This window comes from Qipengyuania xiapuensis, assembly GCF_019711395.1.
In the GTDB taxonomy this organism is placed as follows: Bacteria; Pseudomonadota; Alphaproteobacteria; order Sphingomonadales; family Sphingomonadaceae; genus Qipengyuania; species Qipengyuania xiapuensis.
This window is the reverse complement of record NZ_JAIGNL010000001.1, coordinates 1-444,835: the sequence shown is the minus strand read 5'-3', so window position 1 is coordinate 444,835 and position 444,835 is coordinate 1. Positions and strand designations below refer to the sequence as shown.

449 protein-coding genes, 7 tRNA genes and 1 pseudogene (1 of these 457 cut by a window edge) are annotated in these 444,835 nt (G+C 64.6%); 226 read left to right on the top strand and 231 right to left on the bottom strand.

Translation table 11 applies throughout. The annotated features are described in order from the left end of the window. Together K3163_RS02280 and K3163_RS13675 are read right to left on the bottom strand one after the other, a co-directional pair. Positions 1-234, bottom strand: the beginning of a protein-coding gene (locus K3163_RS02280) for a DUF6610 family protein (protein WP_345719690.1). Its footprint begins 420 nt before the window's first position; only the first 234 of its 654 coding nucleotides appear in the window; the start codon lies at positions 232-234; the stop codon falls past the left edge of the window. A gap of 65 nt (positions 235-299) precedes the next feature. Next, a complete protein-coding gene (locus tag K3163_RS13675) occupies positions 300-1,022 on the bottom strand; it encodes a DUF4145 domain-containing protein (protein WP_221551702.1) in 723 nt (240 codons plus the stop codon). Positions 1,023-1,507: 485 nt separating this feature from the next. On the opposite strand from K3163_RS13675, the gene K3163_RS02270 reads away from it, so the two are divergent. Further along, entirely contained in the window at positions 1,508-2,158 is a 651-nt protein-coding gene (locus K3163_RS02270; protein WP_221551701.1) for a hypothetical protein, read from the top strand. A gap of 106 nt (positions 2,159-2,264) precedes the next feature. On the opposite strand, the gene K3163_RS02265 is transcribed toward K3163_RS02270, so the two are convergent. Both K3163_RS02265 and K3163_RS02260 read right to left on the bottom strand, forming a co-directional pair. Beyond that, positions 2,265-3,452, bottom strand: a complete 1,188-nt coding sequence (locus K3163_RS02265) for a tyrosine-type recombinase/integrase (protein ID WP_221551698.1) — start codon at positions 3,450-3,452, stop codon at positions 2,265-2,267. Positions 3,453-3,621: 169 nt separating this feature from the next. After that, a tRNA-Leu gene (locus K3163_RS02260) sits at positions 3,622-3,708 on the bottom strand. A gap of 168 nt (positions 3,709-3,876) precedes the next feature. Here K3163_RS02260 and K3163_RS02255 point away from each other — a divergent pair. Continuing rightward, on the top strand, positions 3,877-4,827 hold the full coding sequence (locus K3163_RS02255; protein ID WP_221429368.1) for a complex I NDUFA9 subunit family protein: 951 nt from the start codon (positions 3,877-3,879) through the stop codon (positions 4,825-4,827). 13 nt (positions 4,828-4,840) lie between these two features. Here K3163_RS02255 and K3163_RS02250 read toward each other — a convergent pair whose 3' ends face one another. From K3163_RS02250 to K3163_RS02235, 4 genes are all read right to left on the bottom strand, one after another. After that, a complete protein-coding gene (locus K3163_RS02250; protein WP_221551696.1) occupies positions 4,841-5,284 on the bottom strand; it encodes an NfeD family protein in 444 nt (147 codons plus the stop codon). Beyond that, positions 5,284-6,315 (bottom strand): SPFH domain-containing protein, encoded by a 1,032-nt coding sequence (locus tag K3163_RS02245; protein ID WP_221551694.1) that lies wholly within the window; start codon positions 6,313-6,315, stop codon positions 5,284-5,286. The genes K3163_RS02250 and K3163_RS02245 overlap by 1 nt, the downstream gene beginning before the upstream one ends. A gap of 92 nt (positions 6,316-6,407) precedes the next feature. After that, complete coding sequence (locus tag K3163_RS02240) at positions 6,408-7,673, bottom strand: serine hydrolase domain-containing protein (RefSeq protein WP_221551692.1); 1,266 nt, start codon at positions 7,671-7,673, stop codon at positions 6,408-6,410. 15 nt (positions 7,674-7,688) lie between these two features. Next, positions 7,689-8,474, bottom strand: coding sequence for a dienelactone hydrolase family protein (locus K3163_RS02235; protein ID WP_247712434.1), 786 nt, complete (start codon positions 8,472-8,474; stop codon positions 7,689-7,691). A gap of 204 nt (positions 8,475-8,678) precedes the next feature. On the opposite strand from K3163_RS02235, the gene K3163_RS02230 reads away from it, so the two are divergent. After that, entirely contained in the window at positions 8,679-10,835 is a 2,157-nt protein-coding gene (locus K3163_RS02230) for a PQQ-dependent dehydrogenase, methanol/ethanol family (protein ID WP_221551681.1), read from the top strand. On the opposite strand, the gene purU is transcribed toward K3163_RS02230, so the two are convergent. The 4 genes from purU to K3163_RS02210 all read right to left on the bottom strand — a co-directional run bounded on the left by purU (position 10,836) and on the right by K3163_RS02210 (position 13,939). Continuing rightward, on the bottom strand, positions 10,836-11,690 hold the full coding sequence (gene purU / locus K3163_RS02225) for a formyltetrahydrofolate deformylase (RefSeq protein WP_221551679.1): 855 nt from the start codon (positions 11,688-11,690) through the stop codon (positions 10,836-10,838). 72 nt (positions 11,691-11,762) lie between these two features. Continuing rightward, positions 11,763-12,086, bottom strand: coding sequence for a hypothetical protein (locus K3163_RS02220; protein ID WP_221429375.1), 324 nt, complete (start codon positions 12,084-12,086; stop codon positions 11,763-11,765). Positions 12,087-12,090: 4 nt separating this feature from the next. Then, entirely contained in the window at positions 12,091-13,107 is a 1,017-nt protein-coding gene (locus tag K3163_RS02215; protein WP_221551677.1) for an NAD(P)H-dependent flavin oxidoreductase, read from the bottom strand. Between the two features lie 40 nt (positions 13,108-13,147). Next, positions 13,148-13,939: a LytTR family DNA-binding domain-containing protein gene (locus tag K3163_RS02210; RefSeq protein WP_221429377.1), complete on the bottom strand. Its 792-nt coding sequence runs from the start codon at positions 13,937-13,939 to the stop codon at positions 13,148-13,150. Positions 13,940-14,099: 160 nt separating this feature from the next. Here K3163_RS02210 and K3163_RS02205 point away from each other — a divergent pair, with 160 nt between their 5' ends. After that, positions 14,100-14,639, top strand: a complete 540-nt coding sequence (locus tag K3163_RS02205; RefSeq protein ID WP_221551666.1) for a DUF2306 domain-containing protein — start codon at positions 14,100-14,102, stop codon at positions 14,637-14,639. Between the two features lies 1 nt (position 14,640). Here the strand turns inward: K3163_RS02205 and purT are convergent, their stop codons facing one another. Together purT and K3163_RS02195 are read right to left on the bottom strand one after the other, a co-directional pair. Further along, positions 14,641-15,804: a formate-dependent phosphoribosylglycinamide formyltransferase gene (purT, locus tag K3163_RS02200; protein ID WP_221551656.1), complete on the bottom strand. Its 1,164-nt coding sequence runs from the start codon at positions 15,802-15,804 to the stop codon at positions 14,641-14,643. After that, complete coding sequence (locus K3163_RS02195) at positions 15,801-17,081, bottom strand: aspartate kinase (RefSeq protein ID WP_244921429.1); 1,281 nt, start codon at positions 17,079-17,081, stop codon at positions 15,801-15,803. The genes purT and K3163_RS02195 overlap by 4 nt, the downstream gene beginning before the upstream one ends. Before the next feature lie 53 nt (positions 17,082-17,134). On the opposite strand from K3163_RS02195, the gene ubiG reads away from it, so the two are divergent. Further along, positions 17,135-17,893 (top strand): bifunctional 2-polyprenyl-6-hydroxyphenol methylase/3-demethylubiquinol 3-O-methyltransferase UbiG, encoded by a 759-nt coding sequence (ubiG, locus tag K3163_RS02190; protein WP_221551654.1) that lies wholly within the window; start codon positions 17,135-17,137, stop codon positions 17,891-17,893. On the opposite strand, the gene K3163_RS02185 is transcribed toward ubiG, so the two are convergent. After that, positions 17,874-18,923: a glycerophosphodiester phosphodiesterase family protein gene (locus tag K3163_RS02185; protein ID WP_221551651.1), complete on the bottom strand. Its 1,050-nt coding sequence runs from the start codon at positions 18,921-18,923 to the stop codon at positions 17,874-17,876. The genes ubiG and K3163_RS02185 overlap by 20 nt on opposite strands. Between K3163_RS02185 and K3163_RS02180 the strand changes: the two genes are divergently transcribed. Beyond that, positions 18,922-19,089 (top strand): hypothetical protein, encoded by a 168-nt coding sequence (locus K3163_RS02180; RefSeq protein ID WP_221551641.1) that lies wholly within the window; start codon positions 18,922-18,924, stop codon positions 19,087-19,089. The genes K3163_RS02185 and K3163_RS02180 overlap by 2 nt on opposite strands. Here the strand turns inward: K3163_RS02180 and K3163_RS02175 are convergent. The 3 genes from K3163_RS02175 to K3163_RS02165 form a co-directional block, all read right to left on the bottom strand. Then, entirely contained in the window at positions 19,083-19,430 is a 348-nt protein-coding gene (locus K3163_RS02175) for an ArsC family reductase (protein WP_221551638.1), read from the bottom strand. The genes K3163_RS02180 and K3163_RS02175 overlap by 7 nt on opposite strands. A 119-nt stretch (positions 19,431-19,549) precedes the next feature. After that, positions 19,550-20,032: a crossover junction endodeoxyribonuclease RuvC gene (gene ruvC / locus K3163_RS02170; protein WP_221551636.1), complete on the bottom strand. Its 483-nt coding sequence runs from the start codon at positions 20,030-20,032 to the stop codon at positions 19,550-19,552. Positions 20,033-20,152: 120 nt separating this feature from the next. Next, positions 20,153-20,899 (bottom strand): YebC/PmpR family DNA-binding transcriptional regulator, encoded by a 747-nt coding sequence (locus K3163_RS02165; RefSeq protein WP_221427002.1) that lies wholly within the window; start codon positions 20,897-20,899, stop codon positions 20,153-20,155. Positions 20,900-21,160: 261 nt separating this feature from the next. Here K3163_RS02165 and K3163_RS02160 point away from each other — a divergent pair, with 261 nt between their 5' ends. Together K3163_RS02160 and K3163_RS02155 are read left to right on the top strand one after the other, a co-directional pair. Continuing rightward, positions 21,161-21,892 carry a DUF4136 domain-containing protein gene (locus K3163_RS02160; protein ID WP_247710024.1) on the top strand — a complete coding sequence of 244 codons (732 nt, stop codon included), beginning with the start codon at positions 21,161-21,163 and terminating at the stop codon, positions 21,890-21,892. 129 nt (positions 21,893-22,021) lie between these two features. Then, the gene (locus K3163_RS02155; RefSeq protein WP_221551634.1) at positions 22,022-22,312 is read left to right on the top strand and encodes a hypothetical protein; all 291 of its coding nucleotides are present in this window, start codon (positions 22,022-22,024) and stop codon (positions 22,310-22,312) included. On the opposite strand, the gene dut is transcribed toward K3163_RS02155, so the two are convergent. Both dut and K3163_RS02145 read right to left on the bottom strand, forming a co-directional pair. Then, entirely contained in the window at positions 22,309-22,770 is a 462-nt protein-coding gene (dut, locus tag K3163_RS02150) for a dUTP diphosphatase (protein WP_221551632.1), read from the bottom strand. The genes K3163_RS02155 and dut overlap by 4 nt on opposite strands. Further along, positions 22,763-24,574: a bifunctional phosphopantothenoylcysteine decarboxylase/phosphopantothenate synthase gene (locus tag K3163_RS02145; RefSeq protein ID WP_221551630.1), complete on the bottom strand. Its 1,812-nt coding sequence runs from the start codon at positions 24,572-24,574 to the stop codon at positions 22,763-22,765. The genes dut and K3163_RS02145 overlap by 8 nt, the downstream gene beginning before the upstream one ends. Positions 24,575-24,717: 143 nt before the next feature. On the opposite strand from K3163_RS02145, the gene K3163_RS02140 reads away from it, so the two are divergent. Then, positions 24,718-25,119, top strand: coding sequence for a hypothetical protein (locus K3163_RS02140; protein WP_221551620.1), 402 nt, complete (start codon positions 24,718-24,720; stop codon positions 25,117-25,119). On the opposite strand, the gene ubiB is transcribed toward K3163_RS02140, so the two are convergent. Then, positions 25,097-26,659 (bottom strand): 2-polyprenylphenol 6-hydroxylase, encoded by a 1,563-nt coding sequence (gene ubiB / locus K3163_RS02135; RefSeq protein WP_221551618.1) that lies wholly within the window; start codon positions 26,657-26,659, stop codon positions 25,097-25,099. The genes K3163_RS02140 and ubiB overlap by 23 nt on opposite strands. 3 nt (positions 26,660-26,662) lie before the next feature. Then, the gene (locus tag K3163_RS02130) at positions 26,663-27,394 is read right to left on the bottom strand and encodes a class I SAM-dependent methyltransferase (RefSeq protein WP_221551616.1); all 732 of its coding nucleotides are present in this window, start codon (positions 27,392-27,394) and stop codon (positions 26,663-26,665) included. Between the two features lie 56 nt (positions 27,395-27,450). On the opposite strand from K3163_RS02130, the gene mutM reads away from it, so the two are divergent. Together mutM and K3163_RS02120 are read left to right on the top strand one after the other, a co-directional pair. Next, on the top strand, positions 27,451-28,266 hold the full coding sequence (gene mutM, locus K3163_RS02125) for a bifunctional DNA-formamidopyrimidine glycosylase/DNA-(apurinic or apyrimidinic site) lyase (protein WP_221551614.1): 816 nt from the start codon (positions 27,451-27,453) through the stop codon (positions 28,264-28,266). A gap of 81 nt (positions 28,267-28,347) precedes the next feature. Further along, a complete protein-coding gene (locus K3163_RS02120; protein WP_221551612.1) occupies positions 28,348-28,719 on the top strand; it encodes a hypothetical protein in 372 nt (123 codons plus the stop codon). 9 nt (positions 28,720-28,728) lie between these two features. Here the strand turns inward: K3163_RS02120 and K3163_RS02115 are convergent, their stop codons facing one another. The 3 genes from K3163_RS02115 to K3163_RS02105 form a co-directional block, all read right to left on the bottom strand. Beyond that, positions 28,729-29,400, bottom strand: a complete 672-nt coding sequence (locus tag K3163_RS02115; protein WP_221427010.1) for a glutathione S-transferase family protein — start codon at positions 29,398-29,400, stop codon at positions 28,729-28,731. 82 nt (positions 29,401-29,482) lie between these two features. Beyond that, the gene (locus K3163_RS02110; protein ID WP_221551610.1) at positions 29,483-29,929 is read right to left on the bottom strand and encodes a hypothetical protein; all 447 of its coding nucleotides are present in this window, start codon (positions 29,927-29,929) and stop codon (positions 29,483-29,485) included. Between the two features lie 76 nt (positions 29,930-30,005). Beyond that, positions 30,006-30,395, bottom strand: a complete 390-nt coding sequence (locus tag K3163_RS02105; protein ID WP_221427012.1) for a hypothetical protein — start codon at positions 30,393-30,395, stop codon at positions 30,006-30,008. A gap of 95 nt (positions 30,396-30,490) precedes the next feature. On the opposite strand from K3163_RS02105, the gene K3163_RS02100 reads away from it, so the two are divergent. Genes K3163_RS02100 through fghA form a run of 5 tightly spaced genes read left to right on the top strand, consistent with a single transcriptional unit; the run spans position 30,491 to position 33,701 of the window. Continuing rightward, entirely contained in the window at positions 30,491-31,600 is a 1,110-nt protein-coding gene (locus tag K3163_RS02100) for an S-(hydroxymethyl)glutathione dehydrogenase/class III alcohol dehydrogenase (protein ID WP_221427013.1), read from the top strand. Then, positions 31,600-31,953 (top strand): cupin domain-containing protein, encoded by a 354-nt coding sequence (locus K3163_RS02095; protein ID WP_221427014.1) that lies wholly within the window; start codon positions 31,600-31,602, stop codon positions 31,951-31,953. The genes K3163_RS02100 and K3163_RS02095 overlap by 1 nt, the downstream gene beginning before the upstream one ends. A gap of 12 nt (positions 31,954-31,965) precedes the next feature. Beyond that, complete coding sequence (locus K3163_RS02090) at positions 31,966-32,337, top strand: VOC family protein (protein ID WP_221427015.1); 372 nt, start codon at positions 31,966-31,968, stop codon at positions 32,335-32,337. Between the two features lie 5 nt (positions 32,338-32,342). Further along, entirely contained in the window at positions 32,343-32,846 is a 504-nt protein-coding gene (locus K3163_RS02085; RefSeq protein ID WP_221551607.1) for a prolyl-tRNA synthetase associated domain-containing protein, read from the top strand. Between the two features lie 15 nt (positions 32,847-32,861). After that, positions 32,862-33,701 (top strand): S-formylglutathione hydrolase, encoded by an 840-nt coding sequence (fghA, locus tag K3163_RS02080; RefSeq protein WP_221551605.1) that lies wholly within the window; start codon positions 32,862-32,864, stop codon positions 33,699-33,701. Here the strand turns inward: fghA and K3163_RS02075 are convergent. Next, on the bottom strand, positions 33,698-34,063 hold the full coding sequence (locus tag K3163_RS02075) for a SpoIIAA family protein (protein ID WP_221551603.1): 366 nt from the start codon (positions 34,061-34,063) through the stop codon (positions 33,698-33,700). The two genes, fghA and K3163_RS02075, sit on opposite strands and share 4 nt — an antisense overlap. 160 nt (positions 34,064-34,223) lie before the next feature. On the opposite strand from K3163_RS02075, the gene K3163_RS02070 reads away from it, so the two are divergent. Then, complete coding sequence (locus tag K3163_RS02070; protein WP_221551601.1) at positions 34,224-35,207, top strand: L,D-transpeptidase family protein; 984 nt, start codon at positions 34,224-34,226, stop codon at positions 35,205-35,207. 15 nt (positions 35,208-35,222) lie between these two features. Here K3163_RS02070 and K3163_RS02065 read toward each other — a convergent pair whose 3' ends face one another. After that, positions 35,223-35,801 carry a hypothetical protein gene (locus K3163_RS02065; protein WP_221551598.1) on the bottom strand — a complete coding sequence of 193 codons (579 nt, stop codon included), beginning with the start codon at positions 35,799-35,801 and terminating at the stop codon, positions 35,223-35,225. A 124-nt stretch (positions 35,802-35,925) separates the two neighbouring features. Beyond that, positions 35,926-37,146 (bottom strand): polyhydroxyalkanoate depolymerase, encoded by a 1,221-nt coding sequence (locus K3163_RS02060; protein WP_221551589.1) that lies wholly within the window; start codon positions 37,144-37,146, stop codon positions 35,926-35,928. A gap of 162 nt (positions 37,147-37,308) precedes the next feature. Here K3163_RS02060 and K3163_RS02055 point away from each other — a divergent pair, with 162 nt between their 5' ends. The 6 genes from K3163_RS02055 to K3163_RS02030 all read left to right on the top strand — a co-directional run bounded on the left by K3163_RS02055 (position 37,309) and on the right by K3163_RS02030 (position 43,356). After that, positions 37,309-39,120, top strand: a complete 1,812-nt coding sequence (locus tag K3163_RS02055; RefSeq protein ID WP_221551587.1) for an ABC transporter transmembrane domain-containing protein — start codon at positions 37,309-37,311, stop codon at positions 39,118-39,120. A 128-nt stretch (positions 39,121-39,248) separates the two neighbouring features. Further along, positions 39,249-41,375 carry a M13 family metallopeptidase gene (locus tag K3163_RS02050; protein ID WP_221551584.1) on the top strand — a complete coding sequence of 709 codons (2,127 nt, stop codon included), beginning with the start codon at positions 39,249-39,251 and terminating at the stop codon, positions 41,373-41,375. Positions 41,376-41,470: 95 nt separating this feature from the next. Then, positions 41,471-42,265 (top strand): undecaprenyl-diphosphate phosphatase, encoded by a 795-nt coding sequence (locus K3163_RS02045; RefSeq protein ID WP_221427024.1) that lies wholly within the window; start codon positions 41,471-41,473, stop codon positions 42,263-42,265. Positions 42,266-42,367: 102 nt separating this feature from the next. Next, positions 42,368-42,622, top strand: a complete 255-nt coding sequence (locus K3163_RS02040; RefSeq protein ID WP_221427025.1) for a GlsB/YeaQ/YmgE family stress response membrane protein — start codon at positions 42,368-42,370, stop codon at positions 42,620-42,622. A gap of 76 nt (positions 42,623-42,698) precedes the next feature. Next, positions 42,699-42,944 carry a hypothetical protein gene (locus K3163_RS02035; RefSeq protein WP_221427026.1) on the top strand — a complete coding sequence of 82 codons (246 nt, stop codon included), beginning with the start codon at positions 42,699-42,701 and terminating at the stop codon, positions 42,942-42,944. Between the two features lie 163 nt (positions 42,945-43,107). After that, positions 43,108-43,356, top strand: coding sequence for a hypothetical protein (locus tag K3163_RS02030; protein WP_221427027.1), 249 nt, complete (start codon positions 43,108-43,110; stop codon positions 43,354-43,356). A gap of 173 nt (positions 43,357-43,529) precedes the next feature. Here the strand turns inward: K3163_RS02030 and phhA are convergent, their stop codons facing one another. Next, on the bottom strand, positions 43,530-44,471 hold the full coding sequence (gene phhA / locus K3163_RS02025; RefSeq protein ID WP_221551582.1) for a phenylalanine 4-monooxygenase: 942 nt from the start codon (positions 44,469-44,471) through the stop codon (positions 43,530-43,532). A 53-nt stretch (positions 44,472-44,524) separates the two neighbouring features. Between phhA and ppk2 the strand changes: the two genes are divergently transcribed. After that, complete coding sequence (ppk2, locus tag K3163_RS02020; protein WP_282098276.1) at positions 44,525-45,301, top strand: polyphosphate kinase 2; 777 nt, start codon at positions 44,525-44,527, stop codon at positions 45,299-45,301. On the opposite strand, the gene K3163_RS02015 is transcribed toward ppk2, so the two are convergent. The 5 genes from K3163_RS02015 to K3163_RS01995 form a co-directional block, all read right to left on the bottom strand. Beyond that, a complete protein-coding gene (locus K3163_RS02015) occupies positions 45,298-46,530 on the bottom strand; it encodes an acetyl-CoA C-acetyltransferase (RefSeq protein WP_221551578.1) in 1,233 nt (410 codons plus the stop codon). The two genes, ppk2 and K3163_RS02015, sit on opposite strands and share 4 nt — an antisense overlap. A 19-nt stretch (positions 46,531-46,549) precedes the next feature. Next, a complete protein-coding gene (locus K3163_RS02010) occupies positions 46,550-47,773 on the bottom strand; it encodes a CoA transferase (protein WP_221551569.1) in 1,224 nt (407 codons plus the stop codon). A 3-nt stretch (positions 47,774-47,776) separates the two neighbouring features. Further along, positions 47,777-48,937: an acyl-CoA dehydrogenase family protein gene (locus K3163_RS02005; protein WP_221553943.1), complete on the bottom strand. Its 1,161-nt coding sequence runs from the start codon at positions 48,935-48,937 to the stop codon at positions 47,777-47,779. A gap of 17 nt (positions 48,938-48,954) precedes the next feature. Then, the gene (locus K3163_RS02000; protein ID WP_221551568.1) at positions 48,955-49,104 is read right to left on the bottom strand and encodes a hypothetical protein; all 150 of its coding nucleotides are present in this window, start codon (positions 49,102-49,104) and stop codon (positions 48,955-48,957) included. A gap of 130 nt (positions 49,105-49,234) precedes the next feature. After that, positions 49,235-49,516, bottom strand: coding sequence for a hypothetical protein (locus K3163_RS01995; protein WP_221551566.1), 282 nt, complete (start codon positions 49,514-49,516; stop codon positions 49,235-49,237). Positions 49,517-49,632: 116 nt separating this feature from the next. Between K3163_RS01995 and recQ the strand changes: the two genes are divergently transcribed. From recQ to asd, 6 genes are all read left to right on the top strand, one after another. Next, positions 49,633-51,420: a DNA helicase RecQ gene (gene recQ, locus K3163_RS01990; protein WP_221553942.1), complete on the top strand. Its 1,788-nt coding sequence runs from the start codon at positions 49,633-49,635 to the stop codon at positions 51,418-51,420. A gap of 72 nt (positions 51,421-51,492) precedes the next feature. Beyond that, positions 51,493-52,404 carry an SPFH domain-containing protein gene (locus K3163_RS01985; protein WP_247710025.1) on the top strand — a complete coding sequence of 304 codons (912 nt, stop codon included), beginning with the start codon at positions 51,493-51,495 and terminating at the stop codon, positions 52,402-52,404. 27 nt (positions 52,405-52,431) lie between these two features. Further along, positions 52,432-52,623, top strand: coding sequence for a type II toxin-antitoxin system antitoxin (locus tag K3163_RS01980; protein ID WP_221551564.1), 192 nt, complete (start codon positions 52,432-52,434; stop codon positions 52,621-52,623). Positions 52,624-52,627: 4 nt separating this feature from the next. After that, the gene (locus K3163_RS01975) at positions 52,628-53,581 is read left to right on the top strand and encodes an alpha/beta hydrolase (protein ID WP_221551553.1); all 954 of its coding nucleotides are present in this window, start codon (positions 52,628-52,630) and stop codon (positions 53,579-53,581) included. A gap of 9 nt (positions 53,582-53,590) precedes the next feature. Next, positions 53,591-53,851 (top strand): hypothetical protein, encoded by a 261-nt coding sequence (locus K3163_RS01970; protein ID WP_221551551.1) that lies wholly within the window; start codon positions 53,591-53,593, stop codon positions 53,849-53,851. A gap of 37 nt (positions 53,852-53,888) precedes the next feature. Further along, a complete protein-coding gene (asd, locus tag K3163_RS01965; RefSeq protein ID WP_221551549.1) occupies positions 53,889-54,749 on the top strand; it encodes an archaetidylserine decarboxylase in 861 nt (286 codons plus the stop codon). Here asd and K3163_RS01960 read toward each other — a convergent pair. The 8 genes from K3163_RS01960 to pabB all read right to left on the bottom strand — a co-directional run bounded on the left by K3163_RS01960 (position 54,728) and on the right by pabB (position 61,260). Further along, the gene (locus tag K3163_RS01960) at positions 54,728-55,228 is read right to left on the bottom strand and encodes a GNAT family N-acetyltransferase (RefSeq protein ID WP_221551538.1); all 501 of its coding nucleotides are present in this window, start codon (positions 55,226-55,228) and stop codon (positions 54,728-54,730) included. The two genes, asd and K3163_RS01960, sit on opposite strands and share 22 nt — an antisense overlap. After that, the gene (gene ribA / locus K3163_RS01955) at positions 55,225-56,247 is read right to left on the bottom strand and encodes a GTP cyclohydrolase II (protein ID WP_345719689.1); all 1,023 of its coding nucleotides are present in this window, start codon (positions 56,245-56,247) and stop codon (positions 55,225-55,227) included. Before ribA ends, K3163_RS01960 begins: the two co-directional genes overlap by 4 nt. A gap of 35 nt (positions 56,248-56,282) precedes the next feature. After that, positions 56,283-57,074: an exodeoxyribonuclease III gene (gene xth, locus K3163_RS01950; RefSeq protein ID WP_221551536.1), complete on the bottom strand. Its 792-nt coding sequence runs from the start codon at positions 57,072-57,074 to the stop codon at positions 56,283-56,285. 260 nt (positions 57,075-57,334) lie between these two features. Continuing rightward, positions 57,335-57,997: a LolA family protein gene (locus K3163_RS01945; protein ID WP_221427041.1), complete on the bottom strand. Its 663-nt coding sequence runs from the start codon at positions 57,995-57,997 to the stop codon at positions 57,335-57,337. 88 nt (positions 57,998-58,085) lie between these two features. Further along, positions 58,086-58,253, bottom strand: a complete 168-nt coding sequence (gene rpmG, locus K3163_RS01940) for a 50S ribosomal protein L33 (RefSeq protein ID WP_221427042.1) — start codon at positions 58,251-58,253, stop codon at positions 58,086-58,088. 145 nt (positions 58,254-58,398) lie between these two features. Then, the gene (arfB, locus tag K3163_RS01935) at positions 58,399-58,803 is read right to left on the bottom strand and encodes an alternative ribosome rescue aminoacyl-tRNA hydrolase ArfB (RefSeq protein ID WP_221551534.1); all 405 of its coding nucleotides are present in this window, start codon (positions 58,801-58,803) and stop codon (positions 58,399-58,401) included. Further along, positions 58,796-59,452 carry an RluA family pseudouridine synthase gene (locus K3163_RS01930; RefSeq protein WP_221551532.1) on the bottom strand — a complete coding sequence of 219 codons (657 nt, stop codon included), beginning with the start codon at positions 59,450-59,452 and terminating at the stop codon, positions 58,796-58,798. The genes arfB and K3163_RS01930 overlap by 8 nt, the downstream gene beginning before the upstream one ends. After that, a complete protein-coding gene (pabB, locus tag K3163_RS01925) occupies positions 59,449-61,260 on the bottom strand; it encodes an aminodeoxychorismate synthase component I (RefSeq protein WP_221551530.1) in 1,812 nt (603 codons plus the stop codon). Before pabB ends, K3163_RS01930 begins: the two co-directional genes overlap by 4 nt. Before the next feature lie 110 nt (positions 61,261-61,370). On the opposite strand from pabB, the gene K3163_RS01920 reads away from it, so the two are divergent. Beyond that, positions 61,371-62,897 (top strand): helicase HerA-like domain-containing protein, encoded by a 1,527-nt coding sequence (locus K3163_RS01920; protein WP_221551528.1) that lies wholly within the window; start codon positions 61,371-61,373, stop codon positions 62,895-62,897. Here the strand turns inward: K3163_RS01920 and K3163_RS01915 are convergent. From K3163_RS01915 to K3163_RS01890, 6 genes are all read right to left on the bottom strand, one after another. Further along, complete coding sequence (locus K3163_RS01915) at positions 62,894-64,321, bottom strand: sensor histidine kinase (protein ID WP_221551526.1); 1,428 nt, start codon at positions 64,319-64,321, stop codon at positions 62,894-62,896. The genes K3163_RS01920 and K3163_RS01915 overlap by 4 nt on opposite strands. Further along, the gene (locus K3163_RS01910) at positions 64,318-65,043 is read right to left on the bottom strand and encodes a response regulator (RefSeq protein ID WP_221551524.1); all 726 of its coding nucleotides are present in this window, start codon (positions 65,041-65,043) and stop codon (positions 64,318-64,320) included. The genes K3163_RS01915 and K3163_RS01910 overlap by 4 nt, the downstream gene beginning before the upstream one ends. Before the next feature lie 47 nt (positions 65,044-65,090). Continuing rightward, positions 65,091-65,768 carry a hypothetical protein gene (locus K3163_RS01905; protein WP_221551523.1) on the bottom strand — a complete coding sequence of 226 codons (678 nt, stop codon included), beginning with the start codon at positions 65,766-65,768 and terminating at the stop codon, positions 65,091-65,093. 178 nt (positions 65,769-65,946) lie between these two features. After that, entirely contained in the window at positions 65,947-66,345 is a 399-nt protein-coding gene (locus K3163_RS01900; protein WP_221427050.1) for a cupin domain-containing protein, read from the bottom strand. Then, the gene (locus K3163_RS01895) at positions 66,345-66,740 is read right to left on the bottom strand and encodes a VOC family protein (RefSeq protein ID WP_221427051.1); all 396 of its coding nucleotides are present in this window, start codon (positions 66,738-66,740) and stop codon (positions 66,345-66,347) included. Before K3163_RS01895 ends, K3163_RS01900 begins: the two co-directional genes overlap by 1 nt. Positions 66,741-66,815: 75 nt before the next feature. Continuing rightward, positions 66,816-68,621, bottom strand: coding sequence for an aminopeptidase P family protein (locus K3163_RS01890; RefSeq protein ID WP_221551520.1), 1,806 nt, complete (start codon positions 68,619-68,621; stop codon positions 66,816-66,818). Positions 68,622-68,857: 236 nt separating this feature from the next. Between K3163_RS01890 and K3163_RS01885 the strand changes: the two genes are divergently transcribed. Continuing rightward, positions 68,858-70,918: a S9 family peptidase gene (locus tag K3163_RS01885; RefSeq protein ID WP_345719688.1), complete on the top strand. Its 2,061-nt coding sequence runs from the start codon at positions 68,858-68,860 to the stop codon at positions 70,916-70,918. After that, positions 70,915-71,313, top strand: coding sequence for an acyl-CoA thioesterase (locus tag K3163_RS01880; RefSeq protein WP_221551515.1), 399 nt, complete (start codon positions 70,915-70,917; stop codon positions 71,311-71,313). The genes K3163_RS01885 and K3163_RS01880 overlap by 4 nt, the downstream gene beginning before the upstream one ends. Here the strand turns inward: K3163_RS01880 and K3163_RS01875 are convergent. From K3163_RS01875 to K3163_RS01855, 5 genes are all read right to left on the bottom strand, one after another. Continuing rightward, positions 71,310-73,082: a sensor domain-containing diguanylate cyclase gene (locus K3163_RS01875; RefSeq protein WP_221551513.1), complete on the bottom strand. Its 1,773-nt coding sequence runs from the start codon at positions 73,080-73,082 to the stop codon at positions 71,310-71,312. The two genes, K3163_RS01880 and K3163_RS01875, sit on opposite strands and share 4 nt — an antisense overlap. Before the next feature lie 60 nt (positions 73,083-73,142). Beyond that, a complete protein-coding gene (gene ald / locus K3163_RS01870) occupies positions 73,143-74,261 on the bottom strand; it encodes an alanine dehydrogenase (RefSeq protein WP_221551502.1) in 1,119 nt (372 codons plus the stop codon). A 106-nt stretch (positions 74,262-74,367) separates the two neighbouring features. Continuing rightward, positions 74,368-75,915 carry a DUF389 domain-containing protein gene (locus K3163_RS01865; RefSeq protein WP_221551493.1) on the bottom strand — a complete coding sequence of 516 codons (1,548 nt, stop codon included), beginning with the start codon at positions 75,913-75,915 and terminating at the stop codon, positions 74,368-74,370. Positions 75,916-75,924: 9 nt separating this feature from the next. Then, positions 75,925-78,258, bottom strand: coding sequence for a DNA translocase FtsK (locus tag K3163_RS01860; RefSeq protein ID WP_221551491.1), 2,334 nt, complete (start codon positions 78,256-78,258; stop codon positions 75,925-75,927). A gap of 57 nt (positions 78,259-78,315) precedes the next feature. Continuing rightward, complete coding sequence (locus K3163_RS01855) at positions 78,316-78,843, bottom strand: thiamine phosphate synthase (RefSeq protein ID WP_345719687.1); 528 nt, start codon at positions 78,841-78,843, stop codon at positions 78,316-78,318. A gap of 22 nt (positions 78,844-78,865) precedes the next feature. Between K3163_RS01855 and K3163_RS01850 the strand changes: the two genes are divergently transcribed. Beyond that, a complete protein-coding gene (locus tag K3163_RS01850) occupies positions 78,866-79,531 on the top strand; it encodes a YggS family pyridoxal phosphate-dependent enzyme (protein WP_221551489.1) in 666 nt (221 codons plus the stop codon). Positions 79,532-79,633: 102 nt separating this feature from the next. Here K3163_RS01850 and K3163_RS01845 read toward each other — a convergent pair whose 3' ends face one another. The 3 genes from K3163_RS01845 to K3163_RS01835 form a co-directional block, all read right to left on the bottom strand. Continuing rightward, complete coding sequence (locus K3163_RS01845) at positions 79,634-81,964, bottom strand: TonB-dependent receptor (protein WP_221551481.1); 2,331 nt, start codon at positions 81,962-81,964, stop codon at positions 79,634-79,636. An 85-nt stretch (positions 81,965-82,049) separates the two neighbouring features. Continuing rightward, a complete protein-coding gene (locus K3163_RS01840; protein ID WP_221551479.1) occupies positions 82,050-84,809 on the bottom strand; it encodes a [protein-PII] uridylyltransferase in 2,760 nt (919 codons plus the stop codon). Further along, positions 84,806-86,500: a class I adenylate-forming enzyme family protein gene (locus tag K3163_RS01835; RefSeq protein ID WP_221551477.1), complete on the bottom strand. Its 1,695-nt coding sequence runs from the start codon at positions 86,498-86,500 to the stop codon at positions 84,806-84,808. Before K3163_RS01835 ends, K3163_RS01840 begins: the two co-directional genes overlap by 4 nt. Positions 86,501-86,678: 178 nt before the next feature. On the opposite strand from K3163_RS01835, the gene lgt reads away from it, so the two are divergent. The 3 genes from lgt (at position 86,679) to K3163_RS01820 (ending at position 89,086) form a co-directional block, all read left to right on the top strand. Continuing rightward, entirely contained in the window at positions 86,679-87,557 is an 879-nt protein-coding gene (gene lgt, locus K3163_RS01830; protein WP_221551467.1) for a prolipoprotein diacylglyceryl transferase, read from the top strand. After that, positions 87,554-88,609: a class I SAM-dependent methyltransferase gene (locus tag K3163_RS01825; protein WP_221551465.1), complete on the top strand. Its 1,056-nt coding sequence runs from the start codon at positions 87,554-87,556 to the stop codon at positions 88,607-88,609. Before lgt ends, K3163_RS01825 begins: the two co-directional genes overlap by 4 nt. Before the next feature lie 63 nt (positions 88,610-88,672). Beyond that, complete coding sequence (locus tag K3163_RS01820) at positions 88,673-89,086, top strand: DUF2147 domain-containing protein (RefSeq protein ID WP_345719498.1); 414 nt, start codon at positions 88,673-88,675, stop codon at positions 89,084-89,086. Position 89,087: 1 nt separating this feature from the next. Here the strand turns inward: K3163_RS01820 and K3163_RS01815 are convergent, their stop codons facing one another. The 4 genes from K3163_RS01815 to K3163_RS01800 all read right to left on the bottom strand — a co-directional run bounded on the left by K3163_RS01815 (position 89,088) and on the right by K3163_RS01800 (position 93,456). After that, the gene (locus K3163_RS01815) at positions 89,088-90,626 is read right to left on the bottom strand and encodes an ABC transporter permease/substrate-binding protein (protein ID WP_221551463.1); all 1,539 of its coding nucleotides are present in this window, start codon (positions 90,624-90,626) and stop codon (positions 89,088-89,090) included. Further along, positions 90,623-91,381, bottom strand: coding sequence for an ATP-binding cassette domain-containing protein (locus K3163_RS01810; protein WP_221551460.1), 759 nt, complete (start codon positions 91,379-91,381; stop codon positions 90,623-90,625). The genes K3163_RS01815 and K3163_RS01810 overlap by 4 nt, the downstream gene beginning before the upstream one ends. A gap of 5 nt (positions 91,382-91,386) precedes the next feature. Continuing rightward, the gene (locus tag K3163_RS01805; protein WP_221551458.1) at positions 91,387-91,857 is read right to left on the bottom strand and encodes a hypothetical protein; all 471 of its coding nucleotides are present in this window, start codon (positions 91,855-91,857) and stop codon (positions 91,387-91,389) included. A 72-nt stretch (positions 91,858-91,929) separates the two neighbouring features. Continuing rightward, complete coding sequence (locus K3163_RS01800) at positions 91,930-93,456, bottom strand: PAS domain-containing protein (protein ID WP_247712433.1); 1,527 nt, start codon at positions 93,454-93,456, stop codon at positions 91,930-91,932. Between the two features lie 173 nt (positions 93,457-93,629). On the opposite strand from K3163_RS01800, the gene K3163_RS01795 reads away from it, so the two are divergent. The 7 genes from K3163_RS01795 to K3163_RS01765 all read left to right on the top strand — a co-directional run bounded on the left by K3163_RS01795 (position 93,630) and on the right by K3163_RS01765 (position 100,151). Further along, complete coding sequence (locus K3163_RS01795; RefSeq protein ID WP_282098275.1) at positions 93,630-94,799, top strand: isovaleryl-CoA dehydrogenase; 1,170 nt, start codon at positions 93,630-93,632, stop codon at positions 94,797-94,799. Continuing rightward, on the top strand, positions 94,796-95,101 hold the full coding sequence (locus K3163_RS01790) for an alkylphosphonate utilization protein (protein WP_221551431.1): 306 nt from the start codon (positions 94,796-94,798) through the stop codon (positions 95,099-95,101). The genes K3163_RS01795 and K3163_RS01790 overlap by 4 nt, the downstream gene beginning before the upstream one ends. A gap of 11 nt (positions 95,102-95,112) precedes the next feature. Further along, positions 95,113-96,723 carry a carboxyl transferase domain-containing protein gene (locus tag K3163_RS01785; RefSeq protein ID WP_221551429.1) on the top strand — a complete coding sequence of 537 codons (1,611 nt, stop codon included), beginning with the start codon at positions 95,113-95,115 and terminating at the stop codon, positions 96,721-96,723. A gap of 70 nt (positions 96,724-96,793) precedes the next feature. Continuing rightward, a complete protein-coding gene (locus K3163_RS01780; protein WP_221551427.1) occupies positions 96,794-97,423 on the top strand; it encodes a lysophospholipid acyltransferase family protein in 630 nt (209 codons plus the stop codon). Beyond that, positions 97,416-98,213 carry a DUF1295 domain-containing protein gene (locus tag K3163_RS01775; protein ID WP_221551425.1) on the top strand — a complete coding sequence of 266 codons (798 nt, stop codon included), beginning with the start codon at positions 97,416-97,418 and terminating at the stop codon, positions 98,211-98,213. Before K3163_RS01780 ends, K3163_RS01775 begins: the two co-directional genes overlap by 8 nt. A 74-nt stretch (positions 98,214-98,287) precedes the next feature. Continuing rightward, positions 98,288-98,914, top strand: coding sequence for a hypothetical protein (locus K3163_RS13670; protein WP_221427073.1), 627 nt, complete (start codon positions 98,288-98,290; stop codon positions 98,912-98,914). A gap of 7 nt (positions 98,915-98,921) precedes the next feature. Further along, the gene (locus K3163_RS01765; RefSeq protein WP_221551423.1) at positions 98,922-100,151 is read left to right on the top strand and encodes a WcaI family glycosyltransferase; all 1,230 of its coding nucleotides are present in this window, start codon (positions 98,922-98,924) and stop codon (positions 100,149-100,151) included. Here the strand turns inward: K3163_RS01765 and K3163_RS01760 are convergent. After that, positions 100,148-101,389: a glycosyltransferase family 4 protein gene (locus K3163_RS01760; RefSeq protein WP_221551421.1), complete on the bottom strand. Its 1,242-nt coding sequence runs from the start codon at positions 101,387-101,389 to the stop codon at positions 100,148-100,150. The genes K3163_RS01765 and K3163_RS01760 overlap by 4 nt on opposite strands. A 109-nt stretch (positions 101,390-101,498) precedes the next feature. Between K3163_RS01760 and K3163_RS01755 the strand changes: the two genes are divergently transcribed. The 4 genes from K3163_RS01755 (at position 101,499) to K3163_RS01740 (ending at position 105,764) form a co-directional block, all read left to right on the top strand. Further along, positions 101,499-101,930 carry a hypothetical protein gene (locus tag K3163_RS01755; RefSeq protein ID WP_221551420.1) on the top strand — a complete coding sequence of 144 codons (432 nt, stop codon included), beginning with the start codon at positions 101,499-101,501 and terminating at the stop codon, positions 101,928-101,930. Further along, positions 101,927-103,879: a hypothetical protein gene (locus tag K3163_RS01750; protein ID WP_221551418.1), complete on the top strand. Its 1,953-nt coding sequence runs from the start codon at positions 101,927-101,929 to the stop codon at positions 103,877-103,879. Before K3163_RS01755 ends, K3163_RS01750 begins: the two co-directional genes overlap by 4 nt. Positions 103,880-103,951: 72 nt before the next feature. Continuing rightward, positions 103,952-104,506, top strand: coding sequence for a dCTP deaminase (dcd, locus tag K3163_RS01745; RefSeq protein WP_221427078.1), 555 nt, complete (start codon positions 103,952-103,954; stop codon positions 104,504-104,506). Between the two features lie 82 nt (positions 104,507-104,588). After that, on the top strand, positions 104,589-105,764 hold the full coding sequence (locus tag K3163_RS01740) for a saccharopine dehydrogenase family protein (RefSeq protein ID WP_221551415.1): 1,176 nt from the start codon (positions 104,589-104,591) through the stop codon (positions 105,762-105,764). A 59-nt stretch (positions 105,765-105,823) separates the two neighbouring features. Here K3163_RS01740 and K3163_RS01735 read toward each other — a convergent pair whose 3' ends face one another. Together K3163_RS01735 and K3163_RS01730 are read right to left on the bottom strand one after the other, a co-directional pair. Next, complete coding sequence (locus tag K3163_RS01735; RefSeq protein ID WP_221551413.1) at positions 105,824-108,004, bottom strand: TonB-dependent receptor; 2,181 nt, start codon at positions 108,002-108,004, stop codon at positions 105,824-105,826. A gap of 117 nt (positions 108,005-108,121) precedes the next feature. Next, positions 108,122-108,196: transfer RNA gene (locus tag K3163_RS01730), tRNA-Gly, on the bottom strand. Positions 108,197-108,390: 194 nt separating this feature from the next. Between K3163_RS01730 and K3163_RS01725 the strand changes: the two genes are divergently transcribed. Together K3163_RS01725 and K3163_RS01720 are read left to right on the top strand one after the other, a co-directional pair. Next, positions 108,391-109,314: a tetratricopeptide repeat protein gene (locus tag K3163_RS01725; protein WP_221553938.1), complete on the top strand. Its 924-nt coding sequence runs from the start codon at positions 108,391-108,393 to the stop codon at positions 109,312-109,314. Positions 109,315-109,321: 7 nt separating this feature from the next. Then, positions 109,322-109,933 carry an LON peptidase substrate-binding domain-containing protein gene (locus K3163_RS01720; RefSeq protein ID WP_221427081.1) on the top strand — a complete coding sequence of 204 codons (612 nt, stop codon included), beginning with the start codon at positions 109,322-109,324 and terminating at the stop codon, positions 109,931-109,933. Here the strand turns inward: K3163_RS01720 and K3163_RS01715 are convergent. The 6 genes from K3163_RS01715 to argB form a co-directional block, all read right to left on the bottom strand. Beyond that, positions 109,920-110,957, bottom strand: coding sequence for a serine hydrolase domain-containing protein (locus tag K3163_RS01715; RefSeq protein WP_221551405.1), 1,038 nt, complete (start codon positions 110,955-110,957; stop codon positions 109,920-109,922). The two genes, K3163_RS01720 and K3163_RS01715, sit on opposite strands and share 14 nt — an antisense overlap. A gap of 44 nt (positions 110,958-111,001) precedes the next feature. Then, positions 111,002-111,625, bottom strand: a complete 624-nt coding sequence (locus K3163_RS01710; protein ID WP_221551403.1) for a MarC family protein — start codon at positions 111,623-111,625, stop codon at positions 111,002-111,004. Continuing rightward, the gene (locus K3163_RS01705) at positions 111,622-112,314 is read right to left on the bottom strand and encodes a hypothetical protein (RefSeq protein ID WP_221551393.1); all 693 of its coding nucleotides are present in this window, start codon (positions 112,312-112,314) and stop codon (positions 111,622-111,624) included. Before K3163_RS01705 ends, K3163_RS01710 begins: the two co-directional genes overlap by 4 nt. After that, entirely contained in the window at positions 112,311-113,204 is an 894-nt protein-coding gene (folD, locus tag K3163_RS01700; RefSeq protein WP_221427085.1) for a bifunctional methylenetetrahydrofolate dehydrogenase/methenyltetrahydrofolate cyclohydrolase FolD, read from the bottom strand. Before folD ends, K3163_RS01705 begins: the two co-directional genes overlap by 4 nt. Positions 113,205-113,206: 2 nt before the next feature. Next, complete coding sequence (locus K3163_RS01695; RefSeq protein WP_221427086.1) at positions 113,207-113,500, bottom strand: YggT family protein; 294 nt, start codon at positions 113,498-113,500, stop codon at positions 113,207-113,209. Between the two features lie 71 nt (positions 113,501-113,571). After that, positions 113,572-114,456: an acetylglutamate kinase gene (gene argB, locus K3163_RS01690; protein WP_247712432.1), complete on the bottom strand. Its 885-nt coding sequence runs from the start codon at positions 114,454-114,456 to the stop codon at positions 113,572-113,574. Positions 114,457-114,579: 123 nt separating this feature from the next. On the opposite strand from argB, the gene K3163_RS01685 reads away from it, so the two are divergent. Then, on the top strand, positions 114,580-115,209 hold the full coding sequence (locus K3163_RS01685) for a hypothetical protein (protein WP_221551381.1): 630 nt from the start codon (positions 114,580-114,582) through the stop codon (positions 115,207-115,209). 9 nt (positions 115,210-115,218) lie between these two features. Here the strand turns inward: K3163_RS01685 and K3163_RS01680 are convergent, their stop codons facing one another. From K3163_RS01680 to K3163_RS01670, 3 genes are all read right to left on the bottom strand, one after another. Continuing rightward, positions 115,219-115,701 carry a YegJ family protein gene (locus K3163_RS01680; protein ID WP_247712519.1) on the bottom strand — a complete coding sequence of 161 codons (483 nt, stop codon included), beginning with the start codon at positions 115,699-115,701 and terminating at the stop codon, positions 115,219-115,221. Then, positions 115,701-116,159 (bottom strand): hypothetical protein, encoded by a 459-nt coding sequence (locus K3163_RS01675; RefSeq protein WP_221427090.1) that lies wholly within the window; start codon positions 116,157-116,159, stop codon positions 115,701-115,703. Before K3163_RS01675 ends, K3163_RS01680 begins: the two co-directional genes overlap by 1 nt. Before the next feature lie 78 nt (positions 116,160-116,237). Then, on the bottom strand, positions 116,238-116,777 hold the full coding sequence (locus K3163_RS01670) for a DUF4440 domain-containing protein (protein WP_221551377.1): 540 nt from the start codon (positions 116,775-116,777) through the stop codon (positions 116,238-116,240). A 121-nt stretch (positions 116,778-116,898) separates the two neighbouring features. Here K3163_RS01670 and K3163_RS01665 point away from each other — a divergent pair, with 121 nt between their 5' ends. Continuing rightward, entirely contained in the window at positions 116,899-117,327 is a 429-nt protein-coding gene (locus K3163_RS01665) for a DUF4870 family protein (protein WP_221427092.1), read from the top strand. A 23-nt stretch (positions 117,328-117,350) separates the two neighbouring features. Here the strand turns inward: K3163_RS01665 and K3163_RS01660 are convergent, their stop codons facing one another. From K3163_RS01660 to K3163_RS01650, 3 genes are all read right to left on the bottom strand, one after another. After that, on the bottom strand, positions 117,351-118,214 hold the full coding sequence (locus K3163_RS01660) for a sulfotransferase domain-containing protein (RefSeq protein ID WP_247712431.1): 864 nt from the start codon (positions 118,212-118,214) through the stop codon (positions 117,351-117,353). 136 nt (positions 118,215-118,350) lie between these two features. Beyond that, positions 118,351-118,578 carry a hypothetical protein gene (locus K3163_RS01655; protein WP_221551365.1) on the bottom strand — a complete coding sequence of 76 codons (228 nt, stop codon included), beginning with the start codon at positions 118,576-118,578 and terminating at the stop codon, positions 118,351-118,353. Positions 118,579-118,663: 85 nt separating this feature from the next. Next, a complete protein-coding gene (locus K3163_RS01650; RefSeq protein ID WP_221551363.1) occupies positions 118,664-118,918 on the bottom strand; it encodes an HP1242/YdcH family protein in 255 nt (84 codons plus the stop codon). 127 nt (positions 118,919-119,045) lie between these two features. Here K3163_RS01650 and K3163_RS01645 point away from each other — a divergent pair, with 127 nt between their 5' ends. Further along, positions 119,046-119,678, top strand: a complete 633-nt coding sequence (locus K3163_RS01645; RefSeq protein ID WP_221551361.1) for a thermonuclease family protein — start codon at positions 119,046-119,048, stop codon at positions 119,676-119,678. 52 nt (positions 119,679-119,730) lie between these two features. Beyond that, positions 119,731-120,240 carry a hypothetical protein gene (locus tag K3163_RS01640; RefSeq protein ID WP_221551359.1) on the top strand — a complete coding sequence of 170 codons (510 nt, stop codon included), beginning with the start codon at positions 119,731-119,733 and terminating at the stop codon, positions 120,238-120,240. Positions 120,241-120,256: 16 nt separating this feature from the next. Here the strand turns inward: K3163_RS01640 and K3163_RS01635 are convergent, their stop codons facing one another. Then, positions 120,257-121,216, bottom strand: a complete 960-nt coding sequence (locus K3163_RS01635; RefSeq protein WP_425594716.1) for a formylglycine-generating enzyme family protein — start codon at positions 121,214-121,216, stop codon at positions 120,257-120,259. A gap of 177 nt (positions 121,217-121,393) precedes the next feature. Between K3163_RS01635 and K3163_RS01630 the strand changes: the two genes are divergently transcribed. Further along, complete coding sequence (locus tag K3163_RS01630) at positions 121,394-122,884, top strand: sulfatase (protein WP_221551357.1); 1,491 nt, start codon at positions 121,394-121,396, stop codon at positions 122,882-122,884. Between the two features lie 24 nt (positions 122,885-122,908). Here the strand turns inward: K3163_RS01630 and K3163_RS01625 are convergent, their stop codons facing one another. Beyond that, positions 122,909-123,967 (bottom strand): ribonucleotide-diphosphate reductase subunit beta, encoded by a 1,059-nt coding sequence (locus K3163_RS01625; RefSeq protein WP_221427099.1) that lies wholly within the window; start codon positions 123,965-123,967, stop codon positions 122,909-122,911. A 218-nt stretch (positions 123,968-124,185) separates the two neighbouring features. Between K3163_RS01625 and K3163_RS01620 the strand changes: the two genes are divergently transcribed. Continuing rightward, positions 124,186-124,521, top strand: a complete 336-nt coding sequence (locus K3163_RS01620) for a hypothetical protein (protein ID WP_221551355.1) — start codon at positions 124,186-124,188, stop codon at positions 124,519-124,521. A gap of 126 nt (positions 124,522-124,647) precedes the next feature. Here the strand turns inward: K3163_RS01620 and K3163_RS01615 are convergent, their stop codons facing one another. Next, positions 124,648-125,148, bottom strand: a complete 501-nt coding sequence (locus K3163_RS01615) for a hypothetical protein (RefSeq protein WP_221551347.1) — start codon at positions 125,146-125,148, stop codon at positions 124,648-124,650. A gap of 129 nt (positions 125,149-125,277) precedes the next feature. Between K3163_RS01615 and K3163_RS01610 the strand changes: the two genes are divergently transcribed. Further along, positions 125,278-125,523: a DUF2171 domain-containing protein gene (locus K3163_RS01610; protein WP_221429698.1), complete on the top strand. Its 246-nt coding sequence runs from the start codon at positions 125,278-125,280 to the stop codon at positions 125,521-125,523. An 85-nt stretch (positions 125,524-125,608) separates the two neighbouring features. Here the strand turns inward: K3163_RS01610 and K3163_RS01605 are convergent, their stop codons facing one another. From K3163_RS01605 to K3163_RS01595, 3 genes are all read right to left on the bottom strand, one after another. After that, positions 125,609-127,645, bottom strand: a complete 2,037-nt coding sequence (locus K3163_RS01605) for a ribonucleoside-diphosphate reductase subunit alpha (RefSeq protein ID WP_221551345.1) — start codon at positions 127,643-127,645, stop codon at positions 125,609-125,611. Between the two features lie 593 nt (positions 127,646-128,238). Next, positions 128,239-128,745, bottom strand: a complete 507-nt coding sequence (locus tag K3163_RS01600) for a TonB family protein (protein WP_221427104.1) — start codon at positions 128,743-128,745, stop codon at positions 128,239-128,241. A gap of 369 nt (positions 128,746-129,114) precedes the next feature. Then, positions 129,115-130,005, bottom strand: a complete 891-nt coding sequence (locus tag K3163_RS01595; RefSeq protein WP_221551343.1) for an alpha/beta fold hydrolase — start codon at positions 130,003-130,005, stop codon at positions 129,115-129,117. A gap of 200 nt (positions 130,006-130,205) precedes the next feature. On the opposite strand from K3163_RS01595, the gene K3163_RS01590 reads away from it, so the two are divergent. After that, positions 130,206-130,514, top strand: coding sequence for a PilZ domain-containing protein (locus tag K3163_RS01590; protein WP_221551335.1), 309 nt, complete (start codon positions 130,206-130,208; stop codon positions 130,512-130,514). Between the two features lie 160 nt (positions 130,515-130,674). Beyond that, positions 130,675-131,043: a PilZ domain-containing protein gene (locus tag K3163_RS01585; RefSeq protein WP_221551334.1), complete on the top strand. Its 369-nt coding sequence runs from the start codon at positions 130,675-130,677 to the stop codon at positions 131,041-131,043. A 31-nt stretch (positions 131,044-131,074) separates the two neighbouring features. On the opposite strand, the gene nadB is transcribed toward K3163_RS01585, so the two are convergent. Continuing rightward, positions 131,075-132,661, bottom strand: coding sequence for an L-aspartate oxidase (gene nadB, locus K3163_RS01580; RefSeq protein ID WP_221551324.1), 1,587 nt, complete (start codon positions 132,659-132,661; stop codon positions 131,075-131,077). A 133-nt stretch (positions 132,662-132,794) separates the two neighbouring features. On the opposite strand from nadB, the gene K3163_RS01575 reads away from it, so the two are divergent. Further along, the gene (locus tag K3163_RS01575; protein WP_221427109.1) at positions 132,795-132,983 is read left to right on the top strand and encodes a hypothetical protein; all 189 of its coding nucleotides are present in this window, start codon (positions 132,795-132,797) and stop codon (positions 132,981-132,983) included. A 23-nt stretch (positions 132,984-133,006) separates the two neighbouring features. Here the strand turns inward: K3163_RS01575 and K3163_RS01570 are convergent, their stop codons facing one another. Next, positions 133,007-133,945: an ABC transporter ATP-binding protein gene (locus K3163_RS01570; RefSeq protein WP_221551322.1), complete on the bottom strand. Its 939-nt coding sequence runs from the start codon at positions 133,943-133,945 to the stop codon at positions 133,007-133,009. A 54-nt stretch (positions 133,946-133,999) separates the two neighbouring features. Here K3163_RS01570 and K3163_RS01565 point away from each other — a divergent pair, with 54 nt between their 5' ends. The 3 genes from K3163_RS01565 (at position 134,000) to K3163_RS01555 (ending at position 136,242) form a co-directional block, all read left to right on the top strand. Then, positions 134,000-134,260, top strand: coding sequence for a zinc-finger domain-containing protein (locus tag K3163_RS01565; protein ID WP_221427111.1), 261 nt, complete (start codon positions 134,000-134,002; stop codon positions 134,258-134,260). Positions 134,261-134,312: 52 nt separating this feature from the next. Beyond that, the gene (tldD, locus tag K3163_RS01560; RefSeq protein WP_221427112.1) at positions 134,313-135,740 is read left to right on the top strand and encodes a metalloprotease TldD; all 1,428 of its coding nucleotides are present in this window, start codon (positions 134,313-134,315) and stop codon (positions 135,738-135,740) included. Between the two features lie 76 nt (positions 135,741-135,816). Beyond that, entirely contained in the window at positions 135,817-136,242 is a 426-nt protein-coding gene (locus K3163_RS01555; protein ID WP_221427113.1) for a hypothetical protein, read from the top strand. A 15-nt stretch (positions 136,243-136,257) separates the two neighbouring features. On the opposite strand, the gene K3163_RS01550 is transcribed toward K3163_RS01555, so the two are convergent. The 10 genes from K3163_RS01550 to K3163_RS01505 form a co-directional block, all read right to left on the bottom strand. Beyond that, positions 136,258-137,043: a hypothetical protein gene (locus K3163_RS01550; RefSeq protein ID WP_221551320.1), complete on the bottom strand. Its 786-nt coding sequence runs from the start codon at positions 137,041-137,043 to the stop codon at positions 136,258-136,260. Continuing rightward, positions 137,040-137,699: an endonuclease III domain-containing protein gene (locus K3163_RS01545; protein WP_221551318.1), complete on the bottom strand. Its 660-nt coding sequence runs from the start codon at positions 137,697-137,699 to the stop codon at positions 137,040-137,042. Before K3163_RS01545 ends, K3163_RS01550 begins: the two co-directional genes overlap by 4 nt. 6 nt (positions 137,700-137,705) lie before the next feature. Next, the gene (locus K3163_RS01540; RefSeq protein ID WP_221551316.1) at positions 137,706-138,419 is read right to left on the bottom strand and encodes an endonuclease III domain-containing protein; all 714 of its coding nucleotides are present in this window, start codon (positions 138,417-138,419) and stop codon (positions 137,706-137,708) included. A 68-nt stretch (positions 138,420-138,487) separates the two neighbouring features. Next, complete coding sequence (locus K3163_RS01535; protein WP_221551314.1) at positions 138,488-139,123, bottom strand: class I SAM-dependent methyltransferase; 636 nt, start codon at positions 139,121-139,123, stop codon at positions 138,488-138,490. Positions 139,124-139,207: 84 nt separating this feature from the next. Beyond that, entirely contained in the window at positions 139,208-140,782 is a 1,575-nt protein-coding gene (gene guaA, locus K3163_RS01530) for a glutamine-hydrolyzing GMP synthase (protein WP_221551312.1), read from the bottom strand. Between the two features lie 90 nt (positions 140,783-140,872). Further along, the gene (locus K3163_RS01525; RefSeq protein ID WP_221551310.1) at positions 140,873-141,406 is read right to left on the bottom strand and encodes a hypothetical protein; all 534 of its coding nucleotides are present in this window, start codon (positions 141,404-141,406) and stop codon (positions 140,873-140,875) included. A 22-nt stretch (positions 141,407-141,428) separates the two neighbouring features. Continuing rightward, positions 141,429-143,465 carry a toll/interleukin-1 receptor domain-containing protein gene (locus K3163_RS01520; protein WP_221551302.1) on the bottom strand — a complete coding sequence of 679 codons (2,037 nt, stop codon included), beginning with the start codon at positions 143,463-143,465 and terminating at the stop codon, positions 141,429-141,431. Positions 143,466-143,916: 451 nt separating this feature from the next. Next, positions 143,917-145,464, bottom strand: a complete 1,548-nt coding sequence (locus K3163_RS01515) for a class I adenylate-forming enzyme family protein (protein WP_221551301.1) — start codon at positions 145,462-145,464, stop codon at positions 143,917-143,919. Between the two features lie 31 nt (positions 145,465-145,495). Further along, positions 145,496-146,200, bottom strand: a complete 705-nt coding sequence (locus K3163_RS01510; protein WP_221551298.1) for a ZIP family metal transporter — start codon at positions 146,198-146,200, stop codon at positions 145,496-145,498. Further along, complete coding sequence (locus K3163_RS01505; RefSeq protein ID WP_221553936.1) at positions 146,194-147,579, bottom strand: L-serine ammonia-lyase; 1,386 nt, start codon at positions 147,577-147,579, stop codon at positions 146,194-146,196. Before K3163_RS01505 ends, K3163_RS01510 begins: the two co-directional genes overlap by 7 nt. Positions 147,580-147,673: 94 nt before the next feature. Here K3163_RS01505 and K3163_RS01500 point away from each other — a divergent pair, with 94 nt between their 5' ends. Genes K3163_RS01500 through K3163_RS01490 form a run of 3 tightly spaced genes read left to right on the top strand, consistent with a single transcriptional unit; the run spans position 147,674 to position 152,139 of the window. Then, the gene (locus K3163_RS01500) at positions 147,674-148,462 is read left to right on the top strand and encodes a PIG-L deacetylase family protein (RefSeq protein ID WP_221551296.1); all 789 of its coding nucleotides are present in this window, start codon (positions 147,674-147,676) and stop codon (positions 148,460-148,462) included. Positions 148,463-148,518: 56 nt separating this feature from the next. Continuing rightward, on the top strand, positions 148,519-151,047 hold the full coding sequence (gene gyrB, locus K3163_RS01495; RefSeq protein WP_221551294.1) for a DNA topoisomerase (ATP-hydrolyzing) subunit B: 2,529 nt from the start codon (positions 148,519-148,521) through the stop codon (positions 151,045-151,047). Between the two features lie 24 nt (positions 151,048-151,071). Next, positions 151,072-152,139, top strand: coding sequence for an AI-2E family transporter (locus tag K3163_RS01490; protein WP_221427124.1), 1,068 nt, complete (start codon positions 151,072-151,074; stop codon positions 152,137-152,139). On the opposite strand, the gene K3163_RS01485 is transcribed toward K3163_RS01490, so the two are convergent. The 4 genes from K3163_RS01485 to mtnP all read right to left on the bottom strand — a co-directional run bounded on the left by K3163_RS01485 (position 152,136) and on the right by mtnP (position 158,310). Beyond that, entirely contained in the window at positions 152,136-152,663 is a 528-nt protein-coding gene (locus K3163_RS01485) for a C97 family peptidase (protein WP_221427125.1), read from the bottom strand. The genes K3163_RS01490 and K3163_RS01485 overlap by 4 nt on opposite strands. A gap of 52 nt (positions 152,664-152,715) precedes the next feature. Beyond that, positions 152,716-155,853, bottom strand: a complete 3,138-nt coding sequence (putA, locus tag K3163_RS01480; protein WP_221551293.1) for a bifunctional proline dehydrogenase/L-glutamate gamma-semialdehyde dehydrogenase PutA — start codon at positions 155,851-155,853, stop codon at positions 152,716-152,718. A gap of 85 nt (positions 155,854-155,938) precedes the next feature. Beyond that, positions 155,939-157,441 (bottom strand): glycerol-3-phosphate dehydrogenase, encoded by a 1,503-nt coding sequence (gene glpD / locus K3163_RS01475; protein WP_221551291.1) that lies wholly within the window; start codon positions 157,439-157,441, stop codon positions 155,939-155,941. Further along, the gene (mtnP, locus tag K3163_RS01470) at positions 157,438-158,310 is read right to left on the bottom strand and encodes an S-methyl-5'-thioadenosine phosphorylase (protein WP_221551290.1); all 873 of its coding nucleotides are present in this window, start codon (positions 158,308-158,310) and stop codon (positions 157,438-157,440) included. The genes glpD and mtnP overlap by 4 nt, the downstream gene beginning before the upstream one ends. A gap of 236 nt (positions 158,311-158,546) precedes the next feature. On the opposite strand from mtnP, the gene K3163_RS01465 reads away from it, so the two are divergent. Continuing rightward, positions 158,547-161,324 carry a phosphoenolpyruvate carboxylase gene (locus K3163_RS01465; RefSeq protein ID WP_221551288.1) on the top strand — a complete coding sequence of 926 codons (2,778 nt, stop codon included), beginning with the start codon at positions 158,547-158,549 and terminating at the stop codon, positions 161,322-161,324. Positions 161,325-161,333: 9 nt separating this feature from the next. Here the strand turns inward: K3163_RS01465 and K3163_RS01460 are convergent, their stop codons facing one another. Continuing rightward, positions 161,334-162,953 (bottom strand): FAD-binding oxidoreductase, encoded by a 1,620-nt coding sequence (locus K3163_RS01460; protein WP_221551286.1) that lies wholly within the window; start codon positions 162,951-162,953, stop codon positions 161,334-161,336. A gap of 144 nt (positions 162,954-163,097) precedes the next feature. Between K3163_RS01460 and K3163_RS01455 the strand changes: the two genes are divergently transcribed. Next, the gene (locus K3163_RS01455) at positions 163,098-164,501 is read left to right on the top strand and encodes a patatin-like phospholipase family protein (protein WP_221427131.1); all 1,404 of its coding nucleotides are present in this window, start codon (positions 163,098-163,100) and stop codon (positions 164,499-164,501) included. Here the strand turns inward: K3163_RS01455 and K3163_RS01450 are convergent. From K3163_RS01450 to K3163_RS01440, 3 genes are all read right to left on the bottom strand, one after another. Continuing rightward, entirely contained in the window at positions 164,466-165,815 is a 1,350-nt protein-coding gene (locus K3163_RS01450; protein ID WP_221551275.1) for a bacteriophage N4 adsorption protein A, read from the bottom strand. The two genes, K3163_RS01455 and K3163_RS01450, sit on opposite strands and share 36 nt — an antisense overlap. 103 nt (positions 165,816-165,918) lie before the next feature. Continuing rightward, a tRNA-Leu gene (locus K3163_RS01445) sits at positions 165,919-166,005 on the bottom strand. Between the two features lie 115 nt (positions 166,006-166,120). Next, a complete protein-coding gene (locus K3163_RS01440) occupies positions 166,121-166,951 on the bottom strand; it encodes a zinc-ribbon domain-containing protein (RefSeq protein ID WP_221551266.1) in 831 nt (276 codons plus the stop codon). Positions 166,952-167,111: 160 nt separating this feature from the next. Here K3163_RS01440 and ftsE point away from each other — a divergent pair, with 160 nt between their 5' ends. Genes ftsE through K3163_RS01420 form a run of 4 tightly spaced genes read left to right on the top strand, consistent with a single transcriptional unit; the run spans position 167,112 to position 169,981 of the window. After that, positions 167,112-167,837, top strand: coding sequence for a cell division ATP-binding protein FtsE (ftsE, locus tag K3163_RS01435; RefSeq protein WP_221551264.1), 726 nt, complete (start codon positions 167,112-167,114; stop codon positions 167,835-167,837). Next, entirely contained in the window at positions 167,834-168,769 is a 936-nt protein-coding gene (locus tag K3163_RS01430; RefSeq protein ID WP_221551262.1) for a cell division protein FtsX, read from the top strand. Before ftsE ends, K3163_RS01430 begins: the two co-directional genes overlap by 4 nt. Next, a complete protein-coding gene (locus tag K3163_RS01425; protein WP_221427136.1) occupies positions 168,766-169,296 on the top strand; it encodes a YdcF family protein in 531 nt (176 codons plus the stop codon). Before K3163_RS01430 ends, K3163_RS01425 begins: the two co-directional genes overlap by 4 nt. 4 nt (positions 169,297-169,300) lie before the next feature. Continuing rightward, positions 169,301-169,981, top strand: a complete 681-nt coding sequence (locus K3163_RS01420) for a lysophospholipid acyltransferase family protein (protein WP_221427137.1) — start codon at positions 169,301-169,303, stop codon at positions 169,979-169,981. Here K3163_RS01420 and hisC read toward each other — a convergent pair. Continuing rightward, positions 169,978-171,075 (bottom strand): histidinol-phosphate transaminase, encoded by a 1,098-nt coding sequence (gene hisC / locus K3163_RS01415; RefSeq protein ID WP_221551260.1) that lies wholly within the window; start codon positions 171,073-171,075, stop codon positions 169,978-169,980. The two genes, K3163_RS01420 and hisC, sit on opposite strands and share 4 nt — an antisense overlap. A gap of 70 nt (positions 171,076-171,145) precedes the next feature. On the opposite strand from hisC, the gene metX reads away from it, so the two are divergent. Then, positions 171,146-172,237, top strand: a complete 1,092-nt coding sequence (gene metX / locus K3163_RS01410) for a homoserine O-acetyltransferase MetX (protein ID WP_221551258.1) — start codon at positions 171,146-171,148, stop codon at positions 172,235-172,237. Then, positions 172,234-172,818 (top strand): methionine biosynthesis protein MetW, encoded by a 585-nt coding sequence (gene metW / locus K3163_RS01405; protein WP_221551248.1) that lies wholly within the window; start codon positions 172,234-172,236, stop codon positions 172,816-172,818. Before metX ends, metW begins: the two co-directional genes overlap by 4 nt. Before the next feature lie 4 nt (positions 172,819-172,822). Here the strand turns inward: metW and K3163_RS01400 are convergent, their stop codons facing one another. Further along, positions 172,823-173,431 (bottom strand): DUF4126 domain-containing protein, encoded by a 609-nt coding sequence (locus K3163_RS01400; protein WP_221551246.1) that lies wholly within the window; start codon positions 173,429-173,431, stop codon positions 172,823-172,825. 124 nt (positions 173,432-173,555) lie between these two features. Here K3163_RS01400 and K3163_RS01395 point away from each other — a divergent pair, with 124 nt between their 5' ends. Further along, positions 173,556-174,293, top strand: coding sequence for a GIN domain-containing protein (locus tag K3163_RS01395; protein WP_221551243.1), 738 nt, complete (start codon positions 173,556-173,558; stop codon positions 174,291-174,293). 3 nt (positions 174,294-174,296) lie between these two features. Here K3163_RS01395 and K3163_RS01390 read toward each other — a convergent pair whose 3' ends face one another. The 3 genes from K3163_RS01390 to K3163_RS01380 all read right to left on the bottom strand — a co-directional run bounded on the left by K3163_RS01390 (position 174,297) and on the right by K3163_RS01380 (position 177,098). After that, on the bottom strand, positions 174,297-175,250 hold the full coding sequence (locus K3163_RS01390) for a DUF5996 family protein (protein WP_221551242.1): 954 nt from the start codon (positions 175,248-175,250) through the stop codon (positions 174,297-174,299). A 158-nt stretch (positions 175,251-175,408) separates the two neighbouring features. Continuing rightward, positions 175,409-176,587, bottom strand: coding sequence for an acetyl-CoA C-acyltransferase (locus tag K3163_RS01385; protein ID WP_221427144.1), 1,179 nt, complete (start codon positions 176,585-176,587; stop codon positions 175,409-175,411). Positions 176,588-176,648: 61 nt separating this feature from the next. Further along, entirely contained in the window at positions 176,649-177,098 is a 450-nt protein-coding gene (locus tag K3163_RS01380; protein ID WP_221427145.1) for a MaoC family dehydratase, read from the bottom strand. 229 nt (positions 177,099-177,327) lie between these two features. On the opposite strand from K3163_RS01380, the gene K3163_RS01375 reads away from it, so the two are divergent. From K3163_RS01375 to K3163_RS01360, 4 genes are all read left to right on the top strand, one after another. Beyond that, on the top strand, positions 177,328-178,293 hold the full coding sequence (locus K3163_RS01375; RefSeq protein ID WP_221551241.1) for a hypothetical protein: 966 nt from the start codon (positions 177,328-177,330) through the stop codon (positions 178,291-178,293). Positions 178,294-178,558: 265 nt separating this feature from the next. Continuing rightward, positions 178,559-183,220: a glutamate synthase large subunit gene (gene gltB / locus K3163_RS01370; RefSeq protein WP_221551232.1), complete on the top strand. Its 4,662-nt coding sequence runs from the start codon at positions 178,559-178,561 to the stop codon at positions 183,218-183,220. Then, on the top strand, positions 183,220-184,656 hold the full coding sequence (locus K3163_RS01365) for a glutamate synthase subunit beta (RefSeq protein ID WP_221427148.1): 1,437 nt from the start codon (positions 183,220-183,222) through the stop codon (positions 184,654-184,656). Before gltB ends, K3163_RS01365 begins: the two co-directional genes overlap by 1 nt. Positions 184,657-184,794: 138 nt before the next feature. Further along, positions 184,795-185,841, top strand: a complete 1,047-nt coding sequence (locus tag K3163_RS01360; protein WP_221551230.1) for an acyltransferase family protein — start codon at positions 184,795-184,797, stop codon at positions 185,839-185,841. Here the strand turns inward: K3163_RS01360 and K3163_RS01355 are convergent. The 3 genes from K3163_RS01355 to K3163_RS01345 all read right to left on the bottom strand — a co-directional run bounded on the left by K3163_RS01355 (position 185,838) and on the right by K3163_RS01345 (position 187,288). Then, positions 185,838-186,200, bottom strand: a complete 363-nt coding sequence (locus K3163_RS01355; RefSeq protein WP_247712429.1) for a TraR/DksA family transcriptional regulator — start codon at positions 186,198-186,200, stop codon at positions 185,838-185,840. The two genes, K3163_RS01360 and K3163_RS01355, sit on opposite strands and share 4 nt — an antisense overlap. A 20-nt stretch (positions 186,201-186,220) precedes the next feature. Next, a complete protein-coding gene (locus K3163_RS01350) occupies positions 186,221-186,541 on the bottom strand; it encodes a WYL domain-containing protein (protein ID WP_221551228.1) in 321 nt (106 codons plus the stop codon). A gap of 66 nt (positions 186,542-186,607) precedes the next feature. Beyond that, positions 186,608-187,288 carry a uracil-DNA glycosylase gene (locus tag K3163_RS01345; protein ID WP_221551226.1) on the bottom strand — a complete coding sequence of 227 codons (681 nt, stop codon included), beginning with the start codon at positions 187,286-187,288 and terminating at the stop codon, positions 186,608-186,610. A gap of 81 nt (positions 187,289-187,369) precedes the next feature. Between K3163_RS01345 and K3163_RS01340 the strand changes: the two genes are divergently transcribed. The 4 genes from K3163_RS01340 to K3163_RS01325 are packed head-to-tail and all read left to right on the top strand — an operon-like array spanning position 187,370 to position 190,386. Further along, the gene (locus K3163_RS01340) at positions 187,370-187,993 is read left to right on the top strand and encodes a ribonuclease D (protein ID WP_221551217.1); all 624 of its coding nucleotides are present in this window, start codon (positions 187,370-187,372) and stop codon (positions 187,991-187,993) included. 19 nt (positions 187,994-188,012) lie between these two features. Continuing rightward, positions 188,013-188,681 carry an LPS export ABC transporter periplasmic protein LptC gene (lptC, locus tag K3163_RS01335; protein ID WP_221427153.1) on the top strand — a complete coding sequence of 223 codons (669 nt, stop codon included), beginning with the start codon at positions 188,013-188,015 and terminating at the stop codon, positions 188,679-188,681. Next, the gene (locus K3163_RS01330) at positions 188,681-189,232 is read left to right on the top strand and encodes an LptA/OstA family protein (protein ID WP_221551215.1); all 552 of its coding nucleotides are present in this window, start codon (positions 188,681-188,683) and stop codon (positions 189,230-189,232) included. The genes lptC and K3163_RS01330 overlap by 1 nt, the downstream gene beginning before the upstream one ends. Further along, positions 189,232-190,386, top strand: a complete 1,155-nt coding sequence (locus K3163_RS01325; RefSeq protein WP_221551213.1) for a nucleotidyltransferase domain-containing protein — start codon at positions 189,232-189,234, stop codon at positions 190,384-190,386. Before K3163_RS01330 ends, K3163_RS01325 begins: the two co-directional genes overlap by 1 nt. Here K3163_RS01325 and holA read toward each other — a convergent pair. From holA to K3163_RS01305, 4 genes are all read right to left on the bottom strand, one after another. After that, entirely contained in the window at positions 190,383-191,426 is a 1,044-nt protein-coding gene (gene holA, locus K3163_RS01320) for a DNA polymerase III subunit delta (RefSeq protein ID WP_221551207.1), read from the bottom strand. The two genes, K3163_RS01325 and holA, sit on opposite strands and share 4 nt — an antisense overlap. Further along, entirely contained in the window at positions 191,423-191,908 is a 486-nt protein-coding gene (gene lptE / locus K3163_RS01315; protein ID WP_221551198.1) for an LPS assembly lipoprotein LptE, read from the bottom strand. Before lptE ends, holA begins: the two co-directional genes overlap by 4 nt. After that, positions 191,908-194,421 (bottom strand): leucine--tRNA ligase, encoded by a 2,514-nt coding sequence (gene leuS / locus K3163_RS01310; RefSeq protein ID WP_221551196.1) that lies wholly within the window; start codon positions 194,419-194,421, stop codon positions 191,908-191,910. Before leuS ends, lptE begins: the two co-directional genes overlap by 1 nt. Before the next feature lie 61 nt (positions 194,422-194,482). Continuing rightward, the gene (locus K3163_RS01305; RefSeq protein ID WP_221551186.1) at positions 194,483-194,935 is read right to left on the bottom strand and encodes a DUF3576 domain-containing protein; all 453 of its coding nucleotides are present in this window, start codon (positions 194,933-194,935) and stop codon (positions 194,483-194,485) included. Between the two features lie 320 nt (positions 194,936-195,255). Here K3163_RS01305 and K3163_RS01300 point away from each other — a divergent pair, with 320 nt between their 5' ends. Next, the gene (locus K3163_RS01300; protein WP_221551184.1) at positions 195,256-196,032 is read left to right on the top strand and encodes a hypothetical protein; all 777 of its coding nucleotides are present in this window, start codon (positions 195,256-195,258) and stop codon (positions 196,030-196,032) included. 132 nt (positions 196,033-196,164) lie between these two features. After that, the gene (phbB, locus tag K3163_RS01295; RefSeq protein ID WP_221551181.1) at positions 196,165-196,890 is read left to right on the top strand and encodes an acetoacetyl-CoA reductase; all 726 of its coding nucleotides are present in this window, start codon (positions 196,165-196,167) and stop codon (positions 196,888-196,890) included. A 12-nt stretch (positions 196,891-196,902) separates the two neighbouring features. Here phbB and K3163_RS01290 read toward each other — a convergent pair whose 3' ends face one another. Beyond that, a complete protein-coding gene (locus K3163_RS01290; RefSeq protein ID WP_221551179.1) occupies positions 196,903-197,667 on the bottom strand; it encodes a helix-turn-helix domain-containing protein in 765 nt (254 codons plus the stop codon). A 141-nt stretch (positions 197,668-197,808) separates the two neighbouring features. On the opposite strand from K3163_RS01290, the gene K3163_RS01285 reads away from it, so the two are divergent. After that, positions 197,809-198,108: a ribbon-helix-helix domain-containing protein gene (locus K3163_RS01285; protein WP_221551170.1), complete on the top strand. Its 300-nt coding sequence runs from the start codon at positions 197,809-197,811 to the stop codon at positions 198,106-198,108. Here the strand turns inward: K3163_RS01285 and K3163_RS01280 are convergent. Then, positions 198,105-198,329, bottom strand: a complete 225-nt coding sequence (locus tag K3163_RS01280) for a hypothetical protein (RefSeq protein ID WP_221427164.1) — start codon at positions 198,327-198,329, stop codon at positions 198,105-198,107. The genes K3163_RS01285 and K3163_RS01280 overlap by 4 nt on opposite strands. A 72-nt stretch (positions 198,330-198,401) precedes the next feature. Continuing rightward, positions 198,402-199,685: a UDP-N-acetylglucosamine 1-carboxyvinyltransferase gene (gene murA / locus K3163_RS01275; RefSeq protein ID WP_221551168.1), complete on the bottom strand. Its 1,284-nt coding sequence runs from the start codon at positions 199,683-199,685 to the stop codon at positions 198,402-198,404. A gap of 127 nt (positions 199,686-199,812) precedes the next feature. On the opposite strand from murA, the gene galU reads away from it, so the two are divergent. Continuing rightward, positions 199,813-200,700, top strand: coding sequence for a UTP--glucose-1-phosphate uridylyltransferase GalU (gene galU, locus K3163_RS01270; protein ID WP_221551159.1), 888 nt, complete (start codon positions 199,813-199,815; stop codon positions 200,698-200,700). 73 nt (positions 200,701-200,773) lie between these two features. On the opposite strand, the gene K3163_RS01265 is transcribed toward galU, so the two are convergent. Then, positions 200,774-202,465, bottom strand: a complete 1,692-nt coding sequence (locus K3163_RS01265; RefSeq protein WP_221551149.1) for a M28 family metallopeptidase — start codon at positions 202,463-202,465, stop codon at positions 200,774-200,776. Positions 202,466-202,572: 107 nt separating this feature from the next. Between K3163_RS01265 and K3163_RS01260 the strand changes: the two genes are divergently transcribed. The 10 genes from K3163_RS01260 to K3163_RS13600 all read left to right on the top strand — a co-directional run bounded on the left by K3163_RS01260 (position 202,573) and on the right by K3163_RS13600 (position 214,185). Next, positions 202,573-205,242, top strand: coding sequence for a bifunctional [glutamine synthetase] adenylyltransferase/[glutamine synthetase]-adenylyl-L-tyrosine phosphorylase (locus K3163_RS01260; protein WP_221551131.1), 2,670 nt, complete (start codon positions 202,573-202,575; stop codon positions 205,240-205,242). Further along, on the top strand, positions 205,242-205,712 hold the full coding sequence (locus K3163_RS01255) for a peroxiredoxin (RefSeq protein ID WP_221551129.1): 471 nt from the start codon (positions 205,242-205,244) through the stop codon (positions 205,710-205,712). The genes K3163_RS01260 and K3163_RS01255 overlap by 1 nt, the downstream gene beginning before the upstream one ends. Further along, entirely contained in the window at positions 205,709-206,497 is a 789-nt protein-coding gene (locus K3163_RS01250) for a ferritin-like domain-containing protein (RefSeq protein ID WP_221551112.1), read from the top strand. Before K3163_RS01255 ends, K3163_RS01250 begins: the two co-directional genes overlap by 4 nt. A 141-nt stretch (positions 206,498-206,638) precedes the next feature. Further along, positions 206,639-207,337 carry a M23 family metallopeptidase gene (locus K3163_RS01245; RefSeq protein ID WP_221427171.1) on the top strand — a complete coding sequence of 233 codons (699 nt, stop codon included), beginning with the start codon at positions 206,639-206,641 and terminating at the stop codon, positions 207,335-207,337. 161 nt (positions 207,338-207,498) lie between these two features. Beyond that, complete coding sequence (locus tag K3163_RS01240) at positions 207,499-209,046, top strand: acyl-CoA synthetase (RefSeq protein ID WP_221551110.1); 1,548 nt, start codon at positions 207,499-207,501, stop codon at positions 209,044-209,046. After that, the gene (locus K3163_RS01235; protein ID WP_221551108.1) at positions 209,046-210,344 is read left to right on the top strand and encodes a cytochrome P450; all 1,299 of its coding nucleotides are present in this window, start codon (positions 209,046-209,048) and stop codon (positions 210,342-210,344) included. The genes K3163_RS01240 and K3163_RS01235 overlap by 1 nt, the downstream gene beginning before the upstream one ends. 187 nt (positions 210,345-210,531) lie before the next feature. Next, positions 210,532-211,170 (top strand): YqiJ family protein, encoded by a 639-nt coding sequence (locus tag K3163_RS01230; RefSeq protein ID WP_221427174.1) that lies wholly within the window; start codon positions 210,532-210,534, stop codon positions 211,168-211,170. Positions 211,171-211,209: 39 nt separating this feature from the next. Then, the gene (locus K3163_RS01225) at positions 211,210-212,928 is read left to right on the top strand and encodes a flotillin family protein (RefSeq protein WP_247712428.1); all 1,719 of its coding nucleotides are present in this window, start codon (positions 211,210-211,212) and stop codon (positions 212,926-212,928) included. Between the two features lie 88 nt (positions 212,929-213,016). Continuing rightward, entirely contained in the window at positions 213,017-214,021 is a 1,005-nt protein-coding gene (locus K3163_RS01220) for an agmatine deiminase family protein (RefSeq protein ID WP_221551103.1), read from the top strand. Positions 214,022-214,056: 35 nt separating this feature from the next. Then, positions 214,057-214,185, top strand: a complete 129-nt coding sequence (locus K3163_RS13600; protein WP_261320646.1) for a hypothetical protein — start codon at positions 214,057-214,059, stop codon at positions 214,183-214,185. A gap of 9 nt (positions 214,186-214,194) precedes the next feature. On the opposite strand, the gene K3163_RS01215 is transcribed toward K3163_RS13600, so the two are convergent. The 5 genes from K3163_RS01215 to K3163_RS01195 all read right to left on the bottom strand — a co-directional run bounded on the left by K3163_RS01215 (position 214,195) and on the right by K3163_RS01195 (position 221,592). After that, complete coding sequence (locus K3163_RS01215; RefSeq protein ID WP_221551101.1) at positions 214,195-216,096, bottom strand: hypothetical protein; 1,902 nt, start codon at positions 216,094-216,096, stop codon at positions 214,195-214,197. 55 nt (positions 216,097-216,151) lie between these two features. Then, complete coding sequence (locus K3163_RS01210) at positions 216,152-216,892, bottom strand: sulfite exporter TauE/SafE family protein (protein ID WP_221551099.1); 741 nt, start codon at positions 216,890-216,892, stop codon at positions 216,152-216,154. Then, complete coding sequence (locus K3163_RS01205; RefSeq protein ID WP_221551097.1) at positions 216,893-217,639, bottom strand: sulfite exporter TauE/SafE family protein; 747 nt, start codon at positions 217,637-217,639, stop codon at positions 216,893-216,895. It lies immediately after the preceding gene. Positions 217,640-217,648: 9 nt separating this feature from the next. Further along, on the bottom strand, positions 217,649-219,679 hold the full coding sequence (thrS, locus tag K3163_RS01200; RefSeq protein WP_221427180.1) for a threonine--tRNA ligase: 2,031 nt from the start codon (positions 219,677-219,679) through the stop codon (positions 217,649-217,651). A 239-nt stretch (positions 219,680-219,918) separates the two neighbouring features. Further along, complete coding sequence (locus K3163_RS01195; protein WP_221551095.1) at positions 219,919-221,592, bottom strand: alkaline phosphatase D family protein; 1,674 nt, start codon at positions 221,590-221,592, stop codon at positions 219,919-219,921. 161 nt (positions 221,593-221,753) lie between these two features. Between K3163_RS01195 and K3163_RS01190 the strand changes: the two genes are divergently transcribed. From K3163_RS01190 to K3163_RS01145, 10 genes are all read left to right on the top strand, one after another. Next, positions 221,754-221,939, top strand: coding sequence for a hypothetical protein (locus K3163_RS01190; RefSeq protein WP_221427182.1), 186 nt, complete (start codon positions 221,754-221,756; stop codon positions 221,937-221,939). Beyond that, positions 221,936-222,550 carry a hypothetical protein gene (locus K3163_RS01185; protein ID WP_221427183.1) on the top strand — a complete coding sequence of 205 codons (615 nt, stop codon included), beginning with the start codon at positions 221,936-221,938 and terminating at the stop codon, positions 222,548-222,550. Before K3163_RS01190 ends, K3163_RS01185 begins: the two co-directional genes overlap by 4 nt. Then, positions 222,547-222,738, top strand: coding sequence for a helix-turn-helix transcriptional regulator (locus K3163_RS01180; protein WP_221427184.1), 192 nt, complete (start codon positions 222,547-222,549; stop codon positions 222,736-222,738). Before K3163_RS01185 ends, K3163_RS01180 begins: the two co-directional genes overlap by 4 nt. 94 nt (positions 222,739-222,832) lie before the next feature. Further along, positions 222,833-223,918, top strand: a complete 1,086-nt coding sequence (locus K3163_RS01175) for a YjgN family protein (RefSeq protein ID WP_221551092.1) — start codon at positions 222,833-222,835, stop codon at positions 223,916-223,918. A gap of 3 nt (positions 223,919-223,921) precedes the next feature. Continuing rightward, entirely contained in the window at positions 223,922-224,989 is a 1,068-nt protein-coding gene (locus K3163_RS01170; RefSeq protein WP_221427186.1) for a M48 family metallopeptidase, read from the top strand. 45 nt (positions 224,990-225,034) lie between these two features. After that, positions 225,035-225,781, top strand: a complete 747-nt coding sequence (locus K3163_RS01165) for an alpha/beta fold hydrolase (protein ID WP_221551090.1) — start codon at positions 225,035-225,037, stop codon at positions 225,779-225,781. A gap of 15 nt (positions 225,782-225,796) precedes the next feature. Then, positions 225,797-226,660 (top strand): tetratricopeptide repeat protein, encoded by an 864-nt coding sequence (locus K3163_RS01160; RefSeq protein WP_345719686.1) that lies wholly within the window; start codon positions 225,797-225,799, stop codon positions 226,658-226,660. Then, positions 226,657-227,634 carry an LLM class flavin-dependent oxidoreductase gene (locus K3163_RS01155; RefSeq protein ID WP_221551088.1) on the top strand — a complete coding sequence of 326 codons (978 nt, stop codon included), beginning with the start codon at positions 226,657-226,659 and terminating at the stop codon, positions 227,632-227,634. The genes K3163_RS01160 and K3163_RS01155 overlap by 4 nt, the downstream gene beginning before the upstream one ends. A 160-nt stretch (positions 227,635-227,794) precedes the next feature. Continuing rightward, positions 227,795-232,489: an NAD-glutamate dehydrogenase gene (locus K3163_RS01150; RefSeq protein WP_221551086.1), complete on the top strand. Its 4,695-nt coding sequence runs from the start codon at positions 227,795-227,797 to the stop codon at positions 232,487-232,489. A gap of 52 nt (positions 232,490-232,541) precedes the next feature. Then, positions 232,542-233,768 carry an NAD(P)/FAD-dependent oxidoreductase gene (locus K3163_RS01145; protein WP_221427190.1) on the top strand — a complete coding sequence of 409 codons (1,227 nt, stop codon included), beginning with the start codon at positions 232,542-232,544 and terminating at the stop codon, positions 233,766-233,768. On the opposite strand, the gene queG is transcribed toward K3163_RS01145, so the two are convergent. Beyond that, positions 233,752-234,816: a tRNA epoxyqueuosine(34) reductase QueG gene (gene queG / locus K3163_RS01140; RefSeq protein WP_247712427.1), complete on the bottom strand. Its 1,065-nt coding sequence runs from the start codon at positions 234,814-234,816 to the stop codon at positions 233,752-233,754. The two genes, K3163_RS01145 and queG, sit on opposite strands and share 17 nt — an antisense overlap. Before the next feature lie 46 nt (positions 234,817-234,862). Here queG and K3163_RS01135 point away from each other — a divergent pair, with 46 nt between their 5' ends. The 4 genes from K3163_RS01135 to msrB all read left to right on the top strand — a co-directional run bounded on the left by K3163_RS01135 (position 234,863) and on the right by msrB (position 239,124). Continuing rightward, a complete protein-coding gene (locus K3163_RS01135) occupies positions 234,863-235,861 on the top strand; it encodes an ABC transporter ATP-binding protein (protein ID WP_247712426.1) in 999 nt (332 codons plus the stop codon). Continuing rightward, positions 235,858-237,081, top strand: coding sequence for an ABC transporter permease (locus tag K3163_RS01130; protein ID WP_221551084.1), 1,224 nt, complete (start codon positions 235,858-235,860; stop codon positions 237,079-237,081). The genes K3163_RS01135 and K3163_RS01130 overlap by 4 nt, the downstream gene beginning before the upstream one ends. Before the next feature lie 149 nt (positions 237,082-237,230). Continuing rightward, positions 237,231-238,568: a cytochrome P450 gene (locus tag K3163_RS01125; RefSeq protein WP_221427193.1), complete on the top strand. Its 1,338-nt coding sequence runs from the start codon at positions 237,231-237,233 to the stop codon at positions 238,566-238,568. Positions 238,569-238,626: 58 nt separating this feature from the next. Next, positions 238,627-239,124 (top strand): peptide-methionine (R)-S-oxide reductase MsrB, encoded by a 498-nt coding sequence (gene msrB / locus K3163_RS01120; RefSeq protein WP_221427194.1) that lies wholly within the window; start codon positions 238,627-238,629, stop codon positions 239,122-239,124. Here the strand turns inward: msrB and K3163_RS01115 are convergent. The 7 genes from K3163_RS01115 to K3163_RS01085 form a co-directional block, all read right to left on the bottom strand. Further along, positions 239,121-240,893, bottom strand: a complete 1,773-nt coding sequence (locus K3163_RS01115) for a hypothetical protein (protein ID WP_247712425.1) — start codon at positions 240,891-240,893, stop codon at positions 239,121-239,123. The genes msrB and K3163_RS01115 overlap by 4 nt on opposite strands. 1 nt (position 240,894) lies before the next feature. Continuing rightward, on the bottom strand, positions 240,895-241,305 hold the full coding sequence (locus tag K3163_RS01110; protein ID WP_221427195.1) for a GtrA family protein: 411 nt from the start codon (positions 241,303-241,305) through the stop codon (positions 240,895-240,897). Between the two features lie 24 nt (positions 241,306-241,329). Beyond that, on the bottom strand, positions 241,330-242,904 hold the full coding sequence (locus K3163_RS01105; RefSeq protein WP_221551082.1) for an NAD(P)/FAD-dependent oxidoreductase: 1,575 nt from the start codon (positions 242,902-242,904) through the stop codon (positions 241,330-241,332). Positions 242,905-242,984: 80 nt separating this feature from the next. Beyond that, positions 242,985-243,620, bottom strand: coding sequence for a PilZ domain-containing protein (locus tag K3163_RS01100; RefSeq protein ID WP_221551080.1), 636 nt, complete (start codon positions 243,618-243,620; stop codon positions 242,985-242,987). A gap of 149 nt (positions 243,621-243,769) precedes the next feature. After that, positions 243,770-243,854 (bottom strand) — tRNA-Leu (locus tag K3163_RS01095). Between the two features lie 75 nt (positions 243,855-243,929). Beyond that, positions 243,930-244,211, bottom strand: coding sequence for an integration host factor subunit beta (locus K3163_RS01090; protein WP_221427198.1), 282 nt, complete (start codon positions 244,209-244,211; stop codon positions 243,930-243,932). 150 nt (positions 244,212-244,361) lie between these two features. Next, a complete protein-coding gene (locus tag K3163_RS01085) occupies positions 244,362-244,703 on the bottom strand; it encodes a GntR family transcriptional regulator (RefSeq protein ID WP_221551077.1) in 342 nt (113 codons plus the stop codon). 199 nt (positions 244,704-244,902) lie between these two features. Between K3163_RS01085 and K3163_RS01080 the strand changes: the two genes are divergently transcribed. The 5 genes from K3163_RS01080 to K3163_RS01060 all read left to right on the top strand — a co-directional run bounded on the left by K3163_RS01080 (position 244,903) and on the right by K3163_RS01060 (position 250,588). Beyond that, on the top strand, positions 244,903-246,549 hold the full coding sequence (locus tag K3163_RS01080; RefSeq protein ID WP_221551075.1) for a peptide MFS transporter: 1,647 nt from the start codon (positions 244,903-244,905) through the stop codon (positions 246,547-246,549). A 109-nt stretch (positions 246,550-246,658) separates the two neighbouring features. Further along, positions 246,659-248,056 carry an amidohydrolase gene (locus tag K3163_RS01075; RefSeq protein ID WP_221551073.1) on the top strand — a complete coding sequence of 466 codons (1,398 nt, stop codon included), beginning with the start codon at positions 246,659-246,661 and terminating at the stop codon, positions 248,054-248,056. Further along, on the top strand, positions 248,053-249,345 hold the full coding sequence (locus K3163_RS01070) for an amidohydrolase family protein (protein ID WP_221551068.1): 1,293 nt from the start codon (positions 248,053-248,055) through the stop codon (positions 249,343-249,345). The genes K3163_RS01075 and K3163_RS01070 overlap by 4 nt, the downstream gene beginning before the upstream one ends. Before the next feature lie 14 nt (positions 249,346-249,359). Then, the gene (locus tag K3163_RS01065; RefSeq protein WP_221427203.1) at positions 249,360-249,854 is read left to right on the top strand and encodes an FKBP-type peptidyl-prolyl cis-trans isomerase; all 495 of its coding nucleotides are present in this window, start codon (positions 249,360-249,362) and stop codon (positions 249,852-249,854) included. A 59-nt stretch (positions 249,855-249,913) separates the two neighbouring features. Beyond that, the gene (locus tag K3163_RS01060) at positions 249,914-250,588 is read left to right on the top strand and encodes an NnrU family protein (RefSeq protein WP_221551066.1); all 675 of its coding nucleotides are present in this window, start codon (positions 249,914-249,916) and stop codon (positions 250,586-250,588) included. Here K3163_RS01060 and K3163_RS01055 read toward each other — a convergent pair. From K3163_RS01055 to rpe, 9 genes are all read right to left on the bottom strand, one after another. Then, entirely contained in the window at positions 250,585-251,010 is a 426-nt protein-coding gene (locus tag K3163_RS01055; RefSeq protein ID WP_221551064.1) for a hypothetical protein, read from the bottom strand. The two genes, K3163_RS01060 and K3163_RS01055, sit on opposite strands and share 4 nt — an antisense overlap. 2 nt (positions 251,011-251,012) lie before the next feature. Next, positions 251,013-251,810 carry a crotonase/enoyl-CoA hydratase family protein gene (locus K3163_RS01050; protein WP_221551062.1) on the bottom strand — a complete coding sequence of 266 codons (798 nt, stop codon included), beginning with the start codon at positions 251,808-251,810 and terminating at the stop codon, positions 251,013-251,015. Beyond that, the gene (locus tag K3163_RS01045; RefSeq protein WP_221551054.1) at positions 251,807-252,625 is read right to left on the bottom strand and encodes an alpha/beta hydrolase; all 819 of its coding nucleotides are present in this window, start codon (positions 252,623-252,625) and stop codon (positions 251,807-251,809) included. Before K3163_RS01045 ends, K3163_RS01050 begins: the two co-directional genes overlap by 4 nt. Beyond that, positions 252,622-254,544, bottom strand: coding sequence for a 1-deoxy-D-xylulose-5-phosphate synthase (gene dxs, locus K3163_RS01040; protein WP_221551052.1), 1,923 nt, complete (start codon positions 254,542-254,544; stop codon positions 252,622-252,624). The genes K3163_RS01045 and dxs overlap by 4 nt, the downstream gene beginning before the upstream one ends. 76 nt (positions 254,545-254,620) lie before the next feature. Further along, complete coding sequence (locus K3163_RS01035; protein WP_221551049.1) at positions 254,621-255,088, bottom strand: Fur family transcriptional regulator; 468 nt, start codon at positions 255,086-255,088, stop codon at positions 254,621-254,623. A 37-nt stretch (positions 255,089-255,125) separates the two neighbouring features. Further along, positions 255,126-255,806, bottom strand: coding sequence for a peptide-methionine (S)-S-oxide reductase MsrA (gene msrA / locus K3163_RS01030; protein ID WP_221551047.1), 681 nt, complete (start codon positions 255,804-255,806; stop codon positions 255,126-255,128). A 240-nt stretch (positions 255,807-256,046) separates the two neighbouring features. Next, entirely contained in the window at positions 256,047-257,633 is a 1,587-nt protein-coding gene (gene purH, locus K3163_RS01025; protein ID WP_221551045.1) for a bifunctional phosphoribosylaminoimidazolecarboxamide formyltransferase/IMP cyclohydrolase, read from the bottom strand. An 8-nt stretch (positions 257,634-257,641) separates the two neighbouring features. Next, positions 257,642-259,588 (bottom strand): heparinase II/III domain-containing protein, encoded by a 1,947-nt coding sequence (locus K3163_RS01020; protein ID WP_221551043.1) that lies wholly within the window; start codon positions 259,586-259,588, stop codon positions 257,642-257,644. Beyond that, positions 259,585-260,247, bottom strand: coding sequence for a ribulose-phosphate 3-epimerase (gene rpe, locus K3163_RS01015; protein WP_221551041.1), 663 nt, complete (start codon positions 260,245-260,247; stop codon positions 259,585-259,587). The genes K3163_RS01020 and rpe overlap by 4 nt, the downstream gene beginning before the upstream one ends. Positions 260,248-260,385: 138 nt before the next feature. Here rpe and K3163_RS01010 point away from each other — a divergent pair, with 138 nt between their 5' ends. The 5 genes from K3163_RS01010 to K3163_RS00990 all read left to right on the top strand — a co-directional run bounded on the left by K3163_RS01010 (position 260,386) and on the right by K3163_RS00990 (position 265,089). Beyond that, positions 260,386-260,658, top strand: coding sequence for a PqqD family protein (locus K3163_RS01010; RefSeq protein ID WP_221551031.1), 273 nt, complete (start codon positions 260,386-260,388; stop codon positions 260,656-260,658). Between the two features lie 54 nt (positions 260,659-260,712). Continuing rightward, on the top strand, positions 260,713-260,850 hold the full coding sequence (locus K3163_RS01005; protein WP_221551029.1) for a hypothetical protein: 138 nt from the start codon (positions 260,713-260,715) through the stop codon (positions 260,848-260,850). Between the two features lie 28 nt (positions 260,851-260,878). After that, the gene (locus tag K3163_RS01000) at positions 260,879-262,762 is read left to right on the top strand and encodes an asparagine synthase-related protein (protein ID WP_221551027.1); all 1,884 of its coding nucleotides are present in this window, start codon (positions 260,879-260,881) and stop codon (positions 262,760-262,762) included. A gap of 42 nt (positions 262,763-262,804) precedes the next feature. Beyond that, positions 262,805-264,472 carry an ABC transporter ATP-binding protein gene (locus K3163_RS00995; RefSeq protein ID WP_221551022.1) on the top strand — a complete coding sequence of 556 codons (1,668 nt, stop codon included), beginning with the start codon at positions 262,805-262,807 and terminating at the stop codon, positions 264,470-264,472. 119 nt (positions 264,473-264,591) lie between these two features. Beyond that, complete coding sequence (locus K3163_RS00990; protein ID WP_221427218.1) at positions 264,592-265,089, top strand: DUF2141 domain-containing protein; 498 nt, start codon at positions 264,592-264,594, stop codon at positions 265,087-265,089. Here K3163_RS00990 and K3163_RS00985 read toward each other — a convergent pair. The 3 genes from K3163_RS00985 to K3163_RS00975 all read right to left on the bottom strand — a co-directional run bounded on the left by K3163_RS00985 (position 265,080) and on the right by K3163_RS00975 (position 267,190). Then, entirely contained in the window at positions 265,080-265,988 is a 909-nt protein-coding gene (locus tag K3163_RS00985) for a hypothetical protein (protein ID WP_221551011.1), read from the bottom strand. The two genes, K3163_RS00990 and K3163_RS00985, sit on opposite strands and share 10 nt — an antisense overlap. After that, complete coding sequence (locus K3163_RS00980; protein WP_221551010.1) at positions 265,985-267,016, bottom strand: acylglycerol kinase family protein; 1,032 nt, start codon at positions 267,014-267,016, stop codon at positions 265,985-265,987. Before K3163_RS00980 ends, K3163_RS00985 begins: the two co-directional genes overlap by 4 nt. A 97-nt stretch (positions 267,017-267,113) precedes the next feature. Beyond that, a tRNA-Arg gene (locus K3163_RS00975) sits at positions 267,114-267,190 on the bottom strand. Positions 267,191-267,334: 144 nt separating this feature from the next. Between K3163_RS00975 and K3163_RS00970 the strand changes: the two genes are divergently transcribed. From K3163_RS00970 to K3163_RS00925, 10 genes are all read left to right on the top strand, one after another. After that, positions 267,335-267,733, top strand: a complete 399-nt coding sequence (locus K3163_RS00970; RefSeq protein ID WP_221551008.1) for a hypothetical protein — start codon at positions 267,335-267,337, stop codon at positions 267,731-267,733. Between the two features lie 72 nt (positions 267,734-267,805). Continuing rightward, positions 267,806-268,291 carry an MmcB family DNA repair protein gene (locus K3163_RS00965; RefSeq protein ID WP_221551006.1) on the top strand — a complete coding sequence of 162 codons (486 nt, stop codon included), beginning with the start codon at positions 267,806-267,808 and terminating at the stop codon, positions 268,289-268,291. Positions 268,292-268,340: 49 nt separating this feature from the next. Continuing rightward, positions 268,341-269,057: a sterol desaturase family protein gene (locus tag K3163_RS00960; RefSeq protein ID WP_221551005.1), complete on the top strand. Its 717-nt coding sequence runs from the start codon at positions 268,341-268,343 to the stop codon at positions 269,055-269,057. Then, complete coding sequence (locus tag K3163_RS00955; RefSeq protein WP_221551003.1) at positions 269,057-269,518, top strand: DUF2141 domain-containing protein; 462 nt, start codon at positions 269,057-269,059, stop codon at positions 269,516-269,518. Before K3163_RS00960 ends, K3163_RS00955 begins: the two co-directional genes overlap by 1 nt. 104 nt (positions 269,519-269,622) lie before the next feature. Further along, positions 269,623-271,836, top strand: coding sequence for a PAS domain-containing protein (locus K3163_RS00950; protein WP_221550998.1), 2,214 nt, complete (start codon positions 269,623-269,625; stop codon positions 271,834-271,836). 57 nt (positions 271,837-271,893) lie between these two features. Further along, positions 271,894-273,009: a phosphatase domain-containing protein gene (locus tag K3163_RS00945; protein ID WP_221427226.1), complete on the top strand. Its 1,116-nt coding sequence runs from the start codon at positions 271,894-271,896 to the stop codon at positions 273,007-273,009. 11 nt (positions 273,010-273,020) lie between these two features. Beyond that, positions 273,021-273,932 carry an alpha/beta hydrolase gene (locus K3163_RS00940; RefSeq protein ID WP_221550988.1) on the top strand — a complete coding sequence of 304 codons (912 nt, stop codon included), beginning with the start codon at positions 273,021-273,023 and terminating at the stop codon, positions 273,930-273,932. Between the two features lie 11 nt (positions 273,933-273,943). Further along, positions 273,944-275,335 (top strand): M48 family metalloprotease, encoded by a 1,392-nt coding sequence (locus K3163_RS00935; RefSeq protein WP_221427228.1) that lies wholly within the window; start codon positions 273,944-273,946, stop codon positions 275,333-275,335. 21 nt (positions 275,336-275,356) lie between these two features. Then, entirely contained in the window at positions 275,357-276,043 is a 687-nt protein-coding gene (locus K3163_RS00930) for a DsbA family protein (protein WP_221550978.1), read from the top strand. Then, the gene (locus K3163_RS00925; protein WP_221550976.1) at positions 276,040-277,032 is read left to right on the top strand and encodes a PDZ domain-containing protein; all 993 of its coding nucleotides are present in this window, start codon (positions 276,040-276,042) and stop codon (positions 277,030-277,032) included. The genes K3163_RS00930 and K3163_RS00925 overlap by 4 nt, the downstream gene beginning before the upstream one ends. A gap of 4 nt (positions 277,033-277,036) precedes the next feature. Here the strand turns inward: K3163_RS00925 and K3163_RS00920 are convergent, their stop codons facing one another. After that, on the bottom strand, positions 277,037-277,645 hold the full coding sequence (locus K3163_RS00920) for an HD domain-containing protein (RefSeq protein WP_221427231.1): 609 nt from the start codon (positions 277,643-277,645) through the stop codon (positions 277,037-277,039). A gap of 74 nt (positions 277,646-277,719) precedes the next feature. On the opposite strand from K3163_RS00920, the gene K3163_RS00915 reads away from it, so the two are divergent. The 7 genes from K3163_RS00915 to K3163_RS00885 all read left to right on the top strand — a co-directional run bounded on the left by K3163_RS00915 (position 277,720) and on the right by K3163_RS00885 (position 282,912). Continuing rightward, on the top strand, positions 277,720-278,937 hold the full coding sequence (locus K3163_RS00915) for a sensor histidine kinase (protein ID WP_221427232.1): 1,218 nt from the start codon (positions 277,720-277,722) through the stop codon (positions 278,935-278,937). After that, positions 278,934-279,731 (top strand): LytR/AlgR family response regulator transcription factor, encoded by a 798-nt coding sequence (locus K3163_RS00910; RefSeq protein ID WP_221427233.1) that lies wholly within the window; start codon positions 278,934-278,936, stop codon positions 279,729-279,731. Before K3163_RS00915 ends, K3163_RS00910 begins: the two co-directional genes overlap by 4 nt. A gap of 17 nt (positions 279,732-279,748) precedes the next feature. Further along, positions 279,749-280,366 (top strand): hypothetical protein, encoded by a 618-nt coding sequence (locus tag K3163_RS00905; protein ID WP_221550974.1) that lies wholly within the window; start codon positions 279,749-279,751, stop codon positions 280,364-280,366. Continuing rightward, complete coding sequence (gene nadC / locus K3163_RS00900; RefSeq protein ID WP_221550972.1) at positions 280,359-281,225, top strand: carboxylating nicotinate-nucleotide diphosphorylase; 867 nt, start codon at positions 280,359-280,361, stop codon at positions 281,223-281,225. The genes K3163_RS00905 and nadC overlap by 8 nt, the downstream gene beginning before the upstream one ends. 39 nt (positions 281,226-281,264) lie before the next feature. Beyond that, positions 281,265-281,711, top strand: coding sequence for a hypothetical protein (locus K3163_RS00895; RefSeq protein WP_221550971.1), 447 nt, complete (start codon positions 281,265-281,267; stop codon positions 281,709-281,711). Beyond that, positions 281,708-282,409 carry a ribonuclease T2 family protein gene (locus K3163_RS00890; protein WP_221550962.1) on the top strand — a complete coding sequence of 234 codons (702 nt, stop codon included), beginning with the start codon at positions 281,708-281,710 and terminating at the stop codon, positions 282,407-282,409. Before K3163_RS00895 ends, K3163_RS00890 begins: the two co-directional genes overlap by 4 nt. A 212-nt stretch (positions 282,410-282,621) precedes the next feature. Then, positions 282,622-282,912 carry a hypothetical protein gene (locus tag K3163_RS00885; RefSeq protein ID WP_221550960.1) on the top strand — a complete coding sequence of 97 codons (291 nt, stop codon included), beginning with the start codon at positions 282,622-282,624 and terminating at the stop codon, positions 282,910-282,912. 75 nt (positions 282,913-282,987) lie between these two features. Here the strand turns inward: K3163_RS00885 and K3163_RS00880 are convergent, their stop codons facing one another. Continuing rightward, a complete protein-coding gene (locus tag K3163_RS00880; RefSeq protein WP_221427238.1) occupies positions 282,988-283,443 on the bottom strand; it encodes a nucleoside deaminase in 456 nt (151 codons plus the stop codon). 156 nt (positions 283,444-283,599) lie between these two features. Between K3163_RS00880 and rpmB the strand changes: the two genes are divergently transcribed. Further along, positions 283,600-283,887 carry a 50S ribosomal protein L28 gene (gene rpmB, locus K3163_RS00875; protein WP_221427239.1) on the top strand — a complete coding sequence of 96 codons (288 nt, stop codon included), beginning with the start codon at positions 283,600-283,602 and terminating at the stop codon, positions 283,885-283,887. A gap of 51 nt (positions 283,888-283,938) precedes the next feature. Here the strand turns inward: rpmB and K3163_RS00870 are convergent, their stop codons facing one another. Genes K3163_RS00870 through xseA form a run of 4 tightly spaced genes read right to left on the bottom strand, consistent with a single transcriptional unit; the run spans position 283,939 to position 287,611 of the window. Continuing rightward, a complete protein-coding gene (locus K3163_RS00870; protein WP_221550949.1) occupies positions 283,939-284,931 on the bottom strand; it encodes an esterase-like activity of phytase family protein in 993 nt (330 codons plus the stop codon). Positions 284,932-284,976: 45 nt separating this feature from the next. Then, the gene (locus K3163_RS00865) at positions 284,977-285,915 is read right to left on the bottom strand and encodes a M23 family metallopeptidase (protein ID WP_345719685.1); all 939 of its coding nucleotides are present in this window, start codon (positions 285,913-285,915) and stop codon (positions 284,977-284,979) included. Next, entirely contained in the window at positions 285,912-286,121 is a 210-nt protein-coding gene (locus K3163_RS00860; RefSeq protein WP_221427241.1) for a DUF2093 domain-containing protein, read from the bottom strand. Before K3163_RS00860 ends, K3163_RS00865 begins: the two co-directional genes overlap by 4 nt. A gap of 23 nt (positions 286,122-286,144) precedes the next feature. Further along, positions 286,145-287,611: an exodeoxyribonuclease VII large subunit gene (xseA, locus tag K3163_RS00855; RefSeq protein WP_221550947.1), complete on the bottom strand. Its 1,467-nt coding sequence runs from the start codon at positions 287,609-287,611 to the stop codon at positions 286,145-286,147. Between xseA and purD the strand changes: the two genes are divergently transcribed. Then, the gene (gene purD / locus K3163_RS00850; protein WP_221550945.1) at positions 287,610-288,887 is read left to right on the top strand and encodes a phosphoribosylamine--glycine ligase; all 1,278 of its coding nucleotides are present in this window, start codon (positions 287,610-287,612) and stop codon (positions 288,885-288,887) included. The two genes, xseA and purD, sit on opposite strands and share 2 nt — an antisense overlap. Positions 288,888-289,059: 172 nt before the next feature. Here the strand turns inward: purD and K3163_RS00845 are convergent, their stop codons facing one another. Then, on the bottom strand, positions 289,060-289,449 hold the full coding sequence (locus tag K3163_RS00845) for a UrcA family protein (RefSeq protein WP_221550943.1): 390 nt from the start codon (positions 289,447-289,449) through the stop codon (positions 289,060-289,062). A gap of 384 nt (positions 289,450-289,833) precedes the next feature. Here K3163_RS00845 and K3163_RS00840 point away from each other — a divergent pair, with 384 nt between their 5' ends. After that, positions 289,834-291,762, top strand: coding sequence for a winged helix-turn-helix domain-containing protein (locus K3163_RS00840; RefSeq protein WP_221550941.1), 1,929 nt, complete (start codon positions 289,834-289,836; stop codon positions 291,760-291,762). Positions 291,763-292,051: 289 nt separating this feature from the next. Here the strand turns inward: K3163_RS00840 and K3163_RS00835 are convergent, their stop codons facing one another. Next, positions 292,052-293,047 (bottom strand): adenosine kinase, encoded by a 996-nt coding sequence (locus K3163_RS00835; RefSeq protein WP_221550939.1) that lies wholly within the window; start codon positions 293,045-293,047, stop codon positions 292,052-292,054. 119 nt (positions 293,048-293,166) lie between these two features. Between K3163_RS00835 and K3163_RS00830 the strand changes: the two genes are divergently transcribed. The 3 genes from K3163_RS00830 (at position 293,167) to K3163_RS00820 (ending at position 295,274) form a co-directional block, all read left to right on the top strand. Next, the gene (locus tag K3163_RS00830) at positions 293,167-293,853 is read left to right on the top strand and encodes an EI24 domain-containing protein (RefSeq protein WP_221550930.1); all 687 of its coding nucleotides are present in this window, start codon (positions 293,167-293,169) and stop codon (positions 293,851-293,853) included. Beyond that, the gene (locus K3163_RS00825; RefSeq protein WP_221550920.1) at positions 293,846-294,271 is read left to right on the top strand and encodes a hypothetical protein; all 426 of its coding nucleotides are present in this window, start codon (positions 293,846-293,848) and stop codon (positions 294,269-294,271) included. The genes K3163_RS00830 and K3163_RS00825 overlap by 8 nt, the downstream gene beginning before the upstream one ends. 73 nt (positions 294,272-294,344) lie before the next feature. Next, the gene (locus K3163_RS00820; RefSeq protein ID WP_221550910.1) at positions 294,345-295,274 is read left to right on the top strand and encodes a hypothetical protein; all 930 of its coding nucleotides are present in this window, start codon (positions 294,345-294,347) and stop codon (positions 295,272-295,274) included. Positions 295,275-295,307: 33 nt separating this feature from the next. Here K3163_RS00820 and K3163_RS00815 read toward each other — a convergent pair whose 3' ends face one another. The 13 genes from K3163_RS00815 to K3163_RS00755 all read right to left on the bottom strand — a co-directional run bounded on the left by K3163_RS00815 (position 295,308) and on the right by K3163_RS00755 (position 305,940). Further along, entirely contained in the window at positions 295,308-295,667 is a 360-nt protein-coding gene (locus K3163_RS00815) for a HesB/IscA family protein (RefSeq protein ID WP_221550908.1), read from the bottom strand. Continuing rightward, the gene (locus K3163_RS00810; protein WP_221550905.1) at positions 295,667-296,170 is read right to left on the bottom strand and encodes an SUF system Fe-S cluster assembly protein; all 504 of its coding nucleotides are present in this window, start codon (positions 296,168-296,170) and stop codon (positions 295,667-295,669) included. The genes K3163_RS00815 and K3163_RS00810 overlap by 1 nt, the downstream gene beginning before the upstream one ends. Beyond that, positions 296,167-297,396 (bottom strand): aminotransferase class V-fold PLP-dependent enzyme, encoded by a 1,230-nt coding sequence (locus tag K3163_RS00805; RefSeq protein ID WP_221550896.1) that lies wholly within the window; start codon positions 297,394-297,396, stop codon positions 296,167-296,169. The genes K3163_RS00810 and K3163_RS00805 overlap by 4 nt, the downstream gene beginning before the upstream one ends. After that, positions 297,393-298,148, bottom strand: a complete 756-nt coding sequence (locus tag K3163_RS00800) for a SufD family Fe-S cluster assembly protein (RefSeq protein ID WP_221550894.1) — start codon at positions 298,146-298,148, stop codon at positions 297,393-297,395. Before K3163_RS00800 ends, K3163_RS00805 begins: the two co-directional genes overlap by 4 nt. Beyond that, the gene (locus tag K3163_RS00795) at positions 298,145-298,537 is read right to left on the bottom strand and encodes a hypothetical protein (RefSeq protein WP_221550892.1); all 393 of its coding nucleotides are present in this window, start codon (positions 298,535-298,537) and stop codon (positions 298,145-298,147) included. The genes K3163_RS00800 and K3163_RS00795 overlap by 4 nt, the downstream gene beginning before the upstream one ends. Beyond that, a complete protein-coding gene (gene sufC, locus K3163_RS00790) occupies positions 298,534-299,286 on the bottom strand; it encodes a Fe-S cluster assembly ATPase SufC (protein ID WP_221550890.1) in 753 nt (250 codons plus the stop codon). The genes K3163_RS00795 and sufC overlap by 4 nt, the downstream gene beginning before the upstream one ends. A 23-nt stretch (positions 299,287-299,309) precedes the next feature. Beyond that, positions 299,310-299,987, bottom strand: a complete 678-nt coding sequence (locus K3163_RS00785) for a hypothetical protein (RefSeq protein ID WP_221550888.1) — start codon at positions 299,985-299,987, stop codon at positions 299,310-299,312. Continuing rightward, positions 299,984-300,472 carry an endonuclease domain-containing protein gene (locus tag K3163_RS00780; protein WP_221550879.1) on the bottom strand — a complete coding sequence of 163 codons (489 nt, stop codon included), beginning with the start codon at positions 300,470-300,472 and terminating at the stop codon, positions 299,984-299,986. Before K3163_RS00780 ends, K3163_RS00785 begins: the two co-directional genes overlap by 4 nt. Continuing rightward, the gene (locus K3163_RS00775) at positions 300,469-301,143 is read right to left on the bottom strand and encodes a hypothetical protein (RefSeq protein ID WP_221550869.1); all 675 of its coding nucleotides are present in this window, start codon (positions 301,141-301,143) and stop codon (positions 300,469-300,471) included. Before K3163_RS00775 ends, K3163_RS00780 begins: the two co-directional genes overlap by 4 nt. Beyond that, positions 301,143-302,603 (bottom strand): Fe-S cluster assembly protein SufB, encoded by a 1,461-nt coding sequence (sufB, locus tag K3163_RS00770; protein WP_221553929.1) that lies wholly within the window; start codon positions 302,601-302,603, stop codon positions 301,143-301,145. Before sufB ends, K3163_RS00775 begins: the two co-directional genes overlap by 1 nt. Positions 302,604-302,647: 44 nt before the next feature. After that, positions 302,648-303,058, bottom strand: a complete 411-nt coding sequence (locus K3163_RS00765; protein ID WP_221427258.1) for an SUF system Fe-S cluster assembly regulator — start codon at positions 303,056-303,058, stop codon at positions 302,648-302,650. A gap of 113 nt (positions 303,059-303,171) precedes the next feature. Then, positions 303,172-304,092 (bottom strand): AraC family transcriptional regulator, encoded by a 921-nt coding sequence (locus K3163_RS00760; RefSeq protein WP_221550867.1) that lies wholly within the window; start codon positions 304,090-304,092, stop codon positions 303,172-303,174. Positions 304,093-304,122: 30 nt separating this feature from the next. Further along, the gene (locus K3163_RS00755; protein ID WP_221550857.1) at positions 304,123-305,940 is read right to left on the bottom strand and encodes a DUF885 domain-containing protein; all 1,818 of its coding nucleotides are present in this window, start codon (positions 305,938-305,940) and stop codon (positions 304,123-304,125) included. Positions 305,941-306,313: 373 nt separating this feature from the next. Here K3163_RS00755 and K3163_RS00750 point away from each other — a divergent pair, with 373 nt between their 5' ends. The 4 genes from K3163_RS00750 to K3163_RS00735 all read left to right on the top strand — a co-directional run bounded on the left by K3163_RS00750 (position 306,314) and on the right by K3163_RS00735 (position 311,347). Beyond that, positions 306,314-307,342 (top strand): quinone-dependent dihydroorotate dehydrogenase, encoded by a 1,029-nt coding sequence (locus tag K3163_RS00750; protein ID WP_221550851.1) that lies wholly within the window; start codon positions 306,314-306,316, stop codon positions 307,340-307,342. An 11-nt stretch (positions 307,343-307,353) separates the two neighbouring features. Then, positions 307,354-309,054, top strand: coding sequence for a gamma-glutamyltransferase (gene ggt / locus K3163_RS00745; protein ID WP_221550849.1), 1,701 nt, complete (start codon positions 307,354-307,356; stop codon positions 309,052-309,054). A gap of 98 nt (positions 309,055-309,152) precedes the next feature. Further along, on the top strand, positions 309,153-310,955 hold the full coding sequence (locus tag K3163_RS00740; RefSeq protein WP_425594372.1) for an AMP-dependent synthetase/ligase: 1,803 nt from the start codon (positions 309,153-309,155) through the stop codon (positions 310,953-310,955). A gap of 2 nt (positions 310,956-310,957) precedes the next feature. After that, the gene (locus K3163_RS00735; protein WP_221550840.1) at positions 310,958-311,347 is read left to right on the top strand and encodes a cupin domain-containing protein; all 390 of its coding nucleotides are present in this window, start codon (positions 310,958-310,960) and stop codon (positions 311,345-311,347) included. Here the strand turns inward: K3163_RS00735 and K3163_RS00730 are convergent. From K3163_RS00730 to K3163_RS00710, 5 genes are all read right to left on the bottom strand, one after another. Beyond that, complete coding sequence (locus K3163_RS00730) at positions 311,344-311,835, bottom strand: hypothetical protein (protein ID WP_221550838.1); 492 nt, start codon at positions 311,833-311,835, stop codon at positions 311,344-311,346. The two genes, K3163_RS00735 and K3163_RS00730, sit on opposite strands and share 4 nt — an antisense overlap. 32 nt (positions 311,836-311,867) lie before the next feature. Beyond that, complete coding sequence (locus K3163_RS00725) at positions 311,868-312,395, bottom strand: hypothetical protein (protein WP_221550836.1); 528 nt, start codon at positions 312,393-312,395, stop codon at positions 311,868-311,870. A 71-nt stretch (positions 312,396-312,466) separates the two neighbouring features. Continuing rightward, positions 312,467-312,760 carry a GNAT family N-acetyltransferase gene (locus tag K3163_RS00720; protein ID WP_221550834.1) on the bottom strand — a complete coding sequence of 98 codons (294 nt, stop codon included), beginning with the start codon at positions 312,758-312,760 and terminating at the stop codon, positions 312,467-312,469. An 11-nt stretch (positions 312,761-312,771) separates the two neighbouring features. After that, the gene (gene thiS / locus K3163_RS00715; protein WP_221427266.1) at positions 312,772-313,752 is read right to left on the bottom strand and encodes a sulfur carrier protein ThiS; all 981 of its coding nucleotides are present in this window, start codon (positions 313,750-313,752) and stop codon (positions 312,772-312,774) included. A 12-nt stretch (positions 313,753-313,764) separates the two neighbouring features. Continuing rightward, positions 313,765-314,169: a MerC domain-containing protein gene (locus K3163_RS00710; RefSeq protein WP_221427267.1), complete on the bottom strand. Its 405-nt coding sequence runs from the start codon at positions 314,167-314,169 to the stop codon at positions 313,765-313,767. Positions 314,170-314,311: 142 nt separating this feature from the next. Between K3163_RS00710 and K3163_RS00705 the strand changes: the two genes are divergently transcribed. The 5 genes from K3163_RS00705 (at position 314,312) to rpsI (ending at position 317,544) form a co-directional block, all read left to right on the top strand. Continuing rightward, entirely contained in the window at positions 314,312-315,334 is a 1,023-nt protein-coding gene (locus tag K3163_RS00705) for a COX15/CtaA family protein (protein ID WP_221550832.1), read from the top strand. Continuing rightward, entirely contained in the window at positions 315,331-315,660 is a 330-nt protein-coding gene (cutA, locus tag K3163_RS00700) for a divalent-cation tolerance protein CutA (RefSeq protein ID WP_221427269.1), read from the top strand. Before K3163_RS00705 ends, cutA begins: the two co-directional genes overlap by 4 nt. Before the next feature lie 40 nt (positions 315,661-315,700). Continuing rightward, the gene (locus K3163_RS00695; RefSeq protein ID WP_221550830.1) at positions 315,701-316,363 is read left to right on the top strand and encodes a hypothetical protein; all 663 of its coding nucleotides are present in this window, start codon (positions 315,701-315,703) and stop codon (positions 316,361-316,363) included. Positions 316,364-316,540: 177 nt separating this feature from the next. Further along, a complete protein-coding gene (gene rplM / locus K3163_RS00690; protein WP_221427271.1) occupies positions 316,541-317,020 on the top strand; it encodes a 50S ribosomal protein L13 in 480 nt (159 codons plus the stop codon). Continuing rightward, on the top strand, positions 317,020-317,544 hold the full coding sequence (rpsI, locus tag K3163_RS00685; RefSeq protein ID WP_221427272.1) for a 30S ribosomal protein S9: 525 nt from the start codon (positions 317,020-317,022) through the stop codon (positions 317,542-317,544). Before rplM ends, rpsI begins: the two co-directional genes overlap by 1 nt. A 103-nt stretch (positions 317,545-317,647) precedes the next feature. On the opposite strand, the gene K3163_RS00680 is transcribed toward rpsI, so the two are convergent. The 4 genes from K3163_RS00680 to K3163_RS00665 form a co-directional block, all read right to left on the bottom strand. Then, positions 317,648-317,848 carry a hypothetical protein gene (locus tag K3163_RS00680; RefSeq protein ID WP_247712647.1) on the bottom strand — a complete coding sequence of 67 codons (201 nt, stop codon included), beginning with the start codon at positions 317,846-317,848 and terminating at the stop codon, positions 317,648-317,650. Between the two features lie 81 nt (positions 317,849-317,929). Beyond that, positions 317,930-318,790, bottom strand: coding sequence for a metallophosphoesterase family protein (locus K3163_RS00675; protein ID WP_221550826.1), 861 nt, complete (start codon positions 318,788-318,790; stop codon positions 317,930-317,932). Continuing rightward, positions 318,780-319,637, bottom strand: coding sequence for a diacylglycerol/lipid kinase family protein (locus tag K3163_RS00670; protein WP_221550816.1), 858 nt, complete (start codon positions 319,635-319,637; stop codon positions 318,780-318,782). Before K3163_RS00670 ends, K3163_RS00675 begins: the two co-directional genes overlap by 11 nt. A gap of 39 nt (positions 319,638-319,676) precedes the next feature. Beyond that, a complete protein-coding gene (locus K3163_RS00665; RefSeq protein ID WP_221427275.1) occupies positions 319,677-319,943 on the bottom strand; it encodes a hypothetical protein in 267 nt (88 codons plus the stop codon). A gap of 203 nt (positions 319,944-320,146) precedes the next feature. On the opposite strand from K3163_RS00665, the gene K3163_RS00660 reads away from it, so the two are divergent. Continuing rightward, positions 320,147-320,437, top strand: a complete 291-nt coding sequence (locus K3163_RS00660) for a UrcA family protein (RefSeq protein WP_221550814.1) — start codon at positions 320,147-320,149, stop codon at positions 320,435-320,437. 242 nt (positions 320,438-320,679) lie between these two features. Here K3163_RS00660 and K3163_RS00655 read toward each other — a convergent pair whose 3' ends face one another. The 3 genes from K3163_RS00655 to K3163_RS00645 form a co-directional block, all read right to left on the bottom strand. Continuing rightward, positions 320,680-321,417, bottom strand: coding sequence for a LytR/AlgR family response regulator transcription factor (locus K3163_RS00655; protein WP_221427277.1), 738 nt, complete (start codon positions 321,415-321,417; stop codon positions 320,680-320,682). After that, on the bottom strand, positions 321,410-322,651 hold the full coding sequence (locus K3163_RS00650; RefSeq protein WP_345719684.1) for a sensor histidine kinase: 1,242 nt from the start codon (positions 322,649-322,651) through the stop codon (positions 321,410-321,412). Before K3163_RS00650 ends, K3163_RS00655 begins: the two co-directional genes overlap by 8 nt. An 82-nt stretch (positions 322,652-322,733) precedes the next feature. Further along, positions 322,734-324,248: a fumarate hydratase gene (locus tag K3163_RS00645; protein WP_221553926.1), complete on the bottom strand. Its 1,515-nt coding sequence runs from the start codon at positions 324,246-324,248 to the stop codon at positions 322,734-322,736. A 185-nt stretch (positions 324,249-324,433) separates the two neighbouring features. Here K3163_RS00645 and K3163_RS00640 point away from each other — a divergent pair, with 185 nt between their 5' ends. From K3163_RS00640 to K3163_RS00620, 5 genes are all read left to right on the top strand, one after another. Then, complete coding sequence (locus K3163_RS00640) at positions 324,434-325,030, top strand: protein-L-isoaspartate O-methyltransferase family protein (RefSeq protein ID WP_221427278.1); 597 nt, start codon at positions 324,434-324,436, stop codon at positions 325,028-325,030. A gap of 18 nt (positions 325,031-325,048) precedes the next feature. Continuing rightward, positions 325,049-326,503, top strand: coding sequence for a TolC family outer membrane protein (locus K3163_RS00635; RefSeq protein ID WP_221550812.1), 1,455 nt, complete (start codon positions 325,049-325,051; stop codon positions 326,501-326,503). A gap of 92 nt (positions 326,504-326,595) precedes the next feature. Then, entirely contained in the window at positions 326,596-327,117 is a 522-nt protein-coding gene (locus K3163_RS00630; RefSeq protein WP_221550810.1) for a DUF2497 domain-containing protein, read from the top strand. A gap of 43 nt (positions 327,118-327,160) precedes the next feature. Beyond that, entirely contained in the window at positions 327,161-329,269 is a 2,109-nt protein-coding gene (locus K3163_RS00625; RefSeq protein ID WP_221550808.1) for a dipeptidyl-peptidase 5, read from the top strand. Further along, positions 329,262-329,639 carry a (2Fe-2S) ferredoxin domain-containing protein gene (locus tag K3163_RS00620; RefSeq protein WP_221427282.1) on the top strand — a complete coding sequence of 126 codons (378 nt, stop codon included), beginning with the start codon at positions 329,262-329,264 and terminating at the stop codon, positions 329,637-329,639. Before K3163_RS00625 ends, K3163_RS00620 begins: the two co-directional genes overlap by 8 nt. Here K3163_RS00620 and K3163_RS00615 read toward each other — a convergent pair. Continuing rightward, entirely contained in the window at positions 329,636-329,932 is a 297-nt protein-coding gene (locus K3163_RS00615) for a hypothetical protein (RefSeq protein ID WP_221550806.1), read from the bottom strand. The genes K3163_RS00620 and K3163_RS00615 overlap by 4 nt on opposite strands. 110 nt (positions 329,933-330,042) lie before the next feature. Between K3163_RS00615 and K3163_RS00610 the strand changes: the two genes are divergently transcribed. The 3 genes from K3163_RS00610 (at position 330,043) to xth (K3163_RS00600) (ending at position 331,802) form a co-directional block, all read left to right on the top strand. Further along, on the top strand, positions 330,043-330,474 hold the full coding sequence (locus K3163_RS00610) for a CBS domain-containing protein (RefSeq protein WP_221427284.1): 432 nt from the start codon (positions 330,043-330,045) through the stop codon (positions 330,472-330,474). A 31-nt stretch (positions 330,475-330,505) separates the two neighbouring features. Continuing rightward, positions 330,506-330,835 (top strand): iron-sulfur cluster insertion protein ErpA, encoded by a 330-nt coding sequence (gene erpA / locus K3163_RS00605; RefSeq protein WP_221427285.1) that lies wholly within the window; start codon positions 330,506-330,508, stop codon positions 330,833-330,835. Between the two features lie 181 nt (positions 330,836-331,016). Beyond that, a complete protein-coding gene (gene xth / locus K3163_RS00600; protein ID WP_221550804.1) occupies positions 331,017-331,802 on the top strand; it encodes an exodeoxyribonuclease III in 786 nt (261 codons plus the stop codon). Between the two features lie 70 nt (positions 331,803-331,872). Here the strand turns inward: xth (K3163_RS00600) and K3163_RS00595 are convergent, their stop codons facing one another. From K3163_RS00595 to K3163_RS00555, 9 genes are all read right to left on the bottom strand, one after another. Further along, positions 331,873-332,475: a cell wall hydrolase gene (locus K3163_RS00595; protein ID WP_221550803.1), complete on the bottom strand. Its 603-nt coding sequence runs from the start codon at positions 332,473-332,475 to the stop codon at positions 331,873-331,875. Between the two features lie 246 nt (positions 332,476-332,721). Next, on the bottom strand, positions 332,722-333,060 hold the full coding sequence (locus K3163_RS00590) for a DUF1491 family protein (protein WP_221427287.1): 339 nt from the start codon (positions 333,058-333,060) through the stop codon (positions 332,722-332,724). Continuing rightward, positions 333,060-333,518 carry a PaaI family thioesterase gene (locus K3163_RS00585; protein ID WP_221550801.1) on the bottom strand — a complete coding sequence of 153 codons (459 nt, stop codon included), beginning with the start codon at positions 333,516-333,518 and terminating at the stop codon, positions 333,060-333,062. The genes K3163_RS00590 and K3163_RS00585 overlap by 1 nt, the downstream gene beginning before the upstream one ends. A gap of 21 nt (positions 333,519-333,539) precedes the next feature. Further along, positions 333,540-334,112, bottom strand: coding sequence for a ribosome hibernation-promoting factor, HPF/YfiA family (gene hpf, locus K3163_RS00580; RefSeq protein ID WP_221550798.1), 573 nt, complete (start codon positions 334,110-334,112; stop codon positions 333,540-333,542). 72 nt (positions 334,113-334,184) lie between these two features. Beyond that, positions 334,185-334,874, bottom strand: coding sequence for a DNA polymerase III subunit epsilon (gene dnaQ / locus K3163_RS00575; protein WP_221427290.1), 690 nt, complete (start codon positions 334,872-334,874; stop codon positions 334,185-334,187). 30 nt (positions 334,875-334,904) lie between these two features. Further along, positions 334,905-335,519 (bottom strand): dephospho-CoA kinase, encoded by a 615-nt coding sequence (coaE, locus tag K3163_RS00570; RefSeq protein WP_221550796.1) that lies wholly within the window; start codon positions 335,517-335,519, stop codon positions 334,905-334,907. Then, positions 335,516-336,367, bottom strand: a complete 852-nt coding sequence (gene aroE / locus K3163_RS00565) for a shikimate dehydrogenase (protein ID WP_221550787.1) — start codon at positions 336,365-336,367, stop codon at positions 335,516-335,518. Before aroE ends, coaE begins: the two co-directional genes overlap by 4 nt. After that, complete coding sequence (locus K3163_RS00560; protein WP_221550778.1) at positions 336,364-336,960, bottom strand: Maf family protein; 597 nt, start codon at positions 336,958-336,960, stop codon at positions 336,364-336,366. The genes aroE and K3163_RS00560 overlap by 4 nt, the downstream gene beginning before the upstream one ends. Beyond that, positions 336,957-337,748, bottom strand: a complete 792-nt coding sequence (locus K3163_RS00555; protein ID WP_247710043.1) for a pyruvate, water dikinase regulatory protein — start codon at positions 337,746-337,748, stop codon at positions 336,957-336,959. Before K3163_RS00555 ends, K3163_RS00560 begins: the two co-directional genes overlap by 4 nt. 373 nt (positions 337,749-338,121) lie before the next feature. Here K3163_RS00555 and hemE point away from each other — a divergent pair, with 373 nt between their 5' ends. The 4 genes from hemE (at position 338,122) to K3163_RS00535 (ending at position 341,514) form a co-directional block, all read left to right on the top strand. Further along, positions 338,122-339,147: a uroporphyrinogen decarboxylase gene (gene hemE / locus K3163_RS00550; protein WP_221550767.1), complete on the top strand. Its 1,026-nt coding sequence runs from the start codon at positions 338,122-338,124 to the stop codon at positions 339,145-339,147. Between the two features lie 45 nt (positions 339,148-339,192). Beyond that, on the top strand, positions 339,193-339,639 hold the full coding sequence (locus K3163_RS00545) for a CopD family protein (RefSeq protein WP_221550765.1): 447 nt from the start codon (positions 339,193-339,195) through the stop codon (positions 339,637-339,639). Positions 339,640-339,794: 155 nt separating this feature from the next. Then, positions 339,795-341,060, top strand: coding sequence for a transcription termination factor Rho (gene rho / locus K3163_RS00540; protein ID WP_221427295.1), 1,266 nt, complete (start codon positions 339,795-339,797; stop codon positions 341,058-341,060). A 34-nt stretch (positions 341,061-341,094) separates the two neighbouring features. After that, complete coding sequence (locus K3163_RS00535; protein WP_221550763.1) at positions 341,095-341,514, top strand: hypothetical protein; 420 nt, start codon at positions 341,095-341,097, stop codon at positions 341,512-341,514. Here the strand turns inward: K3163_RS00535 and K3163_RS00530 are convergent. The 3 genes from K3163_RS00530 to K3163_RS00520 are packed head-to-tail and all read right to left on the bottom strand — an operon-like array spanning position 341,511 to position 344,206. Next, on the bottom strand, positions 341,511-341,909 hold the full coding sequence (locus K3163_RS00530; protein ID WP_221550761.1) for a nuclear transport factor 2 family protein: 399 nt from the start codon (positions 341,907-341,909) through the stop codon (positions 341,511-341,513). The two genes, K3163_RS00535 and K3163_RS00530, sit on opposite strands and share 4 nt — an antisense overlap. Continuing rightward, the gene (locus K3163_RS00525) at positions 341,906-343,498 is read right to left on the bottom strand and encodes an FMN-binding glutamate synthase family protein (protein WP_409996088.1); all 1,593 of its coding nucleotides are present in this window, start codon (positions 343,496-343,498) and stop codon (positions 341,906-341,908) included. Before K3163_RS00525 ends, K3163_RS00530 begins: the two co-directional genes overlap by 4 nt. Positions 343,499-343,507: 9 nt before the next feature. After that, positions 343,508-344,206, bottom strand: a complete 699-nt coding sequence (locus tag K3163_RS00520) for a dienelactone hydrolase family protein (protein WP_221550759.1) — start codon at positions 344,204-344,206, stop codon at positions 343,508-343,510. Positions 344,207-344,319: 113 nt separating this feature from the next. Here K3163_RS00520 and K3163_RS00515 point away from each other — a divergent pair, with 113 nt between their 5' ends. The 6 genes from K3163_RS00515 (at position 344,320) to K3163_RS00490 (ending at position 350,175) form a co-directional block, all read left to right on the top strand. Further along, entirely contained in the window at positions 344,320-344,583 is a 264-nt protein-coding gene (locus K3163_RS00515; RefSeq protein WP_221427298.1) for a DUF6489 family protein, read from the top strand. A gap of 16 nt (positions 344,584-344,599) precedes the next feature. Next, positions 344,600-345,874 (top strand): tRNA uridine-5-carboxymethylaminomethyl(34) synthesis GTPase MnmE, encoded by a 1,275-nt coding sequence (gene mnmE / locus K3163_RS00510; protein WP_221550749.1) that lies wholly within the window; start codon positions 344,600-344,602, stop codon positions 345,872-345,874. A gap of 81 nt (positions 345,875-345,955) precedes the next feature. Next, positions 345,956-347,809 (top strand): tRNA uridine-5-carboxymethylaminomethyl(34) synthesis enzyme MnmG, encoded by a 1,854-nt coding sequence (mnmG, locus tag K3163_RS00505; RefSeq protein ID WP_221550747.1) that lies wholly within the window; start codon positions 345,956-345,958, stop codon positions 347,807-347,809. Then, entirely contained in the window at positions 347,806-348,438 is a 633-nt protein-coding gene (gene rsmG, locus K3163_RS00500; RefSeq protein ID WP_221427301.1) for a 16S rRNA (guanine(527)-N(7))-methyltransferase RsmG, read from the top strand. The genes mnmG and rsmG overlap by 4 nt, the downstream gene beginning before the upstream one ends. Before the next feature lie 10 nt (positions 348,439-348,448). Further along, positions 348,449-349,237 carry a ParA family protein gene (locus K3163_RS00495; protein WP_221427302.1) on the top strand — a complete coding sequence of 263 codons (789 nt, stop codon included), beginning with the start codon at positions 348,449-348,451 and terminating at the stop codon, positions 349,235-349,237. Beyond that, complete coding sequence (locus K3163_RS00490; RefSeq protein ID WP_221550744.1) at positions 349,234-350,175, top strand: ParB/RepB/Spo0J family partition protein; 942 nt, start codon at positions 349,234-349,236, stop codon at positions 350,173-350,175. The genes K3163_RS00495 and K3163_RS00490 overlap by 4 nt, the downstream gene beginning before the upstream one ends. A gap of 3 nt (positions 350,176-350,178) precedes the next feature. Here the strand turns inward: K3163_RS00490 and K3163_RS00485 are convergent, their stop codons facing one another. Continuing rightward, positions 350,179-350,661 carry a GAF domain-containing protein gene (locus K3163_RS00485; RefSeq protein WP_221550742.1) on the bottom strand — a complete coding sequence of 161 codons (483 nt, stop codon included), beginning with the start codon at positions 350,659-350,661 and terminating at the stop codon, positions 350,179-350,181. A 76-nt stretch (positions 350,662-350,737) separates the two neighbouring features. On the opposite strand from K3163_RS00485, the gene K3163_RS00480 reads away from it, so the two are divergent. Further along, complete coding sequence (locus K3163_RS00480; protein ID WP_221550740.1) at positions 350,738-352,189, top strand: PQQ-dependent sugar dehydrogenase; 1,452 nt, start codon at positions 350,738-350,740, stop codon at positions 352,187-352,189. A 16-nt stretch (positions 352,190-352,205) separates the two neighbouring features. On the opposite strand, the gene K3163_RS00475 is transcribed toward K3163_RS00480, so the two are convergent. Further along, positions 352,206-353,945, bottom strand: a complete 1,740-nt coding sequence (locus tag K3163_RS00475) for an acyl-CoA dehydrogenase family protein (protein ID WP_221550732.1) — start codon at positions 353,943-353,945, stop codon at positions 352,206-352,208. Positions 353,946-353,991: 46 nt separating this feature from the next. On the opposite strand from K3163_RS00475, the gene K3163_RS00470 reads away from it, so the two are divergent. Beyond that, positions 353,992-354,921, top strand: coding sequence for an L-threonylcarbamoyladenylate synthase (locus tag K3163_RS00470; protein ID WP_221550731.1), 930 nt, complete (start codon positions 353,992-353,994; stop codon positions 354,919-354,921). Here K3163_RS00470 and K3163_RS00465 read toward each other — a convergent pair. The 6 genes from K3163_RS00465 to K3163_RS00440 all read right to left on the bottom strand — a co-directional run bounded on the left by K3163_RS00465 (position 354,918) and on the right by K3163_RS00440 (position 360,246). After that, on the bottom strand, positions 354,918-355,244 hold the full coding sequence (locus K3163_RS00465; protein ID WP_221550705.1) for a hypothetical protein: 327 nt from the start codon (positions 355,242-355,244) through the stop codon (positions 354,918-354,920). The genes K3163_RS00470 and K3163_RS00465 overlap by 4 nt on opposite strands. A 53-nt stretch (positions 355,245-355,297) precedes the next feature. After that, the gene (locus tag K3163_RS00460; RefSeq protein ID WP_247712422.1) at positions 355,298-356,059 is read right to left on the bottom strand and encodes a head GIN domain-containing protein; all 762 of its coding nucleotides are present in this window, start codon (positions 356,057-356,059) and stop codon (positions 355,298-355,300) included. A gap of 136 nt (positions 356,060-356,195) precedes the next feature. Further along, positions 356,196-356,732: a CarD family transcriptional regulator gene (locus tag K3163_RS00455; RefSeq protein ID WP_221427309.1), complete on the bottom strand. Its 537-nt coding sequence runs from the start codon at positions 356,730-356,732 to the stop codon at positions 356,196-356,198. Between the two features lie 351 nt (positions 356,733-357,083). Then, the gene (gene fdxA, locus K3163_RS00450) at positions 357,084-357,422 is read right to left on the bottom strand and encodes a ferredoxin FdxA (RefSeq protein WP_221427310.1); all 339 of its coding nucleotides are present in this window, start codon (positions 357,420-357,422) and stop codon (positions 357,084-357,086) included. A 49-nt stretch (positions 357,423-357,471) separates the two neighbouring features. Then, a complete protein-coding gene (locus K3163_RS00445) occupies positions 357,472-357,729 on the bottom strand; it encodes an RNA-binding S4 domain-containing protein (RefSeq protein ID WP_221427311.1) in 258 nt (85 codons plus the stop codon). Positions 357,730-357,732: 3 nt separating this feature from the next. Beyond that, positions 357,733-360,246 carry a helicase-related protein gene (locus K3163_RS00440; RefSeq protein ID WP_221550703.1) on the bottom strand — a complete coding sequence of 838 codons (2,514 nt, stop codon included), beginning with the start codon at positions 360,244-360,246 and terminating at the stop codon, positions 357,733-357,735. A gap of 242 nt (positions 360,247-360,488) precedes the next feature. On the opposite strand from K3163_RS00440, the gene K3163_RS00435 reads away from it, so the two are divergent. The 6 genes from K3163_RS00435 to K3163_RS00410 are packed head-to-tail and all read left to right on the top strand — an operon-like array spanning position 360,489 to position 365,023. Next, a complete protein-coding gene (locus K3163_RS00435) occupies positions 360,489-362,036 on the top strand; it encodes a peptidoglycan DD-metalloendopeptidase family protein (protein WP_221553923.1) in 1,548 nt (515 codons plus the stop codon). A 46-nt stretch (positions 362,037-362,082) separates the two neighbouring features. Beyond that, a complete protein-coding gene (gene hemB, locus K3163_RS00430; RefSeq protein WP_221550694.1) occupies positions 362,083-363,081 on the top strand; it encodes a porphobilinogen synthase in 999 nt (332 codons plus the stop codon). Beyond that, positions 363,074-363,625, top strand: a complete 552-nt coding sequence (locus tag K3163_RS00425) for a GNAT family N-acetyltransferase (RefSeq protein ID WP_221550692.1) — start codon at positions 363,074-363,076, stop codon at positions 363,623-363,625. The genes hemB and K3163_RS00425 overlap by 8 nt, the downstream gene beginning before the upstream one ends. After that, entirely contained in the window at positions 363,618-364,175 is a 558-nt protein-coding gene (locus tag K3163_RS00420; protein ID WP_221550690.1) for a GNAT family N-acetyltransferase, read from the top strand. Before K3163_RS00425 ends, K3163_RS00420 begins: the two co-directional genes overlap by 8 nt. Next, the gene (locus K3163_RS00415) at positions 364,157-364,738 is read left to right on the top strand and encodes a gamma carbonic anhydrase family protein (protein ID WP_221550681.1); all 582 of its coding nucleotides are present in this window, start codon (positions 364,157-364,159) and stop codon (positions 364,736-364,738) included. The genes K3163_RS00420 and K3163_RS00415 overlap by 19 nt, the downstream gene beginning before the upstream one ends. A 3-nt stretch (positions 364,739-364,741) precedes the next feature. Further along, entirely contained in the window at positions 364,742-365,023 is a 282-nt protein-coding gene (locus tag K3163_RS00410; protein ID WP_221550679.1) for a DUF167 domain-containing protein, read from the top strand. Here the strand turns inward: K3163_RS00410 and K3163_RS00405 are convergent. The 6 genes from K3163_RS00405 to K3163_RS00380 form a co-directional block, all read right to left on the bottom strand. Next, a complete protein-coding gene (locus K3163_RS00405; protein ID WP_221550677.1) occupies positions 365,020-365,532 on the bottom strand; it encodes a DUF1993 domain-containing protein in 513 nt (170 codons plus the stop codon). The two genes, K3163_RS00410 and K3163_RS00405, sit on opposite strands and share 4 nt — an antisense overlap. Before the next feature lie 47 nt (positions 365,533-365,579). Next, complete coding sequence (locus K3163_RS00400) at positions 365,580-367,172, bottom strand: cisplatin damage response ATP-dependent DNA ligase (RefSeq protein WP_221550667.1); 1,593 nt, start codon at positions 367,170-367,172, stop codon at positions 365,580-365,582. Between the two features lie 2 nt (positions 367,173-367,174). Further along, positions 367,175-368,179 carry a ligase-associated DNA damage response exonuclease gene (locus K3163_RS00395; protein WP_221550658.1) on the bottom strand — a complete coding sequence of 335 codons (1,005 nt, stop codon included), beginning with the start codon at positions 368,177-368,179 and terminating at the stop codon, positions 367,175-367,177. A 34-nt stretch (positions 368,180-368,213) separates the two neighbouring features. Beyond that, positions 368,214-370,253, bottom strand: coding sequence for an alpha/beta hydrolase family protein (locus tag K3163_RS00390; protein WP_221550656.1), 2,040 nt, complete (start codon positions 370,251-370,253; stop codon positions 368,214-368,216). Positions 370,254-370,322: 69 nt separating this feature from the next. Next, positions 370,323-372,722, bottom strand: coding sequence for an ATP-dependent Clp protease ATP-binding subunit ClpA (gene clpA / locus K3163_RS00385; protein ID WP_221550654.1), 2,400 nt, complete (start codon positions 372,720-372,722; stop codon positions 370,323-370,325). 130 nt (positions 372,723-372,852) lie between these two features. Next, positions 372,853-373,053, bottom strand: coding sequence for a DUF1192 domain-containing protein (locus K3163_RS00380; RefSeq protein ID WP_221427323.1), 201 nt, complete (start codon positions 373,051-373,053; stop codon positions 372,853-372,855). 132 nt (positions 373,054-373,185) lie between these two features. Here K3163_RS00380 and K3163_RS00375 point away from each other — a divergent pair, with 132 nt between their 5' ends. From K3163_RS00375 to K3163_RS00365, 3 genes are all read left to right on the top strand, one after another. Continuing rightward, complete coding sequence (locus tag K3163_RS00375; RefSeq protein WP_247712421.1) at positions 373,186-374,166, top strand: NAD(P)H-quinone oxidoreductase; 981 nt, start codon at positions 373,186-373,188, stop codon at positions 374,164-374,166. Between the two features lie 100 nt (positions 374,167-374,266). Continuing rightward, positions 374,267-375,157 (top strand): UDP-2,3-diacylglucosamine diphosphatase, encoded by an 891-nt coding sequence (locus tag K3163_RS00370; protein ID WP_221550650.1) that lies wholly within the window; start codon positions 374,267-374,269, stop codon positions 375,155-375,157. Between the two features lie 32 nt (positions 375,158-375,189). Further along, entirely contained in the window at positions 375,190-376,230 is a 1,041-nt protein-coding gene (locus K3163_RS00365) for a glycosyltransferase family 4 protein (protein WP_247712420.1), read from the top strand. 2 nt (positions 376,231-376,232) lie between these two features. Here K3163_RS00365 and K3163_RS00360 read toward each other — a convergent pair whose 3' ends face one another. Continuing rightward, on the bottom strand, positions 376,233-376,847 hold the full coding sequence (locus tag K3163_RS00360; protein ID WP_221550648.1) for a hypothetical protein: 615 nt from the start codon (positions 376,845-376,847) through the stop codon (positions 376,233-376,235). Positions 376,848-377,002: 155 nt separating this feature from the next. Here K3163_RS00360 and K3163_RS00355 point away from each other — a divergent pair, with 155 nt between their 5' ends. Both K3163_RS00355 and K3163_RS00350 read left to right on the top strand, forming a co-directional pair. Next, positions 377,003-377,737, top strand: coding sequence for a DUF1013 domain-containing protein (locus K3163_RS00355; RefSeq protein ID WP_221427328.1), 735 nt, complete (start codon positions 377,003-377,005; stop codon positions 377,735-377,737). A 93-nt stretch (positions 377,738-377,830) separates the two neighbouring features. Beyond that, positions 377,831-379,501 carry a long-chain-fatty-acid--CoA ligase gene (locus tag K3163_RS00350; protein WP_221550646.1) on the top strand — a complete coding sequence of 557 codons (1,671 nt, stop codon included), beginning with the start codon at positions 377,831-377,833 and terminating at the stop codon, positions 379,499-379,501. Between the two features lie 82 nt (positions 379,502-379,583). Here the strand turns inward: K3163_RS00350 and K3163_RS00345 are convergent, their stop codons facing one another. Next, positions 379,584-379,979 carry a bactofilin family protein gene (locus K3163_RS00345; protein WP_221427329.1) on the bottom strand — a complete coding sequence of 132 codons (396 nt, stop codon included), beginning with the start codon at positions 379,977-379,979 and terminating at the stop codon, positions 379,584-379,586. A 19-nt stretch (positions 379,980-379,998) separates the two neighbouring features. After that, positions 379,999-381,156, bottom strand: a complete 1,158-nt coding sequence (locus K3163_RS00340) for a M23 family metallopeptidase (RefSeq protein WP_247710046.1) — start codon at positions 381,154-381,156, stop codon at positions 379,999-380,001. A 284-nt stretch (positions 381,157-381,440) separates the two neighbouring features. On the opposite strand from K3163_RS00340, the gene K3163_RS00335 reads away from it, so the two are divergent. The 9 genes from K3163_RS00335 to wecB all read left to right on the top strand — a co-directional run bounded on the left by K3163_RS00335 (position 381,441) and on the right by wecB (position 388,731). Beyond that, positions 381,441-382,094, top strand: coding sequence for a nicotinate-nucleotide adenylyltransferase (locus K3163_RS00335; RefSeq protein ID WP_221427330.1), 654 nt, complete (start codon positions 381,441-381,443; stop codon positions 382,092-382,094). A 117-nt stretch (positions 382,095-382,211) separates the two neighbouring features. After that, positions 382,212-382,571 (top strand): ribosome silencing factor, encoded by a 360-nt coding sequence (rsfS, locus tag K3163_RS00330; protein ID WP_221427331.1) that lies wholly within the window; start codon positions 382,212-382,214, stop codon positions 382,569-382,571. A 132-nt stretch (positions 382,572-382,703) separates the two neighbouring features. After that, a complete protein-coding gene (locus tag K3163_RS00325; RefSeq protein WP_221550645.1) occupies positions 382,704-383,126 on the top strand; it encodes a 23S rRNA (pseudouridine(1915)-N(3))-methyltransferase RlmH in 423 nt (140 codons plus the stop codon). A 21-nt stretch (positions 383,127-383,147) separates the two neighbouring features. Beyond that, positions 383,148-384,368 carry a murein hydrolase activator EnvC family protein gene (locus K3163_RS00320; protein ID WP_221550644.1) on the top strand — a complete coding sequence of 407 codons (1,221 nt, stop codon included), beginning with the start codon at positions 383,148-383,150 and terminating at the stop codon, positions 384,366-384,368. Between the two features lie 131 nt (positions 384,369-384,499). Then, complete coding sequence (locus K3163_RS00315) at positions 384,500-385,840, top strand: S41 family peptidase (protein ID WP_221427334.1); 1,341 nt, start codon at positions 384,500-384,502, stop codon at positions 385,838-385,840. A gap of 19 nt (positions 385,841-385,859) precedes the next feature. Beyond that, positions 385,860-386,342, top strand: a complete 483-nt coding sequence (locus tag K3163_RS00310) for a disulfide bond formation protein B (protein WP_221550643.1) — start codon at positions 385,860-385,862, stop codon at positions 386,340-386,342. Between the two features lie 10 nt (positions 386,343-386,352). After that, positions 386,353-386,883: a demethoxyubiquinone hydroxylase family protein gene (locus K3163_RS00305; RefSeq protein WP_221427336.1), complete on the top strand. Its 531-nt coding sequence runs from the start codon at positions 386,353-386,355 to the stop codon at positions 386,881-386,883. Positions 386,884-386,973: 90 nt separating this feature from the next. Next, positions 386,974-387,567 (top strand): hypothetical protein, encoded by a 594-nt coding sequence (locus K3163_RS00300; protein ID WP_221427337.1) that lies wholly within the window; start codon positions 386,974-386,976, stop codon positions 387,565-387,567. Between the two features lie 42 nt (positions 387,568-387,609). Beyond that, entirely contained in the window at positions 387,610-388,731 is a 1,122-nt protein-coding gene (gene wecB, locus K3163_RS00295; RefSeq protein WP_221427338.1) for a non-hydrolyzing UDP-N-acetylglucosamine 2-epimerase, read from the top strand. A gap of 3 nt (positions 388,732-388,734) precedes the next feature. Here wecB and K3163_RS00290 read toward each other — a convergent pair whose 3' ends face one another. The 4 genes from K3163_RS00290 to K3163_RS00275 form a co-directional block, all read right to left on the bottom strand. Further along, positions 388,735-389,736 (bottom strand): SDR family NAD(P)-dependent oxidoreductase, encoded by a 1,002-nt coding sequence (locus K3163_RS00290; RefSeq protein ID WP_247712419.1) that lies wholly within the window; start codon positions 389,734-389,736, stop codon positions 388,735-388,737. Between the two features lie 19 nt (positions 389,737-389,755). Further along, positions 389,756-390,565, bottom strand: coding sequence for an enoyl-ACP reductase FabI (gene fabI / locus K3163_RS00285; RefSeq protein WP_221550635.1), 810 nt, complete (start codon positions 390,563-390,565; stop codon positions 389,756-389,758). After that, complete coding sequence (locus K3163_RS00280; RefSeq protein ID WP_221550626.1) at positions 390,562-391,515, bottom strand: YihY/virulence factor BrkB family protein; 954 nt, start codon at positions 391,513-391,515, stop codon at positions 390,562-390,564. Before K3163_RS00280 ends, fabI begins: the two co-directional genes overlap by 4 nt. Before the next feature lie 71 nt (positions 391,516-391,586). Further along, positions 391,587-392,549: a DnaJ C-terminal domain-containing protein gene (locus K3163_RS00275; protein ID WP_221550616.1), complete on the bottom strand. Its 963-nt coding sequence runs from the start codon at positions 392,547-392,549 to the stop codon at positions 391,587-391,589. 201 nt (positions 392,550-392,750) lie between these two features. Here K3163_RS00275 and pdxH point away from each other — a divergent pair, with 201 nt between their 5' ends. Genes pdxH through K3163_RS00260 form a run of 3 tightly spaced genes read left to right on the top strand, consistent with a single transcriptional unit; the run spans position 392,751 to position 395,126 of the window. Then, entirely contained in the window at positions 392,751-393,386 is a 636-nt protein-coding gene (gene pdxH, locus K3163_RS00270; RefSeq protein WP_345719681.1) for a pyridoxamine 5'-phosphate oxidase, read from the top strand. 10 nt (positions 393,387-393,396) lie between these two features. After that, positions 393,397-394,332, top strand: coding sequence for a cation diffusion facilitator family transporter (locus K3163_RS00265; RefSeq protein ID WP_345719680.1), 936 nt, complete (start codon positions 393,397-393,399; stop codon positions 394,330-394,332). Then, positions 394,329-395,126 carry a PhzF family phenazine biosynthesis protein gene (locus K3163_RS00260; RefSeq protein WP_221550613.1) on the top strand — a complete coding sequence of 266 codons (798 nt, stop codon included), beginning with the start codon at positions 394,329-394,331 and terminating at the stop codon, positions 395,124-395,126. The genes K3163_RS00265 and K3163_RS00260 overlap by 4 nt, the downstream gene beginning before the upstream one ends. Here K3163_RS00260 and K3163_RS00255 read toward each other — a convergent pair. Beyond that, complete coding sequence (locus tag K3163_RS00255; RefSeq protein WP_221550610.1) at positions 395,114-396,247, bottom strand: serine hydrolase domain-containing protein; 1,134 nt, start codon at positions 396,245-396,247, stop codon at positions 395,114-395,116. The two genes, K3163_RS00260 and K3163_RS00255, sit on opposite strands and share 13 nt — an antisense overlap. A gap of 35 nt (positions 396,248-396,282) precedes the next feature. On the opposite strand from K3163_RS00255, the gene K3163_RS00250 reads away from it, so the two are divergent. Then, entirely contained in the window at positions 396,283-396,621 is a 339-nt protein-coding gene (locus tag K3163_RS00250) for a hypothetical protein (RefSeq protein WP_221427343.1), read from the top strand. On the opposite strand, the gene fcl is transcribed toward K3163_RS00250, so the two are convergent. From fcl to mnmA, 3 genes are read right to left on the bottom strand one after another with little or no spacing between them, the layout of a single operon-like run. Then, a complete protein-coding gene (gene fcl / locus K3163_RS00245; protein ID WP_345719679.1) occupies positions 396,622-397,560 on the bottom strand; it encodes a GDP-L-fucose synthase in 939 nt (312 codons plus the stop codon). It lies immediately after the preceding gene. Continuing rightward, a complete protein-coding gene (gmd, locus tag K3163_RS00240) occupies positions 397,557-398,609 on the bottom strand; it encodes a GDP-mannose 4,6-dehydratase (protein WP_221550608.1) in 1,053 nt (350 codons plus the stop codon). The genes fcl and gmd overlap by 4 nt, the downstream gene beginning before the upstream one ends. Positions 398,610-398,669: 60 nt before the next feature. After that, entirely contained in the window at positions 398,670-399,824 is a 1,155-nt protein-coding gene (gene mnmA / locus K3163_RS00235; RefSeq protein WP_221550606.1) for a tRNA 2-thiouridine(34) synthase MnmA, read from the bottom strand. 107 nt (positions 399,825-399,931) lie between these two features. Between mnmA and K3163_RS00230 the strand changes: the two genes are divergently transcribed. The 6 genes from K3163_RS00230 (at position 399,932) to K3163_RS00205 (ending at position 407,156) form a co-directional block, all read left to right on the top strand. Continuing rightward, positions 399,932-400,225, top strand: coding sequence for a hypothetical protein (locus tag K3163_RS00230; protein ID WP_221427346.1), 294 nt, complete (start codon positions 399,932-399,934; stop codon positions 400,223-400,225). After that, the gene (gene sciP, locus K3163_RS00225; protein WP_221427347.1) at positions 400,226-400,525 is read left to right on the top strand and encodes a CtrA inhibitor SciP; all 300 of its coding nucleotides are present in this window, start codon (positions 400,226-400,228) and stop codon (positions 400,523-400,525) included. A 158-nt stretch (positions 400,526-400,683) separates the two neighbouring features. Then, complete coding sequence (locus K3163_RS00220) at positions 400,684-400,950, top strand: GlsB/YeaQ/YmgE family stress response membrane protein (protein ID WP_221427348.1); 267 nt, start codon at positions 400,684-400,686, stop codon at positions 400,948-400,950. A gap of 233 nt (positions 400,951-401,183) precedes the next feature. Further along, on the top strand, positions 401,184-402,377 hold the full coding sequence (locus K3163_RS00215; protein ID WP_221427349.1) for an efflux RND transporter periplasmic adaptor subunit: 1,194 nt from the start codon (positions 401,184-401,186) through the stop codon (positions 402,375-402,377). A 13-nt stretch (positions 402,378-402,390) separates the two neighbouring features. After that, a complete protein-coding gene (locus tag K3163_RS00210) occupies positions 402,391-405,861 on the top strand; it encodes an efflux RND transporter permease subunit (RefSeq protein WP_221550603.1) in 3,471 nt (1,156 codons plus the stop codon). 83 nt (positions 405,862-405,944) lie between these two features. Then, positions 405,945-407,156 carry a DUF445 domain-containing protein gene (locus K3163_RS00205; RefSeq protein ID WP_221429513.1) on the top strand — a complete coding sequence of 404 codons (1,212 nt, stop codon included), beginning with the start codon at positions 405,945-405,947 and terminating at the stop codon, positions 407,154-407,156. 12 nt (positions 407,157-407,168) lie between these two features. Here the strand turns inward: K3163_RS00205 and K3163_RS00200 are convergent, their stop codons facing one another. From K3163_RS00200 to K3163_RS00190, 3 genes are read right to left on the bottom strand one after another with little or no spacing between them, the layout of a single operon-like run. Beyond that, the gene (locus K3163_RS00200; RefSeq protein ID WP_221550601.1) at positions 407,169-408,092 is read right to left on the bottom strand and encodes an energy transducer TonB; all 924 of its coding nucleotides are present in this window, start codon (positions 408,090-408,092) and stop codon (positions 407,169-407,171) included. Between the two features lie 60 nt (positions 408,093-408,152). Next, positions 408,153-409,082, bottom strand: a complete 930-nt coding sequence (locus K3163_RS00195) for an electron transfer flavoprotein subunit alpha/FixB family protein (RefSeq protein ID WP_221550599.1) — start codon at positions 409,080-409,082, stop codon at positions 408,153-408,155. A gap of 27 nt (positions 409,083-409,109) precedes the next feature. Continuing rightward, the gene (locus K3163_RS00190; RefSeq protein WP_221550598.1) at positions 409,110-409,856 is read right to left on the bottom strand and encodes an electron transfer flavoprotein subunit beta/FixA family protein; all 747 of its coding nucleotides are present in this window, start codon (positions 409,854-409,856) and stop codon (positions 409,110-409,112) included. A 202-nt stretch (positions 409,857-410,058) separates the two neighbouring features. On the opposite strand from K3163_RS00190, the gene K3163_RS00185 reads away from it, so the two are divergent. Next, entirely contained in the window at positions 410,059-410,931 is an 873-nt protein-coding gene (locus K3163_RS00185; RefSeq protein WP_221550589.1) for a DUF6265 family protein, read from the top strand. A gap of 61 nt (positions 410,932-410,992) precedes the next feature. Here the strand turns inward: K3163_RS00185 and sucC are convergent, their stop codons facing one another. Further along, positions 410,993-412,192 carry an ADP-forming succinate--CoA ligase subunit beta gene (gene sucC, locus K3163_RS00180; protein ID WP_221427355.1) on the bottom strand — a complete coding sequence of 400 codons (1,200 nt, stop codon included), beginning with the start codon at positions 412,190-412,192 and terminating at the stop codon, positions 410,993-410,995. Between the two features lie 111 nt (positions 412,193-412,303). Here sucC and K3163_RS00175 point away from each other — a divergent pair, with 111 nt between their 5' ends. Then, on the top strand, positions 412,304-413,086 hold the full coding sequence (locus K3163_RS00175) for a 3'(2'),5'-bisphosphate nucleotidase CysQ (protein ID WP_221550587.1): 783 nt from the start codon (positions 412,304-412,306) through the stop codon (positions 413,084-413,086). Between the two features lie 65 nt (positions 413,087-413,151). Here the strand turns inward: K3163_RS00175 and K3163_RS00170 are convergent, their stop codons facing one another. Next, a complete protein-coding gene (locus K3163_RS00170; RefSeq protein WP_221427357.1) occupies positions 413,152-413,850 on the bottom strand; it encodes a YiaD family glycine zipper/OmpA-like lipoprotein in 699 nt (232 codons plus the stop codon). A 167-nt stretch (positions 413,851-414,017) separates the two neighbouring features. Here K3163_RS00170 and K3163_RS00165 point away from each other — a divergent pair, with 167 nt between their 5' ends. Beyond that, complete coding sequence (locus K3163_RS00165) at positions 414,018-415,352, top strand: hemolysin family protein (protein WP_221550585.1); 1,335 nt, start codon at positions 414,018-414,020, stop codon at positions 415,350-415,352. Positions 415,353-415,394: 42 nt separating this feature from the next. Here the strand turns inward: K3163_RS00165 and K3163_RS00160 are convergent, their stop codons facing one another. Genes K3163_RS00160 through K3163_RS00115 form a run of 10 tightly spaced genes read right to left on the bottom strand, consistent with a single transcriptional unit; the run spans position 415,395 to position 424,346 of the window. Then, the gene (locus K3163_RS00160; protein WP_221427359.1) at positions 415,395-415,805 is read right to left on the bottom strand and encodes a DUF3035 domain-containing protein; all 411 of its coding nucleotides are present in this window, start codon (positions 415,803-415,805) and stop codon (positions 415,395-415,397) included. Beyond that, positions 415,805-416,353 (bottom strand): signal peptidase II, encoded by a 549-nt coding sequence (lspA, locus tag K3163_RS00155; RefSeq protein ID WP_221550583.1) that lies wholly within the window; start codon positions 416,351-416,353, stop codon positions 415,805-415,807. Before lspA ends, K3163_RS00160 begins: the two co-directional genes overlap by 1 nt. Further along, positions 416,350-419,325: an isoleucine--tRNA ligase gene (locus tag K3163_RS00150; protein WP_221550574.1), complete on the bottom strand. Its 2,976-nt coding sequence runs from the start codon at positions 419,323-419,325 to the stop codon at positions 416,350-416,352. Before K3163_RS00150 ends, lspA begins: the two co-directional genes overlap by 4 nt. Continuing rightward, positions 419,318-420,259 carry a bifunctional riboflavin kinase/FAD synthetase gene (locus tag K3163_RS00145; protein WP_221550569.1) on the bottom strand — a complete coding sequence of 314 codons (942 nt, stop codon included), beginning with the start codon at positions 420,257-420,259 and terminating at the stop codon, positions 419,318-419,320. The genes K3163_RS00150 and K3163_RS00145 overlap by 8 nt, the downstream gene beginning before the upstream one ends. Continuing rightward, positions 420,256-421,437 (bottom strand): dipeptidase, encoded by a 1,182-nt coding sequence (locus K3163_RS00140; RefSeq protein ID WP_221550567.1) that lies wholly within the window; start codon positions 421,435-421,437, stop codon positions 420,256-420,258. Before K3163_RS00140 ends, K3163_RS00145 begins: the two co-directional genes overlap by 4 nt. Beyond that, positions 421,434-421,925, bottom strand: a complete 492-nt coding sequence (locus tag K3163_RS00135) for a dihydrofolate reductase (protein WP_221550565.1) — start codon at positions 421,923-421,925, stop codon at positions 421,434-421,436. The genes K3163_RS00140 and K3163_RS00135 overlap by 4 nt, the downstream gene beginning before the upstream one ends. After that, positions 421,922-422,989 carry a 5-(carboxyamino)imidazole ribonucleotide synthase gene (locus tag K3163_RS00130; protein ID WP_221550563.1) on the bottom strand — a complete coding sequence of 356 codons (1,068 nt, stop codon included), beginning with the start codon at positions 422,987-422,989 and terminating at the stop codon, positions 421,922-421,924. The genes K3163_RS00135 and K3163_RS00130 overlap by 4 nt, the downstream gene beginning before the upstream one ends. Then, positions 422,989-423,480 carry a 5-(carboxyamino)imidazole ribonucleotide mutase gene (gene purE, locus K3163_RS00125; protein ID WP_221550561.1) on the bottom strand — a complete coding sequence of 164 codons (492 nt, stop codon included), beginning with the start codon at positions 423,478-423,480 and terminating at the stop codon, positions 422,989-422,991. Before purE ends, K3163_RS00130 begins: the two co-directional genes overlap by 1 nt. A gap of 1 nt (position 423,481) precedes the next feature. Next, the gene (gpmA, locus tag K3163_RS00120) at positions 423,482-424,168 is read right to left on the bottom strand and encodes a 2,3-diphosphoglycerate-dependent phosphoglycerate mutase (RefSeq protein ID WP_221550559.1); all 687 of its coding nucleotides are present in this window, start codon (positions 424,166-424,168) and stop codon (positions 423,482-423,484) included. A gap of 34 nt (positions 424,169-424,202) precedes the next feature. Further along, positions 424,203-424,346: a hypothetical protein gene (locus K3163_RS00115; protein ID WP_221427368.1), complete on the bottom strand. Its 144-nt coding sequence runs from the start codon at positions 424,344-424,346 to the stop codon at positions 424,203-424,205. 114 nt (positions 424,347-424,460) lie between these two features. On the opposite strand from K3163_RS00115, the gene K3163_RS00110 reads away from it, so the two are divergent. The 4 genes from K3163_RS00110 (at position 424,461) to K3163_RS00095 (ending at position 427,966) form a co-directional block, all read left to right on the top strand. After that, positions 424,461-424,535, top strand: a tRNA-Thr gene (locus K3163_RS00110). A gap of 164 nt (positions 424,536-424,699) precedes the next feature. Continuing rightward, positions 424,700-425,869 carry an acyl-CoA dehydrogenase family protein gene (locus K3163_RS00105; protein WP_221427369.1) on the top strand — a complete coding sequence of 390 codons (1,170 nt, stop codon included), beginning with the start codon at positions 424,700-424,702 and terminating at the stop codon, positions 425,867-425,869. 31 nt (positions 425,870-425,900) lie between these two features. Continuing rightward, on the top strand, positions 425,901-426,440 hold the full coding sequence (locus K3163_RS00100; RefSeq protein WP_247710052.1) for a PH domain-containing protein: 540 nt from the start codon (positions 425,901-425,903) through the stop codon (positions 426,438-426,440). Next, on the top strand, positions 426,437-427,966 hold the full coding sequence (locus K3163_RS00095) for a PH domain-containing protein (protein WP_221550558.1): 1,530 nt from the start codon (positions 426,437-426,439) through the stop codon (positions 427,964-427,966). The genes K3163_RS00100 and K3163_RS00095 overlap by 4 nt, the downstream gene beginning before the upstream one ends. Here K3163_RS00095 and K3163_RS00090 read toward each other — a convergent pair. After that, positions 427,963-428,259: a GNAT family N-acetyltransferase gene (locus K3163_RS00090; RefSeq protein WP_221427371.1), complete on the bottom strand. Its 297-nt coding sequence runs from the start codon at positions 428,257-428,259 to the stop codon at positions 427,963-427,965. The two genes, K3163_RS00095 and K3163_RS00090, sit on opposite strands and share 4 nt — an antisense overlap. 54 nt (positions 428,260-428,313) lie before the next feature. Here K3163_RS00090 and K3163_RS00085 point away from each other — a divergent pair, with 54 nt between their 5' ends. Together K3163_RS00085 and K3163_RS00080 are read left to right on the top strand one after the other, a co-directional pair. Beyond that, positions 428,314-429,309, top strand: coding sequence for a threonine aldolase family protein (locus K3163_RS00085; RefSeq protein ID WP_221550556.1), 996 nt, complete (start codon positions 428,314-428,316; stop codon positions 429,307-429,309). Beyond that, positions 429,306-430,250 (top strand): DMT family transporter, encoded by a 945-nt coding sequence (locus K3163_RS00080; RefSeq protein WP_221550554.1) that lies wholly within the window; start codon positions 429,306-429,308, stop codon positions 430,248-430,250. The genes K3163_RS00085 and K3163_RS00080 overlap by 4 nt, the downstream gene beginning before the upstream one ends. On the opposite strand, the gene K3163_RS00075 is transcribed toward K3163_RS00080, so the two are convergent. After that, the gene (locus K3163_RS00075; protein ID WP_221550545.1) at positions 430,234-431,025 is read right to left on the bottom strand and encodes a Rossmann-fold NAD(P)-binding domain-containing protein; all 792 of its coding nucleotides are present in this window, start codon (positions 431,023-431,025) and stop codon (positions 430,234-430,236) included. The genes K3163_RS00080 and K3163_RS00075 overlap by 17 nt on opposite strands. A gap of 42 nt (positions 431,026-431,067) precedes the next feature. On the opposite strand from K3163_RS00075, the gene pepN reads away from it, so the two are divergent. The 9 genes from pepN (at position 431,068) to K3163_RS00030 (ending at position 440,707) form a co-directional block, all read left to right on the top strand. Next, positions 431,068-433,719 (top strand): aminopeptidase N, encoded by a 2,652-nt coding sequence (gene pepN, locus K3163_RS00070; RefSeq protein ID WP_221550543.1) that lies wholly within the window; start codon positions 431,068-431,070, stop codon positions 433,717-433,719. After that, positions 433,712-434,371, top strand: coding sequence for a peptidoglycan editing factor PgeF (pgeF, locus tag K3163_RS00065; protein ID WP_221550541.1), 660 nt, complete (start codon positions 433,712-433,714; stop codon positions 434,369-434,371). Before pepN ends, pgeF begins: the two co-directional genes overlap by 8 nt. Positions 434,372-434,601: 230 nt before the next feature. Then, entirely contained in the window at positions 434,602-435,174 is a 573-nt protein-coding gene (gene petA, locus K3163_RS00060) for a ubiquinol-cytochrome c reductase iron-sulfur subunit (RefSeq protein WP_221550534.1), read from the top strand. Between the two features lie 23 nt (positions 435,175-435,197). After that, entirely contained in the window at positions 435,198-436,493 is a 1,296-nt protein-coding gene (locus K3163_RS00055) for a cytochrome b (RefSeq protein ID WP_221427378.1), read from the top strand. Positions 436,494-436,517: 24 nt separating this feature from the next. Next, complete coding sequence (locus tag K3163_RS00050) at positions 436,518-437,366, top strand: cytochrome c1 (protein WP_221427379.1); 849 nt, start codon at positions 436,518-436,520, stop codon at positions 437,364-437,366. A 79-nt stretch (positions 437,367-437,445) separates the two neighbouring features. Continuing rightward, positions 437,446-437,982, top strand: coding sequence for an adenine phosphoribosyltransferase (locus K3163_RS00045; protein WP_221553917.1), 537 nt, complete (start codon positions 437,446-437,448; stop codon positions 437,980-437,982). Positions 437,983-438,072: 90 nt separating this feature from the next. Beyond that, entirely contained in the window at positions 438,073-439,941 is a 1,869-nt protein-coding gene (locus K3163_RS00040; RefSeq protein ID WP_221427380.1) for a cation:proton antiporter, read from the top strand. After that, complete coding sequence (locus tag K3163_RS00035; RefSeq protein ID WP_221550532.1) at positions 439,938-440,564, top strand: OmpA family protein; 627 nt, start codon at positions 439,938-439,940, stop codon at positions 440,562-440,564. The genes K3163_RS00040 and K3163_RS00035 overlap by 4 nt, the downstream gene beginning before the upstream one ends. Positions 440,565-440,633: 69 nt before the next feature. After that, positions 440,634-440,707, top strand: a tRNA-Gly gene (locus tag K3163_RS00030). A 282-nt stretch (positions 440,708-440,989) separates the two neighbouring features. On the opposite strand, the gene panC is transcribed toward K3163_RS00030, so the two are convergent. After that, on the bottom strand, positions 440,990-441,847 hold the full coding sequence (panC, locus tag K3163_RS00025) for a pantoate--beta-alanine ligase (RefSeq protein ID WP_221550530.1): 858 nt from the start codon (positions 441,845-441,847) through the stop codon (positions 440,990-440,992). A gap of 89 nt (positions 441,848-441,936) precedes the next feature. Between panC and K3163_RS00020 the strand changes: the two genes are divergently transcribed. The 4 genes and pseudogenes from K3163_RS00020 to K3163_RS00005 all read left to right on the top strand — a co-directional run. Beyond that, a complete protein-coding gene (locus K3163_RS00020) occupies positions 441,937-442,746 on the top strand; it encodes a division plane positioning ATPase MipZ (RefSeq protein WP_221550528.1) in 810 nt (269 codons plus the stop codon). Continuing rightward, positions 442,743-443,045 (top strand): J domain-containing protein, encoded by a 303-nt coding sequence (locus tag K3163_RS00015; protein WP_221550527.1) that lies wholly within the window; start codon positions 442,743-442,745, stop codon positions 443,043-443,045. Before K3163_RS00020 ends, K3163_RS00015 begins: the two co-directional genes overlap by 4 nt. Then, on the top strand, positions 443,042-444,445 hold the full coding sequence (pgmG, locus tag K3163_RS00010; protein WP_221550525.1) for a phosphoglucomutase/phosphomannomutase PgmG: 1,404 nt from the start codon (positions 443,042-443,044) through the stop codon (positions 444,443-444,445). Before K3163_RS00015 ends, pgmG begins: the two co-directional genes overlap by 4 nt. Positions 444,446-444,448: 3 nt before the next feature. Then, positions 444,449-444,835, top strand: a pseudogene (locus tag K3163_RS00005) (hypothetical protein); the annotation flags it as partial.

The following is a 444,835-nucleotide window of genomic DNA, read 5'->3' as shown; positions in this document are numbered from 1 at the left end:
AAGCTGCGACAGACATTCTATATCTCGAGCTACCGTCAAAAGTGGCTTTGTGTTTTCGGCGGCGCTGATATGGCTGCGGAAGCAATATCTCTTCCAATTAATGTCAAGAAAGCCATTGTCGGAGAATGTGACCTCTCTGATGTCGCGCAAATTGGTGTAGCGCGCACCTGGTAGCCAACCGTGTGCAACAGCTATCCTAAGTACGTGCCGGCCGTGAGCAACAAACTTTAGCACTCGATTTGACAGAGATTACCCCCAGAAGCTCAAAGGTCTGCATTATTCACGAGAGAGTTAGCTCGCTAGTCGACTGCTGCCTTGTCCTCTGAATCCTTTTGGAAGGCCTGGTTTGCCTTCCTAATGACCTCTTCCTGTCTTTTTGGACTATTATAAAGCTTCTCCAAAAGAAGGTTAATGATGCCAATCCCGGCCACCATTTCATTGCGGCTCATAGCTATGCGCTCGTGCGCGCCTGCGTTGCCTTTTTCTCTTATCTTGTGAAGCAAGGCCAACTGAGTTTCGTCGACGTGTCCCTTGGCATATAAGTCATCAATCTTCTTCTTCAAAGTCCGACCCGAGCACTTTGTATCGGTGACGATGAACTCTACAACCATCCTTAAGGCGACGGTCGCCAATCGAAGTTTACTCCCCGCCAGTGCGTATAACATTTCATCGATCAGCTCATTGAGGTCATGTGGCGTAAAATCGGTGTCGAAAGCAAAGTCGGCGGAGGAAGGCGGCGGGTACTGTGCCTCTGTTCGAGGTAAATACATATTTCCGTCTTCGTCGTGATCGTACTCCTCGCTGCACCACGATGAAGTTTCGAAACAGACTTCGTCACAAGCCCCACACCGGTAGAGGGAAAATTCAGTTCCCCCGTCTGCGCTGTGGCCACGACCAAAATCGTCCTGCCACCTGCCGACGCACTGAGCCTCAAGCATATGGATTGTCTGACGCTTGCAAGAGTTGCATTGGAGTTTCTTACGCCCTTTCAGATCCTCGTTCCGCTTGAAGCTATCGAACACCCACTCCTCCTTTCCATAGCCAGTTTGTTATTCCGTCGGTCCAATACTGATTGCCGCTGGTTCGAAGCCATTGGCCTCACTCCCTGAATTTTCTGGTAATCCTTGGCAATCCAATTACTTGCTGGATCGCCTATTCGGGAATTTTTGGCTGATCGCAAGGGGCCGTACAAATGCTACCGAAACAAATGCAGCCACTCCTTGCCCCCCCGGCGAGCTCGGCTATTGCAAAGGTCCTTGCCCATGGCGGTAATCGGACACCGAGGCCCCGGGGCGAGGTATCAGCACTTCGCACGATAACATTAGATGGCTTCGATGGGATCGCTACTTGCTGGGCACCGATACTTGCGTCGCACGGACTTAAACTCCAACTCCAGGCTGTATTTTGCCATTCTCGGCCGTGGGTCCAGTTCCCGCGCGTGCCTTCACCGTTTGCGCCCAAAACGCCAACGCCGCACGCGCGATGCGAGCTCGCGGACCTGCTTGTGGTGATTGATTATAAGGATCCCATTTCTGGGCTAGTCGATCGGCGCGCTGCGCTTGTCCAAGCAAAATTACTAAAACGCGGCGCTGTCCGGCCATCAGGCAGGGAATGGCTTCAGCACGAACTTCTTGCATGGTTGCCAAGCTTCGAGTTTGTCGATGCTGCCTATGATAGACGCTCGCGCGATCTGGCCGCCGGGCTGGTTGGCGATCCGGCCTTTACAGCCGAGTACGGCAGCATCGAGCTCTCAACCGCAAATTGGCTACAATGGCTACCGCAGACTTCTCGTCCATGCTTCACTGGTCAGATCGACCTGGGAACCTATCTGGCTAAGATGGCTACCGGTGACAGGAGCTGTTCCCGTGAGGCGATCCTTGGAGGCAGCGATGATTGGTCTTATACCGTGGACGAACTTCTCAGGGTCACCGCCGCCAAGCCGATCGTAAAAGCAGACCCGACCACACTGCGCGGCAACAGAGTGTCCGTCGAGTTCATGGCTGACGCAACGACGATTAAAGATGGTGGCGGCGGCGGAGACGCAAGCGATTTAGACGAAGAATGGCGAAAGGGTCCTATCAGCACAGTCCATTTAACAGTGTCCGGGCTTGACGATACTTCGGGCTTCCCAGAAGCCGATGAGCCGTTCTCAAGGTAGAATTTACCAACCTCTTCGCGATCTGTGCCTTCTAGACGCGAGCTCTAGTTGTTTTGGCAACGTGGCGCGCGGGGTAGGTCGTGCCAAGAATGAACCTATTGCACGATTAGCTTGCCCTTAGCTCATCAAGATGATCACTCCACCACTGGGCCATCTCCACTCGCTCGTTCCAATGCTGCCCCCGATAATAGGCAGCGCGGACCGAGTTTGCTTCCTGGTGGCCAAGAGCTCTCTCGATAGCATCCGGGTTCCATTTGCCTGACTCATTTAGCAAAGTACTGGCCAATGCGCGAAACCCATGAGCGGTCATTTCCTCACCGGAATATCCCAGCCTTCGCAAGGCTCCGTTGATCGTATTCTCCGACATCGGCCTGGTGCCTGGATACAAGGATGAGAACACGTACTGCTGCGTACTACTGAGCACATGCGCTTCTCGAAGGAGCTCCAGCGACTGACGCGAGAGCGGAACCATGTGTGGTTGTCGCATCTTCATTTTCGTCGAAGGAATAGTCCAAATCGCACGATCGAAATCGAATTCAGGCCACTCGGCTCGGCGCAGCTCTCCAGGTCGAACAAAGACATGTGGGATGAGCTTTAGTGCAAGCTGGGTTAGCGGCTGACCTTTGAAGCCATCGATAGCTCTCAGGAGCGCACCTACCGCTCTTGGCTCCAAGATTGCTTGCCGATGTTCGACCTTCGGAGTGATCAATGCTCCGCGAAGAAACTGAGTTGGGTCCGAGTTCGCCCGTGAAGTCGCAATCGCATAACGAAAAATGCGTCCAGCCAGGGAGCGCATACGGCGCGCGGTTTCGTAGTTGCCCTTCGCCTCAATCTTGCGAAGCGGGATCAACACTTCCGCCGGCTGGATGCTGTGGATTGGCAAGGCCCCTAGATCGCGTTCCAAGAGCGAAAAAAGCCACTGAGACTTTCTGAGCGTGACAGCTGCACGCCCTTCCTTGGCGATCTTCTCGAGATACTCTTCGCCAACGATCTTGAACGTGTTGCCAGCACCAAGCTTTGCGGCCGCCAGGCGCAGCCTCTTCTCGCGCGCCGGATCAGTGCCCTCCGCCAGCTGCAAACGCGCTTTGTCGCGCTCGACGCGCGCATCTTTCAGCGAAACACTCGGGTAAGTGCCCAGGTTAAGCTTCTTCTCGCGCCCGAGGAAACGGTACTTCAGGTACCAAGATTTCGTCCCACCTGGGTTGATGAGAAGAAAAAGGCCGCCTTCGTCGTAAAGCTTCCAGGGCCGCTGACTCGGCTCTGCACTTTGGATAGTAAGATTCGTGAGCCGCATACTGGGGGCCAATTGCCTTTCGAGCCAAGTTCTTTTGGCCCGAATTAGCCCCCAATGGGGGCTGATTTGCAGCAAACGCTCGCGAACAATCGCGATCAGGCCATGCCCAATTTATCGCAGTTTTCTGGGGGGCTTAGCAAGCATCAGCGAACAATTACGAGTGTGAATTTGGTGCCCAGAAGAGGACTCGAACCTCCACGCCCTTGCGAGCGCCGCCACCTGAAGACGGTGCGTCTACCAATTCCGCCATCTGGGCACACATGCGAGCAGGTCATCAATGCACTGCTTGCGGGTAGGGGCGCGCCACTAGCGAAGGGGTGCGAGTCTTGTCAACGCTATTCGCACCTTGCGCGCAGGAACGCTTGCGAGTGGATGCGGGTTGCGTTTACAGGCGGCCCCGAAATTCCAACTTGCAAGGCAGATAATGGCAAACAGCAGCGCGCTTAACGGCAAACTCGTCGTCCTGATGGGCGGAAGCGGCTTTCTCGGCAATTACGTGGCGCAGGCCCTGCTCGAACGGGGTGCGCGCCTGCGGATCGCGGCACGCAATCCTGAAAAGGCTTTCAGCCTCAAGCCGCTCGCCAATCTCGGCCAGATGCAGTTCGCGCGCTGCGATGCGACCGACCGCCAGAGCGTCGAGCGCTGCATCGAAGGCGCCGATGCCGTGGTCAACCTGGTCGGTAGCTTCGAAGGCGATCTCTACAAGTTGATGGGCGATGCGCCGGGCTGGATGGCCGAGGCTGCCGCCAAGCAGGGTGCGGACGCCTTCGTGCATGTCAGCGCCATTGCCGCCGAACCCGACGAGGACACGCGCAACGACTATGCCGCTGCCAAGCATCGCGGCGAGCGCAAGGTGACCGAAGCGTTCAAGAACGCGACCATCATTCGCCCGAGCATCGTCTTCGGGAAGGACGACAATTTCCTCAACATGTTCGGCGGCCTGATCTCGACCTTGCCGGTGCTGCCTGTCTTCGCACCGGAAGCGGAGTTGCAGCTCGTCTATGTCGACGATGTCGCCGAGGCGATCGCACGCAGCCTCGAAGATCCGGCCAAGCACGGCGGCAAGACCTACGAGCTGGGAGGTCCCGAGAAGCTGGCGATGATGGACATCAACCAGCGGATCGCAGATGCGCAGCACCGCAAGCGCACCTTCCTGCCGATGCCCGACGCCCTATCCGCGACCTTCGCGGCCCTGCCGGGCACGCCGATGGGCAGCGACCAGTGGGGCCTGCTCAAGCAGGGCAATGTCGCAAGCGGAGACTACCCGGGTTTCGAAAAGTTCGGCATCGAGCCCAAGCCGCTCGGCCTGTTCCTCGACAAGTGGATGACCCGCTACCGCAAGCACGGCCGCTTCGAGCCGCGCCTGTCGGCCTGAGCGGGACCGCTCCCTAGAGCTTCTCGACGATCAGCACGGCGCCATCGCTGCCGCTGATCCGTACCTTCTCGCCGACGGCCGCATCGCAGCCCTTGGCGAGCCATTCGCTGTCACCGTGCTTCACCCGGCCGGTACCGCCATCGAGGGCGGTGACGACCACGGCCGTCTCGCCCGCGAGGCGCATGCCGCGGCGGTTCATCTTGGGGTCGGCATCTTCGACCGGATTGGCGCGCAGGTAATTGCGCCCGATGAATACCGCTGCGATCGACAGCACGGCGAAGATCACGACCTGCATCGGGATGCCGAAGGGCAGGGCGAAAGCGATCACCCCGGTGATCAGCGCAGCGCCGGCAAGCCACATCAGGAAGTATCCCGGCACCAGGATCTCTGCTGCGGCGAGGAAGAACCCCAGCCCCAGCCAGACCCAGTGCGGCTCAAGCGTTTCGAACCAGTCCATCAGCGTGCTCCCGGAGTGCCGCTACGCGGAACGCTCGGCGTGGAGCTGCGCGGTTGCGGACGAGGTGCCGGCGAAGGCGCCGGACGCGTCGGCGGGGTCGGAGGCGTGCCGCCGCCCGGACCGTCGCTGGCGAAGTCCTTGACCAGTTCGCCGATCCCGCCGAGCGAGCCGATGAGCTGGGTCGCCTCGACCGGGAAGAGGATGGTCTTGGCATTGGGGCTGGTGGCGAACTTGCCGACCGCCTTGGTGTATTCCTGCGCGACGAAGTAGTTCAGCGCCTGTCCGCCCGAACCGGCGATCGCATCGTTCACGACCTGCGTCGCCTTTGCTTCGGCTTCCGCCTCACGCTCGCGTGCTTCTGCGTCACGGAAGGCAGCTTCCTTGCGGCCTTCGGCTTCGAGGATGGCCGACTGCTTCGAACCTTCCGCGCGGAGGATTTCCGAAGCACGGTCGCCCTCTGCCTCGAGGATCTCGGCGCGCTTGAGACGTTCCGCCTTCATCTGGCGGGCCATCGCTTCCGAAATATCGATCGGCGGGCGGATGTCCTTGATCTCGACGCGCGTGATCTTCACGCCCCAGGGCGAGGTCGCGTGGTCGACCACGGCGAGCAGGCGGGCGTTGATCTCGTCACGCTTGGACAGCGTTTCGTCGAGGTCCATCGAGCCCATCACCGTACGAAGGTTGGTCGTGGTGAGTGCCATGATCGCGTTGTAGAGGTTGGAAACTTCGTAAGCGGCCTTGCCCGCATCGAGCACCTGGAAGAACACCACGGCATCGACGCCGACCATGGCGTTGTCCTTGGTGATGATTTCCTGGCCCGGAATATCGAGCACCTGCTCCATCATGTTCACCTTCTGACCGACGCGGTCGATGAATGGGATGATGAGATGCAGGCCCGGCTCTGCGGCGAGCGTGAACTTGCCCAGCCGCTCGATCGTGTAGACGTAGCCCTGCTTGACCACGCGCACGCCCATTGCGAGAAAAATAACGACCAGGCCGATAATCGCGACCAGAACGCCAAGTAAATCCATTGTGACCCCCAAAATTAGTCCCGTTTTGCGCATGCTAGCGCGAGGGTCTTAACAGGGGAAGAAAAACCGGAAAGAATTCCGCAGGATCGACCTTAAAGGCCTCCATCGTAATCGGCACCGTAAACGGCATCGCGCAAGTCATGATGGAGGCTATTGTCGAATGGCAGCTTCTGCGTCGCGAAGATGACCGCCATGTCCTGGCGCGGATCGACCCAGAACAGCATCGAGGGCCACCCGTCCCAGAAGAATTCGCCGACGCTGCCGCGGTTCTCCTCCGGGTTTTCAGGCGGGCCGGTGCGCACGAAGAAATCGAAGCCGAAACCGCCACTGCCCTTGCCGACCAGCCATGACCGTTTGTCCGGCGTGATCGCGGGATCGAGGTGGTCGCTCGCCATCAGCCGCACGGTGGCAGGCTCGAGGATGCGCACATCACCCAGCGCACCTTCTCCCAGCAGCATGCGGGCGAAGCGCAGGTAATCGTCGACCGTGCCGACGAGGCCGGAGCCGCCCATCGTCATCGGCTTGTCCATGAAATTGGCTTCGAGCCACAGGTCACGGGGAAGCGCGGTGAAGCTGCCGTCGCCTTCCACCGTGTAGATCCGCGCGAGTCTCGAGAGATCCTCCTCGCTACGCGCCCAGCGCGTATCTGCCATGCCGAGCGGTCCGAGCACCGTCTCCTGGACGTAGTCGGTGAAATCCTTGCCCGAGAGCACCTCGACCAGCCGCGCCTGCACGTCGACACCAGCGCTATAGTTCCACTGGGTCCCCGGCTCGTAGAGCAGGGGCACCTGCGCCATCGCCTGCGAGAAATCGGCGAGGGTCTTGTCTGCGTCTAGCGGCTGGAGGTCTTCGAAAATCCGGTCGGCTGCATTGGTCGGGTTGCCGTCAGCCCCATAGGTGAAACCGGCAGTGTGGCGCAGGATATCGCGTATGGTGATCGGCCGCCTCGGAGGGCTGGTGATCGCCGTGCCGTCGTCGGCTTCGCCGCGCAGCACCTCGACATTCTCATACCCTGGCAGGTGCCAGTAGAGCGGGTCGTCTAGGCCGAACTTGCCTTCTTCCCACAGGGTCATGAGCGCGACGCCTGTGACCGGCTTGGTCATGGAGAAGAACTGGACGAGCGTATCGCGTTCGAAAGGCCTGTCCAACTCACGATCGGCGAGACCAGCGGCATCGAAGCAACGCTCCTCACCGTCCTTCCACACCAGCGCAGACGCGCCTGCGACGCGTCCATCATCCACCGCTTCGGCAAGGAAGGCAGCGATCCGCTCGCAATCCGGCTGGTAATCCTGCGCCGCCAACGGCGAAGAAGTCGCAATAGCGGCAGCCAGGGCAAATGCGGCGACTGCCCTAATCATGCGGTCGATTCTTCGTCACAAGGCCTCTTCATATGTGGCGAGCAAGCGGGCCCATGCCCGTTCGGCTTCGTCACGGTTGTAGCTCGGGCTGTCGAGAACGCAAAAACCGTGGTCCGCGGCATAGACTTCGACTTCCGCACCGGCAGTATCCTTCCCTGCCTCGCGCAGGATGCCCGCATGCGTAGGCGCCTCTGCATCGTCATCCTGGCTGATCGCGACGAGGTAGTGCGCATCGTCCTGGAGGATACGGTGCGGGCTGGTTTCGCTGTCGGTGACGAGGCCACCGCCATGAAAACTCGCTCCCGCGGTGATCCAGTCTTCCGACCATGGACCATACAAGGCGTGACCTCCGGTCATGCAATAACCCTGCACACCGATGCCGCGATTCTTGGCGACCTCGGCCTGCTCCATCAGCCAGCCGGCCGCTGCTGCATTGTCGCGCCGCTTGGTTTCGGCCGTGAACTTGCTCCGCCAGGGGCGGACCTTCTGGAACCCGCCCGCAGCGGCAAAGCTGGCGAAGTCCTCGAACTGCTGGCCTGCAACATCGCGGTAATAGGGGTTCGCGAGCAGCACGGCATATCCCGCCTTGGCCAGCCGCGTCGCCATCTCGCGCTTGGCCGGGCGGATGCCGGCAATATCGGGCCAGAAGATCACGCCGGGACGCGCCGTGTCGCCGACAGTGTAGAATTCGCCGTCGAGCGGACCCTCGCCGGTCGGGAAGGAGACCTCGCGCATCGAAACCGTCTGGGGATCGGCTGATGCCATCGTGTCGTCCTCCATGGGCGCACAGGCGGCAGCCATTCCAGCTATGGCCCCAGCGCCGAATGTCCGCCGGTTCAATTCCATCTTGCCCCAGCGTTCGAGGTGACTCTCATTGCACATTGCCGCTTCTCCCTTGCTCGTTTCCGGCCATTCGCACGCGCCGGTCATGGACAAGAATACGGTTGAAGGGCAGGATGGGTTTCAATTGAGCGACCAATATGGCGCCGGACATGGGAGAGAGGGATGAAGCTTCGGGGCTTTGCGATGGCGGCTACACTGCTTCTGGCAGCATGCGGCGATAGCGGCGATGTGGCGGAGGGCGGCATCGATGCGATGCGGCTCGTGAACGCAGGCGAGGACAGTGCGAACTGGATCAGCCACGGACGAACCTATTCGGAACAGCGCTTCTCGCCGCTCGACCAGGTGAATCGCGACAGCGTGGGCGATCTCGGCCTCGCATGGTTTGCCGACATGGACACGGCCCGCGGTCAGGAAGCGACCCCGCTCGTCATGGACGGCAAGCTTTACGTGACCAGCGCGTGGAGCAAGGTCTTCGCCTTCGACGCCGCGACCGGCGAACCGCTGTGGAGCTACGACCCGCAAGTGCCCGGCGAGACGGGCGTGAAAGCCTGCTGCGACGTGGTCAACCGCGGCCTCGCCGCCTGGGGCGACCACCTTTTCCTCGGCACGCTCGACGGCAGGCTAGTAGCGCTCGATCGCGACACCGGCGAAGTGGCCTGGGAGAAAGTCACGGTCGACCAGACGAAGAGCTACACTATCACCGGCGCGCCGCGCGTGATCGACGGCAAGGTGCTGATCGGAAGCGGCGGCGCCGAGTTCGGCGTGCGCGGCTATATCGCGGCCTATGACGCCGAGGACGGCGAAGAGCTCTGGCGCTTCTACACCGTACCCGGAGACGATGGGGATGATGCGCCCGAATACCTCAAGGCAGCAGCCGAGACCTGGAGCGGCGATGCGCTGAGCGGCGAGGACAGCATCGGCGGTGGCGGCACGGTCTGGGATTCGATGGCCTACGACCCCGATCTCGACTTGCTTTATATCGGTGTCGGCAACGGGAGCCCGTGGAACCGCGCCTATCGCAGCCCCGGCCCCGACGGGACGGGTGAAGGCGACAACCTCTATCTTTCCAGCATCGTCGCGATCCGGCCCGATACGGGCGAATATGTCTGGCATTACCAGACCACGCCGGGCGAGACCTGGGACTACACGGCGACGCAGCACATCGTGCTGGCCGACATGGAAATCGACGGGCGCGAGCGTCAGGTCCTGATGCAGGCACCCAAGAACGGCTATTTCTACGTCCTCGACCGCGCGACGGGCGAGTTCATTTCGGCAGAGCCCTACATCCCGCTGAACTGGTCGACTGGCATGACCGACGACGGTCGCCCGATCATGAATCCCGAAACCCGGATCGACGTGACCGGCCAACCCGCGATCGTCATGCCCGGACCGCTGGGCGGCCATAACTGGCACCCGATGGCATACCACCCGGGCGAGAACCTCGTTTACATCCCGGCGTTCGAGGCCGCGATGCTCTACAAGCCGGAAGCGAACTGGAAGCCCGACCGCGCGCGCGGCTTCAACATCGGTTTCGATATCGGCGCGGGCGACCTGCCCCCCGATCTCGGTATCCGGCGCGAAATCCTCGGCACGATCAAGGGCAAGCTCGTCGCCTGGGATCCGGTCGCACAGGAACCGCGCTGGGAAGTCGAACATCCCGGGCCGTGGAACGGCGGCCTGCTCGCCACGGGCGGCGGTCTGGTCTTCCAGGGCAATTCGGGCAGCGAATTCTCCGCCTATGACGCCAAGACCGGAGACAAGCTTTGGAGCTTCCCCGCGCAGACCGGTATTGTTGCCCCGCCGATGACCTATACGGTGAACGGCGAGCAATATGTCGCCGTGCTTGCAGGCTGGGGCGGCGCTTTCGCGATCACTGCGGATGGCGAGCTGATCGACCAGATGAAGCCGGTGCGTAACATCAGCCGATTGCTGGTGTTCAAGCTCGGCGGCGAGGCGCAGCTTCCCGATGAGCCCGACTTCGCGCTCGCCCCGCTTGATCCGCCGCTGTCGAAAGCCAGCGCGCAGACGATCGAGCTCGGCCGCGAGAAATACGCCCGCTACTGCGCGGTCTGCCACGCACCGGCTGCTGTCGGCTCGACCGAGCTTCCCGACCTCAGGCGTTCGGGCGCTCTCGAGAACCGTTCGACATGGCTGCAGATCGTCCATGGGGGCGCGCTGCAGGACAATGGCATGGCGAGCTTCTCTCAATCGCTCAGCGAGGACGAGGTGGAAGCGATCCGCCAGTACGTCATCAAGCGCGCCAACGAGGACAAGGAGATGGAGCTCGAACGCGCCAAGACGCGCGTCGCGGCGCGGTGATCAGCTCCTGAAGACCACCGTGCGCTGGCCGTTGAGGAGCACCCGCTCCTCGAGGTGAAGGCGCACGGCCTCGGCCAGAACGCGGCTCTCGATCTCGCGGCCCTTGCGCACGAGCTCTTCGGGGCTGTCCGCATGGCTGATCGGTTCGGCGGCCTGATGGATGATCGGACCCTCGTCGAGATCGGCAGTGACGTAATGCGCGCTCGCCCCGATCATCTTGACCCCGCGCTCGTAGGCCTGGTGGTAGGGCTTGGCACCCTTGAAGCCCGGCAGGAAAGAGTGGTGGATGTTGATGCACCGCCCGGCGAAATGCGCCGCCTGTTCGTCCGAGAGGATCTGCATGTATCGCGCAAGCACCACCAGTTCGGCGTCGTAGCGTTCGGCGAGCTCGCGGACCTGCGCTTCCTGCTCGCCCTTGGTATCCTTCGTGATCGGCAGATGATGAAAGGGAATGTCTCCCAGCGGCGTGTGCTCGATCGCCTCGCGCGGGTGGTTCGACACGATCGCCACCGGCTCCATCGGCATTTCGCCGATGCGCCAGCGATAAAGCAGGTCGGCAAGGCAATGGTCGAACTTGCTGACCATGATCATGACCCTGCGCGGGCGATCACGCAGCGCCAGCTTCCAGTCCATGCCGAACTCGGTTGCCAGCGGCGCAAAGCCCTCGCGGATTTCCTCGCGGCCCGTCTCGCCCGGATCGAACTCGACCCGCATGAAGAAGGCGTTGGCGGCACGATCCCCGAACTGCTGCGCCTCAAGGATGTTGCTCCCGCTCTCGAACAGGAAAGAGGTGACCCGCGCGGTGATCCCCGGGCGATCGGTGCAGGAGAGGGTAAGGACGAGCGGATCGGACATGGGCCTACTCTTGGCGTTCGTGGCGGCGGCCTTGCAAGCGCGTTTCGCTAGGCAGCGGCCAAGCGGGCTTTGTCACTCTTCGAGCGCGAAGATGATCTCGGTCATGCCCGTCTCGCGCAGTGCGGTCTCGACTATGGCGCGCTGCCGCTCGTCGAGATCGCCGTCGAAGCGGACCACATGCGCGATCGGTTCCTTGAGCGAGAAGCCGCCCTGTCGCAGAACCTGGCCGATGGCGCGTACCAGCGTATGCTCGAAGTAACGCGCATTGGCGATCAACGCATCGTCCGAAGAATAGGGAAACTCGGCACGCTGATCGACAAAGGTCTCGCTCGCCTCGTGCGTGACCTGCACGCGGTCGCGGTAGATCGCGACATCTAGGTCGAGGCGGCGGATCACATGCCTAGCGCCGCGTCAGCGCTTCCTCGCTCTGGGCCATGAGCTTCTCGATGATGACCGCCACCGGCTCTTCTTCCTTGAGCATGCCGACCGACTGGCCCGCCATCAGGCTGCCGTTCTCGACATCGCCATCGATCACCGCGCGGCGCAGTGCGCCCGCCCAATAGTGCTCGATCTGCAGCTGGGCTTCCTCCATCGCGATTTCCTCGCGGTCGAGCGTGCCTGCCACTTCGATCTGCTTGCGGGTGAACTCCTCGGTGCCCTTGTTCTTGAGCGCACGGACAGGAATGACCGGCAGGCGCGGGTCGACTTGCACACTGGCCACCGCGTCGCGAGCATTGGCGCGGAAGAACGCCTTCTTGAAGTTCTCGTGCGCGATGCTCTCGGTCGCACAGGCAAAGCGCGTGCCGAGCTGGACGCCTGCCGCGCCCATCTCGAGATAGCCAGCCATCGCATTGCCGCGGCCGATCCCGCCGGCAACGAAGATGATGTGATCTTCCGAAAGCTCGGGGAGCATTTCCTGTGCGAGGACGCTGGTCGAAACAGGGCCGATATGGCCGCCCGCTTCCATGCCCTCGATCACCAGCGCATCTGCGCCCGAGCGCAGCAATTTCTTGGCCAGCGCCAGCGTCGGCGCGAAGCAGATGACCTTGGCGGGATTCTCTCCGCCCTTGATAGCCTCGACACTGCCCTTGGGCGGAATGCCGCCAGCGAGAACTACGTGGCTCACGCCCGCCTTGTCGCACACCTCGATCAGCTCGAAGAGCTGCGGGTGCATCGTGATGAGGTTCACGCCGAAAGGCTTGTCGGTGAGCTTCTGCGTCTCGGCGATCTCGGTCTCGAGAAGTTCGGGCGTCATCGCGCCGCAGGCAATCACGCCGAAGCCGCCGGCATTGGAAATGGCGGAGACGAGGTTGCGTTCGGAGACCCAGCTCATGGCGCCGCACAGGATGGCGTAACGCGAACCGAGGAATTCTGCGCCGCGCTGCATCAGGCGGTCGGTCTTGGGATAGGTAGTCATACGAGGCCGCTTAGGGCGCACCCGCCCTTACGGCAAGCGGCTATAGCCAGCCTGCCGCCTTGAGCTCGCCGGCGCGGTTGCGCGATACAGGCGCTTCGATGCCACGCGCGAGGACAAGCCGCAGGTTTCGCCCCTCGCGCCTGACCTCCTCCACCGCATCGCGGGCGACCCACCAACTGCGATGCACCTGACGCCCGTCCACCCCTTTGAGTTCGGCAATGGCGTCGCCGAGGCGCATGAGCACGAGCTCACTGCCCAGCGACGTGTGCGCGCGGACATAATGATCTTCCATCTCGAGCGCGAGAAGCTCCGTCCCGATCTCCGGAGGCAGCCTGTCGAGGAAACGTGGCGGCTCAGGTGCCGTTGGCGTGCTCGGCTCGTCCTGCGAAACGGGGCTATCCATTTCAGTTACGGAGCGCTGCCCCATCGTGAACAGCACCGTGATCATCCCGCCGATGACCGCCACGTAGAAATAATTCTCCAGCGCTTCGGACGCATCGGGCATGCGGGCGCGATCGGGAAGGCGCGGAAGGAGCCATACGACGATCGCCATCGGGATCGACGAAAGCAGCACTCCGGCGACGCGCAGGGCCCAGACCGGAAGCGCCAACGCCGGTGCAATCTTCTGGGCGAGGACATCAATCGGGGAATAGAGCGCATAGCCGATGTAGGCGAACCCGACCCAGACGATGAGGCGCGTAGCCAAGGGGTCCTGAAAGCTCCCGAACGGACCGATGAGCGCCAGTGTCACCCCGATCACACCCATGAAGGCGAGATCGATGAGAATCTTGCGCAAGATGGCCCTGCGCCCGGTCGGGAAAGTCTGTGCCATGCGCCTGGAAAACTAGCGCCCATTCGCGCTTCGTAAAGTGGCAAACGGGCGGATTCGCAGCCTTTTCGCGCAGTGTGCGGCCTGCCCGCGAAAGCTGCGTTGAACGCAAACGGGCAGCTGGCATCGATGGGGCACCAGCTACCCGACAGGACTTCTTTTCATGACCGCTCTCGCACTTCCCTCGACTGCAAAATCCCCCGCAAACGGCAATAGTTTCGACATCGGGCCGCGCACCCGCCTCGCTGTCGCAGTGATCGCGATCGGGCTCACCTCGGCAACACTTGTTGCCCTGTTCCGCGGGCTGCTCGGCATCGCCCCCGACCATTCGAACATCCGCCACTTCGCGATCTTCCTGCACGTGGCGACCGTGTTGCCTGCCATCCCGCTGGGCGGTTACCTCCTGCTCGCCCGCAAGGGAGGCTCGCGGCACAAGCTGCTCGGCCGGATCTGGGTCGGGCTGATGGTAGCCACCGCGTTTTCCGCGATCTTCATCAAGACGGGCGGATCGTTCAGCTTCATCCACCTCTTCATCCCGCTGACCTTCTGGACGAGCTACAAGGTGGTCGCGACCGCGCGCCGCCGCGACTTCGCAGCTCATCGCAAGGAAATCGTCGGCCTCTATCTGGGCGCGCTGACCATTCCCGGCCTGGTCGCTTTCTCGCTTCCCGGGCGGCTGATGAACGTGTGGCTGTTCTGGTAAGTCAGTCGCCGTAGACGATGCGCACCTTGTGGGCGGCATCGCGGGCCTTTCTCCGGGCCTCGTCGGTGTCGCCAGCGGTCGCGAGCGTCACACCCATGCGGCGATAGGGGCGACTGGTCGGCTTGGCGAAGATTCGCAGGTCGGTGCCAGGCTCGGACAGGGCATCGGCGAGACCTTCGTAGGACAGTGCCTTGCTGTCGCGATCGGCGAGGATCACCGCACTGGCCGAGGGGCGTGCCCGCAATTCGGCAGGCACCGGAAGCCCGAGGACGGCACGCGCATGCAGGTCGAACTCGGTGAGGTTCTGACTGACCAGAGTGACCATGCCGGTGTCATGCGGGCGCGGTGATAGTTCCGAGAAGATGACCTCCTCGCCCTTCACGAAGAACTCGACCCCGAACAGGCCATAGCCGCCCAGATCGTCGACGACCTTGCGCGCCATGTCCTGTGCCTTGGCGATGGCCGCATCCGACATGGGCGTGGGCTGCCAGCTTTCCTGGTAATCGCCGCGCTCCTGCCGGTGGCCGATCGGCGGGCAGAAAGTCACGCCGCCCTTGTGCCGCACGGTAAGGAGTGTGATCTCGTAGTCGAAATCGACGAACTGCTCGACGATCACGCGCTGGCGGTCACCGCGCATGTTGGCGCAGGCATAGTCCCACGCTTCCTCGAGCTTCGCTTCTTCGCGCACCGTGCTCTGGCCCTTGCCCGAGGACGACATGACCGGCTTGATCACGCAGGGGAACCCGGTGTGCTCGGCCGCCGCGCGCACTTCCTCGAGGTTCTTGGCATAGCGATATTTCGAAGTGACGAGGCCAAGCTCATGCGCCGCGAGGTCGCGGATCGCATCGCGGTTCATGGTCAGCTGCGCGGCGCGCGCGGAGGGAACGACGGTGAAGCCTTCCTCCTCGAGCTCGGCGAGCACGGCGGTGCGGATCGCCTCGATCTCGGGCACGATATAGTCGGGACGGTGCTTCTCGGCCGCCTCGCGCAGTTTTTCGCCATCCAGCATCGAGAAGACCTCGCGCGCGTCGGCCACCTGCATGGCGGGCGCATCGTCATAGGCATCGCAGGCAATGACATATGCGCCGAGGCGCTTGGCAGAGATCACGAACTCGCGGCCCAGTTCACCCGAGCCGAGAAGGAGGATCTTCGCGGTGTGGCTCACGCAGCCTCGTCCGCCGCGTCGAGGCCATAGGCGGTGTGCAGAACGCGTACCGCCAGTTCGGTTTCGTCCTCGTCGATCATCACGCTGACCTTGATTTCCGAGGTGGTGATAGCCTGGATGTTGATCCCGCGGTCGGCGAGCGCCTTGAACATCGTCGCCGCCACACCGGCGTGGCTCTTCATGCCGACACCCACGACGCTGATCTTGGCGATCTGGCTGTCGGTGATGATGCGGTTGAAGCCGATGTCCTCGCGCTTGTCTTCCAGCAGCGCCTGCGCGCGTGCGAGGTCGGCCTGCGGGACGGTGAAGGTCACGTCGGTCTCGCCCTTGTCGCGGCCGACGTTCTGGATGATCATGTCGACATTGATGCTGGCAGCAGCGAGCGGCTCGAAGATATGCGCCACCGCGCCGGGCTTGTCGGGCACGCGGGTGAGGATGATCTTGGCTTCGTTCTTGTCATGCGCGATGCCGGTTACGTGCTGGCGTTCCACTTCGCCCTTCTCCACCAATTCGTCCATTTCCTCTTCCGACACGATCATCGTGCCCGGAAGCTCGTCCGCGGGGACGGCATCGTCGCCCACGAAACTGGAGAGGACCTGCACACGCACGCCCTCCTTCATTGCCAGGCCCACGCTGCGGGTCTGGAGCACCTTTGCGCCCACGCTCGCCAGTTCGAGCATTTCTTCGTAGGTCACGGCCTTCAGCTTGCGGGCCTTGGCCACGATCCGAGGGTCGGTCGTGTAGACGCCGTCGACATCGGTGTAGATGTCACAGCGGTCGGCTTTGACTGCCGCAGCGACAGCGACTGCCGAAGTGTCCGAGCCGCCGCGTCCCATCGTGGTGATGCGGCCATCTTCCGATACGCCCTGGAATCCTGGAATGACGGCGATCTCGCCCTCGGCCATCGACTTGGCCAGCGCTTCTCCGTCGATGCTGTCGACGCGTGCCTTGGCGTGCGCTTCGACCGTGCGGACGGGAAGCTGCCAGCCGAGCCAGCTGCGCGCCTTGCAGCCAAGCGACTGCAGCGTGAGCGCGAGAAGCCCGCTCGTCACCTGCTCGCCGCTGGCGACCACGACGTCGTATTCGGCGGGGTCGTAAAGCGCGTTCGCCTCGCGGCAGAAATTGACCAGCCGGTCGGTCTCGCCCGCCATGGCGCTGACCACCACCGCGACCTCGTTGCCGCCTGCGGCCTGCTTGCGCACGATATTGGCGACGCGCCGAATGCGTTCCGTCCCCGCCATCGAGGTGCCGCCGAATTTCATCACGATACGTGCCAAGCGAGGAATTCTCCGTGCTGGAATGCTCAGGGTTTGGCTGCTAGCCACGCGGCATGAGCGATGCAACCACGAGCCGTCAAAGCAATACTTCAGCCGGCCAAACGATCCGGCCCGACGAGGCCGCGCATTTCGGCAAGCTGGCGAAGGACTGGTGGGACCCGAAGGGCTCCTCCGCGATGCTGCACAAGCTCAACCCCGTCCGGCTCGAATTCCTGCGCGAGGCGATCGATTTGCACTGGGCGGGCGACATTCGCAGCGCCAAGCCGCTCGCCGGCAAGAGCGCCCTCGACGTCGGCTGCGGTGCGGGCCTGTTGTGCGAGCCGCTGGCGAGGCTTGGGGCAGACGTGACCGGTGTCGATGCAGCGCCCGAGAACACCGCGGCCGCGGCGATCCACGCCGAACGGTGTGGCCTCGACATCCGCTACATGGCGGGAGAACTTGCTTCGCACGACATCGGCACTTTCGATCTCGTCACAGCGATGGAGGTAATCGAGCACGTTGCCGACAAGCAGGCCTTCGCCTCGCAACTGGCGGCGCGGCTTGCAGACGGCGGGCTGATGGTCCTCTCCACGCCCAACCGCACGGTTCGCAGCCGCGCGCTGATGATCGGCGCTGCAGAGGGCATCGGCCTCATCCCGCGCGGTACGCATCACTGGGAGGACTTCGTCACTCCCGAGGAGCTGTCCGAAATTCTCGCAGGAGCCGGCCTCGAAACGGGCGAGCCGCGCGGCATCGCCTTTTCGCCGATGAGAGGCCTCCACCTCTCCGACGACCTCTCGCTCAATTACATCGTCACTGCGCGAGCGCGCTGACCACGAGCCCCGGATCGTCGGTGAAGACGCCGTCGATACCCTGTGCCTCCAGGATCGTGACCATGCCGAGCACATCGCCCGTGCCGTTCTCCGCCGTACCACGTCGTAGCACGGGCGGGAGGTACGCGTTCTCCTTGCGCAGGGTCCAGGCGTGGACCGCCAGGCCCGCCTCCTGCGCATCGGAAGCAAGGCCGCTCGGTATGCCTTCGGGACCGAAGAGCAGGTTCATGTTCACGCCCACCGCATCGGCATAGTCGGCGATTTCGGCGAGGCCCGAAGACGAGACCATGTCGCCATAGCGCATGGCAGGCTCGTCCGCCGGACCGTCGTTCGTATTGACGAGCTGCACCAGCTTCACATCGACCAGCCGGTCGAGCCGGCGCAGGGGCCCAACTTCGAAACACTGGACGAAGACCGCGGCATCGGCGCCGTCGAGCCCCGCCTCGCGCAAAGCGGTCACCAGCAGATCGACGCTGTCGATGCCGGCATCCTGCAGCAGGAAGGTGGGATGCTTGAGCTCGGGATAGAGGCCGATGGTACGGCCAGTCTCGGCCTCCTTGGCGCGGACGAGCTGGACGATCTCGGCAAAGGTCGGGACCTGGTAGAGACCGTCATAGCGCGTGTTGGCGGGGCGCATGCCGGGCAGGCGCTCCTTGGCACGCAGGGTGCGCAATTCGGCAAGCGTGAAGTCTTCCGCGAACCAGCCGCTCACCAGCCGCCCGTCGATCGTCTTGCTGCGGCGGCGATCGGCAAATTCCTCGCGGCTTCCCACGTCGGTCGTGTCCGAAAGCTCGTTCTCGTGCCGCGCGACGAGGACGAGGTCATTGGTCACCACGAGATCCGGCTCGACGTAATCCGCACCCTGATCGATCGCCAGCTCGTAGGCCGCCAGCGTATGCTCGGGCCGCTCGCCGCTCGCACCGCGATGCGCGATGACCAGCATGTCCTCGGCCAGAACGGGCGCAGAGGGGCCGAAAACCGCAAGGATTAACGAAATCTTGAGGACGAATCGGGTAATTTCCCCGGGCATGTTCAAGAAGCTCCTCTTAGGTGCGGCCATTGTCGTGGGCCTTATCTACGGGTCCGGCAATGATTTCGGCACGATCAAACGCCACATCCTGAGTGCGGCGAACGAGAACGCGCGCAGTGTCACCCACGGCGATCACAACGGCTGGGGCGACACCAGCGGCTATTGAAGCGCCGCCTTCCACGCATCTTCCGAAAAACCGACCAGCACACCATTCTGATGTTCGACCACCGGGCGTTTGATCATGCTCGGGTTCTCCACCATCAGCCGCACCGCCTTCGCGCGGTCGATATCTGCCTTGTCCTCGTCGGGGAGCTTGCGAAAGGTGGTGCCGCGCTTGTTGAGCAGCGCCTCCCAGCCCGCCGCATCGGACCAGCTTTCAAGCTTTCCGGCGTCAGCGCCTTCCTTCTTGTAGTCGTGGAAGTCGTACGCGATGCCCTGCGCATCGAGCCACTTCCGCGCCTTCTTCACGGTGTCGCAATTGGGAATGCCATAGAACTGGATGGTCAAGTGCTGCCTCCTACAGCTTGGAACGGATGGAACACGGTCCTGCGCGAAAAAGCGCGTGGCCGGATAAATCGCGCAAGATCGGTACTAGAGACGGGATCCTGCGGCTTCATGACAGCTGCCTAGCGCCCTTGCGGCGTGTAGGACAGGTGCGCACTGGCAATCGCCACGGCGAGCGCGTCAGCCGCATCGGCACCTGCAATTTTCACACCCGGCAGAAGAACCTTGAGCATGGCCTGCACCTGCGCCTTGTCCGCCCCTCCGGTGCCGACGACAGCCTTCTTGACCAGCCGTGCGGCATGTTCGGAAACCTCGAGCCCCGCCGCACCGCATGCGGCCAGCACCACACCTCTCGCCTGCGCGAGCTTCAGCGTCGATTGCGGGTTCTTGTTGACGAAGACTTCCTCGGCCGCCGCACGGTCGGGCTTGTGCTCGGCGATCACCGCCTCGAGCGCCGTCTGCAGGTGCGACAGCCGCCGCGCCATCGGGGCCTTGGCATCGGTCGGCACCTGCCCGTTTGCGATATGCGTGATGCGCGAGCCCTCGGCCCGGATCACGCCCCAGCCGGTGCAGCTGAGCGAGGGATCGAGGCCGAGGATGATCACGAGGCTTCCATTCCTATTCGAGCCCGATCATCCAGCCGAGCCGCCACGCGATAGCGAGCAGGAAGGCCCCGCCAAGGATGATGGCCAGCACCCATTCGCGCAGGCTCATCGTGGGCAGCCTCAGGCGCCCACCTTCTCCATCACTTCGTCCGAGATGTCGTAATTGCCCCAAACGGTCTGGACGTCGTCATCCTCTTCGAGCGCGTCGATCAGCTTGAGCAGCGTGCCCGCACCCTTCTCGTCCATCTCGACGGTGAGGTTGGGCTTCCATGCGAGCTTGACGGTTTCCGCTTCGCCCAGCGCCTTTTCGAGGTCGCCGGCGACCTGGTGGAGGTCGTCTGCTGCGGTCCAGATCTCGTGGCCGTCTTCGGAGGAGGAAATGTCTTCCGCGCCTGCTTCCATCGCCGCTTCGAGGACCTTTTCCTCGTCGCCCGCTTCAGCCGGGTAGAAGATGAAGCCGAGGCGTTCGAAGCCGTGCTGGACGCTGCCCTCGGTGCCGAGGTTGCCGCCGTTCTTCGAGAACGCGGTGCGCACGGCGGTGGCAGTGCGGTTGCGGTTGTCGGTCAGCGCTTCCACGATGATCGCGCTGCCGCCCGGGCCGTAGCCCTCGTAACGGACTTCCTCGTAGTTCTCGGCGTCTGCGGCCGAGGCTTTGTCGATTGCGCGCTGGATATTGTCCTTCGGCATCGACTGGCTCTTGGCGGCGTTGACCGCAAGGCGCAGGCGCGGGTTCATGTCCGGATCGGGCATGCCCATTTTCGCCGCCACGGTGATTTCGCGGCTGAGCTTGGAAAACAGGTTCGAGCGCTTTTTGTCCTGCGCGCCCTTGCGGTGCATGATGTTCTTGAACTTGGAATGGCCTGCCATGGGTTTTCTTACCGTGCGCAAATGAATGGATATCGGGCGGTCCCTTAGCCCGCCCCGCCCCCTCACGACAACCCTCGTGACGAGTGCAACATATGTGAATCCGCGCATTCAAAGCCGGTTCATGGCCAAGGCGCTAAACCCCTGATCATTCGCTGGAAGAATGCCCGGGGGAAACGGCACGCGGCGACTGTTAGGAAATTTCGTGTATGAAGCGCAATTGCATGCAGCAGTTCGCTTGCGCGATGAATAAGGACCAATGCCATGACTACCCGCAAGAAGGGTTGGGGGCAGAAGCTCAAGCTGGCCTCCGTACCGATGATCCTCGCAGGCCTCGCCGCCTGTGCCACGCCGTTCAAGGCCGATGTCTCGCGTTTCCAGACGCAGCTGCCCGCCCCGCAGGGCGAGAGCTTTGCCGTCGTCGCCGATGACCCGGCGCTCGCCGGCGGCCTCGAATTCTCGCAATATGCCGACCTCGTCGAAGCGCAGATGGAACGCCTGGGCTATGCCGAAGCGGCTACGCCCGAAGAGGCGACCCTGCTCGTGCGTTTCGATTACGGCGTCGACAATGGCCGCGAGCGTGTGCGCACGACCGGCTTCCACGACCCGTTCTATTCGCCCTGGTACGGCTATCGCGGGGCGTTCGGATATTATCCGCGTACACGCTACATCCGCACGCGTGACGGGCGCCTCCTGCGTACTCGCAGCGTCGGCAGGGCGTGGGGCTACGGTTTCTACGATCCGTGGTTCGGCAGCCCCGAAGTGCGCAGCTACACCGTCTACACCAGCGGCATCGACATGAAGATCGATCGCGCGGCGACCGGCGAACGCCTGTTCGAAGGCAAGGCGCAGGCCCTGTCGACATCGAACCGCCTGCAGTACCTCGTGCCGAATCTGGTCGAGGCCATGTTCACCGACTTCCCGGGCAACTCGGGCGAGACGGTGCGCATCTCGGTCAAGCCGGAGGAGGAAAACAAGGTCCGCCGGATCGACTAATCACTATGGTTCATCGTCATGGACGGGGAACACCGAGGAAGGGCGGCCATGGATCGGGCCGCCCTTTTTCGTGCCCTTCCCGCAAGTACCGCGAGTGTGCTATAAAGCCCGCCAATTCAGGGAGATGAGATGATGACCGCCCTTGCCGCACCGGCCGCCAAACGGATCCGCGCGATCTACTGGACCGTCGCCGCGCTCGTGCTCCTGCTGCCTGCGATTGCAATGCAGGTCACCGCGGAGGTCAACTGGGGTCCGGGCGATTTCGCGATCATGGGCGGATTGCTTGCGCTGGTCGGGATCGGCATCGAGATGGCGCTCAAGGCAGCACTCGGCAAACGCGCAAGGATGCTCGCCATCGGCGCGATGCTGGCGCTGTTCCTGCTGGTCTGGGCCGAACTTGCCGTCGGGCTGTTCGATTAGGCCAGCTTGGCGTGGCCGCCGGTCGAGCCGAAACCGCCTTCGCCGCGAACTGTTTCCGACAATTCTTCGACCTCTTCCCACTTCGCCTGCGTAACCGGTGCGAGCACCAGCTGCGCGACACGGTCGCCGCGGGCAATCGCGAAATCGTCGGTCCCGTGGTTGATCAGAAGGACCTTCAGCTCGCCGCGATAATCACTGTCGATGGTGCCCGGCGTGTTGGGCACCGTGATACCGTGCTTGAAGGCAAGCCCTGAACGCGGGCGAACCTGGATCTCGTAGTTCTCGGGGATCGCGACCGAAAGGCCGGTGGCCACGGCGTGGCGCTGGCCCGGCTTGATGGTGACGCTTTCCGCCGCGAGCACGTCCATGCCGGCAGAGCCTTCGGTGGCATAGGCGGGAAGATCCAGACCGTGGCCGTGCGGCAGCCGCTTGATCTGGACACCGACGGGCTTAGTCACGCGGGTCTTCCTCCGGCTCTGCGAGCGCTTCTGCGGCGCGCATCACCAGCTGGCGCGCGACCTCTTCCTTGGGCATTTCGGCAAGGCTCTCGACACCGTCCGAGGTGACGATGTGGACCTGGTTGAGGTCCCCGCCCATCACGCTTTCGCCGATCGAGCCTGCGACATTGTTGGCCACGATCCAGTCGGCACCCTTGCGCTTGCGCTTCGACTTGGCGTTCTCGACCACGTTCTCCGTCTCGGCGGCAAAGCCGATGAGGAGATGCGGGCGCTTGCGGCCAGCAGCCACGGCAGCGAGGATATCGGGGTTCTCGGCGAGGATGAGGGCGGGCGGCGCACTGCCGCGCTTCTTCATCTTCTCGCCTGCGACATGGCGGCTCTTCCAGTCGGCGACGGCGGCGACCATGAATGCGGCATCGGCGGGCAGCGCGTTGCGCACTTCCTCGGCCATGTCGTCTGCCGTCTCGACGTCGATCCGGTCGACACCGATCGGCGTCGGCAGGTGAACGGGGCCGGCGATAAGCGTGACCCGGGCACCAGCGGCAGCGGCCATTGCGGCGATTGCAAACCCCTGCTTGCCGCTCGAACGGTTGGCGATGTAGCGCACCGGATCGATCGGCTCGCGGGTCGGGCCGGCGGTGACCAGTACGTGCTTGCCGTAAAGCGGGCGGTGTTCGGGATCTTCGTCGAAGATCGCCTGGCCGTGCAGCGGATCGGCTTCGAGGGCTTCTTCGGGCTCGAGAACCTCGACCTCTTCGGGGATTGGCTGCGCAACCGCGCGCTTGTCCTTCTTGCCAACCGTGTGGTTGATCGCTTCGCGGTCGGTCGGGGGAGCGCCGGCAGCGCCGCCCTTCTTCGCCAGCAGGCCGCCCATGTCGGGCTTGAAATCGGTATCCTCGACCAGCGCTTCGGCATCGAGCATTTCGAGGTCTTCGAGGTCTTCTTCCTCCTCGTCGAACTCCTCGTACTCTTCCTCGATCTCCTCGTGGGTGCGCTTGGCGGTCGAGCGCGGAATGATCGCGGAGAGCAGGCTACCGAGGCCGCTCTTGGGCTCTTCCTCTTCCTCGGGCTCGAGCGCTTCGAGGGCGATGTCCTCGTCCTCGTCGACCTCGAGCTCCTCCTCGACCTCGGCCTCTTCGGCCGGGGCGGGCGGTGCGAGCGCAGGTGCGGGCGGAGCGAGTTCGGCAGCGTCGATATCGAGATCGAGCTGCTCGGCAATCTTGTGCAGGATCGCTGCGGGTTCGGGCAGGCGGCCGGGGCCGAATTCGCCGCAAGCCATCGCGCCTTCGTCCGGGTCCATCACGGTGACGCCCGCCTGGCGCAGCCATTCGGCGTTACGCTGGGTCGCCGAATGCTCCCACATGCGCACGTTCATCGCAGGAACGGTGACCACCGGCTTGTCGGTGGCGAGAATCAGCGTGGTCGCGAGATCGTCGGCAATGCCCGCCGCCATCTTGGCGAGCAGGTCCGCAGTCGCCGGGCAGACGACCACGAGGTCGGCATTGCGCGAGAGCTGGATATGCCCCATCTCGACCTCGTCCTTGAGGTCGAAGAGCGAGGTATAGACCTTGTTTTCCGACAGGGCAGCAAGCGCCATGGGCGTGACGAACTGCTGGCCGCCCTCGGTAAGGACGCAGGTGACATCGCCGCCCGCCTTCTTGATGAGGCGCACGAGCTCGCACGACTTGTAGGCGGCGATACCGCCACCGATCACGAGCAGGATCTTCGGACCGCTCACGCGCGAACCCTCGCTATCTTCATGTCGCGCAGCGCCTGCTGCGCGGATCGGCTGGTGCATTCCCATTGCGTCATCGATGCGCTTGCTAGCGCCCCCTGTCCGTCATTGCCAGCGCGTTCGAGCAGGCTTCGGCAAGCCGGTTCGAGCGCAATTGACGGTAAGCCTTGGCAGCCTATGGTTGAGAAAACGGTAACGAGAGGGGATTTGCCGTGCATTTCATACTTGCTGCATTGCTGGCGCTGGGCGCCTTGCTGGACCTTGCCCTGGGTGCGAGTTTCTTTGTCGACCCGGCCACGGCAGGCGTCGATTTCGGGCTGCAATCGCCCACGCCCATGGGATTGTCCGCCATGCGCGGCGATTTCGCGGCGTTTTTCTGGGTGGCGGCCATCAGCATGGGGATCGGCGCGTGGAAGCGCCGCTCCGACGTGCTCTGGCCCGCACTCGCGCTGTTTGCGATCGCCTTTTCCGGGCGGCTGGTGAACCTGCTGGTGGTCGGCGATTACGATGGCTGGTGGCAGCCGATGACCGTGGAAGCGCTCCACGTCATCGTAATCGGCCTCGCTATCAGGACCTTCCCCTGGAACGGGACTAGCCCAGCAGCCCCTGCGTGACGGCGAGCCAGGCGGCCGCGCCGCCGGCTGCGAATACCGCGACATAGCCGAGCCAGCCGCGACGTTCCTGCCGACGCTGCTTGCGTTCCCACATGATCTCGACCTCGGGTAGCGGCGGCGGTTCGGGCGCGCCGCCCTTGGGCGGGAAGCGGTCCTCGATACGGCGCACGAGGTCGGGGATACGCAGGAGCGTCTCGGTATCCTCCCGGATACGGTCGGCGATGGCAGCTTCCGGCCCCAGCTCGTCGCGGATCCAGCTGCGCACATAGGGCGCGCTGGTATCCCACATGTTGATGCTGGGATTGAGCTGCGTCGCGATGCCTTCGACCATCACCATGGTCTTCTGCAGCAGCAGCAAATGCGGCTGCGTCTGCATGTCGAAATCGCGCGTGATGGCGAAGAGCCCGTCGAGCATCTGGCCGACCGAAAGCTCGCTCACCGGCTTGCCGCGCATCGGCTCGCCCACGGCCCTCAGCGCCGTCGCGAACTCGTCGACGTTGTGATAGCTCGGCACGTATTGCGCCTCGAAATGGATCTCGGCGACGCGTTTGTAGTTGCCCGTCGTCAGCCCGTAGAGGATTTCCGCCAGCCACATGCGCGCGCGCCGGTCGATGCGGCCCATGATGCCGAAATCGATCGCGGCGATGGTCCCGTCCGGTTTCACGAACAGGTTCCCCTGGTGCATGTCCGCGTGGAAGAAGCCGGCGGCGATCGCCTGCTTCAGGAAAGCGAGGACGAGGCGGCTCGCCAGTTCGTCCGTATCGTGGCCGGCGGCGCGGATCGCCTCGGTATTGCTGATCTTGATTCCGTCGATCCAGTCGACGGTCATCACGCGGCCATTGGTGCGGTCCCAGTCGATGCCGGGGATCTCGTAGCCTTCGGTGCCGATCATGTGCTCGGCCAGTTCCGAGGCGGAGGCCGCCTCGCGGCGCAGGTCGAGCTCGCGATTGGTCCAGCGCTTGAAATTGGCAATCACCAGCCGCGGGCGCAGGCGCGCAGCTTCGCCGCCCATCGCCTCGACATGCGCTGCCGCCCATTCATAGGTGTCGATATCGCGCGCGAACTGCTCGCGAACGCCCGGGCGCAGCACCTTGACCGCGACCTTCCTGCCGTCGGTCGTGACCGCGCGGTGGACCTGCGCGATCGAGGCCGCGCCGACCGGCTCGGGATCGAATTCGGAATAGAGGCTTTCGAGCGGCTGCTCGAAGCTCGCCTCGATGCTCTGCTTGATCTTGTCGAAGCCTACCGGCGGCAGATCGTCCTGCAGCTTCAGCAGGTTGCGCGCCGCATCCTCGCCCACGAGGTCCGGCCGCGTCGCCAGCGTCTGGCCTAGCTTGATCGCCGCCGGGCCGATCTCGCGGAAGGCACCGGCATAGTCGGGCTCCTTCGGCTGGATCGTGCCGAAACGGGCGATCCGCACCAGCCGCTTGACCGGCGGCGGTGTATTGGGATCACGCTCGATCCCGCGCAGCGCACCGTGGCGCGCGAGCGTGCGGCCCCACTTCAGCAGCCGCCAGATATGCGTAGCGGGTCTGGCCACCTGCTAGACCTTCCACCCCGAATGGATGTTGACCGCACCGCCGAGGATTTTCTCGACCCGCGTGTTCGCAAAGCCTGCATCGCGGATCATGGCCTCGAACTCGGGCGGCCTCGGGAAGCGGCGGATCGATTCGGCGAGATAGCGATAGCTCTCCTCGTCATTGGCGATTACCTTGCCGATCTTGGGCATGAGCTGGTGCGAATAGAGGTCGTAGACTTCCTTGAAGCCGGGCCAGTCGGTCTGGCTGAATTCCATGCAATAGAAGCGCCCGCCGTACTTGAGCACGCGGTGCGCCTCTTTCAGCGCCTTGTCGATGAAGGTCACGTTCCGAATGCCGAACACGATGGTGTAGGCATCGAAAGTGCGGCTCGAGAAAGCCAGTTCCTCGGCGTTCTGGCGGCTCCAGACGAGGCCGTCGATCCCGCGCTCCATCGCGCGTTCGATGCCGACGTCGAGCATGTCCTGATTGATGTCGCTGACGGTAACGCTCGCGCCCTTTTCGGCCATGCGGAAGGCGATGTCGCCCGTGCCGCCGGCCATGTCGAGAATCTGCTCGCCCGGCTGCGGCTTCACGCGCTTGACGAAACGGTCCTTCCAAAGACGATGCATGCCGCCGCTCATCGCGTCGTTCATGATGTCGTACTTGGCGGCAACGCTCGAAAAGATCTCACCTACGCGGCCGGTCTTCTCGCTCGCATCGATATCTTCGTAGCCGAAGGAAACGGTGTCACTCATAGGGTGGGGCCTTAGGGGGAATTGAGCGGAGCGCAAAGGGTGTTAGAGGGTATTTCATGCCCGAATTACCTGAAGTCGAAACAACGGTGCGCGGCCTTGCGCGGTTCCTCGAAGGGGAGACGATCACGCGGGTGACCGTGAACCGCCCCGATATGCGCCGCCCCTTCCCGCCCGACCTTGTGCAGGCGCTGACCGGCGCCAGCGTGACGCATCTGACGCGCCGGGCGAAATACGGCCTTATCCATACCAGCCGCGACCATGCCTTGGTCTTCCACCTCGGCATGAGCGGGCGCTGGCGGATCGACCCGGAGGTGGACGAGAAGCATGACCATCTCGTGATCGAGACTGCGGGACACCGCTTCGCGCTCAACGATCCGCGCCGCTTCGGCTCGGTCGATTTGATGACCAATGGCGAACTGGTCAGCTGGAAACCCTTCGCCGCGCTGGGGCCGGAGCCGCTGGGCGACGACCTCACGCCCGAGCACCTGCGCGAGGCGACACGCGGACGCAAGCAGGCGATCAAGCTGCTTCTGCTCGACCAGCGGATCGTGGCGGGCCTCGGCAATATCTATGTCTGCGAGGCGCTGTGGCATTCAGGCATCCACCCGCGAAAGGCAGGCGGCAAGGTGACCATGCCGCAGCTTCGTCGTCTGGTACCTGCGATCAAGGACGTGCTGGAGCGCTCCATCCGCGACGGCGGCAGCACATTGCGCGACTTCGCCCAGCCCGACGGCGAGCTAGGCTATTTCGCCACCCGCTTCCACGTCTACGGCCGCGAGGGCGAGCCCTGCCACCACGAGGACGGCGGCACGATCCGCCGCATCGTGCAGGGCGGGCGCAGCACGTGGTTCTGTCCGGTTTGTCAGAGGTGACTGAGGTGCCGTACGCCGGAGCATTCAAGATGAAGCCAAGTCCCCGTAGCCACACCGAAAAACTGATTATATGTCTTCGGAATGTTCTCTTGGCTCAAAAATGGACTTTCCAGACCGCATCCCCTGGAAAATTGGTCCGTCGAGATTGCTGAAGACCATATAACGACTTCTGACGGTCAAGGTGAGGTGCACCAACTGCCGCTCGCCGATTTGGAGGAAGTCGTCATCGCTACAGACGACAGTGGTCCGTGGGGCGCTGATGTAGTGTATCTACTATATTCAATGGAGAAGGAGCCGGTGGGTCTTTTTCCGATTGAAGCGCAGGGAACTCAAGAATTTGTCGAGTGGCTTAGCCAAAGAGATGGCTATAACGACCAGCAGCTGAGAAACGCTATGCGGTCAACCCAGATCGCGAGATTTCTGATCTATCAGCGGCCAACATCAAGAGGCTGAATACTCTCCTCACAAATCCAGCGATGCATATTCCCGCGGCGGGGGCAGGCCGTCCATCTTCTCGCTTAGCAGCGGGCGGAAACTGGGGCGGCTCTTCATGACCATGTACCAGTCGCGCGCCTGCTCGTGGCCGCGCCAGTCGATCCCGCCGAGATAGTCCACCACCGAGAGATGCGCCGCGCAGGTGAGGTCGGCAAGGCTCAGCTGCGGCCCCGCGAGCCACTGGCGCGTGTCGACCAGCCAGTCGATATAGTCGAGGTGGCCGTGCAGCATCCGGCCCATGTTGCGCAGCACCTGCCCGTCGGGCGGCTGGCGCAGGATGATGCGCTTCTTCATCTTCTCGTGAAGCGCGGGCTCGGTCACGTCGGTATAGAAATTCTCGTCGAACAGCGCGACTAGGCGGCGGATTTCCGCGCGCTGCCGCGCCCCGCCCGAGATCATCGGGTTACGCTCGACAGTCTCTTCGAGGAATTCGCAGATCGCCTGGCTGTCGCACAGCGTCACACCGCGCGCGGCATCGTGCAGCACCGGCGTGCGGCCTGCCGGATTGAGCTGCCAGAAGGCATCGCGCCCTTCCCACGGATTCTCGCGCACGAGCTCGTAGGCAACCGACTTCTCCGCCATCACGAGGCGGAGTTTCCGGCTGAAGGGACACAAAGGGAATTGGTGGAGCTGCCACATGCTGGCCAATGCTATTGCATTAGCTGCACCCGCGCGTCCACCAGTCCAATGGGGGTAGGCGAAGTTTTTTCGCAACAGCGCCTTAGGGGGTTTCGGGCGCGGCCTCTTTCATGCGCTCGGCCATGTCCTCGAGCGCGGGCTTCATCGCCTCGAAGGCTTCGGACAGAGCGGCCATGCTCTCCATCGCGCGCGGCAGGTTTCGCTCGATTTCCTCCGGAATGCGTCCGGCCTCGGGTGCCATCGAACGCAGCGTCGTGCCGGGCGCGACCTCCGGGGCGTCCTCGCCCGCGGCCTGTCCCATCGCGTCCATCAGCGGGGAGAGCGGAAGGTCGAGCAGCACCTCGGCGAGCGAGCGGACCATCAGCGCGGTCTGGCGCTGGTATTCGGGATCGGCGAATTTCTCGGCCAGCTCGGCCTTTGCTTCTTCCTCCGCCAGGTCGGGCGACGGCAGGTCGGCATCCTGCGCGAGCAGCGGAGCCGGTGCGGCAAGTGCGGCCAGCGAAAGGGCGAGAGGCAAGGTCTTACGCATGGGGAGATCCCTCCGGGGTTTCTGCGACTCGCGCAGACCTAGGTGGAGGGCGCTGAAAGCGGGCTGAACGGAGCGCTCAGAGGCCCGATGCGTCGAGCAGGGACAGGCAGGCGGGCATGATCTCGTCGATCGCTTCGAAATCGTACTCGCCATCGGTTTCAAGCGAAGCCATCTGCCGTCCGACATGGCTGACGATCACGGGCCGCGTGAACCGCTCGTCTTCCATGATCTTCGCCGTTGTCCGTACGAAGAACTCGCGGCCGCGCGGCGCAATCGTGGGATAGGCGAGCGCGCGCTCGTCATTGCGGGACTGGTAGCCGTCGACGATCCCGAAGACGACACCGCAGCGCAGGTTGGTCTGCTGCTCGAGCGTGAGCGCGGGGAGATCGACGGGCGCATCGGTTTCCTGTGCGGCCAGCGAGGCCGGAAGGACGAGAGCGGCGAGAAGGATGAGGGGCCTGGTCATGCGCCTCATCGTAGAGAGATGCAGGTGAACGGCAAGCAACTTGCCCCGCGCCCCCTGCTTCACTACCCACTCGCCCAAGAGGAGATTCGTTTCAGATGAAAACCCGTGCTGCCGTCGCATTCGAAGCCAAGAAACCGCTGGAGATCGTCGAACTCGATCTCGAAGGCCCGAAAGACGGCGAGGTGCTGGTCGAGATCAAGGCGACGGGCATCTGCCACACCGATGCCTATACGCTCGACGGTTTCGACAGCGAGGGCATCTTCCCAAGCGTGCTCGGCCACGAAGGCTGCGGCGTGGTGCGCGAAGTCGGCAAGGGCGTGACCTCGGTCAAGCCGGGCGACCACGTGATCCCGCTCTACACGCCGGAATGCCGCCAGTGTAAGATGTGCCTTTCGGGCAAGACCAACCTGTGCAGCGCGATCCGCGAAACGCAGGGCAAGGGACTGATGCCCGACGGGACGACGCGGTTCAGCTATCAGGGCAAGCCGATCTACCACTACATGGGCTGCTCGACCTTCTCGAACTACACCGTCCTGCCCGAGATCGCGGTCGCCAAGATCCGCGAGGACGCACCCTTCCACACCACCTGCTACGTCGGCTGCGGCGTAACGACGGGCGTGGGCGCGGTGGTCAACACGGCGCAAGTGAAGCCGGGCGACAATGTCGTGGTTTTCGGCCTCGGCGGCATCGGGCTGAACGTGATCCAGGGCGCGAAGATGGCCGGCGCAGACCGCATCGTCGGCGTCGACATCAACAATTCCAAGAAGGAATGGGGCGAGAAGTTCGGCATGACCGACTTCGTCAATCCGAAGGAAGTGTCGGACGTGGTCGCACATCTCGTCGAAATGCTCGACGGCGGCGCGGACTACAGCTTCGACTGCACCGGCAACACGGCGGTCATGCGCGATGCGCTGGAGTGCTGCCACAAGGGCTGGGGCACGAGCATCATCATCGGTGTGGCGGAAGCAGGCAAGACGATCGAAACCCGCCCGTTCCAGCTGGTCACGGGCCGCAACTGGCGCGGCACGGCCTTCGGCGGGGCCAAGGGCCGCACCGACGTGCCCAAGATCGTGGACTGGTACATGAACGGGAAGATCGAGATCGACCCGATGATCACCCACGTCCTCAAGCTCGAAGAGATCAACAAGGGCTTCGACCTGATGCATGCAGGCGAAAGCATCCGCAGCGTGGTCGTCTTCGACTGATGCCGGCCAAGGTGACCCTTGCCCAGAAGTTCGCTGGCTTCAGCGAACACTGGGCGCCGCGCATCGTCGCGCGCTATGAGGGTCACGAGGTCCGCATCGCCAAGCTCGAAGGCGAGTTCGACTGGCACAGCCACACGCATGACGAGCTATTCCTGTGCGTGGACGGCGAGCTCGATATCCTTTTCCGCGACCGCACGGAGACGCTCTTGCCCGGCGACCTCCTGCTGATCGAGGCGGGAGAGGAGCACAAGCCATTCGCGCGCAAGGGCGAGGTGCAGGTCCTGCTGCTGGACCCGGAAAATGCGCCGAATACCGGAGATGAAGCAACTGCGACCAAGGCGGTCGAGGCATAAGGAGAGAGACCCATGTACAGTCACATGATGGTAGGTTCGAACGACATCGAACGTTCGAAGAAATTCTACGATGCGACCTTCAAGGCGATCGGCGGACGCGAGGCGATCGTCGATGACAAGGGACGCCTGATGTATCTCTACAACGACGGCGCGTTCCTCGTGACCAAGCCGATCGACGGCGAACCTGCAACGGCGGGCAATGGCTGCACGATCGGTTTCGCCATGACTCCCGAACAGGCTGACGCATGGCACGCAGCGGGCGTCGAGGCCGGCGGTACGGCAATCGAGGATCCGCCGGGCGAACGCCCCGGCTCGGGCATGTATCTCGCCTATCTGCGCGATCCCGACGGCAACAAGCTCTGCGCCCTTCACCGTCTGGGCTGAGCCGCTTGAGCGACACCATCGAAGCGGGATTGCGGGCGGATATCGAAGCGCTCGCAATCCCCTTCGAACATCACGAACACGAGGCCGTGTTCACCGTCGAGGAAAGCCGCGAGATCAAGGCGAGCATCCCCGGCGAGCATACCAAGAACCTGTTCCTGAAAGATGCCGGCGGCGACTTCTGGCTGGTCACCGTGCCAGCCGAGATGCGCGTGAATCTCAAGGGGCTGCCGTCCGCCATCGGCTGCAAGCGCGTGAGCTTCGGCAAGCCCGATGCGATGGAGCGTCTTTTGGGCCTCACGCCCGGTTCCGTCACGCCGCTGGGCGCGATCAATGCTGAGCCCGGCAGCATCACCGTGGTGCTAGACCGCAGTCTTGCCGGGGCTGAGCGCATCAACGTCCACCCGCTTCGCAATACCGCGACCATCGGCCTGTCCGGCGCGGACACCTTGCGGCTGCTCGAGCATTGGGGTCATGCGCCGCTCGTCGCGGACATCCCCGCGCAAGACTGATTTCCAGGATACCCAATGACGCTCGAATACCTTTCGCAGAACAAGGCTTTCGGGGGCGACCAGTTCGTCCTCTCGCACCACTCGGAGGCGACGGGGACCGAAATGACCTTCTCGGTCTATGTCCCGCCGCACGAGGAAGGCGCGAAGCTGCCGGTGCTGTGGTACCTGTCGGGCCTCACCTGCACTCACGCCAATGTAACCGAGAAGGGCGAATTCCGGCAGGCATGCGCCGAGCACGGCGTGATCTTCGTCGCGCCCGACACCAGCCCACGCGGTGACGACGTGCCAGACGCTGCTGACGAATACGACTTCGGGAAGGGTGCGGGCTTCTATGTCGATGCGACGCAGCAGCCGTGGTCCAAGCACTACCGCATGCGCAGCTATATCGAGGACGAACTGCCCGGCGTGATCGCGGCGACCTTCCCCGCAGACATGGCGCGGCAGGGCATCACCGGCCACTCGATGGGCGGCCATGGTGCGCTCACCATCGCCCTGCGCAACGAGGGCCGCTTCCGCTCGGTCAGCGCCTTCGCCCCCATCGTCGCGCCGACAAAGGTGCCGTGGGGCGAAAAGGCGCTCTCCCGCTATCTGGGCGAGGGCCGCGAGGCCTGGGCCGAATACGATGCCGTCGCGCTGATCGAGAACGGCGCTCGCCTAGACAACCTGCTGGTGGAACAGGGCACGGCGGACAATTTCCTCGAGGAACAGCTCAAGACCGGCCTCCTCTCGATGGCCTGTGCCAAGGCAGGCATCCCCGCCGAGATCCGCATGCAGGAAGGCTACGACCACTCCTACTACTTCATCTCGACCTTCATGGCCGAACACGTGAAGTGGCACGCTGAGCGATTGGGCTAAAGCGCCAGCCATTCCTCCGCGACGTCCTGCTGGTCGAGGTTGAAGCCCTTTATCTTGATGCCGGGGAAGAGTGCGCCTTCGATCTCTGCCGCGTTCCTGAGCCATTCGGAATCGCTCAGCACTGCGCATTTGTCGAACGCGCCGAGCAGCCCGAAGAGCTTGGGCAGGCGGCTGAACTCGACGCCGATGGCGCCCAGTGTCGGCAGCTCGAAATTGCGGATGCGGTAGAGCATCCTCCCGTGCTCAACGCCTTCGGACTTGGCGATGAGTTCGTCGAGCGCGCTGCGCATGATGTCGGCATCGATCTTGCCGTCGAGATCGATGTCGACGCGGTTGGCCGATGGCTTGGTGATGGTGAGCATGTGCACTTCCCCTCGTCAGGAAAAGCGACCCTCGGATTGACGGGACTATTTTATCACTTTCCGCATCTCCCCGCCAACCGCGCGTAAATTCACCTTTGGGGTGATTGACCCGCACCTCGCGCTTGGACAGACTTCGCAAGTCAAAGAGCGGGAGGATTTCATGCGGAGTACGGCACTGGCATTGGCAATCGCACTGGCTTGCACGCCCCTTACGGCGCTTGCGCAGGGCGCGAAAGTCACCTCGCCCGTCGAGCTGGCGCAGCGCGCGAGCGAATTGAAGCCCGGCGAATGGGTCTGGGCTCCGGAAATTTCGCCCGATGGCCCGGTGGTCGTCTATGTCGACCTAACGCGGCAGGTCGCGGATATCTATCGCAACGGGATCCGTATCGGAGTCTCCACCGTCTCCACCGGCAAGCCCGGGCACGAGACGCCGACCGGCGTGTTCAAGATCCTCCAGAAGGATCGCAACCACCATTCCTCGACCTACAACAACGCGCCGATGCCCTTCCAGCAGAGGCTGACGTGGGACGGGGTTGCGCTGCACGCGGGCGGCCTGCCCGGCTATCCCGAAAGCCATGGCTGCGTGCACCTACCCTACAATTTCGCGCACGAGCTGTTCGGCACGACCTCTATGGGCGGGACCGTGATCGTCCAGGGCCGCGCGGGCGCTCCAGTGAAAATCCCCGCGGCAGGAGTTCTCTCGCCAGCAACGGTCGAAGGCCTGCCGCAGGGGTATCAGCCGCTTCAGTCCACGTACCGGTGGGAGGAAGAGGAAGGCACCGAAGGTCCGCTGGCGGTGGTCATTTCGACCTCCGACCAGGAGATGGTCGTGCTGCGCAACGGGATTGAGGTCGGCCGCTCGCGCGTCGAACTGCCCGGCCCGCCGAGCGCCACGATGGTCGCGACGCTGACGGTCGATGCGCAAGGAGCAGCGCACTGGTCGCTCGTGCCGCTGCCGGGCCATCACAAGGACGACACGCACGCGGCCGACGCGACAGCACTGTCCCGCCTGCGCATGCCGCACGGAATGCTGACACGGCTGAAGCGCGAAATGGCGCCGGGCACGCATGTCCTGATCACCCATGCGCGGGTCAGTGCCGAAACGACAGCGGTCCCGATCACGGTGCTCGCGGCGAACGAGTGACGCCGCCAGGACCGGTTACTCCTCGGCCGGCGAAATCCGGACCATGAGGTGTGCGTAGGGCGTGTCCTTCCACATGACATAGACTGGCTCGGACGTGTCATTGGTCATGTCTGCGTAGAGCGCCGGGTCGGGCAGGATGATCATCAGGTGCGGACCGTCCTTGATCCACATGTTGTCATCCGTCGGCTCGGTCGCCGAAGGGTCGAGATTGCTGACGCCCGGTGCACCGCCCTCGCCGGCAAGCATGTAGGACATGCCGAATTTCCCGGTCGGGAAGGGCTCGCCAGCCTGCAGCGCTCCCAGCGCTTCCATCCAGACCGCGTCGTTGCACATCGGGCCCATGCCGGGCGTCTCGGCGATACAGGTCCAGCCGTTCGAGCCCTCGCGCACGACATTGCCATCGGCATCGAGCACCGTGGCGTTGTTCGTCACGTCTTCGGGACCGGCCGAAAGTGCGCTTTCGAGCGGTGTCTGTTCGGCAGTGGTCGCGGCGTCGGCACCGTCTGCGGTACCGGTATCAGCCTCTTCGACCTTGCTGCAGCCGGTTGCGAGAGCGAGCAGCGCAATGGCTGCGAGAGCGTCGGATTTCCTCATGGTTTCCTCCCATCGAGCGACCCTCTCAATGGACGGAACCATAGGCCCGGACGGCGCCTTTCGCAAAAGCACCGACAAGCCGTTCTTTTAGCGGGGTTTTCCCGAATAAGGGCCGGATTCGCCCCTACCCGTGCGCGGCGATGAATTCCTCGACCACCGGGGCGATCTTGTCGCGCCACCTGCTGCCATTGAAGATGCCGTAATGCCCGGCGCCTTCGGCCATGTAGTAGCGCTTCTTCGCGTCCTTGAGGTTCGGCGTCAGGTCGAGCGCGGCCTTGGTCTGGCCGAGGCCCGAAATATCGTCGCGTTCGCCCTCGATGGCGAGCAGCGCGGTCTGGGTGATATCGCCAAGGTCGATGCGCTTGCCGCGGTGCATGAAGGTGCCGTTGGGGATCGCGTGGTCCTGGAAGACCTCCTGCACCGTCTGCAGGTAGAACTCCGCGGTCATGTCGCAGACGCTGCGATACTCGTCGTAGAAATCCTTGGTCGCCTGCGCGCTTGCCTCGTCGCCCACCGTGAGGTGTTTGAACATCTCATAATGGCTCATCATGTGATTGCCGAGGTTCATGCTCATGAAGCCGGCAAGCTGCATGAAGCCGGGGTAGACCCGGCGTCCGGAGCCGCGATACTGCATTGGGACAGTGGCGATCACGTTCTGGCGGAACCACTCGATCGGGCGTTCCATCGCGAGATCGTTGACGCTGGTGGGCGAACAGCGCGTGTCGATCGGGCCGCCCATCATGGTCAGCGTCTTCGGCGTGCAGGGATGCTTATCGCGGTTCATGATCGCGGTCGCGGCGAACACCGGGACCGAGGGCTGGCAAACGGCCATGGTATGCGCGCCGGGACCGATGTGCTCGAGGAAGTCGATCACGTAGTCCATATAATCGTCGAGGTCGAAATGCCCTTCGTGCAGCGGCACATTGCGCGCATCGGCCCAGTCGGTGACATAGACCGTGTATTCCTGCAGCATCCGCTCGACCGTGCCGCGCAGCAGCGTCGCGTAGTGTCCGCTCATCGGCGCGACGACCAGCAGGCGCGGCGCATCCTCGGGCAGGTCATCGCGTCGGAAGCGCTTGAGATCGCCGAAGGGCTTGTTCAGCACGGTCGCTTCCTCGACCGCGTGGTGCTTGCCGTCCACTTCGACCTCTTCGATGCCCCATGCGGGCTTGCCATAGGTGGCAGTGGCGTGGGCAAAAACGTCGAGCGCGCTCGCGGCGACGGGACCCATGCCCATGTAACCGAATGGCAGCGCTGGATTGGACAGCATCTCGGCACCGATGGAGGCCCAGGTGCTGGCGCTCGAAAGCCAGCTGCGCTGCAGTTCATAGGCGTGGTAAAGCATTCTCGTCCCCTGCGGCCCGCGCTTTTTATTTTCTTTGCGGGAGAAAGTCGGACGGGGGTTCTGCCCCGTGGATCGTCATTGTGCAATGCACAAACTGGGTAAAAGTGCCGGTAAGGCCGCTCTGCTGTGGATTTTGGGTAACGCGCACACTAGGTGGGCGGAATGGACGAGACGGGCGCCGGACAGAAGAAAAAGCGCAAGCTGTTCGCGCGGCGACGCAAGAGCGAGCCGCGTACGCTGCGGCCGTTGCGCATGGTTTTTGCCGAAATGCGCAATTATCCCGGTCATGTCGCGATGGCTCTGGTCGCGCTCATCATCACCGCAGGCGCGACGTTGGCGATCCCGGCCGGGCTCCGGTTCGTGGTCGACCAGGGCATGGGCGGCGATGGCTCGCAGCTCACATTCTGGTTCGAGGTCCTGCTGTCCATCGTCGGTGTGCTGGCGCTGGGTACGGCGCTGCGATTCTACTTCGTCAGCTGGCTGGGCGAGCGCGTGGTCGCCGATGTCCGCAAACGCGTGCAGCAGAACCTCCTGCGCCTCGCGCCGGGCTTTTACGAGGTGAACAGCCCCAAGGAAATTTCCAGCCGCATGACCAGCGACACCGCGCTGATCGAAACCATGGTCGGCACCACCGTATCTGTAGCCCTGCGCAATGTGCTCGTAGCGATCGGCGGCACCGCCTACCTGTTCTATCTCGTGCCGGGACTGACCATCGGCCTAGTGCTGATCATCCCGCTGATCGTGATCCCGATCACGCTGTTCGGCCGTCGGCTGCGCAAGGTCAGCCGCACCAGCCAGGACCGCGTTGCCGATATCGGCGCGAATGTCACCGAGGTGCTTTCTGCGATGAAGATCGTGCAGGGCTTCAACCAGGAGAGCCGCGAGCATGCGCGGTTCGAGGACACGGTCGAACGCACCTTCACCGTCGCCAAGCGCCGGATCATCATCCGAGCGGCACTGACGGCCTGCATCATCCTGTTCATCTTCGGCGGCATCACCGTGCTCGTCTGGCGCGGGGCGGAAGCCGCCAATGACGGCGCCATCACCTACGGCACGATCGTCAGCTTCGTCTTCGCATCCGCGCTGGTGGCCGGTGCATTCGGCGCACTGACCGAGGTCTATGGCGACCTGCTTCGCGCTGCGGGTGCCGCAAGTCGCCTCTCGGAACTGCTCGACGAGACGCCCGAGATCGCCGCGCCCGAAAAGCCCATGCCGCTGCCCGTGCCGCCGCGCGGCAGCCTTTCGTTCCGCAATGTCGATTTCCGCTATCCTACGCGGCCCGAAACCGCCGCGCTCGAGGATTTCAGCCTCGAGGTCGAACCGGGCGAGACGGTCGCCATCGTCGGCCCCTCGGGCGCAGGCAAGTCGACCATCTTCCAGCTTGCCGAGCGGTTCTACGACCCGCAGGCCGGCACGGTGCGCCTCGACGGCATCCCCCTGACCAAGGCCGACCCCGCCGAGATCCGCAAGCGCATCGCTTTCGTCCCGCAGGAAGGCGTGCTGTTCTCCGCCAATGCGCGCGACAACCTGCGTTACGGCAACTGGGAGGCGAGCGACGAGCAGGTCTGGGCCGCAGCCCGCGCTGCCAATGCGGCCGAATTCCTCGAGAACCTGCCGCAGGGCCTCGATACGCACCTCGGCGAGAACGGCACGCAGCTTTCCGGCGGCCAGCGTCAGCGCATTGCGATCGCCCGCGCGCTGCTGCGCGATGCGCCGATCCTGCTGCTCGACGAGGCCACCAGCGCGCTCGATGCCGAAAGCGAACGGCTCGTACAGGACGCGCTCGAGAACCTGATGGAAGACCGCACCACGCTGGTCATCGCGCACCGTCTTGCGACCGTGCGCGCCGCGGACCGCATCGTCGTGATGGAAGACGGGCGCATCGTAGAGCAGGGTACGCACGACCAGCTTTCGTCCAATGGCGGGCTCTACGCGCGGCTTGCGCAGCTGCAATTCGGCACCGAAACGGCCTGATTCCTCGACCAAGCCCGCGCTTCGCCCGACGAGCGGCGACTCCTTTGCTTCCGATCTGCTAGCCAGACTGCACGAGGTTCCGCGCGCCCGGGGAAGGCGCCGGACCGGACATTACCGGGAGTTACCAGATGACTAGGACACTATTCGCCGCGGGCGCATCCGCGCTTGCCCTGATGATGGCGGCACCTGCCGTCGCAGAGGAAGCGGAAGCCGAAAGCACCGCACCCACCATGGACTTCGGCACCTGGGGTGTCGGCACTTCGCTGATCGACCAGAGCGTCGATCCGGGCGACGATTTCAACGCCTACGTCAATGGCATCTGGATCGCCTCGAACGAGATTCCCGGCGACCGCCAGCGCTACGGCGCCTTCGACATGCTGCGCGAAGAGGCAATCTACGATGTCCGCCGCCTGGTGAACGACCTGGCCGCCTCCAACCCCGAGCCCGGTACGGCAGCCCGCCGCATCGTCGATGCCTACAATTCCTACATGGATGTCGAGGCGATCGACGCATCGGGCCTCGCGCCCGCCCAGCCCTATCTCAACCAGATCTTCGGCGCGCAAAGCCTCGATGATCTCGTCAAGCTGTTCGGCACGCCGGGCTACCCCTCGCTCGTTAGCGCAGGCGTCGGCATCGATGCGCGCAACCCGACGCAGTATGCCGTCAGCATCGGCTTCGACGGCATGGGCCTGCCCGACCGCGACTATTACCTCGTCGATTCGGAAAGCAACCTGAAGATCCGCGAGGCCTATCTCGACTATCTCACCACCGTACTGGGTGCCGCCGGCTATGCCGATGCGCGCGACGCTGCGGAATCGGTCTACGCCTTCGAAACGAAGGTCGCCGAGCTCGAATGGGCGCGCCAGATGCTGCGCCGTCCGCAGCTGACCTACAACGTGCTCACCCGTGAAGAACTGGCCGATATGGCCGGCGACTTCCCGATCGAAACGCTGCTTGCGACATCGAAGTTCGACGGCGAGACCCGTTTCCTCGCCCGCCAGCTTCCGCCGACCGACGAAGAAATCGCCAACGAGAAGCTCACCGACGAGCAGAAGGCGATGATCGGTGGCGGCCTGCCCGGCATGATGCAGCTGCTGACCGAGACCCCGCTGCCGACGCTGCAGGCCTATATGGCCAAGAGCTTCCTCGGCTCGAACGCAGCGCTGCTTTCGACCGAGCTCGACGAGACCGTGTTCGATTTCTACGGCCGCACGATCAACGGCCGCGAACAGCAGCAGGATCGCTGGAAGCGCGGCATTTCGGCAGTGGAAAGCGCGCTCGGCGAACAGCTCGGCGCGCTCTATGTCGAGCGCTATTTCCCGCCCGAAAGCAAGGAACGGATGGATACGCTGGTGGCCAACCTCCAGCGTGCCATGTCCTCTGCCCTCGACCGCAACGAGTGGATGACGCCCGCCACGATCGAGCAGGCGCGTGCCAAGCTCAACGGCTTCACCCCGATGATCGGCTACCCCGACGAGTTCGAGACCTATGACGGCCTCGAGATCGATCCGAGCGACCCGCTGGGCAATGCGATGAATGCGCGTGCCTGGAACGTCGAGGACAACCGCAAGCGTCTCGGTACCGAAGTCGATCCGACCGAGTGGGGCATGTTCCCGCAGACGGTGAACGCCTATTACTCGCCGCTCACCAACCGCATCGTCTTCCCCGCAGCGATCCTGCAGCCGCCGTTCTTCAACGCGGAAGCGGACGAGGCCGTGAACTATGGCGGTATCGGCGCGGTGATCGGTCACGAGATCGGCCACGGCTACGACGACCAGGGCAGCCAGTTCGATGCCGAGGGCACGTTGCGCAACTGGTGGCAGGACGAAGACCGCGACGGCTTCGAACAGTACACCGCCCGCATGGCCGAGTTCATCGAATCCTACTGCCCGGTCGAAAGCGCGGAAGGCCCGGTCTGCCTGCGCGGCGGCCAGTCGATGGGCGAGACGCTCGGCGACGTGGTCGGCCTGCAGATGGCCTACCAGGCTTACAAGCTCTCGCTGAACGGCGAGGAGGCCCCGGTGATCGACGGCCTGACCGGCGACCAGCGCTTCTTCCTCGGTTTCGCGCAGATCTGGCGCGGAATGGAGCGCGAGGAATCGCTGCGCAACCGCGTGATGACCGCCAACCACCCGCCGGGCGAATTCCGCCTCAACAACGCGGTGCGCCATATCGACGCGTGGTACGACGCCTTCAATGTCGGCCCCGAGGACGAGCTGTACCTGCCGCCCGAAGAGCGCATCAAGATCTGGTAAGACGAGCTCCAAGAGAGAGGAGTGGAACCCCGCCGGCCAATGGTCGGCGGGGTTTTTATTGACTTGGCAAGCCGTTCTGCCAATTCCCACGCCCCATGACTTTCCTCCAAGAACTGATCATCGCGATCGTCCAGGGCATCACCGAGTTCCTCCCGATCTCTTCCTCGGGACACCTCATCCTGATCCCGAAGCTGACCGATTTTCCCGACCAGGGTCCGCTGATCGACGTTGCCGTGCACGTCGGCTCGCTGCTCGCGATCATCCTCTATTTCCGCAAGGAAGTGATGGGTCTAGCCCGCGGCGGTTTCGCCAGCGTGGGCCTCGGCAAGGACGACGAACAGCGCCGGCTGTTCTGGTTCATCGTCATCGGGACGATCCCGGCTGTTCTCGCCGGACTGTTCATCAAGATGGGTGGCTATCTCGAAGGCTTCCGCTCGACCGACCTCGTCGCCACCAACCTCATCGTCTTCGGCATCCTGTTGGGTCTTGCCGATCGGTTCGGGAAACAGACCAAGGCCTACGAGGACATGAGCCTCAAGGATGCGATCCTCGTCGGGCTCGCGCAGGCCATGGCGCTCATTCCCGGCACCAGCCGTTCGGGCGCCACGATGACCGCCGCGCGCGCGCTGGGTTACGGGCGCGTGGAATCGGCCCGCTTTTCCTTCCTGCTGGCAATCCCCGCCGTAGCCGGTGCAGGCCTGCTCGCCGCCTTCGACCTGTCCGAAGCGACCGCGCAGATGCAGCAGGACGCGCTGGTATCTGGCGTGCTGACCTTCTTCACCGCGCTCGCCACGATGATGTTCCTGATGAACTTCCTCAAAAGGGCCTCGATGCTGGTTTTCGTGGTCTACCGCGTCCTTCTCGGCGTTGCCCTGCTGGCGTTCCTCTAAGCCGGAAATTCCCCCCGTACCGGACACTTTTTAGTCACATTCCCGGAACCTTCCGCCGCACTCCGCTTTTATTGTGCAAGTGCAAACCGCAAGGAAGACTAGATGGGTCTCATAATCCTGATCGTTACCGGCGCCCTGTTGGGATGGCTGGCCACGATCGCCCTGCAGATCGAGGACGGACGCGGCATTCTTCGCAATGTCGTTGCCGGTATCGTCGGTTCGCTGGGTGTGGGACTGGTCACGTCAGGAGGCGTTTTTCTCGGTGCCATCAAGGCATCGACGCTCCTGTGGGCCGCCTTGGGCGCCATCGCCGTAGTCGCTTTGTACAATGTCGTGCGCGAACGGGCTTTTCGCTGAGCGCTTACCGACGCTTTCAATCCATCCGGGGCCCGGTCAATTCTTTCCGTGCTCCATTCTCAAAGGGGAAAACACAATGAAGTTCACCAAGACCGCACTCGTCGCTTCGGCCGCCGCCATGAGCCTCGGCCTCGCAGCATGTGACAGTGCAGCCGAAAACCAGGCGGAAGACGAAATCGAAGCGACCGAAGACGTGCGTGACGCACAGGTCGACGCCATGGAAGAAGCCGGTGAAATTACCGAAGACCAGGCCGACGCTCTCGACGATCAGACCGATGCGATGGAAGAGAATGCGGAAGACGTGGTCGACGAGACCATGTAAGTCAGGCCATTCCTAACGGAATTCGAAGGGCTCCGGAGCGATCCGGGGCCCTTTTTTGATGGCCTGACCGGAACAAATGCGCGCGAACCACATTTTTGCCATGATTGGGAATGGTCGCGAGGTCGCGACGGGCTCTTCAATCGACTGTAAAAGGGGAATACCGATGAAGTTCACCAAAACCGCTCTTATTGCTTCGGCTGCTGCCATGAGCCTCGGTCTCGCTGCATGCGACGGCCCGCAGGAAGAAGCCATGGAAGACCAGGCTGAAGCAATGGAATCGGAGCTGGACGCCCAGGCTGAAGCCATGGAAGACGCCGGTGCACCCGAAGAAGCTGTCGAAGCCATGGAAGACAAGGCTGACGCCGTCGAAGACGCTGGCGAAGAAGCTGCCGACGAAATGGACGGCATGTAAGCCAGAGATTTCCTTCGGGAATAGAGAAAAGGCTCCGGAGCGATCCGGAGCCTTTTTCGTTAGCGCACCGACCTCCGTCGGCGCGTCCTCGCTATACGTACAGCAAGCTGCACCCGCTGGGGGGGGCGGTCACCCTTGCCGGGCCCTGCGGGACCCGGTTCCACTCTAGACGGCTAGACCGGCTTCGCGCCGCTGCCGCGCCCGCCGCGAAGCGTGTATTCGAGCGTCCCGCGATTGACCACGTAGTCGACGTCGATCACCGCAGTGTTGGCATAGGTGAAGCCCGCACCGAGGCTCTTGTAGAGCTTGTCGAAATCGCGCTCGACCGTCTGGCGGTAGAGGTCCTCGAAGCTCGAGATCACGAAGTAGGTCGGCTGCAAATCGCTGATCACGTAATCGGTACGCATCACGCGATCGACGTTGAGCATGATCCGGTTGGGGCTTTCCGCCTCCACCGAATAGACCACCTCGGTCGGGCCCGAGAGGATGCCCGCACCATAGGCGCGGATGTCGCCGGGCTTTTCCTCGATCAGCCCGAATTCGACCGTGTACCAGTAGAGCGACCCCAGCGCCTTCAATCGGTTGTAGCGCATCGCCTTCCAGCCGGCCTTGCCATATTCCTGCATGTAATCGGCATAGACCGGGTCGGTCAGCATCGGCACGTGACCGAAGACATCGTGGAACACGTCGGGCTCCTGGATGTAGTCGAAGGTCTCGCGCGTGCGGATGAAATTGCCTGCCGGGAAACGGCGGTTGGCGAGGTGCCAGAAGAACACGTGATCGGGGATCAGCATGGGCACCGGAACCACGCTCCAACCGGTCAGCTTGTCGAGTTCTTCGGACAGCTTGCCGAATTCGGGAACGCCGCCGCGGCCGAGATCGAGCTTCTCGGTGCCTTCCATGAAAGCGGTCGCCGCGCGGCCGGGAAGCATCTGCATCTGCCGCTTGAACAGATCGTCCCAGATCGCGTCGTCTTCGCTGTCGTATTCGGTCTGCTTCGGCTCGAGCCAGTCGTCGCCCACATGCTCCGGCTTTTTGAGCGGCGCAGTGAAGACATCGTCCGGCAATTCGGGAAGCTTCGAAAAATCGTGTTCGGGTTCTGCTAGCGTAGCCATATCACTGCGTTAGATAGTAGCTTTGTCGGCGCCATACAAATCGGGAGATGCCCTTGCCCATCAAACGCAAAGAATACGAAGCCGCACTCGAACCCATGCGCGAGGAGCTGGTGGCCATGGCGCGATGGGCGCGCGTCACCGGGCAGCGCATCGTGGTGATCTTCGAAGGGCGCGATACGGCGGGCAAGGGCGGCGCGATTCGCGCGGTTTCGGAGAAGCTCAATCCGCGACAATGCCATGTCGTCGCGCTGGGCAAGCCGACCGAGGACGAGCAGGGCCAGTGGTATTTCCAGCGCTATGTCGACCACCTGCCAACCAAGGGCGAGATCGTCCTGTTCGACCGCAGCTGGTACAATAGGGCAGGCGTCGAGAAGGTCATGGGCTTTGCCAGCGATGCCCAGGTCGAGCAGTTCCTCGACCAGGTGCCGACCTTCGAGAAGATGCTCGTCGACGATGGCATCCTGCTGTTCAAATACTGGCTCGGCACCGACCAGGAGAGGCAGGAGGAACGGTTGCGCGAACGGCTGGAGGATCCGCTCAAGCGCTGGAAGCTGTCACCGATCGACCTCGCCGCACGCGACAAATACGACGCCTATACCGAGGCACGCGAGGAAATGCTGAGGCGCACGCATACGGCCCATGCCCCGTGGACGCTGGTCGATTTCAACGACCAGAAGCTTGGCCGGCTGACGCTGGTGCGCGACCTGCTCGACCGGCTGCCCGACATGCATGTCGATCCGGCAGAGATCGAGTTTCCCGACCTCGGCCGCGAGCCGCGCGAAGAGACCTATGGCGTGATCGAGCCGATCGCGGAGTACCGGCTGGACTAGGCCGCGCGCTCGAACACGGCGGCCATGCCCTGACCGCCGCCGATGCACATGGTCTCGAGGCCGTAGCGCACTTCGCGGCGCTGCATTTCGTGCGCCATATCGGCGAGGATGCGGATGCCCGTCGCGCCGATCGGGTGGCCGAGCGAAATACCCGAGCCGTTGACGTTCACGATCTCGCGGCGGCTGTCGTCCTCGGCGAAGCCCCAGCCCTTCAGCACGGCGAGCGCCTGCGGAGCGAAGGCCTCGTTGAGTTCGATCAGGCCGATGTCGTCCCAGCCGAGACCGTTCCTTGCGAAAAGCCGCTCGACCGCCGGGACCGGGCCGATGCCCATGCGGCTGGGATCGCAGCCCGCCGCGCTCCACGAATGGAGCCACAGGATCGGTTCGAGGCCGAGTTCCTCGACCTTGTCTTCGGCCACCACGAGACAGGCTGCGGCCGCATCATTTTGCTGGCTGGCATTGCCTGCCGTCACGATGGCGTCGGGATCGCGCTTCAAATCGATGGCGCGCAGCTTGCCGAGCGTCTCCATGCTCGCATCCTCACGGAAGCCCTCGTCCTTCGCGAAAAGAACCGGATCGCCGCGGCGCTGCGGGATTTCCACCGGTACCAGCTGTTCGTCGAACTTGCCCTCGGCCCATGCGCGGGTGGCGTTCTGGTGGCTGCGCACGGCAAACTCGTCCGACGCCTCGCGGCTGATGTCGTAATCCTTGGCGAGATTTTCCGCCGTCTCGATCATGCCGGTGATGACACCGAAGCGCTCGATCGGCTGGCTGAGAAGACGGCCGCGCGTCAGGCGGTCCCACAGCACCATGTCGCCCATGCGCGCACCGTGGCGGGCCTTGGTGGTGTAGTGCTCGACATTGGACATGCTCTCGACGCCGCCGGCGAGCACGCAGTCGGCGACACCCGTCTGGACCATCATCGCAGCGGTGGCGACCGCCTGCAGGCCCGAGCCGCAACGCCGGTCGAGCTGCATGCCCGGAACCTCGATCGGGTAGCCGGCGGCAAGCCAGCTCCAGCGTCCGATGGCGGGTGCTTCGCCGCTGCCATAGCCCTGGCTGAATACCACGTCGTCGACACGGCAAGGATCGATGCCCGAACGCTCTACGAGCGCCTTGATGATCACCGCACCCAGCGCGCCGGCTTCGAGCGGGGCAAGACTGCCGAGGAACTTGCCAACCGGCGTACGGAGCGGCTTGCAGATGGCGACGCGGCGGAGTTCAGTCATGGATTAGTCCCAAAAATGTTCAAGCATCGGATAGGCGGGCGATATCGCGGTCGACGAGCTTGCCGATCGCGCCCGAGGACAGGCCGAGACGGTCTGCGAGCACTTCCTCGGTATGCTGCCCGAGATAGGGTGCAGGGGCCGGACCGCCGGCCTCGCGCCCCGGAATATTGGCGAAGCTGCGTGTGGCCGGATACTCGAAGCCCGAGGGGTTCGCGGCCGTGCGCGTGAAGAGCGGGTTTTCGTCCACCAGCACCGGATCGTTCGCGGCCTCGTGCATCGTGCGATAGCGCTCGAATGTGCAGCCCTGCTCGCCCATACGGCGCTCGAGTTCGGGCCAGTCCATCGTCCCGGCGCGCGACTGGAAGAGGTCGAACAGCGCGTGGCGATGTTCGAAGCGCGGCCGGTCGCCATCGGCGAAGCGCACGCCGCATTCCTGCTCCAGCGCAGCGATTTCTTCCTCGACACCGAAGGCCTTTACGAGGCCGGTCCATTGCTTGGGCGTCAGCGCGGCCACCATGAAGCGCGTATTGTCGAGGCTGCGGAAATCGCGCCCGAACGCGCCCCAGATGGCATTTCCGAGCCGCTCGCGGTCGGCACCGCGATAGAGCATTTCGGCCATGGCCCCGCTGTTGGCGACCGTGCCGATGGCGACATCGCCCAGGGGCACGCGCAGTTCGCTACCCTCGCCCGTGTGATCACGGTGGCGGATCGCTGCGATCAGCGCAAAAGCACAATAGGCACCCGTGATGAAATCCCACGCGGGCAGGACCTGGTTCACCGGCGGCGCGGTTGCCTCGTCCCATTCCTCCGGCCCGCACATCAGCGGATATCCGCTGGCGGCATTGACGGTGAAGTCCATCGCCTGCCGCCCGTCGTGCCAGCCCATGATGCGCACGCTAACGAGATCGGGGCAGTTCGCCGCGACGGCCTCGTGCGAGAGGAAGCTCTTTTCAGGCAGGTTGGTGATGAGATTGCCGGTCTTGGCCGACAGTTCGACGAGCAGCTCGCGCCCCTCGCCGCTCCTCAAGTCCAGCGCGACCGACTTCTTCGCCCGGTTGAGGTTCTCCCAGCTCAGGCTGCGGCCCTCTTTCGTGAGCATGTAGCGGTCGTAATCGAGCCCGCCCTCCTTGTGATCGACGCGGATCACTTCGGCGCCCATCTGCGCGCAGTAAAGGCCGGCCGTAGGGGAAGCGACGAAGCTCGAGGCCTCGATGATGCTCAGGTCGTTGAGAAGGCCGTACACGCCTCAGACGCTCGCCGCATATTCGCGCAGCATCCGCTTGGCGATCTGCAGCTGGAGGATCTGCGTCGTGCCCTCGTAAATCCGGTAGATGCGCGCATCGCGGAAGAAGCGTTCGGCGTCGTATTCGGCGAGATAGCCCGCACCGCCATAGACCTGCACCACGCGGTCGACCACGCGGCCGCACATTTCGGAGGCGAAGACCTTGAAGGCCGCCGCTTCCTTCACCGTATCCTCGCCCCGGTCGACGCGGGCGGTGACGTCCGCCATCATCGCTTCGGCTGCGTAGATCTCGGTCCAGCTTTCCGCGAGCATCTGCTGGATCAGCTGGAAATTGGCGATCGGTTCGCCAAAGGCCTGCCGCTCGTTGGCGTATTTGATCGCGCTGTCGAGCGCGCGGCGGGCATAGCCCGTGCTGGCCGCGCCGACCGAAATACGCCCGTTGTCGAGGCTCATCATGGCGAAGCGGAAGCCCTTGCCGGTCTCGCCGCCGAGCAGCGCGTCACCCGGGACATGCACGTCGTCGAGCATGACGTCGGAGATATGGCTGCCCGCCTGCCCCATCTTCTTGTCGGGGCTGCTGGTCGAAACACCTGGCGTATCCATCGGGACGATGAAGGCGCTGACATGGGCGTTCTTGGGCAGCGCTTCCTTTTCGGTGCGCGCCATGATCAGGCCGACGTCGGCGTGCGGGGCGTTGGTGATGTAGCGCTTGGTGCCGTTGAGGATCCAGCCGTTACCCTCGGGATCGGGCCTCGCCATGGTCTGCATCGCAGCGCTGTCCGAGCCGCTGCCGGGCTCGGTAAGGCCAAAGCAGGCGATCTCGCCGGCTGCAATGCGCGGCCACCATTCGGCCTGCTGCTCGGCCGTGCCGCCATTCTTGATCGCGGAATTGAACATGCCGACGTTGATCGAGAAGATCGAACGATAGGCGGGCGCGGCATAGGCCATGGTCTGCACGACCTTGGCATATTGCGTGACGTTCAGCCCTGCCCCGCCGTGTTCTTCGGGCACCGTCAGGCCGAACAGGCCCATTTCCTTCATCTCGGAGACGATTTCCTCGGGCAGGGCATCGTTCTCGATGACGTCCTTTTCCGCCGGGATCAGCCGCTCGCGGACATAGCGTTCGAGCTGCTCTAGGAACTGGTCGAAGGTGTCCTGGTCCATTCCGGGATTGGGGGTGCTCACTCACTCTCTCCTTCAGTGGCGACCGTCTCGGGTGGATTGCGCTGCTCCTCGAGCATCGCCTCCGCATCCTCGAGTGCATCTTCCTCCTGCTGCGTCACCGGCGGCATCGGCGTTTCGCCTGCCGAGGAATCGCAAGCTGCCAGCATCGGCGAGGCCAGCAAAAGGAGGGGCGCGAGTCGCTTCAACGGGATCAGGCTATCCCTCCTTTCAGGTGCAGCAAAGGACGTTACGGCAAGGGCGACGGGGCAAGTGACCCCGCGCCCTGCCTGTACCGGATTACTGGCTGTCGTCGGCCATCGCGTCGAGCGCGGCGGCAGCCGTTGCGGCAGCTTCGTCGCCTGCTTCCTCGACCGAAGCCGCTTCGGCTGCGGTCGGGGCAGTGCCTTCCTCGATGTCGGCTGCGGGATCTTCGACCGGCTCTTCGGTCACCGGCTCCATCGCTTCGTCTGCGGCGACTTCGACGGTGTTGGCCTCGGCCTCGGTCGAAGCATCGTCGGCGCTGCCGCAAGCAGCGAGGGCAAGCGAAGCGGCAGTGGCGGCGGCAAGACGGAATTTCATAGATTATTCTCCTCGAATGGTATGTGCGGCGTGGTTAATCGCACCTTTGGCCTCACGCCAAGGGAAAAAGCATGGTCGCCAGCTTGCGCGAGCGCGACCATCTGGCAACAGGAGGCATGGCCTCCAGTCCCGTCCTCGATATGCCGAACGCGCGCGAAACGCTGCGCGCGACCTTCGGCTTCGATGATTTCCGCGGGCGGCAGGCCGAGGTGGTCGAGCGCACGCTTGCCGGGCAATCTTCGCTGGCGGTGATGCCGACGGGTGCGGGCAAGTCGCTCACCTACCAGCTTCCCGCCGTCATGCTCGAGGGGACATGCGTCGTCATCAGCCCGCTGATCGCGCTGATGCATGACCAGCTCAGAAGCGCGCAGGCCAACGGCATTCGCGCCGCCACGCTGACCAGCGCCGATGCCGACTGGCGCGAGACGCAGGACGCCTTCCGCGCGGGCGAGCTCGACCTGCTCTATGTCGCGCCCGAGCGCGCGAGCCAGCCGGCATTCCGCGATTTCCTGTCTTCGGCACGCCTCGCCTTGTTCGCCATCGACGAAGCGCATTGTGTCTCCGAATGGGGCCATGATTTCCGGCCCGACTACCGCATGCTGCGCCCGCTGATGGACGCCTTTGCCGACGTGCCGCGCCTCGCGCTGACGGCGACCGCCGACAAGCAGACGCGCGCGGACATCCTCACCCAGCTCGGCATTCCGGAAGACGGGCTGGTCCTCGCTGGCTTCGACCGGCCGAATATCCGCTACGCGATCCGCCACCGCGACAATCCGGTGCGCCAGCTGGCGACGCTGATGAGCGAACGGCCGGGTCCAGGCATCGTCTACGCGCCGACCCGCCGCAAGGTGGAGGACCTCGCCGAGAAGCTTGCCGCCGCGACCGGTAGATCGGTCCTGCCCTATCATGCAGGTCTCGATCCCGAGACGCGCGCTGCCAACCAGGCCGCTTTCGTGGCGAGCGAGGACATGGTGATCGTCGCCACGGTCGCCTTCGGCATGGGGATCGACAAGCCCGACGTGCGTTTTGTTGCGCATGTCGGCGTGCCCAAGTCGATCGAGGCCTACTACCAGGAAACAGGCCGCGCAGGCCGCGACGGCGATCCTTCGGCCGCCACCATGTTCTGGGGCGCGGGCGATTTCGCCACCGCGCGCATGCGGCTCGCCGAAGTGGACGAGGACCGCCGCAACGCCGAGCGCGCGCGCCTCGATGCGCTGGCGGCGCTAGTGGAAACGCCGGAGTGCCGCCGCGCGGTGCTGCTGCGCCATTTCGGGGAGGACCCGCCAGCAACCTGCGGCAATTGCGACAATTGCCTCGATGCGCCGGACGTGACGGACGCGACCGAGCTGGCGCGCAAGCTGCTGTCCGCCGTTTACCGCACCGGACAGAGCTTCGGCATGGGCCATTTGCAGAAGGTGCTCACCGGGGCAGAGGACGAACGTGTCCGCTCGAAGGGCCATGACCGGCTAAGCGTCTACGGCATCGTCGAAGGCGAGGAGGCACGCTTGCTCCAACCGCTGGGAAGAGCGCTGCAGGCGCGCGGCGATTTGCTGCCGACGGAACACGGCGGCCTAGCCCTGGGTGGCAGCGCGCGCGAGATCCTGAAAGGAGAGCGCGAGGTCGCCATCGTCGTCCCACCCAAGCGCCAGCGCCGCGGGCGGCGCGGTGGCGACGAGGCGAATCCCGTGGGCGATCCGCTGTTCGAGGCCTTGCGCGAACTGCGCCGCGAGCTCGCCGCCGAAGCGCAGGTCCCGCCCTACGTCATCTTCCACGACAGCACCTTGCGCGAAATGACTACGGCGCGACCCTCCAGCATGGCCGAAATGGGCCGCATCGGCGGCGTCGGCGGCAAGAAGCTGGAGGCCTATGGCGAACGCTTCCTGATGGAGATCGCGCGCCACTGACCGGTTTTGCTTGCAAATCCCGCCCGACGATATAAATATGATATCATAATTATATCGGAGGAGTGATTCGTCATGTCAGTCGAATTGTCAGGAATGAAGACCAGCCGCGAGACTGCGGCGACCAGCTATAATGGCTACATCATGCTGCTCGTGCTCGTCGCGCTGATCGCGGTTCTGGCACTGGTGGTGCCGGGAATGGCGCCGGACTACGGTGCCACCAAGCTGGACAAGATCATGTTCGTCGGCACGCTCGTGCTGTCGCTGATCGCGGTACTTATCGTCGCATCGGGCTTCTTCATGATCCAGCCCAACCAGGCTGCCGTGATCACCCTCTTCGGCGAATATCGCGGCTCGGAGCGTACCGAGGGCCTGCGCTGGGTGTGGCCGTGGATGGGCAAGAAGAAGATCTCTGCCCGCGCCCACAACATGCATTCGGAACGGGTCAAGATTAACGACCTGCGCGGCAACCCGATCGAGATCGCCTGCAACGTCGTATGGCGCGTGCGCGATACCGCGCAGGCAAGCTTCGATGTCGACGATTACAAGGAGTTCGTGAACATCCAGATCGAGGCGGGTCTCCGCACGGTCGGTTCGCGCCATCCCTATGACGATTTCGAAGGCGAGGAAGTTACGCTGCGCAGCGGCGGCGAGGTCATCAATGCCGAGCTTCTCGAAGAGCTGAACGACCGCCTCAAGGTCGCCGGCATCGTGGTCGACGAAGCGGGCCTCACCCACCTCGCCTATGCCAGCGAAATCGCCAGCGCCATGCTCAAGCGCCAGCAGGCCGATGCCATCATCGCCGCACGCGCCAAGATCGTGCTGGGCGCGGTCGGCATGGTCGAAGATGCGCTCACCAAGCTGTCGCAGGACGGCATCGTCGACATGGACGACGAACGCCGGGCGACCATGGTCTCCAACCTGATGGTCGTGCTGTGCGGCGAGAAGGAAGCGCATCCGGTCATCAACGCCGGATCGATCTACTAACCCCGGGGGGCAGACCGGGAATTCCCCATGCCGCAAAAGAAAGCCTTTGCACTGCGTCTCGACCCGGCGGTTCACGCCGCGGTCGAACGCCTCGCCGCAGACGAGCTCAGGAGCGCCAATGCGCAGATCGAGATGCTCCTGCGCGAAGCTCTGAAGGGGCGCGGGATCGAAGTGAAGCAGAGCCCCGCGCCCAAGCGCGGAAGGCCGCCCAAGGAGTGATGCCATGAAAAAGACGCTCGCCATGTTCGCTGCAGCCGGCCTTGCCGCGGGGAGCCCCGCGCTTGGACAGGAAACGATCACAGCCGCCGGCCCCGAAGGCGATCTCGCCGGCACGCTGATCGCGCCGCAGGACGGCCAGCCGGTCGTCCTGATCGTCCCGGGCTCGGGCCCGACCGACCGCGACGGCAACAACCCGATGGGTGTCACCGCGGCCAGCTATCGCCTCCTTGCCGAGGCGCTTGGCGAGCGCGGCATCGGCAGCGTGCGGATCGACAAGCGCGGCATGTTCGGCAGCGCCGGCGCGATCCCCGACGCGAACGACGTCACCATTGCCGCCTATGCCGATGACGTGCACGCATGGATCGCCTCTGCGATGACCGCGACCGGCGCAGAATGCGTCTGGGTTCTCGGGCACAGCGAAGGCGGGCTGGTCGCACTCGAGGCAGCGCAGCGACCCGAGGGCCTCTGCGGCGTGCTTCTCGTCGCCTCGATGGGCCGCAAGACCGGCACCATCCTGCGCGAGCAGCTGCAGGCGAACCCGGCCAATGCGCCGATCCTCGACCAGGCGCTGGAGGCAATCGACACGCTGGAGGCGGGTGGCACGGTGGATGTCACCGGCATGCATCCCGCGCTCATGGGTCTCTTCGCGCCGCAGGTGCAGGGTTTCCTCAAGGACATGATGGCGCGCGATCCGGCAGAGCTCGCCAGCTCGGTCGAGGTCCCCATGCTGGTCGTCTCTGGCGGCAAGGACATCCAGACGCCGCCTGCCGACGGATTGGCGCTGGCCGAGGCGCAGCCGGAGGCGGTCTATGTCGAGATTGCCGACATGAATCACGTGCTCAAGACAGTCACCGGAGAAGGTCGCGCCGCGAACCTTGCGACCTATGCCGATCCCTCGAAACCGGTTACGCCCGAACTGGTCGATGCGATCGCGGACTTCGTGACGAACAAGGAATAGGACCGGACGATGAGCGATAAGGACGATGCATGGTTCGCCGCCAAGAAGGTCGGCTATGGAAGCGGCCTTCCGATAGCGTGGCAGGGCTGGGCGGTGATGTTGCTCTACATTGCGGCAGCGGCTGTGGCAGGCCTGCTCTGGGAGACCGGCGACGAGGTCTACGTGCCCACCGGCATCGTCCTCTTCCTCGTGTCGACTGCCGCTTTCCTGTTGATCGCCAAGGCGAAAACGCGCGGCGGCTGGAAGTGGAGGCCCCGCAAGCCCGACTAGCTTGCGCAAGCGCGTCTGCTGGTCCAACAGGCCCGTCATGGCCTCACCCTTCATCTGGCTCCAGCACGCCCTCCCGCACCATGCCGTCTCGCGCGGGGCGGGAAAGATCGCCTCTTCCGAAACGCCCTGGCTCAAGAACCTGCTCATCCGGCGGTTCATCGAGGCCTATGACGTCGACATGAGCGAGGCCGCGCGCGGGGTCGATGAATTCAAGAGCTTCAACGACTTCTTCACGCGCGAGCTGAAGCCCGGCATGCGACCGCTCGCCGATGCCTCCACGCATATCCTCAGCCCTGCCGACGGTGCCGTCAGCCAGATCGGCAGGATCGAGGAAGGCCGCATCTTCCAGGCCAAGGGACGGCACTTCACCGCCACCCAGCTCCTCGGCGGCGACGAGGAAGCGGCGCAGCGTTTCGAGGGCGGCAGCTTTGCGACGATCTACCTGTCCCCTCGCGACTATCACCGCGTGCACATGCCCGCGGAAGGCACGCTGACCTCCGCAACCTATGTGCCGGGGGAGCTCTTCTCGGTGAACCAGGTCACGGCGGAGAATGTCGACGGATTGTTCGCGCGCAACGAGCGGCTCGCCTGCATGTTCTGCGGGCCCGACGGCAACTTCGCCAGCGTGATGGTCGGCGCGATGATCGTGGCCGGTATCGAGACCGTCTGGAGCGGGCTCGTCGAAACGCACAACCCCAGGCTGGTGCGACAGGATTTCCAGGGCAGCGAACACAGCTTCGAAGCGGGCGACGAAATGGGCCGCTTCATCCTCGGATCGACCGTGGTGCTGCTGTTCGAACCGGGCAAGGTCGAATGGGACGCGACCCTCAAGGCCGGCGATGCCGTCCGCATGGGACAGGCGATCGGCAAGCGGCTTCAGCCGAAAGCGGACGCGTAACTCACCGTTCCGCTCGGCGCTTCGCCTTCGAGAACCAGTCGCAGGAAATACTCCGCGGGCGGCCCCGGATAGACTAGCTGCGGGTCATGCTCGAACCCGAAACGCGAGTAATAGGCCGGCTCGCCGAGCAACACGATCCCGCGCGCGCCCGCTGCGCGCATATCGGCGATCGCGCGCTGCATGAGCCTGAGGCCCACGCCTTCGCGCTGGTGCACGGGCAGCACGCTGATCGGACCGAGCCCGTACCAGTCCTCGCTACCGTCGGAGATCGTCACCGGCGAGACGGCAACATGGCCGACGATACGCTCGCCGTCTTCGGCCACTAGAGATAGCGCCAGATCGCCATCCCGCCGCAGCTTGTCGACGATCTGCACCTCGCTACCGTCGCTGTGCTCGACCTCGGCAAAAGCCGCGTTGGTGACCACCGCGATCTGTGCGTGATCGGCATCGGTTTCCGGCCGGATGGTCAGCGCGCTCATGGCAGCAAGTGCCCCGCCCGGTCGCGCTTGGTGGCGAGGTAACGGGCATTGTGCGGATTGTCGGGCAGCGAGTGCGGCACGCGTTCGGCAACGCTCACGCCTTGCGCCTCGAGTGCTTCGACCTTGGCGGGATTGTTCGTCATCAGCCTGATCTCCCTGACGCCAAGCAGCTCCAGCATGCGTGCCGCGGTCGGGAAGTCGCGCGCCTCGTCGGGCAGGCCGAGCCGCGTGTTCGCATCGACCGTATCGAAGCCCTGGTCCTGCAAACGGTATGCGCGCAGCTTGTTGACGAGGCCGATGCCGCGCCCCTCCTGCCGCATGTAGAGCAGCACGCCCCAGCCGCCCTTCTCGCTTTCCTCCGCCATCGCGTGAAGCGCAGCATCGAGCTGCGGGCCGCAATCGCATTTGAGGCTGCCGAGGATGTCGCCCGTCAGGCATTCGGAATGCAGGCGGACGATCGGCGCGTGGTCGCTGCGCTCCTTGCCGATTACCAGCGCGACATGTTCGCGCGTGTCGTCGGGGCTGCGGAAGGCGACGATCTTGGCGTCTTCGGCCGCGGCCACCGGTAGCTTCGCCCGCGTCGCGATGCGCAGGCGCTGCGGGTCGGTGAAGGCATCGAGATCGCTCACCGAGAGATGCGCCGCTTCCGATGCACCTTCGGGATCGACCAGGAAGGCAGGCAGGATGCCGGCGATACGAGCCAGTTCGAGCGCAGCCTTCGCCTGTTCCTCCCACTCGAGGGCTAGTGCCTTGAACGGACCCTTCAGCGGGCTGTGCAGATCGAGGGCAGGATCGGCTACGGCCAGTGCGGCCGGAAGGTCGAAGGTCTCTGCACTCCGCATCAGGACGGGCTGACGGGGCGCAGCAGCTTCGCGCTGGTTGGCAAGCTTGAGCGTTGCGGCGCGCGTGGCGGAGACCAGCATGGCCTCGCCCGACACTTCGGAGAAAGCCGTCTCGACCGGCTGCAAAAGCGGTGCACCCTCGATCGCAATCGGCCAGCCGTGACGCAGCGCGTCCACCGCCAGCGCCGCGCGCCGTGAGGGTGACGGCTCGCTCAGAGATCGAACTCCGTAACCAGCGGCACGTGGTCGGAAGGCTTGTCCCAGTCGCGCGCATATTCGTGGACCGAGTGCGCGCTCGCTTGCTTCGCCAGCTCGGGGCTCGCCCACATGTGATCGAGGCGGCGCCCGCGATCATTCGCCTTCCAGTCCTTCGCGCGGTAGCTCCACCAGCTGTAATAGCGCTCGGGCGCCTTGATGTGCTCGCGCCCGATGTCGGACCAGCCATGGGCATCCATGAAGCGCTGCAGGCTCTCGACCTCGATCGGCGTGTGGCTGACGACCTTCAAAAGCTGCTTGTGGTTCCAGACGTCGCTTTCGAGCGGGGCGATGTTGAAATCGCCGACGATCAGCGTGGGTCGATCGACCTTGTCCGCCCACTTGGTCATGCGCTCGAGGAAGTCGAGCTTCTGGCCGAACTTCACGTTCTTCTCGCGATCGGGCTCGTCGCCGCCTGCGGGAACATAGACGTTCTCGATGATCATGCCGTCATGTTCGGGCAGTTCGACACCGACGTGGCGCGCCTCACCATTGTCCTGCCAGTCGTGGCGCGAGAATTCGCGCAAAGGCACGCGGCTCACGGTGGCGACCCCGTGATAGCCCTTTTGGCCATGCACGGCGACGTGCTCGTAGCCCAGTTCCTTGAACGCCTCGTAGGGGAACTGATGCTCCTGGCACTTGATTTCCTGCAGGCACAGCACGTCGGGCGAGGTCTCCTTCAGGAAACGCTCGACGATGGGCATGCGAAGGCGGACGGAATTGATGTTCCAGGTAGCTACAGAAACCATGGCGCGGAGATAGGGCGCTCTCGCCAGCCGGTCCACACCCCCCAAACAAAAAACCCTCGAGCCGGGGGCATTGGCTCGAGGGTTCCTTGTGAGCGTTCGTCACGCTTGGATACGAAGAGGTTGTTGGGTCAGGCATTCAACAGGGGGGAAAATGCCTTCCGCCGCTTCGTGATTTTCGTTTTACGCTTGCCTGACTTGCTACTCAATGAACATTCGGTCGCAAGAGGCCGCAATATCCGAACGTTTCGTCGCCGAAGCGTTTATCCCGGGCGACGGGACGAGCGGCGCGGGTCACGGAAGCTGAACGTGCTGTCAGCGACTGCCATACCGTAGCGGTGGTTGCGCAGCCGGACCGTGGTGCGGTGGTTCTGCGAATCGAGCGCCACCCAGTGCGTCAGTCGCAGGCCGCCCGGCGCCGAAGCGTCGCGCGCGAAGATCAGCGTGATGACGCCGAACTCGGGACGGCTCTTGTCGCGCACCTCGATGCTGACGACGTCCGAATGGCTGGTGGGCACGAGACGGCCGTATTTCTTCACGTCGCGGCTCGGATCGAGCAATGCGCCGAGCGGCGAATTCTTGATCGGCCAGCGCTGGACCTGGCTGACGGCGTAATCGACCATGTACATCGACTTGCCGTTCGAAACGACGAGCAGGTCGACGCCCTTTTCGTATTCGAAGCGGATCTTGCCCGGACGCTTCAATGTCATCACGCCCGACACGGCCTGGCCGTTGCGGTCGGTCTGGACGAAATCGGCCTTCATGGTCGAAATGCCGCGCAGCGCCTCGACCGCGCGGTCTAGATCGCCCGTCTGGGCGACCACCGGGGCAGGCGTCGCATAGAAGGACGCAGGTACGCCAACGGCCATGGCGAATGCCACGGCCGAGATGACGGGTCGATTCTTGAAGATGGTCAAGGTGTTCATGCTCCTGATTTAGGCTCGGAGCATTGAACTGTCACTGAACTAATCGCGTTCCCGCGGTTCAGCTTGTCGGCCGCACGGGCCGGCCAGATCACTTGATCTTGGCTTCCTTGAATTCCACGTGCTTGCGGACGATCGGATCGTACTTCTTGAAGACGAACTTCTCGGTGTGGTTACGCGGATTCTTCTTCGTCACGTAGTAGAAGCCCGTGTCGGCGGTCGAGACGAGCTTGATCTTGACGGTTGCGGGCTTCGCCATGGCGTGTTCCTAAAGATCTCTAATGAGGCCGACCCCATGTGGGGTTTCAAGCCGAAAAAATAAGGGCGGCGCGCGTAGCACCGCCGTTCCGGCGCGCCCATTGGGTGATTCACGGGGAAAAGTCAAGCGCGGAAGGTGCTGCGCGCTACCAATCGACCTTGCCGCGATTGGCCTTCACCTCGCCGCGCGCCTTCTTGGCCTTGAGGCGCTTCACCTTGCCGACGCGGTTCACCCGGCTTTTCTTGCGCTTCTTGGGCGGGGTCAGCGCCTCGTTCAGCAATGCGACCAGCCGTTCGCGTGCCGCTTCGCGATTCTGCTCCTGGGTGCGGTATTCGTTGGCAGTAAGCACGATCTCACCGCCCTTGGTGAGCTTGCTGCCAGCGACCTCCTTGAGCCTCTCGAAAGCATCGGGAGGCATGCCGATCTGGAATACGTCGACGCGCAGCTGGACGGCGGTGGCGACCTTGTTGACGTTCTGACCGCCCGGGCCGGAAGAGGCGATGAACTTCTCCTCGGCTATCTCCAACGCGCGGTCGGCAATCTTACCCATCCGCAAAGCCGAGGCCCGCAAAGTCGCGCGGCAACGGCGCGGCGGCCTCGATGGCTGGCTTGTTTTCGCGCGGGACGACGATGCCCGCGGCATGGAGCATGGTGCGCGGCGCCCCCTTTCCGGTGCCGTAAACCGGATCACCGAGCAGCGGCAGGCCGAGACCCGCTTGGCAATGGATGCGGATCTGGTGGGTCCGTCCAGTCTCGGGCCGGAACTCGAGCAGCGCCTTGCCGTCATGCTCCATCAGCTTGCGCCAGTGGGTCACCGAAGGTTTGCCCTTCTTGGCGGCGATCATGCGCCAGCCCTTGTCCGCGCTGCTGATCTTGGACAGCGACAGCTCGATCGTACCCTGGTCCTCGTCGGGGATACCCGCGAGGATGCCGAGATAGCGCTTCTCGACCAGCCGCTCCTCGAAAGCCTTGCCGAAACGCTTCAGCGCCTTCGGATTGCGCGCCAGCAAAAGGCAGCCGCTGGTGTCTGTATCGAGCCGGTGGACAGGCGTCGGCGGGCGCTGGAAGCCGAGCTTCAGCTGTTCGAAATGGTCTTCGAGGCACGGGCCGCCGCGGCGCGGACGGTCGACGGGAAGGCCGGCAGGCTTGTCGATGACGAGCGCTTCGCCGTCTTCGAAAATGATCGGAATATCGGTCATGCAGTCTTCAGTTGCGCGCGCATCATTCCGCGCAGCGCGTTGGCGAGGAAGAAACCGTCCTCGAGATCGGCAATGGTGAGTTCGGCCTCGCGCGCCTTGCCTTCGTCCAGCAGCGATTGCCGGTGGACGCCGGGCAGCAGGCCGAGGCTGGCGGACGGAGTAAGCAATTCGCCGCCGCGCTCAACAAAAATATTCGTGATCGCACCTTCAGTCAGCAAGCCGTCCTCGCGCACGAAGAGCGCCTCCTGGGCGCCCCGCTCACGCGCAACCGCCTGTGCGTCCTCGTAGAAACTGCGATCGGTGGTCTTGTGCCGCAGGCGCCAATCGCCCGGGTCGACGGGTAGCGGCAGGACGATGCACTCGGCGGGCTCGTCCCACGCAGGCGGCATGTCCTGTACCTCGATCGCGACAGCGCCGCTGCGTGATGAGAGGAGACGCACCTTGCTCGACTTTTCGAGCACGAAGCACAGCGCATGAAGCTGGTTGCGCGCCTCATGCCGGTCGAAGGTGAAGCCGAGCTCCGCTGCGCTTGTCTTCATTCGCAGCAGGTGTTCCTCGAGGAAGGAGAAACCTCCCTCCACGTCGAAGCGCATCGTTTCGATGAGGTCGAACTGCGCGGCCTGGTGTTCGGGCGAGGATGCGCGGGCAAACGCGCCCTTGATCAGCGCCTCGCGCCACTCGGTGCGCGGCTCGCTGTCGGCGACGATCGCACCGCCCACGCCGAGCACGGCCTTGCCCTTGGCATTCTCGATCTCGGTCAGGCGCAGCGTGCGGATCGCGACGTTGAACGCGGCATCGCCGTCTGCCCCGATGCGCCCGATCGCGCCGCAATAGGGCCCGCGCGGATCGCGCTCGACCGCATTGATCAGCTCCATGGCGCGGATCTTGGGCGCGCCGGTGATCGAACCGCAGGGGAAGAGCGCGTGCACGAGATCGGTCGCGCCCCTTCCGTCCTCCAGCTGTGCGCGAACCACGCTCACCATCTGGTGGACCGTGGGATAGCTTTCGATCGCGAAAGGCTCGTCGACGCGCACGCTGCCTGCCACCGCCACGCGGGAGAGGTCGTTGCGCATGAGGTCGACGATCATCAGGTTCTCGGCCTTGTCCTTGACCGAGCCGGCAAGCTCATCGGCATGCGCCTTGTCCTGCGCCGGGTCGTCGCTGCGCGGGCGCGTGCCCTTCATCGGCTTGGCCTTGGCCTCGCTTCCCTTGAGCGAGACGAACAGCTCGGGCGAGAGGCTCAGCAGCCAGTGCGACCCGTCAAAGATCACCCCGCCATAACCCGCCTGCGCTGCAGGCCTGAGCGCGGCATAGAGACCGAGCGGATCGCCGGTGAAATTGCCGGCGAGCTGGAAGGTCAGGTTTGCCTGGTAGATGTCGCCCGCACGGATCGCTTCCTGCAGCTGTTCGAAGGCCGCTTCATAGCCGCCGGGCGAGAGTTGCGGTTCGAGCGGTCCGACGCCGCCGGGCCCTTGCGCATTGGCTTTGAGCCAGGCGGGCATCTCATCTGCGGCAATCCGTTCGGGCGCATCGAACAGGCCGAGCCAGACCAAGGGCCCAGCCGAACCACTGCGAGCATCGGCAAGCCCAGCCAGCTTCGGCTCGAGCGCGAGGCCTGCCTCGTAGGCAATGTAGCCGGCGAGCTCCCCGCCTTGCTGTCGCGCAGCCTCTGCCGCTTCGAGCACGGCTTCGACCTCGTCCGCACGGCGGGCGACGAATACCTGCTTCGGATCGCGATAGAGCAGGCCATCTGCAGCGCCGCTTTCGCGCGCATCGTCGAGCAATACGAATGGGGTCCGGCCCGCCATAGACATCAAGCCTTTAGCGTCTTGGCGGCGCAAGTCGAGCGATTGCTTGACCTTCCACCGCCTGCTGCGTCACATGCCGGACAACGATTTGATCATAGGGACGGGCGGTAATGAGCACGATTTTTCTCGGACTGGGCGGCAATGGCGAGAACCAGCACCTCCGCCTCGAACAGGCCAATCGCCATGGGTTGATCGCGGGCGCCACCGGCACCGGCAAGACCGTGACGCTGCAGGGCCTTGCCGAGAGCTTTTCGGCCAATGGCGTGCCGGTCTTCGTCGCCGACGTGAAGGGTGACCTTGCGGGCATCTCGATGGCCGGATCGCCGCAGTTCAAGCATGCCGACAAGCTGGAAGGCCGTGCGAAGGAACTGGGCATGGACGACTATGCCTACGCCGATAACGCCGCGGTGTTCTGGGATCTCTACGGCGAAAAGGGCTTCCCGATCCGCACGACGATCTCGGAGATGGGGCCGCTGCTGCTCGCCCGCCTGCTCGATTTGAACGAGACGCAGGAAGGCGTGCTCAACATCATCTTCCGCTACGCCGACGAGAACAACCTGCTGCTGCTCGACCTCGGCGACCTTCAGGCGATGCTGACCTTCGCCTATGAGAATTCGAAGGACCTCTCGGGTGTCTACGGCAATGTCTCCAAGGCCAGCGTCGGCGCGATCCAGCGCCAGCTGTTGAGCTTCGAGAGCCAGGGTGCCGACCAGTTCTTCGGCGAGCCGGCGCTGGAGATCGACGATTTCCTTAGCGTCGACGAACAGGGCCGAGGCATCATCAACGTGCTCGCCGCCGACAAGCTGATGCGCAGCCCGAAGCTCTATGCGACCTTCCTGCTCTGGCTGCTCGCCGAACTGTTCGAAACGCTTCCCGAGGTCGGCGATCCCGACAAGCCGAAGCTCGTGTTCTTCTTCGACGAGGCGCATCTCCTCTTCGACGATGCACCCGAGGCGCTGGAGGACAAGGTCGAGCAGGTCGTTCGCCTGATCCGTTCGAAGGGCGTGGGCGTCTATTTCGTGACGCAGAACCCGATCGACATTCCCGAGAAGATCGCGGGCCAGCTGGGCAACCGCGTGCAGCACGCACTGCGCGCCTTCACCCCGCGCGACCAGCGCGCGATCAAGGCGGCTGCCGAGACCTTCCGCATCAACCCCGATCTCGATGTCGAGGAAGCGATTACCGAACTCAGGGTCGGCGAGGCGCTTGTCTCCACGCTCGACGAGGACGGCGCGCCTTCGGTGGTCCAGCGCACGCTGATCAAGCCCCCGCATTCGCGGCTCGGCCCGGTCACCGAGAAGGAGCGCAAGATCATCAATTCGGTCTCCGATCTCGACGGCAAGTATGACGAGGCCGTCGATCGCGAGAGCGCAGAGGAAGTGCTCGCCGCGAAGGCCGCCGATGCCGCCGCGACCGCCAAGGAGGTCGAGGAAAAGGGCGAGGAAGAAGTCCGCAAGCGCGAGCGCAAGACGCCTTCCATGTGGACCAAGGCGGGCAAGGCCGCAGCGACAGCTGCCGCAGGATCGCTCAGCTCGATTGCAGTTGCGACGGTGCTGGGCAAGAAATCGCGCGCCGACCCGGTCCGCACCGGGCTCAATGCCTTCGTGCGCAATATCGTTGGCGGCCTGATGCGCTAGAGCGGGAGGCGGAACTCCGCCCGCAGGCCGCCTTCCGGGCGGTTGGACAATGTAAGTGTACCGCCATGCTGTTCGGCGACCGCCCGCGCGAGGGTCAGTCCGAGGCCTGCGCCTCCCGTTGCGCGATTGCGGCTTGCCTCTCCGCGCGTGAAGGGCTCGAGCATCTCTGCGATGCGGTCTTCGGGAATACCGGGGCCATTGTCCTCGACGCGCAGGATCGCCTCGTCACCCTCCCTAGCGATCGAAACATTGGCGTCGCCACCATATCGCAGCGCGTTCGACACGAGGTTTCTGAGGCCGCGCTTGAGCCAGGTGAGATGGACCGGGGCGACAACCCGGGCCGCGTCGAGCGTCACCTCCTCGCCCATGTCCTCGAACTCTTCGACGATGGACGCGGCCAGCGCTGCAAGGTCGGTGCGTTCGGGCAGTTCGTTCGACTTGCCAACCCGCGCGAGGGCGAGGATTTCGTCGAGGGTGAGAGTGATGTTCTCGATGCTGTCGACCATGCGGGCTCGCGCGGTCTCGTCCTCGACACTTTCGACCCGCACACGAAGCGCGGCGAGCGGTGTCTTGAGGTCGTGCCCGATCGCGCCGAGCATCACGTCCTTCTCCTCGAGCATCGCACCAATGCGTGCTTCCATCGCGTTATGCGCCGTGATCAGCCGCTTCACGTCTTCGGGACCGCGGGGCTCGATCGGCTCGTATTGGCCGGGCGAGGCGGCGAACCGCTCGGTCTGGCGGGTCAGCTGGGCAAGCGGTCCGGTAAGGCGGCGCAGGACCAGCCACAGGATGAAGGACAGGAGCAGCGTGAGCGCCGCCGCCCTCAGCAGCGGGAATGCGGGGCCGAAATGCCGATGGGTATCGCGGACCGGCGCGCGCACGATTTCCCAGCCCTCTCCATCGGAAATACCTGCCAGCGCCACCGTCTTGGGCAAATCGCGCTCCGTCAGGCCGCGACGCATGGCGAACCTCAGCAGGAAGCGCTGCGAGACCGGGTCGGCCGCGACCGGTCGTTCGATCACCCTTATGTCCGAGAATGTGCGGCCATTGTCGCGCAGGTTTTCGGCCAGCCGCTCTTCGAGTTCGGGGCGGCGGACGTCCACCGGAAGGATTTCGAAGGTGTCCGCCTGCCGGAAATCGGTGTTGGCGAAGCGGCGGCGGTTCGGTCCGGGCCGGCGCTGCGGGCGGCGTTCCTCGGCATCGCGCGCCGAGCGCCGTGGATCGATTTCTACGACCAGCGGATCGTCGGCGAAACGCGCTGACGCGACGAGACGCAGGCTGAGCGTATTGACCAGCGCGGTTTCGACGCGGTCCTTCTCGATGCTGTAGGCGAGAAACCCGTTCACGCCCTGCACGATGAAAAGCGTCAGCCCGAGGGCGAGCGTGAGCTGTCCGAGCAGGCTTTTGGGCAGGAAGCGCTTCATGCGGGCACGCGGGTGACGTCGGCGGCGAGGCGATAGCCGCCGCCACGCACGGTCTGGATGAATTGCGGGTTACGGGTATCGGTCTCGATCTTGCGGCGCAGGCGGCTGATCTGGTTGTCGACCGCGCGGTCGAACAGATGCGCCTCGCGGCCCTGCACCATGTCGAGCAGCTGGTCACGGTCGAGGACCTGCCGCGGGTGTTCGCAGAAGGCGCGAAGCATGCGGAACTCGGCGGTCGAGATCGGCACCAGCGTGCCCTCGGGATCGGTCAGGCGGCGCTTCAAGGGATCGAGCGTCCAGCCTTCGAAGCAATAGGCGAGATCTTCGGATGGCGCCGGGCCCGAACGCTCCGACCGGCGCAGGACCGAGCGGATACGCGCGACAAGCTCGCGCGGCTCGAACGGCTTGGTGACGTAATCGTCGGCGCCGATTTCCAGCCCGATGATCCGGTCCATCGCCTCGCCCTTGGCGGTCAGCAGGATCACGGGAAGCTGGCGGCTCTCGACGAGGTGGCGACAGAGCGAAAGCCCGTCCTCGCCCGGCATCATGATGTCGAGCAGGACGAGGTCGGGCGTGTCGCCTTCGAGCAGGCTGCGCGCCTGTGCCGCGCTTTCCGCCTCGCGCACGGCAAACCCCTGGCCGGACAGATATTCCGCCAGGGGTTCGCGCAAGGTGCGCTCGTCGTCGACAAGCATGAGTGAGGTAGGCGCGGTTTCGGTCATAGATCGCTTCCGCGCCTACCGTGCAGTATGCAATCCGGGCAAGCGGCTTACTGGCCGCGGGCTTCGCGTTCGGCGCGAATGGCCTCGCGCATCGCCTTGTGACGGGCCTGCATCTCGGCAGTCGTCACCTGGCCATCGCCATCGGTGTCGGTCTTGGCAAACTGATTAGCGACCGCCGCATCGAATTCGGCGCGGGTGATCGTCTTGTCGCCATTGGCGTCGGCGAGGCGCAGCATGTGCATGCCGCCGCGGTGACCGCGCTTGCCGCCGCGGGCCTTGCGCTCGCCACCTTCGCGATCGCCTGGGCGGATGTGAACCGTGCGCAGTTCGTCCTGAGAGAGACCGCCCGAACCGTCGGTGTCGAGACGCGCGAAGCGCTCGGCCATGTGGGCTTCGCGACGGTCTGCGCGGGCTTCACGGCGTTCCTTGCGCGCTTCGTGCATCGCCTGCATTTCGGCCTGCGACAGTTCTCCATCGCCATTGGTGTCGGCCTTGGCGAAACGCTCCTGGCGGTGGGCTGCGCGGTCTTCGGCGTTGATCACGCCGTCGCCGTTCGCATCCATCCGGGAGAACATCTGGTCGGCATGCGCAGTCATCTCGGTGCGCGTGACGAGGCCGTCGCCATCGGCATCGACCTTCATCTTGCCCATGTGGCCATGGGCGAGCGCCGCGGTGCCGGTAAGCACGAGCGCGGTGGCGGTCAGCGAAAGGGTGGTCTTTTTCATTTTCAAGCTCCTGGAAATAGGGGGAGCTGCAGCGCCGGGGGACTTACGAGGGAGGGGATGCGGGCGCCGCAGCTCGTGTGCCCTTTCTAGGCACCCAATGTCGCAGCAATATGCCATGAAAAGGGTGATTTGTAACGCTTTGTCGCAGGACGAAGTGGCTGTTCATGCTGCAGAAAAGTCAGCGCGGGCGATGCTGCGTTCCCTCGCCTGCCGTGATGAATACGGCGGTCGCTTCGGTCTCGATATCGGCGATATGCCAGACACCGGGCGGGTTGATCGCATATTCGCCCGCGCGCAGCGTCACCTCCTCCTGCCGGCCATCGGGGAATTCCTGCCTCAGCACCATTTCGCCCGAGGTGCAGATCACCATCTCGTCACCCAGCGGGTGCATTTCCCAGGTCGGCCAGCCTTCGGTGAAGGTGTGCTGGCTGACCAGCCGGCCCTCGCGCCCGTCGGCGGCATGGCGATTGCCATAGGCCTCGTACCATTCCATCCCGTCGAACGGGGGTTGCGGCACCGCCGTCGCGCCGAGCCCGAGGTGGACCCAGTTCTCGGCGAGACGGCGCACTTTTGCCATCAGGCGACCTTGTCCATCAGGAAGGCATTGAGCTTGTTGCCGTCGGGATCGCGGAAATAGGCTGCGTAGAACAGCATGCCGTTCTCGTCCGGCTCTCCGCGCGGTCCCGGCTCGCCCTCGTCCGTGCCGCCGTTGGCAAGCGCGATATCGTAGAGCCGCTTCACCTGGTCGCGGTCCTTGGCCTCGAGCGCGACCATCACGCCATTGCCGACTGTCGCTTCGTTGCCGTCGAAGGGCTTGGTCAGGCCGATACCCGCGCCGCCGCCCGGCTTGCCCCAGGCGATGAACTCGTCAAACTCCATCATCCGCCCGACGCCCAGTTCGCCGCAGACGGCATCGTAGAATTTCGCCGACCGCTCCCGGTCGTTCGTGCCCAGTGTAACGTATCCGATCATCCGCCTGTCTCCTCTCAAAAAACGACTCGCGACCGGTGGAACATTACGTGAACATACGTAATCCTACAAGCCGGTTCAGAGCGGCGCGCATTCCCGTTCGAGCCACGCGAGGTCCTCGCCCTCCAGCTGCGGAGCGAGGATATCACGGGTTTTCGCGTGATACGCGTTCCACCAGGCGATCTCGCGGTCGGTCAGCAGGTCCTTGTCGACCAGCTTGCGGTCGAGCGGCACGTGGGTGAGCGTTTCGAATGTAAGGTACTTGCCCTCGCTGCCCTCGATCTTGGCATCGACGACAAGCACGAGGTTCTCGATCCGGATGCCGTATTCGCCCGGCTTGTAGTAGCCCGGCTCGTTAGAAAGGATCATGCCTTCACGAAGCGGGGTTTCGGTGCCGGGGAACGCGCCGCCGGGCTTCGAGATACGCTGCGGGCCTTCGTGGACCGAGAGATAGCTGCCGACGCCGTGACCGGTACCGTGGCCATAGTCCACGCCCGCCTGCCACAGGTGCATGCGCGCCAGCGCGTCAAGCGCGCCGCCGCTGGTCTGGTCGGGGAAGCGCGCGAGGTCGAGCTCGATATGGCCCTTCAGCACGCGCGTGTTGCGGTCGATCATTTCCGCCGTCGGCTCGCCCGGGCCCACCCAGACGGTCCGCGTGATGTCGGTCGTGCCGTCGAGATACTGGCCGCCCGAATCGCACAGGTAGATGCTCGAGGGCGGGATCGGGATATTGCTGTCCTCGTCCACCTTGTAATGCGGCAGCGCGGCATGGCCGGCGGCAGCGCTGATGGTGTCGAAGCTGGTGTCCTTCATGTCGGGGCTTAGACCGCGGAACTCGCGCAGCTTGGCTGCGGCGGTGAGTTCATCCACTTCGCCCGAGGGAGCGTTTTCCTCGATCCAGCGGAGGTATTTCACCACGGCCGCGCCGTCGCGTGCCTGCGCGTCGCGATGACCCTGCTGCTCGGCAGGGTTCTTGATCGCCTTGGGGAGCACGGCCGGATCGGCATCGCGAACGACGCTTGCCCCGCCCTGCTCCAGCGCATGGAATATGCCCGCCACGGCGTGCTTGGGATCGACAGCCACGGTCTTGCCCTTGAGGTCCGCCAGCGCGGGCTGGAAATCTGCGCGATCACGGATGCTGACCGCATTGCCGAGGTGCTTGGTCAGCTCGGGCGTCACCTTCTCGGGCGCGATGAACAGCTCGGCCGTGCCGTCGGCATGGGCGAGCACATAGGAGAGCGCGACCGGCGTGTTGTCGACGTCTTCGCCGCGCATGTTCAGCACCCATGCGACCGAATCGAGCGCGGTGATGACGGTGGCGTCATAGCCTTCCTGCTTCAGCCAGTCGGCGATCTCGGCGCGCTTGTCCGCGCTCGAACGGCCGGCGAACTTGTCGTCATGCGGGACGGCCGCGGCGAGCGAGGGCTGCGGGCGATCGGCCCAGACGGCGTCGATCGGATTGCCGTCCACCGGCACCAATTCGATGCCCTTCTTGGCGAAGAACTTCTGGGCTTCCTCGGCCCATTCGATGCCGTGAAGCCACGCGTCGTAGCCGATCTTCGCGCCTTCGGGCGCATGCTCTGCGAGCCACTTGGCCGGCGAGGTCGCGGGCACGTCTTCATAGTCGTAGAGCTTGCCGTCGACCTGCTCGCGCACTTGCACGGTGTAGCGGCCGTCGGTGAACATGGCGGCCTTGTTCTTGAGCACCGCCGCGCTGCCCGCACTGCCGCCGAAGCCGGTCAGCCAGTGGAGGCGCTGGGCGTAGGAGCCGACATATTCGCTCATGTGTTCGTCGGAGATCGGGATGACGAACCCGTCGAGGCCGCGCTTGTCCAGTTCGGTGCGCAGCGCGTCGAGACGGGCTTCGTGGGTTTGCATAAGCATGGCGGTATCGAATCCTTTCGTCGGAGCTGCTCGACATTCGGGCGAAGCAGCGCTTGCGGCGAGCTTTGCCCGCGCATAATTACCCTCTTCCAATAGGGGTTCGCGGCCGCTCTTTCCACCTTTGTGCCGCACGAAAGGGATCGCTCGTGACTTTCAACCGACTGGCCGCGTGCCTATCTGCAGCCACGCTGGCATTCGCAGCGCCTGTATTTGCCCAATCCGACGAAGGGACATCCGTGACCGCACCGACCTCGCCGCCGACCGCCGAGAAACGCGACCATTCCTATACCCACCACGGGATCACCATTTCCGATCCCTATCACTGGATGAAGGACCAGAGCTATCCGACGGTAGATGACGAGGATGTGCTCGACCACCTGAAGGCGGAGAATGCCTGGTTCGAAGCGCGGATGGAGCCGCACAAGGCCCTCGTCGACGAGCTCTACGAAGAGATGAAGGCGCGCATCAAGGAAGACGATTCCACCGTCCCGCAGCGCCGCGGCGAATTCCTCTACTGGTCCGAATTCGAAGAAGGTGCGGAATATCGCAAGTACTACCGCCGCCCGGTTGCCGGAGGAGATGCGCAGCTGATCCTCGACGAGAATGCGCTGGCCGAAGGTCACGAATACTTCCGTCTCGGCGCTTTCTCCGTCTCGAAGAACGGGCGCTATCTCGCCTATTCGACCGACACCAACGGGTCCGAGCGTTTCACCGCGCGGATCAAGGACCTTGAGACGGGCGAACTGCTACCTGACGAGATCCCCGGCACGCTGTCAGGCCTCACCTGGGTGATGGACGACAAGGCGATCGTCTACGGCCTCGCCAACGAACAGTGGCGCGTGAAGGATGCGAGCCTCCACGTTCTCGGAACGCCGATGAGCGAGGATGTCGAGCTCTACCGCGAAACCGAGAACGAAGGCTTCCGCGTCGGCGCGGGTCTTTCGGCACAGGAAGACTGGCTGATCATCTCGGTCGGCGACAGCGAGACGAGCGAAGTGCGCCTCGTTCGCGCCGACGATCCGACCGGCGAACAGATCCTCGTCGCCCCGCGCATGACGGGCCGCGAGTACGATGTCGATGTGCGGGACGGCACGCTTTACGTGCACACGAACGACGATCACGTGAACTTCCGCCTCGCCACCGCGAGCCTCGACAATCCGGGTGAATGGACCACTTTGATTGCGGGATCGGACGAGTTCTACCTGGACGGTTTCGAGCTGTTCAAGGACTTCTACGTGACCGAAGGGCGGCTGCGCGGCCTCGACCAGATCCAGCTGCGCTCCTATGCAGATCCGAACCTCGTGAAGCCGATTGCCTTCACCGAGGCGAGCTTCTCGACCGGCCTTTCCAACAATCCGGAATACGATCAGGACAAGCTGCGCCTCACCTACGAGAGCATGGTTACGCCGGATTCGGTTTACGACTACCATGTGGGCAGCGGCGAGCTGGAACTGCTCAAGCAGCAGGAAATCCCGAGCGGCTATGACGCGAACCTTTACAAGGTCGAACGAATCGAGATTGCCGCGCGCGATGGCACGATGGTCCCCGTCTCGATCGTCAGCCGCAAGGACCGCAAGGCCGGCGGCCCGCTGCATCTCTATGCCTATGGTGCCTACGGCTTTGCCTATCCGCCCAATTTCTCGACCACGCGGCTCAGCCTCGTCGATCGCGGATTCGCCTTTGCCATCGCGCACATCCGCGGCGGCGACGACCTGGGTCGCAATTGGTACCTGCAGGGCAAGCTCAACGAGCGCACCAACACGTTCAACGACTTCGTCGATGTCGCGAAGGGCCTGATCGACAAGGGCTACACTGCCAAGGGCAAGATCAGCGCCAGCGGCGGTTCGGCCGGCGGCGAGCTGATGGGTGTCGTGCTCAACACCAACCCCGAGCTGTGGGGCGCGGTGGTGGCACACGTTCCCTTCGTCGACGTGCTCAACACCATGCTCGACAAGGACCTGCCGCTTACGCCGGGCGAATGGCCGGAATGGGGCAACCCGATCGAGAGCAAGCAGGCCTTCGCCTACATCCTCTCCTACAGCCCTTACGACCAGGTCGTGGCGCAGGACTATCCGCCGCTGCTGGTCACCGCCGGTCTCAACGATCCGCGCGTAACCTATTGGGAGCCCGCAAAGTGGGTCGCCAAACTGCGCGAACTGAAGACCAACGATACGGAGCTTCTGCTCAAGACCAACATGGGCGCAGGCCACGGCGGCAAGTCGGGCCGCTTCGCCTCGATCTACGAGGTCGCGGAGGAGTACGCCTTCATCCTGTGGCAGATGGGCATGACAGAGTGAGCCACAGGTTCGAGCAGACGTTCACGGCGAAGCCCGAGCACATCGACGAGCTCGGGCATGTCAACAATACGGTCTGGGTCCGCTGGATCCAGGACATGGCGACGGCTCACTGGAACGACACCGCACGACCCGAAGACGCAGAGCAGTTCTTCTGGGTCGTGACCCGCCACGAAATCGATTACCGCGGCAATGTCGCGCAAGGCGAGAGCGTTACGGGTCAGACCTGGATCGAGGGCGAGCCACGCGGCGCGACATCGATCAGGCGGGTCGATTTCCGCAATGACGCAGGCAAGGTGATCGTTTCGGCGGCCACGACATGGGCGATGCTCGACCGCGAAAGCCAGCGGCTCGTGCGCGTTCGCCCGGAGGTTCTCGCCCCATTCAGGGAAGCCTAGGCAGCCGCGTTCCGTGCGTTTTGCGCCTCGGGAACGAAGAATGCCATCGTGTCTTCGACCGTCCTGTTGCGGCCTGCATTCTTCGCTTCGTAAAGAAGCTGGTCGGCGCGCGAGTAGAGCGGGCCGAAACGCATTTCCATTTCCTTCGAGACGGCCGTGAAATCGAGCAGGCCCATGCTCGCCGTGATCGGTTCCTCCAGTCCCTCGACATGGCTGAGCGTGCGCGCGCTTATCGCTCTGCGGCGCGCCTCGGCCCGCTTCGAAGCCTCGTCACCGCGCAGCATGAGAAGGAATTCCTCGCCGCCGATGCGGAAGGCGACGAGATTTTCGTCCGCGCCGGAGTCGAGCGCTGCGCCAGCCTGCCTGAGCACTTCGTCACCCACGGGATGACCGTGGATGTCATTGACGGCCTTGAAGCGGTCGATGTCGACGATGGCCATCGTCGTGAAGCCTTCGGCGATAAGTTCCTTGAAGCGCGACTTGAGTGCGCGGCGGTTGAGCAGGCCGGTGAGCTCGTCATGCTCGCTCAGTTCCTCCATCGCACGCGCGGCGTCGACCGCACGGTCACGCTCGCGGCGGATCGAGATGAAGCGGTCGGCCACGGCGAGCGCGGTCGCAACCACCTCGAACAGCAGGGCGAAGTTCTGCGGCCAGGTCTCGTCGAAGGTGAAAGCCGTCACATCTCCCGGTGCTGCCACGAAAACCGTGGTGGCCTGGATCAGGATGATGAATGCGAGCGGCGTGAAGCCGAGGATGAGGTAAGGCGCCATCCGGCTGCCCGCGGCGCGAACCGAGAAGAGCACGTAGAAATAGCCCACCAGCAGGCTGCACAGCACGCCGAAATAGGCATGGTCGATCCATACGTCGAACACGTCGGGGAAGAAGGTCGTTGCCACCGCGCTCGAGAAACTCACTGCCGCAATCGTGCCGAGGATTCGCTTGTGGCGCCTCTGCATGAACTCGCGCTCGATGAAATTGTAAGCGAACAGGAAGGTCGCCACGATCATCAGGTCGAGGCTGAAATAGGTCACCGCGAGCTCGGTCTGATACGACAGGGGAAGCAGCAGCGCGATGAGGCCCGAGACTGCAGCGGTCTGGATCGCGGCCATGACACAGAACACCGCATGGAACAGCGGGAAGGGTCGACGTAGCGCGCGATAGAAGCCGAAATCGAAGATGATCGGTGCAAGGAACAGGCCGCACATCAATGCTGCGAGCAGGTGGATGTAACCCGCATTCGCCTCGACGCTGGGCTGTGTTACCAGCTTTGCCTTCACCAGCATTTCGGGCCACCAGCCCCCCTCGAGGACCATGACCAAGGCGACCGGCGGTGTTTCGGTCTTCGGCAGCTCGGTAATCGACTTGAGGCTCGAGGAGCCCAGCTGGGTGTCTGCGAAGCTGTAGCTGGCCGAGGTTTGCGAGCCGTCGGCCTCGAGGGCGATCAGGGTCAGCTTCTCGTATTCGTTGCGCTCGAACTCGGCGAAGCGTGGAGCCGGTGCATTGTCAGACCGATTGGTAAGATCGTGGCGCACGACATGACGGGTCAGGTCCCAGTCGAATGTCGTACCGTCGCACTTCCAGCGCGACGCATCGGCAACCAAGTCCGCATAGGTCTCGCCCGGCTTGGCCGAAGTGTGGCAGACCGATCCTGAAGAGAATTGTGCTTCCTGAGCCGCCACCCGCGCAGGCACAGCCATCTGCAGCGCCAAAAGGGCGAGCAGGACCAGGCGCAGCACGCGCTGGAAAATTGGCGGATGGAATCTCTCCATCCGTGCCATTTAGGGGTGCCGACTTAAGGACAGGTTACGAAAACCGAGGTTTCCTTAACCTTATCCGGTTAGGACGTCTGCGACCGGCCGGTAGTCGTAACCGAGCTCGTCGGCCACCGCCTTGTAGGTCACTTCGCCCTTGTGGACATTAAGACCTTCGGCAAGGTGCGGGTCGGCGGCGAGTGCCTTCTTCCAGCCCATGCGGGCAATGCGCAGGGCATGCGGCAGCGTCACGTTGTTGAGCGCATAGGTGCTGGTACGCGCCACTGCGCCGGGCATGTTGGCAACGCAATAATGGACAATGTCGTCAACGACATAGGTCGGATCGGCGTGCGTGGTCGGCTTCGAGGTTTCGAAGCAGCCGCCCTGGTCGATCGCGACGTCGACGAGCACCGCGCCCTTCTGCATGTCCTTGAGCATCTCGCGCGTGACGAGCTTGGGTGCCGCTGCGCCCGGGATCAGCACCGCGCCGATCACGAGGTCCGCGCCGCACACCGCGTCATAGAGGTTGGCAGCGTTGGAGAAACGCGTGCTGGCACGGCTTTCGAAATGGGTGCCGACTTTTTCGAGCACGTCGGGATCGCGGTCGAGAATGGTGACGTCCGCACCGAGGCCGGCGGCCATCTGCGCCGCGTTGAAACCGACCACGCCACCGCCGATGACGACGACCTTGCCCGGCATCACGCCCGGCACGCCGCCGAGCAGCACGCCGCGGCCGCCATGGGCCTTTTCAAGGGCAGTCGCGCCGGCCTGAACGCTCATGCGGCCTGCGACCTGGCTCATCGGCTTCAGCAGCGGCAGCTGGCCGCCGGGACCGGTAACCGTTTCATAGGCGATCGCGGTCACGCCGCTTTCGACAAGGTCCTTGGTCTGCGGCGCGTCGGGGGCCAGGTGCAGGTAGGTGTAGAGGATCTGGCCCTCGCGCAGCTTGGCGCGCTCGACCGCCTGCGGTTCCTTGACCTTCACCACCATTTCGCACTCGGCGAAAATCTCGTCGGGCGTGTCGACGATCTTCGCGCCGGCTTCGATATACTGCTCGTCGGTCGCATCGATGCCGCAACCGGCCTGCGTTTCGATCCAGACCTCGTTGCCCTGCACGATCAGCTCTTTCGCGCTCTCCGGCGTAAGGCCGACGCGGTACTCGTGATTCTTGATTTCCTTGGGGCAACCGATGCGCATGGGGGACTCCTTGATTTGGCGAACCCGTTACATCTGCAACCATCGTCCCGCAAGGCTTGTCGCAGCTCCGCAGGTCCGATTTCCCGGTATTGTGTGGCGTGCCGGCCTAGAGCGTGCTCCAGGCCAGCTCGACGCCGTCGGCACCCGGAACCGTGGTAATGCTCGTTATGATGTCCGCATCATCGAGCGCCCTTGCGACCGCAGCGGCCTCCTCGGCATTGCCGATCACCATCACTTCGACCCCGGTCCGGCTTGCCGCCCAGATGGCGAGGTCGATGCTCGCAAGCCCTTCAGCGGTGGGCTCGCCCTCGTCGTTGGTAGCTACGCGGGGGAGTTGCAGGAGCGGAGGACGCAGCTCGGCGGTCCAGCCCGGCGTCGCGGCGGCAACCCGTCGCTCGAGTTCGCGATACCCCTGCAGGGTCAGTTCGGGCAGCGGCTTCGCGGTCGCCGAAATGCGCCGCATGTCGCGATCGAGCATGACATCGGAGCGCGCGACACCGCCGGCAGCTGCCATGCGTTCGATCATCGCCGTCACCTGCCGTTCGGTTGCCGCGGCCTGCTCGGCCACGCGCGCCTGCGCCAGTTCGGCCTGCTGCGCAGCGCCCGGATCGGTGCTGACGCGAAGCTGGTCGAGCGAGACCGTCACCTCGCGGCCGAGCCGCTGGGTGAGACGCTTCGTGAGGTCGGCCTCGGCCCCGGTGCGGAATTCGGGCGTGAACACGTTCGCCCCGATCTGAACGGGTTCGCTTTCCCAGTTGATGCTCGTCTCGCCGATCTCCGCGTCCTCGGGGAAGGCATTGGAGATTTCGGTGGTGACGATACGCTGCGCGCCGGCTTCGAAGGCGATCGAGCGCAGCGACAGGCCGAGCGGGATCGCCATGGCGACGAAGATCACGAAGATGCCGACGTTCTGGAACCAGCCCTGCCGCGTCGAGAGCGAGGTGCGGAAGCCGTAGAGGCGCGCCATCAGCGTGGCGGTCAGCGCGATCGTCAGGAAGTTGGTGATGAACAGGCCGAGCGCGCCGAAGAAGACCGTCCAGTTGAGCGTCGCGAGACCGAAGCCGACCACGGCCAGCGGCGGCATCAAGGCGGTCGCGATGGCGACGCCGACGATGGTGCCCTCGCGCCCGCGGATCATGGCGTAGGAACCGGCGATCGAGGAGAACAGCGCGACCATGAGGTCGAGCAGGTTGGGGCGCGTACGCGCGGCGATTTCCTCGGTCACGGTCTGCAATGGCGAGACCAGCACGATGAGCGCTGCGAATAGGATTGCGGCAACGCTCCCGAGCGCAAGCGACCTCGCGCTGATTTTCAGCCACTTCTGTTTTCCCGTCGCGAGCGCGAAACCGACGCCCAGGATCGGGCTCATCAGCGGCGACAGGAGCATGGCGCCGATCACCACCGCGCCGGAGGACAGGAGAAGGCCGAGGATCGCGATCCCGGCCGACATCATCACCATGAGGAAATAGCGCGCGGTCGCAGGGCATTCGAGCGCCACCTTGGCGACCACCGCCTGATGGTCGACACCGCTCACGACATTCTTGCGCCAATAGCTGCGCAGTGGAGCGATTGAGCGCCCGATGGGCGAATAGACCCAGCGGGCCACGCGTTCGGGCTGTTCGTCGGCGGAGGCGCTTGCGGGCGTCGTATTCATCGGTTTCCCCTAAATGGGATTTCCGTCCTGGTCGCGGAAAATTTCGCGGCGGCCGACATGGTTGGCAGGGCCGACCAGCCCCTCGGCCTCCATCCGCTCGATCCACTTAGCGGCGGTGTTGTAGCCCACGCCCATCTGGCGCTGGAGCCACGAACCCGAAGCCTTCTGGTTCTCGATCACGATCTGGCAGGCCTGGCGATATTTACGTTCGTCAGGGTTGTCCGAGGCGGTAAACTCGTCCTCGAAATTGAAGCCGCCGTCCTCGGGCTCCTCGGTGACCGCATCGACATAATCGGGCTTGCCCTGAGCGCGCCAGTGATCGGCCACGCGTTCGACCTCGTCGTCGCCCACGAAGGGACCGTGCACGCGCACCATCGCGCCCGTGTTGGGCTTGTAGAGCATGTCGCCCTTGCCCAGGAGCTGCTCTGCGCCCTGCTCGCCGAGGATGGTGCGGCTGTCGATGCGGCTCGTTACCTTGAAGCTGATGCGGGTCGGCAGGTTCGCTTTGATGACGCCCGTGATGACGTCGACAGAGGGGCGCTGCGTCGCCATGATCAGGTGGATGCCGGCGGCACGCGATTTCTGCGACAGGCGCTGGATCAGCACCTCGATTTCCTTGCCGACCGTGACCATGAGGTCGGCAAGCTCGTCCACGATCAGTACGATCAGCGGCAGCGGTTCGTAGTCGAGCTGCTCTTCCTCGTAGAGCTCCTCGCCCGTCTCCGGATCGAAACCGGTCTGCACGCGGCGGCCGAGCGGCTTGCCCTTCTCCGCGGCCTTGCGAACCTTCTCGTTGAAGCCCGCGATGTTGCGCGAATTCACGCTGCTCATCATCCGGTAGCGCTTTTCCATCTCCTCGACCGCCCATTTCAATGCGCGGACCGACTTGGCAGGTTCGGTGACCACCGGGCTGAGGAGATGTGGGATATCGTCGTAGGTCTTGAGCTCGAGCACCTTGGGATCGATCAGGATCAGGCGGCACTCGTCGGGCGTGAAGCGGTAGAGCAGCGACAACAGGATCGCGTTGAGGCCCACCGACTTACCCGAACCGGTGGTACCTGCCACCAGCAGGTGAGGCATGGCGGCAAGGTCGGCGATGATCGGCTCGCCCGCGATATCCTTGCCGAGTATCATCGGCAGGCTGCCCCTGTGATCTACGAAGGCCGCGGAAGTCGCGAGTTCCTTGTAGCTGACCATCTGGCGGTCGGCATTGGGCAGCTCGATGCCGATCACGGTCTTGCCGGGGATCGGCGAGACGCGCGCGCTGATCGCGCTCATGTTGCGGGCGATGTCTTCGGCAAGGCCCACGACGCGGCTCGCCTTGATGCCGGGTGCGGGCTCGAGTTCGTACATGGTCACGACCGGGCCGGCGCGTACCGCGGTGATCTCGCCCTTCACGTTGAAATCGTCGAGCACGTTCTCGAGCAGGCGCGCATTGCGTTCGAGCGCGATCTTGTCGAGCTTCGGGGCATTGCTCTCGGGCTGGTCGGTCAGCAATTCGTGGCTCGGCAGCTGGTAGCTGGCGAACATGTCGCGCTGCTTGGCCTTGGCCGGGCGCGAGCGTGCAGGCGCTGCGACCGGATCGGCGATTTCAGGGGCCCGGCGCGGCTCGCGGGCAGGCACGGACTCATCGTCATCATCCTCGACCACGGCTTTCGCGCGCTTCTGCTTCTTCGGCGGTAGCGGCAGGTCGATCTCGGATTTCTCCGTGCTACGCCGCAGCATGTCGGGAAGCGTGAAGAACTGCGCCCAGTCGATGGCGAAGACCTTGGTGACGAGGCCCAGCCCTCCGCCTAGCGCAACCAGCCCGAGCGCACCGATGATCCAGCCGGAGAAGTCCCCGCCGAAGCGCGTCGCGACCGCCTCTACACCGCCTGCGCCGAGCAAACCTGCAAGGCCGCCAGCGCCTGCCGGGAAAGGTCCGGGGCTACCCTCGAACAGCAGCGCGATGACCGTGCCGAGCAGCAGCATGGCCAGCATGAGAAGCGCGAAAGGGCTCCACCACTTGCCGGGCATTTCCTCTTCGTCGGGGTCCTCGACACCGGTCCACAGGCGGCGGGCGGAAATCCAGAGCAGCGGCAGGAGCAGCAACGCAGGCAGGCCGAACAGGAAATAGGCCCTCTCGGAAGCCCAGGCCCCGCTCGCGCCCATCCAGTTGGAAATCCGGGTGCCGTCGGCCGCTGTCGAGGGGCTCGGATCGGTCTGCGTGTAGCTGACGAGCGCCAGCGCAAGGAACAGCAACAGCACGAAGAGAATGCCCGCACCCGCCATATGCGTCGCGCGGCGAAGCGAACGGCGAAAAGCCGCCCGCCAGTCGGGTTTGGCGCCTGCGCGCGTAGCCATTGGAATTTTCCCTTCTACCGTCTTGGCGCGCAGTATGAATCCTCGACGACTCCGCCGTCAAGCAACCTTCGTCGAAGCGAGTCCGTCGATCGCGCCCCAGCGCGGCCAGCCGAGCTCGGCAGCGCGCTGCGCATCCATGCCGCCGAGCGCGATGACGGGCACGGGGGACTGCTGTGCAAGTACGTGGAAACCGAAGGCGCCGAGCGTCGCACCGCCCGGGTGCGAGGCGGTCGGGAAGACGGGCGAGAGGAAGATACCGTCGGCACCTGCCTCCACAGCTTGGCGGATCTCGTCGCCGTCATGTGCCGTGGCGAGCCTCAGCCCTTCGCCGAAACATTCGGGCGGACCGTAGGTGCCGTCCTCTCCCCACCCGCTGGCGCGCGAGAGGATGACGAGGTGCCCGTGATCGCGAGCGATGACTGCCAGCCGGTCGAAACGCGCGCGGCGTTCTTCCGGTGCGAGATGGTAATGCCGGAACACGAAGCCCGACCCGCGCGGCAGGCCAGCCAGCGCCGCTTCGAGCTGCGCGTCATTACGCTCGTCCGAGAGCAGCCACAGGAGGGGAAGGGTCTGGCGCGTTGTCACAGCTACGCTATAGCGCGCCACGATGGAAAAGGCAGATACCCCGCTCGAACAGGTCCGCAGCAATATCGCATTGGCGTGCAAGCGCGCCCGCCGCGATCCGGGCGATGTCACGCTTGTTGCCGTGAGCAAGCGGCATAGCGCGGAGACGATCGAGCCCTTGCTGATCCAGGGCCACCGCCATTTCGGCGAGAACCGCGTGCAGGAAGCGCAGGAGAAATGGCCCGAATTGCGCGAGCGCCATCCAGGCGTGCAATTGCACCTCGTCGGACAGCTCCAGTCGAACAAGGCGGAAGATGCCGCGCAGTTGTTCGACTTCATCCATTCGCTCGACCGCCCCAGCCTCGTGAAGGCTCTGGCCAAGGCCTATGACAAGACCGGCAGGCGCGTGCCCTGCTTCATCCAGGTCGATGTCGGCGACGAGCCGCAGAAGGGCGGCTGCCCGGTCAAGGAGGTGCCCGCGCTGATCGAGCAGGCGCGCGATGCCGATATCCCGCTCGCCGGCCTCATGTGCCTGCCTCCCGCCGATATCGAGCCTGCACCGTTCTTCGCATTGCTCGACAAGCTTGCCCGCGACCACGGGCTGGAAGGACGCAGCATGGGTATGAGCGGCGACTACGAGACCGCGATCATGCTCGGCGCGACACATGTCCGTGTCGGCACTGCATTGTTCGGCGAACGTCCCTCGTAACGAAAAGGGGGCGCCTCCGGGCGCTGAGGCAGCGCAGCGATAGCGCAAACAAAAAGGGGCGCCTCGCGGCGCCCCTTCTCTTTTCCGGTCAAGCGTGTCCGATCAGAATTCGAACATCGCTTCGACGCCGACCTGGCGACCCTTCGACAGCGGCGACAGCGTGCCGCCTGCGGGGAAGAAGTCGAACGGACGGTTCACGCCGTTGCTCAGCGGGCCGCCGAAGGGCAGCTGCGTGTCGCCGCCGGCCTGGACCTGGTCGAGCAGGTTCTTGCCGTAGAGCGAGAAGCTGAGGCCTTCCATCGGGGTATCCCAGGTGATGTTGGCGTCGAGGTTCTGCGCGTCCTGGATGTAACCGAAGTTGTTGTCGGTGTAGGCGAACTCGTCGCGGAACTGGTAGTTCACGCGGGTCGTGATCGCGCCCGAGCCGAGCAGCAGTTCGTGGATTACACCGACACCCCATGTGATCGGGGGAACGCGCGGAAGCGACAGGGCGAGATCGGCATCGTTGATGACGCCGTCACCCGAGATGTCGAACGCGACATCGTCGTATTCGGCATCGATGATGCCGATGTTGGCCGTGAACAGCAGGCCGTCCGACACGCGCATGCGACCTTCGGCCTCGAAGCCGAGGATCGTGGCATCCGCCGTGTTGAGGATGAACTGCGAGACGCCGGCAGTCGGGCTCGACTGGTTCACTTCGCGCTGCATGTCCGAAATGTCGGTCAGGTAGACCGCGGCATTGAGCGTGAAGTCGCCATCGACCGACTGGAATTTCCCGCCGAGCTCGTAGTTGTCGACCTTCTCTTCGTCGAACGAGAAGTTGCCGCCCGTTGCCGGGACCACGACGTTCTCGAACACGTTCGCGTTGGTGATACGGAAGTTGTAGCCACCCGAACGATAGCCACGCGTCCAGTGAGCGTAGAGCTGGCCGGTGCTGAATTCGTACTGGACGCCGAGCTTGGGCGACCAGTTGGACCAGCTGTTGTCATCCGTGAAGCCGTTGTTCTCGGTCGGGATGAAGGGGTTGGTGCCCGAGGTCGGGCAAGTGCCGTCGACGACCGAACATTCGGGACGCGGACGGATGTAGGTTACGCCAGCATCCTTTTCCTCGCGGCTCCAGCGGAGACCTGCGATGATCGAAAAATCGTCCGACAGGTAGAACTGGCCGTTGGCAAATGCGCCGAGAACCTGGTGGTCCTGGTAACCGCCACCGTAGAAGGTCAGCGGCGAGAGCGGCGGCAGGTCGCGGATTTCGGTGTAGGCGATCGACTGGTCGAAGAAGAAGCCGCCGACAGTCAGGTCGAAACCGTCGCCCGAAACCGCATAGCGCAGCTCGTTCGAAATCTGGTCCTGTTCGGTCTGCGTGTCCGAATGGAAGCCGAAGAAGGGAAGCGAGTCGATGTCGCCGCCCGTCACGGCATCGTAGGAACGATAGCCGAAGATGTTGGTCAGCGTACCCGGGCCCACGTCGAGTTCTGCGGTGACCGAACCGGTCCAGATCTCGTTGTCGTAAAAGCCGGGGAAGTCGATCGAGAAATCGAAAGTGTCACGGCGGAAGAGGCCGCGGTTCTGGCCCGAGGGACCGTCACCTTCCGAGGTGAAGTAATCGAGCTTACCGCGGATCATCAGGTCGCCGAAACGACCTTCGAGCGCGCCGCGAAGGATCTTCGTTTCAGCCTCGCCGTGGTTCGAACCGTCGAAGAGGTTGGTGAAGTAGCCATCGTCCTTGTTGTAGTAGCCGCCGAGCTTGAACAGCAGCGTATCTTCAACGAGCGGGCCCGAAACGACACCGCTGACGGTGTAGTTCGAACCGCCGCGACCGCCGTCGAGCCACGGGCCGTCGACCGAAGCGCGGACCTTGCCGCTGAATTCCTCGGTCGGGTTGCCGGTGTTGATCAGCACGGCACCGCCGGTCACGTTGCGACCGAACAGCACGCCCTGCGGACCGCGCAGGATTTCCACGCTGTCGAGGTCGAAGACGTCGAACACGACGCCGCCGTTGAAGCCGAGATACACGCCATCGACGAAGACGCCGACGGTCGGGTCGATCGAGGGGATCGAGGAGTTGATGCCGAGACCGCGGATCGAGAAGTTCGCCGTACCGCGGCTGGTGCCGATCTGGTCGAGCGAGACGTTCGGTGCCGAATAGGTCAGCGACTGGATTTCACGAACCTTGAGCGCGTCGAGGCTTTCCGAGTTGAATGCGGTGACGGCGAGCGGCACGTCCTGCACGTCTTCGGGGTTCTGCGTCTTGGTACCGGTGACGACGATCACGTTCAGTGCATCGATTCCGCGGCGCTGTTCGGGCGCCTCTTCCTCGGCCTGAACCGTGGTGTCTTCATCCGCATCCTGTGCCAGCGCTGCCTGGGGGAGCAACGTGAAACCTGCCCCGAGCAGGGCAAGCGTGCGCAACGATAGCGTAGTGGTCCTCATGGGAACTCTCTCCTGTTGGTAATCTCTCGCAAGAATCAGTGGCCGATTTGCAACCTAACTGCAACATTCAAACCACGAACTGCTGTCAGGCGTCTTCCAACCGTGCCTGCAATGCATCACCTGCGGCCTCGACCAGGCGCGCACCCAGCAGGTTCAGACGCTCACCCTCGGCGATCTTTCCGCCTGTCAGATCAGTGACATAGAAGGTGTCGACCGCACGCTCGCCATAGTTGGTAATATGCGCCGAGTGGACCACGAGCCGATTTTCGAAAAGTACCCTTGCAAGCCGGTTCAGGAGTGCAGGTCGGTCACGCGCGTTGACTTCGATCACTGTAAAACGGTTCGATGCCTTGTTGTCGAACTCCACGCGGGGCGAGACGTCGAAGGCTTTCGAGCGGCTGTGAGGCAGCGGGCGCTGCGCGAGTTTGGGCGTGAGATCGATCCGGTTGGCGAGCGCATCGGCGATGCTCTGCTCGATCCGGCGCAGCTGCTGTTCCTCGCGGAACGGGGCACCGTGGGGGTCCTGGACGAGGAAATTGTCCATCGCCCAGCCGGTGCGCGAGGTATGGATGCGCGCATCGATGATGTTGCCGCCCGCAAGATGGATTCCGCCTGCGATACGGTAAAACAGACCTGGGTGGTCGGCGGCGATCACCGTGACAAGCGTCGCACCGCGCGCCTCGTAATATTCGCAGTGCACGGACAGCTCATGTTCGAGCTCTCGCGCGGCGGCGTAGTGGACGAGGTTGAGCGCGATGATGTCGACCGGCTCGGCGATCCAGTAGGCATCGCCGAAGGTCTTGCCGAGCTGTTCGACGAGGTCGGCTTTCTCGCCGAGCAGTTCGGCGACTTCGGCCCGCTTTGCGGCAACTTTCTCTTCCCGTCCGTGACGCATGTGCCCGAGGCGCATGCGTTCGGATGCACTGTCGTATAGCTCGCCGAGCAGCTGGCCCTTCCAGCTGTTCCAAGTGCCGGGGCCTACGGCGCGGATATCGACTGCGGTCAGGATCGCGAGATGGCGCAGGCGCTCGACGCTCTGCACCTGCGCGACGTAATCCTCGATCGTCTTGGGATCGGTGAGATCGCGCTTCTGCGCAGTATGGCTCATCAACAGGTGGTTGAGCACAAGCCAAGAGACCAGCTCAGTCTCGCTCTCGCTCAGACCGAAGCGAGGGCAAAGCTCTTCCGCGACTTCCGCACCGAGCACCGAATGATCGCCGCCGCGGCCCTTGGCGATATCGTGGAGCAGCGCCGCGACATAGGCGACGCGGCGCGAATTGACCTTGTGGATCAGCCGCGTCGCGCGCGGGTGGTCGGCCTTCAGTTCGCCCTTCTCGATCTTGTTCAGCAAGCCGATCGCGCGGATCGTGTGCTCGTCCACCGTGTAGTGGTGGTACATGTCGAACTGCATCTGCGCATTGACCTTGCCGAAATCGGGCACGAAGCGGCCGAAGACGCCCGCCTCGTTCATCCAGCGCAGCACCATTTCGGGATCGTTGCGCCCGCACAGCAGGTCGAGGAAGAGTGCATTGGCACGCGGATCCTCGCGCACCTCCTGGTCGATCAGCTTCGCGTCGCGATCGGCCTGACGCATGGTTTCGGGGTGGATTTCCAGCTCCTCGGCCTCGGCCACCTGGAAGATCTCGACGAGCCGGACCGGGTCCTTCCGGAACCATTCGTCGGAAGGCGCGGCGATCCGGCCGCCGAACACGCGATAGCCTTTCACGTCCCGCGGCCGCGGGCGGAAACCGGCAAAGAAACCGCGTCGTGCGGCATTCTTGGCAAGGTCATCTTCGATATGTGCGAGGAAGACACCGGTCAGGCTGCCCACGCGCTTCGCCTGCAGGAAATAGAACTGCATGAACCGCTCGACCGCGCTCTTGCCCGGGCGGTCGGCGAAATTCATCCGCTCGGCGATCTGGCGCTGCAGATCGAAGGTCAGCCGGTCCTCGGCGCGGCCCGTAATGATGTGCATGTGGCAGCGCACCGCGAGCAGGAAGCGTTCTGCGCGGCGGAAGCTGCGGTATTCGACATGCGTCATGAGGCCGGTGTCGACCAGCTCTGCGGCGCTCGACACGCGGTGGATGAACTTGCCGATCCAGTAGAGCGTCTGGAGATCGCGCAAGCCCCCCTTGCCGTCCTTCACATTGGGTTCGACCACGTAGCGGCTGTCGCCCATCCGCTTGTGCCGCGCGTTGCGCTCTTCCAGCTTCTGCGTGAGGAATGCGCGCTCGTTGCCGTGCACGACCTCACGCGTATAGCGCCGCTCGCCCTCGTCGTAGAGATCGCGGTCGCCCCAGACATAGCGCCCCTCTAGCAGAGCGGTGCGGATCGTGAGGTCGTCCTTCGCCAGCCGGATCGCCTCGTCGAGCGTGCGGGTGGAATGGCCGACCTTCAGGCCGAGGTCCCACAGCAGGTAGAGCATCGCCTCCACCACCTGTTCGCACCAGGCGTTGCGGCGTTCGCCGACGAGGAAGGCGATGTCGACATCCGAATGCGGCGCCATTTCGCTGCGCCCGTATCCACCCACGGCCATGACCGCGAGCCGTTCTCCGCTGCTTCGGTTGGCCGCGGGATAGACGTGCTGCGTAACATATTCGTGAATGACCCGGACCAGCTGGTCGACGAGGAAGGAATAGCCCCCCGCCACCGCGTGGCCGGCGGAAGGCCGCGCCTCGAGCCGCCGCTCCATCTCGGCCCGGCCCGCGCCCAGCGCCTCCTTCAGCGCCGCAACGACATGCGGTCGCGACTTGTCGCCATGCTCCCCGACGAGCGCCTCGATAGCGGAGGCGAGCTTGCGCCTGTCGATGATCGCGCGCTGGTCAGGGATATGTGCGTGGCTCAACTCGCGGCGTATTCCTTGGCGTAGGTTGCCTTGACGGTACGCTTGTCGACCTTTTGTGTGCCGAGGCGCGGCAGCTGGGTCTCTGCCTTCCACAGCACGCCCGGGATCTTGAAGGGCGCGATATGCTCGCGCAGGAATGCCTGCAGATCTTCGGGCGTGAGGTCCTTGCCCTCATGCGTGTAGTAGACCGCCGCCGGGACTTCGCCGAAGCGTTCGTCGGGCAGGCCGAAGACCGAGCATTCGGCCACTGCCGGATGCGCATAGATCGCCTCTTCCACCTCGATGCAGGAGATGTTCTCGCCGCCGCGGATGATGATGTCCTTCTTGCGGTCGACGATGAAGAGGTAGTTGTCCTCATCGAGATAACCGAGGTCGCCGGTGCGGAAATAGGCATCATCGGTATAGGCCGAAGCGGTCGCCTCGTCGTTCTTCCAGTAGCCGAGGAAGTTGGCCACCGAACGGATGCAAACCTCGCCGACTTCGCCCTGCGCGAGCTTGTTGCCATCGTCGTCGAGGATGGCGAGGTCGACCAGCGGCTTCGAGGGCATTCCGGTCGAGCCTGGCTTGGCCATGTAGTTCTCGTTCAAGTTGCCGCAGCCTACCGCATTGGTTTCGGTGAGCCCGTAACCCAGCAGCGGGAAGCCCTCGGGGAAGGCATCCTTGATCTTCTTCACGTGCTCTGGCGGACGGGCGGAGCCACCGGCGGCGAAGCTCTTGCATTGCGACAGGTCGAATTTGTCCTTGTCCGGGTGCGTCGCCATTTCATAGCTCATCAGCGGTACGCCGACGAAATAGGTCACCTTCTCGGCATCGAGCAGGCGCAGCGCTTCGCCCGCATCCCACTTGGGCATCAGCACCAGCTTGCGGCCCATCGCGAAGCTCTGCAGGAACAGCGGAACCTCGCCGGTCACGTGGAACAGCGGCACTGCAACCAGCGCGCTGGGCTGGACAGTCGGCGCCTCGCCCCTCTCGGTCATCAGGGCAAGGATCATCGCGGTCTGCGCGACATAGTTCATCACGCCCGAGACGACCCCGAGATGGTCCGAATAGGCACCCTTGGGGTGGCCGGTCGAACCCGAGGTATAGAGAATGGTGGCAAGATCGCTCGGGCCGATTTCGCCGAGCATCTTCATGGCGGTGTCGCCCTCGCCCCAGATCGGCGCGAGGCCTTCGGAAGGAACGCCGTGGTCGAACACGACGACCTCGGCCTTGATGTCCTCGCCTTCGATGCGCGCTGCGCGCTGTTCGTCGGCAAGCACCAGCGAGCATTCGCACAGGTTGATGCCGTAGGCCATTTCCTCGCCGGTCCACCAGCCGTTGAGCAGCGTCGCGCAGCCACCGGCCATCAGCGTGCCCATGTAGGCGATCATCCAGTTGGCCGAGTTGCGCGCCGCGATGCCGACGCGGTCGCCCTTCTTGACGCCATGCTTGGTTGCAAGCCCGTGCGCAACGCAGGCGGCCGCGCCATAGACCTGTCCGAAGGTCAGCCGCAGATCGCCGTCGACGAGGAAGAGCTCGTCCTTCTTCTCGTTGCAGAAGTGGGCGAAATAGTGCGCGAGACTGGGCGGCGCGTTCTTGAATGCCGGCATTTCAACACCGCGGCGTTCGATAGGGGTAGTCTCGAACATCTGGCCGGGCGAAGTCACTGCGGCGGTAAAACGATGGATGTCCTTGTCGAGATCGGTCGGCATGGTCTTGTCTTGTCCTCTCCATAGTCTCGCGCGGGCAAATGCCGCAGTCCGCACCGGCGATGGATCGCCGCGAGCGATTTGCGACACAGGCTTTCCCCAAAACGCCTGCTATGCCAAAAGCCGCCCCGAAACGGGTCGCGCATGGCGGCCTTCGCGCTTTCTCTAAGGGGATAAAACCTTGCTGTCACTACTGGCTGCGACCGCGGCTGCTTCGGACCCGATCCAGTGGGCGGAACTGGGCCTCAGGCCCTATCTGTTCGAGATCGGCAGCTTCCAGCTGCGCTATTATTCGCTCGCCTACCTGCTCGGCATCCTGCTTGCCTATTGGCACCTCTCCAAGATGATCAAGGCGCCCGGCGCGCCGATGGCCCAGCGCCATGCCGACGACCTGTTCTTCTACTGCACGCTCGGCGTCATCCTCGGCGGCCGGCTCGGCTATGCGGCATTCTACCAGCCCGAACTCTTCGGCGGGATCGAACTGTTCCAGCTCTGGAATGGGGGGATGAGCTTCCACGGCGGGGTGATCGGCGTCTTGATCGCCATCAGCTGGGTCGCCTGGCGCGGCAATCTCAACTGGCTGCGCGTGTGTGACTACATCGCGGTCAACGTGCCGCTTGCCTACATGCTCGGCCGCATCGCCAACTTCATCAACGGCGAGCTTTATGGCCGCCCGGTCGAGAGCGACGTGGCATGGGCGATGGTCTTCCCCGGCGGCGGCGATATCGCCCGCCACCCGAGCCAGCTCTACCAGGCCGGCCTCGAGGGCCTGCTGCTCGGCGTGCTCCTGATCGCACTCTTCTGGCAGACGCGTGCGCGCTACCGCGCCGGACTGCTGGTCGGGCTGTTCACCGTGGGCATGGGCGTCGGCCGCTTCGTCAACGAGTTCTTCCGCGAGCCAGATGCGCATCTGGCGCACCGCGTGGTCGAGACCGGCCTCAGCCAGGGCCAGTGGCTTTCGATCCCGATGATCGCGGTCGGCGTGATCGTGGTGATCTATTCGCTGCTCCGCCCGCCCGTGGGCGGCGGCAAAACCGCACCCAAGCCGCAAGCGGCATGAGCGAAGACGAGGCCGCCAGCGACCTCGCCAGCCGTTTCCGGCGCCTGATCCAGCGGCACGGGCCGATGCCCGTGTCGCGCTACATGGGCGAAAGCAACGCGCTCTATTACGACAGCCGCGACCCGCTGGGGCAGGCGGGCGATTTCACCACTGCGCCCGAGATCAGCCAGATGTTCGGCGAGATGATCGGCCTGTGGTTCGCCGATATCTGGACGCGCTCGGCCAAGCCGGATGCCGCCTATGTCGAGCTCGGTCCGGGACGCGGCACACTGGCGCGCGATGCGCTGCGGGCGATGTCGAGCCAGGGCCTGCGCCCGCCGGTCCATCTCGTCGAGGGGTCGCAGGCGCTGCGCGAGGCGCAGGGCTCCGCCCTCGGCGAAGCGCAGTTCCACGATTCCATCGCGACCCTGCCCGAGGACCAGCCGCTCTACCTCGTCGCCAACGAGTTCCTCGATGCTCTGCCGATCCGCCAGCTGGTCATGACGACACGCGGTTGGCGCGAGCGGCTGGTTGCTCTCGACGGGGAGGATTTCGTTTTCGGTGCCGGCCCCAACGCGATGGACGACGCGGTCCCGGAGGAGCTTCGCGCGCAAGCCGTCGGCACGGTCATCGAGACGTGCCCGGGTGCAGCCGCCACGATCGAGGAGATCGCCCGCCGGATCGACGTGCAGGGCGGCGCAGCGCTGTTCATCGACTACGGCTATCTCGAAAGCAGGCCGGGCGAAACGCTGCAGGCGGTGCGCGCGCACGAGAAGGTGGGTGTGTTCGATGCGCCCGGCGAGATGGACCTCACCGCGCTGGTCGATTTCGGCATCCTTGCGCAGATCGCAGCGCGTGCCGGCCTCGCGGTAGATACCGCCACGCAAGGCGACTGGCTGACCGCCATGGGCCTCGGCCTGAGAATGCAGGCACTCGCACAGCGCAGCCCCGAACGTGCTGCTGAACTCAAGACGGCGCATGACCGGCTCATCGGCGTCGATGCCATGGGCGCCCTGTTCAAGGTCATGGCGATCACGCCGCGCCACGCAGCGCGCGGCGCCGGCTTCGGCTGAGGTTCAGGAAAGTCGGGGCACAGCTGTAACTCCGCATGGCTGCGGCACGAAGGAAGGTTAGTGATGATGAAACGCCTGATCACCCTTGCTGCCGTCTTCATGGCCGCCCCGCTGGCTGCAGCGGCACCGGTCGAGGGACGCTGGGTTACCGCGGAAAAGGACGCGGTCATCACCATTGGCGACTGCGGCAGGACCGTGTGCGGTCGGATCAGCCGCTTCCTCGTCCCGCCTCCGCAGGGCGCCGACCAGCGCGACATCAACAACCGCGATCCGCAGCTGCGGACACGCAAACTGCTCGGCATGCCGGTGCTGACCGGCTTCGTCGAAGAAGACGATCTCTGGCGTGGCCGGATCTACGACCCCAAGAGCGGCAAAACATACCGGTCTGTGATCCGCCGGATCAACGCGACGACGCTCGAAGTGAAGGGCTGCATCGGGCCCTTCTGCCAGACCCAGACCTGGAAACGCGCCCGCTGAGCTAGAGCCCCGCACGCTCTGCGAGGAGCCGTGCAGCCTCGTCGAAGGACAGCTTCTCTTCTTCACGGTCGACCGCGTAGTTGGCCTCGCGCATCGCCTCCACATCGATCGCATCGACCAGCGGCAGGAGCGCCGACACCAGCGCCTCGTCACGCGAAGCTTCCGGGCTCAACAAGAGGACCGCATCGTAATTGGGAAATGCCCCGCGCGGGTCGGCGAGGATGAACAGGTTGTCCGCTTCGATCCGTCCGTCGGAAGTATAGGCGCCGATCACGTCCGCCTCGCCTGACTGCAGCGCGTTGTACATGAAGGTGGGCGAGAAATTGCGCTGTTCGGCAAAGCGCAGGCCATAGGCGTCGCGCACCGCGATCCATTCGGGCCGCTCGAAAAATTCGGGATCGCCGCCCACGGTCAGTTCTGGCGCGACATTGGCGAGATCCTCGATGCTCTCGATCCCGCGCATCCGCGAGACATCGGCAGGAACGGCAAAGCCGTATGCATTCTCGAACCCCAGCCGCCCTAGCACGCGGATGCCGGTGTTTTCGGTCTCCCAGCTGACGATCTCGTCATACATCGTATCGCGCGGCGGATTGTCCTCGCGCTTCATCTGGTTGGTCCAGATCGTGCCGGTGTAATCGACATAGACATCGACCTCACCGCTCGCCGCCGCGCTGTGCGCCACTGCCGAGCCGAGCCCGTCGCGATATTCGACCGCGAAACCTTCTGCCTCGAGTCGCTGGCCGATCAGGCGCGCTAGGACATATTGCTCGGAGAAACCCTTGGCGCCGATGACCACGCGGTCTTCATCGTCCCCGCCGCCGAATTGCGCGAACAAAGCTGCGCCGACGCCCAGCGCGACCGCCACAAAACCTCCCAGCCAGAGCCCTCTGCGCCGCTCGCGGAAACCCCGCTCGATCGCGCCGAGCAGCGTATCGGCCAGCAAGGCCAGCCCCGCGCTCGCGATGCAACCGGCAAGCACCAGCACCCAGTTCTGCGTCTGCAGTCCGGCAAAGATCGGATCGCCGAGGCTCTTCTGTCCGATCGTGGTCGCCAGCGTCGCCGCACCGATCGTCCAGACCGCCGCGGTGCGGATGCCCGCCATGATATAGGGCGCAGCGAGCGGTGCCTCGACCAGCATCAGCCGCTGGCGGAAGTTCATTCCCACCCCTTCGGCCGCCTCGATCACGCCGGGATCGAGATTGGCCTGCGCGGTCACCGCGTTCCTCAGGATCGGGAGCAGCGCATAGAGTGCAAGTGCCAGCAAGGCGGGCAGGAAGCCGAGCGTCGGCAGCCCTTCGCCGAACACGGCGCGAAGGCTCAGAAGGATCGGGAAGAAGAGCGCCAGCAGTGCCAGCGCCGGGATTGTCTGGACGAGGCTGGCAAAGGCGAGCGAGGCGCGCGCGACCCTTTCCGACCGGCTTGCCCAGACGGCCAGCGGAAGCGCGACCACGATGCCGAGCGCCAGTGCGGCCGCCGAGAGCAGCACATGCGCGGCAAGCTGGTCGCCGAGGCCCGCGAGTGCATCCCAGAGCCCGTTCACTGCGAAAGCTCCGCCAACCGCTCGGCCTGGTGGCGCGGGACCGCGACCAGCGCCTGTGCAATCTCGCCGCCATTGCCTGCCAGCAGTGCCGCCGGCACTTCGTCGGCAACGATCCGCCCGGCATCCATCACCAGCACCCGGTCGGCGAGGAGCAGGGCTTCGGCCATGTCGTGTGTGACCATGACCGTGGTCAGGCCGAGCTCGTCATGCAGCTTGCGGACGCGTTCGCCCAGCGCGTCGCGGGTGACGGGATCGAGCGCGCCGAAGGGCTCGTCCATCAGCAGCAGGTGCGGCTCCGCGGCAAGCGCGCGTGCGACCCCGACGCGCTGGCGCTGGCCACCCGAAAGCTCGTCCGGCATGCGGTCTGCCATGCTCTCTTCCAGCTCGACCCATGCAAGCAGTTCGGCGATGCGCGAGGCGGGAAGGCGCTCCGCGCCGAGCCGGGGGCCGATCGCGATATTTTCCGCAACGCTCATGTGCGGAAACAGGCCGATTGACTGGAAGACATAGCCAATCCGCCGCCGGAGCGCGGGTTGCGGAAGGCCGGCCACATTCTCGCCTTCGAAAAGCACCTCGCCTATAGTGGGTTCGACCAGCCGGTTGACCGTCTTCAGCAGTGTCGACTTGCCCGAGCCCGAGGCGCCGACCAGCGCAACGAAGCTCCCGGCCTCGATGTCGAGGTCCAGCGTATCGATGGCGCGGGTCGTGCCATAGGCTTTCGACACGCCGCGAAATGACAGGATCGGATCGGGCATGGCGCTTATTGCTCGCCAGCCTCCTCTTCGGCCTCGGCGTCTTCTGCGGGCGGCTCATAAGCAACGCTGGTCAATTCGACGCGCCGCCCTTCGGGACCGGTAACGATCATCGTGTCATCCTCGCGCTTGCCCGGCTCCCAGCAGGTCTCGATTCCTGCCTCGTCTTCGGGAAGGAAGCACAGCATCTTGCCGCGTGCGCCTTCGGCATAGGTCCATTCGCCCTGCTGGTAGGGATCGCCGTTGCGCAGGTCCCGGTAGCTTCCGTCCTCGTCGAGATAGGTTACGAAACGCGCGCCATCCTCGGCATCGGCCCGCCATGCGGTGCCCGAAAGACTGTCGGGAGGGGCGGGTGATGCAGTCGCCGTGCCGCTACCGTCGGGCGTCTCGGAGGTCTCCTGCGGCGCCTCATCCTCCGCAGCCGGGGCACAGCCGATAACAAGGAGGCTGGCGAGGATCAGTATGGATGTAGGTCGCATCGCGATGGGCCCTCCCGCAAGTTTCGCAGCGACCCTAGGCAGTCATTTGCCGCGGGGCAATGCGGCGGCCCGTCAGTCGGCAATGCTCTTGTGCGGCAACACGATACGAACATCGAGGCCGTCGTCCGAATAGCTGCGCTCGAAGCTGCCGTTGAGCTGGCTCTCGACCGCCATCCGCAACAGCCGCGAGCCGAACCCTTCGGTTTCCTGCTGGGCACCGGGCCCACATGGCGATGCGCGCTCTTCCCAGGTCACACGGATCCTGCCGTCGGCTTCGCCGTCGTCGGTGACCGTAACCGCGACATGACCTTCTGCGCAGGACAAGGCGCCGTACTTTGCCGAATTGGTCGCAAGCTCGTGGAAAATGAGTGCCAGCGGCGTGGCCGCGCGTGCGCCGATCTTCACCCCGGGGCCGGTAATCGTGAAGCGTTCGCCGCCCTTGGGGTCGTAGGGCGCGAGGAGGTCGGTGAGCAGGCCCGACAGCGTTTCGCCGCGGCGCTCGCTCATCGGGCGCACGTAATCATGCGCTGTGCCCAACGCGCGGATCGTGTCGGTCAGCTCCTTCGCGAAGCCTTCCACTTCCTCGCGTCCGCGCGAGCGGATCGCGATCAGGCCGGAGACGACCGCGAAGATGTTCTTGATCCGGTGCGAGAGTTCGCGCGCCAGAAGGTCGCGAGACTCGGAGATACGGTGCGCCTTGTCGACATCGGTGACCGTGCCGAACCAGCTGACAGGCTGGCCTTCCTCGACGATCGGCACTGCGCGCGCCTGGACCCAGCGGTAGGACCCGTCGGTGTGCTTCAGCCGCCACTCGGCCTCGAAGAGGGTGCCCTGCTCGAGCGCCTGCAGGAAAAGGCTCAGCGTCTGCTCCCAGTCTTCAGGATGAATCACCGGGCGCCAGTCCTCCGTCGTTTTCGGAGGCTCGAGGCCGGTGAGTTCCTGCCAGCGTGCATTGACGTGGGAGAAATTGCCCTTGTCGTCCGACCGCCAGGCAATGCCGGGCACGCTGTCGATCATCTGGCGCAGTTCTTGTTCCTGTTGCCGGAGCGTCGCATTGACATGTCGGCCCAGGCGCCGCTGGCCCAGCCGCCGCATCACGGCCTGCGCAAGCACCGCAAGGCCCTCCTGCTGGAGATCGCTCAAGCCTTCGCTGCGCGGCTCGCTATCGATTACGCACAGCGCACCGAGCGGTGCGCCTTCCGCAGAGATGAGCGGGTGGCCGGCATAGAAGCAGATATTGGGCTCGCCGGTAACCAGCGGGTTGTTCGCGAAACGCTCGTCCTCGCGCGCATCGGGTATGACCATCGGCTCGCTGCCGAGCATGGCATGGGCACAGAAGCTGGTGCGGCGCGGCGTCGTCTCGGCCTCGAGTCCGGTGCGTGCGAGGAAGCGCTGGTGATCCTTCTCGACGAAGGTCACCATGGCCATGGGCGTTGCACAAAGTTTCGCGGCGAATTCGGCGATTCCCCGCAATTCCGCGTCACCGACCAGCTCGGTACCGCCGTAGCTCGCGAGCACGGAGAGGCGCTCTTCCTCGCCGCAGAATTGCTGCGAGGGCCCTTCGCCGATCGGCCAAGTGGACCCCTTGGATTTTACCATATCCATAATTTGCGGCGGCACTTTAGCCATAAACCACGGAGTTTCAACGGCTTTCACTTTCGCGCAAAAGCTCAATTCTCTGCGCGCTTTCATAGGTTTGCACGCGTCGTTCACCTCGGCTATCGCGCGGCGAAGAATTTGCTGGCGGGCCGCACCCGCCCAAGGAGAGAGAATTGCGCGCCACCCCCGATTTCGATTTCCAGCTCGGCGAAAGTGCCGACATGATCCGCGAAAGCGTTTCGCGCTTCGCCGACGAACAGATTGCCCCGCTCGCCGAGAAGGTCGACCGTGAAGACTGGTTCCCCAAGGCCAAGCTGTGGCCCGCAATGGGCGAGCTGGGCCTGCACGGCATCACCGTCCCCGAAGAGGACGGCGGCCTCGGCCTCGGCTATCTCGAACATGTCATCGCGGTCGAGGAAGTCAGCCGCGCGAGCGCTTCGATTGGCCTTTCCTACGGCGCGCACTCCAACCTTTGCGTCAACCAGATCGCCCGCTGGGGCAATGAAGAGCAGAAGGCGAAATACCTGCCCAAGCTGATCAGCGGCGAACATGTCGGCAGCCTTGCCATGAGCGAGGCGAGCGCCGGTTCGGACGTCGTCTCGATGCGCACCAAGGCCGAAGCGGTCCAGGGCGGATACCTGCTCAACGGCACCAAGTTCTGGATCACCAACGCGCCTTATGCGGACACGCTGGTAGTCTATGCCAAGACCGCACCCGAGGCCGCCAGCCGCGGCATCACCACCTTCCTCATCGAGAAGGATTTCGAAGGCTTCTCGATCGGCCAGAAGATCGAGAAGGTCGGCATGCGCGGCTCGCCCACGGCAGAGCTGGTGTTCGACGATTGCTTCGTTCCCGAAGAGAACGTGATGGGCCCCGAAAACGGCGGCGTCGGCGTTCTGATGAGCGGCCTCGATTACGAGCGCGTGGTGCTCGCCGGGCTCCAGCTCGGCGTGATGCAGGCGTGCCTCGACACGGTCATCCCCTATCTTCGCGAGCGCAAGCAGTTTGGAAAGCCCATCGGCAGCTTCCAGCTGATGCAGGCCAAGGTCGCCGACATGTATGTCGCGCTGCAATCGGCCCGCGCCTACACCTATGCAGTCGCCAAGAGCTGCGATGCGAATAAGACCACCCGCTTCGACGCGGCAGGCGCGATCCTGCTGGCCTCGGAAAACGCCTTCCGCGTGGCCGCCGAAAGCGTTCAGGCGCTGGGCGGTGCAGGCTACACGCTCGACTGGCCGGTCGAACGCTACATGCGCGATGCCAAGCTGCTCGACATCGGTGCCGGCACGAACGAAATCCGCCGCATGCTGATCGGTCGCGAGCTGATCGGCGCTGCCGGATGAGCGGCGACGAGGACTACGTCTACGACGAGGAAAGCGGCGAGTGGATGCCCGCATCCGAATTGGCGGCCAAACAGGCAGCGGCCGAACGCGTCAAAGTTCGCGATGCGGTCGGCAACCTGCTGGAGGACGGTGACCAGGTCACGCTGATCAAGGACCTCGAGGTCAAGGGCGCGGGCCAGACGCTCAAGCAGGGGACGCTGATCAAGTCGATCCGGCTGACCGGCGACGCCCAGGAAATCGACTGCAAATATCCCGGCATCAAGGGCCTCGTCCTGCGTGCCGAATTCGTGAAGAAACGCTAGGGCCCGACACCATGACCGCACCCGTTCTCACTTCCACGCTCGACCGCGAGGCACCCGATGCCAAGGCGCGCTTCGAGCACAACACCTCGCTCGCAGCAGACCTGCGCTCCACCGTTGCCGCAGCCGCACTCGGCGGCTCGGAAGGCAGCCGCGAACGGCATGTCGGGCGGGGCAAGCTTTTGCCGCGCGAGCGGGTCGAGCGCCTGCTCGATCCGGGCAGCCCTTTCCTCGAGATCGGCCAGCTCGCCGCCAACGGCATGTACGGCAAGGACGAGATCAACGGCGCGGGAATGATTGCCGGGATCGGCCGCGTTTCGGGGCGGCAGGTGATGATCGTGTGCAACGATGCCACCGTGAAGGGCGGCACCTATTACCCGATGACGGTCAAGAAGCACCTGCGCGCACAGGAAATCGCGCAGGAAAACCGCCTGCCGTGCATCTATCTCGTCGACAGCGGCGGCGCGAACCTGCCACACCAGGCAGAGGTCTTCCCCGATCGCGATCACTTCGGCCGCATCTTCTTCAACCAGGCCAACATGAGCGCGCTGGGCATCCCGCAGATCGCCTGCGTCATGGGCAGCTGCACCGCGGGCGGCGCCTACGTGCCCGCCATGTCGGACGAGACGATCATCGTGCGCAACCAGGGCACGATCTTCCTTGCAGGCCCACCGCTGGTGAAAGCCGCGACGGGCGAGGAAATCAGCGCCGAGGACCTTGGCGGCGGCGACCTCCACGCCAAGAAATCGGGCGTGGTCGATCACCTGGCCGAGAACGACGAGCATGCGCTCACCATCGTGCGCGACATCGTCAGCCAGCTGGGCGCGAACACCGGCGCGGCGAAGGACGTAGCGCTCAAGGAGCCGCGCCCGCCCAAGTTCGACGCGGAAGACCTCTATGCCATCGTGCCCGAAGACGTCCGCGCGCCCTATGACGTGAAGGAAATCATCGCCCGCCTCGTCGACGGCAGCGAATTCCACGAGTTCAAGCAGCATTACGGCAGCACGCTGGTCTGCGGCTTTGCGCATATCTGGGGCATGCCGGTCGCGATCCTCGCCAACAACGGCGTGCTGTTCTCCGAGAGCGCGCGCAAGGGCGCACACTTCATCGAGCTCGCGCAGCAACGCCGCATCCCGCTCCTGTTCCTCCAGAACATCTCCGGCTTCATGGTCGGCGGGAAGTACGAGGCCGAAGGCATCGCCAAGCACGGCGCGAAGCTGGTCACCGCAGTCGCAACGGCCACCGTGCCCAAGGTCACCGTGGTGATCGGCGGCAGCTTCGGTGCGGGCAATTACGGCATGTGCGGCCGCGCCTACAGCCCGCGCTTCCTCTTTACCTGGCCCAATGCGCGCATTTCCGTGATGGGCGGCGAACAGGCCGCATCGGTCCTCGCCACCGTCCACCGCGATGCCGACAGCTGGAGCGAGGAAGAGGCCGAGGCATTCAAGGCCCCGATCCGCCAGAAATACGAGGACGAAGGCAATCCCTACTACGCTACCGCGAGGCTGTGGGACGACGGCGTGATCGATCCGGTCCAGACCCGCGACGTGCTCGGCCTGGCCTTCTCGGCAACGCTCGAGGCGCCGATTCCGGAGAAGCCGCAGTTCGGCGTGTTCCGGATGTAATTGGCGGAAAACCGCGCATCCCTCTCGCATTCCGCTACGTAGCTGCTAGGCCTCGCAGGCAGGAGAGAGAATGCCCAGAGCCAATTTTCGAAAGCCGTCGCTGCTGAGCCGGATCGTGCGGCGCATCATCATGGTGCTGTATCGCTGGAAGGGCTGGAAGCTCGACGGTCGCCTGCCCGACATCGACAAGTTCGTCATCGCGGGCGCACCGCACACATCGAACTGGGATTTCGTGTTCTTCATCGGCGCCACGGCCGAGGAAGGCGTGCAGCCGAATTTCATGGGCAAGCACACGCTCTTCCAGGGCATGATGCGCAACTTCATGTTCGACATGGGCGGCATCCCCGTCGACCGTACCAAGCGGGCCAACTATGTCGAGCAGGTCGCAGAGGAATTCAGGAAGCGTGAGCGGCTGGCGCTCGTGATCGCGGCGGAAGGCACCCGTTCGACCGACGGCAGCTGGAAATCCGGCTTCTATCATATCGCCCGCGCGGCGAACGTGCCGATCGTGCCCGCCTATGTGAACAACGACACGATGACGCTGGGCTTCGGCCCACCCATCGTACCGACCGAAAGCTACGGCGAAACGCTCGCCGAAATCGCCCGCTTCATGCAGTCCAAGCTCCCGGGCTACCATCGCTTCGACGTTCTCGAAGCGCAGGCCCAAAAGCTGATCGAGGAGGAACGCGCCGATGGTTGAGATGCTGCTTGTGAATGCCGCCGTACTGGTGGCGGTCGTGCTGGTCCTTTGGGCAATCTCGGTGAAGATCGACGATGTGTCCTTCATCGACAGCTTCTGGGGCGCGGGCATGGCGCTGATGGCTTTCACCAGCTGGCTGCAATTGGAAGAGCGCGGGATACTTGCCCACCTGCTGCTGGCGATGACCGCGGCCTGGGGCCTCAGGCTCGGCATCTACCTCCTGCGACGTTGGCGCGAAGAAGGCGAAGACAAGCGCTACGAACGCATGCTGAGGAAGGACCGCGAGAAAGGCCGTTTCGCCTTTGCCGCACTGACCAAGATCTGGCTCGGGCAGGCGGTGTTGCTGTTCCTCGTCTCCTCGCCCGCACAGGTCGGCATCCTGTCGAGCGATCCCGCGCAGCAGGTGACCACGCTGACGATCGCCGGTCTTGCGCTCTACCTCGTGGGCATCTTCTTCGAGTGGGTAGGCGACTGGCAGCTGTCGCAGTTCAAGAAAGACCCTTCGAACAAGGGCGAGGTCATGGACAAGGGCCTGTGGCGCTATACCCGTCACCCGAACTATTTCGGCGACGCCTGTGCATGGTGGGGGATCTGGCTGGTCGCGGCGAGCGTCAGCTGGGACATTGCCCTCTGGACCGTGGCCGGTCCGCTCTTCCTGACCTTCACGCTAGTGAAGTGGTCGGGCGCGGCATTGCTCGAAAAGGGCATGAAGTATTCGCGCCCCGGATACGAGCAATACAAGAAGCGCACCTCGGCCTTCATTCCCATGCCGCCCAAGAAAAGCGCGTAATCGGGGCCTCTCGGGGGTTTAACCCTGCGCTCGAATGGCTACATTGGCGCCATTCTTGAGGGGAACCGACGCCAGTGAGCGAAGACGAAATCGATCAGATGCGCAGCCGCTTCGCCCGCGAGGCGATGGCGTTGATGGAGCGCACCGGCGAGGAAGTGACCCGGATGCGGCTCGCTGCCGAGCTCAAGATCGCGCGCTCGCGGCTCGATGCCGTCTTCCCCGAGGAAAGCGACCTTCTCGATGCGATCACCGGCGAGTGGTTCGCGCCCTATATCGCGATCATGGACGACGTGATGGGGAGCGAGCTTCCCCCGCGCCGCAAGATGTACGAGTTCGTCGCCCGGCGATTTGTCCGCCTGCAGCAGAGCTTCCAGGAGGACCCGACTTCCTTCCGCCTCTATATCGAAATGGGCGAGCGCTATTTCGAATATGCGCAAAGCTACATCGACCTCGGCGACCACTACCTGTGCGAGATCATCGCGGAGGCCCAGGCCGAAGGCCATCTCGAGGGCCTCGACGTCGATTTCGCGCGATCGGTGATCAACCAGATCGTTTCGACCTATCTCCAGCCCTACAGCATCGCCATGCTCGGGGACCGGCTTACCGAAGACAAGCTCGCGCATATTGTTGATGCGATCTTCGATGGCCTCGTGGCAGCGGACGGCGGGGCAAAATCGACCAAGGGTCTGCACGCGGCGTGACGGCTCTATGGCGGGCCGGCGCATCCTATTCATCGGACTGAACTACGCTCCCGAGCCGATCGGCATCGGGCCGTACAGTGCCGGTCTCGCAGAAGCGCTGGTCGAGCGCGGTCACGAGGTGCGCGCCATCGTGGGCCAGCCCTACTATCCCGAATGGAAACTCTATCCGCGCTTCAAGCGAAGGTGGAAATCCTCGGTCGAGGCGGGCGTAAACATCACCCGTTGCCCGCATTACATCCCCGCCAACCCGACCGGTTCGCGGCGCATCGCCCATCACGCGAGCTTTGCCAGCAGCGCCTATCCGGCCGCACGCAGGGCCCGCCGCGAGATGAAACCGGACCTCGTGTTCACTGTGGCGCCGGCCATGATCGCCGCTCCCGTCGCCATGCGCATGGCGCGCCGGGCCGGCGTGCCGCTGTGGCTGCACGTACAGGATTTCGAGGTCGGCGCTGCGCTCGCCACCGGGCTCATCGATCGCGGAAGCCGTACGGCGGATGCGGCCGCGCGCTTCGAGGACCGCATGCTGCATTCGGCAGACATCGTCTCGACCATCAGCCAGCCGATGTGCGATCTGCTTCGCGAGAAAGGCGTAGCCGAAGAACGCATCCTCGAAATGCGCAACTGGGCCAATCACTCGGGTTCGATCGCCAGTGGCGACCGACGGCATTACCGCGAGGCCTGGGGTGTCGGCGACAGGACGGTCGCGCTTTATTCTGGCAATATCGCCAACAAGCAGGGTCTCGATGTGGTGATCGAGGCTGCGCGATTGATGGCGGATCGCAAGGACGTGCTTTTCGTCATTTGCGGCGAAGGCCCCAATCGCGAGAACCTCGAGGCACTTGCCCAAGGGCTGCCCAACGTGACCTTCCACGACCTCCAGCCGGAAGAGCGCATGGGCGACCTCTTGACCATGGCCGACATCCACCTGCTGCCGCAGTTGCACGACGCTGCAGATCTCGTTCTCCCCTCGAAGCTCGGCAACATGCTCGCCTCGGGCAGGCCGGTAGTCGCGACGGTGAGGCCGGGGACCGGCATTGCCCGCGAGCTCGTCGGCAGCGGGATCGTCGTGCCGCCCGAAACGCCTGCAGCGATCGTCACCGCCATTGAAGCGCTGACAGCCCATCCGGACTATCGCAAGACGATGGGCGATGCCGCGCGCGAGCGTGCCCGCACGGCATGGTCGAAGGAGTCGGTGGTCGATTGCTTCGAGGAAGGATTGGAGCGGCTGCTGGGCTAGATGCCCTTGCGCTCCAGCAGGGAAGCAATGCTCGCACGATAGGCGCCGAAATCGCGCGCGGCGGCCTCTGCCTTTGCGGCTTCGCGCATCGCCTGCAGCATCTCGCGATCGTCGATCAACCTGCGCATGGCCTGCTCTACAAGTCCGGCAGAGGGACGCTCGAGGACGAAGCCGCTCCTTGCGCTGGCACCCATCCCCGAAGCCGCGGTCTGGATGACGGCGAGCCCGGAAGCCATGGCCTCGAGGAGCACGACCGCAGAGCCCTCGTTATGGCTCGGGAACACCAGCGCGTGATGTTGCCGCATGATCGCGGGGACTTCGCTGCGCGAGACCGGGCCGACGATATCGACGCGGTCACGATACCGCGCGAGGATCTTGTCCGGCACGGCGACAGGACCGAGCAGGGTCAGGCGCGCATCGGCGGAAGGCAGGCATTCGATGGCCTCGAGCAGGTGTTGCGCGCCCTTGCGCGCGGACACTTGTCCGGCAAACAGGAAGCGGACCGGTTCCCCTTTCGCTGCGGGCAAAATCGGTTCCTCGCTCGCGAACAGGTCCGCATCGAAGCAGTAAGGCAGCAGTTCGAGCTTGCCGGCCACTCCAGGCACCGGCGAATGTTCGCGGATCGTCTGCATCACGAAGGGGCTGCCGCACACGATGGTGTCGGCGGCATCGAATTCGATATCGTCCCGCTCGATGCGGTGCTTGCTCCAGGCGGGCGAGCCTCCACCAAGCCAGTCGCCATGGGTTTCCGCGATCCGCTCGCGCTCCAGGTTCCATGACCGGCTATCGGCTGTCGTCCGGTCGAGGATCTTGTAGCAATCGCGCGTTCGTCTGTCGGTGAAGGCCGAGGCGGAAGAGCCGTCGTAGCCCCAAAGCGCCAGCGGCCCCTCCGCCCCTGCCATCGCAGCGACCTTCCGACCGAACGCCCGGTTCAATCCCGTGTCCAGCATTCCTGCCAGCCGGCGAGCACCCAGTCGCGCGGCAATTCGTTCAGGCAGTTCGTAGGCCGGCATCGCGCGAACCTTGTCAGCGTCCAACCGGGCAAAGGCAAAGCGCGCAAGCTCCCCCTGGACCTGCCGCGCCAGACCTTGCGGGAGGCGCTGTGCGAGCTGTCGCAGAGCCTCATCGGGGTGATCGAACAGTCCGGTCGCGAGGAAGGCCAGCCGGCCAAGCTCCTGCAGGGCCAAAGCCGTCTGGCGGCTGTGCTGGGTACCGGGATGGAAGACAGCCACCTGCATCGCACCACGCTCTAGCGGCGTTGCAGGCGAAGTCCAAAAAGCATTTTCCTACTCGCAGGCACGTGATTAACCGGTGTGGCTCGTTCGATCAGATCAAGGAACCAAAAATATGAGCGAGCCTGTTCCCCTGCAGACCCCCGGCGGCTTCGCGCCTGCCTTCGCGCTCGGCCTCGACGATGGCACTGGCAATCTCGCCCTCGTCGCCGATGCGCGCCCGCTTCCCGTCCACGCATCTCCGCCGAGCGTGCCCGCCCCGCTCGAGGGTCAGAGCACGGCTGACGTGGTCGCCGGACCCTTTGCCCCGGCCGCAATGACCCCGGTCTATTGCAGCCTCACGGGCGACTGGGAGGGCAGCGTCACGCTCAAGCGCTCGATCGACGGCGGCGCGACCCTCCAGCCGCTCACGCTTGCGGGAGCGCCCTGGGGCAGTTTCACCGCCAATGCCTGCGAGCCGGTTTGGGAGGAAAGCGAAAGCGACGCCACGCTATGGCTCGACTGCCGAATTTCTTCGGGCACGCTTGGCTACAGGATTTCGCAATGAGCGCGCTCGCCCTCCCCGCAATGGGACTCGCCACCCGCGCGACGCAGGGACTTCCCGCGCTTTTCCCCGACCTCGCCCGTCGCTCTCCGCCAGCAGATATCTCGCTCCTCGAATCGACAGGATATGCGGTGCCCGGCAAGGGCGCGGCGCGATACATCAGCGATGCACTATGTGATGCTGCCCTTTTGGCCGGTCACCAGCGCTTCGTCTTCCAAACCGAGAACGGGCGCATCTTCCGCCTCCTGCCCGAGGCAGGTGCATTCGCGGTCGAACAAGGCGGCGCTGCTGGCGACGGTGCGGTCAACGACCAGCCTGCGATCCAGGCCGCGATCGATCACGCCCATGCCGTCGGCGCAAGCGAGATACGCTTCGAAGCGCATCTCTACCGTCTCCATTGCACGCCGCGCCTCTCGCCCGCCGAGGACAAGCGCGCCGAGGACGGGCATCCGCTCGTCGTGCGCGCCTCGATTGCGCTTCGCGGCTGCGCGGCGGAACGGACTGTGCTGGATTTTCGTGCTCTCTATGGCGGGAACCCGGAGAGCGACTACCAGCTGGTTGCCACATCGGGCAGCGACCCCACGCTCGCTGTCTGGCGCGGCGGCGGCCTCCTGCTCCAGGGCGACGTCAGCGATCCCGGCGCGGGCAGCCGCTCCATCGGCCGCCTCGAACTCGACCGGCTGGTCTTGCAGGGCAATCGCCAGCACACCGGCGCATACGAGTGGCCCGCCGATGCCCAGACCGGTGACGGCTGGGACATCACCGACAAGGCGCTGTGGCTGCAGGACTGCTTTGCCGGCGAGATCGTCTGCCGCGACACCGACATGATCGGCTGGAAGGGCGAGATCTTCTTCACCGCAGGCGAGGCCGACGCGGTCGAACGGATAGAGCTCAAACGCTGCCGCTTCGCCACCAGCAATGGCAGCGCGCTCAATCCCGGTGTCGATGCAGAGATCCTCGCGGTCGACTGCAGCTTCGGCGACTGTTTCCAAGCGCAGGAAGACGTCGCCAAGAACCGTGCGATCTATCGCAATTGCACCTGGCACGATTGCGACGCCATGGGGCTCGGCAGCGGTTCGGCCAATGGCGTCTATTACGCGCAGGCCTATCCCACGCGTGACGAAACCATTGCTCCGCCGCTCACGCTGCTCGAGAATTGCGAATTCCGCGACATCCGCTCGCTACGCTTCGCCAGCTGGGTGCGTGGCAGCATCCGGACGATCGACTGCGGCATCTCGCTGAACGGCGGAGAGGCACTTGCGCTGCGCGACACCGACCTCGCGATCGAATCCTGGCTCGACCGCAAGACAGGCATCCACGCACTGGAATTTTACGGGGTCGACAGCCTCACCGAACCCGTGCCGGGAGCGCCTGCAGGCATCTACAAACTGCCACCCTCGAACGCGCGGATCAGGATCGCGCATCATCGCACCCGCTATGCGCAGGAGCAGGGCCACCAGTGGCTCGGCTGTTTCTGGACCGGCTACATCGATCGTTCCTGCGAACTGCATGTCGCCGGTGCGAGTGCAGGTGGCGGCGTGCCCCATGGCGGAGCCACGCCGGTTTCCATGCCGTGCGTGACCTATGCCTCCTCCGAGCCGACCAGCAATTTCTGGCCGCGCGGCTGGTACAAGCTGCCGCAGGTCTCGGGTCCGGGCGAACTGCTGCCCTGCGCCCCGCTCATGACGGTGGAAATGACCAGCGGCATCATCGCCGACATGACGCTTGCCCGCACGCCGCTGGGCGGGGCCGATCACGGCTATGTCGACGGCCAGCGCATACGTTTCGTGAAGGACGGGGCAACCGGCGCGATCCGCTTCGTGAAAGGTGCGTCGAACTCATTCGGCGTGCGCGAGACGCGCGTGCTCGACAACGCTTATGACTGGATCGAGTTCAGCTACAACCGCGACTGGCAGCGCTGGGAAGAGGAAGCCTTCTTCTCCGACGCCTGATGCCCGCACACGGGAGGGGATTAAATGCCCCTCCCGCTTGCCGCGAGGCCGCCCATGCGGAATCAATCAAGCATGGCGATTCTCTCCGACAAATGGATCCGCGAGGCGGCAACGACCCGCGGCATGATCGAACCCTTCACCGAGGCCCAGCGCCGCGAGGGAAACATCTCCTACGGCCTGTCGAGCTTCGGCTACGACGCGCGCGTGGCGGACGAGTTCAAGATCTTCACCAACATCGACAGCGCAGTGGTCGACCCGAAGGACTTCGCCAGCAACAGCTTCGTCGACAAGCAGACCGATGTCTGCATCATCCCGCCCAACAGCTTCGCGCTGGCGCGCACGGTCGAATACTTCCGGATTCCGGACGACGTACTGGTGATCTGCCTCGGCAAGAGCACCTATGCGCGCTGCGGGATCATCGTGAACGTCACCCCGCTCGAGCCCGGATGGGAAGGCCACGTTACGCTCGAGTTCTCGAACACCACCCCGCTTCCGGCCAAGATCTACGCCAATGAAGGCGCCTGCCAGTTCCTGTTCCTGCAGGGCAACGAGCGACCCGAAGTGACCTATGCCGACCGTGCCGGCAAATACATGGGCCAGCGCGGCGTCACGCTACCGCGGCTCTGATCCGTATGCGGCGGTGACGCTGCGTCTTTGACTCTCGCATCTGCTCGGCGCACATCGTCCCGTGAAAGTGGGAGATGCAATCATGGCAGATCGTGAATTCGACATCATCGTCTATGGCGCAACCGGTTACACCGGCCGCCTCGTCGCAGAGCATTTCGTTCGCGAGTACGGCAATGCCGGAAATGGCCCGAAATGGGCGATGGCAGGCCGCAGCGAAGACAAGCTGACCGCGGTGCGCGACGAGATCGGCGCACCTTCGACCACTCCCATGATCGTGGCCGATGCCGAAGATCCGGCGAGCCTCGAGGCCATGTGCAAGCGCACGAAGGTCGTCCTCACGACGGTCGGCCCCTACCAGCTTTACGGCGATGCGCTGGTCGAGGCCTGCGTGAAGACCGGCACCGACTATGCCGACCTGTGCGGCGAGCCGGCCTGGATGGCCGAGAAGATCCAGCAGCACCACGAAGCCGCCAAGGCGAGCGGCGCGCGCATCTGCTTCTCCTCCGGCTTCGATTCGATCCCCTTCGATCTGGGCGTCCTGATGCTTCAGAAGGAAGCCGTCGCGCGTGAGGGATCGCCCGCGCCGCGCGTGAAAGGCCGCGTGCGCGCGATGCAGGGGACGTTCTCGGGCGGTACGGCCGCCAGCCTCGGCGCCACCATGAAGGCGGCGATGAAGAACCCGAAGATCATCGGCATGCTGCGCGATCCCTTTGCGCTGACGCCGGGCTTCGAAGGTCCCGAACAGCCCTCGGGCATGGTGCCGCACTACGAGGACGAGCTCGGCAAATGGGCCGCGCCTTTCGTCATGGCGCCGATCAACACGAAGAACGTCCATCGCACCAACTTCCTGCGCGGCCATCCCTATGGCGAGGACTTCCGCTATGACGAAATGGTCCTCACCAGCCCCGGCGATGCGGGCAAGGCGGCGGCCAATGCCATGGTCGAGATGATGAAGAACCCTTTTGGCGCGAAGCCGCCCAAGCCGGGCGAAGGCCCGACGAAGGAAGAACGCGAGAACGGCTTCTACGACGTCCTGTTCACGGGCGAATGGCCCGACGGTAAGACCATCAAGTATGGCGTGAAGGGCAAGTTCGATCCGGGTTACGGTTCAACCAGCCGCATGATCGGCGAAACCGGTATGGCGCTGCTGGAAAGCGATGCGGAGGGCGGCGTTGGTACGCCCGGTTCCTTCCTCGGCGAAGCGCTGGTCGAGCGCCTGCGCGACCATGCGCACCTCACCTTCGCGGTCGAGGACTGACCAAAGAAAAAGGGGAGCGCCCGGCGCTCCCCCTCGATCTTCCGGACTGATCGTTCCGATCAGATGCTCAGGCGCACCGAGACGCTCACATTGCGGCCCGGGAGAGGCACGAATTCTTTCGTGAAGCTCGAGTGGCGACGACCGGTCTCGTCGAAAATGTTCTCCGCCTTGAGGATCACGGCCAGCGTCGGATCGTCGGCCAGCGGACGCCAGGTTGCCGAGGCGTTGACGAAGGTGAACCCGTCGGTCTCCGTCTCGAAGGGCGAGATTTCGGTCTGGTCGTCGAACCATTCGACCTCGCCGCGCAGTGTCAGGTTGCCGGTGTCGGCCTCCAGCGCACCCAGCAGGCTGAGCGGCGGGATTCGCGGCACGTTGAAACCATTGTCGAGCTCTGCATCGATATAGGATGCGCGCAGGTCGGCGGTCACGTCCAGTCCGTCGGTGTCGATGAAGTTCCAGGCGAGCTGGCCCTCGAAACCGGTGTAGGTCGCGTCTTCCTGCAGGTAGACGAACACGGGAAGATCGTCCTCTTCGGCGCCGGTTCCACTGAGGTAGATGAAGTCGTCGAACCACTGGCGGTAAGCGGCGACCGATAGGTCCACCGGGCCAAGGCTGCCACGCGCGAACACCTCGACGCCCCATGCCTTTTCAAGGGTGAGGTCGGGATCGCCGATCTCGAACTGCTGGGTGGCAATGTGAGGTCCTTCGGAGAACAGCTCCTCGGCGCTGGGCGCACGCGCCACGCGCGAGAGGTTGATGCCGGTGCGGAAGCTCGGGGTCAGTTCGTAGACCAGACCGGCCGCGCCGGAGAACGCGCTGAAATCGCGCTCGATGCCCAGCGGCGTGGATTTCACGTCGGTGTTCTCGAAACGCAGCGAGCCTTCGAGCTGGAGCGGGCCATTGCCGTATTCCTGCAGGGTGAAGAACGAGAGCTGCTGGGTGCTGTTCGGCGCGACATAGGCCTCTGCGCCCTCTGCCTGGAAATCGCGGATATATATCTGAGTGCCGACAGAGCCGCGAAGCACGCCGCCCGTATTCTGCACCAGCTCGGCACGGGCCTCGATGCCCTGGACATCGAAAACGGTGCCGACCTCGTCACCCTCGAATTCGGTGTGGGTGTAGTCGGAATAGCCGGCGCGGATCTTCAGGCGCTCGAAGAAACCATCGCCGAGCAGGATATCGCCGCGCATGTCCGCGCGATACTGGCGCAGGCCGATGCTCACGGTCTCGGGGCCTTCTTCCTCGGCACCCAGATCAGCATCGTCGCCATCTTCCTCGTGGTGATGGGCACCCGGAAGGATGGGGACACCGTAGAACGTGTCGTAAACGCCCACCGATACGCCGAGGCTGGAGCCGTTCTTGAAGAAGGCAAAGCCGCCATTGGCGGCCCAGGTTTCGGTGCCGCTGTTGAAGATCGTGCCTTCCGCATTGGCTGCCTCGCGCAGCTCTTCGGCTTCCTCGAATTCACCCTCGGCCTCTTCTTCCGCTGCATCGGCGAGAAGGTCGGCACGCAGGTCGTCGGAAAGGAGGAAGCCGGGCACATCGAGGTCGTCGGTCTCGCGATAGACGCCGTCGACATGGAAGACGAAGCCACCCCCGATCGGCACATCGAGCGATGCACCGCCTTCGCGCAGGTCGGAGACGGTGTCGGCACGCACGAGTGCGTCGATATGGAAGTCCTCTGCCGGAACGCGCCGCGGGATGCGCTTGTCGATGACATTGACGGCGCCGCCGATAGCCTGGCTACCGTAGAGGAGGACTGCAGGGCCACGCAGGACCTCGATGCTCTCGGCGGTCAGCGGGTCGATCGAGACAGCGTGGTCGGCCGAGGTGTTCGACACGTCGATGGCGCCGATGCCGTCGACCAGTACCTTCACGCGCTCGCCGGAGAAGCCGCGCAGGATCGGGCGCGAGGCACCCGGTGCAAAGCCGGTTGCAGTCACGCCGGGCAGGCTGGTCAGCACTTCGCCGAGTTGGCCGTCCATGTTCTGGTCGAGCTCTTCGCCGTCGATCACGCTGGTGCCGGCAAGCAGGTCGAACTGGCGCAAGCCCTCGGCGCTGACGATGATAGTGCCGTCGGTATCGATCCGGCGATTGTGCAGGTCGTCCTCGGCAGCGGTCGTTTCGACCTCTTCCTCGGCGGACTGATCCTGCGCCAGTGCCGGGGTGGCTGCGGCCACGGCAATCAGTGACAACGATGCAGCGAGGCTGCGGCGAAGCGATGCGGTGTGATACAACATATCGGCGCGTAATAACGTTTCATTATGCAACTGCAATGCATTTCGCGACGAATTGCATATACGCACGACGAACCGCACGGCAGGGCCGTGTGGTGTTCGTTCTCGATATGGAGAAAATGGAGCGGGCGAGGCGATTCGAACGCCCGACCCCAACCTTGGCAAGGTTGTGCTCTACCCCTGAGCTACGCCCGCTCACTGGCGCTCTACCGGGCGTGGCCCGGTGGGGAGGCGCGCAGTTAGCAACGCCTCGTGAGTCCCGCAAGCAAAAAAATGCGCAAATTTTCGCAAGCCTTGCAGGCGCGCCTCCGGCCCTTCACATTCGCGCGTGAAGGCCCACATGGGCAGCGAACAATCCAACGCATGAAAGGCGATATTACGTGGCAAGCATGGGGCTGAGCATCGACGAGCAGAAGGCAGTCGAGAAATTCAAGCAGGATGTCGTCGAGCCCTCGATGAACAAGCTCGTCATCCTCGATTTCTATGCCGACTGGTGCGGACCCTGCAAGGCGATCGCCCCGCTGCTGGAAAAGGTCGCCGCCGAATATGCCGACAAGGGCGTGGTGCTGGTGAAGGTCGATGTCGACCAGGAGAAGTTCATCGCCGCGCAGTTCCAGGTGCAGTCGATCCCGACGATCTACGCCATGTTCCAGGGCCAGCCGGTCGCCGACCTGACCAATGCCCGCAGCGAATCGCAATTGAAGCAGACGCTCGACCAGATCCTTTCGCAGCTGCCCATCCAGGGCGGCGATGCGGGCGGTGCAGAAGCGCAAATGGCGCAGCAGGTCGAACAATATGTTGCGATGGGGGAACAGATCCTTGCCGAGGGCGACGCGGCGCGCGCTGCCGGCGTGTTCGCGCAGGTGACCGAAATGGCGCCCGACAATGCCGCCGCCCACGCCGGCCTGATCCGCGCTCTGACGCAGGCTGAGCAGGTAGAGGAAGCGAAAGGCGTCTTGGCAGCAGCCGAAGCCAATCCGGCGCTAGCCAGCGACCCGCAGATCGAAAACGCCAAGGCCGCGCTCGAACTGGCCGGCAACAAGGTCGATGACGGCGAGCTCGCCGCCCTGCGCGAGAAGGCCCAGGCAAACCCCGCCGATATGGATGTGCGGCTGGCCTATGCCGAAGCCGCCTTTGCCGCAGGCGACCGCGATGCCGCCGCAGACGAACTGCTCGCCATGATCGAAGCCGATCGCGAGTGGAACGAGGGCGCAGCGCGCACCAAGCTGCTCGACATCTTCAACGCCATCGGCCTTGAAGATCCCTGGGTCGTGGCGACGCGGCGCCGTCTGTCGAAGCTGCTCTTCGGATAAGCCCGGCTTGACGCGGCGCCTCTCCATATTCCCCCTGCCCGGCGCAATCCTGTTTCCGGGCCTGCAGTTGCCGCTGCACATTTTCGAGCCGCGCTACCGCGAGCTCGTCGGCAGCGCGCTGGCCAAGGACCGGCTGATCGGGATGATACAGCCGCAACGGGGCGGCGAGGGTTCGCCGCTCTACGAGATCGGCTGCGTCGGGCGTATCGGCGATGTCGAGGCGCTGGAGGACGGTCGCTACAATATCGTGCTCGAAGGCGAGGCACGTTTCCGCGTGCTGCGCGAGCTCGATGTGACCACCGCCTTCCGCCAGGTCGAGGCCGAGCTGATCGAGGATCCTGAAGACCAAATCCTTGCCAGTGTCGAACGCGCCGGCTTCGAATTCGAGGCCAAGCGCTTTGCCGCCATGCAGGGCTATTCGGTCGACTGGGATTCGGTCGAACGACTGGACGACGAAACGCTCATCAACGGCGTTGCCCAGATCGCGCCCTTCGATCCGGCCGCCAAGCAGGCCCTGCTCGAGGCCGCGACCCTATCGGAACGCTGTGAACTGATGATCCAGCTGATGCAGTTCTTCGCCCTGCGCGACGACGGCGACGAGATCGTTACTCTGCAGTGATCCCTTCGGGCGCCTCGAGCGCACCGAGCATGGCTGTGAGCGCAGTGAAGGCATGCCGTTCGGCATCCTCGCGGTTGTAGTTTTCCGCCTGCACGACAAGCACCGCGTCATAGGTCGGAACCAGCGCGACGATATTCCCGCCATTGCCCTTCATCATCACCGCGCCTTCGTAACCGCGCGGCGAGCGTAGCGGCGTCGACCACCACAGGCTTCCATAATGCACATGCTGGCCCAGCTGGTGGCGCGGCGCGGCCATCTCCCTGATCCAGCTTTCGGGAACGAGCTGTTCGCCTTCCCAGCGACCCTTGTCGAGCACGAGACGGCCGATCTTCAGCAGCGCCTCGGCGCCGATGGTCAGCTGGCCGCCCGACTGGATCTCACCGCTGCGCGAAGTTCGCCAGACGACGCCCTCGATGCCGAGCGGGTCGAAGATGCGCTGCTGGACATAGGTGTCGAAGCGCTGCCCGGTCGCCTTCTCGACGACCTGCCCCAAGACGAACACGCCCGCAGTGCAATAGGAGAACGGGCCTTCACCCTGCGCGTCGCGTTCGTATTCGCGTGCCGGCAAGTTGAGGGCGAAGTCTCGCCAGACGCGCGTGCGGTACATGCGCTCTTCCTGCCCCGGGGACTTGCGGTCCCAGTCGTTGCAGTCGAGCGCCGAGGACATTCCGAGCAGGTCGCCCACCGTTATCGAATCCCAGGGTTCGCCGCGCGGTCGCCCGAGATAGGGCCAGACCTTCACTTGCGTATCGGCGAGCGCGCCATCGGCAATTGCCGCGCCGACCGCGAGAGCGGTTATCGATTTTCCTGCGGATCTTATGTCGATCGGCGTTCCCGCATCCTTGCCGTCGAACCGTTCGAGCAAGATCTGTTCCCCGCCCTGTTCCGCCGCGAGGACCGCGATCTTGCCGAGGTCCTTCTGCGCAATGGCGCCGCGCAGCTCCTCCATGTCGTAGTTCGGCAGCGGCTGGGCGGCCGAAGGCACGGCAAAGGCGAGCGCGACAAGAGCCGGGAGGAATCGCATCGCCGGCACTCTATCGCCCCGAGGTGAACCGGGCGCGAATGGCGCTAGATCCCGAAAGAGCCGCGCAGCCCGTCGATGACATATTGCGCCGCCAGCGCTGCCAGCAGCACGCCGAGGACGCGGGTGATCGCGGCTTCGACCTTGTCGCCGAGCAGCCGCAAGAGCGGGCCGGCTGCAATCAGCGCGAGCATGGTGATGAAGAGCACTGCCCCCAATGCACCAAGAACCGTCAGGGTCTCGGTGAGATCGTCCGCCTCGTTCATCAGCAGCATGATCGCGGCAATCGCGCCGGGACCGGCAAGCATCGGGATTGCCATGGGGAAGATCGAGACGTCTTCGACTTCAGGCGTGGCAGCGACCTTCTCTGCACGCTCCTCGCGGCGCTGGGTGCGCTTTTCGAAGACCATCTCGAAGGCGATCCAGAACAGCATGAGCCCGCCCGCGATGCGGAAGCTGTCGAGGTCGATATGGAGCGCGCCGAGCAACTGTTCGCCGAAGAGGGCGAAGATCAGCAGGATGATACCCGCGATGAAAGATGCGCGGATCGCCATGTTCCGCCGCTGCGCCCCGGTCGCGCCCTTGGTCAGCCCGGCGTAGATCGGCGCGCACCCCGGCGGGTCGATCACCACGAACAGGGTAATGAAAGCTGAGAGGAAAAGCTGGGTCATTCTTGCTCCTGCGCGGGCCAGCTATGGTCCATCACCTTGGCCCAGCCGTCTGCGGTCCAGGCCATGACTTCGAAATTGCGTCCGGCGCCGTCGGCAGTCCAGCGCCATGCGAGCGTCCGGTCGCGCGAGCGCATTTCCGTCATACCATCGGCAGCAGGCGGGAGCGCGGCGGGAGGTGTCTTGCAATGGGCCACCCTGCCATCGGCCGATACGAGGCCGTCGACCACGATCTCGCCCGGCTGCGGTGCCGGCTGTTCGGGGCGCTTGGGCGGCTGCGGATCGTCGAGCGCGGCCATCGTCTGCAGCCAGTCGTATTCGCCCGAGAGATTGCGGCGCCAGCTTGTGACATACTCACCCACCCTGCCATCGGCAGTTTCGAAGCGGCCGTCGCTGACCGCGAAACGCCCGTCGCAGCTCATCCAGACGAGCTTGGGCGTCCAGCTTGCGGCCAGCTCGCCGCCCGGCAGGAGTGTCGCGTCGCTCGAAGCGAATGAGGAAAGTGCCGAACTGCGGCCGACCTCGCGGGCGCGCTGCAGCTTCTCGATCTCGCGGGCGACGATCCGGCTGGGCTGGGCCGCACCGGGTGCGGAATAGAGCGCGCGCGCATAGGCATCGCGGGAGAACCTTTGCTCGGCGCAGCCTGCGAGCAGCGCCGCGACCGCCACGATCGAGAGCGCGCGAGCGATCACAGGCTCGAAGGCACCTCGAGGCCTGCATTGCGATAGGCGGCGACCAGCGTGTTGCGGAGCAGTACCGCGATGGTCATCGGGCCAACGCCTCCGGGCACGGGCGTGATCGCTCCGGCCACGCCCTGCGCACCCGAATAGTCGACATCGCCGACAAGGCGGCCCTTCTCTTCCCCCTCGGCGGGCGGAAGCCGGTTGATGCCGACGTCGATGACCGTTGCACCGTCCTTGAGCCACTCGGCCTTGACCATTTCGGCCCGGCCGACGGCGGCAACTACGATATCGGCGCGCTTGACCACAGCGGGCAGGTCCTTCGTCCGGCTGTGGGCGATAGTGACAGTCGCATTGGCGTCGAGCAGCAGCTGCGCCATCGGCTTGCCGACGATGTTCGAACGGCCGATCACGACGGCTTCGAGACCCGAGAGATCGCCCAGCCGGTCGGTCAGCAGCATCATGCAGCCGAGCGGGGTGCAGGGCACGAAGCCGCTCTGGCCCACGGCGAGGCGGCCAGCATTCGTGACGTGGAAACCGTCGACATCCTTGTCGGGGCTGATGCTGGCGATGACTGCCTGCTCGTCGAGATGGTCCGGCAGCGGCAGCTGGACGAGGATACCGTCGACCGCATCGTCCCTGTTGAGCTGGTCGACCAGCGCGAGGAGCTCCGCCTCCGAAGTGTCGGCGGGCAGCCGGTGTTCGAAGCTTTCCATGCCCGCAGCGACAGTCGCCTTGTGCTTGCTGCGCACATAGACCTGGCTTGCAGGATCTTCGCCCACCAGCACCACGGCGAGGCCTGCCTTGCGGCCCGACTTGCCTTCGAACTGCGAAGCGAGCGCACCGACGCGTTCGCGCAGCAGCGCGGCGAAGGCTTTCCCGTCGATCCGTTCTGCGGTCATGATCAGGCTACACCCTTGATGATGCCATCCAGAACAATGAGAATGATGTTGATGAGAATTATCACCACAAGCGGTGAGAAGTCGATTGCCCCGGTATTTGGCATGAAGCGCCGAACTGGCTTAAATATCGGGTCCAGCAATCGGTTAATGGCTTCGTAGAAGCTCATCAGAAATTCGTTGCGACCGACCACGTTGAACGCGAACAACAGACCAATAATAAATTGGATGATAACCAGCATGATAAGCACGCTGCCCAGCATCGAAATGATGTCATAAAGTGTGGCTAGAGCTTGCATTGATCCCGTCTCTCTAAGGGGGCAGTCCCGTGAAGTGCGGCTCTACTAGAGCAGGCCGCCTCCCGCCACCCCTAAGCCGCGCTTATCAGTGTACCGGCGCCGCGCTGGGTGAAGAATTCGAGCAGCATCGCATGCGGCACGCGCCCGTCGAGCACGACCGCCGCCTCGCAGCCTGCTTCGACCGCATTCACGCAAGTCTCGAGCTTGGGGATCATCCCGCCGCTGATCGTGCCGTCTTCGCGCAGCTTGGCGATGTCGGCAGGCGTGAGGTCGGTAAGAAGCTTACCCTGCTTGTCGAGGACGCCGCTGACGTCGGTGAGCAGCAACAGGCGAGCAGCTCCCAGCGCCGCCGCGAGCGCGCCCGCCATGGTGTCGGCGTTGATGTTGTAGGTATGGCCCTCCGCATCGCTGCCGATCGGCGCGATCACAGGGATCATGCCGGCTGCCGTCGCGGTCTCGATGATGGTCGTGTCGACCGCGCTGGGCTCACCCACGAAGCCGAGGTCGAGCGCCTTCTCGATATTGCTCTCAGGGTCCTTGGTCGTGCGTTCGACCTTGCGGGCCGTCACCAGCCCGCCGTCCTTGCCCGAAAGGCCGACTGCCTTGCCGCCGGCGCGCGCGATCGAGCCGACGATCGACTTGTTGATCGCACCCGAAAGGACCATCTCGGCGACCTCTGCCGTCGCCTTGTCGGTCACGCGCAGGCCGTCGATGAACTTCGTTTCGACACCCAATTTCTCGAGCATGGCCCCGATCTGCGGACCGCCGCCATGGACGACGACCGGGTTGATGCCGACTGCCTTCAGCAGCACGACGTCCTCGGCAAACTCGCGCGCGGCATCCTCGTCGCCCATCGCGTTGCCGCCGTATTTCACCACGAAGCTCTTGCCCGCATATCGCTGGAAATAGGGCAAGGCCTCGATCAGCGTCTGCGCCTTGTTGCTGACGTCGCTCAAATCCATCTTCCCGCTATCCGCCTTTCAATCTCTGCGGTGGTCCAACTGCGCGTTAGCCCGCGGTGGCCCTGCGGGAAAGCCAAACATCTGTTCGCCACCGCATAGGTGCGCTAGGGATCCGGCATGAGATCTGCCCTCGCCATCCTCGCCGCGTTGCCACTGGCAGCCTGTTCCACCACGCCCGAAGTGCCCGCGCTTCCCGCCTCACAGGAGGCGTTCTGGGACGCGCTGCAAAGCCATTGCGGCAATGCCTATCGCGGCAGCCTTGCAAGCAGCGACGCACGCGACAGCGACTGGCAGGGCCGCGCGATGATCGCGCATTGGGCCGAATGCAGCGATACGCGCACGGCAATCGCCTTCCATGTCGAGGCAGCAGACGGCAGCGGCTGGGACCGCTCGCGTACCTGGCTCATCTCGCGCACCGGCGGTGGACTTCGCCTCAAGCACGATCACCGCCACGAGGACGGCGAAGAAGACGCGGTCACGCAATATGGCGGCGACACGCTCTCGACCGGCACCGCGCGCGTTCAGGATTTCCCCGCCGATGCATTCTCGATCGCGCTGTTCGAGCGTGAAGGGCTCGATGCCTCGCTGACCAACGTCTGGCGCGTCGAAGTCGACCCGGCCGGGGAAAGCGGCGCAAAATTCGCCTACCAGCTTACTCGCCGCAACGACCCGACGCGGCTGTTCCGCGTCGAATTCGATGCGTCACGGCCATTGCCCGCTGCGCCGCCGCCTGCCTGGGGGTGGTGAGCGAAGCCCCTAGTCGTCGAAGCCGTATTGCCGGCGCACTTCGGCGGCCTGCTCATCCGACATGTAATCGAGCATGACCCGCACGGTGTAGTAGCCGTGCGCCTTGCCGACTGCATCGACATAGCCCCAGTCGCTGATATCGGAGAGCGCGACGCGGACCGGATCGCCGTAGCTCCATCCCTCGGCATGCGGATTGTTCGCCAGCCGTCCGGTCACGTATTCACCATCGCGCGCGACATCGAGAACCCAGATGTGCTCATAGCCTTCAAGCGGGAACTTGAAGGTGATGTTCGTTGCGCCGACGGGCGGATTTTCGACCACGGCCAGCCACTTTGCACTGGTCGCCCGCGCCTCGGCTGTCGCCTCGTTCATGCGCGCATCGGTGGTCTCCACGGCGATGACCGGATCGCCCTCGGGCCGCTGTTCCTGCGCCGAAAGCGATACGGGAGACAGCGCTAGCGCCAGCGCGGCGGCTGCAAGACGCGGCCGCATCACTCGGGCTTCCCGCCGGTGATGCCGTAACCTTCTACGGCCTCGTTCTCGACGTAGCCGGCGTGGTACATGTCCATGTGGATCGTGCGTTCGGCCGGTTCGCTATCGGCGCAGGTCACCACATAGGCATCGACGATGTTGCCGAAGGGTCCCATGCCGACATTGCCCGCGCGGGTGAACTCCGGGCGCGACAGATCGGCGCAGCGCAGGCGCGAGAGATAGGCGCGCTGGCCCTGCGGACGCGAAGCGCGCACGGGGTTCTTCTTCGAGCCAAGCGGATGCTGCGCTGCCTCGGCCAGCGCCTTGTCGAGTTCGCCGCCGCTGACAGCCGATTCCCCGGCGAGCATGCGGGCGAGATAGAAGTCCGTATTGGCATCGGTCTGAGGCGCGACGGTGGTGACGCATCCGCCCAGCGCCATGGCCGAAAGCGACGCGACAAGCGCGTGGTGAAATTTCATGACAGTCCTCCCTGTTGCCAATGGCTTAACGGGTCGGAAGCCTGCCCGCCAGAGCTTTTGATACAGGGGAACGAGCCGCTATTCGGTGGCCGGTGGATATCGCGGCGCGGGGCCGTGATCGAGGCTCAGGCTTTCAAGCAGGCGGAAGCGCCCCTCACCCGGCATCCATTGCCAGATGTGCAGGTAGCGCGCGCCGCCGGTCTGCACCCAGCCGATCTCTTCGCCGCGCCATTCGTGGAAGGTGTGATACGCCTCCTCGAGCGCGCCCCATTCGCCGAGCTTGCCGATCGTACGGCTGCCGGGGACGAGCAGGCGCCTGTTCTTGTACCCCTCGTTCGGCTGGCCCGGTTTGCGACTGTCGCAATTCTTGCGAGCCTGCCCGATGAACTCCTCCGCGCTCGATGCGGGCAAGCCGACGAGATCGTGGATCATGCGAAAGTCGGGATGAAGCATCGGCGCGACCATGTCGGGATCGCAAGCTTCGAAGAACCCCCAGAACAGCTTTGCATCGTTCGCCTCGATGCGCGCCGTCATCTCTTCGCCGACAGGCATGGGTAGAGGCACTTCGGCCACTGCGGGCGCGGCCTGGGCAAGCAGGATTGCGGCTAAGGCGGACATCACTCTCTCCCTTGGTGTATGGTCTGAATAATACACCAATCGCACGGGTCAAGCCCTGCGTTTTACCTTTGCTCCCAAATGACTTACACTCGCCGTCACCGCATTTTCCGGGAGGGACAGCATGGCCGACGACAGAAGCAATCTCGAAGGTGACCGCGTACGCCTGGGTACCCAGCCGCCGCCGGTCGAGGAACGTCGCCGCCCACCGCAGCCGTCACAAGGCTTCGATGCCAACCGGCCGACCATCGTCTCGATCCTCTATCTCGCCAGCTTCGTGACCGGCATCACCGGCCTCATCGGCATCGTTCTCGCCCACGTATGGCAGGGCGAAAACGACGAGGAATGGATGGCCTCGCACTACAGCTACCTGATCAGGACATTCTGGTACGCATTCCTCGCAGGCATCGTCGCGACGCTGCTCAGCATCGTGTTCATCGGGCTGCTGATGTTCCCGATCATCGCGATCTGGTTCGGCGTGCGCAGCGTGATGAGCCTGATGAAGGCCCAGCGGCGCGAGCCGATGCCCGACCCCCAGACCCTGCTCTTTTAGGACAGCCCGGCAGGCGTGCCCGGCTAACCCGCGCGCGCGTCGATTTCCGCTGCCAGCGAAGCGTAGTCAGCGTGGCCGGTCACCGGCTCGACGCGCTCTGCCCACATGCGGTCGATCTCTGCGGCAATCGCCTCGGGCACGGACTTCTTGTCGCTGCCGGCCGCCTGCACCTTGGTGGAATCGCTCGAGGCCGGAATGCCCAGCTTCTCGTCCATCACGGCGCAGACCATCGCATCGTCGAACCGGTCCTTGTACTCATGCATGAACTCGCGCGAGGTGCTCGCAGCGACGGCGGCGACATCCTCCTCGTTCAGGTCCAGCCCCAGGAAACCGGCCATCCTGCGGATCATCGCGGGCTGGTTCTTCGCCGCCCAGCGATAGGTGACGAGCAGCGTGTCGTCCTCGTCGCGGCGCGCGTACCAGCTCAGCAGGTGGGTGAAATAGTCGCATCCGCCCGGCCCTCCGCCGAGCCATAGGGGCATGAATTCTTCGAGCGGGATCGCCCCGCTTTCGAGGTGCCAGCCATCGAAGAACCGGTGCATCGAGACGAAGGTCTCGTGCGGGTCGCGGAGCGTCACGATATAGCGCGATCCCGCCGGAAGCCGCTCGTACTCGCGGTGACTCTTGAAGCCGCGCGGGTGGGCCCGCTGGGACGCGTTCATGTCCATGTCGAGGATCGTTGCCGTATCCTCCCACGGCGTCATCCGGCTGATGTCGTCGAAGTCCATGTCGGTCTTGCCGGTGGCGGCGACCATTCGCAGCTGGTGGAACATCTGCTGCGTCATCGTGGTGCCGCTCTTGGCCCAGCTGGTGATGTAGACATCGCCGTCCTGCGGCGTGACCGCATGCCGCGGGGCGGGCTCGGTCAGCCCGGCCAGCGCCCCCATGTTCGCTCCGAATTCTTCAAGGTTCCGCGCGCGGCGGCCGACTCCCAGCACCATATGTCCCTCCCGGACGTGGCGCGACCCGTCGACCCTGCACGCGCAGTGTTAGCAAGGCAGGGGTCGGGAGGGAAGCGCGCCCCTATTCGGCGCCTTCGGCACCTTCTTCCGGCACCGGGGTCATCGGCGTGTCGGGCGTGTCGACCGGCACCGCATCGGGATCTTCCTCGGTAACGATCAGCTCGCCGCCGCTCATGTCTTCCGCATCGGCTTCATAGGTCGGCTCCTCGGCCTCGCCGCCACAGGCAGCCAGCGCGAGTGCCGCACCGAGCGGCAGGATGGAACGGGCGATTGTGTCGAGTTTGGTCATGACCACTTCTCCTGTGAGGCAGGCGACTCCCGCCGATGGACGCGCAGGTTTGCACCTGCAGTGAGGCGATGCAAGCGGGGCGCGCTCAGGCTGCGGTGCGGGCGCGGCTCACGATGGCGGTCAGCTCGTCGAGCAGCTTCAGGCGCTCCTTCTTGAGCGTCTCGAAACGCTCGTCGCTCGCCGCTTCGGTCTCGGCCTCGATCCGGTGCACCTGGCGGTTCACCTCATGATATTCGTCGGCGAGCCGCGCGAAATGCGCATCGGATGCCTTGAGCCGCGTGACGACCTCGCGATCGCGCGCAAAGATCTTCGTCAGTTCGTTCGGCGTGTGCTGCGACATGTAACTTGCCCTTTCCTCTTCAGCTTTCACCGGAGGAATAGGACGCGGGCGCGCATGCTTCATTGCGCTGGATCAAATTTGCGAAACGAATTTGCGAGCATCGCAGCGCAGGCTACTCTTTCCCGCGATGACCAAGGGCAATCGCTTCGGACCGGGAGGGCGGCGCAAACGCGCATGGCGCAGCGGTTCGGATTATCGTCGCCGGCGCAAGACACCGCCGCGGCCGGCACGCTTCGGCAAGCGGAACGGGCAAAGCCCTGGCAGGTCCACTCGTGGTGGCTGGCTCACGGCCGCGTTGGCCCTGGGGCTGGTGCTCGCCGCTGCTTTCTACGAAGACCCCGCAAGTTTCGGGGCGCCCGGCTTCATGCTCGGCGATGCGGAGAGGGTCACTGCAGGCTTCGCGAAATGCGGACGCGGCGACTGGACGGGCGGCACAGCCTGCGTGAGCGACGGCGACACCTTTCGCCTCGCCGGGCGTCGGATTCGCGTGGTGGGGATCGACACGGCGGAGAAAGATGCAAGGTGCCCGGCCGAAGCCATGCTCGCCAACCGATCCACCGAAGCGCTGCTGACCTGGCTCAACCGCGGCCCGTTCGACATGCGCGCGAAAGCCGGAGAGGACCGCGACAAATACGGCCGCGACCTGCGCACCATCAGCCGCACGCAGCCCGATGGCAGTACCGATTGGCTGGCGGATTACATGATCGAGCAAGGCGGCGCTCGCCGCTATCTCGGTGGCTGGCGGGGCAGCTGGTGTTGAGTCCTGCCGCACCCTTGCGGGGAGACGCGCGGAATATGCTACACAGCCCCGCATGATCCAGGTCACCGCGCCCCAGCTTCCGCCCGAGAGCCTGCTTGCAAGGCGGCGCGGGCCGGAGTGTTATCGCGACGCCTTCCGCGCCAGCGTGACGGGAGAGGTCTCGCTGGGCGAATTGATCACCGCCTTCTTCTCGAGCCGCACATTCCTGACCGAGCGCATGGCGCTGCACCTGATCGGACGCGGCGCAGGCCATGCGGAAATCGCCGCGCTCGCCGCGGGCCGGACGGAGCGTTTCGCCGCATGGCAGGTCGAGGCGCGCGAGGAGGACGAGCTCCTGATGCACGATTTCCTCGACAAGACCTGCTGCTGGTTGGCGGTGTCCTCGCGCGGGGCAGACGGCGCGCTCGACGGGCCGCTACCGGTGCCGGAGACGGGCCGGACCTACATCTGGTTCGGCACCGCCGTCCGCGAATTCGAGGGCCCGATCGTCAGCCGCCTGAGAGGCGCCCACCGCTGGTACGCGAGGCACCTGCTGGAGGCAGCGGCGCGGCGATTGGGCTGAGGCGCGATCGCCGATCTTACCGGGACTCACGCACGACGCATCTGAAACCGATATGCGTGGTCGAGCTGTCCACGGCCTGGCCCTGGCGCGCAGCAGGGCGATAGCGGCGACAGTAGTTCTCGGCACACAGGTGTGAGCCGCCCTTCACCACTCGTCTCGGCAAGGTGTTTGCGGGATCGCGACGGTCGATACTCTCGTGCTTCAATGCGCCGCGCGGATTGTCGATCGTACAACATGCCTGCCCGCGCTTGATGGGCAAACGCGGTTGGCCGTACCAGTCCTTGGTCCATTCCCAGACATTGCCGATCATGTCGTAGAGGCCGAAATCGTTCGGCGGGAACTGCCTTGCGGGACTGGTGCCGAAGAAGCCGTCTTCGAGCGTGTTCTGCGTGGGAAAGGTGCCTTGCCAGTAGTTCGCCAGCATCACACCGGCTGGCGCCAGTTCTTCGCCCCACTGGTAGTCCCGCTGCTCGTGCCCACCGCGTGCGGCGAACTCCCACTCCGCCTCGGTCGGCAAGGACTTTCCTGCCCATTTCGCGTAAGCCGCAGCGTCCTTGTACGACACGTGCACGACCGGATGGTCCATCCTCTCTTCGATACTGTCTCCGGGGCCGAATGGCTGTCGCCAGAAAGCGCCGAACTCAAATCGCCACCAGTAATGATGGTCTGCGAGCGAGCCGCCCTCTTCGGTGGGTGCAAATACCAGCGATCCGGCCCGCGCCATCTCGGCCGGCATGCCGGGATACAGCTTGGGATCGGGAGGAATCTCGGCCTCGGTGCGATATCCGGTCGCATCCACGAAGGCCTTGAATTGCCGGTTGGTTATCGGCGTTTCGTCTATCCAGAAGGGCGAAATGCGCACGCGCCGAACCGGCGCCTCTTCCGGATAGAACCGGTCCGACCCCATGGAAAATTCCCCACCTCCTAGCCTGATCATGCCTTCCTTCGAGACGGCAGATCGCTTGTGCGTGGGCATTATAATACCTTCGGGGCTGAAAAATTGCACTCGCTCATTCTAGCAAGGACTTGATGGAGCAAGTGCAGCTGCGCCTAAATAGTGGCTATCCCTCAGAAGACAATATGCCTTTTTTTGATATTTACTTGAGAAATGCTTCGTGCAATCGCACGGGAAAGTTCAGGGGTGACGGGGGTTATGGGTCGCAAAATCTTGCGCTGCGCGAGCGTACTCGCGCTGGCGGCATTCACTTCTTCGTGTGGTGGAGAGGAGAGCGGCTCGGCTCCGCCTCCCGTACAGTCAGTCGTGCCGGAGCCGAGCCCGACGCCATCGCCTTCTCAAAGGCCGCTCGCGATCAACCAGGTTGGCGGCCTGCAAAACGTGCTGGTCATCATGGTTGACGATTTGCGGACGGAGGTCGGCGCCTACGGGAGTCCGGTTGCCCGCACTCCGCATATCGACCAGCTCGCCAGAGAGGGCGCAACCTTCGACAACGCCTACGTCTCGTTCGCGGCCTGCACCCCCTCGCGCATGTCATTCCTGACAGGGCGACGCCCCACCCCCGACGATATCGCGCTGCGTGATGGCTTTACCGTCAATCGTACCTTCAGCGATGGGGTTACGCTGCCGGATCTGTTCAAGGCCCAAGGGTTCAGGACGTTGTCTTTCGGCAAGGTCTATCACTACGAACGAGACGATGCCGATGCATGGAGCGAACGTTTTGCTTCAGCCGAGGTCCCTTTCCTGACGCAGCATGGCTTCCGCGACGCAGAGGGGAAAATGACCACCCCCACTCATGTCTGGAACGGAAGCTCCCCCTTACCGGACGAAATCAACGTAGCAGCTGCGACAAATGCCATGGCCAAGTTCGCGGCCCAACCTGAGCGGCTTTTCATGGCCGTGGGCATCCATCGGCCGCATCTCAACTGGATCGCTACGGAGACGGACTGGGCATCCTATAACTCGACCATGCTGCCGCGAGTGGTGAACCCGGAGGGGCAAATCGGCGCTCCGCCATACGCGATGCCGATCAACAGCGAGTTCCAAGGCCAGCTGCAGCTAAGGGACTTTGGCAATGACATTCCCGAGGACGTCGCCGTGAACCTGCGCCATGGATACATGGCGTCGGTGACACATGCGGATCGGATGGTCGGCCGGCTACTCGAAGGGCTCAGAGAGGCGGGGCTCGACCACAACACCGCCGTCATCCTGTGGAGCGATCATGGCTACCGGCTCGGCGACAATGGTCGCTGGGGCAAATGGTCTGTGCACACGCTCGACACCCGCGTGCCGCTGATCATGCGCGTGCCCACGCTCACGAAGCCCGGGCGAAGGGTGCAAGCGGTGGTGGAGACGGTCGATCTCTTCCCGTCGATCGCCGACCTGATGGGGCTGACCCCTCCGGAGACGGCCATAGGCAGGTCCGTAAAGCCGTTGCTTGAAGGAGCCGTGCCCGGCTGGAGGAACGTCGCGCGGTCCTTTACCGTTCGGCCAGTCCCGGAAAACCCGCTGCTTGGCGACGCGGTCAACACCGCACGATTCCGCTATACGGTCTGGACCGACAAGACTGGCAAGGTCCTGAGCCGCGAGCTCTACGACAAGGAAATCGATCCCGACGAATCGATCAACCGTATCGATGATCCCGGCTACACGGATGTCGTTGGCTGGCTCGAGTCCCTGCGGGTCTGAACCGAAGCCTTCGCGGCAGAGGAATTACTCCGCCGCGACAGCCCCTTCGCCGTCTTCGAACAGGCCCGGACCGTCGGTCTCGGCTTCTTCCTCGTTCGCGGCCTTGGCCTTCTGGCGCTTGTCGAAGCTCGACCAGACGGTGTTCCAGTCGCCCTTGGTCGCGCCCTTCGAATATTCGGTCGCGCGGGTTTCGAAGAAGTTGGCGTGCTCCACGCCGTTCAGCAGCGGGGCGAGCCAGGGCAGCGGGTGGTCGTCGATCATGTAGATCGGCTGCATGCCCAGCTGGCCGAGGCGCCAGTCGGCGATGTAACGGATGTATTTCTTGATGTCCTTCGCCGTCATGCCCGACACGGGGCCCATTTCGAAGGCGAGGTCGATGAAGTTGTCTTCGAGACGCACCGTCTTCTGGCAGATGTCGACGATGTCTTCCTTGACCGCCTTGGTCAGGCAGTCACGCTCGCGCACGAACTCGTGGAACATGCGGATGATGCCTTCGCAGTGAAGGCTTTCGTCGCGCACCGACCAGCTGACGATCTGGCCCATGCCCTTCATCTTGTTGAAGCGCGGGAAGTTCATCAGCATCGCGAAGCTGGCGAAGAGCTGCATGCCCTCGGTGAAGGCACCGAACATGGCGAGCGTGCGGGCGATGTCCTCGTCGTTGTCGACGCCGAACTGCTGCATGTAATTGTGCTTGTCGGCCATTTCCTCGTACTCGAGGAAGGCGGAATATTCGCTTTCCGGCATGCCGATCGTGTCGAGCAGGTGGCTGTATGCCGCGATGTGCACCGTCTCCATGTTGGAGAAGGCGGTGAGCATCATCTTGACCTCGGTCGGCTTGAACACGCGGCCGTACTTGTCGTGGTAGCAATCCTGCACCTCGACGTCGGCCTGGGTGAAGAAGCGGAAGATCTGCGTGAGCAGGTTGCGCTCGTGCTCGGTGAGCTTCTGCGCCCAGTCGCGGCAGTCCTCGCCGAGGGGAACTTCCTCCGGCATCCAGTGGATCTGTTGCTGGCGCTTCCAGAATTCATAGGCCCACGGGTATTCGAAGGGCTTGTAGGTCTTTCTGGCTTCGAGCAACGACATCTTGTGTCTCCGGCGTTTGTGTTCAGCGACTCATATAGGGAATCAGAAGCCGGAATCGAAGGCAAGAGGTAATGATTCGGCGGGGATAAGAATGGATAAGTTTTTTTGCCTGCGTGGCGCGGCTGCACGCGAATCTCCCGAACCCGCCCGAAGCATGCGACGAACGGTGGAACACGAGCCCGCTCCGGCCCGTTGATCTGGCAAAGGAGTTTGAAAAAATGGGCGAATACGCACCCGAAGACCAGCGCACGATCCACAAGAATGCCGGGCCCGAGCAATCGATGAGCAACTGGCACGAAATCGAAAAGAGCGAACGCCAGCGCCAGCACGAGCAGCAGGAAGAGCAGTCGCAGCAGGGCGAGGCCCAGCGCGGTTACGGTAACGCGCGCAACGAAGACGGCCAGATGGAACAGGACATCGCGACCGCCAGCCTTGGAGAGCAGCCGCTTGCGCAGGGCGATGCCTCGATGAACACCGCGCAGCCGGGCGAGATATCCTCGCGTCCCGACGAGCGCGCTGCGGCCGATGCCAACAGGCCGCTAGGCTCGAGCTGACCCACACGAGTTTCACAGTACGGGGCTAAGCGGACTTGTCCGGTTTTCCCCTTTTGCGGGCAAGTCTCGCAACCCCGGCGCCCCGTCCGTAAAAAGGCGGGGCGTCAATCTGTTCGGGCCCCGAAATCAATAGCCGAATGTGAAGACCACCAGCGCGATCACGCACAGCATGGCCATCGCCGCAAGGAAGCCGACCTTCGCCTCGGGCGGGACATCGTAGCCGCCCGGGCCCGAGTAATCCTCTTCGCCTTCTTGCTCAGGCTCGCGCGACTGGGCGAACCACATCGCGGCCGCGATCGCCGCCGGCAGGAGCACAAGGTCGTTTTCGGCGACGGTATCGACGAGCACGACGGGAAGGAACAGCTGCAGCGCGCTCTGCAACGAAACCGACAGGACGCGCCCGATCTGGAATGGCTCGGGCCGGGCGCCCTGCTTCCATTCGAGTTCGCGCAGTTCTTCCTGGAGCAGTTCGCCACGGTCGCGGAAGGCGCGATCGATGCGCCATTGCCAGAACCGGTAGGTCAGGTGAGGCCAGCTCTCGATGGTCAGGGCGGCGAGGAAGGCGGCCACAAGCCACCCCCAGCTCCAGCCGGAAATACCGTCCAGAATGTCCAGCACCTGTTCCACCCGATTCCCCCAGTTGGCCGCCGCTCAGAGCCGCACGAAGGACCGTGCATGAGCTTCGACGAAGCGTGGACCAATACCCTCGATTGCCCGTTGATAAGGTATAAGCAACGCAAAACAAAAGGGTTTTACATGTTTGAGAAGCTACGCATCAAGGAACACATGGAAGTCGCCAACTGTGAAGGTCTCCACGTCGGGACCGTCGACGAAGTGAAGGACGACGCCATCAAGCTGACCAAGTCGGACAGTTCGGACGACATGCACCATTTCCTTTCGCTGGATGACGTCGAGAAGATCGACGACAACCGCATCTACCTGAAGGAAGGCGCACGCATTCCCGAAGGTCTCGGCAACAAGGCAGTCATGGAAGACGCCTAGGCCGGTCTAGCCGGAATTCTTCCGGCCACGAAAAAGCCCCGCTCTCCAGATCGGAGGGCGGGGCTTTCGCTTTGTCTCGGCCAGATTACTGGCAGGCGAGGCATTCCTCGTAATCGGTCTGCTCTGCAGCGAGTTCGTACTTCGCTGCATCGGCCGTGTTGTCTGCCTCGACACCGCCGGCGAAACCGGCGCGTTGCACCGACTTCGAGCGGAGGTAGTAGAGCGACTTGATGCCCTTCTCCCACGCCTGGAAGTGCAGCATCATGAGGTCCCACTTGTCGACGTCGGCCGGGATGAAGAGGTTCAGCGACTGCGCCTGGTCGATATAGGGCGCGCGATCGCTGGCGAATTCGAGCAGCCAGCGCTGGTCGATCTCGAAGCTGGTCTTGAAGGTCGCCTTCTCTTCCGGCGTCAGGAAGTCGAGGTGCTGGACGCTGCCGCCCTTTTCGAGGATCGAGTTCCAGATCGCGGTCGAGTTCTTGCTCTTCTTGTCGAGCAGCTTTTCCAGGTACGGGTTCTTCACCACGAAGCTGCCCGAGAGCGTCTTGTGGGTGTAGATGTTCGCCGGGATCGGCTCGATGCAGGCGCTGGTGCCGCCGCAGATGATCGAGATCGACGCGGTCGGCGCGATCGCCATCTTGCAGCTGAAGCGCTCCATCGCGCCCATTTCTTCCGCGTCGGGGCATGCGCCGCGTTCCTTGGCGAGCATCATCGATGCTTCCGAAGCCTTGCCCTGGATGTGCTTGAACATCTTCAGGTTCCAGACCTTGGCCATCGGGCTTTCGAAGCCGATACCCTTCTGCTGGAGGAAGGAGTGGAAGCCCATCACGCCGAGGCCGACGCTGCGCTCGCGCGATGCGGAGTACTTGGCGCGGGCCATCTCGTCGGGTGCACGGTCGATGTAGTCCTGCAGGACGTTGTCGAGGAAGCGCATGACGTCCTCGATGAATTGCTTGTCCTCGTTCCACTCGTCCCACTTCTCGATGTTGAGCGAGGACAGGCAGCAAACCGCGGTGCGGTCGTTGCCGAGGTGGTCGATGCCGGTGGGCAGGGTGATTTCCGCGCACAGGTTCGAAGTCGAGACCTTGAGGCCCAGGTCGCGGTGATGCTTGGGCATCATGCGGTTCACCGTGTCCGAGAACACGATGTAGGGCTCGCCCGTGGCGAGGCGCGTTTCGACCAGCTTCTGGAAGAGGCCGCGAGCGTCCACCGTCTTGCGGACGCTGCCGTCCTTCGGGCTGACGAGGTCGAATTCCTCACCGTTGCGGACCGCTTCCATGAAGGCATCGGTGACAAGCACGCCGTGGTGCAGGTTCAGCGCCTTGCGGTTGAAGTCGCCCGAGGGCTTACGGATTTCGAGGAATTCCTCGATCTCCGGATGGGTGATGTCGATGTAGCAGGCAGCCGAGCCGCGGCGCAGCGAACCCTGCGAGATGGCGAGCGTCAGCGAGTCCATAACGCGGACGAAGGGAATGATGCCGCTGGTCTTGCCGTTGAGGCCGACCGGCTCGCCGATGCCGCGGACATTGCCCCAATAGGTGCCGATGCCGCCGCCCTTCGAGGCAAGCCACACGTTTTCGTTCCATGTGCCGACGATGCCGTCGAGGCTGTCGGAGACCGAGTTGAGGTAGCACGAAATCGGCAGGCCGCGCGTGGTGCCGCCGTTCGAAAGAACGGGCGTTGCGGGCATGAACCACAGCTTCGAGATGTAGTCGTAGAGGCGCTGCGCGTGCTCGGCGTCGTCGGCGAAATAGTCGGCGACGCGCGCGAACAGGTCCTGATAGGTTTCGCCGGGCAGCAGGTAGCGGTCTTCGAGCGTTTCCTTGCCGAACTCGGTCAGCAGGTCGTTGCGGCTGTCGTCCGTCTTCACGTCGAAGCGGCGATCGAGAACCTTCTTGCTGTCATCTTTGGCAGCGGCGGCCTTGGCGACTTCCGCCATTGCACCTGCCATCGCTTCGCCGGCCTTCTCGGCGACGAGCTCTTCGCTGCCCTTGTCGTTCTTTTCCATGGCCACTGCCTTTTCCGGCTTCTTTTTCGCCTTCGCGGGAGCGGTATCTTCGACAGTGTCCTGCGTATCCAGATCCAGACCCATCGCCGCTTCGTCTCCGCTCTTGAAATCCATCGTTAGCCCCGCCGTTTGTTTGTTCGCCAATTCCGTCCGAACGAGCAGGTCTGCGCCCCCGCCAATCCGCCTGTATCGAGTCGGCGAGAACCTCCCCCCGCCTAGCATCGAAAGCCTTGGGAGAGGTCGAAAACTTATCCAGTTTTCTCCACAGACTTAGGGCCGAATCCGCCTTCACCCCGATATGGGGAGGAAAGGTGAAATCGCTAGGTCTTGTAGGTACCCCCAGGCAACCGACCACTAGATACTGAATCAGACGTCGAATCTGCGCAAGAGGGTCAACGCGATTTTAACTGCTCTGCGAAGCGGAAGCGGGGGGTGTATGATAATGATGCAACGCAGCGACGCGTGGACCAAGCTGGCTTTGCGAGATCGCAAGCCCAAAAATGAATCAGTGAAAAAATTTTTGCGTGCACAATCGGGCTCGCGAGACTTGTGAATCAATCGAATCGGGACGGGAAATTTTCTTGCCCGCGCGCTGTTCCGCTTGCGGAGAGGCGACGCAAAAACTCCGGCGCCGAACCCTGCCCGCAGAGAATCAGGGTCGACGCCGGAGCGGTCCCGACCGGGGGAGGCCGGGATAGGCAGCGGCTTCAGGAACCGGGCTTGCCGGCAGGCACGCTGCCAAGCGCAAGGATGAGACGCTCAGCCGGGCTCGAGGCGATACGTGCGGCTTCCTCCTCAGCCAGCTGTTGGTTCAGCTTCTTCATCGACCATGTGTTGTCGGCGAAGATGATATTGGCCTGGTAGACCTGGTCATCCGCAATGCTGGCAGGTGCCTCGTCGAGCGTGCGCAGGTTGCGAACGGCATGCACGGCGACGCGGTCGAGCCGTCCGTCACCCGATTCCCGGTAGATGCGGAGGTTCTCGGGAGTGCCCTCTTCATCGGTCTGGAAACGCACGATGGTGATGCCGTTGCCGCCGGAAACTCCGCGGAAGTCGGCCGAGCGATCAAGCTGGCGAGTGAGGTCACGAGAGACCTTCTCGACCATCTTGTCGACTTCAGCCGCCGGGGTAACGACGATCTGGGATGCTGCAGGTACCGCGAGGACAGCTGCGCTGACAGCGGTAGCGAGCGAGATTGCTAAGATTTTTGACATTGTGATCATCCTTTTCAAAACAAAGAGATGATCGGCCGCAGAAAGTTCGCTTAGAAACGCGACAGTCCATTATGATCGTTCAGCGATGACCTCATTGGTCGATCGGATCCTACCGACTGCGGGTCCGCCAGGATCTGCATTTTTGATGCGCCTGCGACAGGGTGTTGTCAAATAAGGCAGGAAAATGTGTCGCGACCCTACAATATTGAAATCCCCAGCCCCCAACTTGTAATAAAAGTACGGAGGGGCTTTGAGCGAATTGCCGGCGCAGGGAGCAAGATTTCCGCGGCCGGCAATCGACTCAAAGCGTGCAACGATCGTTGCTCGTCCCCTTCGTCGAGTGACACAAACGCTCGTCGATTTGCGTCGTCAGTTCGTCGCCATGCGGGCGTGCCCGGCAATATCGGAGGCCAGCGTGTCGACCAGTTCGAGCGGCAGGTCGTGACCCCAGCCTGGGATCGTTTTCAACTTGGCACCCGGAATACATTCGGCCGTTTCTCGCCCGCCTTCGCAGGGAACGAGCGGATCGTCCTCGCCGTGCAGAACGAGCGTCGGCACCTCGACCTTGCGTAGCATCTCGCGGCGGTCGCCGTCGGCAACGATCGCCGAGAGGTGGCGCGTGGGCCCTTCGGGATAGAAGCTGCGCCGTACGCTGGTGAGAGTGCGTTCGCGCAAGCGCTCCTCGTCCGAGGGATAGCCCGGCGAACCGATCGTGCGCGCAAGCATCACGCCATGATCTACCAACACGTCTTCCTCGTCGCTCTGCGGGCGGGTAACCAGCGCCTGGAGCGCTTCCTTGCGCGCGGCCGGCAGCTTGGGATTGCCGGTAGTCGAGAAGATCTGGGTGTAGCTCAGGCACCTGTCGGGATAGCTCGCCGCAACGTGCTGGCCGATCATCCCGCCCATGCTGGCTCCGACGATATGTGCTTTCTCGATCTCCAGAGCGTCGAGCACGCCGATCCCGTCCGCCGCCATGTCGGCGAGCGTGTAGGGGACCTTAGGGGTAAGCCCGATCTTCGACATCAAGGTCATCTTGACGAGGCCGGGCGCCTTCACGCCGTGGAACTTGTGGCTCAGGCCGATGTCGCGATTGTCGTAGCGGATGACGCGGAAGCCCTCTCCGGCCAGCGCCTCGACCAGTTCGTCGGGCCAGAGGGTCAACTGCGCGCCGAAACCCATGATCAGCAGCATGGCCGGATTACCCGGGTCGCCGTGCTCTTCATAATGGATGTCGATCCCGTTGGCCTTCACCTGCGGCATTTCGCGTCTCTCCCTGTTTGCCCTGTGCGTTTCCAATAGGCACGAGTTCGCAGGCCTTGTCCACTCCGGACAGACGCAGGCGCGGAGCCCGTCATTAAAGTAAACAACAAGTAAACAACCGACTTTCTATTGTCGGTAATCTCCAATTCATCGGACACCCGGCAGATATACTCTATCTCGTCGGAGGAAGGGTCCAGGAAATGGGGTTGGAAGATCGCAGGCAGGCGGAGCGTTTTCCGACGCGCGATGTCGTGCGGATCATCATCGGCGGCGTCGAGGTGGAAGCCGCAATGCGCAACCTCTCGACGGCGGGCTGCATGGTCGAATGCAGCGATATCGAGGTTTCCGTCGGGCAGATCTGCGAACTCCAGCTGCATCCGGGCTTCCCTGCGAGCGGCCGTGTCGCATGGCAGCTGGGCGAGGCGCTGGGCATCTCGTTCCACCAGCCGGTACCCAAGGGCATAGTGAGCGGATACGCGCTGGACGACTGGCACCTCAGGCGCGCCTAGCCTCGCAAGAGAATTCGACCCAATTAAAAGCGGTCCAAACCAATAACTTGGAGTGTGAAACAAGTAAAAGGTTAACGTCTCAGTAACTTATGGCGGGTTTTTGCAATAAATCTTCAATCTTGTTCGGTAGATGCAGCGGGACCATTGCGGAGGGTTGCACATGGAACAGCGTCAAAGCGAAAGACTGCCGGTGGCAGGCAGCATCGTCTGCGATCTGGCCGGCAATGTGTCCGAGACGCAGCTCTGCGATCTCTCGCCGCACGGGTGCAAGCTTGCCCACACCGACCCTGCGATCGCGGAAGGTGTCACGCTCGGCCTGACGCTTGTGGGCGACATCGAGATTGCAGGTACGGTGCGGTGGATTTCGGGCGAGCATGCGGGGATCGAGTTTCGCGAGCCGCTCAGCCAAGCCGCAGTGCTCTATTTCGCCCTGCCGGATATGAAGCCGCTGGGCGATATTTCGACGACCGACGGCTTCGGACGTCGCCTTCCGCCTCTCAGCCAGGCAATCCAGCGCGAGGCCTCTTAGCTCAAAGGACCTGCGCGCGCATGATCGGCCCCTAGGGGACGAGGACGGTATCGCGCGCGATGCTGTCCGTTTCGGGATAGTCGAGCGTGAAGTGCAGGCCGCGGCTCTCTTCGCGCTTGAGGGCACTGCGCACGATCAGCCCGGCGCAATCGAGCAGGTTGCGCAGCTCGATCAGATCGGTCGTGACGCGGAAGCTGCCGTAATAGTCCTCGACCTCCTGCCGCATCATCTCGATCCGGTTTCCTGCCCGCTCGAGCCGCTTGGTCGTGCGCACGATGCCGACATAGTTCCACATGAAGCGGCGGATCTCGGTCCAGTTCTGCTTGATGACCACTTCCTCGTCGGAATCGGTCACGCGGCTCGCGTCCCAGGGCAGGATTTCGGGCGGGTCGTCGAGCTGGTCCCAGCATTCGAGGATGTCGTCGGCTGCCGCCTCTCCGAAAACGAAACACTCCAGCAGCGAGTTCGAAGCGAGGCGGTTGGCTCCGTGAAGCCCGCTTTCTGTGCATTCGCCCGCGGCCCAAAGGCCCGGCAGGTCGGTCTTCGCATCGAGGCCGATCTTCACGCCGCCGCAGGTGTAATGCTGCGCGGGCACGACGGGGATCGGTCCCTTGGTCATGTCGATCCCGAGGCCCATCAGCTTCTCGTGGATCGTGGGGAAGTGCTGCTTCACGAACTCGGGCGGCTGGTGACTGATATCGAGATGGACAAAGTCGAGCCCGTAGCGCTTGATCTGGTCGTCATTGGCGCGCGCCACGATGTCACGCGGGGCAAGCTCCATGCGTTCCTTGTCGTATTGCTCCATGTAGCGCTCGCCCGTGACCGGGTTGAAAAGCCGTCCGCCCTCGCCGCGAACCGCCTCCGTGATGAGGAAGTTCTTGACCTCGAGATTGTAGAGGCAGGTCGGGTGGAACTGCATCATTTCCATGTTCGAGACGCGCGCGCCGGCACGCCAGGCCATGGCGATCCCGTCGCCCGTCGCCCCGCGCGGCGCCGTACTGAAAAGGTAGACGCGGCCTGCTCCGCCAGCGGCCAGAACGGTGGCGCGCGCCACATGGGTGACGACCTCGCCCGATTCCTCGTCGAGCGCATAGGCGCCCCACACGCGGCCCGAGCCCGAATATTCCTTCTGGTTGCGTCCGGTGATGAGGTCGATGCAGCTCTGGTGCGGTAGCAGCGTGATGTTCGGGTTTTCCTCTGCCGCCTTCAGCAGCGCGGCCTGCACCGCCCAGCCGGTCGCGTCGTTCACATGCACGATGCGGCGGTGCGAATGCCCGCCCTCGCGCGTGAGATGCAGGTCGCCCTCCTCGCGGTTGAACGGAACGCCGAGTTCGCACAGCCGGTCGATCGCCTTGGGCGCACGCTCGATCACGAATTCGACCGTTTCGAGATCGTTGAGGCCAGCGCCTGCCACCATCGTGTCGCGGATGTGGTTCTCGAAGGTGTCGCCTGCATCGAGGACGGCGGCGATCCCGCCCTGCGCCCAGGCAGTGGAGCCGCTCGTCAGTTTGCCCTTGGCGAGCACGAGCACCTTCTTGCTTTGTGCAAGCTCGAGCGCCGCGGTCAGTCCTGCGGCCCCCGATCCGATGACGAGGACGTCGTGTGCGTGGTCTGTCATGCCAGCGTCATGCCGATCCAATCATCACGCGGCAAGCAGAGAACGATTCGCCGAAATTGCAGTTAACGCTGCCCTAACGCGCGCTATCGCCCGACTCGACAGGGACAGGGACTAAACAAGGGTCGCAAATAAAATGAGGATGGGACTTCTCGCCTGCGCTTTCGGGCATCACCGGGTCGATTCAACCAATATGCGCAAGGCCGGCGGCATGCATGTCGGCAAATGCAAGTGCTGCAGGGCACCGATGGAAGAGGTCGAGCCGCATGTCTGGGAAGTGCTGCGCGTAAAGGACGCAGGGCTCGGCCCGCGCACTTTCGTTTGACCGATTGACAGTTCCGGCGCGGCTCAGCCTGCGCCGGTCAACTGCACGAAAACGTCTTCGAGGTCGGCCTCGCGCGTCGTGACGTCCTCGATCCCGTATCCATGGCTTTGGACGAGCGCAAGCACCTGCCCGGCGCTCGCCTTGTCGCGGTCATAGGTGATGTCGAGCCGGCGCGGCTCGACGACCTCGGCCTTGAGGAAGGCCTCCTCCATGATCGGACCGCCCAGGTCCTTGTCGACGCTCACCGAAACAATCTTCTCGCGCGCCATGCCGACGAGTTCGCGGGTCGGCTTGTTGGCGATAAGTTCACCGTGATTGATGATGGCGATCCGGTCGCACAGCTGCTCGGCCTCTTCGAGGTAGTGCGTGGTCAGAACGACCGTCACACCCTCGGCATTGAGTTCTTGCACGAGCTCCCACAGCTGCCGGCGCAATTCGACGTCGACCCCGGCGGTCGGCTCGTCGAGTACGAGGATCGGCGGTGAATGCACCATGGCCTTGGCAATCAGCAGGCGGCGTTTCATCCCGCCCGACAGCGTGCGGGCATAGGCATCGCGCTTGTCGGCAAGATGCACTGCGGCGAGCAGTTCCTCGCTGCGGCGGTCGGCCTTGCCGATGCCGTAGAAACCGCCGACATTCTCCAGCACCTCGTAAGGCGTGAAGAAGGGATCGAAGACGATCTCCTGCGGGACGATCCCGATCGAACGCTTCGCATTGCGCGGCTGCTCGTCGATGTCGAAGCCCCAGATCTCCGCGTTGCCACTGGTCTTGCGCACGAGGCCGGCGAGGATGTTGATCAGCGTCGACTTGCCCGCGCCATTGGGGCCGAGCAGTCCGAAGACGCCGCCCTGCGGCACGTCGAAGCTCACGCCTTTCAATGCGAGCTTGCCCTCGTCACCCTTGCCGTTGGGCGCATAGCGTTTGACGAGATTGTCGATCCGGATTGCTGGCGGAGTGCTCATGCGAGTGCCCTAGGCGCTTGAGCGGTTCGACAAAACCCATTATCGGCGCTCTCCATGAGTCTGCCTCCTCCCGAAGTGTCCAAGGTCACCACGCGCCGCGTGTGGTGCGACGGTGCGACCGATATCCGCACCGGCAAGAATTATCGCGCTGCTGCCCTGGGTCATCCCAAGGTGTACCTGCAGATCGACGAGCACGGCTATGTCGATTGCGGCTATTGCGATCGTCGCTTCGTCCTCGAAGGCGGCCCGGCCGACGGCGTCGACCAGTCGACGCTCATGGATATTTCCGAAGGCGGCGATCCCGGCCACCGGTAAGCGCGGTCCCTAGGGCCTCGCCAAGCAGGCCGCGCCTTCCTACATAGGGCGCATGACCGCACCGATCACCGATCCGCTCGCACTCGTTTACGGCAACAAGCTCAGCCCCGAAGAGGCACAGGCGCTCACCCGCAAGCTGCTGACGCCCTGCGATGACGGCGAGCTCTATCTCCAGTTCACCGCATCCGAAGCATTCGGATTCGACGATGGTCGGCTGAAGACCGCCGACTATTCGCGCGATTCGGGTTTCGGCTTGCGCGGTGTTTCGGGCGAGACCACCGGCTTTGCCCATGCCAACGAGATCAGCGCCGCCGCTATCCAGCGTGCGGGCGAGACGCTGAAGCTGCTCGATGCGACGCAAAGCCCGCTCGCCGCACCGCCCGAGCGGACCAACCGCCACCTCTACACCGACGCCTGCCCGCTCGACCTCGTTCCGTTCGAGGAAAAGGTCGCGCTCTTGGAAAAGATCGACGCGGTCGCCCGCGCGAAGGACCCGCGCGTAGCGCAGGTGTCCGCCAGCCTGCTCGCCAACTGGAGCGTGGTCGAGATCGTGCGGCCCGATGGCTACACCGCGCGCGACATCCGGCCGCTGGTGCGCCTCAACATCCAGGTGGTCGCCGAACAGAACGGCCGCCGCGAGACCGGCTTCTTCGGCATGGGCGGACGCTATCTCTACGACCGCCTGTTCGACGAAGGCGCATGGATGCGCGCGATCGACGAGGCGGTGCGCCAGGCGCTCGTCAACCTCGACAGCGTGGCCGCGCCCGCCGGCGAACAGACCGTGCTGCTCGGCCCCGGCTGGCCCGGAGTGCTGCTGCACGAGGCGGTCGGCCACGGGCTCGAGGGCGATTTCAATCGCAAGGGCACCAGCGCCTTTTCGGGCCGGATCGGCGAACGTGTCGCCGCACCCGGCGTCACAGTGATCGACGATGGCAGCATGGCCGAACGTCGGGGTTCGCTGAGCATCGACGACGAAGGCACGCCGACCCGCGAGACAGTGCTGATCGAGGACGGCATCCTCAAGGGCTACATGCAGGACCGCCTCAACGCGCGCCTGATGGGGGTCGAGGCAACCGGCAACGGGCGCCGCGAAAGCTACCAGCACGCGCCAATGCCGCGCATGACCAACACCTTCATGCAGAGCGGCAATGACGATCCGGAAGAACTGCTCAGCCGCGTCGACGACGGGATCTACGCCACCAGCTTCGGCGGCGGGCAGGTCGACATCACCAGCGGCAAGTTCGTCTTCGCCTGCACCGAGGCCTACAAGGTCGAGAAGGGCAAGATCGTCGCACCGATCAAGGGCGCCACGCTGATCGGCGACGGGCCCAGCGTCCTCACCCGCGTGACCGGTATCGGCAACGACATGACTCTCGATGAAGGTATCGGCATCTGCGGCAAGGGCGGACAGAGCGTACCCGCAGGCGTCGGCCAGCCGACATTGCTGATCGACGGACTCACCGTGGGCGGCACCGCCTGACCGGGAGAGAGGGGCAACTCATCGCAGGTTCAGGCGTTGTCTGATACATAGTCACCCTGCAATCTGGAGACTCGCCATGATCAAACGCCTTGCCCTTTCGGCCGCAGCCTTCGGCCTTCTCGCCGCTCCTGCCGTACAGGCGGAAGAACCTGCCGAGCAGCCTGCAGAAATGACGAAGGGCGAAAAACGCCTCGCCAAGATGCTAGAGGGCCGCGTGGCCGGCGAGCCGGAGCGTTGCATCCGCACGATCCCCTCGCGCAGCCTCGTCCAGATCGACGATACCGCTTTGGTTTACCGTGCGGGCAAGACAATCTGGGTCAACTATACCAAGACGCCCGATGCGATCGACGATTTCGACTATCTTGTGATCCGCAAGTTCTCGGCCTCGCAGCTGTGCCGGACCGACCAGGTCGAGACATACAGCCGCGCCGGCCATTTCTTCTCCGGCGTCATCTTCCTCGACGATTTCGTGCCCTATCGCCTCCCCGACGCGGAAGGCTGATCGACCCGAAAGCGGTTATCCCTTGGGCTTGAGTAGTTTCTCGGGCCGGATACGCTGTGCCTCGCCGAACAGGCCGTAGGTCTTGTTGACGTAGTTCGACACATCGATAATCGAATCGAGATACTTCGTAAGCTCGTCGGTCATTTCCTGCTCGACCAGGCGCACATGCGCGCCGGGGTTCTCGGTCTCGAAATGGACGTAGAACCAGGGCTCGCCGCGCTTAAGCCTGAGCGGCTTCGACAAATCGTACCATTCGAAAGCCCAGGCGAGCGGCCTCGGCCAGATATGGATCGGATAGCGTCCGCCCATTGCGACGCCCGGCCGCCGCTCGGGGAACCAGTGCATATAGGGTTCGGTCTGCGCCACCCAGCAGGGCTCGTCCGCGACGAACACGTAAGGGGCTGTGAACTGCAGGATCGGCCGTTCGGGATGGCGCCACTCGTTCGGCGGCTGGAGCTGGAAAAGGTTCGCGCGCCCCTGCGGCCGCATCGGCGACTGGTCACCGTCGGCATCGGTCAGTTGGAGCCGGCCCTGCGCATCGCGCACGAAGGCGAGGTTGATGTCGACCGGGCACGGAATGATGAAGTGCCGCCGGTCGAAATCGATAGCCGCGGGACAGGCCTGGATCGATTTGGCGCTCTTCGCCTTGGGATCGCTCCTGCTGAATGACTGTGGCGGCCCCCAGATGGCATCGCTCTTGCCGAACCTTACGGTCCAACCGACCGTGACGGTACGTTTCTTGCCCCGGCCTTCGGCCTCTGCCCCGCCTGCATCCGCAGCGAAATAATCATCCCAACTCATGCGCCTTGGCTTAGCTGTGCCCCATAGAACTCGCAATGCCTTGCGACCGGGCAACGCTCGCATTTCGGTGCGCGTGACGTGCACACCTTCTTGCCGAACTGGATGAGCCAGAAATGCCCGTCCGCCAGCGCCCAGTCGGGCGAGCGCGCCTCTAGCTGTTCGGCCGTCTTTTCAGCGGTCTTGGCGTCGGTCAGACCGATACGGTTGCACACCCGGTGCACATGCGTGTCGACCGCGATCACGTCTTTCCCGAAAGTGAAACTCATCACGATGTCGGCGCATTTGCGGCCGATGCCGGGGAGGCTCATCAGCCCTTCGCGCGTGTCCGGCACCACCCCGCCATGCTCACCGATCAGCGCCTCGCAGAAGCGGCGGATGGAGCGGGTCTTGTTGTTGTAGAGACCGCAGGGCTTGATCGCGGCGGCGATGTCGCGGTCATCCAGCTCCAGCATTTCCTCCGGCGTCGCTGCCTGCGCGAAAAGCGCGCGGCTGGCCTTGGCCGTGTTCCGGTCGAGCGACTGGGCCGACAGCATGCAGGAGATGCAGGAACGAAAAGCATCGGGCTGGCCCTTCGGTCCCTTGGCGCCGCGTGTACGCCCGGGCATCTCGCGCGCGAGGATGCGATAGACTTCGTCGACCTGTTGCGCGTCCAGCATGCCCTCTCAGCGGTTGCCGACGCGCTCGGTTCCGGTCTTGCACAGGGAGAGCGCAAGGCAGTCTGCGCACTCGGGCGCGGCAGGGCGACACCAGGTCTGGCCCAGTTTCTTCATCAGCAAGTGGTGCTCGTCGAAATCGCCGCCGTTCCATTCCTCGGGCATGACCGGCATGATCGCCTCGAAAGCGCGGTCGGTATTCGCCTTGGGCGGGACCAGTCCCATGCGCTGGAGGATCCGTGTGTGATGACCGTCGAGCACGATCGCCCGGCGATCCAGGGTGGAGGCGTTCATGACGCCCGCCGCGATCTTGCGCCCGATACCGGGTAGCTGCTCGAGCCAACGCATCGCCGGCAAAGTCTCCATGCCGGCAAGGTGGGAGAGGTCGACCGACCCGCGCAACTCGACCAGCGCGCTCAAGCTGCCTTTCAGTCTCTCGGCGGCGATGTTGGGATAGGTTTGTGTGGCCAGTTCAGCCTGCAATTCGTCGAGCGGCGCCTCGGCTACGGCCTCCCACGAACCGTAGCGCTTCAACAGTCGGTCGGTTGCCGCGTTCGACACTTCGGACTTTGTCCTCGCGCCGATCACACCCTGCACCAGCACCCACTCGGGCCGCCGCCATTCGGCAGCCGCACGCTCGATCCTGCCGAAGCGCTGGACGAGCAGGTCCTGCAACCGGCGCAGGGTCTCGGTGCGGGGGTCGGGGCCGAGGGGCAGTTCCATCGCGCGCCTCTAGAGGCTCCGTGCGGACCGGGGGGTGGAGAATTCGCGGCTCGGCTGCACCCGCGCCCTCAGGTCTTGCGACCGATCACGAAATATTGCGCCGTGAAGTGCCGCTGGAAAAGCTTCAGGGTCAGCAAGTTGACCAGCCGCTCCGCCTTCTTCCAGATGCGGCTGCGGACCAGTTCGATGCTGAGGCCCGACGAGCCTACGAGGTCCACCGCGCCTTCCCGCGAGAACCAGCGCAGGTGGGTGCGATCTTTGATACCCTTGTCCGCATATCGGAACTGACCGGCGAAAACGAGCGGCACCGTCACGCTCCAGTGCGACAGGTTGGGCAGGCTGACCACGAGGGCGCCACCCTTCGAAAGGTGCTTGTCGATAATGGCGACAACGCCCCAGGGATCGACCAGGTGTTCCAGCACGTCGAGGCACAGGACAGTATCGAACGGGCCCGCGTTGCCCAGCAGCTCGTCGAGCGCATCGAGATCGTTGAGGTCGACCGCATGGGATGCATCCACGGCGGGAAGGGCTTGGTCGGCTACCTGGTCGAGCAGGACGATGTGGCTGGCCGAACCGCAATCTTTCAGGGCGACGCTGGTCGCCCCGATACCGCCGCCGATATCGAGCACGCGGCCAGCTTCCTGCGGCACGAACGGCAGCACGTCCTTGCGAACGAGATCGTGGTATTCGCTGACTACGTCCATTTTCACGTTTGCTTCCCGGCAACTGGAGACATCATTTTCACGAAAAGAGCCGATTGATCAACACGATCGGCCTGACCACCCGATCTACTCCCACTCGATCGTGCCCGGAGGCTTCGACGTATAGTCGTAGACCACGCGGTTGATGCCCTGGACCTCGTTGACGATGCGTGTGGCGACACCGGTGAGGAAGCTGGCATCAAAGGGATAGACATCGGCGGTCATGCCGTCGGTGCTGGTCACAGCGCGTAGGCCGCAGACGCTGTCATAGGTGCGCCCGTCGCCCATCACGCCGACGGTCTTGACCGGCAACAGCACGGCAAAAGCCTGCCAGATCGCATCGTAGAGACCCGCATTGCGGATTTCCTCGAGATAGATCGCGTCGGCCTTGCGCAGGATGTCGCAGCGTTCCTTGGTGACCTCGCCCGGAATGCGGATCGCGAGACCGGGGCCGGGGAAGGGGTGGCGACCAACGAACATGTCGGGGAGGCCGAGCTCGCGGCCCAGTTCGCGGACCTCGTCCTTGAACAGCTCGCGCAGCGGCTCGACGAGCTTCATGTTCATGCGCTCGGGCAGGCCGCCGACATTGTGATGGCTCTTGATCGTGACCGAAGGCCCGCCGGTGAAGCTGACGCTTTCGATCACGTCAGGATAAAGCGTCCCTTGGGCGAGGAAGTCCGCGCCGCCCACGGCTCTCGCCTCGGCTTCGAACACGTCGATGAAGGTCTTGCCGATGAACTTGCGCTTGGCCTCGGGGTCGGTGACGCCGGCAAGGCCATCCATGAACATGTCCTCGGCGTCCACCACCACTAGCGGAATGTTGTAGTGGTCGCGGAACATGGTCTCGACCTGCTCGCGCTCGTTGAGGCGCAACAGGCCGTGGTCGACGAAGACGCAAGTCAGCTGTTCGCCGATCGCCTCGTGGATGAGGATCGCGGCGACCGAGCTGTCGACGCCGCCCGACAGGCCGCAGATGACCTTGCCGTCACCCACCTGCTCGCGGATTTCGCGGACCTTGGTCTCGCGATAGGCGGCCATGGTCCAGTCGCCCTTGAGGCCGCAGACGTGGCGCACGAAGTTGGCGATCAGCTTGCCGCCATCAGGCGTGTGGACGACTTCGGGGTGGAACTGCGTCCCGTAGAATTTGCGATCCTCGTCGGCGATAACCGCGAAGGGCGCGCCGTCGGAGATCGCGACGATCTCGAAGCCGGGGGCGAACTTGGTGACCTTGTCGCCGTGGCTCATCCAGACCTGGTGGCGCTCGCCCTCTTTCCAGAGGCCGTCGAACAGCGCGCAGTCCTTGGTGACGGTCAGGAAGGCGCGGCCGAATTCGCCGCCTTCGCCGGTTTCATGACCGGGGCGGACCTCGCCGCCGAGCTGGTGGCTCATGACCTGCTGGCCATAGCAGATGCCGAGGATCGGGATGCCCGCCTCGTAGAGAATTTCGGGAGCGCGCGGCGAGCCTTCCTCGGGGACGCCTGCAGGAGAACCCGACAGGATGATGCCCTTGGGCTTCAGGCGGTGGAACGCCTCCTCCGCCTGGCTGAAGGGTGCGATTTCGGAATAGACCCCCGCCTCGCGCACGCGGCGAGCGATGAGCTGGGTGACCTGGCTGCCGAAGTCGACGATGAGGATGGAATCGGGAAGGTGCGCGTCGTCCATTCGCGCGCGTTAAGGTGGTGCGAGCCGAAGGGCAAGAAGCGCAGGGCCAATTGCGCCCCGAAACGAGGCTGGAATGCGGGTTTCGGGCCGTCAGCGGGCGCTTCCGGCCGATTCCAGCGCGAGGAGACGCGTGCTGCCACGGTTCGTGATCTTGGGATCGGCAATGAGCCAAGCCGGATTGCCGGAGCCATCAACGTCGATGCCGACTTTCAGCGCGAGGCAATAGGTATAGTCGCCAGCGTCGGAATTCTTGTCGCTCACGCGAAGTTCGTCCGGCGCATCGAATGTCACCGTAAACTGGCCGCCCGGCTGCGGCACGTTGGCCTTGTTGGGCTTTGCGTTGCCGGGAAGTACCCAGAAGTTGTCTTCCGCAATCAGCGAAAACGCGGCGGGATATAGGACCCCGTCGATGGCGACGAAGGGGGATTTCCAGCGATATACGATGTCCACATCGTCGGAGATATCGAGCGCATTGAGATTGAGCGAGCCGTCCTCTGTCATCAGGACCGGACCCGAGGGAGAGACCTGCTGGAAGATGAAGTCGCCGGTGTAATATTCCTTACCTTGGCCGCTCTGCCACTTCAGATTGAATCCCATCACGTTCACTTTGATTGTGGTCGTCATTCTTGCCTCCTGTGTCGGGCGTTCAGATTGCGATCCGCTTGTCGATCAGTGCGCTGATTCCCTTTTCTGCGAGTTTCTGTCGGAGTTGCCGGGCGAGGTCGCCCTGCCCCAGCCTTTCGGCCGCCACTGCACGAAGCGCGGTCATGTTGACGTCGAGACCCGCCTTCTCGTCTTCGAGAGCGATCGCGCGGGCGTAGGCGGCAGCCGCCGCCGCCCGGTCGCCCATCCGCTGGAGAGCGGACGCCTCGATGAGGTGTGCGGCAACCAGCGGCCATGTCGTGGGAGCATCGCCTTCGCCGAGCCGGTCGATCCAGCGCCGCGCGAGCCGCAAGTGCTCTGCCGGCGGCGCATCGGCTTGATCGGTCAGCCCGCGACTGAGTTCCAGCGTGGCGGGCCTTTCGACGTTCCAGTTCACATTCTTCGCATCGCGGTCCTGCAGATCGGCAAGCAAGGTCTGTGCACGGTCGAAATCGGCCGATGCCTCGGCGTCGCGCCCCGCAGTCCAGTTGAGCATCGCGCGCGTAACGAGCGCGGAAATGGCCATCTCGATGGTCCAGGTATTTTCCGAATCCTGCGCAAGGAGGTTCTCGGCAGTGGCCGCCGCATTGTCCAGCGCCCGGCGGGCCTGCGCCTGCTTGCCGGTTGCAGCCATCAGCCAACCGAGTTGCTGGCGGGCGAATACCAGCGGACGTAGCGCGTCCGAGTTGCGCGGAGCCTTCTTCAAGGCTTCCTCGTAAAGGGCGATCTCCTGTTCGAGCGTTCGCTGCGCTTCGGAGAAATCGCCGAGACTGTTCTGCGTGCTGGCGACCCAGGAAATGCCCTCGCCCCATTCGATCAGGCGGGCTGCCGGCCGACCCTCGGCCACCGCGACGCGCTCGACGGTTTCCACGCTGCGCTCGAACAAGGGGAGCGCGGCCTCGTAATCCCCGCCGTCGAATGCCAACGTGCCGAGGTTCGAGAGCGCGTAACTCTCCTCCATCTGCCAGTCGAGGTTCGATCGGTCCATCTCGGCCAGCCGGGTGGAAATGCGCGCATAGCCTTCGAGCGATTCACGCGCGGCATCCGTATCGCCGCGCTGCCATGCGATGTAGCCGACCCAGTAGAGGCTCTGCCCATGGGCGAAGAGCGCGTCGGTATCGTCCGGATTGCGCTCGATCAGCTCCTGGGTCGTCCGCGCCGCCTGCCGGAAAGCGGGGAGGGCCTTGTCGTTGTCGCCGCGAAGGTTGTGCATTTCCGCGACCAACTGGACGGCGCGGGCGCGGCGTGCGAGCTCTTCAGCGCTGAGATCTTCGAGGTCCTGCGAGGCGTAGTAATCCATCGCCCGTTCGCCGACGCTGTCGAGCAGGTCCAGCCGCCCCACGGGCTCCAGCTCTTCGCGCAGGTCGGTCAGCATGTATTCGATAAGGCCGTTGGCCTCGGCGCGCTCGGCGCGGGCGGTGTCGCGCTGCTGGAGGGCGTAGAGCGCCATCGCGATGGCGACGACCATGCCGATGAAGGAGGCCGCGGCGATAAGGGCCATGCGCCGATTTCGCTGACGCGCCTGGCGATCGACCAGCTCGTCGAGCCCGACCCCGATCAGCCCGGCGACCAGCTTTTGCACGCCCAGCTTGCGCCCGTCGACTTCGGGCCGGAGGTCCGCCGCGATCGGCTCCGCCAGCTCTTCGGTCGGCGTTCCGTCCTCATAATGCACCAGCAGCGGCGGGGGCATGTTGTAGGGCGGATCGCCATCGACGACTGCCGGGAATACCCGGGCATCACCGTTGACGCGTTTGAAGAGGTCGATCTCCTTCGCGATCCAGGGTGATATGGCCGAATGCGGCGAGCACAGTACGATCAGAGCGTCACTGTTCCTGATCGCTTCCTCCAGCGCTGCCCCGAGATCCTCCGAGGCCGGAAGTTCCTCGCGATCCTTGAACACCGGACGCAATCCGTCCTCGAGACCGGGCGCATCGATTCCCTCGGGCACGCGGAAATTTTCCAGCTGCCCGTGCAACCAGTTCGCAACCCGCTTGTCGCGGTGCGAATAGCTGATGAATGCCTTGTAGCGTCTCGTGGCCAAGCGGCTCCTCCGGATGCGACCCCGGATTCGACTCGGCAACCCACTGTTATGCCGACAGGATGTAAGATAATTGCAGGGCGTGCAACGGTGCACGCAACCGCACACACAGGGCGAGCGACCGGCGACACTTGCGCAAAACGCAACTATAGTCGAAGTTTTCTCACTTTCGTTCAAACGGCTGCAATATTATTACAAGCCTCACAGACGACGCCGAGATGTCCCTCCCAATCTTCTCCGCGTCGCAACGAGATGGCGGCAGTCCCTTCCCCAAGATACTGCCGTCGCCTTCCTCCGGGCCAGCGGGCCAGCCGGAACGGCACTGCGACCTCCTAGCGCAGGGCACCGCTCCCCCGGAGGCGATATGGCAGCGAGTAGAGACGCGGCCGCCCACACACTCCTCTCCCCTCCCCCCAATGTGTCGGCGCCGCGTCTCGAATCGCGGCGACTCACATCAAGCTGGCAGGCCGCGGCGCTCGGCTTCCTCGCGCAGGTCGGTCTTGAGCAGCTTGCCGATATGGCTGCGCGGCATCTCTTCGATGGAATGCAATTGTGCCAGCCGCTGGGTCTTGCCCAGCCGCGCATTGACGGCCTCGCGGATTGCCTCCGGATCGCGCGCACTCTCTTCCAGCCGCACGAACCCCACCGGCGTCTCGCCCCATTGGCGCGAGGGCACGCCGATCACGGCCGCTTCGATCACGTCGCCTTCCTCGAGCAATGCATTCTCGAGGTCGACCGGGAAGATATTGAACCCGCCCGAGATGATCATGTCCTTGGCCCGCCCGACAAGTTCGACGAAGCCTTCCGCATCGACACGCCCGATATCGCCCATGCGCTGCCAGACTTCGCCCGTTTCGGGGTCGGTCCAGTAACCCTCGCGCGTTTTCTCGGGCTGGTTCTTGTAGCCCATCATCATCGTCTGGCTGCGCCCGATCAGATTGCCCGGCGTGCCCGGCGCAACCGCATTGTCGTCGTCGTCGAGCACCTTGAGCTCGCTGCCCGGCGCGGGGCGGCCGACAGTGTGCAGCTTGTCGGGAAACTTGTGCGCTTCGAGCAGGCAGACGACGCCGCCCTCGGTCATAGAATAAATCTCGATCAGCGCGCCCGGCATTCGCGCCAGCACTTCCCGTTTGAGTTCAGCCGGGAAGGGCGCGGAAGTGCAGTATTTCAACGTAAGCGATGAGAGGTCGAACTCGTCGAAGCGCGGCTCGTCCATCAGGCGCTGATACTGGACCGGCACGAGCATCGTGATCGTCGTACGATCGGACTGTGCATGCTCAAGCCACCGCAGCCGATCGAACTTGCCCATCACGCGCACCGTACCCCCGGCCAGGAGGGCCGGCAGAAAGGCGACCATCGTCGTGTTGGAATAGAGCGGTGTCGAGGCGAGACTGCGGACCTCGAGCCCCGCCTCGTGCCAGCTGGCCGCCGTCGCGGCGAACTGCCGCCAGCGCATCTGGTGCGAGTGGACGATGCCCTTTGGCGTTCCGGTCGTGCCCGAAGAATAGATGATGTTGAACGGATCGGAGGGCTGATGCTCGACCGCAGGGGCTGCGGTGCCTGCGGGCGCCATCCAGCCATCCAGTTCCTCGTCGAGCACGATCCTGGTCATGCCGGGGAAACAGTCGTCACCCAGCTCGCTCAGCTTCGCGCGGTCGATAAAGATGTGCTTCGCGCCCGAATCCCTTGCCATGCCCGCCAGCTGGTCGGCGCTGGCACTGGTGGTGAGCGGCGCAGCGACACCGCCCGCGCGAACCGCGGCCAGGAATACCAGCGCATAGGCAACGCTCGAATAACCGAGGATAGCTACCGACTGCCCGTGCCCGAGCCCGCCTTCGAGCAGGCGCGCAGCGATCCGCTCGACCCTGTCGCCGAGCTGCGTCCAGCTTATGTCGGCGGTGTCGTCGCGCAGCGCAGGCTGGTCGCCCAAGGCTTGCGCATTCGCCGCGATGATCGAGCTGAAACTGCCGAAAGGCGCGGTAAGGTCGTGATTCTCTCCCATGCCTTCACCGTACGCAGACCGCGCGCGCTGTCTAGCTGCCCGAAAGCGACCCGAGAGAAAATGCGAGAATTGCACCCAGCGCCGTGGCCACTCCGGCAAGATGGCGATCTTCCTGATAGGCCTTGGGGAAGACCTCGGTCGCAAGGCTGGCGATGACGGCCCCGGCCGCGAAACAGCGGATGATGGCGAGCGTACCTTCGCCGACGCCGTTCAGCAGCATATTGCCCGCGATGGCCGCTACCGAAAGCAGAGCAGCCGTGAGGATCCAGAGCATCATGATCTTGCCTTTGGATCGACCCTTATCGGCCATCGCCCGCGCGCCGCCAGCGGCTTCGGGAAGGTTGGACAAGAGGATCGAGCCGGCCAGTGCCGCAACCTCCAGACTCCCCGAGCCGATCAGCGCGACTCCCAGCGCGAGGTTTTCGGGAATGCCGTCGAGCGTGATCGCCGCAAGCAAACCGCCTCCCGAATCGTCGCCCCATTTCTCGTCGATCAGATAGTCGCAGATTGCGAAGACCAAGGCGCCCGCAGCAACACCCAGCATGGCATGGAAGATGGTGCTCTTTTCGATCGATGGCTCGATCAATTCGCTCGTCACCGAGAGCAGGAGCGCGCCGCCTGCCAATGCGACGAGGAAACCTTCGAGCCTTTCGGGGAGCTTGCCGTAGATGCCCCATGCAGCGCCGACGACCAACGCGCCCGACACCACCAGCACCACGGCAAGCAGCATCAGCATTCGATCACGTTGACCGCCAGCCCGCCCTGGCTGGTTTCCTTGTACTTGCTGCTCATGTCGAGTCCGGTCTGGCGCATGGTCTCGATCACCTGGTCGAGGCTGACCGTGCTTTCCGCACCCGTACGGTGCAGCGCGAGGCGTGCGGCATTCACCGCTTTCACCGCACCGATGGCGTTGCGCTCGATACATGGCACCTGCACCAGCCCGCCAACCGGATCGCAGGTCAGGCCGAGATTGTGCTCCATCCCGATTTCCGCGGCGCTGGCGACCTGTGCAGGCGTGGCGCCCCACAGTGCGGCCAGCCCTCCGGCTGCCATCGAGCAGGCGACGCCGACCTCGCCCTGACAGCCCATCTCGGCGCCCGAAATGCTTGCCCGCTGCTTGTAGAGAAGCCCGATCGCACCGGCGGTAAGGAGGAAAGTCCGGCGGCTGTCGCGGCACGGCTCCTCGCCCTCGGTGACGCAGTAGAAACGGATCACGGCGGGGATGATGCCCGCCGCACCATTGGTCGGCGCGGTGACGACACGGCCGCCCGCGGCATTCTCCTCGTTCACCGCCATGGCGTAGCAGTTGAGCCAGTCGAAAAGCTGCTCGCGCTCGTTCGACAGCGGGTTGGCGGAGAGCTTGTCCCACATATCCGGAGCCCGGCGCTGGACCTTGAGTCCGCCGGGCAGGATGCCGCGCTGGGTCAGGCCGCGCTCGATGCACTGGTCCATTGCCCGCGCCACCCGGTCGATCCCTTCGAGCGTCTTGTCGCGCGGCCGGAAGGCATCCTCGTTGGCGAGCACCAGTTCGGCAATAGACTTGCCGGTTGCCTCGCAGCTGGCGAGCAGCTCTGCCGCCGAACCGAAATCGAAGGGCGCCAGCGTGCCCGTGTTGATCCGGTCGTCCTTGGGCTGGCGCTTCAGCTGCGCAGCCGAGGCGACGAAACCGCCGCCGGTCGAATAATAGGTCCGCTCGGCAAGCTTTCCGCCGGCATCATCGAATGCGGCCAGCTTCATGCCGTTCGGGTGAAGCTCGGGAATGATGTGTCCCGCAAGGTCGATATCCGCCTCCGGCTCGAAGGCGATCTCGTGCTTGCCGCCAAGCTTCAGGCGCTTTTCCTCGCGCAGCTTCGCGAGCGCTGCCGCGGCCTCGTCCGGACAGGTCGTGTCAGGCGCAAAGCCCATGAGGCCGAGCATCGTCGCATCGAGCGTGCCGTGCCCGACGCCGGTAAGCGCCAGCGAACCCTGCAGTTCGACCGCGAGACGGGCAGTGTTTTCAAGCTTCCCGGCCTTCGCCAGCGAACGCACGAAGGTCCGCGCGATGCGCATCGGCCCGACCGTATGCGAGGAGGAAGGACCGATCCCGATCCGGAAGATGTCGAGCACCGAGAGCATGGCCAGCCCCATGGCATATCTGGTTGCAATTGTAATCGGAAATCCGCGTTGATTCGCGGGCGATGCCGCCTAAGGTCGGCATGGGGAGATTGCCATGAAACGACTTACGACACTGGTACTGGCATGCCTTGCGACGAGCGCTTCGGCGCAGGAGGCACCGCCGGAGCAGCCGCGCAAGGTGCTCGCGATATTCGCCCATCCCGATGACGAGGTCTTCGTGGCTCCGGCCCTCGCTAATGCGGCACGGCAAGGCGACGAGATTACGCTCGTGCTGGCGACGAGCGGTGACATGGGCCCGGGCGTATCCGAGTTCGAGCCGGGAGAACAGCTGGCAGAGGCGCGACGCGAGGAAGCCCGCTGCTCGGCAAGAGCGCTCGACCTCACCGGCACGACCTTCCTCGACTATGGCGACGGGACACTGGGCGAGACACCGCGCGCCGGAGACAGCCCGGCACGCCGGTTGACCGCCGATCTCGCCACGATCATCGGTGAGGCGCAGCCGGACCTCATCGTCACTTGGGGGCCGGATGGCGGCTATGGTCATGGCGACCACCGGATGGTGCACGCGCTCGTCACACAGGTGGTCCAGGCGATGGACCAAGGTCGCCCGTCACTGGTCTATCCCGGCATCCGAAAGGGCACCTTGCCGCCAATCCCGCAGATGCAGAGCTGGGCGGAAACCGATCCTGCGCTCCTGCCGATCCGGCACCAATATGACGAAGCCGATCTGGTCGCTGCACGGGCCGCGATAGGCTGCCACGCGACGCAATTCGACGAGGCTTCGCGGGCGCAGATCGCAGACCTTTTCCACGCGACGATCTGGCAAGGCGCGGTGCATTTTCGCGAAGCGTTTCCCGCCTCGCCACGGGCAGTGGAAAAATAGCCTCCAAACCGGCCTGAAAGCTTGGGAATTACCCCTCCAGAGCCTATATGATGGTCATGGACGAGAACACCCCAGAACAGGGCGCAGAAGCGCCGAAGAAGAACGGTTACGGCGCAGACTCGATCAAGGTCCTCAAGGGCCTCGACGCGGTCCGCAAACGCCCCGGCATGTATATCGGCGATACCGACGACGGATCGGGCCTCCACCACATGGTGTTCGAGGTGTCGGACAACGCCATCGACGAAGCGCTGGCAGGTCACTGCGACCTCGTGCTGATCGAACTCAATTCCGACGGCTCGGTGAGCGTGGAAGACAATGGCCGCGGTATTCCCGTGGACATGCACAAGGAAGAAGGCGTCTCGGCGGCAGAGGTCATCATGACCCAGCTGCACGCGGGCGGTAAGTTTGAGAACACTTCGGACGACAACGCCTACAAGGTGTCGGGCGGCCTCCACGGCGTGGGCGTCTCGGTCGTCAACGCGCTGTCCGAATGGCTCGAGCTCACCATCTGGCGCGACGGCAAGGAGCACTGGATGCGCTTCGAACACGGCGATGCCGTGGAATCCTTGCGCGTCGTTGGCGATGCCCCGCCGGTCGCCTCGAACGGCGACGAGAACGGCCTCAAGAAGGGCACCCGCGTCACCTTCATGGCCTCGGACGAGACCTTCAAGAACGTGACCGAGTTCGATTTCGACCGGCTCGAGCACCGCTACCGCGAGCTCGCCTTCCTCAATTCGGGCGTGCGAATCCTCCTGCGCGACAACCGTCCGGAAGAGCCGCTCGAGCACGACCTATATTACGAAGGCGGCATCGCGGCCTTCGTGAAATATCTCGACCGCAACAAGCAGGCGCTGGTTTCCGACCCGATCGCCGTGTCGGCCGAGAAGGACGGCATCGGCATCGACGTCGCCCTCGAATGGAACGACAGCTATTACGAGAACGTCCTCACCTTCACCAACAACATCCCCCAGCGCGACGGCGGCACGCACCTTGCGGCCTTCCGCGCCGCGCTGACGCGTACGCTCAATAACTACGCGACCAATTCGGGGCTGATGAAGAAAGAGAAAGTGTCGCTTTCGGGTGAGGACATGCGCGAGGGCCTCACCGCCATCGTCTCGGTCAAGCTGCCCGACCCCAAGTTCTCCTCGCAGACCAAGGACAAGCTGGTCAGTTCCGAAGTCCGCCAGCCGCTCGAAAGCCTGATGGGCGAGAAGATGGGCGAATGGCTCGAAGAGAACCCCAACGAAGCCAAGGCGATCATCCAGAAGATCATCGACGCTGCCGCCGCCCGCGAAGCCGCACGCCGCGCCCGCGAGATGAGCCGCAAGGGCGCGATGAGCATCGCCTCGCTGCCGGGCAAGCTCTCCGACTGCCGCGAACGCGACGCCTCGAAGGCCGAACTCTTCCTGGTCGAGGGCGATTCGGCAGGCGGCTCGGCGAAGAACGGGCGCGACAGCCAGTACCAGGCGATCCTTCCGCTGAAGGGCAAGATCCTCAACGTCGAGCGCGCGCGTTTCGACCGGATCATCTCTTCCAAGGAAGTCGGTACACTGATCCAGGCGATGGGCACGGGCCTGCGTGACGAGTTCGACCTCGAAAAACTGCGCTACCACAAGGTCGTGATCATGACCGACGCCGACGTCGACGGTGCGCATATCCGCACGCTGCTGCTGACCTTCTTCCACCGCCAGATGCCCGAGATCGTCAAGGCCGGGCACCTCTACATCGCGCAGCCGCCGCTCTATAAGGTCACGCGCGGCAAGTCTGAGGTCTACCTCAAGGACCAGGCCGCCTTCGATCGTTACCTGATCGATGCCGGACTGCAGGGGCGCATACTCGAAACCGCAGGCGGAGCGCGCGCATCGGGCGAGCTCGAGGCGCTGGTCCAGCACGCGCTGAGCGTGCGCAACCACATGAATTACGTGCCGCGCAAGTATAACGCCGAGATCATCGAGGCGATGGCGCTTGCAGGCGCGCTGAACCCGGCAGGCGGCGACCGTTCCGCCGCGCTCACCAAGGCTGCAGCGCAGCTGCAGATGGGCGACCCGGAAGCCAAGTGGTCCGCCGAAATGGGCGAAGAAGGTCATGTCCGCTTCCACCGTGTCTGGCGCGGCGTCACCGACGTCTACGAGATCGAGGCGCGCTTCCTCGAAAGCGCGGAGGCGCGCAAGCTCCACCGCGTCGCGCAGGAGAACGCCGAGGTCTATGCCTCGCCCGTCCGCCTCATCAAGGGCACCGAGGACGATGCAGAGGACCAGGTCGACGCAGCCGATGTCGAGGAGGCGGACGATACGCCTGTCGTCGGTGACGATGCGATCATCCTGCCCACCCAGCTGGTCGACGCGGTGATGGCCGCAGGCCGCAAGGGGCTGAAGGTCAGCCGCTTCAAGGGCCTCGGTGAAATGGATGCAGAACAGCTGTGGGAGACCACGCTCGATCCGGAAAACCGCGCCCTCTTGCAGGTCAAGGTCGAGGACGCAGACGTGACCGACGAGATCTTCACCCGCCTGATGGGCGATGTCGTCGAACCGCGCCGCGAGTTCATCCAGGAGAACGCACTCAACGTCGCGAATCTCGACGTGTGATAGCGCTCTAAGGGGAGGGGCGACATGGAACATCTCGGCAAGACCCGCATCGAACAGGGCGGCTTCCTGCTGTTCCTCGCGCTCGTCAGCCTCGCCGCGCTGGTGGTGGTGCTGCCCTTCCTCAACCCGCTGCTGTGGGCGACGCTGGCGGCGATCATGTTCCAGCCGCTGTTCCGCTGGTTCCAGGCCAAGCGCCCAGGCAAGGACACGCAGGCCGCGCTCCTCACCCTGCTCGTAATTTTCATCGCGGTGATCATCCCGGCGCTGTGGATCGGCAGCGCCGTGGTGAGCGAGGCGGCCCGTCTCGTGGTCGCCTTCCAGCAGGGCCAGATCAATATCGGCGACTGGTTCGAGCAGGTCTTCGGCCTCCTGCCCGCCAGCATGCAGGCCAGCCTGACCGAGAGCGGACTGGGCGATTTCCCTGCCCTCCTCGAGCGTGCGCAGGCCTTCCTGCAGGCCAGTCTCGGACTGATCGCGCAGCAGGCTATCGCCATCGGCGGAAGCGTTTTCGGTTTCGTACTGGCCTTCGCGATCGGCCTCTACGTCAGCTTCTTCCTCATCCGCGACGGACGCAATATCGGCGAGACCGTGCTTCATGCCCTCCCGATGGAACGCGGCGTTGCCGACCGGTTGGCCGAACGCTTCATCGGTATCGTGCGTGCGACGATCAAGGGCTCGGTTGTCGTCGGCCTCGTGCAAGGCGCGCTCGGCGCGATCACCTTCTGGATCGTCGGCATTCCCTCGGTCCTCCTGCTCGGCGTGATCATGGCGATCGCCTCGCTGCTACCCGCCATCGGTCCGGCGATCGTATGGGGGCCTGCCGCGCTTTACCTGCTCGCGACGGGAGCCATCTGGGAAGGCGTCGTGGTGCTGATATCGGGCGTTGCGGTGATCGGCATGGCCGACAATATCCTGCGCCCCATCCTCGTCGGGCGCGACACCGGCATTCCCGACTGGCTGATCCTGATCACGACGCTCGGCGGCATCGCGCTGATGGGCCTCTCGGGCATTGTGGTCGGGCCGCTGGTTGCAGGCCTATTCATCGCGGGCTGGAGCATCCTCGCCGAGCAGCGCGACGAGGTCGAAGCCTAGTCGATAACGCTGGCGCCAAGCTGCGGATTGAGCCCGGTAATGTGGTTGAGCCACTTCTTCGGGCGCCGCAGCATGTTTTCGGGATAGGCCACCTCAAGGCCGACGATCCTGGCGATCTCGCCGACGAAGTGAATGCAGTTGCGCGTCTTCAGGTCATAGAACTTGCCCGGCGCGTTGCGCCATTCCTCAACCATGGCGCGGACCTCGTGATAGGTCTCGTCCGAGATCGTGATCGTGAAGTGGCGGTTGGTCTTGGTCAGCCACTTCTCCTTCTCGACCAGGATCATGTGCCGGCCGGGCCCATTGAGCAGGTGGAGGCCGGTGTTCTTGGCGGAAAAGCCGAAGTTTTCCTTGATGGCGGTGCCATCCTCCAGCGTACCGACCATCGAGACGAAGGTATGCGGATAGCGCCCTGCCAACACCGATCCGTTGAACGAGTGGAAGGTGATGTCGACAGCGGCGGCAGCCAGCGAGGACCAGCCGAGCGCAACGAGCAGGACGAGACTGCGGAGGATGCGAACCATGGCGCGGACTTAATCGAAGCCCGCCGTGTTTCGCAACCTCCCGCGTCTCGGTTCAGCTTGCCAGCAGGGTCGCGTTGCCGCCCGCAGCAGTCGTATCGATGCAGACCACGCGCTCGGTCGCAAAGCGCGCGACATAGTGCGGGCCGCCCGCCTTGGGGCCGGTGCCCGACAATCCCTCGCCGCCGAACGGCTGGCTTTCGACCACCGCGCCGATCTGGTTGCGGTTGACGTAGAAATTGCCGACCTTCGCCCGCGCCTCGATAAAGGCGCGCATGTCGTCGTTGCGGCTGTGGAGGCCGAGCGTGAGACCGTAACCGGTGGCGTTGATCTCCTCGATCACGCGGTCGATCTCCGAGGCGCGATAGCGGACCACGTGCAGCACTGGACCGAAGTTCTCGCGCTTCAGGTCGAGGATGCTGTCGAGCTCGATGATCGTGGGCGCAACGTAACAGCCCTTCGACGAACCGCGGTGCAGCTTGCGCCGCCAGACCTGCGAACCGCCGGTCTTGCGGCGTGCGACGTGCCGTTCGAGCGCGGCCTTGGCGTCGGGATCGATGACAGGGCCGACATCGGTCGAAAGGTCTTCCGGATCGCCGATGGTGAGCGCTTCGAAAGCGCCGCGGATCATCGCGAGCATCTCGTCATAGACATCGTCCTGGATATGCAGGACGCGCAGCGCCGAGCAGCGCTGGCCCGCGCTCTGGAATGCGGAAGCCACGACATCGCGCGTGACCTGCTCGGGCAGCGCGGTCGAATCGACGATCATCGCGTTCTGTCCGCCGGTCTCCGCAATGAAGGTCGCGATCGGGCCGTCGCGGCCGGCAAGGCTGCGGTTGATCGCCTGTGCGGTCTGGGTCGATCCGGTGAAGGCCACGCCTGCGATGCGCGGATCGGAGGTGATCATCTCGCCCACGTCGCCCGCGCCCGGCAGGAGCTGGAAAGCTTCCTCGGGAATGCCTGCCTCGTGGCAGAGCTCGACTGCGAGCGCTGCGATCAGCGGCGTCTGCTCGGCCGGCTTGGCGACGACCGTGTTGCCCGCGGCAAGCGCGGCGGCCGGCGGGCCGATGAAGATGGCGAGCGGGAAGTTCCACGGGCTGATGCAGGCGAACACGCCGCGGCCGGCAAGGTTCAGCCGGTTCTCTTCGCCGGTCGGCCCGGGCAGCGGGATCGGCCCGGTGAACTGGCGGCGCGCTTCGCTGGCGTAATAGCGCAGGAAGTCGACCGCCTCGCGCAGTTCCAGCACCGCGTCGGTCAGTGTCTTGCCCGCTTCGCGCTGGCAGAGCGAAAGGAACTCGTCGGTGTGCTCCTCGAACAGGTCGGCTGCCGCCTCGAGCAGCAGCGCGCGCTTTTCGCCGCCGAGCGCATTCCAGCCGGGCTGGATGGCTTCTGCGCGGGCAATCGCCTCCTCGACTTCGAAATCGAGGCTGTCGCGGCGCGTGCCCACCTGCGCGGTGAGGTCATGCGGCTTGTTGATCGGAGCGACTTCACCTTCGCCCGAAGACACGAATGTCGGTTCCGCGCGCCACTGCTTGCCCTCGAGCTTTTCGAGACGCTCCATCAGCGGCTCGCGCACGAGCGGGTCGGACAGGTCGATGCCCGCCGAATTGCGGCGGCTGCCGAAGATGTCGGTCGGCAGCGGGATCGCCGGATTGCGATAGGGCTCGAGCGCCTGCATGTCGGCGACGGGGCAGGTCACGAGATCCGATACGGGGACTTCGGCATCGGCCATCCGGTTGACGAAGCTGGAGTTCGCCCCGTTTTCCAGGAGGCGGCGCACGAGATAGGCGAGCAAGTCCTTGTGCGTGCCGGTCGGCGCATAGATGCGCACGTTGGTGCGGCGGTTGCCTTCGACCTGCGCGAGCGCGCCGTAGACATCCTCGCCCATGCCGTGGAGGCGCTGGAACTCGAAGGGCTTCGAACTCGCCAGCGCCTTGATCGCGCCGATCGTATAGGCGTTGTGCGTGGCGAAGGCCGGGTAGATCACGTCATCCGCAGCGAAGAGCTTCTCTGCACATGCGAGGTAGCTGACATCCGTGCCGAGCTTGCGGGTGAAGACCGGATAGTCCTCGAAACCGCCGACCTGGCTGAGCTTGATCTCGGTGTCCCAATAGGCACCCTTGACCAGCCGGACGAAGAAACGGCGATCGTATTTGCGGGCAAGGCGGGCAATCCATTCGCACATCGGCACACCGCGCTTCTGGTAGGCCTGGATGGCGAGGCCGAAGCCTTCCCACTGGCTGCCGTCTTCGCGGGTGAAGAGCGTATCGTCCCGTGCGAGCGCCTCGATGATGTCCATCGAGAGTTCCAGCCGGTCGGCCTCTTCCGCATCGATGGTGAAGTGGATGTTCGCATCGCGCGCCTTGGCGGCAAGGTCGCGCAAGACCGGCAGCAGGTCGGCCACTGCCTTGTCCGTATGCAGGAAGGTGTATTTCGGATGCAGCGCGGAGAGCTTCACCGAGATGCCCGGGCTGGTCGAAACCTTACCCGAAGCCTCGCGGGCCAGACGGTCGATGGCGCGCTCGTAAGCCTGGCGATACCTCTCGGCATCCTCGTAGGTCATCGCGCCTTCGCCGAGCATGTCGAAGCTGTGCGTGAGGCCCCTGGAGCGTTCGGGTGCGGCGCGCTTGAGGCTCTCGTTGATCGTGCGACCGTAGACGAACTGGCCGCCGAGGATACGCATCGCCTGCAGCGTCGCCTTGCGGATCACGGGTTCGCCGAGGCGGTTGACTGCACGCTTCAGGGTCTTGCCCATGCCCCTTTGCGCATCTTCCGGGCGCTCGAGGACCTCGCCGGTCAGCATCAGCGAGAAAGTCGCCGCATTGACGAAGGTCGAGGAGCTTTCGCCCATATGCTCGGCCCAGTCGATGTCGCCGATCTTGTCGCGAATGAGCGCATCGGCGGTCGGCGCATCGGGCACGCGCAGCAATGCCTCGGCGAGGCACATCAGCGCGACGCCCTCTTCGGTGGCGAGGCCGTACTGGTGGAGGAAAGCGTCGATACCCGATGCCTTGCGGCGGCGCGCGCCTTCGATCAGCTGTGCTGCCAGCCCGGCGGCCTCTTCATGTTTCGCAGCGGCGTTCGCGGCCTGTGCGATGCGCTCGGCGACACAGGCATTCTCCTCGGCCCTGTATGCTTCGCGCAGGGACTGGCGGGAAATGGGGGTAAGGCGAACAGGATCGTGCAGGGCCATGCGACTCCAGGGCAGCTTGAATGGTTATGCCCGCCACTTGGACCCGATGAAGGGCGCTTTCAAGCTTTGTGAACGGGCGCCGCCGCTACGGCGTGGCTGCCTCGCGGCGAGCGTCGAACCACGCCCCTACTGCAAGGATCGCATCCTGCGGTAAATGCAGGGCAAGTTTGCTCCTGCGCCACAGCACATCCTCTGCACTGCGCGCATATTCATGGGTGGCGAGATAGGTCAGTTCGGCCTCGTAGAGGTCGCCCCCGAGATATTCGCCCAGCCCCTCCAGCGAGCTTGCCTCGCCCACCACCATGTCGAGCCGCGTGCCGTAGGCGCGGGCGAGCCGCAGCAGCATTTCCGGCGGGATCCAGGGGTGGCGCTCGCTCGCCTCCCACAGGAAGTGCGCGAAATCGCCATCCTTCATGTCGCCGCCGGGCAGCGGCGCATCGGCGGTCCAGCCGTCACCCGGCACGTCGATGTGGCCGGCCAGCTTCTCGAGCGCATGCTCGGCGAGCTTGCGATAGGTCGTGATCTTGCCGCCATAGACCGACAGGATCGGCGCGCCGCCCTCTGCCTCGACCTCGAACACGTAGTCGCGCGTCACGGTGGAATTGCTCGCCGCCTTGTCCTCGTAGAGCGGGCGCACGCCTGCATAGGTCGAGACGATGTCCTCTTCGGTCACCCCGCTCCTGAAATAGCGCGTGACCGCCTCGCGCAGATACGCGCGCTCCTCCGCGCTGATCTCCACGCGGTCGAGATCGCCCTCGTAGAGCATGTCGGTAGTCCCGATCAGCGTAAAGTCGCGCTCGTAGGGGATCGCGAAGACGATACGCTTGTCGGGCTGCTGGAAGATGTAGGCGTGGTCGCCCGGATAGGCGCGCGGCACGATGATGTGGCTGCCCTTGACCAGCCGCAGGTGCGCGGGCGTGCCGCTGCCGAGCGCGGTCCTGGCGACCGTATCGACCCAGGGTCCTGCCGCATTGACCACGCAGGCGGCCTCGACCGTCTTCTTGCCCCCGTCGCCCTCGAGCGTCGCTGTCCAGCTGTCCGCATGGCGTTCGAGGGCGGTGCATTCGGTCCGCGTGAGAACCGTGGCCCCGCGGGCTTCGGCATCCATCGCCGTCAGCACGACGAGGCGCGAATCCTCGACCCAGCAATCGGCATATTCGAAGCCGGACTTGAGGCTGTCCTGCAGGATCGCCTGGTGCGGCGCCTTGCGCAGGTCGAGCCGGTGCGAACCGGGGAGCGTCTTCTTCCCGCCGAGCCGATCGTAGATCGCGAGACCCAGCTGCAGCATCCACTTGGGACGCATGCCCTTCACATGCGGGAGGACGAAGCGCAGCGGCCAGATGATGTGCGGCGCGTTGGCAAGCAGGACTTCGCGCTCGCGCAGGCTCTCGCCGACCAGCCGGAATTCGAACTGCTCGAGATATCGCAGCCCGCCGTGCACCAGCTTGGTACTGGCCGAAGAGGTGTGCGAGGCGAGGTCGTCCTTCTCGACCAGCAGCACTTTCATGCCGCGACCGGCGGCATCGCGCGCGATCCCCGCGCCGTTGATACCGCCGCCGATGACGAGAAGGTCGTAGGCCTCGCTCATTGAGCGCGGAACAGGCGTCCGGCGACCGCGTCGAGCTTGGCCATCAATTCGCGGTCGTGCTTGTCAGGCGCGGTGAGCACCGCATCGTCGAGCGCGCGGTCGATCGGCGATGGCGTGCGCTTCTTGGGCAGGCCCTTGCAGAAGGCCTCGACCGTCTTCACCGCAATCGCCGAATTCTTGTTCATCTGCTCGATGATCACGCCGACATCGACCGCGTCTTCGCTGTCGCGCCAGCTGTCCCAGTCGGTGACCATGGCGAGCAGCGCGTAGGGCAGCTCGGCCTCGCGGGCGAGCTTGGCCTCGGGCATGCCGGTCATGCCGATCACTTCCGCGCCCCAGTGCCGGTAGAGCTTGCTTTCGGCGCGGGTGGAGAATTGCGGGCCTTCCATGGCGAGGTAGGTTGCGCCTTCGGTCACGTCTGCACCGGCCTTCTCGGCGGCCTTGGCGGCATACTTCGACAGACGCGAGCAGACCGGATCACCCATCGAGACATGCGCGACGAAACCGCTGTCGAAGAAGGTCGAGGGGCGGCCCTTCGTGTTGTCGATGAACTGGTCGACTGCGACGAAGCGGCCCGGCGCCAGTTCCTCGGACAACGAACCCACCGCGCTGATCGCGAGGATGTCGGTGCAGCCTGCCCGCTTCAGGGCATCGAGATTGGCGCGCGCATCGACCTTGGAAGGAATATGGACATGCCCGCGCCCGTGCCGCGGCAGGAAGCGCACGCGCACATGGCCGATCGTTCCGCACAGGATCTTGTCCGAAGGCTGGCCCCAGGGCGAGGAAACCTCGATCCACTGGCGGTCCTCCAGCGCGTCCATCGCATAGAGGCCCGAGCCCCCGATGATGCCGATGGTCCACTCGCTCATGTATTCTGCCCCCTGATTGCCCCGATAATTGCCCAAGCACGGGGCATGTCACCGGAGGGTTGGCGCTTTGGGTTAACGGTCTGGCAGGGGTGAAGAAAGCCAAGGCACAAGTAAAGCATGCACTTAATCGGCATGCGCAAACCTATTCATGCTGCAATGCAGCGTGCCAGCTTGACTCGCCCGGCACTTTGCCGCGCAATCATCGTAGATAAGTGGAACCATGGGAGAACCGGACCGTGCCGGAATTGCAGCCGCTAACATTTGCCACGCTCACGCATCGCCTGCGCGAGCTGCATCAACGCACCCAGGAAACGCCGCTGTTCAACCCGGTATTCCAGCTGGCCCATGACCTGTCGCGCGAACTGGAATCAGGCGAGATCTCGCTCGGCGACATCGCCTCGCTGATTGGCGAACTCGAAACACGCTCGCTCGAGACGCGGGCCGACCGGCTGTGCACACTCGTCAAACCGCAGGACGCGGCACGGCGGATGGAGGAATTCTGCAAGGCTTCGGATGGTTTCGAAGCATTCCGCGACCATTGGTCGCATCCCCAGCTGCACGTCGTCTTCACTGCCCATCCGACTTTCCTGCTGACGCCGGACCAGTCCGATGCGGTGGCCGAGGCTGCCGGTGGTGGCGATCCGGTTTCCGCAGCGCCGAACGCCGAACGGCCCGAAATCACCCTCCAGTACGAGCACACCCGCGCGATGCGGGCGATTGCCCATGCGCAGGATGCGCGCGACGAGATCAATCGCAGCGTCCTGTCCTGCGCGGCAGCGCACTGGCCCGACCAGTGGCGCAGCTTAGATCCCCTGCCGTTCCGTTTCGCCAGCTGGGTGGGCTACGACATGGACGGGCGTACCGACATCAAGTGGTACACCTCGATCGCCTTCCGCCTCTCCGAGAAGGCCCAGCGGCTCGAACGCTATGCCGCGCAACTGGAGGAGATCGACGCAGGCCACGCGCTGGTCGCAACGCTGCGCGCCGCACACGCTCGCGCAGCTTCGAGCGCCGAGGAATTCGCAGGCGACCTGTCAGACCATGCGGACCTGTCGGCGGCGGCCAATCGGCTGACGGCTGAAGGCGAGGACAAGCTGCTGAGCCTTGCGCCGCTGGTCTCGCAGCTCGAAGAAGAGGCGCTGTCGGCCGATGCCGAACGCGCGATTGCCCTGAAGACGCTGGCAGCCGCAATGCGTGCCGACGGCCTCGGCATGGGGCACATCCATTTCCGCGTGAACGCCAAGCAGCTTCACAACGCGATCCGCTCGCGCATCGAGGGCGGCGCCGATCTCGACCTCGGCAGCAAGGGCGCGGTCGGCGCGCTGCGCGAGCTGGTTTCGAACGCGCAGCCGCTCTCGGCAAACTTCGCCTCGCTGGCAGTCGAAAGCTCGACCGCGGTGCGCCAGTTCCTCGCCATGGCGCAGATACTCAAGCACGTAGATGCCGATGCGCCGATCCGCATGCTGGTGGCCGAATGCGAACAGCCCGCGACGGTCCTTTCCGCGCTCTATTTCGCCAAGCTCTTCGGCATCGACGAGAAGGTCGATGTCTCGCCGCTGTTCGAGACCGAGACCGCACTTGAACATGGCGGGCGCTTCCTCGATTCGCTGCTCAAGGAGCAGGCCTATCGCGACTACGCGCGGAAGCGCGGCCGCGTGGCGATCCAGACAGGCTTTTCCGATGCCGGCCGCTTCGTCGGCCAGATCCCGGCGAGCCTCGCGATCGAGCGCCTGCAAGGGCGGCTCGCCAATGCCATGGTGGCCAACGACATGACCGATGTCGCCGCGCTGGTGTTCAACACGCATGGCGAGGGCATGGGCCGCGGCGCTCACCCCAACAGCTTCAAGGACAGGCTCGAATGGCCGATGAGCCCCTGGGCGCGCCGTCGCTTCGCGCGTGCCGGCATCCAGCTTGAGCCGGAAGCGAGTTTCCAGGGCGGCGATGGCTACATGTTCTTTGCAACGCCGAAGCTGGCGCTGGCGACGCTATCGACCATCGCCGAGCTCGCGCCCGCCGACACCGATCCGGATGTCCCGACCGATCCCTTCTACCGGCGCACCGACCTCAGCCTCGATTTCTACCGTGCGATCAAGGACCACCAGCAGTCGCACCTCGAAAGCCGGACCTACAGCCGCGCGGTGACCGCTTTCGGCCTCGGCCTGCTTAACTCGACCGGCAGCCGCGTCTCGCGCCGCCAGTCGGACCTCTCGGCTGACCGCGACATGAGCCTTCGCCAGATCCGCGCGATTCCGCACAATGCGATCCTGCAGCAGCTCGGCTACCCGGTGAACATCATCGCCGGCGTGGGCAGCGCGGCGCAGAGCAATTACGAGGACATCGCGGAGCTCTTGCGCGAAAGCCCCCGGGGGCGGCAGATCATGCGCCTCGTGCGCGCATCCAACGCGCTCGCCAGCATCAAGACGGTCGCCGCCTATGGCGAGCTGTTCAATTCGGCCTACTGGGCGAGCCGCCCCTATCGCGGAACCGAGGAGCACCTCGCAAAGGCCTGCGAGACGCTGGCCGAATACCTCATCCAGGACGATCGCAACGGCGTCTTCCGCCGCCTTGCCTCGCGCCTGCGCGTCGATGCCCTGAAGCTGCACCGGCTATTCGATCTCGTGCCCGACGAAGAACCGCATCCTGAGCGCGAACAGGCGCGCCGCACCATCGGCGTGCTGCAATCGCTGAGGCTGGCGCTGTTCCAGCACATGTTCCTGAAAGCCGTCTCGGTCCCGGCCTTCAGCCGCGCCAACGACATCAGCCGGCGCGACGTGCTCGAGATGGTGTTCACGCTGCGCGTCGACGAGGCGCTCGCCCAGATGCGCCGCGCCTTCCCGGCGAGCATTCCGGCCACACAGGACTTCGCGATGGAGGAGACCGCGCAATACCCGCGGGCAGGCAGCGAGGGCTACGACGCGATCCGGCGCGACTACATCGACCCGATCGAGGAATCCTACTCGCTCACGCTGCGCATCTCGACCGCGATCGCCAACCAGTTCGGCGCACACGGTTAGGCAGCAGCGTCAGTCCTCGCCAAGGCCCCATTGTTCGAGTGCGGGCGAGACGAATACCTCGGCATTTTCTTCGAGCAAGGCTTCGCGGGTGGCGCGGTAGCGGTCGACCGCAAGGCCATACTGCTCCCTGATCGCCTTCGCGCCGAGCTGCGCATCCTTGCCCCAGTGCATGGTGAAGGGGATGTCCGCCTTCTTCAAAAGGTGCTGCAGATGCTCGGCTGCCATCGGCGCATCGGTGCCGAGAATGAAGTTTTTCGGTAGCCCGTCGATATTGATGATCGCATTGTCCTCGAACTTGAGGAATCCCATCGTCGCCGGGCTCTTCTTCGCGAAGCGGACGGTATAGACGAAGTCCTTGCTGAACTGGCGGATGTTGCCCTCGCCCTCGGCCATGTCCATCGCGATCTTCATCACCTCGCCCAGCCGTTCGCGCGGGACGGCTAGCGCGGCATTGTAGACGTCGACGCGAATGTTCATCAGCCGGTGCGGTTGCCATTCGGCGGTCAGCTGGGCGAGCGTGCGCGGCGTGTCGCGCTCGTCGCAGGCGTTGTCCTTGAAGTCGTCGAAAATCTGCCTGGGCACATCGATGAGATCGCGGATACGGCCTTCGATGTCTTCCGCCGGGAGGGGGTTCGCGTCGATGTCCTCGTGCTTGGTGACGCCGATCAGGCCCTTGGCGCCCTTCTCACTGATCGCTTCGAGCGTGGTGCGGTTGACCTGCCCGCCGAGATTGTCGGGTTTCGTCGCAGCGGCATATTCAGTCCAGATGGTCTCGCAGACCTCGTGGCCGAGCCCGTCGAAGGGATCGAAGGTCAGTTCGTAGTAATGCGGGTCCCGGCCATCGGTGATGTCGCCCACCGCCTCGGCGAAACGGCCCTGCTCGACCAGCTCGAACCAGTTGTCGGGCAGGACGCGGGCGCGCTTGACGAGGCCGCAGTAGAACTCGTCCACCGCCTCGATCAGATAGGCCGAGACGAAGCCCATGCCGCCCAGATGGACCAGCGCATCGGCAAACATCGCGCTGTCGCCGACCGAGGCGAACTCCTCGATCCAGTCGTCGCGCAGGACCGGGTGGTCGGGCGAGCCGAGCCAGACGTCACGGTTCTTGCCGCGCGAGAGCACCATGCCGCGGATATGCGTTTCGCAGCCGGTCTCCTTGAGCGTCGAGCCATGCGAGCCGGTGCCAACGATGCCAGCCAGCGACTGTCCCTTGTGCGATCCGGCAGTGCGCAGCGACAAATCGCGCCCGCTCCGCCCCAGCCAGTCCATCAACTGGTAAATCTTGGTGCCGCCGGTGACCATCGCGTAGCGGTGGCGACCCTCCACGCCTTCGCGGAAGGCTTCATCGGGAATCTCCCAGATCCCGTGGTCATTGTCCGTCGTCACGAGGGTGGAGAAATTGTAGTAGAGATCGCTCTGCGACCAGCCCGATCCGGTGATGCACAATTCGCGGTCGCGATCGGCCTCGGACCTGATGAATTCGCGCAGGATGCGACCCCTTCCGGCCAGCTCGTGGGCGACGTCGTCGCCGGCATCTTCTTGCAGCTCGTACTTGCGGCGGTGGATCTTCGCGATCGAGCGATGCTCGTTGATCCAAGGTCCGCCGAATTTCTTCTCGATCTGCGTCATATGCTTCCCCCCCGGTCGCGAACCCTGCCGCGCTGCAAAAGCGACGAATGTCGGCAGTAACCAATACCGCCTTCCTTCGCGCAGGCTATTGGTTAAAAACGACGCGCAATCAGCGTGCAAGGCAACATCCATGGGGGAAAGAGCATGTTGCAGACAATTCTCATCGCCATCGCGACCATCGCAGTGCTTGTCGGCGGCTTCCTTTTCCTGCGCCGCTGGCTCAACTGGGGGCCGCAGGAAATCCCCTGCGAGCATTTCCACGACCACGTCCACCATGCAGCGCCCAGCCGCTTCATCCGCGACATCCAGCGCGACGCGGTGGTCGACCATCACGATGAAGAGCCCGATCCCATGGCGGGCGAGTTCAAGGACATGGTCACGCGCGCTGCGGCCCCCGCGTTGAAGAGCGCGCCGCGCCCAAAGGCCGAAGAGGCCGCGATGAGCGAGCGCGAGAAGGTGCTGATGCTGTCGGGCGGCGGGCAGTGGGGTGCCTATGGCGCGGGACTGTTCAAGACGCTCCACGATCGCAGCCCCAATGGCCTGGCGATCAACAACGTGCGCATCATCACCGGCATTTCGACCGGCTCGCTTCAGACGATCCTGCTGATGGTCGCACTCGACGGCAAGGCGAAGGAGGAGACCCGCCGCTACGCGATGGAGCGGCTTGAATGGGGTTACTCGCCGACCAAGGAGAGCGATGTCGTCGACAATCGCGGCATGATCCAGATGCTGCTGCGCGGCGCGCAGGCCGGCACCGGTCCTTTGCGCAAGCGCATCCGCAATGCCGTCTTCGAGAACGGCGATCCGACCATGCTCGAGGCGATCCGCGACAGCTCGATCGCCGGCTACATCGGATTCGTGGAGGCACATTGCGGCCTGTTCCATTATGTCGACGTACGCGGGCTGGTGCGCGACGCTCCCAACTGGGAAAGCGCCGTCGATGCGCTCACTGCGGCGACCATGGCGTCGTCCGCCATGCCGGTGTTCCACCAGCAGCTCCGCGTCACCAAGAGCAAGCATGGCGACCGCTCGCTCTATGACGGCGGCGTACGGCGTTCGGTCTTCTTCGAACGCGCGATGGAAGCCATGCACGACGAGGTTCGCAGGCAGGCGGGACACCCCGACGACGAGAACCCCGCGGGTCACGAGCAGGAAGAAGTCACGCCCGATTTCTTCGTGGTCCGCAACGGCCCGACCGTGCGCAAGCCCGACCCCGATCTCGATGCGAATGACGGCCCTCTCGCCAATGGCCAGCGCGGCTACGACCTGCTGGTCAACGAGAGCGAGATCGGCGCCATCGCCAACCTGCGCCTGCTCAATCCGCACGGCCGCATCTGGGTGACGACGGCCGACGGCTACGACGATTTCGAATGCCAGTGCGAAGGCGCGGACTGCAGCAAGGAAAGCGAGATGTTCAAGCCCGCCTTCATGGCGTGCCTGCGCGACCTCGGCCGTCACAAGGTCGAACGCGAAGGCGGCCCCTGGTGGGAAATGGCGACGCTCGACCCGCGCTCAACGCCCAATCGTCATGGTCACCATCACGCCTGATGCCCGCTCGCTCCCCGCGATCCGCTCGCGGGCCTGGACATCCAAGTCGATGAAGCCCCGCGCCGCGCTGGTTTCGGTTTCATCGAACCAGTGGCGCAGCGACATCCCGGCGCCTGCGCCGATGGCTTCCTCCGCGATCCGGCCTGTATCGAGGTCGGCACGCGCAACCGCATAGGGAGTAAGCGTGGTCGCGCCCCCGTCGATGAAGAAAGAGCGTCCGAATCGGCCTTCCGCCACCGCATAGGTGACGTCTGCATCGAGCAGGTAGGATGCGTCGGCATAGTAATGTGCGTAGGTCCAGTTGCGCTTGCCGGTTTCCGGCTCGAGGCCCCGCCCGCCCGAGACAAGGGCGCGCAGCGACCAGTCGTCCAGCGCTTCATCGTCGATGGCCACAAGCCTGCTCGCCTCGAGATTGAGGTTGAGCGAAGCAATGGGCTTGTAACGAATTCCCACCCAGCCCTGCGTCGTATCGCGTGTCGCCGCATCGCCCGACAGGAACTCGGACTGGAAAACCCGCGCAAAGACGCTGACGGGCCGGCCGTTGCGCCATCCCCCGATACGGCGCGAAACCTCGGCGCCCACCTGCCATGCCTCGTCATTGCCGAGCGGCAGGCTGACGGGACCGATGGGCCGATCGGCAGAGCTGTAGCCCGCCTGCAAGAGAAAGGCCCAGTCACGCGAAAGCTCGCGGGTCTCGCGGCGAATGGCGTTGCGTTTCGCTGGCGAGAGCGGCTCCGGTTCATCTTCGTCGAGCGCCAGCCCGATTTCGAAGAACCGCACGGCGCGCGCATCGAGCCCTTCGCGCTTGGCACTGTATCCCGCGTCGAGAGCACTCTGGCGCGAGAACCCTGAGTACAGCGCCTCGTCAGCTAGGATGGCCTGTGCCGCCGCATCGTCGCCTGCCGAGATGGCGACCATCGCCCAGTCGAGCGAGCTTCGCGCCTCAAGGGCATCATCCGCCAGGGCGGAGCCGACGACAACCCGCGCCTCATCCCGCCTGCCCGCGCTGACAAGCTGCAAGGCCTGCGCACGCAGGAGATAGCTCCGGCGCTCGGCATCGGTCTCGTTCTTCGCGGCATTGAAGAAGGCCTCCGCCGCATCGGCGTGCTGATCCAGCTTCGCGCGCGCCTCGCCAATCAGGGCCCACCAGACGGAATTGTCCGGATCGCGGGCGAGAGCATCCTCTGCCGCGCGGGCCGCTTCGGCGTATTGTCCGGATTCGTAAGCCAGGAAGGGATCGTCCGCGGCATCGCGCGCGAGCGCAGACGATGCCAGGCAGACAGACAAAAGCACGCCGAACGCAGCCTTGTGCATCCGCTCCCCCTCCCGTTGAACACAAGGGAGTGCAGCATGGATGCGCCAAGCGCAAGTGCTTGATTTTTCGAAAGGCTTGCCCCCTTCGCGTGAAGGGGACTGTTGGTGCGGTCGAGAAGACTCGAACTTCCACGGCCTTGCGGCCACAACGACCTCAACGTTGCGCGTCTACCAGTTCCGCCACGACCGCACACAGTCTGCATCGGAAGCGAATCTCACATGTGAGACCAGCTGCTCCCGCCGGTAGGAGCGCGCCCCTAGCAACAGCTTCGCAGGGCGGCAAGCACCTATTTTCGACTATGCGTTCAGAGAGGGGCCCAACCCACGTCGGCATAGACCGCTCCGCGCGGCACATCGGTCCGCGCTTCGTCGATCGTGATCGTCTCCCCGGGGGCGAGCGTGGGCTGCGGGGGCTGCACCACCCAGCTGTAAACCTGGCGCTCGCGCTGGTCGAGCATGACGATCAGCACCGGCGGAAGCTTGCGCGCCTCGCGGGCGGTGTTGGTCACCTCGATGCGGGCGGTGAACATCCAGGTCTTGTTCTCCAGCTCGCGCCAGCGCTGCTGGTCGGCCGGGAATGCAATCTGAAGGTCGGGCTGGGCCTCGCCGAACAGCGGCTTTTCAACCGGCCACCAGGTTGGCGTGCCGTAGCGCGTCATCGCGAACAGTGCGCCTGCCGCCAGCAGGGCGAAGATCGCTGCGGCCCAGGTCCAGAGCTTCAGCGTATTGCGGCGCGGGCCGAAGGGCGGCGAACGGTCGAACCGCGAAACGAGATCGTCTTCGTGGACGGGCTCTTCTTCGGGCTCAGCGTCGAAACTGGGCTCGCGGTGCGCGGGCTCGTCGTAGGACGGGGGCGGCGTCTCGTCGAAATCGGGCAGGCTCTCGCGGGCGCTTGCCGGCGGTACAAGTTCGCTCTCGGCGACCTCGTCGGCAGGCTCGGGCTGCGGTGGTGGTGGAGGCGCGGGAGCGGGCGCCGGAGCAGTAACAGCTTCGCTCTCGCTCACCGCTTCCGCGCTCGATCCTTCCTGGAACCACGAATGCTTGCACTTGGCGCAGCGCACGGTCCGGCCATCGACGCCGATGGCGCTGTCGGGCACGACATAACGGGTGCTGCAGGCCGGGCAGGCAATAATCATGGTGAACAGAGGCTCTATCGGGGCTGGCGAATCACGACAAGCGGCGGAGCTGTGCGCGAAAGGCCTAAGCGGCTTTTTTCCACACCGAAGGGGGGTTATAGGCCCCAATTAAAGCAATGAGCCCGGTATTTCCCCTTCCCCAATCGGCCAAGAGCCCGCGGTGAGCGTCGCGGAAAGCGATATCGTGCAGTTCGATAATGTCGGACTGCGCTACGGAACCGAGCGCGAGGTCCTGTCGAATATTTCGTTCACGCTGTTTTCCGGGCGGTTCTACTTCCTCACCGGCGAAAGCGGCGCGGGCAAGACTTCGCTTCTAAAGTTGCTGTACCTCGCCCAGCGCCCGTCGCGCGGGGCGATCCGCATGTTCGGACGCGACGTCATCACCCTGCCGCGCGACAAGCTGCCCGCCTATCGCCGCCGGATGGGCGTGGTGTTCCAGGACTTCCGGCTCGTCGACCACTTGTCCGCGTTCGACAACATTGCCCTGCCGCTGCGTGTCTCGGGCGTACGCGAAGCCGACCTGCGCGGTCCGGTCGAGGACATGCTCGAATGGGTCGGTCTCGCCAATCGCGCCAATGCGCGCCCCGCCACGCTCTCGGGCGGCGAGCAGCAGCGCGTCGCGATTGCGCGCGCGGTCATCGGGCGGCCCGAGATCCTCGTGGCCGACGAACCGACCGGCAACGTCGATCCCGACATGGCATTGAAGCTCATGCGGCTGTTCGAGGCGCTCAACCGCCTCGGCACGACCGTGGTGGTGGCGACCCACGACCTGCAATTGCTGCGCAAGGTGCCCGACAGCCTGATCATGCGGCTGAGCAACGGGACGATGCTCGATCCGACCGGCGCGCTCAAATACCCGCCGCGGCGTGGAGGAACGGGCGCATGACCAAGCGGCCTCCCACTATCGGCAGCGCGGTCGACCGCGGCCTTGCGCCCTTTCGCGGAAGGCGCGCCGCCCATCTCCTGCCGCGAGCGCGGTTCGGCGGACCGATCCCCTGGGTGATCGCGGTCATGGTGGCGCTCACCGTGCTTGCCGCCGGCGGCGCGCTCGCCCTGTCCAACATGGTCTCGAGCGCCCGCGGCGATCTTGCCGGAAGCGCTACCGTCCAGGTCATCGAGGCCAATCCGGAAGCACGCGCGGCGAAGGTCGCGGTGGTCGTCGACCTGCTCGCACAGGACGAGGCGGTCTCCGGTTTCAACGTCGTGCCGGAAGCCGAAGTCGCGGAACTGCTCGAACCCTGGCTGGGCGGCAGCGAAGGCATGGAGGCGGTCCCGCTCCCGGCACTTGTCGATGTCGAATTACGCGACTCAGCCGGTCCGGCCGAACTCGAACGGCTCGGTGCAGCCATCGAGGACGCCGCACCCGGCTCGCGCATCGACAGCCAGGCGCAATGGCTCGCGCCGGTCCTCTCCGCGCTACGCGCCCTCCAGCTCATGGCGCTGGGGATGATCGCGCTGCTCGCCTTCGTCGGCGCGGCGGCGGTCTGGCTGGCTGCCCGCAACGTTCTGGGAGGAAACCGCGACACGATCGAGATCGTCCACCTGCTCGGCGGCAATGACGACCAGATCGCCCGTGTCTTCCAGAGGTCGATCCTGTTCGACGCCATTGCCGGCGGCCTGCTCGGCCTCGTCGCAGGAGCAGTCTTCATCGCCTTCATGGCCTCGCGCTTCGCTGCGCTCGATTCCGGAATGGTTGCAGGAGGGACACTCTCCGCCTTCGATTGGGCAATTCTTGCCCTCATCCCGCTTTTCGCGGTCGGAATTGCCGTCTACACCGCGCGCATGACGGTTATCTCCAGCTTGCGGAAAATGCTGTGATCCTACGCTTCCTTGCAGCGCTTTTCCTGATCTACGCCTTCGGCTTTCTCGCCTTCGCGGTCTCGCTGCCTGCGCCTGCCGCGAAGACGGAAACCGATGCGGTGATCGTCCTGACCGGCGGCCAGGGCCGTATCGCGCGCGGCATCGAAGTGGTCGAGCAGGGCATGGCCAAGGAAATGTTCGTCTCGGGCGTCGATCCGGAGGTGAAGCCCGCAGAATTCGCCGAGCAGTTCGAGGTCTCGAACCGCCTGATGAATTGCTGCGTCACGCTCGGCTTCCTCGCTGTCGACACGCGCAGCAATGCCGGCGAAGTCGCGCAGTGGATGAAGGAAAAGGAGTTCACCTCCGCCCGTCTCGTGACGACCGACTGGCACATGGCGCGCGCCCATTCGGAGGTCTCCGGATCGCTGCCCGCCGACACCAGGATCGTGAAAGATGCAGTGGTTTCGCACCCCGATCTCGCCACGCTCTTCCTCGAATACAACAAGCTGCTGGCCTCGGAGATTTCGCAGGGGCTGCCGGTCTGATCCGATGATCCTGTTGCGCAATATCGCCTTCTACCCGGCGTTCTATATCGGCTCGTTCCTGATCACCGCAGCTTCGCTGCTGAGCGCGCCCTTCTCGCTCGACGCCTTCCGCGCGCGAGTGCGCAACTGGGCCCAATGGCAGCGCTGGTGCCTGAAGCACATCATCGGCGCCGAGCTCGTGATCGAAGGCGAACCGCAAGACGAGCCGGTCCTTTACGCAATCAAGCACGAGAGTTTCTTTGAGGCGATCGACGCACCCGCGCTGCTCGATTGCCCCTCGGTCTTCGCCAAGAAAGAGCTCTTCGCCATTCCCGGATGGGGCCGCGCAGCGCTTGCCTACGGCCTTATTCCCGTCGCGCGCGACCAGGGCGCCAAAATGCTTATGGCCATGATCAGGAGCGCGAAGGGCATGATTGCCGACGGACGCCCTCTGGTCATCTTTCCCGAAGGCACGCGCGTCCCGCATGGCGAACGGCGCGAACTGCAGGCGGGGTTCGCAGGGCTCTACAAGATGCTCGGCCTGCCGGTCGTGCCGGTCGCGGTCGAAAGCGGGCCGGTCTATCACCGCAGGCTCAAGCGCCCCGGCACGATCACCTACAAATTCGGTGAACCGATCCCGCCGGGCCTTCCGCGCGACGAGGTCGAGCGCAAGGTCCTCGACGCGATCAACGCGCTCAACGACTAGGCTGCTTCGGCAGCTTTCCTCAGGATTGCAGCGATTTCGTCCATCTGCCTGGGCGTGCCGATGGTGATGCGGAGGCCGTGCGGCAGGCCCTGACCGGGCAAGTGACGCACGGCGTATCCGCCCTCTGCAAGAGCAGCGAGCGCGGCCTGAGCGGTGAGCTTGCCTTCGAACAGGACCAGCAGGAAATTGGCCTTGCTCGGTATGGCGCGCAGGCCGTGGTTGCCCATGCCGGCAATGGCATCGGCGAAGCGCGCCAGCTCGCGATTGTTCTCTTCGCGCGAGCGGTCGACGAAGGCCTGGTCTTCAAGACCCGCGATGGCCGCCTTCTGGCCCGAGTTCGTCACATTGAACGGCCCGCGAATGCGGTTGAGCGCATCGACGAGGTGCGGCGCGCCGGTCGCCCAGCCGATGCGTTCTCCCGCGAGGCCATAGATCTTCGAGAAGGTGCGCGTGACGAGCACATTGTCATGCGCCGCGGCAAGTGCGAGCCCGCCATCATCCTCGCCCTCTTCGAGATATTCGCCATAGGCCTGGTCGACCACCAGCAGCACGTCTGCCGGAAGGCCAGCATGCAGGCGCTCGATCTCGCCGCGCGGCAGGAAGGTGCCGGTCGGATTGTTCGGGTTGGCTAGGAAGACGACCCGGGTGCGCTCGGTCACCGCGCCGAGGAGCGAGTCGACATCGGTCGCATAGTCGCGGTCCGGCGCCTCGACCGGGGTCGCGCCGCAGCGGCGCGCGGCGATCTCGTAGACGATGAAGGAGAAGCGCGCATAGAGCACCTCGTCGCCCGGTCCGGCAAAGCCCTGCGCGGCAAGGTTGAGCAATTCGTCCGAGCCGGTCCCGCAAACGATCAACTCAGGATCGATACCGTGGACCTCGCCGATCTTGGCGCGCAGCGCGGTTGCGTCCGGATCGGGATAGCGCGCGGGCGATGCGGGTTCGGCGAGCGCCGCGAGTGCATCGGGACTGCAGCCGAGCGGGTTCTCATTGGCCGAGAGCTTGACCAGCTCGCGCCCGTCGGCGCCCTTGCTCTTGCCGGGGACATAGGCGTGGATCTTCTCGATCCAGGGTTTCATCTGTGGTGCGTCTGCCATTTCGGCTTCGGCGCATGAAAGAAAAAGCGCCCTTCGACAAGCACCTGTTGCGGCGCTAGAGGCTTGAAGCATGGCCGGGGCATCCAAGACGCTGCAATTGCCGAACCCGCTGCCGCTCGACGGCGGCGGCTCGCTGGCGGATGCGGTGATCGCATACGAGACCTATGGCGAACTCGACGAAGATCGCTCCAATGCCATCCTCCTGTGCCACGCGCTGACCGGCGACCAATACGTCGCCTCGCCCCATCCCGTGACCGGAAAGCCGGGCTGGTGGGAGCGGATGGTGGGCCCGGGCAAGCCTATCGATACCGCTCGCTATCATGTCATCTGCGCCAACGTCATCGGCAGCTGCATGGGCTCCTCGGGCCCCGCGAGCGTGGCGTCGGACGGCAAGCCCTATGCGATGCGCTTCCCGGTCATCACCATCCGCGACATGGTGCGCGGGCTGGTGGCGCTGCTCGACGAGCTGGAGATCGAGACGCTGCACGCGGTGGTCGGCGGATCGATGGGCGGGATGCAGGCGCTGAGCCTTGCCGCCAACTGGCCCGAACGCGCCGCGCGCGTGCTCGTCATCGCTTCGACCAGCCGCCATTCGGCGCAGAACATCGCCTTTCACGAGCTCGGCCGGCAGGCGGTGATGGCCGATCCGAACTGGCGGCAGGGCGACTATTACGACGCGGCGGACCAGCCCGATGCAGGCCTCGCCGTGGCGCGCATGGCGGCGCACATCACTTACCTGTCGGAAGAGGCGCTGACCGAGAAGTTCGGCCGCAACCTGCAGGATCGCGAAGCGAAGAGCTTCGGCTTCGATGCCGATTTCCAGGTCGAAAGCTATCTGCGCTACCAGGGGAGCGGCTTCACCCAGCGCTTCGATGCGAACAGCTACCTCTATATCACCCGCGCGATGGACTATTTCGATCTCGCCGAAGAGCATGGCGGCAAGCTCGCCGATGCCTTTGCCGGGACAGCTGCGCGCTTCTGCCTCGTCAGCTTCGACAGCGACTGGCTCTATCCGACCAGTGAAAGCCGCCACGTGGTGCGTGCACTCAATGCGGCCGGCGCCGCGGTGAGTTTCGTCGAGCTTTCCGCACCGCATGGACACGACAGCTTCCTGCTCGACGTCCCCGCGCTCGACCGCGTGGTGAAAGGCTTCATCCAATGAGCTTGCGGCCCGACCTTGCGGCCATTGCGGAGGCCATCGCGCCCGCATCGCGCGTCCTCGACATCGGTTGCGGCGACGGCGCGCTGCTCGCGAACCTGCGCGACGCCAAGCAGGTCGATGCGCGCGGCATGGAGATCGACGGGGCCTGTGTCGAACGCTGCGTGGCGCAGGGGCTTTCGGTGGTGCAGGGCGACGCCAATCGCGACCTTGCCGACTATCCCGACAAGGGTTTCGACTACACCGTCCTCAGCCAGACGCTGCAGACCGCCACGCGGCCAGACGAGATGCTCGATCAGCTGCTGCGCGTCGGGCGGCAGGCCTTTGTCAGCTTTCCCAATTTCGCGCACTGGCGCACTCGCTCGGCGCTGATGTTCGGCGGGAAGATGCCGGTGACGCGCGCCATTCCGGTGAGCTGGTACGAGACGCCGAACATTCACCACGTCACCGTGAAGGACTTCCGCGAACTCGCCCGCGAAAAGGGCGCGAAGATCGAACGTGAGTGGTTCTTCTCGGGCGGAACGCCGGTGACCGCAGGCACCAACTGGCGCGCTGAGTTCGCGGTCTTCCAGCTCAGCCGTTGATCGGCTAGCCGGGCGGAGGCTCGGCCTTGCTGCCGCGCCCGAAGAAACCTCGCACCAGCTTGCGCGCGACCCAGATCAGCCAGACGACGAAGGCCAGCAGCACCAGCGCGATCGCGCCGGCCGCGTAGGGATACTCATAGGCGAGGTAGAGCAGGCCAACCGTCGCCACGTCCTCGACCGAGGACACCGCGATATTGCTTACCGGCTCGGGGCTGGCGTTCACTACCCCGCGCGCACCCGCCTTGCCCGCATGGGCAGTCAGCGCCGCACCGCCGCCCAGGAGGAAGGCCACGACCTGTGTCGCAGGGTCCGCCGGATCGATGATTGCCAGCGCGAGCAGCGCCCCGCCGATCGGGCGCACGAAGGTGTGGATCGCATCCCATGCGCTATCGAGCCACATCACCTTGTCGGCGAAGAATTCGGCGACCGCGGCGACTGCGGCCAACCCCATGACCCACGGGTTGGCGAGCACGTCGAGGCTCTGCAAATGGTTGGGCAGCGGGATTGCCTCCATCCGCATGGCGAGGCCGGTTGCGAAGATGCTCAGGTAGAGCCGCCAGCCTGCCAGCAGGCTGACGCTTCCGGCTATCCCGATGATTTCCATAATGCCCATGCGCCGGACTATGCGCCTCTTTTGCCCGCTCGTCCAACTGCTTGCCGGTTTCGACAAATGCCGATTGATCGATCGGGCGCTCACTGGCTATGAGGTGTGTGACACAACTAATACGGAGAGGCAGATGCCGTTTTCTTTCAAGCCCCTGCTCGCCTGCTGCGCCGCGAGCCTCGCATTGGCGGGCTGCAGCCACACCTACAACTCGCACGATGCCAACTGGGTGGGCGAGCGCACGGTCGGCTCCGGCACCATCGCGCAGGAAGAGCGCGAGGTGGAGGCGGCCGATACACTCGTGCTCTCCGCGCCGGTGAATGTGCTGCTGACGATGGGCGAGCCCTCGCTGACGGTCGAGGCCGATGACAATCTGCTCGATTTCATCGTGATCGAACAGGATGGCGGCAGGCTGACCATCCTTGCTGAAGGCACCTACACCACGCGCAATCCCTTCAACGTCTATCTCTCGCTGCCGTCCGTTGCCCGGATCGAGAGCCCATCTGCGGGCGATATCGAAATCCAGGGCTGGGCAGCCGAAGGGCTCGATGTCGAAAGCAGCGGCTCGGGCGACATCGCCTTCGAAGGTGCGCTCGGCTCGCTCAAGGCGCTCGCCCGCGGTTCGGGCGACATCGACTTTTCGAATTCCGCCATCGGCAGCGTCGATGCCGATGCCAACGGCTCGGGCGACATTGCCTTCGGTCCGGTAGGAAATCTCGACGCGCGGGTGAGCGGATCGGGTGACATCATCGCCTCCGATGTCGGCAATCTCATCGCGTGGAACAACGGCTCGGGAGACATTCTCTATCTCTCGGCCAAGAATGTCGAGATCCTGAACCACACCGGCTCGGGCGACATCAGGGAGCGCTAGGTCTCAACCCCTTCGCAAGGCTTCGACATCATAGGGCTTGCCGAATGCGCCGCGCGGGATTTCGAGTTTCTCGCGCGGCCAGCCGCCCCCGTCGGCGACGGCGGCATAGGTGCTTTCGAGAAAAGCCATGAGCGCGGCCTCGGGATCATCGCTATTCCGGACTGCTTCGTAGGGCAGGACGAATTCGCCGAGGTCGGCGAGCCAGTAGGCTTCCTCCGGCTTGACTTCCGCCTCCGAGAATCCCTCGGGCGTGGGATAGCCATAGGCATAGAAGGCCGCCTCATCGACTCCGCCGCCGCCGAGCCAGAAGCCGGCACTCGCGACTTCGTGGCTATAGGCTTCGCGCGTCACGTGGTCGGGCAGGTTGGGAAAGCCCCCGGGATGGAGCGGCGCCTCTCTGCCGGAGAAGCGGGTCACGGCAAGGTCGAAGCTGCCCCAGAACAGGTGGCTCGGGCTGGACTTGCCGACGAAGCCCGAACGGAACCGCTCGAATACGCGGTTGGCATCGGAGAAGGCGCGGTGAATGCGGGCGAGTGTCGCCTCGTCCCACGCTCTTCCGCGCGTATCCTGGGCAAAGGGAATCGCGTCCTCGACCTCGTTCGGCGCGCCTGAAATGGAAGTGTCTGCGCCTGCAAGACGGAGCAGTTCAGCGAGCTGCTCATGAAAACGCTGGACCGTCTGGCCGGTTACTTCGAAACCGTCGGCAAAGCCGGTCGATGTCTCGACCGCGACCGCGCTCGACAGGCAGTCGAAAGTTACCTCGACCTCGCCGCCTGGCATCTCCACCGGATAGCTTCGAAAGCCGCGCGGCACGACGCGAAGGGCAAGATGCCAGCTGTGATTGCACCACGGCAGCGCGCGGGTCGGAAGCTTGCCGACGACCTGCAAATAGGCGTGAAGGCTCTCGATGACCGGTTGGTCAGCGGCGAAATCGAGCGCGGGCCAGCGCTGGGTCATGTCTCGTCTCCCTCGGACCGGTGGGCGGACCGGCCCCTTGCAAACCTAACGCGACCCGCAGGGTTTGGCTCCGCCTTGGCTCCAAAACGGCAACGGCGCCGGCGATCCGTGAAGATCGCCGACGCCGCTCAATGGCTTTGCCCGGGGGCAAATGCGCCTTAGAAGATCTCGAAGAGACCCGCTGCGCCCATGCCGCCGCCGACACACATGGTGACGACGCCGTATTTCGCGCCGCGGCGCTTGCCTTCGATCAGCGTGTGGCCGACGCAGCGAGCGCCGGTCATGCCGTAGGGGTGGCCGATCGAGATCGAGCCGCCGTTGACGTTGAGGATGTCGTTGTCGATGCCCAGCTTGTCGCGGCAGTAGAGCACCTGCACGGCGAAGGCCTCGTTCAGCTCCCACAGGCCGATGTCGTCGACCTTGAGGTCGAACCTTTCGAGCAGCTTGGGAATGGCGAAGACCGGGCCGATACCCATTTCGTCGGGCTCAGTGCCGGCGACGGCCATGCCGACATAGCGGCCGAGCGGCTCGAGGCCCTTCTTCTCGGCGACCTTGGCTTCCATCAGGATCGAAGCCGAGGAACCGTCCGAAAGCTGCGAGGCGTTGCCTGCGGTGATCGTGGTGCCCGGACCCATGACCGGGTTGAGCGAGGCAAGGCCTTCGAGCGTGGTCTGCGGGCGGTTGCCCTCGTCCTTGGCGATGGTGACTTCCTTGTCGGAAATCTCGCCGGTTTCCTTGTCCTGCACCTTCATGGTGGTGGTGACAGGGACGATCTCGTCGTCGAACTTGCCGGCTTCCTGCGCTGCGGCAGTGCGCTGCTGCGACTGGAGGCCGTATTCGTCCTGTGCTTCGCGGCTGATGCCATAGCGCTGGGCAACCGTTTCGGCGGTCTGCAGCATCGGCATGTAGATGGCGCCGTGCATCGCGATCAGCTCGGGATCGGGCATCACGCGCATTTCCTTGGTCTGGACGAGCGAGATGCTTTCCTGGCCGCCGGCTGCAACCACGTCCATGCGGTCGGTGATGATCTGCTTGGCGGCGGTGGCGATCGTCATCAGGCCCGAGGAGCACTGGCGGTCGATGGTCATGCCGCTGACCGAGATCGGGCAGCCTGCACGCAGCGCGACCTGGCGGCCGAGGTTGCCGGCCTGCGCGCCCTGCTGGAGCGCGGCGCCCCAGAGCACGTCGTCGATCTCGCCGGCGTCGATACCGGCGCGCTCGATGGCGGGCTTCAGCGAGTGGGCACCCAGCGTCGCGCCGGGAGTGGCGTTGAAGCCGCCCTTGTAGGCCCGGCCGATAGCGGTACGGGCGGTGGATACGATGACTGCGTCACGCATGGTCATTCCTTAGAGTCTTGAGTGGTTGAACGTCTGTTCCTCGCTGGGGAGGAGGGGAAAATCAGACGAAGAACTGCATGATCCATTCGGTGATCAGGGCCGGCTTGTCCTCGCCCTCGATCTCGATGGTGATCTCGTGCGTCTGCTGCCACTGGCCGGGGCGCTTCTCGACCAGTTCGAGCAGCTTCCAGTGGCCGCGGATACGCTTGCCGCTGCGGACCGGCGAGATGAAGCGCGTCTTGTTGCCGCCGTAGTTCACGCCCATTTTCACGCCGTCGACCTTGGGCAGGTCCGAGTTGGCCGAGAGGTAGGGGATCATCGAGAGCGTCAGGAAGCCGTGGGCGATGGTGCCGCCGAAGGGGGTCATCTTGGCAGCTTCTTCGTTGACGTGGATGAACTGGTGATCACCCGTCGCCTCGGCGAACATGTTGATCCGTTCCTGGCTCATCTCGACCCATTCGCTGGTGCCGATCTGTTCGCCAACCTTCTCTGCTACTTCCTGGGGGGTCATGGGTACCTCTCCTTGAAAATCGTGGCCTTTGCGCGACTCCGCGAGCGCGCTTGCGGCGGGACTCATGGCGCATGCGGGGGTGGCGCGCAACCGCCGGAAAACTGCCGTTACGGCATGGCCGGACCCGCAACACGGCCTTCGCACCCATCGCTCGCAGACAGCTTCGCGTTATCGCGCAATTAACCAAGCGGTGCTAAGCGCCGAAGCCGGATTTCACTTTGGATTTAGCATGAGCGACGACTGGACAGATCAGGGCATGGCATCGAAGCGGTGGTTCAAACCCGCCGTTGCCGTGTGGTTCGCGCTGCTGCTTGGCGGCGGTCTCTTCCTCATGCCCTCCACCATCCATGCGAGCATCGCGCAGGCGACGGGCATTACCGGCCGCCTCCTCGTCTCGGCCATCGTCGGCGTATTCGGCCTCATGCTCGGCTGGGCCATCGCCTCGCGCATCGCTGCTGCCACTGCGCCGCGTGCGATCGCCCCGGGGCTCGAGCCGCACGAGGCAGACGATTGGGACGATGGCGAAGTGATGGAAGAAGAACCACGCCGTCGCCGTGTCTTCTCGGCACGCGAGGACATCGGCGAGGATGGCATCGGTGTCGCCGAAGAGGTCGCGGCGGAGGAAGAGGTAGAGCCTTCGCGTGCCTTCGAGGACATCCTGGCAGACATTCCCGACGCTGTGCCGGAGGAAGGCTGGGAAGAGGAGAGCGATCCGATCGAACTCTCCGAGGAGCACGCATTCCCGCATGAGGATCGCGAACACGAAGAGACCTTCGTCATCGAGGAAGCGGAGTTCGAAACGATCGAGGAGGATATCGCGGAAGACGAACCGCCGGCGGCCCTTACCGAGGAAGCACCGGCTGAAGCTCCGCTTGCCGACCTCTCGCTCAAGCAGCTCGAAGACCGGCTCGCCGCCGCGCTCGACAGCCGCAAGCAGGCCGCAAAGGTGAGTACGCCCGAGGCACCGCCTCATGCGGCTGCCGAGGAGGAAGCACCGGCGCCTTACGACGATCCGGCCGAATCCCAGCTCGACGATCCCGACGAGGATGATCCCGTCATCGCATTCCTGCGCCGGGAAGCATCGCGCAAGATGCCCGAAAAAACCCCCGAGCCGCCGCAGCGCGACTATGACGCGCAGGCAGCCCTGCGCGAAGCGCTGGACAAGCTGGGCAGGGTCGGCAAGCCGGGCGACTGACGCTACGGAAATCCTTGCGGCCAAGTCGCTGGCGGCCAATGCGGATACCTATTCGTGATTGCTGCAATGCAGCAAAGTCCGGGAAATCTTGGGCCTCGTGAAATTTTGCTACGCGCGAGTCCCATTGCAAAACTGTATTCTTGCCTTCAAAAGGCCTCCACGCGACATTTTGGCGGCGGCGCATATCGCGCTGCACAATTTCGCCCGCTCCCGGTCCGCAGCCTGCGGCAAGTGGAGACGGGACAGGTGGAGGACGCTTCGGCGAATGCAGGTACCGGCTCAATTCCAACCCTCGGGTGAGGGGCTCTACGATCCGCGCAACGAGCACGATGCCTGCGGCGTCGGCATGGTCGCGCATATCAAGGGTGAAAAGAGCCACGCGATTGTCGAGCAGGCGCTCACGATCCTCGCCAATCTCGACCACCGCGGCGCGGTCGGTGCCGATCCGCTGCTGGGTGACGGCGCGGGCATCCTGATCCAGACGCCCGACCCGCTGATCCGCAAGTGGGCCGATGCCGAGGGTCATGTCCTGCCGGACGAAGGCGATTATGCGCTCGCCATGTGCTTCCTCCCGCAGGAGGACGAGGCGCGCGAGTTCGTCGAGAAGCAGCTCGAACGCTTTGCCGAGAAGGAAGGCCAGCGCGTCGTCGGCTGGCGTGACGTGCCGACCACGCTGGACGGGCTCGGCGATGCGGTCATCGCCTCGATGCCGGTGATCCGCCAGTGCGTGATCGCGCGCGGCACCAATTGCCTCGACCAGGACGCCTTCGAACGCAAGCTGGTGGTCATCCGCAAGCAGACGCTGAACCCGCTCGCTGCGCTGGAAGAGAAGCACGGCATCCCCGGCCTCAGCCAGGCATACATCCCGAGCTTCTCTTCACGCACGGTGGTCTACAAGGGCCTGCTGCTCGCTAACCAGGTCGGCAGTTTCTACGAAGATCTGCGCGATCCCGATTGCGTCTCCGCGCTCGGCCTCGTGCACCAGCGTTTCAGCACCAACACCTTCCCCAGCTGGCGCCTCGCCCACCCCTATCGCTTCATGGCGCACAATGGCGAGATCAACACGGTTCGCGGCAATGTGAACTGGATGGAAGCGCGTCGCCGCACGATGGAAAGCGACCTGCTCGGCGCCGACCTCGACAAGATGTGGCCGCTGATCCCGCATGGCCAGTCGGACACTGCCTGCCTCGACAATGCTCTCGAGCTGCTGCTGACCGGTGGCTACAGCCTCGCGCATTCGATGATGATGCTCATGCCCGAGGCATGGGCGAAGAACGAGCTGATGGATCCAGCGCGCCGCGCATTCTACGAATATCACGCCGCGCTGATGGAACCGTGGGACGGCCCTGCGGCCGTATGCTTCACCGACGGACGCCAGATCGGTGCCTGCCTCGATCGCAACGGCCTGCGGCCCGCGCGCTGGTGCACCACCAAGGACGATCTCGTCGTGCTCGCCTCGGAAAGCGGCGTGCTGCCGTTCGCCGAAGAGGACATCACCCGCAAGTGGCGCCTCCAGCCGGGCAAGATGCTGCTTATCGATCTCGAGGAAGGCCGCATCGTCGAGGACGAGGAACTCAAGGCCGATCTCGCCGCAGCCCAGCCCTACGAGGCGTGGCTCGAGAAGGCGCAGTACAAGCTCGAGGACCTCGACCATATCGATCCCGAGCTGTCCGAAATCCCCAAGAGCGAGCTCGCTCTGCTCAAGCGCCAGCAGGCCTTCGGCTACACGCAGGAAGACCTCTCGCGCTTCCTCGAACCCATGGCCGCCAAGGGCGAGGACCCGATCGGCTCGATGGGCACCGACACGCCGATCGCCGTGCTCAGCGAAAAGAGCCGCCTGCTCTACGACTATTTCAAGCAGAACTTTGCGCAGGTGACGAACCCGCCGATCGACCCGATCCGCGAGGAGCTGGTGATGAGCCTGCTCTCGATGATCGGCCCGCGCCCGAACCTGCTGGGCCGCGACGGCGGTACGCACAAGCGCCTCGAGGTGAAGCAACCGATCCTCACGAACGACGACCTGGCGAAGATCCGCTCGGTCGAGGTCGCGCTGGACGGCGCATTCCGCACCGCCACGATCGACATCACCTGGGATGCGAGCACCGGGGCCGACGGCCTTGCCATGGCGCTGAAGGAGATGTGCTGGGCGGCGACCGAGGCCGTGCTCGGCGATGCCAACATCCTGATCCTGTCTGACCGCGCACAGGGGCCCGAGCGTATCGCCATGCCCGCGCTACTCGCGACGGCGGCCGTGCACCACCAGCTGGTGCGGCAGGGCCTGCGCATGCAGACCGGTCTCGTTATCGAGACGGGCGAAGCGCGCGAGGTGCATCACTTCTGCGCGCTCGCAGGCTACGGCGCGGAAGGCATCAACCCCTATCTCGCCTTCGAGACCATCGAGGCGCTGCGCGCGAAGAAGCTGCCCGAACTCGATCCGGGCGATGTCCAGGCCAACTTCGTCAAGGGCGTGGGCAAGGGCATCCTCAAGGTCATGTCCAAGATGGGCATTTCGACCTACCAGTCATACTGCGGCGCGCAGATCTTCGACGCGGTCGGCCTCTCGTCCGAGTTCGTCGACACCTATTTCACCGGCACCGCGACAACGATCGAGGGCATCGGCCTCAAGGAAGTCGCGCGCGAGACGGTGAAGCGCCATGCGCAGGCCTTCGGCGACAGCCCGCTCTACAAGGGCATGCTCGATGTCGGCGGTATCTACCAGTACCGCATCCGCGGCGAGGACCATGCCTGGACCCCGCAGAACATTGCCAACCTCCAGCACGCCGTTCGCGGGAACGACATCAAGAATTATGATGAGTTCGCCCGCAGCGTGAACGAGCAGTCCGAACGCCTGCTGACGATCCGCGGGCTGATGGAGCTGAAGAAGGCCGAGCGTCCGCTCGAACTCTCCGAAGTCGAACCGGCTGCCGAGATCGTGAAGCGTTTCAGCACCGGCGCGATGAGCTTCGGCTCTATCAGCCACGAGGCGCATTCGACGCTGGCCATCGCGATGAACCGCATCGGCGGTCGCTCGAACACCGGCGAAGGCGGCGAGGAGCCCGAGCGCTTCCGCCCGCTCGACAATGGCGATTCGATGCGCAGCCGCATCAAGCAGGTGGCATCGGGCCGCTTCGGCGTGACCACCGAATACCTCGTCAATTCGGACGATATCCAGATCAAGATGGCGCAGGGCGCAAAGCCCGGCGAAGGCGGCCAGCTGCCCGGCCACAAGGTCGACAAGCGCATCGGCAAGGTGCGCCATTCGACGCCGGGCGTGGGCCTGATCTCGCCGCCGCCACACCACGACATCTATTCGATCGAGGATCTCGCTCAGCTGATCCACGACTTGAAGAACGTCCAGCCGAACAGCCGTATCTCGGTGAAGCTGGTGTCCGAGGTCGGCGTGGGCACGGTCGCCGCCGGCGTTTCCAAGTCGAAAGCCGATCACCTCACCATCTCGGGCTATGAAGGCGGCACCGGCGCAAGCCCGCTGACCAGCCTGACGCACGCCGGCTCCCCGTGGGAAATCGGTCTTGCCGAAACGCAGCAGACGCTGCTCCTCAACGATCTTCGCAGCCGTATCGCGGTGCAGGTCGACGGGGGCCTGCGCACGGGCCGTGATGTTGCCATCGGCGCGCTGCTGGGTGCGGACGAGTTCGGCTTCGCCACCGCCCCGCTGATCGCGGCGGGCTGCATCATGATGAGGAAGTGCCACCTCAACACCTGCCCGGTTGGCGTCGCGACGCAGGACCCGGTTCTGCGCAAGCGCTTTACCGGCACGCCCGAGCACGTGATCAACTATTTCTTCTTCGTCGCAGAGGAACTGCGCCAGATCATGGCCGAGATGGGCTTCCGCACGGTCGAGGAAATGGTCGGCCGCGTCGACAAGCTCGACATGCGCCGCGTGACCCGCCACTGGAAGGCGCACGGCGTGGACCTCACGCGGATCCTGCACGCGGTCCCGCTCGACGAGGGCAAGCCGCTGCACCACACCGAAGGTCAGGACCACGGCCTTGCAGCAGCCATGGACGTCGAGCTGATCGAAGCCTGCAAGCCGGCCATCGAAAGCGGCCAGGCGGTGCAGATCAGCCGCGAGATCCGCAATGTGAACCGCACCGTCGGCACCATGCTTTCGGGCCGGATCGCCGAGGCGCATGGCCATGAAGGCCTAAAGCACGACACCATCCGCATCGACCTCACCGGTGTCGCCGGACAGAGCTTTGGCGCGTGGCTCGCACATGGCGTGACCATGAGCCTTACGGGCGATGCCAACGACTATGTCGGCAAGGGCCTCTCGGGTGGTCGCATCGCCGTGAAGCCGCCGGAAAGCGTTGGCCGCGAACCGACCGACAACATCATCGTCGGCAACACGGTGCTCTATGGCGCGATCGCGGGCGAAGCCTACTTCGCCGGTGTCGCGGGCGAGCGTTTCGCCGTGCGCAATTCGGGCGCGGTCGCCGTGGTCGAGGGCACGGGCGACCATGCACTCGAATACATGACCGGCGGCACCGTCTGCATCCTCGGCAAGACCGGGCGCAACGTGGCCGCAGGCATGAGCGGCGGTATCGCCTACGTTTACGACCCGGATGGCGAGTTCGAAAAGCTGGTCAACCACGCGCAGGTCGACGTGCTCGACGTGAAGACGGGTGACGGCGAGGGCGCGGAGAAGAGCTGGGGCAAGCCGCAGCAGCGCGCCGTCAGCGTCGACAATCCGGGCATGGGCGATCCGCTCTACCACGATGCCGAACGCCTGAAGGTGCTGGTCGAGCGCCACTATCTCCACACCGGCTCGGCCCGCGCCAAGGCGCTGCTCGATGACTGGGCGAACGAACTGAAGAACTTCCGCAAGGTGATGCCGCGCGACTACCAGCGCGCATTGAAGACGCTCGAGGACGAGCGCGAGGATGCGGCAATGGAGGCTGCCGAATAATGGGCAAGGAAACCGGCTTTCTCGAATACGAGCGCGAGGATCGCACCTACATCGATCCGGCGGAACGGCTGAAGAACTACAAGGAATTCGTGGTCCCGCACGACCCCGAGGCGCTGCGCAAGCAGGCCGCGCGCTGCATGAACTGCGGCATTCCTTACTGTCACAACGGTTGTCCGGTGAACAACATCATCCCGGACTGGAACCACCTCGTCTACGAGGACGACTGGAAGAATGCGCTCGAGGTCCTGCACTCGACCAACAACTTCCCCGAATTCACCGGCCGCATCTGCCCCGCCCCGTGCGAGGCGGCCTGTACGCTCAACATCGTCGACGCGCCGGTGACGATCAAAAGCATCGAGTGCGCGATCGTCGACAAGGGCTGGCAGGAAGGCTGGATCAAGCCGCAGGTGCCCGCAAAGCAGACCGGAAAGTCGGTCGCAGTGATCGGTTCGGGCCCGGCAGGCCTTGCCGCCGCGCAGCAGCTGGCGCGCGCCGGCCATGCTGTCACGGTGTTCGAGAAGAGCGACCGCATCGGCGGGCTGCTTCGTTACGGCATCCCCGACTTCAAGATGGAGAAGCACCTCATCAACCGCCGCGCGGTGCAGATGGAGGCCGAGGGCGTCCAGTTCCGCACATCGAGCGAGGTCGGCGTGGAAGTCAGCTTCGAGGCGCTGAAAGAGAATTTCGACGCGGTGGTCCTTGCAGGCGGCGCGGAAGAAGCGCGCCAGCTCGACATTCCGGGCGCAGAGCTTCCCGGCGTTCGCCTCGCGATGGAATTCCTCACCCAGCAGAACAAACGCAATGCGGGCGACGACGAAGTGCGCGCCGCTCCGCGCGGCAGCCTGACTGCGACCGGCAAGCACGTGATCGTGATCGGCGGCGGCGACACCGGCAGCGACTGCGTGGGCACGAGCAACCGCCAGGGCGCGGCCAGCGTCACCCAGCTCGAAATCATGCCCAAGCCGCCCGAGCACGAGGACAAGGCGCTCACCTGGCCCGACTGGCCGGTCAAGCTGCGCACATCTTCCAGCCACGAGGAAGGCGTAGAGCGCGACTGGGCCGTGATGACCAAGCGCGTGGTCGAGGAAGGCGGCGATGTCGCTGGCCTCGAATGCGTTCGCATTGAATGGGTCGACGGCAAGATCCAGGAGATCGAGGGCAGCGAATTCACGCTGAAGGCCGACCTCATCCTTCTCGCCATGGGCTTCACCGGCCCCAAGCGTCGCGGATTGCTCGACCGTGCCGGCGTGGAGCTGGACGGACGCGGCAATGTCGCTGCCGACACGCAGTGGTACCTCACCAGCGAACCCAACGTCTTCGCCTGCGGCGACATGCGGCGCGGCCAGAGCCTCGTCGTCTGGGCCATTCGCGAAGGCCGCCAGTGCGCGCGTGCAGTGGACGAGGCGCTGATGGGCGTGAGCGAACTGCCGAGGTAAGCTCGAACCGCCGGACCCGGTCACTGCGGGGCGGCGGCAGACTTGTCTTGGGCGCAATTCTGGCACATCCTCCTGTGTGTGGGCGAAACGCCCGCCAATAAGACCCCGGTCGCACGTGCTGCTCTTGGGGGACCAATCGTGAAGACCAATCACCTGTCCCAGCTGGATGGACTGCGAGGTTTCGCAGCGCTGGTGGTCGTCATCTCCCACTGCGCGGCCTTCGGATTCCTGCCGAGCAGTCTCGGTCGGGGCCTCGGGCAAATGGGTGTCGCGCTGTTCTTCTGCCTGAGCGGTTTCCTGATGGCCTATCTCTACCGCGAGAAGGCGCTCAATCCGGCCAGCCTCAAGGACTATGCGATCAACCGCGCAACGCGCGTGCTGCCGCTTTACTATCTCGTGGCGGCATTCGTGGGAGTCTGCTTCCTCGCCTTCGACGTCTCGCTTTTGAAGGTCTTTTCCTGGCAGGATGTGGTCGGCAACATGTTCCTGCTGAAGGGGTCCTCGGTTCTCTGGACCATCCCCGTCGAAGTCCATTTCTACGTGGTATTCGTGGCACTCTGGTTCGCGTCGAATTCGGGCAAGTTCCTGAAGTCGATCGCGCTGCTTGCCGCCGCCCAGATATCGGCACTGGTGCTCCTTTACCTGATCGACATCAGATACGGGCCGGTCCTGTTTTCCTGGCTTCACCTGTTTCTTTTCGGCAGCCTGATCGGAGCCTACTACGAGCCGCTGAAACGAAGGCTCGAGAAGTCGAGGCAAGCCCCGCTCATCGCCGGCCTTGGATGGCTCGCCCTGCTGCTGATGGTGATCGCGCCACCCGAAGTCCGGCGCGACCTCGGCTTCACGGTGCTCGTGAATTATCTCGACCCGATCACCGTCGGATACCCGATGCTGCTGCTGTTCTGCACCGTGTTTCTCCTGGGTCCCTTCGCGCTGTTCAAGACGCCGCTGCTGCGCTGGTACGGCAAGATTTCCTACTCGCTCTACCTGCTCCACCCCTTCGTAATCGACGGCGCCACTGCACTCGCCGAGCGGGGCGTGTTCCCGCCGGTCATCGGCTTCCCGCTGGTGCTCGGCGTCGCGACACTGCTCGCTGCGGTATCCTTCTACTGGTTCGAACATCCGGTGCAGATCGCGCTGCGCACTTACTTCACTCGGAAAGAGGCACGGGCCGGTCTCGCCTAGCCGGCACACTCCACGCACTTCGCCACGCTCGGATCGTGCGCCAGTCGCTTCTCGGCGACCTCGTTGCCGCAGGCCGTGCACCAGCCCCACTCACCCTCGTCGATACGCGCCAGCGCCGCTTCGATGCGTGCGCGTTCGGCAACGCGACGCCGAGCAGTAGCCTGCGCCATCGCCTGCTGCTGCATCGCGTCCATCCGGCTGAGGCGGCCCACGCTGTCCTGTTGCAGCTCGACCGTATCGCGCAAATCCGCATTCGCCGCGTCCTCGGCGTCGAGCGCATCGCGGCGGGCGATCAGGCGCGTTCTGGCTTCCTCCTCGGTCATCGACGCATGGTGGCCGACATCGTGCCGCGCGTCCATCGCGCGCAGGCAACTCCTCCTCAGTCGAGGCTGGCGATCACGCGGTCGTCTTCACGCGCCGGCAGGCAGGCTTCGGGAGGGAGCGGTTCGAACGTCTCTTCGGTCAGGCTGACCTGCGACAAGCCATCGATCTTGAAATAGCCGAGCGCGGGAGCCTCGTCGACGCGGCGGCTCTTGTTGGGGTTCACCGATACCAGGTAGAAGGCATCGTTGCGCAGAACGATCTGGTGCGGGGCCAGGGTCAACGCGCTGGAGTTGTAGACCGCGCTGATCATGAGCCGCTTGCGCATCGCTTCGGCGAGCACGGCCTGTACGAAGTTGAAAGTTGATTCATGTTGCATTGCAGCATGCACAGCGCATCTAACGCGCAAATGCAATCGATAAAGTGAACGGTCACACTCCGCGCTTCAGACGGACCAGTCGATTGCCCCCCGCCCGTTACTGGCCAGAAACGCGTTCGCCCGGCTGAACGGTTTCGAGCCGAAGAAGCCCCGATGCGCGGAGAGCGGGCTCGGGTGCGGGCTCTCGATCACGTGATGCGGCCCGTGGCGCAGGCCCGCAATCCGCTTCGCCTTGGCCTGCGCATGGCTGCCCCAGAGGATGAAAACGCTGGCCTCTTCGCGTGCCGCCACCGCCGCGACGCAGGCATCGGTCACCGCGTCCCAGCCGCGCCCGGCATGGCTTCCCGCCTGCCCTGCCTCGACCGTCAGCGTATTGTTGAGCAGCAGCACGCCCTGCCGCGCCCAGTGCGAGAGGTCGCCATGGGCAGGCGCCTCGATGCCGAGGTCGGCCTCCAGCTCCTTGTAGATATTCCGCAGCGACGGCGGCACCTTCACGCCCTCGGGCACGGAGAAACTGAGCCCCATCGCCTGCCCCGGCCCGTGGTAGGGATCCTGCCCGAGGATCACGACCTTCACCTCGTCGAGCGGGGTCAGTTCGAGCGCCTTCAGACGGCTGCCGCGCGGTGGATAGACGGTCTTGCCGGCATCCTCCTCCGCCCGCAGCCAGCCACCCAGCTGGCGCGCCTGCGCGCTCGCCAGCACGGGATCGAGGACGGGTTTCCAGCTTGCAGGCACACTCTCGCTCATGGGCGGCACAATGCGCCCCGGACGCCCCCGCGACCAGTGGCCCCTTCCCTCCTATCCCCGATGCGCCTAAGGCCCTTCGCCATGGCAGTGCATTTCCACGAAGAAGACCTCCCCGAAGGCGTCCTCGCCGATGGCCCGGTGGCCGTCGATACCGAAACCATGGGTCTCGTCACGATCCGCGACCGTCTGTGCGTCGTCCAGATCAGCGACGGCAATGGCGACGAGCATCTCGTGCGCTTCGGGCCCGAGAGCACCTATGACGCGCCGAACCTGAAGGCGGTCCTCGCCGATCCGGAGCGGTTGAAGCTGTTCCACTTCGCGCGCTTCGACCTCGCCGCGATCGAGTACTATCTCGGGGTCACCGCGGCACCCTGCTACTGCACCAAGATCGCCAGCAAGCTGGTGCGTACCTACACCGACCGTCACGGACTGAAGAACCTCGTCGAGGAACTGCTCGGCGAGAGCATGTCGAAGGTGCAGCAGAGCAGCGACTGGGGCGGCCCGGTCCTGAACGATGCGCAGCGCGACTATGCCGCGAGCGACGTACGCTTCCTCCACCGGATGAAGGAAGAACTCGACCGCCGCCTCGAACGCGAAGGCCGCACGGAACTTGCACAGGCCTGTTTCGATTTCCTTCCTGCACGCGCGCATCTCGACATTCTCGGCTGGCAGGACCACGACATCTTCAGCCACGCGTCAGCCTGACAGGAGCACATCGGCCAGCATGGTTTTCCGCAAGCGCAGGATCGAAACGCAGGAGGCGAAGCAGCTGCGCTCTCGCCGAAAGCATTTCGCTGCGCCCGGCGGCAGCCACGACAAGCTGGTCCTGTTCCTCTCGCGCGTCTTGCCGATGGGCGTCGGCGTCGTCGCCGCGCTGATGGTGATCACGCCGCTGTCCCCGCGCGGCGAGGTGAGCTTCCTGCTCGACCGCAACGAGGTCGCCGTTATCACCGAGCGCCTGCGCGTCGACAATGCGCTCTACCGTGGACAGGACGAGCAGGGCCGGCCTTTCTCGCTCACCGCGGGCGAGGCCGTGCAGCGATCGAGCGCCGAGGGCATCGTACGAATGGACGATCTCGTCGCGCGCATGCTCATGGAAGACGGCCCGGCCCGCGTTTCGGCTCCCGGCGGGCAATACGACATCAACGAAGAGACCGTCGCCATCAACGGCACGATGCGCATGGAAGCCGCCGACGGCTACCGTATGCGCGCCAGCGGCGTGTCGCTCGACCTTGAACAGAAGACGCTCGAAGGCGCAGGCGGCGTGGAAGGCGCCATTCCCGCCGGCACCTTCAGCGCGGACCGGCTCGATGCGGACCTGTCCGAGCGTCGGATAACCCTGTCGGGACAGGCGCGGCTGCGCATGGAACCCGGCGAGCTGAGGATGCCCTGATGAAAAGCCACCTACCCACCATGGCCAAGAGCGCCCTTGCCGGCTTCGCGCTGACCTGTGCCGCGCTCGGAGGCATCCAGCTTTCCGCGCAGGCGATCGCAAGCCACAACTCGAACGCGCCCGTTTCTTACGCCGCCGACCGGATCGAGCTGCAGGACCGGCAGAACCGCGTCGTGCTCTCGGGCAATGTCGAGATCACGCAGGCGGGGCTCACGCTCAATGCGGCACGCACGATCGTGAACTATTCGGATGCGGGCAATCTCAGCATCCAGCGCATCATGGCGACCGGCGGGGTCAATGTGAGCCGCGGCAACGAGCGCGCCCGCGGCGATACGGCGGTCTATGATTTCAACCGCCGCGTGATCACCATGGCCGGCAATGTCCGGCTCAATCGCGGAGGCGATACGCTGAACGGCGGACGCCTCGTGATCGACCTGGCGAGCGGTGTCTCAAGCATCGACGGCCGCGCAAGCGGATCGTCCTCGGTGACGGGCGAAGGCCAGTCTTCGGGTGGCAGGGTCTCGGGCACTTTCTCCGTTCCCGAGAACTGATGAGCCGCGCCCGCATCGGTCGGGCTCTGCTGGCGCTGTGCGGGCACCGCGCGCGTGAATACGCCAAACTGACCGATAGCGACTGGCGCGACCTCGATGCGCTGGCCGACCAGCACAGGCTTCGACCGTTCCTGCACGGCCGCCTAAAGCGCGGCGAGATCGGCTCCGTGCCGCCTGCGATTGCCGGGAGCTGGCAGGAAACGCACCGCGCCAACGGCATCGGAATGCTCGCACAGCGCCGCGCCCTGCTGCAGGCGGTAGAGGTGCTGGCGGAGGAGGGGATTGCTGCTGTCGCCCTCAAGGGTTCGGCGCTTGCCTGGACCGTGTGGCCCGCCCCTGCCGAGCGGATCATGCGCGACATCGACCTGCTGGTCGGCGAGGAAGAGGCTCCGGTAGCTTATGCGGCGCTGCGCCGCTCGGGCTGGGCTGCACCGGACCTGCCCCGCGAGGACCTCGCGGGAATGGCAGGCTCGCAAGCGCACCTTCCCCCGCTCCATTCGCCGGAAGGCGTGATGTGCGAGCTGCACGCGCATGTCTGGGGCGAATCGCCGCTGCCGGGATCGACCATGCCGCTCGCAGACGATGCCGGGTTGCTCTCACGCGCCGCTCACGACGAAGCGCTGGGCGCTGCCGTTCCGTCTGCCGAAGACATGCTCGCCCATCTCGTCGTCCACGCCGCCTGTTCGCACCTCCTCAATGTCGGACCGATGGCGCTGGTCGATATCGACCTGTGGTGCACGCAGCGGTCAGTCGACTGGGACGCCTACTGGGAGCGTGCCGCCGAACACGGGTTCGAACGGCCGGCAGTGCTGATCTTCGCCTTGGTCGACCGTTGGCGCAGGCCCGGCTTTCTCGCCCAATCAGGTGCCCCCGCATCGCCCGATGATGACTTGCTGGAAGAAGCGGAGATGCTCCTCGTGCAGGATCTCGATGCCCGGAAGGATGTGAGCGCGCTCGCTTCGGCAGCGGCGGGCCAGTTCGGCGGCCGGATCGGCCAGCATCCGCTCGACCGGGCCGAGCGTCCGAGCGGAGGACTGGGACGCGCGGGCCAGCTGGCACAGCGCGCATGGTCCCTGGGGCGAAGCGCGCTCGATGGCGACACGCGGCGCGATGCGCTCGCCACGGCGCGCCTGCAGAAGTGGATGGAGGGCTAGCGGCGTCCCGCGCCGGCCACGCGGGCGATACCTGTGAGGCCCTGGGCCAGCAGCAGTTCGGATGACTGGCTGTTGGTCAGAAGTTCGCGGTGCAGCTCGGTCAGGCGCATGGTCAGCCGGTCGAGCTTGGGCCCGCGCCAGCGCTGGACCTGTTCGGAAATGTCGCGCTCTTCCTTCCAGAAGATGCCGAGGCGCGCCTTCTCGCCCTTGTCGAGATCCTGATAGCGGCGATTCCCGAGCACTGCCGAAATGCGCGCCAGCTGTGCCGCGCGCCGTTCGACCGCGAGGAGCGTGCCGACCGGGTTCAGGCCGATCTGCTTCATGCGCGCAATCTCGGTCGCGACCTTGCCGCCGTGGCCCGAAAGCACCGCGTTCACGAGGCTGGCAAAGCCGTCCTCCTCGGTCGCAGCGCCGATCGCGTCGAGGTCTTCCATGGTACCGGGCCGCGGCGATTGCGGGGCGGCATCGAGATAGGTGGCGAGCTTGGCGACCTCGCTCTGCGCGAGCCGCACATCGAGATTGGCAGCGCGTGCGATCCGCTCGGCCACCGCGCCGTCGAGCCGCACACCTGCCGCATCGCCCATCGCGCGGACGCTCTGCGTCACCGAGCGCAAATCGGGCGGATAGAACATCGCGACCACCGCATCCTTGCGTTTTTCAAGCAACTTGGCGGTACGCGACTTGTCGGTGGCCGAAGTGGCGACGACGATTACCGGACAGGCCTCGCCCGCGCCCATGTCGCCGGTTTCTAGCAGCGTCTTCAGCGCCTCGTGCGCTTCGTCACCGGCAACGCGCGACCAGATGTGCCGCTTGTCGCCGAAAAGCGATGTCGAGCGCGCCTCGTCGCCGAGCTTTGCCGGATCCGCGCGCAGTTCGGCACCGGGAATTTCGACCCGTTCGCCCGGTTCGGGGAGCATGGATGCGATGTCGTTCGCGGCCGCGCTCGCGCCGGCCTCGTCCTGCCCGCAAAAGAAGAAGACCTTGCAGGTCTCCGCCGCGCCGCGCGCCTTGGCAGCGAAGTCGCGTCCGGTAAGCTTCACTGGTCCCGCAGCGTCAGCGCGACGCGTGTGACAATCCGGTCGGCAATCTCGACCGCGAGGTTCTCAAGCGCGGTCTGCTCGGCAGCGATGGTCGCATATTCGCTCGAGACCACGTCGATCCCGGCGTCCGCGCCTTCGGTCGCGTCGAGCAGGATTTCGCCCGTGGTCGCATCGACCAACTGGTAGCGGGCGCGCAGAGTGCGACGCTCACGGCTGACCGTATCGTCGGCGAGGACGGCGAGGCCTTCGAGGCTGTCGTCGAGCCGCACATCGAGGCGGTAGCGCGGGGTGGTCGCGCCCGCCGCGCCGAGCTTGTCGTTGAGGTGATTGCGCACGAGCCATCCGGCCTTGCCGGGGATCGGCGGCACGTCGACCGCTGCGAGCCCCTGCGCAACCTGCCCGCTGCCGCCACCCGCATACATGGGCGAAAGCCCGCAGGCGGACAGCGAAAGTGCGGCGGCAAGGGTGAAAGCGATGCGCATCAGGTGACGATATTGACCAATCTGTCGGGCACCACAATGACCTTGCGTACTTCTGCACCGTCGAGGGAGCGCTGCACCTTCTCCGATGCCAGCGCCATGGCTTCGAGGTCTTCCTTCGATGCACCCTTGGGCGCAGTCAGAGTGTCGCGCAGCTTGCCCTTGTGCTGGACGGCGATGGTGACTTCGTCCTCGACCAGCAGCGCCGGATCGACTTCGGGCCAGGCGGCATCGGCCACCATCCCGCTCTCGCCGAGACCGGCCCAGGCCTCTTCGGCAAGGTGCGGCATCATCGGGGCGACGAGCTGGACGAGGCTGCGGATCGCGTGGCTGCGGCTGGCCGAGGGCTTTGCCTTCTCGACTGCACCGGTGAGTTCATAGATGCGTGCGACGGCCTTGTTGAAGCCCAGCGCCTCGATGTCCTCGGCCACGGCAGCGATGGTCTGGTGCGTCTTGCGCGCCAGCGCCTTGTCCTCGCCTTCTGCTCCGGCCTGATAGGCACCGAACAGGCGCCACAACCGGTGGACGAAGCGGCTGCAGCCCTCGATCCCGGCTTCGGACCACGGCAAGTCGCGCTCGGGCGGGCTGTCGGACAGCATGAACCAGCGCACTGCGTCGGCGCCGTAGGTGTCGATGATCGTGTCGGGATCGACGACGTTTTTCTTCGACTTCGACATCTTGATGACGCGGCCGATTTCGACCGGCTTGCCGTCAGCGGTCAGCGTCGCTCCATCGGCAGTGCGCTCCACCTCGTCGGGCGAGAAATAGACCGGCTTGCCGTCCCCCGCACGGCTGTAGGTCTCATGCGTCACCATGCCCTGCGTGAACAGCGAGGCGAAGGGCTCCTTCACATCGATCTGGCCCATGTGCGCCAGCGCGCGGGTCCAGAATCGGGCGTAGAGCAGGTGCAGGATCGCGTGCTCAATGCCGCCGATATACTGCTCGACCGGCATCCACTTCGCGACTTCCGCGGCATCGAAGGGCTTGTCCGCAGGCTGGCTGGCAAAGCGCAGGAAATACCACGAGCTGTCGACGAAGGTGTCGAGCGTGTCGGTCTCGCGCTCGGCCTTGCCGCCGCACTTGGGGCAGTCGACATGCTTCCACGTTGCGTGGCGGAGCAGCGGGTTGCCCGGGGTCTGGAAATCGACGTCCTCGGGCAGCGTGATCGGCAGGCTGTCCTTGGGCGCGGGGACCACGCCGCAAGTCTCGCAATGGATGAAGGGGATCGGCGTGCCCCAATAGCGCTGGCGCGAAACGCCCCAGTCGCGCAGGCGCCAGACGGTCTTGCCGGTGCCGCGGCCCTGTTCCTCGATCCGGCGGATAATTTCGCGCTTGGCGTCCTCTACCTCCATACCGTCTAGGAAGTCGGAGTTGACGATGACACCGTCGCCCGCCTCGGCCTCGCCATCGAATGGCTTGCCCGCATCCTCGACGCTCGGCGCGACGACGCGCGGGATCGGCAGGCCGTACTTGGTGGCGAATTCGAAGTCGCGCTGGTCGTGGCCCGGAACCGCCATGATGGCGCCGGTGCCGTAATCCATCAGCACGAAGTTCGCGATGTAGACGGGCAGGTCCGCGCCGGTGAACGGGTGCTTCGCCGTGATGCCGGTGTCGAAGCCGAGCTTCTCGGCGGTTTCGAGTTCGGCAGCGGTGGTACCGCCCTTCTTGCACTCGGCGATGAAGGCGCGTGCCTCGTCACTGTCGATGCCCTGCGCGACCGGATGGTCGGCAGCGACTGCAACGAAGCTCGCGCCGAAAATCGTGTCCGGGCGCGTGGTGTAGACCGGCAGCTTCTCCCCGTTCGACAGGTCGAAGCTGAATTCGAGACCCTTCGACTTGCCGATCCAGTTTTCCTGCATCAACCGGACCTTGTCGGGCCAGTTGTCGAGCGTGCCGAGACCTTCGAGCAGCTCCTCTGCGAAGTCGGTGATCTTGAGGAACCACTGGTTGAGCTTGCGCTTCTCGACCTCTGCGCCCGAGCGCCAGCCCTTGCCGTCGATCACCTGCTCGTTGGCGAGCACGGTCATGTCGACGGGGTCCCAGTTGACCTCGCTTTCCTTGCGATAGACGAGGCCGGCTTCATAGAGATCGATGAAGAGCGCCTGCTCGTGGCCGTAATAATCAGGCTCGCAGGTCGCCAGCTCTCTGGACCAGTCGAGCGCGAAGCCGAGGCGCTTCAGCTGCGCCTTCATGTGCTCGATGTTGTCGCGCGTCCAGCCGCCCGGATGCACGCCCTTTTCCATCGCGGCGTTCTCCGCGGGCATGCCGAAAGCGTCCCAGCCCATCGGGTGCAGGACCTCGTGACCCGTCGCCTTCTTGTAGCGCGCGAGCACGTCGCCCATCGTGTAGTTGCGCACGTGGCCGATGTGGATGCGCCCGCTGGGATAGGGGAACATCTCGAGCACGTAGCTCTTGGGCTTTTCGGAATTGCTGTCGGCGCGGAAGGTCTGCGCCTGTTCCCAGGCTGCCTGCCAGCGCGAGTCGGCGCTTGCCGGATCGAAACGGGTATCACTCATGAAGACGCCTGTAAGGATTTCAGGCGCGAATGGAACCCGCTAAGCGCGGGACTGGCGGCGCCTAGTCGTTGGCGATGGCCTGGCGGCGCAGTTCGCGTGCCTTGGTAAGGATGATGTCTTCCAGCTTCTGGACCGTGGCGGCCTGGACCGGTGCATCGACCCAGTTGCCCGACTGGTTGACCTGGCGGCTGGCAGCCACCCGCAGCGCATCGGCGCGCAGGTCGGTGTCGAGGATCGAGACGGTCATCTTCACGCGCTCACCCGGGTTGCTCGGATTGGCGTACCAGTCGGTCACGATCACGCCGCCGGCGCTGTCGGCCTGGAGCAGCGGAGCGAAGCCCACGGTTTCGAGCGAAGCACGCCAGAGATAGGAGTTCACGCCGATCGTCGAGACCTGAGCCGCGGCGAGGTCCGCGCGCGGACGATCGCTGTTGCCGCATGCCGCGAGCCCGAGGCTGGCCAGCGCGGTGCAAGCGATGGCGAGGGTACGACGGGAATTGCTCATTGCGGTCATGGACGGTCCTTGGATCCTTTTGGTGCAGCGGCTCTATATAGCCTCGGCGCACGGGGGCAAGTTCTGCATGCCGCCGTACCGGGTCCTAGACACCCGCCAGCGCGTGAACATCGGCTTAATCGAACACCCCTGTGCGAAACGCGCAACACCGTCCGGAGTATCTCCGAATGGGCTGTGGAAAAGCTTCCATTCGTCGCAAGTGAGGCCTAGGCTAACCGTCTGTATTCGAGTCGTTTCGGCTTCGTTCGGGAACCGTTAAGCTGAAGCCTGCCTTTGAGTGGGTGAACGTTTCCGAAATTCAGGGGATAGAGGCACACACGATGGGCAAGAAACTGCACAGCAATGGCAAGGGACGGTTCGCGCCGGCCATGCTGGCTGTCGCCGGTCTCGCCTTTGCCATGCCTGCCGCCGTTCTCGCGGTCGGCGCACCCGACACTTCGAACGCTGCCCCGGGCGCGATCGAATACCTCCCGTTTACTCCGGCTGGTGCCGATCCGCAGCTTGCCCGCAGGGTGGCAGAAGTGATCGGTGAAGACGCGCTGCGGTTCACGCCCGCAAGCAAGCCGCGCCAGTCGAGCGAACGCACCGTCAATTTCGCAGTCCGCGTCGATGATGCGACCGCGCGCACGATGTCGGGCGGCAACCTGTCCGAAAAGGTCGCGCTGGCAACGCCCGAAGCGATCAGCCCGATTGCAGGCACGCGTTACAATCTCGGTATTGCGCGCGGCTTCCAGAGCTTCGCCCAGCCCAGCCGCGCCGTCAGCTCGGCCTCGGTTACGGCCGGCGTTCGCGAAGACCTGCGCGATATCGCCATGCCCGACCTCTCGACCTTCGAGAGCGGCGATGACAAGGGCAAGCCGAGCCGTTTCCAGTCGCGCATCGCACTCGAACAGCGTGACCGTGCGGGCAGCTCGCCCAACACGCTCCAGGGCGTCGGCTCGCAGCGTGTCGATCTCGGCGGCTCCTACCGCCTGAGCCGCAACCTCGACGTGACTGCCGGTGTGCGCCTGTCGCAGGAACGCGACCGCCTCGCCCCGCTCACCGACGGTGTCGAGGACGACCAGGCCGTCTACGTCGGAACGCAGATTCGCTTCTGACGGCTGCGCTTCGGCGCTTCCCAACCAAAGAATACGATTGTTCGCCTTAGACCAAAGGCGGATTGCCTTTGCGTGGTCACAAATCCACGCATAGGGTGCGGTAACGCTACGGAATGCTTGGGAGATCGAACTATGGGACGTGTTGCCATCGTAACCGGAGGAACGCGCGGCATCGGACGCGCCATCTGCGAACGCCTTCGTGACGAACGCGGATGCACGGTCATCGCCAACTACGCCGGCAATGACGAGGCGGCGAAGAAGTTCACCGAAGAGACCGGCATTCCGACCGTGAAGTTCGACGTGGGCGACTACGACGCGGTCCAGGAAGCCTGCAAGAAGGTGGAAGAAGAGCACGGCCCGATCGACATCGTCGTGAACAACGCCGGCATCACCCGCGACGGCACGCTTCTCAAGATGAGCTACGAGGACTGGAACGCGGTCATGCGCACAAATCTCGGCGGCTGCTTCAACATGGCCAAGGCGACCTTCGCCGGAATGAAGGAGCGCGGCTGGGGCCGGATCGTCAATATCGGTTCGATCAACGGGCAGGCGGGCCAGTACGGCCAGGTCAACTACGCCGCCGCGAAGAGCGGCATCCACGGCTTCACCAAGGCGCTCGCACAGGAAGGCGCGCGTTTCGGGATCACCGTGAATGCCATCGCGCCCGGCTACATCGACACCGACATGGTCGCCGCCGTGCCCGAGCCTGTGCTCGAGAAGATCGTCGCGAAGATCCCCGTCGGCCGGCTCGGCAAGGCCAGCGAAATCGCCCGCGGCGTGAGCTTCCTGTGCTCGGAGCACGCGGAGTTCGTCACCGGCTCGACCATGAGCATCAACGGCGGCCAGCACATGTATTAAGGGATCGGTCGGTCAATCGATCAGGTAGCCGACCACCCTCCATTTCCCGTTGTCTTCCTCGAGCGTGACAGTCTCGATCGCTTCCTTGCGGTTCTCGAAGCTTGTCGCGAAACGCACGATTGCCTGCTCGAGGTTTTCCCTGCCGTCAGCGTCGGTCTGAACGAGCCCGACCGTGAGCGTGGTGCGCTCCTTCACTTCACCGAGCGGCACGCGCGCCATCTCCGACGCTTCGCGCCAGGTCGTCGCGGTGTTGGGATCGCGAAAGGTGCGGCCAGCCTCGGCAAAGCTGGCGTCCCAGTCGCCTGCATCGACAAGTGCGAGCCATTCGAGCGCTTCAGCCTCGAACCTCTCGACCAGCACCGTTTCGACGGCAGTAGCAGGGTCCCCTTCAGGACGCTCGGTTGCCGGATGCCCGCCCAGCGCGAGGGCGGCGGCGATTGCGATAGTCAGCATGACAAGAATTCCTCCAATCCAGATGGCCCGACGCGGGGCCGTTTTCGAATGGATGAAAGGATCGGGGCGAGCGGCCGCCTGCGCACTCCCCAATTCCTTGTCCGCAAGATTTTCGGGTGCCTCTCCCTCGTGTTCGAACACCAGCCGGGCCGCCTCGCGGCTGCTGGTCACGCCCAGCTTTCGGCGTGCCGCGCGCAGACGGTCATTGATCGTGTGAACCGAGAGCGAAAGCTCGCGCGCCATCGACTTGGCATCGTGCCCGCGCACCATCAGGCGCAGCGTTTCCTTCTCCTTGTCACTCAGCGCGTCGTAGCCCTCGTCCATGCCCGCCTGTCTAGGAACTGGCGGCACGACGCGCCAACCCCAAAAAATTCAGGGTGATCGAAGCGTGCTCGATACAGGAAAGATGGCCGGGTGCATCATATGCTAATGCACGTAGCGAATCGCATCACTAAGGCGCCCGGGATGACAACGCCCTACCATCCTCCCGTGAAGTACTCCGTCCGCATCGACGGCCATCGAACCTCGATCAGTCTCGAGCCGGTTTTCTGGAACCTGCTGCGCGAAGCGGCCGCGCGGCGCGGTATGGCGGTGAATACGCTGGTTGCGAGCATCGACGCCGAACGTATCCGCAGCGCGACGCCGCCGGGCCTAGCAGGCGCGATCCGCGTGTGGCTCGCGACCAACGAACTCGTCTCCAAATATGAAATGGGCGGCGAGATCGCTCCCGCCGCCCAAGAAAACGGTCTTGCCGACCGGGCCTAGTACTTCGCCGTAGCGTCGCTGGCCGGATAGGTTTCGTCGAGCGCTTCATCGGTCGAGCTCATCGCGTCGTGCGACGAGGTCGATTCCGACCCGGCGTTGCGGAACTGGCCTTCGGGTTCGCCGTCGGCAAATGCGACGCCGTTCTTGTCGACGCGGTTCTTCTCGTAATAGCGATACCCGGCGTAGCCGAGCGCACCGAGGGCTGCGAGCTTGAGAATCATGGTGTCTTTCCTTTCGAAATAACGACTTGCCCCATCAACGATCGGGTGCCGCGAAAGGTCCGAACCCGATCCTCAGTCGTCGCCGACGCGTTCGATATCCGCGCCGACCAGCTGCAGCTTCTCTTCCAGGCGCTCGTAACCACGGTCGAGGTGGTAGAGGCGGCGCACCGTGGTCTCGCCCTTGGCGGCGAGGCCCGCGATCACGAGGCTCATCGAGGCACGAAGGTCGGTCGCCATGACTTCGGCGCCGGTCAGCTCGACCGGCCCGCGCACGACCGCGGTACGGCCCGTGGTCTCGATGTTCGCGCCCATGCGGGTGAGTTCGGGAACGTGCATGAAGCGGTTCTCGAAGATGGTCTCCTTGAGAACGCTGGTGCCCTCCGCCTTGCACAGCAGGCTCATCAGCTGCGCCTGCATGTCCGTGGCGAGGCCGGGGAAGGGTGCGGTGGTGAGGTTGTGCGCCTTGAGCGGGCCTTTGGCCGCGATGTTCACGCCCTTCTTGTCGGTCTCGACCTCGACGCCGATGTTGCGCAGCGCGTGGATGGTCGAACCCATGTCGTCCGCATCGGCGCCCTCGAGCCGTACCTCGCCGCCGGTGATGGCAGCGGCGCAGGCATAGGAGCCCGCCTCGATGCGGTCGGGCATCACGCGGTAGGTCGCACCGTGCAGCTTGTTCACGCCGTGGATCGTGAGCTCGGACGTGCCGATGCCCTCGATCTCTGCACCCATCGCGGTCAGCAGGTTGCACAGGTCGACGATTTCCGGCTCGCGCGCGGCATTGATGAGCTTGCTGGTGCCGTTGCACAGCACCGCTGCCATGAGGGCGTTCTCGGTCGCACCGACCGATACCACGGGGAAGTCGAATTCGCCGCCGGGCAGGCCGCCATCGGGCGCAATCGCCTTCACATAGCCCTGCGCCAGTTCGATATGCGCGCCGAAAGCCTCGAGCGCCTTCAGATGGAGGTCGATCGGGCGGTTGCCGATCGCACAGCCGCCGGGCAGCGAGACGGTCGCCTCGCCAGTGCGCGCCAGTAGCGGGCCGAGCACGAGGATCGAGGCGCGCATCTTGCGCACGAGATCGTAGGGCGCGACCGAGCTGGTAATCCGCATCGCCTCGAGCGTGACGTTGCGGCCGAATTCTTCCGGACGTTTGCCGGGAATCGTGTGGCTCACCCCGAACTGCGTCATCAGGTGCTGAAAGCCATCGATATCGGCGAGCCGCGGCAGGTTGCGCAGCGTGACCGCTTCTTCGGTCAGCAGGGCGCAGGGAATGAGCGTCAGCGCCGCATTCTTCGCACCCGAAATGGGGATCGTGCCGGAAAGGCGGTTGCCGCCGCGAATAAGTAGTTTGTCCATGGGCCCCTGCTCTTAGTGCTCCCGGGCCACTTGGCAAGCGTCACCGCCCTGTCATGCTGCCCGTCCATTCTCCTCCCAATCCGCGAAAGATTGACCAGTTCCGTGAGCCCACCTAACCCGACGAGCCATGAGCCAGCATAAACCCATCAAAAAAGCCGTTTTCCCCGTTGCCGGTCTCGGCACGCGCTTCCTGCCCGCCACCAAGGCGATCCCGAAGGAACTGCTGCCCATCGTCGACCGGCCGCTCATCCAGTACGCCGTCGACGAGGCGCGCGAGGCGGGAATCGAGCAGATCATCTTCGTCACCGGCCGCGGCAAGACCGCGATCGTCGAACATTTCGACGTTGCCTTCGAGCTCGAGACGACGATGGAAGAGCGCGGCAAGGACATGACCGTGCTCGACCCGACCCGCGCCACGCCGGGCGACATCATCACCGTGCGCCAGCAGGTCCCGATGGGCCTCGGCCACGCGATCTGGTGCGCGCGTGCGATCGTCGGCGACGATCCCTTCGCCATCCTCCTGCCCGACGAATTGATGGTCGCCAGCAAGGGCGGGACCGGCTGCATGAAGCAGATGGTCGAAGCCTATAACGAGGTCGGCGGAAACCTGATCTCGGTGCTCGAAGTGCCGCAGGAGGAAGTGTCGAGCTACGGCGTGATCGCGCCGGGCGCCGCAGTCTCGGACACGCTCACCGAAGTCACCGGCCTCGTCGAGAAGCCGCCCGTCGCAGAAGCGCCGTCGAACAAGATCATCTCGGGTCGCTACATCCTTCAGCCCGAAGTGATGCGCACGCTGGAAACGCAGGGCAAGGGTGCCGGCGGGGAAATCCAGCTGACCGACGCGATGGCCCGCATGATCGGCAACCAGGCGTTCCACGCGGTGACCTTCCAGGGCAACCGCTACGACTGCGGCAGCAAGACCGGTTTCGTCGAAGCGACGCTGGCGCTCGCTCTGGAACGCGACGACATGGGCAGCGAGGTTCGCGCCATCGCCGAGCGCCTGCTCGCGCGCTAACCTGCCCCGAACAGAAAAAGGGCCGGTCCGCCGCAATGGTGGACCGGCCCTTTTCGTTTTCAGGTTCAGGCGATCAGCAGCCGGTTTCGGCCGAAGCGCAATTCTCGTCGCGCGTGGCCTTGAACTCGTCGCCCTCGTTCCAGTTGGGCCAGCTGGTGCTCATGCCCATCATCCGGCCAAGGCGGTAGAACAGCTGGAGGTCGGCCATCACGCCCGACCAGTCCCAGTTCGGATCGTACTCGTCCTTGGGACCGTGGTAGCGGTTGTCGCGATAGTCCTTGGAGACTGCAGCGCCGGCCTCGACTCCGCCGTCGACCAGGTCCTCGCCGCCGTCGACATAGAGCATCGGGACGCCGCGCTTGGCGAAAGCGAAGTGGTCGCTGCGATAGTAGTAGCCCGCTTCAGGGTTCGGGTTGGGCGTCGGCGTGCGGCCATCAGCCTTGAGCGCGGCATTCAGGAACTCGTCGAGCTGCGACTTGCCCGGACCTACGACGACCACGTCCTTGCTCGGCCCTGCAATCAGGAAGGCATCCATGTTGATGCCGCCGACCGTCTGGTCGAGCGGGAACACCGGGTTTGCGGCGTAGTAATCCGCGCCCAGCAGGCCCGACTCTTCCGCGGTCACCGCGAGGAAGACGAGGCTGCGGCGGGTCGGTCCTGCCTTGGCGTGTGCTTCGGCAAGCGCGACGAGCGCCGCGGTGCCGGTCGCGTTGTCGACCGCGCCGTTGCAGATGTCGTCACCGTCGGGTGCCGGCGTGCAGCGACCGAGGTGGTCCCAGTGCGCGGTGTGGATGACATATTCGTCGGACGCTTCGCTGCCCGGCAGCACGCCGATGACATTCTGCGATTCGAACGTGCGGATGTCGTTCGAGAAGCTGGTCGATGCGGACAGGCCGAGCGGGACCGGCTTGAAGCCCTTCTTCTTCGCCGCAGCCATGAGCGCATCGACATCCTGTCCGGCGGCTTCGAGGATCTGCCGCCCGACATCGTTCTGGACCCAGCCGTTCATGACCGTGAGCGGCGGCGCATTCTCGCCGCGCTGGGCATAGGCCTGCGGACCCGACCAGCTGCTTTCGACCACGTTCCAGCCATAGGAAGCAGGTTCGGTGTCGTGGATGATGAGCGCGCCCGCGGCGCCCTGCCGCGCGGCCTCTTCATATTTGTAGGTCCAGCGGCCGTAATAGGTCATCGCCTTGCCGTTGAAGGGGCCCTCGAGGCTCTCGGTGCCGAAGTCGGCATCGTTGACGAGGATGACCGCGGTCTTGCCGGTCATGTCGATGCCTTCGTAGTCGTTCCAGTCGCGCTCGGGCGCGTTGATACCGTAGCCGACGAAGACCAGCTCGCTGTCCTCGAGGCTGACGCTTTCCTCTTCGCGGTAGCTCACGCCGACCCACTGGCTGGCGTATTCGAAGCTCATTTCCTCGTCGCCGCCCGAAATGGTCAGCGGCGCGAAATCCCTGCCGGTGATCTCGACCAGCGGGACACGCTGGACCCAGCTGCCGTTGTTGCCCGGCTCGAGCCCCGCGGCCTCGAAGCGCTCGGTCAGCAGTGCGACGGTAAGTTCTTCGCCCTTCGTGCCCGGCATGCGGCCTTCGAACTCGTCCGAAGAAAGCTCTTCGGTGATCGATTTCATCGTCTCTTCGGAAATATCGCCGCTGGCGACGTCGGGAATATCGAGCCCGCCGGTGCTGGCGGTTTCCTCGATATCGGCGTTGCAGGCGGCAAGCAGCAGTGCCGATGCAGCGACCAGGCTGGTGCGGATCATGGGGGGCAACCTCTCTTCAATAATGCAAGTGCGGCGCGTGTGTTGCCGCAGCGAAGGCGATCACGCAAGCTTGCGCCTGCCGGTCGGCTTGGGCAGAGCCGTGAGTGATGGACGCCGACTGGACCAATGCGCTGGAGAGGGCACGCGGGCACGCACCCTTCCTTGCGCGTGGCCTCGAGAAGCTTCCCGAGATTGCCGCACTGCTTGCGGAAGGAAAGGGCGACGAGGCGCTGCTGCTGGCCAAGGCCGCCGGCGAAGGCATCGATGACACGGGGCTTGCGCTTCGAAGAGAGAAGCGCGCGCTGGGCCTCGTGCTGGCGATCGGCGACCTTGCGGGCGCGTTCGACCTCGACAAGGTCATGCGTGAACTCTCGGTCTTCGCCGACCGCGCGCTCCACCGCGCTATCGAAGCTGCCATTTCGCGCCGCGTGGAAGGCGCCGAGCCGCAAGGGATGATCGGCCTCGCGCTCGGCAAGCACGGGGCGGGCGAGCTCAACTATTCTTCCGACATCGACCCGATCCTGCTGTTCGATCCGCAGACCCTCCCGCGCCGCGAACGCGACGAGCCGGGTGAAGCTGCCCAGCGCTATGCACGCGAAATCGTCCGGCTGATGTCGGAAGTGACGAGCGAAGGATATGTCTTCCGCGTCGACCTGCGCCTCCGGCCCGCATCCGAAGTCAGCCCGCTTGCCCTCCCGCTCGATGCGGCGATCACGCATTACGAAAGCTCGGCCCTCGCGTGGGAGCGTGCCGCTTTCATCCGCGCGCGGTCCTGTGCGGGAGATATCGCGGCAGGCGAGGCCTTCCTCGACCATATCCGTCCATTCGTCTGGCGCCGCAGCCTCGATTTCGGCGCCATCGACGAGGTGCGCCGCCTGACACATCGCATCCGCGACAAGCAGACCGGCCCGCGCGAGCCCTCGCCCGGCTATGACGTGAAACTCGGCCGGGGCGGTATTCGCGAGATCGAGTTCTTCGCCCAGACGCACCAGCTGATCCACGGCGGACGCGATCCCTCGCTGCGGCACAAGCGCACCCGTGCCGCGCTCGATGCACTAGCGGCCACAGGCCGCATCGGGGAGGACGACGCCCGACTGCTCGGCGAAAGCTACGATGGCCTGAGGCGGATCGAGCACCGGCTGCAGATGGTCACCGACCAGCAAACGCACACGCTTCCGTCGGGCGAGGCGCTCGACAATGTCGCGCGGCTCGACGGTTATTCAGACGGGGAGGCCTGGCTCGCGCACATTGCCGAACTCTGCGCGCCGGTTGCGGAACGTTACGACGCCTTGCTTGCAGAAGACGAGATTTCGGTGCCCGCCGACAGCCCCCATGTCGAAGCGACTGGCACGCAGGTCGAGCTCGACGAAACGCTTGCCGCGCGCGTGCGCAACTGGACCGACGGGCGCTATCCGCCGCTGCGCAGCAACGCCGCGCTGAGCGCCTTCGAAGCGATCCGCCCGATGCTGGTCGAATCGCTCGCCGGGTCGCCCGACCCCGAACGCGCAGTGGCACGGTGGGAAAGCCTGCTCGAGCGCATGACCAGCGCCATCAATCTCTTCCGCCTGATGGAAGCCCGGCCAGGCCTCATGCAGCTGCTCGCCGATTGCCTCACGCTCGCCCCACCTTTGGCAGACGCGATCGCGCGCCGCCCCGAGCTGGTCGATGCGCTGATCGATCGCAGCGCGCTGGACCTTCCCGGCAGCCGCGAGGAGCTGGCCGACGAGATGCGCCGCAGCGAACGCGGCGATACCTACGAGGACCGGCTCGACCGCATCCGCATCGTTACCGGCGAGACGCGTTTCGCGCTGGGCGTGCAGCTGATCGAGACCACGCACGATCCGCTCGATATCGCCGCCGCGCTCTCGCGCACGGCAGAGGCCGCGCTCGAATGCGCGCAGGAAGCTGCCGAAGAAGAATTTGCCCGCCGCCACGGGCGGATCGAGGGCGGCGAACTCGTCGTGCTCGGCCTCGGGCGGCTGGGCGGCGGGGCGCTCACTTACGCGTCCGACCTCGATCTCATCTATCTCTTCACCGGCAGCCACGAGGCCGAGAGCGATGGCGACAGGCCGCTCGGCGCGACGCTCTATTTCAATCGCCTTGCCCAGCGTGTGAGCGCCGCGCTTTCGGTGCCGACCGCAGAAGGCGCGCTCTACGAAGTAGACACGCGTTTACGACCGCAGGGCGCGCAAGGGCCGCTGGCGGTCAGCCTCGACAGCTTCGAGCGCTACCAGCGCGAGGATGCCTGGACCTGGGAGCACATGGCGCTGACCCGCGCACGCCCGCTGACCGGCAGCCCGGGCGCTCGCGAGAAGGTCGCCGCGATCCTTTCGGACGTGCTGTGCCGCGAGCGCGATGCTGCGAGGCTTCGATCCGACCTGCTCGAAATGCGCGGCGAAATGGCGAAGCACAAAGCGGCCAAGGGTCCGCTCGATGCCAAGCTGCTGCGCGGCGGGCTGGTCGATCTCGAGTTCCTCGTCCACTTCCTGCAGCTGCGCGAGCGCCGCGGTCTCACCCCCAAGCTCGGCTATGCCCTGACCGAGTTCGACGAGCTCGCCTCCCTCGCCGATGCGCATGACTTGATGACCCGCCTGCTGGTCGGTACGCGCCTCCTCGCACCCGACCTCGCCATTCCGGGCAAGGCATCGCGCGCGATCCTGGCGCGGATGTGCGAGGCGAAGAAGTTCAAGAAGCTGCAGGCGCGCTTTGCCGAGGCGCGCGGACAAGTGGCTGCCAAGTGGCACGACATATTCGGCGAGACTTTGGAGCTGGATTGATGAGCACCTACAACGAAGGCGATGCCTTTCCCGATTTCTCGATGGAGACGCCCGATGGCGGCAGCGTGACCAAGGCCGACCTTGCAGGAAAGAAGGCAGTGATCTTCTTCTACCCCAAGGACAACACGCCCGGCTGCACCACCGAGGCGAAGGACTTCACCGCGCTGAAGAGCGAGTTCGAGAAGGCCGGCACCTATCTCCTCGGCGTGAGCAAGGATTCGGCGAAGAAACACCAGAACTTCATCGCCAAGCACGACCTGACGGTCGACCTCGCGACCGATGCGGAAGAAAACGGTCTGTCCGATAAACTCGGCGCCTGGGGCGAAAAGAAGAATTACGGCCGCACCTATATGGGCATGATCCGTTCGACCTACCTGCTCGATGAAGACGGCAAGATCCTGCGTATCTGGCCCAAGGTGCGCGTGAAGGGCCATGCCGAGGAAGTGCTCGAGGCCGCCCGCACTGCATGACCTCCGTCTCGCGCGCCATCCGCGATGTCCTGTTGACCGGTGACAAGACCGCCAAGGTCTTCGCCACCCGCAAGCTCGCGCGCGACTGGCGCATGGGACGGCTCGAATTCACCTTCGACTGCTCCATGCCCGAACGGCCCGAATGGCCCGGGGAGCTCGAGCTGCGCCTGCCGCGCGACATGCCGCGGCGCGGCAAGGGCGGAAGCGAAAAGGGCCGCATCGCGCTGTGGCACGCGCTCGCCCATATCGAGTTTGTCGCCATCGACCTGGCGCTCGACATGGCCGGGCGATTCGGCGAATCGATGGGCCAAGTCTTTGTTTCCGATTTCCTTTCTGTCGCTGCAGACGAGGCGATGCACTTCGCGCTGCTCGAGCGAAAACTCGATTCGCTCGATTCGCACTACGGAGCGTTGCCTGCGCACGACGGGCTGTGGAGCGCGGCTCAGGACACCGCTCACGATGTCGCCGCGAGGCTTGCGATCGTTCCCATGGTGCTCGAGGCGCGCGGGCTCGACGTCACCCCGGCAACGCTCGAACGCGTGCGGGCGCAAGGTGATGAAAACGGCGCGAAAATTCTGCAACGAATCCTTGACGACGAAATCCGTCACGTCGCCTACGGGGCCAAGCATTTTCGGGCCGTCTGCACCGAACGCGGCGAGAACCCGCCGGAAACATGGCGAAAATTGGTGAAAACGCATTTTTCGGGAGGGCTGAAGCCACCATTCAACGACTCGGCGCGTTCCGCAGCCGGTTTATCGCGGGACTTCTACGCTGGTATTGCGTGATTAACCTTTACGCCCATAACCCATACTCACGAATTGCCGGGGGGTTCCGGCGGGACAAAAATTTCGATCGACCACGGGCCGGGACGCCCCAATCGATCTAGGAAAGTAGGCGCCACGACGCGCCACACGGACGGGTTTAGCATGATCACCAAGCGCACATCGCTTGCTTTCACCATGGCTGCTGCAGGAATGCTCGTTGCCGCCGCTCCGGCACAGGCCGGTACGGACGGCGTCGCTGCTGCTGCAACGGCTGCCGAAGGCGCAATCGACATGTCGAAGGTGACCAGCGTCCAGACGCAGGGCGAAGATGCCCAGTTCACCGAGCTGTTCGCACGCTGGGAAAGCCCCAACGCGATCGACGCAGTCGTTGCACCGCAGGTTTCCGTTCCGTCGCGCATGCCGCTCGAGGATGCACGCCTGACCAGCGACTATGGCATGCGCACGCACCCCGTGCTGCGTCGCCGCCTCGGTCACAAGGGTGTCGACCTTGCCGCGCCGACCGGTACGCCGATCTACGCAACCGCCGACGGCTACGTTTCCAAGGCACAGCGCTGGTCGAGCTACGGCAACTTCGTCTCGATCGAGCACGGTGCCCGCATCCAGACGCGTTACGCGCACATGTCGCGCATCGCGGTTGCCCCCGGCACCCGCGTCGAAAAGGGCGACATCATCGGTTACGTCGGTTCGACCGGCCGTTCGACCGGTCCGCACCTCCACTATGAAGTCCGCATCGACGGTGAAGCGGTGAACCCGGTTCCCTACATGATCGAATCGCAGGCGCAGCAGGCTTTCGCCCTCGCGATCGGCGAAGGCGGCCAGGGCGGCAACGACGAAGAATAAGGAATACGCTGGGCGAAAGCCCGCGCAGGTTCGCAGAGGAAAGGCGGTGAGGATGACCTCGCCGCCTTTTCTCTTGCCCAAAGCCCTGTGGCAGGTAGGTTTCTCCCTGCAACCGGACGAGTCCCGCCAACAGGGGCCGACGGCACGAGAGAGGACCAGCGATGCACCCTATCAGCCACGCCAAGGCACGACCCGACCATCCCGCGATCATCATGAGCGGCAGCGGCGAGACGATGAGCTACGGCGAGATGGACGCCTATGCCAATCGCTTCGCCCACCTGATGCGCGCCCGGGGACTGAACCGGCACGATCACTTCGGCGTACTGATGGAAAACACCATTCACTACCTGCCGATCGCCTGGGGCTCGCAGCGCGCAGGTACGATGATGGTCCCCGTCTCGACCCGCCTGACCGCACCCGAGATCTGCTACATCCTCAACGATGCGGGCGTGAAGCTGCTCATCACCACCCGCAAGTTCGATGACCGCATCGACGATATCCGCGCAGGATGCGGCGACATGGAAATCCTCGTGCTCGGCGGAGAGGGCGAAGAGGATTACGAGGCCGCGCTCGCGGCACAGCCTTCGGACCCGATCGCCGACCAGGCTCCGGGCCAGTACATGCTCTATTCCTCGGGCACGACCGGCAGTCCCAAGGGCGTGCGCCCCGCACCGCCCGACAGCGAGGATATCGAGGCGGTCCCCCCGCTGGTCGGCCTTGCCGTGATGGGTGCAGGCATGCCCGCCGACGGCAGCATGGTCTATCTCTCGCCCGCGCCCCTCTACCACGCCGCCCCGCTCGGCTGGTGCACCACCGCGCAGCGGCTTGGCGGCACGGTCGTTGTGATGGAGCATTTCGACCCCAAGCACGCGCTCGAGACGATCGAGAAGTACAAGATCACCGACAGCCAGTGGGTGCCGACGCATTTCGTGCGCATGCTCAAGCTCGAGCCGCACGAGCGCGAGGGCTACGACCTCTCCAGCCACCAGCGCGCGCTCCATGCCGCCGCGCCCTGCCCGGTCCCGATCAAGCGCGAGATGATCGAATGGTGGGGTCCCATCATCAACGAATATTACGCGGGCTCGGAAGGTATCGGCATGACGCTGATCAAGGCCGAGGACTGGCTCACCCATCCCGGCAGCGTGGGCAAGGCGATCTACGGCACGATCCACGTGTGCGACGGGGAGGGCAATGAAGTCCCCGCCGGACAGGACGGGCTGCTGTTCTTCGAGAACGACCTCATCCCGACCTATCACAACGATCCCGAGAAGACGCGCGATGCCATGCATCCCAAGGGCTGGATGACGCTGGGCGATATCGGCCACCTCGACGAGGACGGCTATCTCTTCCTCACCGATCGCAAGAGCCACATGATCATCTCGGGCGGCGTGAACATCTACCCGCAGGAGATCGAGAACCTGCTGGTCACGCATGACAAGGTGATGGACGCTGCGGTGATCGGCGCGCCCTGCCCCGATTTCGGCGAGAAGGTGGTGGCGGTGGTCCAGCCCAAGGACATGGGCGAGGCGGGCGATGGCCTGGAGGAAGAGCTGCGCGAATTCCTCGCTCCCAGCCTCGCCAAGATCAAGATGCCCAAGCTGTTCGACTTCCGCCCCGAACTCCCGCGCGAGGCCAACGGCAAGCTCTACAAGCGAGAGCTGCGAGATGAATATGCACGGAAGGCAGAAGAAGAAACGGAGCAGGCGTGATGGCAACCCAGGCGAAACCAAGGCTCGATCCCGAAACCGCCTATGAGGTGATTTCTCCCGAGAGTTACGCGCACTGGGACCCGCTGCTCGATACGTTCGACCGCCTGCGCGAAGAAGCTCCGGTCGCCTGGGTCGAGGATCCGGAAGGCCGCCACCCGCCCTTCTGGCTGGTCACGCGCTACGACGACGTGATGCGCATCTCGAAGGACAATGCGACCTTCCTCAACAATCCGCAGACGGTCGTCTTCAGCCTCACCGAGGGGATCGAGTTCGCCAAGAACCTGACCGGGGGCAGCCCGCACATGGTGGCGAGCCTCGTGACCTTCGATGCGCCGATCCACATGAAGTATCGCAAGCTCACGCAGGAATGGTTCATGCCCAAGAACCTGCGGCAGATCGAGGACGAGGTCCGCGAGCTTGCGCACAAGACGGTCGATCGGCTCTTGGAAGCTGGACCGGAGGCCGATTTCTGCAAGCTCGTTTCGCAGCCCTATCCCCTGCACGTCGTGATGCAGATCCTCGGCGTGCCCGAAGAGGACGAGCCGCGCATGCTCATGCTCACGCAGCAGATGTTCGGCGGGCAGGACGAGGATCTGAACCAGTCGGGCATGAAGGACCTGCCGCCCGAGGCGATCACCCAGCTCGTTGCCGGCGCGGTGAAGGACTTCGAGGCCTATTTCGCCAAACTTACGGCAGAGAAGCGTGCGAACCCGACCGACGACGTCGCCAGCACGATCGCCAATGCCACGGTCGACGGCGAGCCGCTGAACGACCGCGACATGATGGGTTACTACATCATTGTCGCAGCCGCCGGCCACGACACCACGAGTGCGAGCACGGCAGGCGCGATGCTGGCGCTGGCGCAGGACCCCGAACAATGGGCGCGGGTGCGGGAAGACCGCTCGCTGCTGCCCGGTATTGTCGAGGAAGCCATCCGCTGGACGAGCCCGGTGCAGCATTTCATGCGCACTGCGGCCGAGGACACCGAGGTCGGCGGGCAGGAGATCGCCGAGGGTGACTGGCTGATGATCAACTACGTCGCCGCGAACCACGATCCGGCACAGTTCGACAATCCGCGCAAGTTCGATGCAAGCCGCAGCCCGAACCGGCACCTCGCTTTCGGCGCGGGCGCGCACCAGTGCCTCGGCCTGCACCTGGCCCGGCTGGAAATGCGGATACTGTTCGAGGCGCTGCTCGACCGGATCGAGACGGTCGAGCTCGCAGGCGAACCGGCGCGCTCGAAATCGACCTTTGTCGGCGGGCTCAAGACGCTGCCTTTACGCTTTACGCCTGCCTGAAGTCTAAATTCCCCTAATCGAAGTCAAACCCGCGCAATTGCGGGGAAAATCGAACTCGGTTCGTCGCATATTCCTACGGTTCATCGTAGAAATTTGCTAAGTGAACCACATGACTACAACAGTAGGACGATCCGCTTTCGGGTGAAACCGGAGGGCGGGACTTCCTGCGCATAAGAAAGGGGGGAACATGACATTACTCGAGCCGCACAACATGCCGTTTGCGGCCGCTCTTGGCATCATGCTCGTCCTCGCGATCGTACAGATGATCGGAGTCGCCGACTTCGGCGATGCCGATGTCGATCTGGACGTGGATGGCGAGGGTTTGCCGGATGCGGGGATGTTCGACGGGCTGCTGACGCTGCTCGGCATCGGACGCATCCCGCTGACGATCTGGCTGGCACTGTTCCTGCTCATGTTCGCAGGCATCGGCCTGTCGATCCAGGAGCTCGCGCAAAGCCTCACCGGTAGCCCGCTCTACAGCTGGCTTGCCGCGCTGATCGCCGGCGTCGCCGCGCTTCCCGTGACGGGCGTCTTCGCCCGCCCGCTGGGACGCATCATGCCCAAGGACCACACCACCGCAGTCAGCACCGAAAGCCTTGTCGGCCGGCGTGCGACGATCAGCATCGGCGTGGCCCGCGCGGGATCTCCTGCGCGAGCGAGGGTGAAGGACATTCACGGCCAGACCCACCGGGTCATGGTGGAGCCGCACGAGGAATCGAGCGAACTCCACGAAGGCGACGAAGTCCTGCTCGTCCGCCGCGAGGGCAACCAATTCTACGCGACCGCGCTCGCCGAGCGCCGCCTGTCGCCAACAGTCAATCAATAAGGAGGAGCAATGGACAGTCTATTTGGAACATCACTGGTTATGATCGGGGGTGCCACTCTACTCGGCATCATCATCATCACCTTCCTGCTGAAGATGTATCGCCGTGCCTCGAAGGAAATTGCCTTCGTGCGGACCGGCGTGGGCGGCGAAAAGGTCGTGATGAACGGGGGCGCTCTGGTGCTGCCGGTCTTCCACGAAACCATGCCGGTCAACATGAACACGCTGGTGCTTTCGGTCATCCGCCGCGATGGCGAAGCGCTCATCACGCTCGACCGCCTGCGGATCGACGTGAAGGCGGAGTTCTACGTCCGCGTTAAGCCCGATGCCGAAGCGATCGCCATGGCGGCGCAGACGCTGGGCCAGCGCACGATGCAGCCCGAAGCCCTGAAGGACCTCGTCGAAGGTAAGTTCGTCGACGCGCTGCGCAGCGTTGCTGCCGGCATGACGATGAACGAGCTGCACGAGCAGCGTGCCGACTTCGTCCAGAAGGTGCAGCAGGTGTCGTCGAACGACCTCGCCATGAACGGCCTGGAACTGGAATCGGTCTCGCTGACCGGTCTCGACCAGACGAGCATCGAGCACTTCAACGCCAACAACGCCTTCGACGCCGAAGGTCTGACCAAGCTGACCGAGCAGATCGAGGCGCGCAAGAAACTGCGCAACGACATCGAGCAGGACACGCGCGTGCAGATGGAGACGAAGAACCTCGAGGCAGACGCCAAGAGCTTCGAAATCGGGCGCGACAAGGAATATGCCCGCCTCCAGCAGGAGCGCGAGGTGGAAATCCGCCGCGCCGCACAGTCCTCGGAAATCGCCCGCGAACAGGCGGAGCGCAGCCGCGAGGCCGACGCCGCCCGGATCGAAGCGAAGAAGCAGGTCGACGCACAGCAGATCGAAGCCGACCGTCTCGTCGAAGAGGCGCGGATCGACCAGCAGCGTGCGCTCGAAATCGCCCGGCAGGAGCAGCAGATCGCGGTCCAGAACAAGAGCCGCGAGGAAAGCCAGGCCAAGGCAGAGGCCGACGAAGCCCGCGCCAAGGCGGTCGCTGCCGAAGAGCAGGTCTCGACCAGCCGAGAGACCGAGATCGCCGAGCGTCAGAAGCGCATCGAGCTGATCGAGGCTTCGAAGCAGGCCGAGCGCGACGCGATCAGTGTCCGCGTGGAAGCCGAGGCCGAGAAGGACGCTGCCACCAACCGCGCCGAAGCGCTGCGCCTCGAAGCGCAGGGTGAGGCCGAGGCCGAGAAGCTGCGTGCCGAAGCTGCACGCGTCCGCTTCGAAGTCGAGGCAGCGGGTCAGAAGGCAATCAACGAGGCAGCCAACATCCTGTCCTCGGACCAGATCAGCCTGCAGACCAAGATGGCCCTGCTCAAGGTCCTGCCCGAACTGGTCAAGGAAAGCGCCAAGCCGATGGAGGCGATCGAGAGCATCAAGATCGTCCAGGTCGATGGCCTTACCAATGGCGGCAAGGGAGGCTCCGGCGGAGCAGCCAGTGTCGGCGGCGGATCGGGCAACCTCGCGACCGATGCGGTCAGCGCAGCACTTGCCTACCGTGCGCAGGCTCCGGTGCTCGACGGGTTGATGAAGGAACTGGGCCTCGACGGCTCGAGCCTCAACAGCCTCGTGAAGGGCCCGGCAGAGCAGACCGGCGGGTTCGCAGTCGAAGACGAAACCGAAGCCAAGGAAGAGCGCAAGGCACTCCCGGCGAACGGCAAGTCGAAAGACGCCAAACAGTCCGGCGGCGAAAACGCCGACGCCTGATCGGCAGGCGATACGCAAAGGGAAGGGGGCGCTTCGGCGTCCCCTTTTTTGTTGCCTAGTCACGTCGGCCCCGCCTAACCGCAGCGCCATGAGCGATACGCCCACATGGACCATGCCCCCCGAATGGGCACCGCAGGACTGGCTGTGGATCGGCTTTCCGCACGACGCCGACGAGTGGCCCGAAGTGCTTCCCGCAGCGCAGGAGCAGATCGCGGCTTTCGCCAATGCGGTGGCCGAGAGCGGGCAGGAGGTCCGCCTGCTGGTGCGCGACGCGGCCAATGAAGCGCGGGCGCGCAGCCTCGTGACGGGCGCCGTGAAGCTGGAACGCCGTAGCTATGGCGATGTCTGGCTGCGCGATACAGGCCCGCTGATCCTTTCGGACGGGCACGGCAACCGCTCCGCGCGCCGCTTCGGCTTCAATGGCTGGGGCGGGAAGTACCTGATGGAAGGCGACCAGACGATCGGGGCCGAGCTGGCGAGAGATGAAGACCTGCCGCTCGAGACTGCCGACTGGATCCTCGAAGGCGGCGCGATCGACGGCGACGGCACGGGCCTCGTCGCGACCACCGAACAGTGCCTGCTCAATCCCAATCGCAACCCGCAGCTATCGCGCGAGGAGATCGAGCAGCGCCTCGGGCGCGATCTCGGTTTCAGCCGCGTGCTGTGGCTCGGCGAAGGCCTCATCAACGACCATACCGACGGCCATGTCGACAATCTCGCGCGGTTCGTTGCGCCGAATACGCTAGCCCTGCCGCGCGCGACCGGCAGCGATGATCCCAATGCCGCGATCTATGCCGACGCGAAGGCCCGCGCGGAGGCCGCAGGCGTCACCGTGAAGGAAATCCCTTCGCCCGGCCTCGTCACCAGCGGCGACCGGATCGAACCGGCGAGCTACGCCAATTTCGCGATTACCAGCCATCTCGTGGTGGTGCCGACCTTCGGTAGCCCGCATGACGAAGAGGGCGTTGCGGCCATCGCAGAGCTTTTTCCCGACCGCGCAACCATGGGTGTCCGCGGGGACGCCGTGCTTGCCGGAGGGGGCGGATTCCACTGCGCCAGCCAGCAAATGCCCGCCGCCGGATGGAAGAGTTAACCCTTCGTTAGGATTTCGGGCGGAGAATGGCCCGCATGGCAAAGGCAATCGCTCTCGCACGTACACACGTCCCGGCACTTCCGCTGGCCGAGTACGCGCGCGTTGCCATCGTCACCGGTTGCGGCCTCGCGCTGATCCTCGCCGGCCCCGCGCTTCCGCTCTAAGCGCTCCCGCTAGATCCCGCTCCGCTCGTCCTGGTCGATCCAGGCGAACAATGCCGCGCGCAGTTCCTGCCACTTGATCGCCGCCCACAGGACGAGGCCGCTGAAGACGAGCATCGCAAGACTGCTCGATCCGAACCCTTCGAATGTGTCGCCGAGCGCCCATGCGAGGAACGGTAGGCCGACGATCAGTCCGGCGCGCCGGTTCACTGCGAGCGCGAAGATCGCGAGGCCGAGGAAGATCACCACGGTCCCCAGCAGCACCGCTTCGCCACTGGCGGCGAAATGGAACAGGTTCGGTACCAGCAGCAGGCTTGCAAGCATGTGGAGCCAGAACGCCGTGTCCGAGCTTTGCGTGCGGCGCTCGCGGTCCGACAGATCGAGCCAGACGCCGAGCCCGGCCGCAAGCGCGCCTGCCAGCAACAGGCGGATGCGGATACTCGTCTCGGTCGGCTCGGGAAGCGTGCTCGCCGGGTCGGTGCTGGCGAGGAGATCGATGAAGAACATCGGCAGCAGCGCAGCAGCGGCCATGGCGAGAGCGAAAGGCACGCGGTGCCGGAAGGCGAACAGCACGTTGAGCAGCGCCGAGAACAGGCAGGCGATGACAACGCCGAGCGGGTCGATACCATCACGGAAGCCGGAAAGGTCGCGCCCCTCTGGATTGATCGCGGCGTAACCGAAGAGACCGCCCACGAAGAACGCCACGAAAGCGAATTGTCCTGCAAGGACGATCGCCGGGAATGCCATGCGCCTCACGCGCACGAAGAATTCGGCGACCAGCCAGATGGCGACCCCGGGGATCAGCAGGGCGGTCATCGTGCGCCACAGCCAGTCCTCGCTCAAGGCGCCGCGCGTCACGATGCCTGACTGGTAGAGCCATACACCGGCGACGATCCACGCTCCGAAGGCGACCGGCAGCGTGCCCATGACCACGAAGATGTCGTTGAAGCCCGAGACGAGCCTGACGGGCTCTTCCTCGGCCGGGGTTTCGGGAGCGACCGGCTTGGGCGGAGGCACGAAGGCACCGGCGGCCGGGAGCTTCTCCTTCAGCGCGGACGGCACAAGCAGGAGTGCGGCGCGGCGCAGCGGCGACCAGAATGCGGCAAGCGCAAGGATGCCGATGCCAAGCGTCAGGCTGACGGCGATCAGCCGCGTCTCGATCGCCAGCCCCTCTCCCAGCGAAGCGAGCGCATAGGCGACATAGCCGATGCTCGATGCGAGCAGCGGGCGGCGGTCGATCACCAGCGCCACGAGCGCGAGCAGCGCAACGATCGCCAGCACGGGGATCGCTGCAATCGGCTCTGCGGCGGACGGGTCGAAGCCGCCGATCAGGAAAATACCGTGGACGAGGCAGGGCGCGGCGAAGATGTGCAGCCAGAAAGCGATTCCCGAGCGGCGGGTCTCGCGTTCGGGATCGGACATGTCGACTGCCATGGCGGCCGCGAAGAGGATTATGCCAGCGGCAAGGCTCTGCAGCGGGCCGCCGCCTCCCCATGCCGTCTCGAGGATCTCGCCCATGCCGAGGATGAGCGTCGCGACCGGCGCTGCCACGACGAGCGCACCTGCAAAGGGCACACGATACGCGTGCCAGAACCACGCCATTGCCCCTGCCACGACGAGGCCCGATGCCATGTCGACGATCGAGGCGAGTACGAACACGCCGGCGGCAAAGCTGGCCGCGAGGACGATGCCGCTGAAGGCGAAGTTGCGCTTTTTGACCAGCGGGATCGCGAGACCTGCCGCAGCCGCTGCGATTACCGGCCCGACGAAGGGCCCGAGCACCGCCAACGCCGCACCGAGCGCCACGAGGCCGAGCAGGCTGGCAATGCCTGCAAGGATATCTGCCGCGCCCGTTACCAGCCGGGCATCTTCCTCGTCGCGGCGCTGCGCGGCAATGTCTGCGTTGGTGTTCAAATCATCGACCCCTCAAATCCGGACGACTTCATAGCACCGGGGCCTTGAGAAAACCCTACCCTTCCAACAGTTTGTAGAGCGCGCCCGCTGCTGCACCGCCCAGGACCAGCGCGACCGAGACCTGCCACTGGCGCGCACTGACACGGCCGAAAGCGGCATGGCCGAAGAGATCGCCGACGAGGACCGCAGGAAAAAGCAGCAGGGCAAGTAGTACCTCGCGCATGCCTCCCACGCCGAGCAGGATGAAAAGCAGCGAGGACAGCGGTGTCAGCACCAGGAAAATCGCCATCATCGAGGCACGCGCCGCGCGCGGCTCGAGCCGTCCTCGCAGGTAGAACGGCGCCATGCCCGGGCCCGGCATGCCCGCAAAACCGCCGAAGAAGCCGGTGAAGAAGCCCGAGAGGCCCATCGCGGGCTTGCGCGGCATGGCCACCTTGCCGAGCGGGACGACCACCAGCACGAACGCTCCGAGCGAGACCATCGCGATGAGGAGGCGCGCCCAGTCGGCGCTCAGCGTCACCAGCGCCCAGAGGCCGATCGGCATGCAGGCGAGCGCGAGGAGCGTGATCGGAATCGCCGAGCGATCGGCATCTCGGCGGATGCGCCCTATGTCGGTCAATCCGATGAGGAACAGCGAGATATTGCCGACCAGCACCGCCTCTTTCGGCGCGATAGTGAGCGCGAGCACCGGCACGATCACGACCGACAGGCCGAAGCCCGCCAGCCCGCGTACGAAACCCGCCGCAAGCGCAGTGAGCAGCGCGATGGCGATCGCTTCAAGGGGCAGTCCGAGCATCTAGCCGAGCGCCTTCACGAGCGCCGCGACCGCTGCCGCACCCAGCACCAGACCAACGCAGATACGCCAGGTCCTGTCGGCAATCCTGCCAGACGCCTTGTTGCCCAGCCAATTGCCGAGCAGCACGGCTGGGAACAGCAGGACGGCGAGCAGCACGAGCGTCGCTTCGAGCACGCCGAGCGCTGCGCCGCTCACCAGCCCTGTCGTGGAGGCGCAGGTGAAGATCAGCAGCATCGATGCCTTGGCGGTCTCGCGCGGGATGTCGCGCCCGACGTAATAGGGCACCACCGGCGGTCCGGGCATTCCGGCATAACCCGTCATCAGCCCGCTCATCACGCCAACGCTCCCGGTGGTCGCCGGATGGTGGTCCAGCGCGCCGCGGCGCGGGAGCAGGATGGCGAGGAATGCCGAGAGCGCGATGAAAGCGATCACCACCCGCGCGAGGGCGGGGCTGGTCACGCTGAGCAGGTAGAGGCCGACCGGAGTGGTGAGCGCCACCAGCACGATGATCACCCATGCCGAGCGTTCGGCACCCCGCAGCAGGCGCCGGATCTCAGACAGGCCGATGAAGACCGAGAGGAAGTTCGTCAGCAGGACGGCATCGAGCGGTGAGAGTGCCAGCGCAAGCACCGGCACCAGCAGGATTGCCATGCCGAAGCCGGTCAGTCCGCGAACGAAGGCCGAGCCGAAAGCGGCCAGCAGCGCGGCGACGAGCGCCGCCGAGCCGTAACCAGCAAGCAGCTCCATCGCGCGCGCTTAGCCTTCGCGAAGGTCCGGCGGAGTCGCCTCGGTCTTCAGCATCGCGATCGCTTCTTCCAGAGGCATCACCTTCTGGTGCTGCTGGCCGAGCGTGCGCACGGCGACCGTGCCTTCCTCGGCCTCGCGCATGCCGACCACCAGCAGGTGCGGAACCTTGGCGTGGCTGTGTTCGCGGACCTTGTAGTTGATCTTCTCGTTGCGAAGATCGCTTTCCACGCGGATTCCGGCAGCTTCCAGCTTGGCCACCGCTTCCTTGGCATAGTCGTCTGCGTCCGAGACGATGGTCGCGACCACCGCCTGCGTCGGCGCGAGCCAGCAGGGCAGGCGTCCGGCGAAGTGCTCGATCAGGATACCGATGAAGCGCTCGTAGGAACCGAAGATCGCGCGGTGCAGCATGACCGGGCGGTGCTTCTCGCCGTCTTCGCCGACATAGGTCGCATCGAGACGTTCGGGCAGCACGCGGTCGCCCTGGATCGTGCCGACCTGCCAGGTGCGGCCGATCGCATCGGTGAGGTGCCATTCGAGCTTGGGCGCGTAGAAGGCGCCTTCGCCAGGAAGCTCTTCCCAGCCGTAGTCCTCGTTGGCCATGCCGGCCTCGGCCACGGCGTCGCGCAGTTCCTGCTCCGCCTTGTCCCAGTCAGCCTCGCTGCCGAAGCGCTTTTCGGGGCGCAGCGCGAGCTTCACGTGGTAGCTGAAGCCGAAGTCGCGATAGACTTCGTCGGCCAGCTTGCAGAAAGCGCGGACCTCGTCGACGACCTGCTCCTCGGTGCAGAAGATATGCGCATCGTCCTGCGTGAACTGGCGCACGCGCATCAGGCCGTGAAGCGCACCATGCGGTTCGTTGCGGTGGCAGCAGCCCATCTCGCCAAGGCGGATCGGCAGGTCACGATAGGACGTGATGCCCTGCTTGAAGACCAGCACGTGGGCCGGGCAGTTCATCGGCTTGATCGCCATCCAGTCGCTGTCGTCGGCGACCTTGGGATTGGCTCCCTTGCCGTCATTGTCGTCGCCCAGTCCTTCGACCTCGGGGACGATGTCCGGCACGGCGAACATGTTCTCGGCATACTTGCCCCAGTGGCCCGACTGCTCCCACTGGCGCACGTCCATCAGCTGCGGCGTCTTGATTTCCTGGTAGCCCGCACCGTCCATCTTGCGGCGCATATAGGCCTCCAGCTCGCGCCAGATGCGATAGCCGTTCGGATGCCAGAAAACGCTGCCATGCGCCTCTTCCTGCAGGTGGAACAGGTCCATCTCGCGGCCCAGCTTGCGGTGGTCGCGCTTGGCGGCCTCTTCCAGCCGCGTGAGATGCGCATTGAGCTGCTTCTTGTTGAGCCAGCCGGTGCCGTAGATACGCGTGAGCTGCGCGTTCTTCTGGTCGCCGCGCCAGTAGGCACCGGCGACGCGCATCAGCTTGAAGGCCTGCGGATCGAGCTTGCCCGTCGAGGCAAGGTGCGGGCCGCGGCACATGTCGAGCCAGTCTTCGCCCGACCAGTAGACCGTGAGCTCCTCGTCCTCGGGCAGCTCCTTGGCCCACTCGGCCTTGAAGACCTCGCCCTCGGCTTCCCACTTGTCGATCAGCTGCTGGCGGCTCCAGACCTCGCGGCGAAGCGGCTTGTCGGCCTTGATGATGCGGCGCATTTCCTCCTCGATCGCGGGGAGGTCGTCCATGGAGAACGGCTCGCGCGTATCGGGAGCCTTCACGTCATAATAGAAGCCATCGTCCGTCGCCGGACCGAAGGTGATCTGCGTGCCGGGGAAGAGCGACTGAACGGCTTCTGCGAGCACGTGCGCAAAGTCGTGGCGCGCCAGTTCGAGCGCGTCTTCCTCGTCACGGCTCGTGACCAGCGCAAGTTCGGCATCGCCTTCGAAGGGGCGGTTGATATCGCGCAGCTCGCCGTCGACACGCGCGGCAATGGCGGCCTTGGCAAGGCCCGGGCCGATCGCTGCGGCGACATCGGCGGGCGTGCTGCCGGGTTCCATTTCGCGCACCGAACCGTCGGGCAGGCTGATCTTGAGAAGTTCCGTCATCGTCTCATCCGTTACGTTGCCGCGCCCATGGCACAGGTAGGCGCGCGCTTGAAGCGGCGTTTTGGGAGAAATTCGATTTCGGGAGGAACGCCTGCCACCCGAAACCGGGTGGCGGCAGCTCGCGTCAGTCCGCGACTACCCGCCCCCGGTTGCCCGAGGTGGTGGTAGTAGTGGTCGTGATGCGTGCCTGCGTCATGCCCCACCAGATAGCGGCGAGGGGTTAATTTCTCAACCCGTCCCTATCCGATAGCATCAAGCGTACGCGCACCGGCGAGCGTCGTTACTCGCCGGGTCGCCACGACACCGGCGCCCTTTTCGCGCACGCTGGAGAGGAAGCGGAACTCGCTGCTGGCACTGCCCGGGGTCAGTTCGACCGCCATGTAACCGCGGCGCGAGGCATCCATCCACTTGAGCTCCGGATTGCGCGCGACGAGGGCGCGGGCGATGTCTTCAGGTGCCAGCTGCGGCAGGAAGTTTTCGAGGCCGGGCGAGGTCACGCCCTGTACGCCGAACTCGACGCCGGCTGCCTCGCCATCATGGGCGAGATCGAAGGCCCAGGCATTGTGCGTGTCCCCGGCCAGGCTGATGAGGTTCGCATCGGCAGCCAGTGCCGCCTCGTAAAGCCTTGCGCGGGCGGCGGGATAGCCGTCCCATGCGTCCATGTTCAGCGGCAGCTCCGCGCGGCTCGCCATGGCACCCGAGATGACACGCTGCCGGACGAAATCGGGAAGGCCCTCGGGCAGGGTATCCGTAAGCGAAGTGGCCGAGGCGACCTTGCCCATCAGCACCTGCTGGACGAGCACCTGCCATGTCTTGCCGGCACGGCGCGAGGCCTTGAGGCCTTCTGCCAGCCATGCCTGCTGGTCGCTTCCGAGCACCTCACGCGTCGGATCGAGATAGTCTCCATTCCGGAAGGCGGTGAGCCGCGCGATGCCTTCTTCCTGCGAAGCCATGCCGCGCAGCAGCGAGCCGTAATCGAACTGCTGCGCCCGCGCGCTCAGGCGCGTTTCGAGCCGGTAGAGAGTGGCGAGATCGCCGATCTCGTAGGTCTCCCAGGGCCGATCGGAGACGGGCATCCATTCGCGGTAGGCCTTCATCGCCGCAGCCTTGCGCACCGACCAGCTGCCTTCGGTCTCGGGCTGGTGGTTCTGCGCGCCGCCCTCCCAGCTGTCGTTGGAGCTCTCGTGATCGTCCCAGCCGGAGATCATCGGGTAGAGCTGGTGGATGCGCTGGAGATCCTTGTCCGCCCGGTAGGTCGCGTAGCGTGCGCGGTACTCTGCCAGCGCAACGGTCTCGCCCTGCGGGTCGAGCGGGGCGCGGCCGGGAAGCGTCTCGCGCTCGCTCGGATAGGTGCCTTGCGGATACTCGTAAAAGTAGTCGCCGAGGTGGAGCGTGCAGTCGAACTCGTTCGCCTCGGCCGCGTGGGCGTAGGCGTTGAACCAGCCGAAGCCGATGTTCGAGCAGGAGAAAACCGCCATCCGCCACCGCGCGGTCGGTCCTTCGGGAAGCGTTCGCGTGCGGCCGATATCGGAGACCGTCCCGTCAGGCGCGATGAAGCGGTAGTAGTACCAGGTGCCGGCCCTGAGGCCGTCGGCCCACGACTTGGCGCACCAGTCGTTCTCGGCGCGAGGGAGCGCGCTGCCGCCGGCGACCGTCGATGCGAAATCAGCCGTTTCGGACACCTGCCATTCGAGCGCGAGGGACTGGTCGGCGACATAGCGGGTCCACAGGAGGACCTTGTCGACGCCCGGCTCGCCGCTGGCCACGCCGTGCGTGAAGCCGGTCTTGCCCGATGCCATTTGCGCCGAAAGCGGCGCGGACAGCGCTCCGGCGCCCAGCACGCCTCCCTTGAGCAGGCTGCGCCGGTCGAGGCTTGCAATCGGCGCGGCAGCGGGTGGCTCGGTCTTGAACATCTATGTCTCTCCTCTGGGCCGTCATGCCTGCGCCCAATGACGGCGAAATGACAAGCAGGAATCCACCGCGTGACAAGCGAGCACTTCATTATGGAAAGCAACCTTGACATGTGGGGCGAATCATGACAAACAAGCTTTACATCTAGAAAAGGACGCTTGCCATGAAACAGATCCACCTCTCCCTGCTTGTCGCTGCCGCCATGATCGGCATCGCCGTGCTCGCCGTGTTTGAATTCGTGCCCGAGGAGGTGGCGCAGTTCTCGCCCTTTCTCCTTCTCGCCCTCTTTCCCGGGGCATGGCTCGGTTCTGACCGGTCCTGCAATCTACTGAAGAAGAGCAAGGCATGAGCACCGAGGCGAAAGGCGGCTTCACACGTACCGTGCCTTTCTGGGCCGGACTGGCGTTCGGCACATTCGGGGCCGTCATGGGCCTCGCCCTGTCGGACGCCATCAATGCGGCGACAGCCCTCATCCTGATGATCGTCCCGGCCGGCCTGTTCTTCCAGACCATGCGGGTCGCCAACACCGCCACCGCCTGCAGCGGACGCGGAGAGGCACAGCGCCTCTATGTGAAGCGGGTCGCGATCTTCGCCTCGACCTATCTCGTCGTGCTCGCCCTGCAGGTGAGCCTACTCGGCGGCGACGATGCGTCGGAGGCCTCGCTCGCCGCACGCGCGGCCCTGTCGGTCATGCCCGGCCTCGCCATTTGCGGGATCTTCTGGGCCATCGGACGCCTGATCCTCGACGAGAAGGACGAGTTCATCCGCATGCTGATCGTGCGTCAGACGCTGATCGCGACCGGCTTTGCCCTCGGCTTCGCAACCATCTGGGGCTTCCTGGAAGCGGGCGAAGTGGTGCCGCACATCCCTGCCTACTGGTTCGCGGTCGCCTTCTTCGGCGGCCAGTTCATCGGTGCTGTGTCCAACCGCATCACCCATGGTTCGTGGGGTGCGCTGTGAAGAACCGCCTCAAGGTCCTTCGCGCCGAACGCGACTGGAGCCAGCAACATCTCGCCGACCTGCTCGAAGTAAGCCGGCAGAGCGTCAATGCGATCGAGACCGGGCGCTACGACCCCTCGCTCCCGCTCGCCTTCAAGATCGCCGACGTTTTCGAAATGGCGATCGAGGAAATCTTCCAGCGCGACTAGCCGATCACGCGCTTGACTTAAGCGACCCTTAAACCGCATGTCGTACCCGGACGGGAATTGAATACGACATTGAGTTTGGGGGTCGCTTTTTAAGATGCATTACGAAGACATGCAGGCCGACAGTGCGTTCGGCTTTGACGGCACATGGCAGGATTTCGCGAAGATCGCCCTGCCGAACCTTCTGCTGACCATCGTCACACTGGGAATCTACCGCTTCTGGGCGACCACCCGCGAGCGGCAATATCTCTGGTCGCACACGCGCTTCGTCGACGAGCGCCTCGAATGGACCGGCAAGGGGATGGAACTGTTCATCGGCTTCCTGATCGTTGCCGTGGTACTCGGCATTCCCTTCACCCTCATCAACTTCATCGCGCAGGGTCTGATCTTTCGCGGGATGCAGGAATGGGTCGGCGTGATGGGTCTCACGATATTCGTCCTGACCCTTTACCTCACCGGCCTCGCCCGCTTCCGCGCGCTGCGCTATCGCCTGTCGCGCACCCGCTGGCGCGGCATTCGCGGCGGCAGCGACGATCCCGGCTTCGGCTACGGCTGGTCCTATTTCTGGAAGACCATGGTCGGCCAGCTGGTGCTCGGCCTGCTCGTGCCCTGGTCGATGACCAGCCTGTGGAACGAGCGCTGGAGCAAGATGAGCTTCGGCCCGTACCGTTTCGAGGCCTATGCGGATTCGAGCAACATATTCGCGCGGTACCTGTTGTTCTATCTCGCGCCGATCCTCCTGTTCGTAGCGATGGGAATTGCCGCGGTTTCCGGTGGCGGCATCGGAGGCGGTCTCGGCGGCGAGACCGGGATGGGCATCGGCATGGGCCTTGGCATCATCATCGCTCTGTTCGTGTGGTTCTTCGCGCTCGGCCTGATCGCGGCGGCCTTCTATGCGAAGTACTACCGCGAAGTGGTCGCCAAGACGCTCTGGAAGGACCTCAACTTCAACTTCGAAGCCTCCACCATGGACTGGGTGAAGCTCTATATCGGCGACTTCTTCCTCGTCGTGCTGACGCTGGGCCTCGGCTACGTCTTCCTGTCGTACCGCCACTGGAAGTTCTTCATCACGCATATGGAAGCCAGCGGCGACATCCTGCTCGACGAGCTGACGCAGTCGACCACCGCGACTTCCAAGCATGGCGAGGGCCTGCTCGACGCCTTCGACATCGGGGCGATCTGATCGATGGAAAGGGCATTCCAGACCCCGGCCCAGTGGTATGACGGCCATAGCGCCGTCCGCCACGAGGGCGAGGCCACCTGGGACGGTAGGGACAAGCTTTCGCTGCGCGGCTTCACGAGCGAGATGGAAGTCGAACTCTCCGATCTCGAATATGGCGAGCATCGCGGCGGACAGCTGGTCTATCGCAGTTCGGGCCAGCCCGATTTCCGGCTGATCCTGCCCGAAGACCTGCCTCCCGGCCTCGCCGCGCACCTGCCCGAAAAGCAGACCTACGGCGCATGGGTCGACAAGCTCGGCCTCGGCAAGGCGACCGCCATTTTCGCCGCTTTCAGTATCGGTGCGGTCGCACTGTTCATGACCGCTCCCGAATGGCTCGGCCCGCGCATTCCGCAAAGCTGGGAGCGCAATCTCGGCGATGCGATGGTCGGCGATCTCGGCAACCGGCTGTGCAGCACGCCGCAGGGCGATGCCGCGCTCGCCAAGCTGCTGGACGCGGTCGACCCGGAGGACCAGCAGGTCCGCGCCGGCGTCGCCAATATCGGCATGGTCAACGCGGTCGCGCTGCCCGGCGGCCAGGTGCTGCTGTTCGACGGGCTGGTGCAGGAAGCCGAAACGCCCGAAGAACTCGCCGGCGTACTCGGCCACGAAGTCGGCCACGTGCGCGAACGCCACGTGATGACCGCGCTGCTGAGGCAGTTCGGCCTCTCGATTCTCCTCTCGGGCGCCAATTCGGGCGTGGGCGATACCGTCTTCGGCCTCGCCTCGATGGGCTATTCGCGCGATGCCGAACGCGAGGCGGACCAGTTCGCTCGCGACCGGATGGAGGAGAGCAATGTCTCCCCGCTCGGCGCGGCGCGCTTCTTCGAGCGTCTCGGAGGCGATGAAGAAGGCGAGGAGAACGCGATCACCGGCTGGGTGTCGAGCCACCCCGAACCGGCCGAGCGCGCCAAGGCATACCGCGAGGCGGCCGAGGGCGGAAACTTCGCTCCCGTCCTGACCGAGGACGAATTCAACGCGCTCAAGTCGATGTGCAGGCAGGACCGCGATGTCGAGGATTTCGATCTCTTCTGATCGCACCCTTGCATTCGCGCGCCGCAGGTCCGACACCGCCCGTTGATGACTGACATCCGCTTCCACGATCTCGCCGACGGACGCCGCATCGCTTTCCGTCATCTCGAGGGCGAGGGTCCGACGCTGGTCTTCCTGCCCGGCTACATGTCCGACATGGACGGCGGCAAGGCCACGGCGCTGTTCGAATGGGCCAGCGGGGAAGGCCGCGCCTGCCTCTTGCTCGACTATTCGGGCTGCGGGCGCAGCAATGGCGATTTCGCGGAGGGAACCCTGTCGCGCTGGCGCGAGGAAGTGATCGCGCTGATCGACGCCTATGTGAGCGGCAAGGTCGTGCTCGTCGGATCGTCGATGGGCGGATGGCTCATGCTGCTGTGCGGCCTCGAACTGGGCCAACGGCTCGCCGGAATGATCGGCATCGCTGCCGCGCCTGACTTCACCGAATGGGGCTACACCATCGCCCAGAAGCGCGTGATGGCGGGCGGCGAAACGGTCTTCGAGGACAACCCCTACGGCCCCGAGCCGACCCCGACCCATCCCGGCTTCTTCGCCGACGGGCAGGCCCAGCTGCTGCTCTCCGGCGAGATCGCGATCGATGCGCCCGTGCGCCTGCTTCACGGCCAGCGTGACGACGATGTTCCGTGGGACACCAGCATGCGGCTGGCGAGCGCACTGCGTTCGGACAATGTTCAACTCGCCCTCGTAAAAGACGGCGACCACCGCCTGTCGCGCGAGCAGGATATCGCCCTGCTCCTGCGCACTGCCAGCGGCCTTCTGGCCGAGCTGGCCCAGTAATTTTCCGGAGCACGCGTGACCCCGATCCTTGCCCCCACTCTCCTCCTGCTGATGCAGGTCGGACCCGATCCTTCCACCGGCGCGATGCCCGGCCTGCCCGATGAACTCGCCGACCGGCCGGAGCGTGGCGAGACCCAGGCGCCGCAGGAATCGCTTTCGGAGTGCCTGCGCGAGGCATCGTCCTTCCCCCAGGCCGCGCTCGACCGCGCACAGGCATGGCGCGAAACCGCCCAGACCGATCTGGAATTCGCCCAGTCCGCCCATTGCCTCGGCCTTGCGCTGGTGCAGCTCGGCAGGCTCGACGAGGCGCGCCGCGCCTTCGAAGTGGGCAGCGGCGAAGCGCCGGCAGACAACCTGTCCTATTCGGCAAGGCTGGCTGCAATGGCCGGCAATGCTGCGCTCGCCGCGGGCGATGTCGAAGGCGCACTGCCGCTGCTCGACCGTGCCGGGGGGCAGGCGCTGGCAGCCGGTGACGGCGCGCTTGCCGCAGACCTGCGTGTCGATCTTGCGCGGGTGCTGGTGCGCGTGGGCCGCGAGGAAGACGCCGCGCTGGCACTGGGCGAAGCGCGCGAGGCCGACGGCGACGATGCCGAGGCCTGGCTGCTTTCGGCAACGCTCTCGCGGCGACTTGGCAGGCTCGGCGAAGCGCAGGCGCAGATTGAGCGCGCGGCGCTCTTGTCTCCGCGCGATCCGCAGGTCGGTCTCGAAGCAGGCGTGATTGCCGCCATGTCGGGGCGCGAGAGCGATGCGCGTGCAAGCTTCGGCTCGGTGCTCGACGTTGCTCCGGGCAGCCGCGAGGCAGACAGGGCGCAGCGCTATCTCGACCAGCTCGGCCCCGAAGAACCCGAGCTTCCCGAAGAGGATACCTTTCCCGAATGACCGCCTACTCGGTACTCGATCTCGTGCCGGTGCGCGAAGGCGGGTCGCTGGGCGAGGCCTTCGAGGCGGCCACGGCGCTTGCCGTCGCTGCCGAGGATGCGGGCTGTGCACGCTACTGGGTAGCCGAGCACCACGCGATGGAAGGCATCGCCGGCGGCGCGACCTCGGTCGTGCTTGCCCATGTCGGCAATGCGACGAAAACCATCCGCATCGGCTCGGGCGGCATCATGCTGCCCAACCACACGCCGTTCCAGATCGCCGAACAGTTCGGCACGCTCGATGCGCTTTTTCCCGGCCGTGTCGACCTGGGCCTTGGCCGCGCTCCGGGCGCCGGCCCGGAACTGCAGCGCGCGCTGCGCAAGGACCTCCACCGCGCCGCCGAGATGTTCCCGCAGGACGTGGCCGAGCTGATGGCGCTGATGGCGGGCGAAGGTGAAATCCACCCGACCCCGGGACGCGGTGCGAACCCTGAATTCTGGATGCTCGGCTCGAGCCTGTTCGGCGCGCAACTCGCCGCCCGGCTCGGCATTCCCTACGCCTTCGCGAGCCATTTCGCGCCCGACCATCTCGATGCGGCGCTCGAGATCTATCGCCGCGATTTCCGCCCCAGCGACGCGCACAGATATCCCCGCGTCATGGCCGCAATGAACCTGTTCTGCGCCGAAACGCAGGAAGAGGCGGAAACGTTGGCGACCTCGCAGATGCAGGCCTTCGTCGCGCTGCGGACCGGCAAGCCGTCGAAGCTCAAACCTCCGGTCGAGGGTTATCGCGACCAGCTGCCCGCGCCCGCACAGGCGATGCTCGCCCATATCGGACAGGCGAGCGCCATCGGCACGCCCGAGCAGTGCGCTGAGGCAGTGCGCGCTTTCCTTGCTCGCACCCGCGCCGACGAGATCATCTTCGCCGGTCCCACCTTCGATCCGCAGGCGCGCATTTCCTCGCTGCGGCTCGCGATGGAGCAGCTTGCCGCCTGACGCTACGGAAGCGGGCCCATGCATAGGAATGCAAAAATGCATTCACGCCGCTTGAAGTGGCTCTCCAACAGGCCTAATCGCCGCCTCTGACAAAGCCGGGTAACGACTCGGATATTACAAGGCGCCGCAATTTTTTCGCGCCGCAAGCGAGAGGCCCCAAATGGGTTCCAAGACCGCCACTTCCCCCGCAACCCAGACCAAGGCGCTCGCGCAGCACATGCGCGATTCGATGCTGCCGGGTGATACGCCATTCGATCCCAAGCGCCTTGACGAGGCCGCAGAATTCGTGAGCGAGACGGCCCAGAAGCGCGCCTTCGGCGAAGCGGCGATGGCCGTGGAATCGGTCTCCAACGGGCACCGCTATACGCGCATCGCCATCATCAATGACGACATGCCGTTCCTGGTCGATTCGACCGCGAGCACCATTGCCGCGCTCGGCATCTCGATCGACCGCCTCGTCCACCCGGTCGTGCCGGTGGAACGCACCGAGGACGGCACGCTCAGCCGTATCGACGAGGGCGAGCCCGAGGACGCCTATTGGGAATCGATGATCTACATCGAGACCACGCGCGTCGATGCCAAGCAGCGCCGCGCGCTTCAGGAAAAGCTCGCCGAAACGCTCGAAGACGTGCGTGCGGCTGTCACCGACTGGCCCAAGCTCCAGGAGCAGATGCGCGCCGACGCGAAGACGCTCGAGGACGAGGAAGGCAAGGCCCTCCTGGAATGGCTCGATTCGGGCATGCTGACTCAGCTCGGCCACGTCGTGCGCCTGCGCGACGGGACGCAGCAGGGCGAGCTCGGCATCTGCCGCGCGGGCGAACCTGAGCTGCTGGTCGATGCGAGCTACGAGCGCGCCTTCAAGTGGTTCGAGAGCAAGGGCGACGCCCGCACGCCGCTGATCATCAAGGCCAACCACCTCAGCCGCGTGCACCGTCACGTGCCGCTCGACCTGTTCATCGTGCCCCGCCGCGAAGGCAAGAAGCTGGTCGCGCTGTCGGTACATGCCGGTGTGTGGACCTCTGCCGCGCTCGCCACGCCCCCGCGCGGCGTGCCGATCCTGCGCGAGCGTCTCGACGCGATCCGCGACAAGCTGAATTTCGACGAGGGCGGCCATGCCGGCAAGGCGCTGGTCCATGCGATGACCGCGCTGCCGCACGACCTGCTGATCGGTTTCAGCGAGGAAGACACCGAGCGTGTCGCGACGATCATGATGGGTCTCGTCGACCGCCCGCGCCCGCGCCTTGCACTGGTCGAGGCGCCGCTGGCACGCCACCTCTTCGCTTTCGTGTGGCTGCCCCGCGACATGCTGGCAACGCAGGTCCGCCTGCAGATCAAGTCGCTCCTCGAAGACAGCGCCGCCGCGCGCCTGCTCGACTGGAGCCTCGAGGTCGAGGGCGGCAACCTCGCGATGCTGCGCTTCGTCCTCGACATTCGCGACGGCGCCAGGGCGCCCGACGAGAAGGCGCTCGAACAGCAGCTGCAGACGCTGCTGCGCGGCTGGAACGAGGCGGTCGAGAACGAGCTGCTCGACATGGTCGAGAAGGGCCGCGCGGCCGGTCTCGCCATGCGCTTTGCCGACAGTTTCCCGACCGCCTACCGCGCCCGTTTCGGCCCGCGCGAAGCGGCAGAAGACATCGCCCGCCTGCGCGCGCTCGGCATCCATGCCGAGGACGAGGACGGCGAGGATGCGCCCCATCGCGGTGCGCGCCTCTACCTGTGCGAGCGCGAGGAAACACCGCGCCTGCGCCTGAAGCTCTACCAGGCCGAGGGCAGCCTCCCGCTGTCCGACGCCGTGCCGGTGCTCGAGAACTTCGGCTTCCACGTCCAGGGCGAAATGCCCACCGTGCTGAGCGAGGGCAAGCTCGGCACGATCCACGATTTCGCGCTGCAGCTTGCACCGGGCGTCGATGCGGAAGACCTTGTCGAGCGTGCCGAGGCGATCGAGGAAGCGGTTGCCGAAGTACTCAACGGCCACGCCGAGAACGACGTCTTCAACCGTCTCGTCGCCGAAGCCGGGCTCAATGCCTCGGCGGCCAACTGGCTGCGCGCCTTCTATCGCTACCTGCGCCAGGCGGGGATGGGCTTCACCATCTACACCGTGGTCGACGCGCTGGCGAAGAACCCCGACATCACCCGCGCGCTGATCGACCTGTTCACCGCGCGCCACGATCCCTCCTTCGAGGGCAATCGCGAAAGCGCGACCGAGAGCGCCAAGGCCGCGATCAAGCGCGGTCTCGCCAAGGTCAAGGCGATCAACGACGACCGCCTGCTGCGCCTCTACAATGCGCTGATCGACGCGATCCTGCGCACCAATTCCTTCGCGCAGGCCGCCAACGAAGCGCTTGCCTTCAAGATCGACAGCTCGCTGGTCCCGGGCCTGCCCAAGCCGATCCCCTGGCGCGAGATCTTCGTCTATTCGCGCCGCGTCGAAGGCATCCACCTGCGTTCGGGCCCGGTCGCACGCGGCGGCCTGCGCTGGTCCGACCGCCGCGACGACTTCCGCACCGAGATCCTCGGCCTGATGAAGGCGCAGCGCGTGAAGAACGCGGTGATCGTGCCGACCGGCGCGAAGGGCGGTTTCTATCCCAAGCAGCTGCCCGATCCGGCGATCGACCGTGACGGCTGGGCTGCCGAGGGGCAGGCGAGCTACGAGGTCTTCATCCGTACGCTGCTCTCGGTCACCGACAACATCGTCGACGACAAGGTCGTGCACCCCGACGATGTCGTGATCACCGATGGCGAGGACCCCTATTTCGTGGTCGCCGCCGACAAGGGCACGGCGCGCTTCTCCGACGTCGCCAACGCGATCGCGGAAAGCCGCGACTTCTGGCTCGACGATGCTTTCGCATCCGGCGGCTCGAAGGGTTACGACCACAAGGCCATGGGCATCACTGCCAAGGGTGCCTGGGTCAGCGTCCAGCGCCACTTCCTCGAGATGGGCATCGACGTGCAGAGCGAGCCCGTGCAGGTCGTGGGCTGCGGCGACATGTCGGGCGACGTGTTCGGCAACGGCATGCTGCTGTCGAAGGCGATCAAGCTGGTCGCCGCGTTCGACCACCGCCACATCTTCCTCGATCCCGATCCCGATCCGGCCAAGAGCTGGAAGGAACGCCAGCGCATGTTCGACCTGCCGCGTTCGAGCTGGGAGGATTACAATCCGAAGCTGATCTCGAAGGGCGGCGGCGTGTTCCCGCGCGATGCCAAGACGATCAAGCTGTCGAAGGCGATGCAGAAGGTGCTCGGCACCGAGGAGAAGGAGCTCGAGCCCGAAGCGCTTATCTCGATCATCCTCAAGTCGCCGGTCGACCTGATCTGGTTCGGTGGCATCGGCACCTACATCAAGGCCTCGAGCGAGAATAACGTCCAGGTCGGCGATCCGGCGAACGATCCGCTGCGCGTCGATGCCAAGGAAGTGCGTGCCCGCGTGATCGGCGAGGGTGCCAACCTCGGCACCACGCAGGCCGGACGCATCGAGTTCTCGCTCAATGGCGGGCGCTGCAACACCGACTTCATCGACAATTCGGCCGGCGTCGATTGCTCGGACAACGAGGTCAATATCAAGATCGCACTCGCCGCGGCCAAGCGCGCAGGCAGGCTCGCCGAGCCGCGCCGCGTCAAGTTGCTCGAGGAAATGACCGACGAGGTCAGCGCGCTGGTTCTGGAAGACAACCGCCTGCAGGCGCTCGCGCTCTCGATCGCCGAGATCGGCGGCGCGCGCGCCATGGCCTCGCAGCTGCACCTCATCGAAACGCTCGAAGCGGGCGGCAATCTCGATCGCCGCACCGAAGGACTGGCCGACAACCAGGCACTCCAGCGCCGTGCTGCAGACGGCACCGGCCTGACGCGGCCCGAGCTCGCCGTGCTGCTGTCCTCGACCAAGCTGGTCCTGCAGGACGCCATCGAGGCGAGCGACCTTCCCGACGACCCGATTCTCGAGGACCTGCTGATGCGCAGCTTCCCCGAGCCGATGCGGGGCAAGTTCAAGGCGCAGATCGAAAACCACCGCCTGCGCCGCGAGATCATCGCGACCAAGCTCGCCAATGCGATCGTCAACCGCCTCGGGATGATCCATCCCTTCGAACTGGCAGAGGAAGAAGGCGTCGAGCTCGCCGCCGTCGCAGCCGCGTTCGTTGCGGTGGCGCACCTCTTCGACCTGCGCAGCCTGTGGGGCGAACTCGACCGCGCGAAGATGGACGAGGCCGCACGCCTGCTCATGTTCGACCGCCTTGCGGCAGCAACCGGCAACCTCATGTCCGATGTGCTGCGCACCAGCGCAGGCAATGTGAAGCCGGGCGAAATGGTCTCCGAGCTGGGCAAGAACGTCTCGGTGCTGATCAACTGCTCGGACCAGCTGCTCGGCAGCGAGATCAAGAGCCAGTCGGCCATGCAGCACGAGACCTTCACGGCTGCCGGCGCGCCCGACGCGATCGCCAGCCGCGTGACGCACATGTTCGATCTCGACGGCTCGGTGGGGCTTGCGAGCCTCGCCGCCGACACCGAAATCGATCCGAAACTGCTCACGCAGGGCTTCACCGACATCGGGGCGATGATGGGTATCGACTGGGCGCAGAGCACCGCGGCCAAGATGAACCCCTCGGACGTGTGGGAACGCTTGCTGACCTCGGGCCTTGCGCGCGATTTCCAGCAGATGCGGATCGAGTTGCTGCGCCGCCTGTCGCGCCGCAAGGACGCGAAGAGCGACATGCCGCAGGTGGTCGAGAGCTGGGCGGAGGACCAGTCGGTCGCGATGCGCCAGTTCCGCATGATGGTCGATCGCGCGCAGTCGCAGACGCCTGTCGCGCCTGCCATGCTCGCCCAGATCGCAAGCATGGCGCGCAACGTCCTGGCGCGCTGACGCGCCTCGCAAAGCTTGACCGCGCGCGAGTTTGACGCCAGCCGTGGTGGCCATGGATCATTTTGACGTCGTCATCGTGGGGTCGGGGCACGGCGGCGCGCAGGCAGCAATAGCCTTGCGCCAGGCAGGCCATGAGGATTCGATCCTGATGGTCAGCCGCGACCGCAATCCGCCTTACGAACGCCCGCCGCTGTCGAAGGAATACCTCGGGGGCGAGAAGCCCTTCGAGAAGATCCTCATCCGTCCCGAAGCCTTCTGGGCCGACCGCAATGTAACGCTGCGGCTCGGCGCGAATGCGAACGAGGTCGATCCGGTCAAGCACACGATCGCGCTCTCGGACGACACGATGGTCAGCTATCGCAAGCTCATCTGGGCAGGCGGCGGCGATGCGCGGCGACTGGGCTGCCCGGGCGCTGAACTGGCAGGCATCCACACCATCCGCACGCGCCGCGATACCGACGCGCTGATGGCGGAGCTGGCCGCAGGCGCACAGCGCGCGGTGGTCATCGGCGCGGGCTATATCGGGCTCGAGGCGGCGGCCGTGCTGCGCAAGATGGATCGCCAGGTCACCGTCGTCGAAATGCAGGACCGCGTGCTGGCACGCGTCGCGGGACCCGAAATCTCGGAATTCTATGCTGCCGAGCATCGCAAGCACGGTGTCGACCTGCGGCTCGAGACGGGTGTCGAGCGGATCGAAGGCGACGGCGAAAAGGTCACCGGCGTCACGCTTTCGACCGGCGAGACCATCGCCTGCGAGATCGTGATCGTCGGTATCGGGATCGTTCCGGCAGTCGGCCCGCTGATCGCGGCGGGCGCTGCGGGCAGCAACGGGGTCGACGTGGACACGTTCTGTCGCACTTCGCTCGACGATATTTACGCCATCGGCGACTGCGCGGCGCATCCAAACCCCTATGCCGACAATGCCATCATCCGGCTGGAATCGGTGCAGAACGCCAACGACATGGCGAGTGTCGCGGCCAAGGCGATCATGGGCGACAAGCAGGATTACGACGCTGTGCCGTGGTTCTGGTCGAACCAGTATGATTTGCGCTTGCAGACGGTCGGCATCTCCAATGGCTACGACCAGACTGTGCTTCGCGGCGATCCGGCGGAGCGCAAGTTCAGCTTGGTCTACCTGCGCGAGGGCACGGTCATCGCGCTCGACTGCGTCAACAACACCCGCGACTACGCGCAGGGACGCAAGCTGGTGATGGGCCGCGCAGAGGTCGATCCGGACCTGCTGTCGGACACCGAGGTGCCGCTCAAGGAGATGGGCTGAGAAGCCGGGCGGCTGCCCAGTCGGCTGCCTCCGCCACCACCGGATCGGGGTCGCTCCGCAGAGCCTCGACCTGCCCCATCAATGTCGGATCGCCGCTGTTCCCTGCGGCATAGAGGCAATTCCTCATAAAACGGTCGCGCCCGATGCGCTTGATCGGCGAGCCGGAAAAGAACTGCCGGAAGCCCGCATCGTCGAAGGCAAGGAACTCGGACAGCGGCGGGGCGATCAGTTCCTCGCGCGGCGCGAGCTTCATGTGCCGGTGCGCGGCATCGGCGAACTTGTTCCACGGGCACACCGCGAGGCAATCGTCGCAGCCGTAGATGCGGTTGCCGAGCGGCTCGCGGAACTCCTCCGGGATCGGCCCCTTGTGCTCGATCGTGAGGTAGGAAATGCACCGCCGCGCATCGAGCCGATAAGGGGCGGGGAAAGCGTCGGTCGGGCAGGCGTCCTGGCAGGCACGGCACGATCCGCACATGTCGCGATGCGGCGCGTCGGGCGCGAAGGGTATCGTCGAATAGACCGCGCCGAGAAACATCCAGCTACCGTGTTCGCGGCTCACGAGATTGGTGTGCTTGCCCTGCCAGCCGATCCCCGCGGCCTCGCCGAGCGGCTTTTCCATCACCGGGGCCGTGTCGACGAAGACCTTGAGCTCGCTGTCGGGCGCCTGCGCGACGAGCCAGCGGGCGAGCGCCTTGAGCGCCTTCTTGACCACGTCGTGATAGTCGCGGCCATGCGCATAGACGGAAATCCGCGCCTTGTCGGGATGCTCCTCCAGCGCCAGCGGGTCGACATCCGGCGCATAGCTCATGCCCAGCGCGATCACGCTCTTCGCCTCGGGCCAGAGACCATGCGGGCTGGCGCGCTGCGCCTTGCGGCTCTCCATCCACTCCATCGAGCCGTGACGACCCTCGCCGAGCCATTGCTCGAACCGCTCGGCGCGCAAGGGGTCTTCGCCTGCCCCGGTAAAGCCGCAGGCAGCGAAGCCGAGCGCCTTCGCCTCGGCTCTCAGGGCCTCCTGCAATTCGCCTGGTGAGACGGCTTTAACCAAACTTGCTGTTGCTCCCGTTCACATCGCACGGTTAACTCGTCGGCCTATGTTGACCGAGACGGGTGCGATGTCGCCAAATTCGCAGGATTACAACCGTCCGCTCGCCATCGAGGCGCGCGGGCTGGTGAAACGCTTCGACGATACGCTCGCCGTGGACGGGGTCGACATCTCCGTTCCCGAAGGCGCGATCTACGGCATCCTCGGCCCCAATGGCGCGGGCAAGACGACCACGCTGCGCATGCTGCTGGGCATCATTGATCCCGACGAGGGCGTGCGCCGCGTTTTCGGTCACGACCGCCCGCACGAAATCGCCAAGTGGATCGGCTACCTGCCCGAGGAACGCGGCCTCTATCCGGCGATGAAATGCGACGACGCGATCGCCTTCATGGGCGCGCTGCGCGGCCTCCCGCTCGACGAGGGCAAGAAGCGCGGGCGCGAGCTGATGGAAAACCACGGCCTCGGCCACGCGATCGACCGCCAGATCCGCCAGCTGTCGAAGGGCATGGCGCAGACCGTGCAGCTATTGGGCACGCTGGTCCACCGGCCGAAGCTGGTGGTGTTCGACGAGCCGTTCAGCGGCCTCGACGCGATCAACCAGGGCAAGCTCGAAGTGATGATCCGCGATCTTGCGAAAGAAGGCACGACGGTGATCTTCTCGACCCACGTGATCCATCACGCCGAGCGGCTGTGCAACGATGTCGCGATCATTGCCGGCGGCCGCGTGCCCTATGCCGGATCGGTCGACGCCGCACGTGATCGCATCCCCGCGCAGGTGCGTCTCGAGACGCGCAATGCGGACGGCGAATGGCGCAGCGCGCTGCCCGAAGACGCGCGCCACGACGCCAAGGAAGGCAGCGGACACTTCTGGTACTTCCCGATTCCCGAAGGCGGGATCGAGGCGCTTCTGAAGCGGCTGATCGATGGCGAAGCGGGGATCCTCTCGCTCTCGATCGAGCGTGCCGGCCTGCACGATGCCTTCGTCGAAATCGCAGGCGAGGCAGCGGCGCGCGCGCTCGAGGACGATGCAGCGGAGGACGTGCGATGAGGAGTTCCGACCAGGCCTCGCGCCTCTCGCTCTTGCAGGCTGCATGGGTCGTGGCGCGCCGCGACTTCAAGGCGATCCTTTTCAGCCGCGCTTTCTTCTTCTTCCTGCTCGGCCCGCTCTTCCCGATCATCGTCGGCGGGCTTGCGGGCGGGATCGGCGGACAGGTCCAGCGCGAGACGCTGGTCAACACGGTCGCGCTCGCCATGTCGGCTGAGAACAACGCCGCCATCCTCCAAGCCCGCGAAGTGGCGACCGAAACGATGGCCGGCATACCCGAGTTCGAAGCGGTCGAGAGCGAAGGCGACGAGGACCTCTCTGCCGAAGAAATCCTGACCCGCTCTAACTATGCGGTGGTGGTGACAGGCGATCTCGAGCGCCCGATCCTCACCGGCCCGCACGTCCAGATCCATCGCTGGGAGGGCGCGGTCTCGCTCCTTGCAGCCATGGCGAACGGCTCCGCGCCGACAGAATTTCCCGCGATCGAGGAGCGACCCCTCGCAAGCAGCGCCGCTGCCGAACGCTCGGATCGGATCAAGACCGCGCAGGCCGGCCAGCTCCTTCTCTTCCTCCTAATGATGCTGCTGGCGGGCATGGTCCTGTCGAACCTCGTCGAGGAGAAAGCGAACAAGGTCATCGAGGTGCTCGCCGCGGCAATCCCGATGGACGCGGTGTTCCTAGGCAAGCTCTTTGCCATGCTCGGCGTGAGCTTCGTCGGCATTGCCGTCTGGGGCGCATTCGGCGGGGCGATCTTCGCGCTGGCGGGCGATGCCGTGCCCGACATGCCCGAACCGGCGCTCGGCTGGCCGCTCTTCGTCCTCCTCGGCGTCGCCTATTTCGCGATGGGTTACCTGCTGCTGGGATCGCTGTTCCTGACCATCGGCGGCATGGCGACGACCGTGCGCGAGGTACAGACACTCTCCATGCCGGTGACGATGGCGCAGCTTCTGGTGTTCTTCCTCGCGGCCTATTCGATGACCTCACCGGGCACCCCGCTCGAGCTGTTCGCAGCCGCCTTCCCGCTATCCTCGCCCTTCGCGATGCTGGCGCGCGCTGCCCAGTCGCCGGAGATCTGGCCGCATCTCGTGGCGCTGGTCTGGCAGGGGATCTGCGTCGCCATCTTCATCAAGGCCGGCGCAACGCTGTTCCGTCGCCGGGTGATGAAATCGGGCAAGGGCGGCCGCGCAGTAAAGGGCCACGTGGGAGGCGCGGCCTCGGCCTGAGGGGCTTTCGCGTCGCCTCCATCCAATCTCCCGCCCAGGCGCGTGATTAGGTTCGTTTTTGCAACGCACTATTGACACCACTGTCAGTTGCGGCAGGATGTGAACAGAGAGAGGCGGCCCTTGATGGAGTCGTCCCCCGGGAGAAAAACATGGCCACCATCGCCCCGAAACGGCCCGAAGTCCATTCGAGCCCCACAGCCTACGAAGCGCTCAAGAAGCATTTCGAGGAGCATCCCGAAGAGCGCCTGCAGCACACCCACAAGTGGGACGTGAGCCGCAGCGACATCTATGCCGAGAACACCTGGCATCCGATCTTCAGGGAGATGCGCGAGGCAGGTCCGCTCCATTACATTCCCGAAAGCCCCTTCGGCCCGTACTGGGCGGTCGTCCAGCACAAGGCGATCCAGCATATCGAGGCGCTGCCCGAAGTCTTCTCGTCGAGCTGGGAGCATGGCGGCATCACCATCCTCAACCGGCTGACCGAGGAAGAGATCGCCGAGACCGGTGTCGACCGCCGCGAGCTGCCGATGTTCATCGCGATGGACCGCCCGCAGCACACCGGCCAGCGCCGGACCGTGGCGCCCAAGTTCACGCCCTCGGGCATGGCCGAGATGGAAGGCGAAATCCGCCAGCGCACCGGCGAGCTGCTCGACAGCCTGCCGCGCGGCGAGGTCTTCGACTGGGTCGACAAGGTGTCTATCGAGCTCACCACGGGCATGCTCGCGATCCTCTTCGGCTTCCCCTGGGAAGACCGCCGCCTGCTCACCTTCTGGTCCGATTGGTCGGGCGACACCGAGCTCGCCACCGTGCGCGAACTCGACGAGATGCGCTGGGGCTTCCTCCATGAGATGGCAGCCTATTTCCAGTCGCTCTGGGTCGAGCGCACCCACGACAAGGAGCCGGGTGACGATCTCATCTCGATGATGATCCACTCGGACGCGATGAACCAGATGCGCCCCGAGGAATTCATGGGCAATCTCGTGCTGCTGATCGTGGGCGGCAACGACACCACCCGCAACTCGATGAGCGGGATCATCTACCAGCTCGACAAAAACCCCGACCAGCGCAAGCTGTTCGAGCAGAAGCCCGAGCTGATCCCGAACGCGGTGCAGGAAATCCTGCGCATGCAGACCCCTCTCGCGCATATGCGCCGCACCTGCACAGAGGATACCGAGGTCTTCGGCCAGAAGATCAAGAAGGGCGACAAGGTCGTTCTCTGGTATCTCAGCGCGAACCGCGACGAGCAGGTCTTCGAGAACCCCGACAAGCTCGATATCGAGCGCGAGAATGCGCGCCGGCACATCGCTTTCGGCTACGGCATCCACCGCTGCGTCGGTGCACGCCTTGCCGAACTGCAGCTGCGCATCCTGCTCGAGGAAATGCACAAGCGCCGCATGCGTGTGCACCTGGCAGGCGACGTGGAGCGTGTCCGGGCGAACTTCGTGCATGGCTTCCGCAAGCTGGAAGTCGAAATCACCGAGTTCTGAGGCGTAACCTTTTTGCCGTTTCGCGCGTATTCATAGGCAATAGCCTATGGGTAGAGACATGCACGATATTCGAGAAAACAGGCGCGCCTTCCTCGGCCTGCTTGGGTCGGGCGTCGCCGCGACGGCGCTCGCCGCATGCGGATCGAACGAGGCGCAGGCGAAGGACTATCCGATTTCGCTCAGCGAGGCGCAGTGGCGCAAGAAGCTGACGAAGGACGAGTTCTACATCCTGCGCGAAGCGGGGACCGAGCGCCCCTACACATCGCCGCTCAATGACGAGAAGCGGGCGGGAACCTTCGTGTGCGCAGGCTGCGGCAACCGGCTCTACAGCTCGAAGACCAAATATGATTCGCGCACCGGCTGGCCAAGTTTCTGGCAGGCGATCGACAAGGGCGCGGTCGGCACCAGCACCGACTACAAGATCGGCTATCCGCGGACCGAAGTGCACTGCGCCGATTGCGGCGGGCACTTGGGGCACATCTTCAATGATGGACCCAAGCCCACCGGCAAGCGCCATTGCATCAACGGCCTCGCGCTGGACTTCATCCCCGCCTAGTCGGCGACGCGGTAGACCAGGAACTCCTCCGGTCCGCCAATTTCGACCGGTTCGAGCCATGCGGGTGGATTGCCCGCGACCAGCTGTGCGGCAAGCCCGTCGGGCGCGGTCGCGGCAAACAGGTTCGCCTCTGCAAGATCGCTGCACAGCGCAAGGTAATCGGCATCGTGTTCCGCCACGATCGCGCGGGCCTCGGCGGGCTCTTTCGTGAAGGCATGAATGACGTCGGCCATCGCCTCGTTCGCGCGGTGGTGGCCGGTCGCGATCACGCTATGGTGGCTCTTAAGGAGGATGGTCGGCCCGATATCGAGCGGTGCGAAAACCGTGCCTTGCGGCAGCATGCCGAGCCTTTCGGCCTGATCGCGGATCGCGCAGCGCGCTTCCTGCACCTTGGCAGCCGTGTTCCCTTCGCCGCCTGCCTGCGGCGCGACCAGCTTCGAGAGCGTCACCGGCGTCATCGGCGCGAGCAGGATGACCAGCGCGAGGACAGAGACAACCCGCGCAACGATCGCCTTCTCGCGGCGCACGCGGTCGAGCAGGTTCGCCGCCAGCCAGCCGAGCGGGATCGCGGCGATGATCGAGGCGAGGCCGAGCGAACGCACCACCAGCAACGCGGCGATATTCACCAACACGAGCAGCAGCAGGTATTCGGTCCACCAGCCGCGGACCCAGTCGATCGAGCGCGCGCGGATCGCGATCGTTGCGCCGATTGCGGCGAGCATCTGGATGATCGCGGGCACGACGGTGCCGATCTCCTGCGACCACAGCGGCTGGCCCTCGAGCACGCGGCGATACCACAGCGCATCCACCGCCGGGTCAAGCGCCGCGAAGGGCGTGGTCAGGCAGGTGGGAGAAGACATCGCGAAAACGGCCAGCGCCGCTGCGCCGACGATCGAGAAGAGCACGATCAGTCCGAAACCCCGCAGTTTCGTGGTCTTGGCGAGGATCCATGTGCCGAGCGCGGCGGTGAGGAAGAAGCCAAGATGCGCGGGCGAGATCGCGTCGCAATATTGCGTCCATGCGGCAGGCCCTCGGGTCGCGAGGTAGAATAGCACCAGTCCGCCCGACAGCGCCTGCATATAGGCGACCAGCCAGCCGCGCTGCGCGTGGTCGAACCACCAGCGAGAGAACAGGATCGCGCCGAATGCTCCGGCGAGCGGGAGGATTTCGAGCGAGATGCTGAGGCCGAAAGCCATGGCGAGGCCCGCCACCCAGCCGCCCTTTCGCGTGTCGCGCCAGCTGATCGCCCAGAGCGCGAAGGCGACGCTGACGATCTGCCAGCCGTGATGGTCGATCCGCATCGGGCGGAACTGGAACAGGAGTGCCGGAAGGAAGCCGCAGGCAAGCACGGCAAAGATCGCCGCGCGCGCACCCAGCATGCGCCATGCGAGGCGGCCGATGGCAAATGCCGCGAGGCCGAATGTCAGGAGCGGAACAGCGACCAGCGCCACGGTCTCGGCTGCGGCCTGCCCGAGCAGCGGTGTAAGTCCGCCGATGACGAGCGCGAGCGGGATATCGACCAGCCGCGTCCAGTGCATTGCGGTGCCGGCGGGCGGATCGATGCGGTATTGCGTGGTGTCGAACCATTCCTGCCCGGCGAGCAGGTCGCGCACCTGCACGAGCCTCAGCACATCGTCGGGGTCGGGAAACTGGCCCTGCGCGAGCCTGCCGAGGCCGGCGAGGAACAGGATCGCGCTCACCGCCGCCCATGCAAGGAGCAGCTGCACAGCAGGGAATTCTCCGAGGCGCGCGCGCCGGTCGTAAGCCATGTCAGGCGTTAGAGCGGAAGACGACGCGGCTGCGCAATAGCCATGTGGCGGCAAAGCTCACGCCGATGGCGAATAGCTTGGCCAGCCGCGGATCGATGCCAGCGATCTCGCCGATACCGACGATGGCGGTGGTAAGGCCGAGGCCGACCAGCGCCGAGCCGACGAAGAGTGCCTTCTGGCGCGTGCGCTCCGGCCCGCGTTCGGCGACGGTATCAGCGAAAACGGCGCGGCTCGAGATCAGCCAGTGGGTGAGGATGCCGGCCGAATAGGCAAGCGCAGAACCGGCCGCGGCGGGAACCGCGAATGCGAGGAGGGCAAGGAACAGTCCCATGTCGACGGCAAGCGCTGCCACGCTGGCGAAACCGTATCGCAGCAAGCGGATACGCTGCAGCCGGGAAAGAACCTTGCTCATGCCTGCCCCCTCTCGCGCTCAGCCTCAGGCGGCCTCGCGGTCCTTGGGTTCGACCTTGGTCGGCACGTCGCGGACCGAGTTGAGCGCTGCGGCCTGGTCTTCGGTCAGCTGGCGATTGGGCAGCGTGCGTTCCGCACCCTCGTCGCCGGCTTCGTGATACTCGGCGTCCTCGTTGACGCACCAGGTGTCGTAGACACGCTCGCCGGCGATGATGTTCTCGACCGTCAGCATGGCGGTCATCATCGCGTGGTCCTGGTTGTTGTAGCGGTGCATGCCGTTGCGGCCCACGAGGTGCAGCGTCGGGTGCTTTTCCTCCAGCTCGATGCGCATCGCATCGACATTGGCGGCATAGTCCTCGTCATAGACCGGATAGGCCTTTTCCTGGCGGACCACGGCGCCCGACTTGACCTTCTTGGGGTCGACGAGGCCCAGGATTTCCATCTCGTCGGTGGCGAGCTTGACGAGGTCGTCGTCGTCCATCGACCACAGGCCGTCGCCTTCGAAACAGAAATATTCGAGACCGACGCAGGCCATGTCCTCGTCCGGGATCATTTCCGGCGACCAGCTGCGGAAGTTCTGCACGCGGCCGACCTTCACCTTGCTGTCGTGGATGTAGATCCAGTTGTCCGGGAAGAGGTCTTCGCCCTCGACCATCAGCGCCACGGTCAGGAAGTCGCGATACTTGAGTTCGTTCGCCTGCAGCGTCGACTGCGGCAGCGGATGCAGGCGCTTCGACAGTTCGCGCATCGGCGCACTGCTGATCGCGTGATCGGCTTCGATCAGGATATCGCCATCCGGACCGCTCGCGCTCATGCGCCAGCCGCCCTTGGCATCGGCCGAAAGCTGCTTGAGCGCATGGCCCATGAACAGCTGGCCCTTGCCGGTGGCGAGGATCTTGTCGCGCGCAGCTTCCCACATCATGCCCGGGCCGAGGCGCGGGTAGCGGAAGGTTTCGAGCAGGGTCTTCACGGCCTGCCCGTCGTTCGGCTTCTTGTTGAGGCCGAGGCTACGCTTGAGGCCATCGGTGACCGCGCCCCAGAGCGAGAGGCCCTTGATGCGCTGGGCTGCCCAGTCTGCGCTCATCTCGTCGCAGGGCATGCCCCACACCTTCTCGGTGTAGGTCTTGAAGAAGATCGAATAGAGCTTGTGGCCGAACTGGTTGGTCGTCCAGTCCTCGAAGCTCTTCACGTCCTTCTTGGGGAAGAGCTTGTACTGGAGATAGCTCGCCATGCAGACGGTCGAGCGCAGGATGCCGAGGTTCCACAGCGCTTCGAAGGCACGCAGCGGATAGCTGTAGAACTTGCCCTCGTAATAGATGCGGCTCATGCGCGGGCGCTGGATGAAATCGTCCTCGCCCAGGATCTCGTTCCACAGGTCGACGACCTGCTGGCTCTTCGAGAAGAAGCGGTGGCCGCCGATATCGAAACGGTAGCCTTCATGTTCGACCGTGCGGCTGATGCCGCCGACATAGGTTTCGTCCTTTTCGACGATCGCAACCGTCTTGCCCTGCTTGGTCAGCAAATAGCCTGCCGTAAGACCGGCGGGACCCGCCCCGATGATTGCGACATCGACTTTGAGCGGATTGTTGGTCGTACCCATGAATACCCCCGAAATGTTTGTTGATCCGGAGGTGAAGGATATTGGTTAAAAGGTGCTTAAAACGCCCCGCAAAAAGGTTGTCAGGCCGGCATGTCGTCCAGCATCGAAGGGCACTGGACGCTCGCGGCCAGCAGCGCGAACTGGCGCAGCGAGAGCGTGTTGTCGAACACGAGCCCGTAATGGGAATCGCGCCGCCAGCGCACCTTGGCCCGCGTATCGGGGAAGGCGGAACCGGTCACCTTGAGCGCCTGGTCGATGGCGAAGGCCGCATCGCATTCGACGCGAGCGCCCTGCTGCGAAAGGTTCACAGTCGTCGCATCACCCGAACCGCTGAGCGAGGAAATCTTCAACGGAAGCGCGATGTTGAGACGCAGCTGGCGCTTGGGAAAGTTCCAGGTTTCCTGGATCAACTTGTCGACCTCGATCGCGTCCTTGAAGCGATAGCTCGCCTCGAAGCCCTCGCGGCGCACTTCCTCGATGTCGTAGGTCTCGCCGTTCTGCAGCTCGAGCGCGATCTGCTGCTCCTGCGGCAGTGCATGGAACGTGCGGAGCGAAACGCCCGTCGCCGACACATCGCGGATCACGCAGATGAATTCGCCCTGCCCGCAGACCAGCTTTGCCGCCCGGATCAGCGAAGCATAGCGCGGCGCACCGCGCTGTTCGACCGGATCGTGTTCACTCGTGCTGTCCGCATTCAGCGTAGCGGAATAGTCCATGTCTCTTCGTATCCCCAAGAACAGCGGCAACTTGCGCACCGCTTGCTGACGTCTTGAACCTGCGTTCCCTTAGCCTGCGCTACTACAGAAATAGGTGTTAACACGGGGATAAAGCCCTCAGGCGAGGCTGCTGCAGGTTTGGGGATGCATGGTGCGGGTGGTGGGACTCGAACCCACACGTCCAAGGGACAGGGGATTTTAAGTCCCCGGCGTCTACCATTCCGCCACACCCGCCCGATGCACGGGTGTGCCTAGTCATTGATTGGAATGGCTGCAATCGCCGAAGCGCGATCTGCGCAGGCGCGAAGCTCAGTTCTCGTTGAGACGCTCGCGGATTTCCTTGCCCGGCTTAAAATAGGGCACGCGCTTGGCCGGCACGTCGACCACTTCGCCGGTACGCGGGTTGCGGCCCTGTCGCGCGTCACGCTCACGAGTCGAGAATGCACCGAAGCCGCGCAGTTCGACACGCCCGCCCTCGGTCAGGCGCTGGGCGATTTCCTCGAAGAAGATGTCGACGACCTGCTCGACCTCCTCGGCGCGGAGGTCTGGGTTGTCTTCCGCTATGGCGGTGAGCAATTCGGATCGGATCATGCACGCTCTCCTGACTGCCGCGACCGCGGTAGTCAAATACCTTTATACACGACCCCTGGAAGCGAGCCTAAACATGCCCGCTGGCTAGATTTTGTGCCAGAAACGTGAGTTTCCCGCAAGCGAGCATTTCCCCGCTTGTCCCGCGTCGGGTCAGGCGTCTTCGAGCAGCTCTGCCGGAGCGATGCCGAGGCGCTCCATCCGGGTGCGGATTTCGGGCCACTCTTCGGAAAGGAAGGCCTCGCGCTCGCGCTGGCGCAAGGTCGCCGAAGCACCCTTGGCAACATACATGCCCACACCGCGCTGGACCTCGACCAACCCGTCGTTCTGGAACTGCTGGTAGGCCTTTGCGACGGTCAGCGGGTTCGCGCCCTGCTCTGCGGCGAGCGCGCGGACCGAGGGCAGCATCTCGCCTTCCTTGTAACGCCCGTCGATGATCGCGGCGGCGATCATGTCGCGCAGTTTGAGATAGACGGGCTTGGACTGGTTGCTCATGGCGAATCCCCGAAAGTCGTAGAGTGCTTCAGTGCCATAATACAGCGCGGCGCGCAAGGTTCCCGACTTTCTCCCGGCAGTTGGTCTCGCCTGTAACTAATGCTTCACATTGTCTGTCAGACCGCTAGGGTGCGCGCTTCTTCGGGGAGGGGTCGCGCACGAAGCCGGCCTTTCGACAAAACAAGGGATACCGGATTCGATGGTAGAAGGCGTCTTCTTCACATTCGACTCAGCGTTCGAAATGTGGACTTTCAGGGTTGCCGTGATCGCACTGGCAGCATTTCTCATCGGCGGCGTGGTTCTGATCACCCGCCCGCAGGAAGAGGTTATCGGGCACCCCAAGGGCCTGTTCCTCCTGTTCATGGCCGAAATGTGGGAGCGTTTCTCCTACTACGGCATGCGCGCCCTGCTGATCTTCTACCTCATCCAGCACTGGATGTTCGCGGAAGAAAAGGCCTACGTGATCTACGGCGCCTATACCGCGCTCGTGTACATCGCACCGGTCGTGGGCGGTTATCTGGCCGACCAGTATATCGGCCAGCGCAAGGCGGTCCTCTTCGGCGCAGTCCTGCTGACCTTCGGCCACTTCTTCATGGCCTTCGAAGGATCGGGCGGACAGGCCGATCCGATGATCAACGTCTTCTGGCTCGCTCTCGCCCTCATCATCGTGGGTTCGGGTTTCCTCAAGGCCAACATCTCGGTCATCGTCGGCCAGCTCTATCCGCGCACCGACGTGCGCCGCGACCCGGCCTACACCATCTTCTACATGGGCATTAACGTCGGTGCGGCGACCGCATCGATCATCTGCGGCTATCTCGGCCAGACCTATGGCTGGGAATACGGCTTCGGTCTTGCCGGTATCGGCATGCTCATCGGCCTCATCTTCTTCGTGGTCGGCAAGCCGCTGCTGCTCGGCCAGGGCGAACCCAAGGACCCGGCCAAGATCAAGGGCGGCAAGGAATTCGCCATTTACGGCGCCGGCCTTGCCATGGTCGCACTGTGCTGGGCCGCTATCCAGTACCAGGAGCTGGTCGGCACGGTGCTCGGCGTCTTCGGCGGCGGCCTCGTTGCCTACGTCCTCTTCACCGCTGTGACCAAGCTGGCGCCGGAAGAGCGTGACCGCATCTTCGCGGCCATGTTCCTCATCCTGACCTCGATCGTCTTCTGGGCGCTGTTCGAGCAGGCGGGTTCGTCGCTCAACGTGTTCACCGATCGCCACGTCGATACGCAGGGCGTGAACGCATCGATGTTCCAGTCGATCAACGCGATCTACATCGTGCTGCTGGCACCGCTCTTCGCGATGCTGTGGCAGGGCCTTGCCCGCAAGGGTGCGGAACCCAGCACGCCGATGAAGTTCGGCCTCGCCGTGATCCAGGTCGGTCTCGGCTTCCTCGTCCTCGTCTGGGGCGCGGAAAGCGTGGGCATCAACGTGCCGACGCCGGTCATCTTCATCTTCCTCATCTACCTGCTGCACACCACCGGCGAGCTCTGCCTCTCGCCCGTCGGCCTCTCGGCAATGAACCGCCTGAGCCCGGGTCACATGGCCTCGCTCATCATGGGTACCTGGTTCTTCGCCTCGGCCACCGGTAACTTTGCAGCCGGCCTCATCGCTGCTGCAACCGGCGGCGAAGGTGTCGGCGAGGAAGCCGGCAAGCAGGTCGTGCTCGACGTCTACTCGACGGTCGGCTGGTACGCCGTCGCCATCGGTGTCGGCGTCATGGTCATCAGCCCGCTGATCAAGCGCCTGATGCACCTCGACACGATCCAGGACGATGCACTCGAAGGCCAGGCAGAAGCCGGCCTCGAAGCACAGGAAGGCGGCGTCCACCCGACGTCGCGCGTCTGACGCCAGGCTGCGAGGGGTTCGCCCAACGGGCGATTCCCCTCGACCAAATTCGATTGACCGGACGGGCCGGGGCAGCAATGCTCCGGCCCGTTCACTTTTGGGGGACTGCATGAAGAAACTTGCCCCGCTTGCGCTCGCCGCAAGCCTCGCCGCCTGTTCTACCGCCGACGCCAAGCCGGACGTCGCGTCCGCCTCCGACGGCGCTTCGGACAAGGAATGGAGCGCGCCGGTCGGCAAAGACGGCCGCGAACCTTTCCCGTCTACCTACACCCCTTATCCCGGACGCCCCACCGCGCTGGTCGGCGCGGTCGTCTATGATGGCGCCGGCGGTCGGATCGACAACGGCACGGTCCTTTTCCGCGACGGCAAGGTCGTCGCTATCGGAGACGCCTCGCTTTCGACCGACGGCTATGACCGGATCGATGCGGCGGGCAAGTTCGTCACCCCCGGCGTGATCGACATCCACTCGCACCTCGGTGACTATCCGAGCCCGCAGGTCGACGCGCATTCGGACGGCAACGAGGCGACCAGCCCGACCACCCCCGAAGTCTGGGCCGAACACTCGGTCTGGCCGCAGGACCCGGGCTTCTCGCGCGCACTTGCGAATGGCGGTGTCACCAGCCTGCAGATCCTGCCCGGTTCGGCGAACCTGATGGGCGGACGCAGTTCCACGCTCAAGAACGTGCCAGCACGCACCGTGCAGGGGATGAAATTCCCCGGCGCGCCCTACGGCTTCAAGATGGCCTGCGGCGAGAACCCCAAGCGCGTCTACGGCAACCGCGGCCGCATGCCCTCGACCCGCATGGGCAACTTCGCGGTCAACCGGCAGACCTGGCTCGATGCTGTCGCCTATGCGGAAGGTGACCGCGACAAGCGCGACCTTGCCAAGGAAACGCTGGTCGGCGTGCTCGACGGCGACATCCTCGTCCACAACCACTGCTACCGCGCCGACGAGATGGCGCTGGTCATGGATATGGCCAAGGAGATGGGATACCGCGTCTCGGCCTTCCACCACGCGGTCGAGGCCTACAAGATCGGCGACCTGCTGCGCGAAAACGGCGTGTGCAGCGCGATCTGGGCCGACTGGTACGGGTTCAAGATGGAAGCCTATGACGGCATCTTGGAGAACGCCGCCTACCTCCAGCGCGAGGATGCCTGCGTGGTCATCCATTCCGACGATGCCAACGGCATCCAGCGCCTCAACCAGGAAGCCGCCAAGGCACAGGCAGCAGGCCATCGCGCAGGGATCGACATCCCCGATGCGACGGTGATCTCGTGGATCACGCTCAACCCGGCAAAGGCGATGGGCATCGACAGCATGACCGGTAGCCTCGAGACCGGGAAGATGGCCGACGTGGTGCTGTGGAACGGCGATCCGCTGAGCGTCTATTCGCGGCCCGAGAAGGTCTGGATCGACGGTGCGCTGATGTATGATGCGATGGACCGCAAGCGGCGGCCGGTGAGCGATTTCGAGCTCGGCCAGCCCGGTGAAGGAGATGTGAAATGAAGCGGTTTCTCACTCTCGCCGCCAGCGCCCTCGCGCTCGCCGCAACGCCTGCCGCAGCGCAGACCATGGCCATCACCGGGGTGAACGTCGCCAAGGGCGACGGCTCCGAGCCGATCGAGAACGGCGCGGTCGTGGTCGAGAAGGGCAAGGTCACCTATGCAGGCCCCGCCTCGGGCATGCCCGAGGTTGCCATGCCGCTCGTCGAAGCGCCTCCCGGCACATGGGTCACGCCCGGCCTCTTCGCCACGGTCACCACGCTCGGCCTGTGGGATGTCGGCGCGGTCAGCGAATCGAACGATACGCGTGCCGGCGATTCGCCTTTCAACGCGGCTCTCGACGTAAGCCGCGCGATCAATCCTGCCTCGCAGCACATCAAGATCCACCGCGCGGCAGGCGTCACCCGCGCGGCGACCCTGATGGGCAGCACCGGCTCGATCTTCGGCGGGCAGGGCGCACTGATCGATCTCGGCGCCGATCCCGATCCGGTGACGAAGGCCCGCGCGTTCCAGACCGTGCAACTCGGCGAAGCGGGCGCGAGGCTTGCGGGCGGCAGCCGCGTCGCAAGCTATGTCGAATTCGCCAATGCCCTTCGCGAAGCGCGCGAGGCGGCAAACGGCCGCTGGGACGCGGAAAGCGCCATGCTCACCCGCGCCGATGCAGAGGCGCTGGTTCCGGTCGTGACCGGACGCCAGAAGCTCTACGTCATGGTCGAACGCGCCGCCGATATCCGCGGCGTGCTGGACCTCAAGCGCGAATACCGCGCACTCGACCTCGTGCTCGTGGGCGCGAGCGAGGGCTGGATGGTCGCCCCCGAAATCGCCGCAGCAGGCGTGCCGGTGATCGCCGACGGCCTCGACGATCTGCCCAGCAGCTTCGAACAGCTCGGCTCCACCCAGTCGAATATCGGCCGCATGGTCGCAGCAGGGGTGAAGGTGGGCATCAACGCCTCGGCGATGGAGAACCCGCGCAACCTCAACCAGTATGCGGGCAACCTCGTCGCGCTGACCCGCATTCCGGGTGCCGACGGGCTCAGCTGGGGCCAGGCCTTCGCTGCGATTTCCTCCGTCCCTGCAGAGATCAGCGGATTGGGGGGCCGCGCGGGCGTGCTTGCGCCGGGCGCGGCGGGCGACATCGTGGTCTGGGACGGCGATCCGCTCGAAGTCGGTTCGGTGCCGACGCAGGTCTATATCGACGGGGTTGCGCAGCCGCTCGAAAACCACCAGAGCCGCCTGCGTGATCGCTATCGCGACCTCGACGAAAGCGATCTTCCCAAGGCTTACGACTGGTAGGAACGATAAACGACATGCGCAGCATGCTGATCGCGCTCGGCGCGGCATTTGCAGCGGTGGGCTTCGCCGCCGCGACCGCACAGGACGGCGGCGGGCCCGACCGCTCGCAGGACATCGCGTGGATGAGCGCGCAGCAGGCCTATCTCGCCGGGCTCAAGGCCGAGGACGGCTGGTACACGATGGATGGCGGGCTGCGCTGGCGCTACGTCAGCTATGCCGGGTCGGACGTGAAGCCGACCGTCGAGGACCGCGTGACCGTCCACTACGCGGGCACCTTCATCGACGGCGAGACCTTCGATTCGAGCTATGATCGCGGCGAGCCCGTGACCTTCCCGCTCGGACGGCTGATAAAGGCATGGCAGATGGCGATCCCCGAAATGGGCGTGGGCGACACGATCGAGATCGCCGCGCCGGCAGACCTCGCCTACGGGCCGAAGGGTAAGGGCCCGATCCCGGGCGGGGCGACGCTGAAGTTCAAGGTCGAGCTGATCGGTATCGAGGGCCGCTGAGCCGCGCTTGCCGACCGGTGCTTTTGTGATAGCCTCCCGCTGACCAAGGGGAGGTTGTCATGGATCCGCTCGTTTCGCTTGTCGCGGCCTCGCTGGCTTTCGTCGGCACGCATTTCGCCCTTTCGCATCCGCTGCGCGCACCGCTTGTCAAAGCGGTCGGGGCAGGCGGTTTCAGCGTGCTCTACAGCCTCGTCGCGGCAGCCTGCATGGCGTGGATGTACTTCGCATTCGTCGCTGCACCTTCCGGAGGGCTCGGCGGGACCGGGGAGATCGGCTGGATCGTCTCGACCATCATCACCCTGCCCGCGCTTGTCCTCTTCCTCGGATCGCTCATCGGCAATCCCGCCCTACCCGCTCCCGGCGCAGAGAAGCTTGCCGCGCGCGACCCGAAGGGCGTGTTTGCCGTCACCCGCCACCCGATGATGTGGGGCTTCGCTCTCTGGGCGATCTCGCACCTCGTTCTCTGGTGGAGCTGGCGGACCAATGTGGTGGCGCTCGCCATCCTCGTGCTCGCGCTCGTCGGTGCGCGCATGCAGGACCGCAAGAAGGAAGTGCTGATGGGCGAGGCTTGGGCCGAGTGGGAAGCCAAGACCAGCTATTGGCCAAAATGGGGCAAGCTGCCGGGCGCAGGCCTGCTGCTATGGACCGGCGGCATTGCTGGCTGGCTCGGAATAACCTGGTGGCACATGGGTGCGGACGGCATTCCCGCCGGCATCTGGCGCTGGATCGGTTAGGCTTTCGGAGAGCGGTCGAGCCACTTGCCGAAATTGCGCAGCGTCGGCGGCCAATCTTCGGGCCAGTCGGCTAGATTGCTTTCATGGAATCCGGCGCGCTCTGCGTAGGCGCGTGGCCACTCCATGCTCCAGTCTTCCTCTGCAATCGGCAGGTCTTTCACGAGATCGTCGTCAGGATGAGGGGCCAACCAAGGCTCGATATTCTCCATCGCCAAGTCCCACAGGAATTCAGCGGTGCTCTCCGACACATCGGGCTTCATCAAGGCGATGAATTCCTCTCGCGTCGGAGAAGGCCTCTTAGCCTTGGTACGCGCGATCCTGCGTGACGTGTTGCGCCAGGCAAATGCGCCGAGGATGACGATGAAGCCGACCGCGAACAGCGTCCCGGCCAACCACTCGGGCAATCCGACAGCTTCGCCCATGGCTAGCGGCCGCTGAATTTCGGCGTACGCTTCTCGATCAGCGCATCGACGCCTTCCATGTGATCGGCGGTCGAGTGCATCAGTGCCTGCGCATTGGCGGCCATTTCCAGCGCGGCATCATAGGAGGTCGAGCGTCCCTGCCGCATGAGGTTCTTCGCCTGCCGCAAAGCGTGCGGGGGCATGGCGGCGACCTTGGCCGCGAGCGCATTCGCCTCGCCCATCAGCTCCTCGGACGAGGCGACCCGGCTCACCAGCCCCCAGTCGAGTGCGGTCTGCGCGTCGATAACGTCGCCGGTGTAGAACAGCTCCGCCGCGCGCGCTTCGCCGATAATGCGCGGCAGGATCCACGTGCCGCCATCGCCCGGGATGATGCCGAGCTTGAGGAAGGTCACGCCGAACTTGGCCTTCTCGCTCGCGATGCGCATGTCGGCGAGGCAGGCAAGGTCGCAGCCGAGACCGATCGCCGGACCGTTGACCGCGGCGATCAGCGGAACGCGCAGCGAATAGAGCGCGCGCAGGATCTTGTGGATGTTGTTGCGGTAGCCGTCTGCGATCTCGGGCGCAGTGCCGCCGAAATTGCCGGTCTTCTCCTTCATCGCCTTGATGTCGCCGCCGGCGGAGAATGCGCGGCCCGCCCCGGTCAGGATCGCGCAGCGCACGTCCATGTCAGCATTGATCGCATCGCAGGCCTCGGCAAAGGCGTCGCCGTCTCCCGCCGCGCCCAGCGGGTTCATGCTGTCGGGCCGGTTGAGCGTCAGCGTTGTGACATGGTCGGCGTTTTCGATCTGGAGCAGGCTCATCGCTCGGTGCCTCGCGTGTTCAAAGTGTCGAGAAAGGACAGCACGGCCTCTTCGGCCTCGTCGTGCCAGGCAAGGTCGTGTCCCTTGCCTTCGAAGATGACCAGCTTCGCATCATCGCGCAACCTACCGAGCTGGCGCGAATGCGTATCGGGGATCAGCGTGTCGGCATCGCCGTGAAGCAGCAGCAGCGGCGCATCGATGCCCGCGATCTTCTCTGCGTTCTCGTAACGATCGCGCAGCAGCAGGCCGCTCGGGACCCAGCGCATTTTCTCATCCACTAGCTGGCGCAGGCTGGCGAAGGGGGAGATCAGCACGAGCGCTTGTGGCACCTGCTCGCTGGCCATCTGTACCGCGACGCCGGAGCCGATCGAATTGCCGATGATCACGACATCGCCTGCGGCAATCCCGCGGGTTGCAAGGAAGGCCAGCGCGGCGCGTCCGTCGCGGTAGAGGCCATCCTCATGCGGCGTTCCGGGATTGCCGCGATAGCCGCGATATTCGGCGGCCAGCACTCCGTAGCCCGAGGGCACTAGCCGGTCGGTGGCAACCACGCTCGACACCCAGTCGGCGCCATTCCCGTGGAAGTAAAGGATGGTGGGCTTGCCCGGCTCGCCCGCGCGGTATCCGGCGGCAAGGTCGAGCCCGTCGCTGGTGCGGTAGGTTACCTGCTCGAACCCGCCGGTCGGGGGCGTGAGCGCCGTGGGCGCGGGATAGATCAGCCGCCCCTGCTGCGCCCACAGGAGCGCCAGCACGATCAGGTAGGCTGCGATTGCGAGGCCGACGATCCACATGAGGACGCGGACCGGTCGGCTCAAGCGCGCGCCTCTTCGACGCCCGCTGAATTGTGGCGAAGCGCGCCGAGCACCGTGTCGACGATATGCGGCGCGTTGAGGCCCGCCTCGTCATACTGCTTGGCCGGATCGTCCTGGTCCTGGAAGACATCGGGCAGGCGCATGGTGCGCACCTTGAGCCCGCCGTCGGTCAGGCCTTCGTCGGAGGCGAAGGTCAGCACGTGCGCGCCGAGGCCGCCGATAGCGCCTTCCTCGACCGTCACCACGACTTCGTGGCTGCGCATCAGCTTCTCGATCAGATCGGTGTCGAGCGGCTTGGCGAAACGCATATCGGCAACCGTGGTCGAAAGGCCCTTGGCCTCGAGCTGGTCGGCAGCCTTCTTGGCCTCTTCGAGGCGCGCGCCGAGCGACAGGATCGCGACCTTGGTGCCTTCGCGCACGATGCGGCCCTTGCCGATTTCGAGCTTTTCGAGCTGCTCGGGAATTTCGACGCCCGTGCCGCTCCCTCGCGGATAGCGGAAGGCGATGGGGCCATCGTCATACTCGGCGGCGGTATAGGTCATGTGCGCCAGCTCTGCCTCGTCGGCAGCAGCCATCACGACCATGTTGGGCAGCGTGGCGAGATAGGTGATGTCGAACGAGCCTGCATGGGTACAGCCGTCGGCGCCGACCAGTCCGGCGCGGTCGATCGCGAAGCGGACCGGCAGGTTCTGGATCGCCACGTCGTGCACGACCTGGTCGTAGGCGCGCTGGAGGAAGGTGGAATAGATTGCCGCGAAGGGTCGCATGCCTTCGGCGGCAAGGCCTGCGGCGAAGGTCACGCCGTGCTGTTCGGCGATGCCGACGTCGAAGGCCTTGTCGGGATGCGCCTTGGCGAACTTGTCGACGCCCGTGCCGGAAGGCATCGCGGCGGTGATGGCGCAGATGCGCGGATCGTCGTTTGCCAGCTTGGCGAGCGTTTCACCGAAGACGTTCTGATAGGCAGGCGGGCCGCCCTTCGATTTCTTCTGTTCACCGGTGACGACGTCGAACTTGGCAACGCCGTGATATTTGTCGGCGCTGTTTTCGGCGGGCGCGTAGCCCTTGCCCTTCTTGGTCACGACATGGATCAGAACCGGGCCCTGTTCGCTGTCGCGCACATTCTCGAGCACCGGGATGAGGTGGTCGAGATTGTGGCCGTCGATCGGGCCGACGTAGTAGAAGCCGAGTTCCTCGAACAGCGTACCGCCGGTGACCATGCCGCGGGCATATTCCTCGGCCTTTTCGAGACCGTGGTGCACGCGGCGGCTGAGCTTTTTCGAGAGGCGCGAGGCAAGGCTGCGAAGCCCGAGATATTCGCTGCTCGAAACAGTGCGCGCGAGATAGGCCGAGAGGCCGCCGACGGGCGGCGCGATCGACATGTCGTTATCGTTGAGGATGACCACGAGGCGATTGCCCGCCTGTTCGGCATTGTTCATCGCCTCATAGGCCATGCCCGCGCTCATCGCGCCGTCGCCGATCACGGCAATGCCGCGGCCGGGCCTGCCCTGCATCTTGTTCGCCATGGCGAAACCGAGTGCGGCGCTGATCGAGGTCGAGCTGTGGGCAGCGCCGAAGGGATCGTATTCGCTTTCCGCGCGCTTGGTGAAGCCCGACAGGCCCCCGCCCTGGCGCAGCGTGCGGATACGGTCGCGGCGACCGGTGAGGATCTTGTGCGGATAGCACTGGTGGCCCACGTCCCAGACGAGCTTGTCTTCGGGCGTGTTGAATACGTAGTGGATCGCAGTGGTCAGCTCGACCACGCCGAGCCCCGAACCGAGGTGCCCGCCGGTGGTGCCGACGGCATCGATCATCTCTGCGCGGAGCTCGTCAGAGAGCTGGCGAAGCTGATCTTTTTCGAGCTTGCGGAGGTCGTCGGGGGTGTTGACCGTGTCAAGCAGCGGGGTCTTGGGGCGTTCACTCATACGAATGCCTTACACGCGGTTTTCGAAACTGTCGATGAACGGTTCATCGACAAAAAAGCACGTTCTGTCGGCGTCGTCAGGCGGCGCAATCGTCGCACAGCCCGCGCAGTTCGATCACCGGGCGTACATCGGTAAAGCCGGCATCCTTGCCCGCTTCGCGCAGCGCGCCGGTGACCCGGTCGTCGTCGATATGCGTAGCCTTCCCGCAATCATCGCAGATCAGGAAGATGCAGTCGTGGCGGCAGCCCGGGTGCGTGTTGACCAGATAGGCATTTGCGCTCTCGATCCGGTTGGCGAGATTGTTGCGCACGAACAGGTCGAGGATGCGGTACACGCTGTTGGGCGCCACGCGCTTGCCGCGCGCCGCCGAAAGGTTGTCGGCGATGTCGTAGGCGCTGGCCGGCTTTTCGTGCCGCGCGAGCTCCTCGAACACGGACTGGCGCATGCCCGTCCACTGTTCGCCCGCATCGGTCAGCGTGTGACGGGCGGCATCGATCAGATCCTCGCCCGAATGTTCCTTATGTGCGTGTGCGTGTCCTGCCATGCGCGAGAGGTAAGCCCGCGAGGGGCGCGGCGCAAGGTCAGTTACGCTTGAACTCGGCGCGGTAGAGCGAGGGATAGAGCCGCTTCAGCGCGGCCACCTTGGGTGCATCCCAACGCACGATATAGCCGTGGCGCGGGTTCTTGTCGGCGAAATCCTGGTGGTAGGTCTCTGCCGGATAGAAGGTGCGTGCAGGCTCGATGCTGGTCACGATCGGTTTCGACCACAGCCCGCTCTTCTTCAGCTGGGCGAGATAGGAGGCGGCGACCTTGCGCTGCTCCGCCGACAGGGGAATGAGCTCGGCATTGTAGTGCGCCCCGCGATCGGGACCCTGCCGGTTCTTGAGCGTGGGATCGATGACCACCGAGAAGAAGATGCGCAGCAGCTGGTCGTAGCGAACGACCTTGGGATCGTAGACGACCTTAACCGCCTCGACATGATCGGTGACGCCCGAGGAGACGAGGCTGTATTTCGCAGCCTTGCTGGTGCCGCCGTGATAGCCGGAGACCGCGCTGGTCACGCCCTTGGTATGGCTGAACACGGCTTCGACGCCCCAGAAGCAGCCACCTGCGAAGATAGCGGTCTTGAGGCCGGTTCCCTCATTCGCCTTGCGCGCGGCAGCCGGCGCCTCGACCACCTTTTCGGCGGCGATGGCGGGCTGCTGGCAAGCGCTGGTCATTGCCAGCGCGCCTGCGGCGAGGAGGAGGGAAATGCGGCGCATCAGACGATGGCGGCCACGGCGGAGACGATCTCCGCGCCGTTCGAGAAGGCGACGATGATGGCGCCGGCGAAAAATCCGATGCCGAAATTGCGATAGAGGTCGGGGGTAAAGAGGCTCATGTTGTATTCTTTCGTGGGAATATCCCACGTGGTTACACGCCGCCCAATTGCAACGTGCTGAATGCGATTGTTGTGAACGGTTCAGCCGATCAGTTGGCCGCCCCGCGGCAGGGCAGCCCGATTAGTGCCGGAAGTGGCGCATTCCGGTAAACACCATGGCGAGGTTCTGCTCGTCCGCCGCCGCGATCACTTCCTCGTCGCGGATCGAACCGCCCGGCTGAATGATCGCGGTCGCACCCGCTTCGGCTGCTGCCAGCAGGCCGTCGGCGAAGGGGAAGAAAGCATCCGAGGCCACGGCGCTGCCAACGGCGCGGCTCTGCTCCCAGCCATACTTCTCGGCAGCTTCGGCAGCCTTGATCGCAGCGATGCGCGAGGAATCGCGGCGGTTCATCTGGCCTGCGCCGATGCCCGCAGTCGCGCCGTCCTTGGCGTAGACGATCGCGTTAGACTTCACGTGGCGCGCCACGGTCCAGGCGAAGAGGCAGTCCTTCAGTTCCTGCTCGGTCGGCTCGCGTTTGGTGACGACCTTGAGATCGGCCTCGGTGATCGCGCCATTGTCGCGCGTCTGCACCAGCAGGCCGCCGGTGATCGGCTTGACCATCAGCCCGCCGCGACGCGGATCGGGCAGGTCGCCGGTGACGAGCAGGCGCAGGTTCTTCTTCTTGGCGAAGGCCTCGCGCGCCTCGTCCGACACGGAAGGGGCGATGACGACTTCGGTAAAGATCTCGCAGATCGCGCGGGCGGTCTCTCCGTCGAGCTCGGTGTTGACGGCAACGATACCGCCGAAAGCCGACACGCTGTCGCATGCCAGCGCCTCGTTCCACGCCTCGATCAGCGTCGAGCCTTGCGCCACGCCGCAGGGATTGGCGTGCTTGACGATGACCACTGCCGGTTCGCCGCCGGCGAATTCGGCGCACAGTTCGAGCGCGGCATCGGCATCGTTGTAATTGTTGTAGCTCAGCTCCTTACCCTGCAGCTGCTCTGCCTGCGCGATGCCTTTGCCGTGCGGGCCGCTGGGAGTGTAGAGCGCCGCCTTCTGGTGCGGGTTCTCGCCATAGCGAAGCTCGACCGGTGCCTTGCCGTTGACCGCGAGGAAGTCGGGGAAGAGCTGCTGCTGGTCGGCGAAAGCGAACCACTGGCTGATCATGCTGTCATAGGCCGCGGTCGCCGCGAATGCCTTGGCCGCGCACTTGCGGCGAAAGTCGAGCGAGGTTGCGCCGGTCGCTTCGAGTTCGCCGATGAGCGTGTCGTAATCACCCGGATCGGTGACGATGGTGACAAATGCATGGTTCTTGGCCGCGCTGCGCACCATGCTGGGGCCGCCGATGTCGATGTTCTCGATGATCTCGTCACGCTCGGCACCGCGCATCACGGTGGCTTCGAACGGATAGAGGTTCACGACCACGAGATCGATCGCGCCGATCGCGTGTTCTTCCATGGCAGCGGCATGTTCGGGATTGTCGCGCACGGCGAGAAGACCGCCGTGGACCATCGGGTGCAGCGTCTTCACGCGGCCGTCCATCATCTCGGGGAAGCCGGTGAGATCGGAGACGTCCTCTACCTCGAGACCCGCCTCGCGCAGCGCCTTCGCGGTGCCGCCGGTCGAGACCAGTTCCACGCCCTTCGCGGCCAATGCCTTGCCCAGCTCAACCAAACCGCTCTTGTCGGACACCGAGAGAAGCGCCCGCTTGATCGCCACGTCTGCCATTGAAAGTTCTATCCCATTTTCTTGAGCAGCCAGGGGAAGCGTTCCCCGCTGCGAGCGGCCATGCCTTCGACCACGATCTGCTGCACCTCGTGCGGACGGCCGTGGCCATCGACCCACAGCGAATCCTCGAGCGTGCAGTGCGCCTCGCCGCTAGTGCCTGCGAGGCGAAATTGCCAGTAGCTTGCGTCGGGAAGGGCAAGGTGCACACCGTGCCCATCGTCGCTCACCCGCGCCTCGATCCCGCGGCCGAGATGGAAGCGCATGGCGAAACCGATCTTGCCGCGCTTGCCCTTGCGGGTGGAGGGTTCGAGCACGTCCTCGCCGCGCAATTCGCCGCCATCGTCCGACAGGATAAGGATGCGGCGGTGAAGCAGGCCGAAGCGCGAGGCATAGCCATTGTGCACCGCTTCGAACTTGGTCGCCTTGCGCGCGCCCTGCTCGATGAGCTCGCGGGAGAAATCGACTTCCTCGACACCCTTGCCGACCTGCCCGTGGAGGAGGACGGCGGTGGAATTGGTTTCTTCCAGCACCAGCGTCGAATGGGCGGAGGTTCCGCGCAGGCCCTGCTCGATCCGCGCCGGGACCAGCGCGCCTGCAAGCTCTGCACCGCCGCAATTGACGATGATCCGCTGCGCGCGATGCGAGAATTCGAAGGCGAGCGTCGAGGCGCAGGCATGGCGGGCATGGCGCGGCTTGGGCGGCGGCGCGGCGTCGAACACCAGCACGCCGTCCTTGCCGCGAATACGCTGGTAACCCCAGTGCCGCGATTCGAGCATCGGGCGGCTGCGCACGCCGCTGGCAGTCACGAGCGCGTCGAGAGCTTCCTCGCTCATCGCTGCAGAGCCGTGCCAGCTGCCCAGCCCGCGATCGCCCATGCGCAGCGAAAGAAGCGCGGGCACGAGCAGTCCGAGGATCGATTCTATGCCCTGCGGAGGCTCGCGGCCGACGGCGGCATAGCAGGCGCGCAGGTCGATCAGCAGCGCAATCGCTTCGGCCTGCGCGCTCGGGCTGCGCGACAGCACGCCGCCGTCGTCGCTGACCAGTTCGCCCAGCGAGCGCAGCAGGCCCGCCTCGCCATAAAGGCGGCGCGGCTTGCCATCGGGCATGAGCAGGCCCGCGGCGGTAATCGCCGCCCAGCCGCAAACCTGCGCCAGCCGGTCGTTCTCGCTCGCGACCTGCCGGTCCAGCCAGCGCGCAGTCGTCTCCATCGCCTCGAGCATGGCGGGCTTGTGCTTCTCGCCTTCGCCGATCAGCAGGATCGGTGCGTGGACCAGCCAGTTGAGCAGCCGCAGGCCAGCGAGCTCGACACTCCATGCAGGACCCTTGCCGACCTGCGGATTGGCCTTGAGCCAGGCGGCGAAGATTGGCCCTGCCGTCCCTGCGCATTGCGCGCGGGTCGCGCAGGACGAGAGATCGCGCATCCAGAGGAAGCCGTGCACCGCCCGCACGAAGGGCGGGGTGAGCTTGGACGGCGAATTGTAGTCGATCTTGTCGAGCGGGGCCTTCAGGCCAGCGACCTGCATCTGCCCCGCACGCAGCGAAATGCCTGCGATCCGGTCGCCGGCAAGCGGCGTCTCGACAGTGCCGAGCAGGCGCGGCTTGGCCGGCTTGCGCAGGGGTGCAGCAAGGATCGGCCCCGGGATGCCGAGACGGTAGCCCCAGCGCATGACGCTTTCGATCGGGCCGGTGCGCGGCAGGGCGAAGTCGGCCGGCACCAATGCGCGCGCAGGCTCAAGCGGTTCTGGCTCGGCGTCATTGGCGGGCGGCGGAACAGGCCTGCGCTGCGGGGCCGGCTCTGGCGGTGCTTCGACTGCCGGTTCCTCGGCCAGAACCTCGGGCTCGTCATCCTCGACGACGTGGGGTTCGGGGTCGTCGAACAGGGGCAGCGCGACCTGCATCTCGTCGGCCGCGTCCTCGCGCGCCGCGTTCAGCAGGTCGGAGTGCCCCTCGCTCATCCCTGTCCCTTCAGCGCGGCGATGTTGCTCGCGTATTTCTCCGGCCCGCCGCGGAAGGTGGCCGAACCTGCGACCAGCACATCGGCGCCGGCATCGACACACAGCGGCGCAGTGGTCGGATCGACACCGCCATCGACTTCGAGCCGGATATCCTTGCCCGTCTTATCGATCATCTTGCGGATCGCCTCGATCTTGCGGAGCTGCGAATGGATGAAGCTCTGCCCGCCGAAACCGGGATTGACGCTCATCACCAACACGAGGTCGACTTCCTCGATGAGGTAATCGAGCATCTTCGCAGGCGTACCCGGGTTGAGCACCACGCCGGCCTTCTTGCCGAGGTTCTTGATCGCCTGCAGCGTGCGATGGATGTGCGGCCCCGCCTCGGGATGCACCGTGATGATGTCCGCGCCTGCATCGGCAAACGCCTCGAGATACTGGTCCACCGGCGAGATCATCAGGTGGACATCGAAGGTCTTCTTCGTGTGCGGGCGCAGCGCCTTCACCACGGCCGGGCCGATGGTGATATTGGGCACGTAATGCCCGTCCATCACGTCGATATGGATCCAGTCGGCACCCGCCTCGTCGACGGCACGGACCTCTTCACCAAGGCGCGCGAAATCGGCCGACAGGATCGAGGGTGAGATAAGCGGAACGGTCATGCGGTGCAGCCTTGGCGCGGGTCGGGAAGCTGGCTCGCGGAAATACCCTTCTCCACCGAGGCCCCACAAGCTTGCGCACAGGCTTATCCACGAGTGCCGAGGCTTGGATTGGCCGGCAGGCCCGTCTAGAAGCCTCGCATGGTCGCACTGCGCAAGCTCTCGGAAAACTTCGTCGCCACCAAGGTCGATGACGAGATACTCATCGTAGATCTCGACGGGGGCGAGCTGTTCTCGCTCAAAGGCACCGCGCGCAGCGTCTGGGAAGCGATCGACGGCAAGCGCAGCGAAACCGAGATCGCGGCGGAAATGGCCGAGCTGCACGAGGGCGACAAGCAGGACATCGCGCGCGATGTCGCCGAGTTGATTACCCAGCTCGAAGCTGCATCTCTGGTTGCGCATAGCGCACAATAGCGCCTTGGACGTGACGAAGCGGTTTGCTATCGTTTCACCAAAGGAAATGTGACGATGCGCAAGAACGACACGAACGGGACGCCGAAGAAGCCGCAGTGGGAGAAACCCTCCTTCGAACGGCTCGGAACTATCCGTGACATCGCTGGGCCGGTCGGTTCGGGCTTCCAGGCCGGGCCCAACCGCCGATCCTGACCAGTCCTCGCACCGGCAGCCCCGTCCAATGATCGCTGCTGCGTGGCTTGCACCGGGACTAGAACCGCCACGAATTGCTGCCATCGGCAGAGTCATCGCCGACGACGGAAATGGCCCTCCAAAATGCGGCGAATGCCTCGGCTTCACTCTTTGGGGTGAAGGTTCGCAATTCGAGCAACAAGGGCGGACGGTCTTCTTCGGGCGGATCGACAATGCCGCGCAATGCGCCGCCGCACTTGGCCTCAATGACGGTGCAGCACCCTCGGAAATCTACGATGCCGCACTCGCCCGCTGGGGCGACGAGGCCGATCTGAAGCTAGTTGGCCACTATTGCGCGATCACGGTCGAAGGGCCCCAGCGCCTGAGGCTCGTCCGCTCGCCATGGACCGCGCCCCCGCTGCATTTTGCTGCGCGCAGGGACTGCCTCGCGGCCTCGCCGCTATTGGGCGCGCTGTTTGCTGCGGGCGTAGAGAAGCGCATCCACTGGGACCACCTCGCCGACGAGCTCGCCTACGACCACCACGATTGCCAGCCGCGCGGCTGGTTCGAGGGCATCGGGCGCGTGCCGCTCGGCAGCCGGGTGCGGTGCGATGGCGCCGACTGGAAGGTCGAGCGCTATTACGATCCTCTCGCGGTGCCGCGGGTCGAGCTGCCTACGGACGAGGCCTATGTCGAACGCGGCATCGAGCTGCTGGACGAAGCGGCAGGCCATGCGCTCGCCGGCGTAACTGCCCCCGCCATCATGCTTTCCGGAGGTCTCGACAGCCCGCTCGCCGCCGCAGCCCTGCTGCGCCAGCTTCCCGGCGATACGGTGCTGCACAGCTACACCTTCGGGCCGGTCGACGGTTGGGACGGAGCGTCTCCACAAGGCACATTCGGCGACGAGCGCGAACGGGTCGAACGCTTTGTGGCCATGCATCCCCGGCTCAAGGCGCACTTCCCCGATCCGCGCGCAGGCGGGCACGACCACCGCCTGCGCGACCTGCTCGCGCGGACGCAGGTGGCCAGCGTCAATGTCGCCAATATCGGCATCTTCCACCCACTGTTCGAGGCGGCGAAGCGGCAGGGCTGCGATGCCATGTTCACCGCAATGCACGGCAATTTCACGTTCAGCCTCGATGCCGACTGGGCACCCGCAGAAGCACTGAGGCGGGGGCGTCTCCTCAAGCTGCGCCGCCTGCTTGCCGATGCGCATGAGGACGAGCGGCATTCGGCGCTGCGCCGCCTCTTGTCGAAGGCGGTCCTGCCCAACCTGCCCGGCGGCATGCAACGCGCCGTCCGCAAGGCCTTCCACCCCGAACGTTTCGGCGATCGCCCGCTCGGATCGCTGCTCAGCGAGGCGGCCACCAAGAGCTGGCGCGAGCGGGCGGCACGGCGGCGCTCGCGATCGGTGTTCGACGAAGCGACCGTCTCGGCCAGCCGCGAGGAGGCGATCCGCTGGATGTGGGCCAGCGCCGACAGCGGCGAGGATGTCGACCTCGGCCTGGAGCGGCTTCACGGCATCGCGCACCGAGACGTCACCGCCTATCGCCCGCTGTTCGAATTCTGCCACGGCCTGCCCACCGACCAGCTTCGGCGAGGCGGCACCGACCGTTTCCTCGCCCGCCGGATGGCGAAGGGCATGATGCCCGAAGCGCAGCGGCTCGAGCGCAGGCAGGGCCGCCACAACGCAGACTGGCACGCCCGAATCGGCGCACGCCGGCAGGAACTCATCGCGCAGGCCGAGGCGATCCGCAGCCACGGGCAGCTTTCCGAAGTCCTCGATATCGACCGGCTGCAACACCTGCTGCGCGACTGGCCCGAGGCGACGCCCGAAGACCTGGCGGAGCGCCTCCCGCGCGAAATGGGCATCACCCGCGCTCTCACCGCGGCGACCTTCGTATCGCATACCGAGCAGCGCAATGATTTCTGAGCGCCCTTTGCGGCGCTGCCTTGCTGCGGCATAGGACCGGCGATGGCCTTCGACCGGACCCTTCCCGCACTCCTGGCGATCGGCACGCGCGCTGCCACCGTGCGGGTCCTCTTGCTCTCGCTGCTGAGCGCAGCGAGCGAGGGCATCGGCTTCGTCCTCCTCGTCCCGCTGATCGCGCTCGCGGCTCAGGGCGGCGAGGTGGCTGCACTGCCTTTCGCCCTGCCTTCCCTATCGCTCGGAGTGCTGCTCGCGGTTTTCGTCGTGCTGGTGATCCTGCGCTCTGTCGCTGACGTCGCGCGAGCGCTGGCCGAACAGGACCTGCGCGCACGCATCGTCGATGGTCTCCGCATCCGCGCGCTCGACGCGCTGCTCAATGCCAATTGGCGCTGGGCAATGACGCGGCGGCGCGGTGAGAGCGAGGCGCTGCTCGTCACCAATGTCGACCGGGCAGGCTATGCGGTGGAGATGGCGGCACAGCTCGTGCGCCTCGGCTTCGCGCTCCTCGCGCTGGCGCTGGCGGCCATGGTGGTCTCGCCCGCCGCGGCGCTCACCGGCGGGGCGGCAGCCGCCTTCGTCCTGCTTCTCTATCGCCCGCTGATCCGGCGTGCCCGCGCGCTGGGCGAGACGCTCTCGCGCGGATATGACCTCCTCTATTCCCGCCTTGGCGAGACCTTGGCCGCACAGCGCATCCTCAAGAGCTTCGGGCGCGAGGTGCAGGCATCGCAGGAGCTGTCGGAGAGCCTGCGCGAACTTCGCCGCACCGAGTTCGCCTTCGTCCGCGACAGCGCGATCGGGCAGGCGGCCTTGCACATCGGGGGCGCGATCATGGCGGCGGGCCTCGCCTGGCTCGCACTCGAACTGCTCGAGCTTGAACTGGCCATCGTGCTCGCGCTGGCGGCGATCTTCGTGCGCGCGCTGCCGCTCGTCGGCTCGCTCCAGTCGGCCATGCAGGGCTGGAGCCATGCCTCCCCCGCGATCGCCGATGCACTTTCCATGATCGAGGCGGCGAGCGAGGCGGCAGAGCCGGTTTCGGACGGCGACGCGCCTCGCCTGACACAGCGGGTCGAGCTCGCGGACGTGAGCTTCTCGCACCAGCCGGGAAGGCCCGCACTCAGCGGCATCACCCTGCGGATCGAGGCCGGCGAGATGCTGGCGCTGACCGGGCGCTCCGGGTCGGGCAAGAGCACGCTGGCCGACATTGCGGCGGGCCTGATCGCGCCCGACGAGGGGTCGATTTCGATCGACGGCGCGAAGCTCGGCGAGGGGGCGCGGCGCGCATGGCGGACCCGCGTTGCCTATGTCCAGCAGGAGCCGGTGCTCTTCTCCGGTACGGTGCGAGACAACCTCCTCTGGGCCAAACCCGATGCGAGCGAAGACCAGCTCCGCGCCGCATTGAAGGAGGCTGCGGCCGATTTCGTCGATCGACTGCCCGAAGGGCTCGACTGCGACCTCGGCGAGGGCGGCAAGGCGCTTTCGGGCGGAGAACGCCAGCGCATCGCGCTCGCACGGGCGCTGCTGCGCGATCCCGATCTCATCGTGCTCGACGAGGCGACGAGCTCGGTCGATTCCCAGAGCGAGGAGGCAATCGGCGCCGCGCTCCATGCCATGGCGGGCAGGCGCACTGTCCTTGCCATCGCGCATCGCGGCCTGCTCACCGAAATCGCCGACAGGGTGGTACGGCTCGAACAGGGCCGGATCGCCTCCGGCTGAACACAGAATTCAGCCGCAATTCAGCGCATTCCCCTATAACGCATACCAGATCGCGGCTTGAATCGCCGCGCGGGATGCGCATCTGCGCGTGCCGAGACGTTGAACATGGGGCTTTATCGATGAGCACGAAACTTGCAGCCCTCACCGGTAGCGCGGCCATCGCCCTTGCAGGCCTGTCGCTCGCCACGCCGGCAGAGGCGCAGTACCGAGAGAAGATCACCCACGACACGCAGCGCTGCGATGCCGGCGCGGGTCCGGCCGTGTGGGTGACGATTACCGACGTGAAGCGGAGCGAAGGCACGATCCGCATCCAGTCCTATCGCGCGACCAAGGAAGACTGGCTCAAGAAGGGCCGCTGGATTTACCGCATGGAAGCGCCGGCCAAGGCAGGCACGATGCGCTTCTGCATGCCGCTACCCGCATCAGGACACTATGCGATCGCCGTGCGTCACGACCTCGACGGTGACGGAGAGACCGACCTGTTCGGTGACGGCGGAGCCATGTCGAACGATCCGAGCATCAACATCTTCAACCTCGGCCGACCGAGTTACAAGAAGGTTGGCTTCGATGTCGGCGCGGGTGTCGAGAAGATCTCGATCCGGATGCGCTACCGCTGATCTTTTGCGGCACGGCGCCGTGCGCGCCATAGCTCCCATGCCGCACCCGGCATGGCGAGCAGCGGGTGTTTCTCCCGGAACTCGGTCACTTCGAGCTTGATGCCGGTGTGCCGTTCCAGCTTCCACGCGCCATAGCGCGCGGCCCCTTCGAACGTGGTGGTCGCCTTGGCCAGACGCAGGATATTGAGCGGCTTGCCGAGCCGCTCGCGCCTGCGCCAGCGCGACAGGATCGCCTTGCGCTCATCCGACGCCAGCCGCGGCGAAAGCTGGCCGCCGTCTTCCCCGAAGGCGATGCCCGCAGCTTCCCACGCCTGCGGCAGCAATCCCTCGAAATGCTCGCGATTGACCGAGAGGATCGAATCCTCCCGCCCCGCCTTCTCGACACGGAATTCGGCGCGATAGGTCGCCTGGAACAGCGCCCGCCAATAGTCTTCAGCCCTGCCCGATGCCGGTCCCAGTGCCGCTGCGAAACGCGCGGCCGTCATCGAGGCATCGGCGATAGCCCGGTTCACGCGATCGCGCGCAGCCTCGTCGGCTGACCAGATGAGCGCGCTCGGCTGGACGAAGCGCGTCCAGATCGTGGTGTCGCGGCTATCCCCGCGCGCCGCTTCGGAGAACTTGGATAAACTCATGGTGGCGATCTTGGCGCGCAGCGTCTCGCCGCCATGCTCCCACTCGCGGTAGCTCACTTTGGGCCAGATCTTCTCGCGCTGTTCGCCGGGCAGAAGCACGTAGAAATCGAGCACACCCTCGAGCGATCCTGTGCGCAGGTTGGAACCGTAGAAGAGGACGGCTGAAGCGCCCGCCTCCTCGCCCAGCATGCGCGCATAGGCTGCGACTTCATCGCGCACCTCGCGCCCGAGCGATTGCGCGATCCGTTCTTCGAGCCTGCCCGTCACCCGGCGACGAAGGTCAGTTCTGGGCCCTGCTCGACGCGGTAGCTTCCCGCGGGGAAATGCTCGCCGTCGAGGATGAAGGGCGCATCGAGCGTGATCGCGAACCCCTTGGCCGAAAGGTGATGCAGGCCCGCCCCGGCCAGCCATTCGGGATGCCAGCCGGCAAGGATCGCCGGTACCGAGAAGAGCACGCGGCGACGGGGCGCATCTAGGATCAGCAGGCGGATATCGCCCTGCCCCTTGCCGAACAGCTTGATGTCGAGCGGCATGGTCGTGAGCGTCGAGGCGAGGATCAGCGTGCGCCGCTCCGGATCGCCGTGGCGCGAATGCGGCATCGGCTCGCCGGAGGGCAGGTAGTCGAGCTTCATCTGCGCGCCGCGGCGCCAGACATTGGTGTCGCTGCCGAACAGCGCCTGCACCACGCCCCATGCGCTGGTGACGCCGACCGCGATCGAGTTGAAGAAGCCTGCGCGGTGCGCATCCTGTCCCGCCTCGACCCCGAGCGCGAAGGCGCCCGCCCCGAAGATGAAGCCCAGCATCGGCGGATCCTCGCTGCCCTCGACGCTGACCGCGAGCGGGCGGCGAGTGACGCGCTTGCCGGTCTCCGAATCCTCGAAGGAGGCGATCGCCTGCGCCAGCGAGAAGTCGCGCGGGCTGCCGAGATCGACATTCAGCGCATTGGTCTTGCCGCGCGGCAACACTGCGAGTTGCGGCCAGTTGTCGCCGAAGACGGCCTGCCCCATCGTGAGAACATCGCGCACCGTGCCGTCGCCGCCGCTGATGACGAGGAGGCCGATACCCTGCTCAGCGAACTCGGCCAGCGCGATGGCGATATCGCGGCGGGTCTGCGGGCGGGCAATGGAGACATTCTCGCGGCCACCATAATTGGGCACGCGGTCCTTGTTGTGATGGCTGCGCGTATTGAGGATCACCCCGATCCGCTGCAGGTGAGCGGGCCCCTCCGGAGCGCGCACGACTGCCGCTTTTGCCTGTTCGGGGAGGTCTTCGAACTGGTAGATCTTGCGCTCCATGGCTTGTCCCGGCGACGATCTAGGACGTTTCGTGCAATTTGGCGAGTGCGACGAAACAATGACACACGGGAGCGCGCTGGCGATTTCGCGAAAAGTGTGGCGCACCCGACAGGATTCGAACCTGTGGCCTCTGCCTTCGGAGGGCAGCGCTCTATCCAGCTGAGCTACGGGTGCATGCCGTGGCGCGGGCGCTTAGCAAGGCGGGCGCGCCGCTGCCAGCGAAAATCGCCGCGCGCCCCTTCGGCGAGCCGCCATTAACCGATCTACAAGGTCCCGCATTAGGGTTTTGGCAAGCGGCACGCCCTAGCCTCTTTTGTCATGAGCTCGATGTCGCACGAATTCGACCTGACCGGGGCAACCATGCTGCCTCCTGCCCAGAAACGCGGCGGTGCCGTGCCCGGGCCGGAGGAACTCGCCGCCCAGTGGGACGCGGTGCACGATGCCGCCGCGGCAGTCGCAACGCTGGCGCAGCTCGGCAGCGAGGAACCGGACGAAGCGGCCCGCACTCTGCCGGCGCGCGCGGCCACCCTCCCGAAAGCGCATTATGCCATCGTGGCCTGCGCGATCGACGATCTCGCAGCGGTCATGCAGCCCGGCCTCAGGGCCCTGCTCGCGATGACCGACAAGGGCGAGGATACGACCAGCGCGGCACTGACCCTGTGGCGCGAATTCCACAAGGCGCGCGAAGCTATCGCGGCGCTCGTCCCCGAAAGCTGAGGACCCGGCCCGAGGCAATTTCCCGGCAAGCGCACGCTTGACCGCGTTCCCATTCTGTTCCATTTTTGGGGCATGAGTGATTCCCCCGTTATCGATCCCGCGCTCGACGCGCCCAGCGTGTTTCGCGGCATCCAGCGCCTGTTCGCGCGCAACGATGTCTGGCTGCTGCCCGAAATGCCGCTGCGCAACGGTCGCCGCGCCGATTTGATGGGCGTCGACCCCAAGGGCCGCGTGATCATCGTCGAGGTGAAGGTCCAGCGCGGGGACCTGCTCGGTGACGGCAAGTGGCCCGACTATCTCGATTTCTGCGACCGGTTCTACTGGGGGCTCCCGCCGCATCTCGACCGCGCGGTGCTCGATCTCGACGACTACCGCCCCGATTGCTGCGGCATCGTGGTCGCCGATGGCTATGACGGCGAGATAGTCCGCCCGGCACCGCTCCAGCCGCTCGCCGCGGCACGCCGCAAGACCGAGGTCGAGCGGCTGGCACGTGCGGCCATGCGCCGCGCAACCGTTGCGCTCGATCCACACTGCAGCCCCTGGGGCAACGCCGAATAGCACTGCGCTGTTGCCGCGCGCCTGCGTGCGCCATAGGCTCGCTGTAGCCATGTGGACCGCGATCTTCCTCTCAGCTGCCGCGATGACCGCGATCGTCGCGCTGCGTTACCTCGCCTCCTCGGGCATTTTCGCGCTGGTCACGGGCAGGAAGCGGCCCGGCTACCATGCCGAGCTCGGCCCGCAGATCCGCCGCGAGATCGGCTGGTCGCTCGCCTCCGCGGCCATCTACGGCGTGCCCGCGGGGATCGTCGCATGGGGCTGGCAGGAGCATGGCTGGACCCGCATCTACACCCAGTGGGACGCGATGCCCTTGTGGTACCTGCCTCTCGCGCCGCTGATCTACCTCGTCCTCCACGACACGTGGTTCTACTGGACGCACCGGCTGATGCACCGCCCGGCCTGGTTCCGCGCGATGCACGCCGTCCACCACGCGAGCCGCCCGCCCACCGCATGGGCAGCGATGAGCTTCCACCCCTGGGAAGCGATCACGGGTGCGATCGTCATCCCCGTCCTCGTCTTCCTCGTGCCGATCCACGTCGCCATGCTCGGGCTTGTCCTGCTGGTGATGACGATCATGGGCGTCACCAATCACATGGGCTGGGAAATGTTTCCCCGCGCGCTGGTTCACTCGCGGTTAGGGGGATGGCTGATAACCGCCAGCCACCACCAGCGACATCATGAAGAGTATCGATGCAATTACGGCCTATATTTCCGCTTCTGGGACCGGCTCTGCGGGACCGACAAGGGCTTGAGCCCCAACGCGTGATGCGCGTGGTCGCCTTGCCTGCGATCGCCCTCGCCCTTGGCGCGGGCGCGCCTGCTCCTGCTCCGGCGAAGGCCTTGGCGGAAGGAGCGAGCATCACGGTGACGATCACCAATCTGCGCAATGCCGACGGCGTGGTGCGCGCCTGCATGACCACGCAGGAGAAGACCTTCCCGCGTTGCCGCGGCGTTGCCGGTGCGCATGCGGCCACGGTCGCGGCAAGCGACGGGACCGTCACGCTGACCTTCGACGGCGTGAAGCCCGGCCACTATGCGATCGCGCTGCTCCATGACGAGAACGAGAACGGCAAGGCCGACCGCGCGCTGGGGATGATGCCGAAGGAAGGCTTCGGCTTCTCGCGCGATGCCAAGGTCCGCATGGGCCCGCCCAAGTTCTCCGACGCGGTGTTCGAAATGGGCACGCAAGACCAGTCGCTGACGATCAAGATGCGCTACATGCTCTAGGGGCCCGCGCCACCGGGGCATTATCCTTAACCCTAATTTTACTACAGCTCCCCCATAGGTTTGCCTGAATAACGAAACTCGTATTTCGAAGGGCAATTGCACCTATGGACAGGCTTGGCGGCGCATTCGATTCGTTCGACGGTCACGATTCTTTCGACGATTTCGTCGACGACAGCGACTCGCACTCGAACCCTCCACCCTCGCCGGTGGGCCAGGACGAGCGCCGCATGCAGGTGCGCGCCTACAACCACTGGGCGAGCCTGTTGGGCGACAACCGCCTGCCGGCAATCGAGGATCTCGAACCCGAATTCCTCGGCGATTTCGGCCCGCACTCGGTCCTGCTCGATTTCTCGACCGGTTCGTCAACGCCCACGATCCAGTTCATCGGCGACAAGCTTTCGCGCGAATGCGGCCTCTACGAGGATATCGAGGACCTGTCCGAGGTCCCGCAGGATTCGCTGCTCAGTCAGATCGCCGACAATTACCTCAAGGTCGTGTCCGAACAGGCGCCGACCGGTTTCGAAGCCGAATTCGTCAACGCCAAGGGCGCGACCGTTCTCTACCGCGGCATCCTGCTGCCCTATTCGAGCGACTGCGAAACGCTCGACTTCGTCTATGCCGTGATCAACTGGAAGGAAGTTGCCGACGCCGAGACGGCCGATGCGCTGCTCCAGCAGATCGACGATGCGCTGGAAGAAGAGGCCGTAGCGCCCGTCGCCGAGGCGCCGAACCCGGCGCCGCTGCGCAAGCGCAACCCGCTGCAGCTTTCCGATCCCGAAGAAGCACCGAGCCTTGCCCCGGCTGCTTTCGAAGCTCCGGTCGAAGAAGCGGCCCCGTTCGAAGAACAGGCTCCGTTCGAAACCGAGGCCTTCGAGGAAGCGGAAGAAGCCTCCGCTCTCGCCCCGCTCGCAGCGCCCGGCTCCAAGGGCCGCGGCGTCGACGCACTGGGCAACCCGATCGGCGGCGCACCTGCCGGCGATGCGGAATCCGGCGAGGGCGAGGATGGCTACAACAGCCCGATGACTGCAGCCGACTACGGCCTGCCCGAGTGGGATGACGAGGATTACGAGGAAGACGACGTTGACGAGGTGATCAACCCGCTCGCCGATATCGACCTCAACAGCCGCCTGCTCTCGCTCGTGAACCCGCAGGCGCGGGTCAAGAAGTCGCTCGACCTCCATGGCGAGGAAGGCGAGGACGAGACCGCCGGGGAAGCGGAAAGCCTCGACAGCGTGGACGAGACCTATTTCGCTGCCGAAGAGGCAGACGAAGACTTCGCCGCGGAGCCGGCACCGGAGGCAGTGGCCGAGGAAGAGGCATTCGCGGAAGACTACGCCGAGCCGGTCCTCGAAGAAGCCGAGGCCTTCGAGCCCGTCGCGGAAGAAGTCGAAGAGGAATTCGCCGAAGAGCCGGTGGAAGCGGAGTTCGAAGCCCCCGAAGTTGCCGAGGAAGAAGTCGCCGAGTTCGAGGCCGAAGCCGAACCGGCCGCCGAGGAACTCGCCGAGGAAGCCTACGAAGAGCTTGCCGAAGAGCAGCCCGAGGAAGAAGTCTTCGCAGCAGTGGCTGGCGAGGACGAACTCGAAGCCGTTCACGAGGTGGAAGCAGTCTCCGACGAGCACGCCGACTTCGTGGAAGCCGAAGCCGTCGAGGCCGAGGAAGAACCGTTCGAGCTGACCGAGGAATTCATCGAGGAAGACGCCTACGAGGCGATCGAGGAATTCGGCGAGGAAGCCGCATTCGAGGAAGAGCTTGCCGAGAGCGAGCCGGAGATCGTCCTCGAGGCACCGGAAATCGTCCTCGAAGCGCCCGATTTCGCGGAAGAGCCTGCCGTTGAAGAGGTGGCCGAAGAAGACGAGGTGGTCGAAGCCATCGTCGAGGAAGCCGAGGCCGAAGAGCCGGTCTTCGATGAACCGGTCGCCGAAGAGCCTGCCAATGTCGGCCCGCAGCCGATCAGCGCGGCCGAGCTCGAGCAGAGCCTCGAAGTGGCAAGCCAGCTCGCACAGCCGGCCGCAGTCGAAGGCGGCGACAAGAGCAAGGCGCTCTACGAAGCCGTTCGCCTCGCCTACGATCTCGCCTCCTACCTGCGCCATGAAGGCAATGCCGCGGTCACGCAGGAAGCTTCGGACAGCATCGATGCACTCGCCGAACAGCTGCGTGAACTCGAAGCGCGCGACCTTCGCGATCTCTCGATCCGCGGTCCGGAATTCGCACTCGTCATGGTGCGCCGGGGCGAAAACGGCGAGCTGACCGTGCTGGGCGAAGTCCCGCAGGAGCAGGCGCTGGTGGGCAATGCCGCGCGCAAGCTGCTCGGCCGCTAAGCCCTTTAGGACAAAAGCCTTGTGGTATCGGGGCCCGGCGCGCTAGCGACCGGGCCCATGCCCTTTTTCCCCTCCGCGCCGATCCGCATCCAGCCCTATTTCGGCTATCGCAACGAGGAACGGCTGTTCATCACCGCCAGGGCCCTGCGCTCGCGCGTGGACAATTTCGAGAAGCGCGGGAAATGGCGCGCAATGCGCACGATGATGGGCCAGTTCGCCAGCCACGAGGTCAAGGATCTCGCGGTCGAGCTCGAGCTGGTCTCGCCATCGGGCAAAACGCAGCGGCACAAAGGCGTTACCGACAAGGAAGGCTTCGTCCATTTCGACGTGCCCCTCGAAGGCGACTGGCCCTATGCCGAGAATACCGAGTGGGAAGTGGTGACCTTCCACTGGGAGAACGGCGAGGGCAAGCAATGCGGCGACGGCCATGTGCTCGCGCCCGGCAAGCACACCGCTCTCGCCATGATCTCCGATATCGACGACACCATCATCGAGACCGGCATCACCGGCGATTTCCGCGCGGTGCTGCGCAACTGGCGCCGCGTGCTGATGCAGATGCCCGAAGAGCGCATCCTCGTGCCCGGCGCCGACATGTTCTACAATGCGCTCGGCGGCAATGCCGGCCTACCCGAGGGCGAAGGCCATGCGGGCGACCACCTGCCCGCATCGCGCCGCCCGTTCTTCTACGTGTCCTCCAGCCCCTGGAACCTGTTCTCCTATCTCGTCACCTACATGCGCGGACGCGGATTGCCATTGGGGCCGATCAGCCTGCGCGACTGGGGGCTCAACCGGGCCACTTTCGGATCGTCGAGCCACGGCGCGCACAAGAAGGCCGCGATCATGGGCATCCTCGCGACCTATCCCGAGATCAAGTTCGCGCTCCTCGGTGACGATTCGCAGGGCGATCTCACCGCCTTTTCCGCCATCGCGGTCGAGAACCCCGACCGCATCCGCGCCGTGTTCATCCGCAAGGTGGGCGAGGAAATGAGCCCCGAGGAAGTCGCCGCCAAGGCCGCCCTCGAGGCCGCGGACATTCCGCTATGGCTCGGCGAAGGCTATGAGGAGGGACGCAAGTTCCTGTCCTCGATCGGATTGCTCGAAGACGAGGAGGCCGACGCGGTCGTCAAGTCGGTCGGCCATGGTGAAACCGAAGAAGAGAAGGCGACGGCGTGAGGCGCAGGATCATGTTGATTGCAGGTTCGATCATTGTCCTCATCATCGCCGGCTACGGCGGGCTGACGCTTGCGCTACGCAACAATCCGCATGCGGTGCTCGACACGGTCGACCGGATCGTGGGCCCGTCGAATTCGGTGGCGCAGGTCCACGAGGCCAGCACCGGTGCCGACCCGCAGCAACGCGTGCTCGTCCACCGCGCGGGCAAGACGGAAGGGCCGCTGCCGGTACTCGTGTTCTTCCATGGCGGCAGCTGGGCGCATGGCGATCCGCAGCATTACGGCTTTGCCGCGCGCAGTTTTGCAGAAGAGGGCTTCATCGTCGTCCTCGGCGGATACCGGCTGGGTGAGCGCGGGCGCTATCCCGCCATGCTCGAGGATACGGCGGCAGCGGTCGCATGGGTGCACCAGAACATTGCTGAACACGGCGGGGACCCTGAGCGGATCTTCCTCGGCGGGCATTCGGCAGGAGCCTACAACGTCGCGCAGGTCGCGCTCGAGCCGCGGTGGCTCGAAACGGCCGGTGTGCCTTCGGGCGCGGTGAGGGGCGTGATCGGCCTTGCCGGCCCCTATGATTTCTACCCCTACGATTCGGCTTCGACAGAGGCGACATTCGGGTCTGTCGGCGCCGGTGAGGAGAGCCAGCCGGTCAACCACGCCCGCGCCGATGCGCCGCCGCTGCTTCTGGTGCACGGGGAACAGGATACGCTGGTAAAACCACGCAATTCGCGCGCTCTTGCCGCTGCGATGGCAGATGCCGGAGGCCAGGCGGAGACGCTGTTCCTCCCCGATGGCGACCACAATGCGCCGCTCCTTGCCCTCGCAAATCCGTGGCGACGCGATCCGACCGTGCGCAACCGTGTAATCGCTTTCCTGCGCGACAAGGCAAAGGTTTCAGTTCCGGTTCAGCCGCAAACCCCTTAGGCTGGCCGCCGATGCGCCTCTTTGCCCATTTTCTCGCCTTCATCGCCCTCGCGACCTTCGTCGGGCAGCCGCTTGCCGCGCAATCCATCCTGCGCGACGCGGAGACCGAGGCCTTCCTCCAGGACATCGCCGATCCGCTCGTCGAGGCCTCGGGCCTTGCGCCGGGCAATGTCGAGGTCGTGCTGATCAACGATCCCTCGATCAACGCCTTCGTGGCGGGCGGGCAGGTGGTCTATATCCATTCCGGCCTGATCGACGCGGCGGACACCGCGAACGAAGTGCAGGGCGTGATCGCACACGAACTCGGCCACATTACCGGCGGGCACATCATCCGCATCCGCGAAGGTTATGGCGCAGCCACGCAGATCACGCTCCTCTCGATGCTTGCCGGTATCGGAGCAGCGCTGGCTGGCGCAGGCGATGCCGCGCTGGGCCTGATCATGGCAGGCCAGCAGGCGGCGATCGGCAAGTTCCTCGCCTTCAGCCGCACGCAGGAAGCCAGCGCCGATGCCGCAGGGGCCGAATATCTCTCGCGCGCCGGGATTACGGGCCGCGGTTCGCTCGCCTTCTTCGGCAAGCTGCTGAACCAGGAAATGCGCTACGGCATCAGCCAGAACGACGAGGCGGGCTTCTATCGCACCCACCCGCTCTCGGGTGACCGTATCTCGAAGCTGCGCGAAACCTACGAGCGCGATCCGGCGTGGGACGCACCGCTCGATCCCGACTGGGAGCGCCGCTTCCAGCGCGTGAAGGCGAAACTGCAGGGCTATATCGCCAAGCCCGAGGCGACCTTGCGCGACTATCCGGAAACCGATCAGTCGACGCCCGCCCTGCTGGCGCGCGCCTATGCCTATCACAAGGAAGCGCGTGTCGACCGCGCGCTCGAGGCTGCCGATACGCTGATCGCCCGCGATCCCGAAGATCCCTATTTCCTCGAGCTGAAGGGGCAGGTGCTGCTCGAATCGGGCCGCCCGGAAGAGGCCATTGCGCCGCTGCGCCGCGCAACCGAGCTTACGCTTGCCGAACCGCTGATCGCCTCCCTGCTGGGACACGCGCTCATCGCGACCGAGGACAAGGACAATTACGAGGAAGCAGAAGGCGTGCTGCGTGCCGCCGTGGGACGCGACCGGTACAACCCCTTTGCCTGGTACCAGCTTGGCGTAGTCTATGCGGCAAGGGGCGATATGCCGCGCGCACGGCTGGCGAGCGCAGAGCAGCAGGTGATGAACCGCCAGTACCCGCTGGCGCTTCGCAGCGCACAGGCCGCAGAGGCCGCGCTGCCCTATGGTTCGGCGGACTGGCTGCGCGCGCAGGATATCGTCATGGAAGCGCGCGCGCTGATGGAACAGCAGTGCGAACTGCAGAACGGGCGCAATTGCGTCAACGAACGCGGTCGGCGCTAGGTTTTTACGAGGGGCAAGCAGATGAAACACCTCCTGACCGTGGTCATCGCGGTGCTCGGCGGATTTGCCGGTGCGGCAATCTGGTCGCTCACCGGTGTCGGTAATTCGATGACCCGCGATTACCTGATCGAAAACCCTGAAATCCTTCCGGAAATGGCGCGCGCCTACCAGGCGCAGGAGGCCGAGAACCGGCTCGCTTCGGTGGGTGACGAGGTGCGAGAGCCCTTCCCCGGGGCCATTTTGGGTAACCCGAATGGTTCGCGCACGCTGGTCAAATTCACCGATTACGCATGCGGATACTGCCGCGCGAGCGTCGCCGACGTCGACCGCCTGATCGCCGAAGACCCCGAGCTGCGCGTGGTGATCCGCGAATGGCCGATCTTCCAGGGCAGCGAGGCCGCATCGCGCATGGCACTTGCCGCTGCGAACCAGGGCAAGTTCGACGCATTCTATCACGCCATGTTCGCCAGCGGCCCGCCCACGGCCGAAAGCATTGCCGCCGCCGCCCGTAGCGCGGGGATGGACATGGAGGCCGCACAGGCCTTCGGATCCTCCGATGCTGCTACCGCCGAGCTGGCACGCAACGAAGCCTACGCCCGCCAGCTGGGCTTCACCGGCACGCCGAGCTGGATTGCCGGCAATGCCGCCTTCGAAGGCGCGGTCGGCTTTGCCGAGCTCAATGCAGCGGTGAACAACGAGGCGTCTTGATAAGGCCTTTCGCCCTCCTGATCGCAGCGCTGGCCTTCGTGCCGCTGTCACCGGCAGCGGCCGAAGAAGATCCCTTGCGCGAATTCCAGCGCCTCGAGGGCAGGCTCTACACCGCCGGATACCGGCTCGCGCTCGGCAATGCGCCTTTCTGCGAGGATACCGTTCCGGCGAGCGGCTTCGCGATCCACGATGCCGCCTCTTACGGCGAGGCCAAGGCAGTGCGCACCCACCTCGGACTGCGCGGCGATATCGGGGTGCAGGCGGTCGTGCCGGGCTCTCCGGCCGAAGCTGCCGGACTGCGGGTGGACGATACCATCCTCGCGATCGGCGGGCGCATGGTCGAGACGACCTGGCCTCCGACGAAGGAGGGCTGGCAGCGCGGGGTGACGCTGCTCGGCGCCATCGCCAGCGAGGGAGGAGACGGGACGCTCGACCTCCTTGTCGCGCGCCCCGGCAGCGACCTTATCCGCCTGTCGATACCCACGGCACCAGCCTGCGCATCGCGTTTCGAAGTGCTCGATTCCTCCGATGTGGCGTGGGCCGACGGCAAGCGCGTGGCAATGGGCCGCAAGTGGCCGCCCTTCGCCTATGAGGACGACGACGCCTTTGCCGCCTCGGTCGCCCACGAGCTGGCGCACAATATCCTCGGCCACCTCGTCACCTTCGAGGAAACCGGCCGCAAGCGCACGCTGACCCGCCTGTCCGAACGCGATGCCGACCGGATCATGCCCTGGCTCCTCTGGAATGCCGGCTATGACCCGCGCGGCGCGGTGCGCTGGATGCAGGCGTGGGGTCCGAAACATGGCGGCGGGCTGCTGCGCAAGCGCACGCATGACGGCTGGGACGAGCGCGTCGAGTTTATCGAGGGCGAGATCGTCACGCTACGGGCGAAGATCGCGCAGCATGGCTGGAGCCGCGGCGAGGCCGACTGGCGCAGCCATTTCCGGCAGGAACTTACGGACGAGCTGGCGCGCCGCGAAGCGCGCTAGCGGCTCAATCCTCGACCGCGGTCTTGTACATCGAGGCGAGCGGCTTCTCCATCACCCGGCGCACCATCGGCTCGAAGAACTCGAGGCTTTCGCTCTCGTAATCGGGATCGAAGGCGGCCTGGTCGTACTTTTCGCAGAATTCCGCACAGGCATCGAAATGCGGGCTGTCGCGGAATTTCTCGCGCAGGTCGCGGTCCATGCCGAGGTGGTGGAAGTAGTAATAGCCCTGGAAGGCGCCGTGGTTCTGGCAGATCCAGTGGATTTCCTCGGTCACGAAGGGCTTGATGATCGCCGCGGCGACCTCGGGGTGGTTGTAGCTGCCCAGCGTGTCGCCGATGTCGTGGAGCAGCGCCATCACCACATATTGCTCGCCGCGCCCGTCACGGTGGGCGCGCGTCGCGGTCTGGAGCGAATGTTCGAGACGGTCGACGGGGAAGCCGCCGAAATCGCCGTCGAGCAGCTTCAGGTGTTCGAGCACGCGGTCGGGGAGGTCCTTCGCGAATTCGCGGTATTCCGCGCCGATGATCGCCCAGTCCTCCTTGGTGCCTTCCTTCATTTCACGGAACTTCGCGCGTTCGGCGAGCGAGTGGGCAAGGTTTTCCGGCTTGTTCATTGAGACTCTCCTCCAACACCCCACATAGTAGCCGCTGGCGCTCGAGCCTGCAATTGCGCTAGGGATCGGAGCCAATGGCCGTGTTGCCCCTCAGTCCGACGCCGTTCTTCGCGAACAAGAACCAGGCGTTCTGGAACCTCCAGCTGGCAGGCTGGGGCGGAACCGCGCTGCTGCGCGCCATGTCGGCATTCGCCAACGGCCAGCCGCTCGAGTTCTTCTTCGTCATCCTGATCGCCACGATCACCGGCTTCTCGATCAGCCTGATCCTCTCGGTCGTCTACGGCTACCTGATCAGGCAGCGCCCGCTCGTGACCTGGGGCGGGACCGCGCTGGTGCTGGGCGTGGCGGTGGGCGCCTATGCCTTCATCGACAGCTGGGTGCTCGGCCTGACGCGCTCGACCGCCGAAACCGGCTTCGTGCGCATCTTCATCGGCATCTACTTCTTCGACCTGACGCTGCTCGGCGCATGGTCCGCGCTCTATTACGCGATCAACTTCTTCCTGCAGGTCGAACAGCAGGCCGACCGGCTCGAACGGCTCGAGGCGCAGGCGACGAGTGCGCAGCTCGCCATGCTGCGTTACCAGCTCAACCCGCACTTCCTGTTCAACACGCTCAATTCGATCAGCACGCTGGTGCTGCTCAAGCAGTCCGAGCCGGCCAACGCCATGCTCACGCGGCTGTCGAGCTTCCTCAGGCACACGCTCGTCACCCAGCCGGGCGGCAAGGTCACCGTTGCGCAGGAGGTCGAGACGCTGAAGCTCTACCTCGATATCGAGCGCATGCGCTTCGAGGAGCGGCTGCAGACCGAGTTCCGCGTCGAGGAAGCCGCTTCCAAGGCTCAGATCCCTTCCATGCTGCTCCAGCCGCTGATCGAGAACGCGATCAAATACGGCGTCAGCCCGCAGGAGGAAGGCGCGACCATCTCGCTGCTCGCGCAGATCGTCGGCCCGCGCCTGCGCATCACGGTTTCCGACACCGGCCCCGGCGTCGATGTCGGCGGCGTGGCCGAGGACCTTCCCGCGGTCATGGCCACCCACAAGCGCCGCGATTCCACCGGTGTCGGCCTTGCCAACATCCGCGACCGTCTCGCCCAGGCCTATGGCGACGATCACCGCTTCGAAATCCGGTCGCCCGAAAGCGGCGGATTCACCGTGCTGATCGAGATTCCGCACGAATTCGCCGACGCTGCGGAGCCTTCCGCCGAAGGCCGTTCGACAGCTGCGGTGAAACCGGCCACCCCCCAAAGCGTTGAATCCCCCACAACGCCCCAAAAGGTAAGTACTGCAAGATGACTATCCGCACGATCCTCGTCGACGACGAAAAGCTCGCTATCCAGGGCCTCCAGCTGAGGCTCGAACCCTTCGAGGATGTCGAGGTCATCGAGACCTGCCAGAACGGACGCGAGGCGATCCGCGCGATCAAGACGCTCAAGCCCGACCTCGTCTTCCTCGACATCCAGATGCCCGGTTTCGACGGCTTCTCCGTTGTGCAGGGCGTGATGGAAATCGACCCGCCGCTGTTCGTTTTCGTCACCGCCTTCCAGGAACACGCGATCCGCGCCTTCGAAGCCAATGCGGTCAACTACCTGATGAAGCCGGTCGACGAGGACAAGCTCGCCGACACGATCGAACGCGTGCGCCAGCGTCTCGCCGAGAAGAAGAGCAGCGACGAGGCCGATCGCCTGCGCGGTGTCCTATCCGAAGTCGCGCCGGAAGCGGCGCAGGACATCGAGGGCGAGGATGCCGAGGCCGCAGGCCGCTATGAGAAGCTCATCAACGTGAAGGACCGCGGCCAGATCTTCCGCGTCGAAGTCGACACGATCGAGCATATCGAGGCCGCGGGCGACTACATGTGCATCTACACCGGCGACAATTCGCTGATCCTGCGCGAGACGATGAAAGATCTCGAACGCCGGCTCGACCCGCGTACCTTCCAGCGCGTCCACCGCTCGACCATCGTGAACCTCGACCAGGTCCGCCAGGTCAAGCCGCACACCAACGGCGAATGCTTCCTCGTGCTCGACAGCGGCGCCGAAGTGAAGGTAAGCCGCTCCTACCGTGACGTCGTGGCGCGCTTCGTACACTGACAAACGTGATGGGGCGCATGCGAAAAATCTCGATCCTTGGCGCGGTCATGGCGGCGATGCTTGCCGCTGTGCCCGCTAACGCGCGCGAGTGCACTCTGCGACTCGTACCGACCAACTATGTGGTGGCGCAGTCGGTCAGCTCGGATTCGGTTGTCTTTTCCTATTCGAGCCTGCCCAATGCAGCATCTTTCGCGGAAACCTTCGCGCCCGACAATCAGGCCGCGATCCTCGAAAACCTGTTCGCGGATTTCGAGCTCGAAGGATATGACTTCACCCTCGAGCGCGCCGCACCGATACCCGACGTCCTGAATTTCCGCCAATCGTCACCGCCGCTGGCCGGCGGCTCAAGCGGATGCACGGTCGAAGTAATCACGCGCGAAATCAAGATCATGCGTTTCGCGCTGACCGGGCAGACGGCCAGCTGGATCTATATCGTCCGGATTTTCGGCGAGGACGCCAAGCCCTCCTACAAGGTCATGCGCGGCATCGGCGGCAAGATAAAGCCGCGCAAGGACGAAGATCCCTCGCTCACCACAGGTAGAGCGGTAAGGCTTATCGAGGATGGCCTGCCCGAAATCCGGGCTCGCGTTGCCGAGGGCCTTGCCAAGACCTTTGCGAGGGGAAGCGATGACTGACGAATTCACCCTCCCCGGCTTCGACATCGAAAGCTTCGTTCGAGACACGCTGGCCGAGGATCTCGGCGAGGGGCTGCCGGGCGGCGGACGCGACGTCACCAGCGAGAGCGTGATCCCCGAGGACGCGCGATTTTCAGGCGTCATGGACACGCGCGATGCGATCCACGTCGCGGGGCTGCCGGTCGCCGAGGCGTTCTTCCGCGCGCTCGACCCCGACATGCAGATCGATATCCTCGTCGAAGAGGGCGCAAGCGTTCCAGCCGGGACCGACCTGATGCGGCTGGAGGGCAATGCGCGCGCCATGCTCACCGCCGAGCGCGCGGCATTGAACACCGTCCAGCATCTCTCGGGCATTGCGACGATGGTCGCCGAATACGTGGCGGCGATGGACAATCCCGATTGCACGCTGCTCGACACCCGCAAGACCATTCCGGGCCTGCGCCACCTCGAGAAATACGCCGTGCGGATGGGCGGCGGGGCTAACCACCGGATGGGCCTGTGGGATGCGGCGATGATCAAGGACAATCACGTCCTCGTCGCAGGCAGCGTTGGCGAGGCAGTGCGCCGCGCGGTCGAGGCGGGCGTGAAGGACATCATCTGCGAGGTCGACCGGATCGACCAGATCGAACCCGCGCTCGAAGCGGGCGCAACGCGCCTTCTGCTCGACAATATGGAGCCCGACACATTGCGCGAAGCGGTCTCGCTGGTCGCGGGCCGTGCGCCCACCGAGGCCAGCGGCGGGATCAACCTCGATACGATCCGCGCCAAGGCCGCGACCGGAGTCGATTACGTCTCTGTGGGCAGGCTCACCCAGAGCGCGCCGGCGGCAGATATCGGACTGGACTTTACGCCGCTCTGATTTAGGGGCAATTTCTCTCCGGATTTGAAGAGGAAGCCCATGCGGCCATCATCGATACTCTGGTTCGAACGGATCTATCTCGTCGCCCTGGCGCTCGGGGCATTGCATGCTGTCGTCAATTTCGACGCGTCGCTGGCGCGCCTCGAGAGCGAGCCCAGCATCGCGATATTGGGCGGGGCCTCGTCCTTCGTCGTCGCGATCATGGTTTTCAGCTTCCTCATTTCGCTGCTGTTCTGGTTCCTGATCGCGCGCAAGGGGAGCAATTTCGCCAAGTGGATCCTGGTGCTGTTCACGGCCATCGGCCTGTTCATGCTGCCCGGTACGCTCGAGGCGATGACCGAAAATGCAAGGCTGGTGACCATCACCCTCACCGCGCTGCAAGTGATCGCGATCGCATTCCTGTTCCGGCGCGATGCGCGTGAGTTCCTGGCGAGCGACCCGACCAGCCCCGCGCTCGAGGAAAGGCAGGGCGTCAACCTCCAGTGACGCGCGCCGCGGCTTGCCTCCTGGCCTTTGCGGCGCTGGCCAGCGCCACACCGCTGGCAGCACAAGCCTATCAATGCAGCCTGCCCCGCAGCGTCGATATCCCGCGCATCGACACGGAGAGGCCGCGCCGCCTGCCGGTCACCGGCTACACGCTGGCATTGAGCTGGTCGCCCGAGTTCTGCCGTTTCCGCGAAGACCAGCGGCGCCATGCGCGCCAATGTTCGGGTGACAGCGGCCGCTTCGGCTTCATCGTCCACGGCCTCTGGCCGGACAGCGAGCGCAGCTGGCCGCAATGGTGCGGCGGGCGGCAGCCGAGCGAAAGCGACCTTCGTCCCAACCTCTGCATCAGCCCCGATGCAAGGCTGCTCGCTCGCCAGTGGGCGAAGCACGGCAGCTGCATGACACGCCGGCCTTCGACCTACTTCAAGGTCACCCGCATCCTTTATGGCGGACTGCAATGGCCGGACTTCGTGCGCATCAGCCGCGAGGACGACCTGACCGTCGGCACGATCCGCAAACGCTTCGCCGATGCCAATCCGGGCTGGTTTCCCGAGGCGGTGGGCGTCGTGCTCGACAACCGCGGATGGCTGGAAGAGCTCCGTCTCTGCTACGACAAGCGTTTCATGCCCGAAGCCTGCGACCGGCAACGCTACGGGGCGCAGGATGGTGAGCCGGCGAAGATCTGGCGCGGGCTTTGAGAAACGCAAGCCCGCAACTTACGGTTTCTGTTTAAAACTGAAAATCATTGAAAACAAAAGCAAATTGTGGGCCTGCGAATATTTTGCTAAGTGCCTGGTCCTGCGCAACGCAATCAGTCAGGGGTCAACGAATTCGCTGATGTTGTGCGGACAATAAGGTCGCCTGTCGAAAATGCGGATTTCTCCGCAAGCCATCTCGAGAGGTATGTTTCATGAAAAAGGTAATCTTCTGCGTCACTTCCATGGCAATGGCATCGGCAATGGCCGTTTCGGCACCCGCAGCCGCGCAGGGCCAGAGCGAATTCAACAAGGCCGTGGTCGAATTCTGCAGCGCGTTCGGCAACGACTCGACCGGCCCGGGCCTCCCGACGAAAGGCAGCTGCATCAGCTTCTACCAGGTCGGTGGGCCGGTGGCCTTCTGCAAACAGCTCAAGGACTTCGAAGCCCTCGAATTCTTCGGCTTCTCGACGCAGGGTGAATGCGTCGCTGCGCTGCAGGACTGAGGCTAGCAGCCAACACCGAGTAGCAGGCCGCGGCGTTTCGCTGCGGCCTGTTTCGTTTCCGGCGTCGATGGATCGTCAGCGCCGCTCCCTGAAGAACTCGCGCAGCAACTCGGCCGCTTTCGCCTCGCCGATCCCGGCATAGACCTCCGGCTTGTGCAGGCATTGCTCCTGCTCGAAGACCCGCGCGCCGTGTTCGACCGCGCCACCCTTGGGGTCGTTCGCGCCGTAATAGAGCTTGCCGATCCGCGCATGGACGATCGCGCCCGCACACATGGCGCATGGCTCCAGCGTCACCCAGAGCTCGCAATCGGTCAGCCGTTCCTGCCCCAGTGCCTCGGCTGCGCGGCGAATCGCCAGCACTTCGGCATGCGCGGTCGGGTCGTGACGCTCGCGCGGGGCGTTGTGCGCCTCGGCAATCACCTCCCCGCCGCGCGTGATCACCGCGCCGACGGGCACTTCGCCGGCAGCCGCGCTGGCCTCGGCCAGTTCGAGCGCACGTTTCATCGGTTGCGGGAGGGTCCAGGAAGACATATCTGCACCCTCGCTAGCCCCGGCTTTGCAGGCGCGCAACGTGCTTGACGATTCGGCTACCCGCCGCTATGCGCGCCGCTTTCCGGGAATAATGAGCCCCGCACCCGCATTTGCGGCCAAGGGAACTCGCCCGCCCATTCGAACGAGAGACGTATCATGTCGCGCATTTGCGAACTCACCGGCAAGGGCCGCCAGGTCGGCAACAATGTGAGCCACGCCAACAACAAGACCAAGCGGGTCTTCCTGCCGAACCTGCAGAACGTCACGCTGCTGAGCGAAAAGCTCGACCGCAGCTTCAAGTTCCGCGTTTCGACCCAGGGCCTGCGCTCGGTCGAGCACAATGGCGGTCTCGACAACTGGCTGCTGAAGACCAAGGACGAGAAGCTTTCGGCCAACGCGCTCAAGGTGAAGCGCGAGCTGAAGAAGGCCGTCGCCGCCTCGTAAGGCCGCGGCGCTCCGGCGTCAGCTATCTGCCGATTCCAAAGGCGCGCGGGTTCACTCGCGCGCCTTTTGTCGTGCGCGGCGCCCGTCCGGCTGCCAGCTCAGCTTGAGAAGCAATGTGCGCTGGTAGCTGGCGAAATTGTCGTCCGAGATCAGCCACAGGCTCCAGCTCCCGTCGCTCTCCGCGATCGCGGTGACGCCTTCGAAATTCTCGCTCGGAAGCGGCTCGTCGATCTGCGCGAGGAACTGGCTTGCGAGCACCTTGTCTTCCCCGATCCGCGAGGGAACGAACGTCGCCAGCATCACGGGAAAGCGTGGCGGAAGGCCAAGCTCGAAACCCCGCAAGAGGACGACGACCCGCCCGTCGGGAAGCAGTGCCGCATCGGCAGGACGGTAGCCCTCTCGCCCCGCGAAAACGAACGGGACCGGCAGCTGGCCGGCGACGGGATCGCCGGGAAACAGCAGCGCGTTGTGGTGGCCGTCGCCGCGCCTGCGCTCCTCGATCACGATGAAGCGGCCATCGGGCAGGCGCACGAGCGATTCGGGGCCCGAATTGCTACCCCAGTCCTTCATCGCCTGCGGCCGGTACTGCCTCTCGCGCTTGAGATCGGGATCGAAGCGGATGATCTCCTGCGACCATTCGAGACCCGCCCAGACGCGGCCTGTCGCCGGATCGTTGGTCAGCGATTCGAGATCGACCCGCGTCTTGTCGACCCGCTCGAAGGCGAGGAACTGTTCGAGCGCGATTTCTCCCGCCGGCCCGTCGGGGCGTGGCAGCTTCATCAGTCGGCCCGCGTCGTTCGCGGCAAGCAATACGCCGGGCTTCCACTGGACCAGCGCGGAATAGCCGCCGAAGTGGTCGTTCTCGCTGGCAAGCTCCCAGGCACCCTCGAGCACCAGCGGTCCTGCTTTCAGGCCCCGCACGTCGAGGCGGGTGATCTTTACAGGGGAAGTGTAGTCGGGCTCGGGCAGTTCGCTCCGCACGCAGGTGCCCGGCGCGAGCGAGAGGGCCAGCAGCCCGGCGAGGATCTTGCGCGTCACACTCATCGGCCTGGGGGAGCTAGCCTTTCGGCAGGCTGAGCGGAACCGCGATCACGGCATGGGGGGAAGGAAAAGCAGCGGATCGAGCCGCGCATCGCGCCACATGAGGCTCCAGTGGAGGTGCGGCCCCGTCGCGCGCCCGGACGCACCGACATTGCCGAGCAGCTGGCCCTGTTCGACCTTGTCGCCCTCGCTCACGGCAAGCTGCGAGAGGTGGATGAAGGCGCTGTTGAGCCCTGCGCCGTGGTCGAGGATGATGATCCCGCCCTCGAGGCTGAAACCCGTTCGTGCGAGCACCACCGTGCCATCGGCGGGCGCGACGAAGGGGGCTCCGTTACCGGGTGCGATATCGATGCCCGAATGGTAGCTGCCCGGCTCGCCGCGATAGATGCGCTGGCGCCCGAAGCGGCCCGAGATGCGGCCCGTGACCGGCCAGATGAAGTCCTGCCTCCAGCCCTCGGCGCCGGTTTCCCTTGCGCGGGCATCGCGGATCGCCAGCCACTCGGGCTCGCGCTTCTTCCACCAGGCCTCGCTGCCGCCACCTGTGCCCTTGGCGACGTTCACGCGCTCGATCTGCCAGTCGCGCGGGGCGATGCTGAGCGTCTGCTTGCGCGTCTGGCCGTCAACTTGCGTCAGGACGAGTTCTATCGCGGATCCCGCGTCGCGATCCAGCCCGATGAAGAAACTCTTGTCCTGCGGATCAAATGCAACCGGCTCGCCATTGGCGGTGATCGAGGAAATATGCGCAGGTGCGACACCGCGCATCCAGCCGCCTTGCTCTAACTCTCCAGTCAGGTTTGCTTCGTCAGGCGTCGCAAGCGCGATACGCGAACCTACGTGGACCTGATCGTCAGCTTCGGCAATCACCCGTGCTTCGGGGGAAGCAGCAGTGGTCGGTTCGGCTTCCGAGGCGGACACCACAAAGGCTTGCGGCGTGGCCAGCGCGAGGCCGGCGATCAGGACGAGAGGTGCGACCCTGCGCCAGCTCACGGTTTCAGGCGTTCGGTCGCCAGTTCGGCGCTCGCATAGGCTTCCTGGTATTCGACCGACCAGTAGCGCAGCTCCTCGAGTGCGATCGGCGTACCGCTGGCCGCGCAGAAGACATGCTGGCCCGCGCGCAGCACGCGGAAGCCGTTGGGACCGTATTGCAGCTTGGCCTCGCCCGAGGCGGGGCCGGAATTCTTGTTCATCAGCATGGGCCTATCCTAGCAGGGCTCGCTTACCCAAACAAATCATCCTGCGCGGGCGGCGTTCCCTTTTTTGCAGGCTTGCGGCGGGGGGCAGGTGCAGGGCGCGGCGGCGGGGCATCGCCGGTTGCGACCTCGAGATCGCCGTCGCGGAACTTGAGCGTGAGCGCAGCTTCCTTCGCTGCCTCCGCACGGTCGGTCAGCGTCCTGCCGTCAGATGCAGTGACACGAACAAAGCCACGCTCGAGCGGACGCTCGGGATGGAGCTGTTCGGCCAGGCGCGCGATGGCGGCGAGCTTTTCGCGGCGGTCGGCAAGCGGGCGCTCGATCAGCGAGGGCGCCAGCCTGACATTCGCAAGCGACTTCTTGGCATCGCGCAGGCCCCGTTTGAGCGTGGCGGGCGAGAGACGCAGATTGCCCAGCCGCTCGCGCCCCTGCGCAGCGCGGTCGTGCAGTCCCCTGCGCAGCCGTTCGGACAAATCGTCGAGCGCCTGGCCCTGCGGCTGCAGCAGCGCCTCGGGCGAGGGCAGCCGCTCGGCGCGCGTCTGCAGCCTTTCGCGGCCCAGCTGCACCGGCCGCAGGATCGCGCGCTTCTTGCGTGCACCGAAATCGGCCAGCGTCGCCGCAAGCTCGGCGCGCACCGGCACCGCGATCTCCGCCGCGGCAGTGGGCGTGGGAGCGCGGCGGTCGGCGGCATAGTCGGCGAGCGTCGTGTCGGTCTCGTGCCCCACCGCGCTGATCGTCGGGATCGAGCATTCGGCGATGGCGCGCACGACCACTTCCTCGTTGAAGCTCCACAGGTCCTCGATCGAGCCGCCGCCGCGCGCGACGATCACGAGGTCGGGACGGTCGGCATGGCCCTCGGGCATAGCGGAAAAGCCGCGCACCGCGCCCGCGACCTGCTCTGCAGCGCCCTGCCCCTGTACCAGCACCGGCCAGACGATCACGCGGCTCGGGAAACGGTCCGCCAGCCGGTGGAGGATATCGCGGATCACCGCGCCGGTGGGCGAAGTGACCACGCCGATGGTCCCGGGCAGGAAGGGAAGGCGGCGCTTGCGACTGTCGTCGAACAGCCCTTCGGCCTGCAGCCGCGCCTTGGTCTTTTCGAGCAGCGCGAGCAGGGCGCCCTCGCCCGCCAGCTCCATCCGCTCGACCACGATCTGGTATTTCGAGCGCCCCGGATAGGTGGTCAGCTTGCCGCTCGCGACCACCTCGAGCCCGTCCTCGGGCTGGAACGGCAGGCGCTGCGTATTGCCGCGCCACATGACCGCGTCGATCACCGCCTTCTCGTCCTTGAGGCTGGCATAGAGATGCCCCGAGGCGGCGCGCTTCACGCCCGACAATTCGCCGCGCAGCCGCACGAAGCCGAAGCGATCTTCCACCGTGCGCTTCAGCAATTGCGAGATTTCGCTCACCGACAGCGGCTCGGCGTTGTCGCCGGCGCGGGACCTCGCTACCAACCCCTCATTGTTGTCATCCGGTGGGAAATTTGCAGCCATGAATATCCTTTTGCTCGGCAGCGGCGGTCGCGAACATGCGCTGGCGTGGAAACTGGCGCAATCGCCGCAATGCGACAAGCTGTGGGCGAGCCCCGGCAACCCCGGGATGGAGGAATGCGCCAGCCTCGTCGCGCTCGATAGCTCAGATCACGCCGTGGTGGTCAAGTTCTGCGAGGACAACGCAATCGGCCTGGTGGTGATCGGCCCCGAGGTCCCGCTGGTCGAAGGTCTTGCCGACAGCCTGCGCGCAGCAGGCGTCGCCGCATTCGGCCCGTCGAAAGCCGCCGCGCAGCTGGAGGGAAGCAAGGCCTTCACCAAGGAGCTGTGCGAGCGCGCGAAAATCCCGACCGCCAAGTTCATCCGCTGCACCTCGCTCGAAGGGGCATGGGGCGCACTCAAGAAGTTCGATGCGCCCTTCGTATTGAAGGCCGACGGGCTCGCGGCGGGCAAGGGCGTGGTGATCGCCGAGACCCGCGAGGATGCGCAGGAAGCGCTGTCCGAAATGTTCGACGGCAAGTTCGGCAGCGCGGGCAGCGAAGTCGTGATCGAGCAGTTCCTCAAGGGCGAGGAAGCGAGCTTCTTCGCCCTGACCGACGGCGAGACGATCGTGCCGCTGGCGAGCGCGCAGGATCACAAGCGCGTGGGCGATGGCGACGAGGGCCCCAACACCGGCGGCATGGGCGCCTATTCACCCGCCCCGGTCCTGACCGACGCGCTGCGCGAGCGGACGATGCGCGAAATCATCGAGCCCACCGTGCGCACCATGCGCGAGGAAGGCATGCCCTATTCGGGCGTGCTCTATGCCGGGCTGATGCTGACCAAGGACGGTCCGCAGCTGATCGAATACAACGTCCGTTTCGGCGATCCCGAATGCCAGGTGCTGATGATGCGGCTGGAAAGCGACCTCGTCGAACTGATGCTCGCCTGTGCCGAGGGCCGTCTCGGCGAAATCGACGCGCCGACGATGTCGGACGATTTCGCGCTGACCGTGGTGATGGCGGCCGAGGGCTACCCCGGCACGCCCAAGAAGGGCGGCAGCATCACCCTCGGCGAGGCAGAGGCGAACGGTGCCAAGGTCTTCCATGCAGGCACCAAGCGCGAGGGCGACCAGCTGGTCGCAAACGGCGGCCGCGTGCTCAACGTGACGGCTCGCGGATCGAGCGCCACCGAGGCGCAGCGCAATGCCTATGAAGCGGTCGACGCGATCGATTTCGCCGACGGCTTCTGCCGCCGCGACATCGGCCAGCGCGAAGTGCGCCGCGAACGGCACGGGTGAGAACGCCGCCTTAAGCTAAGGTCCGCTTTTGGACACCCGACGGCTGGATCGGCGCATCCGACAATGGTGGCAAGCGGACACCAGACCAAATTTCCATTGGTTTCGAGACATCTCCGGCGTCACATCGACAGCCCGCAGTGCAGCCGATGCGACGCCGAAGCCGGGGTATCTCTCACTTGGCCGCCTTGCTTCCGGCCGAAACCATCACAGCGAGCCGGGTGGGGGCGGCTTTGCCCAAAGCGAGCCGTGCAGCGGCATCTGCAATTTGTCGGTCAGCCTCGTCCCATGCATTCTCGCGGCATTCCCTGTGATCCGGATAGATCTTGATCGGACCCTGGATGCGTGCGGGGCAGGCCCAGTTCACGGCCACTGCAACACGGCTCCTCAGGCGCTCCATGTCCTGTGCCTGCGAGATGTCGAGATCGTTGAAATCGACGATCCGGACACGCGCATCAGGGGCTGCCTCGACGAGAAGGTCGGGGGTTTCCTGGGCGTGCAGCGGTGCTGCAATCGACAGGGCGGCGAGACCGGTGACGATGGTTGCGATACGATTCTTGCTCATTTGACTATCCTTTCCTCATGCGTTTTCGGTCGCGGCGGGAAACAGGAAAATGCAACCCGGAATGTGAGTTGCGGCCTCCGCGATCGATCAAAGTGCTCTTCATCCAGAGGGCCCGGGATTTCCGCTTGCCCGTTGGTGAGGCCTTTCTGCGCCGAGGCGGGAAATGGTGCCTTGGCAGTTGCATGAGGATTGCGTGAAACTTCGCTGAAACCTGTTGTTTTCCTTAAGGATAATCAAAGAAAGCCAAGCAAATCAGGCGCTTGCCCTTCCGCCGGAAGGTCGGCGGGCGGTCCCAAAAAATTGGCAATTCGCGCCGGTTTGTGACAAGAACACAAGACCGACCGACGGCGACAGCTTTCCTTAAGGTCGGGGAAAGGGGCCGGTGTGGAAGAGTTTCGCATCGGGTCGCATATCTTGCAGCCGCATCGCCAGCTCCTGCTGGATGGCGAACATGTGCACCTCGGCCCCCGCGCCCTGTCGATCCTGACGCTCCTCGCGGAGCGATGCGGGGAGGTCGTCACCAAGGACGAATTGATGGAAGCGGTCTGGCCCGACGTCACGGTCGAGGAGAACGCTTTGCAGGTCCATGTAACTGCAGTCCGCAAGGCGTTGGGAGACGATGCCGGCCTGCTCCACACGCTGCGAGGTATCGGATACCAGCTGGATGTGGCCGAGGCGCTCGAACCACCCCGCGGTGCGGGTGATATGGAACCGCCCGCTGCCGATGAGGATGTTGGGCCCGTTCGCCGAAGTACCGGTCCATCCTCCCTGGTCATCGCCGGCCTCGGAATACTGTTCGTGATCGCGGCGATCGCGACCGTATTCCTGATCGGATCGACCAGCAGCCCCGCCCAGCAAGCGCCCACTTCGCTCGCAGTCCTGCCGTTCAAGGCAAGCGGAGATGACGAATGGCGGGAGCGCGAGGAAGCCTTTACCGCTTCGATCTCCAGCAACCTTGCCCGCGTCCCGGGTATAGACCTCGTCCCCAGCGCTGCGATCGACGCCTTGGACGGCCAGAACCTCTCGCCGCAGGAAATCGGCAGGCGACTGGGTGTCGATCACTTCATCGAGGGCGATATTCTGGCATCGGACGATCGCCTTGTGAGCCAGGTCAAGCTGGTTGAAGCGCGCTCCGGACGAGCCATCTGGTCGCGGGAAATCGCGGGGTCGCGGCCCCATCCTGACGAGTTCGAAGCGCTGTTGCTGACCCGCCTTTCCGGGACGATCCTCGCCCTGCGCCGCATGGCCAGTGACGAGCTCCAAATTCCCGAAGATCTCGATCCGCGGGCCTACGAGGCGTATCTCGATGGCCTCGCCTTCATGACCGCACGCGATTCATCCGATTGGCAACACGCTCTGCGACAAATGCAGCTTGCCACTTCGATCGAACCCGACTTCGCTGCCGGTCATGCAGGGGCGGCTTACGTACTCGCGATTGGGACTAACAGCACCTTCTTTATGCTCTCACGTGACGAGTACATTGGTCTCTATCAAGAACACAAAAACAAGGCACTCACGCTCGATCCGGAAAGCTTTGAGGTCGAACTCGCTGAAGCCATTTTCCAGCTCAACACACATGGAGATATCGGCGGGGCGCTCGCGACTGCGCAAGACCTGCTTGAGCAACGGCCCAATGATTCGAGGGTCAATACGTTCATGAGATCCGCGCTCCATATGGCAGGTCGCTCGAGAGAGGCTGTGACCCATGTCGAACGCGCCATGGCGGCTGATCCTTTCAATCGGATCCTCAAGCGTTTCCATCGTTATTCACTCATTGCGGCTGGTGACTATCCCGGGGTTGAGCGAAGCGCATCGGAATGTCGGATTGATTGCTGGTTTGCTGCCTTTCAGTGGTGGAGCGCGCTGCTGCAGCACGGCACCACGTATGATTATCGGATGGATACCGGCACCATTGCCGAAATGGCCGAAGACGAGCGCGCTTTCTACTCGGGGGAATTGGGGCAGGCGCGATCAATGAGGATGCACACTGATTTCATTTTCTTCGGGGATCGCGGCACGGTGGAATGGGATGTGGAGGGGCATGATGGCTTGATGCCGCCTAGCGACTGGCTCTTGATCTTATTGCTCTACGGATATGTCGATGAGGCATTCGGGCTCGTGGAGAACTTCGATTTCAGCCGTCAGGGCGTTCACATCGTGATGCCGCTCCTGGTCAGAGGGCGGCTAACTGCCTCCGACGAGCTCCGCGCCGATCCTCGCTACGTGGCGATGTTCGAAGAGCCCCATATTAAGGCGTTGGTCGATTATCGGAGAGATCACGGTGTGACCGACGGTTTGCCGATCACCCGGTGACTGTGAGCTGGGGTTTCGCAGGAATCCAGAGCCCGTGATCGGGTCGTTGTCGGAATGTCTACTTTTCCGGAAATATCGCTAGGAAGGGGACGGAAGTCAGCGGTCGCAGAACTGCTCTTTCCTACTCGCTCGCACGTTCGGTAACGTCAGAACCGCTCTTTCAAATCGTATTCCCCCCACGCAAAAAGCCCCGCCATTCGAGCGGGGCTTTCGCGTTTTCGGCAGCGGCCTTTGTAAATGAATTACCGGCGGCAGCGCATGTACTTCATCAACTTGCGCGGCGTGCAGGTCAGCCCAGCTTTTCGGCGACCAGTGCCTTCAGGTCCTTCTCGCTGCGCGCACCGATGTGGCTGATGATCTCGCCGGCGCAAATCGCACCCATCTTGAGGCAGGTCTCGAGGTCCTTGCCGCGGGTGTGGCCGGTGAGGAAGCCGGCAGCGAAGAGATCGCCCGCGCCGGTGGTGTCGACCACCTTGGCGATCGGTTCGGCGGCGACCTGTGCGCGTTCGCCGTTCTGGATGGCGACCGCACCCTTGGCGCTGCGCGTGGCGACGAGGACGGGGACCTTGTCCTTGATCATGTCGAGGCCCGTGTCGAAGTCTTCCTCGCCGGTGAGCGTGGCCAGTTCGTGCTCGTTGACGAACAGGATGTCGATCTGGCCTTCCTCGATCAGCGCGCGGAAATCGTCGCCGTGGCGATCGATTACGAAGCTTTCCGAAGCGGTGAAGGCGACCTTGCGGCCGGCATTACGTGCAACCTCGATGGCGCGGCGCATGGCGCTGCGCGGCTCTTCGGGGTCCCACAGGTAGCCTTCGAGATAGAGCACGCCGGCGCTGGCGATCAGATCTTCGTCGAGCGCTGCGGGCGGCAGGAACTGGCTGGCGCCGAGGAAGGTGTTCATCGTGCGCTCGCCATCGGGCGTCACGAAGATCAGGCAGCGCGCGGTCGGCGGATCGCCTTCGCGGGGCTGCGTGTCGAAATCGATGCCGACGGCGCGGATGTCATGCGCGAAGATCTCGCCCAGCTGGTCCTTGGCGACCTGGCCGATGAAAGCGCACTGCGCGCCGAGCGCTGCCATGCCGGCGAGCGTGTTGGCAGCCGAACCGCCCGAGATCTCGGTGGCGCGGCCCATGGCGGAATAGAGTTCCTTCGCCCGCTCGGTATCGACCAGGGTCATGCCGCCCTTGGCAAGGTCGAGCTCGTCGATCAGCTCGTCTTCGCAGGGGGCCATCACGTCGACGATGGCATTGCCGATTGCGACGACGTCGTAGCGGGGGTCGGTCATGGATGCTCCGGGAATCTCTTGTGCGGGGAAAGTTCGTCGGGCGCGGTTAGCGGTTCATCGCGCCAAGGCCAAGTGCGGCGTTGACTTGGCCGCGCGGGCAGGCGATTCGCCGAGGCCTTATGATGACGCTGCCGCGTGCCCTTGCCTTGTCTTTCAGCCAGTTGGGCGATGCGGCCATCATTCGCGTGCTGGTGAAGAGCCTGTTCGTGACGCTGGCGATTTTCGCAGTGCTCGGCGCGGCGCTCTATTTCGCGCTCGGCTGGCTTGCGGAGTACCTCGGCTGGACCCCGGTCCACGGGGCCGGCGTCCTCCTGACCGTGATCATGCTGCTGATCTTCGGCTGGCTGCTATTCCGCTTCGTCGCGCTCTTCGTGCTCAATTTCTATGCCGAGGACGTGGTGCGCGCGGTGGAGGCGATGCACTACCCCGAAGAAGCGAGCGCCGCGCGTTCGCTCCCCTTCAGCGAGGAATTGTCGAAGGGCCTGCGCTCGGCGCTGAGGGCACTGGGGGCAAACCTGCTCGCCCTGCCCTTCGCGATCGTGTTGCTGTTCACGGGCGTGGGTACGGCGCTGCTCTTCTGGGCGGTCAATGCCTGGCTGCTCGGACGCGAGCTGCAGGACATGGTCTGGCTGCGCCATCGCACCGGTGCGCACGAGATTGCGCCGATGGGCCAGGGTGACCGCTTCATGCTCGGCGGGGCGATCGCGGGTCTCCTGATGCTGCCTTTCGTCAACCTGCTCGCCCCTGTCATCGGCGCGGCGAGCGCAACCCACATGGTCCACCGCAGGAGAGCCGTGAATGCGTAAGACTGCCGCACTGGTACTGCTCGCGGCGAGCCTTTCGGGCTGCATGAGCTCGCCCAAGACCTACCAGTTTCCCGAGCGTCCCGCCGCCGCGCAGACGCCGCCACCGCAGGCACCGGTGCGCGCTGCCCCCTCGACCGCGCAGTTCCGCGCGCCGACGGTCATGAACCTTCCGGGGCTCGAGGGCGTGATCGGCAAGAACGGCACTGCGCTTGCCAACATGTTCGGCCCCCCGCGCCTGGAGGTGCGCGAAGGCGACGCGATGAAGCTGCAGTTCACCGGCCAAGCCTGCGTGCTCGATATCTATCTCTACCCCCTGAGGCCGGGCGCATCGCCGAGCGCCACCCATGTCGAGGCCCGCCGCGCCAGCGACGGCGAGGACGTCGACCGGGCCGCTTGCGTGAGAGCGCTGAGCCGTTGAAAGCGCGGTAACGCGGTTTTAACGCCGATTTCCTAGGGTTTGCCCGCAAATTACGAGGGGCAAAGCCACTATCATGAGCATCCAGTTCGAAAACATCGCCCGCCGCGCCGGCGCGGACGGCAAGGTCAACGCACTCGAGGTGCAGGCGATGCGCCGCGAATGCTGGCCCGACGGACGTATCTCGCAGGACGAGGCGGAGGCGATCTTCGCTCTCAACCGCCAACTGTCTGAGCGCGGAACCGAATGGACCGACTTTTTCGTCGAGGCGCTCGGCGAATACGTGCTCAACCAGCGCGCGCCGCTGGGTTATGTCGACCAGGAAAATGCCGACTGGCTGATGGCGCAGATCGATGCCGACGGTAAGCTCGGTTCGATGGCCGAGCTCGAATTGCTCGTTCGCGTGTTCGAGCGAGCGCAGAACGTGCCTGTCGCGCTCAAGGAATATGCCGAGAAGCAGATCGAGAAGGCCGTGCTGGAAGGCACCGGCCCGACGCGTTGCGGGGGCGAGCTGGAAGCCGGCAACGTCAACGAAACGGAGGCGAGGCTGCTGCGCCGCGCGATCTTCGCCCCGGCGAGCGAGCGCCCCGCGGCAGTAGGTCGCGGCGAGGCGGAGATGCTTTTCCGGATCAAGGATGCTACCATCGGCGGCAACAATTCGCCCGAGTGGAAGCGCCTCTTCGTGCAGGGCGTCGCGAACTACCTCCAGGGGTATTCCGATGCCAACGCCCAGATCAGCCGCGAGCGCGCTGCCGAGCTGCAGGCGTTCATGGCCGAGACGAACCACGGTGTCGGCAGCTTCCTCATGCGCGTGGGCAAGAGCTCACCCAATGTCTTCGGGACGGTCTTCGGCAAGCGGGACAATGGCCCGTCGCGCGCGGAAGGGGTCGCCGCAGCGCACGAGGTTACTTCGAGCGAGCAGGATTGGCTCGACGCCAAGATCAACGCCGACGGCAAGATCGACGAATACGAGCAGGCCCTGCTCGATTTCCTCGCCGAGGAATAGGATTTGCGCGGTCGGGCGGGGCTCAGGCCCCGCTCAGACCATGAAGCTTTCGCCGCACCCACACGCGCCCTTGGCGTTGGGGTTCTCGAAAACGAATCCGGCCGAGAAATCGTCTTCCACCCAGTCCATCGTGCTGCCCACGAGGTAGAGCACGCTGGCACCGTCGATATAGAAGGTGCCGCTAGGCGTTTCGATCTTCTCGTCGAACTTGGATTCCTCGGTGACGTAATCGACCGAATAGGCGAGGCCCGAACAGCCGCGACGCGGCGTCGAGAGTTTCACGCCGATCGCGTCTTCGGGAGCCTTCGCCATGAGCTCGGCGACACGCTCCTCGGCGCGCGGCGTCAGGACGACGGCGGCTTTCGGAGCGGGACGGGCGTTGGTGTCGGCCATCACAGCATCCCCAGTTCGAGACGCGCTTCGTCGGTCATCTTGTCGGGCCCCCAGGGCGGATCCCAGACAAGGTTGACCTCGGCATCGCGGACGCCGGGGACGCTGGCGGCGCGCAGCTCGACTTCGCCGGGCATGGTCTCGGCAACCGGGCAATGCGGCGTGGTGAGCGTCATGGTGACAGTGACGTCGCACTCGTCATCGACTTCGACGCCGTAAATCAGGCCGAGATCGTAGATGTTCACCGGGATTTCCGGATCGTAGATTTCCTTCAGCGCATCGACCACGGCCTGCTGCAGCTTGCCGCCGGCACCCGTCGCGCTTTCCGCCTCGGGTGACTTCGCAAGGAAGCCTTCGAGATAGTCGCGCTTGCGCTCGAACTTCTCGCCCGCGGTCTCGTCGGGATCTACAGCGTCCGACACACGCGCACGCGGAGGTTTGCCGACAACCGTGTCCGCAGGGGACGGAGCCGCAATGAAGTCCTTGTCGTCAGAGGGTTTGTTCATCCGAAAATCCTCCGGGTCCTTTCAATTCCGCGCAGCAGCGCGTCGATATCGCTCTCGTCGTTGTAGAGGCCGAAGCTGGCCCGTGCAGTCGCGGGTACACCGAGATGGTTCATCAGCGGCTGCGCGCAGTGGTGTCCGGCGCGGATCGCGACATTCTCTTCATCCAATATGGTGCCGAGATCGTGCGGGTGAACCCCTTCGAGCGCGAAAGAGACGATGCCCGCGCTTTCCTCGGGTCCGAACAGCGTCACCGCGTTAAGCTTGCGCAGCTCCTCGCGCAGCGTTGCGGCGAGGCCGCTCTCATGTTCGAAGAGCTTATCCGGGCCTAGGGCGACGACGTAATCGATCGCCGCATGGAGCGCGATCGCCTCGGTGATCATCGGCGTTCCCGCCTCGAAGCGCTGCGGCGGGGGCGCATAGGTGGTGCCCTCGAAGGCGACCTTCTCGATCATCGCACCGCCGCCCTGGTACGGCGGCATCTGTTCGAGCAGTTCCTCGCGCGCCCAGAGCACGCCGATGCCGGTCGGACCGTAAAGCTTGTGACCCGAGAAGGCATAGAAGTCGCAATCGAGCGCGGCCATGTCGAGGGTCATGCGCGGGGCGGCCTGGCAACCGTCGAGCATGATCCTCGCGCCCACCGAATGGGCGAGGTCGGCGGCTTTCCGGCCATCGAGAACTGAACCAAGGACATTCGATACGTGCGCAAGAGAAACCAGTTTGGTTCTCGGCGTGAGAAGCGCTTCAAGCGCGCCGAGATCGATCCGACCATCTTCGGTCAGCGGGCAGACATCGATTTCCGCTCCGGTTCGCTCGCTAAGCATTTGCCAGGGAACGATATTCGAGTGATGCTCGAGCGTTGAGAGCACGATCCGGTCGCCCTCGCCGATCCGCGTCATGCCCCAGGTGGCAGCGACGAGGTTGATCGCCTCGGTCGCGCCGCGAACGAAGACGATTTCGTTCTCGGACTTCGCACCGATGAACTCGGCAGTCCGGCGACGCGCCGCCTCATAACCCAGCGTCATCTGCGCGGAACGGCCGTAAACGCCGCGGTGCACCGTGGCGTAGTCCTTGCCCAGAGCCCGGCTCATCGCATCGATCACCGCCTGCGGCTTCTGCGCCGATGCGGCGGTGTCGAGATAGTGCCAAGGCTCCCCGTCAGGCGTGAGCAGCCCGGGGAAATCGGCCTTCAGCGCGCTCGGCGCGGAAAGGGTCACGGTCTCGTTCACAGGTGCTTGTCCAGCTTGTCGAGCGCGGCGCGCATCAGGCGTTCCTGCGCGTCTTCGTCTTTAAGGCCCACCAGCGCATCGCCGATGAAGGCCTGCACCAGCAGTCGGCGCGACAGTTCGGGCGTCAGCCCGCGGGCGGCCATGTAGAAGCGCGCGGCTTCGTCGAGCTGGCCGACGGTGGCGCCATGGGCGCATTTCACGTCGTCGGCGAAGATTTCGAGCTGCGGCACCGCGTTCACGCTGGCGCCCTTCTCGAGCAGCAGGCCCTTGAAGTCCTGCGCGGCGTCGGTCTTCTGCGCGTGGCGGACGACGTCGATGCTACCGAGGAAATTGCCGGTGCCCTGCCCCCAGTGAACCGAGCGCACGGTCTGGTTGCTGGTGCCCTCGGGCTCTGCGTGGACCACACGGGTGACGAATTCGCGCACCGTGTCGCGGCCGCCGACGGTGATGCCGCCGAGTTCGAAATGCGCGCCGCGGCCGAGCGTGACCTCGACTTCGACGCGGGCATAGTCGGCTGAAGCAATGACGCCAAAGATTTCGCAGCGCGCGCCTTCCGCGACATTCACGCGCAGGCGGTGAATTTCGATCTCGCCGGCATTCTCGTCACTTACGACGAGGATTTCGCGCATGGTCCCACCGGCAGCGACGTCGATCGTGCGCCAGTCGGTCAGGTCTTCTGCGCGCAGTTTCTCGACTGCGGCATAGCGCCAGGCTTCGTCCTTGCGGGTGGGAAGATCGAGCGTTCCGGTCATTTCGAGGCCCTCACGAAAGCAAGGCGGCGCACGCCCTCGCGCTCCGCGTTGGCGACGCAGGGCTGGACCTCGTCCATGATGGCCCGCATCTGCGCCCGGCGCTCATCGGCGCTAGCGTCGGAGGAGGCAATCGCGTCGAGTTCGTCCACGCGCGGGGTGTAGCAGGCGACCATCGCGCCGCAGCGCAGGACATCGACCGCCTGGTCGCCGGAGCTTTCCTCCAGGCGGCAGGTGATCTTGCCGTCGCGCTTGAGGATGCCGCCATTCCACTTGTCGAGCACCTTGTTGATCGCGACGATTTCGCGCGCGACGTCCTCTTCCGAAGGCAACTCGGCCCCGGCGGCAGGCGCAGCGGCCTGTGCAAGCATTAGTGTCAGTGCGGCAATCATGCCGGCTCACCCATCACCGCGTCATAGCCTTCGTTCTCGAGGCGCAGCGCCAGTTCGGGGCCACCGGTCTTTACGATGCGGCCACGGCTGAGGATCGAGACCTTGTCCGGCTGCACGACGTCGAGCAGGCGCTGGTAGTGCGTGATCAGCAGCACGCCCTTGTTCTCGTCGCGCATGATCGCGTTGATGCCCTCGCCCACTACGCGCAGCGCATCGATGTCGAGACCGCTGTCGGTCTCGTCGAGCACGGCAAATGCCGGGTCGAGGATGCCCATCTGGACCATCTCGGCGCGCTTCTTCTCGCCGCCGGAGAAGCCGACGTTCACGTTGCGCTTGAGCATTTCCATGTCGAGCTTGAGAAGCCCTGCCTTTTCCTTGGCGAGCTTGAGGAATTCGCCGCCGGTCAGCGGTTCTTCGCCGCGTTCCTTGCGCTGTGCATTGAGCGCTTCGCGCAGGAACTGGACATTCGAGACGCCGGGGATTTCGACCGGGTACTGGAAGCCGAGGAACAGGCCTGCAGCCGCGCGCTCGTGCGGTTCCATGTCGAGCAGGTTCTGCCCGCGAAATTCTACCGAGCCACCGGTCACTTCGTAGCCGGGCCGGCCGCCGAGAACGTAGGACAGGGTCGACTTGCCCGCACCGTTGGGCCCCATGATGGCATGGACCTCGCCCGCAGCCACTTCGAGGCTTAGGCCGTTGAGGATCTGCTTGCCGTCGATTTCGGCGGTGAGATTTTCGATCTTGAGCATGTGTAATCCGTTGTCTGTCCGGGTCAGCCTTCGGGCGTCTCCGCGCCTTCTTCGTAGACGCGATAGTTCGCCTGCGGGCAGGCCCTCAGTTCGAGCGTGATCGCACCGGTCAGGCGCATCAGCTCGGCGTTGTAGGTGGCGATCAGGCGCTGGTCGTCCTGCGTGTATTCGGGCTTGTCGTAGATCGCTTTCACGCTCTCGCCCTGGGTCTCCATGTGGTTCTGGCGCGCCTCGCGCAGCTCGTTCACATAGGCGACGCAGGGCGGCGGCGCTGCGTCGGCCACTTCGCGCGCTTCTGCGTAGGCATTGCTGGCGACGATGCGGCTGTTGGTGGCGCGATCGAGGCTCGCACCGCGCTCGACATGGATGCGGCGGACGGTTTCGAAGATATTGGCGACCTGCGTCGGCGGCGTGTCGGCATCTCGCCCGCGCCTCGCAAGAAGTTCGTTCGCGCCTGCTTCCATTTCACTCGCCTGCTTGCGGCAGCGCTGGATATCGCCGCGATACTGGTCCTCGAAGCCGCTGCCGTCGCCGATCACATAGCTGCCGCCCTTGAGGCAGCTGTAATAGTCATCGACGAAGCCGCCGATCAGCGCGGGATATTCGAGCTCCCACTGCTGGTCGGGATATTCGGCCCGGACGCGATCGCTCGCGGCCTGTGCGAAGATGAGGGTGAGGGCAGCGCTGGCAGTTGCAATCATGAGGACCGACCTTCGTTATGGGCTGCGCGCCGTTCGCGCTTGTCGGCAATGCGGCTGCGCATGCCGAGAGTGATGCGTTCGAGAACCGCGTCCATGTCCTCGAGGATGTCCTTCGCCGCGATCCGCATGACGCGGATGCCGACCGATTCGAGGCTCTTGTCACGGCGCTTGGCGAGCGTGTCGTTCTGCCCTTCCTCGTCGATGGCGATCGCCATGCCGAGCTTGTGGCAGTTGAAATCGACGATCGCGCTGCCGACCACGGCATGGCGCTTGAAGGTGAAGGGGCCCATGTTGGCCTTGGCAAAGCGTTCGGCCAGCGCCTTGTGCGCTTCGGAGGAATGGCGCCGCATCTCGCGCGCCTGCTCGTGCAGCGCATCGAGTCGCTTCTCCGAAATCTCCCACCCGCGGCCCTTCTTCTTGAGATTGGGCGCGGTGTCGGCGGTTTCCGAAGGGTCGCGTAGTCCGAGGGTCTTGCGGTCAGTCATTCGTCATCTGCTTCAAGTGTGGCCAAATCGAGGAAGCTTCGATTGAAGCCCTGGCTGCTGCCCCGCGCTACAACGCCGGCAGAACGAGTATATTTGTTTCGGAGGCTGTTATCCTGGTCGACCTTGTACTCTCCAAACCGCGCGAATCGCCGGTAGAGCACGCGAATGCGTTGCAATTCAGCCTCCGAAGAAATCTGCCGTTCGCCGCCCAATTCCTTGTTGGAGCAATCTTCTTCAATGCCGAAGTAGCTGATAGCCAAGCCGTCGCGAAACTTGTCAGTCTCGAGGACACTTTCGCCCAGGCATTCGATATATTTCAGAATGGGATTCGGCACCGCCTTGCGTTGCTCGCGCGAAAGCCGCGCATCCCGTTCGATCTCTTCGATACCATCTCGAAATTCTCTTTCGACGCGGTGCCTTGCGCGAACATGGAATCGTTCGATCACGTCCCCGGCAAGCACCTCGACACGGCTTTTCACCGGGGCGCACTTCGCAATCTGCGCTTCGGCAGTCGCCTCCTCGGAGTCGAGTGCGCAGGCAGCGTAAATATACAGCAGTGGGGTTGTGGAATGATATCCGGTGAAATCGCTGGCATTGGCGCCAGTGGCCAGCGATCCAGCCACAACCACGCCGAATACGGCGCGGCTATTCACGAAACTGTTCCGCGCCATCAACCCACACTCCCTTCGAGCGAGATCGCCAGCAGCTTCTGCGCTTCGACGGCAAATTCCATCGGAAGCTCTTTCAGCACGTCCTTGGCGAAGCCGTTGACGATCAGCGCCACTGCCTCTTCCTCGTCGAGGCCGCGCTGCATCGCGTAGAACAGCTGGTCGTCGGAGATCTTGCTGGTGGTCGCCTCGTGCTCGATCTGCGCGCCGGGGTTCTTCACCTCGATATAGGGCACGGTGTGCGCCCCGCATTCGTCGCCGAGCAGAAGGCTGTCGCACTGGGTGAAGTTGCGCACGCCATCGGCATTCGCGCCGACGCGGACGAGACCGCGATAGGTGTTGTTCGACTTGCCCGCCGAGATGCCCTTGGAAATGATCGTCGAGCGGCTGCCACGGCCATTATGAACCATTTTGGTTCCCGTATCGGCCTGCTGGTAGTTATTTGTAACCGCAACGGAATAAAACTCGCCCACGCTGTCTTCGCCATTGAGCACGCAGCTGGGGTACTTCCACGTCACCGCGCTGCCCGTTTCGACCTGCGTCCAGCTGATCTTCGAGCGCGCGCCCTGGCACAGGCCGCGCTTGGTCACGAAGTTGTAGATGCCGCCCTTGCCCTCGGCATCGCCGGGATACCAGTTCTGGACGGTCGAGTACTTGATCTCCGCATCCTCGAGCGCGACCAGCTCGACCACGGCGGCGTGGAGCTGGTTTTCATCGCGCATCGGCGCGGTGCAGCCTTCGAGATAGCTGACATAACTGCCCTTCTCGGCAATGATCAGCGTGCGCTCGAACTGGCCGGTGTTCTCGGCATTGATGCGGAAATAGGTGCTGAGCTCCATCGGGCAGCGCACGCCTTCCGGAATGTAGACGAAGGTGCCGTCGGAAAAGACCGCGCAGTTCAGCGTGGCGAAGAAGTTGTCCTTCTGCGGCACCACCTTGCCGAGCCACTTCTTCACCAGCTCGGGATATTCGCGGATCGCCTCGCTGATCGACAGGAAGATGACGCCCGCCTTCTTCAGCTCTTCGCGGAAGGTGGTGGCGACCGAAACGCTGTCGAACACCGCATCAACCGCGACCTTGCGCGCGCCCTTCACCCCGGCGAGCACTTCCTGCTCCGCCACGGGAATACCGAGCTTGTCATAGACTTCCTTGATCGCCGGATCGAGCTCGTCGAGGCTTTCCAGCTGCTCCTTCTTCTTCGGCGCAGCGTAGTAATAGGCATCCTGGTAATCGATCGCCGGATAGCCGAGCTTGGCCCAGTCGGGCTCTTCCATGGTCTGCCACAGGCGGAAGGCCTTGAGGCGCCATTCGAGCATCCATTCCGGCTCGTTCTTCTTGGCCGAGATGAAGCGGACGGTGTCTTCCGTCAGGCCCTTCTCGGCGAATTCGGTATCGATATCGGCCGACCAGCCATGCTCGTATTCCGCAGCCTTGGCGGCGGCTTCCTTGGCTTCGCGGTCCATTTCCTCGCCCGTCTCGTCGGGGGTCTGGATGTCTACCTGCTCGTTCACGCGACTTCCTTTTCCTGCGCCAGCTGCACGAGGCTGATGTCAGCCAGTGCGCTACGCAGCGCTTCATTCACCATCGGCCAGTGCGGCCTGACGCGGCAATCATGATCCACCGAACACTCGCTGCCTTCGATACACGCGGTGAGCGCGATGGGTCCTTCCACCGCCTCGACGATGTCGGCGAGCGTGATCGCTGCCGCCGGACGCGCCAGCTGCAGCCCGCCGCCCGCACCGCGCACAGAGCGCAAGAGGCCCGCGGCAGTGAGTTTGCTCACCAGCTTCTGCACCGTGGGAGCCGGAAGGCGAGTTTCCGCTGCAAGCTCGCTCGCGCTGACGCGCCCGCCGCCGCAATGGCGTGCGGCCTGGCACATCGTGACCACGGCATAGTCTGCAAGGTTAGAAAGGCGCATCTGCTCGCTTCGGCTTAAATCGGACGAATCCGTTCCGATTAGCCAGCTATGAGCGGAATCGCCGATTTTCAACGGAAAACCGCCAATTGCGAGTCGTTAGCAACTGGCGCGGACTACTCCTTGGCGAGCTCCTGGTCTTGGTTGCCGCCGAACAGGTCGACCGAGCTGTATCCGTCAGGGGCGAGCGTGTCCTTGATCACCGAATGCTCCTTGGGCATCAGGCGGCGCGGCGTGCGGCCGGTGAAGTGCCGGATTTCCTTGATCATATGCGCCTGGTCATAGAATGCATCGCGGATCTCGGCCTCGAGCGCGGGATCGAGATCGGGCATTGCGAGAAGCGTCGCGGCGCGCATTGCGCGATAGCGGCGGATGAGGCGCACCGGCGGCGCGCCGAAGAACTGCGTGACCAGCCGCTGCACCTGCCGTTCCGAATAGGGCAGCCGATCGAGCAGCGTCTCGATTTCGGGCTTGAACGAGGCCGAAAGCCAGTTGAGCGTGGTGTCGATGACCTGCGCCTGGCGCTCGGGCAGTTCGTTGAACCCGTCACGCACGATATCGGCCAGCTCGTCGAGCGCCTGGCGCTCGGTGATCTCGCCGGCAGTCACGCGCGGGCCGACTGCGGCAATGCGCACCGCGATTTCGTGCGGCAGCACATCTTCGATCAGCCGGTAGTCATCGTGGTTCTCATTGACCGGAAGACCGGTGAGCGCCGCCCAGCCACGGAAATTGAGCGAGACGCCCAGCATTACCGTGTTGGCATCGATCTCGAACTTGCGCGCCTCGGTCAGAGGGCACTGGATATAGGCGGGCAAAGTAGTCTGGTCGTTGCCCTCGCCAAAATGCATGACGCCACCGCCGCGTACCGTCACGAGCAACTGGCCCGAATAGGCGGGCATCATGTCGTCGACAGTCTGCGGACCAGTCCTGAGGATATAGAGCGAGTTGAGATAGCGCGCGATATCCTCGGGCGCCTCTACCCACTCGAAGCTGTAGGGCTCGGCCGCGTCTGCGCCATTGCTAGGATTGGTGGTCATGCCCTGCGCCCCTGCTCTCCCTGAGGACCTTCAGTCACCGGCCTTTTCGGCGGCGATCCAGGTCTCGACATTCTCTTCCATGATAGAAAGAGGCACCGGCCCACTGGTAAGGATTGTATCGTGGAATGCGCGAATGTCGAATCTATTGCCTAGTTCAACCCGCGCACGCTCGCGCAGTTCCATGATCTTGAGCTTGCCGATCATGTAAGCGGTCGCCTGTCCGGGCATCACGGCATAGCGTTCGATCGCCTTGCGGATATCGCCATCGGGGTTGGGCGTGTTGTCGGTGAGGTATTGGATCGCTTCCTCGCGGCTCCAACGCTTGTGGTGCAGGCCGGTGTCGACCACCAGGCGGCAGGCGCGCCACAGCTCCATGCCGAGACGGCCGAAATCGGAATAGGGATCGGTGTAGAAGCCCATGTCCTTACCGAGCTCTTCGGAATAGAGGCCCCAGCCCTCGCTATAGGCGGTGACCCCGCCGAAACGCCGGAATGGCGGCACATCGCCCAGCTGCGTCTGGATCGAGAGCTGCAGGTGATGGCCCGGAAGGCCCTCGTGATAAGCAAGCGCCTCGAGCTCGTTCTTGCTCATGTCGCGCAGGTTGTAGAGGTTCACGTAATAGGTGCCAGGGCGCGAACCGTCGGGTGCCGGGCGCTGGTAGAAGGCCTTGCCGGCGCTCTTCTCGCGGAAGGCCTCGACCGGCTTGATTACCAGCGGATCGGTCGGCAGCACGCCGAAATACTCGGGCAGCTTTGCTTCCATCGCGTCGATATGGGCCTCGGCATCGGCAAGGTAGTCCTCGCGATTGTCGTAGAAGAAGCGGTCGTCGGTGCGCGTGTACTGGAAGAAATCCTGCAAGGACCCTTCGAAGCCGACCTGCTTCATGATCGCGCGCATCTCGCCGTGGATACGAGCCACTTCGCGCAGGCCGATCGCGTGGATCTGGTCGGCGGTGAGGTCGGTCGTCGTGTAGTTGTTCAGCAGCGCCTGGTAATATTCGGCACCGTCGTCGAGCCGCCAGATGCCGTCATCGGTCGGTGCGATCGCCTGCTGGCGCTTCATTTCGGCAAGCAGCCGCTCGTAGGCCGGGCGGGCCGAGGAATTCCACGCGGCGAGCGCATCTTCCTTCAGCGCGACGCGGGCATCGTCGTCGATCTCGATGGCGTCGACCTTGCCCATGAAGTCTTCGATGATGGCATTGTCGTCACCCGCATTGAGCAGGTTCTCGACATCCGAAATCACGTAGGGGTAGACCCAGTCGGGCGGCATCACGCCGTCGTCCGCACGCGAACGCGCTTCCGCGATGAGGGTGTCGAGAGCAGGTGCAATCCCCTCGATGCGGCTGACGTAAGCTTCAGCATCGCTCGCATTGCTCACACGGTGGATGTTGATCAGGAATGCGGGCGCCTGGCTCTGCGCGCCGAACATCTGGTTGAAGATGAAACCGTTGCGACGGAACTTGTGGCTGCGCGCGCTGCGCTCGGCCATGGCGTCGAACAGGCGGTAGCTGAGCGCATCCTCGGCAGAGAGTTCGGCAAGATCGAAGCCTTCGCGCATGCGCGCCGCGGTCGACTGGGTAAGCTGCTCGCCGCGAACTTCGGCAGCGTCGCTCATGTCGTCCCAGCTTCCGTAATCCTCGTCGCGGATGCCGCGGTAGGACTTGCCCATCGGCGACATCGCGAGGCTGGCTGCGTCGTACTCTTCGAAGAGTTCGGCCAGCGCCGCGCTCTTGGCCGGAGCCTGTACGACCGGGTCGGAAACTTCCGCCTGCGGCGCAGGTGCTGCCGAGCAGGCAGCGAGAACTGCGGCGGATGCGCAGGTGAAAAGGGTGCGGCTAGTGGCTCGCATGCGAAGTCTCCTCGAAGAAATAATCGAAAAGCGACTGAGCACGAAGCTTATGGTCAGTAAATAGTAAAAATCCGACAATCCGCGTCGCGGGCGGAATCTGGGCTGCCAAGTGGCTCAGGCATAACCAAGAAAAAAAGGGCGGCCCGTTGAAGAGCCGCCCTCTATAGGTGAGAACTCGTTGCATTGCTGCTCCGAGCCCTTCGGGTCGCAAAAGTGTGCTAGCCTGATTCTGTTACAGTTGATTGTATGCAGGCGACAGAGAATATCACGCGCATGCATTTTGGCGGAAATTTACAACGCCGTCCCCAAGCGGGACTTTGTCGTTCGCGCGCCGCTCGACAGCGGCGGTCGCTTCGATCATAGGCGGCGCGCCATGCTGTTCGAAATTGCCCGCCCCGCCCTGTTTTCCCTCGATCCCGAGCGCGCCCACGGCCTGACGCTCAAGGCCCTGAAGCTTTCGCCCAGGCGCGGCCCCGCCCACGCCGGAGCGCTCGCAACTACGGTCGCGGGGATCGAGTTTCCCAACCCCCTCGGCATGGCGGCGGGTTTCGACAAGGATGCCGAAGTACCCGACGAACTGCTTGGGCTCGGCTTCGGGTTTGCCGAGGTCGGCTCGATCACCCCGCGTCCGCAGGCCGGCAACCCCAAGCCGCGACTGTTCCGGCTGGTCGAGGACCGGGCGGTCATCAACCGGATGGGATTCAACAATGGCGGGGCCGAGCTCGCCCACGCACGGCTCGAGCGGCGGGCAGGGCGTCCGGGTATCGTCGGGATCAACATCGGCGCGAACAAGGACAGCGAGGACCGGATTGCCGACTATGCGCAGATGACCCGCATCATGGCGCCGCTCGCGAGCTACCTTGCGGTCAACATCTCCAGCCCCAACACGCCGGGCCTGCGCGCCTTGCAGGACGAGAGCGCGCTGGTCGGCCTGCTCGAGGCCGTGTTCGAAGCCCGCGGCGAGCAGGGCCCACCGGTATTCCTCAAGGTCGCGCCCGATCTCGAACCCGCGGACATCGACGCGATCGCGCGCATCGCAAACGATACCGGCCTCGGCGCATTGATTGTCTCGAACACCACCATCTCCCGCCCGCCGCTTCGCTCGAGCCATGCCGGCGAGTCAGGCGGCCTCTCGGGTGCACCCTTGCGCGACCTTGCGCTCCAGCGCGTGCGCGACTTCCGCAAGGCAACCGGCGGCGCGATTCCGCTGGTCGGCGTCGGCGGGATTGCCAGCGCTGAGGATGCCTGGGCGCGGATCAAGGCGGGCGCGGGCCTCGTCCAGCTCTACAGCGCGATGGTCTACGAAGGCCCCGGGCTGCCACACCGCATCACGCGCGGTCTCGAAAGCCTGATGAAGCGCGAAGGCTTTTCCTCGATTGCAGAGGCGGTGGGAAGCGAATAGCGTCGCGCGCGATGTACCGTATCGCCCTAGTTTCGCTCAGCGCCCTGGCCCTTGCCGGCTGCCAGACCGCACCATCCGCCCCGCAGCATATCGTACCGATCGGCGCCGTCACGGCGGCCGACCCGCGCGCGCAGGAGGCGGGCGAGGAGATCCTCGCGAAAGGCGGGAGCGCCACCGATGCCGCCATCGCGGTGATGCTCGCGCTGACCGTGGTCGAACCGCAGAGTTCGGGCATCGGCGGCGGCGGCTTCCTCATTCGCGGCGAGGCCGATGGCGACGTCACGACGTATGACGGCCGCGAGACCGCGCCTTCGGGAGCCACGCCCGACTGGTTCCTCGACGAGAACGGCGATTTGCCGCCCTTCATCCAGTCGGTCCGCAGCGGTCTGAGCGTCGGCGTGCCCGGCAATATCGCGCTCGCGGCCAAGGCGCATGCAGCACATGGCAAGCTCGCATGGGCCGAACTGTTCGGGCCCGCGATCCGCCTTGCCCGCGAAGGCTTCCGGATCAATCCGCGCCTCAACAACTCGCTCTCCAGCGCCCGGAACCGCGCTGCGTTCACTGCAGAGGGCCGGGCGCTGTTCTTCGGCAGCGATGGAGAGCCCCTCCCGGTCGGAACGCTGGTTACCAATGAAGCGCTTGCCCGCACCTTCGAGCGGCTTGCCGCTGGCGGCACGCGAGCGTTCTACGAGGGCGAGAATGCCACCGGGCTCGCGCTCGTCGTCGCGCAGGATACGCCGAGGCCGGGCGCGATGACCTACAACGACATCGCCGGCTACGAGGCGAAAGAGCGCGATGCGGTCTGCACATCGTACCGCGAATACCGCGTCTGCTCGATGGGCCCTCCGACGTCCGGCGGGGTCGCCGTGCAGCAGATCCTCGGCCAGCTTGAACGCTTCGACCTTGCCGCGCTCGGCGCCGACAATCCGGTCACATGGCACCTGTTCCTCGAATCGCAGCGGCTCGCCTATGCCGACCGCGAGATCTACCTCGCCGATCCCGACTTCGTGACTGTCCCGGTCACGGGCCTGCTCAACAAGGACTATCTCGCGCAGCGCAGCGAGCTGATCTCAGCCGACGGCCGGATGGAAACCGCAGAGGCCGGCACACCGCCGGGCGCCCTCACGGTCATGGCCGATGGCGACGAGCCGGAAGAGAAGGGCACATCGCATTTCGCCGTGGTCGACGGCGCGGGCACGATGGTGAGCTACACCTCCACTGTCGAGGGGCCCTTCGGTTCGGGGCTGATGTTCGGCGGCTACTATCTCAACAACGAGCTCACCGATTTCAGCCGCTCGCCGGTGGTGGGCGGGCGCGTGGTGGCCAACCGGGTCGAGGGCGGCAAGCGTCCGCGCTCGTCCATGTCGCCGACAGTGATCTACGACCCGCAAGGCAAGCCCTTCATGGCCGTGGGCGCGGCGGGCGGAAGCACGATCCCGGTCTCTACCGTACGCAGCATCATCGGCGCCATCGATTTCGGCATGTCGGCGAGGGACGCGCTTAACCTGCCCTTCGTCATGGCCTTCGGCGACCGCGTGCTGATCGAGGAAGGGACCTGGCTGGAGACCTCGGCCGATGCCTTCCGCGCGCTCGGCCACGAGGAGCTGATCGTCCGTTCGGCCCCGATCAAGGCCGGCGCCATCCTCTATCGTGACGGCACATGGCAGAGCGAGCGCGATCCGCGGCTCGAAGGCGTGCTCGACCTACCCTGAGGCCTCTGGCGCGCTCTCTTGCCGTTGCGCACCGGGGAGCCTAAGCATCGCGCCCGAGTTGACTGCATAAGAAAACAATTTCGCTGAGGAGTCTGCCTGTGCTGTCGGATATCGATTCCGCCAACAATCTTGTCGAACTGTTCCTGAAGCGCGCCGATGCGCGGGGCGACAAGCCGTTCCTGGGCGCCAAGCGCGACGGCGAATGGCAGACGATTTCCTGGGCCGAGGCGGCCGAGAAGGTCTGCGTGCTCGCAGAAAGCCTGCTCGCGCTCGGCCTGAAGCCAGGTGACCGCGTGTGCCTGGTGTCGGAGAACCGCCCCGAATGGTGCATCTCGGACCTCGCGATCATGGCGGCCGGCTGCATCACCGTGCCGACCTACATCACCAATACCGAACGCGATCACGTCCACATCCTCGACAATTCGGGCGCGCGCGCGGTGATCGTCTCGAACGAGAAGCTGCTCGGCCCGCTCCACGGCGCGCTGCAGGCCTCGGGCATTGCCGAGCACGTGATCGGCATCGAAGATCTCCACCGCCAGCAGTCGGGCAGCTTCGGCTTCCACGACTGGGACGCGCTCACCACCGGTGATGCGGCAGCAGCGCGCAAGGCCGTCGACGAGCGCATCGCGCATATCGGACGCGGCGACACGGCCTGCATCATCTACACCAGCGGCACCGGCGGTGCCCCGCGCGGCGTGATGCAGCACCACGGCGCGATCCTGTGCAATGTCGCGGGCGCAGCCGACATCCTGATCGAGGATTTCGGCATCGACGACGACGAGCGTTTCCTCTCCTTCCTGCCGGCCAGCCACGCCTACGAGCATACCGGCGGCCAGTTCCTGCCGATCGCGGTGGGCGCGCAGATCTATTATTCCGAAGGCCTCGAAAAGCTCGCCAGCAATATCGAGGAAACCAAGCCCACGATCATGGTCGTGGTGCCGCGCCTGTTCGAAGTGCTGCGCACGCGCATCATGAAGCAGGTCCAGAAGCAGGGCGGCCTTGCAGAAAAGCTGATGAACACCGCGCTCGAGGTCGGCGAACGCCGCGCCGAGGGCCAGAAGAAGTTCGGCGACGGAATGAAGGATGCCGTGGTCGGCACCCTGCTCAAGCCCAAGATCCGCCAGCGCTTCGGCGGAAGGATCAAGGCGATGGTCTCGGGCGGCGCGCCGCTCAATCCCGACGTCGGCATCTTCTTCGAATCGATGGGTCTCACCATGCTGCAGGGTTACGGCCAGACAGAGGCCGGCCCCGTGGTCGCCTGCAACCGTCCGAAGGCGGGCATCGCCATGCACTCGGTCGGTCCGGCCATGCGCGGTGTCGAGGTGAAGATCGCCGAGGATGGCGAGATCCTGTGCCGCGGCGAGCTGGTCATGCACGGCTACTGGCAGAACGAGGCCGAGACCGAGCGCACGATCAAGGACGGGTGGCTGCACACCGGCGACATCGGCCATCTCGACGAGAAGGACCGGATCGTCATCACCGACCGCAAGAAGGACATGATCGTCAACGACAAGGGCGACAACATCGCCCCGCAGAAGGTCGAGGGCATGCTCACGCTCCAGCCCGAGATCGGCCAGGCGATGGTAGCGGGGGACAAGCGCCCCTACATCGTCGGCCTGATCGTGCCGGATGCCGAATGGGCGGTCGAATGGTCGCGCGAAAACGGCAAGAAGTTCGACCTCAAGACGTTGCAGGATGATCCCGAATTCCGCGCGGCGGTACGCAAGGCGGTCGACCGGGTGAACAAGGATCTCTCGGTAATCGAGAAGGTCCGCCAATTCGCCTTTGCGGACGAGGGATTCACGATCGAGAACGAGGAAATGACCCCCTCGATGAAAATCCGCCGCCACAAGATCAAGGAACGCTACGGCGAGCGCCTCGACGGGCTTTACCGGAGCTGATCATGCGCAATTTGCTGACGATTGCCGCGCCCCTGGCCGCGGGAGCCATTCTTGCGGCCGGCGCGCATGCCGGGGACACCAAGGAACCGCTGCCGTCCGCGCTCGAAGCCGGCTGGAATGGCGAACGGGTTTGCGAACTTAGGCACCAGACAGACACGCACCGTGTCCTGCGCTGCACCTTCCCGCCCGGCGTGGGACATGAGCGCCACTACCACCCCGCGCATTACGGCTACGCACTGAGCGGAGGTACGATGCAGCTCACCAGCGAGAGCGAAACGCGCACGGCGACGCTTGAAACCGGCTCGGACTATTCGAGCGACGGCACCGAGTGGCACGAGGTGGTGAATGTGGGTGAGACCACGGTCACCTACCTGATCGTGGAAGAGCTTTAAGCTTCCCTAAGTGCCTTGAGACACACGAGGTCCGCGCTGAGATTGTTGACGTGGTCGCAAATCGAACGGCTATCGCTTCTCGCCTTCCTTAGAAGATCCTGTTGGTCCTCAATATTCCAAACTCGATCCGGTGTAACGTCATCGGCGTCACGCGGTAGGTGGCGTGTCACCACCACCACTTGACCTGCGGCATCAAACAAAGTGGTCACCGTGGCGTGAGCGAGGAGATGCCGAAAGGGCCTGTTGGCCACCCAGCGATCAATGCGTTTATCGAGCGCCCTGCATTTCTTGTTTTCGACTTTTTGAAGGCGATTGCGAACTTCATTGAGGGAACTCAAAGAGCCATTTGCAATCGGTAGACCTAGTTCGACAGAGAATTTACCAAGCGCCTGCTCGGCCTGCGCGAAATGATCAAGAACCAACCCTATCCAAGTGTGCGGCTCGTAATCGTTTCGGCAGTTTTGCTCTAAATTTTCGTGCAAGGACATAGCCTTAAACTGCGGCTAGTCTGCAACTTCTGTCAAGCAGCCACTTCCTCGATGAACTCCGGATAGAAGCTCGGCGCGCGGTCGGACCAGCCGGGGGCGGTCGCGGCGGCTTCGCTCAGGCTCTGGAGGAGCATCTTGCGGCGTTCGGGGCGGATCTGCGGCAGCGCGGCGGCGGCGCAAAAGGCGCTCGGCAGCCACGGACGCGCTTCGGCACCGAGCAGGCGCTCGTAAAGGAAGCGGAAGGCGGAGAAGCACTCGATGCGCTCCTGCGCGAGGTCGAAGGCGGCCACGCGGGTGATCTTGCCGATGAATTCCTCGATCGCATCGAAACCCGATTCGCTAGGGATCGAGCCGCGCAGGGCCTTCAACTCCTGGTAGGCGACGTACTGGCTGCGGATCGCGGCGGTCTCGCCCTGCGTGCGGCCCCAGATACGGAAGGCGTCACAACGGCTTAGCCCGATATCGAGGCTCCGGCGGATGTAGCGCTGTTCGGCTGCGGTGAAGCTGGCGAACTCGCGCATCTCGGCGATCGTCATCGAAGCGGCATTGGTAATGGCCATGAGTCGGCACTCCCTGTTTCGAGGGATACCCTGCATTGCGATGGTTAATTTTTGGTTTTGCGGGCTGCGAACTAGAGTTCGACGACGTCCTGCCAGTCCTCGTGCCGCTGGGCGAGCGCCTTGAAGAAGGGGCACAGAGGGATGATCGAAATACCCTTCGCCCGCGCATCCTTGACGACATGTTCGGCCAGCGCCTGGCCGACGCCCTGCCCCCGCATGCTTTCCGGCACGCCGGTATGGTCGACGATGATCTTGGTCGGGTTGACGACCGAATAGGTGATCTCCGCAGGATCGCCGCTGGCCGGACGGTAGACATAGCGCCCCTTCGACCCGTGCTCTTCCAGTTCGATAACGAGGTCGGCCACGGCGCTTTCTCCTAGATCAGTCCGGCAAGGGGGCTCGAAGGGTCGGCATATTTGCGCCGGCCCATGCGCCCGGCGAGATAGGCCTCGCGGCCCGCCTCGACTGCGAGCTTCATCGCGCGGGCCATGCGGATCGGGTCCTTGGCCTCGGCGATGGCGGTGTTCATGAGCACGCCGTCGCAGCCGAGCTCCATCGCCACGGCAGCATCGCTAGCCGTACCGACACCCGCATCGACGAGTACGGGCACGTTCGCGCCCTCGACGATCAGGCGGATGGTGACCTGGTTCTGGATGCCGAGACCCGAGCCGATCGGCGCACCCAGCGGCATGATGGCGACCGCGCCTGCTTCCTCCAGCTGCTTGGCAGCGATCGGATCGTCGACGCAGTAGACCATCGGATGGAAGCCTTCCTTTGCCAGCACCTCGGTCGCCTTCAGCGTCTCGCGCATGTCGGGATAGAGCGTCTTGGCCTCGCCCAGCACCTCGAGCTTCACGAGGTCCCAGCCGCCGGCCTCGCGCGCAAGCCGCAGCGTGCGGATGGCGTCGTCGGCGGTGAAGCAGCCCGCGGTGTTGGGCAGGTAGGTGACCTTCTTCGGGTCGATATAGTCGGTCAGCATCGGCGCCTTGGGGTCGCTGACGTTCACCCGGCGCACGGCGACGGTCACGATGTCTGCACCGCTCGCTTCGAGGGCGGCGGCGTTCTGCTCGAAATCCTTGTACTTGCCGGTGCCGACGATGAGGCGGCTCTTGAAGGTACGTCCGGCCACGCTCCAGGTGTCGGCATTGCCGTCATCCTGCCCGCCGCCGACGAAATGGACGATCTCGAGCGTGTCGCCGTCGGCGATGGCGTGCTGGGCAAGCTCGCTGCGCGGCGCGATCGTGCCATTGTGCTCGACCGCCACCTTGGCAGGATCGAGATCGAGCTCGCGCACGAGGTCGGCGATGGTCTGGGCGGAGGTACGGCGGGTTTCGCCATTGACGGTCAGGCTGATCATAGCCCGCGTCACTTAGTCTCCGCAGCGCTCCTTGCAAGCGGCGGAGTGCACATGGCGCAGGTTGAGGATGTGACCGAGCGACACAAGCGCGACGCCGATGATGGTCAGGATCGCTTCCTTGTAGCCATGCGGGACGGCCAGCGCGCCGCCCATGAAAGTGAGGCCGGTCATCGCGATCACGAAGGGTGCGGCCATCTTGTGGCGCAGCGCGCCCCAGCCGATGGCGACGGCCGCGACGAGCGTCGCGATCGCAAGGCCCCAGCGGTGGATTTCGGGAGCGAAGAAGAATTCCCCGCCGATGCCGAGCCCCGACACCAGCACGATGCTGGCGAGGCAATGCAGCGCGCAAAGACCCGAAAGCCCGATACCGAAACGGTCGAGCCTCCGACGAATCGGCAGGATGGCGCGTTGCAACATGTCACTGCAGATATGTGATAGTATCACCTGTTACAAGAGCCGGTTGCGATCAGGGACGCATTTTGTCGCTTGCTGTGGCCGGTATGCCGATTGAACCATTTGCACTTGCGATTTGCGTGCCGGACAGCACATAGCGCACATCATGAACGAGACCGCCTCTCGCGCCCGCCCGCTCCTGCTGTCGAACTGGCTCTTCATCGTTGCCTTGATGGTCATCGTGATTGTGACCGTCGGCGGCATCACGCGCCTTACCGAAAGCGGCCTGTCGATCACCGAGTGGAAACCGGTTCTGGGCGCATTGCCGCCGCTGAGCCAGGCCGACTGGGAAGCGGAGTTCGAACTCTACAAGAAGATTCCGGAGTATATCGAGATCAACGGCCCGGCAGGCATGGATCTCGAGGCGTTCAAGACGATCTACTGGTGGGAGTGGATCCACCGCCAGCTCGGCCGCTTGATCGGGCTTGCGCTGGCTGTCCCTCTCGCGCTCTTCGCCGCGCGCAAGATCATCCCGCAGGGCTATTTCTGGCGCCTCTTCGCGCTGGTGGCTCTGGTCGGCCTGCAGGGCAGCTTTGGCTGGTGGATGGTCGCCTCGGGCCTCGAGACGCGCACCGACGTGAGCCACTTCCGCCTTGCGATCCACCTGTGCACTGCATTGATCCTGCTGGGCGGCCTCATCTGGACCGCGCTCGACCTGCGCGCACTGGCCAAGGGTCACCAGCGTCCGGCACGGATGCGCGCGGTTGCCGGATGGACCGGCGCAATCCTCTTCATCCAGCTGCTGCTCGGCGCCTGGGTCGCCGGCCTCAACGCAGGCCTCGCCTCGGATAGCTGGCCGCTGATGCAGGGCCGCTTCATACCCGAATACGATACCTCGCAGGGCATGTTCTGGGCCCTCACGCACGACCCCTTCCTGATCCACTGGATGCACCGCTGGTGGGCGTGGGTCGCGGTCGCCGCGCTTATTGTCATGGCGCGCAAAGTGAAACCGGTGAACCGCAAGGCATCGATTGCCATCCACTCGGCATTCGGCATCCAGATCCTGCTCGGCATCGCGACGGTCATGACGGGCGTCGAATTCCACCTCGCCGTGCTGCACCAGCTGGTGGGAGCGCTGCTCGTGGCTGCTTACGCTTGGGGCGCCCACGCGATCGGCCGCCAGGAATGACCGCGCTGATCTACTGCCCCTTTCCCGATCGGGAGACGGCAGAGAGGATCGGCGCGCAACTGCTCGATGAACGGCTGATCGGCTGCATCAATATCGGTGGTCCGATCCGCTCGCTCTTCGTCTGGGACGGCGAGAGGGGCGAGGGTGAGGAAGTCCCAGCGCTCCTCAAGACGGATGCCGCGAAGTTGCGCCAAGCCATTGATCGCATTGAACACTTGCACCCTTACGATACCCCCGCAATAGTGGGTTGGCCCTGCGAGGCGAGCGCCGGAACGAGCGCCTGGCTAGGACAATTGCACGGGGGGAAATCGGGTGTCGCAAGCTAGCCGCAGGAATGTTCTGAATGCCTTGGGATGGTGCGCTGCATTGCCAGCGCTATCCATTTCCATACCGCTCGCGGCAAGCAGGCGGACGGTAAGTTTTCCCGAGCGACCCCTGCGGCTGAGACGTGAGCTGGAGCGCGGTCTCGGCGGCGGCGCAAGCCTGCTCGTGACCCGCGAATGGGAATGCCGCTTCAGCGCGCTCGAAGGCGGCGCGAGGATCGAGGCGCGGCAGCTCGCCGTCACGGTCGATGCCCCTCCCCCGCTTGCTTCGCTCGCCGAGATCGAGCGCAAGCGCGAAGTCACCGGCCTCTTTCCGATGACGCTCGACAGCAATGGCGTGATCGTCGGCTGGCCTGAAGGCGATGCGAGCATCCAGCACGCCGTCGAGCGCGCGTCGCGGTTGATCGAGGAGCGCGCGAGGGAGCAGAATGCATCGCAGGACGTAAGGCGGCAGCTTGCCGAGATCGGCCGGACTGCGGCCTCGCTCGTAAGCCAGGTCCCGCGCGACCTGTTCTTCCCGCAGGCGGGCAAGCGCAGCGAAAGCCGCGCACTCGACCTGCCCGGCGGCGCCGAAGGCAGCTACGAGGTTTCGGTCAGCGTGAGCGCCGAACCCGCCAGCGGCCTTCTGAGGCAGAGCGAGCGCCGGATCGTCACCCGGATCGGCGACAGCGCAAGGGTGTCGCGGGAGACCTGGGCGATCGCCTGATACCCTGCCCGGAACCCTGTCGGTATTATTTTACCTCCGCTCTGATCCGCAGAATTGCTTGACGAATCGCGTCCGCACCGCCATTTGGCGCCCGCTTAGCGGCTCCTCGAGCAGGGGCCGCGAAATCGTTTAGTGCCGCAGCAAGGCACGATAACTCGAGCAAACGGACATCAAGCCATGAAGGCTCTCACGAAAGTGACCCAGTCGGCCAAGCCGGCAGAGGTCGAAAAGGACTGGCACATCATCGACGCGGAAAACCTCGTCGTCGGCCGTCTCGCGGCGATCATCGCCAACATCCTGCGCGGCAAGCACAAGCCGAGCTACACGCCGCACGTCGATTGCGGCGACCACGTCATCGTCATCAATGCCGACAAGGTGAAGTTCACCGGCAAGAAGATGGACGACAAGATCTATTACAAGCACACCGGCCACCCGGGCGGCATCAAGGAAACCACCCCTGCCAAGGTGCTGGGCGGTCGTTTCCCCGAGCGCGTCCTTGAAAAGGCCGTGCAGCGCATGATCCCGCGCGGCCCGCTTGGCCGTGCGCAGATGAAGGCGCTCCACCTCTACAACGGCACCGAGCATCCGCATGAGGGCCAGAAGCCCAAGACGCTCGACGTCGCTTCGATGAACCGCAAGAACAAGGCTGTTGCATAATGGCTGACGAAACCAAGAACGAAACCGTCTCGGATCTCGCAGATCTGAAGGACATCGCTGCAGACGCGCCTCAGGGCGACGCTGCAGACATCGCAGCCAAGGCCGACGTTCCCCTGCGCGAGCAGGAACTCGACGCACAGGGCCGTGCCTACGCAACCGGTCGTCGTAAGGACGCTACCGCTCGCGTATGGCTCGTTCCCGGCAGCGGCAAGATCACCGTCAACGGCAAGGACCAGGAAGTCTACTTCGCCCGTCCGACGCTGCGTCTCGTGATCGACCAGCCGTTCGCCATCACCGAGCGCCAGGGCCAGTACGACGTTGTCGCCACCGTTCGCGGCGGCGGTCTCTCGGGCCAGGCCGGTGCGGTCAAGCACGGCATCAGCCAGGCTCTCGCCAAGTACGAGCCGGCCCTGCGTTCGACGGTCAAGGCCGCCGGCTTCCTCACCCGCGACAGCCGCGTGGTCGAGCGTAAGAAGTACGGCCGCGCCAAGGCACGTCGTAGCTTCCAGTTCTCGAAGCGCTAAGTTTCGACACCGATCTTTTCGATCACCGAGGAAGGGCGGTCCCGCGAGGGGCCGCCCTTTTCGTTTGCGCCGAGTTGTCTTTCTCGCAGCGAACCCGAAAGGCTCAGCGCTGGAGCGTCATGATGCCCCATGCGAGTGCGGTGCCCGCGAAGAACAGCGGCCAGCTCCACCACATTTCATATTCGTAGATTTCCTGCCGGAAGATCGCGAGGTACCCTCCGCGCGAGCCCTGGCTGCCCACCACGAGGGCCACCACATATGTCAGGATCGAGCCCAGCGGCACGGCCTTGAAGAGTTCGATCACCGGCTTTCCCCCTTGGCTCCGGTCAATGTGGCTCGGGGTGAACCTCGCGTCTCCGGGTTTCGAAACCGATGACGGCGGTGGTTAATGCACCGGAGGATCGACCCGCGGGATCTGCCGCACGGGCGCTACCGGATCGCGAGGATCGCGTGGCGGGAGCGCATTCTCGGGCACGTCGTCGATCTGCATGTCAGCCGTCTCGACGTGCTGCAGGTTGCGCACCGCGACTGTCAGGCGGGTGCCGTCCCATTCGATTTCGTTGAAGCTGCACGGGGTCGAACGGGTACGCTGCGACAGTGTGCCCGCACCGATCATGCGGACCGGCCCTTCGCTGGTGTCTTCCATGATGTCGAAGGCATCGTGGACGTGGCCCGAAAGCACCGCCTCGACCGGGCGGCGGGCAAGCGCACGCAGCGCCTTCTCCCCGTTCTTGGTCAGCGCGGTTCCCTGCGTCCCCACTTCGCGCAAAGGGTGGTGCACCGCGACGAGGGCGCGCCGTCCCTCGGGCATGGCATCGATCGCGGCGAGGCATTTCTCCAGCGCGGCATCGGTGACCCAGCCCTTGGACCAGTTGAGGCGCGGCTGCGCGCGGACTGCTGTCTTGAGCGGGATGATCGCCAGATTGCCGAGGTCGATTTCCTTCTCGACTTTGTCCTTCATGCCGTTGAAGCGGCGGTAGGGGTCGAGGAAGCGCTCGATCGGGTTGAAGTAGGGCATGTCGTGATTGCCCACCTCGACCGTCACCGGTGCGTCGAGCGAATTGATCCACTCGGTCGCTGCGGCAAACTCGTGGTGCCGCGCACGCATGGTGAGGTCACCCGTGATGGCGACGGCATCGGGCCGCTTCTCGGCAATTTCCTGCTTCACCCAGTCGAGCGCCCGATTGTTCTCGAGACCGAAGTGGACGTCCGAAAGATGAAAGATGCGACGCGCGTCAGTAGCCATGGTGGGTCGCTAGCAGATCGACCTCGCAGGAAGCCATCGTGAATTGCGCCCTGGGGCCAAGCTCGGCAGGTTCGCCGTCGATCAGGATAGAGAGCGGCGAACCGTCGGCCGTTTCGAGAGTCACTTCGTCGAGCAGGCCGAGGCGCGTGTGCGGCCCTTCGCGGAAATTGCGCTTTAGGAGCGCGAGGCTCTGGCTGAGCACTTCGCCCGTCCCCTCTGCATGGAAGGCATCGACATGCATGCCGCGGTGTCCCGGAGAGAGCTCGATCAGCGGATATCCCTCACTTCTGCCGCGGTCCGGCTCGACGCAGCGCACCATGGATTCGCCGGTGATGTCCGCGATGGCCTCACTCGTGCCTTCCGCGATCCCGGCGATATCGAAATCGCGCATGGACTCGCGCACGCCGGCCCAAGAGGTCCCGGGGCCGACAAGCAGGCCTGCGAGCGCGTCCCCGGCGGCGCAGCGCGTGATTTGGGGCCGCACGCGTTTCGCGGCGCCCGAGGCCATGCGGGCAATTATCTCTTCGATTGAAGCATCCACGCCGTGCAGACGCTTGCTGAGCAGGTTCATCGTCCCGCCCGGAAGCACGGCGATTGCCCCGCCCCAGCCATAAAGCGAAGTAATTGCCGCGTTCAGCGTTCCGTCGCCGGTAAAGATCGCCAGCCGCGTGGTTCCTGCCCGGTCGAGATCGGCGGCAGACGGCAGGTCCTCGTCGGGAAAACAGATCTTCCGCTCGATGCAGAAGCCGTGCCGATCGCAGTGCTCTTCGATCAGGCCGATCGCCTGCGCCGAATTGCTGCCTGAGCGGGCATTGGTGAGAAGCCAGATGGAGTTGTCGCTCGCCATGCGGCTTAAGCGCGCCGAAAAGCGCGCGGTTCCCGCGGGTTAAATGCGACCCGAAAGGATCAGCCAGGCGGTGGCGAGGTTGAGGGCGCTATAGATGCCATAGGCGACGGCTGCACCTGACCAGCCCTGCGCGGTGAGAATCATCGCCACCACGAGGACGACGAACTCGAAGGCGAGCGAGAAGCGCCCGCCACCGCGCTTGTAGAAGCCGGGCAGCGCGTCGAGCATGGGATGACGGCTCTCCAGCACGGCCTTCTGCATGGCGAAATTCGCCGTACCGAGGATGAAGAGCAGGAAAATCAGCATCCCTCCAAAGATAGGTGTGCCGTTCGCCGATTGCCAATCGCACTTCGTCGGCACTTTTCGATCATCGGTCCAGAATGCGTTCACGCCCGTCGATAGCCGCGTGCAATTACAGTTGTAGCTGAGCAATACAGGTTGTGCGGCGGGTCCGGTAAGACAGTCCCCCAGTAAAGTTAGGGCCCGCCGCAGACCCGGAGGAAAGACCCATGAAGAAGACCCTCACAGCTCTCGCAATTGCCGCTTTTGCACTCCCCGCCAGCGCGCAGACCGCTTCGTTCGAAGTCGAATATCGCGACCTCGACCTTGCCAGCGCGCACGGCCAGAAAACCCTCGAAGAGCGCATCGACGTCGCGGCCCGCAAGGCCTGCCGTTACAGCCGCCACGAGACCGGTTCCCGCATGCGCAGCGCAGATACGCGCCGCTGCTACCTCGAGGCCAAGGCCTCGGCTTCCAAGAAATTCGCAGCTGTCAAAGAGCAGCGCGCGAACGGCGGCTGATCAACCCCCAGTCCGCTACAACCTGCGCCCCGGCCGGATTGCAGTCCCCCGGCCGGGGCGCTTTTATGTTTGGCGCCCACATCCGCAGGCGTGTCCTCACTCGATGTGCAGCAAGCTGCACCCGCTGCGGGCAGTCGGTTGGCCTTGCGGACTGCTGTTCGCAGCCCGATCGGTCACAAGCAGTCTTTGAATAGGGAACCTGGGGCGCGCTCGCATAATCGCGAGAGCGCAAGCCGGGAAAATTACCGCCCCGCCATCGCCTTTACCTTGGGAAGGTAGGTCCGGCCGATGCGCAGCGCTTCGCCGTCTTCCATCTCGACCGACCACACGCCCAGGCCATCGTGGCGCAGGCCCTTGATGCGGTCCTTCCTGAGGATGGTCGAGCGGTGGATGCGGATGAACTTGGCGGGGTCGAGCCGCTTCTCGAGGCCGGCGATGGTCTGCAGCAGCAGGTAGGACCGGTCCTCGACATGGAGTCGGACATAGTCGCGCTCGGCATCGATGCGCGAGACTTCCTCGGTGTCGATGCGGATGAGCTCGCTGCGATGCGGGATCCACAGCTCCTCGAGCCACTTGCTTTCCTCGCGGTCGCCATCGCCGCGGCGGGCGAGCGCACGCTGGATCGCGCGTTCGAGGCGATCGGGCTTCACTGGCTTGAGGACATAATCGACCGCGTCGAGATCGAAGGCCTCGACAGCGTAATTGTCATGCGCGGTGACGAAGACGACCGCGGGGCGCTGTTCCTGCTTGGCGAGAGTCTTGGCGACCGAGAGGCCGTCGACTTCGGGCATGGTCATGTCGAGCAGGATGAGATCGGGCGTCAGTGCCTCGACCAGCCGCAGCGCCTGTGCCCCGTCGCTCGCGGTGCCGACCACGTTGAGCGCGTCCATCTTGCTGCAGATCACCTGCATGCGTTCGACCGCCAGCGGCTCGTCGTCGACGATCAGCGTGCGCAGCTTGTCTTCGGTTTCCTCAGCCATGCTTCACCATGGGTAGCCTCAATTCGGTTTCATAGCCATCGATCGACTGGCCGGACGTGATCGTCGCTTCCTGGCCGAAGCGCGCTTCGAGCCGGTCGCGGACATTGGCGAGACCGATGCCGAAACCGCCCGAATGGCCGGTGGGCACGCCCGGACCATTGTCGCTGACGCGGATCACGAGGCGGCCGTATTCCTCGCGCGCGACGATGCTGATCGTCACCGGCTGCGCGCTCGCCGAGACGCCGTATTTAACCGAGTTCTCGACCAGCGGCTGCAGGATCATGCCCGGTACCTTGAGCTGGGCGAGATCCCTCGGCAGGTCGACGCGCACCTTGAGGCGTTCGGGGAAACGCACCGATTCGATCTCGAGATAGTGCTCCTGCAGGTCGATCTCGTCCTCGAGGCTGACATCGCCGGTCGAATCGTCGGCCAGCGAATGGCGATAGAAGCGCGAGAGCGACTGGATCATTTCCTCAGCGCGGTCGGCCTTGCCGGTCATCACCAGCGAGGACAGCGAATTGAGCGTGTTGAAGAGGAAATGTGGGTTCACCTGGTAGCGCAGGCTCCGCAGCTCGGCCGCCTTGGCAGCGGTGCGGAAGCGTTCGCCGCGTCGTTCGGCAGCGCGGGCACGGGCACCGGCGACGATCGCGAGGTAGAGCGCGGCCCATGCGAGCAGCAGGAAGTAGCGGCTGAGGGCAAGATCAGTCAGGCGGCGCCAGTAATCGGCAGCCGTTGGCGCGGGTTCGATCACGATGGAGGCGGGGCCCGGTGACGAGGGATCGCCGGCATCGCGCCGCGAGCCGCCCTCGGTGCCCTGCCCCGGAATATCGAGCAGCAGGTTACCCGATTCGTCGCGGCGGATTGTGAGGCCGCGCTGTTCGCCGATTTTCTGGCGGACCTCGTCCTCGATCGGCGCGAAGATCATCGTGTTGATCTGCGCAATGGCGAGCGAGGCGGGCACGGCAGCAATGATGGCAATGCCGACCTTGAAGGCGAGGCTCTTCGCATCGAACATGCGGAGGAACATCCACAGCAGGACGGTGATCCCGCCGCCCGCGATGCAGACGACGGCGCGCCTCCACAGCAGTTCGTTCTGCATTTCGAGCCCGACCACGGCGCCGCGCGCAGTGATCAGCAGGAAGTAGGCGATCCACAGGCCGACGATGGACAAGGCGATGACCTTGACCGGCGCACGCGCCTCGGTGCGATTAATCTGGGGTTCAGTGTCTGACACCGGCTCTAGATGGCGTTTCGACGGGGCGAAGGCCAGCGCCGCCGTCGAATATGCACTGCCGTTTGTCGAGCAGGAACGCTCCTTAGGCGGTCTCTACCTCGCCTTTCGCGATTTTCTCGCGCCAGCGCGCAGGCGCCAGCGTGTGAACATTGTTGCCGGCCGCATCGACCGCGACGGTCACCGGCATGTCCTGCACCTCGAACTCGTAGATCGCTTCCATGCCGAGATCCTCGAAGGCGACGACCTCAGCGCCTTTGATCGCGCGGCTGACGAGATAGGCAGCGCCGCCGGTGGCCATGAGATAGGCGACCTTGAAGCGGCTGATGACCTCGACAGCATCGTGCCCGCGTTCTGCCTTGCCGATCATGGCGAGCAGGCCGAGGTCGAGCATCATTTCGGTGAACTTGTCCATGCGGGTGGCCGTGGTCGGGCCAGCCGGGCCGACGACTTCGCCCATCACCGGATCGACCGGGCCGACATAATAGATCGCGCGGCCCTTGAATTCGACCGGCAGTTCCTCGCCCTTTTCGAGCATGTCGTGAATGCGCTTGTGCGCGGCATCGCGCCCGGTGAGCATCTTGCCCGAGAGCAGCAGGCGGTCGCCATGCTCCCAGCTGGCCACTTCTTCGGGCGTGAGATTGTCGAGATCGACGCGCTTGGCGGCCGCATCCGGCTGCCAGGTCACATCCGGATATTCGTCGATGTTCGGCGGATCGAGATAGGCAGGGCCCGATCCGTCGAGCGTGAAATGCGCATGGCGTGTGGCGGCGCAGTTCGGGATCATCGCGACCGGCTTGCCCGCCGCGTGGCAGGGCGCATCGAGGATCTTCACGTCGAGCACGGTCGAAAGGCCGCCGAGGCCCTGTGCGCCGATGCCCTGCGCGTTGACGGCATCGAAAATGTCGATGCGCAGCTGCTCGAGATCGGTCTGCGCACCGCGCTGCTTGAGCTGCCCCATGTCGATCGGGTCCATCAGGGAAAGCTTGGCGAGCTTCATGCAGTGCTCCGCCGTTCCGCCGATGCCGATGCCGAGCATGCCAGGCGGACACCAGCCCGCGCCCATCGAGGGCAGCTGTTCGACGACCCAGTTCACGATGTTGTCGCTGGGGTTCATCATCTTGAACTTCGACTTGTTCTCGCTGCCGCCGCCCTTGGCCGCGACATCGACAGAGATCGTATCGCCCGGCACCATCTCGACCGAGAGGACACTGGGCGTGTTGTCGCGCGTATTGCGGCGGGTGAAGGCGGGATCCGCGAGGATCGAGGCGCGCAGCTTGTTGTCGGGATGGTTGTAGGCCTGGCGCACGCCCTCATCGACCACTTCCTGCAAGCTGCGGGTCGTGTCGATGCGGCAGTTCATGCCCCATTTGACGAAGACGTTGACGATCCCCGTGTCCTGGCAGATCGGGCGGTGACCCTCGGCGCACATGCGGCTGTTGGTGAGGATCTGCGCGATCGCGTCCTTGGCCGCCGGACCCTGCTCGGCTTCGTAGGCCTCACCCAGCGCCCGGATATAATCCATCGGATGATAGTAGGAGATGTACTGGAGCGCGTCTTTCACGCTCTCGATAAGGTCTTCTTCCTTGATTACCACCATGCCGTTCATCGCTGCGCGTTCCCATGTTGCAGAATTGCGCTCCCCGATAGGCGCGTTTGCGGCCATCGGTCAAAGCGCTTGGAAGCAAAGGGTCTTGCGCCTAAGGCAACGCCCAGTGACAGACCCTATCGAGGACAGGGCTTGCCAAGCCGTGTTATCGATGTAATACAGCCCCTCGGATATTTATGACCACTACGACCAAGACCCGCCCCGACTACGCCGCCGCCCGCAAGGCGATGATCGACAGCCAGCTGCGCACCAGCGGCGTGAACGAGCCCTTCGTGCTCGAGCGCATGGGCAGTGTCGCGCGTGAGGATCACGTGCCCGAGAACGCCAAGGGCACCGCCTACATGGACCGCGCGATCCGGCTCGAGGATGGTGGCTTCCTGCCCGCTCCGCTGTTCCACGGCGCGATGCTTGCCGAGGCGAGCCCGAAGAGCGACGACAAGGTCCTCGTGGTCGATGGCGGCAGCGGCTACCTGACCGCGCTGGTCGAACCGCTGGTGGCGTCGGTGAAGACGATCACCCCGGCAGAGGCGCTGAAGGCCAAGAAGGGCGACTACACGCTCGTCCTCGTCGACGGCGCGATCGAACATGTTCCGGCCAATATGGCCAAGCTGGTCGCCGAAGGCGGCCGCATCGTCACCGGCCTCGTCGAGCGCGGCGTCACCCGCCTCGCCACGGGCCGCAAGGCAGGCAAGGCGCTGGCACTGCTGCCGCTTGCCGAAATGGGCGTGCCGCGCATGGGCGCCTTCGACAAACCGGCAAGCTGGAGTTTCTGAATGCAGACGGGAGGGGTCATGAGAAAGCTGGCAATTTCGGGGAGCGTGGTCGCGCTCGCCATGTCGACGGCTCCTGCCCATGCCGACACGCTGCAGGAAGCGCTGACCGATGCCTATGTGAACAACCCGACGCTTGAGGCCGCACGGGCAAACCAGCGCGCTACCGACGAGGGCGTGCAGATCCAGCGTGCGCAGGGTCTCCCGTCGATTACCGCCAGCGGTAACTACATCGAGTTCATCAAGAACTCGCCCAACAGCTTCACTGCACCCGATCGCCGGTTGCAGGTCGGCCCCGATCTCACCGTGCCGGTCTATTCCGGCGGCGCCGTGCGCAATGGCATCAAGGCAGCGCGCGAGCGGGTCGATGCCGGACGCGCGGACCTGCGTGCGACCGAGAGCGCGATCTTCAGCCAGGTCGTTGCCGCCTATATGGACGTGCTGCGCGGACAGGCGCTGGTGGCCCTTTCGGCAAACCAGGTGGACGTGCTGACGGTCAATCTCGAGGCAACCGGAGACCGCTTCGAGATCGGCGACCTGACGCGCACCGACGTTGCCCAGTCGCAGTCACGCCTCGCGGTGGCGCAGAGCGACCTGCGGAGCGCACAGGCAACCCTGATCCAGGCCCGCGAGACCTATATCGCGCTGGTGGGCGATGCGCCGCAGGACCTGCAGGCGCCCCCGCCGCTGCCCGGCCTTCCCGATAGCGCCATCGAGGCCGTCGACGTGGCGCTTGAGAACAATCCCGATCTGATCGCCGCCAAGGAACGCGCACAGGCCGCAGGCTACGACAGCGAAGTGGCCGGAGCTGGCCGCCTGCCGACGCTCTCGCTATTCGCCGGCGCAGATTACACCAATTACTTCGACACGCTGGCCGGTGGTGCGGGCGGGATCGCCCAGAACGAGACCACCGCCAATGCAGGCGTGCAGGTCAGCATCCCGATCTTCCAGGGCGGCCTTCCGGCTGCGCGCCAGCGCCAGGCGATGGCCCGCGAATCGGCGGCGCTCGAACAGGTAATCGCGACCGAGCGTGACGTGATCGCGCAGACCCGCGCATCCTATTCGAGCTGGCAGGCCAGCCTCGCCATCATCGAAAGCTCGCAGGCGGCCGTCGATGCGGCCACGCTGAGCCTCGAGGGCGTGCGCGCCGAGAACTCGATCGGCAACCGCACCATTCTCGACGTGCTCAACGCCGAGCAGGAACTGCTTTCCGCACGCGTCCAGCTGGTGACCGCGCGCCGCAACGCCTATGTCGCCGGCTTCTCGCTGCTTGCAGCCATGGGCCGCGCAGAAGCGCGCGATCTCGGCCTCGGCGACGAGGGCGTACTCTACGACCCGATCGACAATTACGAACGCGTTGGCGGAAGCATCTGGGACTGGGGCCGCGACCCCGAGCCGACAGCCAAATCGACCCGCACCGTCGACATCCCTCCCGCCACCTCGGACATTCCCGAAGTGCAGGGTCCGCAGGATTGACCACGCGCTAGATTGAAGATGGGGCCGATTGGCCTTAGCACTGGAATCCTTCCCGATTCGGGATCGGACTTGAGGCAAGGGCAGGGCGCAAGATGCAGAACAACGGCGAACCGTCGGTCGAAGAAATCCTCGACTCGATCAAGAAGGTGATCGCGCGCGACAGCGGCGAGACGCCTGCCGCTGCATTCGGCCGTCGCCGCGGCCTCGTGGCCGGTGACGCCGAACCTGCCGATGCCGAAGAGGCCGAGGAAGTCCTCGAACTCGGTGCGGAACTCGGCGAGGAACTCATCATCGATGAAGACGCGCTGGACGATGATGCCGCGATCAACGCCCGTTTCGGCGACGAGCCCGGCGAAAACGAGGATGGCCTCGACGAAAGCCTGATCGCCGACGCCACGCGCAGCGCGATGCAGCAGAATTTCGCCGCGCTCAGTATGCTCGCCAAGCCCGGCAAGCAGCCGCAGATCGTGCGTTCGGGCGAGACTTCGCTCGAGGGCCTCGTGCGCCAGATGCTGCGCCCGATGCTCGCACAGTGGCTCGACGACAACCTGCCCTCGATGGTCGAGGAACTGGTCAAGGCCGAGATCGCGCGCATCGCCGGCAAGAAGCGCTGATTCCCCTTACCTAAGGCTCCATTGCGCGCTAGACCGCGCAGCCATGACAGCAATCCAACGGGCCGCATTCCCGCTCGCCAGCGCCTTCGCGCTCATCGCCACTCCTCTCGCCGCGCATACCGATGCCGCGCCGATGCAGGCGAAGGACCTCGTCACCATGCCGCGCCTCGGCAGCCCGACGGTTTCGCCCGACGGCACGATGGCGGTCTATTCGGTGACCACCACCGATAGCGAAAGCCTGGCTCGCTCGGGCCAGCTCTACATGCGCTCGCTTGCAGATGAGGACGCGGAGCCCGTCGCTCTCGACCTTGCAGGCGGTGCGGCAAGCTTCGCAGGCGATGGCTGGCTGTATTATCTCGCAGAAGGCCATCACGGAGGACCGACGCAGGTCTGGCGCGCGCAGATCGGAGCGGACGGAAGCGTATCGAACATCGTGCAGGTGACCGACATCCCTCGCGGCGTCGAGGGTTACAGCGTCTCGGGCAATGGCGAGAAGATCGCGATCTGGACCGATATCGCCCGCAGCTGCACCGATCTCGCCTGCGACGACAGCGCCAAGCCCTATGCGCCCGGACCGGGCGATGGGCGCCTCTACGAAGGCGACGGCGGTTTCTATCGCCACTGGGACCAGTGGGAGACCCCGGGCACCTATAGCCGTGTCTTCACTGCCGGGATGGGCAGCTTCTTGTCGAGCGAAGCCTTCACGCCGGTCGACGGAGCGATCGGCGCAGGCGGGCCGCAGGGCGATACGCCGACCAAGCCGTTCGGCGGGGGCGAGGACGTAGTCTGGGCACCCGATGGCTCCGGCGTCTATTTCGTCGCCCGCGAGGGCGGGGCGAGCGAACCCTATTCCACCAATCTCGACATCTGGTGGTCTGATCTTTCGGGCGGTGCGCCCACCAATCTCACGGATGCAAACGAGGCGCTAGACGCGCTGCCGGTGCCTTCACCCGACGGCCAGTTCCTCGCCTATGTCGCAATGGAACGGCCGACCTACGAAGCCGACCGGCAGGTCATCATGCTGCGCGACCTGAAGAGCGGAGTGGTCACCCCGCTGACGGCCGATTTCGACCGCAGCTTCGGCTCGCTCGCATGGACGCCCGACTCGCGCTGGATCGTCGCTACCGCGCAGGACGTGCTCGATACGCCCGCATTCCGCATCGACCCGCGTAGCGGCGCGGTCGAACGCCTCGACCTGATGGCGGGCAATGAAGCGCATATCGGCAATGTCACGCCGCTCGCCAGCGGCGACATCCTCTTCACGCGCGATTCGATCGGGGCCCCTGCCGAACTGTTCCTGTCGAAGGACTGGGGCATGGCCGAACCGCTGACGCAGGTCGCCACCCCGACGATCGGCAAGTTCGCACCAGTGGTGGTAGAGCGTTTCAGCTTCGCCGGCGCCAATGGCGACACGGTCTGGGGCCAGATTACCAAGCTCGAAGGGCACAAGGGCAAGATGCCCGCGATCCTCTATGTCCACGGCGGACCGCAGGGTTCGTTCAACGATGGCTGGTCGAGCCGCTGGAACCCGCGCGTCGTCGCTAGCCAGGGCTATGCGGTGATCTCGGTCGATTTCCACGGCTCCACCGGATACGGGCAGGACTTCACCGACAGCATCAACGGCGACTGGGGCGGCAAGCCGCTCGAGGACCTCAAGCTCGGCCTTGCTGCAGCGCTCGAACGCGACACGCAGATCGACGGCAGCCGCGCCTGCGCCATGGGTGCGAGTTACGGCGGCTACATGATGAACTGGATCGCGGGGAACTGGCCCGATCGGTTCGACTGCCTCGTCCAGCATGACGGCCTCTTCGACATGCGCAGCTTCTATTACACGACCGAGGAACTGTGGTTTCCCAAGTGGGACTTCGGCGGCAGCTACGCCGAGAACAGCGAGCTCTACGAGCGCTGGAACCCGGTGAACCACGTCGACAAGTGGCAGACGCCGATGCTCGTGGTCGCAGGCGAGAAGGATTTCCGCGTACCCTATACGCAGGGTCTCGCCAGCTTCACCGCGCTGCAGGAGCGCGGCATCGAGAGCCAGCTGCTGGTTTTCCCGAACGAAAACCACTGGGTGCTCGGCGCGAAGAACTCGCTCCAATGGCACAACACGGTCTTCAACTGGCTCGATCGCTGGCTCAAGCCGGATGAGTAAGAAGGGCAGCCTCGAGAAGGCGCAGAAGGCACTCGGCAAGATCGGCGGCGAGACGGCCGAGCGGCAGATCTTCCTGTGCGCGGTGAGCGAGAAGCAGAAGTGCTGCTCGCGCAGTGACGGGAAGGCGGCCTGGAACTACCTCAAGAAGCGACTGAAGGAGCTGGAGCTCGTCGGGCGTGGGGGTACCGTGCAGCGGACGAAGGCCGACTGCCTGCAGATTTGCGCGCACGGGCCGATCGCCGTCGTCTGGCCGGACAACGTCTGGTACCATTCGTGTAACGAGGAAGTGCTCGAGGCAATCATCCAGCGCCACCTGATCGGCGGTGTTCCGGTCGAGGAATACCGCCTGCAGAGCGGCGAGACGGCCTAACTGTCGGGATCGTTGTCGGGCAGGTTGTTGTCGACCGATTCGTCGTGGCCCGTTCCCGATGACAGGAACACGAGGCCCATCAGCGCGCCTGCCAGCAACATCACGAAGCCCACGCCGAGCGCGGTCGCGATGTAGAAGTGCACCGAAACCTCGCCGCCGAACTTGCAGAGCAGCGCCATCGCGATCGCGACGAGGCCGATCGTGAACAGCAACATGGCGCGCATGATGCGGCGGTAGCGCGCCCATGCGAATGCGGCTGCTTCGGGATCGTCGAGCGGGGAATTGCCAGTCATCGGCGGCCCACATGGCCTTCAACGGACCGCGTTTCAACGCTTTCGGGGCCGCTCGCTGGCTTTTCGCGGCCAGAAGTGGCATTCTTTCGTGGTCTGTTGAGGAGGCGCGAATGAACATTGGGAACCTGATCGAGGCCCGGGCGAGTTCGGACATCATCTCGGTCAATGTCGACCAGCCCGTCAGGGAAGCGGTGAAACTGCTTGCTTCGAGGCGCATCGGTGCGCTGCCGGTCATGTCCGGTGGCAGGGTTGCCGGGATCTTCTCCGAACGCGACGTGATCTACCGGCTGGCCGACGAAGGCTCCGCCTGCCTCGATCGCCCGATTGGCGAGGTGATGACTTCTCCTGCCATCACGACGACCAACGACACGCCCATACTCGATGCACTTTCGCTCATGACGAAGCGCCGCATCCGCCATCTTCCGGTGATCGACGGGGAGGCGATGTGCGGCTTCATCTCGATCGGCGACCTCGTGAAGGCACGACTGGACGAGATCCAGCACGAAGCCGAAGCGATGCGCGAATATATCCAGACCGCTTGAGACAAGGCGCAACGCCTCCTACATCGCGCCCATGGCCGAAATGCTCACCCTTACCGATGCCGCCGCCAAGCGCGTGGCCGCCATTGCCGAAAAGCAGGCAAAGCCCGCGATCCTGCGACTATCGGTTGAGGGCGGGGGCTGCTCGGGCTTCCAGTACAAGTTCGACCTCGCCGAGGCCGCGGAAAGCGACGACATGGTGAGCGAAACCGATGGCGTGCGCCTCGTCGTCGATCCGGTCAGCCTCGACCTGGTGGCCGGAAGCAAGGTCGATTTCGTGGAATCGCTGGGCGGCGCGGCCTTCCGCGTCGAAAATCCCAACGCGGCCGCCGGCTGCGGCTGCGGATCGAGTTTCGGGATTTAGATTAGACTTTCTCTGGTGATGCGGTCCGGACATCCGTCCGAACCTTTCGGCACCAGCCCGCTCCCCCACCCGGCCACCCAAGCAGGATCGTGCCGTGGGAGGCCGAGTGGGGGAGCGGGCCGGAGCCGAGCGCAGGACGTGGCGCTAGCCATGTCCGGTCAGACGCCATAAAGCCCTGCTCATGAAGATCGCCACTTTCAACATCAACGGTATCAAGGCGCGCCTGCCGCGCCTCATCGAATGGCTCGAGGAAACCCGGCCCACGGTCGCCTGCCTGCAGGAGATCAAGAGCATGGACGAGAACTTCCCGGCCGAGGAATTCGAGAAGATCGGATACGAGGCCATCTGGCACGGGCAGAAGAGCTTCAACGGCGTCGCCATCCTTGCCGATGGGACCAAGCCTGTAGAAATCCAGCGCGGGCTGGGGATCGACGGGCCCAAGGACGGCGAAGGCGAGCAGGCGCGTTATCTCGAGGCCGAGGTAAACGGCGTGCGCATCTGCAACCTCTACCTGCCCAACGGCAATCCGCATCCCGGACCCAAGTTCGATTACAAGCTTGCCTGGATGGAGAAGCTGCGCGCGCGCATGAAGGCGGTCTGGGACGAGGAGGTGCCCGCCGTGGTGCTGGGCGACTTCAATGTCATTCCCGAAGACAAGGACGTCTGGTCTCCCAAGGCAATGGCCAGCGATGCGCTGATGCAGCCCGAAAGCCGCGATGCTTACCGGCGCCTGCTTGCCGATGGCTGGACCGATGCCATCAACACGCTCAACCCGCGCGGCGGCGTGTGGACCTATTGGGACTACCAGGCCGGGGCATGGCAGCGCGACCACGGCTTCCGGATCGACCACCTGTTGCTCTCGCCCGAACTGGCCGACCGGATGGCGGCGGCAGGCGTCGACAAGGAATATCGCGGGCGCGAGAAAGCTTCCGACCACACGCCCGTGTGGGTCGAGATCGCCGGCTGAGGCAGCTGCGCAAAGGAAAAGGGCCGCCGCATGCAGCGACGGCCCTCGGATTTCCCGTCCGGTTTACCGCTTAGCGGTAGAAGATGTGCGTCTTGATCGCAGCGCGGCGGGTCTTCTTCGAAGCCCAGCGCGGGTTCACGTAAGTGGCGTGGAAATAGAGCGAATCGTCCGCTTCGCTTTCCCACAGGCCCTGGTGCGCGATGCGCGCGATCTTCTTGGCGCGCGCCCAAGCGGCCGAACCGGTCTTGATACGCGGCATGGTGCCGCCACGCACGAAGCTGAACTGCGCGCGCTGGTACACGACCCCGCAATAGCTCGAGGGGAAGCGACGCGATTCCGAGCGGTTGATCACGACCTGCGCAACGGCCAGCTGGCCGGCAAGCGGTTCACCGCGCGATTCGAAATAGACTGCGCCGGCAAGGCAGCGCATCTCGTCGGTGAGTTCCTCGGGCGCGGACATTGCAGCGACAAGGTCGCGCAGGTTGTTCGCCGCGGCGGGAACGTCTCCGATATATTCGGGGGAGGCTTCCTCGGGAAGCTCCTGGACCACTTCTTCGCTGACGAAAACGGGAACGACCTCGTCGGTGAGAACCGTTTCCTCGGCGGTGGTTTCTGCGGCCGCATCGGCGACCTGGGCACCGGTTTCTTCCGCACCGGCAAACGTTGCAATCATGGCTGCGGCGCCTGCCGCAAGACCGAAAATCGATTTACGCATAATTCCGCTTGTTAAGGCGGTGAGCAAGCAGTCACAGGCTGGGATTCAGTGCGCGTTATCTTGCGTCTTGAAACTCGAATCCGTTTAGCGGGCCTGCCGCTGGCTCCCCGTCTGCGTGCTTGTCAATTCGACCCCATTGCCGATCCCGACCGCCTACGCATCGAAGCTGCGAGGCCAAATAGTCTCAATTGAAACCTTGTCAAGTTAACGAGCGGGTGAATCTATCAGCCGTTCCACTTCGGGACCGTCGAGCTCAACGAACCAGCAATCGGGATCCTGGCGCTTCCTGCGGGCGATGTATTCATCGAATTCCCGCACGTTTTCATCGTCTTGCTCGCGGGTGCAGGTGAACCTTCGAGACCCGTCCATCTGCGGCATCCGCTCCCACAAGCGGGTATTTTTGCCACTATGTGTGGTTAATATGGCAATAGTTCCGGCATCGTATTCACCCTTCTGCAGGACCATGCCGAAGCCCCCCAATTCCTGCGCCAGGCGCAGCAATCCGGCCACTTCCAGATGCGCTGGAAGGCGCGCGTCTTCCATCAGCCCGTATATCCCTCAAGGCTGGAGAGCGGGATGCGCGATTTCATGAAAGTCCCGGTGCCGCGCCCGATTTCGTCACCCTCGGCATCGACCAGCCGCGATTCCGCCACGAAAACGCGCCTCTTGCCGCTCACCCAGCGCCCTTCGGCAACGACTTTCCCCTCGCGCACGGGCTTGGTGAAGTGGAGGTTGAACGAGGTCGTCAGCAGGAAGCGGTCGGTCACCAGCGTGTTGGCGGCATAGAAGGCCGCATCGTCGAGCATCTTGAAGTAGATCGTGCCATGCGCGGCGCCGGCCGCGTGATAGGACGCCTCGGTCACTTCGAAGGTGATCTGCGCGGTGCCTTCGCCGGTTACCTCGAGCGAGGATTCGAACTTAGAATTGACCGGAGCAGAGGCGTAAAGGCTCTCGAGCGCGCGCCAGTGCCGCTCGGCTCCGCTGCTTGCCGCCCCGTCCATGGTCGCGTCGCCCTGCCTTTCCTAGCCGCGCGGTTCGACCCAGCCGATCGAACCATCGGGGCGCCGATAGACCATATTGTGCGCTTCGGTAGCCCCGTTCTTGAAAAACAGCGCATTGGTGTTCTGCAGGTCGAGCAGCATCACCGCATCGGCGACCGAGCATTCGGGGATCATCGCGCTGGTTTCGGCGATCACCGGCGGGCTCTCGTGATCGATCTCTTCCTCGGTGTCGGGCTCGGGCGCGGCAAAGATCGTATAGGCCGCTTCCTGCTCGCGCATGGCGTGATCGGCCTGTTCGTGCCGGTCCTTGATCCGCCGCTTGTAGCGCCGCAGCTGCTTTTCGATCTTCGCGACGGCCGCATCGAAGGCCTGGTGCACGTCATGCGCCTCGGCATGACCCTTGAGGATCAGGCCCTGCATCACGTGGGTGACGATGTCGGAGGAGTAGGCGCCGCCCGCGGCCTTGCCGAAAGTGACGTGGCTGGAGATCGCGCGGTTGAAGTACTTCTCCACGATGCCTTCCAGTCGGTCCTCGACATGCGCTTGCAGAGCTGCGCCGGTGTCGATCTGGTGGCCCGAAACACGGATATCCATAAGCGTCGTTCTCCTCTTGTAACGCCCCGACGATCCTTCCGGCCCCGTCCGCCGGATTCCTTGGCCGGTGACCTAGCCCCAGAGGGCGTTGTCGATCCCGGACATGAACTTCCTGTGCCGCTCCAGCTCTTCGGCGGTCGGCATGTGCGGCCGCGGTTCGCGGCGCGGCCCCTCCGGCGCCTTGCGAACGGCCGTGACTTCCTCGGTGATCGAGACGACCGAAGCCTCGGCAGCCAGCTCGAGCCCGATCTGGCGACCGCCCTTCAGCTCGACATAGACCTGCGCGAGCAGCTCGGCATCGAGCAGCGCGCCGTGCTTCACGCGGTGGCTGCGGTCGATCCCGTAGCGCGTGCACAGCGCATCGAGCGAAAGCTTGGCGCCCGGATGGCGCTTCTTGGCGATCTGCACCGTGTCGATCATCCGGCTCATGCAGATCGGCTCGCGCTCGATCAGGGTGAGCTCGGCATTGAGGAATCCGAAGTCGAAGCCCGCATTATGCGCGACCAGCGGCGCATCGCCGATGAATTCCAGCAGCTCGTGGAAGGTATCGCGGAAGAGCGGCTTGTCGGAGAGAAACGCGCTCGACAGGCCGTGCACCGCTTCCGCGCCCGCAGGCATGTCGCGTTCGGGATTGTAATAGGCGTGGTAGGTGTTGCCGGTGGGAACGAGGTTGACCATTTCCACGCAGCCGATTTCGACCATCCGGTCGCCCGTCTTGGGGTCGAGTCCGGTGGTTTCGGTATCGAAAACGATTTCACGCATTGGCTAACCTATCGGACTCAATTCCGCAGATTACAAGGGGTCTTGGCTACCTATCTCGGCTCGCAGAAGGGCGATCAGGTCGATCACCTCGTCCTCGGTTTCGGCGAGCGACTGGCCCGTATCGATGATGTGGTGCGCGCGCTCTCGCTTCTCGGCATCGGGTGTCTGGAGCGAAAGGATATGCGCGAATTTTTCGGGCGTCATATCGGGCCGGGCGAGCACGCGCTTGCGTTGCACTTCCGAAGGCGCGGAGACGACGACGATCCGGTCGACCGCCGCATGGCCGCCCTTCTCGAACAATAGCGGGATATCGAAGACGACGAAGGGCGCACCGAAGTGCTCGATCAGGAACGCCTCGCGTTTCGCCGCCACTGCCGGATGCACGATCGCCTCGAGCCGGGCGAGCGCTTCCTTGTCGCCGAAGACCTGCTTGCCGAGATGATCGCGCAGCACGCCGGTCTCGTCGGTGCTGCCCGGGAACTCCGACTCGATCGCAGGGACCAGCTCGCCGCCGGGCCCCTGCATGGCGCGCACTTCGGCATCGGCATCGAAGACCGGCACGCCGGCGGCCTCGAACATCGCCGCGACGGTCGACTTTCCCATGCCGATCGAGCCGGTGAGGCCGATGATGAGCGGTTTCGTCATGCAAGGAGCCTTTCGCGCAGTTCGGCGTCGCCCTCTCGCGGGGCATCCTCGCCGAAGAAGTGGGTGAAGGCAGCCGCCGCCTGGCCGATCAGCATGGCGAGCCCGTCGATGGTCTCGAAACCGGCCGCGCGGGCATTTGCGAGGAACTGTGTCTCGACCGGATCGGTGACGATGTCATAAGCGAGCGATCCTGGCGGCGCGTGGCTCCAGTCGAAGGGCAGGGGAGGCTGGCCGCGCATGCCGAGCGGGCTGGCGTTGACCACGAGGTCGCAGCAGCCTTCGCGGTCGTCGAAGTCGAAGTCGGTCGTTTCGGCGAAATGCGCAAGATCGGCGGCGTGATGCTCGCCCTCGGCCAGTTCCGAAAGGAGCGCGCCCGCCTTTTCCGGATTGCGGCCGGCAAGGACGATGGTGAAGCCTTCGCGCGCGAGCCCGGCCACGATCGCGCGGGCCGCGCCGCCCGTACCGAGCACCCGCGCCATGCGGAAATAGTGCTGCTTCGCCAGCCGCTCGCGCAGCGGCTCGAGAAAGCCCGCGACATCGGTGTTGCGACCGACGAGCTTGCCGTCCGGAGCGCGGTGGATCGTGTTGACCGCACCCACGCGCTTCGCCAGCGGTTCGAGCCGGTCGACCAGCGGGATCACCGCCTGCTTGTGCGGCATGGTGACATTGCAGCCGCGCCAGTCGGGATCCTCGCGGCGCGAGGCGATATAGTCCGCCAGATTATCGCTCGTGACATGATGCGCACGATAGTCTGCATCGAGCCCGAGCTGCTCGATCCAGAACCCGTGGATCAGCGGCGACTTCGACTGGGCGATCGGATCGCCGATCACTTCGGCATAGATCGTCACGAGGCGAGCACACCCTGTTCGCGCAGCGCGGCGAGCACCTGGAGTAGCGGCATGCCGAGGACGGTGAACTGGTCGCCCATGATGCTCTCGAACAGCTGGACGCCCGGACCTTCTATCCGGAATACGCCGACGCAATAGGAGACCTCGGGCCATTCGGCATCGAGATAGGCCTCGATGAATTCCTCCGACAATTCGCGCACGCGAAGCCGGGCGAAATCGGAACCGACCCAGACGATCTGCCCGTCCTTCGCCAGCGCCGCCGCGCTGTGGAGTGTCATCACCTTGCCCGAGAAGAACCTCAGGTGCTCGGCGGCCTGCTGACGGCTGGCAGGCTTGTCGAAACGGCGTCCGTCCACTTCGACGAGGGAATCGCTGCCGAGCACGACACCGTCTGCCTCGACCGCGGCTGCCTTGGCTGCGGCCAGGGCCTGGGCGATCTCGGCCGGCTCTGCGCCTTCCATTTCGGCTTCGAGGCCGCGCTCGTCGACATCGGCCCCGCGCGCTTCGAAGGGCACGCCTGCCGCTTCGAGCATGGCCTTGCGCGATGCGCTGTTGGAGGCGAGCACGATTGTCTCGTTCGCAAGCCCGCTCATATCGGCTTCATTCCTTCGAACAGGCCCTGCTCGCGCTGTTCGCGTTCGCCAAGCAGGCGGATCACGGCGGCGGCGGTTTCCTCGATCGAGCGGCGGGTCACGTCGATGACCGGCCAGCCATTGTCGGCGAACATCCGGCGTGCGAAGGCGACCTCGCTCTTCACCCGCTCGTTGTCGACATAGTCGGTCTGCGATTTCTCGTTGAGCGTCAGCAGGCGATTGCGGCGAATCTGGACGAGCCGCTCGGGCGCGGTCGTCAGGCCGACGATCATCGGCCCCTTCAGATCGAAGAGCTTGGGCGGGGGCGGGCTTTCGACCACCAGCGGGATGTTGGCGACCTTGTAGCCGCGATTGGCGAGATAGATGCTGGTCGGCGTCTTCGAGCTGCGCGACACGCCCGCGAGAAGGATATCTGCCTCTTCCCAGTTCTCCCAGCCGACACCGTCGTCATGCGCGATCGTGAACTGGATCGCCTCGACGCGCTCGAAATAGGCCTTGTCCATCTGGTGCTGCTTGCCCGGACGGCCATGCGCCTGCTGGCCGAGCGCCTTTTCCAGTGCCTCGGTGACGCGGTCGAGGATAGGCACAGCAGGCAGGCCGTTCTGTGCGCAGACCTCTTCCAGCCTTCCGCGCGCCTCTGGATTGACCAGCGTGAACAGCACGAGCCCTGGATTGGCCTTGAGTTCGGGCACGATCCGGTCGAGATGCTGCTTGCTCCTGACCATGGGCCAGAAATGGCGCACGACATCGGCGTCGTCGAACTGCGCCAGCGCCGCTTTTGCCAGCATTTCCAGTGTCTCGCCGGTGGAATCGGAGAGCAGGTGGAGATGGATGCGTTGGGAGATAGGAGCCTCGCTCTCGGCCTGTGGACAGCGGCGGGATAAACCACGGGACAGGTCTGGCGACAAGTTCGGTGATGAATTCCCTCCCCGCTACGAGTCATCTTCGGGGGTGATTCCCGCACACCAAGGGGGGAGTTTTGCGCAGGCTGGGAACAGTGGGGACAAGTTTGACTCGACTCATGTGCGACCACGAGTCGCAAACCCGCCAGAAGCCTTCCAATCGCCGAAGAATTCGGGCAGGGGCCGCTTGTGCCCGATATCCACAGGGCCAACAGACTCCATCAATCCTTATAATAACTAGGTATTATTGGACTCCTGAATGCCCGGACTCCTTCTCGACACGCTGAACGGCACGCCTAGCGGCCAGGTCCCTCTCTGGCTCATGCGCCAGGCGGGCCGGTACCTTCCCGAATATCGCGAGCTGCGCGCCAAGAAGGGCGGCTTCCTCGCGATGGCCTACGATAGCGAGGCGGCTTGCGAGATTACCTTGCAGCCGATCGACCGGTTCGGTTTCGACGGGGCAATCCTGTTTTCCGATATCCTGATCGTGCCGCATGCGCTGGGCCAGCACCTCGAGTTCCTCGCTGGCGAGGGACCCAAGCTTTCGCCCAAGCTGGTCGATTCATCGCTCGATGCACTGACGCGCGATCCCTCACGCTACGAGCCGATCTACGAGACGGTGCGCCTGTGTCGGAAGCGACTTCCCGAAGGCGTGACGATGCTGGGCTTTGCGGGAAGTCCCTGGACCGTCGCGACCTACATGGTCGCAGGCGAGGGGAGCCGTGACCAGCACGAGGCCCGCGCACTCGCCTATCGCGATCCGGCGGCGCTGCAGGTGATCATCGATGCGATCGTGGACGAGACGATTACCTACCTTTCCGGCCAGATCGAGGCAGGCGCAGAAGCGGTCCAGTTGTTCGATAGCTGGGCAGGCAGCCTTGCTCCCAACGAATTCGAGAAATGGGTGATCGCGCCCAATGCGCGGATCGTCGCAGCGCTGGCAGAGAAGCACCCGGATACTCCGGTGATCGGTTTTCCGAAGGGTTCGGGCGAGAAGCTTCCCGCCTATGCCCGCGAGACGGGCGTGAAGGCCGTCGGCGTCGATGAAACGCTCGATCCGGCATGGGTCGCGCGCGAACTGCCCGAGGGCATGCCGGTACAGGGCAATCTCGATCCGCTGCTGCTGCTTGCCGGTTCGGACGAGCTGGAAAAGCGCGTGCGCACGATCCTTGATGCCTTTTCCGGGCGGCCGCATGTCTTCAATCTCGGTCACGGGATCGACCGGCGCACGCCGATCGAACATGTCGAGCGGCTGATCGCAGCGGTACGCAACCACGCCGTCTGATCGGACGGGGATGAAATCGGCGCGCGGTGTCGCTACATCGCAGTCATGCAGGATGTGCTTTCGATGACCTATCTCTGGCTCAAGGCAGGCCACATCATCTTCATGGTCTTCTGGCTTGCCGGGCTGTTCATGCTTCCGCGCCAGATGATCTATCTCCACCCCGCGGCGCCGGATTCGGAGGAATCGAAGCTCTGGGCGAAGCGCATGGGGCTGCTGCGCAAGATCATCCTCACACCCAGCATCATCGTGGTGTGGATCCTGGGCCTGCTGCTGGCGCAAACGCTGCAGGTGTGGGGTGAGGGGTGGCTGCACGTCAAATTGCTGCTTGTCGTGGCTCTGAGCGGCTTCCACGGCTATCTCGTGGCCCAATCTAAGAAGATGGCTGCCGGCGAACGCCCGCTGAGCGAGAAACAGCTGCGCATGTGGGGCGAGGTTCCCGGCGTGCTGCTGGCGCTGATCGTGGTGACCGTCGTCGTCTTCCGCTACATGTGACGCGACCGCGTTATCGATTGACGCGGCCTCCAAGCGAATTTATCTGACGCCTACCGACCGGCGATAAGTCCCGCATCCATAACGGGACCAGGTCCGCTTTCTCCAAGCCCATCGACCTGCCGGCCATTTCCACATTCGAATATTCGAGAAAATACATGCATCTCAAAGACTTGAAAGCAAAAGCACCCGCAGAGCTCGTGGCCATGGCCGAAGAGCTGGGTGTCGAGGCCGCGGGCACCATGCGCCGCCAGGACCTCATGTTCTGCATCCTGCGCGAACTCGCGGACGATGAAGAATACGACGAAGAGATCATGGGTATCGGCACGATCGAGGTGCTGCAGGACGGCTTCGGCTTCCTGCGCAGCCCCGAGGCGAACTACCTCGCCGGCCCTGACGATATCTACGTCTCGCCCAACCAGATCCGCAAATGGGGCCTGCGCACGGGTGACACCGTCGAAGGCCAGATCCGCGCGCCCAAGGAAGGCGAGCGCTATTTCGCGCTGACCGGCCTGACCTCGGTCAACTACGAGGATCCGGCGAACGTGCGCACGCGCACCAATTTCGACAACCTCACGCCGCTCTATCCGGAAGAGAAGCTCAACCTCGATACGCTCGATCCGACCGTCAAGGACAAGTCGGCGCGCGTGATCGACATCATCTCGCCGCAGGGCAAGGGCCAGCGCGCACTGATCGTTGCGCCGCCGCGTACCGGTAAGACCGTCCTGCTGCAGAACATCGCCAAGGCGATTACCGACAACCACCCCGAGGTCTTCCTCCTGGTCCTGCTCGTCGACGAGCGTCCGGAAGAAGTCACCGACATGCAGCGCAGCGTGAAGGGCGAGGTCATCTCCTCGACCTTCGACGAGCCTGCCAACCGCCACGTCCAGGTTGCCGAAATGGTGATCGAGAAGGCCAAGCGCCTGGTCGAGCACAAGAAGGACGTCGTCATCCTGCTCGACTCGATCACGCGCCTCGGCCGCGCCTACAACACCGTCGTGCCCAGCTCGGGCAAGGTGCTGACCGGCGGTGTCGATGCGAACGCACTGCAGCGCCCGAAGCGTTTCTTCGGTGCCGCGCGTAACATCGAGGAAGGCGGTTCGCTTTCGATCATCGCCACCGCGCTGATCGACACCGGCAGCCGCATGGATGAGGTTATCTTCGAAGAGTTCAAGGGCACGGGTAACAGCGAAATCGTCCTCGACCGCAAGGTCGCCGACAAGCGCATCTTCCCGGCTCTCGATGTCGGCAAGTCCGGCACCCGCAAGGAAGAGCTTCTGGTCGAGAAGGACAAGCTCTCCAAGATGTGGGTCCTGCGCCGTATCCTCATGCAGATGGGCACGGTCGACGCGATGGAATTCCTCCTCGACAAGATGAAGGATTCCAAGACCAACGAAGACTTCTTCGCCACCATGAACCAGTAGTCGGGGCGCCAGCCAGATGGCGTCCGGCGGTGACATGGCGACGATCGCCATCCTCGTGTCGAGGGTGGAGGCGCTCTGTCTTGCTGACATGTTGAATGCCGAGGGAATAGCCGTCCATATCGTCGGCTATTGCCACGGTACGGTGGAGGTGATCCCGCTAGCGCTCGGTGGTTACCGGATCACGGTCCCGGAATCGCAGTGGGAGCAAGCCAGCGAGCTTGTTCGTGAGGCAGGCGTGCAGGAGCAATGGCATTTCAGTCGAAGTGCCAGACGAGCGGCTCGGCGTGTTTTCGGCGTGTACGTGGGAATTCTCGTCTCCACGGCAGGTGCGGGCGTTGTGTTTGGCACTCTTCCGTTTTGGGCGTTGCTCATGTCGCCGCTCGCAGCGATAGGATTTCCCCTCAGCCCGCAGGCGCGTGGAGACTATTTTCTCGTCGAGCGGAGTGACGCCTAGCCCTTCATGCGCTCCAGCATGGCGGCCATCTGCTCCCAGACCTTGTTCACCGCCTTCAATGGCCGCACCATCACCTTGAAGTCGGTGATCATGCCGTCCTCGTCGAAGCGGATGATGTCGACGCCGTTGACGTGGATGCCGTCCATTTCGGTTGTGAATTCGAGCATGGCGTTCTCCCCGTCGACCAGTTCGCGGACGTAGGTGAAGCTGTCATTGCCGAGCGTCTGTCCGGCGGCCGAGAGATAGGCGACCACGAGATCGCGCCCCTGCTGCGGCGTGTGCACCACGGGCGAGTGGAAGGCGGCATCCTCGCGGATCATTGCGGCAAGATCCGAGGGCGAGGAGCCGTCCTCGATCACCTTGTGCCAACGTGCCAATCCGTTCCTTGCGCTCATCCATCCCTCCGGAAACTGTTCGCCCTTGCTGCGGCCCAATGCCGCGCCAGCGGGGTCGTCTGCGGCTTGTGCAGCAGCACGCCCTCTTCGGCGAAATAATAGATCTTGTCGAATGCGTCCGAGCGAGCGCCGTTGATCCGCTCGCGCATGTCGAGCGGCTTCATTTCCCAGGGGCTGTCGAGGCCCATGGCGATCACGATCTCGCGCAGGGAGAACAGCGTCTGGCTCTGGAAGCGGGCGACGCGCGGGGCCTTGTCCTCCACGACGAGGCCACGCTGTCGCCATTCCTCCTGCGTGGCGACGCCGGTGGGGCAGGTGCCCTTGTGGCAGTTCATCGATTGCACGCAGCCCAGCGCGAACATGAAGGGGCGGGCGGCATTGCACCAGTCGGCGCCGAGCGCGAAGCTCTTGGCCATCTGCGCGCCCGAGTGGATCTTGCCGCTCGTGGCGATCTTGACCTTGTCGCGCATACCTATGCCGACAAGCATGTTGCGCACGAAGATCTGCCCTTCGCGCAGCGGCATGCCCACAGAATTGCTGAGCTCGAGCGGCGCCGCCCCGGTCCCGCCTTCTGCGCCGTCGACTGTGATGAAGTCGGGATGCAGCCCGGTCTCGAGCATGGCCTTGCCGATCGCGAAAATCTCGTGCGGCAGCCCGACGCACAGCTTGATGCCGGTGGGTTTGCCCCCCGACAATTCGCGCAGGCGGGTGACGAATTCGAGCATCTCGATCGGCGTGTCGAACTCGGGATGCGCTGCGGGAGAAAGGACGTCCTCACCCACGGGTACGCCGCGTGCCTCGGCGATTTCGGGCGTGACTTTGGCGCCGGGCAGAACGCCGCCATGGCCGGGCTTGGCGCCCTGGCTGAGCTTGAGCTCGATCATCTTGACCTGGTCGCTCGCGGCATTTTCGCGAAACTGTTCGGCATCGAAGCGGCCGTCCTCGCGCCGCGCGCCGAAATAGCCGCTGCCCAGTTCCCAGATGAGGTCTCCGCCGGGGCTGCGGTGATAGCGGCTAATCGAGCCTTCGCCCGTATTATGCGCGAAATTGCCCAGCTTTGCGCCGGCGTTGAGCGCCTCGATCGCGCGCGCCGAGAGCGAACCGAAGCTCATGGCCGAGATATTGAGGAGCGACGAGGAATAGGGCTTATCGCAAGTGCCTTCGCCGACGGTGACGCGCCACTCTTCGGGCGTGTTGCGGCTCGGCGCGATCGAGTGGCCGACCCATTCGTATTCGTCCGAATAGACGTCGAGTTCGGTCCCCATCGGGTGCTTGTCGAGATCGCCCTTGGCGCGTGCATAGACGAGCGCGCGTGCCTGGTGGCTGAAGGGGCGGCCTTCGAGATCGTCCTCGACGATATAGGCCTGCGCGAAAGGGCGCAGGTCCTCCATCAGCCACCTGATCCGGCCCAGAAGCGGATAATTTCGCCTAAGTGTATGATGTGGCTGGAAAAAATCCCAGACAGCCAGCAGAGTGAACGGGACCAGGATCCATAGCGTCCAGCGGAGTGGTTCGACCACCCAGCACGCCACCACGAGAAGCAGCAGCGCCACGGGGACGAAATAGCGGAATGGAATGCGTTCGATCACGAGCGCGCCCTATCCGAGGTTCTCCCTGAAGAACTCCGCGGTCCGCCCATCGGCGAGATTGGCCGCCTCCTCGCTGCGGCGCTTGCCGAATTCGGTGGCGAAGCCGTGATCGAGGCCTTCGTAGTCGTGGAGCGTGACCTTGGGATGGTCGTCCAGCCCCTCGTGCATGGCTTTCTGCGTATCCTTGTCGACGAAACCGTCCTCGGTGGGGATGTGCAGCATCAGCGGATGCGCGATGGCGTGCTTCTCGTTGAGCAGGCCATCGATACCGACACCGTAATAGCCGACCGATGCATTCACGTCGGTGCGCGCTGCGGTCATGTAGGCGAGGCGGCCGCCGAGGCAGTATCCGACGCAGCCAACCTTGGCGACGCCTTCCTCGCGGCGGATGTGGTGGATCGTAGCCTCGATGTCGCGAATGCCCTGGTCCTGGTCGAACTTGCCCATGAGGTCGAGCGCGCGCTGGAATTCGGGCTCGACATCGGGATCGAGCTCGACACCCGGTTCGAGGCGCCAGAACAGGTCGGGCGCGACCGCGAGGTATCCGTCTTCGGCGAGCTTGTCGCACTTGCGGCGGATGCCGGCGTTGACCCCGAAAATCTCCTGGATCACGAGGATGGCAGCACGCGGCGTACCGGCAGGCCGGGCGACATAGGCATCGAATTTCGCATCGCCGGAAAGGGTGGCAATCTTGACGGTCTCGCTCATTTCGAAAAGTCTCCCTCGACTTGGGTCGGTGTATTATGCTTGCATGACGCGACTTGCAGTCCCAGATAGGGCGCAAGAAGCGGCTTGATGCAAGCTCTAACGGAGGAAACGCGATGAAGGTCCATATCGAAATCGACTGCACGCCCGAGGAGGCGCGGACTTTCATGGGCCTGCCCGACGTGGGCAAGGCGAACGATATTTATGTCGATATGATGTCGAAGGCGATGAAGGGTGTTTCCAACACCGACCAGCTGCAGGACTACGCACGCCAGCTCGCGCCGATGGGGCAGGCCGGATTCAAGCTTTTCCAGAGCTTCATGGAGGGCGCGCAGGCTGCCAAGTCGCAGAACAAGAAGCCCGAACCCTCCGACGACTGATACCTCCGCATAGCGCATGACCGACACGATCTTCGCCCTCTCGAGCGGAGCGCCGCCCGCTGCGATCGGTGTGGTGCGGATCAGCGGGCCTGCTGCCGGCGACGCCGTGCGCGCGCTGGCCGGGGAGCTTCCCGAGCCCCGCCGCGCGAGCCTGCGTACGCTTCGGGATAGCGAAGGGCGCCAGCTCGACCGCGCTCTCGTGCTGTGGTTCGACGGCCCGCGCACCGCGACGGGTGAGGACCTGGCAGAATTCCATTGCCACGGGGGCAGGGCGGTCGTTGCCGCCATCGAGGACGCGCTCGGAGCGATCGGGGGCTTGCGCCGCGCGGAGCCGGGCGAGTTTACCCGCCGTGCCTTCGCCAATGGTGTGATCGACCTCGCCGAAGCCGAAGGTCTCGGAGACCTGCTCGCGGCGGAAACCGAGTTGCAGCGCCGGGCCGCACAGGCCTCCGCCGGCGGCGGTTTGTCGCGCCGGGTCGAAGAGTGGCGAGAGCGCGTCCTGCAGCTCTCCGCCCTGGTCGAGGCCGTTCTCGATTTCGGCGATGAGGATGATGTCGATGCTCTGCCCGAAATGTTTCACGTGGAACTTTCGCGGCTTGCGGGTGAGTGGCGAGAGACGATCGAGGCGCCGCGCGCCGAGCGTCTGCGCGACGGGGTGAGGGTAGTCCTTGCCGGACCTCCGAACTCGGGCAAGTCATCGCTGTTCAATGCACTGCTCGACGAGGGCGCGGCGATCGTCTCCGAAGAGGCCGGAACCACACGCGACGTGATCGAGCGCCCGGTCGCTTTCTCCGGGGTGCCATTCGTGCTGGTAGACACCGCAGGCCTGCGGGAGGAAGGGGCAGGGCAGATCGAACAAATCGGTATCGGCCGCGCGCGGACCGAACTCGAGAGAGCGGACATTGTCCTATGGCTCGGACCGGAGGGAGAAGGTCCCGATGGGGCCTGGGAAATCGCGTCGCGCTGCGATGTCGATGAAGGTGCCAAGAGGGAGCCGAAATATGTGGTCTCGGCAGTAACCGGTACCGGCATTGGCGATCTCACCCGTGGGCTGGTGGATGCGGCAAGGTCATTACTTCCGAAACCGGGTGAAGCAGCGTTAAATGCGCGGCAGGGTTCTGCTCTCGCTGAGGCGCTTGCTGCGATCGAAGACATTTCCGCCGATGACGACCCGCTCCTGACCGGCGAGCGGTTGCGGCTGGCGCGGCTTGCGCTCGACCGTTTGCTGGGGCGCCATTCGACCGAAGACATGCTCGACGCATTGTTCGGACGTTTCTGTATCGGGAAGTGATTTCGCGCTATTTGCCGCGATTGTTCCACGTGGAACAGCTTTGTCTTTGATCGCGCGGATGATTGCGGTATCGGCCCGCCCATGCAGAGTTTCGACATCATCGTGGTCGGCGGCGGTCATGCCGGCGTCGAGGCGGCATGTGCGGCCGCACGCATGGGCGCGAACACCGCGCTCGTAAGCTTCGACCTGTCCAAGATCGGCGCGATGAGCTGCAATCCGGCAATCGGCGGATTGGGCAAGGGCCACCTCGTACGCGAGGTCGATGCGCTCGACGGAGTGATCGGACGCGCAGCCGATGCCGCAGCGATCCACTACCGCATGCTGAACCGCTCGAAGGGAAGTGCTGTCTGGGGCCCGCGCGTGCAGGCTGACCGTGCGCTCTTCCACAAGGCGGTGCAGGGCCTGGTTGCGCGGCAGGACAACCTCACGCTCGTAGAAGGGGAGGCCGCTTCGCTGCGCTTCGACGGCCCGGCGGTCTGCGGGCTGAACCTGGCCGACGAAACAGCGATCGAGGCGCCCGCGGTGATCCTGTGCACCGGCACGTTCCTCGGTGGAACGCTGTTCCGCGGCGAGGAGCGATTCGAGGGCGGGCGCATCGGCGAGGATGCCGCGCGCGTTCTTGCGGCGCAGCTGCGCGAGGCCGACCTGCCGATGGCGCGACTGAAGACGGGTACTCCACCCCGCCTCGACGGACGCACGATCGACTGGGCCTCGCTCGAGGAGCAGCCTTCCGATGGCGAAAGCTGGACCATGTCCTCGCTGTCGAAGTGCCGGGTGAACCCGCAGGTCTTCTGCGCGATCACACGCACGAATGCCGAGGCGCATGATATCATCCGCGCCAACCTCGACCGGTCGCCACTTTTTTCCGGAGCCATCGGCGCTGCGGGGCCGCGCTACTGCCCGTCCATCGAGGACAAGATCCATCGTTTCGGTGACCGTGAAGGCCACCAGATCTTCCTCGAACCCGAGGGGCTGTCGACGCATCTCGTCTATCCCAACGGCATCAGCACTTCGCTGCCCGTCGACGTCCAGCTCGACATGCTTCGCGCCATGAAGGGTCTCGAAAGAGTTGAGATGGCGGTGCCCGGATATGCCGTGGAGTACGACCACATCGACCCGCGTGCGCTGACGCCAGGGCTCGAACTGCGCGACATGCCGGGCCTTTATTGTGCTGGGCAGATCAACGGAACGACCGGCTATGAAGAAGCGGCCGCCCAAGGCCTCGTCGCCGGCATGAATGCGGCGGCGAAGGTGCTTGGCCGCGATCCCGTGGGCCTCGACCGGAGCAATTCCTATATCGCCGTGATGGTCGACGACCTCACGCTCCAGGGCGTGAGCGAGCCCTACCGCATGCTGACGGCACGCGCGGAGTACCGGCTGCGTCTTCGTGCGGCCAATGCCGATACGCGCCTGACAGGCCTCGGCATCGAGGCAGGGTTGGTGGGCGAGGAGCGGGCGGAATGGTTCGCTTCGCGCGAGGCACGTCGCTCTGTCATTGACAACCAGCTCGACGAAGAAGTGCATGCCAATGCCCTGATCGAGGGCGGTGTGAAGGCAAAGGCCGACCGCGGTTCGCAGCGCCTGCGCGACTGGTTGCGGGGCGGGCAGATCTCGATCGATGAGCTCTCCCGGATTGTCGGCGGGCTCGACGCTCAGGATGCGCTGACAGTCGAAATGGTCGAGGACGCCATCTACGAACCCTACCTTGCGCGGCAGGAGGCCGAGCTGCGCGAGCTGAAGGCCGGCGAGAAGCTCCGCCTTCCGCAGGACTTTCCCTATGCCAATGTGCCCGGGCTTTCGAACGAGATGGTCGAGCGCCTCAGCAAGGCGCGGCCAGAGACGCTCTCCGCCGCGGGACGTGTGCCGGGCATCACTCCCGCTGCGCTCGCCGCGCTGCTTGTCCATGCGCGCCGGCTAGAGGAGCGCGCAGCATGATCCGCGACGAAGCGCAGGCACGCGCATTCATTTCCGAATGGGGCGGCGCAGAGGCCATCGAGAAGCTAGAGGCATTGGGCGCGGCCTTGCGCGAAGAGAACGAACGCCAGAACCTCGTCTCGCGCGGATCGCTCGATACCATGTGGATCCGGCACTTCGCAGACTCCGCCCAGCTGCTCACGCATGTTCCACGTGGAACACAGGGCGCTTGGTTCGACCTCGGTAGCGGAGCGGGCTTTCCCGGCCTCGTCCTTGCCATCCTCCGACCGGAGCAGCCGACCGTCCTCGTCGAATCGCGCCGCCGCCGCGTCGACTGGCTTGAGGCGATGAGGGAGAAGCTTGCCCTCGAAAAATGCGAAATCGAAGGTAAACGGCTCGAACTCGTCGAAAGCCGCAAAGCCGCAGTAATCTCGGCCCGGGCCTTCGCGCCACTTCCTAAACTCCTCAGTTTATCCTCACGCTTCTCCACAGCGGGCACATATTGGGTGTTGCCCAAAGGGCGATCGGCGGCGCAAGAAGTAAGCGAACTGCCGAAAGCCAAGCGCAAATTGTTCCACGTGGAACAATCGCTGACCGACGAAGAGGCCGGAATCGTGGTCGGACGAGGTCGAATTGGGGCGGCAAAATAGGGACGGGAAAATGATCACAATCGCGATCGCAAACCAGAAGGGCGGGGTGGGCAAGACGACCACCGCGATTAACATCGCCACGGCCATGGCGGCGTCCGGCTGGAAAACGCTGCTGATCGACATGGACCCGCAGGGCAATGCCTCGACCGGCCTCGGCATCGAGAATTCCGCCCGCGAATACACGACCTACGACCTGCTGCTGGGCGAAGCCACGCTCGCGCAGGCCGCGCAGCCGACCGAGATCCCCGGCCTGGACATCGTCCCGGCGACGCAGGATCTCTCGGGCGCCGAAGTCGAACTGGTTTCGGTCGAGGACCGCACACACCGCCTGCAGAAGGCGCTCGATGCGCCGCAGCCCGGTTTCGCCGGTTACGACATTGCTTTCATCGACTGTCCGCCTTCGCTGGGCCTGCTGACACTCAATGCGCTCGGCGCGGCTGATACGCTGATGGTGCCGCTGCAGTGCGAATTCTTCGCGCTCGAGGGACTTAGCCAGTTGCTCCAGACGGTCGAGCGCATCCAGCAGCGCTTCAATCCCGATCTCGGCATCGTCGGCATCGCGCTGACCATGTTCGATCGCCGCAACCGCCTGACCGACCAGGTCGCAGACGACGTGCGCGACTGTCTCGGCAACCTCGTCTTCGAGAATGTCATTCCGCGCAATGTCCGCCTCTCGGAAGCGCCGAGCCACGGCATGCCCGCCCTGATCTACGACCATAATTGCCCCGGCAGCCGCGCCTATATCGGATTGGCGCGCGAGCTGATCGGACGCCTGCCCGAGAAGAGGAAAGCCGCATGAGCACCGCCATCGACCGCAAGAAGAAACTCGGCCGCGGCCTCGGCGCGCTGATGGGCGAAATCCAGCGCGAAGAGCCGCTGGTTCGCGAAGAGGGCGCGAAAGACGCCGGTGCCAGCGAAACCGGCTCCGCAACGCCGGCAAGCGGCCTTGCAGACATCCCGGTAGCGGACATTTCGCCGCTTCCCGGACAGCCGCGTACGCATTTCGACGAGGAAGCGCTCGACCAGCTGGCCGATTCGATCGCGCAGCGCGGCGTTATCCAGCCTGTTATCGTCACTCCGGCGGAAAAGGGCCGTTATCGCCTCGTCGCCGGTGAACGCCGCTGGCGCGCCGCCCAGCGCGCGCGCCTCCACACGATCCCTGCAATCGTGCGCGAGCTCGACCAGCGCGAAGTGATGGCGCTGGCACTGATCGAGAACCTGCAGCGTGAAGACCTCAATCCTGTCGAAGAAGCCAAGGCTTATCAGAAACTTGCGGACGACGAGGGCATGACCCAGGCGGAAATCGCCAAGCTGGTCGACAAGTCGCGCAGCCATGTCGCGAACTTCCAGCGCCTTCTCGCGCTGCCCGAGGATGTGCTTGCCCTGGTTGCCGACGGAAAACTCAGCATGGGCCATGCCCGCGCGCTGATCGGCCACGAGGAAGCGAGCGAAATTGCCCGCCGTGCCGCCAACGACAATCTCTCGGTCCGCGAAGTGGAAAAGCTGGCGCGCGGCGACAAGCCCAAGAAGGCGAGTGCCGGAACGACAAAGCCAGTCGCGGACAGCACCACCGACGCCGATATCGCGGCAGTGCAGGGCCATCTCGAGGAATTTCTCGGCCTTCCGGTCAAGATCAAGACCGAAGGCGCACCGGGCACCGGCACGGTGACCATCGGCTATCGCACGCTCGACCAGCTCGACCTGATCTGCCAGCGCCTTACGGGCGGCGATATCTAAGGATCAGATGCGTTCGGCGATAAGCGCCGCAAGTGCTTCAATTCCCTCGCGATCTTCCTCGTCAAAGCGCGCCTTGAGCGGGCTGTCGAGGTCGATCACCGCCACGACGTCGCCGCCGCGGATAACAGGTACCACTAGCTCGGAATTCGTCTCGGAATCGCAGGCGATATGGCCGGGGAAGGCATGCACGTCCTCGACTAGCTGCGTCGCCGCATCGCCGGCCGCGACACCGCAAACGCCCTTGCCGAGCGGGATGCGGATACAGGCAGGGCGGCCCATGAAGGGGCCGAGCACCAGCTCGCCCTCGACCATGCGGTAGAAACCCGCCCAGTTCAGGTCGGGCAGGAAGTCCCATAGCAGCGCGGCGACATTCGCCATATTGGCGACCGGATCCGGCTCTCCCGAGGTCAGGGCATCGGCAGCATCGACCAGCTGGCGATAGGCTTCGGGCTTGGGACAGTCGGGCGCGGGGCGGAAATCGTACATGGGCGTCACTTAGGGCTAAGCGCCACGCTTGCAAGAGCCGTTGCGGCCAAAGCACTGCTGTCGTAACGCTAGACCCATGAGCATTCTCAAGAAGCTGGGCATTGCCCTTCTCGTCCTGATCCTGGTCCTTGCGATCGCGTTCTTCTTCATCTCGCGCGGCGATACGGCCGATGTGCCCTTCGATGAGGTCACCGGTACTGATCCCACGCTCGACGAAGCGGATGCGGAAACATTCCCGACCGTCGCGATCGCGAAGCCGGTCGGCTGGGAAGAGGGCGAGGTACCGGTTGCGGCAGAAGGGCTGCAGGTTTCGCGCTTTGCAGAGGGCCTCGATCATCCGCGTACGCTCTATGCGCTGCCCAATGGCGATATCCTCGTCTCGCTCACGCGCTCGCCCAACAAGGGCGGCGGCGGCATCATGGGATGGATCGCCGACAAGCTGATGACCCGCGCGGGCGCCACGGGCGAATCCCCGAACCAGGTCGTGCTGCTCCGTGACGGTGATGGCGACGGCGTGGCAGAGACCCGGCAGGTTCTCGTCGACGGGCTGGACTCGCCCTCGGGCCTTTCCTGGAACGACGGCACACTTTACATCGCAAACCACGACGAAGTCCTTGCTTTTCCTTACGAACTTGGCGCAGGCGCGCCTTCGGGCGAGCCGACCAAGGTAACCGATCTCGCGCCCGGCGGCGGTCACTGGATGCGCAATCTCGAGCTACACCCCGAAGGCGACCGCCTGTTCATTGCCGTCGGCTCGGACACCAATATCGGCGACAAGGGCATGGAGGCCGAAGAGGGCCGCGCGCTCATCTGGGAGATCAATCTCGAAACGGGTTCGCGCCGCCAGTTCGCAGGCGGCCTGCGCAACGCCAACGGCCTCGATTTCAATCCCTGGTCGGGCGAGCTTTGGACCACGGTCAACGAGCGCGACATGCTCGGCAGCGACCTCGTGCCCGACTACCTCACCAACGTGCCGGTGGGCGCGCAGTATGGCTGGCCCTGGGTCTATTGGGGCGACAATTACGACCGCCGCGTCGATGCGCCGGTCCCCGCCTATATCAACTACGTCCGCCGCCCCGAATATTCGATGGGTCCGCACGTAGCGGCGCTCGGCCTCGTCTTCAGCAAGGAAGGCGCGAAGATGGGCGAGAACTTCTCGAGCGGCGCTTTCGTGGCCCGCCACGGCTCATGGAACCGCAAGCCGCCGTCAGGTTATGACGTCGTTTACGTGGCATTCGACGAGCGCGGCAATCCGCAGGGCAAGCCCGTTCCGGTCCTGACCGGCTTCCTCAAGGACGACGGCACGACGCGCGGCCGCCCGACCTGGGTCGAATGGGCAGGTGACGGTTCGCTGCTGGTGAGCGACGATACCGCCGGGATCATCTGGCGCGTCACGGCGCCGGGTGCAGAACCGCAAGCCGCTATCGAGCGCATCACCGGCCGCCGCCTGCCGCCGCAGCGCGAGTTGCGCGGACAGCGGGCGACCTTCGGCGAAGAAGACTTCGCCCGCGAAGTGACGGCAGAGTAAGCGCGAGGGGCGCCGCTCAGCCGAGCAGCGCCGCCGTATCGAGTTCGTAGAGCGGCTGCGCACCTGCAGTCGCCGCGGCCTTGAGGCCTGTGGCCTCCGGCACGATCCGGTCGAGGAAGAAGCGCACGCTTGCCTCCTTGGTCTTGGCGAGGGCAGGGGCCTCACCGTTCTCGACTGCGCGCAACTGGCGCAGCAGCTGCCAACCGGCGGTCGCCACGGAGAGCATGGTGCAGAAGGGCACGCTGCCTGCGAGACGGTCGTCGAGAGTGGCGTCCTCGCGCATCCACTTGGCGATCGCCGCGCAATCGCCGGCAAGCGCGAACAGCGCTAGCTCATCAGCAGCATCGCGCGCGATGTCCTCGGTCAGGCCGATCAGCGCCTCGCCATTGTCGAGGCCCAGCTTGCGCGTGACGAGATCGGCGGCCTGGATGCCGTTCGTACCCTCGTAGATCGGGGCAATGCGCGAATCGCGCCAGTGCTGCGCGGCGCCGGTTTCCTCGACGAAGCCCATGCCTCCGTGCACCTGGATGCCGAGGCTGGCGACCTCGATGCCGATATCGGTGCCCCAGGCCTTGATCAGCGGGGTGAGGACCTCGCCGCGTGCCTTGGCGGCTTCGTCGCCCAGGACGCCGCGATCGACCTGTCCGGCGGTGTAGTAGAGCAGCGCGCGCGAACCCTCGGTTAGCGCCTTCATGCGCAGCAGCATGCGGCGCACATCGGGGTGCTCGATGATCGAGACGGGGCTCTTGTCGGGCGAACCCGCGCGGGCCGATTGCACGCGCTCCTGCGCATAGCCGAGCGCCTGCTGCGTGGCGCGCTCGCCGATCTGCACGCCCTGGTTGCCGACATTGATGCGCGCATTGTTCATCATCGTGAACATCGCCGCGAGACCGCGGTTTTCCGCGCCCACCAGCTCGCCGATGCATTCGTCATTGTCGCCATAGCTCATCACACAGGTGGGCGAGGCGTTGATGCCGAGCTTGTGCTCGAGGCTGACACAGCGCAGGTCGTTGCGCGCTCCGAGCGAGCCATCGGGCTTCACATGGTACTTGGGGACCACGAATAGCGAGATGCCGCGGCTTCCCTCGGGCGCATCGGGCAGGCGCGCGAGGACGAGGTGGATGATGTTCTCCGCCAGCTCGTGCTCACCCCAGGTGATGTAGATCTTCTGGCCCTTGATCAGGTATTTTCCTGCATGCTCGCCATCCTCGATGGGATGCGCAGTGCTGCGCAATGCGCCGACATCGGAGCCTGCCTGCGGCTCGGTCAGGTTCATCGTGCCCGACCACTTCCCGCTGACGAGGTCGGGGAGGTATTTCTGCTGCAGTTCTTCCGATCCGTGATGTTCGAGCGCCTCGATCGCGCCCACGCTGAGCATGGGGAGGAGGTTGAAAGCCATGTTGGCCGTGCCGAGGTTCTCGAGCACGTTGCAGGCAAGGGTGAAGGGCAGGCCCTGGCCGCCGAATTCCTCGGGCGATGCGATCGCGTTCCAGCCCTGCTCGACATATTCGGCATAGGCCTCGGCATAGCCATCGGGCAGGCGCACGACGCCGTTTTCCAGTTTCGCGCCCTCGAGGTCGCCGACGCGGTTGAGCGGGGCGAATTCCCCGGCAGCGAACTGGCCCACGCCTTCGACGATGGCCTCGACCATGTCGGGCTCGGCGGCGGCGAATTTCTCCGACTTCGCAAGCTCCTCGATCCCGGCGTTCACGCGGATCGCGAGCAGCTGGTCTTGCGTTGCGGGGGTATAGGTCACGTTCAATCCTCTTGGCTTTGTGTGCCTGCAGATATAGCGCGCAGGCATGAGCGGCAAATACGCTACGGAAACGCTTGAGGCGACAAAGAGTGGCATTGCGCGCGCCGCAGAAATCCTGCGTGCAGGCGCCCTCGTGGCTGTTCCGACCGAGACGGTCTACGGGCTCGCGGCGCGGGCCGATAGCGATGACGCCGTTGCGCGGATCTACGAGGCCAAGGGGCGCCCGAGCTTCAATCCGCTCATCGTGCACGTGGCGAGCATCGAGCAGGCGAAGAAGCTGGCCGATTTCGAACCGGAAGCGGAGAGGCTCGCCGCCGAGCATTGGCCCGGGCCACTGACGCTTGTCCTACCGCGCAAGGAGGGCGCTGGTCTGGCCGATGCCGTGACAGCAGGGCTCCCGACCATCGCGCTACGCATGCCCGACCATCCGGTGATGCAGGCGCTGCTTGCCGAGGCCGGTGTCCCGCTTGCCGCGCCCTCGGCCAATCGCAGCGGCTTCATCAGTCCGACGAGCGCGCAGCATGTGCTCGCTTCGCTCGAGGGGCGCATCGATGCGGTCGTCGATGGCGGCGAATGCAGTGCCGGCGTCGAATCCACCATTGTCGCGGTCCGCGCAGACGGCTCGGTGGAGGAATTGCGCCCGGGGCCGCTCGATATCGCGAGCGGTACTGGCGGCAAGGGCGGGGTCGAAGCGCCCGGCCAGCTCGCCAGCCACTATGCGCCGGGCAAGCCCGTTCGCCTTGACGCCAAACACGCCGATAGCGACGAATTCATGATTGGATTCAGGGATGTTGGCGGTGACTGCTCGCTCTCTGCCGAAGGTAATCTCGGGGAAGCGGCGTCACGCCTCTATGCGTGCCTGCACCTCGCCGCCGCCTCGGAAAAGCCGCGAATTGCCGTCGCTCCGATCCCGGAGGAAGGCATCGGCAAGGCGATCAACGACCGGCTGCGCCGCGCCGCCACTCCCGCGGATTAGCCTTCCGGCTCGACCGGGATGGTCGGGATGATCTGCTGCATTTCGGCATAGGTGTCGCGCGCATCGTCACATGCGCGGCGATTGCCTTCCTCGCATTCGTCGAGCTGCTTTTCATAGTCGCGCTCGAGCTTTCCGAGACGTTCCTCGCGCTTGCGAAGCTCGCGGCCGCGCTTCTCGTCGGCTTCGGACTGGCTGGTGGTGGCCAGGTCCACGCCCTTGGAGGCAACCTTGACCGGTGCCGTCACCACGTCGGCGACCGTGCCGAGGCAGCCGGACAGCAGGAAGGCGGTTGCGGGAAGGGCGACAAGACTAAGGCGGTGCATCGAGGTTCCTTTCGATGCACCGCCTATAGCAGTCTTGGTGAGTATTCGGTGAATCAGCTGGCGGTTTCGGTCGTACCTGCAGAACAGCGCAGCTTGCCCGAACCCATCGCGCTGACTTCGCAGGTCGCGCTGCCGGTCACCGATACGTCACCCGAGCCGACGATGCTCGCTTCGACGCGGCCGTCCGAAGCGAAGGCGGCATTGCCCGAACCGGCGATCGTGATGTCGGCGCGTTCGACCTTGAGGCCTTCCATCTTGCCCGAACCCGAGCCCGCGACGGTCATGTCGAGACGGTCCACGGTGCCCGATGCTTCGAAATCGCCCGAACCGGCGATCGTCATGTCGAGCTTTTCGGCTTCCATGCGCGCGACCTTGGCGGTGCCCGAACCGGCGATGGTGACGTCGGCGCTGCCGGTCATTTCGTCGGCTTCCATCGTGCCCGATCCCGCCAGGACCATGGCGGTCAGGCTGGGGACGGTGACGCGAACGGTTGCAGTGCCGAGGCCCTTGCCGCTGTCCTTCTCGCGCGAGATGGCGAGCGTGGAGTCCTCGCGGTGGAAACGCAGCGCGGCAACGGCGTCGTCATCGCCGGAGACGTCGATATCGAAGGTCTCGCCCGTGTTGATGATCACGGTATCGGGGCCTGCGAGAATGATTTCGGTCGGCGCATCGCCGCCACGGTCGAGTTCGGCCAGCGGTACGCCCTTGCCGTCACCGATCTGCATGTCGACGTTGCAGCCTGTCAGCATGGCACTCGCAGCAAGCGCCGCGACCGGAGCGAGGCCTTTCAGAAGCTTGTGAATCATAAGTCTCATCCCTTTGAATCCTGGCGCGAGCCCACGCTCGGCGTATTGGCGATATAATACAGCATTAGACCGACTTCAACCCAAAGCAAAAGGGCCGCCCCTTGCGGAGCGGCCCCTTCGTCGAGTGCCGATGGCCGTTAGGCGATCAGGCGTCCTCTTCCTCGTTGTTGTAATACTGCGGAGCATGCTCGCGCAGAACGTCGAGAATCTTCTCGAGCGCGGTCGGCTCGTCGGTCTTTTCCATCGCTGCGAGTTCGCGTGCGAGACGGCTCGAGGCCGCTTCGAAGATCTGGCGCTCCGAATAGCTCTGTTCGGGCTGGTCGTCGGGGCGGAAAAGGTCGCGGGTCACTTCGGCGATCAGGACGATTTCGCCCGAGTTGATCTTCGCCTCGTATTCCTGCGCGCGGCGGCTCCACATGGTGCGCTTGACCTTGGGCTTGCCCTTCAGCGTTTCCATGGCTTCCTTGAGCGTCTTGTCACTCGACAGCTTGCGCATGCCGATCGATTCGACCTTGTTGACCGGAACGCGGAGCGTCATGCGCTCCTTCTCGAAACGGAGGACATAGAGATCGAGCTGCATGCCGGCGATTTCCTCGCTCTGGAGCTCGATGACACGGCCAACGCCGTGCTTGGGGTAAACAACGTAATCGCCAACGTCGAAGGCGTCCGCCTTGCTCGCCATGCATCAATCCTTTCGTCGGGGCCGAGGGGGGAGCAACGCCAAGGAAACCCATGGCCGCACGCCGTCGGACGGTGTGCAGTCTGGTTCCGATGGTGGTGTTGCGGCTGGTACGGCCCTTTCAATTCTCACATCTGCACCGGTTCAGGCCGGGGCAGTTGTTGCATTATATAGCACAGCAGGCGGAATATTGCGAGTCTTCGCAGTTTACGGCGCCTCGTTGGCCTTACCGCTTCCTTTCACCGGAGCGAGTTGCGCGCCCGGCAGGCGCATCGCGCTGGCCTAGGACCAGGTGATCAGGACAAGCACGGAACCGAGGCGGCCTCGGGGTCTGAAAGCACCCTCGGGGGGCTATCAGTCGCCTTCGCCGGGTTCGGGCGAGAAGTATTTCTCGAACTTGCCCTCTTCGCCCTTGTGCTCGTCGGCATCTGCGGGCGGTTCCTTCTGGCCGGTGATGTTCGGCCATTCGGCGCTGAACTTGGTGTTCAGCTCGAGCCACTTTTCGAGATTGTCCTCGGTGTCGGGCAGGATGGCCTCGGCCGGGCATTCGGGTTCGCACACGCCGCAATCGATACATTCCGACGGATTGATGACGAGCATGTTCTCGCCTTCATAGAAGCAGTCGACCGGGCAGACCTCGACGCAGTCGGTGTATTTGCATTTGATGCAGGCGTCGGTGACGACATAGGTCATTGGGCGTGTTTCCCCTGAGTGGTAGGTGTTTCTGCGCTGCTATGGCTAATCATGCACCGGGGTCAAGTTCCCGATAACATTCTTGCGCCTCGCGCGGCGGCCCGCGCCGTTCCGGCAGCGAGAGAACCTCGACGAGACGCACCGTCTTGCCGAGCGGCAGGGTGAGGACATCACCCGCGGCGATATCGCGGCTGGCGCGCAGCACGCGCTCTCCATTGAGGCGGATGTGACCTTCGTCGACCAGCTTGCGTGCGGCGCTGCGGGTGCGCACGAAGCGCAGGAAGCAGAGCAGGCGGTCGATCCGCAAGCCTCAGCCCTGCTTGATCAGGTCAGCGAGGCCGGCAAAGGCGCTGCCCTCACGCGGCTTCTGCTCGGTGCGGGGCTTGCCGCGCTGCTGCTTGCGCCGCGAAGGGCGCCATTCCCAGCTATCGGGGCGCGGCGGGCCGAAGGTGCCTTCCGCAAGCGGCCTCGCGCGCTGGACGCGGAAGCCCGCCTGTCCGAGCAGGCGCTCGGCGTTCTTCTCTTCCAGCCCGATCGAGATCGGCAGGCTCAGGTCGAGCGTGAACTTGCGGCTCTTGCCCGCCTTCGAGCGCGCTTCGTGAGCGGTGCGGAAGATCTTTTCGGCGAGGTCCAGGCGGATCGCCTGTGTCCCTGCGTGGCGATAACCGGCGGGCAGCTTCTTGGCGTCGGGGATGACCGGCAGCATCGCTTCCTGCAGCGGGCGGCGGTCGGTGCCGAGCGCGCTCAGCAGCTGGCGCGGCGCGGGCTTGAGCAGGAGCGGCGCGAAAATGTCGAGCGCGCCGAAAGTGACGCCGATCTTGCGCAGGAAGGGGCGCATTTCCTTGGGCAGATGCTCGATCCCCGCCTTCTCGCGGGTCACGAAACCATGGCCCGCGATGAGGTTGAGCAGCAGCGCGCGCGCCTGACTGCCTGCTTCCGGATTGGCCGATGCGATATGCATCTTGCGCAGCGGCTCGAGCGGTTCGAGCTGCTTGTCGAGCCATGCATCGAGCGCATCGAGCAATGTTTTCCTGGCGTTATCGGGCAGGGCGGAGATTTCACGCGAAGGTTCGAGCGCGGGTTTCACCTGCCCGTCCCGCGGAGCGAGCTTTGCCAGCATCTGGCCGTTCCAGCGGATCGCACCGCGCGACAGCTCGACGTCAGCCATGTCCGAAGCCGCCAGCACCTCGGCCTTTTCGCCCAGGATGCGCGGCAGCGCCTTCTCGGCAGCGGCAAGCAACATCTTGCGGTCGGCATGGTTGGCGGCAGGATCGACTTCGAAACGGAAGCCCTCGACCTTGCCGAGAGCCTCGTCCTCGACGAGCAGCGTGCCGTCCTCGGCGAGCGTGATCGGGAGCATGGAGGCATCCTGTCCCAGCGATTTCATCAAAATGGCAGTCCTTCGGTTGACGAATCTTTCGGTGAGCCGCGCATGGAGCGCGTCCGACAATTTGGCTTCGACCCCGCGGGCGCGTGACGCCATTTCGTCGCGGGCGAGCACCCAGTCGGGCCGCTGGCAGATATAGGCCCAGCTGCGAATCGCCGCGATGCGGCCCTGCAGCGTATCGATATCGCCGCTGACATTGTCGAGTTCGGATATGCGCGCGGCAACATAGTCCGCCCCGATATACCCTGAACGCAGGTCCTGCCACAGCCGCGCGACGAAGCGGGCATGGACGTCGGGGCCGCGCGCTCGGAAATCGGGCAGCGAGCATGCCTCCCAGAAGCGCCGAACCTGCCCCGAACCGCGGATCGTCTCGGCGAGCGGTTCCTCGGCGAGGCGCTTCAGCGTGGCGAGATCGATCGCCTCGGGGGCGAGGCGCAGCGCCTCGTGCTCGGGCGGGCGTTCGAGGTCGGCGATGAGCGTGGAAAGCGAGTCGAAGCGCGGTTCGGGCTCGCGCCAGAAGAGTTTCGTGATCGGCGCGAAACGGTGTTCTTCGATCGCGTAGATCTCTTCCTCGGTGAATTCGGGGGCGGGACCCGCCTTGCCGCCGCCACCTGCCAGCGTCCCGAAGGTGCCGTCGCGCTGGTGACGCCCCGCCCGGCCTGCAATCTGTGCCATTTCAGCAGGTTGCAGCCGCCTCATGCGAACGCCGTCGAACTTCGTCAGCCCTGCGAAAGCGACGTGATTGACGTCCAGGTTGAGGCCCATGCCGATGGCATCGGTCGCGACGATATAGTCGACCTCACCATTCTGGAACAATTCGACCTGCTTGTTGCGCGTTTCCGGTGAAAGCGCGCCCATGACCACTGCAGCGCCGCCGCGGAAGCGCCGCAGCATTTCGGCGACCGCGTAGACCTGCTCCGCACTGAAGGCGACGATTGCGCTTCTCGGGGGCAGGCGCGAGAGCTTGCGCGGGCCGATGTGGGTAAGGGTTGAGAAGCGCGGGCGCTCGGAGATTTCGGCGCCTGGCACCAGTGCCTCGACCATCGGCGCAAGCGTCGCCGCGCCCAGCAGCATGGTTTCCTCGCGGCCGCGCGTGTTGAGCAGGCGGTCGGTAAAGACGTGTCCGCGCTCGCGGTCGGCGGCGAGTTGCGCCTCGTCCAGCGCCACGAAGGCCCGCTCGTTCGATGCGCGCGGCATCGCCTCGACGGTGCAGCACAGGTAGCGCGCGCCTTCAGGTTCAATCCGCTGTTCGCCAGTGATCAGGGCGACATTCTTCTCGCCCTTGATCGCGACTACGCGGTCGTAGACCTCGCGCGCCAGGAGCCGCAGCGGGAAGCCGATCGCCCCGCTCGAGTGCGCGCACATCCGCTCGATGGCGAGATGGGTCTTGCCGGTATTGGTGGGTCCGAGGACCGCCTTGATGCTGGCGTCGTTCACTGCAGCCTAGGTGGCAGCGCGCGGGGCGCGGCGCAACCGCTCGTCCCCCGCAGCTGCCGGATGGCCGCTGCGCAAGCCTGAGCAGGGCCGTCCGTTAATTCGCCCTTTACTTTGTTTCCTTATGGATTCACGTCATTCATGCAGATGGATCGAGCGCCAAGGCACAGCATGGTGCCGGCCGGTCCGCGGCGGAGGGAATTTTGGTGGATCAGTCCAGCAAGGACCAGACCCAGCAGTATTCGATGGCATTCGAAGCGGCAGGCAGCGCGCCTGCCGGCGATGGATCGCGCAATCCCTCCTCGGCCATTCGCCAGCTTCGCGAAAAGGCCTACGCCCGCATTGAAGCACTCGATATCGCGCCCGACCTCGGTTCGGACATCGGCTCGCGCCGCTGGTTCCGCGGTCTCGGCACTTTCGTCGGCCTCTCGGTGGTCGCGCTGGCCTTCTGGCCCGACTTCGCTCCGCTCGAGGCCGCTTCGCCGCTGCCCGACGACGCCGAAGTGCGGGGCGAATACCGCAGTCACATGATCACGCCGCTCGGACTCGGCGCCGACACCGGTCGCCGCATGGGCCCGACTGCGCTGGTCCGCCCGCTCGCCGAGGCGCCTGAACGCCCGCAGATGCAGATGCTGGCAACGCTCGGCCGCGGCGACAGTCTCGACCGCACGCTACGCCGGGCAGGCGTCAGCAGCGAGGAGGCCGACCAGGTCGCATCGCTGATCGGCAGGGCTGTAAACCTCGAAGACATCGAGCCGGGCACGCAGATCGACATAACGCTCGGCCGCCGCCCCGCACCAGGCGAAAGCCGCCCGCTCGACCAACTCAACCTCCGCGCGCGCTTCGACCTCGAACTCAAGGTCGCCCGTCTCGACGAGGACGGCCCGCTCGCGCTCACCCGCCGCCTCATCCGAGTCGACGAGACCCCGCTGCGCATCCGCGGCACGGTGGGCGACAGCCTTTACCGCTCGGCGCGCGCCGCCGGCGCTCCCGCGAGCGCCATCCAGGCCTACCTCAAGGCGGTCGGCCAGGAAGTGAACCTCCAGCGCGACGTGCGGTCGACCGACCAGTTCGACATGATCATTTCGCACCGCCGCGCCGCTACGGGCGAACGCCAGGCGGGCCAGCTCCTCTTTGCCGGCCTCGAGCGCGGATCGCGCAACGGCGTACAGTTGATGCGCTGGGGCAAGGACGGCGAGTTTTACAGCGCCGATGGAGAGGGCGAGGAAAAGGGCGGCCTGATGGCGCCCGTGCCCGGCCCGATGAGCTCGCGCTACGGCATGCGCCGCCACCCGATCCTCGGCTATCGCCGCATGCACGCAGGTGTCGATTTCCGCGCCCGCCATGGCACGCCGATCGTCGCCGTGACCGATGGCCGCGTTACCGGCGCTGGCCGGATGGGTGGTTGCGGCAATGCAGTTCGCCTGCGCCACAGCAACGGCGTCGACACGCGCTATTGCCACATGAGCCGCGTCTCCGTCCGCCGGGGCGAGAGCGTCAAGCGCGGCCAGGTGATCGGCTATGTCGGCTCGACCGGCCTGTCGACCGGACCGCACCTGCACTATGAGATGTACCGCGGCGGCAAGCATGTGAATCCGGCCTCGGTCAGCTTCGTAACGCGCCGCCAGCTCTCGGGCGAGGATCTCACCAAGTTCCGCGACACGCTGCAGAACCTCAAGAAGGTCGAAGAAGGCGCTGCGCTGGCTGATCTTTCCCCGACTGCAGAGGAAGCCGCGAGCGAAGAGCCCGCCCGCGAGATCGACAAGCTCGACCAGCCCCGGAAGATCGGCTGACCGGCCCCGATTGCTAAGCCGCGCGCTTTGCGGCAAGGCTCGCCCCATGACCAATGCCAGCTATCCCGCAATGCGCCTGCGTCGCACCCGCGCCCACGGCTGGAGCCGTGCGATGCACCGCGAAACCGTGCTCACACCCGCGGACCTGATCTGGCCACTCTTCGTGACAAGCGGGAGCGGCGTGGAAGAACCCGTCGCTAGCCTGCCCGGCGTATCGCGCTGGTCGGTCGACGGGATCGCGAAGCGCGCTAAGGAAGCGGTCGAGCTTGGCATTCCCTGTGTCGCCCTGTTCCCGAACACGCCTGCAGACAAGCGCAGCGACAAGGGCGACGAGGCGCTCAATCCTGACAATTTGATGTGCCAGGCGATCAAGGCGGTGCGCGATGCATGCGGCAATGACGTCGGCATCCTCACCGACGTCGCGCTCGATCCCTATACCAGCCACGGGCAGGACGGGTTGATCGACGATGACGGCTATGTCCTCAATGACGACACGGTGGCGGTACTCGTCGACCAGGCGCTGAACCAGGCGCAGGCAGGTGCGGATATCATCGCGCCTTCGGACATGATGGACGGCCGCGTAAAAGCGATCCGCATGGCACTGGAAATGAACGATTTTCCCAATGCGCAGATCATGGCCTATGCGGCCAAGTATGCCTCGGCCTTCTACGGCCCATTTCGTGACGCCGTGGGCTCGGGCGGCCTGCTGAAGGGCGACAAGAAGAGCTACCAGATGGACCCGGCCAATGGCGACGAGGCGCTGCGCGAGATCGCGCTCGACATCGCCGAGGGTGCCGACAGCGTGATGGTGAAGCCGGGCCTTGCCTATCTCGACGTCATCTGGCGCGCGAAAGAGGCTTTCGGCGTTCCGGTCTTCGCTTACCAGGTCAGCGGCGAATATGCGCTGATCGAGGCCGGGGCGGCGGCAGGCGTAGCCGACCGAGAGGCGCTGCTCATGGAAAAGCTGGTCGCTTTCAAGCGCGCCGGATGTTCTGGCGTGCTGACCTACCATGCGCCGCTCGCCGCGCGCGTCCTCAATGGCTGAGTTCTGCCACGAGACCGACAGGCTGGTCTTGCGCGACTGGCGCGATGAAGACTGGCCGCGCTTCTGGGAAGGCACGAACACGCCTGCCGTCATGGAATGGCTCGGCGGTGTATGCGACGACGCCAAACGGCAGGGCGCGCAGGACAGGCTGCTCGGATACCAGCGCGATCACGGCCACACGTTCTGGGTCGTCGAGCGCAAGGAAGATGGCGCGATCCTCGGCTTTTGCGGCCTGAAGCGCTGCAACCAGGAGGGCGGACCGGTCGGCGAAATGGAAGTCGGCTGGCGCCTGCGCGAAGATGCCTGGGGCAAGGGCTATGCGAAGGAAGCCGCGATCGCCTCGCTCGACCTCGCCTTCGACCGTTTCGGTGCCGAGCAAGTCATCGCCCTGACCGTTCAGCCCAATGAGCCGAGCTGGGGGCTGATGAAGCGCCTCGGCATGGAGCACCGGCCCGACCTCGACTTTGCAAACAGTGACTTCGGTGACGATACCATCATCGTCTATTCGATCTCGCGCGAGGATTGGGAAGGCTGGCGTGGCTGACATCATCGCCGAAACCGACCGGCTGATCTTGCGCACGATCGAGGAAAGCGACGCTGCCGAGCAGTACCGGGTGCTCAACACGCAGGCCGTCATGGCGCGGCTGGGCGGGCCCAAGGAACTGCACGAGATCGAAGCGAAGCATGCCAAGGCGATGCAGTGGTACGCGACGCGCGGCTTCAGCTTCCTGATGCTGATCGAGAAGGAGACCGGAGAGCTGGTCGGCCACGCGGGGATCAAGCTGGTCGATAACCCGCTCGCGCCCAACCAGGGCGATCACGAGATTGGCTGGCTCATCCGCGAGGACCGGTGGCGGCTTGGGCTTGCCGAGGAAGCAGTCCGCGCAGTGATCGACTGGGCATTCGGCCGCGTCGATGCGCCGCATGTCGTCGCGCTGACGAGTGAAGCCAATGTGCCAAGCTGGAAGCTGATGGAAAAACTCGGCATGGTGCGCCGCGAAGACCTCGATTTCGACGATCCGGACTATCCGCCCGAAGATCGCCGCACGATCCAGTACTCGCTCACGAAAGACCAATGGGAGAGCCAGCAGTGACCAACCGACCCGGCGTCAACATCGTCCCGATCCACGGCAAGACGCCGCAGATCCACGAGAGCGCCTTCATCGCGCCCGGTTGCACGATAATCGGCGACGTCACGATAGGGGCGGGAAGCTCGATCTGGTACAATTGCGTGCTGCGCGCCGACGTCAGCCGCATCGTCATCGGCGAGCGCAGCAATGTGCAGGACGGTAGCGTGCTCCACTGCGATCCGGAACGCCCGGGCGATCCCGATGGTAGCCCGCTCATCATCGGCGACGACGTGCTGATCGGTCACATGGCCATGGTGCACGGCTGCCGCATCGAGGATCGCGGCTTCGTCGGCCTCGGCGCGATCGCCATGAACAAGGCAGTCATCGGCTCCGACGCCATGCTGGCAGCCGGCGCGATGCTTACCGAAGGCAAGGTGATGGGCGAGCGCGAGCTATGGGGCGGCCGCCCTGCGCGCAAGATGCGCGATCTCGACGACATGGCGGTTGCCGGCATGCGCATGGGCACTGCGCATTACGCGGAAAATGCAAAGCATCATTCGGATGCCGTTGCGGCAGCGCTTGGCTAGGCGATGGCCCGGCCACGCCTGGCCCTTCCGGCTGCGAGCGAAATCGAATCCCTAATCGATGATCGCGGCCAGCTGAAGGTCCGCGTCACTCCCGGCGCGCGAACGGACGATGTGAGCCTTGTCGAAGGCCAGCTCGCCGTGAAGACACGGGCAAAACCGCAGGATGGCGCCGCCAACGAAGCGGTCATGGCCGTGGTGGCCAAGGCGCTTGGCCTCGCGCCGAGCAAGGTCGAGATGTTGCGCGGTCAGACCTCGCGCCAGAAAGTGCTCCGGATTACCCGCTAGCCTGCTGGCTGGCGCAGATACTTGAACATGTAACCGACGAAATCGGCTTTCCCGATTTCCAGCCCCTCGCTGCGCAGGATGGCGTAGGCGGTGGTGGCGTGGAAATAGAACTGCGGCACGGCCCAGTCGCGCACGTATTCGCCCGCGGTCAGGTCGAACGCCATGCCGTTGGGAATGACCAGCTCGACCTGCTCGTCCTCGCCGACGAAGTCCTGCTGTGACCATCCCTCGATGTCAGCCTTGCAGGCCGCGACCATCTCGCGCGCTTCGGCGAGGCTCTTCGGATCTTCCTCGCGCGAGGTGAAGTCGAGCCCGATGAGCCGCGCCATGGCTTCGCCCGGCATATTGCAGAGGAAACGCACCTGGGTCGAAAGCGGCAGCATGTCGTCGGCGAGCTTCGCGCCGAGCAGCGCCTCGCCCTTTTCGTGCGTGGCCGCCTTGGCCAGCAATCCGTCGAGCGTCCCCAGCATGTTGAGGTGCACGTTTACGATCAGGTCCTTGTGGGTCATTCGTCTCTCCCGTGTGCCGCCAAGGGTTAGCGGCTGGGAGCATGCCGTCAATCGGCGATGAGCGCGCGCAAGGCGTCGATCCGGTCGGCTTCGTGCGGCGGCTTGTCCCAGCGGATACGGTGGATGCGCGGGAAGCGCATGGCGAGGCCCGACTTGTGGCGCTTGCTCTCGTGCACGCTGTCGAAGGCCACTTCGAAGACTAGCTTCTTCTCGGTTTCGCGCACCGGCCCGAAACGGTTGATCGTGTTCTGCCGCACGTGCTTGTCGAGCTTCTTCAGCTCCTCGTCGGTGAAGCCCGAATAGGCCTTGCCGACCGGCAGCAGGTCCGCGCCCTTGTCGGGATCGCCGTCCCAGCAGCCGAAGGTGTAGTCGGAGAAGAAGCTCGAGCGCTTGCCGCTGCCGCGCTGGGCATACATCAGCACGCAGTCGACCAGCAGCGGGTCGCGCTTCCACTTGTACCAGTATCCCACGCGCCTTCCGGCGATATAGGGGCTGTCCTTGCGCTTGAGCATCAGGCCCTCGATGGCATCCTCGCGGCTGCCTTCGCGGATCCTCGAAAGATGTTCGAAATCAGCTGCTTCGACAACGGAGCTGATATCGAAATGCGACGCCGGCAAGCGTGACGCCAATGCTTCGAGCCGCTCGCGGCGCTGCGTCCATGGCTGCGGGCGCAGGTCTTCGCCCTCCAGCAGCAGGACGTCGTAGAGCCGCACGAAGGCCGGATACTCGGCGAGCATCTTTTTCGAGACGGTCTTGCGTCCGAGCCGCTGCTGGAGCGCATTGAAGCTCGCCGCGCCGCCCGCCTCGCCGCCCTGCGTGCTGCCGCGCACGAGCAGTTCGCCGTCGAGCACGGCGTTCATCGGCAGGACGTCGAGCAATTCGGGGAAGGTGGCCGAGATATCGTCGCCCGAGCGCGAATAGAGCCGTGTTTCACCGCCGGCGCGCACCAGCTGCACGCGAATGCCGTCCCATTTCCACTCGGCGGCATAGTCTTCGAGGTCGACTACCGTCTCTTCGAGCGGATGGGCGAGCATGAAGGGGCGGAAGGTGGGCAGGTTCTCGATATCGGGCGGGTCTTCGCCGTCCGCCGCCCAGGCGAAAAGCTCGGGGTAGGGCGGCTTCAGCCCGTGCCAGTACTCCTCGACCTCGTCGACCGAGACGTCGAAGGCCTGCGCGAATGCCGTCTTGGCGAGGCGCGAGGAGACGCCGATGCGCATGCCGCCCGTGGCCAGCTTGAGCAGCGCGTAGCGGCCCGAGGCATCGAGCCGGTCCATCAGCAGCGGCAACTCGGTGAGAACCGTCTTGCGGTTCATGGCGTCAAGCAGGCCGACCGTCTCGCTGAGGGTGGGCGGGGAGGGCGGTTCCTCGGGTGCGGGCCACAGCAGGCTGGCGGTTTCCGCCGTATCGCCCACGAAGTCGCGGCTGAGCGTCCACAGCACCGGGTCGATCCGGTCCTTGAGGAGATTGCGGATGGTCGAGCTCTTCACCGCCGGGAAATCGAGCCCGTCGGACAGCGCGGCCAAGGCCCAGCCGCGGTCGGGATCGGGCGTCGCCTGCAAATACTCGGCGATCAGCCGCAGCTTTTCGTTGCGGCTGCGCGTGTAGACCAGCGCGTCGATCAGGGCGGCGAACTCTTCCAACCCTAGTCGTCCTCGTCCTCGTAGCCGACCAGCGCCAGCGCGCGGGCGCGGCGCTGGTGAAGCTGGCACCACCGCAGCAGCGCATCCTCGCGGCCATGGGTGATCCAGTTCTCATGCGCATCGACCTCGCGAATCGTCCGCGTGAGTTCGCCCCAGTCGGCATGGTCGGAGATCACCAGCGGAAGCTCGACATTGCGCTGGCGGGCGCGCTGGCGGATGCGCATCCAGCCGCTCGCCATGGCAGTGATCGGGTCGGGCAGGCGGCGGCTCCAGCGGTCGTTGAGCGCCGAGGGCGGACAGACGACGATTGCTCCGCGCATGTCGTCCTTCCCGTGATCGGCAACCAGCCTCAGTTCGCCGAGATCGACACCGTGTTCCTCATAGAGGCGGCACATCTTCTCCATCGCGCCGTGGAGATAGATCGGGTCCTTGTGGCCTGCGCGCCGCAGCTCCGAGATCACGCGCTGCGCCTTGCCCAGCGCATAGGCGCCGACGAGCACGCAGCGATCGGGATGGGCGCGCAACCGGTCGAGGAGCTTGGCCATCTCTTCCTCGATCGGCGGATGGCAGAAAACCGGCAGGCCGAAGGTCGCCTCGGTGATGAAGATGTCGCACTTCTGCACCTCGAAGGGCGGGCAGGTCGGGTCCTCGCGGCGCTTGTAGTCACCGGTGACGATCACGCGCTCGCCCGCGTGTTCGAGCAGGATCTGCGCGCTGCCGAGCACATGGCCCGCCGGGATATAGGTCGCATCGACGCCGCCCTTCAGGCGGATGGTCTCGCCATATTCGACCGGCGTTGCGCCCTCGCGCGTGTTGTAGCGCAGCTCCATGATCGCCAGCGTTTCGGGAGTCGCCACCGTGCGGCCGTGCCCGCCGCGTGCATGGTCTGCATGACCATGCGTCACCAGCGCATGATCGACCGCGCGGCTGGGATCGACCCAACAGTCGGCAGGCTCGATATAGATCCCGTGCGGTTCGGGCTTTATCCAGGAAAACGGCGCGCGCATCCCCGTCTCAACGGCGGGGGAGCGCGCAAGTTTCCTACTCGGCTCCGGAGTCGGTCCGGTACTTGTCGAACCAGGCGACGACGGCTGAGGTCTTCGCCCCAAGCTGGCTCGGCGACATGGTTGTATCGCCGTGACTGCCACCGGGCGTCACGAGCAGGGCCGTATCGACCCCGCGCAGCTTGAGCGCACCGTAAAACTGCTCGGCCTCGAAACGCGGCGTGCGGTAATCCTCGGCCGCGACGAGCACGAGGGTGGGTGTGTTGATCTTGTCCGCTGCCGCAAGCGGCGAGCGCGCCCAGTATCCTTCGGGGTTCTCCCAGGGCATGCCCTTCATCCAGTAGCGCGCGAAGAAGGGGTAGGCATCGGCCGCGAGCGCCATCGTCGTCCAGTTGATGACCGGCTTGTTCGAGGCTGCAGCAGCGAAACGATCGGTCTTGCCTACCAACCATGCGGTGAGGATGCCGCCGCCCGAGCCACCGGTCACGAAGAGGTTGTCGGGATCGGCGTATCCGGCCGCCACTGCCGCATCGACCGCGGCGAGAAGCTCGGCGTCGTTGGGTACGGGATAGGTGCCGTCGATGCCCCCGAGGAACTGCGATCCGTAGCCAGACGAGCCGCTGGGGTTGGTGAAGAGCACCGCATATCCGGAACTCGCATAGATCTGGTAGTCGCTCGCGAAATGCGGGCCATAGGCGGCGTGCGGGCCGCCATGGATTTCCAGGATCATGGGTACGCGCGTGCCCTCGACGTAGTCGGGCGGCAACAGGATCCAGCTCGGGATATCCTTTCCGTCGGGCATGGTCACGGCGATCTCGCGCGTCTCGCCGAGCTGCTTGCCCGAGAGGAACACCTCGTTCAGCCGGGTGAGCTGCACCGAACGGTTGCCGCGCAGCACCGAGACATCGGCCGGCCGCGTCGCACTGCCCGAAGTGAAGGCGAGATTGCCGCGATCCGACACCGACCATTGTCCGCCGACATAGGGGCGGGTGTAGCCCGGACCTGCGATACGCGCGGGCAGCGGATCGACCGAACCGGAGGTCGAAATCCGCGCTACGCGGTAGACGCCTTCGTCCTCGTACCCTGCGAAAATGCCCGCCTCGGTCCATTCGAGGCTGTCGAAACTGCGGTCGAAACCGGCGGCGATCCGGCGATGGTTGCTCCCGTCGGAATCCATCAGATAGAGGCCCGCCATATGCGCGTCGCGGCCTTCGTCGTCGAAACCGAGATAGGCGATCCGGCGTCCGTCGGGGCTGACCTGCGGCGAAGTATCCGGTCCATCTCGGGTAGTGAGCTCGCGGATCGCGCCGCTGGCGATGTCGATCGCGTAAACCTCTGTGTCGAGGCCGGCGAGCTCCCAGTTCTCGTCGCGGTTGCCGCTGATGAGGAGCGCGCTACCGTCGGGCATCCATTCAATGGGGCCATCGTGGTTGCGGTCGCCGGAGGTCAGCTGGCGCGGCGCGCCGCCGGTAGCCGAGACGAGGAAGACCTGCGTGTAACCGGGCTTGAGGTAACCGGCGCCATCGAAGCGATAGGTCACCGCATCGGTAATCGCGGGCGGCGCCTTCCACTGTGCGCCCTCGGGCTTGCTGGCGGGCTTGCCGAGCGAGACGGGCTTGCCGGGCACGCGCGCGGTATATGCGATCATCGTGCCGTCGGGCGACCAGCTCAGGCTGCCCGGGCTTTCCGGAAGTGCGGTGATGTTCGCACTCTCGCCGCTTGCCATCCAGCGCACGTGCAGTTCGGGTCCGCCGCCGCTTTCGGTCGAGACATAGGCGAGCCGCGATCCGTCCGGCGACCAGCGCGGCGCAAAATGCGCTCCTGCGCCCGTAACGAGCGGGGTCTGCGCACCGCTGGCAGTGTCGACCATCCAGATCGAACTGACTGCCGCATCGGTCATGATGTCGTTGGCGCGCCTGACATAGGCGATCTGCTTGCCATCGGGGCTGATCTGCGGATCGGCGGCCACGGTCAGTCCGAACAGGTCGTCGACGGTAAAGTGCCGGTCGGGCGCCTCCTGGGCGTAAGCCGGTGCCGCGATGCCGAGTGATAGAGCCAGAACGATGGCTTTGCGCATGAAAAAACCTCCCCTGCAGGTGCGGGGGAGGTTCAATCATATTTGCGCTATGGAAGCGAGTCCGGCGGCTTAGCTCTCGTCCTTACCACCGTCCTTGCTTTCGCTCGCGCCGGCGTCGGGCTTCTTCCTTGCAGGAGCCTTCTTCTTCGGCGCCGCCTTCTTCTTGGCGGCAGGCTTGGTCTTGGGCGGGGCGGGGGTGAGTTCGAAGGAGGGCTTGCCGTCCTTCATCGTCACCGAGACCTCGCCGCCATCGGACAGCTTGCCGAACAGCAGTTCCTCGGCCAGCGGCTGCTTGATCCTTTCCTGGATCAGGCGGCCCATCGGGCGGGCACCGTAGAGCTTGTCGTAGCCCTTGTCGGCCATCCACGCGCGGCTTTCCTTGTCGAACTGGATGTCGACGTTCTGTTCGGCCAGCTGCAGTTCGAGCTGGAGGATGAACTTGTCGACCACGCGGGCGACCGTCGACTTGTTGAGGTAGCCGAAGGGCACGATCGCATCGAGACGGTTGCGGAACTCGGGGGTGAACATGCGCTTCACCGCTTCCTCGCTCGCATCTTCCTTCGACACGTCGCCGAAGCCGATACCCTGCTTGGCCATGTCGGACGCGCCGGCATTGGTGGTCATGATGAGCACCACGTTGCGGAAGTCGACCGTCTTGCCGTGATGGTCGGTCAGGCGGCCGTTATCCATCACCTGCAGGAGGATGTTGAACAGGTCCGGGTGCGCCTTCTCGATCTCGTCGAGCAGGAGGACGCAGTGCGGGTTCTGATCAACCGCATCGGTTAAAAGGCCGCCCTGATCATAACCAACATAGCCCGGAGGCGCACCGATCAGGCGCGAAACGCTGTGGCGCTCCATGTATTCGGACATGTCGAAGCGCTTCAGCTCGATACCCATGATCGAGGCGAGCTGGCGCGCGACCTCGGTCTTGCCGACGCCGGTGGGGCCCGAGAACAGGAACGAGCCGATCGGCTTGTCCGGATCGCGCAGGCCTGCGCGGCTGAGCTTCATCGCGGTCGAGAGCTTCTCGACTGCCGGATCCTGGCCGAAGACGACGTGCTTGAGGTCGCGTTCGAGGTTCTCGAGCGCCTTCTTGTCGTCCGAGCTGACCGATTTCGGCGGAATGCGCGCCATCGTCGCGATCACGGCCTCGATTTCCTTGGCGGTGATCTTCTTCTTGCGGCGGCTGGGCGGGACCAGCATCTGCATCGCGCCGACCTCGTCGATCACGTCGATCGCTTTGTCGGGCAGCTTGCGGTCGTTGATGTAGCGTGCCGACAGCTCGACCGCGGTCTTGAGCGCATCGGGCGTGTACTTGACCTTGTGATGTTCCTCGAAGGCGCTGCGAAGGCCCTTGAGGATGGCAACCGTGTCCTCGATCGTCGGTTCGTTGACGTCGATCTTCTGGAAGCGCCGCAGCAATGCGCGGTCCTTCTCGAAATGGTTGCGGAATTCCTTGTAAGTCGTTGATCCGATGCAGCGAATCGTGCCGCTGGACAGCGCGGGCTTCAACAGGTTCGAGGCGTCCATCGCCCCGCCGCTGGTCGCGCCGGCGCCGATCACGGTGTGGATCTCGTCGATGAAGAGGATCGCCTCGGGCATGTCCTCGAGTTCGGAGACGACCTGCTTCAGGCGTTCCTCGAAGTCGCCGCGATAGCGCGTGCCGGCAAGCAGCGCGCCCATGTCGAGCGAGTAGATCACCGCGTCTTCGAGCACGTCGGGGACGTCGCCCTCGACGATCTTGCGCGCGAGACCTTCGGCGATCGCGGTTTTACCCACGCCAGGGTCGCCCACGTATAGCGGGTTGTTCTTCGAACGACGGCAGAGAATCTGCACCGTGCGATCGACTTCGGGTCCGCGGCCGATCAGCGGGTCGATCCGGCCGTCCTCGGCCTTCTGGTTGAGGTTGACCGTGAACTGGTCGAGCGCGGTTTCCTTCTTGTCGCCGGGCTTGCCGCTTTCGGCGCCCTGTTCGGCCGGATTCGCGCCTTCTGCTGCGCCCTGCGGGGTCTTGTTCTCGACCTGCTTGCCGCCCTTGCCGATGCCGTGGCTGATGTAGCTCACCGCGTCGAGGCGGCTCATGTCCTGCTGCTGGAGGAAATAGACGGCATAGCTGTCACGCTCGGAGAACAGTGCGACGAGCACGTTTGCGCCGGTCACCGTGTCCTTGCCCGAGGACTGGACGTGCAGGATCGCGCGCTGGATCACGCGCTGGAATCCCGCGGTCGGCTGCGGATCGGCGCCGTCCTCGCTCTTGAGCGACTGGTATTCCTGCTCGAGATACTGCTTCACCACCGCTTCGAGCTCGCCCGTGTCGACGCCGCATGCCGCCATCACCTGCGCAGCATCCTCGTCGCCGATCAGCGCGAGCAGGAGGTGCTCGAGCGTGGCGTATTCATGACGGCGCTCGCCTGCATCGGTCAGCGCGGCATGGAGGGTCTTTTCGAGGTTGGCAGCAAAACTGGGCATCAGGTCTCTACTTCTGCGGGGACTCGCAAACTCGCGAGAGGAAGACAGGCTACCTTATGAAGGTTAGCCAAAGCTGTATGTTCCGGTGATATGGGTACGAGATGCCGGTTTGGAAGGGTCCGGCCCACGCTCAGTCCTTTCGCCCGAAAAGCGATTCTGCAGCATCCCTGTGGGCTGCGGCCTTCAGGCGGTGCGATTCGACCCGTGCGATCTCGCGCTCGAGCAGGGCGATGCGTTCCTGGAGTTCGTCCTGGGAATAGGGGCCGAGATCCTCGGCGGCGAGCTTGCTCGCGGCGTCGCCTTTGGGGCGTGGACGATCGTCGTCTTCCATTGCCCTTACACAATCCCCCTCAGCCCGGTTGCTGTCAACACGCCCCCACGGTAATGCACCGTTTCTCCGGCACGACGTCACGCATTCGAGGGGGCACCTTTGGCGACCGGCTTACCTAAGACCATGACCGCAATGGGATTTGACCAACCCGGCGGCCCGGACGTGCTCCGGCCCGAGGAATTGCCCGTCCCGCAGCCCGGCGAGGGCCAGGTGCTGATCGAGGTCAGCCATGCGGGCGTGAACCGTCCCGACGTCATCCAGCGGCAGGGTTTCTACCCGCCGCCGCCGGGCGCTTCGCCGATCCCCGGGCTCGAGGTGTCGGGCAAGGTCGTCGCGGTAGGCGAGGGCGTTGCGCCCGAAATGCTCAACCGCAAGGTCTGCGCGCTCGTGTCTGGCGGCGGATATGCCGAATACTGCCTCGCGCATTCGGCCCATTGTCTTACCGTTCCTCGGCACATGGACATGGCCTCTGCCGCCGCGATCCCCGAAACGCTCTTCACCGTCTGGCACAATGTCTTCGAACGCGGTTTCGCCGCCGATGGCGAGACATTGCTCGTGCATGGCGGCACTTCGGGCATCGGCACCATGGCGATCCAGCTCGCCAAGGCCTTCGAGATGAAGGTGGTCACGACCGCCGGCAGCGAAGAAAAATGCAACGCCGCCCGCGAGTTGGGTGCCGACCTTGCGATAAATTACAAGACCGAGGACTTCGTCGAGAAGACCAACGAATTCACCGGCGGCAAGGGTGTCGACGTCATTCTCGACATGGTGTCGGGCGACTATGTCCAGCGCAACCTCGACTGCCTTGCCGAAGATGGCCGCCACGTGACTATCGCCGTGCTCGGCGGGCTGAAGGCCGAAATCAACATGGCCAAGCTGATGAGCAAGCGTCAGGTGCTGACCGGATCGACGCTCCGCCCGCGTTCGGACGAGTTCAAGGCGCTGCTCGCCGACGAGATCTACAACCACGCTTGGCCGCTATTCGAAGACCGCACCATTGCGCCCGTGATGGACAAGACCTTCCCGCTCGCAGAGGCGGGCGCGGCGCACGCCCGCATGGAAGGCGGCGACCACATCGGCAAGATCGTGCTCGAGGTGCGTGCGGCGGATTGACGCCAATCTGTAGCAAATCCTTGAATCCGTAACGGAAACGAGATTCTCCGGTAACATTCGGCTGTCATGGCTCTCCCAACGTAGCTTCGGGAGATGGACCATGACCGAACTGCCCAAGGACCTTGCCGAATTCACCAATGTGGCGGGTTTTCCGCCGGTGGAGCCGAGCGTCCCGGAAAGAATTGTCGACGAGCGGCGCAAGTACCGCACGATCTGGATCAGCGATGTCCACCTGGGCACCAAGGGCTGCAATGCCGAGCTGCTGATCGACTTCCTCGACCATACCGACAGCGAGACCATGTACCTCGTCGGCGACATCATCGACGGCTGGCGGCTGAAGAAGAAGTTCTACTGGCCGCCCGAACACAACGACATCGTCTGGCGCATCCTCAAGCGCGCCAAGCGCGGTACGCGGATCGTCTATATCCCGGGCAACCACGACGAGATGGTGAGGCCGTTCTCGGGCATGAATTTCGGCGATGTCGAAATTCGCCGCGCGGCCTTCCACGATACCGCCGACGGCCGCCGCCTGATGGTGCTTCACGGCGACGAGTTCGACACGATCATGCTCGCGCACCGCTGGCTCGCCTTCGTGGGTGACGCGCTCTACCACATGATGATGAAGCTCAACGGCTGGGTGGCGAAGGCACGCAGCATGCTCGGCCTGCCCTACTGGTCGATCAGCAAGGCGGCCAAGCACAAGGTCAAGAACGCGGTCGAGTTCATCTCCAAATACGAGGAGGTGGTGGCGCGCGCCGCGGGCGAGCGCGGCGTCGACGGCGTCGTGTGCGGCCACATCCACACCGCCGAGATCCGCGACTTCGAATATGAAGGCCGCAAGGTCGCATATTATAACGACGGCGACTGGGTCGAAGGCTGCAACGCACTGGTCGAACATTTCGACGGCACGATGGAACTGCTCCACTGGCCCGAGGAAGTGGCGAAGCGCGAAACTGTGCTCGCCGCGACCGAAGCGCTGGAGGCTGCGTGAAGTTGCCCGAAGAGGGGATGCCTGCCCCCGGGATGGCCGGCCCGGCCCCCAAGCGCATCGCGATCGTCACCGATGCCTGGCGTCCGCAGATGAACGGCGTGGTCCGTACGCTCGCCACGACCTGCTCGATTCTGCGACGGCAGGGTCACGAGGTCATGGTCATCTCGCCCGACCAGTTCGCCTCCGTGCCTTGTCCGACCTATCCCGAGATACGCCTCGCCATCAGCCGCCCCGGCGCAGTGGCGAAGAAGCTGCGCGATTTCGCGCCCGAGGCGATCCATATCGCGACCGAGGGGCCACTCGGCATGGCGGCGCGCCGATACTGCGGGCGTGCGGGCACGCCGTTCACCACCGCCTATCACACGCAGTTTCCCGAGTATGTCGCGAGGCGCACGCACCTGCCGGCGCGCTGGTTCTGGCGCTATATCGAGTGGTTCCACGCCCCCGCGCACCGTGTGCTGGTCGCGACCGAGAGCATTCGCGAGGAATTGCGCGCGCATGGCCTCGAAAAGCTGCATCACTGGACCCGCGGCGTGGACCTTGCCTGTTTCGACCCGCTCGCGCCGCCGCCGCCCGAGTTTGCCGAATTGCCGCGCCCGATCCAGCTCTATGTCGGGCGCGTCGCGGTCGAGAAGAACATCGAGGCCTTCCTCGAGGCGAAGCATCCCGGCAGCAAGGTGGTGGTCGGAGACGGACCTTCGCTGGAAAAGCTGAAGGCACGCTTTCCCGAGGCACATTTCCTCGGCCGCAAATCGGGCCGCGAGCTCGCTGGCTGCTACGCGGGGGCGGACGTCTTCGTCTTCCCGAGCCGGACCGACACTTTCGGTCTCGTCATGATCGAGGCGCTGGCTTGCGGCACGCCGGTCGCGGCTTATCCGGTCGCCGGGCCGCGCGATATCGTGACCGACGATGTCGGCGCTCTGTCCGAAGATATCGACCGCGCGATCGACGCGGCGCTCTATTGCGATCCGCGAAGCTGCGCCGATTACGGAGCGCGTTTCAGCTGGGAAGCGGCGACCGACCAGTTCCTGGCCGGCCTCGCCGCGCTCGATGGAGAGCCGCTGCCGGCCTAGTGTCAGTCGCCCCAGCCGCCGTCGTCATAGGAGGCATCCGAGGCCCAGCCGCTGTTGTCTTCGCCAGCACCGGCCCAGTTGTCGTAATCGACTTCGCGGGCTTCGCCGACCGACCAGTCGCTCGCGAAATGGACGTTGTCGATGTTCACCTGCTGCGCGGCCACGCCGACGAGCGACATGGTCAGCGCGATCTCACCCGTGCTCGCCATGCTGCCCGACTTGTTATAGTCGCGCGCCCAGCTGTTGAGATTCTTGCGCAGCTCGCCTTCGACCTTGGATTCGCTGAGGTACTCGTTCGCGCCCATCGAGACTTCGGGCACGTCCACGGTCACATCGACCTTGGTCTGCTCGCCTTCCTGCAAGAATTCGAATTTGATCTCGGCCGGGTCGTAACCTTGGGCAGCGGCGATCTTGAAGACGAGCGAATTCGCGTCCGAAGTCATCGTAGCCGGAGCGACGCCGGTAAGGCTGCTTCCGCCGCCGGCCTTTGCGAGGTTCTGCTTCACTGCAGAGGCATCGCCCTTCACCTTGACCGAGAAGTCCGAGCCTCCTCCGCAAGCCGCCAGTCCCAGCGCGGCGGCAAGTGCAACCCATTGACGCATAATCATGTTCCCCATTGATTTGACGGGGAAAGTATAGCGAATGGTCGTTAAGCAACTCTTAGAACGGCATTTGCTTGCCGAATCCGGCGCGCTCGCCTACATGGGAGGCGCAATGGCCGCTCCGCGAGGGGCGGCCCTTCTATTTTGAGTTTCGAGAAAAGGCATATTCTATGGCCGACCAACCCACTCCGCTGATGCCGCATGCGACCGCCACCTGGCTGGTCGACAACACCGGTCTCTCCTTCGAGCAGATCGCGGAATTCTGCGGTCTCCACATCCTCGAAGTGCAGGCGATGGCCGACGATCTTGCGGGCAGCAAGTACACGGGCCGCGACCCGCTCCACTCGGGCGAGCTGACGCAGGAAGAAATCGCCAGGGGCGAGGCCGACAGCGAATACACGCTCAAGATGCAGCGCGCTCCGGTTGCGGTCAGCCGCACCAAGGGCCCGCGCTACACGCCGGTCTCCAAGCGCCAGGACAAGCCCGACGGCATCGCATGGCTGCTGCGCAACCACCCCGAGATTTCGGACGCGCAGATCTCCAAGCTGATCGGCACCACGCGCAACACGATCACCGCGATCCGCGAGCGCAGCCACTGGAACATCCAGAACATCCAGCCCAAGGATCCGGTTACGCTCGGCCTTTGCTCGCAGCGCGAGCTCGATGCCGTGGTTGCCAAGGCCGCCAAGAACCTTCCCGCTCCGGAAGAGGGCGAAGCCCCCGCAGCACCGAGCGGCGTCAGCGATCGCGAGAAGCTGATCGAAGAACTGCGCGCCGAACGCGAAGCCAACGAGAAGGCTGCCGCCGAAGCTGCGCAGGAAGCCGAGGCCGAAGCATGGCTCACCGCCAAGCGCGCTGCCGAGGAAGCCGGCGAAGAGGCAGGCGAGACGCCGGGCGAAGCCTGAGCCCACTGCACCAAATCACGAAGGGCGGGAAAGGCAGTGGCTTTTCCCGCCCTTTTTACTTGCGTTTAAGGCGTGATGCGCCATGTAACTTACATGGATGTAAATAGTTACGCCTATCACCATCCCACCCCCTGGGACGCGCAATTCACGCCGGCGAGCCTGCCCGATATGCTGGCCGCCACCACGGCGAAGAATCCGCAGGCGCCGTTCCTGCATTTCCTCGGGCGCAGCTTTTCCTACGCCGATATCAACGAGGAAGCACGCCGCTTCGCCGCCGGACTGATCGCCAGCGGCATCAGGAAGGGCGACCGGGTCGGCCTGTTCCTGCCGAACGTCCCGATCTACGCCTCTGCGTATTACGGCGCGATGCTGGCGGGCGCGATCGTGGTCAATTTCTCGCCGCTCTACACGGTCGAGGAACTCAGCTGGCAGGTCGCGGATTCGGGCACCCGCCTGCTGGTGACGGTGGACGTGCCAGAACTGTTCGACACGGCATCGCAGGTGCTCGAGACTTCCGGGCTCGAAACGCTGGTGGTCGGCTCGCTCGCCGACATGCTGCCCTGGTACAAGGGCCTTGCCCTAAAGATGCTCGGCCGCAGCAAGATCGCAAAGGTCGATTACGGCGAAGACATCCGCGCCTGGCGTGACATGCTCGCCGATCCTTCGAACGCGGAGTTTCCGGCGGTGGACGTCGCCGAGGACATTGCCCTGCTGCAGTATACCGGTGGCACTACCGGCCGCCCCAAGGGCGCCATGCTCGGCCATTCGCAGCTTTCGATGAACGCGCAGCAGACCGCCGGGCTCAATCCCTTCGGCACAGCGTCGAGCGAAGTTTTCATGGGCGCGCTGCCCTTCTTCCATGTCTTCGCCAACACCGCGCTGCTCAACCACGCGATGGTGACCGGCGCTTCGATCGCCATGGTCCCGCGTTTCGAGGCGGGGCAGGTGCTCGATACGATCGCCAAGTACAAGGCGACCGGTTTCCCCGGCGTGCCTACCATGTTCCAGGCGCTGCTCGACCACCCCAAGCTCGCGAAGACCGACGTCTCCTCGATCAAGGTCTGCATCTCCGGCGGCGCGCCCATGCCCGCACCGGTGCACACGCGCTTCGAGGAAGTCACGGGCGTTCGCGTCGTCGAAGGTTACGGCCTTACCGAAAGCTCGGGCGTGGTGTCCGCCAATCCCTATGACGGGGTGCGCAAGAAGGGCACGATCGGCCAGCTGGTCATGGGCACCGAAGTGGTCTTCCTCGACAAGGAAGACCCGACCAGGCTCGCGCCCGAGGGCGAGCCGGGCGAACTCGCGGTCCACGGCCCGCAGATCATGCGCGGCTACTGGAACCGCCCGGACACCGATGACGAGACCTTCGTCACCCGCGACGGCAAGCGCTACCTGCGCACCGGCGATGTCGCGGTGATGGACGAGGACGGCTTCCTCAAGATCGTCGACCGTATCAAGGACATGATTGCCGTCGGCGGCTTCAAGGTCTTCCCGAGCCAGGTCGAGGACGTCCTGCTCCAGCACGAGGACGTGAAGGAAGTGCTCGTGATTGGCCAGCCCGACGAATATCGCGGCGAATGCCCCTATGCCTATGTCGTCCTGCAGCCCGGAGCCACCGCGACTGCGGCGGAGCTCAGGAAATGGCTCAACAAGCGTGTCGGCAAGCACGAACGGGTGGAGAAGGTCGTCCTGCGCGAGGACCTGCCCAAGACGATCATCGGCAAGCTCGACCGCAAGGCCCTGCGTGCCGAAGTCGGCGCCTGAGGCCGCTTTATCGGCGCACCATAAAGAGAAGGCCGCCTCCGTCGTTGCGGAAGCGGCCTTCGTCCTCTCCTAGCAGGATAACTCAGTTGGCGAGCTGCAGCTCGGGCTTGCTGTCGCCCTGCGCCTTGGCGGCGGGCTGTGCGCTCTTCTTGGGATCGCGGTGGGCGAAGCGGCCTTCGACCTGTGCGCCCTGTTCGATGGTCAGCGCATCGTAGAAGACGTCGCCGGTGATCTTGGCGGTCTTGAGGATCACGAGCTCGCGCGCGGTGATCGAACCTTCGACCGTGCCGGCAAGGCGTGCGGTTTCCGCCTGGACTGCGCCGGTGACCTTGCTGGTCTCGCCCTGAACAAGGCTGGTGCAGGCGATATCGCCTTCGATGCTGCCGTCGATGTGGAGGTCGGCCGAAGCCTTGATGTCACCCTTGATGGCGAGGTCCGAACCGAGGACCGAAAACGTGGAACTGCTCTTGGAGGCCATGGAATTGCTGCGTCCTGGATTAGTGGGAAGCGTGGGCGAGCTCTGGGGCTCGGCGGATTTCTTCGAGAACATTGGGGGCTGTCTCCAGGAAGGTGCGGGGGTTTACGGGTCGCCCGTTGATGCGGACTTCGAAGTGAAGGTGCGAACCCGTCGAACGGCCGGTGCTGCCCATGCCGGCGATCTTCTCGCCTGCTGCAACCCGGTCACCGACCTTGGCATCGAAACGTGACAGGTGGGCATAGCGCGTCATCAAGCCGTTTCCGTGCGTGATCTCGACCGTCTTGCCGTAGCCGCCCTTCCAGCCGACGAAGCTGACGCGGCCCTTGGCGGCGGCGTAGATCGGGCTGCCGATCGCTCCGCGAAAGTCGATGCCGTTATGCATCGCGGCGCGGCGGTTGAAGGGATCGCGGCGATAGCCGAACTTCGAGGTGACACCGCCAGCGGCAGGGGAGAGCTGCGGGACGCCGTCGAGCGCGCTTTCGAGAGCCGACATGCGGGCCATCGAAAGACCGAGGCGCTCGAAGCGCGGGTCGATTTCGCCGTTGGCACTGGTCGAAAGCCCTTCGAGCGGACCACCCATTGCCTGGCTTTCGCTACGGCGGATCACAGCGTCGGGATTGAGCTGGAGCTTCTTGAGCGCTTCTGCAGCGCGGGCCGAACGCCAGTCGGCGTAGCGGGTCAGGCCTTCGACGATGGCGAGCTGGCGCGCTTCGATGCGGGCGAGTTCGGCAGCCTGCGGGAAAGCTGCGCTGACCTTTTCGACCGTGGCGGCGGCTTCGCCGGTCGAATCGCTGATCGCGGTATCGACCTTCATGTTTTCCGGAAGGAGCTCTGCGACGCCTTCGATGAATTCCATGCGGCGATCGAGATCTTCGCTGACCGCTTCGAGGTTGTCGCCATAGGCGGCGAGGCGTTCCTCGGAAGTCGCCACCTTGGCTTCACGGCTCAGCAGCGACATGCGATCGGCACTCGCGCTGTACTGCGCCCAGCCGGCGATCGCCAGCGAGACCGCCCACACCACGACGACGAGCAGCGCGGAGGCAGCGGCTGCCTTCTGCACACGCGACGAAATGGTGATGAAGCGGACCTGGCCTTCCGACCGCATGAAGAATTCGCGATCAGGAAACCAGCTGTTGATGCGGTCTAGCCAACCGCGCTTGGCGATAGTGTGTTCCAAAACGACCCGTCCCTTGGTCTTTGACCCTTGGCCATTCCCTACAGACAATCCTTAATAAAATCGAACCGTCATTCCCCCCGAATCCACGAGTCGAGTGCTCGGCGGGATGAAGCGTTTCGTCGAGCGGGAACTTTCGTTCATTTGCGAGCCACAAAAGTTACCGAGAGGTTAATTTTCCGATTCCGAATCGGTAACGTTCCCAAAGCGCTGACACGCGGGGATTCGCCTGATAGGCGTCGCGCCATGGGCGCAAGCTTTCCTGCACCGCCGACGGGGCGCACCGCATGAGCCGGATCGGCCTGCTCGGCGGGAGCTTCAATCCGGCGCATGGCGGCCACCGGAAGATCTCGCTGTTTGCGCGCGAGGCGCTGGGGCTGGACGAGGTCTGGTGGCTGGTGTCGCCCGGAAATCCCCTGAAGCCGAAGGCGGGCATGGCGCCCCTGGCCGCGCGCGTCACCTCCGCCATCATGCAGGCGCGGCGCGCGCCGATCCGGGTCACCGCGATCGAGCGCGAGCTCGGCACGCGCTACACGGTCGAAACCCTGCGCGCGATCCAGAGGCGCTTCCCGCGGCACGATTTCACCTGGCTGATGGGCTCCGACAACCTCGCCCAGTTCCACCGCTGGCGCGACTGGCGGGGGATCGCACGAAGCATGCCGATTGCGGTGATCGCGCGGCCCGGCTATGATGGCGCTGCTGTCGCAAGCCCCGCGATGGCCTGGCTACGGCGCTATCGCGTGCCGCTCGCCAGCTTCCGGAACAGGGGCGAATGGAGCGCACCGGCACTGGTGACATTGCGATTTGATCCCGACCCGCGTTCGGCCACGGCCATCCGCCGCGCCGATCCCGACTGGGCATCGCGCCACGCCGGTTTTTCCCCGCGAGACCAGGTGACACACCACCTCATTCCTTCAGGGGAGGAAACGACTACGCCATGATGCGCGTTGATTGTTTCATGCACCAAGCCTCTAAAATCAGGAGTAATGCACTCGCCTATGACTCAGGCGCATACAAATCCGGCTGCTGCCGGAGCCGATACGGCGAAGGTCGTGAAAATGACTGACGCCAAGAAGGACGAACTGCTGGACCTCGTGCTCACGCAGCTCGACGACGACCAGGCGCAGGAGGTGGTTTCCATCGACCTCGCCGGGAAAAGCTCGATCGCCGACCACATGGTCATCGCCTCGGGCCGTTCGACCCGCCAGGTCGCCTCGATCGCACAGAAACTCGCCGAAAAGCTGAAGCACGAGGGCTATGGCCCGGTGAAGCTCGAAGGGCTGCCGCAGGCCGACTGGGTGCTGCTCGACGCTGGCGACATCGTCGTCCACCTGTTCCGCCCCGAAGTGCGCAGCTTCTACAATCTCGAGCGCATGTGGGCGTTCGGCGACGCTCCACCGGTGGCCGGCACGGCGTAATCGTCTTTCACTCGCGCCTCCGCGCGAGCGTCCTCGGTGCTGTTTCGACGCGGTTCGCGTCGAGCACCTGCGGGCGGGCAGTCGCCCTTTGACTGCCGTGGCCAGGAACCTTCGAGTTTCAGGGGTTTGCTCTTGCTTCTTCACGTCATCGCTCGCGGCAAGATTGCCCGTTCTCCGGAGGCGGAGCTGGTTGCGCGATACGAGAAGCGCCTGACCTGGCCGGTGAAATTCACCGAATTGCCCGAGACCGGCGGGCGCATTCCCGATCCACAGACGCCTTACAAGACCGTGCTGCTCGACGAGCGCGGCAAGGACATCTCCTCGGAAAAGCTGGCCGAAACGCTCGAGCGCTGGCGCGATGACGGCATGCGCGAGTGCCGTTTCGTGCTGGGCGCGGCCGACGGCCATAGCGAGGAGGAACGGCGCGAGGCCGACCTGCTGCTCGCCTTCGGAAAGGCGACATGGCCGCATCTCATGGCCCGCGCGATGCTGGCCGAACAGCTCTACCGCGCGACGACGATCATCGCCGGTCACCCCTATCATCGCAGCGGATAATGCGGCAGGGATGCTGACGTCATGACCCGCGCTGCCCTTGCCTGCCTTGCCGCCAGCGGCGCACTTGCCTTTGGGTTTCATGCACTTGTCGCGCAGCATTCGACCACCCCATTAACTTCGGAAGAGGCGGTGGACGCGCGCGAGGCACTCGAGATTGCCCGCCAGCAGCAACGCAATGCGCGCAGCCGTGCCGAACGCCTCGAAGGCCAGGCGGCACAATCGCGCGAAGCCGCGCAGCAGGCGCTGCAGGAGGCGGCGGCGCTAGCTGCGCGCGTCCAGCAGGCCGAGGCGGCGATCGCGGCTGCCGAAGCCGAACTGTCGCTGGTGGAACAGCAGCGCAAGGCGCTCGATGCGCGGCTGGCGGAACGGCGCGAACCGCTCGCGCGGCTGACCGGCGCGCTGCAGACCATGGCAAGCCGCCCGCTGGCGCTCTCGGCGCTGCAGTCCGGATCGCTGCGCGATGTCGTCCACACCCGCGCCGTGCTGGCGAGCACTGTCCCGGTCGTCCGCGCCCGCACGGCTTCGCTCAGGGGCGAACTCGACCGCGCCCGCGCACTCGAAATCGAGCGGGCGGGCGTGCTCGCCGACCGCCGCGAGGCGGAGAGTCGCCTCGAAAGCCGGCGTCGTGACGTCATCGCGAGGGCGGAACAGGAAAGAATCCTTGCGCGCCAGGCACTTGGCGGTGCCAATCGCGAGGCCGAACTGGCGGTCGAACTCGCCGAACAGGCGCGTGATCTAGACGGGCTTGTGGGCCGTCTGGAGTCCGATGCTGCCATGCGCCAGCGGCTTGCTGGACTCGATGGCCCCCTCCCGCGCCCCACGGATGGCCAGGCAGTGGCCGCGCCTCGCCAATCTGGTTCATCTACGTCGCGCAACTCACCGGAACGTTTCCTTCTCCCCGTTTCCGGACGTGTCGCCGAAGGTTTCGGCGAGACCGGCGCTTCGGGCGGACGCGCATCGGGTCTCGCCATCGTGCCGCGTCCCGGCGCGCAGGTGGTCTCGCCCGCAGCAGGCCGCGTGTCCTTTGCCGGCCCGTATGAGGGTTTCGGCCGCATCGTGATCCTCGAACATGACGGCGAGTGGACCAGCCTCGTGACCGGCTTGGGGCAGGTCAGCGTGGAGGTCGGCCAGAGCGTGACCGCAGGCTCGCCGCTGGGCCTCGCGACCCGGGGTCGCCCGCGCATCGCCTTCGAACTGCGGCGCAACGGAAGACCGGTCAATCCGCTCGATTTCCAGCGCTAGCGGGCGATTATCGCCCCCGATCGGGACATTCGTCGAATTTTCCTCGCAATTGCGCGCTAAACAGGGTCATCTTCCATTCACTCCAGCAGCGCTATAGAATGCGCACGAAGAGCCCTGAAGGAATTCGCCGCATGAAGATCGCCAATCTCGCCCGTTCGGCCGCACTCGTTACCGCGGTGGCGCTGATCCCGGCAACCACGGCCGGCCTCGCCCGTGTCGACGGCAATGCCGGCCCCGAATTCGGCAAGCTCTTTGCGGTCTACGAGCGGGTGAAGGCGAGCTATGTCGAACCGGTCGAGGACGATGTCCTGATCAATGGCGCGATCGACGGCATGCTGGCCGCGCTCGACCCCCACTCCGGCTATCTCGACGGCAGCGACCTGCAGCGCCTCGAAACGATGATCGACGGCAATTACTCTGGCCTCGGCCTCTCGGTCGTGAGCGACGACGGCGCGGTGAAGATCATCTCGCCCTTCCGCGGCAGCCCGGCCGACCAGGCCGGCATCAAGGCCGGCGACTACATCACCCACCTCGATGGCGAGCTCATCTACGGCCTCGAACTCGACGAAGCCGTCGCCCGCATGCGCGGCCGCGAAGGCACGACGATCCGCCTGACGGTATTCCGTCCGGGCCGCGACGAGCCGTTCGACGTCGACGTGACGCGCGGCGTGATCGAACTCGAACCCGTCACCTGGGAACTCAAGGACGGCAACATCGGCCACATCATGGTCAACGAGTTCTCGCGCGATGTCGGCAGCGATGTCTTCGCCGCGTGGAAGGACCTCCAGACCAAGGCGACCGGCCGCATCAACGGCCTCGTGCTCGACCTGCGCTCGAACCCGGGCGGCTCGCTCGACGAGGCAGTCGCGCTGTCCGACCTGTTCCTCTCCGAAGGTCGCATCGTCACCCAGCGTGGCCGCGCCCGCGGCGAATCGGTGGCTTACGATGCAGAGACCGTCTTCCGCGGGGATATCGCCGAAGGCCTGCCTATCGTCGTGCTGATCGACGCCGGTTCGGCCTCGGCCAGCGAGATCGTCGCCGGCGCGCTGCAGGATCATCGCCGCGCAGTCGTCATGGGCAATCGCAGCTTCGGCAAGGGCAGCGTCCAGTCGCTCCTGCCGCTCGGTCGCAACGCCGCGCTGAAGCTGACGACGGCACGTTACTACACGCCGTCGGGCCACTCGGTGCAGGAAGGCGGCATCAAGCCCGATATCGACGTGCCGCAGCTGTCCGATCCGGACCTCGCCCGCCGCAGCAAGTTCATCATGCGCGAGAGCGACCTTCGCGGTCACCTCGTCAACGAACTCGGCCTCAAGGACGAGGACATGGAGCGCGACCAGCGCGACGATCCGCGTTTCCAGCTGACCGCCGAGGAGCTAGAGGAACAGGGCATCGAGGACTTCCAGCTGCACTACGCGATCGAAACGCTGCGCCGGACCACGCCGAGCGCCGTTGCCAGCCGCGCAAAGTAAGGATAGCGCTTCGGGCGCAATGACAGAGACTTCCTCACTGCGAATGGCCCAGCGCCTCGCGCTTGCCGTGCCCGCTGCCCTGCTGGCCGGCGCCTATGTGTCGCAATACGGTTTCGACCTCTATCCGTGCGAAATGTGCTGGTGGCAGCGCTGGCCCCATTTCGCCGCGCTGGCCTTTGCACTGATGGGCTTCTTCCTCGCGCCCAAGCGGCTGTGGGTTTCGCTTGCGGCGGGCGGCATCCTCACCTCCGGGCTCATCGGCCTGTTCCATGCTGGCGTCGAATACGACTGGTGGCAAGGGCTGACCTCCTGCACTGCCATCCCGCAGGCGGCCGAAGGCCAGAGCGCGCTCGATGCGATCATGAATGCGCCTGTCATCCGCTGCGACGAGGCACCATGGACGTTCCTGGGCATTAGTCTGGCGGGATTCAATTTCCTGATCTCGACCGGCGCTGCGCTGGTCATCTTCAACCTGCTGCGCAAGGACGCCGCGAAGGCATAGAGACCCGAGAATGACCAAGAAAACTCCCGACCACATCGCCCGGATGATCCGCGTCGACCAGGCAGGCGAGTTCGGCGCGACGCGGATCTATGCCGGTCAGCTCGCCGTGATGGGTGACCGCGGACCCGATTCGGCAGAAATTGCCGGGATGGCCGAACAGGAAGCCGGACACCGGGCCAAGTTCGACGCGCTGATGGCGCGCCGCGGCGTGCGTCCGACCGCCCTCCAGCCCTTCTGGGACAAGGCGGGATTCGCGCTCGGCGCGGCCACCGCGCTGATCGGCCCCGAGGCTGCCATGGCCTGCACCGCTGCGGTCGAAACCGAGATCGACAAGCACTACTCGGACCAGCTCGACCAGCTCGAGGCGACCAACGAGGATCCCGAACTCGCTGCCATGATCGAGGAATTCCGCGAGGACGAGCGCGAGCACCGCGATGCCGCGCTCGCGGCAGGTGCCGAACGCGCGCCCGCCTATCCGCTCCTCTCGGGCATCATCCGCCTGGGCTGCAAGGCCGCGATCAAGATTTCCGAGCGTATCTGACGCGAAGGCGCGGGGTGCGCCCAAGCGCTTCATTGACAGTTCACCCGACAAGGCGCCTAAATGCGCATCGACCCATTTGCGAGGCCCAGCATGACCAAGTCCCTCATTGCCCTTTCCGTCTTCGGAGCCGCAGCCATCGCCGCGCCCGTACAGGCGCAGACCCCGGTCGAGACGGGCGACGACAGCTACAACATGGTCATCGTCTACGGCGACGACGAATGCCCGCAGGGCGACGACGGCACGATCGTAGTGTGCGCGCGCAAGGCGGAAAGCGAACGCTACCGCATTCCCGAGGCCCTGCGCTTCACCGACGGTCCGCAGGCGCAGGCCTGGGCAGAGCGTGTCGAACGCCTCGAGATGGTCGGCAAGAGCGGCATCATGTCCTGCTCGCCCACCGGTGCGGGCGGCTTCACCGGCTGTACGCAGGAGCTGATCGCGAAAGCCTATGACGACCGCGAGAACGCCTCCGAAGTGCGCTTCAGCGAGATCATCAATGCCCAGCGCGAAGAGCGCCTTGCCGGTATCGACGAGGAAGCCGAGCGCACCCAGGCCGAAGTGGAATCGATCGAGCGGGCCTACATGGAGCGCCTCGAGCGCGAGCGTGCAGGCGAGGCCGGCGAAGAAGAGCCGCTGCCCGAGACCACGCCCGAACCCGAAGTCGTCGCGGGCGACCCGGAGGGCTGAATTTCCGTTTGATTTCAGGATGTTTGGCGTTAGACCTCGCGCATGGGGTCGGGCGCACGCATTCTCGTTGTCTTCGGTACGCGGCCCGAAGCGATCAAGCTGTTCCCGCTGATCCATGCGCTTGAAGCCGATCCGCGCTTCGAAGTGCGGGTCTGCGTTTCCGCCCAGCACCGCGAGATGCTCGACCAGGTGCTTGGCCTTGCCGGCATCGTCCCCGACCATGATCTCGACCTCATGCGTGAAGGCCAGTCGCTCGACGACCTGACCGCGCGTGCGCTGACCGGCATCGGGAAGGTGCTGGACGAGGAATGTCCAGACTGGGTGGTGGTGCAGGGCGATACGACCACTGTCATGGCCGCGGCGCTCGCCGCGCATTACCGGCAGATACCGGTCTGCCATGTCGAGGCGGGGCTGCGCAGCGGCGATCTCTCGCAGCCATGGCCCGAGGAGGCGAACCGCCGCATGGTTGGAGCGATCGCGAGCCTCCACTGCGCGCCCACGAGGACGAGCGCCGAGGCTCTGCTGCGAGAAAACATTCCTTCCGCGACGATCCACGTGACCGGCAATACCGTCATCGATGCGCTGCACTGGGTGTCGCAGCGCACGGATGCAGAACCCTCGCTGGTTTCCGGGATGACCGAGCTCGAACAGCGGTTCGCCGGAAAGCGGATCATCGGCCTGACCAGTCATCGCCGCGAGAATCTTGGGCAGGGCATGGCAAACATCGCCAAAGCGGTTAGACATGTCGCCTCACGGGATGATGCTGCGGTTATTTTCCCCATGCATCGCAATCCCGAAGTCCGCGCCATCATGCACGAGCAACTCGGCGGCCTCGACAATGTCGCGCTGATCGAGCCGCTCGACTACCTGCATTTCGCCCGCCTGCTCTCGGTCTGCCATATCGTCCTCACCGACAGCGGCGGCGTCCAGGAGGAAGCCCCCGCGCTGGGCAAGCCGGTGCTGGTCATGCGCGAGACCACCGAGAGGCCCGAAGGCGTGACGGCGGGCACGGCGCGGCTGGTCGGCACCTGTCCGCACAGGATCGTTCGCGAAACCGAGCGCCTGCTCGACGATCCGCGCGCGCATGCCGCGATGGCGCGGGCGCACAACCCCTATGGCGACGGAAAATCGGCGCAGCGAATCTGCGAGCTGCTCGCCGGCTGACGCCTAGACCTTGTGGTACGCGCGGTACCACTCGACGAATTGCGGGATGCCCTGTTCGATGCTCGTGGTCGGCTGGTAGCCGATGTCGCGCTGGATCGCGTCGATATCGGCATAGGTCTTTTCGACATCGCCGGGCTGCATCGGCATGAGTTGGACCTCCGCCTTCTTCCCGCAGGCCTGTTCGATCAGCTCGATCACGCGGGTCAGCTTCTCGCTGCGGTGGTTGCCGATATTGTAGAGCGCATGCGGCTTGACGCTGCCGCCTGCCTTTTCGGTCCCGTCATCTGCCGGAGGCTTGTCGAGACAGGCGACCACCCCGCTCACGATATCTTCGATGAAGGTGAAATCGCGCCACATTTCGCCCTCGTTGAAGACCTTTATCGGCCTGCCGGACAGGATCGCGTCGGTGAACAGCCAGAGCGCCATGTCGGGCCGGCCCCATGGGCCGTAGACGGTGAAAAACCTCAGGCCCGTGAGCGGCGTGCGGTAGAGATGGGCATAGGTCTCGCTCATCAGCTCGTCCGCCTTCTTGGTGGCGGCATAGAGCGAGACGGGGTGGTCGGCGCGGTCCTCGACCGAGAAGGGCAGCTTGTCGTTGCCGCCATAGACCGATGACGAGCTCGCATAGACCATGTGCGCGCTCTCGCGGTGGCGGGCGATCTCGAGCATGTTCACATGCCCCATGAGGTTCGCCTCGACATAGGCGCGCGGGTTCTCGAGGCTGTAGCGAACGCCCGCCTGCGCCCCGAGGTGCACGATGCTGTCGAACGCCTCGCCATCGAGCGCTGCGGAAAGCGCGTCCCAGTCGGAGAAATCGACTTGCTTGAAGGCGAAGGCATCGGGGGCCGCCTCGCGCACATGCGCCACGCGGTCGTGCTTCAGCGAGACCTGGTAATAATCGTTGAGGTTGTCGATCCCGAGAACCTCGTCGCCGCGCGCGCAGAGCCGCTCTGCCACCGCCGCGCCGATGAAGCCTGCGGCTCCTGTTACCAGTACTCTCGCCAAGTCACCCCCCGTTGTGCCGTCAGCCCTTGTCGAGTGCGATGTCGGGCGCGTCTTCCTGCTTCATGCCGACCACGTGGTAGCCCGCATCGACGTGATGCGTTTCGCCGGTCACGCCGCTGGAAAGATCGGACAGGAAGTAGAGGCCCGAGCCGCCGACATCCTCGATCGTGACATTGCGACGCAGCGGCGAGTTGTACTCGTTCCACTTCAAGATGTAGCGGAAGTCGCCGATGCCGCTGGCCGCGAGCGTCTTGATCGGGCCCGCGCTGATCGCATTCACGCGAATGCCCTCGGGGCCGAGATCGTTGGCGAGGTACTGTACGCTGGTTTCCAGCGCCGCCTTGGCCACGCCCATGACGTTGTAGTGCGGGATGACCTTTTCCGCGCCGTAATAGGTCAGCGTCAGGATGCTGCCGCCGTTCGGCATCATCTCGCGGGCGCGCTTGGCCACCGCGACGAGGCTGTAGGCCGAGATGTTCATCGTCATCAGGAAGTTGTCGAGGCTGGTGTCGACATACTTGCCGCGCAGCTCGCTCTTGTCGGAGAAGCCGATCGCGTGGACCACGAAATCGATCGTGTCCCAGCGCTCCTTCAGCGTATCGAATGCCTTGTCGAGCGCATCCATGTCCGACACGTCGCATTCGAAGACGAAATCGCTGCCCAGCTGTTCGGCGAGCGGGCCGACGCGCTTCTTCAGCGCTTCGCCCTGGTAGGAGAACGCCATCTCCGCGCCCTGTTCCTTCAGCTGCTTGGCAATCCCCCAGGCCAGCGACTTGTCGTTGGCGAGACCCATGATGAGGCCGCGCTTGCCTGCCATCAATCCGCTCATGTTTCGCATCCTTCCTGCTCGCTGAGCATTTCCTTCTCGAGCTGCGCCCGGCGTTCCTCGTCGGTCTCTTCGGCCAGTTCCTCTTCCGGAGTTTCGGCCAGCGCAGCGTTCAATTCCGCGCCGATAACCACCCCGAGGCCGACAAGCCAGAAAAAGAACAGCGCGATCATCACGCCGGCCAGCCCGCCGTAGGTGAGGTTGTAGGCAAAGAAACGGCTCAGCACCGCAGGCATAACCGTGGTCACCGCGATCCACCAAAAGGTCGTCAGGAGTACTCCTGGCCATTTCGGATAGCGACCTCCGCGATATTTCGAGGGCGTGAGCGTGTAGAAGATGAGGTAGAGCGAGGCGAAGAGGCCGAAGGCGGGCACGATGCGCGATATCTGCAGCGCGGCGAGGCGGTCGATCAGTTCGGGGAAGTAGGCCTCGATGATTTCCTGCGCGGTGCCGATCACGAATTGCGCCATCAGGCTGAGCATCAACAGCAGCACCGCCCCGAGGATCACGGCGGTCGAGAAGAGGCGGTATTTCCAGAAGGCCTGCGTCGGCTCCGTGCCATAGGCGCGGCGCAATATGTCGCGGATCGTCTCGATCAGGCTGCCCACGGTCCACAGCGCCACTGCCGCGCCCGCCCACAGGAGCCAGCCCGAGCGGGCCTGGATCACGTCGCGTGCCACCGGTTCGATCACGTTCCCCACCACCGGGGGCAGGGCATAGAGCACCGCATTGATGGTCGCCGCACGCTCGCTTTCCTCGCCGATCGCGGAGAAGATCGCCGCGCCGAGGATGAAGAAGGGGAAGATCGAAAGCATCGCGAGATAGGCAAGGTTGCCCGCGTGGATGAAGCCGTCGTTATAGGTGCCGATCAGCGTGCGCTTGGCCACTTCCCACGCGCGCGTTCCGGGGCCGACATGGCGCTCGATCCGGCCGCGCAGGTGGGCCGCCTCCATCCGCCGCGCCTCGGGAGACAGCGAGTGGATCTCGCGTTCCTTGGGCGGGGGTAGATCGGCGTCGGACAGGATTACACCTGGAGCTTGCTGCGCGGGTCGCTTTCGTCCTTCCACCCATCGAGCCGCTTGGCAAGTTCCTCTAGATTTTCAGGAAGCTGGATTTCGAGCGTCACGAGCTGGTCGCCGCGGGTGCCGTTCTTTCGGGTGAATCCCTTGCCCTTGAGGCGCAGGACCGTGCCGCCATGCGTGCCGGGCTTGATGGTCATCATCACCGGCCCGTCGACCGTGGGCACACGCACCTTGCCGCCGTTCACCGCTTCGTCGAGCGTGATCGGCAGGTCGAAGCGCACGTCGTCGCCTTCGCGCTTGTAAACCTTGTGCTTGTCGATCCGGATGGTGACGATGCCGTCGCCCGCTCCGGCCGGGCCCTGTTCGCCCTTGCCCTTGAGGCGCATCTGCGTGCCGTCCTCGAGGCCCTTGGGCAGCTTCAGGTCGATGGTCTTGCCGTCCGCGAGCGTGATTCGCTGGTCGCGCAGTGTCGCCGCATCGATGAAGGGTACGCGCAGTGTGTAGCCGATGTCGGCTCCTTTGCGCGGGGGCGGGCGCCTGCCGGCAAAGCCTCCGCCCGGGCCGCCGCTGCGTGCGCGGCCACCGCCGAACAGACCTTCGAAGATATCGCCGAGGTCGACCTGGTCGTTGCCGAAGCCCTGGAAATCCTCCGCGCGGAAGCCGCGCTGTCCGCCGCCCGCGCCTCCGAAACCGCCGCCGCCACCGCCGAAGCCGCCGCCCATCCCGCCGAAGGGATTGGTGGGATTGCCTTCCATGTCGATCTCGCCGCGATCGAACTGGGCGCGCTTGTCCTTGTCGGACAGGAGGTCGTAGGCTTTGGTCACGTCGGAGAATTTCTCCGCCGCCTTGGGATTGTCCTTGTTCTTGTCCGGATGCAGCTCCTTGGCGAGCTTGCGATAGGCGCTCTTGATCGCCTTCTCGTCTGCCGAGCGCGTTACGCCGAGGGTGGAATACGGGTCTGCCATGGTGTGTTAGCTAGTTGCTACGCTTATCTTCCGCAAGCTGCGAGCCTTTCCTACAATTGCACAGGCGGCTAGGGGACGCCACATGCGCAGGTACAATCCTCCGAAAGTCGCCGAAGTTCCGGCGTTTGCGGGCGGATTGCAGGCCTTGCGTTTTTTCTCCCTGGACCGTGTTCCATCCGTTCCAAGCTGTAGGAGTGCCCCGTGACCGAGACTGTGGACGACACGAAGAGCGCGATTCCGGTCACCGACCCCTTCGCCCTGTTCGAGAAGTGGTTCGGCGAGGCCAAGGAAACCGAGCCCAACGATCCCAACGCCATGGCGCTGGCGACGGCGACGCCCGAGGGCCGCCCCTCGGTGCGCATGGTCCTGCTGAAGGGTCATGGCAGCGGGTTGGGTGAGGGCGGAGGATTCGTCTTCTACACCAACGCCGAAAGCCGCAAGGGCGAGGAAATCCGCGCCAACATGCACGCCAGCCTCCTGTTCCACTGGAAGAGCCAGCGCCGCCAGATCCGCATCGAGGGCCCGCTCACCGAGGTGAGCGAGGAGCAGGCCGATGCCTATTTCCACTCGCGCCCGCGCGCCTCGCAGATCGGTTCGGCGGCCAGCGACCAGTCGCGCCCGCTTCCCGAACGGCAGGTCTATCTCGACCGCGTGGCCGCGCTGGAAGAGCGCTTCCCCGAAGGCGATATCCCGCGCCCGCCGCACTGGACCGGCTTCCTGCTGTGCCCGCGTGCGATCGAATTCTGGCACGACCGCAAGTATCGTCTCCACGACCGCCGCCGCTTCACCCGCGAGGGACCGAAGGACGCCTGGTCGAACACGCTGCTCTATCCGTGAGGCCCGACGAGTGACCGACAACCGCGCCCTTCTGGCCCGCTCGGCGGCCATGGCATCGATCACTGTCGCGGTGATCCTCGTCCTGCTCAAGACATGGGCGAGCTGGCGCACCGGCTCGACTGCCATGCTCGGCAGCCTTGCCGATTCCGCGCTCGACCTCATTGCCAGCATCGCCACGCTGACCGGTGTGTGGATTGCATCGATGCCTGCCGACGAGGACCACCGGTTCGGCCACGGCAAGGCCGAGGCACTGGCGGCCATTGTCCAGGTCATGCTGATCACGATTTCGGCCTTCGGCATCGCGGTGCGCGCGATCACGCAGCTCGTTGAAGGAAGCGAGGTCAAGGCGGCCGAAGAGGGCATAGCCGTCTCGGTCTTCGCGATCGTGCTGACCTTCGCACTGCTAGGCTGGCAGCGCTATGTGATGAACCGGACGCGCAGCCTGGCGATCCAGACCGACCACCTGCATTACAAATCGGACCTCTTTCTCAACCTCGCGGTGATCGCGGCGCTGGTCATCGACCAGATGCTCGGGGTGACCGGTGCCGACCCGCTGTTCGGTCTCGCGATTGCCGCATGGCTCGGCTGGGGTGCCTATTCGGCCGCCCGCGATGCGGTCGACGATTTGATGGACCGCGAATGGCCCGAAGAGAAACGGCTCGCCTTCGTCGAAGCGGCGGCGCGTCATCCGGAGCTGTCCAACCTCCACGACTTGCGCACCCGCACCAGCGGCAATCGGGACTTCGTGCAGTTCCACGTCGACCTGCCGGGCGAGATGACGGTCGAGGAAGCGCACGACATCATCGAGCGGGTGGAAGAAGACCTTCGTGGCCGCTTCCCGGGGATGGAGCTACTCATCCACATCGACCCCGTGGGTCATGTCGACGAGCCGGACAACCCGCTCGCCGAGGCCGACGAATTCGCCAAGCTCGAGGACGACGAATGACGAGGACGCTTCCCTATTGGCACGTCGATGCCTTCGCCTCGCGCCCCTTCGAGGGTAACCAGGCGGCGGTCATGCCGCTCGATGAGTGGCTGCCCGACGATGTGCTGCAGGCCATCGGCGTGGAGAACAACTTCGCCGAAACCGCCTTCCTCGTTCCCGACGCGAGCGGCGAGGCCGACTGGGAGCTGCGCTGGTTCACCCCGACCGAGGAAGTCCGGCTGTGCGGCCATGCGACGCTGGCGAGCGGGCATGTCCTGCTGACCCGCGACGGAGGCGAGCGGGTCACTTTGCGCACGCGCAAGGCGGGCGTCCTCGAAGTGTCGAAGGCAGGCGATGGCTACGAGCTCGCGCTGCCGGCCATCCCGACGAGCCGCGGCGAGTGGGACGAGGCGGTCGCGCTGCTCGGCGCGAAGCCGCAGGAAGTCTGGCTCAACCCCGACGGCTACGGCATCTACCTGTTCGAGACCGAGGAAGAGGTGCGCGCGCTCGATCCCGATCTGCGGGGCCTCAGGGCGCTCGGGAACGACCAGTTCATCTGCACCGCGCCCGGATCAGACACCGATATCGTCAGCCGTGTCTTCGTGCCCGGCGGCGGCGTGGACGAGGACAGCTTCACCGGCTCCGCCCATGCCTGCCTCACCCATTTCTGGGCGAACCGGCTCGGCCGCGACAGCTTCACCGCCTTCCAGGCCTCGCAGCGCGGCGGCCACGCGACTTGCCGGCTCGAGGGCGACAAGGCGATCCTCGGCGGATCTTGCGTGACCGTGGTGGAAGGTAGCTTCTACCTGCCCTGAACGGGGTAGAGTTCCATGATGTCGGCGACCTGCTGGAGCATCGCGATGCGCTCATCGCGGTTCGAATGACCGAGGCGCACGATCGTCAGCCCCTGTTCGGGCGAGACGATCACGTACTGGCCCATGTGTCCGATCATGGCGAACATCGATTGCGGAGCGCGGTTCGGGAAGAGCGGGTGCTCGGGCTCGCCATTGGGGCGGTTGAGCCAGGTCTGGAGGCCGTAATGCGGGCTGGCGGGGCTGGGAGCGACCATCTTCTCGATCCAGCTTCGCGGGACGAGCTGCTCGCCGCGGTGCGAGCCCTTGCGGCGCATGAGTTCGCCGAGCTTCGCCCAGTCGCGCGCGGTGGCGTGCATCAGGCTGCCGCCCACGAGCGTGCCCGCGCGGTCGAATTCGGGGACCATCGAGGTCATTCCGAGCGGCTCGAACAGGCGCGCGTCGAGATAGTCGCTCACCGCGCGGCGGCGCGCCTCGGCATGGTCGGCATCGGCCAGCGTGCGCGCCGCGATATCGGCGAGGATGACAGTGGTGTTGGAGGAATATTCGAACTTCTCGCCCGGCTCGGCCTCGGGCGGCTGCGCGGTGGCATAGTCCGCCATGTCGTCACGCCCGTCGAGGAAGAGCATGCGCACCTCGCTGCTCTCGTAGGGCACGGGGCCGGCCTCGGTGTGCTCGAGCCCGGCGCGCATCTGGAGGAGGTGACGCAAGGTGATGTCCGCGCGCGGATCGCCGCTGCGCTGCCAGCGCGGAACGGGGGCGGGCTCGTCTAGGCGCAGCAGGCCGTCGCCGACGAGCTGTCCGATGAGAAGCGCGGTGACCGTCTTGGCCATCGACCAGCTGACGAAGCGGGTCTCGGCGTCGTAGCCTGCGCCATAGCGTTCGGCGGCGAGCTTGCCGTCGTGCATCACGATCAGCGCGCGGGTTTCGCCGAGGCCTTCCATGCGGAAAAGGTCGTCCACCTCACGCGCCAGCGCCTTGGTCGGCGCACCCGGATCGGCGGTCACCGCCGAGAGCGCTTCGTCCGAAAGCGGGGGTTCTTCGGCAGGGCCGGGGGCGCCGCAGCTCGCAAGGGTTGTAGCGGCAAGGGCAAGGGCGATAAGGGGGCGCGACCACACTGACATGCAATCGTCACTCGCATGAGGAACTGACCCGCGCAATGGCCAAAAAACGCTCTCTCTTCACCCGCTGGTGGTTCTGGTTGCTGGTGGTCGTCGCCGCGCTGCTGGCGGCCGGTTGGGTCGCCTACGGCGAGGACATGCGGCGCACGAGCGAGGCGGGCACGGCCTATGCGGCGCGGGTCGCCTGTTCGTGCCGCTATGTCGCCGGGCGCAGCCTCGACGATTGCGGGAAGGACAAGCTTGCCGGGATGGAACTGGTCATGCTGAGCGAGAACACGACCAACCGCAGCGTGACCGCGTCGATCCCGTTCGTCGCTTCCGACACGGCGTCCTACCGCGAGGGATATGGCTGCGTATTGCAGCAGTGGGATCGCTGATCAGCGGGCGACGTCGCTGAGGTAAGCCTCGTAGGCCGTTTGCAGGCCATCCTCGAGACCGACCGAAGAGGTCCAGCCCATCGCCCTGAGACGCGAGGAATCCATCAGCTTGCGCGGCGTGCCGTTGGGCTTGGTGGTGTCGCATTCGATCCGGCCTTCGAAACCGACCGTTTGTGCGACGAGGCCCGCGAGATCGCGGATCGAGACCTCCTCGCCCGAGCCGACATTGATGTGGCCTTCCTCCGAATATTCGCGCAGCAGGAAGATGCAGGCATCGGCGAGATCGTCAACATGCATGAATTCGCGCATCGGCGTGCCGCTTCCCCAGATCGCAACGCTGTCCGCACCCGATAGCTTCGCCTCGTGGAAGCGGCGGATCATCGCCGGGATGACGTGGCTGCTCTGCGGGTCGTAGTTGTCGCCCGGGCCGTAGAGATTGGTCGGCATGGCGGAAATGAAATCGCAGCCGTACTCCCGGCGATAGCTGGCGGCGAGCTTGAGGCCCGCGATCTTCGCGATCGCATAGGCCTCGTTGGTCGGTTCGAGCGCGCCGGTGAGCAATGCGTCCTCGGTGATCGGCTGCTCGGCATGCTTGGGGTAGATGCAGGAGGAGCCGAGGAACAGCAGCTTCTCGCAGCGCTGCCTCCTCGCGGTCTCGATCACGTTCGCCGCGATCATGAGGTTGTCGTAGAGAAACTCGCCCGGCCGCTCGCTGTTGGCAAGAATACCGCCGACCCTTGCCGCAGCGAGGATAACCGCATCGGGCCTGTTATCGGAGAACCAGCGGCGCACCTCGGCCTGTTCGCGCAGGTCGAGCGAACGTTCGGCAGTGAGGATTTCGCAGTCCTCGCTCTCGAGCCGCCGCACCAATGCCTGCCCCACCATCCCGCGATGGCCGGCGACGTAGATGCGCTTTCCCGAAAGCGCGTAGCGGCTCACGATCTCGCGGCCTTCATCGCTTCCATGTCCGCGGCCAGCATCTCGCTCGCCAGTTCGCGCGCCGAGGTCTGCGCTTCCCAGCCCAGTTCGGCCTTGGCCTTGGAAGCGTCGCCCAAAAGGAAATCGACTTCGGTCGGCCGGAAGTACCGCGGATCGATCTCGACGAGGCACCTGCCGGTCTTCGCGCAGAACCCCTTCTCGTCCTCGCCCTCTCCGCGGAATTCGAGCTCGATGCCCGCGTCCTCGAACACCCAGCGGGTGAAGTCTCGCACGCTCGAGGTCTTGCCCGTCGCGAGCACGTAATCCTGAGGCACGTCCTGCTGCAGCATCATCCACATGCCGCGCGCATATTCGCGGGCGTGGCCCCAGTCGCGTTGCGCATCGAGATTGCCGAGATAGAGCCGGTCCTCGATGCCAAGCGCGATCGCCGCGACACCGCGAGTGATCTTGCGCGTGACGAAGGTCTCGCCGCGGACCGGGCTTTCATGGTTGAACATGATCCCGCAGGAGGCGTGCATATTGTACGCCTCGCGGTAGTTCACCGTGATCCAGTGCGCATAGAGCTTGGCCACCGCATAGGGGCTGCGCGGGTAGAAGGGAGTCGTTTCGGTCTGCGGCGTTTCCTGCACCAGCCCGAACATCTCGCTGGTCGAGGCCTGGAAGAAGCGCGTGTGACCTTCGAGCTTGAGGATGCGGATCGCCTCGAGCAGGCGGAGCGCGCCGAGTGCATCGGCATTGGCCGTATATTCGGGCGTCTCGAAGCTCACCTGCACGTGGCTTTGCGCGGCAAGGTTGTAGACCTCGTGCGGCTGCACTTCCTGCACCACGCGGATGATGTTGGTGGCATCGGTCACGTCGCCGAAATGCAGGTGCATCTGGGGATCGGGATCGTGCGGATCCTCGTAGATGTCTTCGATCCGGCCGGTGTTGAACGAGGACGAGCGACGCTTCACGCCGTGGACCTCGTAGCCCTTCTCCAGGAGCAGGCGCGCAAGATACGACCCGTCCTGTCCGGTGACCCCGGTTATCAATGCCCGCTTGGCGCTCAACCCGTTTCTCCTTTTATGGCGCTGCGGTAAGGAAAGGGCCGCCGGTTTGGCAAGCGTCGCCTAGGCGGAAACCCCCGTCGTGGCGTCGATCCAGCCTCCGCCGACGACCCTGTCACCTGCATAGAGGACAGCGGCCTGCCCGGGCGCGACGCCGTATTCGGGCTCCGCGAAACGGATCGTGGTGGGCGCATTGTCCCCCAGTGGACCCTCGAGCGTGACGGGAACCGGCTTGGCAAGGCTGCGCACCTTCGCCGTAAGCTGCACGTCGGGGAGCGGGCCGATACGGTTGGTCTCGACGACATGTGCCGCTTCCACTGCAAGCATGCGCTTGGGGCCGACCTTTACCTCGGCATTCTCGGCGTCGATGCCCACGACATAGAGCGGTTCGGGCTGGCCCCCGATCTCGAGGCCGCGGCGCTGGCCGACGGTGTAGTGAATCACGCCCTTGTGCTCGCCCAGCGTTTCGCCGCTCGCGGCATGGACGATCTTGCCCGGGCGCGCGCCCTCGGGGCGCATCTTCTTGACGATCTTCGCATAGTCGCCGTCGGGCACGAAGCAGATGTCCTGGCTGTCGGGCTTGGCAGCGTTGCGCAGGCCGGCGGCCTCGGCAAGCTCGCGAACCTCGCTCTTGGGCAGGCCGCCGAGGGGGAAGCGCAGGTAGTCGAGCTGGTCCTCGGTCGTGGCGTAGAGGAAGTATGACTGGTCGCGCGCCGGATCGAGCGCGCGGTGCAGCTCGGGTCCGGCTGGTCCCATCACGCGGCGGACGTAATGTCCCGTGGCGAGGCAGTCCGCGCCCAGTTCGCGCGCCATCGCGAAGAGATCGGTGAACTTGGGGCCCATGTTGCAGCGGATGCAGGGCACCGGCGTGCGGCCTGCAAGATACTCGTCTGCAAAGGTCTCGACCACTTCCTCGCGAAAGGCGCTTTCGTGGTCGGAAACATAATGCGCAATGCCGAGCCGGTCGGCGACCGCGCGCGCGTCGGCGATATCGTCGCCCGCACAGCATGCGCCCTTGCGGCCCGTCGCGGCGCCGTAGTCATAGAGCTGCAGCGTGATCCCGATGACTTCCGCGCCGCTCTTCGCGGCAAGCGCGGCGACCACCGAGCTGTCGACACCGCCCGACATGGCGACCACGATCCGGCACTCGGACGCGGGACGCGGCAAGTCGAAAAGATCGGCGGCTGAGGCCGCATCGAGAAGACGGGATTCGGGCATGGCGCGCCCCTTACACGCCTTGGCCGCGCGCCTCCAGCATTTCCCTTGGAATGCCTGCGATGCGATGTTTCACAGACTCTTTACCATGTTGGACTATTCCGAGTCGCATGTTCGAGGGGCACATCAACAAGAAGGCATTCGTGCAGGGGCGCGAATCCGACGTTTTGCACCAGTTTCGCTGGACCGACCTGGTCGCGAAGCTGTCGGCGACTCGCGAGCTGCGCGAGGAACTGTCGAAATCCGAGACCGGGGGGTTCGAGGCTTTCGGCGAAGTTCGCCGCGAAAGCGACGAAGAAAGTAAACGGCCTGTTAACCAAGCTGATTTAACTCATGGCAAATCAAGCGGGTTAGAGAGTGGTCGAGCCGCAAATGGTGCGGTGCATGGCGACCGAGAGAAATAGATGATCGAAAACCAGGACATCCGCCCTGCACAGGTGATTGGCCCGCTTGGCGAGCCGCTGACCCTTGACGACCTGCCTTCGCCCAAGACGAAGCGCTGGGTGGTGCGTCGCAAGGCCGAAGTGGTCGCTGCGGTAAATGGCGGCCTTCTTACTATCGACGAAGTGCTCGAGCGCTACGGCCTGACGCTGGAAGAATTCGCGTCCTGGCAGCGCGCTGTCGATCGTTCGGGCATGCAGGGACTGCGCGTGACCCGCATCCAGCACTATCGCGACCTTTACGAGCGCCAGTTCAAGTACTGATCCAAGGGGTTATCCCGCCAATCCGCCACGCGCGGCGCGGGAACCTTTCGCTTGCAATACCGCTTGAAACCTGTCCCCATGCAGAAAGGGGGCCGGTCCGGCATGCCTTGCGCATTGCGAGGTGATGTCCTGACCGGACTAAAACAGGAGGAATTGCAATGGGTTGGATTATCGCACTTATCGTCGGTGGTATCGCGGGCTGGCTTGCGAGCCTCGTCATGAACCGTGACGCCTCGATGGGCATTTTCTGGAATATCGTGGTCGGCTGCGTCGGCTCCGTCATCGGCAACCTGATTGCCGGCCCGCTGCTGGGCATTTCGGGCAGCGTGCAGGAGTTCTCGCTCACCGGACTGATCATCGCCATCGTCGGCGCCGTCGTCCTGCTTGGCATCGCCAACCTCGTTCAGCGTGGCCGCGTGCGGTAAGCACAGGCGACAATTTGAGCCAAAAAGGGGCGGCACGGGTCAATCGTGCCGCCCTTTTTGCATTTTACGCGGCGCGCGACGCACTTCGTCAGGCGTGCTATGCCCCCGGTCGAGTTGCTGATTGCCCCGCCTCACGCTTGGTTCTAGGCAACGAATCCACGGTCTTGCGCTTTGTGATTTAGTCGACTAATACACTCAGCCAACGACGGCCGCGACAAGACGGGGCAGATAAGATGACGTATGAATCGGATATCAAGGCACAGGGCGATGAACCCGTGGCGGTAACACTCGATGGCAACACCATCGGCGAGCCGGCGGAAGAACGTTCGCGCACGCGCCTGTACGTGATCATCGGCATCGCGCTGCTCGCGGCGATTATCGCTGCCTACGTCTTCCTGACGATGGGCGCCGAGGAAGAAGTGGCCGACCGCGGAGCGCAGGCGCCGGCGATCACCGTCGTTTCGCCCGGCCGCACGACGGTCGAGGGCCAGATCGTCGCTACCGGCGTGCTGGCTGCCCGCCGTGAAGCGCCCGTCGGCGTTGTCGGCGAAGGCGGCCGCGTGGTCTCGATCCCCGTCGAAGCGGGTGACTGGGTCCGCCAGGGCCAGGTCCTCGCGGTGATCGACCGTTCGGTCCAGTCGCAGCAGGCGCGCGCCGCCGCAGCACAGGTCGAAGTGGCGCAGGCCGATGCAAACCTCGCCCAGTCGAACCTCGACCGCGCTCTCCAGCTGGTCGAGCGCGGCTTCGTCTCGACCGCGGACGTCGATCGCCTGACGGCAACGCGCGATGCCGCCGTGGCCCGTGTACGCGTGGCCCAGGCCTCGCTCAGCGAACTCAATGCCCGCAACGCACGCCTCAACATCGTCGCTCCGTCGGCAGGCCTCGTGCTCGAACGTAATGTCGAGGTCGGTGCCACCGTCTCGGCGGGCTCGGGCGCGCTGTTCCGCCTCGCCCGCGGCGGCGAGATCGAAATGCTGGCCCAGGTCGGCGAAGAACAGCTTGCGCGCCTCAGCGCAGGCGTCTCGGCAGAGGTAACGCCGGTCGGCACTGCCCAGACCTTCACCGGTCAGGTGTGGCAGATCTCGCCCACGATCGATGCCCGCAACCGCCAGGGCACCGCGCGCATCGCGCTGTCCTATGACCCGGCTCTGCGTCCCGGCGGCTTTGCCACCGCACGCATCCTCAGTGGCACCACCACTGCGCCGCTGCTTCCCGAAAGCGCCGTCCTGTCGGACAGCCAGGGCAGCTTCGTCTACGTCGTCGATGACGAGAACAAGGTGCAGCGAATGGCGGTCGAAACCGGCATGGTCACCAGCGATGGCGTCGTCATCGAGAGCGGCATCTCGGGCAACGAGAAGATCGTCCTGCGCGCCGGCGGCTTCCTGACCGAAGGCGAAACGGTGAACCCGCGGTCCGCCAGCGAATAAGGGACTTCCCGCGATGAATTTCCGCAATATCTCCGCCTGGTCGATCCGCAACCCGGTGATCCCCCTGGTTGCGTTTACCGCGCTGCTGCTGGCCGGCATGCTGAGCTTTGCCCGCATGGACGTGGTGAACAACCCGGACATCGAATTCCCCGCGGTCAACGTAACGATCTCGCAGCCGGGCGCCGCCCCGACCGAGATCGAGAACCAGATCACCCAGCAGGTCGAATCCGCAGTGCGGTCGGTCAACGGGGTCAACAAGATCACCTCGACCGCGCGCGAAGGCAGCTCGAATACCTTCGTCGAATTCGAGATCGGCACCGATCCGAACAACGCCACCGCAGAGGTCAAGAACGCGATCGACCGCGTGCGCGGGAGCCTGCCCGACGGCATTCTCGAACCGCGTGTCGAGAAGGTCGAGATCGCCGGCGGCTTCCTCGGCATCTACGCTGTCGAAGCCAATGACATGACGATCGAACAGCTGAGCTGGTTCATCGACGATACGGTGGCCAAGCAGCTGCTTTCGATCGACGGCATGGCGGAAGCAGGCCGCTTCGGCGGCGTGAGCCGCGAGATCGAGGTCATCCTCGACCTGCCCAAGATGCAGGCCTACGGCGTCACCGCGAGCGAGATCAACTCGGTCCTGCGCCGCGACAATCTCGACGCGGCAGGCGGCATGGCCGAAGTCGGCGGCACCCGCCAGTCGGTCCGCGTCCTTGGCAACACCGGCAGTGCCTACGAGCTTTCGCAGCGCCAGATTCGCCTCGCCAACGGTACCACTCTCAAGCTCGGCGATGTCGCGACCGTGCGCGACGGTTATTCCGAACGCACCTCCATCTCGAAGGTTCGCGACCAGGAGGTCGTCAACTTCTACATGAGCCGCGCCAAGGGCGCCTCGGACGTCACCGTCTTTGCCGAAGCGCAGAAGAAGATCGCCGAGATCGAAGCCGCCAACCCCGACGTGCGCTTCATCCAGCTGTTCGACACGGTGAAGTACACCAAGGACCAGTACTCGAGCTCGCTCGCCGCCATGATCGAAGGCGCGATCCTCGCCGTCGTGGTCGTGTTCTTCTTCCTGCGTGACTGGCGTGCGACCTTCATTTCCGCCGTCGCGATCCCGCTTTCGGCGATCCCGACCTTCTGGTTCATGGACCTGCTCGGCTTCAACCTGAACCAGCTCTCGCTATTGGCGCTCGGTCTCGTGGCGGGCGTTCTGGTCGACGATGCGATCGTGGAGATCGAGAACATCGTCAGACATATGCGAATGGGCAAGAGCGCCTACCAGGCGTCGATCGACGCAGCCGACGAGATCGGCCTGCCCGTGGTCGCTACCAGTTTCTGTATCGTGGCGGTCTTCCTGCCCGTCGGCCTGATGCCGGGCGTGACCGGACAGTTCTTCAAGAACTTCGGCCTCACCGTCGTGATCGCCGTGCTGATGAGCCTTGCCGTGGCCCGTATGATCACGCCGATGCTGGCGGCCTACTTCCTCCAGGCCAAGGGCCATGCCGCCCACGGCGAGGGCAAGTGGATGGACCGCTACATGAACGTGCTCCACTGGTCGCTCGAGCGCGGAAAGATGCGCAAGCGCCGTGATGGCGTTTTGCCGCCCAAGCGCCGCTGGGCCTATGCTCTCTCGCTGCTGCTGACGGTAATCGTTCTGCTCGTGGTCTCGGCGATCGGCGTCTTCATGACCTTCGGCGCGATCGACGGTCTGCAGATCCCGCAGACGCTTGCAAATGCGGTCGCTGCAGAAGACACCTTCCTGCACTCGCTGATCATGCGCCCGCTCCAGCTGGTCCAGTTGGCCGTGGCTACCGCCGTAGGCTTTGCGATTGCCTTCGGCGTACTCAAGCTGCTCGGCTTGCTCACTCGCTTCGGCCAGCGCCTGGGCCAGAGCTGGCGTTATCTCGAAGCGCGCTTCTACGATCACCGCGTCTGGATGCTCGGTGTCGGCTGGTTCTCGTTCCTGCTGACCATCCTGCTGTTCGGCCAGACGCCTTTCCAGTTCAATCCGGAAGTCGACGATTCGAACGCGCAGGTCCGCATCGAGATGGTCCCCGGCACCACGCTGGAAGACACCGAACGCGTTTCCGACGGCGTTGCCGCGCTACTTTACGAGCAGCAGGAAGTGGAACGCGTGCTCGAGCGCGTTTCGGAAGGTAACGCGACGCTCTACATCACGCTCAAGCAGGATCGTGAGCGTCCGTCCTACGTCTTCACCCGCGATCTCGCGCCCGAACTCTCGCGTATTCCCGATGCGCGCGTGCGCTGGAACAACATGAACGGCCCGGGCGGCGGCGGTAGCGGCCGCGACCTGTCGATCATGCTCGCCGGGTCCGACCCCGTCCTCCTCAACGATACGGCCGCACAGCTGGTCGAGGAGATGAAGGATCTCGATACGATCGTCGCGCCGCGCATCACCGCCGACGTGCCGCGTCCCGAAATCCTCATCCGTCCGCGCCCCGAACTGCTTGCCGATCTCGGCGTGTCGACTGCGGCGGTGGGCCAGGCGATCCGCATCGCGACGATGGGCGAGATCGAGCAGAACGCCGCCAAGTTCTCGCTCTCCGATCGCCAGATCCCGATCCGCGTCCGCCTCCCCGAGACGGCGCGCGAGGATATCACGACGATCCAGAACCTGCCGGTCCCGACTGCCAACGGCACCTCGGTCCCGCTCGGCCGGATCGCGGACATCTCCTTCGGTGCAGGTCCCACGACCATCCAGCGCTACAACCAGAACCGCCGCGTCCTGATCGGTGCAGACCTTGCCAGCGGTGTCCTGCGCGGCGACGCGATGCAGCAGATCAACACGCTGCCGACCCTCGCCAATCTCCCGCAGGGCGTGATCCGCGACCAGGTGGGCGAAGACGAACTGCAGCAGGAACTGCTCGACAATTTCGCGGTCGCGCTGCTTGCCGGCATCCTGCTCGTGTTCGCCGTGCTGGTGCTCCTCTACAAGCGACTGATGAGCCCGCTGGTCAACATGACCTCGCTCGCGCTCGCCCCGCTCGGCGGTATCTTCCTCGTCTGGATCGTCGGACAGCCCCTCTCCATGCCGGTGCTGATCGGTATCCTGCTGCTGCTCGGTATCGTCTCGAAGAACTCGATCCTGCTGATCGACTTCGCGATCGAGGAAATGGACAAGGGCACACGCAAGATCGATGCCATCATCGACGCTGGCCACAAACGTGCGCAGCCGATCGTCATGACAACGGTCGCCATGACCGCGGGCATGGTGCCGACCGCACTCAGCCTTTCGGGCGACGGCGCATGGCGCGCACCGATGGGCACCGTCGTGATCGGCGGCCTGATCCTTTCGACGCTGCTTACGCTGCTGATCGTGCCGGCAGGCTTCAGCCTTGCCGACGGGTTCGAGAAGCGCGCCGGCCCGTGGCTGCGCAACAAGTTCCTCACCTATCGCCCCGGCGACGAGGATCGCGTTGTCCCATCCCAGGGCCAGCAGCCCGGGATCGAACCGGCGGAGTAAGCGTCGCCTAGGTTATGGCGGGCATATCAAAAGGAACGGGAATGATGGTGGGAGCGCCGCTCCCCCCTGACCGTGCGCGGGCCATGCGGCGGACTGCCACGGGCATGCTGTTCCTGATGGCGGCGATCTTCATCCTGTCTGCCCGCTACCTCGAACTGCATCCGGCGTGGGGATACGTGCATGCCTTTGCCGAGGCCGCCATGGTCGGCGGCCTTGCCGACTGGTTCGCAGTGACCGCGCTGTTCCGCCACCCGCTGGGCCTGCCGATCCCGCACACGGCCATCATTCCCGAGAACAAGGACCGCATCGCCGATACGATGGCGGGCTTCCTGCGCGAGAACTTCCTCACCCCGCAGGTGGTCGCGCGCCGCATGGGCGCGATGAACCTTGCCGGGGCGGTCGGCAGCTATCTTGCCGAACCCAGGGCCGCGAACGATTCGCGCGTCCGCATCGGCGCGGGCGAACTTGCCGTCGAGGTTCTCGAATCGCTCGATCCCGAGCGGCTGGGGACGCAGGTCCGCTCGGGTCTCGCAGCCCAGATCGAGAAGCTCGAGGTCGCACCGCTGCTCGGATCGATGCTCGACGCCATGATCGAGGACGGGCGGCACCGGATCGTGATCGACAAGATCATTCGCTGGGCAGGCCTTGTGCTCGAGGACAACGAGCAGATGGTCCGCGACATGGTGCACAAGCGCGCCAATGCGGTGCTGCGCCTCACCGGCCTCGATGAAAGGCTCGCCAACTCGGTCATCGACGGGCTCTACAAGCTGCTCGCCGAGGTGCTGGTCGATCCCGAACATCCGCTGCGCGACAAGATCGAGGAAGGCCTGCACGAACTCGCGCGTGGCATGCGCGAAGACCCCGAGATGCAGGAGCGGGTCGAGCGGATGAAGGTCGAACTGCTCAACAATCCCGCGATCGCCGACTGGTGGCAATCGGTCTGGGAGCGCATTCGCGCACGCCTGATCACCAGCATACGCGACAGCGGCGGTACGGGCAGCGGCTATCTCGGCGAAACGCTCGCCGAACTGGGCGAAGCGCTGCGCGACGACGAGCGGCTGCAACAGCAGGTCAATCGCTTCGCGCGCCGCACTGCGGTCGGCATTGCCACGCGCTATGGTGACCAGATCGTCCAGCTGGTGAGCGAGACCGTACGCCGCTGGGACGCCACCACGCTGACCGACCGAGTCGAGAGCGCGGTCGGCCGCGACCTCCAGTTCATCCGTATCAACGGTACGCTGGTGGGCGGGCTCGTCGGGCTGACGCTCCATGGCCTGATGGAGCTTTTCGGCTAGCGCGCGGCGCCCTCAGGGAATGCGGTAGACGATCCTATTGGTCAGGTAGGTACGGACAGGCTGGCCTTCCTTGTCGCGCGCAGGTTCGATCTCCGCGTAACGCTCGAAGGCCGTGCAGGGATGGCCGCCTAGCTCGAAATTGTCCGCCGCCGTCTGGTTGAGGAGCACGCAGTTCTCGATCTGGCCCTGCGTGTCGATGGTCATGCGAATGTGGAAGTCCGCCTGCGCGCCCCGCCTTAGCGCGGATTCCGGATAACGCTCGGCCACCTCGCGCGCGACCTTCGGCATGTTCGTTACTTCGGGCGGGCTTGCGACCTTTCGCTGCTCCTCCACGTCGAAGCCCCAGAACTCGACGAGGTCTTCCATGCACACGTTCATCGCCGCAAGCGGGGCCTCGAGCGAGCCCAGCTTGAGCCGGACGGGCGTGCGCCCGCGCTGGGAAAGGGTCAGCCACTCGATACCCGCCGCGCCCTTGGCGTCGAGTGCGGGCAGGCTGCGCGGATTGGCGAGATAGTCGGGTTCTTCGTCTTCGCCGTCATCATCGGGCTCGTCAGCAACGAAGCCGCTCGAACTCTGGATCGCGTTCCCGAACTCACCGAAGAACGAGCCCAGCAGTTCGAACTCGCCCGAATCGCCTCCGCCGCTGAATTCGAACGAAGTGTCACGCCCGTTGCGGTATTTCTCCAGTGCAGGCCCCGCGACGGTCCATTGCGCAATTTTCGACGGGTCCCACTGGTCGATCATGAAGATCGTCTTGTTCTCGCCCTCGCCGAACAGCCGCGCGATGCGGCACTTGTGTTCGCCCATGTCGAGGTTCCACGAGCTCGACGGCTCTAGCAGGACGAGCTCCGGGTCGTCCTTCGCCGAGGCGGCATTGGCCCCGGCAAGGCAAGTTGCTGCAAGCAAAGGCGACATGAATTTGGCGAGCGACCGCATGAAAAAACCCCTCCAAACCAGTATTGGTTCGAAGGGGTCTGAATTAGAACAAGATTTTCGTCAAAGCTTTTCAGTAAGCTCCGGCACGACCTTGAAGAGATCACCGACGAGGCCGATGTCCGCGACCTGGAAGATCGGGGCGTCCTCGTCCTTGTTGATGGCGATGATGGTCTTGGAGTCCTTCATGCCGGCAAGGTGCTGGATCGCGCCCGAGATGCCGATGGCGATATAGACTTCCGGAGCCACGATCTTGCCGGTCTGGCCGACCTGGTAGTCGTTCGGGACGTAGCCCGCGTCGACTGCGGCACGCGATGCACCGATGCCTGCGCCGAGCTTGTCGGCCAGCGGGGTGATGTACTCCTCGAAGGTCTCTGCGTCCTTGAGTGCGCGGCCACCCGAAACGATGACCTTGGCGCTGGTGAGTTCGGGACGGTCGCTCTCGGCGATTTCCTGGCTGACGAAGCTGGAGATGCCAGCGTCGCCCGAACCGGAGATGTCCTCGATCTCGGCCGAACCACCTTCTGCGGCTGCCTTTTCGAATGCGGTACCGCGGACGGTGACGACGAGCTTTTCGTCGGTCGATTCGACCGTGGCGATGGCGTTGCCGGCGTAGATCGGACGGGTGAAGGTCTTCTCGCCTTCGACCGAGAGGATGTCCGAAACCTGCATCACGTCGAGCAGGGCTGCGACGCGCGGTGCGATGTTCTTGCCGGTGGTGGTGGCAGGCGCGACGAAGGCATCGTGGTGGCCCATCTGCGCCGCGATCAGCGGTGCGACGTTTTCGGCCAGCGCGTGCTCGTAGGCCGCATCGTCGGCGAGGTGGACCTTGCCGACGCCTGCGATCTTGGCAGCCTGTTCAGCCACGGCGCGGCAACCCGAGCCAGCGACCAGCAGGTGCACTTCACCCAGCTTGCTTGCAGCGGTGACCGCCGAAAGCGTTGCGTCCTTCATCTCGGCATTGTCGTGTTCGACCCAGACGAGAGTTTTCATAGTTCTGTTCCTTTCCTGTCCGGGTTCTTACGCGATGCCGAGCGCTTTGATCTTGGCGACCAGCGCATCGACGTCCTCGACCTTTTCGCCTGCCTGGCGAACCGGCGGTTCGGAGACGTTGGTGGTCTTGAGGCGCGGCGCAGTGTCGACGCCGTAATCGGACGGGCTCTTGGTCTCGAGCGGCTTCTTCTTCGCCTTCATGATGTTCGGCAGCGAAGCATAGCGCGGCTCGTTCAAACGAAGGTCGGTGGTGACGATGGCGGGGAGCGAAAGCTTTACGGTCTCGAGACCGCCGTCGACTTCGCGCTTCACGACGACACTGTCGCCGTCGACTTCGACGGTGTTGGCGAAGGTGCCCTGCGGACGGCCCATGAGGGCTGCGAGCATCTGGCCGGTCTGGTTCGAATCGTCGTCGATCGCCTGCTTGCCGAGCATCACGATGCCCGGGGTTTCCTCGTCGGCGATGGCCTTGAGGATCTTGGCGACAGCGAGCGGTTCGACTTCGTCATCGGTCTCGACGAGGATCGCGCGGTCGGCGCCCATGGCGAGCGCGGTACGCAGCGTTTCCTGCGCCTTGGCCGGGCCGATCGAGACGGCGATGATTTCTTCCGCCTTGCCGGCTTCCTTGAGGCGAATAGCCTCTTCGACGGCGATTTCGTCGAAGGGGTTCATGCTCATCTTGACGTTGGCAAGGTCCACGCCCGAGCCATCGGCCTTCACGCGCGGTTTGACGTTGTAATCGATCACCCGCTTGACGGGGACGAGGATTTTCATGGGGGATACCTTCCTCTCGATAGAATCTGTGGCGCACGCCTAGCTTGCGTTTACGTAAACGTCAAGTTGGGCGGGCGAGCTTTTTGCGTTGCCCGGCGGGGTGATTGCCCGCGCCAGTGGCGAGGTCAAGCGCGCTGGTGCGCCTTGCTTTACTAACGCGGGCCTGCCGCGCTAGTTTCGGCGGAGAGACGGGAGGTTTGCGATGCGCGGCTGGACGATTTTCGCAGGGGTGCTGGCGGCATTGGCGAGCCCGCTTGCCGCGCAGGAAACGCGCGTGGCACCAGAGGGCCATACGCCTCCTCCGGCCACGCTCGATCAGGTGGACTGGCTCGTCGGCCAGTGGGCCGGCACCGGCATCGGCGGCGCGCCCGCCATGGAAAGCTGGCTGCCGCCGAGCGGCGGCACCATGGTCGGCACTTTCATCCAGGAAACGGAAGAAGGCGGGATTCGCTTCACCGAGCATCTCTACCTGATGGAAGAAGAGGGCACGTTGGTGCTGCGCCTCAAGCATTTCAACGCCGACCTCACCGGCTGGGAGGAAAAGGACGGCATGCTGACCTTCCGCCTGATCGCGGTGGAGGATTGCGCAGCCTATTTCCATGCGCTCACCTTGCGGTGTCGCAACCCTAGCTTCCCGGGCGAGGGATTGCTCGCGGCGGTCCGCATGCAATCGGGCGGGGAGCTGGTATTCCGCTTCGATGCGCTTGGCCCCGAGCATCCACAGCGCTGCCCCGATGCCATGACCACGGTCGAGATGAACCAGTGCTATGCCGATGTGCTCGGCCGCGCCGACGAGCGGCGCGAGGCCTATCTCGCGAAAGCGGTCGAGATACATGCCGACCGGCCCGAGCTGGCGAAAGAGATCGCGGCCAGCGATGCGGCCTTCCTCGCCTATCGCGATGCGGAATGCGGAGCTGTCTACGAAGACTGGAAGGAAGGCACGATCCGCGGCGTGATGGGGCTGACTTGCAGCATCTCCATGACCGACAGCCGCACGCTTACAATCTGGAGCAACTGGCTCACCTACATGGACAGCACGCCTCCCGTCCTGCCCGAGCCCAAGCCCACGCCGTAAAGAAAAAGGGCCGCGCCAGCACGAAGCCGGCACGGCCTTTCAACCTGGTCTGATGAGGCGCTTAGGCCGCCTGCTTGACCTCTGCCACGATCTTGCGGGCAGCATCGCCGAGGTCGTCTGCCGGAACGATCGGCAGGCCCGAGTTGGCGAGGATTTCCTTGCCCTTCTCGACATTGGTGCCTTCGAGGCGGACCACCAGCGGCACGTCCAGTTCGACTTCCTTGGCCGCAACCACGATGCCTTCTGCGATGGTGTCACAGCGCATGATGCCGCCGAAGATGTTGACGAGGATGCCCTCGACTGCCGGGTCCTTGAGGATGATCTTGAACGCAGCGGTGACCTTCTCGGTGGTGGCGCCACCGCCAACGTCGAGGAAGTTCGCCGGGAAGGCGCCGTTCAGCTTGATGATGTCCATCGTCGCCATGGCGAGGCCTGCGCCGTTGACCATGCAGCCGATATTGCCGTCGAGCTTGATGTAAGCGAGGTCGTATTCCGATGCTTCGACTTCGGCCGGGTCTTCCTCGGTCTCGTCGCGCATCGCTTCCACGTCCTTGTGACGATAGAGCGCGTTGCCGTCGAAGCTCATCTTGGTGTCGAGGACGAGGAGGTTGCCGTCCTTGTCTTCGACCAGCGGGTTGATCTCGAGCATCTCCATGTCGAGGTCCATGAATGCGGTGTAGAGCTGCTTGGCGAGCTTCTGGCACTGCTTGTTGGTGTCGCCCGTCAGCTTGAGGGCGAAGGCCACCGCGCGGCCGTGGTGGGGCATGAAGCCCTGTGCCGGGTCGATGGTGATGGTGGTGATCTTCTCGGGCGTTTCGTGCGCGACGTCCTCGATGTCCATGCCGCCTTCGGTCGAAGCGATCATGGCGACCCGGCCAGTGGCGCGGTCGACCAGCATCGAGAGATAATATTCATGCGCGATGTCGACACCGTCGGTGACGTAGAGGCGGTTGACCTGCTTGCCTTCGTCGCCGGTCTGGATCGTCACCAGCGTGTTGCCGAGCATTTCCTTCGCGTTGGCTTCGACTTCCTCGATGCTCTTCGACAGGCGGACGCCGCCCTTCGCATCGGGGCCGAGTTCCTTGAACTTGCCCTTGCCGCGGCCACCCGCGTGGATCTGGGCTTTCACGACATAGAGCGGCCCCGGAAGCTGCTTCGCGCCTGCGACTGCTTCTTCGACAGTCATTGCTGCGTGACCCGCGGGAACGGCGATACCGTATTTCGCGAGAAGTTCCTTGGCCTGGTATTCGTGGATGTTCATGGGGGATCTGGTCCTTCGCGAGATTTGCGTGCGGAGATTCTTCACGGGCGCATAAGCATACGTAGGCCCGCTTGAAAAGTGCGACTTTCGGGTGCAGTGCCCCCCAATCCCATGATCGACAGCAAACGACTCGAAACTATTGTCGCTGAAGCCGGCAAGATCGCGCTTGGCCTGTGGCCCGGCGCAGGTGCCGAGCTGCGCGCGTGGGAGAAGACCCCGGGCAGCCCGGTGTGCGAGGCCGATCTCGCGGTTGATGCCTTCCTCAAGCGAGAGCTGGGCGCACTTCTGCCGGCGGCAGGGTGGCTTTCCGAAGAGACCGCCGATGATCCTGCCCGGCTGGAGCACGACCTCATCTGGATGGTCGATCCGATCGACGGGACGCGCGATTTCATCCGGGGCCGGACGGGCTGGGCGGTTTCCGTCGCGCTGATCAGCGCGGGACGGCCGCTGATCGGCACCCTGTGTGCGCCCGCCCGCGAAGAGGTCTGGCAGGCGGTTGCGGGGCAGGGGGCAAGCCGCAACGGCAAGGTGCTCTCGGCCTCGACGCGTACCGAATTCGAAGGCGCGCGCGTGCCGGCAGCGGACCTGATGAAGCAGGACCGCATGCTGACCAAGGTCGACCAGCCCAATTCGATCGCCCTGCGTATCGCCATGGTCGCTGCCGACGAAGCGGATCTCGTGGCGACGCTTCGCTGGGGCTTCGAGTGGGATATTGCCGCGGCAGGCCTGATCGCGCGCGAAGCAGGAGCAGCGATCTCCGACAGTTTCGGGCGCAAGCTCGACTACAACAAGCGCGACCCGCGCGCCTTCGGTGTCGTGGCCAGCGCTCCGGCGATCCACGCGGCGACGATCGAGCATCTATCCGAGCGCGCCCACAAGGTCGCGGGCAAGTAAAAAGGGCCGGGCTGGTGCCCGACCCCTCTCTGCGACTGTTCCGAAGAACTCGGTAGGAAGGCGACCTATTGGTTCGCCTGTGCAGCGTCGACGTCGTCCTGGTCGAACGGGATGATCTTGATTTCGACACGGCGGTTGAGCGGTTCGTTCACGCCGTCGCCGGTCTTGATCTTGAGATGCTCGTACTGCTCGCCATAACCCTGCCAGCGGATGCGCGAGGAGCTGACGCCGCGGCTGATCAGGTAATTGGCGACAGCCTGCGCACGCTGTTCGGACAGGCGCTGGTTGAGCGAATCCGAACCGGTCGTGTCGGTGTAGCCGTAAACGTCGATCAGGCTGTTGGGATACTCGACGAGGTTCGCTGCGACATTGTCGAGCGTGGCACGGAAGGCCGAGTTGATCGTCGCGCTCCCGGTGGCGAAGGTCACGCCGTCGGGCAGGTTCACGAGGATGGCATCGCCGCCGTCGACTTCGGTGACATCGACGCCCGAACCTTCGGTCTGCTCCTTCAGCTCCTTGATCTGCTGGTCCATGCGGTAGCCGACATAGCCGCCAGCTGCACCGCCGGCTGCCGCGCCGATGATGCGGCCGGTCTTGCCGCCGATGACGCCGCCGAGCAGGCCGCCGGCAACAGCGCCGCCGACACCGCCGAGAACGGTGCGCGAGACCTTGCGTTCGCCCGTGTTCGGGTCGGTGACGCAGGCAGAGGTGCCCATCAGGGCGATTGCCGAGAAGCCTGCGAGAAATATTCTTGATGTTTTCATAGTTTCTTCCCCTTCATCGAGACTGACACACACCGGTTCGGGAGAGCCGGTCATGCCCATTGGCGGAGGGACGCACCCACCGCGTCTCTAGACTTCCCAAACACGTGAATTCACAGCCTGTTCCGACAGACGCTTCCAAGGCTGCACTTTTGTGCTAGCGAGAAGGGGTGACACCCTTTCCCTGGACCGACCTCCTGATCATTGCCGGGCTGATCCTGCTCAACGGCGTTTTCGCCATGAGCGAGCTGGCAATCGTTTCCGCCCGCACCGCGCGGCTGCGCTCTGCCGCGCAGCAGGGAAGCGCGGGCGCCAAGACGGCAATTGCGCTGGCGGCGGACCCGGGCAAGTTCCTTTCGACCGTGCAGATCGGCATCACGCTGGTCGGGATCGTGGCGGGTGCCTATTCGGGCGCGAGCCTCGGCGAGCCGGTGGGCGAACGCCTTGCCGTTCTGGGTGTCCCATCCGAGTGGGCGGGCGAAGCGGGCTTTGCACTGGTGATCGCGCTCACCACCTATTTCAGCCTCGTGATCGGCGAGCTCGTGCCCAAGCAGGTCGCGCTGCGCGCCGCGGTGCCGATCGCGGTCACCATGGCGCGCCCGATGGCGCTGCTCGCACGCGTGGCGGCGCCGCTGGTCTGGCTGCTCGATACTTCCTCGGGCCTGCTGATCCGCCTGCTGGGCGTGAAGCCCGCAGGGCAGAGCGCGGTCACGGCGGAAGAACTGCACATGCTCTTCGCCGAGGCCACCAAGACCGGCGTGATCGAGACCGAACAGCACCAGATGCTCGCGGGCGTCGTACGGCTGGCGCAGCGTCCCGTGCGCGAGGTGATGACGCCGCGCACCGATGTCGACTGGATCGACGTCAACGCCGACGAAGAGGCCATCCGCGCCCTGCTGGAAGAGAGCCCGCATTCGATCTGGCCCGTCGCCGACGGCTCGCCCGACAAGATTCTAGGCCTCGTGCGTGTGCGCGAGGTTCTCGGCGTCCTGCTTGCAGGCGAAGGCGTCGCGCTCGAAACCCTGATGCGCAAGGCCGAGGTCGTGCCCGACCAGCTCGACGCGGTGGATGCGCTTCGCGTGCTGCAACAGGCCGATATCGCCATGGCCATGGTGCACGACGAATACGGCCACCTCGACGGCATCGTGACGCCGGTGGACCTGCTCACCGCGCTGGTCGGCGATTTCGCCAGCGACCAGGACCCGGGCGATGCGCCGGGTATCGTCGAACGCACCGATGGCTCGCTGCTGGTGGCTGGATCGCTCTCGGCCGATGCGCTCGCCGACCGGCTGGGCCTCGACTACGGCGACGACCGCGAATTCGCTACGGTGGCGGGCTTCTGTCTCGCCGTGCTGAAGAAGCTCCCGAGCGAAGGCGAGTTCTTCGAGGAACAGGGCTGGCGCTTCGAGATCATCGACCTCGACGAACGCCGGATCGACAAGGTCCTAGTCACCGACATCTCGCCCAAGGCGAAGAGCGAAGACCCGGAAGACTTCACGATCTAGCTTGTGGGGACGAACCCGCGGATGCGGGTTCGAAAAGCAATATCAACCCGGGATTACGGCCTGTGCCGATGCGCCGTCACCTTCGGGGGCGGCGATGATGTCGCGGGTCACGGCGCCCTTGGCGACGGTGTTGGTGTCTTCCGAACCCACGGCCGAGCGGATGCCCGGTTCTGCAGCGCCGGCGCGGTCGAGAGCGCTGGTCTCGACGCCGCTGCGGGGGGCGGGGCCGCCGAAGAGTGCTTCGAGAGCCTGGTCGGCGGCAGTGCCTTCGACCGGACGCGGAGCGCCCGGAGCGGGCGGCACGAGGTTGAAGTCGGGCGGCACCACCAGCGGAGCCTGGCGCTGGACGGCGAATTCGTCGGGACGGTCGCGGTTGAGGAAACCGCCGCCGCCACATGCCGCAAGCATGCTCGAGACTGCACCAACAATGGCGATACGGGCGATAGTGTTCATTATTTGCTCTCCGCGGCGTCTGCCGGCTTGCCTTCCATGAGGTCGTCGACCTCTTGATCGTCCTTGTCGCGCATGAAGAAGGCGCGGGCAAGGATAATGAGGACGCCGATGGTGATAGCCGCATCGGCGATGTTGAAAATGAGGAACGGGCGGAAATCCCCGATGTGGAAATCGGCATAGTCGATGACATAGCCGAGCTCGTAGCGGTCCTTGATGTTGCCCAGAGCGCCGCCGAGGATGAACGACAGGCCGAGGATGTCGCCGAACAGCTTTTCGCGGAACATCCAGATCGTCACCACCAGCGCGATCAGTGCGGTTGCGCCGACGAGCATCCAGCGCGCCTCGAGGCTGTTCGCCTCGAACATGCCCATCGAAACGCCGAAGTTGCGCGTGAAGCGCAGGTCGAAGAAGGGGAGCAGGTACATCACGTCGCCCGGGCTATCGATGCCGAGGGAGCCGGTGACGAGGCGTTTCACCCACTGGTCGGCCGCATAGAGCGCAAATGCGATCGCAACGCCGATCAGGCGCAGTTTGAGCAGCGGGTTCATTCTGCAGCATCCAGCTGGGCGACGACCGGCTCGCACCGGTCGCACAGTGCGCCGTCCTCCGGAACGGAAGGCAGCAGGCGCCAGCAGCGGCCGCACTTGTTTTCGTCGGTGCGCGAGACAGTCACCTCGTCGCTATCGCCGCGCGTCACTGACGCGGTGATGAACAGTTCTGCGAGATCTTCGTCCGAGAAGCCTTCGGGCACCGCGCTTGCGGGCACGGTGACATCGGCTTCGAGGCTGGAGCGGATGGTCTTGTCGCGGCGCAGCGGCTCGATCGCCTCGGTTACACGTTCGCGAAGCGCGCGCAGCTTGTCCCAGCGCTCGCCGTCGGCAGTCACGCCCATGACCGGCGGCCAGTCGAGCAGGTGGACGCTGCCACCTTCCGGATAGCGCGTCGTCCAGACTTCTTCTGCCGTGTAGACCAGCACCGGCGCGGCGTAGCGCACCAGCGCGTGGAACAGCAGGTCGAGCACGGTGCGATAGGCATTGCGCTTCACGCTGTCGGGCCCGTCGCAATAGAGCACGTCCTTGCGGATATCGAAGTAGAAGGCCGAGAGGTCCTCGTTGCAGAAATCGACCAGCAGGCGCGTGTAGGTGTTGAAGTCGTATTCCTCGGCGGCCTTCTTCAGCTTGCCGTCGAGATCGGCCAGCAGCGCGAGGACATAGACCTCAAGCTCGGGAATCTCGCCCGCATCGCCCATGTCGCCGACGAAACCGTCGAGCGCGCCGAGCAGGTAGCGGAAGGTGTTGCGCAGGCGGCGGTACTGGTCGCCCACGCCCTTGAGGATTTCATCGCCGATGCGGTGGTCTTCGGTGAAGTCGACGCTGAGCGCCCAGAGGCGGATGATGTCGGCGCCGTACTGTTCCATGACCTTCAATGGGTCGATGGTGTTGCCGAGGCTCTTCGACATCTTCTTGCCATCGCTCGCCATGGTGAAGCCGTGGGTCAGCACCGCATCATAGGGTGCACGGCCGCGGGTGGCGGAGCTCTCGAGCAGGCTCGACTGGAACCAGCCGCGATGCTGGTCACTGCCTTCGAGATAGAGGTCGGCGGGCCAGCGCTGGTCGGGCCAGCGGTCGCCTTCGAGGGTGAAGGCATGGGTGCAGCCCGAATCGAACCAGACGTCGAGAATGTCGGTGACCATCTCGAATTCTGCCGGATCGTGATCGGCGCCGAGATATTCGGCCTTGCGGCTTTCGTCCCAGGCATCGACGCCTTCTTCGCGCACCGCTGCGACCACACGCGCGTTGACCGCCGGGTCCTGGAGGTAGGTGCCGTCGCTGCGCACGAAGAGCGTGATCGGCACGCCCCATGCGCGCTGGCGGGAGAGCACCCAGTCGGGGCGGCCTTCGACCATCGAACCGATGCGGCGGCGGCCCTTTTCGGGATAGAACTTCACCCGCTCGATCTCGCGCATGGCGATTTCGCGCAAGGTGGAGTGGTCCTTGCTCGTGGCCATAGCGACAGCCGCGCCGAAACCTTCGGGCACGGCTACGTCGAAGTCGCCCACGTCGAGCGGCTTGTCCATCGGCACGAACCACTGCGGCGTGCAGCGGTAGATGACCTTGGCCTTCGAACGCCATGAATGCGGATAGGAGTGTGCGTAGTCGTCGCTGGCCGAAAGCAGCGCACCTGCTTCGCGCAGGTCCGAACAGATCGGGCCTTCGGGCGCGTTGAAGGCCTTGTTGATTACCGCGCGGCGGCGCTCGTCGTTGCCACCGAGCCATTCCCAGTCGTCGCGATAGCGCCCGTCGCCCATGACGGCGAAGACCGGCTCGATGCCGTGCTCGCGGCAGAGCAGGAAGTCGTCCTCGCCATGGTCGGGCGACATATGGACGAGGCCCGTACCGCTGTCGGTGGTGACGAAATCCCCCGCGAGCAGCGGACGCGGCTTGGCGTAGAAGCCGCCGAGATGATGCATCGGGTGGTGGACTATGGATCCCGCTAAGTCGGAACCTTTGATCTTTTCATAGGAATACTCGAAGGTCGGCTTCGCCTTCTCTTCATCTCCGTCAAATATTTGCGCTGACGCGCGCCAAAATTCCTTCGCCAGACGCGAAAAGAACTCACCCTCCCGCTCAACTGCGACAAGCAGCTTCGTCCCACGCAACAGGGGAAATAGAGGGTGTAAGGATACATCGAATGGATCCGGTTCGCCTGCGCGAAAGCCGATTCCACGCATCTCGACAAGTCGGTACTCAACATCCGGCCCATAGGCCAAAGCCTGGTTCACCGGGATCGTCCACGGCGTGGTGGTCCAGATCACCGCATGCGCGCCGACAAGTTCCTGAATCGGCGATTCCACGATCTCGAAGGCCACGTCGATCTGGGTCGAGGTGATGTCCTCGTATTCGACCTCGGCTTCGGCCAGCGCGGTTTCCTCGACCGGCGACCACATCACCGGCTTCGATCCGCGATAGAGATTGCCGGCTTCGGCAAACTTCATCAGCTCGGCAACGATGGTCGCCTCGCTCTCGAACTGCATGGTGAGGTAGGGATTGTCGAAATCCGCCATAAGGCCGAGACGTTTGAGCTGTTCGCGCTGAACGTCGACCCACTTCTGCGCATAGGCGCGGCATTCGGCGCGGAATTCGCTCGCCGGAATGGCGTTCTTGTCGCGCTTCTTCTTGCGGAACTGTTCCTCGACCTTCCACTCGATCGGCAGGCCGTGGCAGTCCCAGCCGGGCACGAAGGGCGCGTCCTTGCCGAGCAGCGTCTGTGAACGCACCACCATGTCCTTGAGGATGCGGTTCAGCGCATGGCCGATATGCATGTCGCCATTGGCGTAGGGAGGGCCGTCGTGAAGGATGAACTTCTCGCGGCCTTCACGCGCCTCGCGCAGCTGCTGGTAGAGGTTTTCTTCCTGCCAGCGCGCAAGGATCTTCGGCTCCTTCTGGGGGAGGCCGGCCTTCATGGGAAAATCGGTCTTGGGAAGGAAGACCGTGTCTCTGTAATCGCGCTGTTCAGTCATTGCCGCGCGCGCTTAGAAGATGGCGCGCTTTCTCGCAATCTTTCTCCATCTGCGCGATCAAATCATCGAGGCTGTCGAACTTCGCCTCGCCGCGCAGGAAGTGGTGGAAGGCCACCTCGATCTCCTGCCCGTACAGATCGCCGGAGAAATCGAAGAAATAGGGTTCGAGCAGTTCCTTGGGCGGTTCGAACTGCGGGCGCACGCCGATATTGGCCGCGCCTTTCAGCTCCTGCCCGGTCGAAAGGATGCGCCCCGTCACGGCGTAGATGCCGTATTTCGGGCGCAGGTAATGCTCGATCGAGAGGTTGGCGGTGGGATAGCCGATCTCGCGCCCGCGCTTGTCGCCGTGCCGGACCACGCCGCGAATCGCGAAGGGGCGGGTGAGAAGGCGCGCGGCTTCCTGCGGATCGCCCTCGCGCAGCGCCTCGCGCACGCGGCTGGAGGATACGGGCGCGCCGCCATCCATCACCGGATCGACTGCGCGCGCCTCGATGCCGACTTCCTTGCCGAGCTCGACCAGCTTTTCGAAATTGCCGCCGCGCGCCTTGCCGAAAGTAAAGTCTCCGCCGGTCACGACGCCTTTCGCGCCCAGCTTTTCAGCCAGCAGCACGCGGACGAAATCTTCCGCCGTGGTCCCGGCCAGTTCGCCGTCGAAATGGAACACCAGCATCGCGGTGGCTCCGGCGGCAAGGTAGAGCTCCTGCCGCTGTTCGAGCGTGGTGAGCCGGAAGGGAGCCGCATCGGGCTTGAAGAAGCGCACCGGATGCGGATCGAAGGTGGCGATGATCGAGGGGCGACCTTCCGCACGCGCCCAGTCGATCGCCTCCTTCGCCACTGCCTGGTGGCCGAGGTGGAATCCGTCGAAATTGCCCAGCGCGATGATCGCACCGCGTAAGGATTCGGGCAGCGGTTCGCGGTGATCAAGGAACCTCACGATGCGGTCTCCATCGGTTCAATCCCGGCGCCAAGGACGCGCAGGGCGTTTCCGCCCATGGCCGCGCGAATTTCCTCTTCGGTGAAGCCTTCGTCCAGCAGCGCCTGCGTCACCTGGGTCAGCTCGCTGGTGTCGAAACGGGTCGTGACCGAGCCGTCGTAATCGCTTCCGAGGGCGACATGCTCTATGCCGACAAGATCGCGGATATGACGCATCGCCGTAGCTACCGAGCGCGGCGAGGTGTCGCAGACTGCGCCCGGCCAATAGCCCACGCCGATAATCCCGCCGGTCCGCGCCACGCCGCGAATCTGCTCGTCGGTGAGATTGCGGTTCACCTCGCAGGTCGCCTGGACGCCGCCATGGCTGGAGACGACAGGGCGGCGGGCCATCGCAAGGATGTCGGCGACGCAGGCGGGGCTGCAATGCGCGATGTCCACGATCATGCCGAGTTCTTCCATGCGTCGCACCACCGCGCGGCCCATGTCGGTCAAACCGCCCTTGTCGACGCCGTGCATCGAGCCGGCGAGATCGTTGTCGAAGAAATGGGTAAGGCCCGCCATCCGGAAGCCTGCCGCGTGGAGCTTTTCCAGATTGGCGGGGTCGCCTTCGAGATTGTGCAGGCCCTCGATCGAAAGCATCGCGCCGACGCTGTCCCGACCGGTATCGCGTGAGCGGAGCAAGCGCTCGACGTCTTCCTGCCCGTGGATCTGGAACAGCGTGTCGCGCTCTTCCCCGACGGCGCGGTCCAGCTTTTCTGCATGCCATAGCGAGCGTTCGAGCAGGCTGCTCCACGTGCGCAGCGGCTGGAGCTGGCCGATCACGAGCGGGGTAATGTTGTCGGTCTCGCCGGTGTTCGAATCGTAATTCTGGTCGCGCGGCGACTTCGTAACGCTGGAGAAGACCTGCAGGGCGACGTTGCCTTCGCGCAGGCGCGGCAAGTCCACGTGTCCTCGGTCGGCGCGGTCCAGCATGTCGCGCTTCCACAAGAGCGTGTCCGAATGCAGGTCGACAATCTGCAATGTCTCGTGGAGGTCACGCGCTTCCTGCGAGACCTCGATCAGCGGCTCGCCATCGATGCGATTGAGGTCGCGTTCGACATATCCCGGCGCAAAGATGAAGAACCCCAGCAATCCGCCGATCACCAGCACGACCAGAGCGATGACGATCCGGCGCTTCATTCCGCAGTCTCTCCGACGCGGGTGTAGGTCAGGAAGGAATAGGCAGGCCGCTCGTCCTTCGCCTCGTGGTCCTCGCGGCCGGCGATTTCCCATTCGGGGCCGAGCGGCGGCATGAAGACGTCGCCGTCGAATTCCTCGTGGATCTCGGTCAGCTCGACCCGTTCGGCGAGCGGCATGAAAACGTCGAAGATCGCAGCGCCGCCGATGACCGCGATGTCACCTTCTCCTGCCTTCGCGATCGCTTCCTCGACAGAACGGACGACTTCCGCGCCGGTCGAATCCCAGCGCTCCTTGCGCGTCAGCACGATATGGCGGCGTCCGGGCAGGAGGCCGGGCAGGCTCTCGAAGGTCTTGCGGCCCATGATCATGGGCTTGTCCATCGTCAGCGCCTTGAAGCGCTTGAGATCGGCGGGAAGGTGCCAGGGCAAAGCCCCGTCCTTGCCGATCGCGCCATTGGCCGAGCGCGCATAGATCAGGAACAAACTCATCCGCGGGTGTCGAGCGACAGCCTGGTGATGTGGCCCATCTTGCGGCCCTCGCTCGCCTCGGCCTTGCCATAGTCGTGCAGGTGCGAATTGCTGCTCGCGAGGAAAGCGTATGCGCCGTCGATCTCGCTGCCGATGATGTTGCGCATCTCGATGCCCGGCGCGACGGTCCGCGTGTCGCCGAGCGGCAGGCCGGCAATCGCGCGGATGTGGTTCTCGAACTGACTGGTGGCCGCGCCCTCGATCGTCCAGTGCCCCGAATTGTGCACGCGCGGGGCCATCTCGTTGAAGATCGGGCCTTCGTGCGTGGCGAAGAATTCGAGCGTCAGCACGCCGACGTAATTGAGCGCATCGGCAACCTTGCGGGCCAGCACGCGGGCGTCGGCAACCTGTCCTTCGACGGCGCTGCCAGCAGGATAGTGCGCAGCGGCGAGGATGCCGCCCTCGTGGACGTTGCGGGTCGAATCCCAGAAGCGGATCTCGCCGTCTTGCGCGCGGACGAGGATGACGGAGAACTCAGCGTCGAACTCGACGAAGCCTTCGTAGATGAGCGGGACGTCGGGCAGCTTGAGCGCCTGCGCATCGCGCGACGAGGCGATGCGCCACTGGCCCTTGCCGTCATAGCCGTCGCGGCGGGTCTTGAGGATGCCGGGCGCGCCGAGCCGGTCGACCGCGCTTTCGAGGTCGTGACGCGAATCGATACGCGCATAGGCAGCGGGCCTTCCGCCGAGGCCTTCGATGAAGCGTTTTTCGCTGAGGCGGTCCTGCGCAGTCTCGAGCGCGAGCGGGCCGGGGTGGATCTTTTCGGCCGGGACCGTGCGCGCGGTTTTTACTGGTACGTTCTCGAATTCCCATGTCACGACGTCGCAGGCATCGGCAAAGGCCCTGACCCGATCGCTGTCGTCCCATGCGGCGGTATGGAATGCATCGCAGACGGCGGCTGCGACATTGTCGCCTTCGGGGGCAAACCCGATGCACCTGTAGCCGAGCTGCACCGCGCTCATCGCCATCATGCGGCCGAGCTGGCCGCCGCCGAGGATGCCGATCGTCGATCCGCGCGCCAGCATCAGCCTTCAGGCCTTTCGGTCACGGCGTCGCTGCGCGCCTGGCGCCAATCCTTGAGACGCTGAGCCAGCGCCGGGTCGTTATTGGCGAGGATTGCTGCAGCGAAGAGGCCTGCATTGGTCGCACCCGCTTCGCCGATGGCCAGCGTGCCGACCGGGACACCGGCGGGCATCTGGACGATCGAGAGCAGGCTGTCCTGGCCCGACAGCGCCTTCGACTGAACCGGAACGCCGAGCACGGGAACATGCGTCAGCGCCGCGATCATGCCGGGCAGGTGCGCTGCGCCGCCAGCGCCTGCGATGATGACGTGAAAGCCTTCGCTCTCCGCTGCCTTGGCGAAATCATACATGCGGTCGGGTGTGCGGTGCGCCGAGACGATGCGCACATCGCTTTCGACGCCCAGCTCCTCGAGCACTTCCGCAGCACACTTCATGGTCGACCAGTCGGACTGGCTCCCCATCACGATCGCGACCTTTGCCTCCCCCTGCGCCATCTTACGCGTCCTTCAGGTAATATCGTTCGCCCGACACATTCGCGCCGTCGAAATCATAGATGATCGGCTCGCCGGTCGGGATCTCGAGACCGGTGATCTCGTCGTCCGAGATGTTCGAGAGATGCTTCACCAGTGCGCGCAGGCTGTTGCCGTGGGCGGAGATGATGACATTCTCGCCCTTGGCCAGCAGCGGCAGGATCGCCTCTTCCCAATAGGGAAGGACGCGCTCGATCGTGAGCTTGAGGCTTTCGGTGCGCGGCACCTCGATACCGGCGTAACGCGGGTCGTCCGAGAGATCGAACTCGCTGCCCGCTTCGAGCTCGGGCGGCGGCACGTCGAAACTGCGGCGCCAGATGTGCACCTGCTCGTCACCGTGCTTCTCGCGGGTTTCCTGCTTGTTGAGGCCGGTAAGCCCGCCATAGTGGCGCTCGTTCAGGTGCCAGTCGCGGGTGACCGGGATCCACAGCCGGTCGCATTCCTCCAGCGCGAGGTTGAGCGTCTTGATCGCGCGTTTCTGGACCGAGGTGAAGGCGGTGGTGGGCAGAACGCCCTTCTCCTTCATCAGCCGTCCGGCTGCGCGGGCTTCCTCGACACCCTTCTCGGTCAGGTCGACATCCCACCAGCCGGTAAAGCGGTTGGCGAGGTTCCACTCGCTCTGGCCGTGGCGAACGAGGATCAGCTTCGACATGATTACTCCGGTTTTCCCCTAGGAGCACTGCGCGTTAGCGGTCCCCGCCATCCTTGGGAAGGCCTGTATCGCCCGATTCGCGCATTTCGCGCGTCTGCACCTTGCGCCTGCGAAGGTTCTCGCGAAGTTTCGCGGCGAGGCGTTCTTCGCGGGTCATCTTTTCGTTGCTGCCACTCATCGCGCAACCTTTTGCGAAAATCGCGCGGAGCCGCAAGCGAAGGTTGACTTTCTCGCCGCGCCTGCCAATAGCGCGCGCCTCCACCCCGCGACGGTTTTTCTCGCGGCGGCATGTGCTGCTGTAGCTCAGTGGTAGAGCGCACCCTTGGTAAGGGTGAGGCCGGGAGTTCAATCCTCCCCAGCAGCACCATTTTCTTTTTTGATTGGACCCTCAAACGCCGGGCGCGCCGCCTCCGCGTCGCTTGGCTTCGCCGCAGCAGCGGCGGCGCGCAGTCGCGCTTTGACTGCCGTGACCAAGAACCGGGTTGCGCATGGCCACCCATCGCGGCACTCCTTTTCTAAAGGGAGAGCTTCATGGATTTTCGCCTGACCGAACAACAGCGCGAGCTGCAGGACGCGGCGCGCACATTCGCGCGCAAGGAATTGCCCGATCTCGCGCGCGAGATGGAGGAGAAGGACTTCTCCGTACCGCCCGAGATGATGGTCCGTTACGGCGAGATGGGCTTTCTCGGGGTGAATCTGCCCGAGGAATACGGCGGGCTCGGGCTCGGCCATCTCGAAGCTCTGCTGGTGCTCGAACAGTTCGCGATGATTTCGAATGCCGTGGCCTTCCCGATCTTCGAGGCGCTGGTCGGTCCGGTCAGGACGATCGAGCGATTCGGTTCGGATGCGCTGAAAGCGAAGATTATTCCCCGGGTCGTCAGGGGCGCAGCGACGGTTGCGGTTTCCATGTCCGAGCCTGATGCAGGCACCGCGCTGACGGATCTGACGACCAACGCATTTCTCCAGAATGGTCATTACATCCTCGACGGAAACAAGCGTTGGACCTCCGGAGCGGGGCACGCATATTATTACGTCGTCTACACGCGCCTCTCCGATGCGCCCGGGGCAAAGGGGATCGGGGCGCTGCTGGTCGAAAAGGAAATGGAAGGCGTCTCCTTCGGCAAGCGTGAGCAGCTGATGGGGTTCCGCGGTATCGAAACGCGCGACATCATTTTCGACGGGGTGCGGGTGCCGGAAGGGAATGTCATCGTGCCCGCCGGCGGTTTCGGAAAACTGATGAGCGCATTCGGGCTGGAGCGCTGCGGCAATGCGACCCAATCGCTCGGCCTCGCGGCGGCTGCGCTCGAACAGGCGACCGAATATGTCCAGGAGCGGCAGGCCTTCGGCAAGCCGATCGTCGATTTCCAGGCGGTGCAGATGCGCCTTGCCGAAATGGCGATGCAGGTGGAGGCGGCGCGGCTCCTGATCTACCGCGCCGCGGCCAATGCCGAACACAATGAAGGTGGCCTGCCGAGCGTCTACGAGAGCTCGACCGCGAAATGCTTCGCCAACGAGATCGTGCGTAGCGTCACCGCGAACGGCATGCAGGTGATGGGCGGATACGGCTATCACAAGGAATACGGCATGGAGCAGCGCGTGCGCGACGGCTTTGCCTGGGGCATCGCGGGAGGCACGACCGACGTGCAGAAGACCAATATCGCGGCAGCAATCGTGGGAAGGCGTTTCGATCAAAGGCGTTGACGCGGCGGCTGTCTTGCATAGGTAAACCAGTATGGACGAGACCCAAGACGCTCCGCGACAGGACGCTGTGCCCACCGATGATCCCGGCCCGACCCCTTTGGCGGACGGCTCGCCGGACGACCTCACCCAGCTCGACCCGCGCTACAAGACGATGATGCGGCTCGTTGCGGGGTTGTTCGCCATCGTCCTGCTGGTCGGTGCGACGATTGCCGAGCTGGCCATTCCCGGCTGGACCGGCGTGGTCTGGGCCCCAGTCCTTCTGGTGGTCGCCTATATCGTGTTCTACCTGCCGATGCGGCGCTACGCGACACGCGGTTACTCGCTGGCCGAGGAGCGACTGCGCGTCGTGCGCGGGGTACTTTTCCATTCGGACACGATCGTCCCCTTCGGGCGGGTCCAGCATATCGATGTCGACCAGGGGCCGCTCGAGCGCGGCTTCGGTCTCGCGACGCTTACGGTGCATACTGCGGGTTCGCACAACGCCTCGGTCTCGCTCCCGGGCCTCGCCCACGAGACTGCGCTTGCCATGCGCGAGGATATCCGCGCGGCGATCCGGCGCGATACGCGATGACGCCCGAGCCGCAGGAGGCAAAACGCACCGATCCGCGCAGCTTCGCAGTACGCGCGGTGATGATGCTGTTCCAGCTCGTCATCCCGATCGCGATCGCTTCGGCGACGATACTCGACGACGGCAAGGTGACCGATCTCGTCGGCTATTTCCTGCCGCTCGTGACCGGCATCATCCTGCTCAACGTCTTCATCGCCTATCTCCAGTGGACCAAGCTCACCTACACGGTGGGCGAGGCGGATATCCGCGTGGAAAGCGGCGTGCTTTCGCGGGCGGCCCGTTCGGTGCCCTACGAGCGCATCCAGGACGTCAGTCTCGAACAGAAGCTGGTTCCGCGCCTGTTCGGCCTCGTGGAGGTCAAGTTCGAGACCGGCGCGGGCGGCAAGGACGACCTCGCGCTCAGCTACCTTTCGGAAGACGAGGGCGAGCGCTTGCGGGAACTGGTGCGTGCGCGCCGTGAGGGCGAGGAGATCGCGCAGGAGGAAGGCGTCGAGGCCAAGCCGGCGGAAGAGGCAGAGGTGCTCTTTGCCATGGGACCGAAGCGCGTCTTCACCTTTGGCTTGTTCGAGTTCTCGCTGGCCGTGGTGGCAGTGATCGGCGGCCTTGCGCAGCAATTCGACTTCCTGCTGCCCTTCGATCTGTGGGACATCGACTATTGGGAAGAGCGTATCGCGGGACAGGGGCAGTGGCTGTCGGGCCTCGGCCCGCTGGCGCAGTTCGCGGGCATCATCTTCGCGCTCCTGTCGCTCGGGGTCCTCGGCGTCGCGACGGGTCTCGTCCGCACCGCGCTTCGCGAATGGGATTTCCGGCTGGAGAGGACAGCCAAGGGCCTGCGACGGCGCAGGGGCCTGCTGACGCGCACCGATCTCGTGATGCCGCTCCACCGCGTGCAGGCGCTGCGTATCGGGACCGGCTTCCTGCGCCGCCGTTTCGGCTGGCATTCGCTCAAGGTCATCAGCCTTGCCAGCGATACCGGCGGGGCAAATCACGATGCCGTGCCGTTCGGCCAGATGGACGAGATCGCGCCGGTCGTGGGCGTCACCGGTTTTCACCTTCCGCCCGAGAATGCCGAATGGCACCGCGCAGTCAGCCGTTACCGGATCGACAAGGCCGCGCTCGCTACGATGATTCTGCTGCCAGCGACCATCGTGGTCGCAATCGTCGGCAGTTCCTGGATGTGGCTCGCGCCTGCCGTCGGGCTTGTCTATACGCTGGCGGAGCAATGGTGGCGCTGGCACCACGACTACCGCGCGCTTGGCGAGCGGCAGCTCTATTCGCGTCACGGCTGGTTCTCGCCGAGCCTTGCCATTGCCTCGCGAGTGAAGCTCCAGTCGGTCGAGATAGCGCAAGGGCCGATCGCGCGTCTGCGTGGCTACGCGAGCCTGCACCTCGGGCTGGCCGGCGGGCGGCTGAGGATTGACGGAATGCCGGTGGAAGAGGCGAGCCGCTGGCGTGCAGCGATCTGCGACAGCATCTCGCGGACCGACTTCTCCGAACTGCTCGATGCGCCGGGAGCGCCCGCGACCTAGGCCCTGAGGTCGGCGAGCTCCTTGTGGCGATCGAAATAGCGCTCGACGTAGGAGCAGTCGGGCGCGATCTTGAAGCCGTTTGAGCGGGCATCCTCGATCAGTGCCTCGACCAGTTTTTCTGCGATGCCCCGTCCGCGATGGCTGGTCGGAACGAAGGTATGCTCGGCATGGCGGACATCGTCGCGCTGGGTCCAGCTCAGCTTGGCCGGAGTGTCACCGGCATCCAGCTTCGCAACATAATCACCGTGAGTGACCCTGTCGCGACGTTCTATTTCGATTTCTGCGTGACCCATGTCGTTATCTTTCCTTGCTGTGCAACCAACGCAGCTGGCGCTATGCGCGTTCCGATGCAGTTCCTGTCAGACAATGCCGCCAGTGTTCACCCACGCGTGTGGGACGCGATGCGCGCCGCCGACGCGCCCGATTCTCCCTACGACGGAGATGCACTGAGTATTTCGCTCGATGAGAAGATGTCCTCACTCTTCGGCAGGGAATCGAAGGTGCTCTGGGTGGCAACCGGTACTGCGGCGAATTGCCTCGCCCTTGCGACGATGGTCCAGCCCCACGGCGGCGTGGTCTGTCATGAGGAAGCACATATCGAGATGGACGAATGCGGCGCGCCGGGCTTCTACCTTCACGGTGCGAAGCTCTTGCTGGCGGCGGGCGAGGGGGCGAAACTCACGCCGGATGCGATCCGCGCAGTCCTCGATCCGATCCGCGACGATGTGCACCAGGTGCAGCCTCACGCCATCTCGATCACGCAGGCAAGCGAGTACGGCCGGACCTACAGGCCCGAAGAGATCGCGGCGATCCGCGATCTGGCGGACGAACGCGGGCTGTCATTGCACATGGATGGTGCGCGGTTCGGCAATGCGGCGGCATTCCTCGATCTTCCGGCAGGCGAAGTGGCGGGCGCGGTCGATGCGCTGAGCTTCGGCTTCGTGAAGAACGGCGGCATGAGCGCGGAGGCGATCGTCTTCTTCGATACGGCTCTTGCCGATGTCGCGCTCTATCGCCGCAAGCGTGCCGGCCATTTGCAGAGCAAGGGCCGATACCTCGCTGCGCAGGTCCACGCCATGCTCGACGGTGACCTCTGGCTCGAGAATGCGCGTTCGGCCAATGCAGCCGCGGCCGAGATCGGCGGAGCCTGCGCGGACCGGCTGATGCATCCGGTAGAGGCCAACGAGGTGTTCGTGCGCTGCACCCCTGAAGAACGCGAGGCGCTGCGCCAACAGGGCTTCGGTTTCTACGACTGGGGCTATGACGCGGCGCGCTTCGTCACCTCGTGGAACACGCGCGAGGAAGATGCGCGCGCGCTCGCCAAGGCGATTGCGGGCCTATGAGCGCGCAGACCGGCGGGGAAAGCCTGCTTGCTCCGAGAAACCTTGCCGCCTTCCTGCTGGTGAGCCTCATCTGGGGCGGCACCTGGCTGGTCATCCGCGACCAGATATCCTCCGTCCCGCCGAGCTGGTCGATCACCTGGCGCTTCATTGTGGCCGCGCTCGGCATGTTCGTGTTGGCGAAGCTGCGCGGCGAGCCGCTCGGCCTGCCGCGCGAAGGCTGGCGCTGGGCGCTGGCGCTCGGCCTGTTCCAGTTCTCGCTCAATTTCAGCTTCGTATACAATGCCGAGAAGTTCATTACCTCGGGCCTCGTCGCAGTGATGTTCGCGCTGCTGGTCGTGCCCAATGCGGTGCTCGGGCGGATCGTGCTCGGCCAGCCGATCAGGCGCGAATTCGTGCTCGGCTCCTCGATCGCGGCGATCGGGGTCGCGATGCTCTTTGCCCAGGAGTACCGCGCCTCGCCGGCGACGCTGGGCGAGGTGCTGACCGGCGCCGCGCTGACCGTGGGCGGCATCCTCTCTGCGAGCGCGGCCAATATCGTGCAGGCGATGGATGGCGCGAAACGCCAGCCGCTGCTCACCCTGCTCGCATGGTCGATGGTGGTGGGCGTCTTGCTCAATACGGGCTTCGCTCTCGCTACCCAGGGGCCGCCGCAATTCGATTCGCGGCCCGAGTACGCGCTCGGCATCCTTTATCTCGGCCTCGCCGGGTCGGTGATCACCTTCCCGCTATACTACGGGCTGGTTCGCAAGGTCGGGGCGGGAACGGCGGCCTACAGCTCGGTGATCGTTCCGATCGTCGCTATGGTGCTCTCGACCCTCTTCGAGGGGTTCGTCTGGGGGCCACTGCCGGCCGCAGGCGCGGCGATCACGCTGGCGGGCATGGTGGTGGCGATGCGCGGCCGCGCAGCTCCGCCGCCGAGGCGCGCTACGCCTGAGCCCTGATCGCAGCGAGGCCTTCGCGATAGGTGGGGTACCGAGGCTCCCAGCCGAGAACGCGTTTCGCCTTTCCGTTCGCCACCCTCCGGTTCTCCGCATAGAAGCCGCGCGCCATGGGCGAGAGATCGGCCTCCTCGATCGTCTGGAGGGGCGGTGGATCGATGCCGAGGAGGCGGGCCGCTTCCTCGACTACCGCATTCTGGCTGGTCGGTAGATCGTCGGCGAGATTGTAGGCGCCTGCCGGAGCGCCGCTCTCGATAGCCGCAACGACGCCCGCAACGAGATCGTCGACATGGACGCGGCTGAACACCTGCCCCGGCAGGTCGATCCGGTGCGCCTTGCCCGCCTCGAGCCGCTCGAAAATGCTGCGGCCCGGCCCGTAGATGCCCGGCAGGCGGAAGACCCGTGCGCCGAGCTCGAGCCAGCCGGAATCCGCTTCGCTTCGGGCAGTGCGCCGGCCCCCGCCGGTGGGCGAGTGCTCGTCCACCCACGCGCCTGCCGCATCGCCATAGACGCCGGTGGAAGAGAGGTAGCCGAGCCACGGCTCGCCGAACTTGTCACCGTGACCATGCAGGACGGGGTCGCGGCCGCTTTCGCGGTCGGGCGGGACGGAAGACAGGACATGCGTTGCCGAGGCCAGCGCTTCCCCGACTGCCCCGCGGTCCGAAAACTCTACATTTCCGGCGCTTCCGGTGGCATCGACATGCCAGCCTCGCGCACGCATCTCTTGCGCAAAACGCCCCGCCGTGTAGCCGAGACCGAAGATGAACAATCGGGCCATCGGAGCGTATTAGCTCACGAAGCCGCAATTGACAGGAAAAGCATGGATATCGCTCGCACGCCCGCCACGCCCGACGGCAACATCGAAATGGCCGATGCCGCCGTCGAGCCGAAGGATCCGCCGGTCATCCGCCGCGAGGACTACACACCTTTCCCCTGGCTGGTGCCCGAGACCCGGCTCGACTTCGAGCTCGGCCTCGAGAGCACGCGCGTTCGCTCCACGCTGACCGTGGTGCACAACAACAAGGCTGCGCGCTCGCCCACGATCCGGCTCGACGGTGACGGGATCAAGCCGACCAGCGTCAAGGTCGATGGCGAGCCGACGCAGAGCTTCGTGATGGATGGCGACGATCTCGTCCTCACCCTGTCCGACGACGCGCACGAGATCTCGATCGAGACCGAGATCGATCCCAGCGCCAATTCGCAGCTGATGGGCCTCTACGCCTCCTCCGGCATGCTCTGCACCCAATGCGAAGCCGAAGGTTTTCGCCGGATCACCTTCTTCCCCGACCGGCCCGATGTGCTTTCCACCTACACGGTGCGGATGAGCGGGCCGAAGGACCAGTTCCCGATCCTGCTGTGCAACGGCAACAAGGTCGCCACCGGCGAGGAGGGCGACAGCCACTGGGCCGAGTGGCACGATCCGTGGCCCAAGCCCTCCTATCTCTTTGCGCTGGTCGCCGGCGACCTGGTCGCCCGGACCGACAGCTTCACCACCATGAACGGGCGCGAGGTCGAGCTGAACGTCTGGGTGCGCGAAGGCGATCTCGAACGGACCGAGCATGCCATGGAAAGCCTCAAGCGCTCGATGGAATGGGACGAGGAAGCCTTCGGGCGCGAATACGATCTCGACCTGTTCAACATCGTCGCCGTCAGCGATTTCAACATGGGCGCGATGGAGAACAAGGGCCTCAACGTCTTCAACACCAAATACGTCCTCGCCGACCCGGAAACCGCCACCGATGGCGATTATGACGGGGTCGAGGGCGTGATCGGCCACGAGTACTTCCACAACTGGTCGGGCAACCGCATCACCTGCCGCGACTGGTTCCAGCTGAGCCTGAAGGAAGGCTTCACGGTGCTGCGCGACCAGCTCTTCAGCCAGGACATGGGGTCCGAGCCGGTCAAGCGGATCGAGGACGTGCGCGTGCTGCGCGGTGCGCAGTTCCCCGAGGATTCGGGACCGCTCGCGCATCCGATCCGGCCCGACAGCTACCGCGAGATCAGCAACTTCTACACGGCCACTGTCTACAACAAGGGCGCCGAAGTCATCCGCATGATGCGCACCATGGCGGGCGAGGAGGCCTTCAGGAAAGGCACCGACACCTATTTCGACCGTCACGATGGCGAAGCCGCGACATGCGAGGATTTCGTCAAATCGATCGAAGATGGCGCTGGCCTCGACCTGACCCAGTTCCGCCTGTGGTATTCGCAGGCGGGTACGCCGAAGGTGAGCGTCGAGTTCGGCCACGAGGGCGACGAGGCAGTGCTCAAACTCTCGCAGCTGGTCCCTACAACGCCGGGGCAGGACGAGAAGAAGCCCATGCCGATCCCCCTGAAGATCGCGCTGTTCGATCGCGAGAAGGGCACGCATTCGGGCGAGCAGCTGATCGTGCTCGACAAGGCGAGCGACACGTTCCGCTTCGGCGGTTTCGCGCAAAAGCCGGTGCTGTCGATCAATCGCGGCTTTTCGGCACCGGTGACGATCCAGCGCGAGATCGCGCGTGACGAACTGGTGTTCCTGGCCGCGAAGGACGATGATCCCTTTGCCCGCTACGAGGCGATGCAGGACCTGATGGTCGGCCACCTCGTCGCGGCCAGCAAGGGCGAACTCGGTGAGGAGGACCGCGCGGCCGGCCGCAAGGATATCGTCGGTGCCATGCGCGCCGTGATCGAGGACGAGGGGCTCGACGATCTCATGCGCGGCGAGCTGATGTCGATGCCCAGCCAGACCTATCTCGCCGAGCAGATGAGCGAAGCGGACCCGGGTCGTATCCATGAAGAGCGCGAGGCGCTCAAGGCCGCGATCGCGGGCGAGCTGCAGGACGAGCTGCACGCACTCTACGACCGCGCGGCCGAACTTCCCTTCTCGCATTCGGCGGAAGCGAAGGGTGCACGCAAGCTGAAGACGCTGATCCTCGTCTACGCCGCGGCGCACGACCCGCAGAAGGCCGCCGAGCTCGCCGCGCACCAGTACGAGAACGCGGACAACATGACCGACCGGCAGGGTGCGCTGATGGTGCTCACCGGCATCGACAGCGCCGAGCGCACCAACGCCCTGATCGATTTCTACAACCGCTACCGCGGCAATGCGCTGGTCATCGACAAGTGGTTCTCGCTGCAGGCGATGTCGCTCCACCCCAAGGTTCTCGAACATGTGAAGGCGCTCGCCGATCACGAGGACTTCACGATGAAGAACCCCAACCGCGTACGCTCGCTCTACATGGCGTTCGCCGCGAACCCGCACGGCTTCCATGCCGCTTCGGGCGAGGGTTACAAGCTGATCGCTGACCTCATTCTCGAACTCGATCCGATTAACGCCCAGACCGCTGCGCGCTTCGTGCCGGCGCTGGGCCGCTGGCGGAAACTCGAACCGGGCCGCAGCGCATTGATGCGTGAACAGCTGGAACGCATCGCGGCTGCCCCGAAGCTGTCGCGCGACACGTTCGAACAGGTCTCGCGCTCGCTTGGCTGATGTGCTGACCGACCCGGCGCTTGAAGGCGTGCCGCACGGCTTTTCGACACGCGAGGGGCTGGGGGCGGCCGATATCCTGCCGGGCGGAGAGCTCGCCATGCTCCAGCAGGTGCATTCGGCCGATGTCGTGACCGTGAGCGAGGCGGGCAGCGCGCTGGCGCGGGCCGATGCGATGGTGACGGACCGGCGCGGTATCGTGCTCGGCATCGTGACTGCCGACTGTGCGCCGGTGCTGCTTGCGGACAGCGAAGCAGGCGTGGTGGGCGCGGCGCATGCCGGCTGGCGCGGAGCCCATGGCGGCGTGCTCGAGAACACCGTGCGCGCAATGGAGCAGCTCGGGGCGCGGCGCGAGGCCATCGTCGCGGTGATCGGACCGACTATCGCGCAGGCAAGCTACGAGGTGGACTGCGCATTTCGTGACCAATTCCAGGAAGCCGACGAGCGGTTCTTCTTGCCGGGACGCGAAGGGCATCTCCAATTCGACCTTCCCGCCTACGCAGCGCACCGTCTGCGCGAGGCGGGGGTGGGGCGAATCACCGATATCGGTCTCGACACCTATGCCGATGAAACCCGCTTTCACTCCTACCGCCGCGCGACCCATCGCGCGGAGCCGACCGAAGGCCGGCAGGTCAGCGCCATCGCCTTGCCGTAGCGCTGGGCCAGTAATTGCCACGCGGCATTGCGCGACGAGGCACATCTGTTGCCAAAATGGCGGTTGGCAAGGGGTCGCATAGCGGCTAGAGGCGCGACCAAACCGGAACCAACGGGGGCTTCCGCGCAAATTTTTTCGGCGCAGCCCTCCGGCAAGGACCGGAAACTGGATCGCAACATTTTACCTGCGCCATCCGGCGCGGAACGCAAGGCAGGCAAGGCAAGGCGCTGATGGCAGACACGACTGCAACCGCTAATCCCGAAACACCCACCGCGGGCGAAGACGGCGTTCGTCGCCGCGACTTCCTCGACATCGCAGCCGTTAGTGCGGCAGGCATCGGCGGTCTCGCCGTGGTCTATCCGCTGGTGAGCCAGATGGCGCCCTCGAAGGACGTGCTCGCAGCGAGTTCGACCGAAGTCGACATCTCGTCGATCGAGCCGGGCCAGGCCATCAAGGCCGTGTTCCGCAAGCAGCCGCTTTTCGTCAAGCGCCTGACGCCGGCCGAAATCGAAGCTGCCAACGCAACCGCCACCGGTTCGCTGCGCGACCCGCAGAGCCTCGCCGACCGCACCAAGGAAGGCCACGAGGACATCCTCGTCACCATGGGCGTCTGCACCCACCTCGGCTGCGTGCCGCTGGGCGCTGCAGAAGGCGAAGTGAAGGGCGAATTCGGCGGCTATTTCTGCCCCTGCCACGGTTCGCACTACGATACCGCAGGACGCATCCGCAAAGGCCCTGCGCCCACCAACCTCGAAGTGCCGGAATACGAGTTCACCTCGGACACCGTCATCCAGGTCGGCTGAGTTAGAAGACGAGAGACAGAGACATGAGCTTTCCCTGGGCACGCCAGTACGAACCGAAGAACGGTCTGACGAAGTTCCTCGACGAGAAATTGCCGCTTCCGCGCCTCGTCTATAACGCCGTCGGCGCAGGTTATCCGGTTCCGCGCAACCTTTCGTACTTCTGGAATTTCGGCGTCCTCGCCGGATTCTTCCTCGTCGTGCAGATCGTCACCGGCGTCGTGCTCGCCATGCATTATGCAGCGAACGCGCAGGTCGCCTTCGCCACGACCGAGCACATCATGCGCGACGTCAACTGGGGCTGGCTGATGCGCTATGCCCACGCCAACGGCGCAAGCTTCTTCTTCATCGTTGTCTACCTCCACATCTTCCGCGGCCTCTTCTACTCTTCGTATAAGGCTCCGCGCGAGATGATCTGGCTGCTCGGCGTCGTGATCTTCCTGCTCATGATGGCTACCGCCTTCATGGGTTACGTGCTTCCCTGGGGCCAGATGAGCTTCTGGGGCGCGAAGGTCATCACCGGCCTGTTCGGCGCAATCCCGATCGTCGGCGAGCCGATCCAGGTATGGCTGCTCGGCGGCTTCGCCCCCGACAACGCCGCACTGAACCGCTTCTTCAGCCTCCACTTCCTGCTGCCCTTCGTGATTGCCGGTGTCGTGATCCTGCACATCTGGGCGCTGCACATCCCGGGTTCGTCGAACCCGACGGGTGTGGAAGTGAAGAGCGAAAGCGACACCGTCCCCTTCCACCCGTATTACACGGCGAAGGACGGCTTCGGCCTCGGCATCGCCCTGCTGGCTTACTTCGCGCTGGTCTTTTTCCTGCCCAACGCGCTCGGCCACCCGGACAACTACATCGAAGCGAACCCGCTCTCGACCCCGGCGCACATCGTTCCGGAATGGTACTTCTGGCCGTTCTACGCGATCCTGCGCGCCTTCACCGTCGACTTCTTCTTCGTTCCCGCGAAGCTGATGGGCGTGCTGGCGATGTTTGCATCGATCCTGCTGTGGTTCTTCCTGCCCTGGCTCGACAAGTCGCCGGTGCGCAGCGGCCACTACCGTCCGCTGTTCCGCAAGTTCTTCTGGTTCGGCCTGATCCCCGCGATGATCGTCCTGTTCATTTGCGGCGGCGCACCTGCCGAAGAGCCCTACGTGATCCTCAGCCAGATCGCGACGGCCTACTACTTCATCCACTTCCTGGTGATCCTGCCGATCGTCAGCAGCGTGGAAAAGCCTGAACCCCTGCCTTACTCCATCACCGAAGCCGTCCTCGGCTCGGACAAGACGATGGTGAAGGGCGAGAACACCGCGCCGGCCGTTTAAGAGATACGAGAAAGATACAAGGTCATGCTCAAACTCCTCAGCGTCCGCCTCGTAGCCATGGCAGTCGGCCTCGTGTTCGCGGTAGCGGCACTCTGGGCCCTCGTGGTCGGTGTCATCGCGCTTGCGACCGAAGAGCCGGTTCCCCACGCGCCCTACGAAAAGCCGAACGACTACGACTGGTCGTTCTCCGGTCCTTTCGGCAAGTGGGACCAGCAGCAGCTCCAGCGCGGCCTCAAGGTCTATGACGAAGTCTGCGCTGCCTGCCACAGCCTCAAGTTCGTCGCCTTCCGCGATCTCGAACAGCTCGGTTACTCCGAAGCACAGGTGAAGGCCTATGCCGCTGCCAAGCAGGTTCCGGGCATCGACCCGAACACCGGCGAAGCGACCATGCGTCCCGGCTTGCCGACGGATTATTTCCCGTCGCCCTATCCGAACAATGTCGCGGCTGCCGCGGCCAACAACAACGCGATCCCGCCGGATCTCTCGCTGATGACCAAGGCGCGCGGGGATGGCGTGAACTACGTCGCTTCGCTGCTTACCGGCTACCAGGAACCCTCCGCCGAACTGCTGGCCGAGTACCCCGAGGCGGCACCGGGTCCGGGCCTGTATCACAACTCCTACTTCCCGAACCTCAACCTCGCCATGGCACCGCCGCTCACGACGGACGGACAGGTGACCTATGACGACGGTACCGAGGCAACGATCGAGCAGATGAGCACGGACGTCGCAGCGTTCCTCGCGTGGACTGCCGAACCGAGCATGATCAAGCGCAAGCAGACCGGCTGGCCGGTGATGATCTTCCTGCTTTTCGCAACGATCCTCGCTTACATGTCGAAGAAGCAGATCTGGGCTGCCGTTAAGCCCAAGAAGTAAGCTGCTTCGCTAGCGAACACGAAACGCGCCCCTCCATCCCAGCGATGCGAGGGGCGCTTTCATTTTCGGGAGACGCATCATTACCCCGCAAGAGCTGAAATCGCTGGTCCGGACCATTCCCGACTTTCCCATCGAGGGCATCCAGTTCCGCGATATCACCACGCTGATCGGCAATGGCGAGGGCTTTGCTGCCACCGTGGAGTGGTTGGCCGATCGCGTCAGCGCTAGCGGCGCGCAGGCCATCGCCGGAATGGAAGCTCGCGGCTTCATCTTCGGTGCCGCCGTGTCGGCAAAGCTCGCGCTGCCGTTCCTGCCCGTGCGCAAGTCGGGCAAGCTTCCATGCGACACGATCGGCGTCGACTACGCGCTCGAATATGGCTCGGACAGGCTGGAAATGGACCCCGCCTCGGTGAGCGAAGGGCAGCTTGTCGCAATGGTCGACGATCTCCTCGCCACTGGCGGCACCGCATGCGCAACCGCGGAGTTGCTGCGCAAGGCTGGCGCGCGGGTCGAGCACGCCTTCTTCGTCATCGACCTGCCTGATCTGGGTGGTGCGACCAGGCTCAAGGACTGTGATGTCGCCGTCCAAGCCCTGATGGAATTCGAGGGCGACTGACGCTTTTTGCTGCAAAACTTGGATAATTTCCCGCGCTAGGGCATTGAACCTGCTGAGCGCCGCGTATCGGCGCGCATTGTTGCGAGGGGCATGGAACAGACACTTGTCATAGCGCTGGTCGGGATCCTCGGCATCGGAGCGCAGTGGATTGCATGGCGGACCGGCTGGCCGGCGATCGTCCTGATGCTTGCCGCGGGCTTCCTTGCCGGACCGGTCCTCGGCATCTTCGATCCGGAACATGCTTTCGGCGAACTGCTCGAGCCCATGGTGGCGGTCGGCGTTGCGCTGATCCTGTTCGAGGGCGGCCTCAGCCTCGATTTCCGCGAATTGCGCCATAGCGGCAGCGCGGTGATGCGGCTTGCAACTATCGGCGTGGTCCTCGGCTGGCTGTTCGGCTCTCTGGCCGGCATCTACATCGCGGGCCTCGCTCCGGAAGTGGCCATCCTGTTCGGCGGCATCCTCGTGGTGACCGGGCCCACGGTCGTCATCCCCCTGCTGCGCCAGAGCTCGATCAAGTCGCGCCCGGCCTCAATCCTCAAGTGGGAAGCCATCGTGAACGACCCCACCGGGGCGCTGTGCGCGGTGATTGCCTATGAATACTTCCGCAAGGTTGCCGAAACCCCCGACGCGACGCTGTTTCAGGTGGTCCCGCCGCTCATCATCGCCGCGATCCTCGCCGGCCTGATCGGCTATGTAGCCGCCCTAGCGATCGCATGGTCCTTCCCGCGCGGCGCCGTGCCGGAGTACCTGAAAGTCCCTGTCCTGCTGGCAGCCGTCATCGGCGTCTTTGTGATTTCGAACCTGATCGAACACGAAGCAGGGCTGGTCGCAGTCACCGTGATGGGTGTGGCGCTGGCCAACATGAATGTCTCCAGCCTGAGGTCGATCCACCCGTTCAAGGAGAACATCGCGATCCTCCTCGTCTCGGGCATCTTCATCCTGCTGTCCGCATCGCTCGACTGGGAAGAGCTTTCCTATCTCAACCCGATGACGCCTGCCGGCCTCAACATGATGCTGTTCCTGCTGGCGTTGCTGTTCCTTGTCAGGCCGGCGACGATCCTGCTGAGCCTGCTCGGCAGCAGCGTACCCTGGAACGAGCGCCTCCTGCTCGCCTGGATCGCCCCGCGCGGCATCGTGCTGGTCGCTATCTCAGGCCTGTTCGCGCTGCGCCTGTCGGACCTTGGCTATAGCGACGGAAACCTGCTGATCGGCCTGAGCTTTGCCGTCGTCGTCGTCACCATCGTCGCGCATGGCTTCACGATCGATTTCGTGGCCAAGTTGCTCAAGGTGAAGGGTGTTACGCGCCCGGGCATGCTGATTGTCGGTTCGACGCCCTGGACCATTGCCCTGGCCGAACAGATGCGAGAGCTGAAAGCGCCGGTCATCGTGGTCGATGCCAGCTGGCAGCGGCTTGGCCTCGCCCGCCAGAAGGGGATCGATTTCTACCACGGGGAAATCCTCAACGAGGCGACCGAGCACAACCTAGAGCTCGCGCCCTACCAGAACCTCGTCGCGGCCACGGAGAACGAGGCATACAACGCGCTCGTGTGCAACGAGTTCGCCCACGAGATCGGGCGTGACCGCGTCTTCCAGCTGGGCGAAAGTGCCGACGGCGAGGATCGCCATGCGCTTCCCGAAAGCCTGCGCGGTCGCGCGCTCTTCGAAAGCGGTTTCGGGGTGGAAGACGTCAGCGAACGCCAGCGACAGGGCTGGGTATTTCGCAAGACGAAGCTATCGGACGAATTCGACTTCGAGAAGATGCAGGAGAGGCTCCCCAATGCCGCGAACATGCTGTTGCTGGTGCGCAGCAACGGCACGATCCGCTTCTTCACCCACGCCGCCAAGCCGGAGCCGCGCGCAGGCGATACCATCCTGAGCTTCTCGCCCCCGCAGACGAAAACCGCGGAGGAAATGGCAGCAAAGAAAGCGAGCAAGAAACAGGGGCCGCAGCCGACATGAGATACGCACCGACCCATTTCGCATTGATCACCGCTGCGCTGCTCGCTGGATGTTCGCAGAGCGAAGAGGCCGACAACGATCCTTCGCAGGGCGAGGGATCGCGCTCGATCTTCCAGTCGGAAGACGCGCAGTCGAATAGCGCCGGCGTACCTGCCTCCGTGCTGCGCCCGCTCGAGACCACCATCTCCTTTGCCGACGGCACCAGCGACCTGACCGAAGCTGCGCGTGCAGAACTCGCGACGGTGGTCGATTCGCCGCAGATGGATGCGGGCGGGGCGATCATTCTGCGTGGCCATACCGATGCACAGGGTAGCGACGCGGAAACGCTCCAGTCTTCGCGCGAGAAGGCCGAGGCGGTGCGCGACTTCCTCATCGAGAACGGCGTGGCGGAAGAGCGCATCGCGATCATCCCGTTCGGCGAACAGAACCCGCTCGCGCCCAATGCCCTGCCCGACGGCTCACCTAATGAAGAGGGCCGCGCCACCAACCGCCGTGTCGAGCTGACCGTCGAGACCGCGCGCGGCACCGAGCGCGAGCAGACGCTGGTCGAGACCCTGACCCGGCCGGATGCCGCATCGACGCAAGGGGCTGCCGAAGCGCAGACGCAAGATCAGCCACAATGATGTGTTGACGAATGGCCATGAGCGGTGGCATCTGCGCCCCGCTCGATTGGCCAGACAGGCCAATGTCATGCGGGTATAGCATAGTGGTAATGCTCCAGCCTTCCAAGCTGGCTAGAGGGGTTCGATTCCCCTTACCCGCTCCACTCCCTTTCGGCAGTTTCAGACCGGCACAAAAAAGGCCGGATGTCCGCGGGGGGATGCGAACAACCGGCCTTGCTACCCGAAGGGCTTTATCAGCGCCCAAACGTTGTCGAGCGCCCTATATTACCTGTTTCTAAAACACTAGTCCCCCAATGGAGGGACATGCAACCGCCGGTTAACAAAACAATCCTGCAACCCTTTGTGCAAAGGCAGAATTTAGCCAATTGCGACCGTTATCACATACGTATGCGTAGGAGGGGATTCCACCTGCGCGACCGTTTCGCTTATTGAGCGTGGATCCCCATATTGTCGATCAATCGCGTCCCACCGATCCGGGCGGCAACGAAGAGGCGGGCATTGCCATTGTCCGCCTCTAGCCGTTCGAGGCTGTCGGCATCGCGCACCTCGGCATAATCGACGCTGTCGAAGCCCGAGACCTGCAGCACCTCGCGCAGGTTTCCGAGCGGCCTGTCCGCCGCACCGCCTTGCGCAATGACCGCGATCGCGTCGCGCATCGCCTTGGGCAGGGCCGCCGCCTGGGCGCGCTGCTCGGCCGAAAGGTAGGCGTTGCGGCTGCTCATCGCGAGACCGTCATCCTCGCGCACGATCGGTACGCCGATGATCGCTTCGACATGCGGCCGCGTCAGGTCGAGGTCGCGCGCCATCCGGCGGATGACGGCGAGCTGCTGCCAGTCCTTTTCGCCGAAGAAGGCCATGTCGGGCAGCACCTGGTTGAAAAGCTTGCAGACCACTGTCGCCACGCCGTCGAAATGGCCCGGGCGGTCGCCGCCGCACAGCCCCTCGCTGACGCCTGCGACAGAGATGTTGGTGGCATAGCCTGTCGGATAGACCTCGTCCGGCTGCGGCGCCCACAGCAGCGCCACGCCCTCGGCTTCGAGCAATTCGGAATCGCGCTGCAACTGGCGCGGATAGGCATCGAGATCCTCTCCCTCGCCGAACTGTCGCGGATTGACGAATATCGATGCGACCACGTGATCGGCGGCCTCGCGCGCGCGCCGCATCAGGGTCAGGTGGCCATCATGGAGGGCTCCCATGGTCGGCACCAGCGCAACGGTCTTACCGCTTTCGCGCAGGTCAGCGACCCTTTTCCTCAACACTTCGAGCTTGCCGATTGTTTGCACGCATGCATCCCCTTGGATAAGGATGGAAATATCACCTGCCCTAGCGCCGCGCAGGGCCGGGCATCAACATTTCAATATCTGGAACGCAATTGCCGCACGCCGCTCCCCACTGGATTACCTTCGCCAACGAGAAGGGCGGGACGGGCAAGTCGACCACCGCAGTCCATGTCGCGGTGGCGCTGGCCTATCGCGGAGCGAAGGTCGCGGCATTCGATCTCGACCATCGCCAGCGCACGATGAACCGCTATTTCGAGAACCGCGCCGACACCGCGCATCGCCGGGGGATCGATCTGCCCACGGTCGAGTGCCACACCGTGCCACTGATCCCCGAAGAGGAATTCGGGGAAATGGTGCAGCGCCACGGGCGCGACGCGGACTTCATCCTGATCGACACGCCCGGCCGTGACGACCCGCTGGCGCGCTTTGCAGCGACCCATGCCGATACGCTGGTCACGCCGATGAACGACAGCTTCGTGGACTTCGACCTCATCGGTCAGGTCGAGAGCGAGAGTTTCAAGGTCAAGAAACTGTCCTTCTATGCCGAGCTGATCTGGGAAGCGCGCATCCAGCGCAGCCGCAAGGCGATCGAGGAGAACCGCCCCCCGATGGATTGGGTGGTTGTGCGCAACCGCACGGGTCACACCGAGGCGCGCAACGTCGCGCGTATCGAACAGGCGCTCACCGAAATGTCGAAACGCGTCGGCTTTCGCGTCGCGCATGGCCTCTCCGAACGCGTCATCTACCGCGAGCTTTTCCCGTCCGGCCTGACGCTGCTCGACAAGGGGCATCTTGGCGATCTCGGGACCAGTCACCTGGTCGCACGGCAGGAGCTGCGCGGTCTCATTGCGGCCCTGCGCCTGCCTGAAGTCACCCGTACCAAGGAACGTGAAACCGCATGATCAAGATACTCATGTTCGCCGTCGGGCTGAGCGTTTTCTGCCGTTGGGCTCTGGGCAAGTGGCCGTGGGAATACCTGCGCCCCGCACCCACGCGTTCGCAGGCGCTCTTCCGCGCACGCCGGTTGCTCAACGTCTCCGAGCGGGCCGATCATACGGAAATCCGCGAGGCGCACCGGCGCCTGTCCGCCATGGCGCATCCCGACAAGGGCGGCAGCAAGGCGCAGATGCAGGAGCTGAACGCGGCACGCGACCTCCTGCTCGATGAACTCACCCACGAAGTTGAGGAACCCCCGCAATGAGCCACGAGTTCGATCCGACCGTCCTGCGCGAATATGACATTCGCGGCATCATCGGAGAGACGCTGGGCGCTGACGATGCGCGCGCGATCGGCCGCACCTTCGGCTCGATGCTGCGCAAGGAAGGTGGCAGCAAGGTCGCTGTCGGGTACGATGGCCGGGTCAGCTCGCCCATGCTCGAACACGCACTCGTCGAGGGCCTTAATTCGGCCGGCTGCGATGTCGTGCGCGTGGGGCTGGGGGCGACCCCGATGCTATACTATGCGGAGGCCAGCGACGACGAGATCGATGGCGGCATCCAGATAACCGGCAGCCACAATCCCCCCAATTACAACGGCTTCAAGATGGTCTTCCAGGGACGTCCGTTCTTCGGATCCGACATCCAGGAGCTGGGCCGCCTGTCTGCTGCCGGCGAATGGGCCGACGGGGCGGGCGAAGTCGAGGACCGCGATATCCTCGACGAGTATATCGCCCGCATGGTTTCCGCACTCGACGGTGTCGACACGGGCGCGCTCGAAGGAATGCGCGTCGGCTGGGACGCGGGCAACGGCGCTGCCGGCCCCGCGCTCGAAAAGCTCGTCGCCAGACTCCCTGGCGAGCATCATGTCCTCTTCACCGAGGTCGACGGCAATTTTCCCAATCATCACCCTGATCCCACTGTCGAGGAAAACCTTGCAGACCTGCGAAAGCTCGTCTCCGCAAAGTCCCTCGATTTCGGAGTGGCCTTCGATGGCGACGGCGACCGCATCGGCGCGATCGACGGCGAAGGGCGCGTGATCTGGGGCGACCAACTGCTGATGATCTATGCCGAGGACCTGCTGCAATCACGCAAGGGCGCGACGATCATCGCCGATGTGAAGGCGAGCCGCGCGCTATACGATCATGTCGCGGCCTGCGGCGGGGAGCCGCTGATGTGGAAGACCGGGCACTCGTTGATTAAGTCCAAAATGAAGGAAACTGGTTCACCGCTTGCCGGCGAGATGAGTGGTCACGTCTTCTTCGCGGACGAGTATTACGGCTTCGACGATGCGCTCTACGCAGGCGTGCGCCTGATGGCTTCGGCAGCGAGGCTGGGCAAATCGGTCACGCAGCTGCGCAGCGACATGCCGCAGATGATCAACACGCCGGAGATGCGCTTCCAGGTCGACGAGAGCCGCAAGTTCGCCGCGATCGACGAGGTGAAGGAGCGCCTGTCCGGCACCGATGCCGACGTCAACGGCACCGACGGAGTGCGCGTGAACACCGCTGACGGCTGGTGGCTGCTCCGGGCTTCGAACACGCAGGACGTGCTCGTCGCGCGCGCAGAAAGCGACAGCGAGGAAGGTCTCGAGCGGCTGGTCGGCCAGATCGACGAACAGCTCGCGCTGTCGGGCCTCGAGCGCGGGGAAAGCGTGGGGCACTAGTTCTTGGCATTGGGGGTCGCGCAGAACTGGCCGTGGTCCCTGCTCGGGATCGCGGAGACATCCGACAAGGAAGCGATCCGCGCTGCCTATGCGGCGCGCAAGGCCGAACTCGACGGTTCGATGCGGATCTCGGCTTTCGCGCAGCTTACCGAAGCGCGCGAGAAGGCGCTCTTCCTGGCCTCGGAAATGCAGCGCAGTGCCGAGCGCGAGGCAGTCGCGGCGGGCGAATTCGCTCCGCGCGAGGCGGCCTATACCGAGACTGTGGACGAGGTCCGCGCGGACTTGCCCGAAGCGCCTGTAGCGCCACCACCCGCCGAACCCGAACCCGAACCCGAACCCGAACCCGAACCCGAACCCGAACCCGAACCCGAACCCGAACCCGAACCCGAA

Excerpts from the sequence above, each read along its gene's own strand:
- K3163_RS01685 (WP_221551381.1), top strand. The coding sequence starts at position 114,580 with ATGAGATCTGCCCTCGCCATCCTCGCCGCGTTGCCACTGGCAGCCTGT.
- K3163_RS02060 (WP_221551589.1), bottom strand. The coding sequence starts at position 37,146 with ATGCTTTACCACGCCTATGAACTGCAGCGCAGCTGGCTTTCGAGCGCC.
- K3163_RS01450 (WP_221551275.1), bottom strand. The coding sequence starts at position 165,815 with ATGCACAAGGCTGCGTTCGGCGTGCTTTTGTCTGTCTGCCTGGCATCG.
- K3163_RS00490 (WP_221550744.1), top strand. The coding sequence starts at position 349,234 with ATGAGCACCGCCATCGACCGCAAGAAGAAACTCGGCCGCGGCCTCGGC.
- K3163_RS01780 (WP_221551427.1), top strand. The coding sequence starts at position 96,794 with ATGCCCAGAGCCAATTTTCGAAAGCCGTCGCTGCTGAGCCGGATCGTG.
- K3163_RS01110 (WP_221427195.1), bottom strand. The coding sequence starts at position 241,305 with ATGAGCAAGGTTCTTTCCCGGCTGCAGCGTATCCGCTTGCTGCGATAC.
- K3163_RS01850 (WP_221551489.1), top strand. The coding sequence starts at position 78,866 with ATGGAAAAGGCAGATACCCCGCTCGAACAGGTCCGCAGCAATATCGCA.
- K3163_RS02105 (WP_221427012.1), bottom strand. The coding sequence starts at position 30,395 with ATGACCAGGCCCCTCATCCTTCTCGCCGCTCTCGTCCTTCCGGCCTCG.
- hpf (WP_221550798.1), bottom strand. The coding sequence starts at position 334,112 with ATGGATATCCGTGTTTCGGGCCACCAGATCGACACCGGCGCAGCTCTG.
- K3163_RS00485 (WP_221550742.1), bottom strand. The coding sequence starts at position 350,661 with ATGTACGATTTCCGCCCCGCGCCCGACTGTCCCAAGCCCGAAGCCTAT.
- K3163_RS01050 (WP_221551062.1), bottom strand. The coding sequence starts at position 251,810 with ATGAGCCTGCTCCAGATCGAAAACGCCGACCATGTCACAACGCTGACG.
- K3163_RS00735 (WP_221550840.1), top strand. The coding sequence starts at position 310,958 with ATGCGCAATTTGCTGACGATTGCCGCGCCCCTGGCCGCGGGAGCCATT.
- K3163_RS01055 (WP_221551064.1), bottom strand. The coding sequence starts at position 251,010 with ATGGGCGAAGCTGTCGGATTGCCCGAGTGGTTGGCCGGGACGCTGTTC.
- K3163_RS02065 (WP_221551598.1), bottom strand. The coding sequence starts at position 35,801 with ATGAGGAAATCCGACGCTCTCGCAGCCATTGCGCTGCTCGCTCTCGCA.
- K3163_RS00190 (WP_221550598.1), bottom strand. The coding sequence starts at position 409,856 with ATGAAAATCCTCGTCCCCGTCAAGCGGGTGATCGATTACAACGTCAAA.
- K3163_RS00820 (WP_221550910.1), top strand. The coding sequence starts at position 294,345 with ATGAGCATCCAGTTCGAAAACATCGCCCGCCGCGCCGGCGCGGACGGC.
- K3163_RS01005 (WP_221551029.1), top strand. The coding sequence starts at position 260,713 with ATGCGCAAGAACGACACGAACGGGACGCCGAAGAAGCCGCAGTGGGAG.
- K3163_RS00315 (WP_221427334.1), top strand. The coding sequence starts at position 384,500 with ATGAAGATCGCCAATCTCGCCCGTTCGGCCGCACTCGTTACCGCGGTG.
- erpA (WP_221427285.1), top strand. The coding sequence starts at position 330,506 with ATGGCCGAAATGCTCACCCTTACCGATGCCGCCGCCAAGCGCGTGGCC.
- K3163_RS00825 (WP_221550920.1), top strand. The coding sequence starts at position 293,846 with ATGCGTAAGACTGCCGCACTGGTACTGCTCGCGGCGAGCCTTTCGGGC.
- K3163_RS00910 (WP_221427233.1), top strand. The coding sequence starts at position 278,934 with ATGACTATCCGCACGATCCTCGTCGACGACGAAAAGCTCGCTATCCAG.
- fabI (WP_221550635.1), bottom strand. The coding sequence starts at position 390,565 with ATGAGCGGATTGATGGCAGGCAAGCGCGGCCTCATCATGGGTCTCGCC.
- K3163_RS00195 (WP_221550599.1), bottom strand. The coding sequence starts at position 409,082 with ATGAAAACTCTCGTCTGGGTCGAACACGACAATGCCGAGATGAAGGAC.
- K3163_RS01065 (WP_221427203.1), top strand. The coding sequence starts at position 249,360 with ATGCGCAGCATGCTGATCGCGCTCGGCGCGGCATTTGCAGCGGTGGGC.
- K3163_RS00585 (WP_221550801.1), bottom strand. The coding sequence starts at position 333,518 with ATGGACGGGGCGGCAAGCAGCGGAGCCGAGCGGCACTGGCGCGCGCTC.
- K3163_RS01230 (WP_221427174.1), top strand. The coding sequence starts at position 210,532 with ATGACATTACTCGAGCCGCACAACATGCCGTTTGCGGCCGCTCTTGGC.
- K3163_RS02045 (WP_221427024.1), top strand. The coding sequence starts at position 41,471 with ATGACTTTCCTCCAAGAACTGATCATCGCGATCGTCCAGGGCATCACC.
- K3163_RS00610 (WP_221427284.1), top strand. The coding sequence starts at position 330,043 with ATGAACATTGGGAACCTGATCGAGGCCCGGGCGAGTTCGGACATCATC.
- K3163_RS01820 (WP_345719498.1), top strand. The coding sequence starts at position 88,673 with ATGATGAAACGCCTGATCACCCTTGCTGCCGTCTTCATGGCCGCCCCG.
- K3163_RS02040 (WP_221427025.1), top strand. The coding sequence starts at position 42,368 with ATGGGTCTCATAATCCTGATCGTTACCGGCGCCCTGTTGGGATGGCTG.
- K3163_RS00090 (WP_221427371.1), bottom strand. The coding sequence starts at position 428,259 with ATGGGTCACGCAGAAATCGAAATAGAACGTCGCGACAGGGTCACTCAC.
- K3163_RS01430 (WP_221551262.1), top strand. The coding sequence starts at position 167,834 with ATGACCAAGCGGCCTCCCACTATCGGCAGCGCGGTCGACCGCGGCCTT.
- pgmG (WP_221550525.1), top strand. The coding sequence starts at position 443,042 with ATGAGCCACGAGTTCGATCCGACCGTCCTGCGCGAATATGACATTCGC.
- K3163_RS01035 (WP_221551049.1), bottom strand. The coding sequence starts at position 255,088 with ATGGCAGGACACGCACACGCACATAAGGAACATTCGGGCGAGGATCTG.
- lptE (WP_221551198.1), bottom strand. The coding sequence starts at position 191,908 with ATGCGCATCGCTTTCACCCTTGCCGCCGCACTTTCGCTGTCCGCCTGC.
- K3163_RS00640 (WP_221427278.1), top strand. The coding sequence starts at position 324,434 with ATGACCACTACGACCAAGACCCGCCCCGACTACGCCGCCGCCCGCAAG.
- K3163_RS01790 (WP_221551431.1), top strand. The coding sequence starts at position 94,796 with ATGAGCGGCGACGAGGACTACGTCTACGACGAGGAAAGCGGCGAGTGG.
- gltB (WP_221551232.1), top strand. The coding sequence starts at position 178,559 with ATGCAGGTACCGGCTCAATTCCAACCCTCGGGTGAGGGGCTCTACGAT.
- K3163_RS02005 (WP_221553943.1), bottom strand. The coding sequence starts at position 48,937 with ATGGACCAGGACACCTTCGACCAGTTCCTAGAGCAGCTCGAACGCTAT.
- K3163_RS01190 (WP_221427182.1), top strand. The coding sequence starts at position 221,754 with ATGAAACAGATCCACCTCTCCCTGCTTGTCGCTGCCGCCATGATCGGC.
- K3163_RS00360 (WP_221550648.1), bottom strand. The coding sequence starts at position 376,847 with ATGGGGAACATGATTATGCGTCAATGGGTTGCACTTGCCGCCGCGCTG.
- K3163_RS02250 (WP_221551696.1), bottom strand. The coding sequence starts at position 5,284 with ATGGACTGGTTCGAAACGCTTGAGCCGCACTGGGTCTGGCTGGGGCTG.
- K3163_RS00760 (WP_221550867.1), bottom strand. The coding sequence starts at position 304,092 with ATGACCACCAATCCTAGCAATGGCGCAGACGCGGCCGAGCCCTACAGC.
- K3163_RS01485 (WP_221427125.1), bottom strand. The coding sequence starts at position 152,663 with ATGGTTCGCATCCTCCGCAGTCTCGTCCTGCTCGTTGCGCTCGGCTGG.
- K3163_RS01835 (WP_221551477.1), bottom strand. The coding sequence starts at position 86,500 with ATGCCGACCGATCTCGACAAGGACATCCATCGTTTTACCGCCGCAGTG.
- K3163_RS00960 (WP_221551005.1), top strand. The coding sequence starts at position 268,341 with ATGTGGACCGCGATCTTCCTCTCAGCTGCCGCGATGACCGCGATCGTC.
- K3163_RS01775 (WP_221551425.1), top strand. The coding sequence starts at position 97,416 with ATGGTTGAGATGCTGCTTGTGAATGCCGCCGTACTGGTGGCGGTCGTG.
- K3163_RS01505 (WP_221553936.1), bottom strand. The coding sequence starts at position 147,579 with ATGCTCTCGGTGCTCGACATCTTCCGGATCGGGATCGGTCCTTCCTCC.
- K3163_RS00970 (WP_221551008.1), top strand. The coding sequence starts at position 267,335 with ATGAGCTCGATGTCGCACGAATTCGACCTGACCGGGGCAACCATGCTG.
- leuS (WP_221551196.1), bottom strand. The coding sequence starts at position 194,421 with ATGAGTGATACCCGTTTCGATCCGGCAAGCGCCGACTCGCGCTGGCAG.
- K3163_RS00200 (WP_221550601.1), bottom strand. The coding sequence starts at position 408,092 with ATGCGGTCGCTCGCCAAATTCATGTCGCCTTTGCTTGCAGCAACTTGC.
- K3163_RS01630 (WP_221551357.1), top strand. The coding sequence starts at position 121,394 with ATGGGTCGCAAAATCTTGCGCTGCGCGAGCGTACTCGCGCTGGCGGCA.
- K3163_RS00835 (WP_221550939.1), bottom strand. The coding sequence starts at position 293,047 with ATGACCGACCCCCGCTACGACGTCGTCGCAATCGGCAATGCCATCGTC.
- K3163_RS02015 (WP_221551578.1), bottom strand. The coding sequence starts at position 46,530 with ATGACTGAACTCCGCCGCGTCGCCATCTGCAAGCCGCTCCGTACGCCG.
- K3163_RS01260 (WP_221551131.1), top strand. The coding sequence starts at position 202,573 with ATGGACGCCGACTGGACCAATGCGCTGGAGAGGGCACGCGGGCACGCA.
- K3163_RS02115 (WP_221427010.1), bottom strand. The coding sequence starts at position 29,400 with ATGTGGCAGCTCCACCAATTCCCTTTGTGTCCCTTCAGCCGGAAACTC.
- K3163_RS01250 (WP_221551112.1), top strand. The coding sequence starts at position 205,709 with ATGACCTCCGTCTCGCGCGCCATCCGCGATGTCCTGTTGACCGGTGAC.
- K3163_RS01765 (WP_221551423.1), top strand. The coding sequence starts at position 98,922 with ATGGCGGGCCGGCGCATCCTATTCATCGGACTGAACTACGCTCCCGAG.
- K3163_RS01665 (WP_221427092.1), top strand. The coding sequence starts at position 116,899 with ATGGCCGACGACAGAAGCAATCTCGAAGGTGACCGCGTACGCCTGGGT.
- K3163_RS00830 (WP_221550930.1), top strand. The coding sequence starts at position 293,167 with ATGATGACGCTGCCGCGTGCCCTTGCCTTGTCTTTCAGCCAGTTGGGC.
- K3163_RS01975 (WP_221551553.1), top strand. The coding sequence starts at position 52,628 with ATGAAAAAGACGCTCGCCATGTTCGCTGCAGCCGGCCTTGCCGCGGGG.
- K3163_RS00955 (WP_221551003.1), top strand. The coding sequence starts at position 269,057 with ATGCGCGTGGTCGCCTTGCCTGCGATCGCCCTCGCCCTTGGCGCGGGC.
- K3163_RS00320 (WP_221550644.1), top strand. The coding sequence starts at position 383,148 with ATGACCCGCGCTGCCCTTGCCTGCCTTGCCGCCAGCGGCGCACTTGCC.
- K3163_RS01985 (WP_247710025.1), top strand. The coding sequence starts at position 51,493 with ATGTCAGTCGAATTGTCAGGAATGAAGACCAGCCGCGAGACTGCGGCG.
- K3163_RS01740 (WP_221551415.1), top strand. The coding sequence starts at position 104,589 with ATGGCAGATCGTGAATTCGACATCATCGTCTATGGCGCAACCGGTTAC.
- K3163_RS00250 (WP_221427343.1), top strand. The coding sequence starts at position 396,283 with ATGGCCAAAAAACGCTCTCTCTTCACCCGCTGGTGGTTCTGGTTGCTG.
- mutM (WP_221551614.1), top strand. The coding sequence starts at position 27,451 with ATGCCCGAATTACCTGAAGTCGAAACAACGGTGCGCGGCCTTGCGCGG.
- K3163_RS01860 (WP_221551491.1), bottom strand. The coding sequence starts at position 78,258 with ATGGCTACGCGCGCAGGCGCCAAACCCGACTGGCGGGCGGCTTTTCGC.
- K3163_RS01710 (WP_221551403.1), bottom strand. The coding sequence starts at position 111,625 with ATGACCCAGCTTTTCCTCTCAGCTTTCATTACCCTGTTCGTGGTGATC.
- petA (WP_221550534.1), top strand. The coding sequence starts at position 434,602 with ATGGCAGACACGACTGCAACCGCTAATCCCGAAACACCCACCGCGGGC.
- xseA (WP_221550947.1), bottom strand. The coding sequence starts at position 287,611 with ATGGCTGCAAATTTCCCACCGGATGACAACAATGAGGGGTTGGTAGCG.
- K3163_RS01235 (WP_221551108.1), top strand. The coding sequence starts at position 209,046 with ATGGCAACCCAGGCGAAACCAAGGCTCGATCCCGAAACCGCCTATGAG.
- K3163_RS00080 (WP_221550554.1), top strand. The coding sequence starts at position 429,306 with ATGAGCGCGCAGACCGGCGGGGAAAGCCTGCTTGCTCCGAGAAACCTT.
- K3163_RS00670 (WP_221550816.1), bottom strand. The coding sequence starts at position 319,637 with ATGGCGAGCGACAACTCCATCTGGCTTCTCACCAATGCCCGCTCAGGC.
- K3163_RS00755 (WP_221550857.1), bottom strand. The coding sequence starts at position 305,940 with ATGCGAGCCACTAGCCGCACCCTTTTCACCTGCGCATCCGCCGCAGTT.
- K3163_RS00665 (WP_221427275.1), bottom strand. The coding sequence starts at position 319,943 with ATGCTGATTTTCCTGCTCTTCATCCTCGGTACGGCGAATTTCGCCATG.
- K3163_RS00410 (WP_221550679.1), top strand. The coding sequence starts at position 364,742 with ATGGCCCGGCCACGCCTGGCCCTTCCGGCTGCGAGCGAAATCGAATCC.
- coaE (WP_221550796.1), bottom strand. The coding sequence starts at position 335,519 with ATGACGAAACCGCTCATCATCGGCCTCACCGGCTCGATCGGCATGGGA.
- K3163_RS01995 (WP_221551566.1), bottom strand. The coding sequence starts at position 49,516 with ATGAAATTCCGTCTTGCCGCCGCCACTGCCGCTTCGCTTGCCCTCGCT.
- dxs (WP_221551052.1), bottom strand. The coding sequence starts at position 254,544 with ATGAGTGAACGCCCCAAGACCCCGCTGCTTGACACGGTCAACACCCCC.
- K3163_RS00780 (WP_221550879.1), bottom strand. The coding sequence starts at position 300,472 with ATGACTGACCGCAAGACCCTCGGACTACGCGACCCTTCGGAAACCGCC.
- K3163_RS00495 (WP_221427302.1), top strand. The coding sequence starts at position 348,449 with ATGATCACAATCGCGATCGCAAACCAGAAGGGCGGGGTGGGCAAGACG.
- K3163_RS01510 (WP_221551298.1), bottom strand. The coding sequence starts at position 146,200 with ATGCTGATGCTGCTTGCCGTGGTGCTGGTGGTGTCGGGCGCGTTGGTC.
- K3163_RS01150 (WP_221551086.1), top strand. The coding sequence starts at position 227,795 with ATGGGTTCCAAGACCGCCACTTCCCCCGCAACCCAGACCAAGGCGCTC.
- K3163_RS01535 (WP_221551314.1), bottom strand. The coding sequence starts at position 139,123 with ATGGACGTAGTCAGCGAATACCACGATCTCGTTCGCAAGGACGTGCTG.
- K3163_RS00465 (WP_221550705.1), bottom strand. The coding sequence starts at position 355,244 with ATGCACCGCCTTAGTCTTGTCGCCCTTCCCGCAACCGCCTTCCTGCTG.
- K3163_RS01020 (WP_221551043.1), bottom strand. The coding sequence starts at position 259,588 with ATGAGCGAGGGGCACTCCGACCTGCTGAACGCGGCGCGCGAGGACGCG.
- K3163_RS00535 (WP_221550763.1), top strand. The coding sequence starts at position 341,095 with ATGGCGACGATCGCCATCCTCGTGTCGAGGGTGGAGGCGCTCTGTCTT.
- K3163_RS01620 (WP_221551355.1), top strand. The coding sequence starts at position 124,186 with ATGGGCGAATACGCACCCGAAGACCAGCGCACGATCCACAAGAATGCC.
- rho (WP_221427295.1), top strand. The coding sequence starts at position 339,795 with ATGCATCTCAAAGACTTGAAAGCAAAAGCACCCGCAGAGCTCGTGGCC.
- K3163_RS00105 (WP_221427369.1), top strand. The coding sequence starts at position 424,700 with ATGGATTTTCGCCTGACCGAACAACAGCGCGAGCTGCAGGACGCGGCG.
- K3163_RS01345 (WP_221551226.1), bottom strand. The coding sequence starts at position 187,288 with ATGAGCGAGAGTGTGCCTGCAAGCTGGAAACCCGTCCTCGATCCCGTG.
- K3163_RS01980 (WP_221551564.1), top strand. The coding sequence starts at position 52,432 with ATGCCGCAAAAGAAAGCCTTTGCACTGCGTCTCGACCCGGCGGTTCAC.
- K3163_RS00845 (WP_221550943.1), bottom strand. The coding sequence starts at position 289,449 with ATGAGCAAGAATCGTATCGCAACCATCGTCACCGGTCTCGCCGCCCTG.
- K3163_RS00750 (WP_221550851.1), top strand. The coding sequence starts at position 306,314 with ATGCTGTTCGAAATTGCCCGCCCCGCCCTGTTTTCCCTCGATCCCGAG.
- K3163_RS01670 (WP_221551377.1), bottom strand. The coding sequence starts at position 116,777 with ATGTCCGCCTTAGCCGCAATCCTGCTTGCCCAGGCCGCGCCCGCAGTG.
- K3163_RS01090 (WP_221427198.1), bottom strand. The coding sequence starts at position 244,211 with ATGATCCGATCCGAATTGCTCACCGCCATAGCGGAAGACAACCCAGAC.
- K3163_RS00545 (WP_221550765.1), top strand. The coding sequence starts at position 339,193 with ATGCAGGATGTGCTTTCGATGACCTATCTCTGGCTCAAGGCAGGCCAC.
- K3163_RS00995 (WP_221551022.1), top strand. The coding sequence starts at position 262,805 with ATGGCCTTCGACCGGACCCTTCCCGCACTCCTGGCGATCGGCACGCGC.
- K3163_RS01655 (WP_221551365.1), bottom strand. The coding sequence starts at position 118,578 with ATGACCAAACTCGACACAATCGCCCGTTCCATCCTGCCGCTCGGTGCG.
- K3163_RS01590 (WP_221551335.1), top strand. The coding sequence starts at position 130,206 with ATGGGGTTGGAAGATCGCAGGCAGGCGGAGCGTTTTCCGACGCGCGAT.
- K3163_RS00050 (WP_221427379.1), top strand. The coding sequence starts at position 436,518 with ATGCTCAAACTCCTCAGCGTCCGCCTCGTAGCCATGGCAGTCGGCCTC.
- K3163_RS02075 (WP_221551603.1), bottom strand. The coding sequence starts at position 34,063 with ATGCTCACCATCACCAAGCCATCGGCCAACCGCGTCGACATCGATCTC.
- K3163_RS00305 (WP_221427336.1), top strand. The coding sequence starts at position 386,353 with ATGACCAAGAAAACTCCCGACCACATCGCCCGGATGATCCGCGTCGAC.
- K3163_RS01285 (WP_221551170.1), top strand. The coding sequence starts at position 197,809 with ATGACAACGCCCTACCATCCTCCCGTGAAGTACTCCGTCCGCATCGAC.
- K3163_RS00470 (WP_221550731.1), top strand. The coding sequence starts at position 353,992 with ATGAGCGGCAAATACGCTACGGAAACGCTTGAGGCGACAAAGAGTGGC.
- K3163_RS00815 (WP_221550908.1), bottom strand. The coding sequence starts at position 295,667 with ATGGCCGACACCAACGCCCGTCCCGCTCCGAAAGCCGCCGTCGTCCTG.
- K3163_RS00520 (WP_221550759.1), bottom strand. The coding sequence starts at position 344,206 with ATGAGCGAGACCGTCAAGATTGCCACCCTTTCCGGCGATGCGAAATTC.
- rpmB (WP_221427239.1), top strand. The coding sequence starts at position 283,600 with ATGTCGCGCATTTGCGAACTCACCGGCAAGGGCCGCCAGGTCGGCAAC.
- K3163_RS00055 (WP_221427378.1), top strand. The coding sequence starts at position 435,198 with ATGAGCTTTCCCTGGGCACGCCAGTACGAACCGAAGAACGGTCTGACG.
- sciP (WP_221427347.1), top strand. The coding sequence starts at position 400,226 with ATGATCGAAAACCAGGACATCCGCCCTGCACAGGTGATTGGCCCGCTT.
- sufB (WP_221553929.1), bottom strand. The coding sequence starts at position 302,603 with ATGGACCGCGAAGCCAAGGAAGCCGCCGCCAAGGCTGCGGAATACGAG.
- K3163_RS01715 (WP_221551405.1), bottom strand. The coding sequence starts at position 110,957 with ATGCGATTCCTCCCGGCTCTTGTCGCGCTCGCCTTTGCCGTGCCTTCG.
- K3163_RS00130 (WP_221550563.1), bottom strand. The coding sequence starts at position 422,989 with ATGCTGGCGCGCGGATCGACGATCGGCATCCTCGGCGGCGGCCAGCTC.
- mnmG (WP_221550747.1), top strand. The coding sequence starts at position 345,956 with ATGCAGAGTTTCGACATCATCGTGGTCGGCGGCGGTCATGCCGGCGTC.
- K3163_RS00920 (WP_221427231.1), bottom strand. The coding sequence starts at position 277,645 with ATGAACAAGCCGGAAAACCTTGCCCACTCGCTCGCCGAACGCGCGAAG.
- mnmA (WP_221550606.1), bottom strand. The coding sequence starts at position 399,824 with ATGCCCGAATCCCGTCTTCTCGATGCGGCCTCAGCCGCCGATCTTTTC.
- K3163_RS02265 (WP_221551698.1), bottom strand. The coding sequence starts at position 3,452 with ATGCGGCTCACGAATCTTACTATCCAAAGTGCAGAGCCGAGTCAGCGG.
- K3163_RS02180 (WP_221551641.1), top strand. The coding sequence starts at position 18,922 with ATGTTCAAGAAGCTCCTCTTAGGTGCGGCCATTGTCGTGGGCCTTATC.
- dcd (WP_221427078.1), top strand. The coding sequence starts at position 103,952 with ATGGCGATTCTCTCCGACAAATGGATCCGCGAGGCGGCAACGACCCGC.
- K3163_RS01675 (WP_221427090.1), bottom strand. The coding sequence starts at position 116,159 with ATGAAATTTCACCACGCGCTTGTCGCGTCGCTTTCGGCCATGGCGCTG.
- xth (WP_221551536.1), bottom strand. The coding sequence starts at position 57,074 with ATGGTTTCTGTAGCTACCTGGAACATCAATTCCGTCCGCCTTCGCATG.
- rpmG (WP_221427042.1), bottom strand. The coding sequence starts at position 58,253 with ATGGCGAAGCCCGCAACCGTCAAGATCAAGCTCGTCTCGACCGCCGAC.
- msrB (WP_221427194.1), top strand. The coding sequence starts at position 238,627 with ATGCACGATATTCGAGAAAACAGGCGCGCCTTCCTCGGCCTGCTTGGG.
- K3163_RS01895 (WP_221427051.1), bottom strand. The coding sequence starts at position 66,740 with ATGATCGGATACGTTACACTGGGCACGAACGACCGGGAGCGGTCGGCG.
- K3163_RS01640 (WP_221551359.1), top strand. The coding sequence starts at position 119,731 with ATGATCCAGGTCACCGCGCCCCAGCTTCCGCCCGAGAGCCTGCTTGCA.
- K3163_RS01905 (WP_221551523.1), bottom strand. The coding sequence starts at position 65,768 with ATGAAAAAGACCACCCTTTCGCTGACCGCCACCGCGCTCGTGCTTACC.
- K3163_RS01265 (WP_221551149.1), bottom strand. The coding sequence starts at position 202,465 with ATGATCCGCACCAGCCTGGTCGCTGCATCGGCACTGCTGCTTGCCGCC.
- K3163_RS00595 (WP_221550803.1), bottom strand. The coding sequence starts at position 332,475 with ATGATTGCAACGTTTGCCGGTGCGGAAGAAACCGGTGCCCAGGTCGCC.
- K3163_RS01755 (WP_221551420.1), top strand. The coding sequence starts at position 101,499 with ATGAGCGAGCCTGTTCCCCTGCAGACCCCCGGCGGCTTCGCGCCTGCC.
- purH (WP_221551045.1), bottom strand. The coding sequence starts at position 257,633 with ATGGCAGACGTGGCGATCAAGCGGGCGCTTCTCTCGGTGTCCGACAAG.
- K3163_RS01800 (WP_247712433.1), bottom strand. The coding sequence starts at position 93,456 with ATGGTAAAATCCAAGGGGTCCACTTGGCCGATCGGCGAAGGGCCCTCG.
- K3163_RS01085 (WP_221551077.1), bottom strand. The coding sequence starts at position 244,703 with ATGAGCAACCAGTCCAAGCCCGTCTATCTCAAACTGCGCGACATGATC.
- K3163_RS01400 (WP_221551246.1), bottom strand. The coding sequence starts at position 173,431 with ATGGGCATTATGGAAATCATCGGGATAGCCGGAAGCGTCAGCCTGCTG.
- K3163_RS01220 (WP_221551103.1), top strand. The coding sequence starts at position 213,017 with ATGAGCGATACGCCCACATGGACCATGCCCCCCGAATGGGCACCGCAG.
- K3163_RS00480 (WP_221550740.1), top strand. The coding sequence starts at position 350,738 with ATGAGCATTCTCAAGAAGCTGGGCATTGCCCTTCTCGTCCTGATCCTG.
- K3163_RS02165 (WP_221427002.1), bottom strand. The coding sequence starts at position 20,899 with ATGGCAGGCCATTCCAAGTTCAAGAACATCATGCACCGCAAGGGCGCG.
- K3163_RS01920 (WP_221551528.1), top strand. The coding sequence starts at position 61,371 with ATGAGCACGATTTTTCTCGGACTGGGCGGCAATGGCGAGAACCAGCAC.
- thrS (WP_221427180.1), bottom strand. The coding sequence starts at position 219,679 with ATGACGGAACTTCTCAAGATCAGCCTGCCCGACGGTTCGGTGCGCGAA.
- K3163_RS01155 (WP_221551088.1), top strand. The coding sequence starts at position 226,657 with ATGACCGCCTACTCGGTACTCGATCTCGTGCCGGTGCGCGAAGGCGGG.
- K3163_RS01545 (WP_221551318.1), bottom strand. The coding sequence starts at position 137,699 with ATGCTGGACGCGCAACAGGTCGACGAAGTCTATCGCATCCTCGCGCGC.
- K3163_RS01100 (WP_221551080.1), bottom strand. The coding sequence starts at position 243,620 with ATGGACTATTCCGCTACGCTGAATGCGGACAGCACGAGTGAACACGAT.
- K3163_RS00555 (WP_247710043.1), bottom strand. The coding sequence starts at position 337,748 with ATGCTGGCAAAAGCGGCGCTGGCGCAGTTCGACGACGCCGATGTCGTG.
- K3163_RS01125 (WP_221427193.1), top strand. The coding sequence starts at position 237,231 with ATGGCCACCATCGCCCCGAAACGGCCCGAAGTCCATTCGAGCCCCACA.
- K3163_RS02185 (WP_221551651.1), bottom strand. The coding sequence starts at position 18,923 with ATGCCCGGGGAAATTACCCGATTCGTCCTCAAGATTTCGTTAATCCTT.
- K3163_RS01245 (WP_221427171.1), top strand. The coding sequence starts at position 206,639 with ATGATCACCAAGCGCACATCGCTTGCTTTCACCATGGCTGCTGCAGGA.
- K3163_RS00795 (WP_221550892.1), bottom strand. The coding sequence starts at position 298,537 with ATGATTGCCGCACTGACACTAATGCTTGCACAGGCCGCTGCGCCTGCC.
- K3163_RS02050 (WP_221551584.1), top strand. The coding sequence starts at position 39,249 with ATGACTAGGACACTATTCGCCGCGGGCGCATCCGCGCTTGCCCTGATG.
- K3163_RS00460 (WP_247712422.1), bottom strand. The coding sequence starts at position 356,059 with ATGAGACTTATGATTCACAAGCTTCTGAAAGGCCTCGCTCCGGTCGCG.
- K3163_RS00015 (WP_221550527.1), top strand. The coding sequence starts at position 442,743 with ATGATCAAGATACTCATGTTCGCCGTCGGGCTGAGCGTTTTCTGCCGT.
- K3163_RS00930 (WP_221550978.1), top strand. The coding sequence starts at position 275,357 with ATGAAACACCTCCTGACCGTGGTCATCGCGGTGCTCGGCGGATTTGCC.
- K3163_RS01340 (WP_221551217.1), top strand. The coding sequence starts at position 187,370 with ATGGCAGTGCATTTCCACGAAGAAGACCTCCCCGAAGGCGTCCTCGCC.
- K3163_RS00260 (WP_221550613.1), top strand. The coding sequence starts at position 394,329 with ATGACGAGGACGCTTCCCTATTGGCACGTCGATGCCTTCGCCTCGCGC.
- K3163_RS00940 (WP_221550988.1), top strand. The coding sequence starts at position 273,021 with ATGTTGATTGCAGGTTCGATCATTGTCCTCATCATCGCCGGCTACGGC.
- K3163_RS00035 (WP_221550532.1), top strand. The coding sequence starts at position 439,938 with ATGAGATACGCACCGACCCATTTCGCATTGATCACCGCTGCGCTGCTC.
- K3163_RS01420 (WP_221427137.1), top strand. The coding sequence starts at position 169,301 with ATGATCCTGTTGCGCAATATCGCCTTCTACCCGGCGTTCTATATCGGC.
- K3163_RS00935 (WP_221427228.1), top strand. The coding sequence starts at position 273,944 with ATGCGCCTCTTTGCCCATTTTCTCGCCTTCATCGCCCTCGCGACCTTC.
- K3163_RS01210 (WP_221551099.1), bottom strand. The coding sequence starts at position 216,892 with ATGCTCGGACTGCCCCTTGAAGCGATCGCCATCGCGCTGCTCACTGCG.
- K3163_RS00255 (WP_221550610.1), bottom strand. The coding sequence starts at position 396,247 with ATGTCAGTGTGGTCGCGCCCCCTTATCGCCCTTGCCCTTGCCGCTACA.
- pabB (WP_221551530.1), bottom strand. The coding sequence starts at position 61,260 with ATGGCGGGCCGGACCCCATTCGTATTGCTCGACGATGCGCGCGAAAGC.
- tldD (WP_221427112.1), top strand. The coding sequence starts at position 134,313 with ATGACCGCACCGATCACCGATCCGCTCGCACTCGTTTACGGCAACAAG.
- K3163_RS00375 (WP_247712421.1), top strand. The coding sequence starts at position 373,186 with ATGGGATTTGACCAACCCGGCGGCCCGGACGTGCTCCGGCCCGAGGAA.
- K3163_RS01490 (WP_221427124.1), top strand. The coding sequence starts at position 151,072 with ATGGAACATCTCGGCAAGACCCGCATCGAACAGGGCGGCTTCCTGCTG.
- K3163_RS00915 (WP_221427232.1), top strand. The coding sequence starts at position 277,720 with ATGGCCGTGTTGCCCCTCAGTCCGACGCCGTTCTTCGCGAACAAGAAC.
- K3163_RS00515 (WP_221427298.1), top strand. The coding sequence starts at position 344,320 with ATGAAGGTCCATATCGAAATCGACTGCACGCCCGAGGAGGCGCGGACT.
- asd (WP_221551549.1), top strand. The coding sequence starts at position 53,889 with ATGGCCTCACCCTTCATCTGGCTCCAGCACGCCCTCCCGCACCATGCC.
- K3163_RS01565 (WP_221427111.1), top strand. The coding sequence starts at position 134,000 with ATGAGTCTGCCTCCTCCCGAAGTGTCCAAGGTCACCACGCGCCGCGTG.
- recQ (WP_221553942.1), top strand. The coding sequence starts at position 49,633 with ATGGCCTCCAGTCCCGTCCTCGATATGCCGAACGCGCGCGAAACGCTG.
- K3163_RS01105 (WP_221551082.1), bottom strand. The coding sequence starts at position 242,904 with ATGGGTACGACCAACAATCCGCTCAAAGTCGATGTCGCAATCATCGGG.
- pepN (WP_221550543.1), top strand. The coding sequence starts at position 431,068 with ATGGATATCGCTCGCACGCCCGCCACGCCCGACGGCAACATCGAAATG.
- K3163_RS01075 (WP_221551073.1), top strand. The coding sequence starts at position 246,659 with ATGAAGAAACTTGCCCCGCTTGCGCTCGCCGCAAGCCTCGCCGCCTGT.
- K3163_RS00135 (WP_221550565.1), bottom strand. The coding sequence starts at position 421,925 with ATGAGTTTGTTCCTGATCTATGCGCGCTCGGCCAATGGCGCGATCGGC.
- fghA (WP_221551605.1), top strand. The coding sequence starts at position 32,862 with ATGACGCTCGAATACCTTTCGCAGAACAAGGCTTTCGGGGGCGACCAG.
- K3163_RS02240 (WP_221551692.1), bottom strand. The coding sequence starts at position 7,673 with ATGATTAGGGCAGTCGCCGCATTTGCCCTGGCTGCCGCTATTGCGACT.
- K3163_RS01735 (WP_221551413.1), bottom strand. The coding sequence starts at position 108,004 with ATGTTGTATCACACCGCATCGCTTCGCCGCAGCCTCGCTGCATCGTTG.
- galU (WP_221551159.1), top strand. The coding sequence starts at position 199,813 with ATGAGCCAGCATAAACCCATCAAAAAAGCCGTTTTCCCCGTTGCCGGT.
- hemE (WP_221550767.1), top strand. The coding sequence starts at position 338,122 with ATGCCCGGACTCCTTCTCGACACGCTGAACGGCACGCCTAGCGGCCAG.
- purU (WP_221551679.1), bottom strand. The coding sequence starts at position 11,690 with ATGTCCGATCCGCTCGTCCTTACCCTCTCCTGCACCGATCGCCCGGGG.
- K3163_RS02095 (WP_221427014.1), top strand. The coding sequence starts at position 31,600 with ATGCCGGCCAAGGTGACCCTTGCCCAGAAGTTCGCTGGCTTCAGCGAA.
- K3163_RS00625 (WP_221550808.1), top strand. The coding sequence starts at position 327,161 with ATGACAGCAATCCAACGGGCCGCATTCCCGCTCGCCAGCGCCTTCGCG.
- K3163_RS01625 (WP_221427099.1), bottom strand. The coding sequence starts at position 123,967 with ATGTCGTTGCTCGAAGCCAGAAAGACCTACAAGCCCTTCGAATACCCG.
- gpmA (WP_221550559.1), bottom strand. The coding sequence starts at position 424,168 with ATGTCGAAGCTGATCCTCGTTCGCCACGGCCAGAGCGAGTGGAACCTC.
- K3163_RS01650 (WP_221551363.1), bottom strand. The coding sequence starts at position 118,918 with ATGTCGCAGCACACGCCGAACGAACTGACGAAGATCTTTGCGCGCGAT.
- nadB (WP_221551324.1), bottom strand. The coding sequence starts at position 132,661 with ATGACAGACCACGCACACGACGTCCTCGTCATCGGATCGGGGGCCGCA.
- K3163_RS01255 (WP_221551129.1), top strand. The coding sequence starts at position 205,242 with ATGAGCACCTACAACGAAGGCGATGCCTTTCCCGATTTCTCGATGGAG.
- K3163_RS00175 (WP_221550587.1), top strand. The coding sequence starts at position 412,304 with ATGATCGACAGCAAACGACTCGAAACTATTGTCGCTGAAGCCGGCAAG.
- K3163_RS02215 (WP_221551677.1), bottom strand. The coding sequence starts at position 13,107 with ATGACTACCTATCCCAAGACCGACCGCCTGATGCAGCGCGGCGCAGAA.
- K3163_RS02035 (WP_221427026.1), top strand. The coding sequence starts at position 42,699 with ATGAAGTTCACCAAGACCGCACTCGTCGCTTCGGCCGCCGCCATGAGC.
- gyrB (WP_221551294.1), top strand. The coding sequence starts at position 148,519 with ATGGACGAGAACACCCCAGAACAGGGCGCAGAAGCGCCGAAGAAGAAC.
- metW (WP_221551248.1), top strand. The coding sequence starts at position 172,234 with ATGAGCTTGCGGCCCGACCTTGCGGCCATTGCGGAGGCCATCGCGCCC.
- K3163_RS02160 (WP_247710024.1), top strand. The coding sequence starts at position 21,161 with ATGACTACCCGCAAGAAGGGTTGGGGGCAGAAGCTCAAGCTGGCCTCC.
- K3163_RS01595 (WP_221551343.1), bottom strand. The coding sequence starts at position 130,005 with ATGCCGCAGGTGAAGGCCAACGGGATCGACATCCATTATGAAGAGCAC.
- K3163_RS01945 (WP_221427041.1), bottom strand. The coding sequence starts at position 57,997 with ATGAACACCTTGACCATCTTCAAGAATCGACCCGTCATCTCGGCCGTG.
- K3163_RS01010 (WP_221551031.1), top strand. The coding sequence starts at position 260,386 with ATGGTCGCACTGCGCAAGCTCTCGGAAAACTTCGTCGCCACCAAGGTC.
- K3163_RS00785 (WP_221550888.1), bottom strand. The coding sequence starts at position 299,987 with ATGATTGCAACTGCCAGCGCTGCCCTCACCCTCATCTTCGCACAGGCC.
- K3163_RS01930 (WP_221551532.1), bottom strand. The coding sequence starts at position 59,452 with ATGACCGATATTCCGATCATTTTCGAAGACGGCGAAGCGCTCGTCATC.
- K3163_RS01455 (WP_221427131.1), top strand. The coding sequence starts at position 163,098 with ATGTTGCAGACAATTCTCATCGCCATCGCGACCATCGCAGTGCTTGTC.
- K3163_RS00990 (WP_221427218.1), top strand. The coding sequence starts at position 264,592 with ATGAGCACGAAACTTGCAGCCCTCACCGGTAGCGCGGCCATCGCCCTT.
- K3163_RS01750 (WP_221551418.1), top strand. The coding sequence starts at position 101,927 with ATGAGCGCGCTCGCCCTCCCCGCAATGGGACTCGCCACCCGCGCGACG.
- K3163_RS00980 (WP_221551010.1), bottom strand. The coding sequence starts at position 267,016 with ATGGAGCGCAAGATCTACCAGTTCGAAGACCTCCCCGAACAGGCAAAA.
- K3163_RS01915 (WP_221551526.1), bottom strand. The coding sequence starts at position 64,321 with ATGAAGCGCTTCCTGCCCAAAAGCCTGCTCGGACAGCTCACGCTCGCC.
- K3163_RS01550 (WP_221551320.1), bottom strand. The coding sequence starts at position 137,043 with ATGAGTTGGGATGATTATTTCGCTGCGGATGCAGGCGGGGCAGAGGCC.
- K3163_RS01960 (WP_221551538.1), bottom strand. The coding sequence starts at position 55,228 with ATGAGCGCGCTGACCATCCGGCCGGAAACCGATGCCGATCACGCACAG.
- K3163_RS02255 (WP_221429368.1), top strand. The coding sequence starts at position 3,877 with ATGGCAAACAGCAGCGCGCTTAACGGCAAACTCGTCGTCCTGATGGGC.
- nadC (WP_221550972.1), top strand. The coding sequence starts at position 280,359 with ATGACTGACGAATTCACCCTCCCCGGCTTCGACATCGAAAGCTTCGTT.
- clpA (WP_221550654.1), bottom strand. The coding sequence starts at position 372,722 with ATGCCCAGTTTTGCTGCCAACCTCGAAAAGACCCTCCATGCCGCGCTG.
- K3163_RS00945 (WP_221427226.1), top strand. The coding sequence starts at position 271,894 with ATGCCCTTTTTCCCCTCCGCGCCGATCCGCATCCAGCCCTATTTCGGC.
- K3163_RS00280 (WP_221550626.1), bottom strand. The coding sequence starts at position 391,515 with ATGGAGGCGGCCCACCTGCGCGGCCGGATCGAGCGCCATGTCGGCCCC.
- K3163_RS01660 (WP_247712431.1), bottom strand. The coding sequence starts at position 118,214 with ATGGGGGCGCTGGCCGGGCTGACCGAGCCCGCCCCGCGGCATGCGGTC.
- K3163_RS00100 (WP_247710052.1), top strand. The coding sequence starts at position 425,901 with ATGGACGAGACCCAAGACGCTCCGCGACAGGACGCTGTGCCCACCGAT.
- K3163_RS01890 (WP_221551520.1), bottom strand. The coding sequence starts at position 68,621 with ATGCTTATGCAAACCCACGAAGCCCGTCTCGACGCGCTGCGCACCGAA.
- K3163_RS00880 (WP_221427238.1), bottom strand. The coding sequence starts at position 283,443 with ATGTCTTCCTGGACCCTCCCGCAACCGATGAAACGTGCGCTCGAACTG.
- K3163_RS01130 (WP_221551084.1), top strand. The coding sequence starts at position 235,858 with ATGAGGAGTTCCGACCAGGCCTCGCGCCTCTCGCTCTTGCAGGCTGCA.
- K3163_RS01240 (WP_221551110.1), top strand. The coding sequence starts at position 207,499 with ATGCACCCTATCAGCCACGCCAAGGCACGACCCGACCATCCCGCGATC.
- purE (WP_221550561.1), bottom strand. The coding sequence starts at position 423,480 with ATGGCGCAGGGGGAGGCAAAGGTCGCGATCGTGATGGGGAGCCAGTCC.
- lspA (WP_221550583.1), bottom strand. The coding sequence starts at position 416,353 with ATGAACCCGCTGCTCAAACTGCGCCTGATCGGCGTTGCGATCGCATTT.
- K3163_RS02235 (WP_247712434.1), bottom strand. The coding sequence starts at position 8,474 with ATGGCTGCCGCCTGTGCGCCCATGGAGGACGACACGATGGCATCAGCC.
- K3163_RS00810 (WP_221550905.1), bottom strand. The coding sequence starts at position 296,170 with ATGAACAAACCCTCTGACGACAAGGACTTCATTGCGGCTCCGTCCCCT.
- K3163_RS00395 (WP_221550658.1), bottom strand. The coding sequence starts at position 368,179 with ATGCGCGCGCCGTTTTCCTGGATAAAGCCCGAACCGCACGGGATCTAT.
- K3163_RS02210 (WP_221429377.1), bottom strand. The coding sequence starts at position 13,939 with ATGGCACAGACTTTCCCGACCGGGCGCAGGGCCATCTTGCGCAAGATT.
- folD (WP_221427085.1), bottom strand. The coding sequence starts at position 113,204 with ATGACCGCAGAACGGATCGACGGGAAAGCCTTCGCCGCGCTGCTGCGC.
- lptC (WP_221427153.1), top strand. The coding sequence starts at position 188,013 with ATGGTTTTCCGCAAGCGCAGGATCGAAACGCAGGAGGCGAAGCAGCTG.
- K3163_RS00620 (WP_221427282.1), top strand. The coding sequence starts at position 329,262 with ATGAGTAAGAAGGGCAGCCTCGAGAAGGCGCAGAAGGCACTCGGCAAG.
- K3163_RS00170 (WP_221427357.1), bottom strand. The coding sequence starts at position 413,850 with ATGAAAACATCAAGAATATTTCTCGCAGGCTTCTCGGCAATCGCCCTG.
- K3163_RS01525 (WP_221551310.1), bottom strand. The coding sequence starts at position 141,406 with ATGACGACCACAATCAAAGTGAACGTGATGGGATTCAATCTGAAGTGG.
- K3163_RS00775 (WP_221550869.1), bottom strand. The coding sequence starts at position 301,143 with ATGGCGCGGAACAGTTTCGTGAATAGCCGCGCCGTATTCGGCGTGGTT.
- K3163_RS02110 (WP_221551610.1), bottom strand. The coding sequence starts at position 29,929 with ATGCGTAAGACCTTGCCTCTCGCCCTTTCGCTGGCCGCACTTGCCGCA.
- K3163_RS02245 (WP_221551694.1), bottom strand. The coding sequence starts at position 6,315 with ATGGATTTACTTGGCGTTCTGGTCGCGATTATCGGCCTGGTCGTTATT.
- K3163_RS01290 (WP_221551179.1), bottom strand. The coding sequence starts at position 197,667 with ATGGACGAGGGCTACGACGCGCTGAGTGACAAGGAGAAGGAAACGCTG.
- K3163_RS01300 (WP_221551184.1), top strand. The coding sequence starts at position 195,256 with ATGGGCAAGAAACTGCACAGCAATGGCAAGGGACGGTTCGCGCCGGCC.
- phbB (WP_221551181.1), top strand. The coding sequence starts at position 196,165 with ATGGGACGTGTTGCCATCGTAACCGGAGGAACGCGCGGCATCGGACGC.
- K3163_RS00870 (WP_221550949.1), bottom strand. The coding sequence starts at position 284,931 with ATGAGTGTGACGCGCAAGATCCTCGCCGGGCTGCTGGCCCTCTCGCTC.
- K3163_RS01390 (WP_221551242.1), bottom strand. The coding sequence starts at position 175,250 with ATGACCCAGCGCTGGCCCGCGCTCGATTTCGCCGCTGACCAACCGGTC.
- K3163_RS01325 (WP_221551213.1), top strand. The coding sequence starts at position 189,232 with ATGAGCCGCGCCCGCATCGGTCGGGCTCTGCTGGCGCTGTGCGGGCAC.
- K3163_RS00560 (WP_221550778.1), bottom strand. The coding sequence starts at position 336,960 with ATGAGCGGGCTTGCGAACGAGACAATCGTGCTCGCCTCCAACAGCGCA.
- K3163_RS00335 (WP_221427330.1), top strand. The coding sequence starts at position 381,441 with ATGAGCCGGATCGGCCTGCTCGGCGGGAGCTTCAATCCGGCGCATGGC.
- K3163_RS00730 (WP_221550838.1), bottom strand. The coding sequence starts at position 311,835 with ATGTCCTTGCACGAAAATTTAGAGCAAAACTGCCGAAACGATTACGAG.
- K3163_RS00140 (WP_221550567.1), bottom strand. The coding sequence starts at position 421,437 with ATGAAGCGCCGGATCGTCATCGCTCTGGTCGTGCTGGTGATCGGCGGA.
- K3163_RS01070 (WP_221551068.1), top strand. The coding sequence starts at position 248,053 with ATGAAGCGGTTTCTCACTCTCGCCGCCAGCGCCCTCGCGCTCGCCGCA.
- K3163_RS00365 (WP_247712420.1), top strand. The coding sequence starts at position 375,190 with ATGGCCGGCCCGGCCCCCAAGCGCATCGCGATCGTCACCGATGCCTGG.
- K3163_RS01330 (WP_221551215.1), top strand. The coding sequence starts at position 188,681 with ATGAAAAGCCACCTACCCACCATGGCCAAGAGCGCCCTTGCCGGCTTC.
- K3163_RS00950 (WP_221550998.1), top strand. The coding sequence starts at position 269,623 with ATGGACAGGCTTGGCGGCGCATTCGATTCGTTCGACGGTCACGATTCT.
- K3163_RS00895 (WP_221550971.1), top strand. The coding sequence starts at position 281,265 with ATGCGGCCATCATCGATACTCTGGTTCGAACGGATCTATCTCGTCGCC.
- xth (WP_221550804.1), top strand. The coding sequence starts at position 331,017 with ATGAAGATCGCCACTTTCAACATCAACGGTATCAAGGCGCGCCTGCCG.
- K3163_RS02055 (WP_221551587.1), top strand. The coding sequence starts at position 37,309 with ATGGACGAGACGGGCGCCGGACAGAAGAAAAAGCGCAAGCTGTTCGCG.
- K3163_RS00435 (WP_221553923.1), top strand. The coding sequence starts at position 360,489 with ATGGCATTCGAAGCGGCAGGCAGCGCGCCTGCCGGCGATGGATCGCGC.
- K3163_RS00615 (WP_221550806.1), bottom strand. The coding sequence starts at position 329,932 with ATGACTGGCAATTCCCCGCTCGACGATCCCGAAGCAGCCGCATTCGCA.
- K3163_RS01605 (WP_221551345.1), bottom strand. The coding sequence starts at position 127,645 with ATGGATTTCAAGAGCGGAGACGAAGCGGCGATGGGTCTGGATCTGGAT.
- K3163_RS01440 (WP_221551266.1), bottom strand. The coding sequence starts at position 166,951 with ATGATTATTGCCTGCCCGGCCTGCAGCACCCGTTATGTCGTGCCCGAC.
- K3163_RS00160 (WP_221427359.1), bottom strand. The coding sequence starts at position 415,805 with ATGAACACTATCGCCCGTATCGCCATTGTTGGTGCAGTCTCGAGCATG.
- K3163_RS00185 (WP_221550589.1), top strand. The coding sequence starts at position 410,059 with ATGCGCGGCTGGACGATTTTCGCAGGGGTGCTGGCGGCATTGGCGAGC.
- K3163_RS01970 (WP_221551551.1), top strand. The coding sequence starts at position 53,591 with ATGAGCGATAAGGACGATGCATGGTTCGCCGCCAAGAAGGTCGGCTAT.
- cutA (WP_221427269.1), top strand. The coding sequence starts at position 315,331 with ATGACCGCGCTGATCTACTGCCCCTTTCCCGATCGGGAGACGGCAGAG.
- K3163_RS01135 (WP_247712426.1), top strand. The coding sequence starts at position 234,863 with ATGTTGACCGAGACGGGTGCGATGTCGCCAAATTCGCAGGATTACAAC.
- K3163_RS00905 (WP_221550974.1), top strand. The coding sequence starts at position 279,749 with ATGCGAAAAATCTCGATCCTTGGCGCGGTCATGGCGGCGATGCTTGCC.
- K3163_RS00310 (WP_221550643.1), top strand. The coding sequence starts at position 385,860 with ATGACAGAGACTTCCTCACTGCGAATGGCCCAGCGCCTCGCGCTTGCC.
- K3163_RS13600 (WP_261320646.1), top strand. The coding sequence starts at position 214,057 with ATGGCAAAGGCAATCGCTCTCGCACGTACACACGTCCCGGCACTTCCG.
- K3163_RS01500 (WP_221551296.1), top strand. The coding sequence starts at position 147,674 with ATGAAACGACTTACGACACTGGTACTGGCATGCCTTGCGACGAGCGCT.
- K3163_RS01205 (WP_221551097.1), bottom strand. The coding sequence starts at position 217,639 with ATGGAGCTGCTTGCTGGTTACGGCTCGGCGGCGCTCGTCGCCGCGCTG.
- K3163_RS00210 (WP_221550603.1), top strand. The coding sequence starts at position 402,391 with ATGAATTTCCGCAATATCTCCGCCTGGTCGATCCGCAACCCGGTGATC.
- rplM (WP_221427271.1), top strand. The coding sequence starts at position 316,541 with ATGAAGGCTCTCACGAAAGTGACCCAGTCGGCCAAGCCGGCAGAGGTC.
- K3163_RS01585 (WP_221551334.1), top strand. The coding sequence starts at position 130,675 with ATGGAACAGCGTCAAAGCGAAAGACTGCCGGTGGCAGGCAGCATCGTC.
- ald (WP_221551502.1), bottom strand. The coding sequence starts at position 74,261 with ATGCGCATCGGTTGCCCCAAGGAAATCAAGAATCACGAGTACCGCGTC.
- K3163_RS01680 (WP_247712519.1), bottom strand. The coding sequence starts at position 115,701 with ATGCGGCCGCGTCTTGCAGCCGCCGCGCTGGCGCTAGCGCTGTCTCCC.
- K3163_RS00965 (WP_221551006.1), top strand. The coding sequence starts at position 267,806 with ATGAGTGATTCCCCCGTTATCGATCCCGCGCTCGACGCGCCCAGCGTG.
- K3163_RS00630 (WP_221550810.1), top strand. The coding sequence starts at position 326,596 with ATGCAGAACAACGGCGAACCGTCGGTCGAAGAAATCCTCGACTCGATC.
- K3163_RS01185 (WP_221427183.1), top strand. The coding sequence starts at position 221,936 with ATGAGCACCGAGGCGAAAGGCGGCTTCACACGTACCGTGCCTTTCTGG.
- K3163_RS02000 (WP_221551568.1), bottom strand. The coding sequence starts at position 49,104 with ATGCTGGCAGCTTGCGATTCCTCGGCAGGCGAAACGCCGATGCCGCCG.
- K3163_RS01570 (WP_221551322.1), bottom strand. The coding sequence starts at position 133,945 with ATGAGCACTCCGCCAGCAATCCGGATCGACAATCTCGTCAAACGCTAT.
- K3163_RS01460 (WP_221551286.1), bottom strand. The coding sequence starts at position 162,953 with ATGACGCAGATCGAGAAGAAATTCGGCGGACCTTGGATCAACGAGCAT.
- K3163_RS00660 (WP_221550814.1), top strand. The coding sequence starts at position 320,147 with ATGAAGAAGACCCTCACAGCTCTCGCAATTGCCGCTTTTGCACTCCCC.
- K3163_RS00350 (WP_221550646.1), top strand. The coding sequence starts at position 377,831 with ATGGATGTAAATAGTTACGCCTATCACCATCCCACCCCCTGGGACGCG.
- K3163_RS01845 (WP_221551481.1), bottom strand. The coding sequence starts at position 81,964 with ATGAGGACCACTACGCTATCGTTGCGCACGCTTGCCCTGCTCGGGGCA.
- K3163_RS00370 (WP_221550650.1), top strand. The coding sequence starts at position 374,267 with ATGACCGAACTGCCCAAGGACCTTGCCGAATTCACCAATGTGGCGGGT.
- sucC (WP_221427355.1), bottom strand. The coding sequence starts at position 412,192 with ATGAACATCCACGAATACCAGGCCAAGGAACTTCTCGCGAAATACGGT.
- rpsI (WP_221427272.1), top strand. The coding sequence starts at position 317,020 with ATGGCTGACGAAACCAAGAACGAAACCGTCTCGGATCTCGCAGATCTG.
- K3163_RS00765 (WP_221427258.1), bottom strand. The coding sequence starts at position 303,058 with ATGCGCCTTTCTAACCTTGCAGACTATGCCGTGGTCACGATGTGCCAG.
- K3163_RS00635 (WP_221550812.1), top strand. The coding sequence starts at position 325,049 with ATGAGAAAGCTGGCAATTTCGGGGAGCGTGGTCGCGCTCGCCATGTCG.
- K3163_RS00230 (WP_221427346.1), top strand. The coding sequence starts at position 399,932 with ATGTTCGAGGGGCACATCAACAAGAAGGCATTCGTGCAGGGGCGCGAA.
- rpe (WP_221551041.1), bottom strand. The coding sequence starts at position 260,247 with ATGACCGTTCCGCTTATCTCACCCTCGATCCTGTCGGCCGATTTCGCG.
- K3163_RS00705 (WP_221550832.1), top strand. The coding sequence starts at position 314,312 with ATGAACGAGACCGCCTCTCGCGCCCGCCCGCTCCTGCTGTCGAACTGG.
- K3163_RS00220 (WP_221427348.1), top strand. The coding sequence starts at position 400,684 with ATGGGTTGGATTATCGCACTTATCGTCGGTGGTATCGCGGGCTGGCTT.
- fdxA (WP_221427310.1), bottom strand. The coding sequence starts at position 357,422 with ATGACCTATGTCGTCACCGACGCCTGCATCAAATGCAAATACACCGAC.
- K3163_RS01385 (WP_221427144.1), bottom strand. The coding sequence starts at position 176,587 with ATGCGTGACGCAGTCATCGTATCCACCGCCCGTACCGCTATCGGCCGG.
- mnmE (WP_221550749.1), top strand. The coding sequence starts at position 344,600 with ATGACCGACACGATCTTCGCCCTCTCGAGCGGAGCGCCGCCCGCTGCG.
- ggt (WP_221550849.1), top strand. The coding sequence starts at position 307,354 with ATGTACCGTATCGCCCTAGTTTCGCTCAGCGCCCTGGCCCTTGCCGGC.
- K3163_RS01225 (WP_247712428.1), top strand. The coding sequence starts at position 211,210 with ATGATCGGGGGTGCCACTCTACTCGGCATCATCATCATCACCTTCCTG.
- K3163_RS01000 (WP_221551027.1), top strand. The coding sequence starts at position 260,879 with ATGATCGCTGCTGCGTGGCTTGCACCGGGACTAGAACCGCCACGAATT.
- K3163_RS01555 (WP_221427113.1), top strand. The coding sequence starts at position 135,817 with ATGATCAAACGCCTTGCCCTTTCGGCCGCAGCCTTCGGCCTTCTCGCC.
- K3163_RS00095 (WP_221550558.1), top strand. The coding sequence starts at position 426,437 with ATGACGCCCGAGCCGCAGGAGGCAAAACGCACCGATCCGCGCAGCTTC.
- hemB (WP_221550694.1), top strand. The coding sequence starts at position 362,083 with ATGACCAATGCCAGCTATCCCGCAATGCGCCTGCGTCGCACCCGCGCC.
- K3163_RS01645 (WP_221551361.1), top strand. The coding sequence starts at position 119,046 with ATGACCAAGGGCAATCGCTTCGGACCGGGAGGGCGGCGCAAACGCGCA.
- K3163_RS01380 (WP_221427145.1), bottom strand. The coding sequence starts at position 177,098 with ATGACCCCCCAGGAAGTAGCAGAGAAGGTTGGCGAACAGATCGGCACC.
- K3163_RS00885 (WP_221550960.1), top strand. The coding sequence starts at position 282,622 with ATGAAAAAGGTAATCTTCTGCGTCACTTCCATGGCAATGGCATCGGCA.
- K3163_RS00860 (WP_221427241.1), bottom strand. The coding sequence starts at position 286,121 with ATGCTGATGAACAAGAATTCCGGCCCCGCCTCGGGCGAGGCCAAGCTG.
- K3163_RS01350 (WP_221551228.1), bottom strand. The coding sequence starts at position 186,541 with ATGCAACATGAATCAACTTTCAACTTCGTACAGGCCGTGCTCGCCGAA.
- K3163_RS00275 (WP_221550616.1), bottom strand. The coding sequence starts at position 392,549 with ATGGCAGACCCGTATTCCACCCTCGGCGTAACGCGCTCGGCAGACGAG.
- msrA (WP_221551047.1), bottom strand. The coding sequence starts at position 255,806 with ATGCGCCGCATTTCCCTCCTCCTCGCCGCAGGCGCGCTGGCAATGACC.
- glpD (WP_221551291.1), bottom strand. The coding sequence starts at position 157,441 with ATGAGCGAGGCCTACGACCTTCTCGTCATCGGCGGCGGTATCAACGGC.
- K3163_RS01865 (WP_221551493.1), bottom strand. The coding sequence starts at position 75,915 with ATGAATACGACGCCCGCAAGCGCCTCCGCCGACGAACAGCCCGAACGC.
- K3163_RS01365 (WP_221427148.1), top strand. The coding sequence starts at position 183,220 with ATGGGCAAGGAAACCGGCTTTCTCGAATACGAGCGCGAGGATCGCACC.
- K3163_RS00380 (WP_221427323.1), bottom strand. The coding sequence starts at position 373,053 with ATGGAAGACGACGATCGTCCACGCCCCAAAGGCGACGCCGCGAGCAAG.
- K3163_RS01280 (WP_221427164.1), bottom strand. The coding sequence starts at position 198,329 with ATGATTCTCAAGCTCGCAGCCCTCGGTGCGCTCGGCTACGCCGGGTAT.
- K3163_RS01910 (WP_221551524.1), bottom strand. The coding sequence starts at position 65,043 with ATGACCGAAACCGCGCCTACCTCACTCATGCTTGTCGACGACGAGCGC.
- arfB (WP_221551534.1), bottom strand. The coding sequence starts at position 58,803 with ATGGGTAAGATTGCCGACCGCGCGTTGGAGATAGCCGAGGAGAAGTTC.
- K3163_RS01540 (WP_221551316.1), bottom strand. The coding sequence starts at position 138,419 with ATGGAACTGCCCCTCGGCCCCGACCCCCGCACCGAGACCCTGCGCCGG.
- K3163_RS01170 (WP_221427186.1), top strand. The coding sequence starts at position 223,922 with ATGGAAAGGGCATTCCAGACCCCGGCCCAGTGGTATGACGGCCATAGC.
- K3163_RS01725 (WP_221553938.1), top strand. The coding sequence starts at position 108,391 with ATGGGGCTGAGCATCGACGAGCAGAAGGCAGTCGAGAAATTCAAGCAG.
- K3163_RS00345 (WP_221427329.1), bottom strand. The coding sequence starts at position 379,979 with ATGGCCTCCAAGAGCAGTTCCACGTTTTCGGTCCTCGGTTCGGACCTC.
- K3163_RS00150 (WP_221550574.1), bottom strand. The coding sequence starts at position 419,325 with ATGACTGAACAGCGCGATTACAGAGACACGGTCTTCCTTCCCAAGACC.
- K3163_RS00085 (WP_221550556.1), top strand. The coding sequence starts at position 428,314 with ATGCAGTTCCTGTCAGACAATGCCGCCAGTGTTCACCCACGCGTGTGG.
- K3163_RS01875 (WP_221551513.1), bottom strand. The coding sequence starts at position 73,082 with ATGGAGAGATTCCATCCGCCAATTTTCCAGCGCGTGCTGCGCCTGGTC.
- thiS (WP_221427266.1), bottom strand. The coding sequence starts at position 313,752 with ATGATCAGCCTGACCGTCAATGGCGAAACCCGCCGTACCTCCGCCCAG.
- K3163_RS01080 (WP_221551075.1), top strand. The coding sequence starts at position 244,903 with ATGGTAGAAGGCGTCTTCTTCACATTCGACTCAGCGTTCGAAATGTGG.
- K3163_RS01145 (WP_221427190.1), top strand. The coding sequence starts at position 232,542 with ATGGATCATTTTGACGTCGTCATCGTGGGGTCGGGGCACGGCGGCGCG.
- K3163_RS00215 (WP_221427349.1), top strand. The coding sequence starts at position 401,184 with ATGACGTATGAATCGGATATCAAGGCACAGGGCGATGAACCCGTGGCG.
- K3163_RS00800 (WP_221550894.1), bottom strand. The coding sequence starts at position 298,148 with ATGACCGGAACGCTCGATCTTCCCACCCGCAAGGACGAAGCCTGGCGC.
- K3163_RS01165 (WP_221551090.1), top strand. The coding sequence starts at position 225,035 with ATGACTGACATCCGCTTCCACGATCTCGCCGACGGACGCCGCATCGCT.
- phhA (WP_221551582.1), bottom strand. The coding sequence starts at position 44,471 with ATGGCTACGCTAGCAGAACCCGAACACGATTTTTCGAAGCTTCCCGAA.
- dnaQ (WP_221427290.1), bottom strand. The coding sequence starts at position 334,874 with ATGCGTGAAATCGTTTTCGATACCGAAACCACCGGACTCGACCCCAAG.
- K3163_RS01825 (WP_221551465.1), top strand. The coding sequence starts at position 87,554 with ATGAGCGAAGACGAGGCCGCCAGCGACCTCGCCAGCCGTTTCCGGCGC.
- K3163_RS00355 (WP_221427328.1), top strand. The coding sequence starts at position 377,003 with ATGGCCGACCAACCCACTCCGCTGATGCCGCATGCGACCGCCACCTGG.
- K3163_RS01610 (WP_221429698.1), top strand. The coding sequence starts at position 125,278 with ATGTTTGAGAAGCTACGCATCAAGGAACACATGGAAGTCGCCAACTGT.
- K3163_RS00300 (WP_221427337.1), top strand. The coding sequence starts at position 386,974 with ATGACCAAGTCCCTCATTGCCCTTTCCGTCTTCGGAGCCGCAGCCATC.
- K3163_RS01900 (WP_221427050.1), bottom strand. The coding sequence starts at position 66,345 with ATGGCAAAAGTGCGCCGTCTCGCCGAGAACTGGGTCCACCTCGGGCTC.
- K3163_RS01395 (WP_221551243.1), top strand. The coding sequence starts at position 173,556 with ATGCCGTTTTCTTTCAAGCCCCTGCTCGCCTGCTGCGCCGCGAGCCTC.
- K3163_RS02155 (WP_221551634.1), top strand. The coding sequence starts at position 22,022 with ATGATGACCGCCCTTGCCGCACCGGCCGCCAAACGGATCCGCGCGATC.
- K3163_RS00405 (WP_221550677.1), bottom strand. The coding sequence starts at position 365,532 with ATGACCCACAAGGACCTGATCGTAAACGTGCACCTCAACATGCTGGGG.
- K3163_RS02230 (WP_221551681.1), top strand. The coding sequence starts at position 8,679 with ATGAAGCTTCGGGGCTTTGCGATGGCGGCTACACTGCTTCTGGCAGCA.
- K3163_RS01195 (WP_221551095.1), bottom strand. The coding sequence starts at position 221,592 with ATGTTCAAGACCGAGCCACCCGCTGCCGCGCCGATTGCAAGCCTCGAC.
- K3163_RS00655 (WP_221427277.1), bottom strand. The coding sequence starts at position 321,417 with ATGGCTGAGGAAACCGAAGACAAGCTGCGCACGCTGATCGTCGACGAC.
- K3163_RS01635 (WP_425594716.1), bottom strand. The coding sequence starts at position 121,216 with ATGCCCACGCACAAGCGATCTGCCGTCTCGAAGGAAGGCATGATCAGG.
- sufC (WP_221550890.1), bottom strand. The coding sequence starts at position 299,286 with ATGCTCAAGATCGAAAATCTCACCGCCGAAATCGACGGCAAGCAGATC.
- K3163_RS02030 (WP_221427027.1), top strand. The coding sequence starts at position 43,108 with ATGAAGTTCACCAAAACCGCTCTTATTGCTTCGGCTGCTGCCATGAGC.
- K3163_RS01305 (WP_221551186.1), bottom strand. The coding sequence starts at position 194,935 with ATGACCGCAATGAGCAATTCCCGTCGTACCCTCGCCATCGCTTGCACC.
- K3163_RS02120 (WP_221551612.1), top strand. The coding sequence starts at position 28,348 with ATGTTCTCTTGGCTCAAAAATGGACTTTCCAGACCGCATCCCCTGGAA.
- K3163_RS00675 (WP_221550826.1), bottom strand. The coding sequence starts at position 318,790 with ATGGCTACTGACGCGCGTCGCATCTTTCATCTTTCGGACGTCCACTTC.
- K3163_RS01060 (WP_221551066.1), top strand. The coding sequence starts at position 249,914 with ATGGATCCGCTCGTTTCGCTTGTCGCGGCCTCGCTGGCTTTCGTCGGC.
- K3163_RS00725 (WP_221550836.1), bottom strand. The coding sequence starts at position 312,395 with ATGGCCATTACCAATGCCGCTTCGATGACGATCGCCGAGATGCGCGAG.
- K3163_RS00425 (WP_221550692.1), top strand. The coding sequence starts at position 363,074 with ATGGCTGAGTTCTGCCACGAGACCGACAGGCTGGTCTTGCGCGACTGG.
- K3163_RS00455 (WP_221427309.1), bottom strand. The coding sequence starts at position 356,732 with ATGGCGAGCAAGGCGGACGCCTTCGACGTTGGCGATTACGTTGTTTAC.
- mtnP (WP_221551290.1), bottom strand. The coding sequence starts at position 158,310 with ATGAGCGAGTGGACCATCGGCATCATCGGGGGCTCGGGCCTCTATGCG.
- K3163_RS00645 (WP_221553926.1), bottom strand. The coding sequence starts at position 324,248 with ATGGTGGTAATCAAGGAAGAAGACCTTATCGAGAGCGTGAAAGACGCG.
- K3163_RS01810 (WP_221551460.1), bottom strand. The coding sequence starts at position 91,381 with ATGCCCGATCCGATCCTGTCATTTCGCGGCGTGTCGAAAGCCTATGGC.
- wecB (WP_221427338.1), top strand. The coding sequence starts at position 387,610 with ATGGGGTCGGGCGCACGCATTCTCGTTGTCTTCGGTACGCGGCCCGAA.
- purD (WP_221550945.1), top strand. The coding sequence starts at position 287,610 with ATGAATATCCTTTTGCTCGGCAGCGGCGGTCGCGAACATGCGCTGGCG.
- K3163_RS01695 (WP_221427086.1), bottom strand. The coding sequence starts at position 113,500 with ATGCAAGCTCTAGCCACACTTTATGACATCATTTCGATGCTGGGCAGC.
- K3163_RS02100 (WP_221427013.1), top strand. The coding sequence starts at position 30,491 with ATGAAAACCCGTGCTGCCGTCGCATTCGAAGCCAAGAAACCGCTGGAG.
- K3163_RS02090 (WP_221427015.1), top strand. The coding sequence starts at position 31,966 with ATGTACAGTCACATGATGGTAGGTTCGAACGACATCGAACGTTCGAAG.
- K3163_RS00415 (WP_221550681.1), top strand. The coding sequence starts at position 364,157 with ATGGGAGAGCCAGCAGTGACCAACCGACCCGGCGTCAACATCGTCCCG.
- rsfS (WP_221427331.1), top strand. The coding sequence starts at position 382,212 with ATGACTGACGCCAAGAAGGACGAACTGCTGGACCTCGTGCTCACGCAG.
- K3163_RS00075 (WP_221550545.1), bottom strand. The coding sequence starts at position 431,025 with ATGGCCCGATTGTTCATCTTCGGTCTCGGCTACACGGCGGGGCGTTTT.
- K3163_RS00115 (WP_221427368.1), bottom strand. The coding sequence starts at position 424,346 with ATGAGTGGCAGCAACGAAAAGATGACCCGCGAAGAACGCCTCGCCGCG.
- K3163_RS01515 (WP_221551301.1), bottom strand. The coding sequence starts at position 145,464 with ATGGGAGAGAATCACGACCTTACCGCGCCTTTCGGCAGTTTCAGCTCG.
- murA (WP_221551168.1), bottom strand. The coding sequence starts at position 199,685 with ATGGACAAACTACTTATTCGCGGCGGCAACCGCCTTTCCGGCACGATC.
- K3163_RS01785 (WP_221551429.1), top strand. The coding sequence starts at position 95,113 with ATGACCGCACCCGTTCTCACTTCCACGCTCGACCGCGAGGCACCCGAT.
- K3163_RS01575 (WP_221427109.1), top strand. The coding sequence starts at position 132,795 with ATGAGGATGGGACTTCTCGCCTGCGCTTTCGGGCATCACCGGGTCGAT.
- K3163_RS00530 (WP_221550761.1), bottom strand. The coding sequence starts at position 341,909 with ATGAGCGCAAGGAACGGATTGGCACGTTGGCACAAGGTGATCGAGGAC.
- guaA (WP_221551312.1), bottom strand. The coding sequence starts at position 140,782 with ATGGACGACGCGCACCTTCCCGATTCCATCCTCATCGTCGACTTCGGC.
- K3163_RS02145 (WP_221551630.1), bottom strand. The coding sequence starts at position 24,574 with ATGGGAATGCACCAGCCGATCCGCGCAGCAGGCGCTGCGCGACATGAA.
- K3163_RS00710 (WP_221427267.1), bottom strand. The coding sequence starts at position 314,169 with ATGTTGCAACGCGCCATCCTGCCGATTCGTCGGAGGCTCGACCGTTTC.
- hisC (WP_221551260.1), bottom strand. The coding sequence starts at position 171,075 with ATGGCAGACGCACCACAGATGAAACCCTGGATCGAGAAGATCCACGCC.
- metX (WP_221551258.1), top strand. The coding sequence starts at position 171,146 with ATGGCCGGGGCATCCAAGACGCTGCAATTGCCGAACCCGCTGCCGCTC.
- rsmG (WP_221427301.1), top strand. The coding sequence starts at position 347,806 with ATGATCCGCGACGAAGCGCAGGCACGCGCATTCATTTCCGAATGGGGC.
- K3163_RS00590 (WP_221427287.1), bottom strand. The coding sequence starts at position 333,060 with ATGGAAGACGCGCGCCTTCCAGCGCATCTGGAAGTGGCCGGATTGCTG.
- K3163_RS01760 (WP_221551421.1), bottom strand. The coding sequence starts at position 101,389 with ATGCAGGTGGCTGTCTTCCATCCCGGTACCCAGCACAGCCGCCAGACG.
- K3163_RS02205 (WP_221551666.1), top strand. The coding sequence starts at position 14,100 with ATGACCGCTCTCGCACTTCCCTCGACTGCAAAATCCCCCGCAAACGGC.
- K3163_RS01115 (WP_247712425.1), bottom strand. The coding sequence starts at position 240,893 with ATGGCTTACGACCGGCGCGCGCGCCTCGGAGAATTCCCTGCTGTGCAG.
- K3163_RS01375 (WP_221551241.1), top strand. The coding sequence starts at position 177,328 with ATGAGCGACGACTGGACAGATCAGGGCATGGCATCGAAGCGGTGGTTC.
- K3163_RS00040 (WP_221427380.1), top strand. The coding sequence starts at position 438,073 with ATGGAACAGACACTTGTCATAGCGCTGGTCGGGATCCTCGGCATCGGA.
- ubiG (WP_221551654.1), top strand. The coding sequence starts at position 17,135 with ATGAGCGATGCAACCACGAGCCGTCAAAGCAATACTTCAGCCGGCCAA.
- putA (WP_221551293.1), bottom strand. The coding sequence starts at position 155,853 with ATGGCCCTGCACGATCCTGTTCGCCTTACCCCCATTTCCCGCCAGTCC.
- K3163_RS02070 (WP_221551601.1), top strand. The coding sequence starts at position 34,224 with ATGCGGAGTACGGCACTGGCATTGGCAATCGCACTGGCTTGCACGCCC.
- K3163_RS00205 (WP_221429513.1), top strand. The coding sequence starts at position 405,945 with ATGCGGCGGACTGCCACGGGCATGCTGTTCCTGATGGCGGCGATCTTC.
- K3163_RS01600 (WP_221427104.1), bottom strand. The coding sequence starts at position 128,745 with ATGTCAAAAATCTTAGCAATCTCGCTCGCTACCGCTGTCAGCGCAGCT.
- K3163_RS00390 (WP_221550656.1), bottom strand. The coding sequence starts at position 370,253 with ATGCGCAAAGCCATCGTTCTGGCTCTATCACTCGGCATCGCGGCACCG.
- K3163_RS01355 (WP_247712429.1), bottom strand. The coding sequence starts at position 186,200 with ATGGACGCGCGGCACGATGTCGGCCACCATGCGTCGATGACCGAGGAG.
- K3163_RS01805 (WP_221551458.1), bottom strand. The coding sequence starts at position 91,857 with ATGCGACCTACATCCATACTGATCCTCGCCAGCCTCCTTGTTATCGGC.
- K3163_RS01175 (WP_221551092.1), top strand. The coding sequence starts at position 222,833 with ATGCATTACGAAGACATGCAGGCCGACAGTGCGTTCGGCTTTGACGGC.
- K3163_RS02130 (WP_221551616.1), bottom strand. The coding sequence starts at position 27,394 with ATGAGTGACACCGTTTCCTTCGGCTACGAAGATATCGATGCGAGCGAG.